The following is a 355190-nucleotide window of genomic DNA, read 5'->3' as shown; positions in this document are numbered from 1 at the left end:
ACGTATTTCCTCTAAGCAATGAAAATCTTAGCGGATATACTCTTTGCTATACTGGTTCAGTTTTTTCTGGCGTTGAAGGCAACTGGAGAGTAGCAGCAAATGTAAGTGATTCTAACCAAAATATGCGCACTTGGACAAATGATATTTCAGTTGAAGGTCATCTCTTTGAATATATAACTCTTAGTCCTTTAGGACTGCAAGTAATCGGAACCTATCAAGGAGAGGAATGCATGGTTGGTGATATGTCAATTGGGATTGAAACTGTTGATGGAATTATTCCATTGGAAGGTGTCGGGGGAAGCCAAAAACCTGATAAGCATACTTTCAATTCAAGTTGGAATACAAAAGCACCTTTAGATGTTACCAAAGTTACAGCTATAATTATAAATGGCACCCGAATTCCGATTAAATAGCAAGATGACATTACGCTTTTCTTTAACAAAATTCATTTAGGGAACTATGTGAATATAATTAATCAAAAGATTAGGAAAAGCTTACAATCCATTATTCATTTATGGATATATATATATTGAAACAATAAAAGTAAACTTATACCTAATGGTGTAATATACAATATGAGGAAGCTTACAAGGTGTGATTTAATTTTTTAATAGAGCAATATTGTTGGAATGAGAAAAGGTGAAGGGGTTTCTCACCTTCCTTCACCTTTTCTCATTATCGCGGACCTTTTACATTTTTACTTTTTGTACCTGTAGGCTCATCGCCACGTTCACGTCCTTGTTTGGCTCGCTTTTTAGCAATTTGATTTTCCTCTTTAACATCGGTTACAAATTCTGAAGCAATCTCCTGTTTTGTGTTGCGGGCCATTTGTTGCTGGGCATTTTGCTGGCTTTCAGAATTATGAGTTCTTGCCATTATGAACACACTCCTTTGATATAGTATTTTTTACAAAAGCAATCAAAGATAGTATGTGATAAAACAGCAGAAATATAAGGAGCCAGCCCTTAATCATCAGCGGGGTCTGGCTCCAAATTGTACAAATTGCCGTTCATCTTCAATTAGCCCGCATACACCACATTGAACTCTAAAGGAAGGTCCGCGGTATGGGGTATGAAATGGGTCAAGTGCTTGATTAGAATAGTCTTGAATAATCTCACCTGTTTGCGGGTCCATTTTAACAGGCTTTGGAACTTGTTCGATAATATTAAATCTAGAGCGGTTTGTACCGCAATTTGGACAGCAGTATGGTTCTGTCATATGCATCCCTCCAAATAAGTATCTACTTGTAGAATGCCCATATTTGGAAGGAATTATCGGCTTTTTATTAAATCCCCAGCAACCAGCAATGCTTGCTCAAGGTCAGCGATTAAATCGTCAACATGCTCTAACCCAACTGATAGACGTAATAATCCGTCTGTTATGCCTCGTTTTTCTCTTTCATCCTTTGGCATTGCCGCATGGGACATTGTGGCTGGGTAGGAAAGAATGGATTCAACTGCGCCAAGGCTAACTGCAAAAACAGGAATGCGGATTTGTTCAACAAATGCTTTTGTTATTTCTTTATTCGGTAACCTGAAAGATAAAACGGCGCCAAATCCTTTCGACTGTTTAACATGGATGTCATGTCCCGGATGGAATGACAAGCCAGGGTAAAACACTTTCTCAACCAAAGGATGGTTATGAAGATAATCAGCAATCTGCGCTGCTGAATCAGATGATTGCTTTAATCGTGCTGCTAATGTTTTCATCCCCTGAATTACTGTATAGGAGTCCTGTGCACCTAAAATAGCGCCAAAGGAATTTTGGATAAAACCTAGCCTATTACCAAGCTCTTCATCTTTTGTGACAGCCAGTCCGGCAATAACATCACTGTGCCCTGATAAAAATTTGGTTGCGCTATGTAACACAACATCCACCCCTAATTCAAGTGGATGTTGGTAAAGTGGTGTCATAAAAGTATTATCAAGAAAAGTTAAGCAATTATGGCTCTTGGCTATTTTTACAACCTCTTGAATATCAGTGATGCCTAAACAAGGGTTAGAAGGCGTTTCAATATAAATGACCCTTGTATTTGGTTGAATGGCTTCAGCAATCTCATCTAAGTTCGTCATATTAACAAACGTGTGGGCAATGTTGAATCTCTCTAATACTTTGGTAACAAAACGATATGTACCACCGTAAACATCTTCCGTAATCACGACATGGTCACCAGCTGACAGCAGCATAAAAGCCGAAGAAATAGCAGCCATACCAGAAGCAAAGGCAAATCCTCTTGTGCCACCTTCTAGTTCAGCAATTTTTTGCTCCAAAACCTGCCTTGTCGGATTTCCTGAGCGACTATAATCGAATCGTCCGAACTTGTCAAAGCTTTGCTGGTGAAAGGTCGATGAAAAATAAATTGGGATATTTACAGCACCAGTTTCTTTATCACCATGTCCGTCTATGCCAGCATGAATGAATTTTGTTTCAAGTTGATTATTTTTTACGCTCATAACAATTAAACCTCCTGTTGTAATTTTAAAAAGACTTGCTTTAAATCTGCAATTAAGTCTTCTGCTTCTTCAATACCGACAGAAAAACGTAATAAACGGTTGCAAACACCGCGGCGAATCCGTTCTTCTTCAGGGATGTCTGCATGTGTTTGTGTCGCTGGGTAAGTAATAAAGCTTTCGACACCACCAAGGCTTTCCGCAAAAGTAATTAATGAAAGATTTGCCAAAAACGGTTGAACTAGTTCGCTATCACTTACACGAAACGACAGCATGCCGCCCATGCCAGGATATAAAACATCTGTAACGAGCCTTTCGGTTTTTAAATAGCTGGCAATTTTTTTGGCATTTTCATCATGCTGCTTCATCCGTAAATGAAGAGTTTTTAAACCACGAATTAAGATCCATGAATCAAAAGGTGAAAGAACCGCCCCAGCAGCATTATGGGTAAATGCAAGCTGCTCGCAAAGTTTTTCCCCCTTGGCAACGACTAGTCCAGCTAACACATCATTGTGGCCGCCGATATATTTCGTTGCGCTGTGAATAACGACATCAGCTCCTAGTTCTAGTGGCCGCTGAAAATAAGGTGTGTAGAAAGTATTGTCCACAATAAGTAATAGGTTATGTTTATGAGCAAGTGCTGCAAACTGCTCAATATCAATTTGCTGCATTAATGGATTCGTTGGTGTTTCAATCAATATTGCTTTTGTATTTTCAGTAATTAACTTCTCTGTCTCGTTTACATCTATAAAATCAGTATAGGAAGTTGTGATATTATAGCTGGCTGCATATTGACGAAGTAATCGGTATGTGCCGCCATAAATGTCTTCTGAAACAATCAGCTCATCACCAGAACGAAATAGCGATAATACTAATTGAATCGCCGCCATCCCAGAACTACAGGCATAGCCCCCATCGCCACCTTCTAAATTAGCAATTCCTTCTTCCAAAATTGTTCGAGTTGGATTTTTAGTCCGCGAATAATCATAACCTGTGGACATGCCAAGTCCTTGGTGCTGGAAAGCAGTTGATAAATAAATTGGTGGATTGACTGCACCTGTCTTCTCATCGCTCTTATTACCCAATTGTACTAATCTAGTTTCTAAACTATTAATTGTCATCTTTATACATTCCTTTCATAAAAAATAAGGACCTACATAAGAAGAAGGTCCTAATCGCGCAACATTCTTCTTATCTTCTAGGCTTAAATTGCCTAAAGGAATTAGCACCGTGTCCTTATAGGCCGGTTGCTGAGACTTCATCGGGCCAGTCCCTCTGTCTCTCTTGATAAGAATATATTATTTTTTCAAAAAAGTTTAATTTATATCAACATATTATAATTTTACAAAAAGAGCAATAGTTAAATTTCAAAAAATTTATTTCTTAGTTTTTTGGTAGGAATACTTAAAATAATTCTTGACATTCCATTCCTCACCTTGTAATGTATGGATATTGATATTAACAAGTCCGACTAATCAGGGATGAATTATTAATTTTGTTTGTAAATAGGGGAGATGTTGCATGAACAATAACTTATTAAATTATGAGAATTTTAATAGCGAAAAGGGGGTTGAATTTCAAGTTGACAATGATACAAAAGGGGCAATTGAGGTTCTGACTTGGGCCTACTCCCATTATGGCGAGGAAATCGTCTATGCTTGTAGCTTTGGTGTCGAAGGGATGGTTTTAATCGACTTGATTTCAAAAGTAAAACCGAATGCAAAGATTGTTTTCTTGGATACCGATTTGCATTTTGAAGAGACTTATCAATTAATTGATAAAGTGCGCATACGCTATCCTGAATTAAGAATTGAAATAAAAAAAACGAGCCTTACGCTTGAAGAACAAGCGAAGCAATATGGCCCGAATTTATGGGGAAATAATGCAAATAAGTGCTGTGAGTTAAGAAAAATAATTCCTTTGCAAGAGGTGTTATCAAGCGCGATGGCATGGCTTTCTGGTTTAAGGCGTGATCAATCAGAATCTAGGATAAATACCGAGTTTATTAATCAGGATCACAAATTCAAATCCATCAAAGTGTGCCCACTTATTCATTGGACTTGGAAGGATATATGGCGTTATGTACATAAAAACGGTTTGCCATATAATGAACTCCATGATAAAGCATACCCGAGTATTGGTTGCAAAACTTGTACCCAACCAACATTCAATATTGATGATTTGCGGTCTGGCAGATGGACTGGTACAGGTAAAGTTGAGTGTGGTTTACATCAATCATAAACGGGGTATAAAATATGATTCTACTATATGCGGCTTTCATAATTGCCTTATTTTTTGCGATGAATATCGGTGCTAGTGGTGCTGCAGCATCAATCAGCATCGCCTATGGCTCAGGTGCAATAGCTAGTAAAAGGAACGCATTGTTACTATGTGGAATAGCGATTTTTGCTGGTGCAGTTATCGGTGGAAGTGAGGTTGTTAAAACGATAGGTACAGGGATTATTCCCCAAACACTTCTTTCCAATACGATAGTATTAATCATTTTGTCATCGGCGGCATTATCGCTTTTTATCGCGAATATTTTGGGAATTCCTTTATCGACAAGTGAAATCACAGTTGGCTCAGTTGTCGGAGTAGGGGTTGCCTACAAGGCACTATATATAAATAATATTTTAATTATCGTTAGTTTTTGGATTGTTATTCCAGCAATCGCCTTTATTTTGGCAATTACAGTCGGAAAAATCATTATTAAATTAGAAAAAAGGTTTCCGGGACTAAAACAGGCGAAAGCACAAAAAATCATTTCTGTTTTTGTAATTATTGTAGGCTTCTTTGAAGCATTTTCAGCGGGAATGAATAATGTAGCCAATGCAATTGGTCCATTGGTTGGTGCAAATTTAATTTCCATTGATAAAGGGACTATTATTGGCGGTTTATTTGTTGCCTTAGGGGCTGTTTTTCTTGGTGGGAAAGTGCTGGAGACGAATGGAAAGAAAATTACGAAATTCTCACTTCTAGAGGGAGGAGCAATTTCAGGAACAGGAGCGTCTCTCGTGATTATATCTTCGATTTACGGTTTGCCTGTTCCGTTGACGCAAGTGACAAGCACAGCAATTATGGGGATTGCCGTGGCACAAAAAGGTGCAACTCAAGTTCAAAAAAATATCATTATTAAAATTTTGAAAGTATGGCTCGTTTCACCAATCTTTTCTTTAGTTATCTCATATGGACTTGTGAAGCTGATTGTCAATTTGGATATTTACGCAATAGTCGTTTTATTTAGCGTTTGTGCAGCAACACTAGGAACGATTAGTTTGATTAATACGATTAACGAAGACCGACGGTCATATCAGGAAAATGGCGGCGGCATTTAACTACTAAACCAACTAAAAACATTCGATTAGGAGGAATTTTAAAATGGCATTAAGTCAACCACATGGCGGAAAATTAATTAATAAAAGGAATCCAAATTATGATATAAGCGGAATTACAAAAGAAATTGAGATTGATACAACAGCTTTAAGTGATTTGGATTTAATCGGCAATGGCGCCTATAGCCCAATTGAAGGCTTTTTAGGAAAAGAAGACTATGAATCGGTTATAGAAAATATGCGTCTTTCCAGTGGTCATGTTTGGAGTATTCCAATTACATTACCAGTTACAAACGAACAAGCAGACACTCTTTCGACCGGGGACGAGGTTAAACTAACGAATAACGGTGAAGTATATGGCGTCATTTCAGTTACAGATATCTACAAACCAGATAAGAAAAGAGAAGCATTATCAGTTTATCAAACAACCGAAGTAGCCCATCCAGGTGTGAAAAAGCTGTTTGAACGAGGGGACGTATATGTAGCTGGTCCGATTACACTCACAAAGCGAATTAAAAGAGAAAGATTTACGGATTTTTATTTAGACCCAGCTGAAACAAGAGAAATATTTAAGTCAAAAGGCTGGAATACAGTCGTTGGTTTCCAAACGAGAAATCCAGTACACCGCGCCCATGAATATATTCAAAAAGCAGCTTTAGAAATTGTTGATGGCTTATTTTTAAACCCGCTTGTTGGCGAAACAAAGTCAGATGATATTCCTGCTGATGTTCGCATGGAAAGCTATCAAGTTTTACTGAAAAATTACTACCCAGAAGACCGTGTCTTTTTAGCTGTTTTCCCAGCGGCAATGCGCTACGCTGGCCCAAGAGAAGCTATTTTTCACGCAATGGTACGTAAGAACTACGGCTGCAGTCACTTTATCGTCGGTCGTGACCATGCGGGTGTTGGCAATTACTATGGCACATATGATGCCCAGCTTATTTTCAACAATTTTACAGCTGAAGAGTTAGGGATTTCCCTATTATTCTTTGAACATAGCTTCTACTGCAAAAAGTGTGAAAACATGGCGTCTACGAAAACATGCCCACATGGTGTGGAGGACCGCGTCATTTTATCAGGTACGAAAGTTAGAGAAATGCTTAGTAAGGGAGAAATTCCACCAAGTACGTTTAGTAGAAAAGAAGTTGTTGAAGTATTAATTAAAGGATTACAAAAACAACCGCTAGAGGTTTAAATATATATTTACACGGAAAAAGGTGAATGAAATGAGTAAAAGTACGAATATTACATGGCATGATTCCTCAATTGCGAAAGAAAATCGCCGTGTCCAAAATAAGCACCATAGCTTCGTACTATGGTTTACGGGATTATCGGGCTCAGGCAAATCAACGATTGCTAATGCTGTTGCCCGAAGGCTTTATGAACAGGATGTAAAAAACTATGTATTAGATGGAGATAATATTCGCCATGGCTTAAATCGTGATTTAGGATTCTCAGATGCGGATCGTACCGAAAATATTAGAAGAATCGGGGAAGTTTCCAAGCTGTTTGTTGATAGTGGTCAGGTAGTCTTGACAGCGTTTATTTCACCGTTTCAATCTGATCGTAATTTAGTACGGGAGCTACTTGAAGAAAACGAGTTTTTTGAAATTTATGTGAAATGTCCATTAGAAGATTGCGAAAAACGTGATCCAAAAGGTCTTTATGAAAAAGCAAGAAAAGGGCTCATTCCTGAATTTACGGGGATTAGCTCCCCTTATGAAGAACCAGTTGTCCCTGAACTCGTTATTGAGTCTAGCAAGTTTACGGTGGACGAATGTGTAAATCAAATTATAAACTACTTATCTAGTAAAAAGATTATTTAGGAGGTACCACGATGGCATACGAAAAAACTTGGGCAAATAACCCTAATCTAAATAAAATGGAGCTACAGAAGCTTGAAAGAGATGCATTAAAGATTTTTGATGATATCGCCTACCATGCAGAGCATGGATTTGATTCAATCCCGAAGGAAAAATGGGATCTCTTTAAATGGGCGGGCATGTATTTGCAGAAGCCAAAAGAAGCTGGTTATTTCATGATGCGTGTTGTGATTCCATCTGGAATCATTACAAATGAACAGGCAGTGGTGATGGCGAATATTGCCAAGGACTTTGGACGAGATCTATATGATATAACAACACGCCAATGTGTCCAATTCCATTGGCTCACAATTGAAAATATTCCGGAAATCCATCGCCGCCTTGCAGAAGTAGGGATGACGACTGCTGGTGCATGTGGCGATATTACGAGAAATATTGTCGGAAATCCATTGGCAGGCCTTGATCCGAATGAACTATTTGATACAACGTCGATTGTGAACGAGGTTTATGAATTTTTCAAATTTAATGAGGATTTTTCCAATTTGCCAAGAAAATTCAAAATCTCAATTAATGCTAACATAAACAATGCCTCCAATTCAGAAATAAACTGCGTTGCTTTTGTACCTGCCGTAAAAGAAATCGATGGCGAGAAAGTAACCGGCTTTCATGTAAAGGTCGGCGGTGGATTATCAACTGTACCAATGTTAGCCCAAAAATTAGATGTCTTCGTTACAAAAGAAAGAACAAAAGATGTTGCAGCGGCAATTACGACGATTTTCCGTGATTATGGAAACCGTGAAAAGCGCCATCGCAACCGTATGAAGTTCTTAGTCGCTGATTGGGGCTTAGATCAGTTCAAAGAGAAATTACTACAATTAACAGGCCCACTTCCAAGTGCAGGGGAAGACGTAACGGCTGAATGGAATGCTGGTTATTTCTATGGTGTTCATAAGCAAAAACAAGCTGGATTAAATTATGTCGGTATTAATATTCCAATTGGCCGCATTAGTCCCGATGATGTGCTTGAACTAGCGCGAGTTTCTAAAAAATACGGAAATGGTGAAATCCGTCATTGTAATTCGCAAAATATTATGATCCCGAATATTCCTGATGAGAATATCGACGCTTTAATAAAAGAGCCGATTTTCGAGAAGTTTCCAATTAATCCAAGCAAATTTATTGGGTACTCAGTTGCATGTACAGGTAATGAGCTTTGTAATTTAGCTTTAGTAGAAACAAAAGCATTAATGAGAAAAATCGCTCATTATTTAGATGAAGAAATTACTATTGATGTTCCGGTCCGCATTCATATGGTTGGTTGTCCAAATTCCTGTGGTCAACGAGCTATTGCCGAGATTGGCTTGCAAGGCATTTTGATGAAAAATAAAGATAAACAAATGGTCGAAGCTTTTGAAATCTATGTTGGCGGCACATTGAATAATGGCGGCAAATTCAATGAAAAATTAAAAGGAAAAATCGAAGCGCCACAATTACCAGAAGTTTTAAAAGAGTTCATCCTGTATTTCAAAGAAACAAAACTTCCTGGCGAAACGTTCCTGCAATATGTTGAACGTGTTGGACTCACGCCGCTAAATGAAAAACTAGCTGGCATTTTAGCTACAAAAGCTGAAGTATAATCTCGTTATGGAAGGTGAGAAGGTATGAATTTATATCGATTTGAAGTAACTATCAATAATCAATTGCTTCATGCGGTTGTTGCAGCTGAGAATGACGAAACTGCCTTTCGCCTTGTTGATATCGAACTAGAAAAAAAGTTTATTAATGTAAAAGATGTGCAAAATGTTTCATTATATGAGAAGAAAAAAATTGAGAAAGGGACTGGTTTTGTTTTATCTTCATTTGAAACCATCCTTTAATGAAAGAGGTGAAATACGGTGGGAAAAGTTTATTTAGTAGGTGCTGGCCCAGGTGATCCAGATTTAATTACGGTAAAAGGATTAAAATGCATAATGGAAGCAGACGTTATTTTATATGATCGCTTAGTAAATAAAGAGTTATTAACGTATGCAAAAGCAAATGTAGAGCTACAATTTTGTGGGAAATCACCAGAGTCGCATTTTTTACAGCAAGAAACGATAAATCATTACCTTGTTAAATATGCAAAGCAAGGAAAAATCGTGACAAGGCTGAAAGGCGGCGATCCCTTTGTCTTCGGGCGCGGCGGGGAAGAGGCAGAATTTCTTGCAAGTCATCGTATTGAATTTGAAATTATTCCAGGGATTACATCAGGAATAGCTGCACCAGCCTATGCCGGCATTCCGGTCACGCATCGTGAGCTTGGGTCATCCTTCGCTTTTGTCACCGGGCACCGCAAAAATAATGAAGAAGACAACATAAAATGGGAGGCACTTGCCAAAGGAGTCGATACATTGGCCATTTATATGGGAGTGAGTAGCCTCCCGTATATTCAAGAAAAACTTCTATACTATGGAAAAAATCCCGAAACACCGGTTGCGCTTATTCATTGGGGGACTTCGTCATTTCAGCATACTGTCGTTGGGACATTACAGACGATTGTTGATGTCGTAAAAAAAGAAAAAATAACAAATCCTAGCATGATTATTGTTGGGGAAGTTGTGCAAATGCGCGAAAAAATAAATTGGTTTGAAAAGCTTCAAGTGGCACAAAACTCCAATGTAAACGAAGCGTTTTAATTAATCAGTTGATGGAATAATAGAAAGGAGGACGCCTACTTGAAGGCAATTCTTTACATTGGCCATGGCACACGATCAAAAAAAGGTGTCCAAGAATTAAAAGCTTTTATGCAGCACTTAATAAAACGAAGTGAGGCTCCTATTCAAGAAATCAGTTTTCTAAAGCTAACAGAACCATCGATTGAGGTAGGATTCGAAAGATGTGTAGAAAGAGGGGCAACAGAAATTACTGTTATACCGTTATTCCTATTGGCTGCAAGCCATATTAAGGAAGATATCCCCCAAGCGCTTTCATCTCTAAGTGAAAAGTATCCTACTATTAAAGTAAATGTGAAAAACCCGCTTGGAGTACAGGACAAAATTGTTCATATGATTGCCGATAGCGTGAAGGAAGCTGTACCTGATTTGGGTGCAAGAGATTCCATTTTAATCGTTGGTGTGGGAGGAAGTGATCCGAGTATCCCGCTTGCTTTCGAAAATATCATTACAGTGCTAGAAAAACGTTTAGGCCATAAGGATATTTCTATCTGTTATTTGGCAGCTGCAAAACCAAGCTTACAGGAAGGCTTCGAGATTATTTCAAAAAAGCCTCCTAACCGTTTGATTGTCATTCCTTATTTATTCTTCCCAGGTCAACTATTAGCTTTAGTTAATCAACAGATTCGTGAGCTCGAAAAACATGGTCAATCTATTATTGCTATAGAACCTTTATCAAGCCACCAAGTCATTTTAGACCTCGTATTACAGAGTACTTTTAATGAAGAAAGGCTCAACATCTGCCTCTAGAGGCAAGAAGTTGAGCCTTTCTTAATTTTGCACTTCTTCAGTCGGTGTATCTGCTTGGTCCGGTGATTTAATTAAAATTTCTACACGGCGATTGGCTAAGCGCCCTTCAGGTGTATTGTTAGAAGCAACAGGTCTAAATTCACCATACCCTTTCGCACTAAACCATTTTGCATCTAAATTGTTATTTTCTAATAAAATTTTCATAAAGTTAACGGCCCGCATCACGCTTAAGTGCCAGTTTGAATCAAATTGGGCGTTGTGAATCGGAACATTATCGGTATGCCCGCTAATAATAACTTCTCTTGGATGATCCATGACAAGAAGCTGAGAAATTTCCCTAGCTATTTGGTAATCTTGCGGTCTAACTTGGGCTGTACCAGAATCAAATAATATATCATTTCTAATTGTTAGCATTAAGCCTTCACTTGATAAGGATGTTTCTAATTGAACATTGAGGTCTTTAGATTCAATATAGTTATCCATGTTTTTTTTGATTTGCTGCATTTCTTGTTCTTCTATTTGTGCTTGCTGATTTTGCTTGTTTTTTGCATCCTTTGCATTTAATGACTGTAACTGCCTTTCAGGGAGAGGACTTGGGTACTTCATGACCCCTGTTCCTCCTGTGAAGGAACTGCTAAATGCTTCCGCCATTTGTTTAAATTTTATCGAATCAACTTCACTCATTGCAAAAAGTACAATAAAAAGTGCTAGCAATAATGTCAACAAATCTGAGTATGGAATGAGCCATGTTTCGTCAATATGCTCCTCAACATGCTGCTTGCGCTTTTTTTTACTCATCGCTCTTTCCTCCTGAGTTATCTGCTAGAAATGCTTCTCTTTCTTTAATTGGCAAGTAAGCAACAAGCTTTTGTTGAATTAAGGTTGGCGCTTGCCCTTCTTGGACAGATAGAATGCCTTCCACTATTAACTGCTTTATTTTCTGTTCTTCCTTTGATTTCATTTTTAACTTATTAGCGAATGGATGCCAAAGAACATATCCAGTGAAAATCCCCAATAGCGTTGCAACGAAGGCAGCGGCAATAGCATGACCAAGCACTTCAATGTCATTCATATTTCCAAGAGCAGCAATTAAGCCGACAACAGCTCCTAATACTCCGAGTGTCGGGGCATATGTACCAGCTTGAGTGAAAACCATTGCGTTTGCCAAATGTCTTTCTGACATCGCTTCAATTTCCTCGGTCATTACATCACGAATGTATTCTGAACTTGCTCCATCAATTGCTAAGTTTAAACCATTTTTTAAAAATTGGTCATCGACCTCGCCAATTTTTGCTTCTAAAGCTAAAAGCCCTTCTTTTCGCGCTATTAAAGCAAAATCCATAAACATTTTAATATATTCTTCTCTTGTTTTTAATCTCTGATCATTAAAGATTATTTTAAATAATGTTGGTATATTTTTTAATTGGGCTGTAGGCATCGCAATGGCTACAGCACCTGCTGTTCCGACAAGTATAATTAAGATAGCCGCTGGATTTGCAAGTGCGCTAAAAGGTACGCCCTTTAAAACCATACCTACGAAAACTCCTACAAGACCTAGTATAAGACCAATTAATGAACTTTTATCCAAATTTGCTCCTCCTCTTTTCTTCTATATTATCGTCAAATTTATGTATTTATTTTATATGAGTCTACTTATTTAATTTGGTAGAGGCATAAAATATCGATAAATTGCGTAATCTTTCCTTCACTTCCATTATAATAACAAATTTCTAGAATAGAAAGAAAGAGGTTTCTATAATTGGCTGATGGAATTTATATATTTGTACATAAAATAAGAACCGGTTGAATTTTACATTCATCGGTTCTTATTTTCTTTTAAACTGTTAAATGGGTTTAATGTTCACGGCACATGCTTTAAATTCTGCTGTACCAGAAATAGGATCAAATTCATTAATGGTTAGGATATTTGTTGGTACATCACTCCAATGGAAGCTCATAAATACTAGGCCTGGCATTACTTGCTCAGTAACCTTTGCTTTTACTGTTAAAGAGCCTCGTCTTGATGAGACTTCGACAATATCGCCATCGTTAATCCCAAGTGAACGGGCATCATCCGGATGGATATCTACCGTTTCTTCTGTTTGTTTAATTTTTACATTATCAGGATAATAACGTGTTTGTGTATGTGTATTGTATGATTCATAGCGCCTTCCTGTTGTTAATGTAAAAGGATATTCTTCATCAGGCAGTTCAATCGGTGCTGTATAATTAACCGGAATAAACGGTGCTTTTCTTATTGTTTCTGCATTCTCATCATGTAAGTGACCGTGTAAAGTGAACGTACCTGGATGATCCTCTGATGGGCAAGGGTAGTGAAGTGAATACTCCTTATCCAAACGTTCGTAAGACATACCACCATATTTTTCATGGGCTAATCTCCGTAGTTCGTCCCAAATTTGCTCACTAGTTTCATAGCTCATTTCATAACCCATTAAAGTTGATAGCTCACAAAGAATTTGCCAATCTTCCTTCACATTTGGATGTGCCTCTACAGCTATGCGCACTCGTTGAATACGACGATCAGTATTCGTGTATGTGCCATCAACTTCGCCCCATGAACGAGCGGGGAGGACGACATCCGCAAGCTCAGCTGTTTCAGTTAGAAAAATATCTTGAACAACTAGCAAGTCTAAGCTTGTTAAAAGCTTTTTCGTATGTGACATATGAACATCAGCCATTAATGGATTTTCGCCAATGACATATAATGCCTTGACTTCACCATTTTCCATTCGTTCAAATGTTCGAGTTTGGGTATCGCCTACTTTTGCATTAAGTGTTACATTCCAAGCGGACTCAAAACGTCCTCGATATTCATCATTTGTTATTGGAAACGCCCCTGGTAGTTGATTTGGCAAGCATCCCATGTCACCCGCCCCTTGGACGTTATTTTGCCCACGCAAGGGCATAATGCCATTCCCTTTTTTACCAATATGACCAGTTAAAAGGGCTAAATTGGCGATGTCAAATACATTATTGACGCCACAATGATGCTCGGTAATACCTAGAGTATAGGCGATCATTGCATTCGATGCTGTCGCGTAAATTTTAGCTGTTTCGATAATTTCGTCAGCTGTAAGCCCAGTAATTTCAGCCGCATATTGTGGTGTGTAAATTTCTACCTGCTTTTGTAATTTATCAAGATCAAGTGTCGCTCTACTAATATAGTCTTCATCATAGAGCTTTTCTTTTAAAATGACATGAATCATCGCATTCATTAGGGCGATATCACTGCCTACATTGATTTGCAGGTGTCGTTCGGCGACTTTGACCATATCAATTTTTCGTGGGTCAATGACAATAATTTTCAAGCCGTTTTTAGCCGCTTTTTTCATTCGGTTTGAAATAATAGGGTGGGCTTCAGTTGTATTAGAGCCCATCAGTAACAATACATCTGTTTCATCAAAATCTTCGAGCGTACTCGTTGGTGAACCATCACCAAATACAGTTGCCAGACCGGCAACGCTTGGAGCGTGTCAAGTACGGTTGCAGCCATCGATATTATTACTGCCAATAGCTGCTCTCATAAATTTTTGGGTAATGTAATTCGATTCATTTGTCGTCCTAGCACAAGCAAACATTGAAATTGCATTTGGCCCAAATTGATTTTTAATAGTTGTCAGTTTTTCAGCGATAAAATTCAGCGCTTCCTCCCATGTTGCTTCTACAAACTGACCCGCTTTTTTGATTAGCGGCGTTTTCAACCTTTCATTAGCATGTACATATTTGTATGCAAAAGCACCCTTTACACATGTTTGTCCTTTATTTACAGGAGCATCCTTATCACCGCGAACTTTGACTATTTTGTTATCCTCCACTTCGAGGATAAGACCGCATCCTGTTCCGCAATAGCCGCAAATGGTGCGAACTTGTTTCACTGCCTCCATTGTTCCCTCTCCTATTCTATAAACTTTATTCTATATTACCAGATTTGACACTAATCTTGGAGATGAATTTCGAAATTCAAATAATTATCTCAGGAAAATCATTATGGTTTTTACTATGTATATAGTGATTAAAAACACACCCTACAGGTGTTTTAAATCACATATGAAGAATTTGAGAAGTGCTATCATTTGAGATGTGTAAGGCGCGCCGTATGAATAAGTAAAAATTGGAGTGAAAAGAATGGGAGTAAAGAAGATTGATACGTATGGGGCTTCCAAACCTACGTCAAAGAATGCTCTTTTGAAATCTATTTTAGTTTTCACATTACTAATTAGCTTTACGATTTTATTAGTAGGTGGTTATGGAATTTTTAAAGGGAATGCTCCTAGACCTGTAGCGGTAACAAATGCTAACGGTGATGTGCTGCTTACGAAGGAATCAATCATGGGCGGTCAGGCTGTATTCCAAAAGTATGGCTTAATGGATTATGGTACTGTATTAGGTCATGGATCATATATGGGACCAGATTATACTGCCGAGGCTTTAAGAGTATATACTGAAGGAATGCAAGATTTTAAAGCGGAAGAGGAATATGGTACTCCATATAAAGAATTGAGTTCAGATGAACAAGCAATTATCAAAGATCGTGTAATTAAAGAAATGCGTGAAAATCGTTATGATGCGGGAACAGATACATTACCATTAACAGATGCACAAGTATATGGTCTTGAACAAGTTCGTGCTTATTATCAAAATGTATTTACTAATGGTGATAATTGGGGTATACAACCAGGTTTAATTAAAGAAGAGCATATGCCAGCAACTAATCGTGCATATGTAGCAGAAGGAGACCAAATTACACAAATCTCTGACTTCTTCTTCTGGACAGCTTGGTTATCAAGTACTTTACGTCAAGGCGATGAAATTACGTATACAAATAACTGGCCTTATTATGAAGATGCCGGTAATACAATGGGACTATCTGCAGTATGGTGGTCTGGTGTTAGTGTAACCTTATTAATTTTGTTTATTGGTATCATTTTATTCGTATTCTATCGTTATCATTTAGATATGCATCCCGCATATGGAGATGGCAAGTTTCCACAGATTGATTTACGGAAGCAGCCAGTAACAATTTCGCAATTAAAAACTGGTAAATACTTTGCGGTTGTTGCAATTTTATTCTTTGTCCAGTCCATGTTTGGTGCGCTACTTGCTCACTATTATATTGAGCCAGATAGTTTCTTTGGAATTAAATGGATTCACGATGTTTTACCTTTCTCAATTACAAAAGGATATCACTTACAATTAGCAATATTCTGGATTGCAACAGCATGGCTTGGAATGGGCTTATACATTGCTCCATTAGTTGGTGGACATGAGCCGAAGAAACAAGGCTTATTAGTAGACGTTTTATTCTGGGCATTAGTTGTTCTAGTATTTGGATCTATGATAGGTGAATGGTTGGGTGCAAATGGTAAATTGGGTAACCTTTGGTTCCTATTAGGACATAATGGTTGGGAATATATCGAACTTGGCCGTATTTGGCAGCTTGTTTTAATCGCAGGAATGGGTATTTGGTTATTCCTTGTCTTTAGAGGTGTTAAAGCTGGCTTAAAGCGCGAAACTGATAAGGGTGGTTTAATTCACTTACTATTCTACTCTGCAATTGCAGTGCCAGCATTCTATGTATTCGCTTTATTGATTAATCCAGATACACATTTTACAATGGCTGATTACTGGCGTTGGTGGATTATCCATTTATGGGTAGAAGGTATTTTTGAAGTATTTGCGGTTGTCGTAATTGGTTTCTTATTAGTACAACTTGGTTTAGTAACGAAAAGTTCAACTGTAAAAGCTTTGTATTTCCAAATTACATTATTACTTGGCAGTGGTGTTATCGGTATTGGTCACCATTTCTACTATAATGGATCAGCTGAAGTTTGGATTGCATTAGGTGCTGTTTTCTCAGCATTAGAAGTAATTCCATTAACACTATTAATTTTAGAAGCATATGAACATTACAAAATTGTCAAAGATGGTGGCATTGACTTCCCGTACAAGTCAACATTCTGGTTCTTAATTTCAGTAGGTATTTGGAACTTAGTTGGTGCAGGGGTATTAGGATTTTTAATTAACTTACCAGCAGTAAGCTACTTTGAACATGGACAATGGTTAACACCAGCACACGGTCATGGATCGATGATGGGTGTTTATGGATTCTTTGCAGTTGCTGTTCTAGTATTCTCATTGAGAAATATCGTAAAACCAGAGAAATGGAACGACAAGATTATTAAAGTTTCTTGCTGGTTAATGAATATCGGCCTAGCTGGTATGATTGCCATTTCACTACTTCCTATTGGTTGGTTACAATTAAAAGAAGCATTTATGAAAGGCTACTGGGTTTCACGTTCACCAGAGTTTTTACAACAGGAGACAATTGTGAATTTAATTACAATTCGTGCCATTCCAGATACAATTTTCTTAATTGGAGTTGTGTTAATTATGTATGTCGCTGTAAAAGCTGTCTTTAACTTACGTAAACCGACACATCAAGACGGGGAAGCATTACCAGTTAAAGATTTAGCAGTTACTGAAGATTAATCAAATTTAGTTGGATATTTTTTCTGAAAATGTGCAAAATAATGACAAACTAGTAATATCCAGATGATTAATTAAACTTTCCATATATTTACTAAAGGAGGAGCAACAATGACACAATTTGCAGCAAAAGTAAATGCACCTGATTATCCGCCAAGAGAAAAGCATCCTGTAATTTTCAAAACTTTTGATAGTTTGAATTCAGGTGAATTTATGGAATTAACAAATGATCATGACCCTCGTCCATTACAATACCAATTTATGATGGAAAGACCAGATCAATTTACTTGGGAATACCTTGAAGAAGGTCCTGATGTATGGCGCGTGGCAATTGGTAAAAAATAATAATAAAAGGAGGCTGACATCATTATGTGTCAGCCTTTTCTCTGTTATAATGTCTTGAAGATAAGGGGGATTGATTTTATGAAAGGATGGTTAATTAGTAATGCAGCTTTTATTTTACTAGTTATTTTTTGGAGCTTTTGGCATCGTGAATATTCATCACCCATTATTGTTGCTGGACAAACCTTTGCAGTCATCGCTGTGATTTTATTTCTAATCAATATCAATATGTATTTTATCTTTTTAATTATTCGGAAGAGTAAGGTGAAAGGTGTTAAAAAGACATTAGCGCTTTTTTCCCGGAAGATGATGAAATTCCACGTTCCAATTGCGATTACTGCAGTAGCGTTGATATTGATTCATGCGGGTATCATGATTTCTTTTCATCCAATTGCACTAAGTGATATTAAAAAAGTAACGGGTTTGTTTACATTGGCAGTTTTGACTGTTCATTTATATAGTGGCTGGCTACGGAGGAAAAAGGCGTCAGGTTTTAGAAGAATGTTTCATTTAAGAATGGCGTTTGTTTTTCTATTTTTCTTTTTAGTTCATGTTTTTATGTAGGAAGCGGGATACGCTCCTTGCTTCCTACATTTTTACGGAAAATAAATTCGCAAAATATTTGCTCCATTTTTCAGTTCGTAATAGTTTTTGAAAAATTCAGTGGAGCGTTCAAACGTTTTATATTGCGATAAATTAATCGTTTCTTTTATTCTATCCCCAACTAAAAATTGTATCTCACTGCCAGTTACATGAATGGTTTCGAAATCGAGCCCATCTCTTTGTACTAATTCCTCATCCTCATAATAATTTAAGATGGCTTGACGATTTTTGTACTCACTTAAACTAGTTTTGATTGTATTTATTTCAGTTTCCATACTCTTAATACGTACCCCCCACAGCCACATTGGTCGATAAATTTTGTTTTTATTGTATCACCAAAGACCTCTTTTAAAAGTGGAGTAAGATATTCCTCAGGGTCCCCAAAGTTATTCGAAGTAACTAAATTTACAGAATAGCCCGGGGCAGTTTGTTCAACTGCTTTTATTCCATCTTCAATAATAAGGTCCACATTCGTTTCATATTCATGATGCTCTAAATCCATCGACCAGTCTTTATTCATCATTTCCATGATTTTCACTCCTTGTACATTTTTTTATTTTAGCGGAATTTCTACTAGCATTAAGTGAGTCATGTCACTTTTTCAAATAAAAATAACTTCTTTTATATGTATAAATTCGTCCAGTTGGAAACACTATGAGTATTGTCTAAAAATTGCCAAGTATAGGTGGCGACAATATTATTTTTAGCATTCATTCGTGCACAGAAATGTATGCACAAATGTTAGAAAGGAGTAAGGCGATGAAGAAAAAAATTCCTCCATTACTAAAAAAAATGACGTTTTTTGGTAAGACGACAGATATAACGAATCATAGTACACTGTCACATGCAGATCGTGAGTCGGAAAAATATTATCGAAGACGGTGGCAGCATGATAAAGTTGTGCGTACTACACATGGTGTTAATTGTACAGGTTCTTGTAGCTGGAAGGTCCATGTGAAGGATGGCATTATCACGTGGGAAACACAGCAGACAGATTATCCGACAACAGGGCCGAATATGCCCGAATACGAGCCAAGGGGATGTCCGCGTGGGGCCACCTTCTCATGGTATACCTACAGCCCATTAAGAGTGCGCTTTCCCTATGTAAGAAGTGCATTACTTAAAATATGGAAGGAAGCCCTACAAAAAACAGGCGATCCTGTTGAAGCATGGAGGGTCATTTCTGAAAATCCTGATGTAAAGAAAGCATATAAGTCTGCTCGTGGGAAAGGTGGATTTGTACGGGCTGCATGGGATGAAATCAATACAATGATTGCTTCGCAAATTATTTATACGCTTAAAGAATATGGACCAGATCGAATCTTTGGATTTTCGCCGATTCCGGCAATGTCAATGGTTAGCTATGCATCTGGAGCACGATTCTTAAATTTAATCGGTGCCCCGCTTATTAGCTTTTATGATTGGTATGCTGACCTACCTGCTGCTTCACCTCAAATTTGGGGGGAGCAGACAGATGTGCCGGAAAGCTCTGATTGGTATAATTCGAGCTATATCATCGCCTGGGGCTCAAATATTCCGCAAACAAGAACACCTGATGCACACTTTTATACTGAAGCTCGCTATAACGGTACGAAGGTTGTTGCGGTCAGCCCAGACTATGCGATTTTCGTTAAGTTTGCCGATAATTGGCTTGCTGTTAATCCGGGGACAGATGCGGCGCTAGCGATGGCGATGACCCATGTTGTTTTGAAAGAGTTTTATGTTGATAACGAGACACGTTATTTTCAAGATTATGTAAAACAATTTACTGATTTACCGTTTTTAGTGAAGCTGAAAAAACGGGGAGAAAACTATGTAGCAGATCGCTTTCTCCGCGCTTCCGATCTTGGGATGAATAGTAATAAAGCTGAATGGAAAACGATTGTTTTCGATAAAAATTCCAATCAATTTGCTGCCCCACATGGTTCAATTGGCCACCGCTGGTCTGAAGGTGGAAATTGGAATTTACACTTGAAAGATACTGACAATCAGCTCGGTGATCTAGATCCAGTGTTAACGATGCTTGGTATGGAGGATCAATCCGTTATCGTACAGTTTCCATATTTTAGCCAAGATGAAAGGTATATTCTCGAACGTGGCGTTCCTGTAAAAGCGATTGAACAAAATGGGGAAACGATTTATGTTACAACGGTTCTCGATTTAATGCTTGCGCAGGCTGGCGTTCATCGTGGCAGCTTACCGGGGGATTATCCGAAAGATTATGATGATCCAAAACCATTTACACCTGCTTGGCAAGAAGGAATTACAAATGTAGACCGGAAAGTGGCGGCGCAAATTGCTAGAGAGTTTTCCCAAAATGCTATAGACAGTAAAGGCCGTTCAATGATTATTATGGGATCTGGAATCAATCATTGGTTCCATTCAGACGTCATTTACCGCTCGATTATTAATCTTGTTTTATTAACAGGCTGCCAAGGTGTAAACGGCGGGGGCTGGGCCCATTATGTAGGGCAAGAAAAGTGCCGTCCACTTGAAGGCTGGCAAACAATCGCCATGGCGCGCGATTGGGGTGGCCCACCTCGTTTACAAAATGGAACATCATTCTTTTATTTCGTAACCGAACAATGGCGTTATGATGAGCAAAAAACGCAAAACTTAATATCTCCATTAGTAGATAAGCCAAGATATAACCATATGGGTGATTATAATGTGATGGCGGCACGTCTTGGCTGGTTGCCATCTTATCCGCAGTTTAATAAAAATTCTTATAAGCTGTATGAAGAATCACAGGCAACGAATAATGATGAGGCTGTTACGTATGTTGTTAATCAAGTGAAAAATGGCAAGATGAAATTTGCCATTGAAGAGCCTAGCAACCCGGTCAATTTTCCAAAGACAATGTTCATATGGCGGGCGAATTTAATTGGAAGCTCCGCCAAAGGTCATGAATATTTTCTTAGACATTTGCTTGGAACACACTCTTATATATTGGGAAGCCAAGAGGAAACGGAAATGCCTGTAGAAATAGAGGCGCCAAAAGAAGCTGCTGAAGGGAAATTGGATTTATTAGTGACGCTAGATTTTCGAATGTCTGGATCGGCATTATATTCAGATATCGTCTTACCGGCAGCAACATGGTATGAGAAATATGATGTTAGCTCAACTGATATGCATCCATTTATCCACCCGTTTAACCCAGCGATTACGTCACCATGGGAAAGCAGGTCTGATTGGGATATTTTTAAAAAATTAGCGAAAACCTTTCAAGAACTGGCCAAAAAGCATTTTCCAAACCCTGTAAAAGACATTGTAGCAACAGCACTTTTACATGATTCCCCAGATGAAACATCACAGGCACTAGGCTTAATACCAGATTGGAAGAAGAATGGTGGAGAGCCAATACCGGGCGAAAATTTCCCAAGAATTCATGTTGTTGAAAGAGACTTAACAAAAGTGTACGAGAAGTTTATTTCTTTAGGTACAAACGTTCGTGAATCCATTGGTGCAAAAGGGTTGGCATGGAATGCAAAAGAAGAATATGACGAGTTAAAAGATATTTTAGGTGTATCAAAAAGCAAGGAATATCATGACTGCCCAGATCTTTCGTTTGATCGTCATGCTGCAGAAGCGATTTTAACACTTTCTAGTACAACGAATGGCTCACTTGCAATGAAAGCTTGGGATGCGCTCGAAAAGAAAACAGGTCAGAAGTTAAAAGATTTGGCAGAGGAACGTGCAGAAGAGCATATGTCATTTGATGAAATTACCGCCCAGCCACGAAAGGTTATCTCGTCGCCTGTTTTTAGTGGAACAGAAACAGGTAATCGCCGCTACAATCCGTTTACAACGAATGTGGAGAGGCTTATTCCATTTCGAACATTAACTGGGAGGCAGCATTTTTATCTTGATCATGAAATGATGCTTGAGTTTGGCGAAGAGTTGCCAACCTTTAAGGCACCGCTTCGAAAAGCTGCTTTTTATAGTAAAGATGGCAGACCTGAATCTAAAGGAAAGGAAATTGAATTACGGTATTTAACACCACATTTTAAATGGTCGTTCCATAGTACGTATGCAGATACATTACATATGCTTACTCTGTTCCGTGGTGGCCCGCATGTTTGGATGAATCGTGAGGACGCTGAATCCGTTGGTATTAGCGATAATGATTGGCTTGAAATGTTTAACCGCAATGGTGTAGTTGCGGCTCGTGCAGTCGTTACGCACCGCCTCCCAAGGGGTATGGCGATTATGTACCATGTTCAGGATCGATTAATAAATGTTCCCGGGACAACGATCACAAATGATCGCGGTGGTACTTTTAATAGTCCAACAAGAATTTATGTGAAGCCGACGCAAATGATTGGCGGTTATGCGCAGTTAAGCTATGGTTTTAATTATTACGGACCAACTGGCACCCAGAGGGATGAGAAGGTGATTATTCGGAAACTAGAACGTGATGAGGTGGATTGGCTTGAAGATTAAAGCACAATTTGGCATGGTCATGAATTTAGATAAATGTATTGGTTGTCACACTTGCAGTGTGACATGTAAAAACACATGGACAAACCGTCAAGGCGCAGAATATATGTGGTGGAATAATGTTGAAACAAAACCAGGGGTTGGCTACCCAAAAGAGTGGGAAAATCAACAAACACATAAAGGTGGTTGGGAGTTAAAGAACGGCAGAATTGAGTTAAAAGCGGGCGGCCGTGCTAGCAAGCTCTTAAATATTTTTTATAATCCACATCTTACAAAGATTGAGGATTATTACGAGCCGTGGACATATGAGTATGAGAATTTAATTAAGGCTCCAGAGAAAAAGCATCAGCCTGTTGCTAGACCGAAATCACAGCTGACAGGTGAGTACATTGATTTACAATGGGGGCCGAATTGGGAAGATGATTTGGCAGGTGTTTATCAGTCTGGTAAAAGGGATTACAACTTAAATGGTGTTGATCAATCCATTATCCAAGAATTTGAGCAAGCCTTTATGATGTACTTGCCAAGGATTTGCGAGCATTGCATGAATCCATCATGCCTTGCTTCCTGTCCATCTGGTGCGATTTACAAGCGGGATGAGGACGGCATCGTCCTTGTTGACCAAGATGCCTGCCGTAGCTGGCGTTTCTGCATGTCGGGCTGTCCCTATAAAAAGGTTTATTTTAATTGGAAAACGAACAAAGCTGATAAATGTACGTTTTGCTTTCCGCGGATTGAAAATGGTCAGCCAACAGTATGTTCAGAGACGTGCGTTGGACGTCTCCGTTATATTGGCATTGTTTTGTATGATGCTGATGAAGTGGAAAGAGCGGCTTCAATGAATGACCCGAGGGATTTATATGAAGCACAGTTAAAATTATTCCTTGATCCTAACGACCCAGACGTCATTAAACAGGCAAAAATGGACGGAATTCCAGAGGATTGGATTGAAGCAGCCCAAGAATCCCCGGTTTATAAGCTGGCAGTAGAGCATAAGGTTGCTTTGCCGTTGCATCCAGAGTATCGGACATTGCCAATGGTTTGGTATATCCCGCCGTTAAGTCCAATTATAAATGCATTTGCTGGGCAAATTGATGATTTGAGTCCAAATGTTATTTTTCCGACGATTAAGCAATTTAGAATCCCAATTCAGTATTTAGCAAATTTAATGACAGCTGGTGATACGAAAGTGATTGAATATGTGCTGAAAAAGCTTGTAGCGATGAGAAGCTATATGAGAAGTATGAATCTTGACAAAGATTTTGATAAATCGATTTTAGAAGAAGCAGATTTAACAGAAAAAAGGGCGATTGAACTGTACGAGCTATCAGCGATAGCGAAATATGACGATCGCTATGTCATTCCGAAATCGCACCGGGAAGAAGCAGGAAATATGTATCAAGGGCAAGGCTCTACAGGGTACGAGTTTATGGAAAGCTGTAATGGCTGTAGCCTTGGTACGGAAAATTATGATGACCTTTACGCGTTCAGTGAAGAATATTGGAGTGATTTAGGTGGAACAGCAATGGATGGAAGAGTATAAATATGCATTTAAATTATGTTCTTTGTTTTTGCAATATCCAGATAGTGAGTGGGCTGGAAACGGGGAAATAGACGAATGCATTGGGATGATTGAAAATAAGGGAATTCGTTTTTGTTTAGAGCAATTTGTCAGTTATGTTAAGCAAACACCTTTTAAAGAATTGACCGAAAACTATGTTAGGTGGTTTGATTTTAGCGAACGGACGGCCCTTTATTTAACACATAGCAAATTTGGTGAGAACAGGGAGCGTGGCCTTGCCTTTGTAAAATTGAAAATGGAATTTGCGAAGGCTGGATTTTATATTGATGGAGACGAGCTCCCTGACTATTTGCCCCTTATTTTAGAATTCGCGGCAGAGGCCGATGCAAAGTCCGTTCAGAAAATGTTGTTAATTCATAAAAAACCAATTGATGAGCTTTTATCGGAGCTAGAAAAGGACGATAACCCTTATGGTTATTTGCTGAAAGCTTGTGTGACAGCAATGGCAGCCTACTTGCCAGCTCAAGAGAAAACGGTCGATCAAAATGTAGTATAAACTGGGGTCAGGCCTCAATATTGAAAGGAGGATGATTACATGACAGCATTTGATTATTTTTTGTGGGTCATTATCCCATATTTATGTTTAACAATTTTTGTTGTTGGTCATATTCATCGTTATAATACAGATCAATATGGGTGGGGCGCGAAATCAAGTGAATTTTTACAAAAAGATAATTTATTAAGATGGGGAAGTATACTGTTTCATTATGGTGTAATATTTGTATTCTTTGGTCATGTTGCAGGAGTACTTATTCCGAAGGGCTTTTATGATGTTGTCGGAATCTCGGAACATATGTATCATTTTGGTGCGATATGGTTCGGCGGAGCAGCAGGGCTAGCGATGGTCATTGGCGGTGCCTTACTGACCATTCGCCGCTTAAATAGCACTCGATTGAAAAAACATAATTCGGTGATGGATGTTGTTGTTTTGCTTATTCTTGGCGTAGTGACAGTCATTGGATTTTCGAATACTATCGGTTACACAGCATCGGGCGGAACATTTGATTATCGGGCAGTAATCGGCCCATGGTTTAGAGGAATTCTCACATTTCGCTCGTATCCAGAGTTAATGGCAGGTGCCCCGCTCGGATTCCAGCTTCATATTTTAGCTGCCTTTGTCTTGTTTGCGGTCTGGCCATATACAAGATTAGTGCATGTATGGAGTTTGCCGTTAGAATATTTATCACGAAAATACATTGTTTATCGGAAAATGAATCCAAGAAAAGCAGTGAAATACGCGGAAAGGAAAAATTAATGCAAATGAAACACCACTTTGGTGCAATACCAAAGTGGCTGTTTATGCTACTAAGAAAGGACAAAAAAACTTTTTAATGTTCATCGAACAAATACGTTTCCTCATAGTGGTTATGAATTTCGTTTAACACAAATAATGTTTTAAAGCGGTCAATCACAGCTTCATTTACCCCGCCTTCTTCATCAATGATTTGTTTAATATCATTGATGATATCCCGAAATAATTGATGGTCTCTTTTTAGCATAATAATCAATTCCTGTAAATCGGGATTTTCTTCGCTCTTTTTTTGATAGAAACCATCTTCCTCAGATTCTGCGTGGGCAATTGTTCTCGTTTCCCAATGTTCTATGAGAGCTTGAACGGCGACGGTTGCGTGCTCCATTTGTCCTTCCCTAAATACTTGCTCCAACACTTCTAATAGCTCCTGTCCTTCTGTAAATGCTCCGTTATGAATAGACTGATGGGCAGCGCGTTTATATAATGATGGTCCTGACATTGAAAAATACCTCCTACATTTGCTTTAGTATTTAGTACCATTATTAACAATCACTGAATTATGTAACCACAAGATTAACTGTAGGCTAAATGTCGTGCTTATCTGCTGCAAGATTATTTTTTCTAATTTTTAAAATGTAACCACCATAAACGATAAGAAAAATAACAAATACTATGGAAGTAAATCGATACATTGTTGCGTAGCTAGTCATCCCAGCAATAGCTCCTAAAATCATGGCGCCACCGCCAATCCCAAGGTCAAATGCTGAAAAAAATGTTGCATTAGCAGCCCCGCGACGTCTTGGCTCTGCTCTTTGGATAAGCCAAGCTTGTAATGATGGTTGAATAGACCCAAAGGTAATCCCGAAAAACATAGCTGAAACAATAAGACCAAGAAGTGTAGTAGTAGTAGATAAAATCAGTAAACTAATGATGCCGAAAACTGCGCCTGGGAAAAGAACCCATTGATGGCCCTTTTTATCATAAAGTTTTCCAGAAATTGGCCTAACAATGAGTAAAAACAGTGCGTTGATCGAGAAAAACCAGCCGACATTTAAAATGCCCACTTCTTTGCCAAACAATGTAATAAATCCAACAATACCACCATAAGCAAAGGTCATAAAAAAGACAAGCAAGGAAGGGAATAGGGCGCTTCTTTCAAAGAGCGATGAAGTGAAATTTGCTTTTTTAGGTTCGTCCTCAACCTTTTCATGATTTATATGTAAAAGTTGACTAAGAACTAAAGAAATAATTGTACTAATGAAGGAAATGATAAATAAATAAGTAAATCCCCAATGGTTGATAATCCAAATACCTGTTACGGGGGCAACAGCCATCGCAAGCGTTGTTGACATTCCGTAATAGCCCATCCCCTCACCGCGACGTGACGAAGGAATGATGTCCGAAACAATTGTCCCGTATGTCGTCGTTGCTATTCCCCAGCCAACGCCATGAATCACACGTAAAAAAAGAATAAACATAACAGTTGCAGCAAATCCATATACTCCGATGGCAGCTAAACAAATAATTAAACCGACTACTAAAAAAAGCTTTCTCCCAAAAATATCTAATGCAGCACCAGAAAATGGGCGAACAAGGAGGGCTGAGATTGTAAAAATGCCGATGACTAGGCCAACAGCTGTTTCCTCACCACCTCGATCACTAACGTACATTGGTAATGTTGGCAAAAGTATTTGAAAGCCAAAAAATAAAAATAAATTTGATAAAGATAATAAAATAAAATCCTTCGTCCATAACTTTTCTTTAACTTTTTGTTTTTCCAGCAAAGCCTCCATCATACCATCACCCCTTTCACTATTATACACATATACCTTATGGGAATGTACATAATAAACTTGTAGAGATGATTCAAAACATGTAGAGGTGATTTTTTGGGTTTTTTTAGTAATTGGCAAATGGCAAAAATGGCAAAATATGAAGAAAGAAATATTTGTCCTGAATGCAAAGGGAAGGGGGTGCATTATTTTGCTGGCACCGAGTTTTATTTAGGGGAGCCTTTACAATGCTGTGGCTGTGAGGGCACTGGTTTGTATAGTAATTGGGTTAGTGGCTCTTGAGAAAAAAATATGTAAGATCAACAAGCCGTTTATAGACATTACCGATAATTACAATAAACGGCTTATTGTTTTTATAAAAATGTATCTTTAAATTGGTTATTATATTGTTTTAAATTCTTTTTTGCGATTTCAGTCCGCTTATAACCTTCCGTTGTTTTTTCACTGTCCCATGTTTCCATTCCTGCAATTTGCAACCGCAGTCCTTCTACATAGTGAAGGAGTTCCTTTTTGTAACTACTTATAAATTTAGCTAAACGATTATTTTCTGGGCGAATTGTTTCCAATAGTACCACGATTTCTTTTACTTCATTTTTTGCTGTTTCCAATATTTCAATCGCTTCTTCCAATTCATCAGTTTTTTGTAATTCAACAATTATAAGATCCAATTCTTCCATCAGTTGGTTTACAATTTGCATTTGTTTATAAAAGGAATTTGCCAACTCTTGATTTTCGGTAGGTAAGTCCTTCGCGGCCATGTTAGATGTAGTATTTGCTTGGCTGCATCCAAAACAAAGTAAAAGAAAAAAACTAATACATAAAGAAAAAACTAGCATAAATCTCATCCCGTGTCCCGCCTCGCTATAAAAGTAATAGTGTATCATATGAGGCTTGTCTGTAGATTTATGCATATTTATTTCATATTACATATTAATACGTTCTTCGTTAATAATAAATGGCAATGAAGGGAGGGTCCTTGATGGAGATACCGGCACGAGTAGGTAGTAAAGGTAATAAGGGGGAAGATAAAAAAATAGCATGGTGGCAGCTCTCTCTAATTGGGGTAGGCTGTATTATTGGGACAGGTTATTTTCTAGGATCAAGTATCGGGATTAAGATGACAGGTCCTTCTATTCTCATTGCTTTTATTCTTGCAGGATTGGGAACATATACAGTTTCGGACGCTCTCGGAAAGATGTCCGCAAAAGACCCACAAAAAGGTTCCTTTCGCTCCTATGCTAAGAAAGCATACGGGCCATGGGCTGGGTTTAGCAGCGGCTGGGTATATTGGTTCTCGGAAATGTTGATTACCGGAAGCCAACTTACCGCCCTTTCAATCCTTTCTCGTTTTTGGTTTCCGAATGTTCCCCTTTGGGTATTTGCTTCCATTTACGCCGTTCTTGGTGTAGTTGTCGTCGTTATCGGTACAAAGGGATTTGAACGGGCCCAAAATGTGTGTGCGGTTATCAAAGTGGCCGCCATTGTAATGTTTATAGTAATAGCGATGGCCGTTGTTTTTGGAGCTTTCGGAGGAAGTAACCATGACTTGCGAGTACCGAATACGGTGGCTGAGTTTATGCCAAATGGGGGGCTTGGGTTATGGTCAGCACTGATTTTTGGCTTTTATGCATTTGGTGGGATAGAAATTATGGGGATTTTAGCACCACGACTGAAAAATAAAGAGGATGCAAAAAAGTCAGGTGCTATCATGCTAATGATTTTAACAATCATTTATTTACTTTCACTTTTATTAGCGACAAGTTTAGTGGCAACGAACAAATTTAATACAAAAGAAAGCCCTTTTGTCATTGCTCTTGATCAATATAATTTTGATTTTTTTCCACATGTATTTAATGGTGGTATTATTATTGCTGGCTTTTCGACAATGGCCGCTTCTTTATTTGCTGTCACAAGTATGATTGTTACGTTAGCAGAAGATGGTGATGCACCCAAAATTTTTGCCAAAAAAGGCAAGATAAAGGTTCCACCATTAGCACTCTGCTTAACCATTTCCGGTCTTATTGCATCAATCGTCATGGCACTTGTCATGCCAGGTCGGGTTTATGAGTATATTACAACGGCTGCTGGATTAATGCTTCTATATAATTGGTTATTTATCCTTATATCTTTTCCGAGGCTTATTGAGGCAACTAGCTTTGATTATGTCAAACGCTTTACTGGAATGGTGTTGATTTTACTCGCAATAAGCGGAACACTTACAAATACTTCAAGTAGACCTGGCTTCTTTGTAAGTATTTTATTCGTTGCAATTGTTGTAGTTATTTTATTTATTAAGCATTTTGCGAAAGGAAGGAAAAGGAAGCGAAATCTATATCCACAAGGCATTTAACTTCATTCAACAGTAAATTTGGAGGTGTTATAAGTGACCGTCTATGTTTACCAAACGTTTGAGATTAAACAAGAAAATTTCAAAGAAGGGGTTGAAAATTTACAGGAAATTAAAAAATACCGGAATGAGAACTATGACCATAAAGTAGAAATACTAACACCGATTATAGGTAGAGACTTTACATATGCTCTACTTGCTTCATATGAAGGATTGGCGGAAATGGAGCTGCAAAACAAAAAAATGTTCGATGATGAAGAATATTTGAACTTAATCGGTGCTTTTTTTCTCGAAAACATTATCCAGGGCAGTATGGATACTCAGATTTATCGTTCGATGAGTGAAAAGAAACAACAAGGGAAGGAGAAGAATGATTAATTTATTTAGTACGATAAAATATTATAAAAAGGCGTGTCACTGATGGATTATGTTGAGAACATTCAATCTGTTAAGATAAAAAAAGGCTCTAAAGGTGATTCGAAAACGAAACGAAGTAACCAAAAATGGGCTGTATTATCGATTTCCTCTATTCCGCTTGTGATGACACTTGGAAATTCGATGCTTATTCCCGTTCTCCCTGTAATGGAAAAAAAGTTAGGGATAAGTCCTTTCCAATCGAGCATGATTATTACGATTTATTCAATTGTAGCTATTATTCTAATCCCTGTTGCTGGATTCTTATCTGACCATATAGGAAGAAAAAAGGTTATCATTCCAAGTCTAGCAATAGCGGCCATTGGCGGACTAATTGCCGCATGGGCAGGCTGGAAGATGGATAACCCTTATTCGATTATTTTAATTGGACGTGCTTTACAAGGGGTTGGGGCTGCGGGAGCCTTCCCAATCGTGCTGCCACTTGTCGGTGATCTTTTTAAAAGTGATGAAGATGTGAGCAGTTCATTAGGTCTTATTGAAACATCCAATACCCTTGGAAAGGTATTAAGTCCTATTTTAGGCGCCTTTTTGGCTGGATTGATTTGGTTTATTCCTTTCCTTTCCATACCGTTTTTTTGTTTGCTTTCGATTTTATTAATGATTTTTTTAGTGAAAACTCCTAATAAGAGACAAAAACCAATCCCTTTCAAAAGATTTATAGCCAATATGAAAGAGACCTTCAAAAACAACTGGCAATGGCTGTATGCTGTGTTTATAATTGGGATTATTTTAATGTTTGTGCTGTTTGCTGTCTTGTTTTATTTATCCGATATATTGGAAAAGGTTTATGACGTGAAAGATGTAAAAAAAGGACTTTTGCTGGCAATACCGTTAGGTGGTTTATGTATCGCCTCCTATATTACTGGCAAGCTAATTAAAGAAAATAAAATTCTCATGAAATGGATTACTTTTGGAGGGATTGTGTTACTGAGTGCGTCTATTGCCTTCCTAAGTTTTTCAAAAAATATGTGGTTTATGATTTGGTTATTTTTAGTTAGTGGTATTGGAATCGGCGTGGCGTTACCTTGTTTGGATGCGTTTATAACATCAGGTATTGAAAAGCAAGAACGAGGAACGGTTTCATCGATTTACAGCTCAATGCGTTTTATCGGCGTTGCTGCAGGGCCGCCGCTTATGGCAATTATGATGAAGCATGCTGAAAACATTCTTTTTTATATATTAAGTGCTTTAAGCATCGTTGCTGTTATTGCAACATTTAAGGCAATAAAGCCCGAAAAAAAACCACGCTGAAATTCAGTGTGGTTTAGTTAATCAATGCTTGTAGCGGAGCCGGAATTCGTCCGCCTCTTTGAATGAACTTGTCAGAATTAAAAGGATTCACACCAATAACTGGTGCGCGACCAAGAAGTCCACCAAACTCTATCATTTCGCCTTCAGCCTTCCCAGGTACTGGAATGACGCGAACGGCGGTTGTTTTTTTATTAATCATGCCAATTGCCGCTTCATCCGCAATCATTGCCGCAATCGTAGCAGGGGAGGCATCACCAGAAATGGCAATCATATCAAGACCGACAGAGCAAACACATGTCATTGCTTCAAGCTTTGATAATGTAAGAGCACCGTCAACAATGCCTCTAATCATCCCGTTATCTTCACTAACAGGGATAAAAGCGCCGCTAAGCCCGCCAACATAAGAACTCGCCATTGCTCCACCTTTTTTGACAGCATCGTTCATCAGCGCAAGTACGGCAATTGTGCCATGTGTGCCAACACGCTCTAAGCCGATTTCTTCCAAAATTTCCGCAACACTATCATTAAGAGCGTTAGTTGGTGCCAATGATAAATCCATGATTCCAAATGGCACATTCAAGCGTTCCGCAACAATACGTCCAATCAATTCACCAGCACGAGTGATTTTAAAGGTAGTTCTCTTAATAACTTCTGATACTTCACCAAGGTCTGCATCTGGATAGCGTTTTAACGCATTTAAAACAACACCAGGGCCGCTTACGCCAACATTGATGACAACCTCACCCTCACCTGCGCCGTGGAAGGCACCTGCCATGAATGGGTTGTCCTCAACAGGATTGCAAAAGACAACAAGCTTGGCACAAGCTAGTCCATTTTGATCTTTTGTGCGTTCAGCAGCTTCTTTAATAATGATACCCATCTGACGAACAGCATCCATGTTAATTCCTGTTCTTGTAGTTGCGACAGAAATAGAAGAGCATACTCGCTCCGTAACACTTAAAGCTTCAGGGAGTGCATCCAATAATGTTTGGTCACCTTTTGTGATTCCTTTATGGACTAAGGCAGAATAGCCACCAATGAAATCAATACCAAGCTGATGCGCTGCTTTATCTAGTGTTTTTGCTAATTCAACTGCTTGTTCTTTTGTAGCATTCCCCAAAATTTCCGCAATTGGAGTAATCGAAATCCGTTTATTAATAATTGGAATTCCAAATTCTTTGCTCACTTGTTCGGCGACTTCTCTTAGTCTCTCCGCATGCTTCGTAATTTTGTCAAAAACCCTTTGATTCATTTTTTCAAAATCTGAATCAGCACAATCCTTTAAGCTTATGCCCATTGTCACTGTACGAATATCCAAATGTTCCATTTGGACCATACGAATCGTTTCGATCATTTCATCTATGGCAAGATTCATTTTCATTTTGTTCTCTCTCCTTTATACGCGATGCATGGCCTGGAATATTTCTTCAAGCTGGACGTTGATTTTTAGCCCCATTTCTTCACTGATATTGTCAAACTTTTGTTGTAGGAAATCAAGGCTTTCAATTCCAGTTACATCAACAAGCATCATCATCGTAAAGAAGTCTTGAAGAATCGTTTGGCTAATATCAAGGATATTAACGTTATTGTCAGCTAACACATTTGTTACCTTGGCAATAATACCGACTTGGTCTTTCCCAATTACACTTACTACAGCACGTCTCATTGTCATTTCAATCACCTCATATTATTTTGGGAAAAAGAATTATAAAAAAAGATTGGAGATTTCTCCAATCTAGGCAAATAGTAGAATAACCACTCGTTACATGGTAGGTTACTCTTCTGTCCTTTTGCCTGAGATTGTGAATCCTTCGGCGCCGAAACTATCGGTCTCTCCAGAAGTTGCTCCAGTTATAGTGTAATCCATAACGTTCATCGCTACTTTTATTTTAAATAATATAGCGATGATATCAATTTCTAACGCAATCGTCAATAAAAAATTCGCCTAAAATTCAATCCAATCAGGCAATTTTACCAAAAATTGTTATTCGTTTAAAATTATCATAGAATGATGAATGGATGGAACAAAGGGGGGTACAAACAATGATTTCACTGCAAAATGTATCAAGAATAATAGACGGGGAGCATATACTCCAAAATATAAATTGGGACATGGAAAATGGTGAGAATTGGGTGTTATTCGGTTTAAATGGGTCTGGGAAAACAATGCTGTTAAATATTATGATGAGTGATTTCCTCGGTAAAGCCGTTATCATCGAGCAATTTAATCAACTAAACAACGGTTTGAACACTCGTTTTATAGAGCCCAAAGTACCAAAAATGGGGGGATAACCATTTCATTTATTTTTTGCCTTCATATATTACTTAAAAGGGAGGTGTTAGTAATGGGTGCAGTTTGTGGAGCTGGGGTAGGATATGCTGGTGGATTTGCGCTAATCGTAGTCCTATTTATTCTTTTAATTATTGTTGGTGCAGCTTTTGTAGGTTACGGGTTTTAAAAATATAATGAAAAATTTTTAGGAGGGATTTAATGCCATTTGGAGCAGGATACGGGTTTGGTAGATACCCCCTTGGTCGGCCATTCGGTGGATTTGGGTATGGTAGATATGGTTTTGGAGTACCCATGGCAGGATATGGCTACGGTGCACCCGTTGCTGGATTTGGTTGTGGTGCAGGCGGCGGGTTTGCGTTAATCGTCGTATTATTTATCCTTCTAATTATTATTGGTGCGGTAATTTATTAAAGAATCGATATAAAAAAGAGAACCTACCTATGGTAGGTTTTTTGTCTTATTCAATAGATTCTAAAGCATGAAGTGTTTCCTCTAGCTGTCTAATTAATTCTTTCGTACGTAGGAATTGAGCTTCCTCATCCTCTGTCCATTGCTGCTCATTTAAAAACTGTTTTGCTTGAAGGACCAAATATTGTGCATGTTGAAATCTTTCTAAATCTACATTGCCTTGCGCTTCGATTACAGCTTTTTGGGCTTCATTCACAAGATGACATACATCATTTATTTTGTTTTTAGCTGGCAAAATAAAAACTCCTTTTAAAAAATGTAGTACAAGTCTATTCCCCTGAATACAATTTTTAGACAAGATATTTTAGGGGTGTAATGATGAGTATTTTTTTTAGTTATGTACTTTTAGGATTATCTTTAGCAGCGCCAATTGGACCTGTAAATGCAGCGCAAATGGATAGAGGCATCAAATATGGTTTTTTCCATTCTTGGTTTGTAGGCTTAGGTGCAATGATTGCTGATTGTATTTATATGATAGTTGTCTATATGGGGCTTGTAACCTTTATTGATACCCCAATCGTCCAAATATTTCTTTGGCTTTTTGGTTCCTTTGTATTACTCTATACCGGCATTGAAAGTATCGTAAATGCCAGCCGAATTAATATTAAGAATTCTCGCAACAAGGAGTCATTTTATAAGGCGTTTTTTTCGGGCTTCATGATGTCTCTTACAAATCCTTTAACAATCCTGTTTTGGCTTGGTATATATGGTTCGCTATTAGCTCAAACAGCTGCAACTGCAACCAAAAATGAACTTGTGTTTTATAGTTTAGCAATTATATTGGGGTTATTGGTTTGGGATGTAACGATGGCAGCGATATCAAGCAGTTTTCGAAAAATTTCGACTTCTCGACTTTTAGTATTTATCTCAGTTGTTTCTGGTTTATCACTTCTTTGTTTTGGGGTCTATTTTGCTTATCAAGGGATCACATTATTGGCTTTCTCATTACAATAAATTATTTGAATTTGCGGCTAAATTTATGCACTATCAACCTAGTTATGAGAAAAAGGGACTAAGCATCTTAAGTCCCTTATACAAAAATAAAATATGAAGCGAACAAAATCGCAAGTATATACATAATTGGATGAACTTCCTTAAAACGCTTCTGCGATAGCAATGCTAATGGATATAGTATAAAGCCAAGTGCTATCCCTGTTGCTACACTATATGTTAATGGCATCATAATAATCGTTACAAAAGAAGGGATTACTACTTCTAGCTTACTCCAATTGATTTTGCTCATTTCCATTGCCATCAAGGCACCAACGATGATTAATGCAGGTGCTGTTACCTCAGGTGTAATGACTGATAAAATAGGCGAAAAGAATAGGGCAATAAAGAAACAAATAGAAATAATAATAGATGTAAATCCAGTTCTACCACCCACAGCAATTCCTGCTGATGATTCGACAAATGATGCTGTTGTTGATGTGCCTAAAATGGCGCCAACAACACCAGATGTGGAGTCAGCCAATAAAGCACGTCCAATATTTGGGATTTTATTATCCTTTATTAAGCCTGCTTGGCTGGCAACAGCTATTAAGGCTCCGGCCGTATCAAAGAAGGCCACAAATAAAAATGTGAAGATAACAGCCAGAAGCTCGGGACTAAAAATATTACCTAAATTGGAAAAGACAACACCGAATGTTGGCTTAAGGCTAGGGATACTGCCAACGACGGCTGATGGGACATTAATTAAGCCGACAAACATCCCGATGATCGTTGTTATCACCATCCCATAAAAAATTGCCCCATGGATGCCCCGAACTATCATTAAAACAGTAAGAACAAAACCAATCACAGCTAATGCCGTAAGGGGAGAGGTTAAGTTTCCAATTGAAACAAAGGTAGCCTCATTGGAAACGATAATGCCGGCATTTTTTAAACCGACAAAAGCCACGAAAAACCCAATTCCTGCCGCAATCGCATGCTTTAAATCTTGAGGAATCACATTGATGATTTTTTCACGGATTTTAAATAGACTTAAAATAACGAAAAGGATGCTGGCAACAAAAACCCCTGTTAAAGCAACTGGCCATTTGATGCCCATTCCGATACAAACTGAAAAAGTGAAAAATGAGTTTAATCCCATACTTGGAGCAATTCCAATTGGAAAGTTAGCCAATATTCCAATTAATAATGTTCCAACAATGGCGGAAAGGGCGGTAGCGGTAAATACAGCTCCTTGGTCCATTCCAGACTGACTGAGAATCGTCGGGTTTACAATTAATATATAAGCCATTGATAGAAAGGTTGTAATTCCAGCTAGAGTTTCTTTTTTATATGATGTACCTCGTTCTTTGAAATGAAAAAAATTTTCCATTATACTGTTCCTTTCTTTGAAAGATTCAAAATAAAAAAACTTTGGTAAAATAGCTACCAAAGTTTTTGCTATACGAAAGGAATAGGAATATTTTACATTCACTAATCCTTGTAGACAAGCTATTTAAGGTAGCTGGTAGAAACGTTCAAGCCGTATTCTTGAACTTATACAAGGGTATTAATTATATAGATATAATAGAATGAATTTTATCAAGGATAGAGATTCCCGTCAATAGTAATAATTACTATGAGCAGGAAAATGGCGAAACCCAGTCACCTTTTGTGCTTGTTGCAAGCTTTTCGCAACAACCTTTATTACAATGTCTGAATCATTTCTTACTGACAATGAAACAATATAGATATCATTTCAACAGTGAATTTATTTTTCATTACCATGTTTTCTAGGACAAAAGCAAAAGTATTTTTCAAATTATAGAAAATTTTGGAGAAAGGGGATTATTAACATGAATGTGAAAGCAATTCAGCTACCATTGCAAACATTTAGTTTAATCGCTGGATTTATGGTGTGGGTCATTTTGTCATCATTAATGACCTTTATAAAAGAGGACATCGCATTAACAGCAAATCAATTAGCATTAGTAACAGCAATTCCAGTAGTATTGGGATCGCTCTTAAGAATTCCAATCGGATTCTGGACGAATCGTTTTGGGGCGAGAAACTTATTTTCAATCAGTTTTTTACTGCTCGTATTTCCAATTTTTTTTATTAGCATTGCTGAAACTTTTATTGACCTACTAATTGGCGGTTTATTTTTAGGATTAAGTGGTGCTGTTTTTTCAGTCGGCGTTACTTCCTTGCCAAAGTATTATCCAAAAGAACGCCACGGTTTTGTAAATGGAATTTATGGCGTGGGTAATATTGGAACAGCCTTAACTACATTTGCAGCACCCGTACTCGCAAACCAATTTGGCTGGCAAACAACTGTAAAGATTTATATTATTCTTGTTTTGTTAATCACATTGTTAAATTTTATTTTCGGGGATAAAAAGGAGCCGCGTGTTGTAACGCCTCTTAAAGAACAAATTTTAAGTGTTTATAAAAATGAAAAGCTTTGGTTTTTATGTTTGTTTTACTTTTTAACCTTTGGGGTGTTTGTGACCTTTACGATTTATTTACCGAATTTCCTTGTTACGAATTTTGGCTTATCAAAAGTTGACGCTGGCTTAAGAACAGCGGGCTTTATTGCGATAGCAACTTTTATTCGCCCTGTTGGTGGATGGCTCGGTGATACATTCAATTCTTTCAAAATATTAATGCTTGTTTTTGCTGCTTTAACATTATCTGGTGTCTTACTAGCGTTTAATCCATCTTTAATTTTTTACACAATCGGCTGCTTAACGATTTCGCTTTTTGCAGGAATTGGAAATGGCGTAGTATTTAAGCTTGTGCCGCTGTATTTCGCAAAACAGGCCGGCATTGTGAATGGTCTTGTAGCGGCCATGGGGGGATTAGGCGGATTTTTTCCACCATTATTACTGTCATACTTATTTAATTTAACAGGACATTATGCGATTGGCTATATGGCGCTTTCTCAAGTGGCGTTGGCTTCTTTAATCATCGTAATCTGGATGTTCTATCAAGATAAGCTTGGGATGGCGAACGAGATTATTGACCATGCAACACAAGGGATTTTTGTAACAGATTTAAATGGCAATATTGAAAAAGTGAATCCAGCTTTTACGCTAGTAACCGGGTATAGGGGGGAGGAAGTTATTGGCAAAAATCCACGTATTTTTAAATCAGAAAAGCATAATAATGATTTTTATGAAAAAATGTGGAAGGCAGTAAAGGAAAAAGGATTTTGGAATGGCGAAGTGTGGAATAAAAAGAAAGATGGCCAGTTATATTTAGTTTGGTTAACAATCAATTCCGTGAAAAATGATGGTGGAGAAATTAAAAATTATGTTGCCATGTTTAGTGAAATGAACCTTCCACGGTTAAACTCATAATATTTTAAATGATGTCGAAACCTTGTGTTAGTGTGATAATACATGGTATTTGACATTCTTTTTTTCTATATGTAATATACCCTTATTGGTAAAAACATCAAGACCGTATGTAGGAGGAAGTTTGTTTGAAACAAATTACTGCAAAAGAAGTAGAGTCATTATTAAATGAAGGAAAGAAAATAGATATTATTGATGTCCGCGAAGCAGGTGAAGTGGCTGTTGGTAAAATTAAAGGAGCAGTTCATATTCCGTTAGGCTTGATTGAATTTCGCATGCATGAATTAAATAAGGATAAGGAATATGTTATCGTTTGTCATTCAGGTGGACGAAGTGCAGCAGCAACACAATTCCTTGAATTTCATGGCTTTAAAGCCGCCAATATGCGTGGTGGCATGCTTGCTTGGATGGGAAAAATTGAATAAATAATTGAAAGAGGCTGACTTCAAGGTCAGCCTTTTTAAATATGAATAGTTCAATTTAATAATCTGTTTGAACAAGATTTCGATCTAAATAGTTTTCAATTACTTCACTAACTTGAAAGGAAACTTGAGGGGAATCGAAATTTTCGAAGGCATGTTCACACAGATTTTTATAACCCATTATATCATCATAATGGTTTAAGTGGCGCTGTATATCTTCCTCAGAATCTTCTCTTTCCTTTTGTCTACTTATGACCGTATCACGGTCAGCGTATATAAACAAGCGGACGACTTTATTACCATACATCTTTTTAAGCTTTTCTGTTCCTTCGGGATTTAATGTTAAATAAACTAAATTATGATTTTCAAATGCTTTAATGACATCTTGTTCACGAATGCCGTATTGGTAGCCATCAATTTCTACACTTTCTAAAAACTCCTCGTGTTCCTTCATCAGAGCAAATTTATCATCGCTTACAAAATGATAGTCAATCCCATCAGTTTCGTAATGCCTTGGTTTTCTAGTCGTATAAGAGATAACAGTTTCCATATCGAAAACTGTTGAAACCATTTTCGCAATTGTTTTTCTTCCAGACCCATCTGGTCCTGTATAAATAAATAATCTTTCCTTTTCTTTTACTTGATACATAAAATACCTCCTTTTAGTTCTTTTTTAGAAATATTAAAAAAATTGTAGCATACAAAATAAATATTCGCAATTTTCAGACCGGTTGTATTTTCGTAAAAGAATTATGAAAGCCCTTTCTTTACTATATTCAAAAATTGTTCAGATATGATTAAGGCAGGAAAGATTATTACAAAATTAAGTATCAATGTCTTGCTCTAGTAAAATAAATAGCAGTTTGTCTATACACTCACCTGTTTTCATGATTTAGCCAGCTACTTGATAAATTTCAAACATACTGACATCGTAAAAAGAGACTGATTTGTTTGAGGCAGTCTCTTTTTTGCGGTAACAAATATAAGTTACTCCCCGCTTCCTGTGCTCATTTCATCTTGCTCAGTTATATGTACTAATGAGTTTTTTCGAATCCAATATTGAAAATGATCTAACGGAAAAACGCCTCTACTACTGGAATTTTCCATTTGGATCACAACACAGTGTGAGGATACTTCTACTATTTTTAATTTGTCCGAGTTATATAAGTTAGGCATAAAATTATTTTTTATTTCAAATTCCATGTTGCATTGTAAATTCACGTTAGCAAACCTCCTGAATCCTCTTTTTAATTTATAATTTTATTGTTATAGTTCCCTATTTCGTTTTTTGATATCCATATATTGGATTTTGTTATTTTGGAAACAAGTGGTTGTTCCTATTTTTTAGAAAAGTATTGTGAAATAACAACAAACAAATTAGAATAATAGAAAATAAAATTGTGGAGAGAGAAGGATTCAACTTGTCGATTGCAGCAGCGTTTGTCACCATGATTTCTTTTGGATTAAATAATATGATTTTCAAATGGAGTACAGGGAGAGATTTTTCAAAGGTACATATTCAATTTTTCTTTTATTTTGTAGCGTTTTTACTATCATTAGGATATGGATTAATAGTAGGAATAGACAATTTTGATTTACTGACAATGGTCCTTGGAGCGATGATCGGTATTTTAAATGCAAATGGAAATATTCAAATGTCAAAAGCGTTCGAAAAGGGTCCAGCAAGCTTAACATCACCATTAATTGGCACGTACGCCATTTTACCAGTATTAAGTGCTGCCCTTATTTTTCATGAACATATTGCAGTCATCCATTGGGTCGGTATTATTTTAATGCTAGGCTCTGCAGTGGTCATTCAATACTCACCGAACAAAACGGGCGGCAATACCGAATATGCAGTTTGGATCACGCGGATCATATTGGCATTTTTTTCATTTGGCATTCTGGGCATCCTTATGAAAACCTCATCTTATTTGCATATTAACTCCTTAAATACATTAATAAGCATGTATGGTGGAGGTAGTATCTACCTAGCTATTAATAGTATAGTAGGAAAAGAGAATTGGCATCTTCCTGAGGCTAAAATCGGTACAATTGTTGGACTCAATAGCGTGATTGGCTATAGCAGCTTTTTCTTTGCTTTGAATACAGGGGACTCAAGCATTGTCTTTCCGATTGTAAGCTTAAACTGTTTAGTTGTCGTCCTTGGCAGTTGTTGGCTCTTTAAGGAAAAGTTAAAAAGATATCAACTGCTTGGCGTTATAACGGCAGTACTTGGGATTGTATTTACGAAAATATAACAAAGGGCCCAGTACCTTGGCTAATACTACTTTCACTAAGGGCTGGGCCTTTGTTATTTTATGAAAAGGGCGAAAAACTATTAAAAATAGGTATTTCCATTAGTACATGTACCCTTTCGATTTCATAGGTTATTAGTGTACCTTATAAAAAAGAAAGGAGATAGGAAGATATGTTTTATAATCGACCACCAGTTGTGTTGCCCCCAATTGTGAGTCCGACTAAACAATTTAATGTGCATGATACGGAGGTGTTCCAAGTACCGCATATCCATCCTTCCCATACAACATTCCACCATCATAAATTATTTGAGCATGTGCACACTTGTCCGCACACTTGTTCACATGTATGCGATGTATGCCATCAGCATGTTAACTGCTGTCCAGATCCAATGGCAGGTGGTATGATGGGAGCAGGGATGGGAATGGCACCTGGAATGATGGCAGGCCCACGCCCATATTAGTATAATCTATCTAAACAGTAAAGGACACGACATGTCCCCTCATAGAGGCGCTGTCAGTGTCCTTTACTCTGAGGAGGTAATCATTAGCTAATGGAATACGTATAAAATGGGAAGGTGAAAGATTTGGCTCTGTATGCAGTAACTGGCTACAAGTCCCATGAAATTGGGATTTTTAATAACAACCATCCAGGCTTGAAATTTATTAAAAAAGCATTAAAAAAATCTATCATTCAATTAATAGAAGATGAAGCCTTAGAATGGGTGCTTATAAGTGGTCAATTAGGTGTTGAGCTGTGGGCTGGAGAAGTGACGTTGGAGCTGCAGGAGGACTATCCAGACTTAAAACTTGCTGTCATCACGCCATTTTTAGAACAAGAAGTAAATTGGAAGGAAGAAAGTCAAGAATATTACCAGTCTATTCTAGCGCAAGCAGATTTTGTTGATAGTATTACAAAAAGAAAATACGAGAATCCTTCGCAATTTCGCAGCAAAAATCAATTTTTTATAAACAAAAGCGACGGTTTATTACTCTTATTTGATGAAGAAATAGGAGGGACACCAACATACATGCTTGAGATGGCAAGAAAAAAGCAGCAGAGCGATGAAGTTTTTAAAATACGCATGATTACTCCTTATGATATTCAAGTATTGGCTGAGGAGGAACGAATGGATAATGGTGATTATTGGTCCCAGTAGTGTTGCAAAGCCCATTGACAATTTACATATATTTTGAAAAAATAGAAGAAAATAATATTGTATGGTTATTTTGTAGAGGTGAATAGTTATGCTTTCAGATAAAGTGAAATTAACGGCAAAGGAAATTTTAGAAAGAGATTTTAAAAGTGGGTTAAAAGGTTATAACAAGGATGAAGTAGACCAATTCCTTGATTTAATAATTAAAGATTACGAAACCTTCCATCAAGAAATTGAAGCTCTGCAGCAAGAGAATTTGCGATTAAAGAAGCAGCTTGAGGAGACACAAAAAAAGGGTACAACTCAGGCCCCAACTCCAGCTTCAAGCGTTGGCAGCGGCAATACAAATTATGATATTTTAAGACGTCTGTCCAACTTGGAGAAGCATGTTTTCGGAAGTAAATTATTTGATTAAGCTGAGATTATAAAGTCAAGCTCTTTCTAATCACTATTTTATTAGAAAGGGCTTTTTCTTTGACCAATAAGTTGTTTGCGAATAGTGGAATTTGTTGCTAGACTTACTACATATGAAAATTAGGATTTGGTTAGTAGAGTTTATCGAGTAGGAGTAAAAATCATGAATAAAATTACGTTAATTGCCACAGCAGCCATGGGAATTGAAGCATTAGTAGCGAAGGAAGTAAGAGATTTAGGGTATGAAAATGTAACAGTTGATAATGGAAAGATTATGTTTGAAGCAGATCCATCGGCTATTTGCAGAGCCAATCTTTGGCTTCGGACAGCGGACAGGGTGAAAGTAAAGGTCGGCGAATTTAAAGCAACAACATTTGATGAGCTTTTTGAAAAAACAAAAGCCTTGCCATGGGGCGACTTTATTCCAGAGGATGGTGAGTTTCCAGTAATCGGCAAGTCCGTTAAATCAAAGCTTTTTAGTGTTTCGGATTGTCAAGCTATTGTAAAAAAAGCAGTTGTTGAAAAGCTAAAGCATCACTATAATCGTACAAGCTGGTTTGATGAAAATGGGCCATTATATCGGATTGAAGTTGCTTTATTAAAGGATGTCGTGACATTAACAATTGATACAAGTGGAATAGGTCTACATAAACGGGGCTATCGTGCAGATCAAGGAGTGGCCCCTTTAAAAGAAACTTTAGCAGCAACACTTGTATTATTGACAAATTGGACACCAGACCGGCCGTTTGTCGACCCTTTTTGCGGATCTGGAACAATCCCATTGGAAGCAGCACTTATCGGACAAAACATAGCTCCAGGATTCAACCGTGAATTTGTCTCGCAAGCTTGGCATTGGATTGATTCAAAACATTGGGATCAAGCTTTCGAAGAGGCAGAGGATTTAGCTAAATACGATCAACCGTTAGATATAACAGGTACTGACATTGATCATAAAATGGTAGAAATGGCCAAAGGGAATGCGTTGGAAGCGGGTCTCAGTGATGTGATTCAATTTAAACAAATGCAAGTTAAAGATTTTACAACGAAAAAAGAATACGGCGTTATTGTTGGCAATCCTCCTTATGGAGAACGCCTTGGTGAAAAGGAAGCAGTCGAACAAATGTATAAAGATATGGGCCATGCATTTGCGCCATATGATACATGGTCTGTCTATATGTTGACTTCACATCCAGCCTTTGAAAAATTATACGGTAAAGAAGCCACGAAAAAACGAAAGCTTTTTAATGGCTTCATTCAAACGAATTACTATCAATATTGGGGCAAGCGCCCACTAAAAAGAGAGTAGGTGTGTGAGTAATATCATGCGCCTACTTTCTTCTCTGTGTAGTTCCTGCGCCTCTAGCGCAGCATATTTACATATGTATAAGCAAGAAAAGAAAAGAAGAAAACAAAGACAGCCATACCTCCAATAATCGAAGCAATATCCTTCCCCATAAATATTAATACATCAGCCAAATCAGTCATATTTCAAACCTCCTACCATTATTTTAGTATTATCATTAACAATTATTTACATTTTAATCCGTTGAGCAATAGTGCAAGCATAATACAAGGGGATAATTAGCAAATGACCTGCCTATAATGGGAATACATGGGGAAATTTGCTTGGAAAAAAGATTATTGACAAGGGAATAGGAGTAATAACCACTGATGTAGAATATATATTGTGAAACTGGAAAATGGGGGTACACCGTTATGGGCCAAACAATACAAAACGTCGAAGCAGATTTTTTAGAATATGTAAAAAAAATGTCGGCATACAATGAAGCATTGTCTTTAATCTTTTGGGATATGCGTACAGGAGCGCCGAGAAAGGGGATTGAGCAACGTTCAGAAGTCATCGGGATGATTTCACAGGAAGTGTTCCAAATGTCAATTTCTGAAGAAATGGAAAGCTTTATCTCTACTTTAGAGAATGCAAATGGACTTTCTGAAATTACAAAAAAAGCAGTCGCAGAATGCAAAAAGGATTATGTGCATAACACGAAAATTCCAAAAGATGAATACAAGGAATATGTTATCCTGCAATCAAAAGCGGAATCGGTGTGGGAAGAAGCGAAAGCGAAAGCAGATTTTGAAATGTTCCGCCCTTATTTAGAAAAGCTCGTCGAATGTAATAAGAAATTTATCAGTTACTGGGGTTCAGCAAAAGCGGGAGGAAATAACTACGATATTCTTTTGGATCTGTATGAACCAGGTATGACGGTTGAAATATTGGATGAAACATTTGCAAAGCTACGCAATAAAATTGTTCCGCTCGTACGGAAAATTTCTGAATCTCCAAATAAACCAAGGACAGATTTTTTATATAAGACATTTCCGAAAGAACAACAAAAAGCATTTAGTATCGATGTTTTGAAGCAGATGGGTTATGATTTTGAGGCAGGCCGACTAGATGAAACAGTTCATCCTTTCGAAATTACTTTAAATCCAGGTGATGTCAGGGTAACGACAAAATATGTTGAAAACGATTTTCGAGTGGCTGTCTTTGGAACCATTCATGAAGGTGGTCATGCATTGTATGAACAAAATATATCAAAAGATTTAGTTGGTACACCACTCTGTGAAGGTACATCAATGGGGATTCATGAATCGCAATCACTATTTTGGGAGAATTACATTGCAAGGGACTATCATTTTTGGGAGTATTTTTACGAAAGGCTACTATCCTACAATGAGGGCCAATTTGATGATGTTTCAATCACCGATTTTTACAATGGTATTCATGAATCGAAACCGTCTTTAATTCGGATTGAAGCAGATGAATTAACATATCCGCTCCATGTGATGGTCCGTTATGAAATTGAAAAAGGTTTATTTAATGATGAAATTGAGGTAAAGGATTTGCCTACGATTTGGAATAAAAAGATGGAAGAGTATTTAGGAGTGAAACCAAAGCATGATGGGGAAGGGGTCTTGCAGGATGTTCATTGGGCTGGCGGCAGCTTTGGTTATTTTCCTTCCTATGCATTAGGATATATTTATGCGGCTCAATTTAGAGTAGCGATGCTAAAGGATTTTCCAAACTATCATGAACTATTGCAGACAGGAAATTTGCATCCAATTAAGGAATGGTTGACGAAAAATATTCATCAATATGGAAAATTAAAAAAACCACTTGAAATTTTAAAAGATGTAACAGGAGAGGGATTAAATTCTGATTATTTAATACGCTATCTTGAAGAAAAATATACAACTATTTATCGATTGTAAATAAAAATGTAAAAGGGCAGATTCTACAAATTTTTGTAGAATCTGCCCTTTTGTGATTTATTTCATAGTATTTCTTAGTTTCTTCCGATAACATTAGTCCAACCAGGTGATCCTGGAGGTGCATTTTGAATCATATCTATAAATGGAATTGTGTATGCAAATAAGATTAATGCAAATGTTACTGCAATCCAAACTTTAATGTTATCAAACACAGCTGGTGTTTTTTCAGCACCTTCATGTACAACAGCAACTGGGAATTCTTCCTCGCCTTTAGGTGCGAAGAATGCTAGGTTAATAAAGATTGCAACCATTAATAGGGCAGCAACGAATAGGAATGTTCCGCCGACTGCTTGAGCAAGTTGGTAAGGAATCCAAGATAATGAGTCTGCATTACCAGCATATTCAGAGAACGCTGAACGACGTGGCGCACCAAGTAGCCCTGCTGCATGCATCGCTGCTGACATGAATACCATACCGATTGTCCATAACCAAGTTTGGACAAGAGCAAACTTATTCATTTTATCAGTTAATTTACGACCAGTAATAGATGGTACCATCCAGAATGTAATACCAAAGAATGTTAATGCACATGCTGATGCAACTGTTAAATGGAAGTGACCTGTAATCCAAATCGTGTTATGCACAAGTTGGTTCATTTGGTGAGAAGCGTTAACAATACCGCCAGCTCCCCCAGGAATAAATAACAACATACCCATAAATGGAGCTAAGAAACGAGCATCTTTCCAAGGTAACACTTTCCACCAGCCGAATAAACCAGTAGCACCTAATTCACGTCCTCGTAATTCAAACGTTGCAAACAAAGTGAAGGCTGTCATTAACGATGGAATAACAACTAAGTACGTTAAAACTACCTGTAAATATTTCCAGAATGGATCAATACCTGGCTCTAGCAATTGATGGTGGAATCCAACTGGCATTGAGAATAATAAGAACAATATAAATGAAAGACGAGCTAAAGCGTCACTAAAGACTTTACCACCGATGATTTTTGGTATAATTACATACCAAGCCATATAAGCAGGCATTAACCAGAAATATACTAGTGGGTGACCGAAATACCAGAATAATGTACGGCTAATTAATACATCAATTGCCGGTACAAGTTCTAATGACCAAGGAATAATCTGCACTAAAACAGTTGTAGCTAAACCTAGACCTGCTACTAACCAAAGAATAATTGTAGCTACACCCATAAAGCTTAATAGTGGTGAAATTTGACCAGGATTTGCTTTTTTCCAACGAAAATGGCGCTTAATAATAACGCCGCCTTCTATCCAACTACCAACAACAACGCATGTAAGTCCAATATAGAATAACGGATGTGCCATTAATGGTGCATAGAATGTAAATAGAACAGAAGCTTTACCTAACAATACAAATGTAGCAGCAATGGCAACACCAATTGTCATTAACGTATAACCAATCCAAGCAGTACGGCGCTCACCAGCAGTAAGTGAGCTAGTAACTTTCGCTTGAGAGGCTAGGATAAATCCAATAATAAAGAAAGTAGTAAGTACGAGACCTAATAATACACCGTGAACGGTTAAAACTTGGTAATAATTAATTCCTGCTGGTAAAGTAAATTTACCTGAGCGTACAAATACTTGTAATAGTCCAGCCAATGCACCTAATAATAATGCTATAAAAGCAACATATAGATGGGCCATCGTCAGTTTAGCATCTTTAGTATCGATACTTGCGATCCCTTTCATTATTCAACCACCTCCACTGTTGCGTACATTAAATGGTGTCCAAGACCACAATACTCATTACACACGATTGTGAATTTACCAGGTTTATTAAAAGTAGTTTCAACTGTGTTAATATAACCAGGCTCTAACATCATGTTTGCTTTTGTTCCAGCTACTTCAAAACCATGAATAACGTCAGTTGTTGTACCAATAAAGTTTACTTTTGAGCCTGCTGGAATTTTAATGACTTTGTCTGGTCCAACATCGTAGTTAAAGGCAGAAGCAACTACAACTAATTCATATTCTTTTTCGCCAACCTGCTTTAGACCAGGTTGATCAAATGGAGCTGTTGTTTTAACTTTAGCTGGGTCAACTGTTACAAGACAGCTTGGTGGTTGATTTCCCATGTAAAACGCACTTACTCCAATGGTGATTGTGAAAGCAAGTAATGCTGCAATCCCCGATAGCAACCAAATTTTTTCGTACTTATGAATGTGCATGGATTCTGATGACTCCTTTCAATTAACAATTAGCGTGTTAAGAATAAATTAAATACTCCAATCCAAGTACCAAGAAGAATGATTCCGAGAATAGCAACTGAAACTAAAGTACCTTTTAAGGAATTGCTATCCTCTACTTCAGTTTTGTGATGCGTCTCAAGTTTTGCCATTTAATCACATCCCTTCTAATAAAAAATAATTTTTAGTCAAACAAATTTGAAGTAAAACTAACATTATGCTTTTATATTACAAAAGAAACAAATCGAATCCATCACATTTTGATATTTTTCACAAAATGTTCACAAATAATATAAAAACTATCTACATAGTGAAAACATCATGTTCCTTGATACGTAAGGGTTTAAGGTGAGAAAGTTGTGAACAGAATGTGAAATAGATCATTAAGATTGTTCTTTACATGATAAATAATTCGTTATTTAATAGGTGAAAATGTAGAAATTTGTTGTTAATTAGTAGGTGTTTTTGGGGATATAATACTATAAAATAATAAATGGATCTGGGAGGTTATAATAAGGATGAAGCGATTGCATGAAGTTTTAGTTCATAACGAACAATTTGTAAAAAATAAAGAATACGAACAATTTAAGACAACCAAGTTTCCGGATAAAAAGATGGTCATTTTAACTTGTATGGATGCTAGGCTGACAGATTTGCTACCATCTGCGATGAATATTAAACATGGTGATGCAAAAATTATCAAAAATGCGGGTGCACTTGTATCCCACCCATTCGGAAGTATTATGAGGAGTATTTTAGTAGCTGTTTACTCATTAAATGCCAAGGAAGTTTTTGTTGTTGGTCATCATGATTGCGGGATGACTGGGCTGTCTGCAAATCAAATTTTGGATAAAGCTATTTTATCTGGGATTTCACGAGAAAAAATTGATATTTTACGCCATGCAGGGATTGATATCGATCAGTGGTTGTTAGGATTTTCAAATGTAGGTGAAAGTGTTCAAGAATCTGTTAATAGAATTCGAAATCATCCGCTTTTTCCAAAGGATGTAGCAGTTCATGGCTTAGTCATTAACCCTGAAACTGGGAAATTAGATGTTATTGTGGACGGATATGAATTTCAAGAGGGAACTGGAAAAGAAGAAATGAAACATTCTATTTAATTTATACTAGGGTAGATGAGGCTAACTTTAAATGGTCAGCCTCACTTTTTTATTTAGCAGCATTTTTCATTTTTCTATCACTTTACTTCGAGCATCAAAATGATTTGGATTTGACCAGTATCCTTAATCTCAACTGGAACACGAAAAGCTCGCTCAAAACCGTAAAGCTTTGAAGCTCCAACCATTACTGTTGGCGGTGTAATATCAATTTCTAAACCTTTTTGGGCTACAATCGTACATAGATTCCCTGCAATCATATTCCCAAGTTCACCTGTAAACGAATGAAGCATTTCCCCTTCCAATGGCATTCCAAACATGATTTCGCCAATTTTACCAAATGTGTTTGACTCACTTTCGATGACCAACCTTCCTCTTACATGGCCGACCATTCCAATTAGAACCCCCATCTCAGATTGCTGTAATGGTTCGGCCATTAATGAAGGCTTTCCAATTTCTAGAGGAACAGGAATCACACCTTTAACCGATTCGATGGTGCCATTTAGAACTTGTGTAATTTTTTCTCCTAAAGACAGCTTAACCACACCCTATTTTGTTTGAAATTTTGATTAGGTATATAATACCATAAAGACTGGGTATATAATACCATAAAATTGTAAAGAGTGAATGACTAATTTTGATATATTCACAAATTTTATAAGAAATTTAGGAAAGAGTTGACAATGAAATAATATGCCGAATTGGTTATAATAAAAATGCACAACAATCCTTCATAACGTCAGAATTCTATTTAGGAATTCATTTCAACCTCTCTACGATGTAGGGAGGTTTTTTTGCATGAGTAAAAATCGCCGCAATTGGAAAATATAGCTAGTAATCAAAAGAGGAAAGAGGTCCAAAATATGGCTAGGATTGCATCTGTAGGATTGTATACACCACCCTATAAAATAACTCAGGGAACAACTGTGCAATTTGTTCGAGAACTATTCAAAGATTCCTTTCAAGAAATCGACCGATTGTTAAAAGTCTTTGAAAATGGTCAGATCAAGGAACGATATTTTGCTGTACCGCTTGAATGGTTTAAAGAAGAACATTCATTTGCTGAGAAAAATCAAGTTTTTATTGAAAAAGCGGTCCAGTTTGGAATACTCGCAATTAAGGATTGTCTTGAAAATCCGACATGTTTACGAGGCGTGGTTCGTTACGAGGAAATAGAAGCCATTTTTTATATCTCTTCAAGTGGAATCGCTACACCTAGCATCGAAGCTAGAATCATGAATCAACTTCCATTTCAAAAACATTGCAAACGAATTCCGATTTGGGGATTGGGCTGTGCCGGAGGTGCAGCCGGGCTTTCAAGAGCATTTGAATATTGCACCGCATTTCCAAAAGCCAAGGTCCTTGTTCTCAGTGTTGAACTTTGCAGTTTAACATTCCAAAAAAACGATCACTCCAAAAGTAATTTAGTTGGAACTTCCCTTTTTGCAGATGGGGTTGCCTGTGCTTTAGTTTGTGGATCTGAGGCAGACATTATAAGAACAGAGCAACATCCATATTTACCGACTATTCAAGCAACCGAATCAAAATTAATGGCTGATTCAGAAGATGTGATGGGGTGGGATATAAAGGATGAGGGCTTTTTTGTTGTTTTTTCAAAAGATATACCTACAATTGTTCGAACAGCGGTGCGCAGCAATGTCGAAAAATTTTTGCTAGAGCAAAATTTATCAATCAACGATATTCAGCATTTTGTAGCCCACCCTGGTGGTAAAAAAGTGTTGGAAGCCTATCAAGAGGCCTTACAATTAGCCCCAGATAAAATAAAGATTCCGCTAGAAGTGTTATCAAGCTATGGGAATATGTCGTCAGCAACTATTTTTTATGTATTGCAGAGATTTTTAGAAAAGGAGGCACAACAAGGGGATATAGGATTGGCTGTAGCAGTTGGGCCTGGCTTTAGTTCCGAGCTTTTATTACTACGTTTTGAATAGAGAGGGATGCCGAATGTTTTTTATATTTTTTATTTCGCTCATTATTTTGGAAAGAGTAGTTGAGCTTAAGATTGCAAGAAAAAATGAAAAATGGATGAAAGCAAATGGTGGCTTTGAAGTTGGAAATAAGCATTACAAGTATATTGTCCTTGTCCATATTTTGTTTTTCATGTCATTAATTTTAGAAGTAACGCTTTTGGAAAAGCCTATTTCATCTTTATGGCCATTGTTTTTACTATTTTTCACATTGGCACAAGTCCTACGAGTTTGGAGTTTGCTATCTTTAGGTAAATTTTGGAATACGAAAATCATTGTCGTTCCGAATGTAAATATTATTTCAAAAGGCCCATATAAATTTATACGTCATCCTAATTACTTAGTTGTTGTCATTGAGATTTTAGTTATACCATTACTATTCAACGCCCACTTAACAGCAGCTATTTTTTCTTTACTAAACATGATTGCATTAAGCATTCGCATTCCAATCGAGGAAAATGCATTAATAAGAGAAACCAACTATAAAGCTGTATTTTATCAACGTCCAAGATTTGCCCCAACAAGAGAACGTTCATAGTTAATAAATTTTAAAAATGTAAACGATTAAAATCCCTGCAATTTCTTATTGAAAATGTCTATCAATGATGTTATTATAAAATTAAAGATAAATGATAATGGTTATCACTATTGATAAGGTATTAACTAAGAATGGACGGTGTTGAAAAATGGTTTTCACCTTTATTTCAGTGACATTTACGACATATGGACTCTTAATGTATTATCTTTTACACAAAGTCGACCCAAAGACACGATAAAAAAATAATTAACCTTTTAAAAGGCATGAAACCACGCGTTAATCGCTCTTCATGTCTTTTTTTATATGACAAAATTCTACCTTTTTTCGAAAAATAATTGAGCAAATGCTCTACAATTGATAACATAAGGTGAAAAGATATATTGCATAATTATGAGAGGGAAAAAATTCAACTATGACAGAAATGAATCGTTTAGTAGCTTTATATTTAGAATTACAAAAAAAAGGTGACAGCGACAATGCTGAAAAAGTAAAGCAGCTTGTTGAAAAAGTCGAAAACAACGAATTTATGATTGCTTTTTGCGGCCACTTTTCGGCTGGAAAGTCGACAATGATGAATCATTTTATGGGAAAAGAAGTTTTGCCTTCTAGCCCGATTCCAACGAGTGCCAATCTCGTCAAAATCAAAAAAGGAAAAAGCTATGCGCGCGTTTACTACAAGCATGCAGAGCCTGTTGAATTTCCGGCTCCATATGATTATGACGTCGTCAAAAGCTTTGCAAAAGATGGCGAAAATGTCGATTCGATTGAAATAAGCGACAAAGATATTCTTCTGCCTGAAGATGTTTCGATTATGGACACACCAGGAATTGATTCAACACATGATGCCCACCGCATTTCAACAGAATCAGCGCTGCATTTAGCTGATGTTGTTTTATATGTCATGGACTATAACCATGTTCAATCAGAGCTTAATTTTTCATTTACGAAAACATTAAAGGATCGTGGCAAGCCGGTCTACTTAGTCATTAATATGATTGATAAGCATAATGAAGCCGAATTAAGTTTTGAATCCTATAAAACTAGTGTTATTGAGTCATTCCAAGGCTGGGGCGTGAATTTCGATGGTTTGTTTTTTACATCGCTAAAAAATTTAAGTCACACGCTTAACGAATATGATAGATTAGAGCAATTTTTGCGAAATCAAATAGAAAATAAAGATGAACTGTTGTTAAAAAGTGTAATAACTTCAGTAAAGCCACTCATTGAAGAACACTTGCAATTCTTCGATCATGAACATGAAGAAGAGCGTCATGCTTATGAGGGACAACTGGAAGAATTGCCTGAAAACGAACGAAAACGAGTTCTTCAAGAGGTTGCAAAGCTTGGAGAAAGACAAGCCTTTTTACTTCATAAAAAGAATCATCTTAAAAGTGAGTTCGAAGCCGGAATTAAGAAAATCATGGATAATGCCTATTTAATGCCTGCAGCAACAAGGGATTTGGCTCATTCGTATTTAGAGGCATGCCAAGCTGATTTTAAAATAGGATTCTTATTTTCCAAAAAGAAAACAGAAGAAGAAAGAAACGCTCGCTTACAAGCTTTCTATGAAAGTTTTAAAAAACAAGTTGAAGCGCAGCTTGATTGGCATATAAAAGATTTTGCCGTTCGGTTTTTTAAAGAAAATAATATTGAAAATGAAGCTTTTGTAAATAGCATTTTTGAAGAAATAACAGTAGAGTTCGAAGTACAATTTTTAGAAGAGCTTGTGAAAAAAGGGGCAGGGTTAACCGGGGAGTACATTTTAAATTATACGAACGATGTATCGAATGAGATTAAACGCCTTTATAAAAATCGGGTAATGGAAAAGTTTGCAGAAGGGCAAGCTCTCGTTGATGTTGCTATTGACCGTGAGTTAAGCGAGGTAGAAGCGAATTTAGCAAACTACACACAATATAAAGATGCTGTTGATGGTTTGAACATGCTGCAACAAAAAAGAGAGGAACTTGAGGCAAATCTATTAGAACTGTTAACAGAGCCATTGCCACAAGCCGTCTTAGAACAAACAATAAATTGGCTAAAGCAGTTTGTAGTAAGCACACCTACGATTGAAATTAAGCAAATGGAAATGGCGCAAAAAACTGAACAAAATGAATCAAATGTTGAGGTGCAGGAGCAAGCTCAAAACAACCCCGAGGTGCTAAGCGATTACGTACATGCAACAGATGACTTTAACGTAAAAGAACGTTTGGAACAAACTGTTGGAAAATTAAAAACAGCGATTCGCTCCCTACAAGGGATTAAAGGAATTCATACGCTTGCCAGTGATATGGCAGCAAAAGCGAGTAGGCTCCACGACAATCGTTTTACTGTTGCATTATTTGGAGCTTTCAGCGCAGGGAAATCATCGTTTGCCAATGCATTAATTGGCGAAAAACTATTGCCCGTTTCACCGAATCCAACGACAGCGACTATTAATAAAATTTTGCCTGCAAGCGCTGAACATCCGCATGGAACGGTGTTAGTAAAAATAAAAACGAAAGAGCAAATTTTTAAGGATGTAGAACAGTCATTAGCATTGTTCCAAAAGACATGCCGTTCAATGGATGAGGCGTTATCGATTATCAATTCCTTAACCTATGGAGGAAATGATCCGAAAGAGAAACCACACTATTCCTTTTTGAAAGCTGTTCAAATTGGCTATGATTTTATTGCCGATAAGTTAGGAGAAGTATTAACTGTTGATTTAAAGGCTTTTGAAGACTATGTTGCCAAGGAAGAAAAATCTTGTTTTGTTGAGTGGATTGAACTTTATTATGATTGCCCGTTGACAGAGCAAGGTATTACATTAGTCGATACGCCAGGGGCTGATTCGATTAACGCCCGCCATACGGGAGTTGCCTTTGAGTATATCAAAAATGCTGATGCGATTCTGTTCGTAACGTATTACAACCATGCTTTTTCAAGAGCAGACCGCGAGTTTTTAATTCAGCTTGGCCGCGTTAAGGAAGCCTTTGAGATGGACAAGATGTTTTTCGTCGTCAATGCGGCCGATTTAGCAAAGTCTGAAGAAGAATTAAAGATTGTCATTGATTATGTTGGTGATGAGCTAAAGAAATTTGGCATTCGCTTCCCACGGATTTATCCGTTATCAAGTAAGCTCGCGCTTGAAGAGAAGCTTCAAATGATGGAAGGACATGCTGTTTCGAACGAATCAAAAATCGCTGTCTTTGAACAGGCATTCCATTCGTTTATCATGAATGACCTTGTACAAATTTCGATTCAATCTGCGCATGAGGATTTAAAACGCGCTGTTCTTGCCTTAAATAATATTATTGCGACTGCAAAAGAGAGCGATGAAGTCAAACAACAAAAACGCCTTAATGCGGAGCAAGCTAAAAAACAAATAACCGAAAAAATTCAGACGAAAGAATTTAAAGTAGAGGAACGTTCGTTAGCGCAAGAAATTGAAGAACTTTTATTTTATGTCGCACAGCGTATTTTTTTCCGCTTTAATGATTTTTACAATGAAGCCTTTAATCCTTCCTCCTTACGGGATGATGGACGTGACTTGAAAAAGGCAATCCAAAGCTGTTTAGAGGAACTATTAGTAAATATTGGCTTTGATTTATCACAAGAAATGCGGGCTACATCACTCAGGGTCGAAAACCATCTTAACAAATTGTTAAAAGATGTTCATCATAGTGTGGAAGGAATGATTGAGGGTATTCATCCGATTTCATTATTACCGATTGAAGCCCGCCAATTTGACACGATGGAGTTTGAAAATGCTTTTGAAGAACTTTCACGTGACCCGTTCAAATCTGTTTTGTCAATATTTAAAGGACCAAAATCTTTCTTTGAACAAGGCGGCAAAATGAAGCTGAGGGAAGAACTAGAACGCTTGATTAAAGAGCCTGTCCATTCCTACATCGAAGCGCAAACGGCACAATTTAAAACTGTATACGATGCCTATTTATTGCAGCATTTAGGAGAGGTTATGGCTGAGGCTACGGTCGAAGTAGATGACTATTTTGATGGTTATTTTGCAGCATTATCTGAAACAATTGATATTGAAAAATTAGAAAATGCCAAGGCGGAAATTGCAGCGATTATATAAGAATAAGGACACAAGGGGAAACTGAACATGGTAGTGGCGAACAGAGAAGGTTTAACAAATTCAGAGCGCTTTTTAAGTGCGTTTAACACAATATCCAGTGAAATTGAGAAAATCGTAGATGCTCGCGGTCACGTTCCATTTTATCGATTAGTTGATATGGCAAAGAAAAAAAGCGGTTTAATTATGACCTATAAAGATGATTTGAAAGAATTATCAGAGCTAAGAAATGCAATTGTTCATGGACGGTATTATCCAGCAGTTACGATTGCAGAGCCGCATCTTTCCGTTGTTGAATTAATTGAAAGAATTGCTGCTGAATTGACAAAGCCAAAAACAATTATTCCGTTTTTTTCCCGTAACGTTAAAATATTTCAAAAAACAGACCATTTAACGGAAGTATTAAAAACTATAAAAAAACATGGTTATTCCCAGTTCCCAGTTTATGATAACGATAAGTTTGCTGGCCTTTTAACAAATCAAGGGATTACGATGTGGATTTCGCAAAATATCGACAAGGCTTCAATGGACCGTTGTTTAGATGCTTATTTAGGCGATGTAATGTCGTTTGAAAAAATTAAAAGAAATTATATTTTTATGAATCAAAATCAAACGATATACGATGTTCGCGAAAAGTTTTTAAACCATTTCGATGTTTTTGCAACTAGACTTGAAGCAGTATTAATTACTGAAAGTGGGAAGCCTGACGAAGAATTGTTAGGATTAGCAACCCCATTTGACATGGTACGGATTCCGTTTATAACGTAATGAATTAAATAATTATAGTATAACAATATCAACCACCATTTCTATTTGTTATTGTAGAAATGGTGGATTTTTTTAGCTTGAGCTTATGAATATATTTATATATCTAGGAAAAATTTGATTAAATGGTAAAATAATCATATAAAATAACGTTAGTGCTACTATTTGTTCGTTATCATTTATTACATTGGAGGATCATATTGTGAATAATTCTTTTGCCACTCCAAAAGGTTTTGGAGAAATTTTGGATTCTACTTTTCGTTTGAGTAAACAGTATTTTACTAAGCTATTTATGATTTTATTAATTTTAATCGGTCCCATTTACTTATTACAAGCGATTATTCTTCTAGTTGTGGGAGAAAGTTTCATAAAAGCAGTTGGAGGGGGAGGGAATTGGTTAGAACAAGTTTTCTCTAGTTTTACTGAATCATCTTATACTTATTCTAGTAACATGACTGCGGAAATTGGAATTATTATTTTAAGTTTAGTCAGTGGTATTTTCTACATGGTTGCAATTGCAGCAATTTTGTTTGCAATAAATCATATTAGAAATAATGAAGACTTTACAGTAGGTTCTGTTATAAAGCAAGGATTTTTGCGCTTTTTTCCGATGCTTGGGAGTTCGCTTTTATTTGGTATTATCATGACTGGATTGATGTTCGTGCCAGTTTTTATTATTAGTATAATTGGGACGATCGGTGCTATTATGCATCCTGTTTTTGGCGTTTTGTTATTTATCGTTGGCTTTATCGGGTTTGGCGTTGGGATTGGGTACTTGTTAACTCGTTTGAGCTTTTATTTTTGTGTGACAGTGTTAGAAAAAAGGGCACCGGGTATTTCAAGAAGCTGGAAGCTGACACGTAAACGGGTCTGGGCATTAATGGGGCTCTACATCGCATTTTACTTTATTGTTGGAATCATTACTTTTGCTGTACAGTTTTCGTTCGCTGTTTTTTTAGGGAATAGTGTACTATTGATGACGATTGTCAATGTCATCGTATTATTCACGACGATGCTTTTCACGGTTGGGTATGCTGTTATGTATTTTGATTTAAAAATAAGAAATGATGCTGATGATTTAAAAGAAATGATTGAGGACTACAATAGTGCTCATTAATCGAGTTCCTAATGAAATTAGGTGATGAAACGATGCTAAACCCGAATGAAGCAAGAGATGATATTGAAAAAATATTAAATGATAAAGAATATCAAGCGTATTACGATAATTCGAAAAGTATACTTCAAATATGGTGGGAGAAGGCCATAAAGTGGCTGGAGGAACGATTAGGAGATGTGTTCCCCTCTTATTCACCATCAAATGAAGTAACACAATGGATATTTATCGGTATAATCGTTGGAATTGTACTTTTATTAGCGTTAATTCTTTTTCTCATTTTCCGTAACACGAATCGTTCTTATCGGTTTCGGAATAAGCCGATTCAATCTTTAAGTGAAATGAATTGGTCGTTTCAAGACCATGTAAGGGAAGCGAGTAAACAGGAAGCAATGGGGCAGTACACAATCGCAACCCGCCACATGTTTTTAGCGTTATTGCTTTATTGTCATGAAAATAAATGGTTGGAAGCAAGAGTTTGGAAAACAAATTGGGAGTACTATGCTGAGCTTCAAAAGGTTAACAAAGAATGGGCTGCACAATTTAAAAGGTTTGCTTTATTTTTTGATGAAGCGACATATGGTGAACGTAAATTGCAAAAAGAGGAGTACAGCGAATATTGTAATGAAATCATGCAATGGTTTGAACATACTGATACAACGGACGAACGCATTATAACTACGTAAAAAAGGAGAGAGAATCAGCCTTGCAAATCGTAACGACTAAAAAAAGAACATGGCTATGGCTCATTATGCTTCTCCTTTTGTTTATCTTGATTAGCTTCTTTGTTCTTACACCGGAACCAACGAAATATCCTAGCTATGTATCAAATTCACCAGCGCCAGATGGTGTTAAAGCCTTTTATACATATTTAGAAAAGGAAAAACTTCCAGTGGAAAGATGGTTTTATGCGGCGGATTTGTTACCAAAAAGTGTTGGAAATCAAGTCCTATTGATGGTAGAGCCAAACGGCGTGTATATTTCAAAAAAATCAGTACAAAAGCCATATGAGGAGTTTATGGAAGCAGGAAATACGATTATTTTATTTACAACAAGTCCGAATGGGAGATTTCATTTAAAGAGTGAACATAGTAACAAGTCTTCTTTAGATTACATTCGTGTCAAGGACCGAGAAGGAAATGAGTATAAGGCGGATTATAGAGCTACTTTTGTTTATAAAACGATAAAAAGTGATGAAGTTTTGCTGTCAAATGAAAATGGACCGATTGCAATAAAACGGCCTTTTGGAAAAGGGCAGTTAATTGCTCTTAATTCTCCAGAATGGGTAACAAATGAAAATATTTTAAAGCATGACCATATTCCACTTATTTTATCATTACTGAATGAAGGCAATGTAAAAAATGCTGATACGATTTTAATCGATGAGTATATGCATGGCTTTGGGAAAACAGCTTATTCCGTCTATCCAAAATGGGTGTTACTATTGTTTGTTCAGTGTGCCTTGGTGATGGTCCTATTGCTTTGGATGCAAGGAAAGCGGTTTGGGCCAATTCTTCTTCCAAGAGAGGAATTTGTTCGTTTTACAGATGAAAGAATCCAAGCGTTAGCGGCTTGGCATATGAGATGTCAGTTATTTAAAGACTCGTTATTCGTTCAGGCTGATTATGTAAAGGTACAGCTTCAGGAACGCTGGGGAATCCCGTATAAAACGGATTGGATAGATGCTGCGGGTACGCTTGAACGGAAGTGGATTACTGTATCTGCGCTTGAAATACGTCGGTTTTTACATGAATTGACGAAGGTTCTTGAAAAGGAAAAGATAACGAAACAAGAATATTTGCTATGGTCGAAGAAACTAGAGCAATTAAGGAAAGAGGTTGAAGAAGGATGAATAAGGATTTAGCATCATTATTAGAAAAGTACGAAGAACGTATAATCGGACAGGGCTTTAATCTTCGCCTTTTACTTTCTGCTATTTTAGTAGGGGGGCATGTCTTATTAGAAGGTGTTCCAGGGACAGGGAAAACGCAAATGGTGAAAACATTGGCAAGTCTTTTAGGTGGGAGCTTCCGACGAATTCAGTTTACCCCTGATTTACTACCGAGCGATATTACCGGCAGTATGATTTATGATATGAAAAATAGTACATTTCAAACATTAAAAGGGCCGATTTTCACAAATTTGTTATTAGCTGATGAAATTAACCGTACACCAGCCAAGACACAAGCAGCGCTTTTAGAGGCGATGGAGGAAAAGCAAGTAACAATCCAAGGTGAAACATATCGTTTACCAGAGGTTTTTTTCGTTGTTGCAACGCAAAATCCACTTGAGTATGAAGGGACATATCCATTACCAGAAGCGCAGCAAGATCGCTTTTTATTTAAGCTATTTATTGAGTTTCCATCCTTTACTGAAGAGCTAAAGGTGTTACAACAAGTGATTCATAATAGTTTTGATAGTAGTCAAGTGACAGCCGTCTTAGATATGCAAACGTTTGAAAACATAAGAGCAGAAATCGACAACATTACAATCGGGGATAGTGTATTAGCTTATATTATGGAAATTGTAAGAAAGACGAGGGAATCGAATTCGATTCGTGTTGGTGCAAGTACAAGAGCAGGAATTTCAATTGGGAAAGCAGGAAAAGCATGGGCTTATTTATCAGGCCGTGATTATGTAACACCAGACGATATTAAAATAGTGGCGAAACCTGGACTTAGACACCGTATTCAACTATCGCCGCATAAAGAATTGGAGGGTGTTACGATTGACCAAACCATTGATGAACTTGTGGGATCGATTCCTGTACCGCGATAGAGGGATTATACCAACGAAACGATTACTCTTCATCACTTTCGTTTATTCGGCTGTACTTGTATTCGCTTCCGTATTGGAATTCTCTTGGACTTTCGTTATTGTCTGCAATATTATCGCTTTATTATTAACATTATTTGACTTATTTTATTCAGCGAATAAAAAGGAAATTAGTTTTAAACGAAAAATAGCGGGAGAAATGGAGAGAGGTATTGCCTATACAGTGGAAATCGAAATAAATAACGCTTCTAGATATGCGCTCAAGTTTCGGTTCGTTGATGGAATACCACAATCATTTGATAGATCATTTCCAATCGATGGAAAAGTTTCCGGCAATAAAACAGAGCGGGTCATGTACGAAACAACAGCCCTCGTTAGAGGGCAATACGAAATTGAGAAGCTTTATTTTCGATATACAAGTGTGTTTGGGCTTTGGGAAAAGCAAATAACGGCCGAATTACCTGCTACTATTAAGGTCATACCAGATTTAACTGAGACAAAGCAATATTTAGAAAGCGCGCAGCGGTTTTTAAAATATGAAGGGTCAAAAATTCGTAAATCTAAAAGTGGTGTTGGTGAGTTTGCTAAAATTAGAACCCATGTCGTTGGTGATGACCCGCGGATGATCAATTGGAGGCAAACAGCCAAGCTCTATGAGGTAATGAGTAATGAATATGAACCAGAGCATGGGAAAGTGATTACAATTTTAATTGATTGCGGGCGCTTGATGGGAGCAGAGTTAACAAAAGGAAATAGGTTAGAAAAGGTATTAGAGAGCGCTTTAACCGTTTCTGCTGCTGCACTAAAAAAGGGTGATTCTGTTTCAGTGTTAGCTTTTTCTAAAGATGTAAAAGTGTTTGTTCCAGCCAGTAAGGGGATGGGCCATCTACAAACGATTCTTCAGGCGATTTATAATGTAAACGTGGATTCCGTTGAGTCAAATTATGCACATGTTTTGCAATATTTACAAACCGTCCAAAAAAAACGTAGTTTACTTTTATTATTTAGTGACATTCGCACGTTTCTGTATGAAGAAAGTGCACTCTATTATTTGCAAAGACTACGTCAAAGACATTTATTTTTCATGATTGGTATTGAAGATGAGATGCTGTTAACAAAATTAAAAGAAGAACCACAAAGTCTCCAAAAAGCAATGGTAAAAAGTATGGCACAGCAGGAAATGCTCTTTAAAAAACGGGAAAAAATGAAGTGGGAAAAACAAGGCCTCCTAATGGTAGAGGCCAAGGAAGAGAAGCTAGCGGTTACAGCAGTTTCACACTATTTTCAGATGATAAACCGTGGTCTTCTATAGCTTTTTTCTTAATCAATTGCTTGCCGATTATGATGTAAAGAATTAAAGCGAGAACAGTTAGACAAGCAACGAAATATTTTGCCTCTAGAGAAATCGTACTAGGGGTAATATAGCCTTCTATTAAACCAGCAATGACAAATAACGGGATTGTTCCCAATAATAATTGAACAGAACGCTTTGCTTGAAGCTTTAATTGATAGCTTCTTGAAAATGGCCCTGGAACAAAAAGCTTATAGCCCATTAACAGACCAGCCCCACCAGCGATAAAAATAGCCGTAAGCTCAATCATGCCATGCGGGACAATATAGGCCCAAAAGTCGTATGATTTTCCGTGATGCCAATACAAGGCGGCAAGTGCTCCGACAAGGATGCCATTCGTAATCAATACATAGACTGTCAATAGTCCGAATGTCACTCCGCCACTAAAGGCGAGGATGGCGACTTGAATATTATTCGTCATAATGGCCGCAGATATGACTGGCGCATTAATTTCACCGTCATTTGCCCCTAGTGAACTTGGATCAATAGAATGGGCTAGATGTGCTGGAAGAATCGAGTACATATGAAGGGGATCATGTAAAACTGATAAATAACTGGCTGTGGCCCCAATCATAAATAAAATCATCGCGATGATGACAAATTTCCATTGATCTAACAAGAGATGAATAAATGTTGTACTGAAAAACTGCCGGATTTGTTTCACACTTGAAATTTGATCCTTGTACAGGAGGTTATGGGATTTTGAAACAAGTCCATTCAAGTATAAAGTAACATCTTCTCCGGGGAAATATGTTTGGCTATAGGAAAGATGCTGTGCTGTTTTTTGATAAAGACGTTGAAATTGATGAATATCAGCGCTTGTTATTTTTTTATTTCTTTTATGTAGTTTTGTTATACATTGCTCAAGTTGTTTCCATTCTACTCGATATTGTTTTACAAATTGTTTTACATTCAAAATTGAGCACACCTTTTTTAAGAGATATTCCTTATTATAATATGTATGGAAGAAAAGAGGAATAGATTTTAAAATATGAACAAAATAGGGAGGCCCAGCCTATGGAAAAGGAACAGGTTGAAATTAAAACACCTGAATATGTATCACTACAATTTCAACTGTCTGGTCTTGGAAGCCGTGCAGTTGCCTTTATGATAGATCAATTGATTTTGACGGTAATTACCATTGTTTTGTTACTTATCGTTTATCGGATAATGTGGGGGCAATTCGTTTATTTTGATGATCATAATGATTATTCATTTATGCCAATTGCAATCACAATTATCTTGTTATTTATTTTGCAATGGGGTTATTATTTTGTTTATGAATATTTTTCAGGCGGCAGAACAATTGGTAAAAAATCGATGGGAATTCGTGTTATTCAAGAAAATGGTCATAGCTTGACATTGCTATCATGCTTTATTCGTAACCTTATGAGAATGATAGACTCATTACCAGCCTATTATTTGCTAGGAATGATCATTATCTTTTTTCATCCAAAGCATAAAAGGCTAGGGGATATCGTTGCAGGTACAATTGTTGTTCATGAAAGAGGTAAAAAGAAACAGGGAAAGAAAGCTTCAGCGCTTGAAAAAGAAATTGAAAGAAGAGGTTTGTCTAAGGATGATCTAGTGCTTGAGGATTGGGCCATAAACGCTTTAAGTAATAAAGAATGGAATATCGTGAAAACATATAGTAACCGTTTTATGGAGTTGCCGATGGCAGAAAGAAAGAAATTAACAGCGGAAATAGCTTCTATCCTGCTTCCGAAGATTGGAATTGAAATTGAGGGCATGAATGAATATGATTTAGAAAATAAGCTGTTCATACTTTATTTACGATTGAAAGACGAATGGGAATATGAATTGTAACATCAACAAAGGGGATTTGCTATGATGGGCAAATCCCCTTTGTGATTATAATTCCCCTTTATTTTCTAACGTATTGTTAAGAAGTACGTATAGGGCAGACATGTCTTGTTCTCCTAAACCGTTTTCAATGGCATCGGACAGAAGATTGGTTAGCTTTGTTCCGATTGGCAGCTCCATTCCTGCTCCACTTGCCATTTCTTCAGCGAGCTTCATGTCTTTATGTAAAAGTTTGATTGCAAATCCAGCTTCAAATTGATTTTTTGCAATAAAATTATTGTAATGGCGGTCATAAATTCGACTTTGAGCATAGCTATTATTTAAAATATTGAATAAAAAGTCTGAATCTACACCCATCTTTTTACCTAATGTAACAGCTTCACTAACGGCCTGAGTGTGGAAAGCTACCATTAAATTATTAATTAACTTAACGACAGAGCCGCTACCTGTTTCGCCAATATGATAGATGTTTTTACCCATGACATTAAAAAGTGGGAGAGCTTTTTCGAAAATCTCTTTTTTTCCGCCAACCATGATTGTTAATGTACCATCTTCCGCGCCGAAATTGCCGCCGCTTATTGGTGCATCCAAAAATTCAATTCCTTTTGAGTTAGCAGCTTGCACGATTTTTTTATTTAAGCCGGGTGCAACAGTACTATGGTCCACTAAAATGAGGCCTTCATGACCGTTTTCGATTAGCCCATCTTCCCCGAAATAAATTTTTTCAACATCGACAGGCAGTGGAAGACAAGTTAAAATCACGTCAAGCTTTTGGGCCATTTCAGCAACAGACAACCCAATTTTTCCACCAGCTTCTGCAAACAATTCTTCTTTCCCCTTGCTACGGTTTTTGCCAACCACCTCATACCCCGCGTTTACTAAATTTTTTGCCATCGGCAAGCCCATATTGCCAAGGCCAATAAATCCAACTTTCATATATACATAACCCCTTTCTATGGCCAATTATAAATACTATCTTATAATATTTTTCGCCCTTTTTATTGATAATCCTGCATTTTTTTAATATGAAGTATTTTGTACTTTTCCGCTCGTTCATATAAAATAAATATAAGGACAGATAGTAACTGTAAAAAGGGGAGACTGACATGAGTGTACATCACGCCATTAGTAAACATTCTGAAAATCAACATTATATTGTAAGCAGGTTTACTGAGTTAGACGGACTAAGGGAAGCGTATATTGAAAAAGCGATTGAATTATGTGAAAAAGGTGAGCCATTTTCGACTGATGCGATCAATGCGGTTACGAAAGAAATGAATGAACTAGGGAAAAAAGGGATTGTAACCTCTCTGCCTGTAAGAAAGCCTGTAACTGTTGAAATGGTTAAGGAGTACGTTGAAAAAATAAATAAATAGGCCTAGAGAAAAATTGCTACGATAGGGGAGTGGGAAATTTGAAAAATATTGTGAATGTAGATTGGCTATATGAAAACCTTGAAAACCCAAACGTAATTGTGATTGATTGTCGATTTGAATTAGGAAATCCAGGGCATGGTCTTAATTTATATATAAAGGAACATATTTCTGGGGCCTTTTATTTTGACTTAGAAAAAGACCTTTCTAAACGTGTAGAAGAGCATGGTGGTAGACATCCCATGCCAGAATTGGACCGCATCATTGATAAGCTCGGAGCCGCAGGAATTGATGCAAACTCGAAAGTTGTTGCTTATGACGACCAAGGCGGTATGATCGCCTCACGGTTTTGGTGGCTACTTAAATATGTAGGTCATGACGAAGTTTATATTTTGGATGGTGGCTTTAGTAAATGGGTAAGAAAAGGTTATCCAATTACAGATGATATCCCTTCAGTTCCGCGCAAACAATTTCAAGCGAATATTCAACAAGAGCTTTTAAGCAATGTGGATGAAGTAAAGCAATTCGTTGAAACAAAAAAGGGCTATCTACTTGATTCTAGGATAGAGGAAAGATACATAGGCCAAAACGAAACTATCGATAAAAAAGCAGGCCATATTCCAGGTGCACTCAATTATTTTTGGGAAGATTGTTTAAATGAGAAAAATGAATGGAAATCGGAAGAGGAGCTAAAAGAAAGATTTGAACGGTTTAATAAAAATGATCAAATCATCGTTTACTGTGGGTCTGGCGTTTCAGCTTGTCCAAATATTATTGCATTAGATGAATTAGGATTTACAAATGTAAAACTATATATGGGAAGCTGGAGCGATTGGATTACATATGAAGAACATCCGATTGCGATTGGCTTGGAAGAATAAATGAAAAAAGAGGCCTAAAGCCTCTTTTTTTTATTTTAGAATAATATATAAAAACAAGAAGAAAAAACATGGAATGGAAGAAAGATGGTGTTGAAGCTTGTATAAAAAAGTAGTTTAATATAATTTGTGAGGCACGACAGTGACATAAATCGAACTGTTATAAAATGTCTCAACTCTGAATCTATCATAAAATGGAAATAAGTTACTATTGAATGGGAGATTCGCAAATGTTTTACTAGAATAGTAAGTTGTTAACTTGTTAACAAACTCACTTGTAATAAAAAAAAGAGAAAACAAGTGATAAAAAATAATTATACCATACTAGGAGGAATTCATTAATGTCTAAACAACCAAAGAAATTCAATAAGTTTGTAGCAACAGTAGCAGGAGCAGCAGTCGTAGCATCAGCAGTCGCACCAGCAGCAAATGCAGCTTGGACAAACACTCCAGACTGGATGACTGGTTCATTACAAGATTTAGTAAACTATGGTGTGATTGACGCCAACTCAACTGTAAGTGCTACAGGCGAAGTAACTCGTGGTGAAGTAGCATTATACTTTGCTCGCGCATTAAAATTAGACATGGAAAACGTTAAGAACCCAGGATTTGCGGATGTTCCAACAACACATAAATATTATAATGCAATTGCTGCATTAGCAAATACAGGCAAAATGAATGGTACAGATAAAGGTTTTGAGCCTAACCGCGTCATTAACCGTGCTGAAATGGCTTCTTTAATTGTTAAAGCATTTGGTTATGAATATGGCAACGGTGAAAACTTAAAATTCACAGACCTTGAAAATGCAAAATGGGCAAAAAATGCGATTGCAGGTCTAACGCAGGCTGGCATTAAGCTTGGTGTAAGTGAAAATCAATTCGCACCATTATCAAAATTAACTCGTCAAGATACAGTTGGTTTCTTATGGAAAGTAATGAAAGACCAAGGTATTGATTTTGCAGCTCCAGTTGTGCAAAAAGAAGTTGCTTCAGTAACAGCAGTTACAACTAAAGGTGTAGAAGTTGTATTTGATAAAGTAACAGAAGCTCGTGAAGATGTAACAATTACTGTAACAGATCCAAATGGTAAAGAAGTTGCTGTTAAGCCAGTAAACCTTGAAATTGGTGACACTGAAATTTTCTTCACATTTGAAAAAGAATTAGACAAAGTTGAATTAGGTACTTGGATCGTAGGCGGCGTTGAATTTGATACTGCAGCTGTTGCAGCTGTTGACGCAGTTCTTAAAGCTAACAACCAAGTTGAATTATACGCAGCATTATCTTCAGCATACTTCAAAAAAGTAAAATCTGACAACATTGCTGGTTATCAAAAAGCAATCGCTGATGCAGATGATGAAGCAAAGAATACAGTTGAAAAAATTCAAAAAATCATTAACACTGTAAACAATGATATTGTGACATTAGCAGATAAAGAAGACGCAGTTAAAGAAGTAAAAGATGCTAAAAACCAATTACAATTATTAAATGCTCTTAAAAACTTTACTCGTGTAAATGCTGATTGGATTACAACATACGAAAATGGACTACCAACATTAGATGCTAATGTAGAAAAAGCATATGATCAAATCCAAACTGCCATTGATGCTGTAAACAAAACAAAAGTGGACGAAGCAATTAATAAAGCTGTTGCTGGCTTAGAAGCAAAAGATGTCCAAGATGCAATGAAGCTTGTTGAAAGCTACATTAAAGCTGACGATAAAGAAAAGAAAGAAACAACAAAAGCGGATTTAATTAAAACATTAGATTTACATGCAGCATTAATCAACATTACAGCTGCTAATACAAATGCAAAATTACAAAATGCATTCAATGCTTATGCAGATTTAGACAAAGATTTTGATAAAAAATTAATCAATGATACGTTATTAAAAGAATACAGAACAGCATTAGTAGCCGTAACAAAGGCAGCCGATAAAAATGAAATCGCTGAAATCATTGCCATCTTAGAAGGTGCTCATACGAAAGCAATCGATGATGCAGTTGCAGCTATTGCTAAACTAGACGCTAATGCAACAACATCTAACGTAAAAGCTGCTCTTCAAAAATTAGCAGATGTGTCAAAAACAACAACGAATGCATTTGATATGGACACTGTCGTTGAAGCATCTCTAGCAGATTATTTAACAAACTTTGTTGCTAAAAAAGATAATATCAAGTCATTAGATAATGTTAAAACAATCATTATTGATGTTAACAATCCAATTAATGCATTAACGAAGATTAAAGACGAATTAGCTGATAATCAAGTGACAGCAGATGAATTATATAAATTATTAAAAGACAATTCATTAACACTTACGAACTTGAATGAAGCTAATAAAGAACAATATGTTAAAGCATTAGAACCAATTCAAAATGTTGTGTCTACTGTTACGAATGAAAATAAAGCAAGCAAAGTCGCTGAACTTAAAGATATCATTACTGCTTCAAATGCGGTTGTCGCTATCAATAAAGCAGATACTGTAGCTACAATGAAATCTGAATTAGACAAGTTTGCGTTAGCAAGTGCAAGTATGGCTTCTCATAATGAACAAGCAACAAACTATATTAACTTAACAACAACATCTAAATTAGAGGTTGCTGAATTAGTGTTAAAAGCAAAACCAACTGCTGGATTTGTCTACATCAAAGATGTAGCAGACAAGATGGCTAATCAAATCGATGTACGCAAAGAAAGAGTTGACGCAGTAAACAAAGCAACAGATATCGTAGCAATGGACAAAGCATTAGAAAAACTTGTATATGATGCATACAATAAGTTAACTGCTGTTCAGCAAATGAACGTTGCAGAAGCATTCTTAAGCAACTTCCCAACAAAAACAGTTGACAATAAAGAAGTTAAAGTAAACTATACAACATTAACAGCAATCAAAGCAGATATCGACAAAGCAATTGCTCAAGCGAAGTAATCTATGCTAGTATGTCCAAAAGCCAATCACATTATGTGGTTGGCTTTTTTCTCATAGTGAACTTTTCTAGAGAAACTTTGCATGTTGCCCTATGGGTAAGTGCAAACTTACATTATAAAACCAACTGGAGGTGGAAAAATAGTGAATGCACATGAAAGAAATAGTATCGAAGGCCAAGTATTAGACAAAAGCTTTTTTTACTTTGATATAGGTAAGCCACATACGATAACATCAACAATAGCGATAAACGAAGAACAATTATTTGCGAAGATTTTATCACAGTTAGAGGATTTGCAAAATAACAAAGAATGTAGTGCTGAGGATTTATCCGCTATTTATGAGCAAATTATGCTTTTACCTGACAAAAGTGATCTTAGATTACAATGTGAATTCCATTATCGTAACATTAAGGAACGGATTTTAGATGAACAAAATAATGTTGTAAAAACTAAAAAAGTGGCTACCAACACGAATATAGTAGATATGTTGAAAGAAGAAAATACAAACGTCTTGGAGGAATTTTTGATTCAAACAAAATGGGAGCCTTTTATTAATTTGGGAGCTGAAGGCAGAAAGCAAATTATTAGCAAGCTAATTCATAATAAAGACCAAGTGCATCGTGAGGAAGCTATAATCGAATTTATAAAAGAGGAAACAAATCAATTACAGAGCCTCTTGGCGGAAATTCTAACTACAAAGGATGAAAAGAAATTAAAGAAACATCTTAATCAGTTGAATTTGCAGTGGTTTCACAATCAATCTGAGCAAATAAAACAATTCATAATTGAATTAGTACTAAAACAAACGATTCCAGAGGATATAACAGTTACAAAACTAGATGAATTTTTAAAAAAAGTCCTAAAAGACGCTAACAGGGTAACAACTATTCCTGTTGATTTAATTAAGAATAACAATGAGGTAAACGAATCAATTTTATAGAAAAATCCCATACTACTAATGAAGTTCATTTAGTTTAGGAGGTATTCACAATGGGCAGATCAAAAAACGCAAACCCGAATGCAATGAGAAATAACAACGCGAAGCGAATGGAGGAGCGATCTCGAATCGCGAAATCCGGCTCCTTTGCTGAACAGGAAATCGCTAAATTAGAAAGTCACCAAATTAAGAAATAACTGAGAAACTTGGCAACGAATCGTATTTGCAAAACCGATATTTGTTCGCTATAATAAAAGTAACCTACGATGTTAGTGACTCTACTGTGTCTAAAACCGATGCTATTTATAAGGGAGTTCTAAATTTTGACCCAGACGTCAAGCCTTGTCCATGGATGACATGAGGAAGATGAAACGGTTGATGCGAACACCCACCTGCGAGAGCGGGTTTTTTAGACATATAAGGGCACGGCATATGTGGGTGGTTGACGATATGAAAGCGAAACCTCGGCTTATTTAAACCGAGGTTATTTTTTTATACTTTTGTATTATCTTTTTGTGCTTTTTGTTCTAATTGTGATTTTGGTCTTGGGGAAGGGCCATCCTCTGAATGTCCCTGCTTATTTACCGCTGGCGCAAATTTACCCCGATTCGCATTTTTAGTCATTGTTTTTCCTCCTCTTGTTAAAAGATATAAGATGTAGCACATCAATATTTTTTCCGTAACCGTCTAAAAATATGAATGTGCAAAACTATAGATGATTTGTCGAATTTTCGGTATGATTATAGTAACAAAAAAGAGGAGTTTGATCATTTATCATGCTGGCAGTTTCGACAACCGATTATTTAAACCATTTAGAAGCAAAAGGCTTTACCTTTCGTGAGGATAGCCTTGGCTTTATTGAATTTGGGAAAATGTATACGGCATCATCCGATAAATTAGTTAATTTGGCAATTGAGATTACGTTAAAGGCACAGCTCGAATTCGATGGCAGTTTTTTTATCGCGATTTTAGAGATGTTTAAAATGCATAATGTCTCAAGTAAAAAAGCGGCTTACAAACTTATTAGCGAGAAAAACATAATTTTAGGATTGTAAGGCTGGCACTTTTTGTTTGTGCTAGCTTTTTTGTTAGTACTCCATTTATGTTTACAATTGGAAACGGGTTCAATATAATGGTGTTAGTGCTAACTAACAATAGATTAAAAGTGGAGGTATCGAAAATTGCTAACTAGTGTAGGTCAAGGCAGTAATCTAAATCAAGTAAAAGCAAAATATTTTGAAGCGCAACGTTCTGGAGATACAGCAGCCATGAATAAGGCAAAGAAAGAAGCTATGGAATTAAGACATAAAGAAAACGAAATAAAAAACGATACAGTTGAGATTAGTAAAGAAGCCTACCATTCGTATCATAGTATAAAAGAATAAATTTATATAATATGTTAGTTAGCACTAACTATAAATAGAGAGTTGGTTGTTGAAATCATGAAAAAGCTTTTTCGTTTCTTTCTTTTACTTTTCTTTTCTATAAGCACTTTAACAGGATGCTCTGAACAAAAAGCTACGGTAGATTATGCAGAAATTTATGTAACGGATTATATAGTAGAAGAGCAATCAATATCATCCGAAGAAAAATTTTATGGTGAGATTGTTAGTGAAAAAACGGTTACTTTATCATCAACAATACCTGGAACGATTCAAATTGCTCCACAACATAATGGGCAAAAGGTTGAAAAAGGGGATGTGTTATTTGTTGTAGAAAATAAAGATCTTCAATCTGAACGATTGAATGCGAAAGCGGCGGTTGAAGTGGCAAAAGCTAATTTGGAAAAAATAAAAGCGGGAGCAAATCTGCAGGAAGTTATGGGCATGGAGGAAAGTGTGCAAGCATCAAAAGTAAAATATGATGCAGCTGTTCAAAATAAAGAACGTCTAACTGTTTTATTTGATAGTGGAGCAATAAGTAAACAGCAACTTGAACAAGCTGAAACAGAATTAGCAGTAGCAAATTCCCAATACAATTCATCACAGCACCAGTTAGAACAAATGAAATTAGGGCCTACAAAGGAAACGATTCGAATCGCTGAAGCCCAATATGAGCAGGCAAATGGGCTATATTCATCGATAACAGCGAAAACAGCTGATTTAGTCATTAAAAGCCCGCTTTCTGGTTTTATTGCTGCTCTTCAAGCCGAAGAAGGGGAGTTTGTTGGTGTAGGTATGCCGTTAGTGAATATTCATAACATTGAAGAGGTATATGTGCATGTAAATGTTCCAGAAGCCTCTTTTTTACGTCTGAAGCAAGGGGAAACAGCTAATGTAAAGAGTGCAGCTATTGATCAACCGTTTAGTGGTACGATTATTGAATTAACACCACAAGCTGACCGAAAAACAAATTTATTTACAATTAAAATTAAAATCAATAATGGAAAAAGTTTGCTTAAGCCTGGAATGGCTGTGGAAGTTACAATTCCCATCGTAAATAAAACGAATACAATGATTGTGCCAATTAGTGCGGTGTTAAATGATAAAGGACAGGAAATTGTCTACGTTATTGAAGATGGGATTGTCGAAAAGAGGAAAATCAAAACAGGAATTCGCACGAATACAAATATTGAGGTCATAAGCGGACTTCAAAAAGGAGAAAAAATTGTTGTAGACGGAGTTGAATTTGTACACGATGGTGATCAAGTTCAAGTTGTTGAGAAAGAGAGTGAAAAATAAATGTTCAAAGCCTTATTGAAGCGTCCGCTAACAGTATTTATGGTCGTCTTAATGGTAACACTTATGGGGTTATTTATGTTGTTGCGCATTCCTGTCGATTTGTTTCCAAAGCTTGACCTTCCTATTATTACAATTACAACGATAAACCAAGGTGCTTCACCGGAAGAAATGGAAGAGCAAATTACAAAGGTAATTGAAGAAGAAATGGCAGATTTAGAAAATATAGATTCCATTCATTCAACAAGTTCGCAAAATATTTCACGAGTTATGATCCAATTTAATTGGGGCACAAACTTAAATTTTTCAGAAAATGAAATTCGTGCAAAACTTGAAAAAATAAAGCCAGATCTTCCATTAACAATTGAGAAATCGACAGTAGAGAAAGTAAATCCCTCAGATACCCCAATTATCGAGTTGGCGTTTGTTGGTGAAGAGGATCTGAAAGAATTAACGACGGTTGCTCTTGAACGAGTAAAGGAAGAACTACAAAGAGTAAAAGGTGTAGCCTCTGTTAAAATTATAGGTGGACAAGAAAATGAAGTTAAGATTGCGTTAGCTGAAGAGAAGCTCACACAGTTTGGAATAAACATTGGGCAAGTTCAAGAAGTGCTGAAAAAAGATAATACAACATTTCCAATTGGGACAGTTGATTATGACAAAAAATCATTAACGATAAAAACGAATGCTGAGATTAAAGATGTTTATGAACTAGCGAATTTATCAATTCCTAATAAAATGGACATTCCTTTACGTTTAAAGGATTTAGGGGATGTATCGATTCAAACGAAAGAAGTTGAGCAGTCGTCATATTACAATCATAAAAATGCAGTGCTAATTAATATTTATAAACAAAATGATGCCAATACGATTGATGTAGCTTCTAAGGTAACGGCTAAACTGCGCTTTTTAGAGGGACAGTTGGGGAGCAGTGAATTAATTGCCATCAATGATTCATCACAATTTATTAATCAATCAATCAAAAATTTAACGAAGGAAGGCACCATCGGTGCTAGCTTAGCAATTTTAATTATTTACTTCTTTTTAGGAGAAATTGCCGCAACTCTCGTTATTGCTCTAGCTATCCCATTATCGATTATTACTACATTCATTTTTATGTATTTCAGTGGATTAACCGTAAATTTAATTACACTTGGAGCGTTAACGCTTAGTATTGGCTTAGTCGTAGATGATGCCATCGTTGTTATGCAAAACATTTATCGTCATTATAAAGAGGAAGGGAAATCAACATTTAAGGCAGCCATCGATGGAACAAAGGAAGTAGCGTCCGCTGTCTTTGCAGCGACAATGACGAAAATGATTGTCTTTTTGCCGATGCTATTTGTAAGTGGGATGGCAGGGCAAATTTTTCACCCGCTAGCACTTACAGTTTTATATGCTTTGTTCTCCTCCTTGGTTATTTCCTTTACCGTAACACCAACACTTACAGCACTCGTTTTGTCGTTGTCACAGTCTATTCCGTGGCTGAAGCGGAAATCTAAATGGTCGTTACTACTTGAAAAGGGACGGAATGCAATTGAAAACAAATATAAGGAAGCATTGGTTTATACGTTAAAATATCGCAAAATTGTCCTTTTTGTTGCTTTCATTTCGCTTATCGCTGGAATCGCACTCCTTCCAATGATCGGAAAAGAGTTTATGCCGAAAATGGATTCAGGAGAATTTACAATCCATATAAAGATGGCACCAAATACAAAATATAGTGAAACTGAAAAGATGACACAGGCTATATTAGGAAAAGTAGATGAAATAAATACTATTAATTCTACCTATGTTGGCATCGGTTTTACTAAAGAGCATCCAGATCAAGAACAAACAGATCGAGCATTTATTCATGTAAAACTCGTAGACAAGGTAAATCGAGAGGAAAGCACAGCCTTTGTTATCGAATCATTAAGAAGCAAATTAAAATATCCTGGTGTTCAAATTAAAATGCAAGAAAAAGGATTTATAATGTCATCGTTATTTTCATCCGACCCTGTCTTTATAACAATTAAAGGCGAGAATTTAGAGCTATTAGAAAATATTTCTTATGATATTACAAAAATTATTCGGGAAGTACAAGGAATTAGGGATGCAGACAATAGCAGTATCGGACAGAAAATGGAATACACTCTTCATTTCGATAAAGAAAGGCTTAAAAGCTATGGATTAGATGTACTGCAAGTAAGTAAAACGATACGCACCGCTTTGGAGGGGGAAGTTGTTGGAACGATGAGCACGGACACGGGTGATTTAGATATCCGTCTATCGTATGAGAAAAAAGGGTTGAACGATATTGAGGATATCGCAAAATTGAAGATCCCTACAAAATATGGAATGATTCCGCTTCAAACGTTTACAGTGGCTAATCTTTCGGCAACGCCTTCTGATATTTACCGGGAAAATCAAATTCGTATGTCCTATGTAACGGCAGGGCTGTATAATGCCGATTTGGGTAAGGTTAATACCGCGATTCAAGACAAATTAGCAGAATATAAGTTGCCTAGAGGATATTCTATTGAATTTGGTGGCGAAACGAAGGATATGAAGGAATCATTTACTGATTTAGGAGTGGCGCTTGTTTTAGCGGTTCTGTTAATCTATATGGTAATGGTAGCGGAATTTGAAAACTTTAAACATCCTTTTATCATTATGTTTACAATTCCGTTAACTTTATTGGGGATTACAGGGAGCTTATTGCTATTTGGTCGTAATTTAAGTGTACCCGCGATTCTTGGTATTATTATGCTCTCAGGAATCATTGTTAGTAATGGCATCGTGATGATTGAATTTATGAAACAGCTGCGTGAACAAGGTTTGGATGCATATCACACAGTTTTGAAAGCCGGACCAATTCGTCTTACCCCGATTTTAATGACGACTGGAACGGCTATCCTTGGTGTTGCCCCGATTGTATTTGGAGTGGGGGAGGGCTCAGAGACAAACGCTCCGATGGCGACAGTTGTATTAGGTGGATTATCTGTCGGGACATTGCTGACATTATTCGTTATCCCTGTTTTATACTATTCAATTGAGAAGAAAACTAAACGAAGGAAGCGTTGGCTTCAGGAATACCTTATTGACACAGAAAACTCCCACCGGTCTAGTGAGTGAGTAATAACTATTTTATGTTATCATAATAGTTAGGGCTGTTATCAAAAGGACAAGTATTGGATACGAGGAGATTTTGTAATGAAAGATAAAAAAGATCAAATTATTGCTGCTGCACTGCGTATTTTTTTGAAAAAGGGATACCTCCAGGCGACTACCCAAGAAATTGCGAAGGAAGCGGAAGTAGCTGAAATGACCTTATTTAGAAAATTTTCAACAAAACAAAATTTGTTTTTATCAGTTTTTTTGCCAATTATTGCCCATCAATTTGATTCAAAATTGATGCAATTTGCAAAAGAAGAGAATACTTCTGATTTTTTTCGGAAGATTTTACAAGATCGTCTAGAGACATTATCACGAAATGATCAAGTGATTAGACTTCTCATCGCTGAAAGTGTAATGAATCATTTGGATGAAAGGATTAACATTCCTGAAACAATCATGAATAGTTTAAAACAAGCAATTGAAGTTCACTTTTCAAAAAAACAAAAAACGGTAGACGTAGACCGCTGTGCAAGGTTAATTGGAGGGATACTATTAAGTCATGTTATTTTGCCAGAAAAAGTGCCTTACTATAAATTGCCAAAATCAAAGAAGAATGAACTTCTTGAACAATATGTTCAAACACTATGCCAATTCATTTCATGAAATTCAATAAAAAGAAGCTGACTCTTTTTTTGAGCAGCTTCTTTTATAATTTTTAGATTACCTAGAAAGAATGACCTCACTATTGCTTGCACCAGGAGGCACCATAGGATAAACATTTTCTTCCTCGACAATATCAAACTCTAACAGTGCTGGGCCCTCGTGCTCAAAAGCCCTTTTAATAATATCTTTTGCTTGCTCCGCATTTTTTGCTTTAAATCCAGCCACACCATAGGCTTCGGCGAGTTTCGCAAAATCAGGTGAAGAAATTTTTACCGATGAGTACCTGCGATCATAAAATAGCTCCTGCCATTGGCGGACCATGCCAAGATAGCCATTATTCAAAACAACAATTTTAATAGGGAGCTTTTGAATAAATGCAGTACTCAGTTCCTGCAAATTCATTTGGAAGCTGCCATCGCCAGTCACACAAATAATTTGTTTGTCAGGCATTGCAGCTGCAGCGCCGATTGCTGCTGGAAATCCAAATCCCATCGTTCCTAAACCGCCAGAAGAAAGGAACGTTCGCGGCCTTGTAAATTTATAATTATGGGCTGTAAAAATTTGATGCTGGCCAACATCGGTTACAACGACTGCATCATCATTTGAAATTTCGTCGACTAGCTGCAAAACCTCTTGTGGTTTTAACACGCTATTAACTTTATCAAAACGAGCTACAGTCCGTTTGTAATTCGTGACTTCCGTTACCCATTCAGCACAGTTTTCAACAATCTGTTCATGTTGTACTTGTTTATTTAGCTCTGTCAAAAAGTCAAGAACATCAGCAACTACAGGAATATCGATGTTAACAATTTTATTAATTTCGGATGCATCAATATCAACTTGAATTTTTGTTGATTTTGGAGAAAATCCGCTCATTTTACCAGTGACCCGATCACTAAAACGAACACCTAAGCATAGTAAAAGGTCACAATGATGAACCGCTTTATTTGATGCAAATGTGCCATGCATTCCTAACATCCCTAAATGCAGACTATGGTTGCTATCAAAAGCACCAATCCCCATCAATGTAGTAGCAACAGGGATTTTCGTTTTATCGACAAAGTCAGTTAACATTTCTGAAGCTTCAGAAATAATGGCGCCGCCGCCAACTAAAATCACTGGCTTTTTTGCTTGTGAAAGTGCTTCTATAACATTAGTTATAGTATTTTTGCTAACCGCTTTTTTGGGCTTCTTCTGTTCAACATACGTTGTAGTAGTTCTTTTGAAGCTTATATTCTCCGCATTTTCATGTAATACGTTTGCCATAACCTCGACAACAACTGGAGCAGGTCTACCGCTTTCTGCAATCGTTCGCGCTATTTCAATGGCTTCAGGCAAGTTTTCAATTTTACTAACTCTACTATAATGTTTTGTAATTGGTATTGTTAAGCCGCTGACATCAACCTCTTGGTATGAATCTTTACCAATCTTTTCTGATTCTATTTGACAAACGACCACAACCATTGGCACTGAATCACTAAAGGCCGTGGCAATGCTTGTAACTGCGTTTGTAACGGCTGTTCCCGCACCGATTAAAGCAAAGCCTGCCTTTCCACAGGCCCTTGCATACCCATCTGCGGCATGGACTGCTGCTTGCTCATGCTTTAGCTGAATAAATGTTATCTCTTTATTTTCAGCTAGTTTATCGAAAATCGGCAATAATATTTCACCGTGGCAACCAAAGATTTTATGTCCACCTTGTTGTGCAATCGAGTTAAGGAGTAGGGCTGCTCCGTTATACTCTTGCTTCGCCATATTCATCTACCATACAACTCCTTAATTTTGACTATTTTTTAACAATTTTAAATAAACAGACAAGAATTGTATGTGATATTTGTCATACTTGAACATTTTACTAAAGTTCACTTTGCCTCATAATGTCGTTTGTTTTTCCAAAGTGTTTCGAACACTTTGGAAGGCAGCTCAGCTAAAATCATGCCTATGAATATGAATAAACATTTTATCATAATTTTCTTAAAAAGAAATGTAGGTTTAAATAGCGTGGATTATGATAAAATAACCGTAAACTGTCGAAAGGGGATTATGGTGTGAGGGTATCTATACATTGGACTTATAAACATCCGAAAGGCAGACAAATTGAACTGACATCTGATTTGCTGCCAGCCAACGAAGCGTTGTTCCTTGCCGAGGATTTTGAAAAAACAGGCCGTACAAAAGAAATCATATTTTATGATACAGAAGACCAATCATGGACAAAAAAAGAATTGCAGAAGTTTGTTAAAGGGATTGAAACAGAGCCACATGATATTGTTGCTTTTTTTGATGGGGGGTATGATTTACAATCAAGAAAAGCAGGCTTAGGAATTTCGATTTATTTTACACAAAACAATAAAGAATACCGGATACGTAAAAATGCCCTGTTTGATGAAATCGAATCAAATAACGAAGCGGAATATGCGGCGTTTTGGCTTTTGCTACAAGAGCTAGAGAATTTGGGTGTACATCATACTGAAGTGACATTTAAAGGCGATTCACAAGTTGTTTTGAATCAATTAAGCGGTGATTGGCCAGTCTATGAACAAGAATTCATGCCATGGATTAACCGGATTGAAGAAAAAATGAAAAAACTTGGGATTAAACCAATTTATGAGCCGATTTCGAGGAAGCTAAATAAAGAATGTGATCAGCTCGCCTTACAAGCATTAAATGGAATTGAAATCGATAGTCGTTTAGATTTGCAATAAAAATCCGGAGGTGGTTTGGTGTGGAGCGAAAACAAGTGTTTGAGAAAGTAAGTTCGCTTCTAGATACATATTGCAACGGTTGTTTTTTAGCCCGACACCACCGCAAGGAATATAGCAAAAAGTATGCACAAACCTTCTGTATCAAACAGTGTACGGTTGGAAGCGAACTGCAAAAGTACGGGAAAACACTTTCATAATATGTAAAGAAAAAAGCTGATTTGGGGATTCAATGAATCACTAATCAGCTTTTCGATGTTTAGTTAACGTTGGGCTTCTTTCAATTGTTCTTCGCAATCCATTAAAAGTGATTGCTGCTTGTTTAAATTGTTTAAAAATTCATCATCAACACCAGTTGCATTGTTTTGGGCATGTTGTAAATGTCCTTTTGCGGCATTTACTGCATCATGGGCAGCCTCAAGTTGCCCAGGTTCCATGCTCATTGTTGCAGATCCGACCATTTTTTGAGCAGCTTCAACGGAAAGTTCTACTTGTTTTAAATCATTAAATGGTTCACCCATATGTATTCCTCCTCTTATTGAAGTTCTACATATAGAGTTTGTCTATCATGCAAATTTCATTCATGCAAATCATTTAATTCTAATATTGCCCGATCGAACTCGGTCACAATCAACACAGAAAAAGACTACCCGAAGAGCAGCCTTTTCATTTATAAGTTATTCATTATGAATAAGTTTCAAATTATTGTTTTACTACGTTAGCAGCTTGAGGACCACGAGCACCTTCAACGATTTCGAAAGTTACTTCTTGACCTTCTTCCAAAGTTTTGAAACCATCTGATTGGATTGCTGAGAAGTGAACGAATACATCGTCTCCACCTTCAACCTCAATGAATCCGAATCCTTTTTCTGCATTAAACCATTTTACTTTACCGTTTTGCATATTTATAATCCTCCTAAAAATCCTGCACGAAAGTGCTCGAAAATATATATCAACTACAATTAGTAAGCTGATTAGTATTACTATAGCATTTACTACTAAAGAAAACAAGACAATAAAAAAATATTTAATTTTTTTGAATTTATTTCTTTTGAATGAAACTTTCCCCACTTGAATACGTCTAAATAGTATGAAGGTAAAACTTGTCTAGGGAGTGAACGTTATGAAGAAAAAAGCAATCGCATTTAGCTGTATGTTAATTTTACCACAAATTGCAGCCGCACCTTTTGCCAGTGCTGAAGTAAGAACAATGGATTATAGCGCTGGGGTAGTAGCTGCTGAGGCTATAAAAGAGAAACCTCAACAAAATGATGCTGAGGTCACAGCAAAGATTTCCAAGGATAAAGCAATTGAAATTGCCAAAGATTTCGTAAAAGTTCCAAACGATTATACACAGCAATCAGTCATGTATCAGGGCAACTGGTATCCGGGTAACCGCACAATTTGGAATATTAATTGGAATCGGCAAACCGAGCAGGGGTTTGGAAATATTTCGGTAACTGTTGATGCTGAGAACGGTACAGTTCTTTCGATGTATCGCTGGGAGGATACATATGGCAAGCCAGCAACATATCCTCCAAAATATAATTGGGAAAGTGCGAAAAAGATTGCCGAACAATTTTTGCAAGAAAAAGTGCCGCAAAAAGCTAGTTTAGTAAAGCTAGATACTACTAATCTTGCTAATCAAAGACCACCTTTACAAGGAGATGCAAGCTACTATTATTCTTTTTTACGTGTTGAAAATGACATTCCATTCCAAGAACAATACATTTCTGTTACTGTAAATGGCAATGGTGAGGTCGCTAGCTACGACTATCGCTGGGATGATAATATCAACATTCCTGCTACTTCCGGAATGATCTCGCAAAAAGAAGCTGAGAAAAAAATAAAAGACGGCATGCAAATTCAACTAAAATATCAAACAATTTATAATTATTTTTTGCCGCAATCTGAGCAAAAGCCAACTGTAAAGCTAGCATATGACAGTCGTTTTAATTATCCGTTTATTGATGCCAAAACTGGACAATGGCTTGATTACAGTGGAAAGCCAATCGACATGAAAACTCTTCCAGTAAAGCTTGAACCGCTTTCAACTGAAAAGCCAAGCCAAACAACATCTGTAAACAAAGACATCACACAGGAACAAGCAGTCGAAATTGCGAAAAAACAATTTAACATCCCAGCCAATGCTGTGTTGGAAAATGTCTTTTTTAATGATGCTGATCAGTATCAAAAATTTCCAGTTTGGAGTTTAAGTTGGCGACTTGGTGAACAACCAATGACTTATATAAGCGTTTCTATTGATGGTCATACTGGACAAATTACTAATTATTACAAAGAGGATCCTAGCAGGTATCAGCCATACGTTGAAAACCAAACAATTAAACAAGTTGTCAACTATGAACAAGCACTTGAAAAAGCGAAGGAAGCTTTGAAAACATTTGCACCTAATCAGCTTGGCGAATTAACATTTGACCCTGTAAGAAATCCAAAGCCGGAAAACCCAGGGAAAATGAGAGAGTTTTACTTCACGTTCCATCGCCTTGTTGACGGAATTATTGTCGAAGATCAGTTTGTGAATATAACAATCGGCACAGAAACAGGGGAGATATATCAATATTATCAAACTTGGGATCCACAAAGTAACTTTCCGAGCGCAAGCAATGTAGTATCAGTAGAAAAAGGCAGGGAAGTTTACTTAGATAATTTCACGATTGTTCCTAAGTATTTATATATCGAAAATATTGATTATAATATGCCAAGGCCTACTTCCTCAAAGCCTGAAGTAAAGCTCGTTTATCACTTTGCAATGAAACCACAGAATCAAGCTGTTTATCTCGATGCAACGAAGGGTAAGTGGGTATTGATTGAAACTGGCGAGCCAATCCGCGGGAACATTGAGGCAAAAGATATAAAAGGTCATGCAAATGAACAAGCACTCCAGCTATTGATTGACTATAATGCAATTGATGTTGATGATGCTGGACTTGTAAAGCCAGATGAGGAAATCACAAGGGGCGAAATGGTAAAAATGCTCATGCTTGTGACAAACCCAGACCCATATTACTATAAAATGAATTATATGGGCGGTGCTAGAGCAGCAACTTTCAAAGATGTAGCAAGCAACTCGCCGTATTTTGCCTATGTTGAATCAGCTGTCCAGCAAGGCTTCATTGATAAAACACAAGGGGAGTTTAAACCAAATGAAGCTGTTACTCGCGAAGAATTAGCGGAAATGATTACAAAAGCGATGAGGTTAGATAAGCTTGCCCAAGTACCAGATTTATTTAATGTTAATTTCCTTGATGCTGATAAAATAAACAAAAAAGGCACAGCAGCGATTGTCCACCATTTAGGCATAATGCCTGCAGCAAACAGCAATTTTGAGCCAGCGAAAAAAGTAACACGTGGGGCTGGAGCACAAGCCTTTTATCAATTCTTACAAGAACGCGGGAAATATAACCGTTAAAATTTGTAGTGGGTCTCCATTAAAAAAAGCTGCTAAACTTGGATTTTACTAGTTTAGCAGCTTCCTAATCATATCAATTTCTTTATATTAAAATTATCCTCCAATAGCGCCCAGTTTTGTGGGTAAGAATATCCTAACGCCCAATAACTGACACCACGAAGCTTAAATTCTTTCACTAAATCAAACTTCGCTTGGGCACTACGAGCATCTTCAAACCAAACTTCATGCTGCCTACCTTGTTCATCCCAATAACGGAAAAACGGTGATTGGGTCCTTTCATCGTATTGGATGGTTGCCCCATGTGTGACAGCAAGCCTTACCGCTTCCTGTACACCAAATGTTCTTGCTGATTGTCCTTTTACATGTGGAAGCACCCAATCACGGGCATAAATTTGGAAGCCTAAGAAAATTTTTTCCGGCGGCATCACTGAAACGGCGTATTCGATGACACGTCTCATTTGATTAATCGGTGAGATTGCTTGCGGCGGTCCTAGTCGATAACCCCATTCATAAGTCATCAGTACAACAAAATCGGCAATTCTTCCATGGGCCTCATAATCATGTGCGGTATATAAAAGCCCTGTTTGCGCACCGCTAGTTTTTGGAGCAAGGGCACTTGAGACAAAATATCCTTTTGGATGGAGGCGATTAACAGCGAGCTGCATAAAGCGATTATAATTTTCACGATCTGCAGGTAAGACATTTTCAAAATCAACATTCAAGCCGCGGTACCCTTTTTCATCCATGATTTTAAGAGCATTAGTCAGAACTTTTTCGCTTAATTCTCGGTTAGCCAAAATCGTGTTTGCCAAATTGGACCCAAGTGATGTTGACGTGAAGTTTGTAATTGCCATCATTGGCACGACCCGTTGAGAGTAGGAAGCGGAGATTGCTAAGCGGTCGGGAAATGGCTCCAATGTTCCGTCCTCTTTAATCATATAAGCAAATGGACTTAAATACGTAAGGTGACGGCCTACTTCATTAATCGACCTAGCCGCAGCCTCTTCACTTCCTTGATACGTATAAGCATTCACTTCGATTGTTGTTTTTCGTCTCGGAATGATTAAGCGCGTCCCAACATAAATGAGATTAGGATTTTGAATTTGATTTTCGCGGATAATGGCTTGCGTCGTCATACCATAGCGGCTTGCAATTTGTGAGAGTGTTTCCCCAGATTGAACAATATGAATGCGAGGTGGGATGATTAATTTTGTTCCCAGATAAAGAAGATTAGGATTTGTTAGTTGGTTAGCTTGGATAATTGAATCAATCGTTACCCCGTATCGATTGGCAATCGACCATAATGTTTCACCAGATGTAACAACATGCATTGAACTAGCTGTTGGAATGACTAGTGATTGGCCAATGACCAACTGATTGGGAAATTGCAGTTCATTTATTTGGACAATTGCATTTGTATTGACGTTGTAACGACTAGCAATTTGCCAGAGCGTTTCCCCGCTTTTTACAACATGGATAATCAAGACAATCTCTCCTAACATTTTTCAACATATTCACTATTTGTACTATATGCATAATAGGCAATTCTGTATTTTGTCTACTTATTTTAAAAAATTCATGTTGACTTAAGAATGTAAACATTGTTCAAATATGTTATTTTATAATAGGAAAGGAGTTTTACTTTATTATGGCTGTTAAATTAATTTTAACTGAGAAACCATCGGTTGCGAGAAACATTGCTGATGCGCTGAAAATAAAAGGGAAACAAGACGGATTTTATGAGGGCAATGGCTATTGTATAACATGGGCATTTGGCCACCTTTTACAGCTCTATGATGCAAAGGATTATGAGCCTTCGATGAAAAGCTGGAGGATGGAGAAATTTCCATTTATTCCGGAAAGGTTCCGCTACAAAGTCAAATCCAGTCCGAAAAATCGCGACTATAAGGATGCTGGCGCTGAAAAGCAGCTAAAAACGATTTATCGCTTATGCAAACGCACTGATGTAGATACGATTATTTCTGCCTGTGACTATGACCGTGAAGGGCAAATTATCGGTGATACGATTATCTACAATTTAAAGGTGAACAAACCTATTTATAGACTTTTACTAAATGAGTGGACACCATATGAAGTGCTAAAAGGTTTACAGTCTCTTAAACGAAATGAAGAACTAAGACCGCTTCAAGATGCCGGAATTAGCAGGCAATGGGCTGATTGGGTTATCGGGATTAATCTTACATCAGTTGCCACATTAAAATATCAAAAAGGAAAGGGACAAGCTTTAAATATTGGGCGGGTATTACTGCCGACTTTGAAAATTATTTATGACCGCGATGAAGAAATTAAAAATTTTGTACCTGAGAGCTATTGCAAATTAACTGCAACATTCCGTACCGCGAATAATGAATACTATGAAGCAGTTTATCATGAGGATAAAGAAGATAAATTTAAAGATGCTAACCACCTTCAGTTGATCCAACAAGCATTAGATGGAAAAAAGGGCAAGATTCTTGATAAACAAGTAGAGCGAAAAAAAGAGTATTCCCCTTATTTGTTTAATCTTTCAAACCTCCAAGGGACAATCACAAGTAAATTCAAAGGTTGGACATCAGATAAAGTATTAAAGATTGCCCAAAGCTTATACGAGAAAAAATTTATTACATATCCACGGACTGCTAGTGTTGTGTTGGAGGAAAGTCTAGTTGAGAGGGCAGCAAAAGTATTAGAAGGGTTAAAGGAGGACCATCCGTTTAAAGACGAAATTGCATTTTCAAAGCTAAAGCGGGTGTTTGACAATTCAAAGGTCGAAAGCCATAGTGCGATTATTCCAACGTATTTGAAACCGAAGTCGCTTACAAGCGATGAAGAAATCGTTTATAATGCGATTAAAAATCGTTTCATTGCCCAATTTATGCCGATTGCGGAATATGAGGAAACGAAATTTGTAACGAAAGTTGAAGGTATTCCTGGCTTATTTCATTCCCAAGGGAAAGTGCAGCTAGTGGAAGGATGGAAAAAAATTGAACAAATTGAATCAAAGGATACGATTTTGCCGTTAGTTGAAATAAATGAAATCGTTGATATTGAAAAGCATGAACTTACCTCACATATGACGAAACCCCCGAAGCATCATACCGAAAAAACATTGCTCCGCGTGATGGAAACGTGTGGAAAAAGCTACAAAGGGGAAGACAGTGAGGAAATGCTTGTTGCGATTTTAAGCGGTTTTAGTATTGGCACTCCAGCAACAAGGGCGGAAACGATAAAAAAGCTGAAGGATGTTGGTTATATTACAACACAAAATAAAAACCTTGTCTGCACCGAGCTTGGAAGAAAATTAGTAGAAACATTCCCAATTAAAGCTTTATTTGACCTTGAATTTACGGGACGCTTAGAAAAGACACTTGCCGATATCGAGAAACAAAAATATAGCAAGGAAGCTTTTCTTAAGGTTATTTTTGATTTTACAGTAGATGCCGTTTCCAAAATAAAGATTGACCAAGAAATTACAATCCATGAAGTGGCATCAGAGAAAATAGTAGTAGAACCATTGGGAAAATGTCCGCTTTGTAGCCATGCTGTTATTGAAGGCAAAAAAGGGTTTGGCTGCAGCAACTGGAAAAGTGGCTGTAAATTTGTTATTTGGAAAAATGATAAGTTATTAGCATCGCTGAAAAAGAAGCCAACGAAAACAATGGTGAAAATGCTCCTGAAAAATGGGGTTGTCCATGTAAAAGGACTCACAAGCAAAAATGGCAATAAATTTGATGCTAATTTGCGTTATGTAAAAAATCCCCAAAATGAGTATTTTAGTTGGAAAATGGAGTTTAATTAGTGGAGAAAAACAGAGCGTTTTCTCCACTTACTTTATTAAAGAGCTACTTGTTTTTCTTTTTGATTCATAAATTCAGTTTGTCCAAAATCATAAACATTTTCAATAAATACCTGATGCCAAATCATGAAAACAAGGATTGTCCATATTTTGCGGCTGTTATCTTTCTTATTCGTAACATGCTGTTCTAGTAATTTTAGTACTTCTTGTTTATGAAATAAATAATCCGTAGCACTGGAATGAATTAAATGAACGGCCCAATCATAGATTTCATCTTTTAACCAATGGCGGAGCGGAACAGGAAAGCCTAATTTTTTTCTGTTCAATACATGGTCAGGCACAATTCCCTCAGCTGCTTTTCGTAATATATATTTTGTTGTGTTATTGTTAATTTTTTGGCTAGAATGAATGTTGGCTGCTACTTTGAAAACCTCTTGATCTAAAAAAGGCACTCGTAGCTCAAGCGAATGAGCCATTGCCATTTTATCTGCCTTTAAGAGTATATCTCCTCGCAGCCAAGTAAGGATATCAATATGCTGCATTTTCGTTACAGCGTCATAACCTTCAGACTCTCTATAAATTTGTTGCGTAATCGTTTTATAGTTTACATGTGGGTTATAATGTGTATAAAGCAATGCTTTTTCATCTTCTTCAAATATTTTTGCATTTCCGATATATCGTTCCTCTAAAGGTGTAATTCCGCGCTCAATAAAGCTTTTTCCTTTCACACCATCTGGTAGGCTGTGACTTAGGATTTTCAACAAATGTTTAATAGATTTAGGAATATAACGAAACATTCGAAGTGAGTGAGGTTCCCTGTAAATATTATAACCACCGAATAGTTCATCGGCACCTTCGCCAGATAATACAACCTTTACATGCTTGCTAGCTTCTCGAGCTACAAAATATAAAGGCACCGCAGCGGGATCTGCAAGCGGATTATCCATATGCCAAATAATTTTTGGAAGCTCCTCTAGGTATTCATCGGGGGTTATGGTGCAACTAATATTTTCTAGACCTAAAGCGGCTGCTGTCTCTTCGGCAATATTTACTTCGCTAAAGCCATTTCTCACAAACCCAATAGAAAAAGTTTTTAATTGAGGATTTATTTGTTTTGCTAGTGATACGATAAAGGAAGAATCAATGCCACCTGATAAAAACGAACCGACTGGAACATCACTGCGCATATGCACATTTACAGAGTCCATAAGAACATCACGTATTTCTTTTACAAGCTGTGACTCAGATGTAATTACAGGCTGGAATTTTGGCTTCCAATAATTGATGATTTTTATTGGCTGTTTTGGTTTTTTTACAAAATAATGCCCTGGTGTTAGTTTTTTTATTTCACTAGTTAATGTGTCTGGTTCAGGAACATATTGGAAGCTAAAATAATGCTGTAGCGAATCTTCATGTAAAGAGCCTTCAGTAGCTAATAAAATACTTTTTTTCTCAGATGCAAAGTATATTGCATCACTTTTTTCTGAGTAGAAGAACGGTTTTATACCGAAATGATCTCTAGCTCCGAATAATTGCTGTTCCATTTTATCCCAAATAACGAAAGCAAACATCCCTCTTAATTTTTTGACAGCTTGTTCCTTCAAATCTGAATATAATGCAACGATTACTTCGGTGTCGGATTGTGTTGAAAATTGATAGCCTCTCTGGATTAATTCCTCACGTAGTTCAATATAGTTATAAATCTCGCCATTGAAGATAATCCAATAGCGTTCATTTTCATAGGAGAAAGGCTGGTTACCACTCTCTAACTCTATAATGCTTAATCTTCTAAAGCCAAAATTAATATATTCATCAAAATAATACCCCTCCGAATCAGGTCCACGATGGGTTATTATTGTATTCATCATCTTAATTTTGTTTTTCATTTTTTCATTTGTTTTTTGGGCTTCATCATACATACAACCAACAAACCCGCACATGAAAAGTCACCTGCCTTGTAATTAATTATAACAACAAAACTAATAATACTACATCATTTTAAGTAGAGGTACCTTTTATTTGAAAATGTAAAAATAATGAAAGTTATTAGCAAAAAGCAAACTATTATGGTTTCATTAAGATGAATTGATTTATTATACTAAGGAAGATTCTTGAAAGATTGAAAGAAGGGAAAATAGGGGTAATGATCCGAAAGGCAGCTGAATAGACAATGATTGTTCTTGGAATTTTGGATAGGATTACTTATTAGTTTAAAAAGTGGGGCATCCGAATAAGTAGATGCTCCACTAATGTTATACTTATTGATCAATTATTCTCATTTTGCCCTAGGGGCACTATTAAATGTGATTTTTTTATGTGCACCATCACAAAATGGTTTTTTCTCGGAAGCTCCACAACGACACAGTGAGAAAGTTGGTCCAACCCCGAATTTTCCACCATTTCCATCAACTAATTCGACATTTCCATTTATACGGATTGAACCGTTATCATTAATCTTTATAATAACTTTTCCGTTTTCCAAATCCTCACATCCTTTTTGGCGTACTATTTAACTTATATTCAATAAAGGATGAATGATTACATAAAAACCTCTTTTTCTCTGGAATATGTAGATTGTACGAGCTGATTACTGCTCATCATGCCAAACGATTTCATTTACTATGATGTCAGACCGTGGTCCGAATCCATCGGCATAATCTTCAGGGAAATAATAATATAATGCGTAGTCTTTGTTATCATGTTTGAAAATAGCGGCCCGGCCAATCATCCCCGCTTTTTCTAAAGAAAATTCCTTTTGAGAAAAATCAAAAGCTTGTGTTTCTTGTGTTTCAAGCTTGAATCCACGATCAGATAAATCCTTTATCATTTCTTCTTCCGTTTGGTCGGTGATTTTTAAGGTTGCATTTTCGTTTTTAGTTCCTCCAAAGTTTGTGTAAATATTAAATACCTTTGGATTGGATTCAACAATCATGTCATCTGGGACATAAGTAGAAAGGCCTAGCTCTTTATGATGATATAGCTTTACTACTTTGTTCTCAGGCATCCCTTCTATTATCATTTCCACCGTCTTTTGTTCTTCTAACAAGGGCAAAGCTTGTTCATCATTATCTTTTTTATCTTCATTTTTATCGTTATTATCTTTATCCGTTTCCGCTGTCTTTTCATTCTGTTTGTCATCTTTATTTTTATCGTCATTATTATTACAACCCATTAAATTAACAACTAAACCTATCAAAAGGATAAAATAAATCAGTTTTTTCATAGCATGCTCTCGCTCCTTGTTATTTTTCTTTTACAACTCAAATGAATAGTCGTATGTAAATAGAAAATGTTTCACCTTTTTGAAAACATTATCCTTTTTAGGCATTTTGCCAATTTTTTATACACATATTCCGTCAACTTTACAAAGAAAAAGGCCATCTTAAAAAGGATAGTTCCCTTTTAGACAGCCATTCGCTTATGTTAATATTTCGCTTCTTTATTGCGGAGTGCAAACATAATAAAGGCACTAGCAAGTCCTGCAGTAATAACATTGATAATCGTTAATACTACTGCACTTTCTGAATATTTTTCGAACAGCCAATAATAGACAACTAACCAGAATATCCCTAACAAAATTGATACAAGGTTTCCCACTACGGGAATGATATTAATAACTAGTGCTCCAAGACAAAGAATTAAAAGTTTGATGCCACCACTTTTGCCAATTGTAAACCACTTCAGCTTTTCGTCAATTAGTTCACCAATAATATAGGCGTTCCCAATTGGAATAAAGGCTAACCATTCATTGCTGATATTCGCTCGCTTAGCCATTGTATACAAGCCAATTGCACCAAAAATGTATGGTATAAATAGTAAAATTAGTATGAGAAAAAGGGTACCAAAGCTATACGCTAGCAAACTAGCAACCTCATAATCAGTCATTTTACACCCTCCTTATGATTGAAATGTAACATAATGAATCTCTATATTATAGATAGTTTACCTTAAAATATGATAATGAAGTCACCTATTTTTTAATAATTTACGGAATAATATTTGAATTCTTTCATAAATATGGTAACTAGAGGTGAAAAAATATTGTTGTAATAAATTCGTGAAGGCGTGATTATGATGAAAGGGGTTATTATTGCTGGAGGAAGAGGAAATCGGCTGCGCCCGTTAACAAATCATTTGCCAAAACCAATGATTCCAATTTTAGACAAACCTGTGATGGAATACTGTATACAGCATTTAAAGAAGCATGGTATTACAGAAATTGCAGTGACAGTACAATATTTATCTAGAAAAATAATGGAATACTTTGGTGATGGGCATGAATTTGGGGTAAAGCTAACTTATTTCGAGGAACGTAAACCTTTAGGAACGGCAGGTAGTATTAAAAATACAGAGGCATTTTTTGACGGAACTTTCGTTGTTATGTATGGTGATGTTATTTCGGATTTTGATTTAACAAAAGGAATTGAATATCATCAATCGAAAGAATCTCTTGTAACTATTTTTATGACAACAGTGCAAAATCCATTGGATTATGGAATTATTAAAACGGACGAAACAGGCAAAGTAACCCGATTTTTAGAAAAGCCTTCACGGCTAGACGTTTTCACAAACCAGATTAGTACTGGTATTTTTGTTATGGAACCGACTATTTTACATTATATAAAAAAAGGAGTAACCGTTGACTTTAGTTTAGATATCTTTCCTATGCTTTTAAAAAACGGCTGCTCATTATTCGGATTTAAAACGACAGGCTATTGGTCAGATGTAGGTAATATAGCAAAATATGAGAAGACCGTTCATGACTTAATAGATGGAAATATAAGAATATCAGGATAAATTGTAATAACTTATTCTTTTAAAAAGACGAACATTATTGTTGTCTGTTATAATAATGTTCGTCTTTTTGAATTGACGTCATTTTGATATTTTGATATATTATTTAAGAATTGTAAGAAATGACGGAGGGATTTTGATGCAAAACAATTTTGATGTAATCGTTGTTGGGGCAGGGCCTGCGGGAATTTTTGCTTGTTATGAACTTACTTTAAAAATGCCAAATGCAAACGTTTTATTAATAGATAAAGGCCATGATATTTATAGCAGACGCTGCCCAATATTAGAAAAAAAGACTCAGTTATGCCCACCGGCAGCTGGCAGAAAGGATTATGCCGGTTGTTTACCAGCTTGCTCGATTACGAACGGTTTTGGCGGTGCGGGTGCTTATTCCGATGGAAAATTCAACATTACTAGTGAGTTTGGTGGCTGGATGACCGATTATTTACCACCATCAGAAGTAGTCGATTTAATAAAGTATGTCGATGAAATTAATTTAAGCCATGGTGCCACAGAGTCAATTACAGACCCATTGACACCTGAAGTAAAGGAAATTGAACGCCGCGGCTATGCTGCTGGTTTAAAGCTTTTAAGGGCGCAAGTACGCCACTTAGGGACAGAGCAAAACCTTGAAATTTTGCAAAGAATATATGAATACTTAAAAGATAAGATTGAGATGCGCTTTAAGTCAGAAGTTGAGGATATTGTAACGGAGAAAACTAGCGACGGCTATGAAGTAACTGGTATTGAGCTAAAAGACGGCAACGTTTTACATGCGAAAAAAGTAGTCATCGTTCCAGGTCGTGATGGCTCAGCATGGTTGACGAAAATTTTGAAAAAGCGTCGTGTGACAATGTTCAATAATCAGGTTGATATCGGTGTCCGCGTTGAAACAACTGATATTGTGATGGAGGAAATTAACACACATTTATACGAAGGAAAGTTTGTTTTTAATACTTCTGTTGGGACTACAGTGAGGACGTTTTGCAGCAATCCTTCGGGGCATGTTGTTGTTGAAAATCATACAGGGATTATGTTAGCAAATGGACATGCCTATAAAGATCCAAAACGGGGTAGCCGAAATACGAACTTTGCCTTGTTAGTCTCTCATAAATTCTCTGAGCCATTTAATAAGCCGACCGAATATGCACATGAAGTGTCAACTCTAGCAAATCAACTGTCAGGGGGCGGCATTATCGTTCAGAAATACGGTGATATTTTAAAGGGGCGCCGTTCTACAGAAAAACGGATTAAGGAAGGATTTATTGAGCCAACGCTGAAAGAAGCGGTTCCAGGGGATTTAGGTTTAGTGTTGCCATATAATACGATGAAAAGTTTAATTGAGATGACAGAAGCATTGAATTATGTAACGCCGGGGATAGCTTCTGAACATACTTTATTCTATGGTGTTGAAGCGAAATTTTACTCCGCAAGACCAAATTTAAATGACAAGTTTGAGTCAGAGATTTCAGGATTGTACTTAGGGGGCGATGGTGCAGGTATAACACGCGGCCTTGCTCAAGCAAGCGCCTGTGGTGTATGGCTCGCTAGGGATATTGTAGAAAAGATTAATTAAAGGTAGGAAAATATAAAATTTTGATCCAGTGACCGAAACTAGCAAAAAAGAAGAAGAGCGGTCACTAGAAAGTGTCACTAGTGCCCGAGAACAGCGAAAAAGATGGAGCACGGTCACTAGAAAGCGGTACTAGTGACCGAAACTAGCAAAAATAAGTAAACACGGTCACTAGAGCAACGCAATAAGAATCTACACAAAAATACTATTAACACAAAATTCAAAATGGTAGTATAATTATGTAGAATAAAAATAGTAAAAAATGGGGGGCTTATAGTTGACAGTAGTTCAAACATTAAAAACAGCAGATTTATGTGATCAATATTCTGATAGCATTTCAATCTGCCAACTAGAGTTTAAATCTTATGGTGGAAAAAAACAGTTTTCAGGACCGATTTCAACGGTTGAAGTTTTTGAAGACAATGTGTTAGTCAAGGAGATGCTACAGACGATTCCGGAGGGCAATGTTCTTGTTGTGAATGGGGGCGGTTCTAAAAACTGCGCATTAGTAGGGGATATTCTAGCTTCGATTGCAGTGGATCGCAAATTAGGTGGAATTATCGTTAATGGCCCAATTCGCGATAGCGGTGAAATTGGCCAAATGGATATCGGTGTGTTCGCGATTGGAACAATGCCATTAAAGAGTAAAAAAGAAGGAAAAGGAAAAACAAACGCTCAAACTAAATTTGGTGGAGTGACATGGACACCAGGCGAATATGTGTATGCAGATGAAGATGGTGTCATCGTATCACCAACACCTCTAACATTACCATAAAAATAAAAGGCAAACGAAAAGCAAACGAGACTGCTCTTGTAGCGGCTTGTTTGCTTTTTTTTTGTAAATAGATAGATTCCATCAGCTGATTATTACAACTGGAAAAATTTATTATAATTAATAAAAGGGGAGATTTCAGTGCGAGAATTAGTAGGAGTATGCCAAGAATGTAAAAAAGAAATTTATTGCGAAAACGGCTTTTTAAATGGGATTGTTGAGGCTAACGGGGAATTAAAATGTTTTGGCTGTGATGAAAAAAAGGAGAAATAATAAAAATCAGTGCAAATTATTGCACTGATTTTTAATAAAAAAGATGGTCAGTTCACTCCCAAATATAAGGGGTTTCTTGGTACACGTAATAATTTAGCCAATTTGTATAGAACAAATGGGCGTGTGCACGCCACGTATTCAGCGGCTCCGCATTTGGGTTATCGTTCGGAAAATAATTAACAGGTACGTCAATATCCGCGCCTTTGTTGATATCACGAACATATTCGTCCTTTAGTGTTGTAGCCTCATATTCTGGATGCCCAGTAAGAAAAATTTGTTTGCGATCTTTAGAGGCAACAAGGCAAACACCTGCTTCGTTAGAATAAGATAGGATTTCAAGATTTGGCTCTTTATCGATATCCTCTTTTTTAACATCTGTATGACGTGAATGTGGAACAAGATACACTTCATCAAAGCCGCGCAGGATTCTTGAATTCTTAACTAATACATTATGCTTAAAGATGCCAAACATCTTTTTATCTAATTCGTATTTTGGAATGCCAAAATGATAATAAAGCCCTGCTTGCGCACCCCAGCATATATGGAGTGTTGATGTTACATTTGTTTTTGTCCATTCCATTATCATTTTTAATTCATCCCAGTAATTGACATCTTCAAACTCTAAAAGCTCAATTGGCGCCCCTGTAATAATCATGCCGTCGAATTTGCGCCCCTTTATTTCATCAAAGGTGCGATAGAAATTTTCTAAATGCTCTGGCCTTGTATTTTTAGATTGATGCGTTTGTGGATGCATTAGAGTAATATTCACTTGTAATGGTGAGTTACCAAGTACTCTAAGAAGCTGTGTTTCAGTTTTTTCTTTTTCAGGCATCAAATTTAAGATTACTATATTTAGAGGACGAATATCTTGTTGATATGCACGTTCCTCATCCATTACAAATATATTTTCACTTTCAAGTATTTCTTTAGCTGGTAAATCCTTAGGTATGTTAATCGGCACTTTTCGTCACTTCCTTTTATATCTGATTCATTTATTATAAGAACATTAGAAAAATTGTTCAATCAAAAAGTTCGAAAGATGGCAGTATTTTGTTAAAATAGACTAGAGAAACTCGAAAGGAAGGTATCAAATGTTTGATCCGACCATTTTTGACAATTTAAAGGTTGTCGCTGAAGGGGCAGTTTATGATCTTGATCTCCAAGGTGAAATTGTAATCATGAATCGTACTGACCAAATTGATCTCGCTACACTGTCTAGATATTATGCTATAACTTTTAGGGCAATCAATCAAGCGGAAGACTCTGTACATGGTGAACTTCGAATCTATGCAGGTGTCGATGACTTAGCGGCAGAAATTTTGGAAAAGGCTGACGAATCGATTGGCTGCTATATTGAAGTCGTTTTTTCTACATCCATAGATCAGCTTGAGGAAGATTGTGAGGCGATTTGGCATGTCCTGTTGGAAATTTGGGGGAATCGACCAACGGTCACGCAAAAAGTATCATTTGATTATGTGCCCGGTCAAGCCGCTCGGTTGGTTGATACAATCATTTTGAAATTCGCGCGAAAAATTGGCGAGGCTCAAGCTGACGATTTGCCAGTTATCGTCGATTATATGGTTCAATCGATTGACCGTTTGAATGAAATACTATAAAATGCATTTTTACTCACTAAACTTACTATACGAGGAGCAATTAAGATGGAATTTCTAACTAAAGCAAAGCCGTTCATTAAAGAAGCGTGGCAAAAGGCTGGATTTGACAAACCGACAGCTATACAGGAAAAGGCTATTCCAACTATTTTGGAAGGCATAGATATGGTTGCAGAATCACCAACAGGTACTGGGAAAACATTGGCGTATTTGTTGCCAATTTTACATAATATTGACCCAAATAGTAAAGAAATTCAAGCGGTTATTTTATCACCGACAAGAGAATTAGCGATGCAAATCCATCAAGTTGTTCAAACCTTTACAATGAATAGTGGCATCGTTAGCGGCGCTTTTATTGGCGGTGTTGAGTTAAAGCGGCAAATCGAGCGCTTGAAAAAAAATCCAATGATTATTGTCGGCACGCCGGGGAGAATTAACGAATTAATTGATAAGAAAAAAATGAAGATGCATAAAGTAAAAACAATCGTTGTTGATGAAGTTGACCAAATGATATCGCAGCGCTTGACCCATGATGTGAAAATGGTTATTCAATCAACATTGCGAGAGCGGCAAGTGCTATTTTTTTCGGCAACGATTTCTGATGAAGTTCAGGAGTTTGCGAAAAAAGTGATGAATGAGCCGAAGTTCATTCAAATTGAACGAGAAAAAAATAATGCTGTTGAGCATATTTATTTTGTAAGCGACCGCCGTGATAAAGTGGAGGTCTTACGCAGGATTTATCGAATGGATGAAACGATGAAGGCGCTTATTTTTATTAATGATTCCTTTCATATAGATCAATTGGCAGCGAAATTTAAATATAAAAAAATCCCAATTGGTGTTTTGCATAGTGATGCAAGCAAAAAGGAACGAGCTAGTGCCATTCAGCAATTCAGAAGCGGAAAACTGCCGCTTTTATTAGCAACAGATATAGCCGCAAGAGGGATGGACATTCAAGGGCTTACCCATGTTATCCATTTGGACATGCCTGAAAAAATCGAGCAATATATTCACCGCTCCGGCCGGACAGGCCGAATGGGAGCGAAAGGTACCGTTATTTCATTGGTAACGCCAACTGAAGAGAAAACATTGTTGAAATATGGCAAAGAATTAGGCATTGCAATTACGAAAAAAGAATTATATGGTGGGGAAATCGTCGCTGACCGACCAAATCAAAATCAGAAAAAAAGTGATGTTGATGGTAGTCAGACAAGTAATAAGAAAAAGCCTGAGATGGAAAAGCGGCAGGCCAAGGCTGGTGCTTCTGAACCTAGGCGGAATGATGCCGGACGACATAGCCGTTTTGGTGAAGAAAAACGAATGAACAAAAATACGGGTATTCGTGCGAAAAGAAAATAAAAATGATGAACTCGTTTCAGTTATTGAAGCGAGTTCATTTTTTTGTAAGAACATACTGAATCTCAGTTGCTGAAATCATCGTAGCATTCATTATTTTATAACCGATGCTTAAAAACCTTGAAAGAGTTTCTGCGCATGCTATATGAGAAGGTTCGGTAGGTGCTTCAAAACTTGTGCTAATACTAAGAAACTCATTTGTAAATGGATTGCACCTAAGTAAAACGACGTGATGCCCACGCCATGCTGTGCCAATCATAGTGTGCTGATACATTCTGGGCATGAACTCCCTTCAATAATATGGCAATTGGACAATAAAACTTTTTTCTGGACAATAAATGCTGTGCCGCGGACAATAAAATGAATATCTGGACAATAAAACATAATTTGCGGACAATAAATTCCTTTTCTACTAGTATATGAGCAGGATTGGGTAATGGTTGAATGACTTTGCTAAAAAATGATAAGATTCCATTATACATAAGTCTTTTACCATCGTTAAAAGGGGTCAACTTCATGGACAACAAAAATAAATTAATTGAAGCGGCGATATTATTTGTAAAGAAAGAGCTTGAGAACGAGGCAAGCGGCCACGATTGGTGGCATATTGCACGGGTAACGAAAATGGCGAAGCATATCGCGGAAAAAGAGGGTGCCAATGTTTTTATTTGTGAATTAGCGGCCCTGTTGCACGATATTGCTGATGAAAAATTAAATGAAGGCGGCGAGGCGGCAGGTCTCGAAAGAGTAAAACAGTGGCTTCTTTTGCAACAGGCAGACGAAGAAACAATCGAAACAATCATCGAAATTATTGCAACGATGTCCTTTAAAGGTGGAAACCATCCACCGATGCGCACATTAGAGGGAAAGGTTGTTCAAGATGCGGACCGCTTAGATGCGATTGGTGCGATTGGGATTGCAAGAACTTTTGCCTATGCTGGGGCACATGGCGACTTAATTTATGACCCAGCGATACGCCCTCGTGAGAAAATGACAAAAGAAGAATATCGCAGCGAGAAAACAACCGCTGTTAACCATTTTTATGAAAAACTGCTTAAATTGAAAAATCTGATGAACACAAAAACTGCGCAAGAAATGGCAGAAGCCCGTCATCAATTGATGGAGGAATTTTTACAAAAGTTTTACCATGAATGGGAAGGAAATTTAGAATGAATATACTATCAGTTGAAAATCTTTCAAAAAGCTTTGGCGTTAAAACATTATTTAATGACATTTCCTTTAGTATTGCCGAAAAACAACGCATCGGCATTATTGGGGTGAATGGCACTGGAAAATCAACATTATTAAAAATATTGGCATCTCTCGAGCCAGCTGATACAGGGGAAATTATAAAACCAAAGTCTTATACGATTGAATATTTAGCGCAGAACCCGGAATTCGAAGGGAATGGGACGGTTTTAGATGAAATTTTTCATGGAGACACACCACTCATTCGCTTGCTGAAAAAATATGAAGAAGCACTCTTTGCTCTCGAAGCCGACCCACAAAACGAACGGAAGCAGGATGCGATTTTTAAAGTTCAACAAGAAATGGATGCAATGCATGCATGGGATGCGAGCACCCAAGCAAAATCAATTTTGACTAAGCTTGGCATCGAAGACCATTCCCAACATATCAAGGAGCTGTCAGGCGGACAAAAGAAACGAGTAGCGATTGCAAAGAGCCTTATTCAGCCGGCAGACCTCCTAATCCTTGATGAACCGACAAACCACCTTGACATTGAAACAATTGAATGGTTGGAGGACTATATAACCCGCTATCCAGGCTCGATTATGCTTATTACACATGATCGTTACTTTTTGGATCGGGTGACAAATCGGATTTTCGAGCTTGACCAAGGAAATCTGTATAGCTATGAAGGAAATTATTCAACCTTTTTGGAAGCGAAAGCGATACGTGAAGAAATCGAAGCGGCCAATGAGGATAAACGACAAAACCTATTAAGGCGCGAGTTAGCATGGATGCGCCGCGGAGCCAAAGCCCGAACTACGAAGCAAAAAGCGAGAATTCAGCGTTTTGAAGAGCTGCAAAGTCAAGCTGGCTATCAGAAAAAGGATGCTCTTGATATTGCTGTTGGTGGAAGCCGCCTCGGTAAAAAGGTTTTTGAAATTGAAAAGATCTCAAAGCAGTATGAGCAAAAAACAGTTATCCGCGCCTTCTCTTATATTGTGAAACCCTTTGAACGAATTGCCATTGTTGGCCCAAATGGCTCGGGAAAAACGTCGCTATTGAATTTACTCGCTGGAAAAACTCTCCCAGATGAAGGTGTAATCAACGTCGGCCAAACTGTTAAAATTGCCTATTATACGCAAGAAAATGAAGAGATGAACGGGGAGCAGCGCGTCATTGATTATATTAAAGAAACGGCGCAAGTCATTAAAACGATTGACGGCAAGGAAATTACCGCAACCCAAATGCTGGAAAGATTTTTATTTTCTCCGGCGATGCAATACACATATATTAAAAAGCTGTCAGGTGGCGAACGAAGAAGGCTGTATCTTTTAAAAATATTAATGACAGAGCCTAACGTCCTTTTACTAGATGAGCCAACAAATGACCTAGATATTGAAACGTTGACAATATTAGAAGACTATTTAGATGACTTTCCAGGGGTCGTTCTCACCGTTTCCCATGACCGCTATTTTTTAGATAAAACAAGTGATATTTTATTTGTGTTTGAAGGAGAAGGGAATATCCGTATTTATTACGGCTCCTATAGTGAATATTTAGAAGAACAAAAACGTAAACAAGAAGCAATAAAAAAGGAAGAAGCAAAAGAGAAGGCCCAGATTTCCTCATCGATGCAGCCTAAGCCGAAAAAGCTAAAGCTAAGCTACAAAGAGCAAAAAGAATGGGAAGGCATTGAAGATAAAATCTTGCAGTTGGAGGAAGAAATTGCTTGTCTCCAACAAGAAATTGTCAGTGCTGGTGCTGACTTTGCCAAAGTGCAGCCGTTATACGAAAAAGAGCAGGCGTTAACGGTGGAGTTAGAGCAAACAATGGAGCGCTGGGAACAGTTGACAGAGCTTATTGAGCAAATTGAAAAACAAAATGCGTAAATCATAAAAGACTACTTGAAGGGAGTTTTTATAATGGCATGTGATATCAACCACACAAAAGAGGATGTTCTAAAAAAGCTTGAGAGTCAGAAGGAATTTTTGCCAGCGGAACTTTATCCGAAGCTTGAAAGTTTTATACAAACAAATCTACCCCAAGAAACTTTAAATGAAATCTTTCATTTATTAAAAAAATATGATTTGGCTGGGGAAGCGGAGCAACGGGAACGGAATGAAGTATTGAAGACAATGGTTGCTGAATAAAAAGTTCATTATAGATTTATCTTTGTAGTAATCCCCCCACATCAGAAACGAAAAAACTTGTGGGGGGATTTAATATTTTTACTTATATTGTGCAATCCTCTTCGAACCTAAATACCTTTCGCTCCAATAGCTTTGGCTAAGTTTACTAATTGTAACCCCTTTTGAAGTGCCAGAGTGAATAAAACGGCCATCACCGATGTAAATACCGGCATGGGAAGGTCCTGGTTTATACGTTTCAAAAAAAACTAAGTCGCCGATGCTAGGTTTTTCGACCTCAAAACTGGAATTCCAAATTTCTTGAATCGTTCGTGGAATATGAATTCCTTTTTTTGAAAACACATATTTTATAAAACCACTACAATCAAAGCCGTTTGGCGTTGCACCGCCCCACTTATATGGTGAGCCAATTAAATGTAAGGCTTGCCGTATAAACGTTCCGTCAAGCAAATGTCCATCTTTAAGCACTTGAACAGGAATAGTTTCATTAGCAATAAATTCAGATAATGCTTCTAACGTTTTGTTGCCGGCTATACCGTCAACAGAGATTCCAGTATGTAATTGAAAAGTTCGCACAGCGGCTTCGGTTTGATTACCATAGATGCCATCTATGGCATAAGGGTAATATCCCGCTTTTTTTAAGCTTTTTTGTAAGGCGCGTACAGATGAACCGACATGTCCGTGACGTATTGTTGCGTTGTTTTCGGAAGCATCGATGTATTGGTGAGGAATCGAGGCTACAACTGCAACTACAGCTAAGCTTATAAAAAGTTTATGGACTACACTCCATTTTGTATTCAAATCTTTCCCTCCTGAAACGATGCTGACTGATTCATCATGAATTGGACCTCTACATAAATTTATCCAATCATTCGTGATATTATGACAAAAAAGTATAATAAAAGAGAAAGTTGTTTAAATGTGCGTTACAATATGTAGCGTTGAATGTATTTTGAGAACGAGGCGTGATTGTTAGATGATTGTTACAACTGCAGGAAGAGCAAATAATGAAATGATTCAAGTGGCTATGGAATATGCAAACCAATTGCAAATCTCTTTTGTGAATCGAAAAAAATTATCAGTTGAAGAATTGATGGCTAAAGAACAGGATGATGTTTTAGTAGTCGGCAAAAATCGCTTAGATATTTATCCGTTGAGTGATCCGCATGAAGTGATTTTTTTTCATCCAAATTCAGCAATGTTTCGTGTGAAAAGGATTTTAAGAGGAGAGGAAGATCCTTTTATTCTGGCAGCTAAGCTGGAAAAAGGAATGACATTTCTCGATTGCACGCTAGGTCTTGGCTCTGACAGCATTGTTGCAAGTCATGTAGTTGGTGATACAGGACATGTTATCGGTGTTGAAGGCAATCGTTATCTTGCATTTTTGCTGGAACAGGGCTTGAAAACATTGGATAGTGGGAATGAGGAAATGAATATCGCGATGAGACAAATTGAGGTCATCTATAGTGATCATCTTGATTATTTAAAGAGGCAGGAGAATTCCTCATTTGATGTTGTTTATTTGGACCCGATGTTCGATGCGAAAATAGTGGAGTCAGATGGCATAAGGGGATTGAGAACAATCGCCCTTTATTCAGAAATTATTGAAGAAACAATCGAGGAAGCAAAACGGGTTGCCTGTAAAAGAGTCGTATTAAAAGATCATTGGCAGAGCACAAGGTTTGGGACGTTTGGATTTACAGTTTACCGCCGGAAAACAGCAAAATTTCATTTTGGGGTTATTGAAAAATAGATTAGTTTGAGAATTTTCAAGATTAAGTTGGTACTATCTTATTACGCATATTATCACCAAGTATGGAAACCTTACCGTTAGGGGGTGTATGAATATGCCAAGAGAAACAAAAGCTGATCCAACTACAATCGGTCTTGGTTCAGCAGATGTTGAAGGACAAGGGACAACTACAAAAGAGACGGGTAAGTTTAAAAAGGACTCTTCCCGGGGGAAGAAAAGAAAAAAATCAGGAATTTTATAAAAGGGAAGTGTTGCCAATTCTCATGGCAACACTTCCCTTTTTCGTGGAAATCCAGTCCGATTTCGTGGATAAACATCCCAAATTTGTGGAAATCCAGTCTGATTTCGTGGATAAACATCCCAAATTCGTGGATAATCCGCCCAAGTTCGTGGAATCACCACGAGGAAGTAGTGGGAATTGTTTAGCCAATGCTACTTTTTATGGTAAAATATTGTTCAAACAAAGAGATGGGGGCTAAAAGTAATGGTTTTTACAGCATCGCAATTAATTCAATCATTTGGAACTAGTATTTTTTCAGAATTAGCCGCTTTCAAAAAAGAAAAACAGGCTGAAGGCATACAGATGATAGACCTTAGCATTGGCAGTCCTGATTTACCACCGCCAAATTTCATTGTGGAAGCATTGGTCAAACATGTTCAAGACCCTTCCCAATATGGATATACTTTAAGAGGAAGTAATGAATTTCACGAGGCTGTTCATACATTCTACTCAAAAAATTACGGTGTAACCTTTAATACGCAAACAGAAATTGTACAACTAGCTGGCTCACAGGATGGTCTTCTTCATTTGCCAATGACTGTTGCCGACGAAGGAGATCTTATTCTCGTTCCGGATCCTGGTTACCCTGCATACGCTGACGCGATTAGAATGGCGAAGGCCGAAGCTTATCCGATGCCGCTCTTAAAGGAAAATGACTTTTTGCCGGATTTGGAGGCCATTCCCGAAAACATTGCGGCTAAAGCAAAAATGATGTTTTTGAATTTTCCCGGCAATCCTGTCCCCGCCACGGCCACGAAGTCTTTTTTTGAAAAGGTTGTTGCTTTTGCAAAAAAATATAACATCGTTGCTGTTCATGACTTTGCCTATTCTGAACTCGTTTTTGATGGCGAAAAACCTGTTAGCTTTCTTGAGGTGGAGGGCGCTTTTGATGTAGGCGTGGAATTTAATTCCCTTTCCAAAAGCTACAATATGGCTGGATGCCGGATTGGCTATATGATTGGCAATCATCACGTTGTCGAAGCCCTAACTAAATTGAAATCAAACTTAGATTATGGTGTTTTTTCGCCAATACAAAAAGCGGCCACAATTGCTTTATTAGAAGGGGATCCCTTCTTAAAGGAAAACAATAAGCTTTATCAAACAAGAAGGGATACACTTGTAGATGGGCTCCGAGCAATTGGTTGGAATGTGGCAAAACCACCAGCAACAATGTTTATATGGGCAGAGATTCCAAATGGCTATACATCAAAGCAATTTGCTCTTGATTTAATCGAAAAAGCAGGCGTAGTAGTAACACCAGGTAATGCCTTTGGCCCTTCTGGGGAAGGGTATGTCCGCATCGCTCTTGTCCAATCAGAGGCGACATTAAAAGAAGCTGTCAAGAAAATAAAGGCTAGCGGTATGTTTGCATAAAAATTACGTCAAATAGATGCTTAAACTAAAAGGAGATTACGAAAATGGACGAGTTAACTAGATTACAATTATTAACCGAAGCGGTAATGGAATTTAGAACACTACTTCGAAATGGTATGAAAGTCGATGAATTTGGACAAATGGTATTGGAAATCGTCCAAAATGCAAATGACCCACATTTATTGGAGCTTGTACAAGCAGCATATACCCAAAGAAAAAATAGTTTTTCGGCAATCGAAATATTATCGGAAGCTATGAACTATATGCATAACAAAATAGACAAACTACAATAAAAAAAGCCCAAATTAATAGTTTTTTTTCCAGAAACATGAGAAAATAATTGTATCAAGAAAAAATTGAGGAGAAGAAACATGAAACTCTGGATAAGAAAACTGTTTGTCGTACTTGTAACGGTTTGTACATTTGGGATCGTGGTTCCCCAATTCCCAATTGAACTTCAAAAAAATGTAAAAGAAAATAGTGATCTTTCAGAACAAAATAACCGTGTACTTGTTACTAATGAAATAGCTGAGGAAGAAGAAAGCGAACTTGAAGCTAATGACGACTCTTGGCTTAATCGAGCCAGTCTAATTGAAAATCGTGAAGAGTTAATTTCATCTTTTACCACTTTTTCTACTCAACAGGCAGAACAACTTTCAATGCTGAAGTTCGGTAAAACAATTGGAACGGTAATCGAGGATGAGTTCAAACAAGTCATCTTGCCGAAAATGGAAGAGGCTATTGCCATGTTTGCCGAGACAATGCCTGAAGACGACCTTCGTCAATTGGTTATTACAGAAAAGCCTGCTAGTGGCTTAGGAGAAAAAATTTTTCATATTTACCATGGCAGTACTGGCAAAGATTTAATAAGATTTCATGTTCGTCGTGATCATCCTCCAAAAGAAGGATACTGGTTTAATTTTCACTACCACACCTACGTGGATGAATTTTTAACACACTATGAGATGGGATCAATATATTGGGACAAAAACACACCGCCACATTGGATGAGTGTATAACATAATGAATAATTAGGACCTACGTCTTTATCGATAGGTCCTTTTTATATGAGCAAAATCAGGGAATTCCCCGATGTTTATTGATATTTGTATAGAGTATAGTAAATATCAGAATAGTATAAAATTTTCAATAGGCTTATTTTCCTAAAAATAATAGATAATTGAGGGATGTATTATGATTGAGCGTATTCTTCTTAATATTTTTTTTGTTATCTTACCGTTCATATTGCTGCCAATTTTTTACTCCAACAATTATGATAAATTTTTAAAAATCAGAAAATACTACATATTTTTTTCCGCTTTATTAGCCAGCTTAGCCTGCATGATATTCACGATTCATATCGACAGTTTAATTATATTTGATTTTCGCTTTATCTTGCAATTATATGCAAGTTTATTGCTTGGCCCAGTCATTAGTATAGTTTTTTTTATTTTTACAGTGAGCTACGAATTTTTGTTTGAAGGGCAAGGATTGTTATTTGCAACAATTATTTCTGGTTTACATGTTATTTTATCAATTTTTTATTCGGAAAAATTTAAAAATAACTCCGCTGAGCATAGAATTTTTAGTTTTACTCTAATACATATTTTAACAGGAGTATTTGCCTCTCTGTATTTATACATTACAAATGGCGTTCAACATAGTATTGAATTATTACTATGGTTTTTAGCTCAGGCTTTTGCAGCCTTTATCGTTATTTTTTTCTGGGAATATGTATGCAAAAATCTAATTCTACAAAGCAGGCTCGTTCATATGGAAAAAATGGATATTGTAAGCCATTTAGCTGCTTCAATCTCACATGAAGTACGGAATCCATTGACAACGGTACGGGGGTTTTTACAGTTATTAAGTAAAATGAAAAATAGTAATAAGTCTAAGGAATACATAAAAATTTCTATTGACGAGCTTGACCGGGCAGAAGCAATCATTAGCGAATATTTGACATTTGCTAAACCATCGGAAAATAAAATTAAAACTCTTGATATAAAAAATGAATTTAGCAGAATGATAGAGATTATGAGACCGTTAGCAAATCAATATAATGTAGAGATTAAAGCAAATTTACAAGAAAATTTATATATTCTTGGTGAACAGCAGTCATTGCAGCAATGTTTTATCAATATTATAAAAAATAGCATCGAAGCGATGAATAAAGATGGTGGTACATTATCAATTAAAACCTCGCTAGAGTACGACAGAATTTTAATAAAGATTAATGATAATGGTGTAGGAATGACAAAACAACAATTGAGCCGTATTGGTGAGCCATATTTTTCAACGAAAGGCAGCCAAGGTACGGGGTTAGGTATGATGGTTGTATTTAAAATAGTAGAATTGATGCAAGGGTCCATTGATATTAGTAGTGAATGTGGAAAGGGAACAGAAATAACTGTAACTTTTCCGCTTGCCGGGGAATTATTTATCTTTAACGAAGTGGCTATTACAGACGTTTAAATGCGGGGAAAATTCCTTACGTAAAAAAAACCGACAATCATTTTGTCGGTTTTTTTTACATTTCACTGGTGGTAAATACTGGGTATGAAAACCTTTTCAAAAAAGCATTGAAACTATGATATAAGGTAGGTTTCTTCAAGACTATAGGTGAATAATAGTGTTCCATCATTTTGTACGATACCCACTCATTGCCGAGCATACCAACAACTACCTAATAAAAACAACCCATTCATTGTTATTATAGGGACATAGTTTCGTGGAATCATTCGAACTACTGAAGTGTGACATTAAAAATTGAAAAGAGATGATTCTAGAATAACAATTACTGAGGAGGAAACATCATGAAAAAGTTTGTAATTACAGCAGGATTAGCAGGTTCGTTACTTTTCGGTTCCCAAGCAGGTGCCGCAACTTATACAGTAAAAGGTGGGGACGTTCTGTGGAAAATTGCTTATGAAAATAATACATCGGCAGCACAGATTATGGAATGGAATGGATTAACATCTTCAATGATTTATCCAGGACAAGTTTTAAAAATATCACCGAATAATGTAACTTCGAAGTATACTGTTAAATCAGGAGATACCCTTTATATTATTTCACAAAGATTTGGTGTATCTTTATCCGAAATAATCACCCTTAACCCACAAATTACAACGCAAAATATGTTATATATTGGACAAGTCATTAATGTGCCATCGTCTACTAAAGCAGCACCAGCTGAGCGCCAAGTAACTGGCCAAGATATCATAAATAGTGCAAAAAAATACATCGGTGCTGGTTATTTATATGGTGCTTCTACAACAAGAACGGATGTTTTTGATTGTTCTTCGTTTATTAAGAGGGTTTATGAAGAAAATGGTATTTATTTGCCACGGCAATCACAAGATCAGGCCAATGCAGGAGTGGTTGTGCCGTTTTCACAAGCAAGAATGGGGGATATCGTGTCATATGATACAAATTTTGATGGAATCATTGATCATGTTGGCCTCTATATTGACCCTACAACAATTCTAAGTGCATCTTCTTCAAAGGGTGTTGATTATTCAAATACTACCTATTATTGGAAAGAGCGCATGGTAAAGGTTACTAGAATAATAAAATAGCTGAGTTTAAATATTAAATTTTTGAAATCTCTCAAAACTTTTTGACAAATTATTTTATCTTGCCCAATAATCATGTTTAATTGTTACAGTAATTGTCGATATTAATCCGAGCCTAGAAGTTATTTTGTAAAGATACTACAAAACTTGTCGGAAGTCTAAAAATTCCAAAAAATTAGATTATCAAATTGACATGATATTATATAGGTAAACTATTAACAGGGGGAGATTCGTTTGACATTAGAGGGTTTGATTCAAAAATTTGTGGAAGAAAAGGAACATAAACCAACAAGTGCAAATGATCTGTTAGATTTCTTAAAAAGGGGTTATATTCAAGGAAAGCTCTCATTTGTGGAGTACAGAAAATTAATGCAAGAGCTAGATCAACGAGGGGCAACAATTGCATAAATAATAAGGGATAAAAATCCACAATGACTAAAGGGGAGGTCATTGTGGATTTTTTTTGGAAAATTTTATTGACTACATTACTGTACGGGGGTATAGTATAAACAAAGAGGTGATATGGTGGAGAAGAACAACTTGCATATAGACTTACAAAATGAAACCCACAAGGCAACACATCGTTCAGATGAGGAAAAGAAGAATTTGCTGAATCGTCTAAAACGGATTGAAGGACAAGTTCGGGGCATCCAAAAAATGGTTGAGGAAGACAGGTACTGTGTAGATGTTTTAGTGCAAATATCGGCCATTAATGCCGCTTTAAAAAAAGTTGGTTTAACGATGCTTGAGCGCCATACAAATCATTGCGTTGCTGATGCGATTAAGTCGGGAAATGGCGAACAATCAATCGAAGAGCTAATGAAGGTTATTGAACAATTTACAAAATCGTAAAAGTTAATATAGAAAGTGGTGCTGATTCATGAGTGGGAAACAACTACGGTTTGGCATAACTGGCATGACTTGTTCAGCATGTTCTGCACGGATTGAAAAAGTATTAAATAAAATGGATGGTGTTGAAGCGAGTATAAATTTAGCGATGGAAAACGCGACAGTGATGTATGATGATGAAAAAGTCCAATCAGCAGACATTTTTGCAAAGGTAGAAAATTTAGGCTATGGTGTTCAAACTGAGAAGGTTGAATTAGATATATATGGGATGACATGCGCAGCCTGTTCATCTAGGATTGAAAAGGTTATTAGTAAAATGCCCGGGGTAACGGCAGCGACCATTAATTTGGCAACTGAATCTGGGACGGTCGAATATATACCCGGCTTGTTATCCAGTGCTGATATTACTGATAAAATTACAAAACTTGGTTATGAAGCAAAGCTTAAAGAAGATGCCGAAGAGAAAGCAAGTCATAAAGAAGAGGAAATAAACGATAAAAAACGAAAGCTTGTTATTTCTATTCTCTTTTCTTTACCACTTCTATACACAATGGTAGGTCACATGCCTTTTGACAGCGGCTTGCCAATGCCCGATTTTTTAATGAACCCGTGGTTGCAATTACTTTTAGCAACACCGGTGCAATTTTATATAGGCGGGCAGTTCTATGTTGGGGCGTATAAATCATTAAGAAATAAAAGTGCTAATATGGATGTCCTTGTTGCCCTTGGCACCTCAGCAGCTTATTTTTATAGTTTAATTGAAGGAATTAGGACAATCGGTAATCCGCAGTATATGCCGCATTTATATTTTGAAACAAGTGCTGTATTAATTACTTTAATACTTGTAGGAAAGTTGTTCGAAGCGCTTGCGAAAGGGCGGACGACAGCCGCTATCTCAAAGCTGTTAAGTTTACAAGCAAAAGAAGCAACCGTTATTCGTGACGGTAAAGAAATTAAAATTCCGCTGGAGCAAGTAATTGTGGGGGATATGATTGCAGTTAAGCCCGGTGAGAAAGTTCCTGTTGATGGAGTTGTCATTTCAGGTAGATCTGCCGTTGATGAATCGATGATTACAGGGGAGTCAATTCCTGTAGAGAAAACGGAAGGGGCACCTCTAATTGGCGCAACGATTAACAAAAACGGACTATTAAAGATGGAAGCTACAAAAGTAGGCAAAGACACAGCTCTTGCTAGCATTATCAAAGTTGTAGAAGAAGCACAAGGTTCAAAGGCGCCGATTCAGCGGATGGCCGATATCATTTCAGGTTATTTTGTTCCGATTGTCGTGGCCATTGCCATTGTTACGTTTGTTACTTGGTATTTTTTTGTTTCACCTAGTAATTTACCAGCAAGTCTCGAAGCTGCCATCGCTGTCTTGGTGATTGCTTGTCCGTGCGCCCTTGGCCTTGCGACGCCAACTTCGATTATGGTCGGAACAGGGAAAGGTGCTGAGCATGGCATTCTCTTTAAAGGTGGCGAACACCTTGAAATTACTCATCAAATTGATGCGATTGTTTTAGATAAAACAGGAACAATTACGGTAGGGAAACCAGTCGTTACAAATTTAGATACAACAGACAATCGGATGTTAAAATATTTATACGCTGCTGAGAAAGCTTCGGAACACCCGATAGCTGAAGCTATAGTTGAATATGCCAAAGAACAAAAAACAGAATTAATCGAGCCAACACATTTTGAAGCAATACCTGGCCATGGTATAATAGCAGTTGTTGAAAATAATACGGTTCACGTTGGCACAAGAAGGCTCATGAGTCGCGATAGTGTTGCCTTTAATGAGTTTGATGCCAAAGTACATGAATACGAACAAGCAGGAAAAACGACGATGCTCATTGCTATCAACCAAAAGTGCGTTGGTGTGATAGCTGTTGCTGATACAGTCAAACAAACCGCAAAAGAAGCGATTGCGAAACTAAAGGCTCTAAATATAGAAGTTTACATGTTGACAGGTGACAACAAAAGGACAGCACTGGCAATTGCACAAGAAGTAGGAATAAGTAATGTCATCGCTGAAGTGCTTCCGGAGGAAAAAGCGGATCATGTAAAAAAATTGCAGGAGCAAGGCAAAAAAGTCGCGATGGTTGGCGACGGTATTAACGATGCTCCTGCGTTGGCAACGGCTGATGTTGGAATTGCAATCGGCACTGGAACAGATGTCGCAATAGAAGCTGCAGATTTAACGATTATGGGTGGAGAGTTGATGCTTATTCCTAAAGCAATCGAACTAAGCCGCAAAACGATGAAGAATATTCGTCAAAATTTATTCTGGGCATTAGCATACAATTCCGCAGGTATCCCATTAGCTGCAGCAGGTCTTTTAGTCCCATGGGTAGCCGGTGCAGCCATGGCCTTTAGTTCTGTATCAGTCGTTTCAAACTCACTTCGTTTGAAGCGGGTAAAATTATAGGTAGAAATCCAATAACAATTCGAAAGGATGTATGGAACATGAAAAATATTACATTAAAAGTATCAGGAATGACTTGTGGGCATTGTGAAAAAGCAGTGAAAAACGCACTTTCTGCGATTGAAGGTGTAGAGCAGGTTGATGTTGAGTTAAAAACAGGAAAAGTAGAGGTTGTTGCAAACGAACATGTTTCAGAACAAGCTTTAAAAGATGCTGTTGAAGAACAAGGCTATGATGTAGCATAGGACAAGCAATAAAATTCAAACAAAAGGGTACAGGAAAATCTGTATCCTTTTTTGTTTTTTTTGAGCATATCTCTTCACTAGTTTTTATATTTTAAAGTATAATAAATTAACAATATTTAAGTTTATCGGAAGTTTATTTAGTTAGTGGGGAGTTTATCAATCATGAAAAAACTTGTTGTTGTTTGTTTATTTCTTCTCTGTTTTATTCCTGCATTAACTTTGGCAAAAGAAGATGCAACTGGATTGACATTAAATCAAGCTACTAAAATGCACAACCTAAAGGTTGAAATCAACGACCAAGAAGTCAAAAGTTTAATAGCCCAGTTACTATTGCTACCAGAAATAAATGATTATAACCATGACGATGTACGGGCTATGATTTCGCGAATTGCCCATATTCATCCTACCATTTTACAATATTTAGTAGTAAACAATGTGAAGGTGAAGCTGTTTTCTGGTAAATTAACAGATGAACCGTTTTTTGCCGATTTGGCAGGTGTATCGCCAAGAGGATGGAGTAGCAATAAAACATGGGATCAAGTTCCTGGTGCTGGTGGCGACTATCTAGCAGCCGCAAAAATTGGGGCAAGTGCACCTGGAAACGGACATGGCTCAATAAACTTAGAGCTACATGAAATCGCGCATACAGTCGAGCGTTCTGTTTTAAAAGGACTACGAAATAGCAAGGACTTCTTATCAATTTGGGAGGAAGAAGCACCAGTATTATTCCCAGGTGATCAATATTTCAATTCCTACCCAGAGGAATACTTTGCAGAGGTATTTGCCATGTATTATTTAAATGCAGATATGAATAAAGAAGTACAACAAAAAGCGCCAAAGACCTATACATACATTCAAAAAGTTGAAGGGAAGTAAAAGGATTGCCTCAAATTGCATCCATACCAATGTCAATCCGTTGGTCGCTGCAGTTTAGGCAATCTTTTTTTTACCAATTGGTATTGGTAGAAAAAAGTGTAATTGACCAACCGGTCATTTGTGTTAAACTAAAGTAAAAAGTGAATGAAGGATGGGTCAAATGGCTGCTGATAGAAGAACAACCATTATAGAAAAAGCAATCAAGCTTTTTGTGGCAAAAGGATATCATTCGACTTCCATGCAAGAAATAGCTGAGGCATGCGGGATTGCAAAAGGGACTCTATATAACTATTTTGAATCAAAAGAAGATGTGATGCTATCTATTTTGAAGTATTATTCCGAAAAGATTTTGGTAGAGACTGAAAAGATTGCGAAAGACCATTCATTATCTGCAAAGGAAGTCTTCATCCAGCAAATTTATTTTCAATTCAAAGAATGTGTCAAACATAGCGACTTTATCGAAATGCATATTCGCAAGTATGCAATCCATGTAAATGAGGAAATAAATGAGTTTTTGTTTGAGCTTAAGGCTAGTCGATTGCGTTGGCTGACAAAATGTCTCCGTAATGTTTATGGAGAAAAGATTGATTTATATGTATTGGATCTTGCAACAATTATGAATGGATTTATGCGAGAATACTTGGAATACATCATTTTGGATAAAAAAGACTTTGATATTTTCAAACTATCACAGTTTATAATGAATAGAATGGATGATTTAGTAAATGGTTTTATGGACAGCGGTGAATTTTTTCTTGAATTCTCGGACCTTGAGGATTTCATGAAAATGAATAATAAGTCGCGCGTAGAGCTTAATCACAAAATAAGTGAAATTATTCACCAAGTTCTTCGTGACCTCCATGAAGTGAACGTATCTGTCGAAATAGCGAATAAAGTGAAGGCAACGATGGAAGTGTTTGAAGAAGAATTAATAAATAAAGAAGAACCGAAGCTTGTAATCGCAGAAGGGGTACTACTGTTCTTGAAAAACCTAAATATCGCTAGCTTTGAAAAGTATTGGCATCAATTAGATGAAATTTTTTATGAATATCGTGAAACCTAACAGCCCCTAAATTCGTCTTAAAATGAGGAAATTAAATGTGTTTTTAATTGTGACCGCTGAGTCATTAGAAATTGACTAATTATCAATATAGAAGTTAGAATAAAATATTTGACCACATGGTCATTTCTAATGAAATAAAAGATTGTTAGAAAAATAGCTAGTAAAGAATAGTTGAAAAGGGTGAACTGAATGAATTTATCACATTTATCCATCAGAAGACCTGTTACGGTTATGATGGTTATTATTGCCATGCTCATTTTTGGCTTTATTTCTTTTCCGAAAATGGCGGTTGATTTATTGCCAGAAATGAATCTTCCCGTAGCCGTCGTAGCCACAACTGTTGATGGCGGAACACCAGAGGAAGTAGAAAAGCTAGTTACAAAACCGATTGAAGAAGCATTAGCCTCTATCGCTAATGTAGATACGATTCAGTCTCAGTCTATCGCTGGATCTTCTCTAGTCATCATCTTGTTTAACTGGGGAACAGATATTGACCAAGCAACATTAGATATGCGTGATAAGGTTGGGATAGTGGAAGGAATGCTTCCAGATTCAGCCGGCTCTCCTAAGATTCTCAAGTTTGATCCAAACAGCGAGCCTGTTATGACACTAGGCCTTTATGGGAAGGAAGATATTGGCGAATTAAAAGCACTCGCTGATAATCTTATTAAATCAAACTTAGAGCGTATAGATGGCGTTGCTTCTGTTGGAATTAGTGGTGGTCGTGACCGTGTCATTAATATCACGGCTGATCCTAATAAGCTTGAAATGTATGGAATTACTTTTGAGCAAATTCGCCAAGCATTAAATGCCAATAACCTTACTGGCTCTGCAGGCTCTGTCAAAGAAGGTAATCAAAAGCTGCAAATAAGGGTGAAAGGTGAGTACGGTAGTGTAAGCGAAATTGGCGATACACCGATTTCCATCGCAGGGGGAAGTATTGCGCTTAAAGATATTGCCACCATTAAAGACACTGAGGAGGAAATTATACAGCTTAGTTATTTTAATGGAAAGCCAAGTCTTGGAATTACGATTACAAAGGCCACTGGCGGCAATACAGTAGAAGTAGCTGATGCTGTTCATAAACAATTAAAAGAGATTGAAGCGAAGCTACCAAAAGGTGTTAAGCTTGAGATGATTTTGGACACATCTGAATACATTAAAGATTCTATTAACACTGTAGCGGAGCACGCTTTATTAGGTTTGATTTTTGCTGTTCTTATTTTATATTTCTTTTTAAATAGTGCGCGATCAACATTAGTGGCAGCGATTGTAATACCAATTTCTGTAATCGCAACATTTACATTGATGTATTTTACTGGACAGACTATCAACTTAATTTCCTTAAGTGGTTTATTACTAGGTTTAGGATCGCTCGTCGATTTTTCAGTTGTAATTATGGAGAATATTTTTAGGCAACGCCAAGAAGGCAAAGGGATGCTGGAAGCCGCTATTGATGGCTCTAAGCAAGTAGGGAATGCCGTTATGGCATCGGCGTTGGCCCAAATTGTTGTATTTTTGCCAATCGTTTTCGTTGATGGAATCGCGGCAGAGTTATTTGGGCCGCTGGCGCTAACCGTTATTTTTTCCCATATAGCTGCGTTAATTGTCTCATTAATGCTTGTGCCAATGTTAAGCTCACGTTGGTTGGATGAAGTTCCAAATGAAGAAATTTATCATTCAGGAACATATAAAGGATTCAATCCAGTTATGTGGTTTAATATTGGGTTTGAAAAAGTTTCCAAATGGTATGGTCGTTTATTAAAATGGGCCCTATATAAACGTAAAACTGTAATTTTATCTACGATTGCGATGCTAGTTGGTTCATTGGCCTTATTCCCGTTAGTTGGGATGGAATTTTTGCCAAAGACAGATGAAGGCCAAATTAGTATATCTGTAGAACTGCCTAATGGAACGATTTTAAAAGAAACAGAAGAAGCCGTATCGCAAATTGAAAATATTGTTAAAAAAGTACCTGAACTAGACCATATGTATACTTCGATTGGTTCGAGTGGAGGCGGCGATGGAGTCTTTGGAGCATCGTCATCCAATATTGCAAACGTAAACTTGAAACTTGTGGATTTAAGCAAAAGAAGCCGTTCATCAGAAGAAATTGCAAATGAAATACGCACACAGCTTACTTTTTTACCAGATGCAAAAATAACGGTTTCTGAACAATCAACTAGCCATGGTATGGCAGGTGCTGCGATACAGGTCAACCTACATGGCGATGATTTAAAAGTATTACGTGATATTGCCGATATCATTGCTGGCGAAATAGAGCAAATCGAAGGTACTACGAATGTAAAAACTTCGTTAGATGCATCAAAGCAGGAGTTTCAAATTATTATAGACCAAAAAAGAGCAAGTCAATATGGTTTGACGACAAGTCAAATTCTGTCAGCCGTGAAAATTTCTTTTGCTGGACAGAAGGTAACGACCTATCGAACGGGTGATGATGAAATCGATGTGAAGCTACTGATGCCAGATTACCTTAAAGAGGATAAAACGTATCTAGATAAAGTTAGAATTACGACATCACAAGGTGGCACGGTTGCCCTTTCATCTGTTGCAAAGGTTGTTAAAGAAGATGTACCGCAAACAATCACACGTACAAATCAAACGAGAGAGGTGCAAATCACTAGTAATGTAACTGGACGTGACTTAGCCTCTATATCAAGAGAAGTGCAAGAGCGTGTTAATAATATCAATCTTCCAGACGGTTATGACATTGACTTTGGGGGACAAAGTCAGGACATGATGGAGTCTTTTGCTCAACTTGGTTTGGCGATGATTCTCGCCGTCGTTTTAGTGTATATGGTAATGGCGGGACAATTTGAATCATTATTCACACCATTTGTCATCATGTTCTCCATTCCACCAACTATAATCGGTGTCATCCTTGGGCTTTTATTAACAGGCAATTCGATGAGCATCATGGCGATTATCGGTTATATTTTGTTGATAGGTATTGTTGTAAACAATGCGATTGTATTACTAGATTATGTCATTCATTTACGAAAAGATGGTATAGATCGTGACGAAGCGGTATTAAAGGCAGGACCAATTCGTCTCCGTCCAATCTTGATGACAACACTTGCGACGATATTAGCCATTCTTCCTTTAGCGTTCGGTGGTGGAGCTGGTAATGAAAATCAGGCGCCGATGGCGATTGTTGTTGCATTCGGATTGAGCTTTTCAACGTTGATTACGCTTGTTCTGATCCCAGTCGTATACTGTTGGTTTGATGATATTGGAGCGAAAAGAAAACGAAGAAAAGCAGAAAAACGGGCTAAAAAAGCTAAAGCTGTCACACAAGCCGTTCAAGCAGAATAGGGGGAGAAAAATAAATGTTCCGAAAAACAACATTTCTCATTTTTTTATTGCTTCTAACATTAACCGTTGCTGGCTGCTCCGCGAAAAAGCCAGAAACAACAGAGGAAGAGAAAACAGGCGCTGTGCCTGTTCAAATCGAAACTGCTAAAAAAGGATTATTAGATACAAAGGCCGGGATTGCAGGTAAATTCGAGCCAAAGGAAACGGTTGATGTTTCCCCGAAAGTAAACGGAAAGATTGTTACTATTAGTGTCAAATTAGGTCAGAAAGTGAATAAAGGAGATGTATTATTTTCCCTAGACACAAATGACTTACGAAATGCAGTAAAGCAGTCTGAGGCTGCTTTACATGTTGCTGAAGCCAATCTTAAACAGGCTGAAATTAGTTCAAGTCAAGGACTTGACCAAGCTGAAAGCAGTATGGTGCAATCTGAATCAGGTATTACACAAGCTAAGCAAGCGTATACTGATGCAAAGCTTAATTTAGAGAGAACAAAAAATTTGTATAACGCTGGAGCTGTTTCCGCAGTAGAATTGGAACAAAAAGAAACAGCATTCAAAAATGCCGAAATTGCTCTTCAAAATGCTGAAATTGCTTATGATAATGCTAAAAAATCAGTGCAATATGCTGGACAAAAAACGGCCATCCAAGTTGCTAAAGCATCTGTTGAACAGGCAAGAGTGAGTCTTGATAATGCTCGTGACCAACTAGCTAATGCAACCGTAACTGCACCGATTGGCGGTATTGTCTCAAATGTAAACGGGGCTCCAGGCCAAATGGCCGGTCCTCAGGTTGGGGTTGTAACAATTGTTAATATTAACCCAATCATTGTAAGAGGAAATCTATCAGAAAATGAAGTGACAGCCATTAAGGTTGGCGCTCAAGTGAAAGTTGAAGTACCAGCAGTTAATAAAACAATTGATGCAAAAGTTACCGCCTTAAGTCCTGTTATGGACCAACAGTTGAAAGCATATCCATTTGAGATTGAAATTCCGAATGCAAATGAGGAATGGAAATCAGATATGGTTGTTAACGTAGTTTTCCAAGGTATTAACGGTCAGCTTGAAGAAAATATTATCATTTCAAGGCAAGCTGTTTTCGAAGAAGAAGGTAAAAAATATGTTTACAAAATTGAAAATGATAAAGCGAAGAAAGTAGAGGTACAAACTGGCGAAGAAACAAGTGAACAAATCGTAATCGTAAAAGGTGTTAACGAACAAGATAACGTTGTTGTGAAGGGGCAAACATTACTAAGTAATGAGGCAAAGGTTACGATTCAAAAACAACAGTAAACATTGCTTCATGCAAATTTGTAAAACATCTATCCGCGGATAGATGTTTTTTTTAGAAAATTAGTTGCGAAAACAATTTTTATGACTTTTATTATGGACAAAATAATTATAATATGGAATTATACTATATTAGTATTACAAGGAATTTTCAGAGTTTACTCATACAAAGGGGAAGAGCCTATGGACGAAGTCACTAAATGGTTTCAAAACAAGAGTGTAAAAAGGCTTTTTATTTTTGTTCTTATTGTCCTTATTCTATACAGTACGAGAAGTATGATTAATTTCATTTTGCTTACGTTTATTTTTTCATTTTTAATGGATCGCCTTGTTACGATTGTTTCTAGAAAAATACCGATTAATTGGAAGTTGATTGTACTTGTCATGTATACGGCGATTGTTGGATTGTTAACATGGGGACTTGTGAAATATTTACCAATTATTACGTTTGAAATTACGGTACTTGCTAAACAATTGACAGCCTTTTACCAACAACCACAGGATAATATTATTTTAAATTATTTAATTAACGTTATAGCCAAAAGTGAAATTCACCAGTATATTGAGCAAGGCTTTACCATTGTGATGAAATCCTTTTCAAACATAAGCTCGCTGGCACTTCAAGTTTTATTGGCGCTACTTTTAAGTTTGTTTTATTTATTGGAAAAACCACGTTTAGTGGCATTTACGAAGAAAATGAAATACAGTAAACTAGCTCCTATTTATAATGAAATTGAGTTTTTCGGTGGAAAATTCGTTTGTACATTTGGAAAGGTGCTTGAAGCCCAATTTATTATTGCAGTAGTCAATTGTATTTTATCGACGGTTGCTCTTTCCTTTATGGGGTTTCCACAATTGTTTGGATTGGCGATTATGATTTTTTTCTTAGGATTAATTCCAGTAGCAGGTGTAATTATTTCTCTTATTCCACTGTCGTTAATTGCCTACAGTATGGGGGGAATCATTAAGGTTGTCTACGTTCTGATCATGATTGCGATTATCCATGGAATTGAAGCGTATGTTTTGAATCCGAAGTTGATGAGTTCAAAGACGGATTTACCGATTTTTTATACGTTTATCGTCTTAATTTTCTCTGAACATTTCTTTGGTGTTTGGGGTTTGATTATCGGTATTCCAGTATTCGTATTTTTCCTTGATGTTTTTGAAGTTCCGAAAGTAGATGAAAAGAAAATATAAATGAAAGCATGAAATAAAAGCTGAACGTGATGTTCAGCTTTTATTTTTCATCAGACGCTATTTTCCTTACTTCATCTGTATTTTTCAGCCATTTTTGGTAGTATTCTTTTTGCGAATCTCGTCCATATTTTTCAGTAATTTCTTCCCATTCTTTAGCTGTTTGCTCCAGTGCTTCTTCCGTAGTAAGCTTATTTATTAGCGCCTGTCGCATATTATGATCGATACTTTGCATATATTCCCAGCTTCCAGGAATCATTAGCTCAGCATTTGTATTTTTTAAGCTTTCACGAAGAGTAGAAAAGAAATGTTCGCTTACCTCAATGCTTGGGAAAGGTCCTTTATTATTGATTGATAAATGGCTGTACCGATAAGGATCATTAATCGTTTCATAGGAATTGATTGAATCTATGCTTACTTCTTCAGATGTAAGATGCTGAATCACCTGCCATGCCTTATCTGGCATGTTAGAATTTTTTGAAATCGCTAATACTCTACCAATCCAAGAGCCACCTGTTGGCGCACCAGGAATTCCGCCAGGAACAACAGTCCAATCAACCATCCCTGAGACTTTAGAATTCCATGTATTTAAATCATAGGAAAAGCGAGCGGTGTCGCTCCACTGCACAGTCATTGCAACATGGCCTTGAAGAAAAGCATTGTTTAAATCAACCCAGTCATACATTGACCCAGGTGGTACCGCTTGACTATTTTGCAAATCAACTAGACTTTGTAATGCTTTCACACCAATTTCGCTATTAATCTCTGGTTTCATATTTTCATCAAAGTATGTTCCACCCATTGATAAAAAACGTTCAGCAAACCAAATATAGCCCATACCGCCTTCGCTTAAAATGGCTGTTCCGTAAATGTCGACTTTGCCATCTTTGTCTTTATCACGAGTTAAAAAATGGGCAATTTGGTCATATTCTTCCCATGTTTTCGGTGGTGCTAAAGGAACGCCATATTTTTGTTTATACTCATCTTGATATTTTTTAAAAATATCTTTTCGGTAAAATAATAGATGTGCATCGCCATCATACGCCATTCCATATGTATGATTGCCAAATTCCATATAGAGCTTTTGATAAAACGGCATCAAGTCGCTTATAAATTCAGCTGTCATGTACTTTTCTAAAGGAAGAAGCATATCTCTTTCTACATATAAAGGTAGTTTTACTGGAAAGATTGAATAAATATCATAATTCTCCTTTGTCGAAAATAAGAAATCCTCTAGATTTTCAGTTAATCTCTCAGGATAATTGTATTCAAGACGGATTCCATATTTTTTGGCAATTTCCTTTTCCTGCATTTTCATAAATTGAACAGCGCCAGGAGATTCTGCTATTACTTTAATAGTCGTTAAAGTGCCACTATTGTCTTTTTCAGTTGGTGCAGGGTCGTTTGATCCGAAGCAACCGACTAAACTAAAGAGAAGAACCGTTACTATAACCCAAGGCAAATGTTTCATCATATCACCTTCTTAATCTTTTAGATTATCTTCAAGGTAAACTATTCCATCCTTATTCTACACTATTTTTTTAATATTTTAATAGTGGAGAGAATCATAATTGCAAAAATAAATTTAATAAAAACCACTACTATAAAATGCAGTGGTTTTTACAAAGGGTTGACATTGTTCAAATATAATTATGCTATTCAAAAATGAAAATTAGCTGAAAAAATAGTTGTTTTTAAAAAACTATGTTAATAACAGAAATGTTAACGCATCTTCGTCTAACTAAACATTTCCTTTTTTATATTGGCGCTTTATTATGGAAGTTTTCGTTTTTATTGACCATATAAGCAGTTAGTTATATGATTATATAAAAGCGCTTAATCATTAATGTCAGTAAGGAGGTGGAATGCGATATGCAACAAACAACGGTAGAAATTGTGAAAGCTGCTCAAGTATTAAAGCTTCTTGGAGATAAAACAAGACTTACAATTATCTCTGTTTTACAAAAACAGGAGTGTTGTGTTTGTGAACTTGTTGAATTATTTGAAATGAGTCAACCGTCGATTAGCCAGCATCTTCGTAAACTAAAAGATGCAGGGCTTGTAGATGAAGAACGGAAAGGTCAATGGATTTATTACTCCTTACATAAATCTAGTGAATTTTATCCTCTTATTGAAGATATCTTGCAGCATGTTCAAGATCAAAATGGAAATATTGAAAAGGTTGAGGGGAATAGTACCAAATTACGTTTTGATTGTTAGGTTAGCTTATGGAAAGAGAGGAAGAAACTTTGAGTAATGAAGGGAAAAAACGTTTGTCTTTTTTGGACAGATATTTAACTGTTTGGATTTTTCTTGCTATGGCAATTGGAATTGGAGCAGGAAATATAGCTCCTGGATTTGTTGGCGGATTAAATAGGCTACAAGTTGGAACAACATCGATTCCATTAGCGATTGGTCTAATTTTAATGATGTATCCACCATTAGCAAAAGTCCGTTATGAAGAAATGGGCAGGGTATTTAAAAATGTAAAAGTATTGATGCTTTCACTAGTACAAAACTGGATTATTGGTCCAGTCCTCATGTTTGTTTTAGCAATTATTTTTTTACCAGATAAGCCGGAGTATATGGTAGGATTGATTCTCATTGGTTTAGCACGTTGTATTGCAATGGTTATTGTCTGGAATGATCTTGCAAAAGGGGATACAGAATATGCAGCAGGATTAGTTGCTTTTAATGCTTTATTCCAAACTTTATTTTTTTCTGTTTACGCCTATGCTTTTGTAACGATTATTCCAGAATGGTTGGGCATTGAAGGAGCAGTCGTAGATATAACAATGGCTGAGGTTTCAAAATCAGTCTTTATCTATTTGGGAATTCCATTCATAGCGGGAATGGTAACTAGACTTATTTTTGTAAAAGCTAAAGGTAGAGAGTGGTATGAAAAGAAATTTACACCTAAAATCAGCCCAATTACACTGATTGCATTACTTTTTACGATAATTGTGATGTTTTCATTAAAGGGCGATGTTATCGTTAGCCTGCCATTAGATGTTGTGCGCATTGCGATTCCGTTGTTAATCTACTTTGTTGTGATGTTCTTTGTTTCCTTTTATATGGGTAAAAAAATTGGTGCTGGTTACCCTGTTACGACAACATTAGCGTTTACAGCTGGAAGCAACAACTTTGAATTAGCGATTGCTGTTGCTGTTGGCGTATTTGGTATTCACTCAGGTGCTGCATTTGCCGCCGTTATTGGTCCTTTAGTTGAAGTACCGGTCATGATTGCTCTAGTAAATGTAGCCTTATGGTTTCAACGTAAATACTTCAAAACACAAGCAAATCTATAATTAAGCAAAAGGAGTCATAACATGGGAGATAAAAAAACAATTTATTTTTATGTACAGGTAATTCATGCCGCAGCCAAATGGCAGAAGGTTGGGCAAAAAAATATTTAGGTGATGAGTGGGTTGTTAGGAGTGCTGGAATCGAAGCACATGGTTTAAACCCAAATGCGGTAAAAGCAATGAAGGAAGTCGGTATTGATATTTCAACTCAAACTTCAGATATTATCAACCTTGATGTATTAAATAATGCTAGTTTAGTTGTAACGCTATGTGGTGATGCAGCTGATAAATGTCCAATGACACCACCACATGTTAAAAGAGAGCATTGGGGCTTTGATGATCCCGCTAAAGCAGAAGGAAAAGATGAAGAAAAATGGGCTTTCTTCCAGCGTGTTCGTGATGAGATAGGTGAGAGAGTGAAGCGATTTGCTGACACTGGTGAATAACATACCTAAATAGCTAGATACAATATGATTCTATTCGTGTTTCCTTCCGTAGACTAACTAGTGAGCTTTGGGGCATTAAAAAGCCAAAGCTAGAGCATACAGTCTTAGCTGCAGTCATTATGGGTATTGTGTTTGTGCAAAATATAACGATGTTATCTATCTGGCAAGAAATTTTAAAAATAATTAGCCAAGTTACTGGAACAACTTCTTATCCTGTTAATTTTACAGTCGCTTTTATCATTTCGATGATTATTCCAGTAGCAATGCTTTGGGTAACGTCGCTAGTTGTTTCGAATAAGAAGAATTGGCAATCAATAAAAGAATATTTTGTAAGATTTGGCTATGCGATTATCCCACTCGATTTAGCTGGTCATATTGCCCATAATTTGTTCCACCTCTTAACGGAAGGAAAATCAATCGGCTATAATACAATCGCACTATTTGGGATTAATATGCAGGCTGGTGATTTAGCATTTACATCTACATTTACAGTACAAGTATTACAGTTTATCATAATCGGTCTTGGTTTCTTTGGATCTGCTTATACAGTATATCGAATGAGCAACAAGCAGACTTTTAAGAGAATGCTGCTATTTTATGCACTAATGTTTGTATTCGCTATTGTAAATATTTATGGATTGAACCAAATGGGCGAAGGGGAATATGGCGCAGGGATTTTTAAAAGTACTGATGGAGGCCAAAATTGGGAGAAAATAGAACCAAAAGGATTATCTGAAGATCTTCATAAAGTTTATGCAATGGTAGCCCTTCCAGACAATGAAAACACATTGCTCGCAGGAACAGAAAGTGGCATTATGCGTTCCGATGATGGTGGGAAAACTTGGGTTATGCATGGCGGAGAGCGGTTTATAACAGCTTTTGCGGTCATACCAAATGAAAACAAAGATTTAATTAGCTACTCTATTACAAAAGATGATGCTGCGATTATGATAAGTAAAGATGCTGCCAACTATATTTCTGTTAATCCTGAGAACTTAAAACAAATTTTGGTTTCTTCCTTTAACAATTCAGTTTTTGTATCTGAAGATGGTGGGGATAATTGGAATGAAGTAATTAAAGCAGGTGCAATTAACTGATAATAAGCTCCCAACTTGGGGGCTAGTTTTTTATTATTGAAGTTCACACGTAGGTTAATGAATAAAATATGATAAAGTAAAACAAAAAGGAGCATTCTGAAATGGTCATACAAGCTAATATGACATCAGTAGCAATTGTTGAAGTTTGGGAAGTTACGGCAAATATTTTCAAAAAATACAATATTCCACTTACAAAACAGACTTTAGAAGAATTGGTTGAAAGGGAATTGCTGACTTCATTACTACAAGAATTAAATTCTGCTGTTGGAAGCTCTATTTCAACTTGTATAGAAGGTGGCTGACAAATGTCAACTAAAAAGGGGTAGGTTACTCCTTATAAATATTGACGGTCTCCTCTTTTAATAATACAGTTTTTGTTTCAGAAGATGGAGGTGGAAATTGGAATGAAGTAATCAAAGCAGGTGCAATTAACTAAAAACAAGCTCTTTGGATAGCGATTTCGCTATCCTTTTGTGCCTTAAGATACAATAAAAAAATTGGTAGTGAACAATACATGTGGCTATTGTGTATTAACGTGCTTGAATTGTTCAATAATATATCTTATTAACTACGGTCTAGCTAGTTTGCTAAATGAGGTATCAGGGTCAATGAATTTAAAGGTTCAGCTTACGCGGGCGCTAATAATAAGCATAATATCGCTTGCCGGGTTTGCTTTATTAGCGACCATGGTAACCTACGATAAGATTATACATTTTGATAGCATAGTTATATCTTTTATCCAGGGATTTGAGGCACCAACACTGACAGTCATTATGAAATTATTTACCAATATTGGTTCTACTGTTTCCATTGTGCCACTATCCCTTCTTATATTGATCTTCCTATACAAAGTATTAAAACATCGTTCTGAGTTAATCCTATTTATTGCTGTAATGGTGGGTTCTAACATCTTTTTTTATTATTAAAATCGACTCATTGAGGTTAGTGGTTACAGCTTTCCTAGTGGTCATGCAACCAATGCATGTACCTTGTACGGTATTCTTACTTTTCTGTTATGGAGACATATTCGGACCCTATTAGGATGTACAATTTTAATCGTTCTGAGTGTCATGATGATTTTTACAATTGGTATAAGTCGTATTTATCTTGGAGTTCATTATCCAAGCGATATATTAGCAGGGTACTTCCTCAATGTATTATGGTTAACCACTGCAATATGGTTTTATCAGCAATACTAGGAAAGATATATTAATAAGAAAACCATAAGGAACAAAAACTAATTAAATGTCGAAGCATCAAAGTTAGGAGGAGTATTTTGTTCAGTCAAGTAGCAAAAGCAATACCTAATTTATTTACAATGGGAAATTTATTGTGCGGTGTTCTTTCCATTACCTGTAACATGAGTGGCTTTTTAGAAGTAGCATCCATCCTAATTTTCTTTTCAGCAATTTTTGATCTTCTTGACGGCAGAATTGCTAGGGGATTAAAAGTTAACAGTGAATTAGGTGTTCAATTGGATTCCTTGGCTGATATTGTTAGTTTTGGTGTTGCTCCAGCACTTGTATTTCATGCAATAGCAGAGCCATCTATTTTAACTTCCTTGGCATTTATCCTTTTTCCAATAATGGGGGCGTTAAGGTTAGCAAGGTTTAATGTTAAACCAACGATTGGATATTTTAGAGGATTGCCTATTCCTGCTGCTGGACTACCGCTCGCTGCAATGGGATTCTTTTCATACAGCAATGCATGGATCACCTTAGTCCTTGCTATTTTAATGGTGACTCCCATTAGAGTTAAAAAACTTTAATACTTAGGTGGGAAATAATAATGCAACATATAAATTTCCTAATTGAGCATTTAGGATATTTAGGAATCATTGTAGTGTTAATCGGTGGTATTGTAGGTCTTCCGATACCTGACGAGGTTCTTTTAACATTTGTTGGCTATAATGTCTTTCAGGGTAATTTAAAATTCTTCCTGTCTTTGTTAAGTGCGTTTTCAGGTGCTGCAGGAGGAATTTCACTTAGTTACTATATTGGTTATAGGTTTGGATTACCATTATTGAAGAAATATGGCCCTAAATTTCATATTACTGAATCCAAAATCAATTTGACAAAGAATTTATTTCGGAAAATCGGGACTATAGTTTTATTCATTGGCTATTTTATTCCTGGAGTGCGGCATATTGCGGCTTATATTGCCGCAATAAATAACTATCCTTTTAGAAAATTCATTGTATATGCGTATAGTGGGGCATTCGTATGGACGTTTACCTTTATCACTTTAGGAAGAAAACTAGGGGAAAATTGGGGACAAGTAGAAATGTATGTAACCAAATACAGTCTTTATTTAATTCTGTTCATTGTACTATTATTTATTTTTTATTATTTGTGGAAGAAAAAATCTAAAAAAGTTAGCCTTGGCACAAAACACTGACTCGAAAAAAGTCAGTGTTTTGTTATGTCTATTTATTTAATAATTTTGTATTGCTTGTAGTTTCCATGTTTTTCGGAACAAAAGGGATCCTGTTATAAAGATTGATAATTGCATTCGCAATGGGTTCAAGGAACGGACTCAGTTTGTAAACAATGATACTAATGACTAACGATACGACTATACTTCCTAAAATGTCCAATGGGTAATGATGCCCTACATAGATACGAGAAAAACCTGTTAGGAAGGCAAACAAAAGCATACCTAGCCCAATTTTACGATGAACAAATAGAACTGCCAGTGCTAAAGCAAAGGCACCGGTTGTATGGTCGCTTGGAAACGAAGCGTCTGCCGCATGGGTCAATAGTAGATTGACCTTTTATTTTTTTAAGTACTATTAATCCCATGTGGGTACCTTAACTATAAATAAGGAACCTGAACAGGATATGAAAAAAACATTAATAATCCATTAAAAAATGAAAATTGTTACTTTAGAGTGTTACATTTAAGTTATAGGATTCTAGGGGGAATAGAATGTGAAAACCCATATTTTAGTTCTAGAAGATGAAATTCAAATTGCCCGTGTTTTAAAGATGGAGCTTGAATATGAGGGCTACATGGTGACAGTAGAATATGATGGGAAAGCTGGGCTGGAAACAGCCTTACATAGTGAAATTGATTTAATCCTGTTAGATGTGATGCTACCTAAATTAAATGGAATCGAGGTGCTAAGGAGACTAAGAAAGGAAAAAGAGGACCTTCCTGTTATTCTTCTAACGGCGCGAAATACCACATTTGATAAGGTAGCGGGACTTGATCAAGGTGCCAATGATTATGTGACAAAGCCATTTGAAATCGAAGAATTGTTAGCAAGAATTCGTTCTTGTCTCCGCCATTATTCGAAAAATGGCCTTAAAGGGGATATCTCCATTCTTTCTGTAAAGGATTTAGAGATCAATACTGATACAAGAGAGGTAACAAGGGCAGGCACTTCCATTGTTTTAACCCCAAGGGAATATGACTTGCTTGTGTATTTAATTGTAAACAAGAATAAAGTTGTTACTCGAGAAAATATCCTTTTGAATGTATGGGGTTATGATTACGAGGGAGAAACGAACGTGATTGATGTGTTTATCCGCCATTTGCGAAAAAAAATAGAAGATGGTTTTTCCAGTCCTCTCATTACTACAATTAGGGGTATTGGCTATACGATAAAGGAGAACGCAGATGAGGATCACATTAAAAATTAATCTATTAACAACGGCTTGGATGCTCCTTATCTTAATTTTGATTAATGTTGTTGTGTTCATTTTATTCATGAATACGACACTTAATATGGAAAAGGATGTGGGATTTCAAAAAGCAAGGGAGATTGTAAAAAGTATTCATGCCAATAACACACCTAGCAGTATTCAAAGTGAACTAAAAAATTATTTAACCGATAATTCTTATATTCGCATCTTGGGGCCAAAGGGCCAAATCCTTTATGAAGTAACGAACGAAAAAGCACTTGCCCAAAAAATTAAAGGGAAATTTGTAAATACTCCAGAAATTGAGAGACGGGGTATTAAGTTAGAGGGTAAGGAAAAGCAAGTATTAATCGTTCGTGTTCCCCTAGAGGATAGGAGCTTTCATAATGAAAGTCTGGAAATTGCTGAAGAGTTGGTAGGGCTGGAAACAAGGAAAGATATCCTTTTATGGATTCTTGGGGTCAGTACCGTGATAGCTGTTATCTTATCATTGCTAAGCGGCAAATGGTTGTCAAATATCATTATGAGGCCGATTTCAAACATGATTAATACAATGGAAGATATTGAACGAAGTGGTGTTCCGAAAAAAATAATGATTCATAACGATACAAAGGATGAACTTCAAACATTAGCAAATACGTTCAACCGGATGATTGACAGGCTGGAAGAAAATTTCGAAAAGCAGTCCCGGTTTGTTTCAGATGCATCCCATGAATTGAGGACTCCGTTAACCGTAATTAAAAGTTATGCTAGTTTACTAAAGCGACATGGACTAGAAGATAAAGAAGTGGCTGAAGAAGCGATCCAAGCGATTAATTCAGAAGCTACCAGAATTCAAAAAATGACGGAAACCTTCCTGGATGTAGCTTCGATAGAAAAAGAAATGGCGCTGGAAATGAGTGTTGTCAATCTAGTATCGTTTTGCCAAACGATTTTGAAACAAATGAAACAAGTGTATAAGCGAGAAATCAGTTTACATTATGAAGAATCACCTATCCTTATTATGGCAGATGAATTAAAAATCAAGCAGGTCATTATCATTTTGCTCGATAATGCCATTAAATACAGTCATGATAAAATTGATGTTTTCTTAGTTAAAAATGGGGATAACGTCATTGTCCGCATAAAGGATTATGGTATTGGCATTCCACAGGATGAAACTAAGAATATTTTTGAACGCTTTTACAGGGTGGATAAGGCAAGGAGCCGGGAAACTGGAGGTTCTGGATTAGGACTTTATATTGCCAAAAGTATCATGAAACTGCATAAAGGTGAAATCAAAATAAAAAGTAAAGAGGGAGAAGGAACGGAGGTAGAATTGATTTTATCAGCCAGTATAGAGTTATGAAGAAAAAGGGATGCTAAGAAAGCAAGTCCTGATAACCCTTTAAACCAAGAATAATAAAGGATGATAAGCGGTGGGTAGTATTACATCATATATTGACCAATACGGATATATGGTATTATTTCTAGCATTACTATTAGAATTGATTGCACTTCCATTTCCAGGTGAAGTCCTTATGAGTTATACAGGATTTCTTGTTTTTCAAGGACGTTTAAATTGGATACTTAGTATTTTAATAGCTGGTATTGGATCTTGTATTGGTATGACCATTTCTTATTGGATAGGTTATAAGGTAGGACAACCGTTCTTCGAAAAATATGGTTCGCGTTTTCATATGGGTCTAGAACGGTTTGAAAAATTTTCCTACTGGTTTAGTAAGTACGGGAATAAGCTGTTGCTGATTGCTTATTTTATCCCTGGAATTAGACATATTACAGGGTACTTTTCAGGAACTACCCGGCTGCCATTTCGGATATACGCTATTTTTGCCTATATTGGAGCATTCCTGTGGGTGACGGTATTTATTACACTCGGTAAATTATTAGGCCCACAATGGGAGACGTTTCACAGTTCAATTAAGAAATATCTCATTATTGGGGGGATAGCCGCTGTCGTTATTTTTATTGTGATCTACATCTACAAAAAATATAAAGAGGAGATAAAAGAGACAGTCAATAGGTTATTAAATCTAACTTTGACCATTTTTCATACGAGAAGACGAGTTGGATTTCTATTGGCTGCGACTTCCATCCTGACGTTGGCCCTTATGGTTCTCATGTTTGGCATGATACAGGATTTTCTTGGAAACGAATTTACCAATTTTAATAAAATTGTGGTTTTATTGATTTCCTTAGTTTTTAATAAGGACTGGACAGAGGCAATGCAAACTTTTTCATTACTGGGCTCAAGGCAAGTCCAACTTATACTACTCAGCTTTACATTCATTTGGATTTTATGGAAAGGTGAGAATAAACTAATTGAATTAGGTTCTCTTTTAATCGTTATTTTAGGTGGGGAACTCTTTGAAGAAAGTTTAAGGAGAATTTTTCAAAGTCTTTCCCCTGTTCCTTATTCGTTCACAGATCATATTTTTCGCAATTTTCCAAGTGAGCAATCTTTAATGAATTTTGTTATTTACGGTTTTACGGTATTTGTATGTATACGCTTTGTAAAAAATGCTTGGTTTCATATTCTTGTGCCAGTTGCTGGATTAGTAGTATTAATTCTTATTGCCGTCAGTCGATTGTTCTTTAATGTCGAACTTCCGAGTGATATTGCTGCTGGCTATGTCTTTGGGGGAGTCTGGTTGGGCCTAAATATTCTTTTACTGGAAATATTCCGTTTACTTAAGAGAATAGATACACATCGAATACAATAAATAGTATGTTTAAGAGGAATTATGAATATTGAAACCTTTATAGATTATCTAAATATGTATGGCTATATAATTATTTTTATTTTTTTATTCTTTGGCATTGTCGGTATTCCTGCTCCAGAGGAGTCACTATTATTTTTAATTGGCGTGTCAATTGATCAACATAGCTTAGCAATTGTACCTGCTGGCTTGTCGGCCTTTTTTGGAGCTTTTTCCGGTATGTTTTCTGCCTATGCTGTTGGAAAATTTATAGGCAGTCCTTTTATCCATAAATATGGGAGGTACGTTGGCATAACAGAAGAACGCTGGGATAGAGTAATAAATAAATATAGGAAAAATGCCCGTAAAACGATTATATTTGGATTCTATATGCCTGGCATCCGACAAATTAGCCCATATTTTGCAGGGATGAACAAAATTCCCTTTTTAGATTTTCTTCTTACGTCCTTGTTAGGGACTGTTTTATGGATATTCCCATTTATTTTAATTGGCTATTATACCTCGTTCATGTACCCTTGGAAAGTTCGCAAAGGGGTGGAGGATACTGCGAACATTATTGAAAATATCACAGGGGTAAGACCTATTTTTTATCGTCCACCATGGGGGATGCTCAATTTTTTTGATTTTATCAAAAGAGGTAAGTACTTGATTATTCTTTGGTCTATCATGGCGGAAGATTGGCGGACTTCTGGAGGAAGTGAAAAGATTAAACATCGTTTATCAAGCATAAAAGGCGGTGATATCATTCTGCTGCATGACTGTGGGGATTCACCTGGAGCAGAGATGGATGCGCCAAGGAATACCATTAATGCGTTAAAGGATGTATTAAAAACAGTGAAAACAAAAGGTTTTACTTGTGTACGTATAGATGAATTAATTAATAAGGAGTTGTTGATATCAAAGGGGTACCGTCTGGGAAATGTGGATTTACAACGATAAACAAACAAAAAGGTGACATATCCTTTAACATAAAGGAATGTCACTTTTTTAATGATATATTCGTGAAAATTTTGTTACCAATTCAAAAAATGGAACACATATTGATATTCTAAAAGAACGGTTGGCAAGGGGAGAAATAACGGAAGAGGAATTTGATCACTTAAAACAAAAACTTTACCCGAAATGAGGGGTATTCACTATGAAAAATAAAGGACGAAAAGTAGGGGCAATAATCCAAAAGGCTGCTGGTGGGATTATGATTGTTCTTGGAGTTTTCGATACAATTACATATTGGTTTTAAATAAATTTGGGCTTTTATGATATAGTAAAGCTAATTGTTTCAAAATGAAGGGATGATATTGTGAAAAAAACTGTAGTACTAGCGGAAAAACCATCAGTAGCCCGCGATATCGCACGGGTATTGAATTGTCATAAAAAAGGAAATGGCTTTTTGGAAGGTGAAAAATATATTGTGACATGGGCGTTAGGCCACTTGGTTACACTGGCGGACCCAGAAGCTTATGACGATAAATATAAAACGTGGAAGCTTGAAGATTTGCCAATGGTGCCTAAGGAGTTAAAGCTTGTTGTTATTAAACAGACTAGCAAGCAATTCAATGCTGTTAAGAGCCAATTGCTTCGCGCTGATGTAGGTGATATTGTGATTGCAACCGATGCTGGTCGTGAAGGCCAGCTTGTGGCACAGTGGATTTTGGATAAGGCAAAAGTGAATAAGCCGACAAAACGGTTATGGATTTCATCGGTAACTGATAAAGCGATTAAAGAAGGTTTTCAAAAATTGAGGAATGGCAAGGAGTTTGACAACCTATATCATTCAGCTGTTGCTAGGTCTGAAGCGGATTGGTATGTAGGATTAAATGCAACAAGGGCGTTAACATGCAGATTTAATGCGCAGCTTTCATGTGGCCGGGTGCAAACGCCAACCTTAGCCATCATTGCGAAAAGGGAAGAAGAAATCAAAAGCTTTAAATCAAAGCCGTATTTTGGCATTCAAGTACAAACGAATCAAAACATTGTGCTTACTTGGCATGACGGTAAAACGAATGATATAAAAACGTTCGCAAAAGAAAAAGCGGACGAAATCGTATTAAAGGTAAAAAATAAACAGGCAAAAATCGTTGATGTTGAGAAAAAAGCGAAAAAAAGCTTTGCACCACAGCTTTATGATTTAACAGAATTACAGCGTGATGCGAATAAAGCGTTTGGTTATTCCGCAAAAGAAACACTGCAAATCATGCAAAAGCTTTATGAGCAGCATAAAGTGCTCACATATCCACGGACTGATTCAAGATATATTTCAACTGATATCGTAGATACAATTAAAGATCGCTTAAAGTCATGTGGGATTGGGCCATATAAGCAAATGACACATAAATTGCTACAAAAGCCAATTAAAGCAAATGGGTCGTTTGTAGATGATAAGAAGGTTTCGGATCATCATGCGATTATTCCAACAGAAGAAACGGTGCTCCTAAATAAATTTACGGATAAAGAACGAAAAATTTATGATTTAGTTGTGAAACGCTTTTTAGCTGTGCTTTCACCACCGTTTGAATATGAGCAAACAACGATTAAAGCAAGTATTGGTGACGAAATGTTTGTTGCGAAAGGAAAAACGGTCACGTCGATGGGCTGGAAAGAAGTATATGAAAATCGTTATGAGGATGACGATGAAGTGGAAGAAATGAAGGAACAATTGCTACCTAAATTAGCAAAAGGAGATTCATTAACGGTTACATTGATTTCACAAACAAAAGGCGAAACAAAGCCACCTGCACGTTTCAATGAAGCAACATTGCTTTCAGCGATGGAAAATCCAGCAAAATATATGGCTGGCGAAAGCAAAGATTTAATTAAAACAATCGGTGAAACTGGCGGCCTTGGTACAGTTGCGACGAGAGCTGATATTATCGAAAAGCTGTTTAATACCTTTTTGATTGAGAAAAAAGGCAAGGAAATTTTTATTACATCAAAAGGGAAACAGCTGCTTGATTTGGTTCCTGAGGATTTAAAATCGCCTGCCTTAACAGCTGAGTGGGAACAAAAGCTAGAGCAAATAGCGAAAGGAAAACTTGCCAAAAATGTGTTTATCAATGATATGAAAAACTATGCGAAAACGGTTGTTTATGAAATAAAAAACAGCTCTCAAAAATTCAAGCATGATAATATTACAGGGTCAAAATGTCCGGAATGCGGCAAGCTAATGCTCGAAGTCAACGGCAAAAAAGGGAAGATGCTCGTCTGCCAAGATCGTGAATGTGGTCACCGCAAAAACGTCAGCAAAGTGACAAATGCTAGATGTCCAAACTGTCATAAAAAATTGGAATTACGAGGCCAAGGTGAAGGCCAAATCTTTGTTTGTAAATGCGGCCATCGCGAAAAGCTGTCGACATTTAATGAACGAAGAAAGCAAAATCAAAATACGAAAGTATCGAAAAAAGACGTTGCAAATTATATGAAAAAGCAAAATAAACAAGAAGAGCCAATTAATACAGCATTAGCAGATGCTTTAGCAAAATTGAAGTTGAAATAATAAACGTAAGACAAAGCACTGGTAATCGCGCAATGGTTATCAGTGCTTTTTATGATGCAACCTTTTGTAAACAATATCGTCTAATTAGTAAGATAGATTATGATGGGCATTTTATTGCTTGGAGGCGATAATGAATGTTGAAAAGTTTCTTTTCTATTTTGTCTTTTATTCTATTATTATCAGGTTGTAACATGGCAAGTTCACCTAATTTTGGTTCAGCAGAATTTTCTGAAAATGATTACAAAATGATTACGGAAGCCAATAACCGCTTTGCTTTTGATTTACTGGGGGAGCTTGTTCAACAGAAGGGGGAGCCAAATATATTTTTTTCACCGTTTAGCATTCATTCCGCCTTATCAATGACCTATAACGGTGCGGCTGGTGACACTGAAAAGGAGATAGCTGATGTTTTACATGTAAATGGCTACGAGCTTTCAAATATCAACCGGGCTTATGCTTCTTTTTTAAGTCGGACATTCAATCGTAATTACGATGCTACATTGAATATTGCTAATTCTATTTGGCTTAAGAAAGGCTATCCTTTTTTAAGTGATTTTGTAACGAATACAAAAGATTATTATTTAGCGCAAGTCCAGGAAATGGATTTTGCAGACCCAAAAGCAGCAGATGAAATAAATTCATGGGTGAAGGAGAAAACAAGAGGCAAGATTCCTAATATTATAGAAAATGTGCAATCTAATGCTGTTGCATATCTGCTAAATGCTATTTATTTTTATGGCAATTGGGAGCATTCCTTTGATGAAAAAGCTACATTTGAAGATTTATTTTATGTAAGCGAGGGTGCCCCGAAACAGCAGCCTTTCATGAGGCAAACGAATCGTTTTAAATATTATGAGGATGAATTGATACAGGTAATTGATTTACCATATAAAGACAATGAGTTAAGTATGATTGTATTGCTTGCTAAAGAAGGTATACAATTGGATAATTTATATCAGCAATTGTCGCTTAAACAGTGGAATCGTTGGGTTAGCCAGTTAAAGGAACATGAAGTAGCGCTTACATTGCCAAAATTTAAATTGGAATACTCTACTTTATTAAATGATTCACTGATTAAATTAGGGATGCCAAGCGCATTTTCGGAAGAAGCAGACTTTAGCCAAATGGTTGAAAATGTCGGCATTAACATTGATGAAGTTCTTCATAAGAGCTTCATAGAAGTCAATGAAAAAGGAACAGAAGCAGCAGCGGCAACAGCTGTTGTGATACAGGAAACGGCTATGATTCATACACCTACAATGAATGTCAATCGGCCCTTCTTTTTTGTCATTCAGGACAACGAATCAGGAATCATTTTGTTTATGGGAGAAGTAAATTCTCCCCAAAATATTAAGTAGTATTTGAAATAATCTCGTAAGGCATTCCTCATCTTGAGGTAATGCCTTTTATAGTAATTCCTTAGTAATAATTCAAATTAATTGACTTTACGAAAGGAAATAGGCTATTTTTTATACAATATCATTTAATTAATTTGTAAATATAAAATATCATCATTGTTTCATTTGAATTTGCAGAGGAGAGTTAGCCATAATGTCTATTGCGGAAAGTAACTTACTATCACAAATGGTGCTTGATGTATTTGGTCAAAATTCCATTTCCGAAAAAAAGCTCGTTCAAGCGCAAAATGTGATGGATTCACTAAAGGAATTAATCCAATTATGTGGGGATGACCCTGCTCGTGATGGTCTTCAGGAGACTCCTTATCGCGTTTTAAAAGCTTTTCTCGAATACACAGAAGGATATCGTGAAAATCCGAAGGAACATTTAGAAAAGGTTTTTGAGGTTGCTCATCAAGAATTAGTGCTTGTGAAGGATATTGAGTTTTATTCGATGTGTGAGCATCATTTTGCACCGTTTTTTGGTGTTGCCCATGTTGGTTATATTCCAAATGAGAAAATAACTGGGTTATCAAAAATTGGCAGAATGGTTGAAGGCTATGCAAAACGTTTTCAGGTGCAAGAAAGGCTCACGAACGAGATTGCCGATGCATTAGAGGATGTTCTTCATCCACAAGGAGCAATGGTAGTGGTTGAAGCAAAGCATATGTGCATGTGTGGAAGAGGGATTAAGAAAACAAATTCGTCAACGACAACGACGGCAGTTCGTGGGCTGTTTGCGAATCAAGCTGATGCTCGTATTGAATTTTTGTCATTGCTTAATCGGTAGTATTTCAACAGAAATAAGATAAAACGACAAAATCCGTAATTTTAATGTAAGGCAGGTGAAATCTTTTGAGGCATGCAATTATTACGGCAGGGTCGAAAGGGCTTGGGAAAAAAGTTACGGAACAGCTTCTGCAAATGGGTTGTTCAGTTACAGTTAATTATCGAAGCGATGTTACTAGGGTGTCTCAACTACTGACTGAATGGGAGCCATATAAGGAGCAGTTGCAATTTGTTCAAGGAGATGTAACAAAAAAAGAGGATATTGTGAATATTATTAACGAAGCGATGAGCCGCTTTGGCCGAATTGATTATCTTATTAATAATGCTGGGCCTTATATTTTTGAACGAAAAAAGCTTGTTGAGTATGATGACCAGGAATGGTATGAGATTATAAACGGGAATTTAAATGCTGTTTTTCACTTTTTAAAGTTGACGATTCCGATTATGCGAAAACAGAAGTTTGGCAGAATCATAACGTATGGCTTTCAAGATGCTGAGCATACTCCTGGCTGGAAATATCGTTCCGCATTTGCTACTGCAAAAGCGGGGCTCGTTTCTTTAACGCGGACGATTGCTCTTGAAGAAGCGGAATATGGAATCACAGCTAACATGGTTTGTCCTGGCGATATTATCGGTGAGATGAAGGAAGCAGATATTGAAGTATCAAGAATGTTACGTGATAAAAACACACCAATTGGTCGCTCTGGGACAGGTGAAGATATCGGTAGGATTGTAGGGTTTTTATGTGAAGATAACTCAGATTTCATAACAGGAAGTGTCATCTCAGCTTCTGGGGGCATTCAGGTTGTGAATCGTGGGGTGAAGTGACAAAAGGAAATTTTTGATAGCGGCGTGGATCAACTTATGGGAATCAAAGAGCACAAGCGGGGTCAGGCCCCGCATTGTTAGTGCTCATTTTCAAGGCTTAGTTGCCACGAAATTCCGAATTTATCTGTCAACTTGCCATAACATTTACTAAAGAATGTTTCATGTAGCTCCATTTCTACTTTGCCGCCTTCTTTTAGTTTATTAAAGATTGATTCAATTTCATCAATATTTTTACTAACTACAGCAAGGGTAATATTGTTCCCCAAAATAAAAGGACTACCGGGAAATGTATCAGAAAACATGACTCTGCTACCTTGAATTGTAAGCTCAGCGTGGATGACTAAGTTTTTCGCTTCTTCGGGTAGAGGAAATTCGGGATTCGGCGGTGCATCACCGAATGACATGATTTTTGGCTCGGATCCAAAAACTTGACCGTAAAATTCTACTGCTTCTCGGCAATTTCCATTATAAGTAAGATATACATTTAACGGCATATTGACACTCCTAAGTTTATATTGGTAAAACAATGTATGACTCAACTATATTTTACCCAAATACTCATAGAAACACATCTCATTTGAAAAATTAAATGAACTGTAAGACAATATTAAATAATAGGCGAAAGGAACAGGAGGACATTCAACAGATGAAGAAAAACCGACTAGGCACATCTGATTTGTTCGTTAGTGAAATGGGTCTTGGTTGCATGTCTCTTGGAACAAATACAGAAAAAGGAATTCGCATAATCCATGAGGCACTACATCTTGGTATTAATTTTATAGACACAGCTGACCTGTATGATTTTGGCTTAAATGAAAAAATAGTAGGGAAGGCAATTAAAGGTCGCCGTGATGAAGTGATCGTTGCGACAAAAGTGGGTAATCGTTGGACAAGAGAAAAAGATGGATGGACTTGGGATCCATCGGCCCAATATATAAAAGAAGAAGTTAAAGAAAGTCTGCGCCGACTTCAGACGGAGTATATTGATTTGTACCAGTTACATGGCGGAACAATCGAGGACTCGATTGATGAAACAATTGCCGCTTTTGAAGATTTAAAAAAAGAAGGACTTATCCGCCATTATGGAATTTCATCAATTCGCCCAGACGTCATCAATGAGTATATGAAAAAATCAAATATTGTCAGTGTAATGATGCAATATAGCTTGCTTGACCGCCGTCCCGAAGAGCTTTTTCCGCTACTTAAAGAAAACAATATTAGCGTGATTGCCCGCGGGCCGTTAGCTAAAGGGCTGCTTACCGAAAAAATGAAAGAAAAAACAACAGCTCATGTGATACAAAAAGGATATCTTGATTACTCTTTTGATGAAATTGTTCAAATCAATCGAAAAATAAAAGAGATAACACAAGCAACGCAAACAATCAATAGTTTGGCATTGAAATATCCATTGTATGACGAAACTGTTGCTACAATTATTCCGGGAGCGAGCAGTATTGAGCAGTTGTGGGAAAATGTTAAGGCGGTAACATCCATATCGATAACAAATAGTCAATATGAAACATTACAAAAGATAACAAAAGATAGCACGTACCAGCAGCACCGGAAATAATTACAAAAAATAATTACAAAAAAACTATATCTTGTGTGAGGAGAGGGAACATGGCTTTAGCACATGATAGGTTACTATCACTGGATGAATTTTGTAGGAAAGTGAGATCGGATACGGAGTAGCTTTTGCTACTTCAAGTATCCGATTTTTTCATCTTAAATGATAAATATAGTAACAGCTACTACGTATTGTATTAAAACATATAACTGAGATAATAGGTAAAGAGGTGAAAAAAGATGGCTAATGGGCAAGTGAAAACATATCGGGTTGAGGGGTTTTCCTGAGCTAGCTGCGCAAAAACGTTCGAAGAGAACGTGAAACACTTGGATGGTGTTTTGGATGCACAGGTAAATTTTGGCGCTGCCAAAATAACGATTTATGGGGATATAACGATTGAAGAAATCGAAAAAGCAGGGGCATTTGAAAACCTGAAAATCCGTGGTGAGAGGGAACAAAGGGGAGAACGGCTTCCTTTTTTAAAGCAAAAAGAAAATATAAAAGTATATATATCTGCGCTCTTCCTTATTATTAGCTGGATGTTCGGTCATTATTATGGGGAAGAGCATATTTTGCCAGTGATCGGCTATGCGGGGGCAATTTTAATTGGCGGCTATTCGTTATTTTTAAAAGGATTTAAGAATTTAATTCGCTTGAAGTTTGATATGAGTACGCTTATGACAATTGCAATCATTGGAGCTGCGATTATTGGCGAGTGGGGTGAAGGGGCAACCGTTGTTATTTTATTTGCGATAAGTGAGGTGTTAGAGCGTTATTCAATGGATAAGGCCCGCAGGTCAATGGAGTCTTTAATGGATATTGCACCAAAAGAGGCCTTTATTCGTCGTGGTACGGAAGAGATGGTTGTTAATGTGGAAGATATTGAAATTGGTGATATTTTGATTGTAAAGCCTGGGCAAAAGTTGGCAATGGATGGCGTCGTGCTAAAAGGTGTGTCGACCATTAACCAAGCAGCTATTACAGGAGAAAGCATTCCGGTTGGCAAAATGCCTAGTGATGAAGTATATGCTGGTACATTGAATGAAGAAGGTTTGCTAGAAATAAAGGTTACTAAAAGAGTGGAGGATACGACATTAGCCAAAGTCATCCATTTAGTAGAGGAAGCGCAAGCTGAAAGAGCACCATCGCAGGCATTTGTTGATCAATTTGCTAAATATTATACTCCTGCCATTATTGTTTTAGCCTTTTTCATTGCGATTGTTCCACCATTGTTGCTTGGAGGAAACTGGAATGAGTGGATTTATCAGGGGCTTGCTGCCCTAGTAGTCGGTTGCCCATGTGCACTAGTTGTTTCTACACCAGTTGCCGTCGTTACAGCTATCGGAAATGCAGCAAGGCATGGGGTGTTAATTAAAGGTGGTATTTATCTTGAGGAAGCTGGTGCATTAAAGGTTATTGCTTTTGATAAGACTGGTACGCTTACAAAAGGGGTCCCAGTCGTTACCGATTTGCTTGCTTTTCATGGTGGGAGCGAACGGGAATTATTAACGATTACAGCTGCACTTGAAAAAAACTCTCAGCACCCGTTAGCTTCTGCGATTATGAGAAAAGCGGAGGAGCTGAGCTTGAATTTTTCCGATATATCTGGGTATGTGGAGGATTTTCAATCCATTACTGGTAAGGGCATCAAAGCAAAAATAGGAGGCCAGTTGTACTATGTCGGTAGCCCAAGCTTGTTTGAAGAGGTTTTAACAAATCGTTTTTCAACGGAATTAAAAGCCGAGATTACGGCGCTTCAATCAACAGGGAAAACAGTTATGCTAGTAGGAAACGAACAAGAAATATTTTTAATGATTGCTGTTGCGGATGAAATACGCGAATCAACTTGTGACGTTATTCATAAACTTTCCGAGTTGGGCATTGAAAAAACAATCATGCTAACAGGTGATAATATGGGGACAGCTGAAGCTATTGGGAAACAAGTAGGTGTGACAGACATTAAAGCTGGGCTACTTCCCGAAGATAAACTAACTTATATAAAAGAGCTTCGTAAGGGTGGCTTAAAGGTAGCAATGGTAGGTGATGGTGTTAACGATGCTCCAGCACTCGCAGCCGCAACGATTGGTGTCGCAATGGGGGGTGCTGGAACGGATACAGCTTTAGAAACCGCCGATATTGCCTTAATGTCTGATGATTTAAAGAAATTGCCTTATACAATTAAATTAAGCCGAAGGGCGTTGGCCATTATTAAGCAAAACATTACCTTTTCATTGGCAGTAAAAGCTTTAGCTCTTTTGTTAGTCATTCCAAGCTGGCTGACATTATGGATTGCTATTTTCGCTGATATGGGGGCTACCTTGCTTGTAACATTAAATAGCTTAAGGTTATTGAAAATAAGAGAATAAAAAAGGATTTAGGGTTTGTTTAAATATAATGAATCTTCTTTCATGTAGAAAAATACACTTTTTTTGGTTATTCTAGAATAATAAAAATATAAAAAAAGGTGGATTAGTAGTGTGGGGGAAATTCATGAAAATGAGAAGCTAGAGCGAGGTTTAGACAACAGGCATATCCAGTTAATAGCACTTGGAGGTGCGATTGGAGTTGGTCTGTTCTATGGTTCAAGTGCAACGATTCAAATGGCAGGTCCGTCCATTTTGCTTTCTTATTTAGTCGGAGGTTTAGTTATTTTTACAATTATGAGAGCGTTGGGGGAAATGGCGGTAGAGGAGCCGGTTTCCGGTTCATTTAGTTCTTATGCCAATCGTTACTTAGGGCCGTTTGCAGGCTATCTAACCGGTTGGACCTATTGGTTTATGTGGGTTGTCGTTGGAATGGCGGAACTAACTGTTGCTGGCGTTTATGTGAACTACTGGTTTCCAGACATTCCGCAATGGGTGACTGCGCTTGCTGCCCTTGTTGTGATTACGTTAATAAACATAACAAACGTAAAGGCATTTGGTGAGTTTGAATTTTGGTTTGCGCTTATTAAAGTAGTGGCGATTATTGCCATGATCCTTTTCGGTCTTGGCATGATCTTTTTCGGCATCGGCAATGGTGGCCATCCAATCGGACTTGAAAATTTATGGTCACATGGCGGCTTTATGCCAAATGGAATGCACGGCATTTTAATGTCATTGGTTTTGGTCATGTTTTCATTTGGAGGTGTCGAGCTCGTTGGGATTACAGCAGGCGAAGCTAAAAATCCGCAGAAATCAATTCCCTCTGCGATTAACAATGTCGTTTGGCGGATTTTAATTTTTTATATTGCTGCATTAGGTATTATGATGATTCTATATCCTTGGAATGAAATCGGTACAAACGGCAGTCCGTTTGTGTTAATTTTTGATAAAATTGGAATTCCTGGAGCAGCCCATATTATTAACTTTGTTGTTTTAACAGCAGCATTGTCCGCTTTTAATAGTGGTTTATTCAGTTCCGGGAGGATGTTATACAATTTATCACTGCAAAATAATGGCCCGAAATATTTTGGAAAGCTTAATAAGTATCGCACACCAAGACGTGGTATCCTGTTCTCATCAACTTTTCTATTAGTCGCTGTCTTTTTAAACTATATCGTGCCTGAAAAAGTATTTTTGTATATTTCTTCAGTAGCAACTGTAGCAGTGATTACAAGCTGGACGATCATTCTTATTTCACAATTAAAGTTCAGAAAAACGAAAACAAAGGAAAAGGTTGGAAAACTAGCGTTTAAAATGCCGTTCTTTCCTATTTCAACATACTTTGCACTTGCATTTTTAGCACTTGTTATTGTCTTAATGGCTTTTATTGCTGAAATGCGCATGGCGCTATATGTAGCACCAGTATGGTTTTTAATTCTATATGTAGGATATAGGATGAAAAAGAAGAATTCTAAAGAGAGTTCGATTGAAAGCGGAAAAGTTGGATGAATGAATGGCGGCTGTCCTTTAAGGGAAGCCGCCTATTAGTTTTATCACGGTTATGCGTATGGTTAGGAAATAAGTGTTCGTGCATTACCACATCGAGCGTTTCAGAATGTCTTTAGTCTGTAACGGTAATTTTACCATTATGAGTAGATAATTTGATTAAGTTTTTGCCATCTCCAAAAAATAAGGAGTTTTTATCGGTATGATCCAAAATATTTGCCTTGCCATTCGCGATGGAAACTTCGAAACGAGCATTTGTAGGTTTTTTCTCAGATTGGATGTTAATTTGACCGTTGTTAGTTTCAAAATCAATGGGGCGATCTAAAGAACTTGTTTTTAACATGATGCTCCCATTATGTGACTCACCAACAAGATTCCCCTCAACGTTGGTAAGGGAAATACTTCCGTTTGACACTTTTATTTTTACTGTTTTGGAAACAACATTCTTCATTCCAATTCGACCGTTTTGTGCCTCGGTCGTAATAGCTGAACCTTCAATGCCGCTTAGTTCAATTTTTCCATTATTTGTTTGTCCGAAAAAATTGTCTGCTTTTAAGTTTTCAATTTGCATAGTTCCATTATTATTATGGCCATGAAAATTTGCTGCACTTAAGTTTTCGATATGGATTGTCCCATTATTATTTTGAACCTTTAAGTTGTCGTACATTTTTTCAGGAACTCTTATTTTTAGCTTAAAACCTCTCGGATGGAAGCCGAAATTAAATAGCTTTTTACTTTGGTAGTTCATTTTAACTGAAAGTGTTGATTCACCTACATTAGTAGAAAATTGATATTTAGTGTTGCTTCCGGTAAGTGTGACTTTAGTTTTTGCCTCATCCGTTGGAAAAATCTCTATGCGGGCATTGTCAGCGTTGACATCAATATTTGTAAACTGACTTTCCTCAATAACTTTATCTTCAAGGACGCGTTCTTCTTTGTAAACTGATTTAAATGTTGCTACAGCCCCAATTATACCAGCAACAAGTAGAATTAGAGCAACAACTGAGATTTTTTTAATGTTAATCATTTTTTAAACCGCCTTTCACTAGCTTTACATTAAATTGTAAATACTTGATAAAAGCCTTTATTAATAATCGTGAAATAAAGTACATCGCTATAGTAATAAATAACCCTAGTCCAGAAAGGCTGATTGAAACGAATAAATCAAAAAGCTCAAACGTATCAGGGTAGATTAAAGTATTTATTAATACAAGTAAAGGAGAAACAATAAACGCGATTCCTGTTGTCCAGCCTGCAAAAATTAGGCCAACCAATGCAATAAAGGGCCCAAGTACGATTACGATGTTAAAAAAGCCTATACCAATCGTTGCCCAAACAGCTCGAAAGATATTGCCAATTGTTGCATGACTTTCTACTTTTTCAAGATGATACGTTGTTAGTATTTCTTTCGCAATTTGATTAGGAGAGCCAAGTGAGGCTGATATTTCTTCTTCCGTTTTTCCTTCTTCTAAACCTATGGTGAAATGCTCCTCAAAATCCTGTAAAATATCCTGCCGTTCTTCAGCGGAAAGTTTATTTAAATGTAAGTCTAACTTTTTTAGAAACTCGTTTTTATTCATGGTTGACACCTTCTTTAATTAATTGATTAACACCTCTAGAGAATTCCTGCCATTCTTGAATAAGTGAATAAAGATATTTCCTTCCTTTATCTGTTAATTGGTAATACTTACGAGAAGGGCCTTCAGAAGATTCCTGTAAATAGGTTGTAAAATATCCTTCTTTTGTAAGACGTCTTAATAATGGATAAACCGAACCTTCAGAGATGTCAATTTGTTCTGATATTTTTTGGACAAGCTCATATCCATAACGATCTTGTTTATCTAATAACACAAGCACACAAAGTTCTAATACACCTTTTTTAAATTGTACGTTCAAGCGGATTTCACCTCACTTTTAATGTAGCTACTAATCAATGTATAGTACTGTTTTATAATTAGCATCTGTACGAATAATATATCACGCAGTATTATATATTGCAAGGTACTGTTTTAAAAATAACTTCCTTTTTATCTATATGTGGTATTATCACTACTAATGCATTTAGCTGAATGTGTGTAAAGCTCAAAATTTGCCCCAAAGTGACTGTATGATTTCAGAGAACTGTGGCAAACCTGATAAAACAGGAAGTACAGAACTCGCATGATTTCCAAAATTTCGAGATAGAATGGAAAGTAGACACAAAAGTCCGCGTATGATTCTCAAAAATGTTTGAATAATATGTAGGAAGGGGAGAAAGTGATGTCAAAGGTTACACCATTTTTAATGTTTCAAGGAAATGCTGAAAAAGCAATCAATTATTATACATCTTTAATTGAGGATTCAGCTATAATAAGCATCATTCGTTACGGCCCAAATGAATCTGGTGCAGAAGGTACTGTGATGCAAGCTGTTTTTTCTATAAAAGGGCAGGAGTTTATGTGTATAGACAGTAATGTTAAACATGAATTTACGTTTACACCCTCGTTTTCCATCTTTGTAACATGTGACACCGAAGAGGAAATTGATAGGCTTTATGAAAAATTAATAGAAGGCGGACAAGCTTTAATGCCGTTAGGGGATTACCAATTCAGTAAAAAGTTTGGCTGGATTGTTGATCAATTTGGGGTTTCATGGCAATTCAATTTGCCTTGCTAACCAAATACGGACAAGATTTTAGTCGTGGCATGAGAACCTGTCCTCCAGTTGCCGCATTCCGGACAAAAATCAGGCATGGCAAGATTTTTTGTCCGCAAAGCGAAATATTTCTCTAAAAAGAATAAAGTTGTCTATTTTGGAAAGGTTAGTGCTTTATTTTTCTGTAAAATCTCTAGGAATAACTCTGATGCTTTCGTATGGAATTCTGTCTTTTTCCTGATGATAGAAAATTTGCGGATAATCGGATTTCCATTTACTTTTAATAATTTTAAACTACCTAAATTAACTTCTTTTCTTACGGCCCAATGTGATAGTAATGAAATACCTACACCTGCTTCGACAGACTCCTTAATGATTTGTGTACTTCCAAATTCCATAATTTCCTTCGGGGTAAATTTAAAATTAGAAAACATCGTCTCCGCTGCTTCTCTTGTACCTGACCCTGTTTCTCGTAAAATCCATGTTTCATTCTGTAAATCACTAAGTAAGATTTCCATTTTATTTGCTAAGCGATGATTTGTCGATATTACAACAAACATCTTGTCATCGGCAAATGGCTCTATTTTTATTCTATCTTGTTTAAAATGACCTTCCACAATGCCTACATCAAGCTGCTTTAGGTCAATCATTTCCGCGATATTGTGCGTATTACCAATCACTATTTTCGGAATGATTAACGGAAATTCCTGGCGTAGCTGGGCAATTATATGAGGCAGGATGTACTCTCCAAATGTATAGCTAGCTCCAATTGAGACTTCTCCTTTACCAATAAAAACTAAATCGTTGACTAGATTGTTCATTCGAGTGTAGGCCTGCAATATTTCTATTCCTGTATGATAGACAATTTCACCAGCTTTATTTAATCGGACATATTTATTTGTTCTTTCTAATAACGTCGTCCCCATTCTTTGCTCTAGTGCCTGAATATGCTGGCTTACCGCTGGCTGAGACATATGTAGTTCCTTGGCTGCTCGTGAAAAGTTTTGCAACTCTGCGACTTTTATAAAGACAAGCAATTGATAATCCATCCTATACCTCTTCTCCTAAAAACTAATTATAAGCAAATACTTATTATTGGTATTATAATGATTTATTTCCCTTATGTTAAGAGCTGTAATATGATGAAATTATAAAGAGCAGCTTCGAAAAAATTATTAAAGGTAGTGGTTTTATAATGGGGAAGGGAATAGCATTTACTTTTATGATTGCTTGTTTAGGATATGTTTTAGCTCTAGTACCTGGTTTTCATCTCCTTGGACCAATGGCTTGTGCGATTATATTAGCGGTAATCTATCGGCAATTTTGGGGCTACCCTGCAAATTTAACAGCTGGAATTCAATTTTCTTCAAAAAAATTATTGCGGTTTGCAATTATCCTTTATGGTTTAAAACTAAATATTAATATTATTTTTCATGAAGGGTTAGGACTCTTTCTTTGGGATGCGGGAACGATTATTTTTGCAATCGCCATTACATTATTATTGGCAAAATGGCTGAAAGCAGATTTCTCAATATCTCTTCTTTTAGGAGTTGGCACAGGTGTGTGTGGAGCGGCAGCGATTGCGGCTGTTGCTCCAATTATTAAGGCTAAGGATGAAGATACAGCAACGAGTGTCGGGATAATTGCGTTAGTAGGGACAATTTTTGCAATATGCTACACGCTGCTCTTGCCAGTATTAGATGTAACGGCAAAAAAATACGGCATCTGGTCAGGCATCAGCTTGCATGAGTTGGCCCATGTCGCACTTGCCGCTGCGGCTGGTGGGCAAGATGCATTAGCAATTGGATTGCTTGCAAAACTTGGACGGGTATTTTTATTAATTCCGCTTTGTTTTATTTTGATTTATTGGATGAAACGTAAAAATAATACAAGGACAGACGAGAAAATTAATATCCCGTGGTTCCTGTTTGGATTTATTGCAATGAGCTTCTTTGGCAGCTATGTGCTTGGTCCGATTATACCTGTTACAGATACGGTAAAAAACGCAATTGCAACGTTGACAACATTTAGTTTAACAATGGCAATGGTTGGCCTTGGCTTAAATGTCAGCCTCGAAGATGTTAAAACAAAAGCATTGCGGCCCTTTGTGGCGATGCTACTAACATCCTTGGTGCTATCGGTACTAACATTTGTTTTACTGTGATATTTTGTTTATTCATAATATAATAGGATTAGCTATTAAGTATAAAACCACAGGCAAATGTCTGTGTTTTTTTATCTTGAAAGGACGTACAAAAAATGTCGAAAAAAATAAATAGTGCAAATCGCGTAAGTGAATTGGTTTTGGCATTTAAATGCCCGCTTTGTGATAGTAAGATGAGAGTGGTCGATTTGAAAAGTCTAGTTTGTATGAATAATCACACATTTGATTTTGCTAAACAGGGCTATGTTAATCTCGTGCCCCATCAGCCAAATAGCCAGTATAGCAAAGAACTGTTTGAAGCAAGGCACAACATTATAATCGAGAGTCAGTTATATTCAATGATGCATGACACAATTTCTAAATTAATAAAGAGCCATTTAGACGTTTCAAATGTTTCAAATACCCCCTTTGTTATTGTTGATCTTGGCTGTGGGGAAGGATCACATTTACAAAAGATTTTGGATGGGAGTGAAGATAATACACTGATAGGTATCGGACTTGATATTGCAAAGGAAGGGATTATCCAGGCTGCGAAAAGATACGAAAACCCGATTTGGCTTGTTGGGGATTTAGCAAAATCTCCGTTAGCTGATCAATCCTGTCATGTCATTCTTAACATCTTATCTCCTTCCAATTACAAGGAATTCAAGCGAATAATAGTTAAGGATGGGCTAGTAGTTAAGGTTGTTCCACGTTCCAATTATCTCATACAGCTGCGCGAAGCTCTTTTTGATAATGAGGAAAAAAAGGTATATAAAAATGATAAAACAGTTGAACTTTTTAAACAGCATTTTAACTTAATAGAACATTTCAATTTGTGTTATACAAAAAAATTGAATAAAGAGGAACTGGGTAATCTAGTGAAAATGACGCCACTTGCCTGGTCTTCGGATACAGAGCATATTAATCAATTTATTAATATGGAATCTGCCGATATTACAGTAGATTTAGATATTTTGGTCGGGGTAAATAATGGAACGGACAAATAAACAAGCTATGAATCATTGGAAAAGGAATATTACTATCTTTTTAAGCAGCCAAACAATCTCTCTTTTTGGCTCATCATTAGTGCAATATGCGATTTTTTGGTATATTACGCTAAACACACAATCAGGTGTGATGATGAAAAATATCTGGGTTTATATGACCCAAGATTTTATCGGGCGGGACAGTCATTTTTATTTGAATATATAAAAAAGGGAGACCTTACATAGGGTCCCCCTTAAAGTCGTCCCTTATTTTAATTTTTGTTGCTTTTCTTGTTCTAAATCGTTTAAAAGCTGGTTAATATGTTTCAGTACATCTTTCGAGGCATCTTCAAGACTTGCTAAATGCTTTTCAGCCGTTTCGATATCATTTCTTAAATAAGCTTCGGCGGCTCTTTTTGCACAGCCATGGACACGTTCGTGTGGTTCATCTAACAATCGGTAGCTTGCATACTGATCGCATCGTTCTTTTGTATTTTCATTGAAATACCATTTTCCTAAGCGACAATTGTGGTGAGCTGTAACATCATTAGGATCAATTGTTTCTAATCCTAAGAACATATTGTAGATGCGCCATTTCCATAAAATATGGTCTGTTTTCGATAAGCTTAATAATGCTTTTGTTGATAATTTAATATTATTATAGCTAATGACTTCTTGTCTGAATGAGTCAATCGATTGACTTAAAGAATAGACGGCCGCCCCGGTGTTTCTTCCGAGATCGCGAACAACATCTGATAAGTTTGAGATAGAAGCCATTCGATTTGCGATTTCATCGGTAGCTGCTGCCTGTTCTTCACATACTGATGCAATATTCATTGTATCTTGGTTGATTTCTTCGACAACATTAACAATTTCTGTTAACAATGGCAACGCTTCTTGTGCTTCAGTTGTAGCTTTTTCAATAACAACAGAGGTCGAATTAATAGAATCGGAAACCTCAGTTGAAAATGATCGTAAATTTTGCACGTTTTCTTGAACTTGCTTGAGGGAAGAAAGTGTATTTTCTGCTAGTTTGCGCACCTCACTAGCCACGACTGCAAAGCCTTTGCCATGCTCCCCAGCACGTGCTGCTTCAATGGAAGCATTAAGGGCAAGTAAATTTGTTTGATCAGCAATTCCGTTAATTAAGCCAACCATGTCTTCGATTGTTGAAACATACTTGATTAGGTTCGAGAAGTTTTTGACAATTTCATCAAATGTATCCCGTGTATGAATAATTTCATCTAGGGCATCGCTAATTTCATTTTTTCCATTTTCGGCTTTCTCAACAGCTTGGGCCGTTTTTTCAGATACATTTGTTGCAGATTTTGCTACCTCTGTAACAGATGCTGTAATTTCTTCAGTTGCTGCTGTCACATTTTGAATTTCACGATTTTGTTCTTCCAAGCTTTGAATGAGATCTTTGATGTACATGATTTCTGCATTTTTATCCATTAAGTGGGCGATGCCCTCGGATACTTGTTCAACTAACTTTTCAGAAAATACTTCAATAAGGATTTCTTGTTCAATATTAATGGAGCGTTGTAGCGATTCCATTAAATGTATACACTTATGAGGATGTAGGCCTTTTTTTGATAAAAGATGGGTAGTTAAATAAAAATTCAACTGATTAAAAACGATGGCTAGTTTCCCAATATTGTAATGCTTCGCATGCAATTCTTCAAAAAAAGTAATAATTTTATCAACATAATCTAAATTTCTTTCTTCATAGAAAAATGTCTGTATATAGCGGCTAATTGATTCTTTCGAAATCGTAGTTGTGCTTTCATCTTTAAGTTTTTGGAGTGATGTTTCAAAAATTTCTACTATTTCGTTCGTATTTGACTCTAGCAACAAAACGATGTCTTTTAATCTATTTTGGTCTTCGATTGTAAAATGGTTATATTCTAATGTTTCTTTAAACCGCCCCTTCATTTCAATATCCGTTCCATATTTAAGAAGCTGATCAATCTTTATTGTAGGTTTTAGTTTTTCTAGCATTCTACGTCTCTCCTAAAAAGTAATAATATGAAAATATTTCCTGAATATCATTATAACGGATACCTTCCAACTAATTAAGTCCATATTAAAACATTCATGAGAGATTTGTTTGCAATTTTCATGGAATTTTTTCAAAAAGCGACAATATTTGACTTTTAAAATAAATAAAACGCTCAATATTATGAATAAACGTAATTTTAAGCTAAATTTATAATTAATTTGGATTATTTTTTGATACCAACAATGCGAAGTCTCTTGTAATCGGCAATCCAGTTTCCGTTTTCAAACATGATATCTTTTAAGTTGAATTCAGCATTTTTAATAATTGAAAGTTTAGTTTCTTCCTCTAATCCGCTAAACATCAGAGCACCGAACATTTCTAGCCAATTCTTTAGACCATCATCTCCCTCCAATTCAGTTGGTCGATCAAAGTGATAGGCGAAAAGGACTTGAAATCCAACTTCTTCCATAAGTGATGTGTATTCGCCGATACTGGGAAAGTACCAAGGAAACTTTTCTTCATCAAAAGCCAATCCTATCTTTTGAAATTGCTTTCTTACTTCATCCGTTATCATTTGCACATTTCCTTTACCACCAAGCTCCGCAACAAATCTTCCGCCTTTTCTTAAGCTCTTGTATATATTTTTTAGTGCCTCTTTCGGCTCTTTAATCCAGTGTAATACGGCATTTGAAAAAACGGCGTCAAATTCATCTTTGTATGGTAAATCAAGGACATCATGAATATGAAATTTAATTTCTGGGTATTTGCCTTTTGCTTGATTAACCATGTTGGCTGAGTTGTCAACACCCATTACTTGAATTCCCATGTCATATAGTTTTTTCGCCAAATCTCCAGTACCACAGCCTAAATCAAGAATTTTCTCATCCTTTTTCGGCGCTAATAGTTCAACAACATCCGCCCCGTAATTTGAAACAAACGAATGGTTACAATCATAAAGATTTGCATTCCATTGGTCTTTTACATTTTGAATAGTTCCCATCATACATCCTCCTCATTTACCATTGGTTATTTGTTAATTGAATTATAATGTAGAAGATATATAATGGGAATTAATAAAAATAAAGAATATTAATAACGAGTTGTTATAAGGGGAGAAGTATTCACTATGGAAATGAAGTGGCTCAAAACGTTTATGATTGCGGCGCAAACAGAGAATTTTAGAAAAACATCTGAGGAGCTTTTTTTAACCCAGCCAGCAGTTACAAAGCATGTCCAAAGACTTGAAGAATTTTTGCAAATTCAATTATTTCAGAGAAATGGAAAAAAGGTTCATTTAACTCCTGCAGGGTATCGATTTTTAAAACATGCCCAAACCATAGTTTCCGCTTATGATGAGGGAATGAAGGATTTTCAAGCATGGAAACAAGGCTATGACAAAAAACTGACAATTGCCGTTGCACCTCAAATAGCGGCTTCGATTTTACCTTCTTTACTGCGGGATTTCATCAGTCAGCATCCATCAATTGAGGTTATGATTAATATCGTAAAATCATTTGAAATTGGTGAAGAAATCAATGCAGGACGAGCCGACTTAGGATTAACGAGAATGAAGCCAGTTCAGCCGAATCTAAACTGCATAATGATTCACGAAGAAAATGTTATTTTAGTTGCACCAAATGAAGGAAGGAGAGAAAATAATTTTTATTGTGAAAAAAATATGCTGCAAAAATATAGGCTCATTACTGATAACCATCCTGAATATTGGGACACGCTCATAGTTGAGGTGAAAAAACATTATCCCAATGTGCAAACGATGAAGGTCAACCAAATCGAAGTGACAAAGCGATTTATTGAAGAAGGCTTTGGTGTTTCATATTTACCAATAACGATGGTAAAAGAAGAGATTATGGAGAAAAAAATGATTGAAGTGCTAGAAGAAAAGGTTTGTCCATCTAAATCTTTAACATATCTTGTTACGAAAATTGATACTGAGGAGGTAAAATTGTTTTCAACGTTTATTAAACAGAAACGCTTAGAGAGAGGGGGAATTTCACTCTAAGCGTTATTGCCTATTTTAAACTTAGCAGCGTTTGCTTCATTTCGTCTTCCATTTTGATTAATTCTTGCTCGGCTTGCTGACGCTTTATCCGGCCTTCATGCTGAATGCGGATCGTTTCTTGTAATGTTGTAATTAAATTTTCCTGTGTTTTTTTCAATGTTTCAATATCGACGATACCTCGTTCATTTTCAATCGCTGTTTCAATGCTGTTTGTTTTTAACATTTCTGCATTTTTTAAGAGAAGCTCATTTGTTGTTTTGCTTACTTGCTTTTGTGCTTCAACTGCACGCTTTTGTCGATACAATGTTAAGGCAATTGTGATTTGATTTTTCCAAAGCGGAATCGCCGTTAAAATGGATGACTGAATTTTTTCCACTAATGCTTGATTCATATTTTGAATCATGCGAATTTGTGGGGCGCTTTGAATCGTGATTTGCCGACTTAACTTCAAATCATGAAGACGTTTTTCAAGCCTGTCCGCAAATTGGGCTAGGTCATTTAATTCTTGATAGACCATTTGGTCATCCGATTGTTCCGCTTTTTGTTTGAGGGCAGGAATATCTTTTGCATGGAGTTCGTCCAATTTTATTTCACCAGCTGCAATATAAATATTTAAGCCCTCAAAGTATTCTTTGTTTTTTTGAAACAGTTCCTCAAGCATACGGTTGTCAGTTAATAGTGTATTTTTTTGATGATCGAGTTTGACGCCGATTTTATCGATTTGGGAACCGATTTTTTGGTATTTCGATAAAATTTCATTGACAGAGCTTGAAACTTTATTGAACATGCGCTGGAAAAAGTTTTTCTTATCGCCGCTTAATTCTTCTGGATTAACTTGTTCCAGTTTTTGCATAAGCTCTTTCAGTACATCACCAATTGGCCCAGTTTCTTTATTTTGGACATGCTCAAGCATTGAATGAGAGAAATTGGCAAGCTTCGTTTGTGCGGCAGTTCCAAATTGAACGATGGCCTGCTGGTCTTTTGGATTAATTTGTGTTGCCAATTGAACTGCTTTTTCACGGTATTCTACCGGTAATGTATCAATTAAACGTTTCGGTTTTTCTTCATCGAAAGAAACGACAGGCATAGGCTCCTTGTCAATCTCCCCAAATGGGTTTGCTAGTAAATCAGTTAGCCCATCGCTGCCAACATTTGAATTTTCATTTTTCATTTCATTGCTCATCATTATAATCTCCTTTCATCGGGTAATTCACTTTTATCACGTTTAATTTGATCTGTAAAATTAATTTTAATTGCTGGTGTTTCTTCTGTTAAAAGCTTCTGATTGGCGTTATTATTTTCAGTATGCGTAAACTTAGATGATTGCAAATTGTCATCTTGAAAAAGACTATGATTGCGTTCATGCGTTTTTTTAGCAACATCAAGTTCTAGATTTAATGTTTCTATATCATTTGAAAGAATCGTCAGTAAATCATCATCAAGTGACTTTGCAAGTTTTTCAAGCGTCTGTTCCGTTTCAGACAGCGACAACCGTACCTCTAAATCTTTTACATTTTGCTGAGATAAAAAAACATAGCGCTCCGATAATTCAACAACTGAATCTAAGTGATAGAAGAAAAAACGTTCTGCTTGGTAAAAACGTTTTGGTTCTTTTTTTACAATTTGATAAATTTGTTTAACGACCCGTTGCAGGGAGCCGATTAGCCTGGCAGCGCGAAAGGAACGAATGCCAAGAAGCGCCTTGTTTAGCCGTTTTATTTTATGCTGTGCTTCTTTTAAATTACGCTCAATATATTGAAACTCTTTTTTAGTTAAATCATTGCTCTTCAATAGCTTTAGCTGTTCACGTCTTTTTAAAATATAACTCGTTACGCCACCCCCAATAATTGCTAGTAAAGAGGATACCCAAAAGGACTGATTAAACCCAAAAAATGATAGTGGCCAAACCACTGCAAATGCCACCAAAGACAGGAAGCTACGTAATAAAAAAGAAAAAAATGATTTCATACAATCTTCTCCTATAAATATTGAGTGTTTCACTTACTCCTATTATACGACAAAATATGTGGACAAGTTTCATTATTAGAGTAGCTTTTTCTATTATATACTACAGACCTACTATAAATCTGGGGAAAATATCCTAAATATTATTTTTATTGTAACCTTTTGAAACACAGAACGTAATCATTAATGGGAGCGGGAATCAATACGCTCACTATCTTGGAAGGAGTGGTTCGAAGAAATGTGGAGCTTTATCTGGTTAATTTTAGGCGGTATTATTCTTTTTATTTTGCTCATTGGTGGCGGCATCGGCTTTTTTATTTTCAAAAAGCGGTATCGCACAGCAAGCTCAAACCAAGCTTTAATCATTACTGGACCAAATTTGGGGAACCCAGAAAGTGACCCACGTATTTTTGAAGATGAGAATGGAAGAAGTTTGAAAATTATTCGCGGAGGCGGGTTGCGCTTGCGTTTATTTCAAACTTGCACACCTGTTGATTTAAATTCTTTCCAAATTAAATTGACAACTCCAAAGGTATATACGGCGCAAGGAGTGCCAGTTATTGCCGATGCGATTACATCAGTTAAAATTGCTGACTCCTTAAATGGAATTGCCAATTATGCTGAACAATTTTTAGGAAAAAAACAACCTGAAATTGAAGAAGAAGTTTCAAAAGTACTAGGAACGAATCTGCGGGCGATTTTATCAAAACTTACGGTTGAAGAGATTAATAATGACCGTGAATCGTTTAATCAACAAGTGCAGGACATTGCGCAAAAAGAGCTAGATAATATGGGCTTCAAAATTACTTCGTTTGGTTTAGATGATTTGCGTGATGCTGATGAGGAAAATGGCTATTTAGAAAACTTGGGCCGCCCGCGGATTGCCGAAATTCGCAAAAAAGCGGAAATGGCTGAATCAGATGCGGAAAAAGAAACTCGCATTTATAAAGCGAAAAATGATCAAGAAGCACAAGACGAGGAAAATAAGCGTTTATCGGCAATTGCCGAATCAAAGAAAGAAAAAGATATTAAAGAAGCGCAAATAAAGGAAGAAACGGAAAGAGCACGGGCAAAGTCTGAACAATCATATGAATTAGAAAAAGCAAGACTAGCTCAGCAAGTGAAGGAAGAAGAAATGAAAATCCAGTTTATTGAGCGCCAAAGATTGGTCGAATTAGAGCTGGAAGAACAAAAACGGCGCAAAGCACTTGCCGATTCTGATGCATACGACATTAAAGCAAAAGCCGAAGCTGAGGCTAATAAAGCTAAAATCGATGGAGAAGCGAAAGCACTTATTGAAAAACAAAAAGGTCTTGCAGAAGCAGCTGTAATTCGGGAACGAGGACGGGCAGAGGCGGAAGCGAAAGAATTAATGGCTCAAGCAATGGCAAAATATGGGGAAGCCGCCATCTTGGAAATGTTCATTGATATGCTCCCTAAATACGCTCGTGAGGTCGCCCAACCGCTTTCGAAAATAGAGGGAATGAAGGTGATTGATATGGGTGGCTCTGAATCTAGTGGAGCCGCAAAGATCACTAATAATGTAACAAAAACAATGCTAGGACTACAAGAAAGTTTAAAAGAAACGACTGGTATGGATTTAAAGGCTTTGTTGGAAAGCTTTGTTTCGCGTGGAGCTGTCAATCATTTTGGCGATTCCAAATCGGAAATTGCTGTGGGTGGGGAAGATGAGAAAGTAGAGAGTGAGAATAGTTGAGAGTTAGAAAAGACCAAATCGTTATGATTTGGTCTTCAATTTGACCTGCAGGATTTTATTAACGATGGTTACTCCATAAAAACCGAACTCAATCGTAATAACCAGACATTTTATTTTCGAAAAGGAATTAATTACCCAATAATAGTATCAACAATTTTGACAACTTCCTCGCGCTGTAATTTTTCTTGATTATTTTCAATGACGCGAAGGGTTCCATGTGCAAGCGCTAATGGTATGGAACAAAATTCATAGATAGGCTTTGAGTGAATCGCTGTAATATATTCATCAGCTTGGGCAAGTTGTTTTTTTGCATAGTGTATCATTTTTTCTTGGGTCCAGCCCTCTGGGAAAAAAGAGACGCCACGACCTAAGTCTTCCCTTTGATTGCGGACGATGTTCACAGCTTGTAAGCCTCGTCCGAAAGCTACGGCTAGATTAGAATCAGTATCAATTTCATCATGCCATTTCCATAGAAAAGATAATAGCTCACCGACTAAACCAGCTACAACATATGTATAATCGTCAAGATCTTCCTCCGTCTGTACAAGCCAATTCCGTTCTGTCCAGGAGGCCATCCCTAACGCCATGTTCGAGATAAAAAGCCGTACCTTTGAGGAAATTTCCAAAGGAATGAGGCTGAGCCAATCGTCTATTCTTACAGTTACCTCTGGCAACATATCAATAAATGGTTCGAACAAGGGGGAAAGGGAATCATCTTCGTTCAGTATACGCTCTCCAATTGAGGTAAGGAGTTGAATTTTATTCTCTCTTGCTAGAATTGGATGATCTTCTATTTCATCAATGCTTCGCATACAAAGGTATGCAGCCATTACGACGTGATGGAGTGAGCCTTCCAAACGAGAAATCGGAATAACAAAAGTGCGGCTAGTCAAAGCGAGCATCTCTTCTGCTTCCTTTAATAATTGTTTTCTATCTTCCATAGGGTTTCCCTCATTTCTTTCATGGTAATCTAATTGTCATTCTATTTAGAAGAGCTCAGGATGAATACTTACTAATTCTATCATAAAAGAATTTTCGGAATTGAGCCACTTTTATGGTGACGAAAAAAGCACATTTTATATATTATGATTTACTATTTTTTGTAGAAAAATAACGAGATGTCTCCCTTTTTTATTTTTCACGCCTATATATAGGTTGAAGGGAGGTGATGAACAGATGGCAACGGAAGTAATGAACGAAAGCAAGCTTCGAATTGAATATAATCAAGGTGTTGATTTAGAGGGAAAGGCGATCTACAAAATTAAAAGTTACAATAATCTAAAAACAACAGCAACACCTGATGATATTCAAACTGTATCTTTAGCGATTGCTGGGCTGCAACAGCATACATTGGCTAATGTAGAGCGCAACAGCAGCTATAAGATTATCGCAGGTTAGTCGCTTCTTTAAAATATTTATAGGAAGGAGGAAACGAAATGAGTAAAAAACTAGAGTTGCAGTTTGTTAATAATGAAGGGAAAACGGCGACCATCGCTATTGATGACCCAATCGAGCCAGTAAATACAGCTAGTGTGTCTGCAGCGATGGATACCATCATTAGCGCAAATATTTTTACTTCTACTGGTGGTGATTTAGTTGCCAAAAAAGGGGCACGCGTCGTAGAGCACAATGTAATGGAAGTAGATTTAGGCCTATAAAGGCTTATAGAAATGAGATTGACGTAAATCTAAAATGAAAAGGGGGGATATCATCTTGGAACAACTGCTTCCATTCATTCAAGATTATGGCTTTCCGGTTGTTGTTACATTTTATTTGCTTCATCGCGTTGAGTTGAAGCTTGATGCACTTAACAAGTCAATCCTTGAGCTTCCTGACCGAATGGGTGGATTAAGCTATTCTCCAAATGTAAATACGAAAAAAACAATCTAGCAAAATTTAAAAGCCATCGAAGTTGCCTAAAATGACAACTTACGATGGCTTTTGTTTCTGTCTAAAACTATCCAAAAAATTTTTATTAATTTTTCCACGAAAGCCCATTCATCATTGAAAAAGGGTACAAAATGAATATTGATTATTTGTGATTGAACAAAGTTCCCTTTTAAGCTCCTTTTCGGTTGCTTCGTATAACTGACGACCATCAGGCATTTTAAATAAACCGACATTTAAAAGAATCTCGATGAAGTAATCTTTCCCCACTTTGTTGTTATACATCATAAGTATTCACCCCACCCCTAAATGTAAGCGTTTACAACAATTATTATAATTCTTTTAAAATTTTATGTCAATGTTTCTTATGACTTATTTTTTAAAAATAACTGTATGACTTTTATATTATGGTATTTTTTATAATTTATTACAAAAAAATTAATTTCGACAAGGAATTTACTGTTAAACGTCGAATAATCTTGGATATAATAGGAAAATAGCTGAGGTAAGGAAGAGGGCCTAAAAGACTTGTCTAATACTATGTAAGATAGTTCTTTAGATGTATTTTGTAGGTTATGTAGCTTAAGAATTTCTTCAGTGCTGTTCATCATGCTACCTCTTAAAAGGAGGCAGTTTAGGTAATGTATGAGTTTATTAAGGATCTTTCAACAAATTTATTTTTCATTTTGTTTTTAGTGCTTTTATACCAATATTGGTCAGAGAAGAGGGACTGGTCAAAGCGAGCAAAAAAAGCGGCAACCTTTCTTTTGGGAGCTGCTGGTATCGTTTTGTGTATGAAATTTTCAATAAAAGCCGAGGACGGTTTGTTTTTTGATTTGCGATATATTCCATTTATCATTAGTGGATTATATGGTGGGCCGGCTATAACAATTGGACTATATATCGTCATGCTTGTGGTCCGTTTTTTCTTAGGGGGAATGGTGGGATTTTTATTAACAGTTCTGATTGCAACGTCAGTTGCCATATTGGTTTTCGCAGTTAGAAAAAGGTTCCTAACCTGGTCTGTATTTGAAAAAATGCTTTTTACTGTCGCTTTTAGTACATATAATGCTTTTGTTGTTACTATTTTAATTGTTCTATTTTACCCAAATTCATCTATGAACTATGTATTTTGGATTGCTTACATAGCCTCTTATTTAATCGGGCCGTGGATAACGCTTAAAATAGTGGAGGATATTCGCCATAATGAACTTGTGTACAGAAAGTTAATACGCAATGAGAAGTTAGAAGCTGCGAGTCATCTTGCCTCAAGTATTTCACACGAGGTTCGCAATCCATTGACAGCATCAAGGGGATTTATGCAGCTTTTGAGTGAGCAGGATGTACCAGATAATTGCCGGGATTACATTAGAATAGCGATCGATGAAATAGACCGGGCGGCAGGTATTATTCAAGATTATTTAACATTTGCTAAACCTTCACCTGACAAAATCGAACTCCTCCATACAAAGACTGAGCTTAAATGTTCCATTGACGTAATGCTTCCGTTAGCAAACATGAATAATGTGACGATTCATACAAAAATAATGGATGGTATAATTAAAGGTGAACGCTCCCGCCTTCAGCAATGTCTTGTAAATTTAATGAAAAATGCTATTGAAGCAATGCCAAATGGTGGCTTGTTAACAATTCTTTCCTCAGTTGTTAATAATAGTTTCATTACAATCCAAATTAAAGACACTGGAATTGGAATGGATGCAACTCAGCTATGTAGGTTAGGGGAGCCTTATTTTTCAACAAAGGACATGAAGGGCACGGGTCTTGGTATGATGGTTGTCTATCGGATTATCGAATCAATGAATGGCTTTATAGATGTTGAAAGTGAAGTTGGCAAAGGGACATGTTTTACGATTACGCTACCATTGAAAAGTGAAAATAATGAGAATGTTAGTTTAACAAAGAAAGTGGTTTAGAAAAACGAATCAATGAACTGAACAAAGAAGACGAAATCTTCGTTATTTGTCGAGCTGGAAATCGCAGCGATCTTGCGGCTAGAGAGTTGGCTAAAAATGGCTTTACGAAAGTCTTTAATGTCATACCAGGTATGAGTCAGTGGACTGGCAAAACGACGGGAATTAATAAATAAAAAAATTTCAAGAAAAAATGGAGGAGTGTAAAATGAGTAAAAAAGTCGCAATTATCGCAAGTAACGGTGGAGTATTTGAAGCATATAAAGTATTTAATATTGCAACTGCCGCAGCAGCAACAGAAATGGAAGTCGCTATTTTCTTTACGTTTGAAGGATTAAACTTCATTCACAAAGAAGCGAATAAACAACTGCCAATGCCAGCGGGTAAAGAACATTTTGCAGAAGGTTTTGCAAAAGCAAATGTTCCAGCAATTCCTGAATTAGTTGGAATGGCGCAAGAAATGGGAGTCCAGTTCATTGGTTGTCAAATGACAATGGATGTTATGGGTCTTGACAAAGAGGCTTTTGTTGACGGTATTGAAGTGGGTGGTGCTGTAACATTTTTAGAATATGCAAAAGATGCCGATATCACATTAACATTCTAATTCACTTGAATTTTTCAGTGATTGCTAATACTTTGTGTTAAAAAAGAAAGTCCAATTACATTAGCTAATGGACTTTCTTTTTTGTGTGCAACTTTTTTGACTCCATCAACCGAGTTACATTGAGGAATATGGTAATCTTTAATCGGGTATAATTGCAATAGTTGGACATGTACTTTTTTAAGCAAGGGAAGGAAAATACAATGAGAAACTGGATGTACACTTTCTATTTTGTTGTGATTGGGATTATTTCATTGTTTACAAGAGAAGTTGTGACATTTCTTATGTTAGGATTTGTGTTAATCGCTTTACATAATATTCACTATACATTAAAAGAAATTTTAAATAATATGAAAGAGAAAAATGAGTAATTGTATGAAAAGATGGAGAGGTGTGGGAGAAATAATGGAGAAAAGAATTCTACGTGGACATCATCTTTTATGTGTGCACGGTTTTCAAGGAATGGGCTACAGTCCCGCTTTTGTTGAAAAAATGAGTCAAGTGGTGGAAGAGATAAGAAATTCTGCACTTGATTATCCAATCGAAGTGGTTGCAGGCCTGGATGAAACTTGCTTTTACTGCCCGAATAAAGGGGACGGTTACTGTAATTCACCAAAATCGGATGCCTTTGTCATGAATTTAGATAAAAAGGTAATCAGCCATCTCGGTATTAAAAATGGCGGAATTTATCGCAAAAATGAACTTGTTTCCCTTGTCGCAAGGAACGTTCATCCAGATGACCTTGACTATTTATGTGAAGATTGTTCATGGCTTATGTACGGTGTTTGTAAGGAAGGAATTGCTAAATTGAGAAATTGTTTGCCGCTAAATCAAAATAATTAATTGCTTCAGGCCACTATTGGCCTTTTTTACTTTTTGACTCTCCTGTATAAAATTATCCAAGAAAGGGAAAAAATAAACTTTAGTTTGGATAGTATTGTTCTACTGATTAAGAAGGCTATTTATAGGATATCAGTATAAGAAAAACATCAAAATTCGCTAATATGGCAAATTTCGTGTTTTTCTAACCTTTCTAGGAGGCTTGTGATATGCAGGAAAATCCATGGATGTCGGTTGGAAAACCTGAACAAAGAATTGATGCCGTTGAAAAAGCAGCGGGTATAGTAAAATATGTTGGGGATTTCTATGCCCCAGGCTCAGCACATGCAAAATTAGTTACAAGTACATATGCCCATGCCAAAATAAAAACGATAGATGTGACGGAAGCATGGAAAGTGCCTGGGGTCCGCGCCATTGTTACAGGAAAAATGTTTCCTTATCATATTGGCCCGATTCTAGCTGATCGTCCACCGCTTGCGTATGAGAAGGTTCGCTATTACGGTGAGCCGATAGCGATTGTTGTTGCCGACCATGAATACCAAGCTAAAAAAGCAGCTGGGCTTGTAAGAGTTAGCTATGAACCATTTCCTGTTATCAACTCCGTCCGAGAGGCCTTTCATAATAAATCGACATTGGTTCACGCGAATTCAGGCCAATATATGAAAATCATTAGCAATGTCTATCCAGTTCAAGGTACGAATATAGGAAGTCATATAAAAATTCGCAAAGGTGACTTTATAACTTCTTGGGAAAATTGCGAGGTAAAAATTAAAGAAACATACTCTTTCAATCTTTCTGATCATGCTGCATTGGAGCCGCGCTGTGCAAGAGTGGAAATTAATCCTGCTGGTAAAGTCATCGTTCATTCGACAACACAGTCACCTTTTACAATCAAAAAGGTATTAAATCAATTTTTTAATATTGATGTTGGAAATATCATCGTACATGTTCCGATGATTGGTGGAGCATTTGGAGGAAAAGGAACTGTCCAGTTGGAACCGCTTGCTTATCTGGCTTCAAAAGCGATTGGCGGAAAAATGGTGGTATTAAATTATAGCCGTGAAGAGGATTTACTCACAGCTCCCGGTCATATTGGGCTTGAAGCAACGATTGCCCTTGGGGCGACAAAGGATGGGAAGCTTGTTGCTGGGCAATATACATATTTGATTGATTCTGGCGCTTACACAGACCAAGCTGCCGGGATAACGAGAGCGATGGCGCTTGACTGCACTGGCCCGTATGATGTGCCAAATGTATGGTGCGACTCTTACTGCATGTATACGAATCATCCATACGCAACCTCTTTCCGTGGCTATGCCCATCCCGAACTAACCTTTGCGGTCGAGCGGACAATCGAGCAGCTTGCCGAAAAATTAAATATTGACCCGCTTATCCTAAGGAAAATCAATGTGATTAAACCCGGTGCTTCATCGCCAACGCAGACAAATCTAAATGCAAATAATATCGGTGATGTTGAAAAATGCATTGAACGGGCCAAGGAGTTAATTGGGTGGGATGAAGGAAAGCGGCTCGAAATCGCAAATGGAATGGTGAGAGCGAAGGGGTTTAGTACATTTTGGAAAACATCAACGACAGCAACAAATGCGCAGTCAGGTGCAATTTTAAAGTTTGATGCAGATGGGAGCGTTAATTTAAATTGTGCGGCTATTGAATTGGGCCAAGGGACAAAAACAATCTTAGCACAAATGGTGGCGGAAAGATTAAAAATGGATATCAAAAAGGTCCACGTCACAATGGAAGTCAATACTCAATCTGACCCGCACCAATGGCGGACTGTTGCCAGCAGCACAACTTTTTTAGCTGGAAGAGCGGTAATGGCCGCTTGTGATGATGCGATTTCACAATTAAAACGGAATGCTGCCATCGCTTTGCAATGTTCAGCTGAGGATTTAGAGGTTGGCGGTGAACGTGTTTACCTAAAGCCAAGCCCCGAATATGGAATAAAAATCCAAGATATTGCTTTAGGATATAAATATCCAAATGGTCATGCTGTTGAAGGTCAAGTTGTTGGGCGTGGAAAATATATACAGCGCCACTTAACTACGATGGATAAAGAAACCGGTTTTGGAAAACCAGGTCCATGGTGGTCAGTAGGAGCCCAAGCTGTTGAAGTCGAATGGGACCCAACAGATTTTACTTATAAAATTTTAAAAGCTGTTACTGTCCTTGACGGCGGCCGAATTATTAATCCAGCAACAGCAACCCAGCAAATGCGAGGCGGTATGTATTTAGGACTAAGCTTTGCTAGTATGGAAGCTTTTGTTTTTGATGAAAAAGGGATTGTGCTAAATCCCCAGCTAAGAACATATCAAATGATGCGGTTTGGTGAGCAGCCTACACAATACCTTGTCGACTTTGTTGAATCCCCAGCTGCAGACGGTCCATTTGGCGCCCGTGGGATTGGCGAATACGGGGTGATTGGAATGCCGGGTGCTCTTGCGAATGCCCTATCTGCGGCGGCACAAGTTGAACTAAACCATTTACCACTTACACCTGAGCTAATTTGGAAGACGTGGAAGGAGAAGTTAGTATGATTCCGTTTGATTTTGAATATTATCGGTCTGACACCATTCAAGAGGCAGTGAAAATTTTTCATAAAGTAAGAAATGAAGGAAAGATTGTCATTTTTTATAGCGGCGGGACGGAATTCATTACTTTTTCTCGTTTAAATACAATAACAGCAGATGCCGTTATTGATGTTAAAGGTATTGCAGAATGCAATGTACTTGAATTTCAGGATGAGCAATTGGTTGTTGGTGCGGCCGTCTCTTTAAATAAAATTTCGGAGTCAAACTTTTTTCCCCTTTTAGGACAGGCTGTAAAAAAAATTGCTGACCATACTTCAAGGAACAAGATTACTATAGGTGGAAACATGAAGAGCCGCTTAATTTATCGGGAAAGTGTATTGGCCCTCCTTTTGGTTGACGCAAAGGTAAAAATTGCGGGGGAAAAAGGAGAAAGGATTGTCCCGCTAGCGGATGTGTATGAGGAGGAATTGAAATTAACTACAGGTGAATTTCTTGTGCAAATTCTAATTGATAAAACTTATATCAACCTGCCGTTTGTCAGTCTAAAAAAGACGAAAATGTCCAAGGTGGGCTACCCGATTGTTTCTGTTGCTGCAATCGTTAAGGATAGAAATTTACGGGCCGCTATTAGCGGTGTTTGTGAATTTCCTTTTAGGTCGGCTGAATTAGAAACGGCCTTAAACGATTTCACTCTGAAAAAGGCAGAACGGGTGGATAAGGCGGTATCTCTTTTGCCAACTGCTATCATAAATGACCAATTGGCATCTGCTGAATACCGTAAATTTGTATTGAAAAATACTTTAAGTGAAGCGATAGACGTATTGGAGGTTGCGCAAGCATGATTTCGAATGGTAATTCTAAATCAGTTATCAAATTGCATGTAAATGGCGATACACATGAGGTGATGGTCCGCTCTGCTGATACGTTGTTGCAGACATTACGGGAACAACTTGGTTTAACAGGTGCAAAGCGGGCATGCGAAAATGGGGACTGCGGGGCTTGTACCGTATTAGTAAATGGGGAGCCGCACCATTCATGCTTGTCCCTTTCAATAGAATCCACTGATCAACCAATCATGACAATTGAGGGTCTCCCTACTTTCTACATACAAAAGGCATTTGTTGAAAATTGGGCGATTCAATGTGGTTTTTGTACCCCTGGCTTCATTATAAACTCCTATGCGCTCGCCCAAAAGCATCCTAATGCTAGTGATGATGTGATTGAAGAATGGATGCAATCCAATCTATGCCGTTGTACTGGTTACCAAGAAATAAAAGAAGCAATTTTAACCGTGTTGCAAAATTCAGAGAATGGGACAACAGCCTAAAAAAGGGGGCATCCAAAAGCAGATAAATCGGCAAATTGGAGCCCCTAAACATCTTATCCTTTTTTAAAGCTATTATTGCTTTGGTTAAGTGATTCAACAAGACTAAGCGTTTGCGATGCTTGTTCAATTTGCTGTTGAATTTGTTCTAATTGCTGCTGCTGTGCTGTTTGTGCCTGTGATATTGCAATTCCTTGCATAAGGTTTAGCTGTTGGATAGCTTGCTGAAGCTGTTGTCCTGCCTGCTGCATCACTTGCGTGTTCATCATTGATGTATTTTGTTGGATTGTCGTTGATGCTTGTTGCATCGTTTGTAATGCTTGCTGCTTTTGGGCTTGAAATTGTTGTTCCATCATTGCTTGATTTTCCATCTGCTGCTCTGCTTGCTGTAGCAATTGTTGTTGTTCGTAGCTTTGAGATTGTATTTGCTGTTTATTTTGCTGCTGTTTTTTCATGATGTTTTCTCCTTTCTATTACTTCTAGACAAAATAAATGTTACTCCCTTTAGCTTTCCAAAAGTCAATGCTCCTTATCCAATGAAGGTTCTTAGATGGATATCTATTGGAAACTTTCAAAAACTTTTGAGATGAAATTAGTCTCTAGGCTTGACAAATATAAAAAGCAGATTTAAGATTACATGGAAATTAAATAGTTCCTCGTTAGGTGAGGCTCCTATACAAACATAGGCCACTGCCCAGAAATATCGAAAGATGCCCATGGGTAGAACAGGGATTGCCGGATTAAGGCTTTTCATAATGTGGCTAAGAACATTTGTTCTTTACGGTGTATAGTGCCAAAACTGGACTAGGGGGAGGCGTGAAATGTTTTTTTTGTGCGTTTATATAAACCCTCTAGGTCTCCTAGGGGGTATTTTATTTTGAAGGGAGGGGATCGTGATAGAGAGTCCCAGTATGACGGAAGGTGATAGTAGTGAAAAACTTAAATCTGTTTCAATCCAACAGATAAGGAGGATGTCTCAATGCTTAAAATTTATAAAAGCGACGAAAAAGGCCTGCTTCAAGAACAGTCAGATACTGTTTACGGAAGCTGGGTATGTCTTACTGAACCATCGGAAGAGGAGATACATCACGTTGCCAGTCGTCTTGAGGTGCCAGTCGACTTTATCCGCGATTCCCTTGATACGGACGAACCCTCTCGTATTGAAAAAGATGGCAACAATTTGTTAATCATCATCAATGTACCGTTAAAAATGGCTAAGGGTGAAGTTGTACCATATCGTACAGTTCCCATCGGTATCATACAAACAAACGATATTATTCTATCTGTTTGCCGTGTTAATCATCCTATTTTACAAGAATTTAGCGAAAATCTTGTAAAGCTTGTTTTTACGAATATGAAAACACGTCTTTCTTTGCAGTTATTGCTTGTCATAGCGCGGTATTATTTACATTATCTTGATGATATTAATCAAAAAATCATTGCTACAGAAAAAAAAATACAAAAGTCGATTAAAAATAGTGAAGTATATACTTTAATCCATATAAATAAGAGCCTTGTTTATTTCACAAAAGCACTTAAAGTAGGGCTTGTTGTAATGCGAAAATTGCCTCGGGTGCTAAGTGTTGAGATGAACGAAGAAGATGAAAAGCTGATGCAAGCGACACTTATTGAAATGCAACAAGCACTTGATACATCTGAAATTTACAACACTAATTTAGGGAATATGATGGATGCCTACTCGGGCGCGATTGAAATTAACTTAAGCATTGTTGTGAAAGTATTAACGGCATTTGCGGTCATCTCAGCGTACCCGTTAGTGACAGCTAGTATTTATGGGATGAATGTTCCGTTACCATGGCAAGATGGACAATATGCTCTTACGATTCTGATGTCCATCTCTCTCATTTTCAGTTTAGTGACTGGCTGGATATTTTACAAAATGCGTCTATTTTAGGCAAGAAAGTGAGGAGTTCTGATGCTTACAATTTATCAAAGCGATTCATCGGGCCAAGTGCAAAAGGTATCCGATATCGCACATAATACAATACTATATCTTGTTGACCCAACAGATGCAGAAATTTCTCAAGTTTCCGAGAAGCTTAACATACCTGAAGATTTCTTCCGTGATTCTCAAGATATTAATGAGCGACCACGGATTGAAAAAGACGAATCATCACTACTTATCGTCCTTAATGCTCCAATTGCTATGGATGAAGAAAGCGTGTATGAAGAAATTCCATATCGAACATTACCAATTGGGATTATCCATACCGAAGGAAATTTGGTCATTGTTTCAAAAGAGGATATTCCATTGTGCAATGATGTATTTTCGGGCAAGCACGGTCTAGTTCAAACGCATATGAAAACAAGGATTACATTGCTTCTATTTGAGGCGGTCGCTCAGTCGTATCTCAATTTTATCAAACGCATTACGGTACAAGTGGGTCGGCTACAGCAAGAATTGAAAAAATCGCATAATAATCGAGAGTTATTTGGTTTGATTCATATTAATAAGAGCCTTGTTTATTTTTCAACTTCTTTACGTGCAATGAGAAACGTTTTTTTGCATCTTTCCAAAGGGCAAGTGATGAAATTATATAAAGAAGATGAGCAAATGCTTCATAACGCATTGGTAGACCTTGAACAGGCAGCGGAAGTGACAGAGATGCGTAATCTTAGTTTAAGTGGCTTAATGGATGCGTATGCAGCCATTATCCATAATAACTTAAACAGCGTTTTGAAAATACTGACAACACTTACGATTGTGCTTTTGATTCCGACTACAATTGCAAGTATTTTCTCAATGAACGTTCCAATACCTCATGAAGAGGAACCATTCATGTTTATCGTTGCCATGGGGTTAATGGCGGCCATTAGCGGAGGGCTTATCTATATATTCTATAAAACTAAATTTTTACGTTTTTAATAATCTTGCGACAATACAGTAAGATAGTAAGAGAGGATGTGTGACAAAATGCTTTATATATATAACAGTACTTCTGATGGTAAGATTGAAAGTGCAGCTACGATTGGTCAAAACAATTGGATCCATCTTGTTCGACCAACACCTGAAGAAATTGACTATGTGGTTTCGGCTCTTGCTGTTCCAAGGGATTTTTTAATTGATTCACTTGATAAGGAGGAACAATCTCGGATTGAAGAACGTGATGGAACCGTCTTGATTGTGATTCACGTTCCATATGATCGAGTAGACGTTGTAAGTTCATGCGATGATGTGAAATATCGCACGATACCTATGGGCATCATTCATACGGAAGATCATATGATTACGATTTGCAGTGAAGAAATTCCTTTAATGCAAAACCTTTTTACAGGCAAGGTGAATTTTTCTGCATCGAACATGAAAATGCGAAATACTTTAAATATATTAAGTGTAACAGCGCGCGCATATATTCGTTTTTTAGCAACGATTGAACATGATATTACAATGGCAGAAGAGGAACTTGCTAAGTCTTATCGTAATCGCGAGATGTACACGCTTCTATATTTGAACGAAAGTCTTATTTATATGGTAACATCTTTAAAACAGATGAAATTTACGATGCAAAAAATATTGTATGGCAACTACATCGAACTATATGAAGACGATGCAAGTGTTTTAGATGATGTTCTGATTGAGTTGGCGCAAGCTTATGAAGTAACGGATATCAACCAAACGAATTTAAATAACGTGATGGATGCGTACGGGAATGTAATTCAAAACAATGTAAACCGCGTGCTTAAATTGCTGGCCGCACTTACGATTATTTTTTCAGTCCCAACGTTAATCGCTAGCATTTTTGGGATGAATGTGCCTTTGCCTTTTCAAGATGTGTCCAATTCATTTTTCCTTGTGATTGCTATTACGATCGTGCTGACAGGCCTATTCATCTTTGTTTTTTACAAAAAAAATTATTTTTCTCGGTAAACTTGATTTTTCCTTAAAAAGAATATTACTACTATTTCGGAAGAGGAGTGGAAAAAGGCGCAAGCGGAAGGTCCAACAGGCACTGCAAAGGAAATCACCCGTCATAACGGTGATGTTTACCTTTATTACACCCCGCTGGATCAAGTTCTAGAAGGCGATGAATTAAAACGATATGAAGAAATGGTTAAAGACATTCCTACAATTATAAAAAGCTTTACATTTGAGTAAAGGATGGGTGCTATGGGCATAGATTGTACTTTTTACTTTTAATCTTTCTGAATATCATGTATACTTAAAACAAATTGAATAGCACTAACTAGGGGGGTCCAATGAGCTTGGGCTGAGAAGGAAACGCGTTGAAGTTTCTTGACCCTTTGGACCTGATCTGGATCATACCAGCGTAGGGAAGTTAACATCTTCTTTTTGCTTGCATATTCTACACATAAAGCCGGGTCCATCCATATTTGGATTCGGCTTTTTTTCTATTTTATCCTGCCCCCTACTGCTAATTTTGTCTAGATCTCGTCCACTAATAAAAAAAAGGGAGAGATTTATTCGATGTCAACATCATCATTAAATGAAAAAAACATTTCCATCATGTCAAATTTTTCTGGAAGTAAAAAAGTTTATGTAACAGGTTCAAGACCTGACATAAAGGTACCGATGCGGGAAATAGCCTTAAGTCCAACAACTGGTAATTTTGGTGTTCAAGAAAATTCACCAGTAAGAGTGTATGATACAAGTGGTCCGTATACTGACCCCGCGTATAAAGTTGATCTGTCGAAAGGACTGCCTGCCCTTAGAAACGCTTGGATTCATGAAAGAGGCGATATTGAACAATACGAAGGACGGGAAATAAAACCTGAAGATAATGGCTATCGTGATGAAAATGATCCTCGTGCTAACGAAGCTGTGTTTCCTAATTTAAAACGTAAGCCGATGCGAGCGCAAAAAGGGAAAAATGTTACTCAGCTCCATTATGCAAAAAAAGGAATCATCACACCGGAAATGGAGTTTATCGCTATACGGGAAAACGTGAAGCCTGAATTTGTCCGTGATGAAGTTGCAAAGGGAAGGGCGATTATTCCAGCTAATATTAATCATCCAGAAATTGAGCCAATGATTATCGGCCGTAATTTCCACGTTAAAATAAATGCTAATATTGGCAATTCAGCTGTTACGTCTTCGATTGAAGAAGAAGTGGAGAAAATGACGTGGGCGACACGCTGGGGTGCAGATACAATCATGGACCTTTCAACAGGTAAAAACATTCATACAACTAGAGAATGGATTATCCGCAACTCAACTGTACCAGTTGGGACAGTACCGATTTATCAGGCTTTAGAAAAAGTGAATGGCATTGCTGAGGATCTAACGTGGGAAGTTTACCGCGATACATTAATTGAACAAGCTGAGCAAGGTGTAGATTACTTCACGATTCATGCCGGTGTTTTATTACGATATATTCCGTTAACAGCTAAGCGTGTAACTGGCATAGTTTCTCGTGGCGGCTCGATTATGGCGCAATGGTGTCTATTTCACCATCAGGAAAACTTCTTATATACGCATTTTGAAGAAATCTGTGAAATTATGAAAGCGTATGATGTCGCCTTTTCACTAGGGGATGGTCTCCGTCCAGGCTCTATAGCCGATGCCAACGATGAAGCGCAATTTGCTGAATTAGAGACATTAGGAGAACTTACAAAAATAGCTTGGAAACATGATGTTCAAGTTATGATTGAGGGACCAGGCCATGTTCCAATGCATCTTATTAAAGAAAATATGGATAAACAACTAGAACTTTGTGATGAGGCACCATTCTACACACTTGGGCCGTTAACAACGGATATTGCGCCAGGCTATGACCATATTACGTCTGCTATTGGTGCGGCGATGATTGGTTGGTATGGCACGGCGATGCTTTGTTATGTGACACCAAAAGAACATCTGGGTTTGCCAAATAAAGAGGATGTTCGCACCGGTGTTATTACTTATAAAATTGCCGCTCATGCCGCCGATTTAGCGAAAGGTCATCCGGGAGCGCAAATTCGCGATAATGCTTTATCAAAAGCGCGCTTTGAATTCCGCTGGCAGGATCAATTTAATTTATCGCTTGACCCAGAACGGGCTGTCGAATATCATGATGAAACACTGCCAGCAGAAGGAGCAAAAACATCTCATTTTTGTTCAATGTGCGGTCCGAAATTTTGCAGTATGAGAATTTCTCATGATATTAGAAATTATGCAGCAGAACATAATCTTGAAACAGCGGAAGCGATTGAAAAAGGAATGCAGGAAAAAGCTGAGCAGTTCAGGGAATCAGGTAGTAGCATCTACCAATAATAGATAAACAAAATTTTTACGGACACAGATTCTGTGTCCGTTCTCTCTTACGAAACGACCTTTTGCAAGTAATCCCCCTATAGATTCTTATAATCTTTATTTCCGATAAATTTTAATATATATTATCCATAAGAAGCATGAGAAAAATAATGTTGGGGGGAATCACATATTGAAAATTAGAGTATCAGCCGTTCAATACCATCTGCACACGATAAAATCTTTCGAAGAGTTTGCCAATCAATGTGAACATTATATAAAAACGGCTCAGGAGTTTGGCTCAGAGTTTGTACTATTTCCGGAATTTTTTACAACACAGCTATTATCAATTGGAAATGAACAAGGGGTGGGCTTAACAATAAATGAATTACCTGCTTTTACAGAGCAATATATTCGTTTATTTAAAAAATTCGCTGAGGAAACAGGAATGCATATTATCGGCGGTACACATGTTGTTGAGAGAAATCATCTGTTTTATAATGTCGCTCATCTTTTTTACCCAGATGGAAGAGTGGAAGAACAGGCTAAACTTCATATTACACCGACAGAGATCCAAGAATGGAATATGTCTGCAGGCGATTCATTTAAAATATTTGATACAGATAAGGGCAAGATTGCGATTCTCACATGCTATGATATTGAGTTTCCGGAAATTGTTAGAATCGCAAAAGCAAAGGGAGCCGATGTTATTTTTTGCCCATCATGTACAGATGATCGTCATGGATTTCACCGAGTTCGCTATACAAGCCATGCCCGTGCCATTGAAAATCAAGTATATGTTGTCGTCACAGGGACAGTCGGTTCGTTACCAACAGTAGATTTTATGCGAGCTAACTTCGGGCAGGCAGCTGTAATCACACCTAATGATATTCCGTTTCCACCAAAGGGACTTTTAGTAGAAGGGGAAATTAATCAGGACATGATCGTGACAGCAGACCTAGATTTACGTTTGCTTTATGAGGTACGTGAAAAAGGCTCGGTAACGACTTGGCGAGACCGTCGTACCGATTTATATGTTGATTGGGAAACTATATAGAAAGTGGATGTGTTTGTGTGCGCCGAAGCGTTTGCTTGATATGCTGGCATTAAGGGAAAACATGTAGAAGGGTGAGGTGCTAATGTATCGAAGTGAATTTTTTCTTTTTCATGATGGCAAGTCATTTCCAGTCGTCATCCGTAATTACACACGGGAGGATTTTGATGAACTGATTCAAATCCAGTCTGAATGTTTTCCACCTCCTTTTCCGTCTGAATTGTGGTGGGATAAGGAGCAACTCACCAATCATGTTACATTGTTTTCGGACGGTGCATTGTGTATCGAGGTTGATGGTAAGATGGCAGGTTCGATGACCAGCTTAATCGTCAATTTCGATGAAAAAAGTCCAAAGCACACATGGGAAGAAATCACCGATAATGGCTATATTCGTAGTCATAATCCTAATGGAAATACGCTTTATATTGTCGATATTGCTGTCAGGCCAAGCTTTCGCAAATATGGTCTAGGCAAATTGATGATGCAGGCGATGTACCATGTTGTCATTCAGCAAGGCTTAGAGCGGCTTCTTGGCGGAGGGCGGATGCCAGGCTATCAACAAGTAGCAGGGCAGCTATCTGCTGAGGAATACATCCGAGCCGTCGTGGAGGGGAAATTAAAGGATCCAGTTATTACGTTCTTATTACGATGTGGAAGGAAGCCACTGGCGATTGTTGAAAACTACTTGGATGATAAGGAATCACATCATTATGGTGTGTTGATGGAGTGGAAAAATCCGTTTATACACTTTTAAAAGTTTTCGTCAACCGATTATGGTCTTGAGTTTGATTGGATAGAAACAATCACTTTAGGGAACAATAATCGGTTGACGAAATATTTTTATTGTACTTTTTTGTTGTACTGTTCAATAAGCCTGTTTAACCGTTCAATTTGATAGGCATATTTATAAATGGACGAACTGATTACAGTAAGATTGATTTTTTTTTCGCGGTCTTCGTTGTGGGAATCTAAGACTTTTTCTAAAAAAGAGATTGTACGTGTCATAATATCCTCATCAAGTTGTGGTTCATCATTTTTAATGATGCCATCATACTTTAATAAAAATAGCTTATGATACTTTAGTAATTGTTCGATTTGTTGATCAAATAAATGATTTTCTTCCGAGTTTCGCTTACATTGAAAATAAAACTCGTCTATATTTTCTAGCACAATAAACCCTTGCTGGAGCGATTTTAACATTTGTTTGAAAACAACAATTTCCCGTAAATTCATATTATTTATTTTTGCCATTTTCTCGCGCTCTTCATCAAATAGCCTGTATTGTTCTTCTAATTTTAAAATATCATTCTCCAATTCCTTCATTTGCTTCTGATGTGATTTTTCGGTCATTTCATTCGATATTGATGTGCTCATCAAGAGCGACATATTTTCAAACACTGCATGAACTTTGTCCACGTAATTTTTTTTGTAATTTGGTGGATAAATGAGAATATTTACTAATAAAGCCGAGGTCATTCCAATTAAAATAATCTCAAAGCGATGCAAAGCAAAGCTTAAATCTTCATTTGTCGGTGCACTCATAATCGCCAGCACAGTAACTAACGTAAGGGTAATCGTTTCTGCCATCTTTAATTTCAAACTTATTAAAATAACGATAATCATAACAAGACCAATGGCAATCGGATCGTTCCCAATAAAATAGACAGCACAAATGGCGATTAAAGCACCCAATGTATTCGTCTGTACTTGGTCCCACACCTGTTTCCATGTTCGGTAAATCGACGGCTGGATTGTAAAAATGGCAGCTACTCCGGCAAACACAGCTGATTCAAGCTTAAAGATTGAACAAATATATAACGCAAGCGTCACAGCAATGCCCGTTTTAATGACTCGTGGCCCTAACGTCACGATGATCAAATCCTCCATTTCAAGACCATTATTCGGCCTGAATATTATTGTTTGCGAAATTGATGTTATTATAAGAATTACCTATTCAATATACGGTGAAACGGCAATTTTTTCAATTACTATTTCTTTTTTTTGGTTGTCTTATGTTGTTTGATGTGGTTTCGCAAAAACATCGGTCGCTTAAACCCGAGTTCAAGCGAAAGAATGAGAATCAACTTGCCCGCGTCTGTGAACCGATGGAATGTGGCAAGAAACTGAGAGGTTGCGAGGAATTTGTCCGCAAAACGATGGAATGTAATCAAGAAACGGTGAGGAAGCAGGAACCATGACCGTGAAATGATGGAATGCGGCCAAGAAACTGTGAGGTAGACAACAAACATGACCGTGAAACGTTACGGTGAGGTCTTGATATGATTAAATCCGCATTACCCCTGGTCGAATATCCTCCTGTGGTTTCCCTAGCGCATAGCCTTGCCCGTAATGTACGCCTTTTTCATATATAAATCTTAGTTCACCTACTGTTTCTATGCCTTCAGCGATAATTTTTGTAGAAGATTGATTTGCATATTCAATTATTAAAGCAACCAATTGCTGTTGCTCAATATTTTGGTCTATATTTTTAATAAGTGATTGGTCAAGCTTGATAAATTCTGGTTTCAAATAAACTAACGTTTTGAGGCTATTGTACCCTGAACCTACATCATCAATTGCAATTCGAAATCCTTGTGAACGGTAATTTGAGAGAACTTTTTCAAATAATGTAAAGTCTGTTACTGCACTTTTTTCTGTTAGCTCAAAAACAACCTGACTAGGTTTTATACCTAGCTCTTGTAAAAGTTGGAGTGTTTCGCCACTATGGTAGTTTGAATCTAATAATACGTTAGGGTGAATATTTATAAAAATCAAGAGGTTATTCTTGAGAGTATTTTCTTTTGTCTTAGCAATAAAACGTGAGAGCGATAAATTTCTACAAAAACACTCGAATGAAAATACTTGCTCTGTTTGGCCAACAAAATTATAAAATTCTTCAGTATTCGGAAATAGTCTGGAACGAGCAGGACGGTTTAATACTTCGTAGCCTAATGTCTCGCCAGATTCTAATTCTAAAATGGGCTGAAAAAATGTAGCTAATGATTTACTTTCCATTATTTTTTTAAATTCCATAAATCGCCTATAATGTAAAATCTCCTTTTTTTGTCTATTGTTTAAATATTTTAAATAGGAGTAAAAGCTATTAATCCAAACTCTTGGATATAACTGTCTATTCAATTGTTGCACCTTCTTTAAATGAATTAGTGTATATTTCTATTTTAATTGTCAATTGTTAACAAAAGGTAAATTAAGCATTAACTTTTTGTAAAGAAGGCTAAAGTAAACTTATTAAGCGATTGTTTTGCGTATCGCCCTCAATAGGATTAGAAATACGATTTCTATAATAAAACCTAAGATAGCGGAAATAATTGCTATTCCGATGAATTGCTGCGTTGAAAAATTGATTGTAAAGGAATTTGCAATCATCGTAAGTAGCATCACAATGATGTAGCCGTGAAATGTCCTCGATGAACGTCTAATTAAGCTTTCATCGTCATGTTGCTGAACAATCGCCATAATGAGCTGGAAAATATAAAAGACAAGTATTAATTTTTCCTACGTTGGCCGTAACGGTTTGTCGGTCTGAAAAAGCAACCGTTATTTCCTCGAACGACCATATATCGTCCGATCCTTCCTCGATCGGTAGATTGAATTTAGGCAACTTCAATCTCACTGATTTTAAATACTGATGGGAAAACTCCTGCGCAAACCTTGGTTTATTTGCTGTCCAATTCCAAAAATCTCCGTCTGAAGCAGGGTAGGCCTCAATCCCATCAAGTAAAGCATAGCTTACCTGAGATTGGTCCATCTTATTGCTTAAATAATAGAATGTTATATATGTTTCATCCTGCAAATAAGTTTCATAATAGTGGTCCAAAAAAATGGGGTGTTCAAGCTGTTTCGATTGAAAATACAAATAATTGCCCACCCAACTAAAAACAACAATTACCATACAAATCCAAAATATTTTTTCCTTCAAGAAGCTTCCCCCGATTCTTGTTTTCTTCGTTCCTTCATTTTATCATACGTCAAATGGGGAAATTAGTAATTTAAGCGCTAAAAATTGAAATGGCTGCATATAAAACAAAAAATAATTCATCCAAGTGGACAAATTATTAGCATCATGAAGTTATGTTCTTAATAGACTTAGAGTAAATAGTAATTAGATTAGGTTTATAAAAAAATAGAGGTGATTAAAATTGGAGCCCGGAAAGAAAATAGACAGAAAGTTTTTAGTCGAGAATGATTATCTGTTAGAGCGGTTAGATGTAGTTGCTATTGATTTAGTTGAACAGTTTTATATTGCTTTTGGAGATGATGAAGAGGTAAGGATTAGAAGAATTGAGGATTATAGCTCCGAACCCCACACACTTTCTTATTTTCTTACCATTAAGAAGGGACAAGGAATGTCCCGCATCAAAACAGAAGTTGAAATCGAGGAACATACTTATAAGCAGCTAATCTATGAGTTTAAACCAATCATCAAGAAGCGCTTATTTTATGATTACTGTGGGCACCATTTAACAATCTTTAAGTATTTCGGCAAATTAGAAGGATTAATAATTGTAAAGGTAGAGTTTGATTCTGAGGCAGAGGCAAAGCATTTTGAAATACCGCACTGGTTTAGTACGGAAATAACAGATGATTATTCCTATCGGAATCAGAACTTGTTTCTTAAAATAAATGATGTGTGTGACCTTAGCGAAGAAAAATCGGATTAAGCTTTTTAATAAATCATGCGATAAAATAGCTACAGAGGATTTGAAATCCTCTGTAGCTATTTTCATTCCTATGAATCTTTAAGCCTCTTCGCTTTTTTTGCCGCCTCTCTTAATAGGTATTCGATATGGGTATTGACGCTTCTTAACTCATCTTGAGCCCACTTTTCAAGAACCTCGTATAGCTTAGGATCTATTCGAAGTGGGAATTGTTTTTTCTTAGCCATGATAATTAGCCCCATTAATTATATAGGGAGCCAGTATTGATAATTGGCTGGGCACCGCGGTCAGAAACGATGGCGACCATCAAGTTATTAGCCATGACAGCTTTGCGTTCTTCATCCAACTCAAAATCCTTTTCTAATTTCGCAATTGCGGCCTGAACCATGCCGATGGCACCTTCAACTATCTTTTCGCGAGCGTCGATGATTGCTGCAGCCTGTTGGCGTTGCAGCATGGCTGACGCGATTTCAGGTGCATAGGCAAGATGAGTAAAACGAGCCTCAAGCACTTCAACGCCAGCCGCTTTTAAGCGTTCCTGCACTTCTTCCAATAGTTCATTTGCTACTTTTTCGGAATTTCCACGTAAAGAGTCGACATCGTTATTTGCCGTATCATAAGGATAACGGCTGGCAATATGGCGAAGGGCAGATTCGCTTTGCGTTTCCACAAATTCTTTATAACTATTTACATCAAAAGCTGCTTTAGCAGTATCTAAAACTTTGTAAACAATAACAGCTGCAATTTCAATCGGATTTCCATTCGTATCATTTACTTTTAATTTTGGACTATTAAAATTAAAAACCTTAATACTGATTTTTTGCGATGTTATTAGAGGAGTCGTCCACCATAATCCACTCTCTCTTAAAGTTCCTAAATACTTCCCAAAAAATAGCACAACCTTTGCTTCATTTGGTTTGACAAGGACGATACCAGTCGATAGAACAATGGCTATGAGCACCAATAGACTACCTAGTATCAATAAGCTAATGGTTCCTCCAGAATTAATTAAAACTAAAATCCCAGCTACTAAAATTGCTAAGATAATAAGACTTCCGATAAAACCGTTGATGGCACCTGCTTTTTTCTCAACCATGAAAAGTCCTCCTTTTGGAATCAATATGGTATTAAAATGATATCACTATTATATCATATTGATAGGAATAAGTCCTACGATTATATAACAGAAAAACATGGAAACAGCATTAAGAACTTATAAAATGATACCTAAAGTGTATAATTACACTAAAAGTGAAAGTAGGTGTATTATGGATCGCGAAACTGCAATTGTAGTAATCTCCGAAAAATTAAAACTCATCCGTACTGAGTATGATTTCACACAGGATAAAATGGCTGAAATTGTTGGGATTTCTAAAAAAACACTTGTCCAAATCGAAAAAGGGAGAACTACTGCCAACTGGACGACAATTGTGGCTGTTTGTGCATTATTCAACAATAGTGAGGTTCTAAACACGGTGTTGGGTGATGATCCAGTCGAACTTATTAGATTAATTGGTTTAAACAGCACCGAAGGAAAAAGAGAAAAAACAATGGGTGGTAAAGTTTGGTGGAAAGAGATTTCTAAAAAAGGAAATTTTCGCTTGCATCAAAATGTAATTAGCAATCATTATCGAATTTTAGATGAGGAAAATTACCGACGGTATAGCACATTTAATTTTGATGATGCGATAAAACGATTAAACGAATTGGTAGGTGAATAACTATGAAGGATATAAAACAATATAATGTTATTTTTCCAATTTGGTTTTTATTGTTTTTTCCGCCAGTCATTTTTATTACTCTTTTCGGAAATTTTTTGATTGATTCATTTGTCACTATGGCTTGTTTTTATATGTTTAAACTTTCAGGAACTCATAAAAACCTCTGGACATTTTATAAGAAAAGTATTTTGAAGGTATGGTTATTTGGTTTTTTAGCAGATATTATCGGTGCATTGATTTTATTTTTAGTTGCGATGGTTGGGGGTGAAATAGGATTATCCTATGAATTAACAACAGCCATAAGTTATGACCCATTTAGCCATCCAATTGCTGTAGTTATCATTTTAATCTCAATGCTTGTTGCCTCCTATTGTATTTTTATTTTTAATTATAAAATTACATTCAAATCCGTTATTGAGGAGAAACGTTTGAGATTTAAGGTTGCACTTACAATTGCCATTATCACTACACCATGGACATTTATATTGCCGACAAAATGGTTTTATTGACACTTGGGATTAAAATATACTTGTTTTAAATAAGCCAATTTCTTATTTACCCCTGCATTTACATTTAAAATTCTTTCAAAAAATTTGATTTAGATCAATGAAATTGTCCGTTGTATAAATCAGAATGTAAGCAATCAGAATAAATGAAAGGAAGAATAAGAAAATGAGAAAGTTTATCTTAAACTTAAGAAAAATACATCGATCTTTTACTATCCCAATGGTTATTTTAATCATATTGAAGGTTTCATTGATGAATAGTACATATGAAGCAACAGTTACAATATTTACTTCAATAGGCATGATGTTTATGGTGATTTCTGGACTAATAATATATATTGATACAATAAAAACAAAATCGTCGAAAAGGAAGAAACAAACAGTTCTCTAACTAAGCAAGTACAGCTTTTAATTTGTTGATGTTGTCAAGAAAATAGGAGCAGAGTAGATCACTAAATAGTTCGGTTCACAGGTAATTAATGATAAAAATATATGTATAGTTTGTGAAAAAGTGTGCTTGAACAGTCAGGTTACTGTATGGTAATTTCCGTTTTTTTTTTTGAAAATTGAACTCTTCCTACTTTAATTATAGCATATAAAAAATGGCCAATATAGACTATATATTCCCATTTACTACTGTTAAAATCAATAGAATAGTAACGGTTAGGAGAGATGCAGAATGAGTTCTTTAGTTCTCGGTTTTCAGGAAATGGAAAAAACACAGCTTTTACTCGTTGGCGGAAAAGGGTTAAATGTAGGGGAATTATCAAAAATTCAAGGAATACATGTACCAAAAGGATTTTGTATTACAACAGCAGGATATCAAAAAGCCATCGAACAAAGCGAAACGTTTCAAGCATTGTTGGATCAACTAACAATGCTAAAAGTAGAGAATCGGGATCAAATTGGCGAAATCAGCAGGAAGATTCGACAAACCATTATGGAAGTAGAAATTCCTTCTGATGTTGTGAAAGCAGTTGCTCACTATCTCTCCCAGTTTGGCGAGAACTGCGCTTATGCAGTACGTTCTAGTGCGACTGCTGAAGATTTACCACATGCCTCTTTTGCTGGTCAACATGACACCTATTTAAATATCATCGGAAAAGAAGCCATCTTGCAGCATATCCGCAAATGTTGGGCTTCCCTATTTACGGATCGTGCCGTGATTTACCGTATACAAAATGGATTTGACCACAGCCAAGTGTATTTATCCGTTATCATTCAACGGATGGTTTTCCCACAGGCTTCAGGGATTTTATTTACTGTTGATCCAATTACTTCTAACCGAAAACTGTTATCAATTGATGCCAGTTTTGGACTTGGAGAAGCACTGGTCTCTGGCTTGGTCTCTGCCGATTGTTATAAAGTACAGGAAGATAAAGTCATCGATAAGATGATAGCAACTAAGAAATTGGCTATCTATCCACGAAACGAAGGCGGAACAGAGACACAACCAATCAATCCGGATCAGCAAAAGACACAAACACTTACTGATCAACAAATTTTACAACTAGCACGTATCGGAAGACAGATCGAAGCTTATTTCGGTTGCCCACAAGATATCGAATGGTGTTTAGTTGATGATACATTTTACATTATCCAGAGTCGGCCAATCACTACTCTTTTCCCCATCCCTGAAGCGGGTGAGACCCAAGAAAACCACGTTTATGTCTCTGTTGGTCACCAACAAATGATGACCGCGCCCCTAAAACCATTGGGCTTGTCTCTTTTCCTTTTAACGACTCCTGCTCCCATGCGTAAAGCTGGTGGAAGGTTGTTTGTTGATGTTACAAATCATCTGGCTTCACCTGTCAGCAGAGAAATCTTATTAGATACCCTAGGAAAATCAGATCCGCTCATAAAAGACGCACTTATGACCATAATTGAGCGAGGAGATTTTATAAAAACGTTCCCAAACGATAAAAAAGAACAGATTCCAAGTAAAAGCAATAAAGATATGTCGTTTCCGAGTTCTCAAGCACAAATCGAAAACGATCCGACAATCGTTACTGATTTAATTAAGCGTAGTCGAACATCGATAGAAGAGTTAAAACAAAACATCCAAACGAAATCTGGATCGGCTTTATTTGATTTTATACTAGAAGATATCCAGCAATTAAAGAAGATTTTTTTATTTGACCCACAAAGTTTGGCTGTGATTATGGCGGTACAGGATGCTTCATCATGGATCAATGAAAAAATGAACAAGTGGTTAGGTGAAAAAAACGTAGCATATAAGCTTTCTCAATCTGTACCAAACAATATTACTTCGGAAATGGGCCTAGCGCTATTGGATGTCGCCGATGTGATTCGTCCTTATCCGGAAGTAATTGAATATTTACAAGATGTAAAAGATGATAACTTTTTGGAGAAAATCGTTAAGTTTGATGGTGGAAAGGAAATCCAAGATGCAATAATAGCTTATCTTAACAAATACGGAATGCGATGTGTCGGAGAAATCGATATTACCAGAACTCGATGGAGCGAAAAACCAACTACACTTATTCCCTTCATTCTAAATAATATTAAAAACTTTGAGCCGAATGCCAGCCGTCGGAAATTTGAACAAGGGAGACGTGTTGCTTTGAAAAAAGAACAAGAGTTATTAGATCGATTGAAGCAATTACCGGATGGTGAACAAAAAGCCAAAGAAACAAAACAAATGATTGACCTAATCCGGAATTTCAGCGGGTTTAGGGAATATCCTAAATACGGCATGATTAATCGTTACTTCGTTTATAAGCAGGCTTTACTAAAAGAAGCCTACAAATTAGTCCAAGCGGGCGTTATTTATGAAAAAGAAGATATATACTATCTCACTTTTGAAGAATTTCGCGAAGCTGCAAGCACAAATAAGCTGGATTACCAGATCATCAGCAAACGAAAAGACGAGTACAAATTATATAAAAAACTAACACCCCCACGTGTTATCACGTCTGATGGTGAAACACTCTCCGGTGAATACAAACGAGAAAATCTCCCAGCCGAAGCTATTGTAGGTCTGCCGGTTTCTTCAGGAGTTATAGAGGGACGCGCTCGTGTCATCTTAAATATGGAAGATGCTGATTTAGAAGATGGAGATATAGTAATCACTTCCTTTACTGACCCTAGCTGGACGCCATTGTTTGTATCCATAAAAGGACTAGTCACCGAAGTTGGTGGACTGATGACCCATGGAGCTGTTATAGCACGCGAATATGGCTTACCAGCAGTTGTCGGAGTGGAAAATGCCACCAAACTGATAAAAGATGGGCAACGGATTCTTGTCAATGGAACAGAAGGGTATATCGAAATATTGTAATTGCTGAATACCTTACAGTATGAAAGATGGGCTATTCAAATAGTCAATTCATGACTCTTGGATAGCCATTTTTATTTTAAGCCTATCAATACTTTTAATAGGATGTAGCAAAGAAAAAGAGGATACAAAAGATGACTTTGGGTTTGAAAGAACCCAAAAAATCGAAATGTATTCAGTCGAAAATCTAGAATCGGCTTATGTCTATATAAATTCGTTGATTCTGGACATATACCCAAGAATTTATCCCAAAAATGAATATGCTGTACTGTAAAATTAAATGAGGAGGATGAAAATGATTCCTACTAATTATGCCCATATGCTGACAGATCAAAGGTTTGGTTTAGGCAGACCAGGTTCCGGATTTGGCTTTTCACCAGGACTTGGTTTAGGCGGACCAGGTTCCGGGTTAGGTTTTGGACCAGGACTTGGTTTAGGCGGACCAGGTTTAGGACCTGGTTTTTATCCAGGACTTGGCTTAGGTGGTCCAGGTTCAGGCTTTGGTTTCGCACCAGGGCTTGGTTTAGGTGGACCAGGCTCAGGGTTAGGTTTTTATCCAGGACTTGGTTTAGGCGGACCAGGTATTGGATATGGTTATCCGCACCCTTACCCATATCACCACCATTATTAAAAATTGCTGAAATAAGGGGTTCAAATCCAAATGAAACAGGGGTATCTACAATCGTAGAACCTCCTGTTATATTTGGGAATAGTGAAGGTTTGTTGATTATTGGCTGGAACCCTATCTTAGTGACAATTTGAATGAATGACTAAATTAGCTGGATTACCTGATAAATAAGCATTTACAAGGTTATCAGTAAGTTACTATGAATAATTCAGGTTAAAAGTTTTTCTTTTAATGCCAATGATATCGAGTAACGATCCTTAAATATAATCGTGAGCAAAAAACATTTACCGAAATTGCCAGATTAGAGCCGAAAGAGCATGAAAAGTCACTTGTCATTGAACAAATGTCCCTTGACCCAACAGGCCAATATGTAGTTGCTGATGTATTTTCCGAGCCTAGCTTTGTTCCAGACACTTACCTTTATGATGTGATGAACGGAACAAAAATTGAACAGTTTACTAGAGTACATTCGTTATTTTGGCAAAATCAGAAATTGATGCTGCAAGTGATTGATGAAAGCCAATGGATGTTATACGAATACAATCCAAAAACGAATGTAAAAAACTTATTTTAACATAGCAAAAAGCCAATTCAGCGTGTGCATCAGTACACGTGAATTGGCTTTTTAAAATTTTAATGAATTTTTTATGAAATTTTTATGAATCTTGCCAAAATGTGGCCGATTCGATATGGACAAAATGTGATTTTTGTCATAATGACCTTGTGATTATCTGTTTTCATTATTTGAAGGGATGTGAATAAAATGGCAAAACCAGAATTGCATCATAAGACTCAAGTTGAAGATAGCAGTTCATTAAGAGGAACGCTTGTAATGACTTCAATTCTAGGCATCATTTTAGTTTTTTCTTGGTTTGGCATATTTAATTTGTACTTGAATCGTTAATTCTACGTTTAGAAAGGAGCATTGGTAACCATGCACATGCATAAGTATGAAAAGCTCTGGCTCTTATTTGGCATCGGCGCTTTACTTGCATTCACGATCACTATAGGAATTAGTGCATTTTACATGGGAAATCAGCCACCAAGCTGTCTAGTAACAGTCGATCCAGCTAAAGTTGATACAACAGCACCGTTTGATCAGCCTGGTCTGAAGCAAGTGGGTGACAAACAATATGAGCTAGTAGTAGTAGCATCGGCATTCAACTATGATGTAGGACCAGAAAAGGTCATTAAAGTTCCTGTTGGATCGACGATAAACTTTATTGGGACAACGAAAGATGTCATTCATGGGTTTGAAGTAGCTGGCTCAAATGCAAACATGATGTTGGAGCCGGGTTATATTAATACTGTTGAAACGAAATTCAATAAGCCTGGTAAATATACAATTGTTTGTAATGAATATTGTGGTTTAGGTCACCACTTAATGTATGCAACGTTGGAGGTGGTTGAATAATGAAATCGATTGTTAGTATCAATCCAAAAGATGCAAAGCTTACAATGGCATTTCTTTATGTTGCTTTTATTTCATTATTATTAGGTGTTACTGCTGGATTACTTCAAGTTTTGGTGCGTTCTGGAAAGGTAACGCTTCCGGCTGGCATTGATTATTATCAAGTTCTAACCGTTCATGGCGTTTTACTAGCACTTGTTTTAACTACTTTCTTTATCATTGGCTTTATTTTTGCGACACAAAGTAAAACTGCTGGTACGTATAGTGACGGTGAGCGTCGCTGGGGTTGGATTGCCTATTGGATCATGACAATTGGTGTAGCCATTACAGCAACCTTCATTTTATTAGGTGAAAGTTCAGTACTCTACACAATGTATGCTCCATTAATGGCACATCCATTACATTACATTGGTTTGACACTAGTAGTAGTTGGCAGCTGGATATGTAGTTTTGTAATCTTTCATCGCCATGCACGTTGGAAAAAAGAACACCCTGGACAAGTTACGCCGCTTTTAAGCTTTATGGCTGTCAGTACAATGATCATGTGGCTAGTTGCTTGCCTAGGTTTAGCAACGACCGTTTTAGTGCAAATTATTCCTTGGTCATTAAAGCTTGTACCAACGATTGATGTTTTAATTAGCCGAACATTATTCTGGTATTTTGGTCATCCACTCGTATATTTCTGGTTACTTCCTGCTTATATGGCGTGGTATGGAATTGTACCGAAAATTATTGGTGGTAAGATTTTCAGTGATGCATTGGCACGTTTATCATTCGTATTATTCATTTTGTTCTCTATTCCAGTTGGCTTCCATCATCAATTATTGGAGCCGGGGATTGATCCATTCTGGAAGTACTTACAAGTTGTCTTAACATTCTTAGTTGTTATTCCATCGTTAATGACTGCCTTCGCTTTGTTTGCAACCTTTGAAATGCGTGGCCGCGAATTAGGAGCGACAGGTTTAATGGGCTGGTGGAAGAAGCTACCTTGGAAAGATGTTAGGTTCTTAGCACCGTTCATCGGTATGGTATTTTTCGCATTTGGTGGTGCAGGGGGACTTGTAAATGCTTCCCACCAAATGAACCAAGTTGTTCATAACACTATTTGGATTACAGGGCATTTCCATTTAACAGTTGGTTCTGCTGTGATGATGACGTTCTTCGGTGTAACATTCTGGTTAGTGCCCTCCATTACTGGGCGTAAACTAACACCGAAAATGAATAAAGTAGCATTAGTTCAAACTTGGTTATGGACAATCGGTATGGTTTTCATGTCAGGCGCCATGCATACCGCTGGTCTACTTGGAGCGCCGCGTCGTTCAGCATTTTCAACATATGCGAGCAACCTAGATAGCCTAGCATGGATTCCATATCAAATAGCCCAAGCAGTTGGTGGGTCGATTTTATTCCTCGGCGGGCTATTAATGGTATTTATTTTCTTTAACCTTGCATTTAGCGCTCCGAAAGGTGAAGAGGAATTCCCGATTGCGGAAGTCCATGATAAGGCTGAAAAAGTACCGATGATTTTTGAAAACTTTAAAGTATGGGTTGTCGTTACGATAGCTTTAGTATTATTCGCATACACAATACCGTTTATTGATATGATTCAAAATGCACCGCCAGGCTCACCAGGCTTTACAAACGTTATTGGTCGTCAATAAACCAATTCTTACCAACAACGGGCCTGTCCAGAAGTCTATTAAACAGACATTTGGACAGGCTTTTATTATAAATATTTTTATTGTGACCGGGTTTGATTGGAAAACGAAGGGAATTTGCCATATATGAGGAAGTGTGGTATAAGGATAAGGGAATGGAGGGGATAAAGAATGGCAAATTTACCAAATTGCCCAAAATGCAATTCACAATATACATATGAGGATGGTAGTCTGTTAATATGCCCAGAGTGCGCATACGAGTGGACTTTAGAAGCAGAAACAGAAAAGAATGAGGACCAAAAAATTATAAAAGATGCCAATGGTAACATATTACAAGATGGTGATACTGTAACAGTAATTAAAGATCTCAAAGTAAAGGGATCATCTTTAGTTGTAAAGATTGGCACAAAAGTAAAAAGTATCCGTTTAGTGGATGGCGACCATGATATTGATTGCAAGATTGATGGCATCGGTGCGATGAAACTAAAATCTGAATTTGTTAAAAAAGTATAAAAAGAAGGAAGCAGGGGAAGGTTCTCTGCTTCCTGTTTACCCAAACAGCCAAGAAACCCAATAATATAATACTACTAATGTAAATATCACGGTTGGCGGAATGACAACGATTGTTACTCTTATATATTCCCACCAAGTGATCATTACTTTTCCACGCTTAACAATATGCATCCACATTAGTGTTGCAAGAGTCCCCATCGGAAGCAATAAAGAACCTACGTCGCTTCCAATAACGCTCGCAAGGTAGGAGATTTTCAAGGAAAGTAAATCTAGATTAAGGTTTGTTAACGTAATCGTTCCAATCATAAGGGCAGGATGGTTGTTAAATAAATTTGACAATACTGATAACAGTATCCCCATGAACAAGCTAGAATTTAGTAGGCTTCCAGAAACTAAAGGGCGCATGAATCCTATTAACCAGTCTGTTAAACCGATATTATTTAGACCGTAAATAATGACGTACATGCTAAAAGCAAAAACGATAATATACCATGGTGTCTTTTTTAGCATATCGCCTGGCGGGATTTTTAAGTAAGCCCACCTCCAACCTAATAGAACAAGAGAACCTATGACAGCCATAAGGGAGACTGGAATAGATAAAAAAGATGCAATAAAGAGACTAATACGGACAGCAAAAACAAAAAGCAAGACATGTATCATAAATCTTGTACGATTTTTTTCTGAAGAATAAATCGGATTATGTTTTAATGGATGGTAGGAAGGGAGTGATAGTCCGGTTATTTTAGAAGGAATCGTTTTAGGTAGAACTTTTTTAAAGCGAAGAAACAAAAGTACGACTAATAATAGTAGTCCAAGTGTTGCTGGAACAAACATCATGGCTGTATGCATATATAAACTCATATCAACAATTTTTAAAGCAATGAGATTGACAATATTACTAACACCAATAGGTGCACTTGAAGCAGTTGCGATAATGGCCCCTGAAAGCAAATAAGGTATTTTTTCATAGTTTTTTAAGCCCATATTGTTTAATAGCATGACCAAAATAGGGGTTGTGATTAATATACTGCCATCATTGTTAAAAAAAAGTGTCATGAGAAAGCACAGGAGGTTAACATACCAAAATAAACGAATGCCAGACCCTTTTGCTTTTTCTGCTAGTTTTTCTGCTACCCAGTTAAAAAAACCAAAGCTTTCTAAAACGATGGCCATCACAATTGTAGCCATAATGGTAATCGCTGCTCCACTGATTGTTTCGGTAATGATGCCGAGGTCACGAAGCGGTACGCTGCCGCTAAGTATAACAATGATTGCACCAATCGTTGCTGGTATTGCTTCATTAAGGCCTCTAGGTCTCCAAAGAATGAATCCAATAGTCCCAAAGAATGCCAGTATTGTTATCCAAACCATTTGTTGCATATTTTGCTCCTTTCAATTTTTTATTTAGTTAGCACCGAAAACGTTGCTCTTTTAGTAGTTTATCCGCAGTTGCCTTTCCCTTCCGTTTATCATTCTAGTGATGTTGTACTGTAATTATATGTACCCTAGATTACGTCTGCTTTAGGTCTGTACCCGTTTTTTAATAATTCCGCAATCATCTATCCACAAATACCTAGCAGGGAGCGGGAACACAAGGACAGGTTAGATGGGCCAATTTCAGCTAATCTAGTAAGGTTAAGCCCTATATCTTAGGGGAATTGCCAGCTTTTTTAGGAAATGCTACACTAAAAACGATTAGGAAAATTTTGCATGGGGGGTGCATATCAGTGCTAGTCCTCATTTTAGTGGCGGTCTTTTTTTTCGTAACGGTCGCTAAAACTTATTTTGATACCAATTATTTTAAAGTTAACAAAATTGAGTTTACTAGCAACAAGATGCCGCATTGCTCCGAATTTACCATTTTGCAAATGAGTGACTTGCATAACAAAGTGTTTTGAAACAATAATGAAGAATTAATAAAGATGGTGAAAAATTTAAAAGCAAACGTCATTGTATTGACGGGCGACATCATCGATCGACGTACAAAAAACCTAGACAATGTTTTGTATTTAATCGAAAGGCTTAGTTCCATCAATCATAAAATCTTTTTTGTATCAGGCAATCATGAGTGGAGCAATCCCCGTTTTAAAGAGTTTTTAAAAGGGCTGAAAGAACGAAAGGTTACCATTTTGGATAATGAAAAGACAAAATTCACGGAAGGGGATGTTGCTATTAATCTAGTTGGAGTAGCGGACTATACAACAAAGCATGGCGATTTAAAAAAGGCCTTGCAAGGAGTTCATAAAGAACGTCTTACAGTGCTTTTGTCCCATTCGCCAAGTGTCATAAAGCTAATCAATAGCAACTCGGTTGATTTAATTTTAAGCGGGCATACACATGGAGGGCAAGTAAGGTTGCCATTTATTGGAGCGTTGGTTGTGCCTGATCAAGGTTTTTTTCCTAAATACGATAAAGGTCCATTTAAACTTGGCAACAACCTACACTTATATATTGATAGCGGGCTTGGTACAAGTCGGCTTCCAATCCGTTTTTTAAATCAAAGCCAGCTTAGTTATATAAAAATAACTGGGACAGGGGGACAGGTTTAGTGGTCCACTTTTTGTTAGTCTCACGAATAGAGAAAAGGGACAAAGTATTTTGCCCCTTTGTCCCATTATAAAGTGAATTTCCGCATTGCCTTCTGTAATTCACTAATCATAGTTTGTAAAGCATTATTAGAATTTTTCATGTCCTCAATCATCGCAAGCTGTGAGTCAGTTTGTGTTGTAACGATGCTTGCGTTGTCAGCGGACTTTTGAGCAATCGTTAACATTTCTGAAGATGATGCTGTAATTTCCTCGGTTGAAGCAGAAATTTGTTCTGACGATGCAGATACTTCTTGAATTTGATCGGTAATTTGTTCAATCGCTACGAGAATGTTAGTAAACATTTTACCGGCCTTATTCACGATGTCAATGCCTCTTTGGGCATCGGTGGCACCAGCTGCCATCGCTTGAACGGCTTCCTCCGTATCCTCTTGAATTTCATAAATTAAATTTGAAATTTTGTCCGCAGAATCCTTTGATTGCTCGGCTAGCTTTCGCACCTCTTCTGCTACGACGGCGAAACCTTTCCCATGTTCACCAGCTCTAGCTGCCTCAATCGCGGCATTTAGTGCCAACAAATTCGTTTGATCCGCAATACTCGTAATGATGCTAGAAATTTCGCCAATTTCTTTGGAACGATTTGCTAACAATTGGACAACATTTCGTGATTTATGAACAGATTGGTAAATGTTATCCATTTGCTTAACTGCCTCTGTAAGGCTTTGATTTCCTTGTAGCGCTTCTTCTTCTGTTTTTGAAGCGGCCTCTGAGACATCAGAGGAGGATGCAGCAACTCTTTGAATGCCTGATGCCATTTGATCAAGGGCATCAGCATTTTGCTGTATCGCCTGCAATTGATGATCTGTTGCTGCTGAAACTTCTTGTGCTGAACCTGTTATTGATTTTGCGGCATTAGAAGCAAATTCTACACCTTGGATGAACTGATTTGATGCTACTGTAACTTGTTCAATCGTTTGATTTACGTGCGTGAGCAGATCTCGTAAATTTGATGCCATTTTATTTACTGCATCTGCTAAAAGGCTAACCTCATCATCGTGTGTATCTTCAATTTTTTCAACAACTAATTTGCCGTCGGCAATGACTTCTGCGACTTGAGCGACTTTACGAATTCGATTGATTGGGTGTTTTAACAGTAAGAATAAGATAATTCCAGTTAATAATAGCCCTGCTATACCTGAACCAATCGTAATGAATAATAACGGCGTGAGCTGTGCTGTAAATTCTTTTAATGGCACTTCAATCATCATAATCCATGTTGTATGAGGGACGAGTGCATAGAAGTACATCCGATCTTGTCCATTAACAGTTAGCTTTGAAAAACCATGCTTATTTTTAACCATCTCTATAGCTAAGTTTTTGATTTCAGGATTAGATGATTGCAAAAGGTTTTCTTGTAAAACCTTTGTTTTGTCTGGATGGTGAATGATTAACCCATCTTCTTGAAAGACATATACATTATCTGTTTTCCCGATTTTAAAGTTAGCGGCTTCTGCAAAAACATTATTAATAGGTGCAGCTCCACTAATTAAGCCTTTTACTTTTTTGTTTTCATCATAAACAGGCACTTCAAAAGAAATAATCAAATTATTCGGATCAGCTTTATCAGGAAATGGATTGGAAATAATTGAATTTCCGGACATAACATCTGGAAACGATGTTTCACTACTAATTTGAATTGTAATATTAGAATCAAGAGTTAAATTCCCTTCAGTGTCACAAATCCCAATCGAAGAATAAAGATCACCTGTTCTTTTTCTTTCCCCTGCAAAATATCGTAAAATATCTTCCTTGCTGCCAAAGCGAACTAAATCGATGTTAGACATGACCTCGACTTCTGATTTTCTTGTTTGCAGCCACGTTCCAAGCTGTGAAGCATGGATGGCGATTTGGCTTTCTGCATTATTTTGTAAGGAGCGGATGATAATATCTTTTGACGTTTTGTAATTGAGCCATCCTGTTGCTGTTGTAATAAATAGTGTTACAGCTAAAATAAAAAGCATAACTTTTACTAATAAAGATTTAGTAGCTTGCAAGCTTGATCCCCCTTTTCCATTTTTTTGGCACTCAGAACCCCTAATTTTTATTATAAACGTAAAAATTAGGAAAAAGAATGAACTTTTTGTTAAATTTTTACACCCCTATTTTGAAATAATAAAATACTGATAGGGATCAAGCTCATTTTACGTCTCAGTTCCTTTTAAAACTAATTCAACTGTCCCAACACAAGCAGTATTTATGCGGACTTCTCCATAGAAAATCATCTAAATCCTCTGTTTTTATGTAAAATTTCAATTTGTTATAATTAAAAAAAGCTGACTCATCTATCGGCCAGCTTCTGTCGCTTATTTCAGCTCATTGACTTTGGTTATATAATAAGGCCTGCCCAATCCCTATAAAATATTCCGATTCACGGATAATATGATCCAGGACTACTTTAGCAGTAGGATTAGTACTAACTGGCTTGCTGTTATTTTTTATTTGTCTGCACAGCTCGATAAATCCTAAGCTCTGCTCAAGCCAATGAGGCACCATTTGTAGAACCTGCTGTTGTAAGGCTTGGGGCACATATTGGCCTACACGCACGACAGTTTGGATGAATTGCACAACCTGCTGACGTGTTTCGCCAAGTACTTTTTCCCAATCATGTAAGGCATTTAAAAATTCAGGCTCTAAATTTGGAACTAGTTCCCTAATGACTATCGTATGCTCCTTTTCTTGTTCTTTCCAAAATTCAGCTTCATCTAAAATTCTTAATGGCATCTGTTGGCCATAATAAAACTGCATAAAATAAGGCCCTCCTCTTTTATATTCTAAGGCCAATATATGGGGAAGGGCCTATATTTGTGCTTTTGTTAGAACTTCTTTTTTAAACTTCATGTGGAGTATATTTTACTCTTTTCGAAGTAATGGTGCCTAATCGCAGTGAAAGAATAATAGAAATACTCGTAAATACGACAATCATTGAGATGACTCCAACCCAGCCGAAACGGCTATAAAATGTACCGCTAATTGTACCGCCGATGCTAGAACCGAAATAATAGAAAAATAAATATAATGCTGCTGCTTGTGCTTTATCATGGGTTGCTAACTGTCCAACCCAACTGCTGGCAATCGAATGGCCTGCAAAAAAGCCGAACGTAAACACGGCAATTCCGATAATTTTTAACGATAAAGCTGTATGTAAGGTGATACAAGCACCTAACAATAGAATAATTAATGAAATTTGCAATAGCTTCTTTTTGCCATGATTGTCTGCTAGCATTCCCATCCATGTTGAGCTAAACGTACCAATTGTATAAACGATAAAAATAAACCCCACTAACGTTTGGCTTAACGAATAGGGTGGTTCGATTAGTTGAAAACCAATATAGTTATATAATGAAATAAAACTTCCCATTAGTAAAAATCCAGTCATAAAAATATAAATAAGGCCAGGCTCTTTAAATTGTGAAAAAAGAGAAGATACTAATGGTTTTATTGCAAATTTCCGTGGCTTGAAATGAGAAGATTTCGGCAAAATAAACCAAAAAATAATACTAGCTAGTAAACTAACAATTCCAATTCCTGCTAGAGCAATCCGCCAGCTAAACAAATCGGTTAAAATACCGCTAATAATCCGCCCGCTCATGCCGCCAACGGAGTTACCGCTTATATATAAACCCATGGCAAAGCCTAAACTTTTTGCTTCAATCTCCTCGCCTAAATATGCCATTGCCACAGCAGGCAGCCCTGCCAGCGTAATCCCTTGCAAAATTCGGCATAAAAGCAACAAATGAAAGGTAGGGCTAAAGGCGGTTAAAATTGATAGAATCGATGAAGCCACTAAAGCAAATGTCATCACTGGTTTCCGTCCAAATACTTCAGATAATGATCCCGCAATAATCATGCTTATCGCTAAAGCAATTGTCGTTGAAGATAGGCTTAAACTCGAAACAGCTGGTGATAGATGAAACTCTTTCGCGATTTCAGGGAGCAGCGGCTGCGTCCCCCAAAGGATTGCGAATGTATTAAATCCCCCTGCAAATAAAGCAATGTTAACCAGTTTAAATGTGTGTGTCCCACGCTGTATATAATCCATGATTGAATGATACCCCTTTAGTTAGTTTTATATAAATCCATAGCATATTGGATAAATTTCGCTGTGGCTGGTGATAGATAGCTATCCTTAAGCCTTGCAATTCCAATTTTCCTCGTACAAATTGGATTTTGAACTTCGATGAGCTTTACTTTGCTTTTGTCAATTACTTTTACGTCAGGTACTAATGAAACACCTAACTGGGCGCCCACTAATCCAGAAACAGTCCCAATATCTTCTCCTTCAAACACAATATCTGGTGTTAGGCCTGCTTTAAGGCAAAAATTTTGTATAATTGTCTGTAATCCATAGCCCTTTTTAAAAGAGATAAATGGCTCGTCCTTAATCATTTTTAAATCTACTTTATTATAGTCTGCCAGCCAATGATTCACAGATACAATCAAAAATAATTGCTCCGTTAACAGAGGCTGCCATAGGATTTCCTGCTCATCTTGTAAGAGCATTAGGAGAGCAAGATCGACTTTCCTTGATTTTACCTGTTTTAAAATCTCTTCGTTTGAAGCTTGATGTAAGAGAAATTTTACGTTTGGATACATTCCACGATAAGCGCTTAACATATCAGGAACAAAGCTAATACCTTGTGAGGGTAAAAAGGCCAACGAAATTGTCCCGTGATTGGGATGAACTTCATCCATGATTTCTTGTCTCCCAATCTCAATCTGTTCAATAGATTGCTCGACACGCTTTAGAAACATTTTCCCATAGCGATTTAGATAAATATTTCTTCCTTTCCGGTCAAAAAGCTTCACGCCTAATTCATCCTCAAGCTTCGCAATCGAGCGGCTAAGCGCAGGCTGGGAAATAGATAGCTGTTCGGCCGCGCGAGTAATATGCTGCGTCTTCGCCACCGTTTGAAAATAATTAATTTGATGCCATTCCATAATCATAGCCCTCATTTGTTTTTTCAAAATTATTTATACGTTAACCTTATCATACTCCTTCTTTTACATAACTTCTAATTGTTAATATGCATAAAATTGATAACTTTTAGTTATGGAATAGTATGTTATATGTAGAATAAAAAACATGCATATTGCTAGTGTTCGGTATGATTCCAAAAATGAATGCTATTCTGGAAAAGTAGGAAACTATGATAATATTTTTATGGTAAAATTGGAAAAAGACGAGATTTAGTTAATTTAAAATGATTAGGGGATTATTCGGTGAAATTGAAAAAAATCGTTATCGTAATCGCTATCGGAATAATAGGTATGGCAGTCTTTATGAATCTATTAAAAAAGGATTTATGGGATGTAAATGCAAAGCTGTTAAAGAAAGAACTTTTATCAATTGAACAGCCCGTTAGGTCAATAAATTTAGTAGAAGTAACTCCATTTGAATGGGATGTTGTCTATTCTTTTGACCCATATACTACAAAGGATAAGGTGTATGAAACGGTTGGTTATAAATGGGACCAAATCAGTGAAACTGTAAGCGAAGGAATGAGCCAAATTGTTTTTTTGAAAAATGGAAAAGTGGTCTGCTATGTTTATGGATATCCTGAGAATAGCGGTTACGGTATTTCATTTTCACCTAAGAATGATTTTGATGCGGGTTATTCTACACTTAGTTTGAAAGATGATATGAATTTTCAAGTTGAGAGAAGTGATGGAGTCATTTTTTTGAGAAAATAAGTAGGGCTATAGCTGCTCTAGTGTGTTTGTTGCAGAATTGAAACCATTCATTATGGCATCCTAATTACAAGGAGGTATGATGAATGGGAACTAGGATGTTGTTCATGATAATATTAATCTGTTTTACTTTTTCACCACCAGCTTTCGCAGAAGCACCGCTGAAAGCTATTTTCATCCGTGACCATCAGCTTTGGATGGTGGAGGGTGATAAAGAAAAACAGATAACAAAGAATCGATTTGTTTACTCACCAGAGTGGTCATATGATGGGCGCTTTATTGCCTATTTGGACGGCGATGAATATGGTGAAAAAACATTTTTGTATATTTATGATACAGAAAAAAATGAAAGCTACCAGCCATATGAAACGATTGAAACGAGAAATTTTCAATGGTCACCGATTGCAAATCAATTAGCCTATAATGCTGGTGGTGTACTAAATATTACAAAAACAAAGCGAGGACGCCCAGAAGGTTTTGAGAATGTAGCTTTAGGTATTAGTGATTTTGCATGGTTTCCAGATGGGAAAGCATTTGTAGCATCTTCCCAGTCCAATTTACTCCCTACAGGATGGGAACCTGTTCATCTTTTTAAAATAGCAGCCGATGCCAATTTGGATACGAAAAAGATAAAGCCGTTTTATACGATTCAAACGAATACGAAAGACTTATTTGCGATTAATGCCGAATATTTTAAATGGAGTTCGGATGGGAAATGGGTTAGTTTTCTTGCAACCCCTACAGCATCTTTGTCCAATGATAGCAATACATTATGTGTACTGTCATCTGCTGGGGGAAACTTTCAAGCGGTGGGGAATATGCTTTGGTATGAGGACTGGTTCAAATGGGCACCCAAGATAAATAAATTAGCCTACATATCTGGTGAGGGAAGGTTTTTTGTTGAAAACAAAAAAACAACGGTTGCCGACATTCCAATTTTGAAGCACCAAAAGGAATATACACCGGAAGGATATGTTGATCTTGATTTAGAATGGCTTTCCAAAGATGAAGTAATCGTTGCTCGTGTAAAAGAAAACAAAGAATGGAAAGAAGGACCTGTTCCTACGATGTTTACAACACTTTTTTTAATTAATGTAAAATCAACAGAACAAAAACAAATCTCCTTTCCAAAGAAAAGTGAACTAGACATCGACCCGCAAGTTGTTGGAACATATATTACTTGGTATCGTAAGAATCAAAACGGTAATCAAGGGGATGTTTGGATTAAAAATGGAATTGATACTCCGGAACAGCGGTGGTTAGAAGATATTGACTCTGCTCCTGTCTTTTTTACAAAAAAACGAGTCAATAACGGAAACTTAAGTTGACTATCCTCCGTAAATATAAGCATCCTTTTATTTAAGGGATGCTATTTTTAAATTGCAAAAAAGGATATTTTTCCAATTAATATGTAGTATATAATGTAATCAAAAGGCAGGGGTACAAAATGAAAGAATGGTGGAATAAAAAGAAGGAAAAAATGAGAAAAAGCAAGAAAAAGAAAGGCCAATATACGTTTATCGATTTTATTCTTGATGTGCTATTCTGGATACCAGAAGTGCTCTTATTGCCGTTTCGAATGATCTTTTGGTTAATAAGGGGCATTGGAAGACTGATAGGGAATATTTTTGATATATTTTAAAATTGAAACTTTTTCCTCAATCCATTCGTTATATATAGGTAGTGTTAAATTTTATATGAAAATCTAAGTGTTTTAACAGGTTCTACCATTTTGAAAGGAGTGATAAAATTGAAAAAATATATTGTTTTTCTTGCTAGTTTTGCTTTGTTTTATTTCGTACTTCAAATTTTATCGGGCTTAATTTTGACATCTTTTTACACTCCGGATTTTTCTTCAACGGTCGGTAGCTTAAGCCAGGAAGTAGGCTTTGGAAAAACGTCCACAGCTCCATTTTTGGCAATTTTATTTACAGCAACATTAGCCTATTTCTTCTCGCAAAAATTATGTAAGACTGCGCAACAAAATTGATGGTTACTAATCTTGATTTAAACTGGCTACAGAGTAGAAACAAATCCAATTTTAAGGTTAAATGGGGGATTCATTATGCCAATAATAAAATTTGACTCTGGAAAATTAACTGATGAACAAAAAGAACAGCTTATATCACAATTAACGCTGACTGCATCCGAAATAACTAAAATACCAAAGGAATTTTTTATGGTTGTGATTAATGAACATAATGACAAAAACTTTGGGATTGGTGGACACGATATCGAAAAAGTAAAGAAAAATTATTTGACCTTATAATAAACAAATAGTAAAATAAGGGAAATTTAATGATAAAAAACACGAAGATTGGGAGTATTAAGGATATTTAATTGTTTAGAGAGCTGTCGGTTGGTGAAAGACAGTCAATGAAATCCCGAACTCGCCCAGGAGTGGTAGGACTGATTGTTGTTAGGTCTTAACGGATGACTTCCGTAATCGGTTTAAAAGCGGATTTGTTTGTCATTTCAAATAAATCAAAAAGAGTGGTACCACGTAGGCAAAGCCTGTCGTCTCTTATGAGATGATAGGCTTTTTATTTTAAAAATAAGGGGGAGAAATAAAAATGGCAACAACAAATTGGCAACGTCAAGATGTTACACAATACTATTTAGAGCAAGTTAGAGGTGGAATTCCTTTTGGTGCCGAACAAGTAAAAATCATGCTTCAAGTGGTCCATCATTTTAATCCTAATCCAAAGAGAATAATGGACTTGGGATGTGGGAACGGGTTTTTAGCGGAAATTTTACTTAAATCATATCCAGAGGCTACTGCTATATTACTAGACCATTCAAAACCAATGCTTGAACAGGCACGCATTCACATGACAGATTTTAAGGATCGTTGTGAGATAATCCAGGGTGATTTTAGTCAGCGCATTGGGCAATATGTTGAACCGGGGTCACTAGACTGCGTTGTTTCAGGATATGCCATTCATCATCTCCCGCATGAACAAAAAAAAGCCTTGTATCAAGAAATATACAATACTTTAGCACAAGGGGGGGTTTTTATTAATATTGAGCATACAGCTTCTGCCACCCCTAAAATTGAAGAACTGCATGATGTGCTTTTTATTGACCACCTTGCTACTCATAATAAAAGGGATAGAAAAGATGTAGCTAAAGAGTATTACAACCGCCCAGATAAGGCAGATAATATACTGGAACGAGTGGATATCCAAGTTAATTGGTTAAGAGACATTGGATTTAAGCATTCAGATTGCTTTTTTAAGTGGATGGAGCTTGCTGTTTTTGGCGGGGTAAAATAGGGGGAATCTTTTATGAAAACAATTGGACTAATTGGTGGAATGAGTTGGGAATCTTCGCTTGAATATTATCGGATTATTAATGAAGAAGTAAAAAATAGGTTGGGTGGTTTACATTCGGCAAAATGTTTATTATATAGCGTTGATTTTGAAGAAATTGAGCGGTTTCAAGCAAAAGGTGAGTGGGAAGAAGCTGGTAAACTATTAGGTGATACTGCTTTTTCATTAGAAAAAGCGGGGGCTGACTTCATTATAATTTGTACAAATACGATGCATAAAGTCATTGAATATATTGAAGAAAAAATAACCATACCTATTTTACATATTGCTGATGCAACTGCAAATCAAATTAAGAAATCAAACATTAGTACAATCGGATTATTAGGTACAAAGTATACGATGGAGCAAGATTTTTATAAATCGAGAATAGAGTTAAATGGTATAAAGGTTTTGGTACCCAAATCCTCTGAACGAGAGATGGTTAATAAGGTTATATATGAAGAACTATGTTTAGGCAATATTCAGCAATCATCAAGGGAATATTACAAAAAAGTAATTAAGAATTTAGTTGCTGATGGGGCTGAAGGAATAATCTTGGGTTGTACGGAAATCGGATTATTGGTTAAACAAGAGGATTCAGAAGTTCCATTATTTGATACTACAGTCATCCATGCTATTGGGGCGGTACATAAGGCATTAGACTGAACCATGTTTATATAAAATGAAAGGGCCATCCAATCGACGATAAAATTACCTGATCGGACAGCCCCCACATCAATTAACCATTATCTTTCATATGTCCGAACGCAATTTCGCCCAGCTTTTTTGGCCTCATAAACAGCTTTATCAGCAAAGGCAATTAAATTTTCAGGACTCGTATATAAAGTAGGGACAATTGTTGCTGTTCCTATGCTGACTGTAACCCACCGGCTTATCTTTGATCCAGCATGAGGGATTTGCATATCCTCGATCGCTTTTCGTATTTTTTCACCAACTGTAGCAGCTCCAACCTCATCTGTTTCTGGTAAAATTACGCAAAATTCCTCCCCGCCATAACGGCAAAGTAAGTCGGAAGGGCGACCTAGCGTCTTTTGGGCTATATTTGCTACTTGCTTCAAGCAGCCATCCCCACCTTGATGCCCGTAGGTGTCATTGTATGGTTTAAAATAATCAATATTTAGCATGATGAGGGATAATGGCGTTGGGAGAGGATTCTATTAATGCACGGTAGCGTTCTTCACTTTCTTGCACCGGTTGCATATGAAACTGTATCATCTCCGCCATATCATTAAATGTTATGCATAGTTCCTGTAACTCAATCGAATAGTAAACAATAGAAGGGAAAGTAACCAAAATATCTTTGGAAAGCTCATACGATGGTCGTCACCTTTTAGATTTTGATGATAAACAAACCGAAGAGTTTGCAAAAGAATTTCTTTCATTAGAGTATGTGGGCTTTGATAATATTTATGAAAAAATTAGACATAGTAATGGTTCGCCTTTACGAATTTATCTTGACGATGGAACCTCATTTAGGATTAGTTATTGGTTTGAAAAAAATGCGATAAATCCAGGAGCATTTGGTACAGAAACAATGAAGGGAATTATGGAAAACGTAATTAAGAAAAAGAATGAAATGGACAAACCGATTGTATAATTTCATCACTTTTTTATAGGCATTTGTCACAATTTTTCCACCTCTTACGTATACTATTCATGAATGAGAGGTGACTTTAAATGGAGCAGCCGGTAACATTGAATAAGAACGGTCAAATCAACATTGTGTTAAACAATGAGAAAAAGACATTTAAAATTACAAATGTTTCAAAGTCACTTGAGAAACAACAAGAAATAATCCATTCTAAGCACGTGCCGCTGAAAAGAATTGAAGAAGAAATGAGCGCTCTTGTTGGGATGGAGGAAATGAAAAAAGTTATTAAAGAAATTTATGCATGGATTTATATTAATAAAATTAGAGAAGAGCATGGTCTCCTGCCAGGTGGGCAAGTGCTCCATATGTTATTTAAAGGCAATCCTGGTACAGGAAAAACAACAGTTGCAAGACTTATTGGAAAATTACTTAAAGAAATGAACGCCTTATCAAAAGGGCATTTAATTGAGGCGGAAAGAGCGGATTTGGTTGGGGAATATATTGGCCATACTGCCCAAAAAACAAGAGATTTAATAAAAAAAGCGGTTGGCGGTATTTTATTTATTGATGAAGCCTATTCATTGGCGCGCGGTGGGGAAAAAGATTTTGGCAAAGAGGCCATTGATACGCTTGTGAAAAATATGGAAGATAAACAGAATGACTTTATTTTAATTTTAGCTGGGTATGCCAAGGAAATGGAGCAATTCCTTTCTTTAAATCCAGGCTTGCGCTCCCGTTTTCCGCTTGTCATTGAATTTCCTGATTATACGGTTGATGAATTAATGGAAATTGCCCAAAAAATGGTGAAGGAACGGCAATATGTTTTTTCAAAAGAAGCGGAATGGAAGCTTAGAGAGAAGATTCAGTCGATTAAATATAATAAATCACCGCATGTGTTTAGTAATGGAAGATATGTTCGGAATGTGATTGAAAAGGCGGTTCGTAAACAGGCGATGCGGCTTCTAATGAATGATTTATATAATAAAAAAGATTTGGAAACGATTTTGAGTGAGGATTTAGTTTTTAGTGATTAGGAAGCAGGGGTGGTTCTCTAGCTTCCTTTTGTATTTATGACAAGTTGTGTTGGAATACAATAGCAAAAGGGTACCCATTTATGCCATAATATGAGCAAGAGAAGGAAGCAAGAAAATCGCCCCTTGCTTCAAAAGAAGAATTGAATAAAAAGGCAGGGAAGACGTTGATAGAAAATCAAACACAAAAAGAACGAGCACTATTGGTAGGTTGTCAGTTGCCGAATATGGACGATGAACGGTTTTTATATTCAATGGATGAGTTAGCCTCGCTTACGAAAACGGCTCAAGGCCTCGCTCTGATGAGCCTTTCGCAAAAAAGAAATAAAGTGCACTCGGCAACATATATCGGGAAAGGGAAAATCGAAGAAATTGTTCTGCTCGAACAGGAATTGGAAATCGATATCATTATTTTCAATGATGAGCTCTCACCATCACAAATGCGCAATCTATCCGAAAAATTCGAGGCTAGGGTGATTGACCGTACACAGCTTATTCTTGATATTTTCGCATCAAGGGCACGGTCGAAGGAAGGTAAATTACAAGTAGAGCTTGCCCAATATGAGTATTTACTACCTCGCCTAGCTGGACAGGGATTAGCTTTGTCACGCCTTGGTGGTGGTATTGGTACAAGAGGCCCTGGTGAAACGAAGCTTGAAGCCGATCGCCGCCATATTCGCCGCCGGATTGATGAAATAAAAGGACAGCTCCGGACGATTGTAGAACACAGAAATCGTTACCGAGAAAGAAGAAAGAAAAATCAATCGTTCCAACTCTCGCTCGTAGGCTATACGAATGCAGGAAAATCAACAATTTTTAACAGACTAACAGAAGCAGGGTCTTTTGAGGAGAATTTATTATTCGCAACCCTTGATCCGATGACAAGGAAGTTTCTTTTACCTTGTGGATTGACAACATTGCTGACTGATACGGTTGGTTTTATTGAGGATCTACCAACGGCATTAATTGCTGCTTTCCGATCAACGCTTGAGGAAGTCAAGGAAGCGGATTTAATTTTACATGTTGTTGATTGTTCCAATCCTGATTATTTTAATCATGAAAAAACAGTATATAGAATACTTGAGGACCTTGAAATTAAAGATATTCCAATCTTAACGGTTTATAATAAAAAAGATTTAGCTTCAACCCATTTTGTCCCATCAACAAATGATATGGTTTTCATTAGTGCTTATGACGATATAGACATACAGACACTACAGAAAAATATTGAAACAAAGATTATCAATCAAATGGAATATTACCATTTACTTATTCCAAGCTCAGATGGGCGCTTACTTGCGCAACTAAAATCAGAAACGGTTTTATTGGAACAGCAATTTAATGAACAAAAAGAGCTTTACGAATGTAAAGGGTATATGAATCCGAACTTAGCATTATACCAACAGACAAAGGAATTTCATATTCATTAAAAGGAGCTTTACGATGTACAAAAATTTCAAACATGGATCTAAAATTAAAGAAATCGTTGCGAAAATTGAGGAGAAAATTAAACCAATTCACAATGAAACTGATTATATTGTCGAAAAAAATCAGTATCGTGTATTAGAGGCTTTTAGAAATCAACAGGTTGCTGACTTTCATTTTAACCCATCTACTGGATATGGGTATGACGATAGCGGTAGAGATACACTTGAAAAAATATATGCAGAGGTGTTCGGTGCAGAAGCGGGCTTAGTGCGCCCGCAAATTATTTCAGGGACGCATGCTATCACGCTGTCCCTTTTTGGTGTTTTAAGGCCGGGCGATGAATTGCTTTATATTACTGGAAGACCGTATGACACGTTGGAGGAAATTGTTGGGATTCGCGGTGGCCAAAACGGCTCACTTAAAGAGTTTAATATTTCCTATGAAACCGTTCCGTTAACTACGGATGGAGGTGTTGACTTTCCAAATGTTGCTAAAGCAATCAAGGCGAACACAAAATTAATTGGCATCCAACGCTCTAAAGGCTATGCAACAAGACCATCCTTCACAATCGAACAAATAAAAGAAATGATTCAATTCGTTAAAGAATGTAAACCGGATGTGCTTGTTTTTGTAGACAATTGTTATGGGGAGTTTGTTGAAGAGCTAGAGCCTTCCCATGTAGGAGCAGATTTAGTTGCCGGTTCATTAATAAAAAACCCAGGTGGCGGCCTTGCCAAAACGGGTGGATACATTGTCGGCAAGGAGACGCTTGTTGAGCAATGTGCTTATCGCTTAACAGCTCCTGGGATTGGTCGAGAAGCTGGTGCTTCATTATATAGCCTATTGGAAATGTATCAAGGATTTTTTCTCGCGCCACATATAGTCGGACAAGCATTAAAGGGCGCGATTTTTACGTCAGCACTGTTAGAGGAATTCGGCTTGCATACGTATCCGAAGTGGAATCAAAAACGAACGGACCTTATTCAATCTGTGCAATTTCATAATCGTGAGATGATGATCGCTTTTTGTCAAGCAATCCAATTTGCTTCACCTGTTAATGCCCATGTAAGACCTGAGCCTAGTTATATGCCAGGCTATGAAGATGATGTTATTATGGCAGCAGGAACATTTATCCAAGGCGCAAGTATTGAACTAACAGCAGATGGACCAATGAGACCGCCTTTTGAAGCATATGTTCAAGGTGGACTTACATATGAACACGTAAAAATTGCGCTTATCACCGCGCTCAATCAATTATTAGAAAAAAATTTAATAAAGTAAAGTGACATGTTCTTTTTAAAAAAACGATGTTAGATAATCTAACATCAAATTGACATGAAACCTAACATGATGTAATATAAAAAATCATGTTACATACATAAGAAAAATAGCAATTTTGCCAAAAGGGGGCACAGTAATGGGTGATAGCGTTCGTCGAACTCTTGCCTTATTTCCGATTGGAATCGTTATGCAACTTACTGAATTGTCCGCACGACAAATCCGCTATTACGAAGAACATGAATTGATACATCCAGCGAGAACAGAAGGTAACAGGCGGATGTTTTCTTTTAATGATGTTGATCGGCTTTTAGAGATTAAATCATTAATCGAACAAGGGGTTAATTTAGCCGGAGTTAAAAAGATTTTTGCCGTAAAATCAGATGATGAGTCTGCTAAGAAAACAGAACAAGTCATGAGAGTGCAGCAGGAATTATCAAATGCTGAATTAAGGCGGTTGCTCCGTAAAGAATTAATTCAAGCTGGCCGATTCAGAAAGCAGCAGGGAATAGGGAATTTTAATTTTTTTCATTAATATTGGGAGGAACTTGTAGTGGCAAGGTATACAAAAGAAGATATTAAACAAATGGCAGAAAATCAAAATGTTCGATTTATTCGTCTGCAATTTACGGATATGCTAGGAATCATAAAAAATGTTGAAATCCCAGTTAGTCAGATTGATAAGGCACTTAATAACCAAATGATGTTCGATGGGTCTTCCATTGAAGGGTTTGTCCGCATTGAAGAATCTGATATGTATTTATATCCTGACTATGACACATGGATGGTTTTCCCTTGGACTGCAGAAAAAGGTAAAGTTGCCCGTCTAATCTGTGATATTTACAATACAGATGGTACTCCATTTGCAGGTGACCCGCGCGGAAATTTAAAGCGTCAATTAAGAAGAATGGAAGAAATGGGCTTTTCGTCATTTAACATTGGACCTGAGCCTGAATTCTATTTATTTAAGTTAGATGAAAAAGGAGAGCCTACATTAGAGTTAAATGATAAAGGTGGCTATTTTGACTTAGCCCCAACTGATCTTGGTGAAAATTGCCGCCGTGATATTGTGTTAGAGCTCGAGGAAATGGGCTTTGATGTTGAAGCCTCCCATCATGAATGTGGCCCTGGTCAACATGAAATAGATTTTAAATATGCTGATGCAGTTAAAGCATGTGATGATATCCAAACATTTAAGCTAGTGGTAAAAACGATTGCCCGTAAGCATGGTTTACATGCAACATTTATGCCAAAACCAATTTTTGGTATTGCTGGCTCAGGTATGCATTGTAATGTATCACTTTTCAGAGGAAAAGAAAATGCCTTTTTTGACGAAAAAGGCCCATTAAAATTAAGTGAGACGGCTTATCAATTCATCGCAGGTACGATGAAGCATGCTGAAGCTTTTACAGCCATTTGCAACCCAACAGTGAATTCATATAAACGTCTTGTTCCTGGTTATGAGGCTCCCTGTTATGTTGCCTGGTCAGCGAAAAATAGAAGTCCATTAATTCGCATCCCGTCGGCAAGAGGCATGAGCACAAGAATTGAAGTTCGAAGTGCGGACCCATCTGCTAATCCATACTTAGCGATGACTGTAATCTTGGCAGCAGGTCTTGATGGGATTGAAAATAAATTAGTTGCGCCTAAATCTGTTGATCGCAACATCTATGTGATGGACAAAGCTGAGCGCTTAGAGAATGGCATTATTGATTTGCCATCTAATCTTGGAATGGCGTTGGAAAGGTTAAAAGAAGATGCGGTTATAATGGATGCTTTAGGTGAACATATTGCAGAACATTTCATTGAAGCGAAAGAGATTGAATGGGATATGTTCCGTACAACCGTAACTGCCTGGGAGAGAGAACAATATATGTCTCATTACTAATTATTTTGGATTTTCAAACCCTCGACACCATTACGGTCGAGGGCTTTTCTATATTATTCAATTGAACGATATAGTCCGATAACCTTTCCTAAGATTGTAACAGTGCGGACAATAATTGGGTCCATACTGGAGTTTTCTGGCTGCAGGCGAACATAGTCTTTTTCCTTGAAAAATCGTTTCACAGTTGCTTCATTATCTTCAGTCATCGCCACGACAATATCACCGTTTGTAGCGGTGCTCTGCTTTCGGACAATAATTAAATCACCATTATAAATCCCGGCCTCAATCATACTTTCCCCTTCAATTACAAGGATAAAGACCTCGCCATCTGGTGGCACTAATCGATCTGGCAATGGCAGATAATCTTCAATATTTTCAATTGCAGTGATTGGTAGCCCAGCCGTTACCTTGCCAATGATAGGGACATTAATTGTTTCCCCTTTTGGAATTATAATTGTTTCTTCGTTTGTCAAAATCTCAATTGCCCGCGGCTTTGTCGGGTCTCTACGAATATAGCCTTTTTTTTCAAGTCTTGACAAATGTCCGTGAACAGTGGAACTTGAGGCTAGACCAACCGCTTCGCCGATTTCCCTAACAGAGGGTGGATACCCCTTATTGCTGACTTGTTGTTTTATAAAATCAAGAATATCTTGTTGTCTTTTCGAAATCTTTGTCATATTCATACACCTCTATTAACCGATTATATTACTAGAATTATAACAAACATGGTAGCGTATTGCAAACATAAGTTCGAAGAATATTGTTTTAGTTTGAAAAAAACTTAATTTCTGGACATTTACTGACACATTATTGTAAAAAATAAGAAGGGCCTATTAATCTTTGCAAAAAAGGAGCAATCAAATTGATTTCAAAAGAAAAACTGAATCGTATTAACGAATTATCTAAAAAATCTAAAACGATGGGACTTACAAAAGAAGAAGTGAAAGAGCAGCAAAAATTAAGAGAAGAGTATATTAAAAATTTTCGTAAGTCATTTGAAGATACATTGCATAATGTAAAGGTTATGGATCAGAAAGGAAATGATGTTACACCTGAGAAACTGCGTAAGAGTCAACAGCAGAGAAGTAATCATCTGCTTCATTAATTAAATTCAGATTATATGTATCCTCTTAACGAATAATAAAGGTATAATAGTGTTGGGAATTTTGTTGAACTAATGGTTTTTTCGGTTTATGATGAAAACCGAGCATAAAAATAAGGAAGGATGAAATAAATGTCAATATCTATCGAACAATTAGCAATCGGTTCGATTCGTACATTATCAATTGATGCAATTGAGAAAGCGAATTCTGGACATCCCGGCATGCCAATGGGAGCTGCTCCGATGGCTTATGCGCTTTGGACTAAATTTATGAAACATAATCCAGCTAATCCTACTTGGTTTAACCGTGACCGTTTTGTGTTATCAGCTGGGCATGGCTCGATGCTACTTTACAGTCTATTACATTTAACTGGTTATGACGTATCAATGGATGATTTGAAAAATTTCCGCCAATGGGGCTCAAAAACACCTGGGCATCCTGAATATGGACATACGCCTGGAGTAGAGGCAACAACAGGCCCGCTTGGACAAGGTGTGGCGACAGCTGTCGGAATGGCAATGGCGGAAAGACATTTAGCAGCAAAATATAATCAAGAAAACTTTGAAATCATTAATCATTTTACATATAGCATTTGCGGTGATGGTGACTTAATGGAAGGTGTTTCTGGTGAATCTGCTTCCCTTGCAGGTCACCTAAAGCTTGGCCGTCTCGTTATTTTATATGATTCAAATGATATTTCTTTAGATGGCGAGTTAAATCGTTCGTTTTCTGAAAATGTTATGAAGCGCTATGAAGCCTATGGATGGCAAGTGTTGCGTGTGGAAGATGGCAATAACTTACAAGAAATTGAGAAAGCACTTGAAGAAGCGAGAAAAGACGTAGGCCGTCCTACTTTAATTGAAGTAAAAACAACGATTGGCTATGGTTCTCCTAATAAAGGGGGTAAATCTTCTTCCCATGGTGCGCCACTAGGGAAAGACGAAATTATACTAACGAAGGAATCATATGCCTGGACATTTGCAGAAGATTTCCATGTGCCGCAGGAAGTCTATGCTCATTTTAATAAAGAGGTAAAAGAAGCAGGCGGGCAGTTGGAACAATCATGGAACCAATTATTTACTGACTATAAAGAAAAATATCCAGAATTAGGTCAACAACTAGAACAAGCGATTTCCGGCAAGCTTCCAGAAGGTTGGGACAAGGACCTTCCAAAATATGAAGTGGGAACGAAAGCGGCAAGTCGTGATTCATCAGGGCTAACAATTAATGCCATTGCTAAAGCAGTTCCGCAATTTTTCGGCGGCTCTGCTGATTTAGCAAGTTCAAACAAAACAACAATGAAAGACGAAGGCGATTTCTCGGCATCAGATTATAGCGGCCGTAATATTTGGTTCGGTGTGCGTGAATTTGCGATGGGTGCTGCTTTAAATGGGATGGCACTACATGGTGGTGTGAAAGTTTTCGGAGGAACATTCTTTGTGTTCTCTGATTACTTGCGCCCGGCAATTCGTTTGGCAGCATTGATGGGCTTACCTGTAACATACGTCTTTACTCATGACAGTATTGCTGTTGGTGAAGACGGCCCAACACATGAGCCAATTGAACAATTAGCATCATTACGGGCCATGCCTAATTTATCAACAATTCGCCCTGCAGATGGCAACGAAACGGTAGCAGCATGGCGGGTTGCTCTTGAAAGTACGAATAAACCAACGGCTTTAATTCTTTCACGTCAAGGCTTGCCAACGATTCCTGGAACGGTTGAAAATGCTTATGAAGGTGTGAAAAAAGGAGCATATATTATTAGTAAATCTACAAAAGAAACAGCTGATGCGCTTCTTTTAGCAACAGGCTCAGAAGTGCAATTGGCAGTAGAAGCACAAAAAGCTCTACAAAATGAAGGAATTGACGTTTCAGTCATTAGCATGCCAGCATGGGATCGTTTTGAAGAACAATCACCTGAATACAAAGAATCTGTATTGCCTAAAAATGTGAAAAAGCGCCTAGCAATTGAAATGGCGTGTTCGCAAGGATGGCACCGCTATACAGGTGATGAAGGCGAAATCATCGCGATTGATCAGTTTGGAGCATCCGCACCTGGTGAAAAAATTATCGAAGAATACGGTTTTACAGTTGCAAATGTTGTCGCAAAAGTAAAAGCGCTGCTTGAGAAATAATAGAAAAGGGAAGGCTGACCCGAATAAAAAGTCAGCCTTTTTTTGCGGAAGAAATACATTCGACAAAACTAGTGTATTCTTTCACCAGTAGTTGACAATCATTTCTCTCTACTTCGTCTATACTTTTTAGTAGAAAAAGTAGTAGGGGGAATTTGTATGAGAAACTATTTGATTTATCTTCTAAAAGAAGATGTTGCCTACGAATATTTTGGAAAAGAGATTTTAATTTTTAATTTATTTCATGAAAAATTACAAGAGCATAATCCAGCTCGTTTACAATTATTAATAAATCAAATTCATTATATTACGAAACCCATTTCTGTTATTGAAATCAACAGATTTATTGAAAAAAACCTAGCAGTTGAAACTGTGTATAAAGGAGAAACAACGCAATTTATATATAAACCTACTACATGTAAAAATTATTCGTTTGCTAGGCTTGAAATTTATGACCGTTTTATAAAATTATCCTCACAAGGCAGTTATGATGCGGAAACTCATTTCTTTGAGGTTCTTCGCAAATATCACACATGCTTTTTGGCGATGGATTTTGCAAATAGTCATTTTGGGTGGTTGAATCCGATTAAGCAAGAACGTTATATGTAGCGTAAAATGATGAAAACTATTGTGTAATGATAGATGTTCCTGTACACTTTAAAAATAGGACAACTATTGAGGAGGAAAGATTTTTTATGTGGTATTGGTATGTAGTAACTGGTGTTTTGGCGTTACTAGCAGGGGTTGCAATCGGCTTCTTCATTGCTAGAAAATACATGGAAAATTATTTGAAAAATAATCCGCCAATTAATGAGCAAATGTTAAAGGTAATGATGGCACAAATGGGTCAGAAACCTTCTCAAAAGAAAATAAACCAAATGATGTCACAAATGAACAAGCTTCAAAAAAAAGAATAAACAATCATCCTTCAGTGAGCTGCCCGTAAAGATGTGGATCAAAACACAAATCGTGGCAGCTCCTTTTCGATTTGAAATAGCCTACATTCAATACTATAATGATAAAGTATAATGAAAAAAGGTAATAAAGGATGACACACTTAATGGTTGAACAAATACGAAAGATTACAATTACAGAAGCACTAAATAACGATGTATTCTATATAGATGTCCGTTCCCCAGGGGAATTTGCAGAATTCCATATTCCTGAAGCGATTAATATACCGTTGTTTTCCAATGAAGAAAGAGCAAAAATTGGGACAATATATAAACAAGTTGGACAGGAAAAAGCGATTGCATTAGGTGTACAAATTTTTTCGGAAAAATTGCCTGAACTCTACGAAGCATGTAAGCAAGTTGCAGCGCAAACTAACCACAAAAAGAAAATCATTGTATACTGTTGGCGAGGCGGAATGAGAAGTGGAACGGTGGTTTCATTTTTTAGAACGATCAAGCTACCATTATTTCAGCTTGAAGGCGGTATTCGTAGCTATCGCAAACTGATCCAACGTGATCTTGAATTTTTTTCTACCATTGAAAAACCGTATATTGTTCTTGAAGGTAACACAGGTACCCATAAAACGGATATTTTACAAGCACTCCAAAAACAAAACTACCCGGTTATCGATTTAGAAGGACTTGCTGGTCATCGTGGCTCCACCTTTGGCGGCATTGGCTTAAATCCAAAATCCCAGAAGGAGTTCGAAAGAGATTTATGGCTGCGGTTATCGGAGTTGAAAGATTCTCCATACTATATTATTGAAGCTGAAAGTAAGCGAATTGGCAGAATTATTGTCCCTGATTTTATTTTACAAGGAAAAGATCATGGTATTAGAATTCATATTAATTCACCGCTTGAAAGTAGAATAAAATCTATTTGTGAAACGTATCAATTCGCTGAGTATCATAATGAATTTATGGATGCCATTGAGGTTATAAAAAAACGGATGACTCCAGCGTTGTATAATCAAATTATTGAAAGCTTTACAAATCGTCAATATGAACTTTTTGTAAAATTACTGCTAGAAGGATATTATGATCCAAAATATAATTTTGCCGCAAACCAATATGATACACCTGTCCGATTTGTTACTATTACGGGTTCAAGGGATGGTGTCGAAATAATAAAAGCGGAAATAGATACAATTGTTGAAAATACTGAGCTGCTAACAACATAATATTGGCAGCTTCCCGCAAATAATATTATGGTATTAAAGTATAGACACAAAAATGTTAGATTTAAATATTATGAATTTAATAAAAGTTTTGATAGACTAGTATAAGTATTGGAAATATACTTCTAGGAGTTGTTACGTTGATGGCTGATGTAAATATATTTCTAGCGTTTGGTGCAGGCTTTTTATCGTTTATTTCGCCTTGTTGTTTACCACTATATCCCGCGTTTTTATCTTATATAACAGGGATTTCTGTGACAGAATTAAGAGAAGATAATGCAATGATGCAAAGGCGTGCCATGCTCCATACGATCTTCTTTTTAATTGGTTTTTCTAGTATTTTTATTATGTTAGGCATGTCTACCTCTTTCATTGGAAAGTTTTTCATGCAATATAATGATTTAATAAGACAAATTGGTGCCATTTTAATAGTCTTTTTCGGTTTTGTCATTGTTGGCGTTTTGAAACCAGAGTTTTTAATGAAGGATCATAAAATTACTTTCAAAAACAGACCGACAGGCTTTATTGGCTCCATTTTAATTGGGATGGGGTTTGCGGCAGGCTGGACACCATGTACGGGACCTATTTTAGCGGCTGTGATTGCATTAAGCATGTCAAATCCGGGGTCTGGAATGATGTATATGATTGCCTATACGCTTGGTTTTGCGATTCCGTTCTTTATATTATCTTTCTTTATTGGAAGAATGCAGTGGATTAGAAAACACAGTATGAAAATAATTCAAATTGGTGGATATTTGATGATTGTGATGGGGATTTTCCTGTTTTTTGATTGGATGACAAAAATTACAACCTATTTAATAGGAATTTTTGGTGGTTTCCAAGGATTTTAAAAGTTTAAAAAGTGGAAAATGAACGGAAATTATCATATAATAATAATGCTAAAATATAATAATAGAGCTAAGTGGAATGAACATTCGGCGCAAAAGTTGTAAGGAGATGAAAAAATGGCAAGAATATTAATTGTTGATGATGCGAAATTTATGAGAATGACTCTTACAAATATTTTGCAAAAAGGCAATCATGATGTTGTTGGGGAAGCAGAAAATGGCCGAAATGGAATTGAAAAGTATAAAGAATTTCAGCCAGATATTGTCACAATGGATATAACAATGCCGGAAATGACAGGTATTGAGGCTGTAAAGCAAATAAAAGCGTTTGATCCAAATGCAAAGATTATTATGTGCTCGGCGATGGGGCAACAAAAGCTTGTCGTAGAGGCGATTGAGTCTGGCGCCAAGGATTTTATTGTCAAACCGTTTGATGAAAGCCGTGTTCTTGAGGCAGTAGCAAGAGTATTGGAAAAATAGAACCACTAATTAGAACCACTTTAAGATCCTCTCAAACGGTCATAAGTGGTTTTTCTATTCACATTTGGAGATGAAATGAGTGAGCTAAGTATGCTAATAGCTGTATCTACCGTTGGGGCTTTTGTGATGGCTATATTGGTTATATTTGTACGGATGAAAGCCGCTAAAAAACCAACGAATGCCAAAAAAATTATTTTGCCGCCGATTTTTATGAGCACCGGCTTCTTAATGTTCACCGTACCGATGTTTCGTGTTACATTTGCCGAATTTATCGAAGCATTTTCCGTCGGCATGTTGTTTTCAATCTTGTTAATCAAAACATCAAAATTCGAAATTCGTGACAACCACATTTATTTGCAGCGCTCGAAGGCTTTTATTTTTATTCTGTTTGGCTTATTATTTGTAAGAATCATTATGAAGTCATTCCTTGGACACTATATTTCCTTTGGCGAAACAAGCGGCATGTTTTTTATTTTGGCTTTTGGAATGATTTTGCCGTGGAGATTAGCAATGTTATATTCATATAAAAGACTTGAAAAGACGTTAGTAAATTTGAAGATTGTTGAAGAATAGGTTGAGGCTGACTCCAAATATCGGGGCCAGCCTCAATTTTTTCATACTGATTATGATAACGATTTGTTGGATATCAGTATAAGAAAAACATCGACACCCACTATTTTGGGTGGATGTCGTGTTTTTCTAAAAATAAATGCTCATACGGTGTCATATCGATTTCTTTTTTGGTAAGTGTTTTTCGTAAAAATTTATGATCGCGCTTCGGCGTTGCTTTAATATAGCCTTTAATAATGAAGCTTTCCGTTATTTTATCTGCCTTTTCCTCTAAAGCTAGCTCCCCTATTTTCGCAGCAATTTTTTGTCTTGCCACATCTCGGAAAAGCTCTGGGACGGGCTCTACAAGCTCCTCTAAAAATTTCTTTTCGTCATCAGGCCATAAATGACGCGTTTCATTAATATAATATTCTTCCCAATCCATGATGGATTTTCCATCTTCCTTTGGAAGGCGTTTTAAAAACTTGCGGAACATAAAAAAGCCGCCTATAAAAAGCATCACGACCAAAAAAACCGTCCAAAAAAGAATTCCCCATTGTACCCAATTATTAAACATAATTCCACCTCTACTATTGTTACCTTGCTTACACAAACCTTATTTTATCAGCAAATGCGGATTAAAACCAATGAAATCTTTTTTGTACGGCAATAGGTGAATATTCCATACTAATTAAAGGAAATCTAAAAGTGATGAAAGGGGTGTGATAGGATGACTAATAAGAAACGAAGAAATAATCCAAATGGTGGCAGTCAAAAAGGGAAGCCATTCAGTGAAGCAATGAGCGCCGACGATAATGTAATGGCAAAGGAAGAAATGGAAAAAGCAACCCATCCAACAAGAGGTAGAGTAAGTGAGGGTTAGCGCAAAAAACGTCGTTCAATGCGGCGTTTTTTCATTTTCATTGATTTAATCTAGCAATGGAAGTATAATGTGATTTGTAATAATATTTAATTGGGGCCGGATGGGGCACTGGTGTCCTCCGTGGTCTTCAAAACCATCCGTGACCTGCGTGCCAGGTCAGGTGAGTTCGATTCTCACACGGTCCCGCCAAATTTGATTAAAAATGTAACAGAATGAGGTGCCTAATGCCAATGAAATTAATTGGCACTAGGCATCTTTTTAGTCCCGAATGTTTATCTAGCAGTCCAGCCACCATCTACTTTGATTACATCTCCATTTATAAAGCTTGATTCTTCAGAAGCTAGGAACAAAGCAACCTGCGCAATTTGTATCGGATCGCCTATTTTACTTGAACCCATGTCAGATATTGCTTTTAATCCTAGTTCATGTGGTGCTGTAATGGTAGATTGGATATTTGTCTGAACTCCGCCTGGAGCGATGGCATTGGCACGGATTTTTCCATACGTTCCGTACGTGGCAGCAATATTTTTCGTCAGACCTATTAAACCATGTTTAGAAGCAACATATGCCGCGCCACCACGAGCACCGAACAACCCACCAACCGAGGCATTATTAATAATAACACCACCACTTTCTTGTTTTTCCATAATATTAATAGTAGCACGTGCTACTTTTAAAGGACCAGTTAAATTAACAGCGATTACACGATCCCACAATTCATCTGTTACGTCTCCAACAGGTGTGAAATTATCCATAATTCCAGCATTATTTACAAGAACATCCAATGATGCAAAGGTTTGAACAGCTGTGTTTATCATGTTATCAACATCTTCTTGCTTGGCAACGTTTGCAACAACACCAACAGCCTGCCCGCCATCAGCTTTAATTTCATGAACGACAGAATCAATAGCTTCTTTATTTATATCCGCTACAACTACTTTAGCCCCTTCAGTTGCAAATAACTTTGCAATTGCTTTACCCATACCTGATCCAGCCCCTGTTATGATTGCTGTTTTTTCTTTTAGCTTCATATTGAAAATCCTCCTTTTTTTGTAATAAAGTACTAACTTATTGTTATTATAAACCAACAAATGAATGTAAGAAATTCGCTTGTAAAGCTTGGGGAAATTCTTACGAAAGAAGAGATTCATGGAGGTCATGTATATATATGCTTTTTGGTGGAATAATTTTAATAACAATAATTGGAAGAGGATGATTTGATTTGAAAAAGCGTACTTTTACGATATTAATGATTGTAACAGGGCTGCTTGTTATGGCAGGATTTACATTAGCTAATACATCCAATGTGGTGGTAGAGGAAACTAGTAAAGTTGATAGTTTTCCTTATCATATTACAACTACCCATCTTGACTTGTACAACAGAAACGGGGATGTTATTGGGGTTGCTGGTTTAGTGCAGATGGGCAAGCATGTGATTGTAAAAGTTGAGGCATCAGGGCTGACGCCTGGAAAGCATGGCTTTCATGTTCATGAAAATCCAATTACAAATGGTGATTTTACTACAGCAGGCGCTCATTTTAATCCAACAAATAAAAAACACGGCCATGATAATCCGAAAGGTGCTCATTTAGGCGATATGCCAAACCTAGTTGCAGATAAAGATGGAAAAGTAGACGAAGCTGTTATTCTTGAAGATGTGTCTTTAGAGAAAGGTGTGCGTAACAGCATATTAGGAAAATCTCTTATCATCCATGCAAAAGAGGATGATTTAAAAACGGATCCTTCAGGTGATTCTGGAGACAGAGTAGCAGGGGGGAATATTCCTCAATAGCCGTATTTAAGATAGTAGACGCTACAAATGAAAAGAAGCTGCCAACAATTTTTGGGCAGCTTCTTTAGGTTAATGAAATTAATGTACGGCTCCGCGTTCATAGTGATTCATTTCTGCTACTTCAATAATATAGTCATAGTTGTCAATCGCGCGTTTAATGGATTCATATTCTTCTTTTGATAAGTTTTTATTGTCTAACATTTTAATTAAATTGATTTTGTCATTCTCGATTTTAGTGATAATTTGCCGATAGTCCATATTTCAACATTCCTTTCTTTATTACAATAGTAAATTCTCTCAAGTTAAATGTAAGCGTTATCGTACTGCTACCTTTATTTTAAGTTATAAAGGTACGAAGTGGATGCGGTACCTGTTTCGGAATGGTGACATAAACGTTACGAATTTCGTACAATTTTTAATTAAGATACTGTAATACAAAACTTGTTTTTTGAACGATATCCTTCTATAGTAATGAGTTAAAGACAAGTGTCATGACAGGGGGTAAGGCATAATGAAGAAGATAAATTCCCGAAGAAAGGTGCTTGGAATTGCCGGATTAGGCTGGATGTTTGACGCAATGGATGTTGGGATGTTGTCCTTTATTATTGCCGCATTGAAAGCGGCTTGGAATTTGACACCAGAGCAAATGGGCTGGATTGGTAGTATTAATTCAATTGGGATGGCAGTTGGCGCCTTTGTATTTGGACTTTGGGCTGATCGAATCGGTCGGAAAAATATATTTATCATCACGTTAGTTTTATTTTCGCTTGCGAGCGGATTATCGGCATTGGCTACGACATTGACAGCTTTTCTTGTGTTGCGTTTTTTAGTAGGGATGGGATTAGGTGGCGAGCTGCCAGTAGCTTCAACATTAGTATCGGAAATGGTTCCTGCCCATGATCGAGGTCGAATTGTTGTGCTTTTAGAAAGTTTTTGGGCAGTAGGCTGGTTGCTTGCAGCTTTAATTTCATATTTTATAATTCCGTCTTTTGGTTGGAAAACTGCCTTATTACTAAGTGCCCTGCCGGCATTTTATGCTATTTATTTACGAATTAACTTGCCAGATTCCCCAGCGTTTTCACCAAAAAAGGCAGATAAGCGTTCGGTTTTGCAAAATATTAAGGATGTTTGGTCACCACAATATACACGCTCTACATTTGTGTTGTGGATATTATGGTTTACAGTTGTTTTTTCCTATTACGGGATGTTTCTATGGTTGCCAAGTGTGATGGTGATGAAGGGATTCAACATGATTCAAAGTTTTGAATATGTATTAATTATGACAGTGGCGCAGCTACCAGGTTATTTTACCGCGGCATGGTTTATCGAACGAATTGGCCGAAAATTCGTTCTTATTACTTATTTATTAGGAACAGCTGCTTCCGCTTTTGTGTTTGGCATAGCTGAAACAACCACACTGCTTATGGTTGCGGGAATTTTATTATCATTTTTTAACCTTGGAGCATGGGGTGCGCTTTATGCCTATTCACCTGAACAATATCCAGCTGTTATCCGTGGAACGGGAACTGGGATGGCTGCATCTGTTGGAAGAATAGGTGGAATACTTGGCCCGCTTTTAGTAGGGTCGCTTGTGACAGCTGGCTACTCCATTGGGTTTATTTTTACAATTTTTTGTACTAGCATTATTGTTGGAGTTTTGACAGTCGGCCTATTTGGTATTGAAACACGGCAAATTGAATTGACGTAGCCGGAAGCTGGGGACGGTTCGAGACCACTGAAAAAATTGAGCCATTTCAAACTTATTGTCCGCTCTAGGCCATTTATTGTCCGATTACCATATATTTGAAATGTATATGGATTATGAAAGCTACTTTTTCAGTGGTCTCGGACGGCTCTCTTGCTTCCTTATTTTTACAAAAATAATATTGCCGTGGATGCTCAAAATAAGAGGAAAAGCTACAACGAAGGAGAGGCTGGCACAATGCGAGGCTATGTTCTTTCGATTTGGAATTTTTTCGATCCTTTTTATTTTAGCTGTACCCGTCTTACCTTTCCTCCACGGACAGGAACGGAAAGCAATATATTTAGAGTAAGGCTCACCAAATATAAAGGCAGAGACGTCGTTCTTGCTGATGGAACAAAAATAACAAAAAATGATCTTTTAGTGAAAATCCACCTTCATAATGTAAAGCTCTTGAAGGAATTATATGATATAAAAAGCGAACTAAAAAAGGCAAAAATTATTTACCGCCATGTTCACGAGTCCCTGCCGGGCATCGAACAGTTTATTCAAACGAACAATAGTTCAAATAAAATTAAAGGAATTGTCGGCATTACTCATTTAAATAAAGGCTGTGAACGACTCGGTTTCGAAATATTCGATATTGCCCATCCCGTCTATAAATGGTTTAAATGGTTTGCTTTTTTGCCAATCGAAATTCTTTCAAGTAGAAATCGGTCTATTCGCCAAATTTGTAAGCATCATTTCCCAAAATATTTGTTTATGTCAACGGATAAGTTAACGAAATTGTACAGAATTTGATAGAAGGTAACTTTATACGGACACTTATTCCCTAAATAACGGATTCAGTGTCCTTATCACAATGATTTTCGAGTGTTTATTTGTAAATAACGGATTCAATGTCCGCTAGTGAATTAAATCGCTTGGATTTTTTCGTTCTCAGCAACGGTTAAATGAAGTTCATGCAAAGTTATTTCCGGACGGCTTCCTACCCTGATATTAACCCCAGTTTGACCAAGCCCTTCACTTATATAAAATGGCTTTCCATCGTGGACATGGAGCCCTTTAATAATATCCATTCGCGCTAGCTTTCCCATTTTTACAAGGTGATAGGCTTTTGGATAACAAATTTGTCCTCCGTGAAAATGACCTGCAAGCAAATAATCAAAATGGTAATTTTTCATATGCAAAACAATATTTGGGTCATGTGTTATTACAAGATTTGTTCCTTGTATTATTTTTTTATAGGATGCGTCAAGATTGCTACGTTTTGTACTAAAGTCATCGATGCCAATGATGTTTACAGGGTGCCCGTGAACATAAATGATTTCATTGTCATTTTGCAGAACTTTGCAGTTATATTGTTCCAATGTATGGACTAATTTTTCTAGATCCTTGTTTCTTAATACATAATCATGGTTACCTAAAACGGCATAAATTCCATATTTTGCATTCAGCTCGTTTAATACCTCAAGGTAAGGAATTAGTTTAGGAATGGTCCACTTTCTATCTAGAAAATCGCCAGTAAGGGTAATTAAATCAATTGTTTCATCTTTAAGTTTTTCAAATAGTTCTGTTGAGGAAATCGAAATATTCTCAAGATGCAAATCAGAAAGCTGTAATATTTTTAATGTAGGACGATAGTCAATACAGGTTAAGCTGTTATCATTTATTTTTACTTTATTTATGGTGACATCCTTCGTATTTTGATGGGCTTTTTTATAAAAATAAATCGGAATCAAGATAATCATCGTCATTAGTAATAATTCCAAATTCAACTACACCTCCATATAAGAAATTATACATGATGACAGTGGTCGTTTTCATGAGCAATAGTTGGAAGAAATACTATTGGATCTCGTTGCAGGCGATTTTAAAATAACGAAATGATAAAGTTACAAATAAATGTAAAGTTGTTAAAATAAGAATAAGTAATAGCCATTTTTTATGGTTGTTGTAAAAATTGTTTTTTAATAGGGGGATAAAAATGCAAGCACATACATATGAATTTCGTGTTGAATGGGGTGACACTGACGCTGCTGGGATTGTCTACAATCCTAATTTTTATAAGTGGATGGATCAAGCGGTCCATTATTATTTTGAGAGTATTGGTTTCCCACTTTTAAATCTTGTCCGCGATGAAAAAATCGGAATTCCAGTTATCGAGTCTAAATGCAATTTTCAAAAGCCGCTCTATTTTGCAGACCATGTTGTTCTTCATACAAATATTATCGGGCTGCACAACAAAGTTATTAAATTTGGCCACATATTTATGAAAGAAGGCAATAAAATAGCGGAAGGTTATCAAGTTAGGGCATTAGCGAGCTTTGATGGTGAAAAGCTACAGGCTATTACGATTCCAGACCGAATGAGACAAGCGATAATGGAAAGCGGTGTTATTGAGCCAAGCCAAGTATAAATTCATAGCGATTAAAGGGTGTTTCAAGATGCAAGTAATTTTAGTAATGATTGGCGGATTTTTTGGAGCCATCGCAAGGTTTAGTGTTGGGGAATGGTTTCATTCTGCTGATGTTTTCCCTTTTGCAACTTTATTTGTAAATTTAGTGGGGTGTTTCTTACTAGGATGGTTTCTAACATTTATGAAACAAAGAAAAAAGATTTGGCCTAGATTAACTTTATTTATCGGAACTGGGTTTATTGGCTCTTTTACGACTTTTTCAACATTTTCTGTTGAAACAATCCAGCTATTCGAAAATGACCATGTTTTACTTGGAGCATTTTATGTGATTGCTAGTATAATATTTGGTTTATTATTAGCTTTTATTGGCAGTAAAATAGCCATTCCCCAGAAAAAAGAAGGCGACATTGTATGATTTGGATTGTTGGTCTTGGTGGTGCTTTAGGTGCTGTAGCTCGTTTTTTGTTAGGAAAATTTATAAATGGACGTTCTAATGGCTTGTTTGGCTTTCCATTAGCTACTTTGGTTATAAATATTTCAGGTTCCTTTTTACTGGGGGTTATCGTTAATCTTCATATGCAAGGGCAAATGGATGAATGGCTGTGGCTTTTTCTCGGGGTAGGATTTTGCGGAGCCTATACAACCTTCTCAACTTTTGGATATGAAACAATCATGTTAATAGAAGCGAAAAAAACTAATTTGGCGCTTCTTTATGTGACATCCTCCATAGTAGTCGGTGTTATTGCAGCAGCTATAGGCTTTATAATTTAGGCTATAGCATGCTGATTCTCACTGTTCGGTTTTGGTATGGGTAGAACGGGAATCAAACGGCTTGAATGATTCCCGTTTTTATTAAAAAATCCGTTTCCATGCTTTTGAAAGTTCACTAAAAATAACTGGTACAAGTGAAACAGTTAGAACGAACAACCAGTCTTTTACAGTTAACATATGAATCCCAAAAATGTTATTAAAAACAGGAGTAGAAACTAAAATGACTTGAATTAGAACCCCTAAAAGTATTGATGCCAGTAAAAACTTATTCGTAAAAAGACCAACTTGGAAAAGTGATTTTTTTGTACTGCGCAAATTCAAAGAATGAAATAATTGAGAAACACTAAGTGTAACAAATGCCATTGTTTGAGCGTGGATAAGCGCATCATCATTAATATTTGCAAAGTCAATTGCTAAAATCGATGCTCCTCCGGTGTAATAATGTAAGCTAGTAACAAAAGCAAATAATGTTAAGAAACCAATTAACATGCCGTAAAGCAATGTAAATGTTCCGCCGCCATGAGCAAAGATGCTTTCTTTAATGGAACGTGGTTGTTGCTTCATAACATCACGGTCATCAGGGTCCAGTCCAAGTGAAATTGCCGGCAATGTATCTGTAATTAAATTAATCCATAAAATATGAACAGCAGTTAGCGGGGCAGGCCAACCAAGGATGATGGCTATAAATAGTGTGATAATTTCCCCGAGATTACATGATAATAAAAACAAGATTGATTTTTTTATGTTTTGATAAATATTTCTTCCTTCTTCAACGGCAGCAACAATGGTTGCAAAGTTATCATCTGTTAGCACAATATCTGCGGCTCCCTTTGCAACATCAGTACCACCTTTTCCCATTGCCACACCAACATCGGCCTGTTTTAAAGATGGGGCGTCATTGACGCCGTCGCCAGTCATCGCCACAATCCGTCCATTCGTTTTTAATGCCTTGACAATTTTTACTTTATGCTCAGGTGACACGCGGGCAAACACGCGGATTTTGTTGACTTTTTCACATAATTCAGACTCACTTAGCTTGTCCAAGTCCGCACCTGCCATCGCTTCGACTTCCGCGTTTGCAATTCCAAGCTCTTTTGCAATTGCAAACGCGGTTTTCTGATTATCACCAGTAATCATGATTGTTTGGATTCCGGCATTTTTACATTGGGCAATCGATGCTTTTACTTCCTCCCTTGGCGGGTCAATCATCCCGGTAAGACCGAGAAAAATAAGGTCTTTTTCTAATTGTTCTGCCGTGAAGGCACTGAAGGAAGAGATTTCTTTATAGGCAATTGCAAGCACACGTAACGCTTCAAGAGACATTTCATTAGCTTGGTTTTTTATTTTTTTCGCTTCTGAAGCATCTAAAGCGCTCTTTTTACCGCCAGTTATCCAATATGATGTTTTCGGTAAGATGCTTTCTAATGCTCCTTTTACCATAACGAAGGTTCGGCCGTTATGTTGATGAACAGTCGTCATCATTTTCCGATTTGAATCAAAAGCAATTTCAAAAACCCGTTCATAGTTTTTATCAAGAATTTGTTTATCAAAGCCAACAGCCTCGGCAGCCGCTACAAGGGCGATTTCAGTTGGGTCCCCCGATTGTTCTTTTTCGGTACAAACAGCATCATTACAAAGGGCCATCGCTTCAAAAAAGCGGGAATATTTCGGACCTCTTAAAAGGGACGAGTCCATCGCAACGTATGTACCGTTCGCAAAGACCTTCGTTACAGTCATTTTATTTTGTGTGAGTGTACCTGTTTTATCAGAACAAATAACACTAACAGCACCTAACGTTTCCACAGCAGGTAGCTTGCGGACAACAGCGCGGCGTTTAATCATACGCTGGACACCAAGGGCAAGCACAATCGTAACGATTGCTGGAAGGCCTTCAGGAATTGCTGCAACTGCAAGGCTTACAGAAATTAAAAACATATCTAGAATATCTCTTCCTTGAAAAAAACCGATGAGAAAGATGACAATGGAGACGATGACTGCACCAATGCCAAGAATTTTGCCAAGCTCAGCTAATTTTTTTTGTAATGGTGTTTGCTCTTTTTCTTGTTTTCCAAGTAAATTTGCGATTTTGCCGATTTCAGTCTGCATCCCTGTGCTAACGACAATACCAACGGCCCGTCCATAGGTTGCCAATGTAGACATAAAGGCCATATTGTGCTGGTCGGCAATAGGGGCTTCATCCGTTGTAAGCCAATTTGCATTTTTATCAACTGGAACGGATTCTCCGGTTAACGAAGACTCTTCGACTTTAAAATTAGCCGTCTCCATTAAGCGTAAGTCCGCTGGTATAAAGCGCCCGGCATCAATAATGACAATATCACCAGGAACAATTTGTTCGGATGGAATTTCTTTTACCATGCCATCACGTTTTACAATTGCTTTTGGGGTAGTCATTTTTTTCAGTTCTTCCAAAGCTTTTTCCGCTTTCGATTCTTGGATGACACCAATAACGGAATTAAGCAAAATAACAAAAATGATTATGGCAGCGTCACTATATTCGCCAACAACGATAGAAATGACGGCGGCACCAATTAAAATATAAATTAACAGGCTATTGATTTGTTCGAAAAATAACTTGAAAATTGATTCTTTTTTATGCTCACTAAATTCATTTGTTCCAAACTTTTCTAATCGTTTTTTTGCCTCTGTGCTTGATAAACCTGTATCTGTGTTAGTTGCTAGTTCAGTTGCAACTTTCGCCATATCTTTTGTATACCACATGTTTATTTATCCCTCTTCCTAGCTAAATTGAATGGATAATCTCTTTCTATTTAATTAAACCATAAAAAGCGAGTTGCCGCATATTGCCAGTAAAAACTTTTGTACTATAACCGATACAATCTGTGAGCAACAAATTCCCTAGCTATTGTTGTTCGCCATAATGTATTCCTCTATATTACGTTCACCAAAAATGGTGAACTTTTTTTGTTTTACCCTCCTAAAGTTCGTTACACTTGAATAGTTTTCCAAGACAGATTAAAGTAAAATGTAATGATAGAAAAGTGGGTGAAGACTTTGGCACAACGTCATTATACGATTGGGATGGCCGGGCATATTGACCATGGCAAGACATCGTTAACAAAAGCTTTGACAAATGTTGATACAGACAGGCTAAAAGAAGAAAAAGAAAGAAATATTTCGATAGAATTAGGATATGCACCATTAAAGCTTGATCACGAACTTCAAGTTTCGATTATAGATGTACCTGGACATGAGCGCTTTATTCGGCAAATGATTGCGGGTGTTGCTGGAATTGATTTAGTGATTCTTGTGATTGCCGCAGATGAGGGTGTGATGCCGCAAACGAAAGAACATTTGGAAATATTGTCTTTTTTAGGAATCACAAATGGAATCGTTGCCATTAGTAAAATTGACCGGGTTGATGAGGAATTGCTAGAGCTTGTTCAAGAGGATATTAGAGAAAATTTACAGGGGACGGTGTTTGAATTTGCTCCATTTGTGTTCGTAGACAGTCTTTCGAAAAAAGGCTTAGAACAATTGAAAGAGCAAATAAAGAAAGAACTGGAGAAAATAGAAATGAAAGATGCGAGAGGTCCGTTCCGCTTGCCGATTGACCAAGTTTTTACTGTCCAAGGACAAGGCACGATTGTTAGAGGTACAGTTTATGAGGGAGTTGTTGAAAAAGGAAGTACATTGAAAGTATTGCCACAAGGAATTCCTGTAAAGGTGAGGCAAATTCAAGTCCATCACGAACAAGTGGATGAGGCAAAAGCTGGGCAAAGGGCAGCTTTAAATTTGGGTGGTATTTCCAAACAAGAAGTGGCTCGTGGAGATGTTGTAGTATCCTCAGAGCATTTTTTAGTAACAGATACAATAGATATTACAGCGAAATTTGTCAGCGACCTCCAAGCACCAATTAAGCAGCGGGCACCTATCAAGCTTCACACTGGGACAACGGAAGTGATGGGTAAAATCGTTTTTTTTGACCGCAATGAGCTTATTGATGAAGAAGAGGAGGTCGTTTGTCAGATCCGTTTAGACGAGTCTATTGTCTGTAAACGCGGCGATCGCATTATTTTGCGCAGACCGACACCGATAGAAACGGTTGGCGGTGGCTGGATTATTGATCCAAAAGGGAAGAAATATCGCTTTGGTGAGGAAACCTTAACGATACTTTTACAAAAAAAGGAAGGTACACCAAATGAACGGATTCTTTCACTATTAAAAGAAAAGGCGCTCTTGACTTTTGATGAATTGTTGCAATTTTCATCGCTTGATCAAGAGGAATTGACTACAATCATCGAAGCCGAAAAAGGCATGACAATTTTTGAACTTGCCACTCGTGAATATGGGTTATATGCCGATTATCAATTTATTAAAAATAGGCTCGCAGAAAAATTAGCGGACTACCATCAAGAATTTTCGCTTCGTTTAGGTTTTAATAAAGCCGAAATCGGGCATTTATTTTTGGATTTATATCCGAAGCGTCTAGTTGAATTTGTAATTGAAAAATTAATAGAGGAAAGTTTTTTAAAGAAACAAGAGCAATATATACAACTAGCGACATTTTCACCACATTATCCTGAAAAATGGAAGAAGCGAATGGAGGGAGTTGTCGCTGCAATTGAGAAGGATGAAATTGAAGTGCAGCCATTTGAACAATATATGGAGCGAGCTGGAGTTCCTGAACAGTACAAGGACGATTTTAAGCACTATTTATTGCAAGCGAAAAACTGTGTTTCACTAGATGAAAATCACCTTATTTCTACCGAAGCAATAAAGAAAACGGCTAACTTATTGAAGGAAAAAACAGGAGCTGAATTTACAGTAAAAGATGCGAAGGATGTTCTTAACTTGACAAGAAAATATTTAATTCCATTATTAGAGCTGTTTGATTCTTTAAAGCTGACAAAAAGAGTGGAGGATAAAAGAAAGTGGGTGTCATAAAGATTGTCAGCAACAAAGATTTTACTGCTAACGCCGTATTTTAAAGAAAACCGTGGGAATTCAACAACAGCTAAGCGAATTTCTGCAGGCCTAAAGCAAAACGGTTTTGATGTCACGGTGTTTGCTTATGAAGAGGAAAGATGGAATGACGAAATACAAACGATTGCAGATCATTGTGATTTAATCCATATTATTCATTTTTATCGCTTTTCTAAATGGTTAAAAGAGACAAATTTCGAGTTAAATAAGCCATTTGTCATGACAAATGGGGGTACCGATGTTAACCATGATTTGGATAACGATGTGAATCGAGGGGACATGCGAAGTCTTTTAGAGAGGACTAGTGCCATTACTGTCTTTACTAATGATGCTAAACTAAAGCTAAGGAATGCCTACAGCGATATGAATCTAAAGCTGCATGTTATCCCACAGAGTGTCTGGTTTCCACCATCAAATGAGGAAAAGCAGGACAATCAGCTTCCTTTAATTAAAGGAGACCCAGCTATTTTATTACCAGCTGGGTTAAGAGCAGTAAAGGATATTTTTTATTTAATGGAAGAGCTTATTTCTTTGCAAAAGAAATATCCTCATTTACAATTCGTGATTGCGGGAATGGTTTTAGATGGAGAAATTTATGAAACACTGCAGCACTATATGAGAAAATATAATTGGCTTCATTTTTTAGAAAATGTTCCAATCGAAGAAATGAAATCACTATACAAATGGGCTGATTTTGTTTTAAATACGTCTATATCCGAAGGGCAATCATCAGCATTATTAGAAGCGATGGATATGGACTGTCTCGTTTTGGCTCGTAACAATCCAGGAAATGCAAGCATCATCCAAGATGGAATAAATGGTTTTCTTTTTAAAACGAGAGTAGAATTTTCACAAAAAATCGAAGCGGTTATGCATGATGAAGAACAAAGAAAAAGCATCATTCACCATGCAAAGAACCACATTCAATCGCAGCACTGTTTTGAAGATGAAATAAAGGCATTTATAAAGCTTTATGAGGAATGTTTAAAAATGTAAATAATAGGTCGTGATCAATTATGAATTTAAACAATCTTAAAGCGTTTGAAAAAGTTGTCCAACTAAAAAGCTTTCAAGATGCAGCGAAGCAGTTATCGGTTTCCCAGCCAGCGATTTCATTGCGAATCCAGGCGCTTGAGGAGCATTTTAAAATAAAATTAGTAAAGCGCACAGGAGAAGGGGTACAGCTCACACCACAAGGGGAAATTATTTACACGAGGATAAAAGAAATTTTAAAGCTGTGGGAAGAGCTTGAGACACAATTTTTAGGTGGAAAACCAGTTGGAAAACTCGTAATTGGAGCAAGTACAATCCCTTCTGAATATCTCCTTCCGAAAATTATTAAAAATTTTAAAGGAATCTGCCCTGAGGTTGATTTTAGTATGAAAATTTCTGGGAGCAAGGATGTTGTCGATTGGCTGAAGAATCGTTCCGTTGATGTCGCGATTACTGGTGAGCCATTAGGAGCGCCGATTCTTTTTTCAAAACCAATTGTTAGCGATAAGTTAAGCATTATTGCACCAAATGATTTTTTTGAGGAGGATATAAAAGAGTTTCGCGATTTATTTGACGTTGAATGGATTTTACGGGAAGAAAATTCGGACACAAGGTCATCGCTCGAGAAAACGGTTCAATCCCTTGGTTATTCTTTTGAAGAAATGAAGGTTGTCGGTGAGTTGGGCAGTACGGAGGCGGTCATTGCGGCGGTTGAGGCTGGTCTTGGCGTGACGGTTGTATCATCGTATGCGGCGGAACGAGCCGAAAAGTTCGGACGTGTTAAAATAATTACGTTGGATGATTTTCAAGTGACAAGGCATTTTTATTTTTCTTGTTTAATGGAAAATAAAAATTTGTCGCTCATCTCTGCGTTTTTAAGTTTTATTGAAGAATCTTATTAGGGGCCCCTAGCTCCATAATGAGGTTAGTGCCCACTACATTTAGTGGGCACTATAGCTTTCCTCTTATATTACATATAAGGATTTCTTATTCAAATCGCTGACTTCACCGATAATTTGGGCAGCTGAAATATTTTGCTCGTGAAGTTTTTGAACATATTTTTGCGCATCTTTTTTAGGCATGCTGATTAACAGTCCGCCAGATGTTATCGCATCACATAAAATATAGTGACTGCTTTCTGGAATAGATGTTGCATATTCAACATCATCCTTTAACCACTCATAATTTGCCTTTGAGCCACCAGGGATTACGCCTTGTTCTGCTAACATTTCGGTGCCTTCTAAAACAGGGACGGACTCATACGTAATCGTCATGCTAACATTGCTGCCTTTAGCCATTTCACAAGCATGCCCTAATAGTCCAAATCCAGTAACATCGGTTGCGGCATGGACTTCAAAGCCCTCTAGTGCTTCTGCGGCTTTTTTATTAAGTGTAGCCATTGTTTCGATGACCTCTGCTTCTTGTTCTGGTGTTACGACACCACGCTTAATGCCTGTAGTGATTATTCCCACACCAATCGGCTTAGTTAACACTAAAGCATCCCCAGGTCTAGCACCAACATTGCGGTAAAATTTATTAGGATGAACATAGCCAGTGACAGCCATTCCAAACTTTGGCTCTTGGTCATCAATCGAATGTCCACCAACAATGATGGCTCCCGCTTCTTGCACTTTATTAGCAGCACCCTTTAAAATCTCAGCCAGCATCTCTGCTCCGAGCTTTTTGACAGGAAAACCAACAATGTTTAATACTGTTTTCGGTTGACCACCCATTGCATAGACATCACTGAGGGCGTTAGCCGCAGCAATCTGTCCAAACATATAAGGGTCATCAACAATCGGTGTAAAATAATCAACTGTTTGGATTAATGCTAAATCCTCGGATACACGGTAAACCCCAGCATCATCAGATGTATCTATTCCAACTAATAGATTTGGATCTTGTTCTCGTTCAGGTAATAGCCGCAAAACTTGCGACAATTCGGCAGGGCCGATTTTGCAGCCTCAGCCAGCTTTTGTTGACATAGCCGTTAAGCGAATTTTATCTTCCACAATATGCACCTCCAACTTATAGTATAGTATAACCTTGCTTAGAATCTATAATAAAAAGACTTTTCGCGCAAATTGTTTGGCAGAAAGTTTTACTTTTTGATGAAGATTGTACTAAAATAATTTGTAAAAAAGACCTTATTAAAGGAGGAATTTTGATGACTTATAAAATTACTGTGGAATTTTGCATGCAGTGAAACTACGCACCAAAAGCCGCGAGTTTCGCGGAGGGTTTGTTTAACCATTTCAGAGGAAGGATTACTTCTCTCGAACTTATTCCTAGTACTGGTGGTGTATTTGAAGTAACCGTCAATGGAGAGAAACGATATTCTAAGCTTGAAACAGGCGAATTTCCGAATGTAGAAGAATTTATTGTGGAAATGGAAAAGATGTAGAAGAAAATAAGCTGATAAAAAGGTGCCAAATTGCGTTGATTGGCACCTTTTCATATCCAATTCATCACTTAGGGGCCTGACCCCTATTATGGCTTTCGGCAACTGCTTGGTCGTCTTGCGCTGTCCAAAAAGCTAATGCTATTGATGCGATAACGACTAAAAAAGGCGCATAAAAAATTAAAAATTCGTCCATTTTCAATAGTCTCCTTATGCATAGTCATTATTGTTTCCTTCAATATAGTTCTTGTTGAACAAGAATAACTTTAGTAGAAGGTATAGCGATGGAACGAGAACTCCTAATCCTAAAACAAATACAATGACCAATGAGATAGCCATTTGGTGATTGGTAAAACTGTCGTAAATAGAAAGATAAGGATATAGCAAATATGGAAAATGTGAGATACCATATCCAAAAAAGGCTAAGAAAAATTGACCGACAAGCAACCAAAAGGCTATTGCACTCGATTGCCTTTTCCATATCAAGTAAACTGTTCCGACAAATAATAGAAATGATAGGCCAAACAACCACCATAGATTCATTAAATTATTAAAATGTTCTTGGTTGTGGTTTCGGAGTTCCACGATGATACCAATTGATGTAATAAGTAAAGGAAATGCCCAAAATAGAGCGTATTTTCGTAGTATTTCAAAAGCGGCTTTGTCGTTTGCTCTGTGAGCATACCTTGTTAAAAATACAGCCGAAATATATAATACTGCTGCTAAGCTAAGGACGACAATACTCCAAGTCAAAGGACTCCTAAATAAAGCTCCATATTCTAGGACTGGTCCTGCCTCTTCCAAGTATACAAATTTCCCTTCGGAAATGGTAAGAACAATGGATAGTGAGGCCGGAATAAATAAACCAGTGAGACCATACAAATAAGTGAATATTTTTAGTTTTAATTTACCATACATTGCAAAAGCGTAATACGAACCCCGAATAGCTAATAAAATGAGACTAATGCTTACTGGCACAAGTAAGGAAGTTCCATAATAATAAGCTGTTTTTGGGAAAAAACCGATAATCCCCACAAAGAAGAACACTAAAAAAACATTTGTTACTTCCCAAACGGGATTTAAGTATCGCTCAATTATGCGAGATAAAATATGCTCCTTATGAGTTAACATACCAAATGCATTAAAGAAACCTGCCCCAAAATCTATAGAAGCGACCATTACATAGCCAAAGAGGAAAATCCATAAAACGGTAATTCCTAATATTTCAAAGAACATATGAATCCCCTTTTCTTTTTAAGTTTCGATCAGCTAATTCTTGTTCTATCGGATAGGTACGAAACATACGGGATAACACAGTCATACTGCCAATTGCGAGAACGAGGTACAGTGCAGCAAACAAATACAACATAAGATCTACTTGTCCACTAGTTGTAGCTGCGTCTCTTGTCCGCATATAACCTCGTAAAATCCACGGCTGTCTTCCGACTTCATCTAGCCACCATCCGAACTCGATAGCTAAAATAGATAAGGGACCACCAAGCACAATAAGCCTTTGAAACCACTTCTTTAAAATAATATTCCATTTTCTCTTTACTCCAATTACATAAAGGAATGAAATGATAATCATTAGTATGCCAATCGTTACCATTAAATCAAATAAATAATGGATATATAGCGGTGGAATTTCATCTTTTGGAAATTCTTCAAGCCCCATCACACTAGCACTAGGTGAACCATTTGTTAAAATACTAAGAGCAAACGGAATTTTAATAGCGTTTTTAACTTCTCCGTTCTCTATTGTTCCATACATAAGGAGTGGAGCAGCTCCTTCTGTTTTAAAATGCCATTCAAAAGCCGCTAATTTCTCTGGCTGATAGTGGCCTAAATATTTTCCGGAAAAATCTCCAAGTAACGCAGATGTAATCGAAAAAAGTAGGCCGATTTTCATCGTTAAAAAAAGAGCTTTTTTGTGATAAACATGATCAGACCCTCTTAACATCCGAAAAGCAGCAACGGAGGCAAGTACAAAAGCAGCTGTCATATAGGCGGTTCCTAGAACATGGGCAACTTTTGTTGGCATTGATGGTGTAAACATAGCCAAAATTGGATTCACATTTATTAATTGTCCATTTTGGAAGTCAAACCCTTGCGGTGAATTCATAAATGCATTGACAATCGTTATAAATACAGCTGAAATAGAAGCTCCGATTGCGACAGGGATGAGCAATAATAAATGCTTTTTTTGATTTTCAAACCTGTCCCAAGTATATAAATAGATGCCTAAAAATATAGCTTCTATAAAAAAGGCAAATGTCTCCATAAATAAAGGCAGAGCAATAATTTGACCGCCAAGTGCCATAAATTCTGGCCAGAGAAGAGAGAGTTGCAATCCGATGGCGGTCCCAGTTACTACTCCAACAGCTACCGTAATCGCATACCCCCGTGTCCATCGCCTCGCTAATAATATATAGTGCTCATCCTTTTTTCTAATGCCTATCCATTGTGCAATTAATATCATAAGGGGAATACCGACACCTATCGTTGCATATATAATGTGAAAGGAAAGTGTCAATTCTGTAAGCAACCTGCTAAAAAAAACTGATTCTTCATTTCCCATCTATGTATCCTCCTTATCCTGAAATCATGAATCTTATTAATGATATGCCCATTGTTATGGCGACAATAAAGGTTAATTTGATTAGCATACGTTCGTGATTTTTATACATTTTCTTCCCCCTTCTGTAAGCTTATTATTTGTTAAAATTCCTATTTTATGCAGGACGATGGAGGAGGGGCTTTACCCCCACCTCATAGGTTATTCAATGCTAATATTGCGCTGTTTTCTACGTTCCCTTTTTGGAATATGGACTTCAAGGATGCCATTTTTATAATAAGCTTTTGTGTCCGCACTAATTTCATAGGGCAGTGGAATGATACGTTCCAGTCTTCGAATGCTTCTTTCCTTTTTAAAGTATTTTTTGTTGTCATCGATAGTTTCCAGCTCTTGGCTATCATCTGCCATGATTTTTAAGCCTTCATGGACCGCTTCGATTTTTATTTGGTTTTGGCTAAACCCTGGAAGCTCTGCCTCAACAACTATTTTCTGCCCCATATCGTATAAATCAACTCGAAACTGCTGCGGGAAAAAAGAAGCAAATGGTTCATCCCAAAAACGGTTAAAAATACTATTTAAATCTTTAAGGACAGGCAAAAATTCATTTTCTTCTTTCTTGTTCATATACATTCTCCTTTACATTTTCTCCCTATAAAAGTATTCAGTCTGGTGTAAAAGTGACTAGGCTTTGAGTATCATGCCGATTATGGTAAATTTGTGAAAAGTGATATAATGACACATGAATTTAAGGAGTGGAGGCGCAGAATGAAATGAAGCAATTTTTACGTTATTTACCGCCAGTTCATGAATTACAAAAGTCTGGTGCCTATGAACAGTTATTACAAAAATACGGCATAAGCAGTAGCCGTTTAACAAATATTTTACAAGAACAATTAAATGAAATAAGACAACAATTTCTACATAACAAGTGGCAGGGGGAGGCCACTCAACAGGATTACACTAATAAAGAATATTGGACAGAGCAAATTTTTGAAAAAGTAGAACAGGCTGCCGAGCAATTTTCCCAATATTATTTAAAAACAGTTATTAATGCCACTGGGACCGTTTTACATACAAATTTAGGGCGGGCACGTTTAGGTGAAAAGCAAATTGAGCATGTTGTGCAAGTTGCCGCTAATTATTCCAACCTTGAATATAAAATCGCTGAAGGAAAAAGAGGCTCTCGCCATGATATCGTCGAAGGCCTAATCCAACAAGTGACAGGGGCGGAAGCAGCGATGGTTGTGAATAATAATGCGGCAGCTGTTTACTTGATTTTACGGGCACTTGCGAAAGATAAGGAAGTTATCGTATCAAGAGGGCAGCTCGTTGAAATTGGCGGCTCCTTTAGAATTTCTGCGATTATGGAAGAGAGCGGGGCAAAGCTTGTTGAAGTTGGAACAACGAATAAAACCCATTTACATGATTATGAAAAGGCAATCACGGACGAAACTGCAATGATTATGAAGGTTCATACAAGTAATTTTAAAATACTTGGCTTCACTGAAAGTGTGGAAAGTAAAACTCTAGTTGAAGTTAAGAGAAAACATGACAAGATAATTTTTTATGAAGATTTAGGCAGTGGTGTTCTTTATGATTTTAAAAAACATGGCATTGGTGAAGAGCCGGTTGTGAAGGATGTTATTGAACTTGGAGTGGATCTTGTCTCGTTTAGCGGTGACAAGCTGCTTGGCGGTCCGCAAGCGGGTATTATCGCGGGGAAGCGGGAGCTAATTCAAAAGTTAAAGAAACATCAGCTTGCCCGTGTTCTTCGCGTGGATAAAATGACGTTCGCTGCTCTTGAGGCAACATTAAAAGCGTATGTAATGGGTGAGAACACATTGCGGGACATACCAACTCTTCGTGATCTTTTACAAACGGAAGTGGAAATAGAGGCGAGGGCTTTGAAATTTGAACAGCTGCTCCTAAAAGTATGCTCTGAATTTCGGTGTACGCTTGAAAAAGATTTTTCCCAAGTGGGCGGGGGAACAATGCCGGATGAAAAAATTCCGACAGTTGTAGCTGCCATCGCTCACCCGACATTAACTTCTGAAGAGCTGGCAGTACAGTTGCGATTATTCTCTCCAAGCATTGTTGCACGCCAAAAAGAGGAAAAAGTTTATCTTGATTTTAGAACGATAACAGATGACGAATGGCCTTACATTATTGAAGCATTACAGTCCATATATTAGGAAAATGCTGTTATAAATCATGACTTTGATTGTTTTTTTGACGTGTATGATTATGGTTTTTAACCTTTTTAGAGCCGCTTAAAGCTTCAGGTTGATTCGTCGGTTGTTGTTGGTTTTTCGGTTGGTTTGTACGTCCAGACCCCATGGCAATCCCTCCTTTTATGATTAGGATGGATTGCCTTTGATGGTTTTATTCAAAAAACTACCTAAATTGTCGCGCGCTTCTTTGTATGAAAAAATAAATCACATTTTTGGTAGCGAGCATTTGCTGAATGAATTTCAACTCCTTTGGACACAATATATAGAAAGTTATATTTGATAAAATAAGGAGTTGGATTTGAAACATGCCATATAACAAAAATAAACAGCAAGCGTTCCAGGCTGCAGAGCAAGGGGTTGACCATGCCGTTGATATTTATAAAGACCTTGTCAAAAATGATCCTGATTATGGGCATCACTTAAAGGATTTAAAAAACGAAGTCAATGAAGCGTACCAGCAAATCGAAAATGCTTTAGAAGTTGCTTCCGAAACTCAATTAGACCAGCTTCATAAATTCAAAAGTGATTTACAGTCGATTATGAGTAATGTTGATTTTAATGAGTAGCAAAAAACCGCTTCAGCTTGGAAGCGGTTTTTCGCCGTGTTGATTAAGTATAGTTTTTTTGAATGGTGGTCCATTTATCTTGCATTACTGATTTTTCTTTCGTTTTTTATTGTGTTGCTTTTGGGTTTCTGTAAGCGGCTCATTCGATAATTCCTCGTTGTAGCCCGCCCCTGTCCCTTGAGCTTTGGCAGCATTCATTCCAGGGATGACATGATTTGCTTTTCTTTTTGCCATTTTTTATTCACCTCCATAAATTAACATGGCGAAAAAGTGTCATAAATATGCAAAATTTTATCATTATGTAAACTTATGACGGAAGATTGGGAATCGGATATTTACTTATGCGAAGAATTCTATTAAAATGAGAGAGTAACTAAATGGGAGACATATTGTTACTTTTTTTTTGACAATTACGACAATATGTAAATTCTTAATAGGGGGGCAACTAATAATGGCAAACAATGATGTGTTTAATGCACGAAAATCGTTTGAAGCAAATGGCAAAACGTACAATTATTACAACTTAAGCGCGCTTGAAGGCGTGGGTAATATTTCTAAATTGCCATACTCAATCAAAGTGTTACTAGAATCTGTTCTTCGTCAAGTTGACGGTCGTGTAATCACGAAAGAACATGTTGAAAATCTAGCAAAATGGGGCACAAAAGAATTACAAGATATCGATGTTCCATTTAAACCAGCACGTGTTATTTTACAAGACTTCACAGGCGTGCCTGCGGTTGTTGACTTAGCATCATTAAGAAAAGCAATGGCAGATATGGGTGGAGATCCAGCAAAAATTAATCCTGAAATTCCGGTAGATCTTGTTATCGACCACTCTGTACAAGTTGATAAGGCTGGAACAGCTGATTCATTAGAATTCAACATGGATTTGGAATTTGAGCGTAACCAAGAGCGTTACCAATTCTTAAGCTGGGCTACTAAAGCATTTGATAACTATCGTGCGGTTCCACCAGCAACAGGTATCGTTCACCAAGTAAACCTTGAATACCTTGCAAGCGTTGTTATGACTAAAGAAGAAAACGGTGAAGTTGTAGCATTCCCTGATACATTAGTAGGGACTGACTCACATACAACAATGATTAACGGCATCGGTGTTCTTGGATGGGGCGTTGGTGGTATTGAAGCAGAAGCTGGAATGCTTGGACAACCTTCATACTTCCCAGTTCCAGAAGTTATCGGTGTTAAATTAGTTGGTTCACTTCCAAGTGGTACAACTGCTACTGACATCGCATTAAAAGTAACACAAGTACTTCGTGAGAAAAAAGTAGTAGGCAAGTTTGTTGAATATTTTGGTCCTGGTCTTGCAGAAATGCCATTAGCTGACCGCGCGACTATTTCAAATATGGCTCCTGAATATGGTGCTACATGTGGCTTCTTCCCAGTTGATAAAGAAGCACTTAACTACTTACGTTTAACAGGTCGCTCAGAAGAGCAAATCAACCTTGTTGAAGCATATTGCCGTGCAAATGGTTTATTCTATGTTGCTGGTGAATCAGAAGATCCAACTTACACAAGTGTTGTTGAAGTAAATCTTTCTGATATCGAACCAAACCTTTCTGGTCCTAAGCGTCCACAAGACTTAATTCCGCTTTCAAAAATGCAAGAGCAATTTAAGAAAGCAGTTGTGGCACCACAAGGTACACAAGGTCTTGGATTAACAGAAGCAGAATTCAACAAAGAAGTAACTGTAAAGTTAGCTGATGGCACTGAAACAACAATGAAAACTGGTGCAATCTCAATTGCTGCAATTACAAGCTGTACAAATACATCTAACCCATATGTACTTGTAGCTGCTGGTTTAGTTGCAAAGAAAGCAGTTGAAAAAGGCTTAACAGTACCTGCGTATGTTAAGACTTCATTAGCTCCTGGTTCAAAAGTTGTAACAGGATACTTACGTGATTCAGGTCTTTTACCATACTTAGAACAAATTGGCTATAATGTTGTTGGTTATGGTTGTACAACATGTATCGGTAACTCTGGTCCATTAGCAGATGAGCTTGAAAAAGCAATCGCTGATAATGACTTAACTGTTACTGCTGTACTTTCAGGTAACCGTAACTTTGAAGGTCGTATCCATCCACTTGTAAAAGCGAACTACTTAGCATCACCACCATTAGTAGTTGCTTACTCACTTGCTGGAACAGTTGATATCGATTTACAAAACGATTCTCTTGGTAAAGACAAAGATGGCAACGATGTGAAGTTTGCTGACATCTGGCCTTCTTATGAAGAAGTACAAGCTGTTGTTGAGAAAACAGTTACACCTGAATTATTCCGTAAGGAATATGAAGAAGTATTTAGAAGCAATCCACGCTGGAATCAAATCGAATCTCCAGATGATGCTCTATATAATTGGGATGAAGATTCTACTTACATCCAAAATCCTCCATTCTTTGAAGGATTAACAAAAGAATTAAGAGAAATCAAGCCATTAACTGGCATGCGCGTAATTGGTAAGTTCGGTGACACTGTTACAACTGACCATATCTCACCAGCTGGTTCAATTGCGAAAGATGCTCCTGCAGGTAAATACCTACAAGAGAAAGGTGTAAGTCCACGCGACTTCAACTCTTACGGTTCTCGTCGTGGTAATGACCGTGTCATGACAAGAGGTACTTTTGCAAATATTCGTATCCGCAACCAAGTTGCTCCTGGTACTGAAGGCGGTTGGACTACTTACTGGCCAACAGGCGAAGTTACATCAATTTTCGATGCAGCTATGAAGTACAAAGAAAATGGTACTGGCTTAGTAATCCTTGCTGGTAAAGACTATGGTATGGGCTCATCTCGTGACTGGGCTGCAAAAGGTACGTTTTTACTAGGTATTAAGACAGTAATCGCTGAAAGCTATGAGCGTATCCACCGTTCAAACCTTGTATTAATGGGCGTTCTTCCACTTCAATTCAAAGAAGGAGATAATGCTGAATCACTTGGTTTAACTGGAAAAGAAACAATCGAAGTTCAAATCGATGAAAATGTAAAACCACGTGACTTCGTAAAGGTTACAGCTACTAAAGAAGATGGTTCTAAAGTAGAATTCGAAGCACTTGCTCGTTTCGATTCAGAAGTTGAAATCGACTACTACCGTCATGGTGGTATTCTACAAATGGTTTTACGTGAAAAATTAGGTCAATAATTTTAATAGCGTAGGCCGCTTAAAAAAGTGTAGTGTTGTCAATTGGCAATGCTACATTTTTTTGTTATACTATATACGGATATGGGTATAAAGCGAAGGAGGAGTGGTGGCTTGTTAAACGATGCAATCATGTTAGGCCCATTTTTAATTAAGTACCATTATCTGTTTTTATTTATTTCTTGGTGGATAGCATATATAATAATGAGGAATCGTTTAAAATCCAACGCTCCGCTTCGTGAATTTATATTGAAGCAAATTTCTAATAGTAGTATATTGTGGATTGTCATTTGGAAATGTAGTTATATTATTTTTAATCCTGCAAAAGTGATTGCCAATCCGCAAACCATTCTCTTTTTTTCTGGTGGCCAAAAAGGAGTTATTTTAGCTACGATTGTAAGCACTGTTTTCTTTATAGTCAAGCTAAGAGAACATTGGATGATGAAGAAGGCAATAGTAGATGGTATTATCGTTGGAGGTCTAAGCTTTTTTATAACCTTTAATACTGTAGCATTAATTTTTGGAGATGATGTGCGGTCATCTTTTGTGACACTTTTTGTTTGTCTAGCATTATTTTTTGTTTACATAAATGTTGCTCAATTAAATAGTAATCAGCAGGAAAGGAAGGAAGCTATGAAAAAAGCAATTGCACTACTTGTATTTATCGGATTGATTGGGTATACGATTTATACAACCGCGTTTTCTGAGAAAACGGCTATTGTCGGCCTTGAGAAAGGAAACCTGGCCCCGGACTTCGAATTAGTTACATTAACAGGAGAAAAAGTGAAACTGTCTGATTATCGTGGCAAAAAAGTATTGTTGAATTTCTGGGCGTCATGGTGTGGTCCATGCCGTGCCGAAATGCCAGACATGCAAGAGCTTCATGAGGAGGGCCGCAAAGATTTTGTTATTTTAGCGGTCAATGCCACCCAAACAGAAGCAAGTAACGAAAGTGCAATAAAATTTATAAAGGAATTCGGTTTAACTTTCCCAATTGCCTTTGATGAAAAAGGAACAGTGGTAAAGACGTATCAAGTAATTGCGTTGCCTACTTCTTATTTTATAGACAGTGAAGGTAAAATTAACGACAAGCATACAGGAACTTTAAGTTACGAGCAAATGCTTAACGGGATAAAAAAATTGGATTAGTAAAAGCCCACTTTTTGGGGCTTTTTATTTTGCATGAAATCAGCTGTTTTTGGAAATAATGGAAAATAGATATTTTTTGAAAATTTAAAATGGAGTGAAGTAAATGAAAAAGTTCAAAAAGCGCTCATTTAAGGAGTTAGTAAATGAAAATAAAATGCAATTATTAAATGATCAAGAGGCGTTAAATAAAATTGAGGAGCGCTTAGAACAGCGAGCGCAAGCGAAATTAATGTAGAAAACTCTGATGTATATTGAGCAGGGAGAGGGAGATATTGCTTTTCTTACCTGCTTTTTCTTTTATATTTAAAGTAATTTTGGTAGATATTATGAAGGAAAGTCAATAAAAGCAGGAGGTTTTTATTATGACAAATGCAAGTACTAAAAACAGGCAATATCAACCAAATCATATTGGAATGCAGCCACGAGAATATGGAGGCAATAAAGGAAAAAAGTATCAAAATCAAACAGGTGAATCACCGCAAGTGATGCAGACTAAAGGTGAATAGCCGTTGATAAAGCTGTATAAAAGATTAATTTTACGGAAAAATATTACAGCAATGAAAATTAAAGAAGGAGAGAAGCAAAATGACAATGAACAAACCAAAACCCGATGATCGCAGCGATAATGTAGAAAGGCTTCAAGATATGGTGCAAAATACAATCGAAAATATTGAAGCTGCCCATGAAACTCTTGCGTTTGCTTCCCCAGAGGAACAAGCACAAATCGAAGCAAAGAATAAACGCCGTGAAGAATCAATTGCAGGGATGCGCGAGGAAATAAAAGACGAAGCAAGAGCGCGTGAAAACGGGTATCAATAGTTTTGTTGTAGGGCAGGAGATCCTGCCCTTATATATTTTAAACTGATACTGACACAATGCAAACATCATCTCCATATTTACGATGTTGCAGTTGATTGCTAGTAACGAGTTTTTCTAAAAGAGCATGATTATCTTCAACTAAATAATCATAAAAAACGGCTCCATCATTTTTTAGAAGCGGTATTTGTAAAGCATCAATTAATCCATCCGTATATAAAATAATCTTCGAGTTTTTTTCATATTTTAAGGTTTGTTTGTTAACTGGGACAGAAGGGAACATCCCAAGAAAAACCGTTGTTTGCTCTAATGAAACAATTTTGTCCTTATTCATCAAAAAACCTTTTGGGTGGCCAGCATTAGCGTATTCGATTGTTTCTGTCATCGTATCGACAACGATATAGAAACAAGTGAGATAGTAGCTCACCCAGCTTTCATTCATAAACAAATTGTGGACATGCTTATTTAATTCAGGAATGACAAGCTCAGGATCTTTTAACCTTGTAATCATTCCTCTTAACAACGCCCGAACAGACATGCTAATTAATGCTGAAGCAATTCCATGGCCCATCACATCAATAAGCATGATGCCATATCGGTGATGGTCAATTTTAAACCAGCAATACATATCTCCACCTATATGTTCTGATGGTAAATAAACACCATTAATTTGAATGTGGTCATCATGCAATGTTGGGCTAAGAACACTTTTTTGAATAGTTTTAGCCAATTGTAAATCTCGATCAATTTGATTTTCTCTTTTTTTTCTTTCGTCTGTCTCTTTCTTTATCCTTAGTACAAGTTTCACTCGTGTTTTTAATTCAACAATGTTTATTGGTTTTGTTATATAATCAGTTGCCCCCGCTTCAAAAGCATCTTCAATAAATTCATTTTCACTGGAGGTGGTCATAATAATAATCGGTATATCATTGTATTTTTCGTTTGTATATATTTTTTGGCATAATTGTACCCCATCAATGTTTGGCATCATTATATTCAACAAAATTAAGTCAATATTTTGATAATGTTGTTTTAATAATTCAAAAGTACCCAATCTGGATGATGATTCAATGGTTTCGTTATAGCCAATGTCATGTAAGGCTTTTTTTAAAAGAATTATATTTTGATTATCATGATCCACTATTAAAATTGCCATATTTTAGCACACTCACAATTTTTTCATTCTTTTTCACAGTTTTTTGCTCATGCCAACGAGAAATTCACCATGTTCAGTTATATCAAACCAAACCTCGTCCATAAAACCTTTTATAAATAAAAAACCTCTTCCTCTTTCATCTAAACCAACGTCAAAAAATGTTTTATTGACAATTTCTTTTTTTTGCTTTTCAGAGAGACGAGAATAGGGGTTGATTATATGTATTTTTACTTCTTCATCATTTACATATAATTCAATAGTCATTGTTCCAGGATGATGCTGGTCCCGAATTTTTTTCATTTCAGTAACTGCGTTAATAATCGCTTCATTAATGGCAAATAATATTTTTTTCTTTTCTAATTCATTTGGAATTAAGATTGCTGACTGAAACAAATTCCTAGTCATCACTATATATTCATTTTGCGCTGGAAAGGTAACTACTAGATTAATCATAGGTGACTCCCGCTTGAAAATTAATTTTGCCGTTATTGAACATTAAATTTTAAATTTATGAATCTCATCTTGAAGATTTTCTGCCATTTTTGCTAACTCATGTGAGCTTGATGCAATCTCTGCAACGGTTGCTGATTGTTCCTCTGCTGCCGCTGATACTTGTTCTGTAGCTGCGGCTGATTGTTCAATAATTCCTGAAATTTCATGAATAGAACTTAAAACAGCTTGAGCATATTTCTCGATTATTAGGAGGATTTCTTGTGATATTTTTGCATCTAATTCGGTTTCGTCGGCTTTTTGAACAATTAAGTTAAGTGCTTCTCCTCCTTTTTGGATGATACCTACTTGTTCTTCAACAGCATCAAGATTGCTTTCCATAGTTCGTACGGTAATGACAGTTTCCGCTTGAATATCCTTGATTAAGTTCGTGATTTTGCCAGCAGACTCACTTGATTGCTCAGCAAGTTTGCGTACTTCTTCAGCAACAACTGCAAAGCCTTTTCCGTGTTCTCCAGCCCTCGCTGCCTCGATGGCAGCATTTAAGGCAAGCAAATTCGTTTGGTCTGCAATTTGTGTAATAACGGTAATGATGCCACCAATCTCTTCGGAACGTTTACCAAGTTTTTGAATGGAATCAGTAGCATATGCAACAGTTTTTGTTACTGTGCTCAAATGCTGAATGGCCTCTTGGATTGCTGTATTTCCATTATGGGCAATCATGGTTGATTGTTTTGCATTGTTAAGTGCATGAACTGATTTTTTGTTTCCCTCAGTGACCTCTTTTACAACTTCATCCATCTTTGTTAAAACATCGCTGATAGAATTCGTCTGAAGTGTGGTGCCTTGCGCTATTTCATTAATTGTAAACGCAATTTGGCTTGACGACTTTTCTGTTTCTTCTGCACTGGCGGATAATTCTTGGGCAGAAGCCGCCGACTGTTCTGCACTATGTTGAACTTGCTTAATCATGCTTCTCATGTTTTTAGTAATATGAGCAAAACAATGAGCAAGCGTTCCTATTTCGTCTTTGCGATTTAAGAAAGCATGTGGAACATCATTGGAAAAGTCACCTTCCGCCATTCTCTCTCCATGCTTTACAGTTGCTAGAATAGGAGCTGTTATTTTTCCGATAAATATGTTAAATATGATGATGCAGCATATGAAAATACCAATAGATAAAGAAAGAAACAGTGGTAACTCTTGATTTATTACTTCATTAGAAACGTTTTTTAAAATAGATGCATCAGTATCAAGACCTAATCCACCAATAATCTTACCATCTTTATCTTTTATAGGAAGAAAGGTAGATAAGTAATCACCGTAATCAGAATCTTGATCAATCGAAGTAGTTGTTATTTCACCTTCATATGCACGAATCATTTCTTTCTTATGTGATGGAGATGGTTCATATATTTCCGATGCTAACTCACTTCCTTTAGGTTGACCATCAATCATAATAAATGGCTCTCCAATTTCAATCGCATACGTGTATACATAAAGCTGACCAGAGTTTGCGCGGAACTCATTAAGACTGTTACGGATGACCCAATATATATCATTTTCTGTAGGATTTTCTAACCATTTTTTATAAGAGTCAACATCAAAGTTTTCAACTAATGATTGACTGGAGTGGAGGCGAAAATTGGCTAATGAATTTTCTATTCCTTTTTTCATTATAAATAGTGTAACAATTCCTTCTAATGTTAACATTATTATTAAAGCGATGACTATGAGTAAAGTAAAACGAGATTTTATGCCCATTCTTATTCTCCTCTTAATTTTTTATCAATCGGTATACAAATTATCTTTCTTTCTACTTGAAATAGACATATTCATATAATCAGCAAATAAAGTTTTTGTTAAAGGGATTTCTTCCATTGTTTTTACAGCATCATCCATTGTTTTGACAAGCGGAAATACTCGATTAAGTTGAGAAATTTTAAATAATTCTATAATCAATTCGTCATCAACAACAAAGACAATTTTTGTATCATTTTCTAAGAGCTTTTTTGCTAAATTAACAATCAAACCGAATCCCGTACTATCAATATGGACAACTTCTTTCATTTCAAAAATATATTCTTTTGAATTGAGTGGTATGTCTTCTAATCTTACTTTTACAGTGTCAATATACTCGTACACTAATTCCCCTTTAAATGTGATTTGTACAATTCTACCAAGCATTGCGGATGTAATGGTAGCACCATAAGAGTTATGTGGTACAACATTCCCCATTATATTTCCCCCATTCATTGTTTAACAAGAAGGCTGTTCAACAGTTTTTTATATTAACTCTAATAATAACAGGTATATAGTACTATAAAAGGATGAAAAAATATAGATGAAATTTCCTATAAATGAAAAAATTGTGTATATTTAAAATGAAAGTGCAAGCATGATGCTCATCTAATAGAGAATGGTTTAATCTATTAATAAATTGATTTTTATTTAATTCAACGCTAGTGTGGTAAAATAAACAATGTAAAGAGTGCACGTAGAAAGGGGAAGGACATTTGTATGTTTGTGTCAGAAGTTAATATAGATGTTCGTTATGCGGAAACAGACCAAATGGGAGTCGTATATCATGCCAATTATTTAATCTGGTTTGAAATCGGCCGTACGGAATTAATTAAAGAATTAGGCTTCAGTTACGCGCAAATGGAGAGGGAGGGTTTTTTAGCTCCTGTAGTAAATGCAAACCTTTCATATAAAAAATCAATGCATTTTGGAGAAAATGCATTAGTGAAAACTTGGATCGATTACTATGATGGGTTCCGCACTGTGTATGCTTATGAAGTACTAAATCAAGAAGGTGAAATAGCAGTCACAGGCCAAACCGAACATATCGTTGTCAAAAAAGATTCATTCCGTCCTGTTCGCTTTAAAAATTATTACCCGGAATGGCATGAAGCCTATGAAAAGGCTAAGAAGCAAGGGGAGTAGTGCTTTATGGATTTTGGTGTAAAGCGTATTGATAATCTTTTTCAGGAAGGTCTAGCAAGTCATGTTGAGACATTCCGACTACCAAACATTAATGAGCAGCATAGTCTTTATGCCATTTATTTAGAAATTTCCGAAAGCAAAGTAATCCAAATAGGAAAACTAGGAACATTTCAATTCCCTGCTGGTACATATATTTATGTTGGAAGCGCGAAAAGAAACATAAAAGCACGAATCAACCGCCATATAAAAAAGGTAAAGCCGTTAAGATGGCATTTTGACTATTTAAGACTGCACGGTGAAATCTTGGCCGTTGAAACCTTTGATAATTCACTTGATGAATGTAGCACTTGTCAACAAATAAAAAGGAAATATCAAGCGGAAGAAATCATAGGTGGGTTTGGCTCATCAGACTGCAAATGCCCGGCCCATTTGCTTTACAAAGGGAGCCTACGTATTCTACGGTAGATGGTGCACCAGACGCAACCGCCGTAATAATAAACGAGATTTCAAACTATCGAAATCTCGTTTTACTCTAAATTAATTATATTGAAATTCTATTTCGTCATGGGCATTATTGTAATTTACAGTTAAATCATGATGATCAAAATACCATTCATCTTCATGTTCCACATAGAATGTGATACCATTATTTATGACTTGGACTGTCGGTTCTTTTGGTTTTTCGACCATCATTCCTAAGGAGAATCCTGCCTGAATATTGCTGTCGCCTCCATATCTTGCATAAAAACGCACGCAGTCACCTTCTGATAATTCCATTTCTCGTTTGTACCATTCTAAAGCTGATTTTGTTATCATAAGCTGCATATATGTCTTCTCCTTCCAAGTTATGTTTGTACAATAATATTATAAAATTCGAAAAATTAAATGACTGTGATATTTATCACACAAACATAAACCTTCACAATTATGAAATAATACTGTCAAAAAATTGTGCATTAATTGACGCATTCCGGGCAACGGCCATATATTTCAAATTTGTGGCCGGTAATTTCAAAGTTTTCCATATCATGATCAATAATTGTCATCGGGCAGGCATGGACCTGTTTTGTTTTGCCGCAATCTGTGCAAATAAAATGATGATGATGGTGAATCGAGCCACATGTAAAGCGAAAATGTTTTTCCCCATTCATATCTGTAGCTTCTAAAATATTTAAATCAGCAAATAAATAAAGATTTCGGTAGATTGTGTCAAAGCTAAGCCCAGGGAAATCCGCTTTTAAATACTCTAACACTTCTTTTGCGGACAAATATCGATTGTGGTCAGAAAAAAGCTGAAGCATTTTTTCACGCTTATCTGTATGCTTATAACCGCTATCCTTCAAAATTCCGATTGCTTCCTCAATGTTCATTTCACTCAACCCCTTGAAGCTTTTTCCCAAAACTGAATTTTATTTTTTTCCAACAAATCGCTGCAATTAATATAATAATCGAAAAAATAACAATCGTTCCACCAGGCGCAATATCTAAATAATAAGCAGCAACTAAACCGCCAATGACCGCAAACTCGCCAAAAAGGATTGAAAAAATCACTGTTTGCTTAAAGCCGCTAGCAATGCGGATGCTTGCGGCAACTGGCAATGTCATCAATGCTGAAACGAGCAAAACACCGACAATCCTCATTGATGCTGCAATCACAAGGGCTACAATAATAATGAATAAAAAATGAATTGATTTTGCATTTACACCTGAGACGGCGGCATATTCTTCATCAAACGATAATACAAACAGCTCTTTAAAAAATAAATAGATAGCCAAAACAACGATAATTGTTACAGTAAAAATCGTCCAAACATCTGCTCTGCTTACGGCGGTTACACTACCAAATAAAAAACTAAATAAATCAGTATTAAAACCGTCTGCCAATGAAATAAAAACTACACTTAAGCCAACGCCGCCAGATAAGATAATTGGAATCGCTAGTTCCTCGTAATGTTTATATACTTTTCGCAAGCGTTCAATAAACAAGGCCCCAAAAACAGAAAAAGCCATTCCCATGTACATTGGATTTAACGTTGGGATTGCTGCGAATTTTTTTTCAATTAACAAGCTTGCGGCAATTCCCGCCAATGTGATATGGCTTAAGGCATCGGCAATCAGTGATAATCTTCTCACTACAATAAAAACACCGATGAGAGGTGCGATGAAACCAATCATTATACCGGTAAAAAAAGCATTTTGTAAAAATTCATATTGAAATAAGCTTGCAATCATACGTAGGAACCTCCAAGTTCGTGTTCGTGCGTCAATATATGGATATCATGGCCATAGATGTTGGAAAGCTCTATATGATCCATATGTAAAAACTGATTTGAATCGCCATGAAAATGGAGGGATTTATTTAGACAGGCAACATGACTGGCATGGCTTGTCATCGTTCCAATATCATGTGAAACCATGATAAGGGTAATTCCTTTTTGTTTATTTAATGTAGCTAGCATCGCATAAAAATTTTCAACATTTTTCATATCGACACCAACTGTTGGCTCATCTAAGATGAGTAATTCCGGTTCGCTAACTAATGAACGGGCAATAAAAACACGCTGTTGCTGCCCACCAGACAATTCCCCAATATTGCGATGAACAAACTCATCCATACCAACTGCTCTAATGGCTTCTAAAGCTAATTCTTTATGTTCTTTATTCAGCCTTTTAAATAAGCCGACTTTAGCAACTAGTCCACTTAAAACAACTTCAAGGACAGTTGCCGGGAATCCGGTATTAAAACTATTTGCCTTCTGTGAGACAAAGCCGATTAAATTTCGGTTTTTTAGCTTTGAAATCGGTGTACCGAAAACTTTGATGCCACCTTGGTCAGGCTTTAAAATACCTAAGATTAGCTTTATTAATGTTGATTTTCCAGAGCCATTCGGACCAACAAGCCCTAAAAATGTACCTTTTGGTATTTGCAATGTTATATCGTCTAACACTTTTTTCTTATCATAACTAAATGAAACATGCTCTATATCGATTGCCAACTCTTTTGAGTGGTCATTCATAAATCAATCACCAACTATTTAATTATTCGGGGTGGTCAAGCTTTTCTTTTTTTTCCGGAACATGATCAAAACCGCCCGGATGGAATGGATTGCATTTTAAAATGCGAACAGCCGTTAAATAACAGCCTTTCAACACACCAAAGCGTTTAAATGCTTCTAATCCATAGTGAGAACATGTTGGATAAAAACGGCATGTTGGTGGCTTTAATGGTGATATAAACTTTTGATAAAAACGGATCATACCAATAAACAACCACCGCATAATTGTCAAAACAACCTTCCTGTTTTAAATTCGTAACCATTACGATTTATATTAAAAAAAAAAATGAGGATTGTCAATGAAAAGGGAAGCAGGGGACGGTTCTTCTGCTTCCTTTCTATTCAATGATTGTAAGCTCTGGCATCCATTGTGTCATATGATGATAAATATCCTTATAAATACTAGAATCCGTATTATACACATTTTTCAAAGGAACAACGGTATATTTCGAAGCGCTTGTTTTTGTCACAATTGTTGGCAAAAAAGCCGGATTTTTAATTTCGATTTCAACACCGTTTCCACCAACCGTTTTTTCAACATCTACTTGAAGAATACCACCGATTTCTTTGTAGATTCCTTTTTGCCCTGATAAAAAGTTTCCTAATGAATAGATGACAAATGTTTTTTGACCATCATCTCTTTCAATCCAATCAGTTGGCTGCAGAACATGAGGATGATGCCCTAAAATAATATTTGCACCAGCATTTGCCAGCTCCTTAACAAGCTGTTTCTGCTGATCACTTGGCTGTCTTTGATACTCATTGCCAAAATGAACGCTGACAACGACGACATCAGAAATGGACTTTGCTTCAGCAATTTCTTTTTTCATATTTTCCAAGTTAATGAGATTCACTAAATATGGTTTTCCATTTGGGACAGGAATACCGTTTGTCCCATATGTGTAAGCTAAAAATGAAAAAGTAATATCGTTTGCCTTTAACGTCCTGATTATTTGTTTATCATCTTCAGATGAAAAGGAACCTGTATAGGCCATGCCAATTTTATTCCAATGTTGAATTGCATTCTGGATTGCTTTTTCGCCGCGATCCAACGTATGATTATTAGCCATTGAAACAATATCTACGCCAGCATCTTTAAGAGCATCGCCAACTTCAAACGGACTATTAAAAGTTGGATAAGTAGAAAGGCCTAGTTGTGCACCGCCAATCATTGTTTCTTGATTGGCAAAAGCTATGTCCGCCCTTTCAATATAAGGTTTAACTTGGGCAAGCATTGGTTTAAAATTATAACTAGTACCGATTTGGGCATCCTTATAAACAATGCCATGGATTAAAATATCACCAATTCCAACCAGCGTTGCAGTTGTTGGCGGCAAAGACTTTGTATTATGATTAGCCAATTTATTCGGATGATCTTGGGCCCAATTACTTGTGTCTGTTGCTGTAGCCGAAATCTCTTGATCACTGGAGGCAAATTGGTCACCGGAAACATAATGGTCACTAGTAACATACATTTGAATTAATAACAGTGCTAACAGGAAAAATAAAGTCATTGAAATAATCGTAAGATACATTTTTACATTTAATTTCATAATAAATAGGCTCCTAAATTTATTCTCTCTATACTATAATACAAAAATAGACAATTTTTACTAGAATTAGAGATAAAATTTATTTCCATCTAAGGCATTACTTTTGCAAAAAATTAAATTCATGAATATAATATACTCATGAGGGTATAAAAAATTAAGGAGTGAAAAAAATGGTACAAATAACAAAAGCTGCGATTGAAAAAATCCACGAGGAAATGAATAATTTTACTAAAGAAAAGGAAACATTGTTTCTTCGTTTGGGAATGGGCCTTGGCTGAGGTGGGCCACAGCTTCGTCTGACTCTGGAGGAGTCAGCTTTACCAAATGATGAACAGTTCGAACAAGACGGTATTAAATTTTTAGTGAATAGTAGAGACAAAGCTTATTTTAATGGTATGTCTCTTGATTTCCGTAACTCATGGATGGGTGGAAACTTTACATTAGTGGATGCCAGTGGTAGTGAAGTTGGCGGGGGATGTTAACTAGTTTATAAACCAAAAACTAGAAATAGAAAAACCCAAGAATCGTAAATGGACATTCTTGGGTTTTTCATCTCATCCATTGAAAAGTAGTTTTTCACGACTAAGGCGTATCGTATCTCGACAAAGCCGCTTAATTTCATGGTAATTCCCAGCGCAAATCGCATCATAGATTGACTTATTAGTCTGTATTAATGAATAATGCTTTTGATAGGGTGTTATCTTTTTATGAATCATACCGCCTCGAATAAATTTACACTTTAAAGATTCCAAAATTTCCAATATAGTCGCATTATCTATAATAGAAATCATACTGCGTACAAACAGCATATTATACCGCAAATAATCAAAATATTGATCATTTTTTTCCGTTTCCATTTGAAGCTCCAAATACATTTTTAAATCCTCAATATTATAGGAAGCTCCACTATGAAGGACACTGTCAACAGAATATTCTTGAAACATCACTATTATTTGTCCTAAATCTAGCGCCTCCTTAAGTGTAATTTCCTTCACCAAAATTCCTCTATTATTTAGCGAAGTTAGATACCCCTCTGATTCCAAGCGTGAGATTGCCCCTCTAATTGGAGTTCTGCTCATTCCTAATTCTTTTGCTAATTCATTTTCAGATAATAAATACCCCGGCATGTAAGTTGCCTTGATTAACTTTTCTTTGATGTTTTTATAGGCTACGTCAGTTAATGAAGTACTTTTCATTTTTAGTTTCCTTTCTGAACAATTATTGAAAAAAGCGCCCTGAACACCTCGTAAAAGCAATATTTTAGAGGGAAGTTTTAATTATGTGGCTTTTAACTTGACTGATACTAAAATATAACAAATACTACTTTAAAATCATTATTTATTTTTGTATACTGGTTGTATACAGGTTGTACTCATTTACTCAAAGCACTTCTATTATACAAGAAAGGAATAGGGTATGTCATGGTTTTTGAGAAACAGGTAAACAGTTATATGAAAAGTAATAAAAAAATAGTTGAGAATACTATTAAAAAAATAGTCACTATTATTATGTTGACGGCTGGACTCACTGCGTTTTTATCGGCTTGTAGTACAAGCAGCTCAGTCAGTTCAACAGAAGGAAAGAAAAACTCTTTCGTTATCGTATATGTTCCCCAAGAAAATGAGAAACAAGCGCAAAAATTACATAAAGATTTTGAAGAAAAAATCGCGAATGAATTAGGAGCAAAGGTGGAAGTACATCAAGTTACTAGTTTTAATGCAGCAATTGAAGCGATGAGAAATAAGAAAGTAGATATGGCTTTGTTTGGGCCGTTTTCTTATATCGTTGCTGAAGAAAGAGCGGATGCAGAAGCTATTGCGCTTCTGTCTTCACCTGATGCATCAACGGAATCTCCTTCTGTCATTGTTGTCCAGAAGGATTCAAAGATTAGAACGGTTGAGGATTTAAATGGAAAGACGATGGGATTTTCAGAGCCTGTTTCGACGACGGGCCATTTATTGCCTAAATATACAATTCTAAAACAATTGCGTATTAGTGTTGAACAATTAGAGCAGGACGGTCAATTTTTTAAAAATATTCATTTTGCAGGTGGACATGACAAGGCGTTGCTTGGTGTTGTACGAGGACAATACGATGCAGCTGGTGTATCTGCACATGCTCCTGTAATTATGGTGGAAAAAGGTATCATTGAAAAAGATTCTTATCGAGTGATTGCCGAGGCTGAACCAATTCATACAGGTGGAGTTTTTGCAGTAAGAAAAGACTTGGATCAGGAGATTAAGGATCGGGTGCAGGCGTTTTTACTTACATATAATAATCCAGACTATTTTAAAGCACTGGTCGGTGCTGCGGATGCGATTTTTATTGAAGCAAATGATGATGATTTTTATAAAATACGTGAAATTGCGGACATCTTAAATTTAACCCCTGAACAATTGCTGAAAGAATAACGGTGTATGGCTAAATGTTCGTGAACAAAATAAATAAGCTTTTCTTGTTTGGATTATTTCTTTTGCTAGTAGGATTTTCATTATTGTATGTAGAGTTTGACCTCATCGAGTTAATGGAGAGCATTCCAGCTTTTCTGAATTTTATTTTCGTAGATTTTCTACCGCCTAATTTTTCGGATGTCGCTTTATATGTGAAGCCTTTTATGAATTCGATTTATTTTGCAGTCGTATCTACAGTTTTTTCTTCCTCCTTCGCATTGGTTTTTAGTCTTTGTATGGCGCATAATACAACGCCACATCCGTTCGTTCGATTGTTTGTTAGAAGCGTTATTACATTTTTTAGGAACATTCCTTTTTTGATTTGGGCATCATTATTAGTTGTTATTTTTGGTGTGGGCACGCTACCAGGATTAATCGCACTTATTATATTTAGTACTAGTTTTTTATCTAGGTTCTATGCTGGTTCGATTGAAGAAGTAAATTGTGAAGCTTTAGAGGCGCTAGATGCGTGTGGTGCATCGTATTTTCAAAAAGTTAAACATGCGGTCCTGCCTCAATTTCTACCAAGCTTTTATTCTTGGACATTATTTAATTTTGAGATTACGATACGTGCTTCTGCGATTTTAGGATTAGTTGGTGCGGGAGGTTTAGGGACAATATTGAAACAAACGATGGATTTGTTTCAATATGGCAAAACATCGACTGTTATCATCATTTTCATAGTGTTGATAGTAGTAGTGGAGCAGGTAACAAAAAAGATAAAGAAGCAAATCATGATGTCAACAAAACGTTTATCTAGTTATCACATCATCTTTGTGTTTTTGTTCGTTTTAAGTTTCTACCAATTGGATTTATCGTTTAGTCAATTTCAAGCTGGCATAAATAGACTTTTTACGATTGTACCACAATTTTTTCAATGGTCGTTTTCAGACATTTCGGAACTAGTTAATGGGATGATTATATCCCTTATTGTGGCTTTTTTATCCATTGTATTGAGCATTGGAATCGCAATCATATTAGCCTTTTTATCGGCTCGAAATACGACACCAAATTATTATGTAGGTATAGTAGTAAACTTTATTCTTATGATTATTCGAGCGATTCCGGCAACGATATGGGTATTATTGGCAGTGTCTAGCATTGGCTTTGGATCAGTTGCTGGTGTGTTAGGATTAATTTTTCCTACCACATCCTTTCTCGTTAAGTCATTTTCTTCACAAATTGAAGAGGTAGGAAAGGAAGGAGTAGAAGCATTGCAAGCTGTTGGTGGAACTTGGTGGCATATCGTTTTTAAGGGATTTGTTCCGATTTTATTTACGAAATTTCTTGCGACAACATTTTTTAGATTTGAAATTAATGTAGCGGAATCCGTTATTTTTGGGATGGTTGGTGTCGGTGGGATTGGACTATTCATTCAAGGGTATATTTCTTTTTATGACTTCAGCCATCTAAGCGTAAGCATCCTTATTGTATTTACAACTATGTTTGTACTTGAAGTAACAGCAAATCATATTCGAAAACGATTATCTTGATATAATTTTTATAAGGTGTGCTAAATGGAAATGGTTCTAAAAGTGAAAAATCTTACTAAAATATTTGAAGATGGAACGAAAGCTTTAGATGGAATTGATTTAGAGATAAGAAAGGGCGAATTTATTTCGGTTATTGGATCAAGTGGTGCTGGAAAATCAACACTTTTTCGTTGTTTAAATCGCTTAGAAATTAGTACGGATGGCACGATTCAATTTTTAAATGAAAAGGTAGAACAGGCAGGAAAGAAGGAGTTAAGAAAAATCCGTTCAAAAATGGCGATGATTTTCCAAAATTACAAATTAATAGATAGATCAACTGTTTTGGAAAATGTTCTACACGGGCGGCTCGGGCAGATGAGTTCATTACGAGGGGTGTTTAGCCACTATAGTGAAGATGACAAAAGAGAAGCTATTCAGTTTCTTGAACAAGTCGGATTACATGAAGAAATATACAAACGTGCGGATGAACTGTCAGGTGGACAGAAACAGCGTGTTGGGGTGTGTAGAGCATTAATGCAACATCCTAAATTGATACTAGCAGATGAGCCTATTGCCTCATTGGATCCAGTATCTGCCAAAATTGTTATGGACTCCATTTATAATGCTTGTATTGAAAAGGAAGTTACATGTTTAGTCAATTTGCATCAAATCGATATAGTTAAAAAGTATTCAACAAGGATTATTGCAATCAGAGCTGGTCGAATTGTGTTTGATGGGGATGCGAGTAATTTAACAACGTCATTTCTTCATAAGCTTTATGAAGGGAACGAACATGAAATGCTTTAATTAAATGTAGTAAAGAAATCGGGGATGAGAACATGTTTACGTATGAACAAATTTCGGAGCTATTTGCAGATGGAGAAAATATTGATTTGGAATGCATAGAGGTACAAGATTATCTTCCATTCGCAGTTTTTGAAACGTATTCAGCATTCACCAATACAAATGGTGGAATGATTTTGTTAGGAATCGAACAAGAGCAAAATATGTTTTCCTTAAAAGGTTTAGCTGATAGTAAAAAATTGATAAATGATTTTTGGAGTGCTCTGAACAAGCAACAGATTATAAGTACCAATATTTTAGTTTATAAAGATATAAAAATTGTTCGTGTGAATGAGAAAGAATTGGTCACAATTAAAGTGCCGCGTGCTGCAAGAGGGCAAAAACCTGTTTATATTGGCAATAATCCATTTGCTGGAACATATAGAAGAGGCTTTGAAGGTAACTATAATTGTACAGAGGATGAAGTAAAGAGAATGCTTAAAGAACAACAAGGTACTCTTGATTCATGTGTATTTCCTTATTATGGAATGGAATGTGTTAATCTTCAGTCCATTCGAAACTATCGTCGACAATTTGCATTGTTAAAGCCCCATCACTCTTGGAATACTTTAGATACAAAGAATTTTTTGAAGCGAATCGGTGCATGGGGACATGAAGTTGATACAGAAGAAGAGGGATTGACATTAGCTGGTCTTGTTATGTTTGGGGATGTTAAAGTGATTACGGAAGTACTTCCAAATTTTTCTTTACTTTATCGTGAAAGCAATTCTGCCATTTCGGACCAGTCCTTGAAAGATTGTATCACATCCGTTGATGACACTTGGTCAGGGAGTGTATATGATTTCTTTGTTAAAGTACTCCCACTCTTAACAAGCGACTTTTACACACCAACTCCATTACAAGGGTTGCAACAAGTAGATGAGACGTATATTCATCGGGCAATTCGCGAAGCATTCGTCCGTACGTTAGTTCATGCAGATTATTATGGAGATGGTGGGATTTTAATAGAAAAAAAGAAAAGCGAGTTTCGTTTTGAGACACCTGGAACTTTACACATGTCAGTAAAGGATGTATTTTGTGGAGAAGTATGCGAGCCGAGAAATAGTAATATTTGTAAAATGTTCAGAGCGATTGGTTTAGGGGATTGTGATGGGGAGGAGCTTAATAATATTTTCCACATTTGGAAGCAGCTACAGTGGAAACACCCGAATTTAATTGAAGAATTTTGTCCAGAACGAACGATTTTAACTCTTTCAATCCATCCTTTATTAACGATTGAAAGTGTTGCATTTATTGAAGAAGTACTTGAAGACGATTTTGCGTTATTAACAATGGATGAAGTAGTAGTATTAGTTACTGCTTTTCAAGAGGATTATGTTATGAATGAGCGTTTGCAGCTGATAATGGATAGATCTTTTAATGAAGTATCAAGTCTATTAAGAACGTTAGTTGAAAAAGGGCATTTAACGATTGAAGGACAAGGTAAAGGGAAAATTTTCACACTATCTAATAAATTTGCTTTGAAGGGAATACTCGTTTATTAAAGTGGCAGGCTATGAAGGGAATTTTATGAAAGGATGATAGAAATGGTTGTTCGTCAGAAAATAGATCAAGCTCTACTAGTGGAAACGATTGAAGCTTCTCCAGATTTTATTGTGATTACTGACATAAGCGGCAATGGCTTGTATTACAATACTGCTGCTCGTCAAATATTGGGCATTAAAAAAGAGGAAAGCTTTTTACTAGCATCTGCATACTCCCCATTGACCCATGAATTGATTTTTAACGAGGGTATTCCAACCGCGATTGAAAAAGGAGTTTGGAAAGGTGAAACATCAATTCTAAAGCATGATGGGACGGAAATGCCAGTATCACAAATTATCATAGCTCATAAGGCGGATAATGGTGAAGTACAATTTCTTTCCATAATGGCACATGATATTACTGAAAGAAAACAATTGGAATCTATGTTTAGTAGACAGGCATTATATGATGCATTGACAGGTTTGCCAAATCGACGCCATTTGTATCAAAAACTTGCGCAAATAATCGGAGATGCGAGCCAAGAGGATAGGTTCGCAATTTTGTTTATGGATTTAGATGGTTTTAAAGTAATCAATGATTCATTAGGCCATCAAGCAGGAGATAAGGTACTTCAAACGACTGCTGCTCGCTTAAAAAGATATATTCGTGAAATTGATTTTGTTTCGCGGTATGCTGGTGATGAGTTTGTAATTGTTTTAAAACATGTCAAAGAATTGGATGAAATTAGACTAATTGCGAATCGCATTATTAAAATATTGAGTCAACCTTTTCAATTAGAAGAGAAAGAGGTTCAAATAAGTGGAAGTATCGGTGTTAGCTTGTATCCATATCATGGGACGGATGAGGTACAACTAATTAAAATAGCTGATGAAGCAATGTACGAAGTTAAGAAACGTGGAAAGGGCACGTACCAAATCTATAACAGCGTAAAATTTTCTAGGGGGAAATAATATGAAAGTATTTGTCGCAAGACAGCCCATTTTTAATGAAAAGGAAGATATATTCGCTTATGAGTTATTGTACCGAAGCAATACCGAAAATCAGTTTCCAAATATTGATGGTGATCAAGCAACGGCAGACGTGATTATAAATAGTTTCATCAATATTGGAATTCAAGAACTTTCGAATGGAAAGCCATGTTTTATAAATTTTACAGAAAATCTTTTGCAGTTACGATTGCCTACTTATTTTCAACCTATGGAAATTGTTGTTGAAATATTGGAAAGTGTTACCCCTAGTATAGAGGTGATTGAAATTTGTAAAGAACTAAAAGAGCTTGGCTATCAAATCGCATTAGACGATTTTGTCTTTGATGAGGAAAATCCGCACTTTTATGAATATGTAAAATATGCGGATATTATTAAAGTTGATTTTCTTTGCTCCACCGAAGAATCACGTGCCAAAATTGAAAAGATGGCGAAAACATTGAAATTGAAATTATTGGCGGAAAAGGTTGAAACAAGGAAAGAATTTGAACAAGCGAAGGCGAGAGGGTACGACTATTTTCAAGGTTATTTTTTCTCTAAACCGACGATTGTTTCAAACTATGATATTCCGTCCCATTTTCATTCCCATTTAGAGATTATTAATAATCTATCAAGAGTTGAACCGGAAGTAGACGTGATTGCTAGATTAATTGAAAGAGATTTATCTTTATCTTATAAGCTTTTAAAACTTATTAATACTCTTGCCTTTCGCCGTAGAAATAAAATTCATTCAATTAGCCAAGCGGTTGTTCTTTTAGGATTTATTGAATTGGAGAAATGGCTTTATGTCCTCGCTGTAAGGGATAGTACGAATCAGAAAAGTGAGCTGTCAAATGAAATTGTTCGTACATGTTTAACTAGAGCGAAAACATGTGAAGCGATTGAAAAACTTAGAAACCATTATACCCCAACAACTGGATATTTTATGATGGGGATGTTTTCTTTAATGGATTCACTATTAGGAGTTCCGATGGATAAGTTGTTAAAGAAATTACCGCTAAGCGATGATATTTGCAATGCTTTAAACGGTGAGGATAATGATTATAAACAAGTATTGGATTTAGTAATTGATGTTGAAAAAGGAAATTGGGGGGCTGTTGCTGAGAAATGTAAATATTATCAAATTGATGAAAATGAATTGTTTACATGTTATAAAGAGTCACTTAATTGGTCGAATGAAATTATTGTTTTGGAAAAAAGTTAAGTTTTCAACGATATTAACGATATACTTGAAAATTTGCAATCATTATTACCAGCATTAGGCCGTTCAAGTCAACAGGTAGGAATGAAGGAAATGTAAAAAATAAAGTGAAATATATTAAAAGGGGAAGGGAATACCTTCTCTCTTTGTGCGACAGGCAGTCGCATAGAGTGTTGACTATGTCAGCACTCTTCTTTTTCTTTATCTGATAGAGACGACATTTCGATGAAACGACTGAAAGATGATAAAGAATTTGAATCCCAGATGGTGAAAATCGATCCCCGAGGAGACTGACCTAGCTCGGGAAGCTTAATCTAGGGCAATACTGTGAGGTATTGTCTGAAGGAGATGCGGAAAATCGAGAGACCCATAAGCAACTAGGTAGACCCTAATGCAATAAGTGTGAAGCACGGCGGCGGGATAAGTTGGTGACTTTTCGAAGAGTAAGGAAACCCACTAGAACTGGCATTTTCTTTAGAAGTCAGATATTCTCATAGTACGGAAGTAGTTGGATACTTCCTATTACAAAATCGTTATATTATAAAAACCCCCTTGTTATTCGCTTCAACTTTTTCACACCATTACTAAACTACTAAAAAGTAATGCACTTCTTTTTTATAAAAGTTTATACAATTTACACAGTATGTACATAGCAACTTCAAATTTATTTCAATAATGATTGTTACTCTAAAGTTTGATAGTAGAGACTCTATCAAAAATATCAATTTTGAAAGGGGATTTTTATTAAAGTATGAAGCTATTAAATTTTAGAGGGAAAACTTTTTCAATTTTATTAATTGTCTGTTGTTTTATCCTAGCATTATCAGCTTGCAGCAGTAGCCAAAGTGGCGCTGGAAAGTCTACCGATGGGAGTGCTAGCAATGAAAACAGGAATCAGACTTTGACCATTGCTTTAGGACATGGTTTGGATTATTTAGGTTTGAACCCTTATATGAGCGGGAGAGAAAACACTGTATTACGGACAGTTGTTTTTGAACCGTTAGCACTAGAAACTTCAACAGGCCAATTTGAGGGGGCATTAGCGAAATCATGGTTTGTCAACGAAACGGGCACGGAATGGACTTTCCAATTACGAGATAATGTTACTTTCCACGATGGAACTCCATTTACAAGTAGTGCCGTAGTGGAAGCTATTAACCGTTATATGGAGGACCCTAATTTTTCAAGAAGGGCAGGAATCGAAACTGTGAAGGCTCCTGATGAATATACAGTAGTCTTTTATCTTCAAAAACCATTTGCCCCTTTCTTAAATTTAGTCGGCTCTTACCAGTGTGCCATTCCAAGTCCGGCCTCATTTGATGAAGAAGGAAAAATGGTTAATCCAATCGGAACAGGACCGTTTGCGCTAAAAAGTCTAAGCAAAGAAAAAGTAGAGTTTGTTGCTTATGAAAACCATTGGCGTGAAAAACCAAGCATTGATGAATTAAATGTTGTCTACATTTCTGACCCAGCAACGATGGTATTGGCATTAGAGTCTGGGGAAGTAGATTTAATCGGCGCAGATGGTTATGGGATACCACAATCAGAAATCAAGAGATTACAAGAAAATGAAAACTTTACGGTCTTTAGGAGTGCTGATTCGAGTTCGCTGGAATGGATTGGATTCAATAGCAATAAAGGTCCCCTTAGCGATGCAAAAGTAAGAAAAGCAATCAATTACGCCATAGACCGCGAGCAAATTACCGAATTTATTTTTGAAGGTTTTGCTACTTCAGCTGTAGGGCCAATTGGATTTGATGCATCGATTCCGTGGACAGATACCAGCATTCAAGGCTATCGGTTTGATATGGAAAAAGCACAGCAATTATTGGCAGAAGCAGGTTGGAAGGATCGTAATAATGATGGTTTTTTAGTTAAAGATGGACAAGTTTTAGAGCTAACCTTTTTATTAGAAGGCACTAGAACATGGAAACCAATTGGAGAGGCTATTCAAAATCAGCTAGCCAATTTGGGCATAAAGATTAATTTAGAATTAAGAGATAGTAGTGTCATTCGTGAGCTTGTGAAAAAAGGTGAGTTTAATATGGTCGGTTTAGGAAGTATCGGAAAAAACGCAGCTGATCCTTATCACTTCTTCCAATACTACTTTACTAAGAAGGGTAGCGGAACTGTTTTAACTAATAACGAAAAACTCGATCAATTAGTAAGCGACGTCGTCACAACGATTGATCAGGAGAAGAGAACTGAAATTTATAACGAAATTCAACAAGAAATTATGGAAGTGACTCCTGGAGCTTTTTTACTTCATCCACATCGGGTAACGATTTATAAAAATGACATTGCCGGCTGGGACTTCTCGAATACGATGGACCCACTCCGCTTTGTTTATAAAGTAACAAGGGAATAGTTGGAGGCATGAAAATATGAGTGAAGCAAATTTAAAAGCCAATGTGGAGGAAAAAATGCAAAGTAGCTCAAAAGATGCAGCGCAATTTCCTGGAGCGCATTGCGGGTTATTTGAAGCTGCGATGATGGCGCCATTTTTTCCAAGTAGTGTAGCTTTAGTGATTGCACCGCCGTCGTGTTTATATCACGCCAAGATTTTGCAAAGACGGCGCGGACAAGCCCCAGGTAGCACGGAAGACAATCTTTATCTATTAAATCTAAAGCAGGAAGATATGGTATTTGGAGTGGATAGGGTGATTGAGGATGCTTTGGAGGAACTTGAAGAGCAACTTCAACCAGACGTTATTTTTCTAATCTCCACCTGCACTCCGGAAATCATTGGCTTTGATGCAGCAGCCCTGACGATGATAAAAAGTCGATTAAAAGCAAAGGTATTAACAATAAAAACAAATGGTTATGCCTGTTTACATCGCCAAAAAGGGAGAAGTGCCTTTTTAGCAGCGCTTGTTGAAGTAATGAAACCGATGGAAGTCAGACCTTTGACTGTCAATATTATTGGGCTGAGGTCACCGAATTGGAAGAAAACAGAACTGGTTCAAGTATTGGAACGTTCCGGTGTTGAAGTGAATTCTGTTTTGCCTGGGGCGAATCATCTCAGTGAAATCGAAAAAGCCCCTGCGGCTTCATTAAATATAGCAATTGGAAAAGCGGCTAAGCCGTTGGCTGAAAAAATGAAGGACCTATTCGGCACACCTTATATAACTTACGATTATTCGTATCTAACCGAACAAATTATCGAAGGTTATCAGATGATTGGCACGCATTTAGGGATTGATCTCAATCAGGCGATTGCAAATTTGGCAGAAAATCATTTAATTTTTTTAGAAAAAAAGAAAAAACAACTGAGAGATGTTTCATTTGCCATCGGTTCAGTCGAAGGAAGCAATATCGAGGCTGCCTTGTTTTATGCAGGGCTCGGAATGGAACCTAAATTTTTACAAACTAGAATGCCGATTGAAAAAGAAAACCCTTATCTTTTGAAGTTGAAACAAAATGGAATTGTTTTGCCAATTATTCATTTGAACAAAGGCTCGAACCTAGAAGAGTTAATAAATAAGTATCATCCACAAATTTTTTTAGGACATGGTCTAGCCGAATTGTTAGAAGCGAAAAATGTGAGCCATTGTCATCCGGGTGCACATTCTGCCGGACCTGGATTTGGGGCTGTCGAGCAGGAACTGGAGAATATTGCTCGTTTGATTAATTGTAGGATGGATGGTGAGTAATATGAGCAGAATCTCATCCGTTTTTTTGCCAACGAATGAATATTTAGGAATCTTGTGGGCGTTTGCTGGGGTTAAAGATGCCGTTGTCATCAACCATGGCACATCAGGGTGTAATTTCTACGAATTAGTGACGGCATCGAAAAGAACAAGGGAACTTATTTTTAACCGCTTTGCAAGCACTGGGCTTGAGCAGGAAGATATCGCTCTAAGCGGTGGAGATGAAAAGTTAAAGGCGGCAATAACAGAAATGGCAGCGAGAAATGATGTTTCCTTAATAGTTATCGTCGCCAACCCCGTCGCTGCATTGATAGGCGTCGATATTGAGGCGATTGCTAGAGAGGCGGGCCAACATATAAAACAACCGATTTTAACGTTCAATAATAAAGCATGGAAAGAAAACGCGGAGAATGGTGTAGAAGAGGCCATTTACGAGTTAATCCGTCATTATTGTTCGGAATCGGAGCTGTCAGAACAAAAGGGTCGCCATTCATTGGATGGCGTGTTGCGGGCCAACATTATTGGTCCAACAGCGGAAACGTTTAACTGGGACGCTGATGAGAAAGAGATAAAGAGACTTCTGGATTTAATCGGAATTGAAGTGAACACGGTTTTAACGTATGAAACGACGACCGAACAATTGAAGTCTGTGCCAGATGCAAGTCTAAATATTGTTACTAGGGCAGCTGGTTTAAAGACGGCCCGATATTTAGAGGAGCATTACGGCATCCCTTATATTTATGGCTTGCCATATGGAGAAAAAGGCACGGGGGAGTGGTTGAAACAGGTAGCGGAAGCAGTGGGAAAAGAAGGGCCAAGCCCTAGATTTGAAAATGATCGACCATTTTCTTTCCATCATTATATCGAAATGATTGCGGGAGGAGAATTTTATCAAAGAAATTGGATAACAGCTCTATCCTGCCCTCCTGCAATGGCGATGGGATTGGTGCAATTAGTGAAAGAAGATTGGCATTTTCCATTAGTAGCCGTTCGCTTAACTACACCGCCAAAAGCTAATGAAATCAGAGAAATAGAGTCTTTAGGTGTTGAAAAAGTGCTCGTAACCCCAGGTGAACGGGAGTGGAAACAGGTTCTTGAAGAGAGCCAGCCATTTATTTTACTGGGGAGTGCTGAGGATACGTCATTAGCCGGAGAAGTACCAGTCCAGTTGCGAATTACAGAGCCAGCCTATGACTGCTTTAGTATTTTTGAGGGAAATCCAATCGTTGGCTGGGAAGGGTATCAGTCGTTAACTCAAGATTTGTTTAATCAAATTAGTCGATATGCTTTGCGAAAGAAGATGAATGTCTAGGAGGATTTCTATGTCAACACAAACAAAACCGATTAAACGAATTGCCTTTTATGGTAAAGGTGGAATTGGAAAATCAACGACATCAGCTAATCTTAGTGCTGCTTTAAGTGAACAAGGATTAAAAGTCATGCAAATAGGATGCGACCCAAAAGCTGATTCAACAATGATGCTTGCACGCAGTAAAGTGCCGACTGTATTAAATGTTATTAAAGAAAAAAAGGATAACATCGAATTATCAGATTTTGTTAGAGAAGGCTATAACGGTGTTTTATGTGTAGAAGTAGGCGGGCCTACTCCAGGGATAGGCTGCGCGGGACAAGGAATCATTGCCGCTTTCGGAAAGATGAAAGAGCTTAAGGCAATCGAAACATACCAGCCGGATGTCGTCATCTATGATGTGTTGGGGGATGTCGTCTGCGGGGGATTTGCTGTCCCGCTCCGTGACGGCTATGCAGACGATGTCTATATTGTAAGTTCAGGTGAAAGAATGTCTTTATTTGCAGCCTATAATATTTCTCAAGCCGTCCATCAATTTCGGAATCGCGGTTATGCAAAATTAAGGGGGCTGATTTTTAACTCTAAGGGCGGAAGCAATGAGGAACAAAGAGTTTTGGAGTCATTAGAGGAAATTGGCACTGAACTTGCCTTTACATTTCCCCGTGATCCAATTGTTCAAAATTGTGAAAAGGAAAACGTTACAGTCATTGAGGGAGCCCCTCAGTCTGAACTGGCAAACCAATACCGGAAATTAGCAAGTATTGTAATGGGATAAATTTGGAGTGATTTTTCTATGGCAATGGTATTGAAACGGTTATTAATATTGCCTGCTTTATTGTTAGTTATTTCATTTTTCACTTTTTTATTGACAAATATCGTACCGGGTAATATTGCCGAAGATCTTATTTTGCGAAATGGGGGGCAGCCTACTCCAGAGTTGATAGTTGAAATGCAAGTCAAATTAGGACTCGATCAGCCTATCTTCATTCGGTATGGAGAGTGGCTGATGAAAGCCCTTCAATTTGATTTAGGGACATCGTGGATTACGGAACAACCTGTCAGCGCGGAGATCGTGGAAAGAATGGCCCCAACATTATTATTAACAGGGACATCTGTAGTAATTGGCATTTTCATAACTATTATTTTAGGCATGTTGGCAGCGTATTATAAAGATTCGCTTGTTGACCGTATCATTTTAGGTTTTTCCTTAACGATGAGCTGCATCCCTGACTTTTTATTATCGTTTATTTTATTGTTTTTATTTGGGTATGTTTGGACTGTATTCCCTCTAATCGGCTATGGAACTTGGCAGCATGTAGTACTGCCATCCCTTGTCTTAGGAGTAGGCTTGGGGGCTGGGAAGGCGCGGATTTTGCGCGCCAGTTTATTAGAGGTGTTAAGCTTGGATTATATTACAATGGCAAGAGCAAAGGGATTATCGCGAAAGACAGTCATGTTTAAGCATGCGATGCGGAATGCGTTGATTCCTGTCGTTACATCCTTAGGGGCCAGTGTTGGCTTTTTATTGGGGGGCACTGTTATTATCGAAAGCATATTTAATTGGCCAGGATTAGGACGACTTGGGCTACAGGCTATTGTCAGTAGGGATATTCCTCTATTACAAGGTTATGTATTGTTTATGACTGTCATTATTATTTCAATCAATTTAATCGTTGACCTTATTTATATATATTTAGACCCTCGAATGAATTCTAAAGGAGGAACAACTCGTGCTTAGTGGCGGAAAAGCTATGAAACTATCAAACAATAAAGGATTAACTGCAAGTCTTGCCATTATTATAGGTTTATTTTTACTAGCTATTTTTGCTTCTTGGCTTGCTCCGCATAATCCAAATGTTGGGGTGTTGTCTGAACGGTTGCTTCCGCCTAGTTCTGAGTATTGGCTTGGGACTGACCATATGGGGCGAGATTTGTTTTCAAGAATTCTTTATGGAACTAGAACGACAATGGTCATTGCAATCATCATTACAGCGGGGTCATTTTTTATCGGAACAATTGTAGGAGTAACTGCTGGTTATGTTGGCGGCTGGGTAGACAGTGTATTAATGAGAATTGTTGATTTATTATTTGCATTTCCTAGCCGTATCTTGGCATTAGTTGTTGTTGGTATAATTGGTCCTGGATTAGTGAATCTTGCGATTGCATTGATTTTATCGTGGTGGGTTTCTTTTGCCCGAATCATTCGCGGCGTGACCTTAATGGTAAAAGAAAATGAATATGTATTAGCTGCTGAGCTTTATGGACAGCCGAGGTGGAACATTATCAGGAAACATATTTTACCGAATGTATTGCCGCAACTGTTAGTCATTATAGCGTTAAATATAAGTTGGATTATGATGGCTTTAGCAGGTTTTTCTTTATTAGGACTTGGCATTGAGGCCCCGCATGCTGAATGGGGGATGATGATTAGCGAAGCCAGGCCATATATGCGTGATAATGGCTATTTACTGCTTTTTCCTAGTCTAGCAATTATGATAGCGGTATCTGCCTTTACTGTTTTAGGAGAAAAACTGCGGGATGTGTATGATCCTAGTCATTTGAAAGAATACTAGAGTTTTTATAAACGGAGTGAATATAATGAACAATCCATTGCTACAAGCGGAGGCCTTATCGATTTCATATCGGACTTCGACTGGGAAATTGCTAGCTGTTAGAGGATTGGAGTTTACGGTAGAAAAAGGGGAAACATTGGCGATTGTTGGTGAATCTGGCTCAGGGAAAACCGCAGCGGCATTATCAGTTATTGGATTATTACCGAATAATGGGCGAATCGAAAATGGTAGTATTTTTTTCGATGGAAACCAATTGGCGGTGCAGGAAGAAATGGATTGGGAAAAAATCCGTGGACAGCAAATTTCGATGGTTTTTCAAGACCCGATGAGTGCATTAAATCCTGTTTTAACTGTTGGACGTCAATTGGCGGAAACAATCTACTTAAGAAAAGAAAAGGGACTAACGAAAGCGGCTGTCCGAGATGAATGCATAGCATTATTAAGACAAGTCGGCGTCTCAGAACCTGCGATTAGATTGGGGCAATACCCCCATCAGTTAAGCGGGGGAATCCGTCAACGCGTGATGATTGCAATCGCTTTAGCAAGCCATCCGCAATTGCTAATTGCAGACGAACCTACAACAGCGTTGGATAGTACGATAAAAAAACAAATCTTAGAACTGCTCGCCGATATAAAGAAAAACATGAATTTGGCGATTTTGCTGATTACTCATGATTTAGCAGAAACAATAACGTTGGCTGATAAAGTGCTCGTTATGTATGCTGGAAAGGTAGTCGAATATGGTATTGCGAGGGATATTTTAAAAAATCCGCAGCATCCTTATACACAAGCCTTGCTCAAAGCCTTTCCGCGCATGCATGATTCGAATAAGCAAAGATTATCAGCTTTAGAAGGGCAGCCGCCTCATGCGTTACATTTACCACCTGGTTGCCCATTTCATCCGAGGTGTGTTTTTGCAAAAGATGTATGTAAAAAAACGGAACCATCCTTTAAATTGGTAGATGAAAACGGACATAAACTAAGCTGCTGGTTAACAACTGAAGATAAAAAGAAGCTCAAACTTTTTAATTCTACTCTTGTAAAAACAGAGAAAAGATGGCGCAGTGTTGAAGTAAAAAAATCCTCAAAAGAAGATTGTCAGCCTATATTAGAGGTACGTAATTTACAAAAGCATTTTCAAGCAGGCGGCTTTTTATCTCGAAAACAAATCAGGGCAGTGGATGGAGTTGATTTTACCGTTCAACAGGGCGAAATTACAGCAATTGTCGGTGAAAGCGGCAGTGGAAAATCGACTTTATGGCAAACGATAGTTGGAATATATAAACCAACTGTGGGCACAGTGAAGTTTTTAGGAAAGACATTAACAAAAAAGAAAGAGTATAAATTATTCCACGAACAGACAGGCTTTGTCTTTCAAAGCCCCTTTTCAAGTTTAAATCCAAGAATGGCTGTAGGTGAGTCAATTTTAGAACCATTACGTGTTGCTGGCTGGAAGACAAACGAGGCGAAAAAGCGTGTGAAGGAACTGCTGGAATTAGTTGGGATTCCTTCAGAGATGTATAGCTCCTTTCCGCATCAAATGAGTGGTGGGCAGCAGCAAAGAATAGCAATCGCCCGCGCATTGGCTGTGAATCCTAAGCTGGTTATTCTCGATGAGCCTGTTTCATCATTAGACGTATCTATCCAAGCCCAAATTATTAATTTATTGAAGGAATTGCAGGAAAACCTACAAGTAAGCATGCTCTTTATTTCCCATGATTTACCGTTAGTAAAATACTTTGCCGATAAAGTAGTTGTCATGTATTGTGGAAAAATTGTTGAAGCAGCTAGCTGTGAGGAAATTTTTAGAAATCCTAAACACCCTTACACGAAAGCTTTAATTGAAGCGGCAACACCAACATTAGGCCATTCAAGTCAACAGATAGGAATGAAGGAAATGTAAAAAAATAACGTAAAATATATTTTAGAAGGAAAAGGGAGGAATACCTTTTCTTTTTTTTGTAATTCTGTATTTGTATCAATTTAGAAATTCCAATAATGAACAAAACGAAAAACGGATAGATTCCCTTCGTTTATCACAAAACTAAAGTAAGTATTATGAAAGAAGGGATGACATGCTTTACACTCGTACTTTTCTACTTATACAAACTTTTTTAATTATGCTAGTTTGTTCAATTGGCTCCGGCTATTCAGCACAGGCTTCTACCTACCCATTGCAAACAAAATATCCAAATACAATCATTTATAAAGCAAATACTAAAGAAAAGGTGATTGCTTTAACATTTGACGATGGTCCTGACAATCGATTTACACCTTTAATTTTAGATATTCTGAAAAAATACGATGTAAAAGCTACCTTTTTCTTGTTAGGAACACGGGTGCGCGCTTACCCCGATGTAACAAAACGAATTTATAATGACGGGCATGTCATTGGCAACCATACATATTGGCATCCGGTCCTTACAAATACCGGCGTCAAGAATATGATATGGGAAATTGAAAAAAACGAAAAAGAAATTATGTCGATTATCGGTGCTAGAACTGACCTTTTCCGTGCTCCCTATGGTGCATTAGATGAAAAGATGCTTAAGCAGTTGGAAAATATGGAATATCGTTGTATAGGCTGGTCTGTTGATTCACAGGATTGGAAAAGCCTTTCATCAGATGATATAAAAAGAAATGTGTTGAATGCTGCTCATCCAGGAGCAATTATTCTTATGCATAGCGCTGGACATTGGACACAGGATTTAACTGGTACAGCAAATGCTTTGAATGATCTCATTCCCTATCTTAAAAAGAAGGGATATGTTTTTGTAACCATTCCGGAGCTTTGGTCAATTGAGCATGCTTAAATAGTTTGTGGGGCTGAAATTTTTGGTTGGAAATTGCATGCCCCGGCTTTTTTATAGACAGGTACTGACAAAAGCGTATAATTTTATTAAGAGCATGTAAATATTTTTGAATACATAAAAAAACAACATAAGAGGAGAAGCGAAAATGGATATTGTATTAAACAAAATTTTTGTTGGTTTACCACAAAAAGTCGGTGTAAAAGAAGCAGCAAATCCAATGGACCGCGAATGGGTAAGTGGAATTTTCAAGGAACCTGCCAACGGTCCTATTTGGCTTAGTAAAACGGGGTTAGTGGGGGATGGACAAGCTGATATGAAGAATCATGGCGGACCCGAAAAAGCAGTCTTTGTTTATCCTGTGAAACATTATGCGTATTGGCAAAATGAATTGGCTATTGAACAGATTGGACCTAGCGGCATGGGGGAAAACTTTTTATTGGAAAATATGAATGAAGAAATGGTTGCCATTGGTGATACTTTTCAAATTGGCGAAGCGGTAGTTCAAGTGTCACAGCCAAGACAACCATGTTGGAAGCCTGCCCGTCGCTATAAAATAAAAGACCTAGCCCTGCTCATCCAAAATACAGGCCGAACTGGCTGGTATTTTCGTGTCTTAAAAGAGGGCTTTATTGAATCGGGACAAAAATTGGCTTTAGTAGATCGTCCGTATCCTCAATGGACGATTGCAAGGTGTAACGAAATTATGCATAGTAAAGCTCCGAAGATGGAGGAAGTAAGAGAACTAGCTCAATGTGAGTTACTTGCACAGAATTGGCGAAACACATTAAAAAAACGGGCCGAAACAGGAGAAGTGCCGGATATTCGCAAAAGAATGATTGGGCCAAATGAGTAGCTTCTACTTGAGAAACATTGCGGACAGAATATCCTGCTAAGAGAATAATCTGTCCGCAAATAAAAACTAAATTTTACTTTCCTTCTTTCTTTTATATCGCCGAAAAAACGAAATAGCAACGGTAAGCCAAAATCCACTAATAAAATAACCTGCAATAACATCGCTTGGGTAATGAACTCCTAGATAAATTCTGCTTACTCCTATCATGATAATCATAACGCTGCTGAATATAATCAAAATAGTTCGACCGAAGCGTGACGGAATATGCCGCCAAAGAAGATAGGTAAGAATACCATACAATGCAAATGCATTTGTAGCATGTCCGCTTGGAAAACTATAGCCACCAATTTCAATTAGTCGATGCAAATCCGGCCGTTCCCGATGAAACAATAGTTTTAGTGAAGCAAACAGGAAATTTGCTCCTATCATAACGCTGACCAATAAAATAAGCTCTGAACGGTGCTTACATATTTTATAGAGAAAAAATGATATCAAAAGTAGAATAACTGCGATATATATCGAAGAACCGATAGTAGTAAAAAATTTCATGATAACTGTTAAATTTGGTGATTCAAATCCAGTGATAAACGAAATAATCACATTATCAAACTGAGAAATATGGTTAAAGCTTACAAGAAAAGCCATTAAACTAAAACCAATCAAAGCTACAAAACTTATTAGGAATGCGGCTGAAAGTTGAATTTTTAAGTTCATAAAGATTAACCCCTCGAATTATTTTCCTCTATTATTATTTCCGTGTTATCAAAATTATACAGGTTTTGATGGTAATTAGTAAAAGTTTTGCAGGATTATAAGCTCATTCTGTCGAAATGAATTTTCATTAGAATACTGTGTAGAGGTATGAAAAATTGACTTCAATTATTGAGCAATTATCCAACCAAGAAATTATTAATTCTAAGATTATAAAAAAAATAAAAGATTCGATAAACAATCAATATCCACACTATACATCGAAACAAAGGGCACGAATGATTGCAGTTATTATATACAATATCATTGAACGCTCTTTACCAAATTACTCAAATGAAGTGAAGAGAAGTATTCGAAATTCATTGATTAAACAAAAGCTATCTGGAAACACGTTAATCATTAATTTCCAAGATGTTGTTGAATATAGTGTTGAGGTTGTCGCAACTGAAGAACTACATCCCAAGTTGCTTGAATGGCTACATACTAGGACAGACATAGAGATTGAGAGCATTGAAAAGTTTGTAAGCACAATTTTGGAGATGGATGATTTTGCAGCAGAAGACACTGCTGCTACAAGTCAAGTTAATATAAGCGATGTATACGAACAGAAGCTATTTACTTCCGAATCTGTGAAGCGCTCACCTGAATTAACTTATAAAAACAAGCGACAAATCTACAGAAAATACATAATAGCAGCCATTGCGGCTTTATCCATAACAATTTCACTAGTGTATGGTCTTGAGAAGGCGTATCTAGTAAAAAATGCATCAGCTGACAATCAAATCACAGAAAATAAAAAAGAGACCACGCTAAGGCAAGCGAATGCATTACCATCCTATTTGCAATATGAGCCGATTAATGAGAAGTCACTACAAGTTTGGTTAAATGAACGGAATTCAAAATTAGCTGATGAACCGTATTTTTCAAGCATAATTGCAGTTGCAAACCAATATAATCTTCATCCATTTTTACTTTTTGCAATAACTGGGCAAGAGCAAAGTTTTGTTCCGCGTTCTCACCAAAATGCGGAGAACATCGCTAATAACCCCTTTAACGTGTATCAAAGCTGGGAGGATTACAATACAAACATCACCGATTCAACCCAAATTGCCGCAAAAACAATTGTTAATTTAAGTAAGGAGCGTCCTGAGCATATTCATCCAATAGAGTGGATTAATCGAAAATATGCTGAGGATCCTAACTGGTGGAAAGGGGTATCGACAATTTTTGCGAAACTAGAAAAGGAAGTTCAGTAATTGATAATTAAAACAGAAGGTAATAAAGGAAAATTTAATTCTTACAAGGATTTAAAGGATAAACAACATATCAGTAGTTTAAAATTAAATAAATGTGTATAATATTGTTATATTTAGTTAAATCGAGGAGGAAAATACATATTATGGAATGGAATCAAGATGCACTAGATTTGCTAGAGGAATTAGTAAGCCCAATCCCAGTTTTTGTACGACCAATGGCTAAAAAGAAAATAGAGGGTGTCATTTTAGCTGGAGTTGAAGGTGAGACTGTAACAAAGGATGACGTTGTAAAAGGATACATCCTTGCTTCACCTGGTGATATGCTAGAACGTGCAGTCAAGCTTCTTAAAGCAAAAGGTGTTGATTTAACACCATATGAGGCTTTGCTTGAACAAGCAAAATAATCATTAAAAGTGGAGAAAACGATTTGTTGTTCTCCACTTGCTTTTGTAGTTCATCGACTTATTTTCGACAAACCTATTAAACCTTAAACTTGTTAATTAATGCTTGCAATTCTTCAGCCATATTGGAAAGAGCGGAAGCAGAAGCTGTAATTTCCTCCATGGAGGCTAATTGTTCCTCTGCAGCGGCTGCTACATTTTGTGTGCCAGATGCGGATTCTTCAGCAATTTCAGTAATGGCTTTCGTTGAAGCGACAACCTGTTCAGACCCAGCGGATACTTCCTCGGCTGAAGTTGAAACTTCTTGGATTTGATTTGTCACTTCATTAATGGAAAGTTGTATTTCATCGAATTTTTTTCCGGCAGAGTCAACAATAATAATTCCTTCGGCTACCTCTGTGGCTGCACTTTCCATTGATACTACTGCATTTTCCGTTTCTTTTTGGATAATTGAAATTAGTTGTGAAATTTGCTGAGCGGATTGGGCCGATTGTTCTGCTAATTTTCGAACCTCCTCAGCGACAACTGAAAATCCACGACCATGCTCAGCGGCTCTAGCTGCTTCAATCGCCGCGTTAAGAGCTAATAAATTTGTTTGTGCCGCAATATCGGTGATGACATTATTAATATTGCCTATTTCTTTTGATCGTTCACTTAATCCTCTAATCATTTCAGATAAGCCCATAACCGTTTGGTTAATTGAATTCATCTGCTTCACTGCCGTTTGAAGGGCTAGATTACCTTCCGCTGCTTTGTCAGATGTTTCGATGGCAGATGTTGAGACAATGTTTGCATTCGTTGCAATATGTTGGATGCCTGTAGAAACTTCGTTTAAGGCCGCAGAAGTATCTTCCACTTTACGGACTTGTTTTTCTGCACCTGTCGCCATTTCTTGCATAGTGGCGGCAATTTGTTCAGTTGCTTTACCTGTTTGTTCAGCACTTGCTGTTAATTCTTCAGATGTGGCGGCAACTTGGGCAGCACTAGATCCAACTTGGTGAATAACATTTCGTAAATTTTTCGCCATTTGATTGAACGATGTTGCCAAATCGCCAATTTCGTCCCTGTTTTTCACATTTATATTGTCTAAAGAGAGGTTACCAGAAGCGATTTGTTCAGCTGCCTTTGATAGCATGACAATTGGTTTAGAAATTGATCTGCCAATAAAATAAGCAATAACTAAGCCCAGCAAAATCGCGAGCACACCTAAAATTAAAAACAACTTTTTAACGGCGGCAACTTTTAGTGTTACTGCTTTGTTTCCGTCGTTTAACAGATTTTGTTGATAGTCAATCAATTCTGCTTGTTTTTGTTCAAATTGATTCATAATTGCTCTTCCTTCAGTAGCGATTGAACTTGTATATTCGTCTTCTTTATTTTGTTTTTTTAATTCAATCATTCGATTGCTGAATATATAAAAATCATTTTCCAATTTGTCTAATTCTTTTATTAGTTCTTTTGCCTTTTCAAGTGTAATAATATTGTGGAACTCTTTACTTATAAGCAAATATTTTTCATGTGCTTTAGTAAAGTTTTCTATGGTTGTATTATCTCCTAAAATGATATAACCGCGGAAATGACTCTGTAAACTTTTTGCTTCAAGTCCTAAATTTTCAACTAGTATTAATTTATTAACTCTATCATTGATTAGATGGTTATACTCGTTGTCAACAGTGTCAATTTGATAGTATCCTATACCCGCAATAGTTGTTAATATTATTAAAACAGCTAGAAATCCCCCTAATAGTTTTTGGCTTATGGTCATTTTCATCATTTTTCCCCCTGTATAGTTAAAAATTTTATATTCTTTTTATTGTTCATTTTTTCATCTCTCTACTTTGTTATTTGCAGGAATTTAATGTTTTTTATACTAAAATTATGCGTAACAGCGGTAAAAACAATTGAAAAAATTTCTTCTTATGCAACGATATGAATTAAGAAGGTAAAATGAAAATGTTAATAATTTCACAAATAGAATTAACATTCTATAAGTTTAACTTCAAACAGTTACAAGAAATACACTTCTAATTATTACCTTATTGGTCATTGCGTAGTAAAATTATGATGTTGCTTCTTAATCTTGTTTCATTGGCTTTGTATTAATTTAATTAATTAAGATAAGGATTGGGTATTAAAGGGCTTTTTAAATTAACTATTAATAAAACTCGATGAACAAATTTTTTAGATAAATAAATTAGTATTGCTTAATAAATATATCAAGGGCCCTATTTATTTAACATGATTTAAACCAATACATCAGAAAGTCTCACTTATTGAAGATTTCATCGCATTATAGTGCCTATTTAATGTCAAATGAAACAACTACTCTTCATACAATCTGTAAGCATTTTATAACATGTCTAAAGATAACTATGTGACTAGTTCTTTATTCTATATGTAAAAAAATGGGTGTTTGCGCCATTATCGCTGATAGATTGAAACATTTATTCAGTGAATTAAATAACATGAAGGAATCGAATTTTTAAATTTACTATTAAAAACTTACATTTGCCAAAGCCTAAAGATTTTATGCAACACTAATACCATTACCTGCATTATAATTCAACAATTATTGATTTTCAAGATAAAAATATAACGTTGGTTGAATTTTGTTGTAGAGCGGTTTAACAATCGTTGAATATGGAGGATGTTTAAATATGTTTGAAATTAATCCAATAGAATTTGGCAATCGATTAAGAAAGGCTATAAAAATAGCCAATACTACTCAAAAAGATTTAGCCGCGGAAATCGGTGTATCTAAAACTGCAATAAATAACTATGTTGGAGGGAGGATACCAGATGCAATTATTTTATTTAGACTTAGCAAAAGTTTAAACATTAGTATTGAATGGCTGCTAGTTGGTGAAGATTATAAATCATTAGATAATATGATTAGTAAAGATGAGTTCGAATTAATTCATTTATATAAACAATGTAGTAAGGAACAACGTGACGAAATTATTCAAAATATCAAAATTTTTTTATTGAAGCATGATTACAGTTTCAAAAAATCTATAGATACTCTTGATGAAGATGAATTTAAAATTCTAGAATTGTTCAGACGTTTGAATTATAAAGATAAGCTTAAAATTGAAGGGATAATTGAATCTAAATTAATAGAATATGAAATGTTAAAAAAAGGAATGTCATTTACAGATCGAAGCGGGGAAGAGGTAGCAGCTAAAGAAAAGTGGAATTCTTAATTTTTTCGATATTTTTTGTTTGAATTTCTACCTTGGGGGTAATGTTTGAAGGTGATGATCAAGAAAATTATCGAAGCTAATATTTATCAATGGATAGTGTGGCCTATTATCAGCCCGTTTTATGTATAGAAATCAGAATAATAACAACGACCGTAACGTCTGGCTTTATACTAATCGACAGGTGAAGTGCACCTGTCGATGGTTTCTACCTGACAAGATGTTCGATTACATCTTCGATTGAAATCCGTTTAATAATTTTTTGTTTGTACTTGTATATTTTTTTACATTAAATGCAATGGAATTTCCTTAATAATATCAGCCATAGTAAAAGAAGCACAAGAAATAGCTGGAGAGGTGACTATTTCATCTTCTTGAAAGATGTTGATAAGTTCATAACGCCCATCCGCTAAGATAAACTGCTCTAAGACACCCGTACATGGGTCAACAATCCAGTATTCAGGTATTCCATAGTAAGAATAAACTTTTAATTTATCAATTTTATCTCGTTTTAATGTGGAAGGTGAGAGAATTTCAACAACTAAATCAGGTGCTCCTTCCACTCCTCGTTTCTTAATAATGTCGAGCCGACTTCGGTGAACAAGAACAATGTCTGGCTGTCTAACTTCATTTGATGACAGAATAACATCGACAGGTGCATATAAAATAATGTAATTCTCCTCGCAAGTTTGCGTAATTATTTTTTGCAGTTCAAAGCTAATCATTTGATGGGTAACTGTCGGAGCAGGACTCATTAACTGTAACTGGCCTGCCGCTAATTCATATCGATTCCCGTCATCAATTGCGGCATAATCATCGTAAGTTAACCCACTTTCTTTTATTTTAAATTTTTTTGTTTTGTCAGTGCTCATATTGACGTAACCACCTTTCCGACCGGTTTATTATTTTCATTATAGTAGCATACAAGAATTGAAATTTTAATTGGAATCCAAATAATTTTTAGATCTTAAAGGCATAACATTTTCAGGAAACATCCAAGTCCAGACTACCTCACCATTAAATTTACCGATTGATCCATGAATTAGAAATCCCGGTGACAATATTTTGTATGGCATGCCATCAATTGAATAATTTGCATTAGAATTAATATCTAAACCAATCACAAGATTATGATGAATCTCTTTAATCTCGAAAATAATGGATTTCGTATTGTCATAATATGGATCATCAAGCAATTCATATAATTCCTCGTAAGATAATTTATCAAAATTTTTATGAATTTCCTCAGGATAGGAGATAGGAGTGAAGAAACAATTGATTAATGAGATATTCACACTTAATTAAATCGGATTTTGATTCAACTATAATATGATTGATAAATTGATGTGTAGAACTTCCTATCCGCCTATCAAGCCAGTGTGTGAATTTTTTCAGTTCAAAAAGGAATGTTTCACCTTCTTTTTCTTTTGAAGTTATTTTAATTTGAAGTGGGTAGAAAACAAATAAAAATTCTTCCTAAAACGAAGCTTGGCATTCTTGCATGATGGGGGACAGTCACCTTCTAAGTAATCTAAAAAATATGTAGATAAAATTCGGAGAAAGTCATTGCGGGCACTGTTTTTCTTCATTATACAACATCACCTTTCTTCATTAGAATTTAATTCGTGTGAAATAATTGGGATGAATAATAGAGTGAAATAGTAGAAGGAAAAAAGTGTGAAAATTACTAGATTTATGTTTGATTATATCATAAATTTTGATTTTGAAAACGCTTTATTTTAAACATCGTCCTAAATGTAAATAGAAATTAATAATGTGATAACGATGAAAAATAAAAGTTTTTTAAGTTAGGTATAGGGCTTGGGAGTCAACCGGGGAATGATTCCCGATTTTGCTTTTATCATGGAAACTGGGAATCAAAATTAGCTTGCTGATATTCATTTTGAAAAGGAAGCTGATTTCGTTGCAAGTTAACGGCGAAAATAGGAAAATAGAAAAGTGACAATAAAGTGGTAAAAGGAGTAGACATAAGCTTGATGAAACTAGTATCTTGGAACGTGAACGGCCTTAGGGCTTGCATACAAAAAGGATTTTTAGATTATTTTCATAAAATCAATGCTGATATTTTTTGTGTTCAAGAAACGAAACTACAAGCGGGACAAGTAGACTTGCAGCTTGAAAACTATTATCAATATTGGAATTATGCTGTCAAAAAAGGCTACTCAGGTACAGCGATTTTTACAAAAGATAAGCCGTTATCAGTTACATACGGTATTGGCGATAACATCGAGGAAACTGAAGGTAGAACGATTACATTGGAGTTTGAACAGTTTTATATTGTTAATTGTTACACTCCCAACTCACAAAGAGATTTAGCAAGGTTGCCGTTTAGGTTGGAATGGGAGGAACATTTTCGCAAATACCTGATAGAATTAGATCGGGACAGGCCAGTTATTCTATGTGGCGATTTGAATGTCGCTCATCAGGAAATTGATTTAAAAAATTTTAAATCGAACAAAGGAAACTCTGGATTTACTTATGAAGAGCGTGAAAAAATGACGAGCCTACTTGAAGCCGGCTTTGTTGATACCTTTCGATATTTATATCCTGACAAAGAAGATGCTTATTCTTGGTGGTCGTATATGGCTAAAGTGAGAGAACGAAACATTGGCTGGCGGATAGATTATTTTATTGTTTCAAAGCGTTTAATTGATTTAGTAGTAGATTCGCAAATCCATGCCGATATTATGGGAAGCGACCATTGTCCAGTGTATCTTGAATTGAAAATTAATAAATAAAAAACTGCTAATAAGGGAGAGTGTCTATAATGAAAAAAGCTTTAATTAATATTGATTACACAAATGACTTCGTCCATGATCAAGGAAATCTAACTTGCGGAATCCCAGGACAAAAGATTGCTGAAGAAATTACTAAATTAACGGAGAAGTTTATACAGGAGGGGGAGTTTGTCGTATTCGCAATTGATGTTCATAAGGAGAACGACTCCTATCACCCAGAGACAAAGCTTTTTCCGCCACATAATCTTTCTGGTACATGGGGAAGGGAATTGTATGGGGAGCTCAAAGCAGTATACGAAAAAAATCAAGAAAATGAGCAAGTATACTGGATTGATAAAACAAGATATTCCGCTTTTGCTGGTACAGATTTAGAAATAAAATTACGCGAGAGAGGGATAAACGAAATCCATCTAGTCGGCGTCTGCACCGATATTTGTGTACTTCATACCGCTGTTGATGCTTATAATAAGGGCTTTAAAATTGTGATCCATGAAAAAGCTGTTGCTAGTTTTAATCAAACTGGTCATGAATGGGCGTTAGCTCACTTTAAAGGCAGTTTAGGGGCAGAAATTATTTAACTTTAAATGGCTTGCATTATCTACCTACATTTTGGTAAAAGCTTTATTAATAATGGAGGGAAAAAAGCATGAACAAATACGCCGATGACAGCTTTGCTTTGCACACTGATTTATATCAAATTAATATGGCTGAAACATATTGGGAAGACAATATTCATAACCGGAAGGCCGTATTTGAATTATTTTTCCGAAAAATGCCTTTTGGGAATGGATACGCTATTTTTGCCGGACTAGAAAGAATAATTGAATACTTGAATAACTTCAAATTCTCAAAAAGCGATTTAAATTATTTAAAAAATGAATTAGGATATGGCGACGATTTTATTGATTATTTATCCACACTTACATTTACTGGAACAATACGGGCGATGCGAGAAGGGGAGCTTGTTTTTGCTAATGAACCGCTAGTTCGTGTCGAGGCAACTTTAGCGGAAGCGCAGCTCATTGAAACAGCACTATTAAACATTATTAATTACCAAACTCTCATTGCAACAAAAGCATCGAGAATTAAACAAGTCATTGGTAATCAAACAGCAATGGAATTCGGAACGAGAAGAGCTCAGGAAATGGATGCTGCTGTTTGGGGAGCGAGAGCTACTTTTATCGGCGGGTTCGATGCAACAAGTAATGTCCAAGCTGGAAAATTATTTGGCATTCCCGTTTCGGGAACACATGCCCATTCCCTTGTTCAAGCCTATAAAGATGAATATACAGCCTTTCACAAATATGCGCGAAGACATAAAAATTGTGTGTTCTTAGTCGATACGTATGACACGTTGAAGTCAGGAGTACCGACGGCCATTAAAGTGGCCAAGGAGCTAGGAGATCAAATTAAATTTGTGGGCATTCGCTTGGATAGCGGCGATTTAGCTTACTTATCAAAAGAAGCGCGAAAAATGTTAGATGAAGCAGGGTTTAAAGATACGAAAATCGTCGCTTCCAATGATTTAGATGAATACACGATCATTAATTTAAAACAACAAGGTGCAAAAATTGATATATGGGGCGTTGGCACTAAATTAATCACAGCCTATGACCAGCCAGCCCTTGGTGCCGTCTATAAATTAGTGGCAATTGAAGATGAAAATGGGGAAATGGTCGATACGATTAAAATTTCCGGAAATCCAGAGAAGGTAACAACTCCAGGATTGAAAAAAATTTACCGGATTATTAATTTACGAAATCATAAATCTGAAGGCGATTATATTGCTTTGGAAAATGAAAATCCAGAAGAAGAATATCAATTAAAGATGTTTCATCCCGTTCATACCTTTATTAGTAAATATGTAACAAACTTTGAAGCAAGAGAATTGCACCAAGATATCTTTAAAAACGGAACGTTAGTCTACGGGTTACCGACTGTACAGGAAATTCAGAAATATGCAAAAGAAAATATGGGGCTATTATGGGATGAGTATAAGCGTTCTCTGAATCCGGAGGAATACCCTGTTGATTTAAGTCAAGAATGTTGGAATAACAAGATGAAAAATATTGCGGAAGTGAAAGACAAAGTTATTCAGATGATCAAATAAAGCAAATGCAGGTGACACATATGCGACCATTACAAAAAAAAATTATCGAGGAATTGAAAGTACTGCCAGTCATTGATGTCGAAGAGGAAATCCGAAAGAGTATTGATTTGATGAAAAACTACTTTAAAAAATATTCATTTTTCCAAACGATGGTTTTAGGTTTATCGTTAGGCCAAGACTCAACATTAGCGGGTAAATTAGCGCAAATGGCAGTCAATGAACTAAATGAAGAAACAGGTAGTGCCAATTATAAATTTATCGGTGTCCGCTTGCCATACGGTGAACAAAAGGATCAGGAAGATGAAAAATCGGTTTTACAATTTATTAAGCCAGACGTTTTGCATACGGTTGACATTAAGCCAGCAGTGGATTCTGGTGTTGCTGCACTAAAAAAAGCAGGGATTGAAGTATCAGATTTTGTAAAAGGAAATATTAAAGCTCGTGAAAGAATGATTGTCCAATATAGCATTGGGGCCATGTATTATGGCGTTGTGCTAGGGACAGACCATGCAGCTGAAGCCATTGTTGGTTTTTATACGAAATTTGGCGATGGTGCAGCCGATTTAATGCCACTATACCGTTTAAATAAGAGACAAGGGAAAATGATTTTAAAACATTTAAACTGTCCTAAAGCATTATACGAGAAAGTACCGACAGCAGATTTAGAAGATAACAAACCGTTGCTTCCTGATGAAGCCGCAATCGGCGTAACTTACGAAGAAATAGATGATTATTTAGAAGGAAAAGAAATTGCTGAAAAAAGCGCCGAAAAGATTGAACAATGGTATGTAAAATCACAGCATAAAAGAAAAGGACCAATCACTGTTTTTGATGAATGGTGGAAGTGAAAGTAAGAGGCGTATTCAAAACAAAGGGCCAGACCCCACGATATTGTATTTATTGTGGGAGTCAGACCCCTTTTGAGTTAGGGAAGTCAAAGGACTTACCAAATAGTGACTGCTGATAATTCATTAGTCCAGTTTTCAAAATCTTGTTCTTCACACCAACTTGTTGCTTCTGATAATGTATTTGTATCATGCACCATAAAGAAACCATCATATAAAGGATGAAATACTAAATAGTCCTTTAGATTAGCGTTATTGCCTTCATTGTTGTTCTTTTCAATAATGAATCCATTTACTTTCATCCTAAACACATCCTTTTCAAAATAATGTTTATAAAAAGTTTTTCTATTAAAAGGATAATACACCTTTATTCAAGAGATAACCGCTTGAAAACTAGCAATCTCTTAAAATTTCAGGATAACGGAGAGGCCGTCTAGTGAAAGATAAAGAAAAAGTTTCTAGATGGTCCGAAACGTATTAACCTATTTAATAGCGTCTATCGAAAACACTCCGATAAGGTAATAATCCTGCTTAGGAAAGCGTTCTCATAAAACCTAAATCGAAATATTTCGATAATTCCTTACACTTATTATACACTATTTTTCAAGAATGCGCTTACAAAAAAATAAAAAAATCATGGTAATTTTTTACACTAGCTGAATTTTAGCGCTTTTTGCTATTTAAGCGGGAAAGACATCCACCAAGAATGGGTACGATTTTCATCTACTTGTTCTACAAATGTAACGAATAATGTAGATTTGTTATCGTTTTCTCTTACGCTTAATTGCATAAAATCCATTTGAAGGATGAGTTTTTCAACTTCATAAGCGAGCTCGAAATTGGAGCGGCGTTCATGCTCAGACTTTAACGCTACTAATCCATTACGAATAATCCTTAAATCAGCCTCTGTAGCTGGGCGATCGGCGATTGTTTCTTTTTGATTCAATAAACGGTCTATTTCTTCTATTGATAAAATCTGGTTTTTTTCCACTCTTTGCACCCCTTGCAATCTACTAGTTCCATTATATGGTAAGATGTAGAAGAAGTCGAGCCGAGGTGAATTTAATGTTTCTAACATCTTTAATGCGAATATATTTAACACGTTCATTTCAACCATTTGAATTTACTTTAAAAGTGAGAATGTTAGTTTTTGTTAAATAAATAGATTGAGAAAAAAAGCAAGAGAATCGCTAAGGCTTTCTTACCATCAATTGGAATTTTGTCTCCTCCAAAAAGACCAAAATGGTCAATCAAGGCACCTAAAATAATTTGTCCCGTAATAATCGCCATAAATGATCCTGCCACACCCAATCTAGGAACAACTAGGACCGCAATCACAACATAAAATGCTCCCAATAACCCACCTGTTAATTGCCACTTTGGCACAGTAGAAACAGCTAACAAATCGCCTTTACCAAAAAATATAACGATAAAAAATAGTGCTAACGTACCTATTGAAAATGATATAAATGAAGTCTCGATAACACCAACCTTTTTACCTAATCCGCCATTTATTTGACCTTGTATAGCAACAGCTGCGCCACCAAGCAATGCTAATAATGGAAGTAAAAGCTTCATCAAAACAGCCCCCCGTAATAATTTCATGCTTTCTCAATATAAACAACAGATAAGCATGCTGTCAATTATTTCATCTCAGTGATTAAACCCTAAAAAAATAAGGGCAAGGCTAGAATTCCTTGTCCCTGGTTAATGATCCCAGTACAGCTTTGTTTAGCTGTTTAATTGAAGTGTCGATTTCGCATTTGTAATATAGTCGATTACATCGTCTGCATTAATTATTTCAATATTGTCAAGAAGCCCATCTTCTTGTGAAATATTATTATGAATCATACAAGCAGAACAAACCTTTATTTTTCCTCCCATTTCCAAAAAGGCTGGAATCAGTTCTTTAATTGGTTTAAATGGCGCACCGATATCAATGGCATCAGCATAGCCTTTTTTGGCTAGATGAACAGCATCCGAAAGCAATAAAATCGCTGCATCCTCCCCTTTTTCCAATGCTTTAACTCCCATTGTAAAAGCAATCGTTACATTGTTTGGATTATTTTCCTTTGCGGTTAAAGTGATTAAAAATGATGGGAATGACATCTAAAACAACTCCTTTTGTATTTATTGGTAACCACAAACATTATACCCATAACCGTATAAAAAGAAAAGAATATTGTTTTTTGTATTAGAATAGTTGAAATGCTAGACAAGTGTTTCAAATTTAAAATTAATATAGTCTTAAGGGTGAACAAAATTCCCCATTCTAAACTTAATTAAACTTTAGAATCCTCCGTGCTGTATAATATTATAAAATTGAAAACAAGGAGAGATAAACATGATCAATCGTGTTCTAATAAAATTAGAAGCAGCCCTTGAAGATTGGGATCTAATGATGAAAACTACGGATGATGAAGGTGCAGATTGGGCTGAAAGGTTTGAACAGCATTTTTATGAGTTTATTGATGAATTAAAGGTATGGTTTCAATATTTAGAGCAGCCGCCAGCAACAATTGAGGCGGCCGAAAGCCTTGATGAAATCAGGGATATTATGGAACGATTGCCTGCACCGCTTGAACTCAACTTTTATAATGAACTGGAGCTAATCATTGAAGGAAAAGAGCAAGTACGCTATGATTAATATTTTAGAGGCTCCCAAAAGCCAGATTTCCTGACTTTTGGGAGCCTCTTTAAAATGATTCGTTTTTACCCAATGTCATTGCTTGTAGCTTTTGTATCAAGGGATGAATGGTATAACTTTTTACTAAGTAGTGACTGAAGCACTAAGTAAATTCCACCCACTGCCCAGTATAATGGCAGGGCAGCTGGCGCATTCATAGAAATCATGATAATCATAATTGGATAAAGAAAACCCATGAACTTCATTTGTTTCTGTTGCTCAATTGGGAAAGACGATTGTGTTACTTTAATTTGAACAAAGTAAACGATACCTGCAATGAGAGTAATGCCTATGTCGGGTTGTCCAAGGCTAAACCATAAAAAAGAATGTGTTGCAATCTCGTGCGAACCTCGGATGGCATAATATAATCCCATTAGGATAGGCATTTGAATAAGAAGCGGCAGGCAACCCATATTTAATGGATTGATTCCATGCTTGGAATAAAGCGAGATTAATTCCTGCTGAAGGACCCGCTCTTCTTGTTTATCTTTTGTATTCTTTATTTTTTCTTGTATTGTTGCCATCTCCGGCTTTATATTTTCCATTTTTGTCTTTAGAAGCTGTTGATTTTTATATTGTTTAAGCATAAATGGCATTAAGATAAGCCTAATGATTAACGTAATGATAATAATCGAAATACCATAATTGTCATTAAACAATATGGCAATTCCATGAATCGCCTGCAAAAATGGGTTAACAAAGATTGCTTGGAAAAATTTCAATTCTATTTCCTCCTAATTTTTTATTTAGATTAAGGAAGAAATAGAAATTTCATCATCTCCGTCTGGCTCATATTTTTTGACTGCTTTAAATAGCCAAGTAATCACTGGATTTATTCTGATTTCAATATTTATTAGTGAAGTTTCACTTTGTAATCTTACTCTATTAGTTAAAAGCGCATGATTTTCCCTAACCCTTTGTTTCCTGTCTATATAAAATAAATAAACAAAAAAACAGCTTAACAATATGCCAATATATAGGGGATAAGTGCTAGTAATGTCTAGAATTCCAACTATTTCAAACAAAAGAAACACCCCATTCTTTTGTTACTTTGAATCAAATAACAACTTGTTTATAATTGTATTACGAATCTAGTATAGGCAAAGTTTCAATAAAATTGCAAAAAAGAAGCAAATACTATGCTTTATAAAAGTATTTTGACGCCAATCTTTGGTAACGAAGAAATGCTGTGGAAGGAATGAAAAAATATGTGGCAGGAACAAATGGAGCTTGAAGGTCCGTACAATTTTGACAGGGTGATTGAACGTCATGCAATTGATCCATTAAATCAAGTAGACTTACAAAAACGTTTAATAAAAGTTCCCATTTTAATAGATAAAAATCGATATGTGGTTGAAGTTGTAGGACTTGGCACAATACATAATCCAGTTTTTAAACTTACTGGTAAAAACACGGAGCAAAAAGAAGCGCAAATAAAAAGCATTTCGGAAATTTTCCAATGGAACATACCTTTAAAAAATATCAATCAGCATTTTCTAAAAACAGATTTAAGCGGGCTATTTCAAGAGCATTTTGGAACACCGCTTATACTTGATTTTGATTTGTTTAGTTGTATTACGAAATGCATTATTCATCAGCAATTAAATTTATCGTTTGCCCATACATTAACAGAACGTTTTGTCAAAACATATGGTACGGAAATAGAGGGTGTTTGGTTTTATCCAAAACCTGAAACAGTGGCGGCAATAACCGTTGAACAATTGCGGGAACTGCAATTCAGCGGTAGAAAAGCAGAATATGTAATTGGGCTTGGTAAATTAGTGGCAGAAGGCGCTTTGGATCTTGAGGCTTTATCAAGAAAATCAGAAGAGGGAATTTTCAATCAATTAATCAAAATTCGCGGGATTGGCGCATGGACGATACAAAATTTCCTTTTATTCGGCCTTGGTAGACCGAATCTTTTTCCAGCAACAGATATTGGCATTCAAAATGCTTTAAAAAAATTGTATCACCTTGAAAGAAAACCAACATTAGAAGAAATCGAACGATACAAACATGGTTGGGAGCCTTATTTGAGCTATGCTTCTTTGTATTTGTGGCGGAGTATCGAATAAATTTATGAAATAGGGGAGCGTAAAGATGAGGACTGGGAACATTAAGAAAAAAGATTTGTAATGTTTGATTAATATTTTAAAAAAGGTTTTAGTGAACAGATTTTAAATGATTTATCCAACTTCCAAGAACATGGTATAATTAATCTAAATACCTTATAGCAAAGGCCGTGAAGACATGCCGATAAAAGAAACAGCTCAAAAGAGGCGTTTAAATGATTATATACGAATGCAGGCATTAAAAAGAAAACTGAAGAATAATCCAAAATGGAGAAAGCAAAAGGGCGTTGTTATAGCCGAATACAATGGCAATGACGTGTCTGTTCGTGTACTTGATAGCTACGATACCCAGGCTCTAATTGAAGAAAATTTTTGCAATAATACAGAGGGGGAGTTGAAAATGGCACCTACCAACCATGAAAAAGAAGTTCAAGAAAAATTGGATATCCTTAATGAAATTTTAAACATTGGAAAAAAGGTTAGCAAAGAATCCTATAAAGAATTTTATGAAATAGGAGAACGTAAAGATGAGGACTGGGGAGATTAAGCGCAAATGGCTAAAGTAATATTTGATACAAATTTTTATACTGATTTGTTAAGCGGTTATCCTAAAGTTGTAGAAACCTTTAAAAAGCATATTTTAGAAAATGACTCCATTTTAATGCCATCTATTATAATGCATGAAGTTCTTTCTAACACCAAATATGAGATAGAGCTTGCAACTCAACAGGCTGTGGACAGATATATTCGTTTATCAGATAATAATATCATTGGCTTAACTGAGCAAATCGCAAAAAAAGCAGCCGAAATAAGAAGGCATTATCGAATTCATTACAATAATAAGCTAAAAGCTCCAGATGCAATTATTGCCGCAACTGCAATATTGTACGGTGCAATATTAATCAGCAACAATTATAACGATTTCAAACATGCAATAAGTGATTTAGGATTAAATTTTTTTAATCCTATTGATGACCAAAAAGATTTACAAAAACATCGAGACTCCCTTAAAAACTAGATATTCTAAATTTTTAAAAAGAATATGTATGAATGGCTAGGAGATATGTAAAAGGTGGGAATTTTATTGAAAAAACCTCGTTTTACTGTAGACCAAATCACTTCAGCCTCAAAGGCCTCCAAACAAGTTGAAAAGCTTCGAAAAAAAGCTAAAGAATCTTCACAGTTTATTTCTGAAAATAATATCATTGACACAGTTGTCTTAGATTATAAAACCGAGGTAGTATTCATTGAAGATGCACAAAGGGATTATAAAAAATTAGACGGTTCTGTTAAAAAGCTTGTTGATGTGATCTGTGCCAAATTGCCTATAAGAGACTAAAGGATTTACAAAAAAAGGAATTCCCCTTCATTGAAACGGACTTTTTATCCCGTGAACAAGCGAATAGATAGAAATAAGTTTTCGTGCCGTGCTTAGCATCCCCAAAGCCATTAGGAAGGTAACAGACTGGAGCAGACATTTTGAATTAAAACAACATAAAGATGCCTAAATCTAGTTGGATCATATTTAGATGTAGGCATCTTTTCTATTTTTCGAACAGCACTATGTATTTTGGAACAATTTCCTTGACATTCCCTTTAATACAACTTACATTTAAACTATACCCATAGGGGTACACAAAGAATAGCAAACTATAATATTGGGGGAAGTATTATTGTGAGAAAGCTGTATGTATTTCCACAGAAACATTTAATGCTCAGCGTTCCATTAACTTTATTGCTTGGATTTTTGCTTGGGTCGTTCATAGATACAACTTTTTTAAAGCCAACGATTTTAATTGGTACGATAGTAATGATTTATGCGACAATGGTAGGTTTTAAATTCAACGAATTAACATCAAAGAAAGGAAATAAAATACTTGGGTATTCACTATTCATTAATTTTCTTCTGATACCTGTGGTTGCCTTTATACTAGGAAAATTTTTATTACTTGAACATCCGATTATGTTTGCAGGTTTGGCTTTATCGGCTTTATTGCCTACAAGTGGAATGACGATTTCATGGACAGCGATTCATAAAGGAAACGTTCCAGCAGCAATTAAACTAACTGTTTTCGGCCTAATTTTAGGATCTTTAGCTACACCTTGGTATTTATTGCTCATGGTTGGACAGTATGTGGAAGTTGATATTTTGAACACGATTCAAACGATTTTACTAGTTGTCTTTGTTCCAATGATTTTGGGGCATCTAACATTTAAATGGTTCGTTAAAAAGTATACATTGGAAAAATTTCAGAAAACGATTAAGCCTAATTTTGGTCCCTTAAGTATATGGGGAATGCTATATGTTGTCTTTGTTAGCGTTAGTATGAAAGCTGAAATGATTCTTAATAATCTACAGCTTATTGTACTGGCATTACTTGTTTTAATTTTGTTTTATTTAATCAATTACGTAATTAGTACATTATTCGCTACATCTTTTTTAAATCGTGAAGATGGAATTGCCTTAGTCAATGGAACCGTGTTACGAAATTTATCGATTGCGGTTGGATTGGCTGCTAATTCATTTGGAGCAGAAGCTGCCTTAATTGTAACAATTGCTTTTATCGTCCAACAACAAAGCATCGTTTATTATGGAAAAGTAGCATCAAAGCGTTGGTTTAAAGAAAAAAATATTGATTCCGCACAAATAAAATCATCATTATCTTAAAAAGCTAAAGTAGACAAGGAGCAAAATAGTATTATGTCAAAAGAACAATGGGATAAGAGTTTTTCAGATAAAGATTATATTTACGGTGAAAATGAAAATGCATTTATAAACAATGTAAGTAGAATCATTCCGAAAAAATCTAAAATTGGCTGTTTTGCCGAAGGTGAGGGCCGAAATGCGGTTTATTTAGCAAAACTTGGCCATGACGTGACCGCTTATGATCAATCAATGGTCGGTCTTCTGAAAACGAAAAATTTAGCTAGTAAAAAAAATGTTACTGTCGAAACAATTGAGATTGATTTAACGAAAGAAAAAGTTAAAACAAATCAATATGACGTTGCAATCATGGTATTTGGCCACGTCCCTAAAAAAGACCAGCAATTTTTAATAGAGAGCATGATTGGATCAGTAAAACCTGGTGGGACTATCATTTTTGAAGTATACTCCGAAGACCAACTCAAGTATGAAACAGGCGGTCCCAAATCGATTGAAATGTTATACGATCCAGCGGATATCCTAGATTGGATTAAAGGTTACAAATGTATCCATTTTTATTACGGTGAAGCAGAGCGGAATGAAGGAAAAAAACATATAGGTTTAGGCCATGTAATTCAAGTCATTATAAAGAAATGAAATGTTAAGAAATAGCGATATTGAATGAAAACCAACATTAGAAGAATTTGAAAAATACAAGCATAGCTGAGAGCCTTACTTAAGCCATGCTTCTTTGTATTTGTGGCGGAGTATCGAATAAATTTATCGACTAGACCTATAATAGAAAAAAGAAAGCGAGGTGCTCTAATGGAAAATAATCATGATTCATACACAGTTGTAGGAACAAATATTGATGAGGTAAAAAGGCTAAATGAGCGTTCAGGCATGTCTTATAATGAAGTAAAAGCGTGGCTTGCTAAAACAACGGGCGGTCATGGTACAGATACTGATAAGAAGCAAATATAGAGGACGAATCAACTGGCACAACCTGTTCCAGTGGTAATTTATAATCGAAAGTCGAAGTGCCAAGCACTTCGACTTTCTAATGGATTTCATAAATTCAACTCACCAAGCTTTTGATATGCACGATTTTTTGCTAAATTATAGGACTGCCAAGCCTCGCTTTTCAGCCACTTTTTCTCTTGTTTTCGCTGTTGTAGCAACTCTTCTAACCCCTGAACATGAGGATTTTTTTCATAAAGCTCAATTAGTCCAAGAATGCCAGTCGAAGATAAGCTGTTTAAATAGTTGATATCGATTTTTCCTGTTTCCTCATAACGGGTAATATTTTGCTTAACAACAATCGAATCAAGATTGATGAAATTAATACCGACATAATAGATGAGCGCTGCGATAAAATAAAAATGGAACAAGGAAAGTTGCTCAAGCCAAATTTTAACAAGTGTGTAGGCGAGAATTACCATTAGAAAAATCATAAAAGAATGAACGAGCACTCTCAAAAAAGTGAAACCATAGGCATCCTCATACATCATCATTCTCATGAACGCTGATATTAGAATAACGCCGCTCGATAAAACAAGAACAGCTAAAGCGAAGCGGATTGTTTTCTTTAGCAATCCTTGAACTATTTTTGTTGAATAAATCACGGTAATCGTCACAGTTAGATTAATCATTGTCACAAAAAGCAATTCAAAAAACCCGCGGCGTGCGTATTCTGCATAGGTGTACCCATCTTCAAGCGTCCCACTAAAAAAATATTTAAATTGGACGACAACAAATAAGATATAAACTAAGTCTAAAAGTAACAGAATCGTCAACGTGATGACTCCGTCCAATGTAAGGGGCTTCATAGTCCCATTCTTGTAAATCACATCCATTTTTCTTTGTAACAATACTTGCATAAATCCAAAAAATAAAAATGTATAAATAAGTACAATGATAAAACGAAAAACAAGATCACCTCTAAAGGTAAGAAAATTAGGGATACTGCTTAAAATTCTAGCAAACTCCGTGTCAGCAGAAATTAACAATGTAAGAATAATGGCTAAAAGTGGAATAGAGACCCCAATGCCTATCAAAATCTTTTTCCAAACATCATAATGCTTTTGATTGCTATTTTGTTTCGACAGCTTGGATACATATTTTAGAAAAATTGCATTATAGCGAATACCGTCAACGATGCGATGTAAGATGTATTTAATAAAAACTAGATTACTCCAGTCGAATTTTTTCGGTGAAGTAATTAAGACAAGATGAAAAATAACAAGCGTAGGAATCACTACAATATTTAACATATAAAATAGGGCAGTATCATATAAGGTATAGCAAGCTGCCAAAATCCATATTGATATCAATAGCAAATAGCCGAAGCGCTGATGGGAAAAATTAAACGAGCGAAACCGCCAAAAAAATAATGAATAAAAGAAAACGATGAAGACAAAATAGGAAATACCAATCTGGTACATTAAAAATGCTTCTTCAGCAACAAGTCCTACAAGAAAACATAAAAGTAAAAAAATCCAATCTTTCTGTTCTAGTTTTAGTTCCATGATAATCCCTCCGGATTCTTAAATAGATATCCTATATACATAGAATTTCTATGTATATAGGTAAAAAATAAAAAGGGAAGACCTCCGCATATGATTACACGGAAGTTTTTTTTCCCCATCTGTAGCTTAGTACGCAAACCGGGTACAGAAGAAGGGTAAGCAAAATGCATAAACCAATGAACGTTTTTGTTAACAATGGATGAAACCATTCACGAGGAATGATTTCGAAAACTGTTAAAAACATCAATGTCAAATTCGGCAGTAACGCTATGATGAAAGTATGTTTCAAAACGTTCCTGCCTTTATGCCCGAAGCCTCTGCCTATTTCATACCCAAGTAATGCCCAAAAAACCATATAAATTAAGGCAATAATAATCGGAATGGATGTTAATTGATTCCATATACTTTTTAGCCAATTCCAATCAAACAGATTATGCGCAAGTGTAAGTACAGCCCCTCCACTAAAGAAAAGAATATTTACCGTAATAAATAGCCATTTCATATTGCTTGGGGTAACGGAAAGTTCTTCTTTCCATATTGCAGCAATCTCATCAGGAGTGCCAAACCTTTTATAAACTTGGGCACGTACCTCAGCCTCATCCTCAATGTTGTAGAATTCAACGAGGAGTTCATCAAGATGTGTTTCACATTCCTTTACAATCGCTTCTTTCTCTGGATGATTTCCAAGACTTTGGTTAAGTTCGGTTAAGAAATCATTCTTCAGCCGTTCCATGTTTTTTTCTCCCTAATACTTTGTTTATAACTGAAACAAAGTCGTTCCATTCTTGGGTTTTTTCATCTAACATTTCTTTTCCAGCGTTTGTAATCCGATAATACTTTCGGGCTGGGCCTTTCTCTTGTTCCTGCCAATAGAATTCAATATATTCCTGCTTCTCAAGCTTATGTAAAGCCGGATACAATGTTCCTTCCTTAACCGAAAACTCGTTCCCGCTACGCTTTTCTAATTCTTTTACAAGCTCATATCCGTACATGTCCCTTTCATGGAGCAGTTGAAGTAACAAAAGGGAAGTACTGCCTTTTACCAATTCACGATTAAACATACAATCACCTACCTAGGATTTTTAGGTATATAGAGATTCTATTATTAAATTGATATTTTGTAAAGCATGAATTTTTATCTAAATTCCCTAAATTTTCCTCGAACGCTGTAATAAAAGAAAGTCACTTTACTACCGCAAGATAGCAAAGTGACTTAAAAAATTTATTAATTTCGGATTAAATAATCGAAGGCACCTAGGGCAGCGGTTGCGCCTGAACCCATTGAAATGATGATTTGCTTATATGGATTTGTAGTACAATCTCCTGCAGCAAACACACCAGGGATATTTGTTGCTCCACGATTATCAACAATGATTTCCCCGAATTGATTGCGTTCAACGGTTCCTTCTAGCCAATCTGTATTTGGGACAAGACCAATCTGAACAAACACTCCCGAAAGTTCAATATGCTTTTCTGCTCCTGTGTCACGTTCAACATAAGTAATACCATTTACCTTATCAGTACCAGTAATTTCTTTTGTTTGAACATTCGTTAGTACAGTTACATTAGGGAGACTGTGCAATCGTTCTTGAAGTACAGAATCAGCTTTCAGCTCTGGATTGAATTCAAGAACTGTTACATGTTTAACTATACCCGCTAGATCTATCGCTGCTTCAATACCAGAATTACCACCGCCAATAACAGCTACTGGTTTTTCAATGAACAACGGACCATCACAATGTGGACAGTAGGCTACACCCTTCGTCTTAAATTCAGCTTCGCCTGGAACGCCAACATTGCGCCAACGAGCACCAGTTGAAAGGATTACAGTTTTGCTCTTAAGAACAGCTCCGTTCTCCAGTTCAATTTCAATGAGGTTTTTCTTTTCTATACGTTTGGCACGCTGTAAATTCATTATATCTACATTATTGTATTCTTTGACATGTTCTTCGAGACTAGCGGCAAGCTTCGGACCTTCTGTATATCTTACACTAATAAAGTTTTCAATCCCTAAAGTGTCCATAATCTGACCGCCAAAGCGTTCTGCGATTATGCCAGTGCGAATACCTTTACGGGCAGCATAAATGGCTGCACTTGCACCCGCTGGTCCGCCACCGACAACAAGCACGTCAAATGGCTCTTTATTGGCAAACTCTGCCGCATCGGGAACAGAGCCAATTTTAGCTACTATTTCCTCAAGAGACATACGGCCGCTTCCAAATGGTTCACCATTTAAGAACACCGTAGGCACAGCTAAGATGTTTTTGCTTTCCACTTCTTCTTTAAAAGCTGCACCATCAATCATCGTATGGGTGATATCAGGATTAAGAACGCTCATGACATTCAGTGCCTGCACAACATCAGGACAATTGTGGCAAGTCAAGCTAACAAAAGTCTCGAAGCGATATTCACCTTCGATATTTTTAATTTGCTCAATGACCTTTTGATCAACCTTAGGTGCTCTTCCGCTTACTTGCAAAAGAGCCAACACTAATGAAGTAAATTCGTGCCCAAGAGGAATGCCCGCAAAAGTGATTCCAGTGTCTTCGCCTATACGATTAACACTAAAACTTGGTGTTCTATGCAGTTGAGTACGTTCAACTTTAATCTTAGATGACATGGAAGCTAATTCATCGACTAGCTCAAGCATATCACGAGAAACTTCATCGTTTCCTGCGCTAACTTTGAGAAGTACATTACCCTCCATCATTTGCAGATATTGGGCTAATTGTGCTTTGATTTCGGCATCTAATATCATTGAAATGCTCCTTAAATTTTTCCTACAAGGTCAAGGCTAGGCTTAAGTGTCTTAGCTCCTTCTTGCCATTTTGCTGGGCATACTTCTCCTGGATTGTTGCGGATATATTGAGCTGCTTTAATTTTGTTAACAACAGTTTGAGCGTCGCGGCCCATTCCACCAGCATTGATTTCAACTGCTTGGATAACGCCATCTGGGTCAATAATGAATGTACCACGATCGGCAAGACCAGATTCTTCGTTTAATACATCAAACATGCGGCTAAGCTTTTGTGAAGGGTCGCCAACCATAATGTATTCAATTTTCTTAATAGTATCTGATGTATCATGCCATGCTTTATGTGTGAAATGTGTATCTGTTGAAACAGAATATACTTCACAACCAAGATCCTTTAGTGTTGCATAACTGTTTTGAAGATCTTCTAGTTCAGTAGGGCATACAAATGTAAAATCTGCTGGATAGAAGCAAACTACACTCCATTTTCCTTTTAAATTTTGTTCAGTAACCTCAACGAACTCTCCGTTATGAAATGCTTGTGCTTTAAATGATTCTACTTCTTTTCCAATTAATGACATAGTGAAATTCCTCCTAAAGTGTAATTTTAAGTATTATAATTTGTCAGTTTTGAGCCTATTGTCCAAAACTTAAAATAACCATGTAATAATTTGTTTATACAAACTATCATTAGTTATTTATAATAATTATAATTCGATATTTATTATTATATACTTTATCTTTTTTGTCAACAATAAAACCCATTTTCATCCTGAAATTTTAATATCTTTTTTTTGAAATAGTGGTTATTGTATAAAGGAGGTGAACATTGAATTAGGATGGGAGATTTTCAATTACTTTTACCATTTCTCATTAAAATTGTCGAAACATTGTAGGATAAACGCAAATATTGTCTAATTTCCCCGTATTTTTTAACCAACTTTCAAGAACATGGTATAATAACTAGAAGCAGGGCTTGTGACAACATATTGAAGAAACTTGCTTTAACATCTAGTCTTTATGGAGAAATTGATTGACAATTCCGAACGGAACATGATATAACACTATAAAAGCTTACGTTATTTTATCACATGAAAGCGTAAAAGCGTTAAAGTTACGTAAAAGTAAATATATAGAATTATGAGGAGGAAGTTATTATCATGGAACATCAAACTAAAATTTTGGACTGTACCATTCGTGACGGAGGGTTGGTAAATAATTGGGATTTCACTGTTGAATTTGTTCAAGACTTGTATGATGGCTTAAGTACTGCAGGCGTTGAATATATGGAGATCGGCTACAAAAACTCCCCTAAACTTTTGAATGCAACTGAGCCAAACCCATGGAGATTTCTTGATGATAACTTTCTTAAAGAAATTATTCCAGAGAAAAAATTCACAAAATTATCTGCACTCGTTGACATTGGACGTGTAGATCCAAATGATATTTTACCACGGGAGCAAAGTGTTTTAGATATGATTCGGGTAGCGTGCTATATCCGCGAAGTGGACAAAGGTTTAGAATTAGTACAGCTGTTCCATGATTTGGGCTATGAAACTTCACTTAACATTATGGCTCTATCAAGCGCCCCTGAACATCAGCTTCTTGAAGCATTTGAAATGGTGAAAAAGAGCCCTGTAGATGTTGTTTATATCGTTGATTCTTTTGGAAGTCTTGAGCCAGGGGATATTGAACATCAGGTGAAAAAGTTTAAATCAATGCTTCCTAATAAACAGCTTGGCATTCATACGCATAATAATATGCAGTTAGCATTTGCCAATACATTAACGGCAATGCGTAATGGCGTAACGTTCCTAGATTCTTCTGTATACGGAATGGGCCGCGCTGCCGGCAATTGCCACACAGAGCTTCTCGTTGGCTATATACCAAAAACAAGATATGAGCTTAAGCCAGTTTTAGGTATAATTGAAAAGCATATGCTCGAAATGCGTGAGAAGTGGGAATGGGGTTATATTATCCCTTACATGATTTCTGGTTTACTTAATGAACATCCACGTGTTGCTATGGCTTATCGTGATTGTGAAGATCGGGATAAATTTACATGTTTTTATGATAAAGTAACGTCACCTGAGTCATCTATTGCACCTTCATCTAAATAATATAAAGCAAAAAAGTACCTCTACATGATAGGGGTACTTTTTTCTTGTTGAAGCTTTACAATTATTGAAAGTATATATAAAATATGGTACTTTATTTAATGTAAACTATATTATTTATTCGGTTAACAAATTGAAAGTAAAAAAAACGGAGAGTAATGAAAATGCAAAGGACATGGGAAGATGATATTAAAGAAAAATTAGAACAATTAAAGCACCTTTCTCAGCAAAGGGTTTTACATAAGACCGAAAATGCACCGTTTCCATGGCTTACTCTTAACGGTCAGCGCATGTTAAATTTAGCATCCAATAATTACCTTGGTTTGGCAGGAGATATGCGGTTAGCACTAGCAGGTACAAAGTCATTACAAATGTATGGAGCTGGCTCAACGGCTTCACGTTTAATTGTTGGAAATCATCCTTTGTATGAAGAAGCTGAGACATCGCTAATCGATTGGAAAGGGATGGAAGGCGGAATGATCCTAAATAGTGGCTATACAGCTAATATTGGAATCATATCAGCAATAATGGATCGAAATGGTGTTATTTTTAGCGACAAATATAATCATGCGAGCATTGTTGACGGGATTGTCCTAAGCCGTGCTAAATTTCAACGCTATCGACATTGTGATTTGAACCATTTGGAAGCATTATTAAAAAAGTGTCCTACGGATAAACGAAAATTAATTATTACAGATACAGTTTTTAGTATGGATGGAGATATTGCTCCGTTGGAAGGATTAGTTTTCTTGAAGGAACGGTATAACGCTATTTTAATGGTGGATGAGGCCCATAGCAGCGGAATTTTTGGAGAACAAGGTGAGGGATTAGTCCATGCCCATAATCTTCAGGAAAAGGTTGACATACAAATGGGAACTTTCAGTAAAGGTTTAGGCTGTTATGGCGCTTATGTTGTCGGCCGTAAGTGGCTGATTGACTATTTAATGAATAAAATGCGCAGCTTTATATTTACAACAGCTCTTCCCCCGTCTGTTCTTGGCTCCATTAAGGCTGCTATTGATATCGTTAGGACAGAACAGTTCCGACGAAAACAATTAATGGAACATAGTCATTATTTTGCTTATTCATTAAAAAAACTTGGGTTTCAAATTGGTCAAAGTGAAACACAAATTATTCCGATTGTTATCGGGCCCAATGAAGAAACAATGCTTTTCAGTCGAAAGCTTCAGGAAGAAGGAATCGCTGCCATTGCTGTCCGACCACCAACAGTACCAGAGGGGCAGGCTAGAATTCGTTTTACAGTGATGGCGACTCATGAACGAAATGATTTAGAACAGGCTATTGAGAAAATTGCACATGTTGGGCGCAAGTTGGGGGTTATTGAATGAAGAGAGGGTCTATTATTCTACTACCTGGTTGGGGACTTAACAACCAAGTTTGGTCACCTTTACAAGAGGAATTGGAAAAACACTACAGTCTTTATTTTGTAGATTGGCATGATATACATACAATTACAGATTTTAAAAAGAGAGTTGCCGACCTAATTGAACTAGAAAAATTGGTATCTTTTTTTCTATTAGGATGTTCACTTGGTTCAATTGTTGCTTTAGAAATTGCCCATAGCTATCGAGAGCGAGCAAAAGGAGTCGTCATGCTGGGCGGTACGAGCCGTTTTACTGTTGATCCGTCTAGTGGATATACCTATGGTTGGACTTCAAGGATCGTTGAGCGAATGAAATCAAACATGAGGCAGGAAATAAGAAAAACACTAGTTTCTTTTTATACCTCAATGTTTTCGAAAAGTGAAATAGAAAATGGGGCATTGGACCGATTTCTATCACTAGGAATAAACCAAAGCCCGGAAGAAAACCCTGAATCGTTGCTTATTGGTCTAGATTATCTTATACAAATGGATTTACGGAATGATTTACATAACATTTCAAGTCCGATATTGCTCATTCACGGTGAAGAGGATAAAGTTTGCCCTAGAACGGCTGCAGATTATATATTCCAACAGATGGATGGGAACGCAGTTTTAGAAACATTGCCTTTTACAGGTCATCTTCCTTTTTTCACCCAAACAGAGGAATGTTTAAGCTGGATTCAAACATTTGTTACGGAAAATTCGTTAGTAAAGGGGAGGGAAGTATGATAAATAAAGAGCTGCTACAAAAGCGTTTCACTAAGCAAGCGCCTATATACGATGAATTTGCCAATGTCCAAAAAAAGATGGCTAATCATCTTTTGACGCTACTTGAAGACGTGCAATGTGGTGAACAAGGGGGCATTCGTATTTTGGAAATAGGCTGTGGAACAGGCTATTTAACTGAGCGCATATTGCAACATTTTCCTCATTGTGAAATAACAGCTGTGGACTTGGCTCCGGGTATGATAGAAATGGCGAGAAAAAAAGTCGATGATAAAAGGGTTACGTTTATTTGCGGCGATGCTGAAAAAATGGAATTCGCTCAAACATATCATTTCATTATTTCAAATGCTACATTCCAATGGTTTAACCAACTTGAAAATACAATTAGGAGACTTTTTGAAACGCTCCATACAGGTGGCACGATTTATTTTTCTACCTTTGGAAAATCAACTTTTCATGAATTGCATGCATCATTTAAACAAGCACAAGACCGGCTTCCTGTATCAAAAGGGCATAAATTGGGACAATCGTTCTATTCAATCGATGAATTAGCTACAATTTGCAAGCTTTCATTAGATTCTTATCCAATTCAACTGAATTATGAAGAAAAGCGTGAAATTGAAACATTTGCGTCCGTTCGGGAGTTTCTAACATCGATAAAAAAAATTGGTGCAAATAATAGCAATGAGGAAGGCTATCGCTTGAATCCATCGGTATTAAAAGAAATGATTCGATACTACGAATGTAATTATAGAGTAGGCAACAGCATCCAAGCTACCTACCATTGTTTATATTTTTCAATAAAGCCTGAAGCGAGTTGTGCGAATTAATTTCTTTAATTCCATAGATTGAATTCCATGTGTTTGATTTAAGTGCAGTCATGGTACAATGGAGAAAATAATTAAAACAGATTTTAAACAAGATGCAAGATTTAAAATAAGAGTACGGTTGAATCCAGAATCCTAAAAAATACGTTTATAACAAAGTATATCAGAAAACAACATTTGATATTTTTGAATTTTGGTAATGTTTGGAGGGAATGATTGCTTTGGTATTATTTTTTGCAGCAGCCCTGGCACAAGTTCATATTAATGCAGGAGATATAATTTATCAGCTACTAACATTTTTACTCTTGTTAGCTATTCCATTTGCTCTGATTTTATTTTTCAAAAGAAGAAATAGCCGGTTAAACCGAATCGAGGAAAAGTTAGATAGATTACTAGAGGACAAAGAGAAAAGAAACAATGGTGATCAGATTTGAGATTGAAAAAGCTTTTTCGAATGATGTTGGTAGTTGTTTTTTGTATAGCTTCCTTTGTATTTTTCTTCCGTGATGGAATAATCCTTGAGCACCTTGGTATGGAAATTGATTTACCATTTATCAAGGTTGTTACTATACCCGATGAGTATTCCACTATTGACCGTAATCAAAATGGAATTGCTGACCCTATTGATATTGTCAATGCAGCTAGAAAAGGGGTAAAACAACGTACAACATATAAAAGTGCCTACTATGCTGGCGGCTATCCCCCGGATGATGAGGGGGTTTGTACCGATATGATTTGGCGCGGGTTAAGGGGGGCAGCTATTCCATTTAAAGAATTTATAGACAAAGATATTGCTGAACACACAGAGCTTTATCCACGTGTAAAGGGGAAGCCTGACCCTAATATTGATTTTAGGCGCGTGCCTAACCAATATGTATTTTTTAATCGGTTTGCAGAAATCTTAACGACAGAATTAATACCGGGCAATATTGATAATTTGCGAGAGTGGCAACCAGGGGATATTGTTGTCTTTTTAGAAGATGGCTTTCATCATACCGGGATTGTCTCCGATAAACGTGCAAAAGACGGCACACCTTACTTTATTCATAACATTTATCCGTTTGCCGCAGAAGTAAAACTATCATCATTTAAAACACCGATAGCTGGCCATTATAGGTGGAAATACTAAGGAGGCAAGGGCAGTTCTTTTGCTTGGAAGGGGATAGTCTTCGTGTTAAAGTGTAAAATAATATAAATGTGAAAGTTGGATAAAAAACAAAGCGGAAAAGGAGCTACGATGACGAATAATAAAGCAACAATCGATACTGGATGGAATTTTGACAATAGTTATGCTCGTCTGCCGAAAATATTTTTTTCTAGCTTAAAGCCAACTCCGGTTCGTTCACCGAAGTTGATTATTTTTAATTCCTCATTGGCAAATTCTCTAGGTTTAAACAGGGAGGTGCTGCAAAGCCAAGGTGGGATGGAAGTATTTGCTGGTAATAAAATTCCGGAGCCTGCTTCTCCTCTAGCACAAGCTTACGCAGGGCATCAATTCGGGCATTTTACGATGTTAGGGGATGGAAGGGCAATTCTTCTTGGTGAACACATTACTCCTAGTGGTGATCGTTTTGATATTCACCTTAAAGGTTCTGGGAGAACGCCATATTCCCGTGGTGGCGATGGGCGGGCAGCACTTGGACCGATGCTCCGCGAATATATTATCAGCGAAGCAATGCATGCACTTGGGATATCTACAACTCGAAGCCTAGCGGTCGTGACAACTGGTGAGTCAGTCATCCGCGAAACAGAGTTGCCAGGTGCCATTCTAACCCGCGTGGCTGCAAGCCATATCCGCGTTGGCACCTTTGAATATGTAGCAAATTGGGGAACATTTGAGGAACTACAGCTTCTTGCGGACTATACAATCGAACGACATTATCCAAGCGCTAAAAATGCCTCAAACTGCTATCTTTCTCTTCTTCAAGAAGTAATAAAGCGTCAGGCAATGTTAATTAGCAAGTGGCAATTAGTCGGTTTTATTCACGGAGTGATGAACACCGATAACATGGCAATTAGTGGTGAAACGATTGATTATGGACCTTGCGCTTTCATGGATACTTACGACCCGGCTACAGTATTTAGTTCCATTGATCGAGAGGGACGATATGCGTATGGCAATCAGCCGCTGATTGGCGCTTGGAATCTTGCGCGCTTTGCAGAAACTCTATTGCCATTATTAGATGAGAAAGAGGAGCAGGCTGTAAAATTGGCTGAGGATGCAATCTCAACATTTCCTAAATTGTATCATTATAATTGGCTAAAAGGTATGAGAGCTAAGCTTGGCCTATATAATGAAGAAGAACAGGACGAATCACTTATTCAAGAACTTCTGACAATTATGAAACAGCATTATGCAGATTATACGAACACGTTCCTAGCCTTAACTTTTGATAAACTAGAGGGCATGGATCTTTTTTACAACAAAGAGTTTGCTCAATGGTTTAATGAGTGGCAGACAAGATTGGAAAGACAGGAACAATCGAAAGAATCCTCCCAGCAGTTGATGAAGAAGAGTAATCCGGCGATCATTCCGCGCAATCATCGTGTAGAAGAAGCACTAGAGGCGGCGGTAAATCACGAAGACTACAGTGTTATGGAGCGACTTCTTCATGTTCTTTCGAGCCCTTACGAGCACTCTCCCGAGCATAAGGAATATTCTAAATTGCCTGCTCCCTCAAACCATCCATATCGAACCTTTTGTGGGACATAATCAAAAGACCAATTCGCTCAGTGAGTTGGTCTTTTCGAATCAGTGATATTCAAGCTTTTATCACTTATTCGAAGCAGTTCACACAACCAATTACCCAAACAGCCAATATCGTGAATATTATTCAGTCAGCGATTGCTGCGGCTGAACGGGTATTTGAACTTTTAGCAGCCAATGGATTCTATGCTGAACTATACAATAGCCAGTTTTCTGAAAAAGCTGCAGGATAAAAATGAGTTAACTCATATGATTCTTACTAATTACACTGAAAAAGCCTTGTTATTTGCAGGTTTTTTTCTATTGCAACACCTATTTTTAAAATAACCGTTCAATAAAAAGCGGCATAAAATGCTCAAAAAATGAAATTGGGCATTTTTTTCTTTTTGCTACATAAATTTTAATTGTATAGTTTCATATAAACTGGAAAGATGGTACAAGTTTTCTGTTGGAGATGATGGAACGATGCAAAGCATGTTGAAAATTTTGGAGGCTGTTCAAAAAGCTGCAAACAGGAGTGTTCTTGCAACAATTATTCAGATTGAAGGGTCGGCTTATTTGAAAGAAGGGGCCACCATGTTAATTGAAGAGAACGGTCATACTGTTGGTATGATTTCTCCAGGCTGTTTGGAGGAAGATTTGATTTTGCGATGTAAGGATATTTTCATCAGTCAGCGTCCGCAAACAATTGTTTATGATTTGCGTAGCATTGATGACCTTGGCTGGGGTCAAGGAATGGGTTGTAATGGAGTTCTAAGAGTCTTGGTAGAACCAGTAACAAAAAACTTAAAAAACGATTTGCTATCAGTAAAAAATTCATTAGAAAACGGGCATGCTGTTCTTCATAAAAAAATATTTGCAGTAGACTACACATTAAAAAATTATTCCTTTGAAATTGTACAAGAATATGAACACGAAAACGGAGACTCTCAAATATACAATTTTCAACATATGTATGAAGGCTATACTTATTCCTTTTTATATACCCCAGCACCGGCGCTAATCATTTTCGGTGCAGGCGAAGACGCAAAACCACTCGTTTCATTAGCCTCTCGGATTGGTTTTATTGTAAAGCTTTGCGATTGGAGACCTAGTCTTTGCAATGAACTACATTTCCCTACCGCCAATCAATATATCATCGGATCTCCTCAAGAAATTGTATGTTCAATTGATATTTCAGAAAAAGATTTCGTTGCGATTATGAGTCATAGTTTTTCAAAAGACCAAGAGTTTTTAACGAATTTACGTGATTATGATGTTCGTTATATTGGTATATTAGGTTCAAGAGAAAGAACAAGTCGTCTTTTAGGTATGGAGCGAGAACAAAAAAATATCTATTCTCCAATCGGTCTTTCCGTTGGTGCCCAAGGTCCCGAAGAAATTGCTGTCAGTATTATGGCTGAAATACTGCAACAATATAGACAATCTAATGGAAGGTGTAATGATGGCTAATAAAAATAAGATTGTTGCAATCTATTTAGCTGCAGGTAGAAGTTCAAGAATGGGTCGAAATAAATTGCTCCTACCATTAAGAGGAAATCCGTTGGGAATGCATGCACTGCAGGCTGCATTACAGTCAAACCTTGATCGTATTATTGTAGTTGTAAATGATGATGAACCATCGATGCAAAAGGGGATTTTGAATTCATCGGCGAAATGGCCCTTAGATTTTTCTAATAAACTCATCGTCGTTTCATGCCCAGATTCTAAGAAAGAACTCTCCTATTCACTTAAAGTTGGTATCAATTGGGCTTCCACTTTGGACCCCGACGGAGTAATCATCCTCTTAGCAGACCAGCCCTTTATTCGTAAAGAAATGATTAACCAACTTATTGATACTTTTCTTAAGGAAAAAGTAAATTATGTTGCCTCTTGTTTCAATGATATTATTAGACCGCCAATTTTGCTTGGGAGGAGACTTTTCCCACTTTTGCATCAATTGAAAGGAGATGAGGGGGCTAAGAAACTGTTAATCGAAAGCCCCCAGATTGAAGGAAGAACTATTCATTATGATGATGAAATACTTTTTTTAGATGTTGATACAATGGGAGATTACGAGCGGATTTTGGAAATGATTGCTTTTAGAGCTGAGGAAAAAATTTTTTCGCAATGTTGTGAGCGTTAGTAAGAAAGAGGGGGCTGAGGCAACATGGATGTCATCGGGAAAGGAGTACCTCGTAAAGAATCCTTTGAAAAAGTGACCGGCCAAGCAAAATATACCGCCGATTTTGATACAAAAAACATGCTCCATGCACGTCTATTAATTAGTCCTTACGCCCATGCACTGATTAAAAATGTCGATGTGACAGAAGCTGAAAATATCCCAGGTGTTAGGGCTGTTATAAGAGGGGAAAATCTCCCGCTCACAGGAGAGGAGATGCGAGACCGTCCGATTATTGCAGTCGATTGCGTTCGCTTCCACGGTGAGGTAGTAGCCATTGTTGTCGCTGACACGCCAAATATTGCTAGGCAAGGAGTCAGGGCAATTAAAGTTCAATATGAATTGCTGCCTGTTGTCAATTCACCATCAGAAGCGTTAAAGCGGGACGCACCACTTCTTCACCCGCAGCTTGGAGAATATGAAAAAATTTATGGTGTTTACCCTGTTCCTGGCACAAATATTGCTTCTTGGACAAAAATTAGAAAAGGGAATAGGGAAAAAGGTTGGGATGAAAGCGAAGTCATCATCAAGGAAAAATATGCTTTCAACCCTTCCGATCATGCAGCAATGGAAACGAGATGTTCCTTCGCTCAAATCTACCCAGATGGAATGGTTGAAATTACAACGTCATCACAAGCCCCTTTTATGATAAAGAAATTAATCGCTTGGTATTTTGGTATTAAATCGGGACGCATCAGGGTTAAAACGCCTTTAGTTGGCGGTGCTTATGGGGGCAAGGGATCTACACAGTTGGAATTATTAGCATTTGTTGCATCAAAGGCAGTAAACGGAAGATTAGTGAAAATTTTAAACACACGTGAAGAGGATATGCTGACATCCCCCGGTCATATAGGACTTGAGGCCACTGTGAAGCTCGGGAGTACAAGAGATGGAAGGATTAAAGTTGCCGAAATCCTTTTTCTATGGGATGGTGGGGCGTATTCCGATAAATCGATTGATTTAAGCCGGGCTGGGGCTGTAGATTGCACAGGGCCTTATAATATTGAGAATATTTATTGTGATTCATTATGCATGTATACGAACCGTCCATACGCAGCGCCTTTTCGCGGTTTTAGTCATGCTGAAGTTCATTTTGCCTTTGAAAGGGCAATGGATATGTTAGCGAATAAACTAAACATGGACCCACTTGAATTAAGAAGAATCAATGCGATTTTACCAGGTCATATGACACCTACCCAAGTTGTTTTAAATTCTAATACAGTTGGAAATTTACCACGATGTATAAGTAAGCTTAAGGAGTTAATGAATTGGGACGGAGATCAAGTGATTGATTTAGGAAATAACCGCGTTAGAGCAAAGGGAGTTTCCTGTGTCTGGAAGACATCCACGATTGATCCCGATGCCAGCTCTGGCGTTATTTTAATTTATAATCCTGATGGCAGCATCAATCTCATTTCTGGTGTTGTCGAAATCGGCACAGCAACGAAAACGGTGCTGGCGCAAATTTTGGCTGAAAAATTAAAAATGGATATCAACGACATCCATGTGCAAATGGAAGTTGATACGTTCAATACACCTGAACATTGGAAAACAGTAGCTAGCAGAGCCATTCACATGGCGGGAAGAGCGGTATTGGCAGCGGCAGATGATGTTATTCGCCAGTTAAAAGAAATAGCTTCCTGCGTTTTACGTACGCCGGAAGAGGATATAGAAGTTGGTTACGGCAAAGTTTTTCTTAGAGATGACCCAAATACCTTTATTCCGATAAAAGATATTGCTTACGGTTATACGTATCCAAATGGAAATTCGATTGGCGGTCAAATAATCGGCAGGGGCAACTATATTTTAAGAGGGATTACTTATTTGGATAAAGAAACAGGTGCGGGTAAGCCCGGACCAGAGTGGACGGTAGGTGCCCAAGGGCTGGAGATTGAACTAGATACGAGAAACTATACTTATAAAATTATTAAAGCATATTCCGTCTTCGATATCGGTAAGGTGTTGAATGAAAAGACTGCAATCGGGCAGGTCAAAGGAGCGATGAGCATGGGGCTATCTTTTGCGGGCAGGGAAACTTTTTATTTTGATGCTTTGGGAAGAGTTTTAAACCCGCAATTACGGACCTATCGTCCACTTCGCTTTGGTGAGCATCCTGTGTATGAAGTCGCTTTTGTAGAAATACCCCAAATTGGCGGCCCATATGGAGCAAGAGGGATTGCCGAACATGGACTGATTGGTATGCCGGCAGCACTCGCAAATAGCCTCTCTACGGCATTAGGGGCCAACATCAACTATTTGCCGATTATTCCTGAGTTATTATGGAAGATTAAAGAAAGCGGTTGTTGAAAGAAATTTAAAGAAAGCGGGTGGTGGAATGCCGTCAGCTAATATTGAGTACCATAAACCAGCTACCATTCAAGATGCATTGAACCTGTTTTTTTCCTTGAAGGCTGAAAATAAATTCCCTATTTATTATGCGGGGGGAACAGAAATTTTAACGCTTGACCGCTTAGATTTGATTGAAACAAACGCACTCATTGATATTAAAGGAATAAAAGAATGTTATGCTTTTGACTTTCAACAGGGCATGTTACGAATCGGTACAGCCCTTCCGCTTACTTATATTGAAGAAAAAAACTTATTTCCGCTTTTAACTCAAACATCAATTGGAATTTCAGACCATACAGCCAGAAATAAAATAACACTTGGTGGAAATTTATGTGGACAAATTTTTTATCGCGAGGCAGTTTTACCATTTCTTCTTTGCGATAGTATTACTATCATTGCAGGAACAAATGGGATACAAATGATTCCAATTGGGGAAGTTTTCCGACAATCATTTCAGCTTGAAGAAGGACAAATCCTTCTCCAACTTCTGACCGAACAGAGCTATATAAATCGGCCATTTATGAGCATTAAAAAACGACAGCAATGGGAGACAGGGTATCCGTTACTTACGATTGCTTCTATTAAAATGGATGATGGTGAGTATCGCTTTGCTTTTAGCGGCTTATGCCCATTTCCTTTTCGCTCAAAGAACATGGAAAATATATTCAATTCATCTAGTTTGTCATTACAAGAAAGAATTGATCAATCATTAGATTACATTCCAGGGCCTGTCCTGGATGATGTCGAAGGTTCAAAAGAGTACCGTTTATTTGTCCTAAGGAATACATTGGAGGAGATTTTTTTGGAATTGGAGGGAAAATAGTGAAGCAGCCATCAACCAATAAAATAAGAATGTCATTAAATATTAATGAGGAAATTCGCCAGGTTGAAATACGGCCTACTGCTACGCTTCTTCAAGTTCTCCGCCAAGAGCTTTCCTTAACAGGAGCCAAACCTGGATGCCTAAATGGAGATTGTGGCGCTTGTTCAGTTATCGTTGATGGAACAGTATATAAATCATGTATTATGCTTGCTATTGAGGCTGCTGATGCAAAAATTACGACCATCGAAGGTTTAAAGGACACACCTATTCAAAAAGCATTTATTGAACATTTTGCTTTTCAATGCGGCTATTGCACGTCAGGATTTATCATGAATTGTCATGCCCTCTTACTTAACTACCCTGAGCCGACGTTTGAGATTATGAAAGAATGGCTTGCTTCCAATATATGTAGATGCACGTGTTACGAGGAAATTGAAGCAGCAGTCCAATCTGTAATCGCATGTAGAAGGGAATAACCCCTGTCGCGAATTGATAGGGGTTTTATCTATACAATTTGAGTTAAATAGTAGAATATCTTTCAATGTAATTTTCAAATTATCTAGGATAAAAACCACCATGGCCATGATGGAAGCCATAGGTAGGATAATATCCACCATAACCTCCATGAAAGCCGTATCCAGGATAGTATCCACCATGACCATGATGGAAGCCATAAGTAGGATAATATCCGCCATAACCTCCATGAAAGCCGTATCCAGGATAGTCTCCACTAGGGCCAAATTGGGTACTAAATCTTTCCAAATTATTGTAATCCTCAACATACTCTCTTTCCATATTATAATCCCTCCTCGTTTTGATACACTTTACTGTATGTGGGCGTAATCAAATAGGTGAAGACTATAGCCCATTGTAGGTTAAAAGTCAGGTAAGGGATGTAAACATATACGTAAAAAGTACAGTGTTTAAAGACGCAGTTTAGCAGGATGAAGCAAATATTCAAATATTTCTGTAATGAATACCCTTCCATGATGTATAATTCTAGTGGATACTTTTATAAAAAATTGAAAATAGTGGAGAGTGATCATTTTGAGAAAGAAGATAGGTATTCTTGGTCTATCCGCATCACTTTTAGTAGGTCTAGCACCAAATGTTTCAGCAGCAGAAATTTGGTCAGATGGGGATTGGCAGCTGGGGCAGCCAGCTAATTCAGGTGGTACATCCGAAAAAACAGCACCGTATACCGAAATATGGTCAGAGCCAGTAAAAACGGAAATATGGACAGAACCAGTAAAAACAGAGATATGGTCTGAACCAACGGAAACAGAGAATGGGTCAAAGCCTATTGAAACGGAAAAGTGGATTGAGCCATCGAAAACCGAAATATGGTCCGAACCACTTCAAACACAAGTTCAGTTAACTTTCACAATTATGCCGGTTCTTGAAAAAGGAAGTGTCCTTGTCCCGCTTCGTGGAACTTTAGAACAATTAGGATTCTCAATTGAATGGCGCGCCAAAGAGCAACTTGCAATCATTAAAAAAGGTGATAAAACTATCAATCTAAAGGCGAATTCCAATGTTGCAACTGTAAATGGCACAGAAGTTTCTTTAACCTCACCAGCCAAACTGATCAACGGAAGCGTGTTTGTTCCGCTGCGCTTTATCTCCACAGCTACTGGGTCTGATGTAAATTGGGATGCCGCAACAACAAAAGTTACGATAGATAATAAATATTATTTTTACGTTGATAAGTCAAAACAACAAATGCAACAAAATCCGAAAGAACAAGCCACCAACAGTGATTTTTATGTAGGTGCTTGGAAACTCTGGGTACCAGGTGGATTTGCAAATGTGGATTCTTCGTTGAATAGTGACGGATCCACTACAGTTACTCAAGAATATGTGAAAGGTGCCGGCGGAAAATTGTTAACGATTAAAGCTGATGGTACATATACATGGGATGCCATCGGAGGAATGATTAAAGGGGTATGGAAAGCAGCCGATAACGAGCGAATCTTATTACAAAAGGGTGAGCACGGCTATGATTGGCATGTTCAAAAAGTAAACGAAAATGAAGTGAAAATTACTGCTGGTTATGGATTATACACGGAAGGTACGAGAGTTAAGTAAAACGCCAAACATCGTTTTGTTTGTACGTTGAATAAAGTGAATGGAAATATTGGGGACACTCGATGTTCCTGCTTTTTCCTTAACGAACCCAGCAGCAGTTGACAAAATTAAACGCAAAAAAATGCCAACCGTACATTTATGCGTGGAGTTCTAACAGCGAAGGCTGATGCTGAAGAAGAATTGAAATTTGCAACTTCATTGATTAATCAAGTAACTGAGGGCATGAGAGGATGTGGCACGAAAATTGATGTCCATGTTTGCCGTAGCAATTGGAGTACGGATGAGTCAACATTATTGCGTGGACCTTATGATCCCGTTATGCCCTATTTCAAACAAATGAATATTGAACTTGGTCTAGATGTAGTCAACCCACGAATTCAACAGCTAGAAACGCCAGAGGATATTGTCGCAAGAGTGAACGAAGCAGCCAACTATATTCCAGCAGAAAAAATTTTCTTAAATCCAGATTGTGGTTTTGGAACGTTTGCACAACGGCCAATGAATACGGAAGAAATAGCGTTTGAAAAGCTGAAAGTATTAGTAAAAGCTACAGAAATGTTAAGTGGTAGATAATGGAAGATGAAGGGGGGAGTAATTAGTCCCCCTTCATACAGAGGCTAAATTTACCTTAATCTATTAATCATGAATGTTTATTCATACCTTCCTCAATTTCCGTTAACAACTCCCCAATCATTTTGTCATGAACAACCAGATCCGCATCAAAATCAAATGGCGTCACATCTTTATTTACAATCACTAGTTTTGCACCACTTTCTTTAGCAATAAGCGGGAATTGATTGGCCGGCGAAACCGTTAAGGATGAGCCTAAGACAATAAATAAATCCGCTTTTTGTGATTCCTCTAAAGCAAATTGAAATGCCTCCTCTGGTAAAGACTCCCCAAATAATACTACAGATGGACGCAAAATCCCCGCACAAGTGCAATAGTATTTCTTGTTTATATATTCATCACTGCTGTATTCTTTTCCACAAGCTTGACAATGCAGTTTTCGTAATGTTCCGTGAAGCTCGGCAACATGAATAGACCCTGCTAATTGATGAAAACCATCAACATTTTGGGTAATAATTGATTGAATGATGCCTTGCTTTTCCCATTCCGCTAGTATATAGTGTCCACGATGTGGTTTATATTCATTAATGCCAAGCACTCGTCCTCGATAAAAATCAATAAACTCCTGTACATTATGATTTAAGGCATCAATACTAGCAAGGAGGCTTGGGTCCTTATGTTTCCATAATCCTTTTGAGGAGCGAAAATCGGGAAGCCCGCTCTCCGTTGACATTCCGGCACCAGTAAACACGACGGTATAATTAGATTCATTTAACCATTTTTCTAACATAACGTTCACTCCTATAGATAAACATATCTTTTTACATCGTTTCCACACTTTTGGTAAAATGAGGCATACATTTAAAAGTAGTTTCCATATATGTGCAATTATACAGTATCGGTTGAAAAAGAGAAATCACAGAATCTGGACACATGTCCTAATTTCATTCCATTAAGGATGTGAAAAAATGGAGCCATTAGAAATAGGCAATTTAAAAATATATCCAATTGTCTTACCTGTTCACCACAATTTAAAAAGCTTTAATAGCTATTTAGTTAAGGACGAATATTCATTAACTTTAATTGATGCTGGCATTAACAATGAGGACTATTGGAATTTGTTTATCGAGACTATGTCATCTAACGGATTTACGATAGGTGATCTTTCTGGCATATACATTACACACCATCATGTTGACCATGTCGGTCTCGTTAATCGAATTGTAGCAGAGTCGTCTGTTTCTGTTTATTCCCATGCTAAAGCAATTCCACGGTTAAAACGAGATCCTACATTTTTAAAGGGACGTATCGATTTTTTTAAAAGGCTTTATGAAGAAATGGGGTGTGGAAAAGCCGGGCTAGAGCAAGTTCACAAGCTTGAAAATGCGCTCATAAAAAACAAACACCTTGAGATAAACGCGGATATTACACTGTTAGAAAAAAAGATTCATCCATTTGATGTCATCGAAATGCCTGGGCATTCTCCAGACCAAGTTGCGTTTTTTAATGAGAAAAGCAGGACGTTGTTTGCTGGCGACCTTCTTATTAATCATATTTCAAGCAATGCATTCGTTGAGCCTGATGAAAATGGAGAACGAATCTTTTCCTTGCTTGAACAAATTTCATCACTTAGAAAGTGCTTAACACTTTCGGTTGATTACATTTTTTCAGGTCATGGAACAATTATTGATCAACCTAAACAATTAATAGAAACAAGGCTTGCTAATATCGAAAACAAAGCAATGAGAATTCTTTCACTTATTCAAGCTGGCTCCTTGACTGCTAACGAAATCGCAAAGCAATTTTATAAAAAAACGTATGAAATGCAGTTTTCATTAGTGATGTCGGAGATTATTGGTCATATTGATTATTTGGAAGCAAATAATAGAATATGGAAAGAAAAAATAGATGGGGTATGGCATTATTCTACTCGTAAAGAATAATGGTTACAAAAAAGAAGCGTGAGTCCTCGCATCAGGACTTCACGCTTTTTCCTCAAAAAGCTTAATAATTTCAATAATCACCTTCGTTGCTTTTTCCATATTATCGACAGAAATATATTCGTACTTGCTGTGATAGTTTTCTCCACCTGTAAAAATATTTGGCGTTGGCAGGCCCATATACGATAATTGTGAGCCGTCTGTACCGCCGCGAATCGGTTGAATGATTGGTTCAATGTCCAATTTTTCCATTGCCTTATAAGCAATATTGACAATTTCCTTTACAGGCTCAATTTTTTCTTTCATATTATAATATTGGTCCTTCATTTCTAAGGTGACATTCGCTTCACCATGCACCGTTTTTAAGTCTTGCACGATTTTTTCTACTTTTGCTTTTCTCGTTTGAAATTTTTCTTTATCAAAATCCCGAATAATATAGTGGAGCTTCGTTTGTTCTACATCCCCTTCAATAGAAAGAAGATGGTAAAAGCCCTCATAACCATCCGTAAACTCCGGCGCTTCCTCGGCAGGAAGCCTACGGTTAAACTCCATCGCAATTTTCATCGAATTGACCATTTTCCCTTTTGCAGTTCCAGGGTGGATATTTTTCCCTTTAATCGTTATTTTGGCAGCTGCCGCATTAAAGCTTTCATATTCAAGTTCTCCCAATGGGCCACCATCAACCGTATAGGCATATTTTGCATTAAAGGAAGCAACATCAAATTTATGTGGACCACGACCAATTTCTTCATCAGGGGTAAAGGCAACTCTAACCTTTCCATGCTTTATTTCAGGATGCTGGATAAGGTAAGCCATCGCTGTCATAATTTCAGCAATGCCTGCTTTATCGTCAGCACCTAATAAGGTTGTTCCATCCGTTGTAATTAACGTATGGCCTTTATAATTGTTTAATGATGGAAAATCTTTTGGTGAAAGTACAACATTTTCATTCAACTGAATAGGCCCGCCGTTATAATTTTCCACGATTTGCGGCTTAACATTTTTGCCAGTAAAATCAGTAGCTGTATCAACATGGGCCAAAAATCCGATAGTCGGTACTTCTTTTTGAGTATTAGCAGGTAGGGTAGCCATCACATAGCCGTTTTCATCAATCGTGACTTCTTTCATGCCGATTATTTTTAATTCATCCACAAGGGTATTGGCTAACGTCAGCTGCCCCTGTGTAGACGGACACGAAGCACTAGCGTCATTTGATTGTGTATCTACTTTTACATATGTTGTGAATCGGTCAATGATTTCTTTTTTCAAATCACACTCAACTCCTTTTTCTGTTGCAGGTTTATTTTACCACTAATTGGGCCGGACTATCACGTATAATGATTTACTGTAAGTATTTTCAAAATTTCAGTGTTAAGAGACAAATTAACTGACAAATAATGATTTACTAAAAGAATAGGCGGGAAACACTGGGATAGTAAGGGTTTTGACAAGATACATCGGGATGGACAGGTAACAAATTAATTGGCAAATGGGATTTGAAAAAAGAAAGATTTTATAGAAAAAAGCGTGATTTCACATTTGGGCCGTTAAATGTTATCACATGTAGAGTCAATAGCGTTAATAGTGTGTTAATAAAGGATTTGTAAGGGTTATCCACAATTTACTCATGTTGTGAATAACCCTGTTTTTATATCTATACCTAAGGACATCACAAAATAAGGTCAAAACCGTTGATAAATAAGGATTTTTAAATTTGAGTAAAAACACACCTAAGGACATGCTGCGTACCTTTCTATCACCTAAAAAGCATAGTCATATTTCTGAAATAAGCCCAAAGTATTTATATATTTTGGAAAAGTTGGTGCATGTTGGATATGCATATTGTAAAATTATATCGAATGGTAAATTAAATTAATAGGGGGAACTGCTAATGTTTACAAAAAAGGCAAGTGTGGCATTGATGTTTTTTATAATTTCAGTTTTACTTTTTGGATGCTCGTCGGGAAGCTCAGAACCTACATATATCATGCTAAATGCATCTGTTAAGACTGATTCCTTATACTTATATATTGAAAATAAAGACGACTTTGTTTGGGATAATGCTGAAATTAAAATTAATGAAGATTATAAGTATAAAGCTGATTTTTTAGCAAAAGGAAATTCAAGCTTACGTTTGGTTGATTTTACAAAAAAAGATGGTGAAAGATTTGATCCTGTTACAAAAAAGGTTATGAAGGTTAATATATATGTCCCTAAAACAGAAGATAGAAAAGACGGATTTTGGATTGGGGAATTTAAATAATAGGAGGGCTACTGCAAAATCCAGCGGTAGCCCTTTCACTTATATTTAAAAATAAAATGATACGAAAACACGTCAAAATAGTTCAAAAAAATCAAGCATGTCTCTTTTCTTTAGTTGCTGCCTCTTCTCCATTTGGATATGTAGATGACATTCCCTTTTTGCTTTCTTTTGTTTCGTACACCTTCATTTCAAGCATACCTTCAACTTTCGCACGCTCTCTATCATCTTCAAGCTGTCTAAAAAGCCCTATTAGTTTTACTTCCTCGTTCGTCAGCTCCCCAAGGGTATTATGTAGCTTATTATCTTCTCTTCCTTTCACTTCTTTGATTTTGCCCGTTAAAAGCCAATCAGTAGTTACATTAAAAAATTCAGCAATGGATATTAGAATTTCATAACTTGGCTGGCGTTGATCCTTTTCGTATTTACTCAGATTTTCAAATTTAAGAATTTCCATCAGCTGACGTTGACTTAAGTTTTGTTTTTTTCTTAAAAGAGCAATTCTCTCTCCTAAACTTTGCATTTCAATCCCCTCTCTTTTATCACAAGGTCAAAATGACTCCGAAAAAAGAGTCATATTTTAAAATAAAAGGTCAAAATGTCCAACTTTGTATTGACATGGGGTCAATTTGACCCTAAAATGAAATTAAGATAAGAAATCACATCATAATTTTATCACGCAATTCCCAATAGGGTAATAAATCACCAAAATATTTCCTGTGGCCGTTTGAACTCCTTCCCTAGGGCAGCCGCATGAAAAGCGTTCCTACCAAATTGTGCTGAATATCGAATAGTGTGCTACCTCTTAGGCACCGAAATACTGAAAGGGGGTTTATAACGTGAATAGTTTTGTTGGAAAAAAAGTAAAAGTTTACATTAACGGAAAAAATGTTGAGCGTGTTCTTCGAGAGGATAAAGATGGTTTATACATTCGCTTTGAAAACGAACGTGTAGCAGTACGCCCTGAATTGAATTGCTTAGATGAAGTTATTCCTGGAGCGTTCATAAAAATTCATACGAAAAAAGCAACTGCTGACGTTTCAGTAAAACCACCAACCGATGAAGTTATGCCGGCACAACAGAAGGTATTGGATGAAGTTGAAAGCAGCTTTGATAAAAGTGCAGTGACACTTAATCCATTACCAGCATTACCGTATGGAATCAAAGTCATTGATAAAGCTTGGGAGCATATGGTTTTCTTTTACGACTTTTTCCGTGATGCGGTTGCACACAACTTTCCAGAAACCGATGTTGTGGTCCCACCATAACAAAATAGAGATGCAAATTTGAATATTGGGAGAGTGATCTAATTTGAAACGTGGCAAAAGACCAACACGGAAGCAAAAGATTAGGATGAAAACATTTGGCCTGAATCCGTTGAATAGGCTAATCGTTAAGGATTGCAATGATGGTTTTGAAGTAGTACATCGAGAAACTGGTACAAAGTGGGTTATTTCAAACTGAAAGGAAGTGAGAAGCGTGAGACCTAGCAAATGGAGATTAATCAATTGGGATAATCTCGAAATTGTGGAATTTACAGCATTTAATCCGTTTAAATTCATGAAAAAGCATGTGTTGAGAAGTCAAGAAACTGCTAATCAATATAAGAATTTTACTTTAGAGTTTGTGAATTGATGTGAAAAGCATGAATCCAAAGAGTAAAAACAACATGAATAACGTAAGGAGGGACAACCAGTGAAGCAAAAGAACAGTGTCTCACCTCTATTTGGAATACAAGTGAAGAAAAAACTAATTGAACTGAATATGACCCAAAGGGAGTTGGCTAGAGATATTGGGGTCAACGAAAACTATCTTACTGACATTTTGCGTGGTCGGCGTTCTGGAAGAAAGTATAAGGATGCCATTATCCAAAGATTAGACCTTGAAACCGAGGAAAAACAATCAAGGAAAATGAAAGGAGTGGTATAGGTTGATATTCAGGAAAGTTTATGCTCTTTTGAAAAAAATTATTAATTTTTGTAATAAAATGGAGGATTTTCTAAAGCAATGTTGAATATTTTTAGAGGGCTTATCGAACTAAATTATATTTATTCTTTTCATAAAAAGGGGTTGGTTTATTAATTTAAAAAATTACCATCATTTAAATTGGAGAGGTAGATAGATATTGAAAGGAAGACAATCTGATGAAAAGCGTTAGAACAAAGATTATGGGCTCCATTATTATTTGCTCAGTTGCAGCGATTTTAATCGTTGGACTCATTAGTATTTATAAAAGTAATAATATGTTAAAAAAATCCTCTTATGAGGCTGCTGAGCTTCTAGCCGAAAATAAGGCGAATACGCTAAATGTCACTATTGAAAAAATTGAAGCATCCGTCAACGGTCTTGCAGTTGCCGTTGTTTCTATGTTAGATGATGTCGAAAAATTTAAAACTGATCCAGTGTATGTAAAGAATTACGAGGAAAAAATTAGACCAATTGCGGAGCAATTTTCAAACAATACCGCTGGTGCGATGGCTTTTTATGTTAGATTTAATCCAAAATATACTGAGCCAACTTCTGGACTGTTTCATGCGGACACGGATGGAAACGGAGAAATTGAACAACTTGTTCCAACAGATTTTAGCCAATACGACCCAACGGATTTGGCACATGTTGGTTGGTATTACATCCCAGTTAACGCAGGAAAGCCTGTTTGGTTGGACCCTTATCTCAATGAGAATATCAACGTTGAAATGATTAGTTATGTTGTGCCCATCTTTAAAGATGGTGAATCGATTGGTATTGTTGGTATGGATATAAATTTTGAACTATTCAAGGAAATTGTTAACGGCATTAAACCATATAAAAATAGTTTTGGTTCATTAGTAAATGCGAACCAACAATTTCTTATCCATCCTGAGTATACATTGGAAAATAGTTTAAGAGATGTCAATAAGACATTAGCGGATCAAGTTAACCAAAATGAATTTGGAGTAACAACGACACAATTAAATAATAAAGAAAATATCGTGTCTTATGCCAAATTATCAAATGGACAAACACTATTTATTACTTCTTTAAAAGATGAAATATATAGTGATGTTAATAATTTAACAAAAGTAATTGTCATTGTTTTAGCCTTGAGTATAGTAGCTGCGATTATTATTGCAATCGTCGTTGGTAGTAAAATCTCTAAACCACTGCGTATCCTTATAGCTGATATGAGAAAAGTGAAGGAGGGAGATTTCACGATTCGGACGGTTATAAAAAATCGAGATGAAATTGGAGAAATTGGAAAGAATTTTAATGTGATGGTGGAAGAACTCGGTGATCTTACAAAAAATATAAAGCTTGTATCTGAGAAAATTAACTATTCCTCAATAGCCTTATCAGCCGTATCAGATGAAACAACAGCCTCTTCTGAGGAAGTGACGGCTTCTGTTGAGGAGATTGCAGAGGGGAATAAAATTCAATCAAGATCAATTGATAACTGTTCGACTATTTCTTCCAATCTATCAAGCAGATTTAATGAACTATCAACGAATACAAATAAAGTCTTGCATGTTATGGAAGAAATGAATACCAATAATAAAAATGGCATCGTTTTAATGAATGGATTAAATGAAATCAATGAAGGAAATATTGAGGCAACAAATAAAATTGAAAATGCAATTTTAGCTTTAAATGAGAAGACACAAAACATTAATAATATTCTCACACAAATCAGCCAAATTGCTGAACAAACGAATTTGTTAGCATTGAATGCTTCGATTGAGTCAGCAAGGGCTGGCGAGGCAGGCAAAGGTTTTGCAGTTGTTGCCGAAGAAATTCGAAAATTAGCGGAACAATCAAGAAAATCAACAGAAGATATCCGAAAAATCATTGCAACTGTGAAAGATGATTCGGAAAGTACAGTTGATGCCATGAATGATGTGAAAGTAAGAGCAACTGAACAATCGGGGGCTGTTACGAAAGTAAGTGAAGCATTTCATTTATTATCTTCATCTATTAGCAATATTACAAATATGCTATCAACGAATGGGAATTTTATTAAGCAGCTAACAGTTGATGCTAACAAATTAGCTGAGGAAATTGAAGGTATATCAGCCATTTCAGAAGAAAGCGCAGCTTCTTCCCAGCAAGTCGTCGTCACAATGCAAGAACAAGCAAGAGGATTTGAAAGAGTAGTAGTCGCTGTTGAAGATTTAAACCAGTTGTGCTTAACATTAGACGAATTAATTAAAGAATTTAAGGTTGAAAAGTAATATATTTTTGCCTGGAATTTGTTGATTACGACATTTTCCAGGCTTTTGTTTGTATGAAAACGTTTCGGCAAATAGTCAAGATAAAAGAAGGATTTTGAAATTACATATAGAATAAAATAAAAAAAGAAGTATTTAAACACGAAGATTTGTAAATACCTGTAATTGAAACGCAATCGGGGAAAATAAATACAAATATAAGGGGTTTATTGAAATGACAAACGGCAAATTTGATTTACAAACAAGATTTTTAGATGAAATTATTGAAAGTAACCGTGTTGTGACGATTTATACTACAAATGGAGTTCCACTAAAATGTAAAATCCTAGGACATGATAATTTTACTATTCTAATTGATTCAAAAGGCCAGCAGCAGATGTTAGGAAAAGGCGCTATTAGTACGATTGTAAAATAACAAAGGAACGCGGAGAATCGTCCCCGCGTTCCTTTTCTTTAAATCCACTCGAAAATTTTTCCAACAATAATATACACATCCTCACGTGTGAGGCTCTTTTTATCTTTCATCTTCTCAAGTTCCTTTTTATAGGCATTGGTGAAATCCTTATACGGCAAACCTTCAATGATTGCGTTTATTTCCTCAATCGTTAAATCACTCGTCTCCTTTGAAGTGAAGTACTTGCGCAAATAATGAATATTTTTTTCAAAGTTTGGGTCGTTGTTTCGTTTTGCGATATACATGTGTAAAAGTATATTAGAGAATGATTTATTTTGGGCGATTTCATTTTCTAATAAATCATTTGTGTAGCCGCCAAAAAGAGCACGATGGTTGAGCAATTCACGAATAGCAGGGTAATACCATTTTTCTTCATATGGAAATGGAAGCGTGAATTTTTCAACTTTTGCTCCTTGAGCAGTTAGCGCTAGTTGCAGTTCAGAGATAGCTTTTTTATGTTTAGCCATTTCGTGGAAGTTCATATTATATTTGATTGCAATCGCGCTTGCTACACCAGCTCCTTCTCCAGTTGCCATACCCGTAGGTACGATGCGAGCGGAACCCTGTGCTAATGAACTATAACCGCTAGAACGGCCAACAACAAGAAGATTTGTTATTTTTTGTGATACGATGCTCCGAAAAGGGATGCTATATTGCGTTGGGTTGACAACAATGGCCCCAGCATCGTCTCTTGATGTAGCTTGAATGTCTGACGGATAGCCACCGTAAGCAATCGTATCCCAATGATATTTATTCTCCCACAGGTCGCTAACTGGCAGTTGGTAAAGGGAGCGGATATGGCGTGTTTCACGGACATAAAGCTCCGTAGGATAAGAAGCAATTTTCGCATTTTCAAAACCTGGGAAATTTTCCTTTAACCAATCGACAATAAATACCGTTTCCTTCTTGCCTCGTTCAATTCCTGCTTGAATGGATTCCTTTGAGAGACCATCGACCCCAAAAATTTGTAAGGCGTTAATATAATATCCCTCACGATTACGGATTAAGTTTAAGCCGCGTAGCCGCATGTTCGAATCATGGGGTTTATACATATCACGCAGCTTTGGAAAGCCCCATGCAGCTTCCAGCGTCACCTCCGCAGGACCGAACGTCTCGGTTTTAGCTGTTTCTTTAATTTTACTCCAATTAACATCTTTAAGGTGAATCATTAATGTTACAGCCATTTGGCGATTACTATAGCCAACATCCTCTGCACCGATAAAATACGGAACTCCACTTGAGTAGGCAACATCGGCATCTTGTGTCGCATCAATATACTTCTTTGCTTGAACGGTATACACTTTATTATTGTTCAAAATCTTTATTGAACCTATCTCTTGGTCGTTCTTCAATTCAATATCCTTAACTTTAGTATGCAGAAGCATTGATAAATTTTCTTGGTGATAAACCATCTTTAAAAATGCATTTTTTGCTGCTTTTATTTCAAATGATTTTTTACCGCCTACCATATGATGCCACTCTTTGAAAACACCGTTGCTCAATACTTTATTACCAATTCCACGGGGAAAATCCAAGACATTCATTTTACCATATGTAAAAAGGCCGCCAATCCCGTCCCGATCCGAAATAAGCAGGGTGTTAGAGCCGTTTCTTGCTGCAGATATAGCAGCTGCTATCCCTTCAGGCTCTCCGCCAATCACAATAACATCAAATGTTTTTATATCGTGTTCGTTACTAAAAAATGATTGATCAATTTTACTTTCTGCATAGATTTCATTGTTTTTTTGTAAAAATGAGAATCCCGTTATTGTTAAGATTGAAATAATGATAATGACGAAAATCGTTTTTTTATACATAGTAAACCTCTTAACTATAGGTGATATTGTTTTGTTTAGTATTTCTATTGGAATCATTAAAAATACCTACCAAAAAAGGAGGGCTAGTCTAAATGACTGGCCCTCCTTTATAACTGGGAAAGAATTTCGTTCTGTAATTTCACCGTAAATTAAAGTAAAAGGTTACCAATTTACAAAATATAATCTATAATAATAGTATTCAAGCCTATAATATTGTTAAATAATTAAACTACAACAAGAAGGAGATTTTATTGCAATGATTGTCAGTAGATTAAAAGTTTTATTTACACTTATTTTAAGTGTAATAATTTCATTGAGTTTTACAATTGGATCATATGCGGAAGGATATTCAAGCGATTATGATTCAACTAATACTTCGCAAATAAACAATAGTCAAGAAGAAGAGGAATACCCATTACCGGAATTTATGGATATGTATCCATCAAATATCAACGAAACGAATATCACTACACAACCGACTGAACTTGTTCAAATCGAGCAAGAGCTACAGCCACAAAGCCAAAAACTGAAAAAATATGTGGATGGTTATAGTGTAAATGGTCGTCTTATGGTGCCTATTCGCAAAATAGCAGACACGCTTGGTCTTCGGGTGAAATTTGAAGGAGGAAAATTAGTAGTTGAAGATGCAGCAACTACAATTGAATTCATTCTAAACTCAAAAAAATACATAGTAAATGGAACTGAATTTACAAGCGAAAATGAAACGATAATGTTAAGTGGTCAAAACTATGTCCCATTTTCTGTTCTCGCAAAAGAAATGAATATCACTTATTTTAATAATCCATTGTATAAGTGGATTGAAATCGTTGGCGAAAAAGAAGATGTATATATTTATATAAAGCCTGAAACATCAATGTACGCCTACAAACCTAAAGAGATTGCTGCCTTAATGTATCATCATTTCCAACAGGAATCTATAGGGGATGGAGGTACGATTAGTACAACAAGATTTAAAGAGCATCTGCAAGCTTTAAAAGCAGCAGGCTATGAAACAATTACAGAGCTTGATTTTTTACATTATCAACAAGGAAAAATAAACTTGCCGCAAAAACCGTTAATGATTACAATTGACGACGGTTATATTAGCAACTATCTTGAAGCTTTCCCCATTTTGGCACAAGAGGGCTATAAAGCAACAATTTATGTTATCACAAATAATGTAGGTAAAAAGCCTGGTTTTTCAGAATATATGAACTGGGAACACATGAAGGAAATGGTTGCTTCCGGCGTGATTAATATTCAAAGCCATACCCATGATCTACATTTCCAACTACCGAAAACGGGGACGAATAGAGGCTATGCGTTAGTGGATTTATTGCCAAGAGTGAAAGAGGATATTAGATTATCAAAAAAACTAATTGAAGAAAATGTCGGCAATAAAGTATTCGCACTTGCCTATCCATACGGTGTATATAACAAAGATGTCATTAAAATGTTAGAGGAAGAAGGCTATCAACTTGCTTTTTCCGTTGTTCAAGGAAAAAATGACCCGAAAAATTCGACAATGGAATTAAAACGTTTTATCGCTAATGGTAAATATACAGGTGAAGATTTAATATCAAAAATTAAATAAGGTTGAAAAGAAAAAGGAAGGAGAGCCAGTCACTTCACAATGACTGGCTCTCCTTTTATTCTTTCTTACTGTCATCTGTAGCATTATCCTTCAAAAATAAAAAGTTGAGCGGCAAGTTGCTTCCTGAAGCAGGTATAAACTGGATTGTAACAGGTACTTGCTGTGCTCCTGTTCGGAATAAAATGGCTCCCTCTGAAGGATTTGTAAGAAGCCCGTTTTCCACTGCTTGAATGACTCTGCCATTTACTAAAAAGGAGCCTGCATATTGACCGCCGCGGGCATTAACGACAACCGTTGTATTTGGTGCCACTTTTTGAAAGTTTACAGTATATAAAACACCGCGATTTCCTTTATTTATCTGTTCCTCTTTAGATAAATCATCGTAGCCATGTTGGTACGTATCAATCGTACCATCGCCAATAATTAATCTTTCCTCTTTTTCACCAACGACACGATGAATCGTTTTTTCTTTTTCAGAATAAGTGAAAATACCGCGGTTATGGCTACCATCGCGTTCTGCTATTGGCAACATCGGAATGTCTTCAATTGTTTTATCCACATTAAGACTTGCAACTGTATAGGTTACAGGGACATTTGATTCAACATCTGTGTAGACCGTCATTGAATAACCTGGTGCAAGTGATTGATATTTAGCTGGTAAAAGCGATTTTGTTTCACCAGGCTGAAGGACAATCTCATAGCTATTAGGATTTTGAACGGCTAATAAATAATTTCCAACGGCCGCTTTTCCGATTTGATATAAATAAAGAGCTGGGCCGCCAACACCAAGTTTTGAAACATGAATAGTTGCTACTTCTTCTGTTGGATTATGGGCAACAAAATGTAAATTGATTTTTGTTGGCAAAATGTTTTGCTTATGAATTGTGAAGTGGTTCGTTCCCTGCAATGTTTGCGTATAATGAATCAGTTCACCTGTTATTCTTTCAGGGCTATTCACTCTTATTAACGGCGCCCCGCCTTCTTTTTCATCATCTACCTCAATGTTTGGATAATTCACAACCTCGCTACCAAGGAATTTAATTTTATCGCCAATAGGTGTAAACTTAAGGCCGAATTCTCTTTCCGTGTACATCACTTCAGGCTCAATTGTTATTTTCTTCGTATAGAAGCCCATTAGACCTTCTTGATCCTTAACTTGCAATGTAATGCTTTTTTCACCTGCTGAAAAAAAGGCAGGCTCCTTATTAATCCAAATCTTATCAACAATCCCCTTATCATCTGTGCTTAAATCAGTATATTCAATTGGCTCACCAATTTTATAGGAATCTTTATTTGTTTCGAATTTTGCAACCGGTGGGTTGTTGACAGGTACAGGAAGCTCTACAATTGATTCATAAAAAATAACGACCTTGTTTTGATCTTTAATTGAAAACGATTGGCCAAAGGCTGCTGTTAAAACTGCGGCCTGTACATATGTAACATCATTTTCAATAATGGCAACAGCTTGTTTTGTAGTGAGTGGCACGTTATTAATGTTGTATGTTGTTTCATTGTTCGTAAAAGTTAACGTCGCATCGCCTTTCGTTGCCACATATGATTTTGTCTGTGCATCAAAAACTAACGTAGCACCTAACTCATTTATTACGGATTTAGCAGGAACATAAATCGCCTCATCCTTTACAATCGTTTTATGCTGCCCATTAATGAGAATGCCATTGTTATACATTTGGTCTGTATCCATCAATAACACTAGCTCATTCTGTTCAGCAGCTTTTGGTAATAATGGGAATAAAAAAAACGTCAAGAAAACTAGTAAAATAGAAAAACTTTTTTTCATGCATCAAAATCCTCCATTAAAATAAATAATTAACATTATCATTCTACTATATTTTGGTACAAAGCGACAGTTTTTAATATGTATATGATAGAATTATAGACAAAAATCGTCATAGGACTACTTCCTACGACGATTTTTTTGACATCCATTTAATTTTTGGTTCTGTCCCACTCATAATCCGCTTTATATTGGCGCGGTGACGATAAGTGACAAACGAAGTGAGGAGAGTCATCACGATTATAAGTGGAATGTCACCAGTAAAGATGCTATAAATAATCCCAACTAGACCCGCAATCATCGAAGAAAGGGACACATATTTAGAAATAGATAAGGAGATAAAAAAGGATGCAATTAGCACAAAAAATAATAATGGACTATAAAAAAGCAAGACACCAGCGGATGTTGCTACTGCTTTTCCACCTTTAAATTTTGCAAAGATTGGATACGTATGCCCTATTACAGCTATACTTCCAATTAACAATGGGTGGAGGTTATCCAAACCAAATAAATCTGGCAAGCTTGCCGCAAGTGTTCCTTTTAAAATATCAGCGATTGTTACGATTAGGCCAGCCTTGATTCCTAATACACGAAATGTGTTAGTCCCGCCTAAATTACCGCTTCCATGTTCACGAATATCAATGCCATAGCCAATTTTGCCAACGATGAGGGCAAAGGGAATGGAACCTAGTAAATAAGCTAACAATACAATGAAAACTATCATTCCAAGAAAACTCCTTCAATTGAGATTTCTCTATTTTATCATGAACATTCAAAAAAGGCATTAGTATATAAAACTTTGAAAAATAAGAGCAGTATTTTTGCGTTTACCTAGAATCTTTTGGTATTCTGTATGTAATAAATTTATGTAAAAATATGTGACTGGAGTGATGAAAATGGCGATTGAAAATCCAAGCCGTGAAGAGATTGGCGAAATATTAAAAACAAAGAAAAGAATTGCTGTTGTTGGATTGTCAAACAAACCTGATAGAACATCCTACATGGTAGCAGAAGCGATGCAAAAAGCTGGCTATGAAATTATTCCTGTTAATCCAACGATTGATGAAGCGCTAGGTGTGAAAGCATATCCTTCTTTAAAGGATGTCGAAGGGCATGTTGATATTGTTAATGTGTTCCAACGATCAGAAAAATTGCCGCCGATTGCGAAAGAAGCAGTAGAAATTGGCGCAGATATCTTTTGGGCACAGCTAGGAGTTGAAAATGAAGAAGCGTATGAATATTTAAAAGAACATGGCATGACTGTAATTATGGACCGTTGTATTAAGGTTGAACATGCGATGACAAAAGCAAAATAAATCTCTGCTAAAAGCAGGGATTTTTCTTTTTCTCTAGAAAGAGTAGTTGCGAAACAAATTTCAATCGTTACAATAATAATGAACAAAATTTGTCGATGTTTCGTGAGAAAATATGTTCCTTTATGGTATGATAGTTTTTCAAGGGCATGTTTGAAAGGGGTATAGACTATTGGCTAACAAACCATTTGACTACAATGATGATGCAATCCAAGTATTGGAAGGATTAGAAGCTGTCCGAAAGCGGCCAGGGATGTACATTGGAAGTACAGATGCACGTGGCTTGCATCATCTTGTCTATGAAATAGTCGACAATGCTGTCGATGAAGCATTATCTGGTTTTGGAAAACATATAAAGGTAACGATACATAAAGATGATAGTATAAGCGTTGAGGATGAAGGGCGCGGTATGCCAACTGGTATGCACAAAACAGGCAAACCGACACCCGAGGTTATATTAACTGTTCTTCATGCCGGCGGTAAATTTGGGCAAGGCGGTTATAAAACGAGCGGTGGTTTGCATGGTGTCGGTGCCTCTGTTGTCAACGCTTTATCAGAGTGGCTAGTTGTGACGATTAAACGCGATGGGACGATTTATCGGCAACGCTTTGAAAATGGTGGACATCCAGTGACGACTTTAGAAAAAATCGGATCAACGAAACAGTCGGGAACAATGATTCATTTTAAACCAGACCATACTATTTTTAGTACAACTACTTTTAATTACGAGACATTAAGTGAGCGTTTACGTGAATCTGCTTTTCTTTTAAAAGGAATGAAGATTACACTCGTTGATGAACGGCAAAACATGCAAGATGTCTTTCATTTTGAATCGGGGATTAAAGCATTTGTTGATTTTTTAAATGAGGAAAAAGATGTTTTGCATCCTGTTGTTGCGATGGATGGAGAGCAGCAGGGAATCGAAGTAGAGTTTGCTTTCCAATTTAATGATGGTTACTCTGAAAATATTTTATCCTTTGTCAATAACGTGCGCACGAAGGATGGGGGTACACATGAAGTTGGTGCAAAATCAGCAATGACGCGCGCCTTTAACGATTTTGCCCGCAAGGTGAACATTTTAAAGGAAAAGGACAAAAATCTTGAAGGTAGCGATATTCGCGAAGGCTTAACAGCGATTATTTCTGTGCGCATTCCGGAAGAAAAGCTCCAATTTGAAGGTCAAACGAAAGGGAAGCTTGGTACGAGTGAGGCTCGTTCAGTAGTTGATTCGATTGTCTCAGAGAAATTGGCCTATTTTTTAGAAGAAAATCCAGATATAAGCTCACTTCTCATTAAAAAAGCGATTAAAGCAGCGGAAGCCCGCGAAGCGGCACGGAAAGCACGTGAGGAAGCACGAGATGGCAAAAAGAAAAAGCGCAGAGATGCTTTACTTAGCGGCAAATTAACACCTGCCCAATCACGGAATCCTGAACGGAATGAACTTTATCTCGTCGAAGGAGACTCTGCGGGAGGCTCGGCAAAACAAGGACGTGATCGCCGCTTCCAAGCGATTTTGCCGTTGCGCGGTAAAGTCATCAATACAGAAAAAGCAAAGCTTGCGGATATTTTAAAAAATGAAGAAATTAATACGATTATCCATGCAATTGGCGGCGGTGTCGGTGCAGATTTCACGGTAGAGGATATTAACTACGATAAAGTTATTATTATGACAGATGCCGATACGGATGGTGCGCATATCCAAGTGTTACTATTGACATTCTTTTACCGCTATATGAAGCCGTTAATTGAAGAAGGTAAAGTATTTATCGCCCTTCCACCTCTTTACAAAGTAAGTAAAGGAACTGGTAAAAAAGAGATTATTGAATATGCATGGGATGAAACGGAGCTAAAGGTGGCCATTAAAAAAGTTGGCAAAGGTTATACGATTCAGCGCTATAAAGGTCTTGGGGAAATGAATGCTGATCAGCTTTGGGAGACAACGATGGACCCTGAGACAAGAACGTTAATTCGTGTAACAATTGAAGATATCGCTCGTGCAGAACGGCGCGTGACTACCTTAATGGGGGACAAAGTAGAGCCGCGCCGACGGTGGATTGAGACGAATGTTGCCTTTGGGCTTGAAGATGATGTAAATATATTAGAAAACGAGCATTTGACAATCGATCAGGGGGAATAAAATTTGTCTTCTTTATTTGAAAAAGTAATGGAATTACCACTAGAAGATGTCATTGGCGACCGTTTCGGCCGCTATAGTAAATATATTATTCAAGACCGTGCCTTGCCTGATGCGAGGGACGGATTAAAGCCTGTGCAAAGACGGATTTTGTACGCGATGTATCAAGAAGGAAACACACATGATAAACCATTTCGGAAATCTGCGAAAACGGTTGGTAATGTAATCGGCAACTACCATCCCCATGGGGATTCTTCTGTTTATGAAGCGATGGTGCGGATGAGTCAAGATTGGAAGGTGCGCAACGTTCTGATTGAAATGCACGGTAATAACGGAAGCATTGACGGCGATCCACCGGCAGCGATGCGTTATACCGAAGCACGCCTGTCTGCAATAGCTTCCGAATTATTGCGGGATATTGATAAAAATACGGTCGATTTTACACCTAACTTTGACGATACGATTTTAGAGCCGACCGTTTTACCGGCGAGGTATCCAAATTTATTAGTAAATGGTTCAACGGGGATCTCAGCCGGCTATGCAACGGATATTCCACCGCATCATCTTGGTGAAGTGATTGATGGCGTTATTATGAGAATTGACAATCCAGCTTGTTCAGTTGCTGATTTAATGCAAGTGATTAAGGGCCCGGATTTCCCAACAGGCGGGATTATTCAAGGGATTGACGGAATCCAAAAAGCATATGAAACAGGAAAAGGCCGGATTGTTGTCCGCGGTCGCGCTGTAATTGAAGACATCCGTGGCGGGAGACAGCAAATTGTCATTGATGAAATCCCATACGATGTAAATAAAGCAAACTTAGTGAAAAAAATAGATGAATTCCGCATCGACCGAAAAATTGAGGGAATCACTGAAGTAAGAGATGAAACGGATCGCACGGGCCTCCGCATTGTCATTGAGCTTAGGAAAGATGCGGACGCAGAAGGTGTATTAAATTATTTATATAAAAATTCTGATTTGCAAATTTCCTATAATTTCAACATGGTTGCGATCCATAATCGCACACCAAAACAAATGAGCCTGCCACAAATGCTTGATGCCTATATTTTCCATCAGAGGGAAGTGGTAACGCGCCGTTCACAGTATGAGCTTGATAAAGCAAAAGAGCGCCAACATATTGTCGAAGGGTTAATAAAAGCAATTTCCATCCTTGATGAGGTGATTGCGACCATTCGAGCTTCAAAAGATAAACGGGATGCGAAACATAATTTAATCTCTCAGTTTCAGTTTACCGAGCTGCAAGCGGAAGCGATTGTGACTTTACAGCTATACCGCTTAACAAATACAGACATTTCCGCCCTGCAAAAGGAATCTGATGAATTACTGGAAAAAATAAATGGATTAACAAGCATTTTAAGCAGTGAAAACAAGCTTTTTGCCGTCATAAAAAAAGAATTATTGGTAGTGAAAAAAACATATGCCGACGCGCGTCGTACAAAAATCGAGGAAGAAATAGAAGAAATTGTCATTAATTTAGAAGTGATGGTGCCTTCTGAAGATGTTATTGTCACCGTTACAAAAGATGGCTATATTAAGCGGACTTCCATTCGATCATACAACGCATCAAACGGTAAGGAATTTGGAATGAAGGAAAATGATTATCTCCTTGGTCAATTTGAAATTAATACGACAGATAAACTACTGTTGTTTACGAATAAAGGCAATTATTTATACTTACCAGTGCATGAAATGCCAGATATACGTTGGAAAGACCTTGGTCAGCACGTTGCCAATGTAATTCCCATTGATAAAGATGAACAACTAATCAAAGCAATCCCAATTCGTGAATTTACCGAAAATGAATTTTTACTTTTCTTTACGAGAAATGGAATGGTGAAACGGTCGCAATTATCGTTATATCAAGCACAACGATATTCAAAACCGCTAGTCGCGATTAATGTGAAGGACGATGACGAGGTCGTAGACGTATACCTTACAGATGGAGGCAAGGATGTATTTATTGGAACACAATTAGGGTATGGATTATGGTTTGCTGAAGAAGAAGTTAGCATTATTGGCCAACGGGCAGCAGGTGTCAAAGGCATAAACTTGAAGGATGACGATTTTGTTGTTGGCGGTTTTGTATTTAATCGTGAAGAAAAATCACACGTAGTGCTCGTCACTCATCGTGGTGCAGCCAAAAAGATGAATTGGAACGAATTCGAAAAAACATCGAGGGCAAAGCGCGGTGTTGTGATGCTTAGGGAATTAAAAAAGAATCCTCATAAAGTTGCAGGAATTTTGCCTGCGAATGAAAATCAAATGGTTTATTTTAAAACGGAAAAAGGCTTTATTGAAAGTTTGAATCCAGTTGATTTAAAAGAAAATGACCGCTACACAAATGGCTCCTTTATTATTGATATGGATGAAAAAGGCGAGGTAAAGGAAGTTTGGAAGGCTGTTATTGATAAGAGCATGGAATAAACCACATAAATATAGGTGATTAAAAGCATTGACAATTTTGTTAATGCTTTTTTCTGTTTTTGTTGAATATTCAGAATATTCATGATAATATTGTAGACAAGGTGGTCATTTACTATGTCACAGCTAAAGGTAAAAATCATTTCTACTGCCATCCAACTATTTGAAAAATATGGGTACCATGGTGTAACTGTTAACCAAATTGTTAAAGAAAGTGGTACATCTAAAGGGGGTTTTTATCACCATTTTAAATCAAAAGATGAACTACTATATATGATTCATGATACTTTCATTAGCTACGTCTTAGAAAAAGCCAATGTTGCCATTGAAACTTACACGACACCTACAGAAAGACTCCATGCTATTATTCTATCATTTGTAAGGGTTTTTGATCTTTATAAGCCACATATTTCAGTTTTTTACCAAGAAAGCACCTATTTAAAGCCCGAATATAACGAAATTATTAAAAAGAAGCGCGATGAATACAGGGATATTATTTTTCAAGTACTCGAAGACGGGATGAAAGCGGGCGAATTTCGTTCACACCTACCTGTAAAAATCACGGGTATGGCGATTCTTGGAATGGTGAATTGGATATATAAATGGTACAAAGCAGATGGAGAAAAAACAATTGAAGAGATTGCCGCTATTTTTAATGATCTTATTCTTCATTCATTACTTACAGAAGATTCTATAGAAAATCCAGCGTATTTATCTTTCTTATTAACAAAATAATCATAAACATAACCATTCGTACATAGTATAAAATGCTTAGATTTTTTATGGAATCTACAGACCAACTAGTCGGTACAACTCAATTTGGTAGAGGGGGAAAATTAAATGAATTTTGAATTAACAAAAGAACAACAAATGATTCGCGATATGGTACGTGCATTTGCTGAAAAGGAAGTGGCACCAAAGGCCGAATACGTTGACCGAACGTCAGAGTTTCCGGCAGATACTTTTAAGAAAATGGGTGAGTTAGGGCTATTAGGAATTCCATTTCCAGAAAACTATGGTGGTTCTGGTGGCGATACGATTTCCTATGCGATTGCCGTTGAAGAAATTGGCAAAGCTTGTGGTGGTACAGGCTTAAGCTATGCTGCTGCCGTGTCTTTAGGTGCCAGTCCTATTTATTATTTTGGTACCGAAGAACAGAAGCAAAAGTATTTAGTTCCACTAGCAAGCGGCGAAGCGTTAGCAGGTTTTGGTTTAACAGAACCAAATGCAGGCTCGGATGCAGGTGGAACAAGAACAAGGGCTGTTCTTGATGGTGATGAATACGTCATTAATGGTGAAAAATGCTGGATTACAAATGCCGGTTATGCAAGAACTGTGACAGTAACGGCAGTAACAGGTAAAGATGAGCGCGGCAAAAATATTATCTCGGCGATTATCGTCCCTACAGATACAACAGGATTTACAATCAATAGCAATTACGAAAAAATGGGTGTTCGCGGTTCCAATACATCTGAGTTAATCCTAGAGGATGTTCGTGTTCCAAAAGAAAATTTATTAGGCGATCCGAATGGAGGCTTTAAACAATTTTTATATACATTAGATGGCGGCCGGATTTCAATCGCAGCGTTATCCGTCGGAATTGCTCAGGCAGCATTAGATAAGGCGGTAGCCTATGCAAAAGAAAGGACACAATTCGGACAATCCATCTCTAAATTCCAAGCGATTCAATTTAAGCTTGCTGATATGGCGATGGAAATTGAGCTTGCCCGTAATATGGTACATAAAGCGGCATGGTTAAAAGATAATGGCAAGCCGTTTACGAAAGAATCCGCTTATGCAAAATTATTTGCCTCAGAAGCTGGTTTTAGAGCATGTAACCAGGCGATTCAAATCCATGGTGGCTACGGTTATATGCGTGAATATGAAGTGGAGCGCCATTTGCGTGATATAAAGTTGATGGAGATTGGCGAAGGAACATCTGAAATTCAACGACTTGTGATTGCCCGCCAATTGGGATGTTAATCAGCTTAATATTTCCTATTTACAAAAGGGGGAGTTATTTTAAATGGATGTAAGTGGAATTTTAAAAGTAGTTGCGGATAGTACACTCGTATACCCAAGCGAGGCAAAACAATCGAAAACCTCAATTGGAAGTAGCATAGCTTTTCAAGAGCTTCTAGAAAAATCGCAGCAGGATCCCGATGCCTTTTGGGATAGTGCCGCAAAAGAGCTTATTTGGTATGAGCCATGGGAGAAAACAATGAGCGGACAACTTCCTGGTTTCAAATTTTTTGAAGGTGGAATTAGCAACCCTTGTGTCAATTTAATTGACAGGCATGTTGAGAATGGCGCCGGAAATCGTACCGCTCTTATTTGGGAAGGTGAAAACGGGGATACAAAATTTTATACGTATAATATGCTGTTAGCAGAAGTAAATCGTTTCGCAAACGTCCTCCGCTCTTTTGGAGTACAAAAGGGTGATTGTGTCGCAATCTATCTTCCCAATTTAGCTGAAGCTATTATTTCAGTATTGGCTTGCTTCCGCATCGGAGCCATTTACAACACTATATTTTCAGGCTATTCAGAAAAGTCATTGAAGGATCGTCTTATTAATTTTGAGCCAAAAGTAATCGTTACAACGGATGCAACAACTAGACGCGGGAATGTCATTTATTTAAAGGAAAAAGTAGATGCGGTCATTGCTGACATCCCATCTATTGAGGCTGTTATCGTTGTCGACCGTTTAGGAACGGAGCTTGATATGAAAGCTGGCCGTGACTTTTGGTGGCAAGAGCTCACTAACAAAGCTAGCATCAATTGTGAGCCTGAAAAATTGGAAGCAAATGAATATGGAATTGTCTTTTATACGAGCGGTACAACTGGAAAACCAAAGGGTGTCGTACACGCAGGTATGGCATTTGTCGTTCAAAATTACATCTATGCAAAATACCATATGGATCATCATGATGACGATGTGTTCTGGTGTACAGCCGATATCGGCTGGCTGACAATGCATATTTGGGGGATTACAGGTGCTTTAGCGAATGGTGTAACAACCGTTGTATTCGAAGGAGCAATTGATTATCCAACAAAGGACAGATTTTATCAAATAATTGAAAAATATCGGGTGAATAAACTATTTACTGCCCCTACTGCACTAAGAATGTTAAAAAGCATGGGCGAAGATGTAGTTGCTCAATATGATTTATCATGCCTTGATGTCATTTCTTTAGTTGGTGAACCGTTTGATCCGGAGACATGGCAATGGACATATGAGATTTTAGGCAAAAAGAATATTTGTATAAATAATACTTGGGGTCAAACAGAAACAGCTGGTTGCCCTGTAGCTGGCGCCGCTTGGTTAACGCCGATGAAGCCAGGATCTGCAGGAGTGCAATTTCTAGGTGCGGATGTAGCTGTTGTTGATGAGGATGGGAATCCAGTTGAAGCAGGGACGTTAGGAAATCTCGTCATTCGAAAGCCGTTTCCAATGCTTTGTCGAACACTTTGGAAGGAGCCAGAGCGCTACATTGCAGCCTACTTTAGCCAAGTAGAAGGATGCTATTATGCTAGTGACCTTGCTTTAATTGATGAAGACGGCTATGTATGGGTCGTGGGCCGTTCAGATGATGCCTTTAATGTCGCCGGTCATCGTTTAAGTACAATGGAAATCGAAAGCGCCGTGATGGAATGTGGGGGCGTAGCCGAAGCTGCTGTCATTGGCATTCCTGATGAAATAAAAGGGGAAGTCCCGTTAGTCTTTGCACGTTTGAATGATCTTTCGCTAGGAAGGGATGAACTAAAGGAAAAAATTAATGAGCGCATCATTGAGCAAATTGGCAAAATCGCACTTCCTAAATCGATTATTTTTACGGACACGCTGCCAAAAACAGTGAGTGGAAAAATTATGCGCCGCCTCTTAAAAGAAATTATTGTTGCAGGAACGGTTTCCGGAGATATTACAGGGCTTGAGGATCCAGCAACAGTAGCACAAATAAAAGAGTTAACTTCTAAAAAAGCGGCTACAAAATAGTCGATTGATTCAAAAAGAAGATGAACAAATAGAGGACAACCTTTACTAAAAGGTTTGTCTTCTATCATAAAAGGGGGAGCAATTTTGTTCACGAAAATATTAATTGCCAATCGCGGCGAAATCGCAGCGCGCATTATTCGTACTTGCAAAAAAATGGGGATTCAAACGGTTGCAATTTTTTCAGAAGCGGATGCGGATGCACCACATGTAAAAATGGCGGATGAAAGCTACTGTATTGGAAAACCGCGTGTTCATGAAAGCTATTTACAAATGGAAAAAATCATTGAGATAGCTAAAGAAACGGGTGCAGAAGCGGTTCATCCAGGTTACGGGCTATTAAGTGAAAACTCCGAATTTGCAAGAAAATGTACGGAAGCTGGAATTGTTTTTATCGGACCAACAGCTGAAGTCATTGAAAAAATGGGTAGTAAAGTTGCAGCGAGAATATCAATGTTACATGCTGGTGTTCCGGTTGTACCAGGAACAGAAGCGGCATTGGCAGATGTTTTCGAAGCGGTTCTTGTTGCCGAAAAAATTGGCTATCCCGTCATGTTGAAAGCTAGTGCCGGCGGCGGTGGAATTGGCATGCAAATTGTTCATAATAGTGAAGAACTAACGAAAGCATTTGAGGGAAATCAAAAAAGAGCACAAATGTTTTTCGGAAATGGTGATATGTACATTGAAAAATATATAGAAAATCCAAGGCATATCGAAATTCAGCTTTTGGCTGACAAGTCCGGGAATTGCGTGTATTTATGGGAACGCGAATGTTCAATCCAACGCCGCCATCAAAAAGTTGTAGAGGAAGCGCCGTCGCCATTTTTAGATGAAATGACAAGAAGGAAGATGGGGGAGACGGCTGTAAAGGCAGCACAAGCAATCGGCTATCATAATGCTGGTACAATCGAATTTTTAGTAGATGAAGATAAGAATTTTTATTTTTTAGAAATGAATACGAGATTGCAAGTCGAGCATCCGGTGACCGAAGAAATTACCGACCTTGACTTAGTCGAGGAGCAGCTAAGAGTTGCTAGCGGCGAAAAATTGCGTTGGTCACAGGAAGATATTAAACGAGAAGGGCATGCGATTGAAGTTCGTATCTATGCAGAAGATCCGAATACATTTTTTCCGTCACCAGGAACGATTACTAGATTTGAGTTGCCGTCTGGTGAAGGTGTTCGTCACGAGTTAGCTGTTCATGAATCGTCAACAGTCACTCCATTCTATGATCCGATGATTGCGAAGCTCGTCGTTTCAGCTCCATCAAGAGTTGATGCGATTCGTCGCATAAAAGCAGCTTTAGAAGATTATAAGATTGAAGGTATTAAAACGAATATTCCAATGCTGCAACAGGTACTCACACATGAAGCTTTTCAAAACGGGGACACTACTACTCAATTTGTAGAAAAATATATTATGCAAAAAGTAACAAAATGATAGTTAGTTAAGAATACTAATAGGAAAAGTAGGGGGATTTAAAATGGCAATCATTCAATCAAATATGGCAGGAAATGTATGGAAAGTATTAGTAACAGAAGGGGACACTATTACAGAAGGTCAAGACGTCGTCATTTTAGAGTCTATGAAAATGGAAATCCCAATTGCTGCAGAAGTAAGCGGCACAGTGAAAGAAGTAAAGATTAATGAAGGCGACTTTGTCAACGAGGAAGATGCCTTACTTGTCATTGAGCAGGTATAATATGGCAAACGGACAATAAACTATGATTTTCGGACAATAAATAACGGCTTCTGGACAATAAAATTGATTCTAGGACAATAAAATCCATTTACCTGACAATAAAGTACTAAATGGGGACAGAAACTAAATTTTACCCATAAAGTTTACACGTCAAAGGCAAAATGAAAGGACGGTTACGATGAACCTTCCAAGCTCAGTAACTATTAAAGAAGTGGGTCCAAGGGATGGCCTGCAAAATGAAAAACAATTTATTCAAACAGAAGATAAAATTGAGTGGATTCATATGCTTTCTGAAACGGGCCTATCATATATCGAAATTACTTCGTTTGTAAATCCAAAATGGATTCCGCAATTAGCTGATGCCATGAAAGTGGCGACATCCATTCATCGGAAAAATGATATAACTTATGCAGCTCTAGTTCCAAATGAAAGAGGACTAGAAGGAGCGCTTGAAGCAAATGTTGATGAAGTTGCCGTGTTTATGTCGGCATCGGAAACACATAACCTTAAAAACATTAATAAATCAATAGCGGAAACATATCCAGTCTTAAAGCCAGTCATAGAAGAAGCCTTGGCGGCTGGGAAAACTGTACGTGGCTATGTATCTACCGTTTTTGGATGCCCTTATGAAGGTGAAATTTCTATAGATTCGGTTCTATCAGTTTCAGAGCAATTATTTACTATGGGGATTCATGAGCTTTCATTAGGGGACACGATTGGTGTTGCCAATCCGAAACAAGTCGAGGAAGTTCTGTCAGATGTGATTAAATGTTTCCCGAAGGAAAAAATAGCAATGCATTTTCACAATACAAGAGGGACGGCGTTGGTTAATGTACTTGTCGCTCTTACTCTCGGAATAACGAACTTTGATAGTTCATTAGGGGGCCTTGGTGGCTGTCCATATGCCCCTGGAGCATCTGGTAATCTTGCGACAGATGATCTTCATTATATGCTTGAAAAAATGGGGATTGAAACGGGAATTAATCGTGACCAACTTATCAAGGCTGCTATTTTTATAGAAGAAAAATTAGGGAGACTGCTCCCAAGTCATACAATACAAATAGAAAGAAGTAAAACAAAGGGGGAGGACTGATGATTATTATGGAAACAAAACAAACACTACAAGAGCGGATTGAACAAATCAAAAAAGGCGGCGCTAGGACCTACCATGAAAAAAATGCTGAAAAAGGAAAGCTGTTTGTTCGAAACCGCCTAGAGCTATTATTTGATGATGGGATAAAAGTGGAAGATGCTTTCTTTGCGAATTGTTTAGATGACGGTCTTCCAGCTGATGGGGTTGTTACGGGTATCGGAAAAATCAATGGCAAAACCGTTTGTGTCATGGCAAATGATTCTACAGTAAAAGCAGGTTCTTGGGGGGCGCGGACAGTCGAAAAAATTATCCGCATTCAAGAAACAGCTGAAAAACTTCAAGTACCAATGCTATATTTAGTAGATTCTGCGGGTGCTCGAATTACCGACCAAATCGAAATGTTTCCAGGCAGACGTGGCGCAGGCCGAATTTTTTATAACCAAGTCAAACTATCTGGAAAAGTTCCGCAAGTTTGTTTATTGTTCGGACCATCTGCAGCGGGTGGAGCTTATATCCCAGCTTTTTGCGATATTGTTGTCATGGTGGAAGGGAACGCTTCGATGTATTTAGGCTCCCCACGCATGGCTGAAATGGTGATAGGGGAAAAAGTAACCCTTGAAGAAATGGGCGGAGCGAAAATGCATTGTTCGGTTTCAGGCTGTGGGGATGTTTTAGTAAAAACAGAAGAAGAAGCACTAAACTTTGCTCGTCGCTACTTATCATATTTTCCGCAAAACTACAAAGAAAAGCCAACAGTAGCTGAGTCAATTTCACCAAAGCATTTCGAAAAATCGATTGCTGATATTATTCCAGAAAATCAAAATGCACCGTTTAACATGCACGATTTAATTGAGCGTATTATTGACGAGGATTCTTTTTGTGAGATTAAAAAGCTTTTTGCTCCTGAAATCATTACCGGGCTTGCAAGAATGAACGGTCAGCCAATTGGTATAATTGCGAACCAACCACGGGTAAAAGGTGGGGTATTATTCCATGATTCCGCTGATAAAGCAGCTAAATTTATCACATTATGTGATGCGTACCACATTCCACTCTTGTTCCTTGCTGATATACCTGGGTTTATGATCGGCACGAAGGTTGAGCGCGCTGGTATTATTCGTCATGGTGCTAAAATGATTTCAGCAATGAGTGAGGCAACTGTACCGAAAATTTCTGTCATCGTTCGAAAAGCATATGGTGCTGGCCTTTACGCCATGGCAGGTCCTGCCTTTGAGCCTGATTGCTGTATTGCCCTGCCATCAGCGCAAATTGCCGTCATGGGGCCAGAAGCTGCAGTCAACGCAGTTTATGCTAATAAAATCGCCTCACTGCCAGAAGAAGAGCGTTCAGCTTTCATAGAGCAAAAACGTGATGAATATAGAGAGGATATTGATATTTACCGATTAGCTTCTGAAATGATTATCGATGGCATTGTAGAACCTAACAGCTTACGTGAAGAATTAGTGAATCGATTAGAAACCTACGCCTCGAAATATCAAGTATTTACTGACCGTAAGCATGGTGTATATCCAGTGTAAAAGAGTAAAAACAAGCAATTATTATATGGGGAGTGAAATTCATTGAAACCAATCCTTACATCTTTTATAGATGCTGTGAATGACATTAAAGACGGTGCAACCATTATGGTTGGAGGCTTCGGGTTAGTCGGAATTCCAGAAAACTTAATTCTTGCTTTAGTTGAAACAGGTATTAAAGATCTTACCGTCATCTCTAACAACTGTGGCGTTGATGATTGGGGGCTTGGATTACTATTAAAAAATAAACAGATTAAAAAAATGATTGGTTCTTATGTAGGCGAAAATAAAGAATTTGAACGACAAGTACTCACAGGTGAAATGGAAGTGGAGCTTGTTCCGCAAGGAACACTTGCTGAACGAATTCGTGCAGGTGGGGCAGGAATTCCAGCCTTCTATACACCTGCCGGAGTTGGAACACCAATTGCCGAAGGAAAAGAAGTCAGGGAGTTTGATGGGAAAGCGTACTTGCTTGAAAAAGGTATGACCGCTGATTTCTCGCTAGTGCGCGCTTATAAAGGAGATAAAATGGGTAATCTTATGTACAACAAGACTGCTAGAAACTTTAATCCGATGATTGCTGCTGCGGGAAAGATTACGATTGCAGAGGTTGAAGAATTGGTGGAAATTGGCGAGTTAGATCCGGATCAAATCCATACGCCTAGTGTTTATGTTCAAAAGCTGATTGTTGGGAAGCAGCAGAAGAAGATAGAAAGATTAACAGTGCAAAAGTAATCAATAGAAGGGGGAGAAGAAAATGTCCAGTACAAATAAGCCATCAACGAGAGAAAAAATTGCTAGACGTGCAGAAAAAGAAATCGAAAGCGGCTACTATGTCAATTTAGGAATCGGAATGCCAACGATGGTTGCTAATTATATTCCAGATGGAAAGCAAGTTGTATTACAATCTGAAAATGGTTTACTTGGTATAGGGCCTTACCCTACCGAAGATGAGGTAGACCCTGATTTAATTAATGCAGGAAAAGAAACGGTTACTGCACTTCGAGGTGCCTCCTATTTCGATAGCTCTGAATCGTTTGCGATGATTCGTGGAGGCCATATTGACATTGCTATTCTTGGCGGCATGGAAGTTTCCGCAAAAGGTGACCTTGCAAACTGGATGATTCCAGGAAAAATGATTAAAGGAATGGGGGGGGCCATGGACTTAGTTCATGGTGCAAAAAGAATTGTAGTCATTATGGACCATGTCAATAAAGACGGTGCCCCCAAAATTTTAAATGAATGTTCCTTACCATTAACAGGGCAAGGTGTTGTCAATCGGATTATTACAGACCGTGCTGTCATCGATGTGACTGAGAAAGGATTAAAATTGGTGGAAGTAGCAACAGGCTACACAATTGAGGATATCATTGCATGCACTGAAGCCCCACTTAATGTATGTGATAATATAAAGCTAGAAGCGTTTTAGAAAAAATGCCGTAGATTTATTCTTCGGCATTTTTTTGCTGAGTTCAGTTGTATAATTTTAAGCCAAATGGAAAAAATAACTAGGAAATATATACGATTACGAGTACCAAGTCAATTTAAAAATGGTGACTAAACACTTTATTATGTTAGTGGTCTCACATTCTATATTGGAAAATAGATAGAATCGAGGAGATTTACGATGCTTTTCAAAAATTCAAAAAATAATACTACTTCACAGCAGGAAGCTTTATCAAAGAACTTAGAAGAAAATTTACAATCATTGAAATCAGTGTATAAGGATTGCTCAGATGTAATCTTTCGCTCTTTTACAATTAATAATAAAACAAAGGCAATCTTAATATATATTGATGGCCTTGTAAATACAGAGGAAATCGACCAGAGTGTACTTTTCCCACTTATGCAGCAATCATATAAAGATGAAGCCATTTTTAAAGGAATTCTTGAACAGAAGCTGCCAGTATCAAGCATAAGTGAAGTAAAAACAATGGCAGAGGTTATTGAACAAATTTCAACAGGAAATCCGACTATTTTTATTGATAAGCAAAGTGTTGGGATTTCGCTTGGCTTAGCAAAGTGGGAAAAGCGAGCTATTGAAGAACCGTCCGCTGAGCCTGTTGTTCGTGGTCCACGGGAAGGCTTTTCGGAAACAATAACGGTTAATACTGCACTTTTACGAAGAAAAGTGAAAAGTCCAAAACTTAAACTGAAATCAATGAAAATTGGTCGGTATAGCCAGACACAAGTTATCATTGCTTACATTGAGGGACTTGCAGACCCTACCTTAATAGAGGAGGTTGAGAGCCGCCTTCAGCGCATTGATATAGATGCCGTTCTCGAAAGCGGTTATATTGAGGAATTTATTGAGGACCATCCGTTTTCACCATTCCCACAAGTTTTAAATACGGAAAGGCCTGATGTGGCGACCGCAAACCTACTTGAAGGAAGAGTTGCGATTTTAGTGGATGGAACACCTTTTTCAATCATTGTGCCAACAACCTTATATTCTCTGCTTCAGTCGGCTGAGGATTATTACCAACGTTTTTTAATTGGTACGTTAATTCGTTGGTTACGGTATGGATTTCTATTGATTGCCTTATTGCTTCCGTCAATCTATATAGCCATTCTTACGTTTCATCAAGAAATGATCCCAACAACACTTTTGCTAAGCATGGCTAAATCAAGAGAAGAAATTCCTTTTCCAGCCCTAATCGAAGCTCTTTTAATGGAAATTACGTTCGAAGCATTGCGGGAAGCGGGAATTCGTTTACCGAAACAGGTTGGCGCTGCAGTAAGTATTGTTGGAGCTTTAGTCATTGGCCAAGCTGCAGTTTCAGCTGGCCTCGTTTCAGCTCCAATGGTTATGGTCGTAGCTGTTACAGGGATTGCTTCCTTCACTATTCCCCGCTATAACACGGCAATTGCAATTAGAATGATTCGCTTTCCAATCATGTTTTTGGCTGGTACGTTGGGGCTACTTGGCATTATGCTTGGGATCATTTCAATTATTGTCCATCTATGTTCGATTCGTTCGTTTGGTGTACCATACCTCTCTCCTTTAGGCCCAATGAAAGCCCAAGAAATGAAGGATGTTATCTTAAGAGCACCGATATGGTCAATGCGCACACGCCCACGTCTAACTGGTGATTATAATAAACACCGGCAGTCTTCTGGACAAAAACCGGATCCAACCAAAGGTACTGACTAGGAGGTTGACAAATAAAAATGATTGAAAAAGGTAAAATATCTGCGTTGCAAATGGCCATCATTATGAATCCAACGATTGTAGCCACTGCTGTTCTTTTAGTTCCAGCCATTTCGGTAAAACATGCAAAACAGGATTTGTGGATTTCGCCAGTTTGGGCGGCAATGGTAGGATGTATTGTCGTTTTAATCGCCTATAAATTAAACAAGCTCTATCCGAATGAAAGTATTGTTGAATATAGTAATCATATCATTGGTCAGTTCTTTGGAAAGATTGCTGGGTTTATTTATGTCATTTTTTACTTTCATATAAACGGAATTATTATTCGTGAATATGGAGAATTTGTAGTTGGTACATTTCTGCCCCATACACCGATGTATGTTGTGCTCGGTTCTATGGTATTGGTCTGTGCTTCTGCTGTATATGGCGGAGTCGAAGTAATTTCCAGAGCTTCGCAAATTATGGTGCCAGTCGTTTTTTTACTTTTTTTGTTAATTGCCGTGATGCTTCTTAAGGATTTAGAAATAAAAAATATCTTCCCAGTTATGGAAGATGGAATAAAGCCTTCTTTCATGGGGTCAATTGTTCCTCAAGGTTGGTTTAGCGAATTTTTTTTGATTGCTTTTCTTTTGCCATTTTTAAAAGATCGACAAAAGGGCTTGAAATGGGGAATGATTTCTGTAGCTAGTGCTCTCATTCTTTTAGTGTTGGCAAATGTAGTTGTCTACATGCTTTTTGGCGAATTAACAGGTGTATTTACATATCCTCTAATGGTAGCTGTTCGCTATATTAGTATAGCAGATTTTTTGGAGCACCTTGAAGCAATTGTAATGGCTATATGGGTAACAGGAACTTTCATTAAAATTGCTGTATTTTATTATGTAAATGTGATTAGCACGGCACAATGGCTGAATCTTTCTGATTATCGTCCAATTGTATTACCGATTGGGATCATCTTATTGAGCTTTTCGTTTTGGTCCGCCCACAATCTCCAAGAGATGTCACATTTCTTGTCAACCATTGCTCCTTTTTATTTTTTAACACTGCAATTAGTTTTTCCGCTTTTTTTACTATGTATTGCATGTATTCAAGAAAGGATACAGCAGAAAAGAGGCAAAACAAAATGAACGTAAGCCGTATTACATTTATTATACTATTGTTTACAATTCCTGTACTACTAACAGGTTGTTGGGATCGAAAAGAAGTAAATGATTTAGCTATTATAACAGCGGCAGGTTTTGATAGGAAATCTAAAGACAAAATGGAATTAACTGTACTGGTTTTTATACCAAAAACAGCTGGTGGCAACCAAGCTATGGGGGGTGGGGGCGGTAGTGGCGGTGGGAAACAAGTTCTTATACGTTCTGCTGAAGGAGTTTCAGTGACAGATGCTTTTTCTAATCTTCAACAAAAATTTCCACGTCTTTTATTTTGGGGACATACCGAAGTGTTCATCATTAATGAAAAGTTCGCAGAGGAAGATATTCGCCCCCATTTTGATTTCATCCTGCGCCATCCACAGTTACGTGACCGTGCCCATATTTTTATTAGCAAACAGAAGGCAAAAGAGGTATTAACCCTTTCCCCTCCGTTGGAACGTGATTTAGCGGAAGTTCTTCGAGAATTGGCAACGTTAAAGATTGGGATGGATGTCACCATTAAGGAATTTGCCCAAATGCAAATCGGTCATTCAAAAGCGGCGGCTGTTCCTTTTATTGAAATGCTACCACCACCCGAAGATAGAAAGCCAGAAGAAACGATTGCTTATATTACAGGCACCGCTATTTTAAAAAGGGGGAAAATGGTTGGTTTTATTGATGAAAGTGTAACACGAGGAGTTTTATGGCTTCGAAATGAAATTAAAGATGCAATTGTAACTGTAAAGCCTGAAGGTGTAGAAGGCTATATTTCGATGAATTTGCTGCGAGCAAAAACGATGTTGAAGCCTACAATTGAAAATGGAAAATGGATGATTACGCTCAAAGCGGTGACAGAAGACGATATTATTAAAAATGGCACGAAACTAAATTTATCAGACGAAAATGTTATTAAAATGTTAGAACAGAAATTAAAAGCGGATATTATCCAAAAAGCGGAAACAACATTAGATATTGTTCAAAAGGAAATGAAAACGGATGTTTTTGGCTTTGCCGAAGCTTTTCACCGCGCCTATCCAGATATATGGAAAGAAAATAAAGACAATTGGGAAGAAATTTTTCCGACAGTTGAAGTCGTTGTTAATGCTGATGCTTATATTCGCAGGCCCGGAATGGTTACGCGACCTTCGTTAATTCCTGAAGATGAGGTGATAGAAGATTGAAGTGGGGTGCAATTTTTGGAATGAGTGTGCTAATGGTTTGTATTGTCCTTTTTCAATGGCCGAAATTAGCACAAAATCAGAAAAAAGAAAAGATGGCGTTTCTATCACTTTCCTTTCTTGGCTGGGCTCTGGCTATTTTGCTAATTATTTACCCAGATATGGTTGGTCCAACAGAGTTTATTGGGGGAATCTTTAAGCCATTAGGAAAGTTACTTGAAAAATAACGAAGAAAATACCATAAATCACCTGCATCTTTATTTAAAAATGCTGCTTTAATTGCCCGACGCATACCTTTTCCATTTCGTATTTTTGATGTTAGTTTTTAGTGTATAAAAAACGAAGAAACAAGATAATCTAAAGGTGTGAAACGTAACAAATTTATGACAAAAAGTGTTTTTGTGATTGGTGCTTGAAAACAAATTATTTCTTGGAGGTAGCTAGTAGTGCCTGAATGGTTACAAATTGCCGGAAGGTCAATTTTCTTCGTTATTGTTTTATTTTTATTTACAAAATGGCTTGGGAAAAAGCAAATTTCTGAATTATCTTTCTTTGAATATGTCAATGGAATTACAATTGGGAGTATTGGTGCGGAAGTTGCGATGGGTCTAGAACGGAATTTATTTCATGGTATTATTGGGCTTGTTATTTTTGCGGCAGTGCCTTATTTCGCTGGTTTTGTTTCTTTAAAAAGCAAAGGATTTCGTGATTTTGTAGAAGGAAAAGCGACCGTCTTTATTAAGGATGGAAAAATAATGGAGGATAATTTAAAAAAGGAACGGTACACAACAGATGAATTGTTAGAACTTTTGAGGAGGAAAGATGTTTTTCAGGTTGCTGATGTAGAGTTCGCGGTCTTAGAGACTACTGGAGATTTATCTGTTATGTTGAAGAAAGAAAATCAACCTTTAACTCCTAAAGATTTACATTTAAAGGTGCCGACAGCAAAAGAGCCTCAAACAGTAATCATGGACGGTCAAGTAATGGATGAGCCTTTGGCAACAATCGGTCTTAGTAGGGCTTGGCTGCAAACGGAGTTAGATAAATTAGGGGTAGGCATTGAAAATGTTTTCCTTGGCCAGGTGAACTCCTTTGGCGAGCTAACGGTTGATCTTTTTGACGATAAGCTACAAGTCCCATCTCCTCAAGAAAGACCGATGCTACTTTCAAGCTTGAAAAAATGCCAAGCAGATTTAGAACTTTTTGCACTAGCAACGGAAGCAAACGAAGCGAAACAAATGTATCAAGAGCATAGCCAAAAACTACAGGATGTTATTAATAAAGTAATGCCGTATTTGAAAAGTTAAACTTAATTAATATACAATAATTATATTATGTAAACTAAATAAAATTAATTTCAGTCGACTCAGAAATGGGGCGGCTTTTTTTATTATTCATATCGGCAGTTCAACATCTGGAACGGGAAATCCAGAGCTTCATTATATAGAAAGCTGTCGGAAGGGAACAAATAGTCATTTCTTATTCCATTAAAGTAAAGGTCAGAGTGTTTAGTAATTGGGGTCTAAAAAGGCTTTTCTGAAAGGCTTTAAACCTTAGCTTGTTTTTTTCGCATTTTAGTGCTAGGCTCTTTTGTACATGAATAAATTTAAAAGCTTTTTACTAATAAACAAAGTTGAGAGCAAGCTTGCTTTTTGATAAAAGTATCGAGTGGTAAAAGGGATACGAAAATTGAAGGGGTGTAATGTGAGCAAAGTACGAGTCTGGCTGGAAAAACGTTCGCCTGCCCAAATTATTACAGGTTATTATTTATTAGCAGTCATTATATCTATTCTGTTATTTAGCCTTCCCGCCGTTTATAAATCGGGGGTAGAGGTATCTTTTTTTGATACAGTTTTCATGGCTGTTAGTGTAGTGAGTGACACAGGTATGACTGTATTTAATATATCTGAAACTTATAGTGTATTTGGTTATTTTATTATTATGTTCGTATTGCAATTCGCGGGCATCGGCGTTATGGCCATGAGTACATTTTTTTGGTTACTTTTGGGCCGGAAAATTGGATTACGCGAACGGAAACTAATCATGATTGATAATAATCAATTTTCATTTTCGGGACTTGTTCGATTAGTACGAGATATTCTAAAGATGATCTTCTTTATTGAACTTATCGGGGCACTCATTTACGGATTTTATTTCTTGAATTATTATCCTACTTGGAAGGAAGCGTTTCTTCAAGGCCTATTTGCATCAGTTGCTGCGACAACAAACGCTGGTATGGATATAACCGGTGAGTCTTATGCTCCTTATGCAAGTGATTATTTTGTACAATTGATGACTATTATACAAATTATCATTGGAGCAATTGGTTTTCCTGTATTAATCGAAGTAAAGGAATATTTATTCAAGGGGAAGACGGAACTTGGATACCCTTTCCGTTTTTCCTTATTTACAAAGCTAACGACAATTACATATGGAATTCTTCTTATTATTGGGACAATCCTTATCTTGCTACTTGAATTTCAGAATTTTTTTAAAGATATGTCATGGCATAAATCACTTTTTTATGCTTTTTTCCAGTCTGCGACAACAAGAAGCACCGGATTTACTACTATGGATATTACTGAATTTTCGGTGCCTACACTCTTGGTTATGGGTATTTTTATGTTTATAGGAGGATCTTCTAATTCTATGGGTGGTGGGATTAGGACTACTACCTTAGCTTTAAATCTGTTGTTTATTTATAATTTTGCTAAAGGAAAGCGTTATATTAAAGTCTTTAATCGTGAACTTCATCAGGATGATATTATGAAATCGCTAGCCATTACGCTATTAGCTACAGTCATATGTTTAGTCTCGGTTATTGTTATAAGTATTTCTGATAAACAGCAGCAGCTTCTTGCCATTTTTTTTGAAGTTTGCTCTGCCTTCGGTACGGTAGGCTTATCCATGGGAATTACCCCTGATCTTAGTATTTTTGCTAAGTGTATTCTTATGTTTTTAATGTTTATTGGAAGAATTGGCTTATCTTCTTTCTTTCTTATCATCGCAAGAAATAACAATGAGGAAGAAAATTATCATTATCCAAAAGAGAGAGTTATTACTGGTTAAGATTGAGTTGGGCTACCATCTCCCTACTGTGTGGTGTAGTGGTGTAGTGCTGGAGAAGCCGTTAGCACGGCAATAAGGAGGCATTAAAAATGATTTGTTGTATTGTAAGCGTTTAAATGAAATCCCAACTTGTTGACTATCACGAAATATGCATTGAAAAAGGGGATTTTGCGATTACCGCAAGTTTTATTGATTTGAGCTAATAAAATAAAGTCGAAGATAGGGTTTATTGTTTGATGACAGTCTTTGTCATCAGTTAAAGACATCACATTAACTAGTGATGTCTTTTTCGTACCATTTAATTATCATAATTATCATTTTCTTTCAGCATATTCAGTTGATTAATCGCTTTTTTTAGGTCATCGTTTTGAATATGCGTATAGATCATTGTCGTTTGGATCGATGAATGGCCAAGTTGCCGCCTTAATTTTGGAACATCATTGATTTCAGCATGATATCTTGTTGCAAAAGAATGGCGCAATTTGTGCACGGAAAGGGAAGGCTTGCCAAACGTAATTGCATATTTTTCTACGAGTTTTTCAATTGCCCGAGCTGTTAGTCTTCTTGATGTGCCTTTTGGACCCATTGGAGCAGAAAGGAAGAGGGCTTTGTTGTTTTTCTCAACCTTATACCGTTCCATTCTTATTCGAATATAATCCTGCAAATCTAGCATCGCTTGCTCACTAAAGTAGACATACTGTTCTTTATTACCTTTCCGAATTACCCGGGCATTAAATTTTTTAAAATCAATATCACCTAAATCTAGTCCAACTAATTCAGATAGCCGCAGCCCCGATCCTAGAAATAAGGAAATAATCGCTGTATCACGCTCACGATTAAAATTATAAAAATTCATTTTTTTCTTATCATCTTTAATCAATTCCATGTAAGCTTCAGCTACAAATGCCCGAAATTGCTCATATTCGTCGCCCATAAGAATTTTTCCTTCCATACGGTTTGCTGTCGTTTCAGGATCTTCCGTTACTTGATTAAATTCAATTTTCGCCATCACATTACGATTTATGTACGGTTCAAGTTGATCAGTCTCAGCAATATTTTGCAAATAGTTAAATAAAGATTTGAGGGCGGACAATTTACGGTTAACAGTCAAATCTTTATTATTTAATTGATGCTTTAGAAAGCTAAGGAAGGTCTCAATTTGTTGTATTGTTAGTTTTTCAAGAAGGGATAATGGAATATCCTGAATGGACCCAGTATGAAAGCCTTCAGAAAGCAACCAGTTAAAAAAAATTTTGAAATCATGACAATAATTAAGCAATGATGCGGCAGATAATGTTCGACGTTTATTATCAATAAATTCTTCAACATACCAAGGGAGCTCAGTTAATATGATTTCTAAATTTTTATAAAAACGCTGTTGATGAGAATTCGCCATAAAAATCACCTCAAATACATTATAATGGAAGATAGACGTTTTTGTATATAGTTTATTACGTCAAATTTATATTTTACGTAATAATATAAAAATATAATGAGGGAGTCTTTTTTCTGACTCCCTCTCTCTCGTTTGTCCCTGAACAAGTTCATTAATTTTGAATTCTAGTTTCATCTTTCATCGACAATTGCTACAACAATGAAACACTGCTTCAGGCCCGACTAATATATACCATTTTTACGTTTCCTCCATTTTTCAAATGCATTTTCCATTGCTATTTCTTCTGAATCTCCAAATCCACAGCATGCTAAAAAACCTGAACATTCTAAGTTTAATACTGTTTGCCATGCTAAAGTGAAATCCGCATTTGATATAATAATACACTCTTCATATTGTAACTGTTTTTTTGTATAAGGATGATCTTTCAATGTATTGTAAAGTATGCTTTGAAAGAGTCTACTTCTTTCCTCATTATATGAATCTGACTGTGATACAATTAAACAACTAAACACCTCTATCTCTCCCCTTTTGTTGTTCCTATTACGAACATTATAATCTAAAACCCAAATAAGAACCAATATAAAGTTAATAATTATAATATTTAAATTTATAATATTGGCAACACTAATATTTACGTAATACTATACTTGAATGTAATGATGGTGATAAATTGAACAAATTAGCAACTAACATTAAATTCTTCCGTGAACAGGAAGATTTAACGCAAAAAGAACTAGCTGAAAAACTAGGGGTATCTCGGTCGGTTGTAGCAAAATGGGAAAATGAAACCGTTCTCCCTGACCTAGAAGCATTAATTATACTGTCAAAATATTTTCAAGTTAGTTTAGATTATTTAGTTGGTCTTCCTCATCTCAAAAATGAAATGTTGCTTGAAATGAATCAAATTTATAAAACAAATGATGAGAGCAATCTAAAGTTATTTGAGGTTGTCGATTATTTATATAAAAACACAAGACTACAGGAATGCCTACATAAATTTATAGATCTTCCATTAAAAGAGCGAAGAATAATAGAAAAAATATTTAATGTAGCAGTTGATGAATTTTATAAAAGAAAATAAAAAGCAGCACCATACATGCCAAAAATGCTGTTGCTAAATGAATTTGAAGCTCACTTTTTGTGAGCTTCTCTTTTTTTAATTACATCTACGTTTAACTGTCTTACATGTTAGTTTTCATTTTTAATGAGTAACATCAAAAAATGATATTTTTAACTATAATATCTTTCCATACTTGTCCATTTCGAATAAGTCTGGTTTTTCATAGACTGTATTAACTTCTAACAAAGGTGGTGATACTTATGTATCAATCTTATGGTGGACATGGAATGGGTAGCAATTTCGCATTAATTGTTGTCCTCTTCATTTTATTGATTATCGTTGGAACAGCTTTTGTTCACGGAGGCTATTAAGACCTGATTAAAAACTAAGACTCTACCACTAAACTCCCATAATAGGAAGTATTTTATAGAAATACTTCCTATTTGTAAAGCAGAACAAGCCAAATTCCCATAGCCTATGGAATTTGGCTTGTTCTCTTTTTTGTTCATCAAACAGACTTTCCTGTTGTATCGGAAGATGAGTTGCTGAACATTTGAATGATTCGTTTAAATAGCGGTTCAAGAAGACGCCTTTGCGACATAACGACGAATGTAACAATGAAAGCAATAAGCGCACCAGCTGCTACATCTAGTGGGTAATGAACCCCAATGAAAATCCGTGAAAGTGCCATGCAAACTGCCAAAGCGATTAAAACAATACCCATTTTTCTTCTTTGCCAAAACAGGGCGAATGCCAATGCGAAAGCTCCCGTAGAATGGTTGCTCGGAAATGATGGGTCGGTGTTTAATTTGTCTGAAAGCAAGTTTACAGCATAGGTTACGAACGGGCGTGGACGGAAATACATGAAGCTTAATCGCTTTTGCCTGCAAACTGGTTAATTAATTTAAAAAATTGGTAATCTAAATTCATTTTGTCTCTCCGCAATTTCCTCTCTTTTGAACTTCAGATGAGTTTCTCTTTTTTTCTTATCCATTTAAAAAGGATATAACAACCAGCAAATATAACGGCACCAATAATAATAGGAGTAACATAGGGTTGTGCAACCTTATGGATTTGCTCCCATTTTGGTCCTAAAGTAAAGCCAAGATATAAAAATAAAATAGTCCATGGTATGATAGCTAACACTGTGTATATAGTAAATCTTAAAAACGACATGCGGGCAATGCCGGCTGGTATTGAAATAGCATGTCTGACTACTGGTATAAATCGAGCCGTAAAGATAACCCCAGTTCCGTACCGGTTAAACCATTGCTCAGCAAGATCAATATGTTTAGGACGAATTAAAATATATTTTCCATACTTATCTAGTACGGGTCTACCACCATAGCTCCCTAACCAATAAAGAAACCACTGGGCAATGGTTCCTCCTATGACACCAGCAATTGCTGCACCAAAAAAAGAGATTTTTTCAGCTGAAATTAAATATCCTCCATATGCTAATACAATTTCGCTTGGTATTACCTCAACCATTAATCCTAGCATAATCCCAATATAGCCGAGATCTGAAATAAATAAAAATATTGACTGAATAAATTGCGACATATTCTACCTACCTAGAAAGATAATAAATTTCAACAATTTAAATTTTAGCATTTAATACTATTCACGTCCATTTCTGATGAAAGACTGTAGAATAAATTGAAAAAATATTTAATGTTGTGGTTGATGAATTTTATAAAAGAAAATAAAAAGCCGCAATAGGTGCGACTGGAAAAGAATTTGAAACTATTTAATTCTTTTTAGCTCACGTATTTCTGACTCTGTTTCAATAGAACGAAGAGCAAGTGTTTCAAGTATTTTTTCATGTCGTGCTTGACCTTCTTTGATGAAAGTTAAATCACCTTTCATGTAGTTTGCATCTTCAGTTAGGGTTTTTAATGTTGCATTAGTTGCTTCTTGGTTGTAGCGGATGGCTGAAATGTCCTGCTTTATACCGTCTTGGCGCATCTCAATTGCATCTAGTCTTTTTTCAATTGGAATCAGCCTTTGTTCAATTGCATCTAGTCTTTTTTCAATTGGATTCAGCCTTTGTTCAATTGCATCTAGTCTTTTTTCAATTGGATTCAGCCTTTGCTCAATTGCGTCCAATCTTTTTTCAATAGGTTGTAACTCTTCTTTCAAGGCTGTACGCATGAGTTCAAGTAATTTAAGTTCATCCATGGAAATTCCTCCTTTCTATCAATTCTTGCGATAGATATTTCGAGAGAATACATTAGCTTCATTATAGCAAAAATAAAAGACAGTGATGTTTTTAAAATGTTGCAAATTTTAGGCTGTTTGGATTTCCATTTGATGAAGTCAGTATACATCTTTTCGGATTTCATCTTCTTTTTTTTCTGTTTTGTTCTTTGATGAACTTTCTAGCATTTTTCATGCCACCGATGCTACTAAACATTTCATTTGTCTTTTCTTTTTCAATCATTTTAGAATTCAAGCCTTCATATTTAGTTTCTCTACCAAGTTTCCTATAGCTCTCTAGCCTCTCTGTTGCCAAAATACCGTCCTTAATCGATTTTTGTACGGCGCAGTTTGGCTCACTTTCATGGGTACAATCGTTAAATCTACAATTGAAAGCAAGCTCCGTAATATCAGCAAAAGATTTCGTTAAGTCTTACCTCTATCTCCTGACATAGATCGGATTTTGTAAGCACAAGAACCGGAGTTGCACCGCTATCCCAAGCGATAGAAAGGTAGCGCTCTAGCCTGCGAAGATTAAAATCATTGTTCAGTGACATACAAATAAAAACTGTATCAATGTTTGTAGCAACAACTTGTGTATCATTTGTAGCCCCTGCTACCTTTCGAGCAAAAATACTTTTCCGTGTTGGAACATGGTGAATAATCGCATTACCATTGAAGTTACTGGTGCGGTCAACCATCACAAAGTCCCCAACAGCAGGATAATCAGACAGTTTTCTTACACTGTGGCGGAGCTTTCCAGATATATTCGCTGTAATTTCACCTTTCTCCGTAATAACCTTATATAAATTTTTATACTGGGATGAAATTCGACCTATATAAAAATCTTTATATATTTTAGATTCCTGGATAATTTCCATAGTTAATCCAAGACTTCCCATATTTATATTATTCAACTTCATTTCCTCCTAAAGATTTGATTATAAACTTTGGGAGGTTTTATGCATAAATTTATTGTGCACATACCTCCCTATTTATTACAATCTCAATCTTTTGCTTGCTATACATAAAACAACATCCCCTTTCAATTAGTATTATGTTTCACTATACCATAATCTGTATATCGTTTGAATTAAAGCTTTGGTATTAGAGATGTTGATGTTTTGTCGGTAGAAATGTATATCCTAAAAATTGCAGTATTTGCAAATGTATAGTATAGTACATTACAACAGTAACGTACCACGCTAGTCGTTTATCTTCAGTAGGAAGTATTGTTAAAAAAATAAATTTAATAAAAATGAGTCGATTCGTCGTTAGATGTTTGGAGGTGGGATGTTGATTTTAAATCATGATGGAACAACGCCAATTTATATGCAAATCGCGCAATGGCTGGAAATGGAGATTTTGGCTGGAAACATAATGGCTGATGAAAAAGTGTATTCACAATATCAATTAGCGGAAATGTTCAACATTAATCCGGCGACAGCCGCAAAAGGCTTAAATCTGTTAGCAGACAATCAGATTGTTTATAAAAAACGTGGACTTGGCATGTTTGTCACAGAGCATGCAAGGGAGATTATCCTTACAAAACGAAAGGAGAAAACATTGAAAAAGCTTATACAAGAACTTGTTGCCGAGGCAAAACGGCTTCATGTTAATGATGAAGAATTGATTAAAATGATTAAACTAGCTAGAACAAAAGGAGATGAAAAGAAAAATGACAGTTGTTGAATGTAATCAGCTTACAAAAGTTTATCGAAGGCAGCGCGCGTTACACAATGTATCGTTTTCAATTGAAAAAAATACGATTACAGGCTTAATTGGGCGCAATGGTGCGGGCAAAACAACCCTTTTAAAAATAATAGCAGGCTTTTATAAACAAACTGCTGGTGAGGTGCTTGTTTTCGGGGAGGCTCCTTTTAATAATCTTAAGGTCTCGCAAAATATGATTTTTATTGATGATCAAATGATCCTCCCTCCTGCTTTAAATTTAAGTGAAATTTTAGTAGAAGCAAGCAGCTTTTATCCGAATTGGGATATGACGATTGCACAAGGGCTTTTTGATTATTTTTCGTTTGACCCAAAGCAATATCATCAAAAATTATCAAAAGGGATGAAAAGCACGTTTAACACAATCATTGGTTTAGCGGCGCGTGTGCCTTTCACCATTTTTGATGAGCCAACAACTGGCATGGATGCGGCTGTTCGTAAAGATTTTTATCGGGCCTTACTAAAAGACTATCTTGAGCATCCAAGGACCATTCTTCTGTCTAGTCATCTATTAAATGAAATCGAAGATCTTCTTGAATATATTCTTTTAATTGACAAAGGTGAAAAACGTCTTCATATGACGGTCGAAGATTTGAAGCAGTTTGCCATCGGTGTCAGTGGCCCAAGCAATCTCCTTGATGATTGGACGAACGGAAATGAAATCTTCTTTAAAAAACAAGTTGGAGCGAACGGAAGTTACGTCGTTGTAAAAAACGATTTTTCAGATGAATTATTAGAGCAAGCAAAACAAAGAGGTTTGCAAATTACAGCTGTTTCCGCCGAGGATGTTTGCATGTATGTTACAAGTAAAACGAAAGGTGGAATTGATGATGTTTTTAGCAAACGCTAGTAGCAGTGAAATAGTAAAAAGGCAATATTTATTTAAATTGCGTGCCTTTATAGGGGCATTTATTGCATTAATGCTTGCCCAATGGACTGCTTTAGGTTTATCAATCCTTAGTGGTAGTGGGATGACGGGAACAAGCTCAGGTAACCTTTTCATAAAAATAACCTATTTTAACGGCAATTTGCTTATAACATTTACGCTACTGTGGGCATTTACAACAGGAATTACCCTTACAACAAAGCAAACAAGAAATGGCGACTTCGCTTTTGTTACGAATCGGTTAACAAGTCATTTATCAAGTATAACTTTTTTACTTACAGCAGGTATGATTGCAGGGATTACTACCATGTTGGCAAGTAATTTATTAAGGGTGGGTATTGCTTTTTTCAGCGATGGAAATAGCTTTTTGAATCATTCTTTTTCCGTTTCTTTTCTTGAACTAATTATGGGAATTCTGGCAACAACTTTGTATACAGTTCTTATCGCTTCCATTGGTTATTTAATCGGGATGTTCGTACAACTAAGCAAGTTATTTGTCATTGTTATACCTGGTTTATTCATTGCTCTGACAATTGGTGGAACAAATTCTAGTTTGGAGCATATTTTCAAGTTTTTCACTAATGAAACATCATTGTTCCTGTTTGCTATAAAAGTATTGACAACGATTTCGATTTTTTTTGCTACAGCTATTCTCATTTCGAACCGATTGGAGGTCAGACGATGAAACAAATGTCGTTCTTCATTATCATGCTCGTTATCGCCATTGTTTTAGGGTCTGCAACTAAAGCAGCTAGTACTAAAATGATTGTTTTTCGAGGGAAAATCATTGATTTTGTTTTAATCGTCTATATAGCCATCTTATTAATCGCAACGGTCATTACTTTTGGATTTACAATAAAACCAGAATCGAAGGTTGAACGTGTATCAGATAAGGAGATTGCAAAAGCGGTAGAAGCAGAAAATAATTTTTATCATTATGTAGAAGCAGGAATGTTGGCTAATGCTGACGGAGTGTTCGTGAATAAAGAATGGCAATTTCCTTATGAGGATAGGCGCCTTATCATAACTAGTACAGCAATAGATGGCAGTCAAGCTTGGGTTGTCGTTGAAAGAAAAAAGGAAATAAAAGGCGATAATCAAATTGATATCATTCAATATATGACCAAATCAATCATCGATGATTATGATTACAGCCATCTTCTAGAAGCACCGAAAATAACAGTTAATAAACAGGAGGTTCAAATCATACCGACCAAACGAACAGAATTAAAGCTAGCAAAATTCACAAAGGAATTTACGATTAGCCAGTTTACAGATGACCAATTTGTAAATGAACGCATTTTTGGTGACGTTAATCATGTTAGAGGACAAAATGTACTTTATCTCCGTGTCCCTGCATCGCTTGAAGTTGTGGAAGGAAATGGGGCTTACTTGCAGTTTGTGAATTGAGAAATAAAAAAAGCTCGTTTTGAGTGAGTTCATCAAAACGAGCTAAAACCTGTTCAATCACTGCATTTTTTGTTTCATCAAGAATTTGATAAATAATATCGCTTCTAGTATTTTATTTAAATATCAATCGATTAATTCTTTTAGATAAAAATTTTTATTTTCTAAAAACCTTCGTGTTATCTGATAATGTTCTGTGTCTTCGTATTTAATTAACTCAATTGGAGCTGCATTGAAATTATATATTTCAGAATTCGGATAACCCAAAAGAATAGGTGAATGTGTTGCAATAATAATTTGTGCACTCTTTTGAAGTTCATGGATAATACTTAAAAATACAAGTTGTCTCTGCGGGGAGAGTGCTGCCTCCGGCTCATCTAATAAATATATCCCGCGGTGGCCAAATCGATTTTTAAATAAAGATAAAAAGGACTCCCCATGCGATTGTTCATGTAACGATTTCCCACCATAGTATTGGTATATTCTCGGATCCTCTTTTGCTAGTTCATCAATATGGGAAGCAAAAGTATAGAATGACTCTGCTCTAAGGAAAAAACCATTATTTACTTTGGGCATCCATGAAAGCCTTATATAATCCCCTAATTTTGCTTCAGAAGATTCTAATTCATATAAGTTATTACGACTTCCTCCTGCTGTATTAAAGCCGCACTGATAAGCAATTGCCTCTAACAATGTTGATTTACCAGATCCGTTTTCTCCAACAAAAAATATCACATTTTTATTAAAGGATAATCTTTCAAAGTAACGAATTGCAGATATGTTAAAGGGATGCTGATTATAATTTTTTATTTTTTCACTTAATTTAATAACCTCACGTAAAAACATTTTTTAAACTCCTTTTCGGAAAAAAAGTATTATACGAGAAATCCCTTAAAACTCTTTTCCCCATTCATCATCTAAAATCGCACCATTTTCAGCAATATATTCCATAATAACCGAACCATGTTGCAATTTATCATCGCCTTTTAGAAAAGATATGAACTCATTAACGATTTTATCGTCCCCTTCGCTCTTTTTCCGGTGAACAGTAATACGAATGATTGGTGTAACAGCGAACTCTTTATAACTTCTAGGATTAACAGGGTCAATACCCAGTTCTTGCCCAATTTTTTCATTGGTAAAGAAAACGTAAGAATCAGTTGTTTCTCCAAAATTTTCTTTAATAAAAGGACGTATTTCAGATTGTAAATCATCCGCCCATTTATCAGCAATGTATGTGTCAACCATTTGTTTTGTTTCACCATCATAATAAACTAAAAATTGTGTACCAGTTTTCTTATCCCTAACCTTCGCAGCATATTCAAATTCAAAGTTCCCCATATTATCATACAAAGTGTCATATATCTCGAAGTTATTATTAAATTTTTCTTTTAAATATTGCTCTGCCTGAATTTGAACCTGTTCTTCCTTGTCTTTATCTGGCTTCATATCTTGAATAAAGGAAAAAATTAAAATACCAATTCCCAGAATAATAACCCCCGAAATAATCAGAGAAATTTTTATAAATTTCCTCAATCAAAGTCCTCCCTTCTGGATGATTTTTATCTTTTGATATTGTGTTAACCTTCAACTTTTGAATTTGAGAGTACAATTTCTTCAATCTGTTCTCCATCGATATTCATTTTATATAAATGATAATCGGGAGCACCTTTGGCAAAATTTCTGTCTAGCATAAAGTAAATCGTCTTTCCATCTGCACTAACAATAGGATCACTTACATGCTCGCCAAAATGAGTTAACTGTTTTTCTTCTTTTGTATGTGAACTACATCGCCATTGAAATGGCGAGCTTCCAGTTCTACGCTACGAACTGCTGTCCGTTGAACGTATACACTGTTGGTGTGTCCAACACCACTACTGATTGAACATGTAGTTCTTTCAGATACTTTTTGCTGATGTTAATGGCTCCATTTACATCTGCATTTATGACCACATGACATTCTTTGCATTGGTAAAGCCCTCGATATTTACGGTTTGATTTCTTGGCATGTTCTTTAGAGGGAATAGGTTTGCAATTAGAACAAGTTTGCGAAGTATATTCTTCGGTGAGTAACTCTACATGGATACCTTTTTCTTCTGCTTTATAAGTAATCATCTGTATCATTTTGCGAAAAGGCAACGCATGAAACTTTTGATTTGTAGTCTTACCAAGGCTGTTCTTTTCACGAATTCCTGTAATATTACCAATTACAATTGTTTCAACGCCTTGTTTAACAGCAAAATCAACCACTTTCTTTGTCATACAATGCAAAATATGAAATGTTTGGGCTTTCCTTTTCTTATATAACTGTAAGACTCTTTTTGACTTTTTCGGATACTTGATTCCCTTAGCTGATTGTTGAGCGTCAGAAATAGCTTGATAGTAGGCTATTTTCTTATGAAAATATCGTTCAACAGACAACCATTGCCTTCCTGAAATGATATAAGATTGGCCTTGATAATCATAACAGGTTAAAGCATTTGCTATACCAATATCAATCGACATGAATTTTGTGCTATTCTTTTTAGTTAATACATTCTTATATTCTTGCGCCAGTATAATTTTGTATGCTCCGTCAGATAATGGTTTTACTTCAACAGTTTTTACAATCCCTATTTCAATGTGATTGGGTATAGGGATATAAACAAACTTTACTTGAATCCCACACTTTTCACGAAGAAAAGCTTTTTGTTTTGCCGGAATAGAGAGCCTTATTCTGTTTCCTTCTATTCGAAAGCCATTATTGAGATACTTTACATTGAAATTCTTTTGTTTAAAACGTGGTGGTTTTGGGTTTTCGATTCCTCCTGTCTTTTTAAGTTCAAAAAAGGATT

Annotated in this window: 363 protein-coding genes, 1 tRNA gene, 1 other RNA gene, 12 pseudogenes, 4 riboswitches and 1 other annotated feature; of the genes and pseudogenes, 260 read left to right on the top strand and 117 right to left on the bottom strand. The window is 36.9% G+C overall.

Annotation, left to right across the window (positions count from 1 at the left end; genetic code table 11):
* A partial coding sequence (locus GX497_10210; protein ID HHY73582.1) for a hypothetical protein occupies positions 1-413 on the top strand: 413 nt, incomplete at its 5' end.
* A 262-nt stretch (positions 414-675) separates the two neighbouring features.
* Here GX497_10210 and GX497_10205 read toward each other — a convergent pair.
* From GX497_10205 to GX497_10190, 4 genes are all read right to left on the bottom strand, one after another.
* The gene (locus GX497_10205; protein HHY73581.1) at positions 676-876 is read right to left on the bottom strand and encodes a hypothetical protein; all 201 of its coding nucleotides are present in this window, start codon (positions 874-876) and stop codon (positions 676-678) included.
* Between the two features lie 96 nt (positions 877-972).
* Complete coding sequence (locus GX497_10200; GenBank protein ID HHY73580.1) at positions 973-1218, bottom strand: DNA alkylation repair protein; 246 nt, start codon at positions 1216-1218, stop codon at positions 973-975.
* 53 nt (positions 1219-1271) lie between these two features.
* The gene (gene metC / locus GX497_10195; GenBank protein HHY73579.1) at positions 1272-2453 is read right to left on the bottom strand and encodes a cystathionine beta-lyase; all 1182 of its coding nucleotides are present in this window, start codon (positions 2451-2453) and stop codon (positions 1272-1274) included.
* Between the two features lie 5 nt (positions 2454-2458).
* On the bottom strand, positions 2459-3571 hold the full coding sequence (locus GX497_10190; GenBank protein ID HHY73578.1) for a methionine biosynthesis PLP-dependent protein: 1113 nt from the start codon (positions 3569-3571) through the stop codon (positions 2459-2461).
* A gap of 67 nt (positions 3572-3638) precedes the next feature.
* Positions 3639-3744: riboswitch (SAM riboswitch) on the bottom strand.
* 227 nt (positions 3745-3971) lie between these two features.
* On the opposite strand from GX497_10190, the gene GX497_10185 reads away from it, so the two are divergent.
* From GX497_10185 to GX497_10150, 8 genes are read left to right on the top strand one after another with little or no spacing between them, the layout of a single operon-like run.
* On the top strand, positions 3972-4691 hold the full coding sequence (locus tag GX497_10185) for a phosphoadenylyl-sulfate reductase (protein HHY73577.1): 720 nt from the start codon (positions 3972-3974) through the stop codon (positions 4689-4691).
* A 14-nt stretch (positions 4692-4705) separates the two neighbouring features.
* Positions 4706-5785, top strand: coding sequence for an inorganic phosphate transporter (locus GX497_10180; GenBank protein HHY73576.1), 1080 nt, complete (start codon positions 4706-4708; stop codon positions 5783-5785).
* A 43-nt stretch (positions 5786-5828) separates the two neighbouring features.
* Positions 5829-6977: a sulfate adenylyltransferase gene (sat, locus tag GX497_10175; protein ID HHY73575.1), complete on the top strand. Its 1149-nt coding sequence runs from the start codon at positions 5829-5831 to the stop codon at positions 6975-6977.
* A 31-nt stretch (positions 6978-7008) separates the two neighbouring features.
* The gene (gene cysC / locus GX497_10170) at positions 7009-7608 is read left to right on the top strand and encodes an adenylyl-sulfate kinase (protein HHY73574.1); all 600 of its coding nucleotides are present in this window, start codon (positions 7009-7011) and stop codon (positions 7606-7608) included.
* Between the two features lie 11 nt (positions 7609-7619).
* Positions 7620-9242, top strand: coding sequence for a nitrite/sulfite reductase (locus tag GX497_10165; GenBank protein ID HHY73573.1), 1623 nt, complete (start codon positions 7620-7622; stop codon positions 9240-9242).
* A 24-nt stretch (positions 9243-9266) separates the two neighbouring features.
* Positions 9267-9482, top strand: a complete 216-nt coding sequence (locus tag GX497_10160) for a DUF3906 family protein (GenBank protein HHY73572.1) — start codon at positions 9267-9269, stop codon at positions 9480-9482.
* Positions 9483-9500: 18 nt separating this feature from the next.
* The gene (gene cobA / locus GX497_10155; GenBank protein HHY73571.1) at positions 9501-10280 is read left to right on the top strand and encodes a uroporphyrinogen-III C-methyltransferase; all 780 of its coding nucleotides are present in this window, start codon (positions 9501-9503) and stop codon (positions 10278-10280) included.
* 39 nt (positions 10281-10319) lie between these two features.
* Positions 10320-11066, top strand: coding sequence for a sirohydrochlorin chelatase (locus GX497_10150; GenBank protein HHY73570.1), 747 nt, complete (start codon positions 10320-10322; stop codon positions 11064-11066).
* A gap of 21 nt (positions 11067-11087) precedes the next feature.
* On the opposite strand, the gene motB is transcribed toward GX497_10150, so the two are convergent.
* The 4 genes from motB to GX497_10130 form a co-directional block, all read right to left on the bottom strand.
* Positions 11088-11864 (bottom strand): flagellar motor protein MotB, encoded by a 777-nt coding sequence (gene motB, locus GX497_10145; GenBank protein ID HHY73569.1) that lies wholly within the window; start codon positions 11862-11864, stop codon positions 11088-11090.
* Entirely contained in the window at positions 11857-12654 is a 798-nt protein-coding gene (gene motA, locus GX497_10140; GenBank protein ID HHY73568.1) for a flagellar motor stator protein MotA, read from the bottom strand. The genes motB and motA overlap by 8 nt, the downstream gene beginning before the upstream one ends.
* Before the next feature lie 256 nt (positions 12655-12910).
* On the bottom strand, positions 12911-14473 hold the full coding sequence (locus tag GX497_10135) for a molybdopterin-dependent oxidoreductase (protein HHY73567.1): 1563 nt from the start codon (positions 14471-14473) through the stop codon (positions 12911-12913).
* An 87-nt stretch (positions 14474-14560) separates the two neighbouring features.
* The gene (locus tag GX497_10130; protein ID HHY73566.1) at positions 14561-14971 is read right to left on the bottom strand and encodes a molybdopterin-dependent oxidoreductase; all 411 of its coding nucleotides are present in this window, start codon (positions 14969-14971) and stop codon (positions 14561-14563) included.
* Between the two features lie 241 nt (positions 14972-15212).
* Here GX497_10130 and GX497_10125 point away from each other — a divergent pair, with 241 nt between their 5' ends.
* From GX497_10125 to GX497_10115, 3 genes are all read left to right on the top strand, one after another.
* Entirely contained in the window at positions 15213-17576 is a 2364-nt protein-coding gene (locus GX497_10125) for a nitric-oxide reductase large subunit (protein ID HHY73565.1), read from the top strand.
* A 108-nt stretch (positions 17577-17684) separates the two neighbouring features.
* The gene (locus tag GX497_10120) at positions 17685-17918 is read left to right on the top strand and encodes a DUF2249 domain-containing protein (GenBank protein ID HHY73564.1); all 234 of its coding nucleotides are present in this window, start codon (positions 17685-17687) and stop codon (positions 17916-17918) included.
* Positions 17919-17996: 78 nt separating this feature from the next.
* On the top strand, positions 17997-18479 hold the full coding sequence (locus tag GX497_10115; protein HHY73563.1) for a hypothetical protein: 483 nt from the start codon (positions 17997-17999) through the stop codon (positions 18477-18479).
* 32 nt (positions 18480-18511) lie between these two features.
* On the opposite strand, the gene GX497_10110 is transcribed toward GX497_10115, so the two are convergent.
* Together GX497_10110 and GX497_10105 are read right to left on the bottom strand one after the other, a co-directional pair.
* Entirely contained in the window at positions 18512-18793 is a 282-nt protein-coding gene (locus tag GX497_10110) for a hypothetical protein (GenBank protein ID HHY73562.1), read from the bottom strand.
* Complete coding sequence (locus tag GX497_10105) at positions 18778-19038, bottom strand: CGCGG family rSAM-modified RiPP protein (GenBank protein ID HHY73561.1); 261 nt, start codon at positions 19036-19038, stop codon at positions 18778-18780. The genes GX497_10110 and GX497_10105 overlap by 16 nt, the downstream gene beginning before the upstream one ends.
* A 239-nt stretch (positions 19039-19277) precedes the next feature.
* On the opposite strand from GX497_10105, the gene GX497_10100 reads away from it, so the two are divergent.
* Genes GX497_10100 through narI form a run of 4 tightly spaced genes read left to right on the top strand, consistent with a single transcriptional unit; the run spans position 19278 to position 25795 of the window.
* Positions 19278-22961 (top strand): nitrate reductase subunit alpha, encoded by a 3684-nt coding sequence (locus GX497_10100; GenBank protein ID HHY73560.1) that lies wholly within the window; start codon positions 19278-19280, stop codon positions 22959-22961.
* The gene (gene narH / locus GX497_10095; protein ID HHY73559.1) at positions 22951-24501 is read left to right on the top strand and encodes a nitrate reductase subunit beta; all 1551 of its coding nucleotides are present in this window, start codon (positions 22951-22953) and stop codon (positions 24499-24501) included. Before GX497_10100 ends, narH begins: the two co-directional genes overlap by 11 nt.
* The gene (narJ, locus tag GX497_10090; protein ID HHY73558.1) at positions 24473-25036 is read left to right on the top strand and encodes a nitrate reductase molybdenum cofactor assembly chaperone; all 564 of its coding nucleotides are present in this window, start codon (positions 24473-24475) and stop codon (positions 25034-25036) included. Before narH ends, narJ begins: the two co-directional genes overlap by 29 nt.
* Positions 25037-25075: 39 nt before the next feature.
* Entirely contained in the window at positions 25076-25795 is a 720-nt protein-coding gene (gene narI, locus GX497_10085) for a respiratory nitrate reductase subunit gamma (GenBank protein HHY73557.1), read from the top strand.
* Between the two features lie 73 nt (positions 25796-25868).
* Here narI and GX497_10080 read toward each other — a convergent pair whose 3' ends face one another.
* Positions 25869-26291, bottom strand: coding sequence for a hemerythrin domain-containing protein (locus tag GX497_10080; protein HHY73556.1), 423 nt, complete (start codon positions 26289-26291; stop codon positions 25869-25871).
* An 85-nt stretch (positions 26292-26376) separates the two neighbouring features.
* Positions 26377-27771 (bottom strand): MFS transporter, encoded by a 1395-nt coding sequence (locus tag GX497_10075; GenBank protein HHY73555.1) that lies wholly within the window; start codon positions 27769-27771, stop codon positions 26377-26379.
* Here GX497_10075 and GX497_10070 point away from each other — a divergent pair.
* Positions 27682-27867 carry a hypothetical protein gene (locus GX497_10070; GenBank protein ID HHY73554.1) on the top strand — a complete coding sequence of 62 codons (186 nt, stop codon included), beginning with the start codon at positions 27682-27684 and terminating at the stop codon, positions 27865-27867. The genes GX497_10075 and GX497_10070 overlap by 90 nt on opposite strands.
* Before the next feature lie 71 nt (positions 27868-27938).
* Here GX497_10070 and GX497_10065 read toward each other — a convergent pair whose 3' ends face one another.
* Complete coding sequence (locus tag GX497_10065) at positions 27939-28430, bottom strand: hypothetical protein (GenBank protein ID HHY73553.1); 492 nt, start codon at positions 28428-28430, stop codon at positions 27939-27941.
* A 140-nt stretch (positions 28431-28570) separates the two neighbouring features.
* On the opposite strand from GX497_10065, the gene GX497_10060 reads away from it, so the two are divergent.
* The 3 genes from GX497_10060 to GX497_10050 are packed head-to-tail and all read left to right on the top strand — an operon-like array spanning position 28571 to position 31618.
* Positions 28571-29935: an amino acid permease gene (locus GX497_10060; protein ID HHY73552.1), complete on the top strand. Its 1365-nt coding sequence runs from the start codon at positions 28571-28573 to the stop codon at positions 29933-29935.
* A gap of 33 nt (positions 29936-29968) precedes the next feature.
* A complete protein-coding gene (locus tag GX497_10055; protein ID HHY73551.1) occupies positions 29969-30310 on the top strand; it encodes a hypothetical protein in 342 nt (113 codons plus the stop codon).
* Between the two features lie 42 nt (positions 30311-30352).
* Positions 30353-31618, top strand: coding sequence for an MFS transporter (locus tag GX497_10050; GenBank protein ID HHY73550.1), 1266 nt, complete (start codon positions 30353-30355; stop codon positions 31616-31618).
* Between the two features lie 13 nt (positions 31619-31631).
* Here GX497_10050 and GX497_10045 read toward each other — a convergent pair whose 3' ends face one another.
* Positions 31632-32993, bottom strand: a complete 1362-nt coding sequence (locus GX497_10045) for a PFL family protein (protein ID HHY73549.1) — start codon at positions 32991-32993, stop codon at positions 31632-31634.
* Between the two features lie 21 nt (positions 32994-33014).
* On the bottom strand, positions 33015-33290 hold the full coding sequence (locus tag GX497_10040) for an ACT domain-containing protein (GenBank protein HHY73548.1): 276 nt from the start codon (positions 33288-33290) through the stop codon (positions 33015-33017).
* A 100-nt stretch (positions 33291-33390) separates the two neighbouring features.
* Positions 33391-33467, bottom strand: a riboswitch (glycine riboswitch).
* 194 nt (positions 33468-33661) lie between these two features.
* On the opposite strand from GX497_10040, the gene GX497_10035 reads away from it, so the two are divergent.
* The 3 genes from GX497_10035 to GX497_10025 all read left to right on the top strand — a co-directional run bounded on the left by GX497_10035 (position 33662) and on the right by GX497_10025 (position 34322).
* Positions 33662-33910, top strand: a complete 249-nt coding sequence (locus tag GX497_10035) for an ATP-binding cassette domain-containing protein (protein ID HHY73547.1) — start codon at positions 33662-33664, stop codon at positions 33908-33910.
* Between the two features lie 53 nt (positions 33911-33963).
* Positions 33964-34077, top strand: coding sequence for a YjcZ family sporulation protein (locus GX497_10030; protein ID HHY73546.1), 114 nt, complete (start codon positions 33964-33966; stop codon positions 34075-34077).
* A gap of 125 nt (positions 34078-34202) precedes the next feature.
* Complete coding sequence (locus GX497_10025; protein HHY73545.1) at positions 34203-34322, top strand: YjcZ family sporulation protein; 120 nt, start codon at positions 34203-34205, stop codon at positions 34320-34322.
* 46 nt (positions 34323-34368) lie between these two features.
* Here the strand turns inward: GX497_10025 and GX497_10020 are convergent, their stop codons facing one another.
* Positions 34369-34614 (bottom strand): hypothetical protein, encoded by a 246-nt coding sequence (locus tag GX497_10020; GenBank protein HHY73544.1) that lies wholly within the window; start codon positions 34612-34614, stop codon positions 34369-34371.
* A gap of 83 nt (positions 34615-34697) precedes the next feature.
* Here GX497_10020 and GX497_10015 point away from each other — a divergent pair, with 83 nt between their 5' ends.
* Positions 34698-35333, top strand: a complete 636-nt coding sequence (locus GX497_10015) for a LysE family transporter (GenBank protein HHY73543.1) — start codon at positions 34698-34700, stop codon at positions 35331-35333.
* 76 nt (positions 35334-35409) lie between these two features.
* Here the strand turns inward: GX497_10015 and GX497_10010 are convergent, their stop codons facing one another.
* Complete coding sequence (locus tag GX497_10010; GenBank protein HHY73542.1) at positions 35410-36702, bottom strand: NCS2 family permease; 1293 nt, start codon at positions 36700-36702, stop codon at positions 35410-35412.
* Positions 36703-36793: 91 nt separating this feature from the next.
* A riboswitch (purine riboswitch) is annotated at positions 36794-36894 on the bottom strand.
* A 271-nt stretch (positions 36895-37165) separates the two neighbouring features.
* On the opposite strand from GX497_10010, the gene GX497_10005 reads away from it, so the two are divergent.
* Together GX497_10005 and GX497_10000 are read left to right on the top strand one after the other, a co-directional pair.
* A complete protein-coding gene (locus GX497_10005) occupies positions 37166-38671 on the top strand; it encodes an MFS transporter (protein ID HHY73541.1) in 1506 nt (501 codons plus the stop codon).
* 125 nt (positions 38672-38796) lie between these two features.
* Positions 38797-39093, top strand: coding sequence for a rhodanese-like domain-containing protein (locus GX497_10000; GenBank protein HHY73540.1), 297 nt, complete (start codon positions 38797-38799; stop codon positions 39091-39093).
* Positions 39094-39148: 55 nt separating this feature from the next.
* Here the strand turns inward: GX497_10000 and GX497_09995 are convergent, their stop codons facing one another.
* Both GX497_09995 and GX497_09990 read right to left on the bottom strand, forming a co-directional pair.
* Positions 39149-39739 (bottom strand): guanylate kinase, encoded by a 591-nt coding sequence (locus GX497_09995; protein HHY73539.1) that lies wholly within the window; start codon positions 39737-39739, stop codon positions 39149-39151.
* A 338-nt stretch (positions 39740-40077) separates the two neighbouring features.
* Positions 40078-40311: a hypothetical protein gene (locus tag GX497_09990; GenBank protein ID HHY73538.1), complete on the bottom strand. Its 234-nt coding sequence runs from the start codon at positions 40309-40311 to the stop codon at positions 40078-40080.
* 200 nt (positions 40312-40511) lie between these two features.
* Here GX497_09990 and GX497_09985 point away from each other — a divergent pair, with 200 nt between their 5' ends.
* From GX497_09985 to GX497_09960, 6 genes are all read left to right on the top strand, one after another.
* Positions 40512-41351: a DMT family transporter gene (locus tag GX497_09985; GenBank protein ID HHY73537.1), complete on the top strand. Its 840-nt coding sequence runs from the start codon at positions 40512-40514 to the stop codon at positions 41349-41351.
* A gap of 170 nt (positions 41352-41521) precedes the next feature.
* Entirely contained in the window at positions 41522-41812 is a 291-nt protein-coding gene (locus GX497_09980; protein HHY73536.1) for a spore coat protein CotH, read from the top strand.
* Between the two features lie 123 nt (positions 41813-41935).
* Positions 41936-42508: a DUF1273 domain-containing protein gene (locus tag GX497_09975; GenBank protein HHY73535.1), complete on the top strand. Its 573-nt coding sequence runs from the start codon at positions 41936-41938 to the stop codon at positions 42506-42508.
* An 88-nt stretch (positions 42509-42596) separates the two neighbouring features.
* Complete coding sequence (gene gpsB, locus GX497_09970; GenBank protein HHY73534.1) at positions 42597-42920, top strand: cell division regulator GpsB; 324 nt, start codon at positions 42597-42599, stop codon at positions 42918-42920.
* Positions 42921-43082: 162 nt separating this feature from the next.
* Positions 43083-44225, top strand: coding sequence for a class I SAM-dependent RNA methyltransferase (locus tag GX497_09965; protein ID HHY73533.1), 1143 nt, complete (start codon positions 43083-43085; stop codon positions 44223-44225).
* A 410-nt stretch (positions 44226-44635) separates the two neighbouring features.
* A complete protein-coding gene (locus GX497_09960; protein HHY73532.1) occupies positions 44636-46153 on the top strand; it encodes a carboxypeptidase M32 in 1518 nt (505 codons plus the stop codon).
* A 74-nt stretch (positions 46154-46227) separates the two neighbouring features.
* Here the strand turns inward: GX497_09960 and GX497_09955 are convergent, their stop codons facing one another.
* The 3 genes from GX497_09955 to GX497_09945 are packed head-to-tail and all read right to left on the bottom strand — an operon-like array spanning position 46228 to position 48535.
* Complete coding sequence (locus GX497_09955; GenBank protein ID HHY73531.1) at positions 46228-47886, bottom strand: b(o/a)3-type cytochrome-c oxidase subunit 1; 1659 nt, start codon at positions 47884-47886, stop codon at positions 46228-46230.
* On the bottom strand, positions 47886-48365 hold the full coding sequence (locus tag GX497_09950; protein HHY73530.1) for a cytochrome B5: 480 nt from the start codon (positions 48363-48365) through the stop codon (positions 47886-47888). The genes GX497_09955 and GX497_09950 overlap by 1 nt, the downstream gene beginning before the upstream one ends.
* 29 nt (positions 48366-48394) lie before the next feature.
* Entirely contained in the window at positions 48395-48535 is a 141-nt protein-coding gene (locus tag GX497_09945) for a cytochrome c oxidase subunit 2A (protein HHY73529.1), read from the bottom strand.
* A gap of 366 nt (positions 48536-48901) precedes the next feature.
* On the opposite strand from GX497_09945, the gene GX497_09940 reads away from it, so the two are divergent.
* Positions 48902-49504, top strand: a complete 603-nt coding sequence (locus tag GX497_09940; protein HHY73528.1) for a carbonic anhydrase — start codon at positions 48902-48904, stop codon at positions 49502-49504.
* 77 nt (positions 49505-49581) lie between these two features.
* Here the strand turns inward: GX497_09940 and GX497_09935 are convergent, their stop codons facing one another.
* Complete coding sequence (locus tag GX497_09935) at positions 49582-50037, bottom strand: chemotaxis protein CheX (GenBank protein ID HHY73527.1); 456 nt, start codon at positions 50035-50037, stop codon at positions 49582-49584.
* Positions 50038-50364: 327 nt separating this feature from the next.
* Here GX497_09935 and GX497_09930 point away from each other — a divergent pair, with 327 nt between their 5' ends.
* The 9 genes from GX497_09930 to GX497_09890 all read left to right on the top strand — a co-directional run bounded on the left by GX497_09930 (position 50365) and on the right by GX497_09890 (position 62068).
* A complete protein-coding gene (locus GX497_09930) occupies positions 50365-51453 on the top strand; it encodes a type III polyketide synthase (GenBank protein HHY73526.1) in 1089 nt (362 codons plus the stop codon).
* Positions 51454-51466: 13 nt separating this feature from the next.
* Complete coding sequence (locus GX497_09925) at positions 51467-52027, top strand: hypothetical protein (protein ID HHY73525.1); 561 nt, start codon at positions 51467-51469, stop codon at positions 52025-52027.
* Between the two features lie 412 nt (positions 52028-52439).
* Positions 52440-56105 (top strand): dynamin family protein, encoded by a 3666-nt coding sequence (locus GX497_09920; GenBank protein HHY73524.1) that lies wholly within the window; start codon positions 52440-52442, stop codon positions 56103-56105.
* 27 nt (positions 56106-56132) lie between these two features.
* Positions 56133-56870 (top strand): CBS domain-containing protein, encoded by a 738-nt coding sequence (locus GX497_09915; GenBank protein ID HHY73523.1) that lies wholly within the window; start codon positions 56133-56135, stop codon positions 56868-56870.
* Between the two features lie 199 nt (positions 56871-57069).
* Complete coding sequence (locus GX497_09910) at positions 57070-57984, top strand: hypothetical protein (protein ID HHY73522.1); 915 nt, start codon at positions 57070-57072, stop codon at positions 57982-57984.
* 32 nt (positions 57985-58016) lie between these two features.
* Entirely contained in the window at positions 58017-58667 is a 651-nt protein-coding gene (locus GX497_09905; GenBank protein ID HHY73521.1) for a DUF4129 domain-containing protein, read from the top strand.
* Positions 58668-58732: 65 nt separating this feature from the next.
* Positions 58733-59833, top strand: a complete 1101-nt coding sequence (locus tag GX497_09900) for a DUF4350 domain-containing protein (protein ID HHY73520.1) — start codon at positions 58733-58735, stop codon at positions 59831-59833.
* The gene (locus GX497_09895) at positions 59830-60759 is read left to right on the top strand and encodes a MoxR family ATPase (GenBank protein HHY73519.1); all 930 of its coding nucleotides are present in this window, start codon (positions 59830-59832) and stop codon (positions 60757-60759) included. Before GX497_09900 ends, GX497_09895 begins: the two co-directional genes overlap by 4 nt.
* Entirely contained in the window at positions 60725-62068 is a 1344-nt protein-coding gene (locus GX497_09890; GenBank protein HHY73518.1) for a DUF58 domain-containing protein, read from the top strand. The genes GX497_09895 and GX497_09890 overlap by 35 nt, the downstream gene beginning before the upstream one ends.
* Here GX497_09890 and GX497_09885 read toward each other — a convergent pair.
* Entirely contained in the window at positions 62019-63023 is a 1005-nt protein-coding gene (locus GX497_09885; protein HHY73517.1) for a stage II sporulation protein M, read from the bottom strand. The two genes, GX497_09890 and GX497_09885, sit on opposite strands and share 50 nt — an antisense overlap.
* 101 nt (positions 63024-63124) lie before the next feature.
* On the opposite strand from GX497_09885, the gene GX497_09880 reads away from it, so the two are divergent.
* A complete protein-coding gene (locus GX497_09880; protein HHY73516.1) occupies positions 63125-63934 on the top strand; it encodes an RDD family protein in 810 nt (269 codons plus the stop codon).
* 45 nt (positions 63935-63979) lie between these two features.
* On the opposite strand, the gene GX497_09875 is transcribed toward GX497_09880, so the two are convergent.
* On the bottom strand, positions 63980-64867 hold the full coding sequence (locus GX497_09875) for an NAD(P)-dependent oxidoreductase (protein ID HHY73515.1): 888 nt from the start codon (positions 64865-64867) through the stop codon (positions 63980-63982).
* 170 nt (positions 64868-65037) lie between these two features.
* On the opposite strand from GX497_09875, the gene GX497_09870 reads away from it, so the two are divergent.
* The 6 genes from GX497_09870 to ssrS all read left to right on the top strand — a co-directional run bounded on the left by GX497_09870 (position 65038) and on the right by ssrS (position 70493).
* A complete protein-coding gene (locus tag GX497_09870) occupies positions 65038-65307 on the top strand; it encodes a YpbS family protein (GenBank protein ID HHY73514.1) in 270 nt (89 codons plus the stop codon).
* 38 nt (positions 65308-65345) lie between these two features.
* Complete coding sequence (locus GX497_09865; protein HHY73513.1) at positions 65346-66185, top strand: sulfurtransferase; 840 nt, start codon at positions 65346-65348, stop codon at positions 66183-66185.
* A 338-nt stretch (positions 66186-66523) separates the two neighbouring features.
* Positions 66524-69112 (top strand): S-layer homology domain-containing protein, encoded by a 2589-nt coding sequence (locus tag GX497_09860; protein ID HHY73512.1) that lies wholly within the window; start codon positions 66524-66526, stop codon positions 69110-69112.
* Between the two features lie 141 nt (positions 69113-69253).
* Complete coding sequence (locus GX497_09855) at positions 69254-70051, top strand: hypothetical protein (protein ID HHY73511.1); 798 nt, start codon at positions 69254-69256, stop codon at positions 70049-70051.
* 50 nt (positions 70052-70101) lie between these two features.
* Complete coding sequence (locus GX497_09850) at positions 70102-70245, top strand: hypothetical protein (GenBank protein HHY73510.1); 144 nt, start codon at positions 70102-70104, stop codon at positions 70243-70245.
* A 58-nt stretch (positions 70246-70303) separates the two neighbouring features.
* A non-coding RNA gene (ssrS, locus tag GX497_09845) (6S RNA) lies at positions 70304-70493 on the top strand.
* 47 nt (positions 70494-70540) lie between these two features.
* Here the strand turns inward: ssrS and GX497_09840 are convergent.
* Positions 70541-70672: a small, acid-soluble spore protein L gene (locus tag GX497_09840; protein HHY73509.1), complete on the bottom strand. Its 132-nt coding sequence runs from the start codon at positions 70670-70672 to the stop codon at positions 70541-70543.
* A 152-nt stretch (positions 70673-70824) separates the two neighbouring features.
* On the opposite strand from GX497_09840, the gene GX497_09835 reads away from it, so the two are divergent.
* The 5 genes from GX497_09835 (at position 70825) to GX497_09815 (ending at position 76488) form a co-directional block, all read left to right on the top strand.
* On the top strand, positions 70825-71103 hold the full coding sequence (locus GX497_09835) for a hypothetical protein (GenBank protein HHY73508.1): 279 nt from the start codon (positions 70825-70827) through the stop codon (positions 71101-71103).
* Positions 71104-71229: 126 nt separating this feature from the next.
* Complete coding sequence (locus GX497_09830; GenBank protein HHY73507.1) at positions 71230-71433, top strand: hypothetical protein; 204 nt, start codon at positions 71230-71232, stop codon at positions 71431-71433.
* A gap of 57 nt (positions 71434-71490) precedes the next feature.
* A complete protein-coding gene (locus GX497_09825; protein HHY73506.1) occupies positions 71491-72729 on the top strand; it encodes an efflux RND transporter periplasmic adaptor subunit in 1239 nt (412 codons plus the stop codon).
* Positions 72730-75843: an efflux RND transporter permease subunit gene (locus tag GX497_09820; protein HHY73505.1), complete on the top strand. Its 3114-nt coding sequence runs from the start codon at positions 72730-72732 to the stop codon at positions 75841-75843.
* Positions 75844-75921: 78 nt separating this feature from the next.
* The gene (locus GX497_09815) at positions 75922-76488 is read left to right on the top strand and encodes a TetR/AcrR family transcriptional regulator (protein ID HHY73504.1); all 567 of its coding nucleotides are present in this window, start codon (positions 75922-75924) and stop codon (positions 76486-76488) included.
* Between the two features lie 57 nt (positions 76489-76545).
* On the opposite strand, the gene ilvB is transcribed toward GX497_09815, so the two are convergent.
* Positions 76546-78249 (bottom strand): biosynthetic-type acetolactate synthase large subunit, encoded by a 1704-nt coding sequence (gene ilvB, locus GX497_09810; GenBank protein HHY73503.1) that lies wholly within the window; start codon positions 78247-78249, stop codon positions 76546-76548.
* Between the two features lie 287 nt (positions 78250-78536).
* Between ilvB and GX497_09805 the strand changes: the two genes are divergently transcribed.
* Positions 78537-79193, top strand: coding sequence for a reverse transcriptase-like protein (locus GX497_09805; protein HHY73502.1), 657 nt, complete (start codon positions 78537-78539; stop codon positions 79191-79193).
* A 20-nt stretch (positions 79194-79213) separates the two neighbouring features.
* Positions 79214-79390 carry a zinc-finger domain-containing protein gene (locus GX497_09800; protein ID HHY73501.1) on the top strand — a complete coding sequence of 59 codons (177 nt, stop codon included), beginning with the start codon at positions 79214-79216 and terminating at the stop codon, positions 79388-79390.
* A 63-nt stretch (positions 79391-79453) separates the two neighbouring features.
* Here GX497_09800 and GX497_09795 read toward each other — a convergent pair whose 3' ends face one another.
* A complete protein-coding gene (locus GX497_09795) occupies positions 79454-79711 on the bottom strand; it encodes a DUF2564 family protein (GenBank protein HHY73500.1) in 258 nt (85 codons plus the stop codon).
* Between the two features lie 181 nt (positions 79712-79892).
* Positions 79893-80093, bottom strand: coding sequence for a cold-shock protein (locus tag GX497_09790; GenBank protein ID HHY73499.1), 201 nt, complete (start codon positions 80091-80093; stop codon positions 79893-79895).
* Positions 80094-80313: 220 nt separating this feature from the next.
* Here GX497_09790 and GX497_09785 point away from each other — a divergent pair, with 220 nt between their 5' ends.
* Entirely contained in the window at positions 80314-82620 is a 2307-nt protein-coding gene (locus GX497_09785; GenBank protein ID HHY73498.1) for an S-layer homology domain-containing protein, read from the top strand.
* Positions 82621-82688: 68 nt separating this feature from the next.
* Here the strand turns inward: GX497_09785 and GX497_09780 are convergent, their stop codons facing one another.
* Positions 82689-84104, bottom strand: a complete 1416-nt coding sequence (locus GX497_09780; GenBank protein ID HHY73497.1) for a LysM peptidoglycan-binding domain-containing protein — start codon at positions 84102-84104, stop codon at positions 82689-82691.
* A gap of 164 nt (positions 84105-84268) precedes the next feature.
* On the opposite strand from GX497_09780, the gene GX497_09775 reads away from it, so the two are divergent.
* The gene (locus tag GX497_09775; GenBank protein ID HHY73496.1) at positions 84269-86419 is read left to right on the top strand and encodes a type IA DNA topoisomerase; all 2151 of its coding nucleotides are present in this window, start codon (positions 84269-84271) and stop codon (positions 86417-86419) included.
* Between the two features lie 35 nt (positions 86420-86454).
* Here the strand turns inward: GX497_09775 and asnB are convergent, their stop codons facing one another.
* The 4 genes from asnB to GX497_09755 form a co-directional block, all read right to left on the bottom strand.
* Positions 86455-88356, bottom strand: coding sequence for an asparagine synthase (glutamine-hydrolyzing) (gene asnB / locus GX497_09770; GenBank protein HHY73495.1), 1902 nt, complete (start codon positions 88354-88356; stop codon positions 86455-86457).
* A 335-nt stretch (positions 88357-88691) separates the two neighbouring features.
* Positions 88692-88898, bottom strand: coding sequence for a CDGSH iron-sulfur domain-containing protein (locus GX497_09765; GenBank protein ID HHY73494.1), 207 nt, complete (start codon positions 88896-88898; stop codon positions 88692-88694).
* A gap of 105 nt (positions 88899-89003) precedes the next feature.
* Complete coding sequence (locus GX497_09760; protein HHY73493.1) at positions 89004-89639, bottom strand: hypothetical protein; 636 nt, start codon at positions 89637-89639, stop codon at positions 89004-89006.
* A gap of 200 nt (positions 89640-89839) precedes the next feature.
* Entirely contained in the window at positions 89840-90301 is a 462-nt protein-coding gene (locus tag GX497_09755) for a hypothetical protein (GenBank protein ID HHY73492.1), read from the bottom strand.
* A 186-nt stretch (positions 90302-90487) separates the two neighbouring features.
* On the opposite strand from GX497_09755, the gene GX497_09750 reads away from it, so the two are divergent.
* The 3 genes from GX497_09750 to rraA all read left to right on the top strand — a co-directional run bounded on the left by GX497_09750 (position 90488) and on the right by rraA (position 93558).
* Positions 90488-91213, top strand: coding sequence for a nucleotidyltransferase family protein (locus GX497_09750; protein ID HHY73491.1), 726 nt, complete (start codon positions 90488-90490; stop codon positions 91211-91213).
* A gap of 136 nt (positions 91214-91349) precedes the next feature.
* Complete coding sequence (locus tag GX497_09745) at positions 91350-92786, top strand: NAD(P)/FAD-dependent oxidoreductase (protein HHY73490.1); 1437 nt, start codon at positions 91350-91352, stop codon at positions 92784-92786.
* Between the two features lie 274 nt (positions 92787-93060).
* The gene (gene rraA / locus GX497_09740; protein HHY73489.1) at positions 93061-93558 is read left to right on the top strand and encodes a ribonuclease E activity regulator RraA; all 498 of its coding nucleotides are present in this window, start codon (positions 93061-93063) and stop codon (positions 93556-93558) included.
* Positions 93559-93880: 322 nt separating this feature from the next.
* On the opposite strand, the gene metA is transcribed toward rraA, so the two are convergent.
* Positions 93881-94789: a homoserine O-succinyltransferase gene (gene metA / locus GX497_09735; GenBank protein HHY73488.1), complete on the bottom strand. Its 909-nt coding sequence runs from the start codon at positions 94787-94789 to the stop codon at positions 93881-93883.
* Positions 94790-94919: 130 nt separating this feature from the next.
* Between metA and GX497_09730 the strand changes: the two genes are divergently transcribed.
* Both GX497_09730 and GX497_09725 read left to right on the top strand, forming a co-directional pair.
* On the top strand, positions 94920-95444 hold the full coding sequence (locus GX497_09730; protein ID HHY73487.1) for a hypothetical protein: 525 nt from the start codon (positions 94920-94922) through the stop codon (positions 95442-95444).
* 45 nt (positions 95445-95489) lie between these two features.
* The gene (locus GX497_09725; protein ID HHY73486.1) at positions 95490-96800 is read left to right on the top strand and encodes a DEAD/DEAH box helicase; all 1311 of its coding nucleotides are present in this window, start codon (positions 95490-95492) and stop codon (positions 96798-96800) included.
* A 34-nt stretch (positions 96801-96834) separates the two neighbouring features.
* Here the strand turns inward: GX497_09725 and GX497_09720 are convergent, their stop codons facing one another.
* Complete coding sequence (locus GX497_09720) at positions 96835-97071, bottom strand: hypothetical protein (protein ID HHY73485.1); 237 nt, start codon at positions 97069-97071, stop codon at positions 96835-96837.
* 242 nt (positions 97072-97313) lie between these two features.
* Between GX497_09720 and GX497_09715 the strand changes: the two genes are divergently transcribed.
* The 3 genes from GX497_09715 to GX497_09705 are packed head-to-tail and all read left to right on the top strand — an operon-like array spanning position 97314 to position 100138.
* Positions 97314-97970 carry an HD domain-containing protein gene (locus tag GX497_09715; GenBank protein ID HHY73484.1) on the top strand — a complete coding sequence of 219 codons (657 nt, stop codon included), beginning with the start codon at positions 97314-97316 and terminating at the stop codon, positions 97968-97970.
* Positions 97967-99877, top strand: coding sequence for an ABC-F family ATP-binding cassette domain-containing protein (locus GX497_09710; GenBank protein ID HHY73483.1), 1911 nt, complete (start codon positions 97967-97969; stop codon positions 99875-99877). Before GX497_09715 ends, GX497_09710 begins: the two co-directional genes overlap by 4 nt.
* A gap of 33 nt (positions 99878-99910) precedes the next feature.
* Positions 99911-100138: a group-specific protein gene (locus tag GX497_09705; protein HHY73482.1), complete on the top strand. Its 228-nt coding sequence runs from the start codon at positions 99911-99913 to the stop codon at positions 100136-100138.
* Positions 100139-100216: 78 nt separating this feature from the next.
* On the opposite strand, the gene GX497_09700 is transcribed toward GX497_09705, so the two are convergent.
* On the bottom strand, positions 100217-100936 hold the full coding sequence (locus tag GX497_09700) for a hypothetical protein (protein ID HHY73481.1): 720 nt from the start codon (positions 100934-100936) through the stop codon (positions 100217-100219).
* 175 nt (positions 100937-101111) lie between these two features.
* Between GX497_09700 and GX497_09695 the strand changes: the two genes are divergently transcribed.
* The 16 genes from GX497_09695 to GX497_09620 all read left to right on the top strand — a co-directional run bounded on the left by GX497_09695 (position 101112) and on the right by GX497_09620 (position 118397).
* Positions 101112-101888: a class I SAM-dependent methyltransferase gene (locus tag GX497_09695; GenBank protein ID HHY73480.1), complete on the top strand. Its 777-nt coding sequence runs from the start codon at positions 101112-101114 to the stop codon at positions 101886-101888.
* Between the two features lie 94 nt (positions 101889-101982).
* Positions 101983-102129 carry a YuzL family protein gene (locus GX497_09690; protein ID HHY73479.1) on the top strand — a complete coding sequence of 49 codons (147 nt, stop codon included), beginning with the start codon at positions 101983-101985 and terminating at the stop codon, positions 102127-102129.
* 243 nt (positions 102130-102372) lie between these two features.
* A complete protein-coding gene (locus GX497_09685) occupies positions 102373-103542 on the top strand; it encodes an LL-diaminopimelate aminotransferase (GenBank protein HHY73478.1) in 1170 nt (389 codons plus the stop codon).
* Between the two features lie 44 nt (positions 103543-103586).
* Positions 103587-103835 (top strand): hypothetical protein, encoded by a 249-nt coding sequence (locus tag GX497_09680; protein ID HHY73477.1) that lies wholly within the window; start codon positions 103587-103589, stop codon positions 103833-103835.
* A 78-nt stretch (positions 103836-103913) separates the two neighbouring features.
* The gene (locus tag GX497_09675; protein ID HHY73476.1) at positions 103914-104561 is read left to right on the top strand and encodes a hypothetical protein; all 648 of its coding nucleotides are present in this window, start codon (positions 103914-103916) and stop codon (positions 104559-104561) included.
* A 175-nt stretch (positions 104562-104736) separates the two neighbouring features.
* Positions 104737-106017: a two-component sensor histidine kinase gene (locus GX497_09670; protein HHY73475.1), complete on the top strand. Its 1281-nt coding sequence runs from the start codon at positions 104737-104739 to the stop codon at positions 106015-106017.
* A 338-nt stretch (positions 106018-106355) separates the two neighbouring features.
* Entirely contained in the window at positions 106356-107123 is a 768-nt protein-coding gene (locus GX497_09665; GenBank protein ID HHY73474.1) for a LysM peptidoglycan-binding domain-containing protein, read from the top strand.
* Positions 107124-107354: 231 nt separating this feature from the next.
* Positions 107355-107528: a hypothetical protein gene (locus GX497_09660; protein ID HHY73473.1), complete on the top strand. Its 174-nt coding sequence runs from the start codon at positions 107355-107357 to the stop codon at positions 107526-107528.
* 114 nt (positions 107529-107642) lie between these two features.
* Positions 107643-107972, top strand: coding sequence for a metal-sensing transcriptional repressor (locus tag GX497_09655; GenBank protein HHY73472.1), 330 nt, complete (start codon positions 107643-107645; stop codon positions 107970-107972).
* Between the two features lie 28 nt (positions 107973-108000).
* On the top strand, positions 108001-110394 hold the full coding sequence (locus tag GX497_09650; GenBank protein ID HHY73471.1) for a copper-translocating P-type ATPase: 2394 nt from the start codon (positions 108001-108003) through the stop codon (positions 110392-110394).
* A gap of 38 nt (positions 110395-110432) precedes the next feature.
* Positions 110433-110636 carry a heavy-metal-associated domain-containing protein gene (locus tag GX497_09645; protein ID HHY73470.1) on the top strand — a complete coding sequence of 68 codons (204 nt, stop codon included), beginning with the start codon at positions 110433-110435 and terminating at the stop codon, positions 110634-110636.
* Between the two features lie 162 nt (positions 110637-110798).
* Complete coding sequence (locus tag GX497_09640; protein ID HHY73469.1) at positions 110799-111512, top strand: hypothetical protein; 714 nt, start codon at positions 110799-110801, stop codon at positions 111510-111512.
* Between the two features lie 160 nt (positions 111513-111672).
* A complete protein-coding gene (locus GX497_09635) occupies positions 111673-112575 on the top strand; it encodes a TetR/AcrR family transcriptional regulator (protein HHY73468.1) in 903 nt (300 codons plus the stop codon).
* 189 nt (positions 112576-112764) lie between these two features.
* Positions 112765-115911: an efflux RND transporter permease subunit gene (locus tag GX497_09630; protein ID HHY73467.1), complete on the top strand. Its 3147-nt coding sequence runs from the start codon at positions 112765-112767 to the stop codon at positions 115909-115911.
* 14 nt (positions 115912-115925) lie between these two features.
* Positions 115926-117203: an efflux RND transporter periplasmic adaptor subunit gene (locus GX497_09625; protein HHY73466.1), complete on the top strand. Its 1278-nt coding sequence runs from the start codon at positions 115926-115928 to the stop codon at positions 117201-117203.
* 180 nt (positions 117204-117383) lie between these two features.
* Positions 117384-118397 carry an AI-2E family transporter gene (locus GX497_09620; protein HHY73465.1) on the top strand — a complete coding sequence of 338 codons (1014 nt, stop codon included), beginning with the start codon at positions 117384-117386 and terminating at the stop codon, positions 118395-118397.
* Between the two features lie 40 nt (positions 118398-118437).
* Here the strand turns inward: GX497_09620 and GX497_09615 are convergent, their stop codons facing one another.
* Positions 118438-119865, bottom strand: a complete 1428-nt coding sequence (locus GX497_09615; protein ID HHY73464.1) for an extracellular solute-binding protein — start codon at positions 119863-119865, stop codon at positions 118438-118440.
* Between the two features lie 401 nt (positions 119866-120266).
* On the opposite strand from GX497_09615, the gene GX497_09610 reads away from it, so the two are divergent.
* The 8 genes and pseudogenes from GX497_09610 to GX497_09575 all read left to right on the top strand — a co-directional run bounded on the left by GX497_09610 (position 120267) and on the right by GX497_09575 (position 125639).
* On the top strand, positions 120267-120614 hold the full coding sequence (locus GX497_09610) for a winged helix-turn-helix transcriptional regulator (protein HHY73463.1): 348 nt from the start codon (positions 120267-120269) through the stop codon (positions 120612-120614).
* Positions 120615-120622: 8 nt separating this feature from the next.
* The gene (gene arsB, locus GX497_09605; GenBank protein ID HHY73462.1) at positions 120623-121702 is read left to right on the top strand and encodes an ACR3 family arsenite efflux transporter; all 1080 of its coding nucleotides are present in this window, start codon (positions 120623-120625) and stop codon (positions 121700-121702) included.
* 77 nt (positions 121703-121779) lie between these two features.
* Positions 121780-122145 (top strand): arsenate reductase (thioredoxin), encoded by a 366-nt coding sequence (arsC, locus tag GX497_09600; GenBank protein ID HHY73461.1) that lies wholly within the window; start codon positions 121780-121782, stop codon positions 122143-122145.
* Positions 122146-122264: 119 nt separating this feature from the next.
* Positions 122265-123242: an exo-alpha-sialidase gene (locus GX497_09595; protein HHY73460.1), complete on the top strand. Its 978-nt coding sequence runs from the start codon at positions 122265-122267 to the stop codon at positions 123240-123242.
* A 101-nt stretch (positions 123243-123343) separates the two neighbouring features.
* On the top strand, positions 123344-123544 hold the full coding sequence (locus tag GX497_09590; GenBank protein ID HHY73459.1) for a hypothetical protein: 201 nt from the start codon (positions 123344-123346) through the stop codon (positions 123542-123544).
* Between the two features lie 306 nt (positions 123545-123850).
* A pseudogene (locus tag GX497_09585) lies at positions 123851-124441 on the top strand (phosphatase PAP2 family protein).
* 77 nt (positions 124442-124518) lie between these two features.
* On the top strand, positions 124519-125010 hold the full coding sequence (pssA, locus tag GX497_09580; protein ID HHY73458.1) for a CDP-diacylglycerol--serine O-phosphatidyltransferase: 492 nt from the start codon (positions 124519-124521) through the stop codon (positions 125008-125010).
* 17 nt (positions 125011-125027) lie between these two features.
* Complete coding sequence (locus GX497_09575; protein ID HHY73457.1) at positions 125028-125639, top strand: DedA family protein; 612 nt, start codon at positions 125028-125030, stop codon at positions 125637-125639.
* 28 nt (positions 125640-125667) lie between these two features.
* On the opposite strand, the gene GX497_09570 is transcribed toward GX497_09575, so the two are convergent.
* Complete coding sequence (locus tag GX497_09570; protein ID HHY73456.1) at positions 125668-126000, bottom strand: phosphatase PAP2 family protein; 333 nt, start codon at positions 125998-126000, stop codon at positions 125668-125670.
* A gap of 172 nt (positions 126001-126172) precedes the next feature.
* On the opposite strand from GX497_09570, the gene GX497_09565 reads away from it, so the two are divergent.
* The 11 genes and pseudogenes from GX497_09565 (at position 126173) to GX497_09515 (ending at position 136113) form a co-directional block, all read left to right on the top strand.
* Positions 126173-126886 (top strand): response regulator transcription factor, encoded by a 714-nt coding sequence (locus GX497_09565; GenBank protein HHY73455.1) that lies wholly within the window; start codon positions 126173-126175, stop codon positions 126884-126886.
* Entirely contained in the window at positions 126864-128234 is a 1371-nt protein-coding gene (locus GX497_09560) for a HAMP domain-containing histidine kinase (GenBank protein ID HHY73454.1), read from the top strand. The genes GX497_09565 and GX497_09560 overlap by 23 nt, the downstream gene beginning before the upstream one ends.
* Before the next feature lie 109 nt (positions 128235-128343).
* Positions 128344-129609, top strand: a complete 1266-nt coding sequence (locus tag GX497_09555; GenBank protein HHY73453.1) for a phosphatase PAP2 family protein — start codon at positions 128344-128346, stop codon at positions 129607-129609.
* 21 nt (positions 129610-129630) lie between these two features.
* Positions 129631-130098: pseudogene (locus GX497_09550) on the top strand (DedA family protein).
* Between the two features lie 12 nt (positions 130099-130110).
* Positions 130111-130545: pseudogene (locus GX497_09545) on the top strand (polysaccharide deacetylase family protein).
* 58 nt (positions 130546-130603) lie between these two features.
* A complete protein-coding gene (locus GX497_09540) occupies positions 130604-130732 on the top strand; it encodes a hypothetical protein (GenBank protein ID HHY73452.1) in 129 nt (42 codons plus the stop codon).
* A 12-nt stretch (positions 130733-130744) separates the two neighbouring features.
* A pseudogene (locus GX497_09535) lies at positions 130745-130846 on the top strand (sulfite exporter TauE/SafE family protein).
* Between the two features lie 60 nt (positions 130847-130906).
* On the top strand, positions 130907-133099 hold the full coding sequence (locus GX497_09530; protein ID HHY73451.1) for a DNA topoisomerase III: 2193 nt from the start codon (positions 130907-130909) through the stop codon (positions 133097-133099).
* A 134-nt stretch (positions 133100-133233) separates the two neighbouring features.
* Positions 133234-134457: a serpin family protein gene (locus tag GX497_09525; GenBank protein ID HHY73450.1), complete on the top strand. Its 1224-nt coding sequence runs from the start codon at positions 133234-133236 to the stop codon at positions 134455-134457.
* A gap of 193 nt (positions 134458-134650) precedes the next feature.
* Positions 134651-135286: a GTP cyclohydrolase I FolE gene (folE, locus tag GX497_09520; GenBank protein HHY73449.1), complete on the top strand. Its 636-nt coding sequence runs from the start codon at positions 134651-134653 to the stop codon at positions 135284-135286.
* 65 nt (positions 135287-135351) lie between these two features.
* Positions 135352-136113, top strand: a complete 762-nt coding sequence (locus tag GX497_09515) for an SDR family oxidoreductase (protein ID HHY73448.1) — start codon at positions 135352-135354, stop codon at positions 136111-136113.
* A gap of 77 nt (positions 136114-136190) precedes the next feature.
* On the opposite strand, the gene GX497_09510 is transcribed toward GX497_09515, so the two are convergent.
* On the bottom strand, positions 136191-136607 hold the full coding sequence (locus GX497_09510) for a VOC family protein (GenBank protein ID HHY73447.1): 417 nt from the start codon (positions 136605-136607) through the stop codon (positions 136191-136193).
* Between the two features lie 152 nt (positions 136608-136759).
* Between GX497_09510 and GX497_09505 the strand changes: the two genes are divergently transcribed.
* The 3 genes from GX497_09505 (at position 136760) to GX497_09495 (ending at position 141552) form a co-directional block, all read left to right on the top strand.
* On the top strand, positions 136760-137683 hold the full coding sequence (locus GX497_09505) for an aldo/keto reductase (GenBank protein HHY73446.1): 924 nt from the start codon (positions 136760-136762) through the stop codon (positions 137681-137683).
* Between the two features lie 236 nt (positions 137684-137919).
* On the top strand, positions 137920-140046 hold the full coding sequence (gene cadA, locus GX497_09500) for a cadmium-translocating P-type ATPase (protein HHY73445.1): 2127 nt from the start codon (positions 137920-137922) through the stop codon (positions 140044-140046).
* Positions 140047-140157: 111 nt separating this feature from the next.
* Positions 140158-141552, top strand: a complete 1395-nt coding sequence (locus GX497_09495) for an amino acid permease (GenBank protein ID HHY73444.1) — start codon at positions 140158-140160, stop codon at positions 141550-141552.
* Between the two features lie 112 nt (positions 141553-141664).
* Here the strand turns inward: GX497_09495 and GX497_09490 are convergent, their stop codons facing one another.
* From GX497_09490 to GX497_09480, 3 genes are read right to left on the bottom strand one after another with little or no spacing between them, the layout of a single operon-like run.
* The gene (locus GX497_09490; protein HHY73443.1) at positions 141665-142576 is read right to left on the bottom strand and encodes a DUF4097 domain-containing protein; all 912 of its coding nucleotides are present in this window, start codon (positions 142574-142576) and stop codon (positions 141665-141667) included.
* A complete protein-coding gene (locus tag GX497_09485) occupies positions 142569-143129 on the bottom strand; it encodes a DUF1700 domain-containing protein (protein ID HHY73442.1) in 561 nt (186 codons plus the stop codon). The genes GX497_09490 and GX497_09485 overlap by 8 nt, the downstream gene beginning before the upstream one ends.
* Positions 143122-143445 carry a PadR family transcriptional regulator gene (locus GX497_09480; GenBank protein HHY73441.1) on the bottom strand — a complete coding sequence of 108 codons (324 nt, stop codon included), beginning with the start codon at positions 143443-143445 and terminating at the stop codon, positions 143122-143124. The genes GX497_09485 and GX497_09480 overlap by 8 nt, the downstream gene beginning before the upstream one ends.
* 363 nt (positions 143446-143808) lie before the next feature.
* On the opposite strand from GX497_09480, the gene GX497_09475 reads away from it, so the two are divergent.
* Complete coding sequence (locus GX497_09475) at positions 143809-144204, top strand: VOC family protein (protein ID HHY73440.1); 396 nt, start codon at positions 143809-143811, stop codon at positions 144202-144204.
* A gap of 131 nt (positions 144205-144335) precedes the next feature.
* Here GX497_09475 and GX497_09470 read toward each other — a convergent pair whose 3' ends face one another.
* Positions 144336-145232, bottom strand: coding sequence for a LysR family transcriptional regulator (locus GX497_09470; protein HHY73439.1), 897 nt, complete (start codon positions 145230-145232; stop codon positions 144336-144338).
* A 146-nt stretch (positions 145233-145378) separates the two neighbouring features.
* Between GX497_09470 and GX497_09465 the strand changes: the two genes are divergently transcribed.
* The 4 genes and pseudogenes from GX497_09465 (at position 145379) to GX497_09450 (ending at position 147561) form a co-directional block, all read left to right on the top strand.
* Positions 145379-146347 carry a putative sulfate exporter family transporter gene (locus GX497_09465; protein ID HHY73438.1) on the top strand — a complete coding sequence of 323 codons (969 nt, stop codon included), beginning with the start codon at positions 145379-145381 and terminating at the stop codon, positions 146345-146347.
* Between the two features lie 95 nt (positions 146348-146442).
* Entirely contained in the window at positions 146443-147336 is an 894-nt protein-coding gene (locus GX497_09460; GenBank protein ID HHY73437.1) for a methyltransferase domain-containing protein, read from the top strand.
* A pseudogene (locus tag GX497_09455) lies at positions 147320-147472 on the top strand (MFS transporter). Before GX497_09460 ends, GX497_09455 begins: the two are co-directional and overlap by 17 nt.
* Positions 147466-147561: pseudogene (locus GX497_09450) on the top strand (metal-dependent hydrolase). The pseudogenes GX497_09455 and GX497_09450 overlap by 7 nt, the downstream one beginning before the upstream one ends.
* A gap of 21 nt (positions 147562-147582) precedes the next feature.
* Here GX497_09450 and GX497_09445 read toward each other — a convergent pair.
* A complete protein-coding gene (locus GX497_09445) occupies positions 147583-149316 on the bottom strand; it encodes a chemoreceptor protein (protein HHY73436.1) in 1734 nt (577 codons plus the stop codon).
* A gap of 224 nt (positions 149317-149540) precedes the next feature.
* On the bottom strand, positions 149541-150317 hold the full coding sequence (locus GX497_09440) for a methyltransferase domain-containing protein (protein HHY73435.1): 777 nt from the start codon (positions 150315-150317) through the stop codon (positions 149541-149543).
* A gap of 126 nt (positions 150318-150443) precedes the next feature.
* On the opposite strand from GX497_09440, the gene GX497_09435 reads away from it, so the two are divergent.
* Positions 150444-151337, top strand: coding sequence for a LysR family transcriptional regulator (locus GX497_09435; protein ID HHY73434.1), 894 nt, complete (start codon positions 150444-150446; stop codon positions 151335-151337).
* A gap of 10 nt (positions 151338-151347) precedes the next feature.
* On the opposite strand, the gene GX497_09430 is transcribed toward GX497_09435, so the two are convergent.
* A complete protein-coding gene (locus tag GX497_09430; protein HHY73433.1) occupies positions 151348-152520 on the bottom strand; it encodes a toxic anion resistance protein in 1173 nt (390 codons plus the stop codon).
* A 2-nt stretch (positions 152521-152522) separates the two neighbouring features.
* Positions 152523-153305: a 5-bromo-4-chloroindolyl phosphate hydrolysis protein gene (locus GX497_09425; protein ID HHY73432.1), complete on the bottom strand. Its 783-nt coding sequence runs from the start codon at positions 153303-153305 to the stop codon at positions 152523-152525.
* A gap of 235 nt (positions 153306-153540) precedes the next feature.
* Here GX497_09425 and GX497_09420 point away from each other — a divergent pair, with 235 nt between their 5' ends.
* Complete coding sequence (locus tag GX497_09420; GenBank protein HHY73431.1) at positions 153541-155019, top strand: flotillin family protein; 1479 nt, start codon at positions 153541-153543, stop codon at positions 155017-155019.
* 131 nt (positions 155020-155150) lie between these two features.
* Here the strand turns inward: GX497_09420 and GX497_09415 are convergent, their stop codons facing one another.
* Positions 155151-155960 carry a phytoene/squalene synthase family protein gene (locus GX497_09415; protein ID HHY73430.1) on the bottom strand — a complete coding sequence of 270 codons (810 nt, stop codon included), beginning with the start codon at positions 155958-155960 and terminating at the stop codon, positions 155151-155153.
* A gap of 235 nt (positions 155961-156195) precedes the next feature.
* Between GX497_09415 and GX497_09410 the strand changes: the two genes are divergently transcribed.
* The 3 genes from GX497_09410 to GX497_09400 are packed head-to-tail and all read left to right on the top strand — an operon-like array spanning position 156196 to position 156909.
* Positions 156196-156417 (top strand): DUF1659 domain-containing protein, encoded by a 222-nt coding sequence (locus GX497_09410; GenBank protein ID HHY73429.1) that lies wholly within the window; start codon positions 156196-156198, stop codon positions 156415-156417.
* 38 nt (positions 156418-156455) lie between these two features.
* A complete protein-coding gene (locus GX497_09405; GenBank protein ID HHY73428.1) occupies positions 156456-156677 on the top strand; it encodes a DUF2922 domain-containing protein in 222 nt (73 codons plus the stop codon).
* 55 nt (positions 156678-156732) lie between these two features.
* The gene (locus GX497_09400; GenBank protein HHY73427.1) at positions 156733-156909 is read left to right on the top strand and encodes a YvrJ family protein; all 177 of its coding nucleotides are present in this window, start codon (positions 156733-156735) and stop codon (positions 156907-156909) included.
* Positions 156910-157020: 111 nt separating this feature from the next.
* On the opposite strand, the gene fbpA is transcribed toward GX497_09400, so the two are convergent.
* Positions 157021-157176 (bottom strand): Fur-regulated basic protein FbpA, encoded by a 156-nt coding sequence (gene fbpA / locus GX497_09395; protein ID HHY73426.1) that lies wholly within the window; start codon positions 157174-157176, stop codon positions 157021-157023.
* Between the two features lie 371 nt (positions 157177-157547).
* Here fbpA and GX497_09390 point away from each other — a divergent pair, with 371 nt between their 5' ends.
* The 8 genes from GX497_09390 (at position 157548) to GX497_09355 (ending at position 164154) form a co-directional block, all read left to right on the top strand.
* Positions 157548-158840 carry a two-component sensor histidine kinase gene (locus tag GX497_09390; GenBank protein HHY73425.1) on the top strand — a complete coding sequence of 431 codons (1293 nt, stop codon included), beginning with the start codon at positions 157548-157550 and terminating at the stop codon, positions 158838-158840.
* 8 nt (positions 158841-158848) lie between these two features.
* A complete protein-coding gene (locus tag GX497_09385; GenBank protein ID HHY73424.1) occupies positions 158849-159013 on the top strand; it encodes a rhodanese-like domain-containing protein in 165 nt (54 codons plus the stop codon).
* A 32-nt stretch (positions 159014-159045) separates the two neighbouring features.
* Positions 159046-159441 (top strand): sulfur reduction protein DsrE, encoded by a 396-nt coding sequence (locus GX497_09380; protein ID HHY73423.1) that lies wholly within the window; start codon positions 159046-159048, stop codon positions 159439-159441.
* 200 nt (positions 159442-159641) lie between these two features.
* Positions 159642-159809 (top strand): hypothetical protein, encoded by a 168-nt coding sequence (locus tag GX497_09375; protein ID HHY73422.1) that lies wholly within the window; start codon positions 159642-159644, stop codon positions 159807-159809.
* Between the two features lie 34 nt (positions 159810-159843).
* Positions 159844-160281 (top strand): DUF1284 domain-containing protein, encoded by a 438-nt coding sequence (locus GX497_09370; protein HHY73421.1) that lies wholly within the window; start codon positions 159844-159846, stop codon positions 160279-160281.
* A 206-nt stretch (positions 160282-160487) separates the two neighbouring features.
* Positions 160488-162833 (top strand): xanthine dehydrogenase family protein molybdopterin-binding subunit, encoded by a 2346-nt coding sequence (locus GX497_09365; GenBank protein HHY73420.1) that lies wholly within the window; start codon positions 160488-160490, stop codon positions 162831-162833.
* Positions 162830-163669: a xanthine dehydrogenase gene (locus GX497_09360; GenBank protein HHY73419.1), complete on the top strand. Its 840-nt coding sequence runs from the start codon at positions 162830-162832 to the stop codon at positions 163667-163669. Before GX497_09365 ends, GX497_09360 begins: the two co-directional genes overlap by 4 nt.
* Positions 163666-164154: a (2Fe-2S)-binding protein gene (locus tag GX497_09355; GenBank protein HHY73418.1), complete on the top strand. Its 489-nt coding sequence runs from the start codon at positions 163666-163668 to the stop codon at positions 164152-164154. Before GX497_09360 ends, GX497_09355 begins: the two co-directional genes overlap by 4 nt.
* A gap of 53 nt (positions 164155-164207) precedes the next feature.
* On the opposite strand, the gene GX497_09350 is transcribed toward GX497_09355, so the two are convergent.
* Positions 164208-164606 (bottom strand): hypothetical protein, encoded by a 399-nt coding sequence (locus GX497_09350; GenBank protein HHY73417.1) that lies wholly within the window; start codon positions 164604-164606, stop codon positions 164208-164210.
* Between the two features lie 524 nt (positions 164607-165130).
* On the opposite strand from GX497_09350, the gene GX497_09345 reads away from it, so the two are divergent.
* The 6 genes from GX497_09345 (at position 165131) to GX497_09320 (ending at position 172167) form a co-directional block, all read left to right on the top strand.
* On the top strand, positions 165131-166066 hold the full coding sequence (locus GX497_09345) for a magnesium transporter CorA family protein (GenBank protein ID HHY73416.1): 936 nt from the start codon (positions 165131-165133) through the stop codon (positions 166064-166066).
* A 21-nt stretch (positions 166067-166087) separates the two neighbouring features.
* Entirely contained in the window at positions 166088-167038 is a 951-nt protein-coding gene (locus tag GX497_09340; protein HHY73415.1) for a magnesium transporter CorA family protein, read from the top strand.
* A gap of 48 nt (positions 167039-167086) precedes the next feature.
* Positions 167087-168040: a magnesium transporter CorA family protein gene (locus GX497_09335; protein HHY73414.1), complete on the top strand. Its 954-nt coding sequence runs from the start codon at positions 167087-167089 to the stop codon at positions 168038-168040.
* 308 nt (positions 168041-168348) lie between these two features.
* Positions 168349-168464, top strand: a riboswitch (TPP riboswitch).
* 134 nt (positions 168465-168598) lie between these two features.
* Positions 168599-170383, top strand: a complete 1785-nt coding sequence (thiC, locus tag GX497_09330; protein ID HHY73413.1) for a phosphomethylpyrimidine synthase ThiC — start codon at positions 168599-168601, stop codon at positions 170381-170383.
* 169 nt (positions 170384-170552) lie between these two features.
* The gene (locus tag GX497_09325) at positions 170553-171416 is read left to right on the top strand and encodes a carbon-nitrogen hydrolase family protein (GenBank protein HHY73412.1); all 864 of its coding nucleotides are present in this window, start codon (positions 170553-170555) and stop codon (positions 171414-171416) included.
* An 82-nt stretch (positions 171417-171498) separates the two neighbouring features.
* A complete protein-coding gene (locus GX497_09320) occupies positions 171499-172167 on the top strand; it encodes a GNAT family N-acetyltransferase (GenBank protein ID HHY73411.1) in 669 nt (222 codons plus the stop codon).
* 86 nt (positions 172168-172253) lie between these two features.
* Here the strand turns inward: GX497_09320 and GX497_09315 are convergent, their stop codons facing one another.
* From GX497_09315 to GX497_09305, 3 genes and pseudogenes are all read right to left on the bottom strand, one after another.
* Positions 172254-173282, bottom strand: a complete 1029-nt coding sequence (locus GX497_09315) for an aromatic acid exporter family protein (protein ID HHY73410.1) — start codon at positions 173280-173282, stop codon at positions 172254-172256.
* Positions 173283-173696: 414 nt separating this feature from the next.
* A complete protein-coding gene (locus GX497_09310; protein HHY73409.1) occupies positions 173697-174446 on the bottom strand; it encodes an EAL domain-containing protein in 750 nt (249 codons plus the stop codon).
* 472 nt (positions 174447-174918) lie between these two features.
* Positions 174919-175353 (bottom strand): annotated as a pseudogene (locus GX497_09305) (hypothetical protein).
* A 220-nt stretch (positions 175354-175573) separates the two neighbouring features.
* Here GX497_09305 and GX497_09300 point away from each other — a divergent pair.
* Positions 175574-176095 (top strand): adenylate cyclase, encoded by a 522-nt coding sequence (locus GX497_09300; protein HHY73408.1) that lies wholly within the window; start codon positions 175574-175576, stop codon positions 176093-176095.
* Between the two features lie 68 nt (positions 176096-176163).
* Here GX497_09300 and GX497_09295 read toward each other — a convergent pair whose 3' ends face one another.
* The gene (locus GX497_09295) at positions 176164-176319 is read right to left on the bottom strand and encodes a toxin-antitoxin system HicB family antitoxin (GenBank protein ID HHY73407.1); all 156 of its coding nucleotides are present in this window, start codon (positions 176317-176319) and stop codon (positions 176164-176166) included.
* A 14-nt stretch (positions 176320-176333) separates the two neighbouring features.
* On the bottom strand, positions 176334-177188 hold the full coding sequence (locus GX497_09290) for an SPFH domain-containing protein (GenBank protein ID HHY73406.1): 855 nt from the start codon (positions 177186-177188) through the stop codon (positions 176334-176336).
* Between the two features lie 172 nt (positions 177189-177360).
* On the opposite strand from GX497_09290, the gene GX497_09285 reads away from it, so the two are divergent.
* From GX497_09285 to GX497_09245, 9 genes are all read left to right on the top strand, one after another.
* Positions 177361-177813: a helix-turn-helix domain-containing protein gene (locus GX497_09285; protein ID HHY73405.1), complete on the top strand. Its 453-nt coding sequence runs from the start codon at positions 177361-177363 to the stop codon at positions 177811-177813.
* Between the two features lie 2 nt (positions 177814-177815).
* A complete protein-coding gene (locus tag GX497_09280; GenBank protein ID HHY73404.1) occupies positions 177816-178322 on the top strand; it encodes a hypothetical protein in 507 nt (168 codons plus the stop codon).
* A gap of 676 nt (positions 178323-178998) precedes the next feature.
* A complete protein-coding gene (ppsA, locus tag GX497_09275) occupies positions 178999-181620 on the top strand; it encodes a phosphoenolpyruvate synthase (GenBank protein HHY73403.1) in 2622 nt (873 codons plus the stop codon).
* Positions 181621-181936: 316 nt separating this feature from the next.
* Positions 181937-182248, top strand: coding sequence for a spore coat protein (locus tag GX497_09270; GenBank protein HHY73402.1), 312 nt, complete (start codon positions 181937-181939; stop codon positions 182246-182248).
* Between the two features lie 340 nt (positions 182249-182588).
* Positions 182589-182819 carry a hypothetical protein gene (locus GX497_09265; protein ID HHY73401.1) on the top strand — a complete coding sequence of 77 codons (231 nt, stop codon included), beginning with the start codon at positions 182589-182591 and terminating at the stop codon, positions 182817-182819.
* A 189-nt stretch (positions 182820-183008) separates the two neighbouring features.
* Positions 183009-183149, top strand: a complete 141-nt coding sequence (locus GX497_09260; protein HHY73400.1) for a cytochrome c oxidase subunit 2A — start codon at positions 183009-183011, stop codon at positions 183147-183149.
* 30 nt (positions 183150-183179) lie between these two features.
* A complete protein-coding gene (locus GX497_09255; protein ID HHY73399.1) occupies positions 183180-183659 on the top strand; it encodes a cytochrome B5 in 480 nt (159 codons plus the stop codon).
* Positions 183656-185317, top strand: coding sequence for a b(o/a)3-type cytochrome-c oxidase subunit 1 (locus tag GX497_09250; GenBank protein HHY73398.1), 1662 nt, complete (start codon positions 183656-183658; stop codon positions 185315-185317). The genes GX497_09255 and GX497_09250 overlap by 4 nt, the downstream gene beginning before the upstream one ends.
* Positions 185318-185485: 168 nt before the next feature.
* A complete protein-coding gene (locus GX497_09245; protein HHY73397.1) occupies positions 185486-185827 on the top strand; it encodes an alkylphosphonate utilization protein in 342 nt (113 codons plus the stop codon).
* Between the two features lie 36 nt (positions 185828-185863).
* Here GX497_09245 and GX497_09240 read toward each other — a convergent pair whose 3' ends face one another.
* On the bottom strand, positions 185864-187207 hold the full coding sequence (locus GX497_09240) for an arsenic transporter (GenBank protein ID HHY73396.1): 1344 nt from the start codon (positions 187205-187207) through the stop codon (positions 185864-185866).
* Between the two features lie 455 nt (positions 187208-187662).
* Between GX497_09240 and GX497_09235 the strand changes: the two are divergent.
* Positions 187663-188376, top strand: a pseudogene (locus GX497_09235) (metallophosphoesterase).
* Between the two features lie 65 nt (positions 188377-188441).
* Here the strand turns inward: GX497_09235 and GX497_09230 are convergent.
* The 4 genes from GX497_09230 to GX497_09215 form a co-directional block, all read right to left on the bottom strand.
* A complete protein-coding gene (locus GX497_09230; GenBank protein ID HHY73395.1) occupies positions 188442-190427 on the bottom strand; it encodes a methyl-accepting chemotaxis protein in 1986 nt (661 codons plus the stop codon).
* Positions 190428-190746: 319 nt separating this feature from the next.
* Positions 190747-191178, bottom strand: coding sequence for a DUF2935 domain-containing protein (locus GX497_09225; protein ID HHY73394.1), 432 nt, complete (start codon positions 191176-191178; stop codon positions 190747-190749).
* Between the two features lie 82 nt (positions 191179-191260).
* Positions 191261-192472, bottom strand: coding sequence for an MFS transporter (locus GX497_09220; protein ID HHY73393.1), 1212 nt, complete (start codon positions 192470-192472; stop codon positions 191261-191263).
* Positions 192473-192489: 17 nt separating this feature from the next.
* A complete protein-coding gene (locus GX497_09215; GenBank protein ID HHY73392.1) occupies positions 192490-193371 on the bottom strand; it encodes a LysR family transcriptional regulator in 882 nt (293 codons plus the stop codon).
* Positions 193372-193701: 330 nt separating this feature from the next.
* Here GX497_09215 and GX497_09210 point away from each other — a divergent pair, with 330 nt between their 5' ends.
* The 7 genes from GX497_09210 (at position 193702) to GX497_09180 (ending at position 198098) form a co-directional block, all read left to right on the top strand.
* Positions 193702-194124 (top strand): hypothetical protein, encoded by a 423-nt coding sequence (locus GX497_09210; protein ID HHY73391.1) that lies wholly within the window; start codon positions 193702-193704, stop codon positions 194122-194124.
* Between the two features lie 83 nt (positions 194125-194207).
* The gene (locus GX497_09205) at positions 194208-195449 is read left to right on the top strand and encodes a translocation protein TolB (protein ID HHY73390.1); all 1242 of its coding nucleotides are present in this window, start codon (positions 194208-194210) and stop codon (positions 195447-195449) included.
* Positions 195450-195568: 119 nt separating this feature from the next.
* Positions 195569-195763, top strand: a complete 195-nt coding sequence (locus tag GX497_09200) for a hypothetical protein (GenBank protein HHY73389.1) — start codon at positions 195569-195571, stop codon at positions 195761-195763.
* A 108-nt stretch (positions 195764-195871) separates the two neighbouring features.
* Positions 195872-196111: a hypothetical protein gene (locus tag GX497_09195; GenBank protein HHY73388.1), complete on the top strand. Its 240-nt coding sequence runs from the start codon at positions 195872-195874 to the stop codon at positions 196109-196111.
* Between the two features lie 75 nt (positions 196112-196186).
* On the top strand, positions 196187-196390 hold the full coding sequence (locus GX497_09190) for a 4-oxalocrotonate tautomerase (GenBank protein HHY73387.1): 204 nt from the start codon (positions 196187-196189) through the stop codon (positions 196388-196390).
* Positions 196391-196425: 35 nt separating this feature from the next.
* Positions 196426-196649, top strand: a binding site (T-box leader).
* A 45-nt stretch (positions 196650-196694) separates the two neighbouring features.
* Complete coding sequence (locus tag GX497_09185; protein HHY73386.1) at positions 196695-197396, top strand: class I SAM-dependent methyltransferase; 702 nt, start codon at positions 196695-196697, stop codon at positions 197394-197396.
* 12 nt (positions 197397-197408) lie between these two features.
* Complete coding sequence (locus GX497_09180) at positions 197409-198098, top strand: aspartate/glutamate racemase family protein (protein ID HHY73385.1); 690 nt, start codon at positions 197409-197411, stop codon at positions 198096-198098.
* An 80-nt stretch (positions 198099-198178) separates the two neighbouring features.
* Here the strand turns inward: GX497_09180 and GX497_09175 are convergent, their stop codons facing one another.
* Positions 198179-198577, bottom strand: a complete 399-nt coding sequence (locus tag GX497_09175; GenBank protein HHY73384.1) for a GGDEF domain-containing protein — start codon at positions 198575-198577, stop codon at positions 198179-198181.
* Positions 198578-198753: 176 nt separating this feature from the next.
* Here GX497_09175 and GX497_09170 point away from each other — a divergent pair, with 176 nt between their 5' ends.
* The 6 genes from GX497_09170 to glnA all read left to right on the top strand — a co-directional run bounded on the left by GX497_09170 (position 198754) and on the right by glnA (position 204669).
* Positions 198754-199050, top strand: coding sequence for a hypothetical protein (locus GX497_09170; GenBank protein HHY73383.1), 297 nt, complete (start codon positions 198754-198756; stop codon positions 199048-199050).
* 80 nt (positions 199051-199130) lie between these two features.
* Positions 199131-200078, top strand: a complete 948-nt coding sequence (spoVK, locus tag GX497_09165) for a stage V sporulation protein K (protein HHY73382.1) — start codon at positions 199131-199133, stop codon at positions 200076-200078.
* Positions 200079-200242: 164 nt separating this feature from the next.
* The gene (gene hflX / locus GX497_09160; protein HHY73381.1) at positions 200243-201505 is read left to right on the top strand and encodes a GTPase HflX; all 1263 of its coding nucleotides are present in this window, start codon (positions 200243-200245) and stop codon (positions 201503-201505) included.
* 13 nt (positions 201506-201518) lie between these two features.
* On the top strand, positions 201519-202784 hold the full coding sequence (locus tag GX497_09155; protein HHY73380.1) for an aminotransferase class I/II-fold pyridoxal phosphate-dependent enzyme: 1266 nt from the start codon (positions 201519-201521) through the stop codon (positions 202782-202784).
* Positions 202785-202920: 136 nt separating this feature from the next.
* On the top strand, positions 202921-203316 hold the full coding sequence (locus GX497_09150) for a MerR family transcriptional regulator (protein ID HHY73379.1): 396 nt from the start codon (positions 202921-202923) through the stop codon (positions 203314-203316).
* A gap of 18 nt (positions 203317-203334) precedes the next feature.
* A complete protein-coding gene (glnA, locus tag GX497_09145) occupies positions 203335-204669 on the top strand; it encodes a type I glutamate--ammonia ligase (protein ID HHY73378.1) in 1335 nt (444 codons plus the stop codon).
* A 53-nt stretch (positions 204670-204722) separates the two neighbouring features.
* Here glnA and lexA read toward each other — a convergent pair whose 3' ends face one another.
* Positions 204723-205346 carry a transcriptional repressor LexA gene (gene lexA / locus GX497_09140; protein HHY73377.1) on the bottom strand — a complete coding sequence of 208 codons (624 nt, stop codon included), beginning with the start codon at positions 205344-205346 and terminating at the stop codon, positions 204723-204725.
* A gap of 185 nt (positions 205347-205531) precedes the next feature.
* Between lexA and GX497_09135 the strand changes: the two genes are divergently transcribed.
* From GX497_09135 to GX497_09100, 8 genes are all read left to right on the top strand, one after another.
* Positions 205532-205774, top strand: coding sequence for a DUF896 domain-containing protein (locus GX497_09135; GenBank protein HHY73376.1), 243 nt, complete (start codon positions 205532-205534; stop codon positions 205772-205774).
* A gap of 129 nt (positions 205775-205903) precedes the next feature.
* Positions 205904-207910, top strand: a complete 2007-nt coding sequence (tkt, locus tag GX497_09130) for a transketolase (GenBank protein ID HHY73375.1) — start codon at positions 205904-205906, stop codon at positions 207908-207910.
* A 156-nt stretch (positions 207911-208066) separates the two neighbouring features.
* Positions 208067-208516 (top strand): sporulation inhibitor of replication protein SirA, encoded by a 450-nt coding sequence (sirA, locus tag GX497_09125; GenBank protein HHY73374.1) that lies wholly within the window; start codon positions 208067-208069, stop codon positions 208514-208516.
* A gap of 86 nt (positions 208517-208602) precedes the next feature.
* Positions 208603-208824 carry a YneF family protein gene (locus GX497_09120; protein HHY73373.1) on the top strand — a complete coding sequence of 74 codons (222 nt, stop codon included), beginning with the start codon at positions 208603-208605 and terminating at the stop codon, positions 208822-208824.
* A 143-nt stretch (positions 208825-208967) separates the two neighbouring features.
* A complete protein-coding gene (mnmH, locus tag GX497_09115) occupies positions 208968-210041 on the top strand; it encodes a tRNA 2-selenouridine(34) synthase MnmH (GenBank protein HHY73372.1) in 1074 nt (357 codons plus the stop codon).
* Positions 210042-210181: 140 nt separating this feature from the next.
* Positions 210182-210889 (top strand): cytochrome c biogenesis protein CcdA, encoded by a 708-nt coding sequence (locus tag GX497_09110; protein HHY73371.1) that lies wholly within the window; start codon positions 210182-210184, stop codon positions 210887-210889.
* 114 nt (positions 210890-211003) lie between these two features.
* A complete protein-coding gene (locus tag GX497_09105) occupies positions 211004-211366 on the top strand; it encodes a response regulator (GenBank protein ID HHY73370.1) in 363 nt (120 codons plus the stop codon).
* A gap of 90 nt (positions 211367-211456) precedes the next feature.
* A complete protein-coding gene (locus GX497_09100) occupies positions 211457-211939 on the top strand; it encodes a cytochrome c biogenesis protein CcdC (protein ID HHY73369.1) in 483 nt (160 codons plus the stop codon).
* 100 nt (positions 211940-212039) lie between these two features.
* Here GX497_09100 and GX497_09095 read toward each other — a convergent pair whose 3' ends face one another.
* Positions 212040-212492, bottom strand: a complete 453-nt coding sequence (locus tag GX497_09095) for a DUF2621 domain-containing protein (protein HHY73368.1) — start codon at positions 212490-212492, stop codon at positions 212040-212042.
* A gap of 153 nt (positions 212493-212645) precedes the next feature.
* Here GX497_09095 and GX497_09090 point away from each other — a divergent pair, with 153 nt between their 5' ends.
* Positions 212646-212798 carry a hypothetical protein gene (locus GX497_09090; GenBank protein ID HHY73367.1) on the top strand — a complete coding sequence of 51 codons (153 nt, stop codon included), beginning with the start codon at positions 212646-212648 and terminating at the stop codon, positions 212796-212798.
* 92 nt (positions 212799-212890) lie between these two features.
* Positions 212891-212987: transfer RNA gene (locus GX497_09085), tRNA-Sec, on the top strand.
* 83 nt (positions 212988-213070) lie between these two features.
* Here the strand turns inward: GX497_09085 and GX497_09080 are convergent.
* Entirely contained in the window at positions 213071-213829 is a 759-nt protein-coding gene (locus GX497_09080; protein HHY73366.1) for a glucose 1-dehydrogenase, read from the bottom strand.
* A gap of 218 nt (positions 213830-214047) precedes the next feature.
* Here GX497_09080 and GX497_09075 point away from each other — a divergent pair, with 218 nt between their 5' ends.
* Positions 214048-214590: a superoxide dismutase family protein gene (locus tag GX497_09075; protein HHY73365.1), complete on the top strand. Its 543-nt coding sequence runs from the start codon at positions 214048-214050 to the stop codon at positions 214588-214590.
* 78 nt (positions 214591-214668) lie between these two features.
* Here GX497_09075 and GX497_09070 read toward each other — a convergent pair whose 3' ends face one another.
* Positions 214669-214848: a DUF3896 family protein gene (locus GX497_09070; GenBank protein HHY73364.1), complete on the bottom strand. Its 180-nt coding sequence runs from the start codon at positions 214846-214848 to the stop codon at positions 214669-214671.
* 253 nt (positions 214849-215101) lie between these two features.
* Here GX497_09070 and GX497_09065 point away from each other — a divergent pair, with 253 nt between their 5' ends.
* Positions 215102-216298 carry an MFS transporter gene (locus GX497_09065; GenBank protein ID HHY73363.1) on the top strand — a complete coding sequence of 399 codons (1197 nt, stop codon included), beginning with the start codon at positions 215102-215104 and terminating at the stop codon, positions 216296-216298.
* A 234-nt stretch (positions 216299-216532) separates the two neighbouring features.
* Positions 216533-217093, top strand: coding sequence for a hypothetical protein (locus GX497_09060; GenBank protein HHY73362.1), 561 nt, complete (start codon positions 216533-216535; stop codon positions 217091-217093).
* 113 nt (positions 217094-217206) lie between these two features.
* Here the strand turns inward: GX497_09060 and GX497_09055 are convergent, their stop codons facing one another.
* Positions 217207-218064 (bottom strand): metallophosphoesterase, encoded by an 858-nt coding sequence (locus tag GX497_09055; GenBank protein ID HHY73361.1) that lies wholly within the window; start codon positions 218062-218064, stop codon positions 217207-217209.
* 215 nt (positions 218065-218279) lie between these two features.
* On the opposite strand from GX497_09055, the gene GX497_09050 reads away from it, so the two are divergent.
* From GX497_09050 to crcB (GX497_09040), 3 genes are read left to right on the top strand one after another with little or no spacing between them, the layout of a single operon-like run.
* Positions 218280-218711 (top strand): acyl-CoA thioesterase, encoded by a 432-nt coding sequence (locus GX497_09050; protein ID HHY73360.1) that lies wholly within the window; start codon positions 218280-218282, stop codon positions 218709-218711.
* A 28-nt stretch (positions 218712-218739) separates the two neighbouring features.
* A complete protein-coding gene (crcB, locus tag GX497_09045; protein ID HHY73359.1) occupies positions 218740-219126 on the top strand; it encodes a fluoride efflux transporter CrcB in 387 nt (128 codons plus the stop codon).
* The gene (crcB, locus tag GX497_09040; protein ID HHY73358.1) at positions 219123-219482 is read left to right on the top strand and encodes a fluoride efflux transporter CrcB; all 360 of its coding nucleotides are present in this window, start codon (positions 219123-219125) and stop codon (positions 219480-219482) included. Before crcB (GX497_09045) ends, crcB (GX497_09040) begins: the two co-directional genes overlap by 4 nt.
* Positions 219483-219563: 81 nt before the next feature.
* Here crcB (GX497_09040) and GX497_09035 read toward each other — a convergent pair whose 3' ends face one another.
* Positions 219564-222227: a calcium-transporting P-type ATPase, PMR1-type gene (locus GX497_09035; protein HHY73357.1), complete on the bottom strand. Its 2664-nt coding sequence runs from the start codon at positions 222225-222227 to the stop codon at positions 219564-219566.
* A gap of 288 nt (positions 222228-222515) precedes the next feature.
* On the opposite strand from GX497_09035, the gene selB reads away from it, so the two are divergent.
* The 3 genes from selB to GX497_09020 are packed head-to-tail and all read left to right on the top strand — an operon-like array spanning position 222516 to position 226342.
* Positions 222516-224408, top strand: a complete 1893-nt coding sequence (selB, locus tag GX497_09030; protein HHY73356.1) for a selenocysteine-specific translation elongation factor — start codon at positions 222516-222518, stop codon at positions 224406-224408.
* A gap of 3 nt (positions 224409-224411) precedes the next feature.
* The gene (locus GX497_09025) at positions 224412-225443 is read left to right on the top strand and encodes a glycosyltransferase family 4 protein (GenBank protein ID HHY73355.1); all 1032 of its coding nucleotides are present in this window, start codon (positions 224412-224414) and stop codon (positions 225441-225443) included.
* A 20-nt stretch (positions 225444-225463) separates the two neighbouring features.
* The gene (locus tag GX497_09020; GenBank protein ID HHY73354.1) at positions 225464-226342 is read left to right on the top strand and encodes a LysR family transcriptional regulator; all 879 of its coding nucleotides are present in this window, start codon (positions 225464-225466) and stop codon (positions 226340-226342) included.
* Between the two features lie 63 nt (positions 226343-226405).
* Here GX497_09020 and selD read toward each other — a convergent pair whose 3' ends face one another.
* On the bottom strand, positions 226406-227425 hold the full coding sequence (gene selD, locus GX497_09015; GenBank protein ID HHY73353.1) for a selenide, water dikinase SelD: 1020 nt from the start codon (positions 227423-227425) through the stop codon (positions 226406-226408).
* Between the two features lie 257 nt (positions 227426-227682).
* Here selD and GX497_09010 point away from each other — a divergent pair, with 257 nt between their 5' ends.
* On the top strand, positions 227683-227844 hold the full coding sequence (locus GX497_09010) for a SelT/SelW/SelH family protein (GenBank protein HHY73352.1): 162 nt from the start codon (positions 227683-227685) through the stop codon (positions 227842-227844).
* A gap of 207 nt (positions 227845-228051) precedes the next feature.
* Here GX497_09010 and GX497_09005 read toward each other — a convergent pair whose 3' ends face one another.
* The 3 genes from GX497_09005 to GX497_08995 form a co-directional block, all read right to left on the bottom strand.
* A complete protein-coding gene (locus GX497_09005; GenBank protein ID HHY73351.1) occupies positions 228052-229077 on the bottom strand; it encodes a cytochrome d ubiquinol oxidase subunit II in 1026 nt (341 codons plus the stop codon).
* Entirely contained in the window at positions 229067-230419 is a 1353-nt protein-coding gene (locus GX497_09000; GenBank protein HHY73350.1) for a cytochrome ubiquinol oxidase subunit I, read from the bottom strand. The genes GX497_09005 and GX497_09000 overlap by 11 nt, the downstream gene beginning before the upstream one ends.
* A 198-nt stretch (positions 230420-230617) precedes the next feature.
* Complete coding sequence (locus GX497_08995; protein ID HHY73349.1) at positions 230618-231040, bottom strand: Hsp20/alpha crystallin family protein; 423 nt, start codon at positions 231038-231040, stop codon at positions 230618-230620.
* Positions 231041-231186: 146 nt separating this feature from the next.
* On the opposite strand from GX497_08995, the gene GX497_08990 reads away from it, so the two are divergent.
* Entirely contained in the window at positions 231187-232608 is a 1422-nt protein-coding gene (locus GX497_08990; protein HHY73348.1) for an L-seryl-tRNA(Sec) selenium transferase, read from the top strand.
* 10 nt (positions 232609-232618) lie between these two features.
* Here GX497_08990 and GX497_08985 read toward each other — a convergent pair whose 3' ends face one another.
* Positions 232619-232753 (bottom strand): small acid-soluble spore protein P, encoded by a 135-nt coding sequence (locus GX497_08985; GenBank protein ID HHY73347.1) that lies wholly within the window; start codon positions 232751-232753, stop codon positions 232619-232621.
* Between the two features lie 199 nt (positions 232754-232952).
* Between GX497_08985 and GX497_08980 the strand changes: the two genes are divergently transcribed.
* A complete protein-coding gene (locus GX497_08980; GenBank protein ID HHY73346.1) occupies positions 232953-233213 on the top strand; it encodes a hypothetical protein in 261 nt (86 codons plus the stop codon).
* Between the two features lie 84 nt (positions 233214-233297).
* Here the strand turns inward: GX497_08980 and GX497_08975 are convergent, their stop codons facing one another.
* Positions 233298-233447 (bottom strand): small acid-soluble spore protein O, encoded by a 150-nt coding sequence (locus tag GX497_08975; protein ID HHY73345.1) that lies wholly within the window; start codon positions 233445-233447, stop codon positions 233298-233300.
* Positions 233448-233664: 217 nt separating this feature from the next.
* Between GX497_08975 and acnA the strand changes: the two genes are divergently transcribed.
* From acnA to GX497_08950, 5 genes are all read left to right on the top strand, one after another.
* The gene (gene acnA, locus GX497_08970) at positions 233665-236370 is read left to right on the top strand and encodes an aconitate hydratase AcnA (GenBank protein HHY73344.1); all 2706 of its coding nucleotides are present in this window, start codon (positions 233665-233667) and stop codon (positions 236368-236370) included.
* Between the two features lie 111 nt (positions 236371-236481).
* On the top strand, positions 236482-237516 hold the full coding sequence (locus GX497_08965; GenBank protein HHY73343.1) for a redoxin domain-containing protein: 1035 nt from the start codon (positions 236482-236484) through the stop codon (positions 237514-237516).
* A gap of 103 nt (positions 237517-237619) precedes the next feature.
* Entirely contained in the window at positions 237620-237751 is a 132-nt protein-coding gene (locus tag GX497_08960) for an FbpB family small basic protein (GenBank protein HHY73342.1), read from the top strand.
* Between the two features lie 127 nt (positions 237752-237878).
* Entirely contained in the window at positions 237879-238022 is a 144-nt protein-coding gene (locus tag GX497_08955; protein ID HHY73341.1) for an acid-soluble spore protein N, read from the top strand.
* A gap of 85 nt (positions 238023-238107) precedes the next feature.
* Entirely contained in the window at positions 238108-238335 is a 228-nt protein-coding gene (locus GX497_08950) for a small acid-soluble spore protein Tlp (protein ID HHY73340.1), read from the top strand.
* 37 nt (positions 238336-238372) lie between these two features.
* On the opposite strand, the gene GX497_08945 is transcribed toward GX497_08950, so the two are convergent.
* From GX497_08945 to GX497_08930, 4 genes are read right to left on the bottom strand one after another with little or no spacing between them, the layout of a single operon-like run.
* A complete protein-coding gene (locus GX497_08945) occupies positions 238373-239488 on the bottom strand; it encodes a fused response regulator/phosphatase (protein ID HHY73339.1) in 1116 nt (371 codons plus the stop codon).
* Between the two features lie 33 nt (positions 239489-239521).
* The gene (locus GX497_08940) at positions 239522-239941 is read right to left on the bottom strand and encodes an ATP-binding protein (protein HHY73338.1); all 420 of its coding nucleotides are present in this window, start codon (positions 239939-239941) and stop codon (positions 239522-239524) included.
* Positions 239942-239983: 42 nt separating this feature from the next.
* Positions 239984-241702: a chemotaxis protein gene (locus GX497_08935; protein HHY73337.1), complete on the bottom strand. Its 1719-nt coding sequence runs from the start codon at positions 241700-241702 to the stop codon at positions 239984-239986.
* Positions 241703-241726: 24 nt separating this feature from the next.
* Complete coding sequence (locus GX497_08930) at positions 241727-242176, bottom strand: STAS domain-containing protein (protein HHY73336.1); 450 nt, start codon at positions 242174-242176, stop codon at positions 241727-241729.
* 282 nt (positions 242177-242458) lie between these two features.
* Here GX497_08930 and GX497_08925 point away from each other — a divergent pair, with 282 nt between their 5' ends.
* Positions 242459-242884 carry an acyl-CoA thioesterase gene (locus GX497_08925; GenBank protein ID HHY73335.1) on the top strand — a complete coding sequence of 142 codons (426 nt, stop codon included), beginning with the start codon at positions 242459-242461 and terminating at the stop codon, positions 242882-242884.
* Between the two features lie 6 nt (positions 242885-242890).
* Positions 242891-243349 (top strand): GIY-YIG nuclease family protein, encoded by a 459-nt coding sequence (locus GX497_08920; protein HHY73334.1) that lies wholly within the window; start codon positions 242891-242893, stop codon positions 243347-243349.
* Positions 243350-243421: 72 nt separating this feature from the next.
* Here GX497_08920 and GX497_08915 read toward each other — a convergent pair whose 3' ends face one another.
* The 6 genes from GX497_08915 to GX497_08890 all read right to left on the bottom strand — a co-directional run bounded on the left by GX497_08915 (position 243422) and on the right by GX497_08890 (position 247493).
* On the bottom strand, positions 243422-243709 hold the full coding sequence (locus GX497_08915) for a hypothetical protein (protein HHY73333.1): 288 nt from the start codon (positions 243707-243709) through the stop codon (positions 243422-243424).
* A 131-nt stretch (positions 243710-243840) separates the two neighbouring features.
* Entirely contained in the window at positions 243841-244254 is a 414-nt protein-coding gene (locus tag GX497_08910) for a transcriptional repressor (GenBank protein ID HHY73332.1), read from the bottom strand.
* A 1-nt stretch (position 244255) separates the two neighbouring features.
* Positions 244256-245116, bottom strand: coding sequence for a metal ABC transporter permease (locus tag GX497_08905; GenBank protein HHY73331.1), 861 nt, complete (start codon positions 245114-245116; stop codon positions 244256-244258).
* The gene (locus GX497_08900; GenBank protein ID HHY73330.1) at positions 245113-245901 is read right to left on the bottom strand and encodes a metal ABC transporter ATP-binding protein; all 789 of its coding nucleotides are present in this window, start codon (positions 245899-245901) and stop codon (positions 245113-245115) included. The genes GX497_08905 and GX497_08900 overlap by 4 nt, the downstream gene beginning before the upstream one ends.
* A gap of 22 nt (positions 245902-245923) precedes the next feature.
* The gene (gene yidD, locus GX497_08895) at positions 245924-246163 is read right to left on the bottom strand and encodes a membrane protein insertion efficiency factor YidD (protein HHY73329.1); all 240 of its coding nucleotides are present in this window, start codon (positions 246161-246163) and stop codon (positions 245924-245926) included.
* Between the two features lie 115 nt (positions 246164-246278).
* The gene (locus tag GX497_08890; GenBank protein ID HHY73328.1) at positions 246279-247493 is read right to left on the bottom strand and encodes a CapA family protein; all 1215 of its coding nucleotides are present in this window, start codon (positions 247491-247493) and stop codon (positions 246279-246281) included.
* A gap of 296 nt (positions 247494-247789) precedes the next feature.
* Here GX497_08890 and GX497_08885 point away from each other — a divergent pair, with 296 nt between their 5' ends.
* The gene (locus tag GX497_08885; GenBank protein HHY73327.1) at positions 247790-247975 is read left to right on the top strand and encodes a hypothetical protein; all 186 of its coding nucleotides are present in this window, start codon (positions 247790-247792) and stop codon (positions 247973-247975) included.
* Positions 247976-248047: 72 nt separating this feature from the next.
* Here the strand turns inward: GX497_08885 and GX497_08880 are convergent, their stop codons facing one another.
* On the bottom strand, positions 248048-248689 hold the full coding sequence (locus GX497_08880) for a GntR family transcriptional regulator (GenBank protein ID HHY73326.1): 642 nt from the start codon (positions 248687-248689) through the stop codon (positions 248048-248050).
* Between the two features lie 255 nt (positions 248690-248944).
* Between GX497_08880 and GX497_08875 the strand changes: the two genes are divergently transcribed.
* From GX497_08875 to GX497_08805, 15 genes are all read left to right on the top strand, one after another.
* A complete protein-coding gene (locus tag GX497_08875) occupies positions 248945-249904 on the top strand; it encodes a phosphate/phosphite/phosphonate ABC transporter substrate-binding protein (protein ID HHY73325.1) in 960 nt (319 codons plus the stop codon).
* A gap of 14 nt (positions 249905-249918) precedes the next feature.
* On the top strand, positions 249919-251436 hold the full coding sequence (gene phnE / locus GX497_08870) for a phosphonate ABC transporter, permease protein PhnE (protein ID HHY73324.1): 1518 nt from the start codon (positions 249919-249921) through the stop codon (positions 251434-251436).
* Positions 251437-251460: 24 nt separating this feature from the next.
* Positions 251461-252222 carry a phosphonate ABC transporter ATP-binding protein gene (phnC, locus tag GX497_08865; GenBank protein HHY73323.1) on the top strand — a complete coding sequence of 254 codons (762 nt, stop codon included), beginning with the start codon at positions 251461-251463 and terminating at the stop codon, positions 252220-252222.
* Positions 252223-252254: 32 nt separating this feature from the next.
* Positions 252255-253763 carry an AAA family ATPase gene (locus GX497_08860; GenBank protein HHY73322.1) on the top strand — a complete coding sequence of 503 codons (1509 nt, stop codon included), beginning with the start codon at positions 252255-252257 and terminating at the stop codon, positions 253761-253763.
* A gap of 42 nt (positions 253764-253805) precedes the next feature.
* Positions 253806-254714: a diguanylate cyclase gene (locus tag GX497_08855; GenBank protein HHY73321.1), complete on the top strand. Its 909-nt coding sequence runs from the start codon at positions 253806-253808 to the stop codon at positions 254712-254714.
* 1 nt (position 254715) lies between these two features.
* A complete protein-coding gene (locus GX497_08850) occupies positions 254716-255954 on the top strand; it encodes an EAL domain-containing protein (GenBank protein HHY73320.1) in 1239 nt (412 codons plus the stop codon).
* Positions 255955-256702: 748 nt separating this feature from the next.
* Complete coding sequence (locus GX497_08845; GenBank protein ID HHY73319.1) at positions 256703-258319, top strand: hypothetical protein; 1617 nt, start codon at positions 256703-256705, stop codon at positions 258317-258319.
* A gap of 16 nt (positions 258320-258335) precedes the next feature.
* Positions 258336-259604: a hypothetical protein gene (locus GX497_08840; protein ID HHY73318.1), complete on the top strand. Its 1269-nt coding sequence runs from the start codon at positions 258336-258338 to the stop codon at positions 259602-259604.
* 1 nt (position 259605) lies between these two features.
* Positions 259606-260913: a hypothetical protein gene (locus GX497_08835; GenBank protein ID HHY73317.1), complete on the top strand. Its 1308-nt coding sequence runs from the start codon at positions 259606-259608 to the stop codon at positions 260911-260913.
* A 31-nt stretch (positions 260914-260944) separates the two neighbouring features.
* A complete protein-coding gene (locus GX497_08830) occupies positions 260945-261685 on the top strand; it encodes an AAA family ATPase (protein HHY73316.1) in 741 nt (246 codons plus the stop codon).
* Positions 261686-261703: 18 nt separating this feature from the next.
* Positions 261704-262648 carry an ABC transporter permease gene (locus GX497_08825; GenBank protein ID HHY73315.1) on the top strand — a complete coding sequence of 315 codons (945 nt, stop codon included), beginning with the start codon at positions 261704-261706 and terminating at the stop codon, positions 262646-262648.
* A gap of 13 nt (positions 262649-262661) precedes the next feature.
* Complete coding sequence (locus tag GX497_08820; GenBank protein HHY73314.1) at positions 262662-263483, top strand: ABC transporter permease; 822 nt, start codon at positions 262662-262664, stop codon at positions 263481-263483.
* A gap of 25 nt (positions 263484-263508) precedes the next feature.
* On the top strand, positions 263509-265386 hold the full coding sequence (locus GX497_08815; GenBank protein ID HHY73313.1) for an ABC transporter ATP-binding protein: 1878 nt from the start codon (positions 263509-263511) through the stop codon (positions 265384-265386).
* 172 nt (positions 265387-265558) lie between these two features.
* Positions 265559-266296 carry a polysaccharide deacetylase family protein gene (locus tag GX497_08810; GenBank protein HHY73312.1) on the top strand — a complete coding sequence of 246 codons (738 nt, stop codon included), beginning with the start codon at positions 265559-265561 and terminating at the stop codon, positions 266294-266296.
* Positions 266297-266441: 145 nt separating this feature from the next.
* Positions 266442-267149, top strand: coding sequence for an MOSC domain-containing protein (locus tag GX497_08805; GenBank protein HHY73311.1), 708 nt, complete (start codon positions 266442-266444; stop codon positions 267147-267149).
* A 66-nt stretch (positions 267150-267215) separates the two neighbouring features.
* On the opposite strand, the gene GX497_08800 is transcribed toward GX497_08805, so the two are convergent.
* On the bottom strand, positions 267216-267863 hold the full coding sequence (locus GX497_08800; GenBank protein ID HHY73310.1) for a phosphatase PAP2 family protein: 648 nt from the start codon (positions 267861-267863) through the stop codon (positions 267216-267218).
* A gap of 155 nt (positions 267864-268018) precedes the next feature.
* Between GX497_08800 and GX497_08795 the strand changes: the two genes are divergently transcribed.
* Positions 268019-269116 (top strand): hypothetical protein, encoded by a 1098-nt coding sequence (locus GX497_08795; protein HHY73309.1) that lies wholly within the window; start codon positions 268019-268021, stop codon positions 269114-269116.
* Positions 269117-269259: 143 nt separating this feature from the next.
* Positions 269260-269520: a DUF2621 family protein gene (locus tag GX497_08790; GenBank protein HHY73308.1), complete on the top strand. Its 261-nt coding sequence runs from the start codon at positions 269260-269262 to the stop codon at positions 269518-269520.
* Positions 269521-269596: 76 nt separating this feature from the next.
* Here the strand turns inward: GX497_08790 and GX497_08785 are convergent, their stop codons facing one another.
* Positions 269597-271288 (bottom strand): methyl-accepting chemotaxis protein, encoded by a 1692-nt coding sequence (locus GX497_08785; protein ID HHY73307.1) that lies wholly within the window; start codon positions 271286-271288, stop codon positions 269597-269599.
* Between the two features lie 886 nt (positions 271289-272174).
* Between GX497_08785 and GX497_08780 the strand changes: the two genes are divergently transcribed.
* A complete protein-coding gene (locus tag GX497_08780; protein ID HHY73306.1) occupies positions 272175-272720 on the top strand; it encodes a helix-turn-helix transcriptional regulator in 546 nt (181 codons plus the stop codon).
* Positions 272721-273001: 281 nt separating this feature from the next.
* On the opposite strand, the gene GX497_08775 is transcribed toward GX497_08780, so the two are convergent.
* The gene (locus GX497_08775; protein ID HHY73305.1) at positions 273002-273589 is read right to left on the bottom strand and encodes a Uma2 family endonuclease; all 588 of its coding nucleotides are present in this window, start codon (positions 273587-273589) and stop codon (positions 273002-273004) included.
* 66 nt (positions 273590-273655) lie between these two features.
* Positions 273656-274012 (bottom strand): hypothetical protein, encoded by a 357-nt coding sequence (locus GX497_08770; GenBank protein ID HHY73304.1) that lies wholly within the window; start codon positions 274010-274012, stop codon positions 273656-273658.
* 702 nt (positions 274013-274714) lie between these two features.
* On the opposite strand from GX497_08770, the gene xth reads away from it, so the two are divergent.
* From xth to nadE, 4 genes are all read left to right on the top strand, one after another.
* Positions 274715-275476 carry an exodeoxyribonuclease III gene (gene xth, locus GX497_08765; GenBank protein HHY73303.1) on the top strand — a complete coding sequence of 254 codons (762 nt, stop codon included), beginning with the start codon at positions 274715-274717 and terminating at the stop codon, positions 275474-275476.
* A gap of 29 nt (positions 275477-275505) precedes the next feature.
* Positions 275506-276054 carry a cysteine hydrolase gene (locus GX497_08760; GenBank protein ID HHY73302.1) on the top strand — a complete coding sequence of 183 codons (549 nt, stop codon included), beginning with the start codon at positions 275506-275508 and terminating at the stop codon, positions 276052-276054.
* A gap of 68 nt (positions 276055-276122) precedes the next feature.
* A complete protein-coding gene (locus tag GX497_08755) occupies positions 276123-277586 on the top strand; it encodes a nicotinate phosphoribosyltransferase (GenBank protein HHY73301.1) in 1464 nt (487 codons plus the stop codon).
* Between the two features lie 20 nt (positions 277587-277606).
* Positions 277607-278434 carry an ammonia-dependent NAD(+) synthetase gene (gene nadE, locus GX497_08750; protein ID HHY73300.1) on the top strand — a complete coding sequence of 276 codons (828 nt, stop codon included), beginning with the start codon at positions 277607-277609 and terminating at the stop codon, positions 278432-278434.
* A gap of 95 nt (positions 278435-278529) precedes the next feature.
* Here nadE and GX497_08745 read toward each other — a convergent pair whose 3' ends face one another.
* The 4 genes from GX497_08745 to GX497_08730 form a co-directional block, all read right to left on the bottom strand.
* On the bottom strand, positions 278530-278733 hold the full coding sequence (locus GX497_08745; protein HHY73299.1) for a hypothetical protein: 204 nt from the start codon (positions 278731-278733) through the stop codon (positions 278530-278532).
* Between the two features lie 374 nt (positions 278734-279107).
* Positions 279108-279422, bottom strand: coding sequence for a hypothetical protein (locus GX497_08740; protein HHY73298.1), 315 nt, complete (start codon positions 279420-279422; stop codon positions 279108-279110).
* 152 nt (positions 279423-279574) lie between these two features.
* Positions 279575-280009: a DMT family transporter gene (locus GX497_08735; protein ID HHY73297.1), complete on the bottom strand. Its 435-nt coding sequence runs from the start codon at positions 280007-280009 to the stop codon at positions 279575-279577.
* A gap of 153 nt (positions 280010-280162) precedes the next feature.
* Positions 280163-280540 (bottom strand): hypothetical protein, encoded by a 378-nt coding sequence (locus tag GX497_08730; protein ID HHY73296.1) that lies wholly within the window; start codon positions 280538-280540, stop codon positions 280163-280165.
* Between the two features lie 235 nt (positions 280541-280775).
* Between GX497_08730 and GX497_08725 the strand changes: the two genes are divergently transcribed.
* Complete coding sequence (locus GX497_08725; GenBank protein ID HHY73295.1) at positions 280776-281078, top strand: hypothetical protein; 303 nt, start codon at positions 280776-280778, stop codon at positions 281076-281078.
* A gap of 65 nt (positions 281079-281143) precedes the next feature.
* Here the strand turns inward: GX497_08725 and yidC are convergent, their stop codons facing one another.
* On the bottom strand, positions 281144-281845 hold the full coding sequence (gene yidC, locus GX497_08720; GenBank protein HHY73294.1) for a membrane protein insertase YidC: 702 nt from the start codon (positions 281843-281845) through the stop codon (positions 281144-281146).
* Between the two features lie 18 nt (positions 281846-281863).
* Positions 281864-282142, bottom strand: coding sequence for a hypothetical protein (locus GX497_08715; GenBank protein ID HHY73293.1), 279 nt, complete (start codon positions 282140-282142; stop codon positions 281864-281866).
* Positions 282143-282325: 183 nt separating this feature from the next.
* Between GX497_08715 and GX497_08710 the strand changes: the two genes are divergently transcribed.
* From GX497_08710 to GX497_08680, 7 genes are all read left to right on the top strand, one after another.
* Entirely contained in the window at positions 282326-283192 is an 867-nt protein-coding gene (locus GX497_08710; protein HHY73292.1) for a DNA-3-methyladenine glycosylase 2 family protein, read from the top strand.
* A gap of 175 nt (positions 283193-283367) precedes the next feature.
* Entirely contained in the window at positions 283368-283736 is a 369-nt protein-coding gene (locus GX497_08705) for a hypothetical protein (protein ID HHY73291.1), read from the top strand.
* A gap of 6 nt (positions 283737-283742) precedes the next feature.
* Complete coding sequence (locus tag GX497_08700; GenBank protein ID HHY73290.1) at positions 283743-284207, top strand: type II toxin-antitoxin system VapC family toxin; 465 nt, start codon at positions 283743-283745, stop codon at positions 284205-284207.
* Positions 284208-284273: 66 nt separating this feature from the next.
* Positions 284274-284528 (top strand): hypothetical protein, encoded by a 255-nt coding sequence (locus tag GX497_08695; GenBank protein HHY73289.1) that lies wholly within the window; start codon positions 284274-284276, stop codon positions 284526-284528.
* A 336-nt stretch (positions 284529-284864) separates the two neighbouring features.
* Positions 284865-285857: an arsenic resistance protein gene (locus GX497_08690; protein ID HHY73288.1), complete on the top strand. Its 993-nt coding sequence runs from the start codon at positions 284865-284867 to the stop codon at positions 285855-285857.
* 33 nt (positions 285858-285890) lie between these two features.
* On the top strand, positions 285891-286490 hold the full coding sequence (locus GX497_08685) for a class I SAM-dependent methyltransferase (GenBank protein ID HHY73287.1): 600 nt from the start codon (positions 285891-285893) through the stop codon (positions 286488-286490).
* A gap of 168 nt (positions 286491-286658) precedes the next feature.
* A complete protein-coding gene (locus GX497_08680; protein HHY73286.1) occupies positions 286659-286817 on the top strand; it encodes a gamma-type small acid-soluble spore protein in 159 nt (52 codons plus the stop codon).
* 86 nt (positions 286818-286903) lie between these two features.
* Here the strand turns inward: GX497_08680 and GX497_08675 are convergent, their stop codons facing one another.
* The 5 genes from GX497_08675 to ahpC form a co-directional block, all read right to left on the bottom strand.
* Complete coding sequence (locus tag GX497_08675; protein HHY73285.1) at positions 286904-288361, bottom strand: DUF4173 domain-containing protein; 1458 nt, start codon at positions 288359-288361, stop codon at positions 286904-286906.
* A 94-nt stretch (positions 288362-288455) separates the two neighbouring features.
* Positions 288456-289094 carry a hypothetical protein gene (locus GX497_08670; protein ID HHY73284.1) on the bottom strand — a complete coding sequence of 213 codons (639 nt, stop codon included), beginning with the start codon at positions 289092-289094 and terminating at the stop codon, positions 288456-288458.
* Positions 289075-289422, bottom strand: a complete 348-nt coding sequence (locus GX497_08665) for a PadR family transcriptional regulator (GenBank protein ID HHY73283.1) — start codon at positions 289420-289422, stop codon at positions 289075-289077. The genes GX497_08670 and GX497_08665 overlap by 20 nt, the downstream gene beginning before the upstream one ends.
* Positions 289423-289586: 164 nt before the next feature.
* The gene (gene ahpF, locus GX497_08660) at positions 289587-291119 is read right to left on the bottom strand and encodes an alkyl hydroperoxide reductase subunit F (protein HHY73282.1); all 1533 of its coding nucleotides are present in this window, start codon (positions 291117-291119) and stop codon (positions 289587-289589) included.
* Positions 291120-291130: 11 nt separating this feature from the next.
* Positions 291131-291694 carry a peroxiredoxin gene (gene ahpC / locus GX497_08655; protein ID HHY73281.1) on the bottom strand — a complete coding sequence of 188 codons (564 nt, stop codon included), beginning with the start codon at positions 291692-291694 and terminating at the stop codon, positions 291131-291133.
* A gap of 579 nt (positions 291695-292273) precedes the next feature.
* Between ahpC and GX497_08650 the strand changes: the two genes are divergently transcribed.
* From GX497_08650 to GX497_08590, 13 genes and pseudogenes are all read left to right on the top strand, one after another.
* Positions 292274-293233, top strand: a complete 960-nt coding sequence (locus GX497_08650) for a nucleoid-structuring protein H-NS (protein HHY73280.1) — start codon at positions 292274-292276, stop codon at positions 293231-293233.
* A gap of 155 nt (positions 293234-293388) precedes the next feature.
* Positions 293389-294579 carry an 8-amino-7-oxononanoate synthase gene (gene bioF, locus GX497_08645; protein ID HHY73279.1) on the top strand — a complete coding sequence of 397 codons (1191 nt, stop codon included), beginning with the start codon at positions 293389-293391 and terminating at the stop codon, positions 294577-294579.
* On the top strand, positions 294576-295343 hold the full coding sequence (locus tag GX497_08640; protein HHY73278.1) for an alpha/beta fold hydrolase: 768 nt from the start codon (positions 294576-294578) through the stop codon (positions 295341-295343). Before bioF ends, GX497_08640 begins: the two co-directional genes overlap by 4 nt.
* Positions 295340-296170 (top strand): malonyl-ACP O-methyltransferase BioC, encoded by an 831-nt coding sequence (gene bioC, locus GX497_08635; protein HHY73277.1) that lies wholly within the window; start codon positions 295340-295342, stop codon positions 296168-296170. Before GX497_08640 ends, bioC begins: the two co-directional genes overlap by 4 nt.
* A 209-nt stretch (positions 296171-296379) precedes the next feature.
* Positions 296380-296601 carry a DUF4083 family protein gene (locus GX497_08630; protein ID HHY73276.1) on the top strand — a complete coding sequence of 74 codons (222 nt, stop codon included), beginning with the start codon at positions 296380-296382 and terminating at the stop codon, positions 296599-296601.
* 20 nt (positions 296602-296621) lie between these two features.
* Positions 296622-297296 (top strand): DUF1287 domain-containing protein, encoded by a 675-nt coding sequence (locus GX497_08625; GenBank protein ID HHY73275.1) that lies wholly within the window; start codon positions 296622-296624, stop codon positions 297294-297296.
* A gap of 108 nt (positions 297297-297404) precedes the next feature.
* Complete coding sequence (locus GX497_08620; protein HHY73274.1) at positions 297405-298880, top strand: YdiU family protein; 1476 nt, start codon at positions 297405-297407, stop codon at positions 298878-298880.
* A gap of 38 nt (positions 298881-298918) precedes the next feature.
* Positions 298919-299044, top strand: a pseudogene (locus tag GX497_08615) (ABC transporter ATP-binding protein).
* A gap of 295 nt (positions 299045-299339) precedes the next feature.
* Complete coding sequence (locus GX497_08610) at positions 299340-300326, top strand: XdhC family protein (GenBank protein ID HHY73273.1); 987 nt, start codon at positions 299340-299342, stop codon at positions 300324-300326.
* Positions 300316-300999 carry a nucleotidyltransferase family protein gene (locus GX497_08605; GenBank protein ID HHY73272.1) on the top strand — a complete coding sequence of 228 codons (684 nt, stop codon included), beginning with the start codon at positions 300316-300318 and terminating at the stop codon, positions 300997-300999. The genes GX497_08610 and GX497_08605 overlap by 11 nt, the downstream gene beginning before the upstream one ends.
* A 24-nt stretch (positions 301000-301023) precedes the next feature.
* Complete coding sequence (locus tag GX497_08600; protein HHY73271.1) at positions 301024-303342, top strand: xanthine dehydrogenase family protein molybdopterin-binding subunit; 2319 nt, start codon at positions 301024-301026, stop codon at positions 303340-303342.
* Between the two features lie 28 nt (positions 303343-303370).
* Positions 303371-304207 carry a xanthine dehydrogenase gene (locus GX497_08595; protein ID HHY73270.1) on the top strand — a complete coding sequence of 279 codons (837 nt, stop codon included), beginning with the start codon at positions 303371-303373 and terminating at the stop codon, positions 304205-304207.
* Positions 304208-304236: 29 nt separating this feature from the next.
* Positions 304237-304683, top strand: a complete 447-nt coding sequence (locus GX497_08590) for a (2Fe-2S)-binding protein (protein ID HHY73269.1) — start codon at positions 304237-304239, stop codon at positions 304681-304683.
* A gap of 79 nt (positions 304684-304762) precedes the next feature.
* Here GX497_08590 and GX497_08585 read toward each other — a convergent pair whose 3' ends face one another.
* Positions 304763-305002, bottom strand: coding sequence for a hypothetical protein (locus tag GX497_08585; GenBank protein ID HHY73268.1), 240 nt, complete (start codon positions 305000-305002; stop codon positions 304763-304765).
* A gap of 252 nt (positions 305003-305254) precedes the next feature.
* On the opposite strand from GX497_08585, the gene GX497_08580 reads away from it, so the two are divergent.
* Both GX497_08580 and GX497_08575 read left to right on the top strand, forming a co-directional pair.
* Positions 305255-306295 carry a copper amine oxidase N-terminal domain-containing protein gene (locus tag GX497_08580; protein ID HHY73267.1) on the top strand — a complete coding sequence of 347 codons (1041 nt, stop codon included), beginning with the start codon at positions 305255-305257 and terminating at the stop codon, positions 306293-306295.
* 111 nt (positions 306296-306406) lie between these two features.
* Positions 306407-306868, top strand: a pseudogene (locus GX497_08575) (vitamin-B12 independent methionine synthase).
* 67 nt (positions 306869-306935) lie between these two features.
* Here GX497_08575 and GX497_08570 read toward each other — a convergent pair.
* On the bottom strand, positions 306936-307655 hold the full coding sequence (locus GX497_08570) for an NAD-dependent protein deacylase (GenBank protein ID HHY73266.1): 720 nt from the start codon (positions 307653-307655) through the stop codon (positions 306936-306938).
* 178 nt (positions 307656-307833) lie between these two features.
* Between GX497_08570 and GX497_08565 the strand changes: the two genes are divergently transcribed.
* Positions 307834-308808, top strand: a complete 975-nt coding sequence (locus GX497_08565; GenBank protein HHY73265.1) for an MBL fold metallo-hydrolase — start codon at positions 307834-307836, stop codon at positions 308806-308808.
* 39 nt (positions 308809-308847) lie between these two features.
* Here GX497_08565 and pepT read toward each other — a convergent pair whose 3' ends face one another.
* Entirely contained in the window at positions 308848-310074 is a 1227-nt protein-coding gene (gene pepT, locus GX497_08560; protein HHY73264.1) for a peptidase T, read from the bottom strand.
* A 622-nt stretch (positions 310075-310696) separates the two neighbouring features.
* On the opposite strand from pepT, the gene GX497_08555 reads away from it, so the two are divergent.
* Entirely contained in the window at positions 310697-311068 is a 372-nt protein-coding gene (locus GX497_08555; GenBank protein ID HHY73263.1) for a hypothetical protein, read from the top strand.
* A 91-nt stretch (positions 311069-311159) separates the two neighbouring features.
* Here GX497_08555 and GX497_08550 read toward each other — a convergent pair whose 3' ends face one another.
* Positions 311160-311588, bottom strand: a complete 429-nt coding sequence (locus GX497_08550) for a helix-turn-helix transcriptional regulator (protein ID HHY73262.1) — start codon at positions 311586-311588, stop codon at positions 311160-311162.
* Positions 311589-311904: 316 nt separating this feature from the next.
* Here GX497_08550 and GX497_08545 point away from each other — a divergent pair, with 316 nt between their 5' ends.
* The 6 genes from GX497_08545 (at position 311905) to GX497_08520 (ending at position 315685) form a co-directional block, all read left to right on the top strand.
* Positions 311905-312333, top strand: coding sequence for a hypothetical protein (locus GX497_08545; protein ID HHY73261.1), 429 nt, complete (start codon positions 311905-311907; stop codon positions 312331-312333).
* 43 nt (positions 312334-312376) lie between these two features.
* Complete coding sequence (locus GX497_08540) at positions 312377-312529, top strand: hypothetical protein (GenBank protein ID HHY73260.1); 153 nt, start codon at positions 312377-312379, stop codon at positions 312527-312529.
* Positions 312530-312544: 15 nt separating this feature from the next.
* Positions 312545-312700, top strand: a complete 156-nt coding sequence (locus GX497_08535) for a hypothetical protein (GenBank protein HHY73259.1) — start codon at positions 312545-312547, stop codon at positions 312698-312700.
* A gap of 60 nt (positions 312701-312760) precedes the next feature.
* Positions 312761-312994: a helix-turn-helix domain-containing protein gene (locus GX497_08530; protein HHY73258.1), complete on the top strand. Its 234-nt coding sequence runs from the start codon at positions 312761-312763 to the stop codon at positions 312992-312994.
* Positions 312995-313209: 215 nt separating this feature from the next.
* Complete coding sequence (locus GX497_08525) at positions 313210-315273, top strand: methyl-accepting chemotaxis protein (GenBank protein ID HHY73257.1); 2064 nt, start codon at positions 313210-313212, stop codon at positions 315271-315273.
* 211 nt (positions 315274-315484) lie between these two features.
* The gene (locus GX497_08520; protein HHY73256.1) at positions 315485-315685 is read left to right on the top strand and encodes an RNA-binding protein; all 201 of its coding nucleotides are present in this window, start codon (positions 315485-315487) and stop codon (positions 315683-315685) included.
* 38 nt (positions 315686-315723) lie between these two features.
* Here GX497_08520 and GX497_08515 read toward each other — a convergent pair whose 3' ends face one another.
* Positions 315724-317541: an FAD-dependent oxidoreductase gene (locus tag GX497_08515; protein ID HHY73255.1), complete on the bottom strand. Its 1818-nt coding sequence runs from the start codon at positions 317539-317541 to the stop codon at positions 315724-315726.
* Between the two features lie 256 nt (positions 317542-317797).
* On the opposite strand from GX497_08515, the gene GX497_08510 reads away from it, so the two are divergent.
* Entirely contained in the window at positions 317798-319135 is a 1338-nt protein-coding gene (locus GX497_08510) for a polysaccharide deacetylase family protein (protein ID HHY73254.1), read from the top strand.
* Positions 319136-319190: 55 nt separating this feature from the next.
* On the opposite strand, the gene GX497_08505 is transcribed toward GX497_08510, so the two are convergent.
* Together GX497_08505 and plsY are read right to left on the bottom strand one after the other, a co-directional pair.
* Positions 319191-320933, bottom strand: coding sequence for a copper amine oxidase N-terminal domain-containing protein (locus tag GX497_08505; protein HHY73253.1), 1743 nt, complete (start codon positions 320931-320933; stop codon positions 319191-319193).
* A gap of 124 nt (positions 320934-321057) precedes the next feature.
* A complete protein-coding gene (plsY, locus tag GX497_08500; protein ID HHY73252.1) occupies positions 321058-321654 on the bottom strand; it encodes a glycerol-3-phosphate 1-O-acyltransferase PlsY in 597 nt (198 codons plus the stop codon).
* Positions 321655-321826: 172 nt separating this feature from the next.
* On the opposite strand from plsY, the gene GX497_08495 reads away from it, so the two are divergent.
* The 18 genes from GX497_08495 to GX497_08410 all read left to right on the top strand — a co-directional run bounded on the left by GX497_08495 (position 321827) and on the right by GX497_08410 (position 343677).
* The gene (locus GX497_08495; protein ID HHY73251.1) at positions 321827-322246 is read left to right on the top strand and encodes a CoA-binding protein; all 420 of its coding nucleotides are present in this window, start codon (positions 321827-321829) and stop codon (positions 322244-322246) included.
* Between the two features lie 169 nt (positions 322247-322415).
* A complete protein-coding gene (parE, locus tag GX497_08490; protein ID HHY73250.1) occupies positions 322416-324380 on the top strand; it encodes a DNA topoisomerase IV subunit B in 1965 nt (654 codons plus the stop codon).
* Positions 324381-324407: 27 nt separating this feature from the next.
* Positions 324408-326822: a DNA topoisomerase IV subunit A gene (parC, locus tag GX497_08485; protein HHY73249.1), complete on the top strand. Its 2415-nt coding sequence runs from the start codon at positions 324408-324410 to the stop codon at positions 326820-326822.
* Positions 326823-326936: 114 nt separating this feature from the next.
* Positions 326937-327554: a TetR/AcrR family transcriptional regulator gene (locus tag GX497_08480; GenBank protein ID HHY73248.1), complete on the top strand. Its 618-nt coding sequence runs from the start codon at positions 326937-326939 to the stop codon at positions 327552-327554.
* A gap of 105 nt (positions 327555-327659) precedes the next feature.
* Positions 327660-328802 (top strand): acyl-CoA dehydrogenase, encoded by a 1143-nt coding sequence (locus GX497_08475; GenBank protein HHY73247.1) that lies wholly within the window; start codon positions 327660-327662, stop codon positions 328800-328802.
* Between the two features lie 43 nt (positions 328803-328845).
* Positions 328846-330813, top strand: coding sequence for an acetate--CoA ligase (locus GX497_08470; protein HHY73246.1), 1968 nt, complete (start codon positions 328846-328848; stop codon positions 330811-330813).
* An 84-nt stretch (positions 330814-330897) separates the two neighbouring features.
* Positions 330898-332250 (top strand): acetyl-CoA carboxylase biotin carboxylase subunit, encoded by a 1353-nt coding sequence (accC, locus tag GX497_08465; GenBank protein ID HHY73245.1) that lies wholly within the window; start codon positions 330898-330900, stop codon positions 332248-332250.
* 43 nt (positions 332251-332293) lie between these two features.
* Positions 332294-332512: an acetyl-CoA carboxylase biotin carboxyl carrier protein subunit gene (locus GX497_08460; GenBank protein HHY73244.1), complete on the top strand. Its 219-nt coding sequence runs from the start codon at positions 332294-332296 to the stop codon at positions 332510-332512.
* A gap of 178 nt (positions 332513-332690) precedes the next feature.
* The gene (locus tag GX497_08455) at positions 332691-333605 is read left to right on the top strand and encodes a hydroxymethylglutaryl-CoA lyase (protein HHY73243.1); all 915 of its coding nucleotides are present in this window, start codon (positions 332691-332693) and stop codon (positions 333603-333605) included.
* Between the two features lie 2 nt (positions 333606-333607).
* Positions 333608-335143 (top strand): acyl-CoA carboxylase subunit beta, encoded by a 1536-nt coding sequence (locus GX497_08450; GenBank protein ID HHY73242.1) that lies wholly within the window; start codon positions 333608-333610, stop codon positions 335141-335143.
* 42 nt (positions 335144-335185) lie between these two features.
* On the top strand, positions 335186-335875 hold the full coding sequence (locus GX497_08445; protein ID HHY73241.1) for a CoA transferase subunit A: 690 nt from the start codon (positions 335186-335188) through the stop codon (positions 335873-335875).
* A 22-nt stretch (positions 335876-335897) separates the two neighbouring features.
* A complete protein-coding gene (locus tag GX497_08440) occupies positions 335898-336569 on the top strand; it encodes a CoA transferase subunit B (GenBank protein ID HHY73240.1) in 672 nt (223 codons plus the stop codon).
* A 198-nt stretch (positions 336570-336767) separates the two neighbouring features.
* Positions 336768-338294 carry a spore germination protein gene (locus GX497_08435; protein HHY73239.1) on the top strand — a complete coding sequence of 509 codons (1527 nt, stop codon included), beginning with the start codon at positions 336768-336770 and terminating at the stop codon, positions 338292-338294.
* A 20-nt stretch (positions 338295-338314) separates the two neighbouring features.
* Positions 338315-339418, top strand: a complete 1104-nt coding sequence (locus tag GX497_08430) for an endospore germination permease (GenBank protein HHY73238.1) — start codon at positions 338315-338317, stop codon at positions 339416-339418.
* A complete protein-coding gene (locus GX497_08425; GenBank protein ID HHY73237.1) occupies positions 339415-340611 on the top strand; it encodes a Ger(x)C family spore germination protein in 1197 nt (398 codons plus the stop codon). Before GX497_08430 ends, GX497_08425 begins: the two co-directional genes overlap by 4 nt.
* Positions 340608-340835: a hypothetical protein gene (locus tag GX497_08420; protein HHY73236.1), complete on the top strand. Its 228-nt coding sequence runs from the start codon at positions 340608-340610 to the stop codon at positions 340833-340835. The genes GX497_08425 and GX497_08420 overlap by 4 nt, the downstream gene beginning before the upstream one ends.
* 219 nt (positions 340836-341054) lie before the next feature.
* Positions 341055-341915: a DUF421 domain-containing protein gene (locus GX497_08415; protein HHY73235.1), complete on the top strand. Its 861-nt coding sequence runs from the start codon at positions 341055-341057 to the stop codon at positions 341913-341915.
* Between the two features lie 397 nt (positions 341916-342312).
* On the top strand, positions 342313-343677 hold the full coding sequence (locus GX497_08410) for a TrkH family potassium uptake protein (GenBank protein ID HHY73234.1): 1365 nt from the start codon (positions 342313-342315) through the stop codon (positions 343675-343677).
* A 298-nt stretch (positions 343678-343975) separates the two neighbouring features.
* Here the strand turns inward: GX497_08410 and xerS are convergent, their stop codons facing one another.
* Together xerS and GX497_08400 are read right to left on the bottom strand one after the other, a co-directional pair.
* Complete coding sequence (xerS, locus tag GX497_08405; protein ID HHY73233.1) at positions 343976-345073, bottom strand: tyrosine recombinase XerS; 1098 nt, start codon at positions 345071-345073, stop codon at positions 343976-343978.
* A gap of 221 nt (positions 345074-345294) precedes the next feature.
* Positions 345295-345585, bottom strand: a complete 291-nt coding sequence (locus GX497_08400; GenBank protein ID HHY73232.1) for a hypothetical protein — start codon at positions 345583-345585, stop codon at positions 345295-345297.
* Positions 345586-345743: 158 nt separating this feature from the next.
* Between GX497_08400 and GX497_08395 the strand changes: the two genes are divergently transcribed.
* Together GX497_08395 and GX497_08390 are read left to right on the top strand one after the other, a co-directional pair.
* The gene (locus GX497_08395) at positions 345744-346154 is read left to right on the top strand and encodes a helix-turn-helix transcriptional regulator (protein HHY73231.1); all 411 of its coding nucleotides are present in this window, start codon (positions 345744-345746) and stop codon (positions 346152-346154) included.
* A 239-nt stretch (positions 346155-346393) separates the two neighbouring features.
* The gene (locus GX497_08390) at positions 346394-346504 is read left to right on the top strand and encodes a YjcZ family sporulation protein (GenBank protein HHY73230.1); all 111 of its coding nucleotides are present in this window, start codon (positions 346394-346396) and stop codon (positions 346502-346504) included.
* A gap of 137 nt (positions 346505-346641) precedes the next feature.
* Here GX497_08390 and GX497_08385 read toward each other — a convergent pair whose 3' ends face one another.
* The 4 genes and pseudogenes from GX497_08385 to rsgA form a co-directional block, all read right to left on the bottom strand.
* Positions 346642-346998, bottom strand: a complete 357-nt coding sequence (locus tag GX497_08385; protein ID HHY73229.1) for a phosphatase PAP2 family protein — start codon at positions 346996-346998, stop codon at positions 346642-346644.
* A gap of 98 nt (positions 346999-347096) precedes the next feature.
* Entirely contained in the window at positions 347097-347696 is a 600-nt protein-coding gene (locus GX497_08380; GenBank protein HHY73228.1) for a DedA family protein, read from the bottom strand.
* A 183-nt stretch (positions 347697-347879) separates the two neighbouring features.
* Entirely contained in the window at positions 347880-348314 is a 435-nt protein-coding gene (locus tag GX497_08375; protein HHY73227.1) for a hypothetical protein, read from the bottom strand.
* A gap of 160 nt (positions 348315-348474) precedes the next feature.
* Positions 348475-349249, bottom strand: a pseudogene (gene rsgA, locus GX497_08370) (GTPase RsgA).
* Between the two features lie 376 nt (positions 349250-349625).
* Between rsgA and GX497_08365 the strand changes: the two are divergent.
* The 4 genes from GX497_08365 to GX497_08350 are packed head-to-tail and all read left to right on the top strand — an operon-like array spanning position 349626 to position 352359.
* Complete coding sequence (locus GX497_08365; protein HHY73226.1) at positions 349626-350024, top strand: GntR family transcriptional regulator; 399 nt, start codon at positions 349626-349628, stop codon at positions 350022-350024.
* Positions 350011-350913, top strand: a complete 903-nt coding sequence (locus GX497_08360; protein HHY73225.1) for an ABC transporter ATP-binding protein — start codon at positions 350011-350013, stop codon at positions 350911-350913. The genes GX497_08365 and GX497_08360 overlap by 14 nt, the downstream gene beginning before the upstream one ends.
* On the top strand, positions 350891-351634 hold the full coding sequence (locus GX497_08355) for a hypothetical protein (GenBank protein HHY73224.1): 744 nt from the start codon (positions 350891-350893) through the stop codon (positions 351632-351634). Before GX497_08360 ends, GX497_08355 begins: the two co-directional genes overlap by 23 nt.
* On the top strand, positions 351631-352359 hold the full coding sequence (locus GX497_08350) for a hypothetical protein (protein HHY73223.1): 729 nt from the start codon (positions 351631-351633) through the stop codon (positions 352357-352359). Before GX497_08355 ends, GX497_08350 begins: the two co-directional genes overlap by 4 nt.
* Positions 352360-352482: 123 nt before the next feature.
* Here the strand turns inward: GX497_08350 and GX497_08345 are convergent, their stop codons facing one another.
* From GX497_08345 to tnpB, 4 genes and pseudogenes are all read right to left on the bottom strand, one after another.
* Positions 352483-353202: an AAA family ATPase gene (locus GX497_08345; protein ID HHY73222.1), complete on the bottom strand. Its 720-nt coding sequence runs from the start codon at positions 353200-353202 to the stop codon at positions 352483-352485.
* A 45-nt stretch (positions 353203-353247) separates the two neighbouring features.
* A complete protein-coding gene (locus GX497_08340) occupies positions 353248-353892 on the bottom strand; it encodes a hypothetical protein (GenBank protein ID HHY73221.1) in 645 nt (214 codons plus the stop codon).
* 44 nt (positions 353893-353936) lie between these two features.
* Positions 353937-354134 (bottom strand): annotated as a pseudogene (locus tag GX497_08335) (hypothetical protein).
* A 40-nt stretch (positions 354135-354174) separates the two neighbouring features.
* On the bottom strand, positions 354175-355190 hold a 1016-nt coding region (gene tnpB / locus GX497_08330), incomplete at its 5' end, for an IS200/IS605 family element transposase accessory protein TnpB (protein HHY73220.1).

This window comes from Bacillus sp. (in: firmicutes) (assembly GCA_012842745.1).
Classification (GTDB): domain Bacteria; phylum Bacillota; class Bacilli; order Bacillales; family Bacillaceae_J; genus Schinkia.
The sequence above is the reverse complement of the archived record's forward strand: the minus strand, read 5'-3'. Positions and strand labels throughout refer to the sequence as shown.

What these genes read in the sequence shown, in the direction of transcription:
- GX497_10205 (HHY73581.1), bottom strand. Translation starts at nt 876, where the DNA reads ATGGCAAGAACTCATAATTCTGAAAGCCAGCAAAATGCCCAGCAACAA.
- GX497_10200 (HHY73580.1), bottom strand. Translation starts at nt 1,218, where the DNA reads ATGACAGAACCATACTGCTGTCCAAATTGCGGTACAAACCGCTCTAGA.
- metC (HHY73579.1), bottom strand. Translation starts at nt 2,453, where the DNA reads ATGAGCGTAAAAAATAATCAACTTGAAACAAAATTCATTCATGCTGGC.
- GX497_10190 (HHY73578.1), bottom strand. Translation starts at nt 3,571, where the DNA reads ATGACAATTAATAGTTTAGAAACTAGATTAGTACAATTGGGTAATAAG.
- GX497_10185 (HHY73577.1), top strand. Translation starts at nt 3,972, where the DNA reads ATGAACAATAACTTATTAAATTATGAGAATTTTAATAGCGAAAAGGGG.
- GX497_10180 (HHY73576.1), top strand. Translation starts at nt 4,706, where the DNA reads ATGATTCTACTATATGCGGCTTTCATAATTGCCTTATTTTTTGCGATG.
- sat (HHY73575.1), top strand. Translation starts at nt 5,829, where the DNA reads ATGGCATTAAGTCAACCACATGGCGGAAAATTAATTAATAAAAGGAAT.
- cysC (HHY73574.1), top strand. Translation starts at nt 7,009, where the DNA reads ATGAGTAAAAGTACGAATATTACATGGCATGATTCCTCAATTGCGAAA.
- GX497_10165 (HHY73573.1), top strand. Translation starts at nt 7,620, where the DNA reads ATGGCATACGAAAAAACTTGGGCAAATAACCCTAATCTAAATAAAATG.
- GX497_10160 (HHY73572.1), top strand. Translation starts at nt 9,267, where the DNA reads ATGAATTTATATCGATTTGAAGTAACTATCAATAATCAATTGCTTCAT.
- motB (HHY73569.1), bottom strand. Translation starts at nt 11,864, where the DNA reads ATGAGTAAAAAAAAGCGCAAGCAGCATGTTGAGGAGCATATTGACGAA.
- GX497_10130 (HHY73566.1), bottom strand. Translation starts at nt 14,971, where the DNA reads ATGGAGGCAGTGAAACAAGTTCGCACCATTTGCGGCTATTGCGGAACA.
- GX497_10125 (HHY73565.1), top strand. Translation starts at nt 15,213, where the DNA reads ATGGGAGTAAAGAAGATTGATACGTATGGGGCTTCCAAACCTACGTCA.
- GX497_10120 (HHY73564.1), top strand. Translation starts at nt 17,685, where the DNA reads ATGACACAATTTGCAGCAAAAGTAAATGCACCTGATTATCCGCCAAGA.
- GX497_10115 (HHY73563.1), top strand. Translation starts at nt 17,997, where the DNA reads ATGAAAGGATGGTTAATTAGTAATGCAGCTTTTATTTTACTAGTTATT.
- GX497_10110 (HHY73562.1), bottom strand. Translation starts at nt 18,793, where the DNA reads ATGGAAACTGAAATAAATACAATCAAAACTAGTTTAAGTGAGTACAAA.
- GX497_10105 (HHY73561.1), bottom strand. Translation starts at nt 19,038, where the DNA reads ATGAATAAAGACTGGTCGATGGATTTAGAGCATCATGAATATGAAACG.
- GX497_10100 (HHY73560.1), top strand. Translation starts at nt 19,278, where the DNA reads ATGAAGAAAAAAATTCCTCCATTACTAAAAAAAATGACGTTTTTTGGT.
- narI (HHY73557.1), top strand. Translation starts at nt 25,076, where the DNA reads ATGACAGCATTTGATTATTTTTTGTGGGTCATTATCCCATATTTATGT.
- GX497_10080 (HHY73556.1), bottom strand. Translation starts at nt 26,291, where the DNA reads ATGTCAGGACCATCATTATATAAACGCGCTGCCCATCAGTCTATTCAT.
- GX497_10075 (HHY73555.1), bottom strand. Translation starts at nt 27,771, where the DNA reads ATGCACCCCCTTCCCTTTGCATTCAGGACAAATATTTCTTTCTTCATA.
- GX497_10065 (HHY73553.1), bottom strand. Translation starts at nt 28,430, where the DNA reads ATGAGATTTATGCTAGTTTTTTCTTTATGTATTAGTTTTTTTCTTTTA.
- GX497_10050 (HHY73550.1), top strand. Translation starts at nt 30,353, where the DNA reads ATGGATTATGTTGAGAACATTCAATCTGTTAAGATAAAAAAAGGCTCT.
- GX497_10045 (HHY73549.1), bottom strand. Translation starts at nt 32,993, where the DNA reads ATGAATCTTGCCATAGATGAAATGATCGAAACGATTCGTATGGTCCAA.
- GX497_10040 (HHY73548.1), bottom strand. Translation starts at nt 33,290, where the DNA reads ATGACAATGAGACGTGCTGTAGTAAGTGTAATTGGGAAAGACCAAGTC.
- GX497_10035 (HHY73547.1), top strand. Translation starts at nt 33,662, where the DNA reads ATGATTTCACTGCAAAATGTATCAAGAATAATAGACGGGGAGCATATA.
- GX497_10030 (HHY73546.1), top strand. Translation starts at nt 33,964, where the DNA reads ATGGGTGCAGTTTGTGGAGCTGGGGTAGGATATGCTGGTGGATTTGCG.
- GX497_10025 (HHY73545.1), top strand. Translation starts at nt 34,203, where the DNA reads ATGGCAGGATATGGCTACGGTGCACCCGTTGCTGGATTTGGTTGTGGT.
- GX497_10015 (HHY73543.1), top strand. Translation starts at nt 34,698, where the DNA reads ATGAGTATTTTTTTTAGTTATGTACTTTTAGGATTATCTTTAGCAGCG.
- GX497_10010 (HHY73542.1), bottom strand. Translation starts at nt 36,702, where the DNA reads ATGGAAAATTTTTTTCATTTCAAAGAACGAGGTACATCATATAAAAAA.
- GX497_10005 (HHY73541.1), top strand. Translation starts at nt 37,166, where the DNA reads ATGAATGTGAAAGCAATTCAGCTACCATTGCAAACATTTAGTTTAATC.
- GX497_09995 (HHY73539.1), bottom strand. Translation starts at nt 39,739, where the DNA reads ATGTATCAAGTAAAAGAAAAGGAAAGATTATTTATTTATACAGGACCA.
- GX497_09980 (HHY73536.1), top strand. Translation starts at nt 41,522, where the DNA reads ATGTTTTATAATCGACCACCAGTTGTGTTGCCCCCAATTGTGAGTCCG.
- gpsB (HHY73534.1), top strand. Translation starts at nt 42,597, where the DNA reads ATGCTTTCAGATAAAGTGAAATTAACGGCAAAGGAAATTTTAGAAAGA.
- GX497_09965 (HHY73533.1), top strand. Translation starts at nt 43,083, where the DNA reads ATGAATAAAATTACGTTAATTGCCACAGCAGCCATGGGAATTGAAGCA.
- GX497_09960 (HHY73532.1), top strand. Translation starts at nt 44,636, where the DNA reads ATGGGCCAAACAATACAAAACGTCGAAGCAGATTTTTTAGAATATGTA.
- GX497_09955 (HHY73531.1), bottom strand. Translation starts at nt 47,886, where the DNA reads ATGAAAGGGATCGCAAGTATCGATACTAAAGATGCTAAACTGACGATG.
- GX497_09950 (HHY73530.1), bottom strand. Translation starts at nt 48,365, where the DNA reads ATGCACATTCATAAGTACGAAAAAATTTGGTTGCTATCGGGGATTGCA.
- GX497_09945 (HHY73529.1), bottom strand. Translation starts at nt 48,535, where the DNA reads ATGGCAAAACTTGAGACGCATCACAAAACTGAAGTAGAGGATAGCAAT.
- GX497_09940 (HHY73528.1), top strand. Translation starts at nt 48,902, where the DNA reads ATGAAGCGATTGCATGAAGTTTTAGTTCATAACGAACAATTTGTAAAA.
- GX497_09930 (HHY73526.1), top strand. Translation starts at nt 50,365, where the DNA reads ATGGCTAGGATTGCATCTGTAGGATTGTATACACCACCCTATAAAATA.
- GX497_09925 (HHY73525.1), top strand. Translation starts at nt 51,467, where the DNA reads ATGTTTTTTATATTTTTTATTTCGCTCATTATTTTGGAAAGAGTAGTT.
- GX497_09920 (HHY73524.1), top strand. Translation starts at nt 52,440, where the DNA reads ATGACAGAAATGAATCGTTTAGTAGCTTTATATTTAGAATTACAAAAA.
- GX497_09915 (HHY73523.1), top strand. Translation starts at nt 56,133, where the DNA reads ATGGTAGTGGCGAACAGAGAAGGTTTAACAAATTCAGAGCGCTTTTTA.
- GX497_09905 (HHY73521.1), top strand. Translation starts at nt 58,017, where the DNA reads ATGCTAAACCCGAATGAAGCAAGAGATGATATTGAAAAAATATTAAAT.
- GX497_09900 (HHY73520.1), top strand. Translation starts at nt 58,733, where the DNA reads ATGCTTCTCCTTTTGTTTATCTTGATTAGCTTCTTTGTTCTTACACCG.
- GX497_09895 (HHY73519.1), top strand. Translation starts at nt 59,830, where the DNA reads ATGAATAAGGATTTAGCATCATTATTAGAAAAGTACGAAGAACGTATA.
- GX497_09890 (HHY73518.1), top strand. Translation starts at nt 60,725, where the DNA reads ATGAACTTGTGGGATCGATTCCTGTACCGCGATAGAGGGATTATACCA.
- GX497_09880 (HHY73516.1), top strand. Translation starts at nt 63,125, where the DNA reads ATGGAAAAGGAACAGGTTGAAATTAAAACACCTGAATATGTATCACTA.
- GX497_09875 (HHY73515.1), bottom strand. Translation starts at nt 64,867, where the DNA reads ATGAAAGTTGGATTTATTGGCCTTGGCAATATGGGCTTGCCGATGGCA.
- GX497_09870 (HHY73514.1), top strand. Translation starts at nt 65,038, where the DNA reads ATGAGTGTACATCACGCCATTAGTAAACATTCTGAAAATCAACATTAT.
- GX497_09860 (HHY73512.1), top strand. Translation starts at nt 66,524, where the DNA reads ATGTCTAAACAACCAAAGAAATTCAATAAGTTTGTAGCAACAGTAGCA.
- GX497_09850 (HHY73510.1), top strand. Translation starts at nt 70,102, where the DNA reads ATGGGCAGATCAAAAAACGCAAACCCGAATGCAATGAGAAATAACAAC.
- GX497_09840 (HHY73509.1), bottom strand. Translation starts at nt 70,672, where the DNA reads ATGACTAAAAATGCGAATCGGGGTAAATTTGCGCCAGCGGTAAATAAG.
- GX497_09835 (HHY73508.1), top strand. Translation starts at nt 70,825, where the DNA reads ATGCTGGCAGTTTCGACAACCGATTATTTAAACCATTTAGAAGCAAAA.
- GX497_09825 (HHY73506.1), top strand. Translation starts at nt 71,491, where the DNA reads ATGAAAAAGCTTTTTCGTTTCTTTCTTTTACTTTTCTTTTCTATAAGC.
- GX497_09820 (HHY73505.1), top strand. Translation starts at nt 72,730, where the DNA reads ATGTTCAAAGCCTTATTGAAGCGTCCGCTAACAGTATTTATGGTCGTC.
- GX497_09815 (HHY73504.1), top strand. Translation starts at nt 75,922, where the DNA reads ATGAAAGATAAAAAAGATCAAATTATTGCTGCTGCACTGCGTATTTTT.
- ilvB (HHY73503.1), bottom strand. Translation starts at nt 78,249, where the DNA reads ATGAATATGGCGAAGCAAGAGTATAACGGAGCAGCCCTACTCCTTAAC.
- GX497_09795 (HHY73500.1), bottom strand. Translation starts at nt 79,711, where the DNA reads ATGGGTGAACCATTTAATGATTTAAAACAAGTAGAACTTTCCGTTGAA.
- GX497_09790 (HHY73499.1), bottom strand. Translation starts at nt 80,093, where the DNA reads ATGCAAAACGGTAAAGTAAAATGGTTTAATGCAGAAAAAGGATTCGGA.
- GX497_09785 (HHY73498.1), top strand. Translation starts at nt 80,314, where the DNA reads ATGAAGAAAAAAGCAATCGCATTTAGCTGTATGTTAATTTTACCACAA.
- GX497_09775 (HHY73496.1), top strand. Translation starts at nt 84,269, where the DNA reads ATGGCTGTTAAATTAATTTTAACTGAGAAACCATCGGTTGCGAGAAAC.
- asnB (HHY73495.1), bottom strand. Translation starts at nt 88,356, where the DNA reads ATGTGCGGGTTTGTTGGTTGTATGTATGATGAAGCCCAAAAAACAAAT.
- GX497_09760 (HHY73493.1), bottom strand. Translation starts at nt 89,639, where the DNA reads ATGAAAAAACTGATTTATTTTATCCTTTTGATAGGTTTAGTTGTTAAT.
- GX497_09755 (HHY73492.1), bottom strand. Translation starts at nt 90,301, where the DNA reads ATGACTGATTATGAGGTTGCTAGTTTGCTAGCGTATAGCTTTGGTACC.
- GX497_09750 (HHY73491.1), top strand. Translation starts at nt 90,488, where the DNA reads ATGATGAAAGGGGTTATTATTGCTGGAGGAAGAGGAAATCGGCTGCGC.
- GX497_09745 (HHY73490.1), top strand. Translation starts at nt 91,350, where the DNA reads ATGCAAAACAATTTTGATGTAATCGTTGTTGGGGCAGGGCCTGCGGGA.
- GX497_09730 (HHY73487.1), top strand. Translation starts at nt 94,920, where the DNA reads ATGTTTGATCCGACCATTTTTGACAATTTAAAGGTTGTCGCTGAAGGG.
- GX497_09725 (HHY73486.1), top strand. Translation starts at nt 95,490, where the DNA reads ATGGAATTTCTAACTAAAGCAAAGCCGTTCATTAAAGAAGCGTGGCAA.
- GX497_09720 (HHY73485.1), bottom strand. Translation starts at nt 97,071, where the DNA reads ATGTATCAGCACACTATGATTGGCACAGCATGGCGTGGGCATCACGTC.
- GX497_09715 (HHY73484.1), top strand. Translation starts at nt 97,314, where the DNA reads ATGGACAACAAAAATAAATTAATTGAAGCGGCGATATTATTTGTAAAG.
- GX497_09710 (HHY73483.1), top strand. Translation starts at nt 97,967, where the DNA reads ATGAATATACTATCAGTTGAAAATCTTTCAAAAAGCTTTGGCGTTAAA.
- GX497_09705 (HHY73482.1), top strand. Translation starts at nt 99,911, where the DNA reads ATGGCATGTGATATCAACCACACAAAAGAGGATGTTCTAAAAAAGCTT.
- GX497_09695 (HHY73480.1), top strand. Translation starts at nt 101,112, where the DNA reads ATGATTGTTACAACTGCAGGAAGAGCAAATAATGAAATGATTCAAGTG.
- GX497_09690 (HHY73479.1), top strand. Translation starts at nt 101,983, where the DNA reads ATGCCAAGAGAAACAAAAGCTGATCCAACTACAATCGGTCTTGGTTCA.
- GX497_09685 (HHY73478.1), top strand. Translation starts at nt 102,373, where the DNA reads ATGGTTTTTACAGCATCGCAATTAATTCAATCATTTGGAACTAGTATT.
- GX497_09680 (HHY73477.1), top strand. Translation starts at nt 103,587, where the DNA reads ATGGACGAGTTAACTAGATTACAATTATTAACCGAAGCGGTAATGGAA.
- GX497_09675 (HHY73476.1), top strand. Translation starts at nt 103,914, where the DNA reads ATGAAACTCTGGATAAGAAAACTGTTTGTCGTACTTGTAACGGTTTGT.
- GX497_09670 (HHY73475.1), top strand. Translation starts at nt 104,737, where the DNA reads ATGATTGAGCGTATTCTTCTTAATATTTTTTTTGTTATCTTACCGTTC.
- GX497_09655 (HHY73472.1), top strand. Translation starts at nt 107,643, where the DNA reads ATGGTGGAGAAGAACAACTTGCATATAGACTTACAAAATGAAACCCAC.
- GX497_09650 (HHY73471.1), top strand. Translation starts at nt 108,001, where the DNA reads ATGAGTGGGAAACAACTACGGTTTGGCATAACTGGCATGACTTGTTCA.
- GX497_09645 (HHY73470.1), top strand. Translation starts at nt 110,433, where the DNA reads ATGAAAAATATTACATTAAAAGTATCAGGAATGACTTGTGGGCATTGT.
- GX497_09640 (HHY73469.1), top strand. Translation starts at nt 110,799, where the DNA reads ATGAAAAAACTTGTTGTTGTTTGTTTATTTCTTCTCTGTTTTATTCCT.
- GX497_09635 (HHY73468.1), top strand. Translation starts at nt 111,673, where the DNA reads ATGGCTGCTGATAGAAGAACAACCATTATAGAAAAAGCAATCAAGCTT.
- GX497_09630 (HHY73467.1), top strand. Translation starts at nt 112,765, where the DNA reads ATGAATTTATCACATTTATCCATCAGAAGACCTGTTACGGTTATGATG.
- GX497_09625 (HHY73466.1), top strand. Translation starts at nt 115,926, where the DNA reads ATGTTCCGAAAAACAACATTTCTCATTTTTTTATTGCTTCTAACATTA.
- GX497_09620 (HHY73465.1), top strand. Translation starts at nt 117,384, where the DNA reads ATGGACGAAGTCACTAAATGGTTTCAAAACAAGAGTGTAAAAAGGCTT.
- GX497_09615 (HHY73464.1), bottom strand. Translation starts at nt 119,865, where the DNA reads ATGAAACATTTGCCTTGGGTTATAGTAACGGTTCTTCTCTTTAGTTTA.
- GX497_09610 (HHY73463.1), top strand. Translation starts at nt 120,267, where the DNA reads ATGCAACAAACAACGGTAGAAATTGTGAAAGCTGCTCAAGTATTAAAG.
- arsB (HHY73462.1), top strand. Translation starts at nt 120,623, where the DNA reads ATGGAAAGAGAGGAAGAAACTTTGAGTAATGAAGGGAAAAAACGTTTG.
- arsC (HHY73461.1), top strand. Translation starts at nt 121,780, where the DNA reads ATGGCAGAAGGTTGGGCAAAAAAATATTTAGGTGATGAGTGGGTTGTT.
- GX497_09595 (HHY73460.1), top strand. Translation starts at nt 122,265, where the DNA reads ATGGGTATTGTGTTTGTGCAAAATATAACGATGTTATCTATCTGGCAA.
- GX497_09590 (HHY73459.1), top strand. Translation starts at nt 123,344, where the DNA reads ATGGTCATACAAGCTAATATGACATCAGTAGCAATTGTTGAAGTTTGG.
- GX497_09560 (HHY73454.1), top strand. Translation starts at nt 126,864, where the DNA reads ATGAGGATCACATTAAAAATTAATCTATTAACAACGGCTTGGATGCTC.
- GX497_09555 (HHY73453.1), top strand. Translation starts at nt 128,344, where the DNA reads ATGGTATTATTTCTAGCATTACTATTAGAATTGATTGCACTTCCATTT.
- GX497_09525 (HHY73450.1), top strand. Translation starts at nt 133,234, where the DNA reads ATGTTGAAAAGTTTCTTTTCTATTTTGTCTTTTATTCTATTATTATCA.
- folE (HHY73449.1), top strand. Translation starts at nt 134,651, where the DNA reads ATGTCTATTGCGGAAAGTAACTTACTATCACAAATGGTGCTTGATGTA.
- GX497_09510 (HHY73447.1), bottom strand. Translation starts at nt 136,607, where the DNA reads ATGCCGTTAAATGTATATCTTACTTATAATGGAAATTGCCGAGAAGCA.
- GX497_09505 (HHY73446.1), top strand. Translation starts at nt 136,760, where the DNA reads ATGAAGAAAAACCGACTAGGCACATCTGATTTGTTCGTTAGTGAAATG.
- GX497_09490 (HHY73443.1), bottom strand. Translation starts at nt 142,576, where the DNA reads ATGATTAACATTAAAAAAATCTCAGTTGTTGCTCTAATTCTACTTGTT.
- GX497_09485 (HHY73442.1), bottom strand. Translation starts at nt 143,129, where the DNA reads ATGAATAAAAACGAGTTTCTAAAAAAGTTAGACTTACATTTAAATAAA.
- GX497_09475 (HHY73440.1), top strand. Translation starts at nt 143,809, where the DNA reads ATGTCAAAGGTTACACCATTTTTAATGTTTCAAGGAAATGCTGAAAAA.
- GX497_09470 (HHY73439.1), bottom strand. Translation starts at nt 145,232, where the DNA reads ATGGATTATCAATTGCTTGTCTTTATAAAAGTCGCAGAGTTGCAAAAC.
- GX497_09465 (HHY73438.1), top strand. Translation starts at nt 145,379, where the DNA reads ATGGGGAAGGGAATAGCATTTACTTTTATGATTGCTTGTTTAGGATAT.
- GX497_09460 (HHY73437.1), top strand. Translation starts at nt 146,443, where the DNA reads ATGTCGAAAAAAATAAATAGTGCAAATCGCGTAAGTGAATTGGTTTTG.
- GX497_09445 (HHY73436.1), bottom strand. Translation starts at nt 149,316, where the DNA reads ATGCTAGAAAAACTAAAACCTACAATAAAGATTGATCAGCTTCTTAAA.
- GX497_09440 (HHY73435.1), bottom strand. Translation starts at nt 150,317, where the DNA reads ATGGGAACTATTCAAAATGTAAAAGACCAATGGAATGCAAATCTTTAT.
- GX497_09435 (HHY73434.1), top strand. Translation starts at nt 150,444, where the DNA reads ATGGAAATGAAGTGGCTCAAAACGTTTATGATTGCGGCGCAAACAGAG.
- GX497_09430 (HHY73433.1), bottom strand. Translation starts at nt 152,520, where the DNA reads ATGAGCAATGAAATGAAAAATGAAAATTCAAATGTTGGCAGCGATGGG.
- GX497_09425 (HHY73432.1), bottom strand. Translation starts at nt 153,305, where the DNA reads ATGAAATCATTTTTTTCTTTTTTATTACGTAGCTTCCTGTCTTTGGTG.
- GX497_09420 (HHY73431.1), top strand. Translation starts at nt 153,541, where the DNA reads ATGTGGAGCTTTATCTGGTTAATTTTAGGCGGTATTATTCTTTTTATT.
- GX497_09415 (HHY73430.1), bottom strand. Translation starts at nt 155,960, where the DNA reads ATGGAAGATAGAAAACAATTATTAAAGGAAGCAGAAGAGATGCTCGCT.
- GX497_09410 (HHY73429.1), top strand. Translation starts at nt 156,196, where the DNA reads ATGGCAACGGAAGTAATGAACGAAAGCAAGCTTCGAATTGAATATAAT.
- GX497_09405 (HHY73428.1), top strand. Translation starts at nt 156,456, where the DNA reads ATGAGTAAAAAACTAGAGTTGCAGTTTGTTAATAATGAAGGGAAAACG.
- GX497_09390 (HHY73425.1), top strand. Translation starts at nt 157,548, where the DNA reads ATGTATGAGTTTATTAAGGATCTTTCAACAAATTTATTTTTCATTTTG.
- GX497_09380 (HHY73423.1), top strand. Translation starts at nt 159,046, where the DNA reads ATGAGTAAAAAAGTCGCAATTATCGCAAGTAACGGTGGAGTATTTGAA.
- GX497_09375 (HHY73422.1), top strand. Translation starts at nt 159,642, where the DNA reads ATGAGAAACTGGATGTACACTTTCTATTTTGTTGTGATTGGGATTATT.
- GX497_09370 (HHY73421.1), top strand. Translation starts at nt 159,844, where the DNA reads ATGGAGAAAAGAATTCTACGTGGACATCATCTTTTATGTGTGCACGGT.
- GX497_09365 (HHY73420.1), top strand. Translation starts at nt 160,488, where the DNA reads ATGCAGGAAAATCCATGGATGTCGGTTGGAAAACCTGAACAAAGAATT.
- GX497_09360 (HHY73419.1), top strand. Translation starts at nt 162,830, where the DNA reads ATGATTCCGTTTGATTTTGAATATTATCGGTCTGACACCATTCAAGAG.
- GX497_09355 (HHY73418.1), top strand. Translation starts at nt 163,666, where the DNA reads ATGATTTCGAATGGTAATTCTAAATCAGTTATCAAATTGCATGTAAAT.
- GX497_09350 (HHY73417.1), bottom strand. Translation starts at nt 164,606, where the DNA reads ATGAAAAAACAGCAGCAAAATAAACAGCAAATACAATCTCAAAGCTAC.
- GX497_09345 (HHY73416.1), top strand. Translation starts at nt 165,131, where the DNA reads ATGCTTAAAATTTATAAAAGCGACGAAAAAGGCCTGCTTCAAGAACAG.
- GX497_09340 (HHY73415.1), top strand. Translation starts at nt 166,088, where the DNA reads ATGCTTACAATTTATCAAAGCGATTCATCGGGCCAAGTGCAAAAGGTA.
- GX497_09335 (HHY73414.1), top strand. Translation starts at nt 167,087, where the DNA reads ATGCTTTATATATATAACAGTACTTCTGATGGTAAGATTGAAAGTGCA.
- thiC (HHY73413.1), top strand. Translation starts at nt 168,599, where the DNA reads ATGTCAACATCATCATTAAATGAAAAAAACATTTCCATCATGTCAAAT.
- GX497_09320 (HHY73411.1), top strand. Translation starts at nt 171,499, where the DNA reads ATGTATCGAAGTGAATTTTTTCTTTTTCATGATGGCAAGTCATTTCCA.
- GX497_09310 (HHY73409.1), bottom strand. Translation starts at nt 174,446, where the DNA reads ATGGAATTTAAAAAAATAATGGAAAGTAAATCATTAGCTACATTTTTT.
- GX497_09295 (HHY73407.1), bottom strand. Translation starts at nt 176,319, where the DNA reads ATGGCTAAGAAAAAACAATTCCCACTTCGAATAGATCCTAAGCTATAC.
- GX497_09290 (HHY73406.1), bottom strand. Translation starts at nt 177,188, where the DNA reads ATGGTTGAGAAAAAAGCAGGTGCCATCAACGGTTTTATCGGAAGTCTT.
- GX497_09285 (HHY73405.1), top strand. Translation starts at nt 177,361, where the DNA reads ATGGATCGCGAAACTGCAATTGTAGTAATCTCCGAAAAATTAAAACTC.
- GX497_09280 (HHY73404.1), top strand. Translation starts at nt 177,816, where the DNA reads ATGAAGGATATAAAACAATATAATGTTATTTTTCCAATTTGGTTTTTA.
- ppsA (HHY73403.1), top strand. Translation starts at nt 178,999, where the DNA reads ATGAGTTCTTTAGTTCTCGGTTTTCAGGAAATGGAAAAAACACAGCTT.
- GX497_09270 (HHY73402.1), top strand. Translation starts at nt 181,937, where the DNA reads ATGCTGACAGATCAAAGGTTTGGTTTAGGCAGACCAGGTTCCGGATTT.
- GX497_09265 (HHY73401.1), top strand. Translation starts at nt 182,589, where the DNA reads ATGTCCCTTGACCCAACAGGCCAATATGTAGTTGCTGATGTATTTTCC.
- GX497_09260 (HHY73400.1), top strand. Translation starts at nt 183,009, where the DNA reads ATGGCAAAACCAGAATTGCATCATAAGACTCAAGTTGAAGATAGCAGT.
- GX497_09255 (HHY73399.1), top strand. Translation starts at nt 183,180, where the DNA reads ATGCACATGCATAAGTATGAAAAGCTCTGGCTCTTATTTGGCATCGGC.
- GX497_09245 (HHY73397.1), top strand. Translation starts at nt 185,486, where the DNA reads ATGGCAAATTTACCAAATTGCCCAAAATGCAATTCACAATATACATAT.
- GX497_09240 (HHY73396.1), bottom strand. Translation starts at nt 187,207, where the DNA reads ATGCAACAAATGGTTTGGATAACAATACTGGCATTCTTTGGGACTATT.
- GX497_09225 (HHY73394.1), bottom strand. Translation starts at nt 191,178, where the DNA reads ATGCAGTTTTATTATGGCCAACAGATGCCATTAAGAATTTTAGATGAA.
- GX497_09220 (HHY73393.1), bottom strand. Translation starts at nt 192,472, where the DNA reads ATGGATTATATACAGCGTGGGACACACACATTTAAACTGGTTAACATT.
- GX497_09215 (HHY73392.1), bottom strand. Translation starts at nt 193,371, where the DNA reads ATGGAATGGCATCAAATTAATTATTTTCAAACGGTGGCGAAGACGCAG.
- GX497_09210 (HHY73391.1), top strand. Translation starts at nt 193,702, where the DNA reads ATGGCAGTCTTTATGAATCTATTAAAAAAGGATTTATGGGATGTAAAT.
- GX497_09205 (HHY73390.1), top strand. Translation starts at nt 194,208, where the DNA reads ATGGGAACTAGGATGTTGTTCATGATAATATTAATCTGTTTTACTTTT.
- GX497_09200 (HHY73389.1), top strand. Translation starts at nt 195,569, where the DNA reads ATGAAAGAATGGTGGAATAAAAAGAAGGAAAAAATGAGAAAAAGCAAG.
- GX497_09190 (HHY73387.1), top strand. Translation starts at nt 196,187, where the DNA reads ATGCCAATAATAAAATTTGACTCTGGAAAATTAACTGATGAACAAAAA.
- GX497_09185 (HHY73386.1), top strand. Translation starts at nt 196,695, where the DNA reads ATGGCAACAACAAATTGGCAACGTCAAGATGTTACACAATACTATTTA.
- GX497_09180 (HHY73385.1), top strand. Translation starts at nt 197,409, where the DNA reads ATGAAAACAATTGGACTAATTGGTGGAATGAGTTGGGAATCTTCGCTT.
- GX497_09175 (HHY73384.1), bottom strand. Translation starts at nt 198,577, where the DNA reads ATGCTAAATATTGATTATTTTAAACCATACAATGACACCTACGGGCAT.
- spoVK (HHY73382.1), top strand. Translation starts at nt 199,131, where the DNA reads ATGGAGCAGCCGGTAACATTGAATAAGAACGGTCAAATCAACATTGTG.
- GX497_09155 (HHY73380.1), top strand. Translation starts at nt 201,519, where the DNA reads ATGTACAAAAATTTCAAACATGGATCTAAAATTAAAGAAATCGTTGCG.
- GX497_09150 (HHY73379.1), top strand. Translation starts at nt 202,921, where the DNA reads ATGGGTGATAGCGTTCGTCGAACTCTTGCCTTATTTCCGATTGGAATC.
- lexA (HHY73377.1), bottom strand. Translation starts at nt 205,346, where the DNA reads ATGACAAAGATTTCGAAAAGACAACAAGATATTCTTGATTTTATAAAA.
- tkt (HHY73375.1), top strand. Translation starts at nt 205,904, where the DNA reads ATGTCAATATCTATCGAACAATTAGCAATCGGTTCGATTCGTACATTA.
- sirA (HHY73374.1), top strand. Translation starts at nt 208,067, where the DNA reads ATGAGAAACTATTTGATTTATCTTCTAAAAGAAGATGTTGCCTACGAA.
- GX497_09120 (HHY73373.1), top strand. Translation starts at nt 208,603, where the DNA reads ATGTGGTATTGGTATGTAGTAACTGGTGTTTTGGCGTTACTAGCAGGG.
- mnmH (HHY73372.1), top strand. Translation starts at nt 208,968, where the DNA reads ATGGTTGAACAAATACGAAAGATTACAATTACAGAAGCACTAAATAAC.
- GX497_09110 (HHY73371.1), top strand. Translation starts at nt 210,182, where the DNA reads ATGGCTGATGTAAATATATTTCTAGCGTTTGGTGCAGGCTTTTTATCG.
- GX497_09105 (HHY73370.1), top strand. Translation starts at nt 211,004, where the DNA reads ATGGCAAGAATATTAATTGTTGATGATGCGAAATTTATGAGAATGACT.
- GX497_09100 (HHY73369.1), top strand. Translation starts at nt 211,457, where the DNA reads ATGCTAATAGCTGTATCTACCGTTGGGGCTTTTGTGATGGCTATATTG.
- GX497_09095 (HHY73368.1), bottom strand. Translation starts at nt 212,492, where the DNA reads ATGTTTAATAATTGGGTACAATGGGGAATTCTTTTTTGGACGGTTTTT.
- GX497_09090 (HHY73367.1), top strand. Translation starts at nt 212,646, where the DNA reads ATGACTAATAAGAAACGAAGAAATAATCCAAATGGTGGCAGTCAAAAA.
- GX497_09080 (HHY73366.1), bottom strand. Translation starts at nt 213,829, where the DNA reads ATGAAGCTAAAAGAAAAAACAGCAATCATAACAGGGGCTGGATCAGGT.
- GX497_09075 (HHY73365.1), top strand. Translation starts at nt 214,048, where the DNA reads ATGATTGTAACAGGGCTGCTTGTTATGGCAGGATTTACATTAGCTAAT.
- GX497_09070 (HHY73364.1), bottom strand. Translation starts at nt 214,848, where the DNA reads ATGGACTATCGGCAAATTATCACTAAAATCGAGAATGACAAAATCAAT.
- GX497_09065 (HHY73363.1), top strand. Translation starts at nt 215,102, where the DNA reads ATGAAGAAGATAAATTCCCGAAGAAAGGTGCTTGGAATTGCCGGATTA.
- GX497_09060 (HHY73362.1), top strand. Translation starts at nt 216,533, where the DNA reads ATGCGAGGCTATGTTCTTTCGATTTGGAATTTTTTCGATCCTTTTTAT.
- GX497_09050 (HHY73360.1), top strand. Translation starts at nt 218,280, where the DNA reads ATGCAAGCACATACATATGAATTTCGTGTTGAATGGGGTGACACTGAC.
- crcB (HHY73359.1), top strand. Translation starts at nt 218,740, where the DNA reads ATGCAAGTAATTTTAGTAATGATTGGCGGATTTTTTGGAGCCATCGCA.
- crcB (HHY73358.1), top strand. Translation starts at nt 219,123, where the DNA reads ATGATTTGGATTGTTGGTCTTGGTGGTGCTTTAGGTGCTGTAGCTCGT.
- GX497_09020 (HHY73354.1), top strand. Translation starts at nt 225,464, where the DNA reads ATGAATTTAAACAATCTTAAAGCGTTTGAAAAAGTTGTCCAACTAAAA.
- GX497_09005 (HHY73351.1), bottom strand. Translation starts at nt 229,077, where the DNA reads ATGTTCTTTGAAATATTAGGAATTACCGTTTTATGGATTTTCCTCTTT.
- GX497_09000 (HHY73350.1), bottom strand. Translation starts at nt 230,419, where the DNA reads ATGGGAAATGAAGAATCAGTTTTTTTTAGCAGGTTGCTTACAGAATTG.
- GX497_08995 (HHY73349.1), bottom strand. Translation starts at nt 231,040, where the DNA reads ATGAACAAGAAAGAAGAAAATGAATTTTTGCCTGTCCTTAAAGATTTA.
- GX497_08990 (HHY73348.1), top strand. Translation starts at nt 231,187, where the DNA reads ATGAAGCAATTTTTACGTTATTTACCGCCAGTTCATGAATTACAAAAG.
- GX497_08985 (HHY73347.1), bottom strand. Translation starts at nt 232,753, where the DNA reads ATGGGGTCTGGACGTACAAACCAACCGAAAAACCAACAACAACCGACG.
- GX497_08980 (HHY73346.1), top strand. Translation starts at nt 232,953, where the DNA reads ATGCCATATAACAAAAATAAACAGCAAGCGTTCCAGGCTGCAGAGCAA.
- GX497_08975 (HHY73345.1), bottom strand. Translation starts at nt 233,447, where the DNA reads ATGGCAAAAAGAAAAGCAAATCATGTCATCCCTGGAATGAATGCTGCC.
- acnA (HHY73344.1), top strand. Translation starts at nt 233,665, where the DNA reads ATGGCAAACAATGATGTGTTTAATGCACGAAAATCGTTTGAAGCAAAT.
- GX497_08960 (HHY73342.1), top strand. Translation starts at nt 237,620, where the DNA reads ATGAAAAAGTTCAAAAAGCGCTCATTTAAGGAGTTAGTAAATGAAAAT.
- GX497_08955 (HHY73341.1), top strand. Translation starts at nt 237,879, where the DNA reads ATGACAAATGCAAGTACTAAAAACAGGCAATATCAACCAAATCATATT.
- GX497_08950 (HHY73340.1), top strand. Translation starts at nt 238,108, where the DNA reads ATGAACAAACCAAAACCCGATGATCGCAGCGATAATGTAGAAAGGCTT.
- GX497_08945 (HHY73339.1), bottom strand. Translation starts at nt 239,488, where the DNA reads ATGGCAATTTTAATAGTGGATCATGATAATCAAAATATAATTCTTTTA.
- GX497_08940 (HHY73338.1), bottom strand. Translation starts at nt 239,941, where the DNA reads ATGATTAATCTAGTAGTTACCTTTCCAGCGCAAAATGAATATATAGTG.
- GX497_08935 (HHY73337.1), bottom strand. Translation starts at nt 241,702, where the DNA reads ATGGGCATAAAATCTCGTTTTACTTTACTCATAGTCATCGCTTTAATA.
- GX497_08930 (HHY73336.1), bottom strand. Translation starts at nt 242,176, where the DNA reads ATGGGGAATGTTGTACCACATAACTCTTATGGTGCTACCATTACATCC.
- GX497_08925 (HHY73335.1), top strand. Translation starts at nt 242,459, where the DNA reads ATGTTTGTGTCAGAAGTTAATATAGATGTTCGTTATGCGGAAACAGAC.
- GX497_08920 (HHY73334.1), top strand. Translation starts at nt 242,891, where the DNA reads ATGGATTTTGGTGTAAAGCGTATTGATAATCTTTTTCAGGAAGGTCTA.
- GX497_08915 (HHY73333.1), bottom strand. Translation starts at nt 243,709, where the DNA reads ATGCAGCTTATGATAACAAAATCAGCTTTAGAATGGTACAAACGAGAA.
- GX497_08910 (HHY73332.1), bottom strand. Translation starts at nt 244,254, where the DNA reads ATGAACATTGAGGAAGCAATCGGAATTTTGAAGGATAGCGGTTATAAG.
- GX497_08905 (HHY73331.1), bottom strand. Translation starts at nt 245,116, where the DNA reads ATGATTGCAAGCTTATTTCAATATGAATTTTTACAAAATGCTTTTTTT.
- GX497_08900 (HHY73330.1), bottom strand. Translation starts at nt 245,901, where the DNA reads ATGAATGACCACTCAAAAGAGTTGGCAATCGATATAGAGCATGTTTCA.
- yidD (HHY73329.1), bottom strand. Translation starts at nt 246,163, where the DNA reads ATGCGGTGGTTGTTTATTGGTATGATCCGTTTTTATCAAAAGTTTATA.
- GX497_08890 (HHY73328.1), bottom strand. Translation starts at nt 247,493, where the DNA reads ATGAAATTAAATGTAAAAATGTATCTTACGATTATTTCAATGACTTTA.
- GX497_08880 (HHY73326.1), bottom strand. Translation starts at nt 248,689, where the DNA reads ATGAAAAGTACTTCATTAACTGACGTAGCCTATAAAAACATCAAAGAA.
- GX497_08875 (HHY73325.1), top strand. Translation starts at nt 248,945, where the DNA reads ATGAAAAGTAATAAAAAAATAGTTGAGAATACTATTAAAAAAATAGTC.
- phnE (HHY73324.1), top strand. Translation starts at nt 249,919, where the DNA reads ATGTTCGTGAACAAAATAAATAAGCTTTTCTTGTTTGGATTATTTCTT.
- phnC (HHY73323.1), top strand. Translation starts at nt 251,461, where the DNA reads ATGGAAATGGTTCTAAAAGTGAAAAATCTTACTAAAATATTTGAAGAT.
- GX497_08860 (HHY73322.1), top strand. Translation starts at nt 252,255, where the DNA reads ATGTTTACGTATGAACAAATTTCGGAGCTATTTGCAGATGGAGAAAAT.
- GX497_08855 (HHY73321.1), top strand. Translation starts at nt 253,806, where the DNA reads ATGGTTGTTCGTCAGAAAATAGATCAAGCTCTACTAGTGGAAACGATT.
- GX497_08850 (HHY73320.1), top strand. Translation starts at nt 254,716, where the DNA reads ATGAAAGTATTTGTCGCAAGACAGCCCATTTTTAATGAAAAGGAAGAT.
- GX497_08845 (HHY73319.1), top strand. Translation starts at nt 256,703, where the DNA reads ATGAAGCTATTAAATTTTAGAGGGAAAACTTTTTCAATTTTATTAATT.
- GX497_08840 (HHY73318.1), top strand. Translation starts at nt 258,336, where the DNA reads ATGAGTGAAGCAAATTTAAAAGCCAATGTGGAGGAAAAAATGCAAAGT.
- GX497_08835 (HHY73317.1), top strand. Translation starts at nt 259,606, where the DNA reads ATGAGCAGAATCTCATCCGTTTTTTTGCCAACGAATGAATATTTAGGA.
- GX497_08825 (HHY73315.1), top strand. Translation starts at nt 261,704, where the DNA reads ATGGCAATGGTATTGAAACGGTTATTAATATTGCCTGCTTTATTGTTA.
- GX497_08820 (HHY73314.1), top strand. Translation starts at nt 262,662, where the DNA reads ATGAAACTATCAAACAATAAAGGATTAACTGCAAGTCTTGCCATTATT.
- GX497_08815 (HHY73313.1), top strand. Translation starts at nt 263,509, where the DNA reads ATGAACAATCCATTGCTACAAGCGGAGGCCTTATCGATTTCATATCGG.
- GX497_08810 (HHY73312.1), top strand. Translation starts at nt 265,559, where the DNA reads ATGCTTTACACTCGTACTTTTCTACTTATACAAACTTTTTTAATTATG.
- GX497_08805 (HHY73311.1), top strand. Translation starts at nt 266,442, where the DNA reads ATGGATATTGTATTAAACAAAATTTTTGTTGGTTTACCACAAAAAGTC.
- GX497_08800 (HHY73310.1), bottom strand. Translation starts at nt 267,863, where the DNA reads ATGAACTTAAAAATTCAACTTTCAGCCGCATTCCTAATAAGTTTTGTA.
- GX497_08790 (HHY73308.1), top strand. Translation starts at nt 269,260, where the DNA reads ATGGAATGGAATCAAGATGCACTAGATTTGCTAGAGGAATTAGTAAGC.
- GX497_08785 (HHY73307.1), bottom strand. Translation starts at nt 271,288, where the DNA reads ATGAAAATGACCATAAGCCAAAAACTATTAGGGGGATTTCTAGCTGTT.
- GX497_08780 (HHY73306.1), top strand. Translation starts at nt 272,175, where the DNA reads ATGTTTGAAATTAATCCAATAGAATTTGGCAATCGATTAAGAAAGGCT.
- GX497_08775 (HHY73305.1), bottom strand. Translation starts at nt 273,589, where the DNA reads ATGAGCACTGACAAAACAAAAAAATTTAAAATAAAAGAAAGTGGGTTA.
- xth (HHY73303.1), top strand. Translation starts at nt 274,715, where the DNA reads ATGAAACTAGTATCTTGGAACGTGAACGGCCTTAGGGCTTGCATACAA.
- GX497_08760 (HHY73302.1), top strand. Translation starts at nt 275,506, where the DNA reads ATGAAAAAAGCTTTAATTAATATTGATTACACAAATGACTTCGTCCAT.
- GX497_08755 (HHY73301.1), top strand. Translation starts at nt 276,123, where the DNA reads ATGAACAAATACGCCGATGACAGCTTTGCTTTGCACACTGATTTATAT.
- nadE (HHY73300.1), top strand. Translation starts at nt 277,607, where the DNA reads ATGCGACCATTACAAAAAAAAATTATCGAGGAATTGAAAGTACTGCCA.
- GX497_08745 (HHY73299.1), bottom strand. Translation starts at nt 278,733, where the DNA reads ATGAAAGTAAATGGATTCATTATTGAAAAGAACAACAATGAAGGCAAT.
- GX497_08735 (HHY73297.1), bottom strand. Translation starts at nt 280,009, where the DNA reads ATGAAGCTTTTACTTCCATTATTAGCATTGCTTGGTGGCGCAGCTGTT.
- GX497_08730 (HHY73296.1), bottom strand. Translation starts at nt 280,540, where the DNA reads ATGTCATTCCCATCATTTTTAATCACTTTAACCGCAAAGGAAAATAAT.
- GX497_08725 (HHY73295.1), top strand. Translation starts at nt 280,776, where the DNA reads ATGATCAATCGTGTTCTAATAAAATTAGAAGCAGCCCTTGAAGATTGG.
- GX497_08710 (HHY73292.1), top strand. Translation starts at nt 282,326, where the DNA reads ATGTGGCAGGAACAAATGGAGCTTGAAGGTCCGTACAATTTTGACAGG.
- GX497_08705 (HHY73291.1), top strand. Translation starts at nt 283,368, where the DNA reads ATGCCGATAAAAGAAACAGCTCAAAAGAGGCGTTTAAATGATTATATA.
- GX497_08700 (HHY73290.1), top strand. Translation starts at nt 283,743, where the DNA reads ATGGCTAAAGTAATATTTGATACAAATTTTTATACTGATTTGTTAAGC.
- GX497_08685 (HHY73287.1), top strand. Translation starts at nt 285,891, where the DNA reads ATGTCAAAAGAACAATGGGATAAGAGTTTTTCAGATAAAGATTATATT.
- GX497_08680 (HHY73286.1), top strand. Translation starts at nt 286,659, where the DNA reads ATGGAAAATAATCATGATTCATACACAGTTGTAGGAACAAATATTGAT.
- GX497_08675 (HHY73285.1), bottom strand. Translation starts at nt 288,361, where the DNA reads ATGGAACTAAAACTAGAACAGAAAGATTGGATTTTTTTACTTTTATGT.
- GX497_08670 (HHY73284.1), bottom strand. Translation starts at nt 289,094, where the DNA reads ATGGAACGGCTGAAGAATGATTTCTTAACCGAACTTAACCAAAGTCTT.
- GX497_08665 (HHY73283.1), bottom strand. Translation starts at nt 289,422, where the DNA reads ATGTTTAATCGTGAATTGGTAAAAGGCAGTACTTCCCTTTTGTTACTT.
- ahpF (HHY73282.1), bottom strand. Translation starts at nt 291,119, where the DNA reads ATGATATTAGATGCCGAAATCAAAGCACAATTAGCCCAATATCTGCAA.
- ahpC (HHY73281.1), bottom strand. Translation starts at nt 291,694, where the DNA reads ATGTCATTAATTGGAAAAGAAGTAGAATCATTTAAAGCACAAGCATTT.
- GX497_08650 (HHY73280.1), top strand. Translation starts at nt 292,274, where the DNA reads ATGGAACATCAAACTAAAATTTTGGACTGTACCATTCGTGACGGAGGG.
- bioF (HHY73279.1), top strand. Translation starts at nt 293,389, where the DNA reads ATGAAAATGCAAAGGACATGGGAAGATGATATTAAAGAAAAATTAGAA.
- GX497_08640 (HHY73278.1), top strand. Translation starts at nt 294,576, where the DNA reads ATGAAGAGAGGGTCTATTATTCTACTACCTGGTTGGGGACTTAACAAC.
- bioC (HHY73277.1), top strand. Translation starts at nt 295,340, where the DNA reads ATGATAAATAAAGAGCTGCTACAAAAGCGTTTCACTAAGCAAGCGCCT.
- GX497_08630 (HHY73276.1), top strand. Translation starts at nt 296,380, where the DNA reads ATGATTGCTTTGGTATTATTTTTTGCAGCAGCCCTGGCACAAGTTCAT.
- GX497_08625 (HHY73275.1), top strand. Translation starts at nt 296,622, where the DNA reads ATGATGTTGGTAGTTGTTTTTTGTATAGCTTCCTTTGTATTTTTCTTC.
- GX497_08620 (HHY73274.1), top strand. Translation starts at nt 297,405, where the DNA reads ATGACGAATAATAAAGCAACAATCGATACTGGATGGAATTTTGACAAT.
- GX497_08610 (HHY73273.1), top strand. Translation starts at nt 299,340, where the DNA reads ATGCAAAGCATGTTGAAAATTTTGGAGGCTGTTCAAAAAGCTGCAAAC.
- GX497_08605 (HHY73272.1), top strand. Translation starts at nt 300,316, where the DNA reads ATGATGGCTAATAAAAATAAGATTGTTGCAATCTATTTAGCTGCAGGT.
- GX497_08600 (HHY73271.1), top strand. Translation starts at nt 301,024, where the DNA reads ATGGATGTCATCGGGAAAGGAGTACCTCGTAAAGAATCCTTTGAAAAA.
- GX497_08595 (HHY73270.1), top strand. Translation starts at nt 303,371, where the DNA reads ATGCCGTCAGCTAATATTGAGTACCATAAACCAGCTACCATTCAAGAT.
- GX497_08590 (HHY73269.1), top strand. Translation starts at nt 304,237, where the DNA reads ATGTCATTAAATATTAATGAGGAAATTCGCCAGGTTGAAATACGGCCT.
- GX497_08585 (HHY73268.1), bottom strand. Translation starts at nt 305,002, where the DNA reads ATGGAAAGAGAGTATGTTGAGGATTACAATAATTTGGAAAGATTTAGT.
- GX497_08570 (HHY73266.1), bottom strand. Translation starts at nt 307,655, where the DNA reads ATGTTAGAAAAATGGTTAAATGAATCTAATTATACCGTCGTGTTTACT.
- GX497_08565 (HHY73265.1), top strand. Translation starts at nt 307,834, where the DNA reads ATGGAGCCATTAGAAATAGGCAATTTAAAAATATATCCAATTGTCTTA.
- GX497_08555 (HHY73263.1), top strand. Translation starts at nt 310,697, where the DNA reads ATGTTTACAAAAAAGGCAAGTGTGGCATTGATGTTTTTTATAATTTCA.
- GX497_08550 (HHY73262.1), bottom strand. Translation starts at nt 311,588, where the DNA reads ATGCAAAGTTTAGGAGAGAGAATTGCTCTTTTAAGAAAAAAACAAAAC.
- GX497_08525 (HHY73257.1), top strand. Translation starts at nt 313,210, where the DNA reads ATGAAAAGCGTTAGAACAAAGATTATGGGCTCCATTATTATTTGCTCA.
- GX497_08520 (HHY73256.1), top strand. Translation starts at nt 315,485, where the DNA reads ATGACAAACGGCAAATTTGATTTACAAACAAGATTTTTAGATGAAATT.
- GX497_08515 (HHY73255.1), bottom strand. Translation starts at nt 317,541, where the DNA reads ATGTATAAAAAAACGATTTTCGTCATTATCATTATTTCAATCTTAACA.
- GX497_08510 (HHY73254.1), top strand. Translation starts at nt 317,798, where the DNA reads ATGATTGTCAGTAGATTAAAAGTTTTATTTACACTTATTTTAAGTGTA.
- GX497_08505 (HHY73253.1), bottom strand. Translation starts at nt 320,933, where the DNA reads ATGAAAAAAAGTTTTTCTATTTTACTAGTTTTCTTGACGTTTTTTTTA.
- plsY (HHY73252.1), bottom strand. Translation starts at nt 321,654, where the DNA reads ATGATAGTTTTCATTGTATTGTTAGCTTATTTACTAGGTTCCATTCCC.
- GX497_08495 (HHY73251.1), top strand. Translation starts at nt 321,827, where the DNA reads ATGGCGATTGAAAATCCAAGCCGTGAAGAGATTGGCGAAATATTAAAA.
- parC (HHY73249.1), top strand. Translation starts at nt 324,408, where the DNA reads ATGGAATTACCACTAGAAGATGTCATTGGCGACCGTTTCGGCCGCTAT.
- GX497_08480 (HHY73248.1), top strand. Translation starts at nt 326,937, where the DNA reads ATGTCACAGCTAAAGGTAAAAATCATTTCTACTGCCATCCAACTATTT.
- GX497_08475 (HHY73247.1), top strand. Translation starts at nt 327,660, where the DNA reads ATGAATTTTGAATTAACAAAAGAACAACAAATGATTCGCGATATGGTA.
- GX497_08470 (HHY73246.1), top strand. Translation starts at nt 328,846, where the DNA reads ATGGATGTAAGTGGAATTTTAAAAGTAGTTGCGGATAGTACACTCGTA.
- GX497_08460 (HHY73244.1), top strand. Translation starts at nt 332,294, where the DNA reads ATGGCAATCATTCAATCAAATATGGCAGGAAATGTATGGAAAGTATTA.
- GX497_08455 (HHY73243.1), top strand. Translation starts at nt 332,691, where the DNA reads ATGAACCTTCCAAGCTCAGTAACTATTAAAGAAGTGGGTCCAAGGGAT.
- GX497_08440 (HHY73240.1), top strand. Translation starts at nt 335,898, where the DNA reads ATGTCCAGTACAAATAAGCCATCAACGAGAGAAAAAATTGCTAGACGT.
- GX497_08435 (HHY73239.1), top strand. Translation starts at nt 336,768, where the DNA reads ATGCTTTTCAAAAATTCAAAAAATAATACTACTTCACAGCAGGAAGCT.
- GX497_08425 (HHY73237.1), top strand. Translation starts at nt 339,415, where the DNA reads ATGAACGTAAGCCGTATTACATTTATTATACTATTGTTTACAATTCCT.
- xerS (HHY73233.1), bottom strand. Translation starts at nt 345,073, where the DNA reads ATGGCGAATTCTCATCAACAGCGTTTTTATAAAAATTTAGAAATCATA.
- GX497_08390 (HHY73230.1), top strand. Translation starts at nt 346,394, where the DNA reads ATGTATCAATCTTATGGTGGACATGGAATGGGTAGCAATTTCGCATTA.
- GX497_08385 (HHY73229.1), bottom strand. Translation starts at nt 346,998, where the DNA reads ATGTATTTCCGTCCACGCCCGTTCGTAACCTATGCTGTAAACTTGCTT.
- GX497_08380 (HHY73228.1), bottom strand. Translation starts at nt 347,696, where the DNA reads ATGTCGCAATTTATTCAGTCAATATTTTTATTTATTTCAGATCTCGGC.
- GX497_08375 (HHY73227.1), bottom strand. Translation starts at nt 348,314, where the DNA reads ATGGATGAACTTAAATTACTTGAACTCATGCGTACAGCCTTGAAAGAA.
- GX497_08365 (HHY73226.1), top strand. Translation starts at nt 349,626, where the DNA reads ATGTTGATTTTAAATCATGATGGAACAACGCCAATTTATATGCAAATC.
- GX497_08360 (HHY73225.1), top strand. Translation starts at nt 350,011, where the DNA reads ATGACAGTTGTTGAATGTAATCAGCTTACAAAAGTTTATCGAAGGCAG.
- GX497_08355 (HHY73224.1), top strand. Translation starts at nt 350,891, where the DNA reads ATGATGTTTTTAGCAAACGCTAGTAGCAGTGAAATAGTAAAAAGGCAA.
- GX497_08350 (HHY73223.1), top strand. Translation starts at nt 351,631, where the DNA reads ATGAAACAAATGTCGTTCTTCATTATCATGCTCGTTATCGCCATTGTT.
- GX497_08345 (HHY73222.1), bottom strand. Translation starts at nt 353,202, where the DNA reads ATGTTTTTACGTGAGGTTATTAAATTAAGTGAAAAAATAAAAAATTAT.